The organism is Myxococcus sp. MH1 (genome assembly GCF_059738865.1).
Map to the genome: position 1 here is coordinate 6,354,474 of NZ_AP026947.1, position 457,688 is coordinate 6,812,161.

General features: G+C 69.8%; 380 protein-coding genes, 4 tRNA genes, 6 pseudogenes and 1 riboswitch (1 of these 391 only partly in view). Of the genes and pseudogenes, 162 read left to right on the forward strand and 228 right to left on the reverse strand.

Annotation, left to right across the window (positions count from 1 at the left end; genetic code table 11):
* Window positions 1–1,326: the 3' portion of a serine/threonine protein kinase gene (locus tag AC6JA9_RS24510; RefSeq protein WP_497960748.1), read on the forward strand. 243 nt of this gene lie to the left of the window's left edge; the window shows 1,326 of its 1,569 coding nt (coding positions 244–1,569); its start codon lies off the left edge, out of view; its stop codon occupies window positions 1,324–1,326.
* Window positions 1,327–1,382: 56 nt separating this feature from the next.
* On the opposite strand, the gene AC6JA9_RS24515 is transcribed toward AC6JA9_RS24510, so the two are convergent.
* A complete protein-coding gene (locus tag AC6JA9_RS24515; RefSeq protein WP_267700661.1) occupies window positions 1,383–2,126 on the reverse strand; it encodes an SIR2 family NAD-dependent protein deacylase in 744 nt (247 codons plus the stop codon).
* Between the two features lie 102 nt (window positions 2,127–2,228).
* On the opposite strand from AC6JA9_RS24515, the gene AC6JA9_RS24520 reads away from it, so the two are divergent.
* Window positions 2,229–2,714 carry a GAF domain-containing protein gene (locus tag AC6JA9_RS24520; protein WP_141327440.1) on the forward strand — a complete coding sequence of 162 codons (486 nt, stop codon included), beginning with the start codon at window positions 2,229–2,231 and terminating at the stop codon, window positions 2,712–2,714.
* Window positions 2,715–2,739: 25 nt separating this feature from the next.
* Here the strand turns inward: AC6JA9_RS24520 and AC6JA9_RS24525 are convergent, their stop codons facing one another.
* Window positions 2,740–3,651, reverse strand: coding sequence for a pseudouridine-5'-phosphate glycosidase (locus AC6JA9_RS24525; RefSeq protein WP_408890146.1), 912 nt, complete (start codon window positions 3,649–3,651; stop codon window positions 2,740–2,742).
* A 101-nt stretch (window positions 3,652–3,752) separates the two neighbouring features.
* Here AC6JA9_RS24525 and AC6JA9_RS24530 point away from each other — a divergent pair, with 101 nt between their 5' ends.
* On the forward strand, window positions 3,753–4,661 hold the full coding sequence (locus AC6JA9_RS24530) for a DMT family transporter (protein ID WP_223747262.1): 909 nt from the start codon (window positions 3,753–3,755) through the stop codon (window positions 4,659–4,661).
* A 261-nt stretch (window positions 4,662–4,922) separates the two neighbouring features.
* Here the strand turns inward: AC6JA9_RS24530 and AC6JA9_RS24535 are convergent, their stop codons facing one another.
* From AC6JA9_RS24535 to AC6JA9_RS24545, 3 genes are read right to left on the reverse strand one after another with little or no spacing between them, the layout of a single operon-like run.
* Window positions 4,923–6,638, reverse strand: coding sequence for an FHA domain-containing protein (locus AC6JA9_RS24535; RefSeq protein WP_497957937.1), 1,716 nt, complete (start codon window positions 6,636–6,638; stop codon window positions 4,923–4,925).
* Window positions 6,639–6,692: 54 nt separating this feature from the next.
* Window positions 6,693–7,865 carry a DUF2314 domain-containing protein gene (locus tag AC6JA9_RS24540; protein ID WP_223747260.1) on the reverse strand — a complete coding sequence of 391 codons (1,173 nt, stop codon included), beginning with the start codon at window positions 7,863–7,865 and terminating at the stop codon, window positions 6,693–6,695.
* Window positions 7,865–8,479 carry a deoxynucleoside kinase gene (locus AC6JA9_RS24545; RefSeq protein ID WP_046714277.1) on the reverse strand — a complete coding sequence of 205 codons (615 nt, stop codon included), beginning with the start codon at window positions 8,477–8,479 and terminating at the stop codon, window positions 7,865–7,867. The genes AC6JA9_RS24540 and AC6JA9_RS24545 overlap by 1 nt, the downstream gene beginning before the upstream one ends.
* 237 nt (window positions 8,480–8,716) lie before the next feature.
* Here AC6JA9_RS24545 and AC6JA9_RS24550 point away from each other — a divergent pair, with 237 nt between their 5' ends.
* From AC6JA9_RS24550 to AC6JA9_RS24560, 3 genes are read left to right on the forward strand one after another with little or no spacing between them, the layout of a single operon-like run.
* On the forward strand, window positions 8,717–9,505 hold the full coding sequence (locus AC6JA9_RS24550) for a lysophospholipid acyltransferase family protein (protein WP_248543401.1): 789 nt from the start codon (window positions 8,717–8,719) through the stop codon (window positions 9,503–9,505).
* A 16-nt stretch (window positions 9,506–9,521) separates the two neighbouring features.
* Window positions 9,522–10,904: a tetratricopeptide repeat protein gene (locus AC6JA9_RS24555; RefSeq protein ID WP_497960750.1), complete on the forward strand. Its 1,383-nt coding sequence runs from the start codon at window positions 9,522–9,524 to the stop codon at window positions 10,902–10,904.
* Window positions 10,905–10,941: 37 nt separating this feature from the next.
* Window positions 10,942–11,601 carry a hypothetical protein gene (locus AC6JA9_RS24560; RefSeq protein ID WP_223747258.1) on the forward strand — a complete coding sequence of 220 codons (660 nt, stop codon included), beginning with the start codon at window positions 10,942–10,944 and terminating at the stop codon, window positions 11,599–11,601.
* A gap of 92 nt (window positions 11,602–11,693) precedes the next feature.
* On the opposite strand, the gene rplQ is transcribed toward AC6JA9_RS24560, so the two are convergent.
* The 36 genes from rplQ to AC6JA9_RS24740 form a co-directional block, all read right to left on the reverse strand.
* On the reverse strand, window positions 11,694–12,113 hold the full coding sequence (gene rplQ / locus AC6JA9_RS24565; RefSeq protein ID WP_046714281.1) for a 50S ribosomal protein L17: 420 nt from the start codon (window positions 12,111–12,113) through the stop codon (window positions 11,694–11,696).
* Between the two features lie 191 nt (window positions 12,114–12,304).
* Window positions 12,305–13,327, reverse strand: coding sequence for a DNA-directed RNA polymerase subunit alpha (locus AC6JA9_RS24570; RefSeq protein ID WP_141327447.1), 1,023 nt, complete (start codon window positions 13,325–13,327; stop codon window positions 12,305–12,307).
* 160 nt (window positions 13,328–13,487) lie between these two features.
* Window positions 13,488–14,114, reverse strand: a complete 627-nt coding sequence (gene rpsD / locus AC6JA9_RS24575; protein ID WP_015350163.1) for a 30S ribosomal protein S4 — start codon at window positions 14,112–14,114, stop codon at window positions 13,488–13,490.
* Window positions 14,115–14,186: 72 nt separating this feature from the next.
* Entirely contained in the window at window positions 14,187–14,627 is a 441-nt protein-coding gene (gene rpsK / locus AC6JA9_RS24580) for a 30S ribosomal protein S11 (RefSeq protein ID WP_141327448.1), read from the reverse strand.
* 60 nt (window positions 14,628–14,687) lie between these two features.
* A complete protein-coding gene (gene rpsM, locus AC6JA9_RS24585; protein ID WP_141327449.1) occupies window positions 14,688–15,071 on the reverse strand; it encodes a 30S ribosomal protein S13 in 384 nt (127 codons plus the stop codon).
* A 51-nt stretch (window positions 15,072–15,122) separates the two neighbouring features.
* Entirely contained in the window at window positions 15,123–15,242 is a 120-nt protein-coding gene (rpmJ, locus tag AC6JA9_RS24590) for a 50S ribosomal protein L36 (RefSeq protein ID WP_074951669.1), read from the reverse strand.
* A gap of 76 nt (window positions 15,243–15,318) precedes the next feature.
* Entirely contained in the window at window positions 15,319–15,537 is a 219-nt protein-coding gene (gene infA, locus AC6JA9_RS24595) for a translation initiation factor IF-1 (RefSeq protein ID WP_046714285.1), read from the reverse strand.
* 151 nt (window positions 15,538–15,688) lie between these two features.
* A complete protein-coding gene (gene map / locus AC6JA9_RS24600) occupies window positions 15,689–16,447 on the reverse strand; it encodes a type I methionyl aminopeptidase (protein ID WP_497957938.1) in 759 nt (252 codons plus the stop codon).
* Window positions 16,448–16,544: 97 nt separating this feature from the next.
* On the reverse strand, window positions 16,545–17,198 hold the full coding sequence (locus AC6JA9_RS24605) for an adenylate kinase (RefSeq protein ID WP_074951662.1): 654 nt from the start codon (window positions 17,196–17,198) through the stop codon (window positions 16,545–16,547).
* A 162-nt stretch (window positions 17,199–17,360) separates the two neighbouring features.
* Window positions 17,361–18,707 carry a preprotein translocase subunit SecY gene (gene secY / locus AC6JA9_RS24610; RefSeq protein WP_046718097.1) on the reverse strand — a complete coding sequence of 449 codons (1,347 nt, stop codon included), beginning with the start codon at window positions 18,705–18,707 and terminating at the stop codon, window positions 17,361–17,363.
* A 134-nt stretch (window positions 18,708–18,841) separates the two neighbouring features.
* Window positions 18,842–19,369, reverse strand: a complete 528-nt coding sequence (rplO, locus tag AC6JA9_RS24615; protein ID WP_046714288.1) for a 50S ribosomal protein L15 — start codon at window positions 19,367–19,369, stop codon at window positions 18,842–18,844.
* 20 nt (window positions 19,370–19,389) lie between these two features.
* Window positions 19,390–19,650 (reverse strand): 50S ribosomal protein L30, encoded by a 261-nt coding sequence (gene rpmD / locus AC6JA9_RS24620; RefSeq protein WP_254038754.1) that lies wholly within the window; start codon window positions 19,648–19,650, stop codon window positions 19,390–19,392.
* 2 nt (window positions 19,651–19,652) lie between these two features.
* Window positions 19,653–20,174, reverse strand: coding sequence for a 30S ribosomal protein S5 (rpsE, locus tag AC6JA9_RS24625; protein WP_046714290.1), 522 nt, complete (start codon window positions 20,172–20,174; stop codon window positions 19,653–19,655).
* Between the two features lie 19 nt (window positions 20,175–20,193).
* Window positions 20,194–20,550: a 50S ribosomal protein L18 gene (gene rplR / locus AC6JA9_RS24630; protein ID WP_046714291.1), complete on the reverse strand. Its 357-nt coding sequence runs from the start codon at window positions 20,548–20,550 to the stop codon at window positions 20,194–20,196.
* Window positions 20,551–20,658: 108 nt separating this feature from the next.
* Window positions 20,659–21,225, reverse strand: a complete 567-nt coding sequence (rplF, locus tag AC6JA9_RS24635; protein ID WP_223747255.1) for a 50S ribosomal protein L6 — start codon at window positions 21,223–21,225, stop codon at window positions 20,659–20,661.
* Between the two features lie 64 nt (window positions 21,226–21,289).
* Window positions 21,290–21,694, reverse strand: coding sequence for a 30S ribosomal protein S8 (gene rpsH, locus AC6JA9_RS24640; protein ID WP_223747254.1), 405 nt, complete (start codon window positions 21,692–21,694; stop codon window positions 21,290–21,292).
* A gap of 193 nt (window positions 21,695–21,887) precedes the next feature.
* Window positions 21,888–22,073, reverse strand: a complete 186-nt coding sequence (locus AC6JA9_RS24645) for a type Z 30S ribosomal protein S14 (RefSeq protein WP_015350175.1) — start codon at window positions 22,071–22,073, stop codon at window positions 21,888–21,890.
* A gap of 27 nt (window positions 22,074–22,100) precedes the next feature.
* Window positions 22,101–22,631 (reverse strand): 50S ribosomal protein L5, encoded by a 531-nt coding sequence (gene rplE, locus AC6JA9_RS24650; RefSeq protein WP_174816817.1) that lies wholly within the window; start codon window positions 22,629–22,631, stop codon window positions 22,101–22,103.
* Window positions 22,632–22,933: 302 nt separating this feature from the next.
* Window positions 22,934–23,263 carry a 50S ribosomal protein L24 gene (gene rplX, locus AC6JA9_RS24655; RefSeq protein ID WP_141327454.1) on the reverse strand — a complete coding sequence of 110 codons (330 nt, stop codon included), beginning with the start codon at window positions 23,261–23,263 and terminating at the stop codon, window positions 22,934–22,936.
* Window positions 23,264–23,312: 49 nt separating this feature from the next.
* A complete protein-coding gene (gene rplN / locus AC6JA9_RS24660; protein ID WP_046714296.1) occupies window positions 23,313–23,681 on the reverse strand; it encodes a 50S ribosomal protein L14 in 369 nt (122 codons plus the stop codon).
* Between the two features lie 66 nt (window positions 23,682–23,747).
* Window positions 23,748–24,074: a 30S ribosomal protein S17 gene (rpsQ, locus tag AC6JA9_RS24665; protein ID WP_194869291.1), complete on the reverse strand. Its 327-nt coding sequence runs from the start codon at window positions 24,072–24,074 to the stop codon at window positions 23,748–23,750.
* A 93-nt stretch (window positions 24,075–24,167) separates the two neighbouring features.
* Complete coding sequence (gene rpmC / locus AC6JA9_RS24670) at window positions 24,168–24,383, reverse strand: 50S ribosomal protein L29 (RefSeq protein ID WP_174816815.1); 216 nt, start codon at window positions 24,381–24,383, stop codon at window positions 24,168–24,170.
* A 43-nt stretch (window positions 24,384–24,426) separates the two neighbouring features.
* The gene (gene rplP, locus AC6JA9_RS24675) at window positions 24,427–24,846 is read right to left on the reverse strand and encodes a 50S ribosomal protein L16 (protein ID WP_046714299.1); all 420 of its coding nucleotides are present in this window, start codon (window positions 24,844–24,846) and stop codon (window positions 24,427–24,429) included.
* A gap of 66 nt (window positions 24,847–24,912) precedes the next feature.
* Window positions 24,913–25,575, reverse strand: coding sequence for a 30S ribosomal protein S3 (gene rpsC, locus AC6JA9_RS24680; RefSeq protein ID WP_002633602.1), 663 nt, complete (start codon window positions 25,573–25,575; stop codon window positions 24,913–24,915).
* 40 nt (window positions 25,576–25,615) lie between these two features.
* The gene (gene rplV, locus AC6JA9_RS24685; protein WP_141327456.1) at window positions 25,616–25,960 is read right to left on the reverse strand and encodes a 50S ribosomal protein L22; all 345 of its coding nucleotides are present in this window, start codon (window positions 25,958–25,960) and stop codon (window positions 25,616–25,618) included.
* Between the two features lie 35 nt (window positions 25,961–25,995).
* Window positions 25,996–26,283 carry a 30S ribosomal protein S19 gene (gene rpsS / locus AC6JA9_RS24690; RefSeq protein WP_046714300.1) on the reverse strand — a complete coding sequence of 96 codons (288 nt, stop codon included), beginning with the start codon at window positions 26,281–26,283 and terminating at the stop codon, window positions 25,996–25,998.
* Window positions 26,284–26,298: 15 nt separating this feature from the next.
* On the reverse strand, window positions 26,299–27,144 hold the full coding sequence (rplB, locus tag AC6JA9_RS24695) for a 50S ribosomal protein L2 (protein WP_046714301.1): 846 nt from the start codon (window positions 27,142–27,144) through the stop codon (window positions 26,299–26,301).
* A 35-nt stretch (window positions 27,145–27,179) separates the two neighbouring features.
* A complete protein-coding gene (locus AC6JA9_RS24700) occupies window positions 27,180–27,473 on the reverse strand; it encodes a 50S ribosomal protein L23 (RefSeq protein WP_141327458.1) in 294 nt (97 codons plus the stop codon).
* The gene (rplD, locus tag AC6JA9_RS24705; protein ID WP_046714303.1) at window positions 27,470–28,093 is read right to left on the reverse strand and encodes a 50S ribosomal protein L4; all 624 of its coding nucleotides are present in this window, start codon (window positions 28,091–28,093) and stop codon (window positions 27,470–27,472) included. Before rplD ends, AC6JA9_RS24700 begins: the two co-directional genes overlap by 4 nt.
* A 53-nt stretch (window positions 28,094–28,146) precedes the next feature.
* On the reverse strand, window positions 28,147–28,455 hold the full coding sequence (rpsJ, locus tag AC6JA9_RS24710; protein ID WP_002633608.1) for a 30S ribosomal protein S10: 309 nt from the start codon (window positions 28,453–28,455) through the stop codon (window positions 28,147–28,149).
* A gap of 201 nt (window positions 28,456–28,656) precedes the next feature.
* The gene (gene tuf, locus AC6JA9_RS24715) at window positions 28,657–29,847 is read right to left on the reverse strand and encodes an elongation factor Tu (protein WP_267696508.1); all 1,191 of its coding nucleotides are present in this window, start codon (window positions 29,845–29,847) and stop codon (window positions 28,657–28,659) included.
* A 141-nt stretch (window positions 29,848–29,988) separates the two neighbouring features.
* Window positions 29,989–32,067, reverse strand: coding sequence for an elongation factor G (fusA, locus tag AC6JA9_RS24720; RefSeq protein WP_223747735.1), 2,079 nt, complete (start codon window positions 32,065–32,067; stop codon window positions 29,989–29,991).
* A 148-nt stretch (window positions 32,068–32,215) separates the two neighbouring features.
* Window positions 32,216–32,686, reverse strand: a complete 471-nt coding sequence (gene rpsG, locus AC6JA9_RS24725; RefSeq protein WP_011553340.1) for a 30S ribosomal protein S7 — start codon at window positions 32,684–32,686, stop codon at window positions 32,216–32,218.
* 140 nt (window positions 32,687–32,826) lie between these two features.
* Window positions 32,827–33,198, reverse strand: coding sequence for a 30S ribosomal protein S12 (rpsL, locus tag AC6JA9_RS24730; RefSeq protein WP_043408969.1), 372 nt, complete (start codon window positions 33,196–33,198; stop codon window positions 32,827–32,829).
* 215 nt (window positions 33,199–33,413) lie between these two features.
* Window positions 33,414–33,908 (reverse strand): ribosomal protein S18-alanine N-acetyltransferase, encoded by a 495-nt coding sequence (gene rimI / locus AC6JA9_RS24735; protein WP_223747734.1) that lies wholly within the window; start codon window positions 33,906–33,908, stop codon window positions 33,414–33,416.
* Window positions 33,905–34,606 (reverse strand): hypothetical protein, encoded by a 702-nt coding sequence (locus AC6JA9_RS24740; RefSeq protein ID WP_223747733.1) that lies wholly within the window; start codon window positions 34,604–34,606, stop codon window positions 33,905–33,907. The genes rimI and AC6JA9_RS24740 overlap by 4 nt, the downstream gene beginning before the upstream one ends.
* A 113-nt stretch (window positions 34,607–34,719) precedes the next feature.
* Between AC6JA9_RS24740 and AC6JA9_RS24745 the strand changes: the two genes are divergently transcribed.
* The 6 genes from AC6JA9_RS24745 to AC6JA9_RS24770 all read left to right on the forward strand — a co-directional run bounded on the left by AC6JA9_RS24745 (window position 34,720) and on the right by AC6JA9_RS24770 (window position 43,271).
* A complete protein-coding gene (locus AC6JA9_RS24745; RefSeq protein WP_141324543.1) occupies window positions 34,720–35,715 on the forward strand; it encodes a DnaJ C-terminal domain-containing protein in 996 nt (331 codons plus the stop codon).
* Between the two features lie 92 nt (window positions 35,716–35,807).
* A complete protein-coding gene (locus tag AC6JA9_RS24750) occupies window positions 35,808–36,536 on the forward strand; it encodes a HEAT repeat domain-containing protein (protein ID WP_223747732.1) in 729 nt (242 codons plus the stop codon).
* 108 nt (window positions 36,537–36,644) lie between these two features.
* Entirely contained in the window at window positions 36,645–38,336 is a 1,692-nt protein-coding gene (locus tag AC6JA9_RS24755) for an ATP-binding response regulator (RefSeq protein ID WP_141324541.1), read from the forward strand.
* A 75-nt stretch (window positions 38,337–38,411) separates the two neighbouring features.
* Window positions 38,412–40,133 (forward strand): arginine--tRNA ligase, encoded by a 1,722-nt coding sequence (gene argS / locus AC6JA9_RS24760; protein WP_497957939.1) that lies wholly within the window; start codon window positions 38,412–38,414, stop codon window positions 40,131–40,133.
* Between the two features lie 14 nt (window positions 40,134–40,147).
* Window positions 40,148–42,700, forward strand: coding sequence for a 1-acyl-sn-glycerol-3-phosphate acyltransferase (locus tag AC6JA9_RS24765; RefSeq protein ID WP_223747730.1), 2,553 nt, complete (start codon window positions 40,148–40,150; stop codon window positions 42,698–42,700).
* A 73-nt stretch (window positions 42,701–42,773) separates the two neighbouring features.
* On the forward strand, window positions 42,774–43,271 hold the full coding sequence (locus AC6JA9_RS24770; protein WP_223747729.1) for a DUF6265 family protein: 498 nt from the start codon (window positions 42,774–42,776) through the stop codon (window positions 43,269–43,271).
* A gap of 18 nt (window positions 43,272–43,289) precedes the next feature.
* Here AC6JA9_RS24770 and AC6JA9_RS24775 read toward each other — a convergent pair whose 3' ends face one another.
* The 3 genes from AC6JA9_RS24775 to AC6JA9_RS24785 are packed head-to-tail and all read right to left on the reverse strand — an operon-like array spanning window position 43,290 to window position 46,249.
* The gene (locus AC6JA9_RS24775) at window positions 43,290–43,745 is read right to left on the reverse strand and encodes an Ig-like domain-containing domain (RefSeq protein ID WP_223747728.1); all 456 of its coding nucleotides are present in this window, start codon (window positions 43,743–43,745) and stop codon (window positions 43,290–43,292) included.
* Window positions 43,745–44,929, reverse strand: a complete 1,185-nt coding sequence (locus AC6JA9_RS24780; protein ID WP_223747727.1) for a cytochrome c3 family protein — start codon at window positions 44,927–44,929, stop codon at window positions 43,745–43,747. The genes AC6JA9_RS24775 and AC6JA9_RS24780 overlap by 1 nt, the downstream gene beginning before the upstream one ends.
* Complete coding sequence (locus AC6JA9_RS24785) at window positions 44,930–46,249, reverse strand: hypothetical protein (RefSeq protein WP_497957940.1); 1,320 nt, start codon at window positions 46,247–46,249, stop codon at window positions 44,930–44,932.
* Window positions 46,250–46,441: 192 nt separating this feature from the next.
* Between AC6JA9_RS24785 and AC6JA9_RS24790 the strand changes: the two genes are divergently transcribed.
* Window positions 46,442–47,626 carry a CPBP family intramembrane glutamic endopeptidase gene (locus tag AC6JA9_RS24790; RefSeq protein ID WP_497957941.1) on the forward strand — a complete coding sequence of 395 codons (1,185 nt, stop codon included), beginning with the start codon at window positions 46,442–46,444 and terminating at the stop codon, window positions 47,624–47,626.
* A 294-nt stretch (window positions 47,627–47,920) separates the two neighbouring features.
* On the opposite strand, the gene AC6JA9_RS24795 is transcribed toward AC6JA9_RS24790, so the two are convergent.
* The 3 genes from AC6JA9_RS24795 to sglT form a co-directional block, all read right to left on the reverse strand.
* Complete coding sequence (locus tag AC6JA9_RS24795) at window positions 47,921–48,136, reverse strand: DUF5818 domain-containing protein (protein WP_223747724.1); 216 nt, start codon at window positions 48,134–48,136, stop codon at window positions 47,921–47,923.
* Window positions 48,133–49,932 carry a S8 family serine peptidase gene (locus AC6JA9_RS24800; protein ID WP_497957942.1) on the reverse strand — a complete coding sequence of 600 codons (1,800 nt, stop codon included), beginning with the start codon at window positions 49,930–49,932 and terminating at the stop codon, window positions 48,133–48,135. The genes AC6JA9_RS24795 and AC6JA9_RS24800 overlap by 4 nt, the downstream gene beginning before the upstream one ends.
* Before the next feature lie 161 nt (window positions 49,933–50,093).
* Window positions 50,094–50,726: a type IV pili motility protein SglT gene (gene sglT, locus AC6JA9_RS24805; protein ID WP_223747723.1), complete on the reverse strand. Its 633-nt coding sequence runs from the start codon at window positions 50,724–50,726 to the stop codon at window positions 50,094–50,096.
* A 273-nt stretch (window positions 50,727–50,999) separates the two neighbouring features.
* Here sglT and AC6JA9_RS24810 point away from each other — a divergent pair, with 273 nt between their 5' ends.
* From AC6JA9_RS24810 to AC6JA9_RS24820, 3 genes are all read left to right on the forward strand, one after another.
* The gene (locus tag AC6JA9_RS24810) at window positions 51,000–51,941 is read left to right on the forward strand and encodes a hypothetical protein (protein WP_223747722.1); all 942 of its coding nucleotides are present in this window, start codon (window positions 51,000–51,002) and stop codon (window positions 51,939–51,941) included.
* A gap of 33 nt (window positions 51,942–51,974) precedes the next feature.
* The gene (locus AC6JA9_RS24815) at window positions 51,975–52,400 is read left to right on the forward strand and encodes a hypothetical protein (RefSeq protein ID WP_223785207.1); all 426 of its coding nucleotides are present in this window, start codon (window positions 51,975–51,977) and stop codon (window positions 52,398–52,400) included.
* A 102-nt stretch (window positions 52,401–52,502) separates the two neighbouring features.
* Window positions 52,503–52,925 (forward strand): hypothetical protein, encoded by a 423-nt coding sequence (locus tag AC6JA9_RS24820; RefSeq protein WP_497960752.1) that lies wholly within the window; start codon window positions 52,503–52,505, stop codon window positions 52,923–52,925.
* A 185-nt stretch (window positions 52,926–53,110) separates the two neighbouring features.
* On the opposite strand, the gene AC6JA9_RS24825 is transcribed toward AC6JA9_RS24820, so the two are convergent.
* The 3 genes from AC6JA9_RS24825 to AC6JA9_RS24835 are packed head-to-tail and all read right to left on the reverse strand — an operon-like array spanning window position 53,111 to window position 56,293.
* Window positions 53,111–54,307, reverse strand: a complete 1,197-nt coding sequence (locus AC6JA9_RS24825) for a class I SAM-dependent rRNA methyltransferase (protein WP_141324529.1) — start codon at window positions 54,305–54,307, stop codon at window positions 53,111–53,113.
* Window positions 54,308–54,311: 4 nt separating this feature from the next.
* Window positions 54,312–55,136: an HAD-IIB family hydrolase gene (locus tag AC6JA9_RS24830; protein ID WP_143097187.1), complete on the reverse strand. Its 825-nt coding sequence runs from the start codon at window positions 55,134–55,136 to the stop codon at window positions 54,312–54,314.
* Window positions 55,136–56,293, reverse strand: a complete 1,158-nt coding sequence (locus tag AC6JA9_RS24835; RefSeq protein WP_141324527.1) for a hypothetical protein — start codon at window positions 56,291–56,293, stop codon at window positions 55,136–55,138. The genes AC6JA9_RS24830 and AC6JA9_RS24835 overlap by 1 nt, the downstream gene beginning before the upstream one ends.
* Before the next feature lie 80 nt (window positions 56,294–56,373).
* Between AC6JA9_RS24835 and corA the strand changes: the two genes are divergently transcribed.
* Entirely contained in the window at window positions 56,374–57,315 is a 942-nt protein-coding gene (gene corA / locus AC6JA9_RS24840; protein ID WP_223747721.1) for a magnesium/cobalt transporter CorA, read from the forward strand.
* Between the two features lie 20 nt (window positions 57,316–57,335).
* Window positions 57,336–58,118 (forward strand): alpha/beta fold hydrolase, encoded by a 783-nt coding sequence (locus AC6JA9_RS24845; RefSeq protein WP_497957943.1) that lies wholly within the window; start codon window positions 57,336–57,338, stop codon window positions 58,116–58,118.
* Window positions 58,119–58,123: 5 nt separating this feature from the next.
* On the opposite strand, the gene AC6JA9_RS24850 is transcribed toward AC6JA9_RS24845, so the two are convergent.
* The 9 genes from AC6JA9_RS24850 to AC6JA9_RS24890 form a co-directional block, all read right to left on the reverse strand.
* Window positions 58,124–59,299: an ARPP-2 domain-containing protein gene (locus AC6JA9_RS24850; protein ID WP_497957944.1), complete on the reverse strand. Its 1,176-nt coding sequence runs from the start codon at window positions 59,297–59,299 to the stop codon at window positions 58,124–58,126.
* On the reverse strand, window positions 59,296–60,759 hold the full coding sequence (locus AC6JA9_RS24855) for a hypothetical protein (RefSeq protein ID WP_497957945.1): 1,464 nt from the start codon (window positions 60,757–60,759) through the stop codon (window positions 59,296–59,298). The genes AC6JA9_RS24850 and AC6JA9_RS24855 overlap by 4 nt, the downstream gene beginning before the upstream one ends.
* A 173-nt stretch (window positions 60,760–60,932) precedes the next feature.
* Window positions 60,933–61,316 (reverse strand): hypothetical protein, encoded by a 384-nt coding sequence (locus tag AC6JA9_RS24860; protein WP_141324522.1) that lies wholly within the window; start codon window positions 61,314–61,316, stop codon window positions 60,933–60,935.
* 36 nt (window positions 61,317–61,352) lie between these two features.
* Window positions 61,353–62,357, reverse strand: coding sequence for a dipeptidase (locus AC6JA9_RS24865; protein ID WP_267700648.1), 1,005 nt, complete (start codon window positions 62,355–62,357; stop codon window positions 61,353–61,355).
* Window positions 62,358–62,417: 60 nt separating this feature from the next.
* On the reverse strand, window positions 62,418–63,551 hold the full coding sequence (locus AC6JA9_RS24870; protein WP_497957946.1) for a serine/threonine-protein kinase: 1,134 nt from the start codon (window positions 63,549–63,551) through the stop codon (window positions 62,418–62,420).
* A gap of 207 nt (window positions 63,552–63,758) precedes the next feature.
* Window positions 63,759–64,349: a hypothetical protein gene (locus AC6JA9_RS24875; RefSeq protein WP_223747715.1), complete on the reverse strand. Its 591-nt coding sequence runs from the start codon at window positions 64,347–64,349 to the stop codon at window positions 63,759–63,761.
* Window positions 64,350–64,603: 254 nt separating this feature from the next.
* Window positions 64,604–65,182, reverse strand: coding sequence for a hypothetical protein (locus AC6JA9_RS24880; RefSeq protein ID WP_497957947.1), 579 nt, complete (start codon window positions 65,180–65,182; stop codon window positions 64,604–64,606).
* Between the two features lie 54 nt (window positions 65,183–65,236).
* Window positions 65,237–65,767 (reverse strand): hypothetical protein, encoded by a 531-nt coding sequence (locus AC6JA9_RS24885; RefSeq protein WP_223785203.1) that lies wholly within the window; start codon window positions 65,765–65,767, stop codon window positions 65,237–65,239.
* 11 nt (window positions 65,768–65,778) lie between these two features.
* Window positions 65,779–66,168, reverse strand: a complete 390-nt coding sequence (locus tag AC6JA9_RS24890; RefSeq protein WP_223747712.1) for a hypothetical protein — start codon at window positions 66,166–66,168, stop codon at window positions 65,779–65,781.
* Between the two features lie 119 nt (window positions 66,169–66,287).
* On the opposite strand from AC6JA9_RS24890, the gene thiS reads away from it, so the two are divergent.
* The 6 genes from thiS to AC6JA9_RS24920 all read left to right on the forward strand — a co-directional run bounded on the left by thiS (window position 66,288) and on the right by AC6JA9_RS24920 (window position 71,303).
* Window positions 66,288–66,488: a sulfur carrier protein ThiS gene (thiS, locus tag AC6JA9_RS24895; RefSeq protein ID WP_141324516.1), complete on the forward strand. Its 201-nt coding sequence runs from the start codon at window positions 66,288–66,290 to the stop codon at window positions 66,486–66,488.
* A gap of 13 nt (window positions 66,489–66,501) precedes the next feature.
* Window positions 66,502–67,284 carry a thiazole synthase gene (locus tag AC6JA9_RS24900; protein WP_074955609.1) on the forward strand — a complete coding sequence of 261 codons (783 nt, stop codon included), beginning with the start codon at window positions 66,502–66,504 and terminating at the stop codon, window positions 67,282–67,284.
* 29 nt (window positions 67,285–67,313) lie between these two features.
* Entirely contained in the window at window positions 67,314–67,949 is a 636-nt protein-coding gene (locus tag AC6JA9_RS24905; RefSeq protein ID WP_223747711.1) for a thiamine phosphate synthase, read from the forward strand.
* Window positions 67,946–68,980 (forward strand): hypothetical protein, encoded by a 1,035-nt coding sequence (locus AC6JA9_RS24910; protein ID WP_223747710.1) that lies wholly within the window; start codon window positions 67,946–67,948, stop codon window positions 68,978–68,980. Before AC6JA9_RS24905 ends, AC6JA9_RS24910 begins: the two co-directional genes overlap by 4 nt.
* Window positions 68,981–68,992: 12 nt before the next feature.
* Window positions 68,993–69,898 (forward strand): DUF4129 domain-containing protein, encoded by a 906-nt coding sequence (locus tag AC6JA9_RS24915; protein ID WP_370640348.1) that lies wholly within the window; start codon window positions 68,993–68,995, stop codon window positions 69,896–69,898.
* 220 nt (window positions 69,899–70,118) lie between these two features.
* Window positions 70,119–71,303: a DUF4350 domain-containing protein gene (locus AC6JA9_RS24920; RefSeq protein ID WP_473565914.1), complete on the forward strand. Its 1,185-nt coding sequence runs from the start codon at window positions 70,119–70,121 to the stop codon at window positions 71,301–71,303.
* A gap of 57 nt (window positions 71,304–71,360) precedes the next feature.
* On the opposite strand, the gene exoP is transcribed toward AC6JA9_RS24920, so the two are convergent.
* From exoP to exoL, 5 genes are all read right to left on the reverse strand, one after another.
* Window positions 71,361–72,563, reverse strand: coding sequence for a spore coat polysaccharide biosynthesis glycosyltransferase ExoP (gene exoP, locus AC6JA9_RS24925; protein WP_141324511.1), 1,203 nt, complete (start codon window positions 72,561–72,563; stop codon window positions 71,361–71,363).
* Window positions 72,564–72,626: 63 nt separating this feature from the next.
* Window positions 72,627–73,688: a glycosyltransferase family 4 protein gene (locus AC6JA9_RS24930; RefSeq protein WP_223747708.1), complete on the reverse strand. Its 1,062-nt coding sequence runs from the start codon at window positions 73,686–73,688 to the stop codon at window positions 72,627–72,629.
* 8 nt (window positions 73,689–73,696) lie between these two features.
* On the reverse strand, window positions 73,697–74,215 hold the full coding sequence (locus AC6JA9_RS24935; protein WP_046714337.1) for a serine O-acetyltransferase: 519 nt from the start codon (window positions 74,213–74,215) through the stop codon (window positions 73,697–73,699).
* Window positions 74,216–74,309: 94 nt separating this feature from the next.
* A complete protein-coding gene (gene exoM / locus AC6JA9_RS24940; RefSeq protein ID WP_223747707.1) occupies window positions 74,310–75,830 on the reverse strand; it encodes a spore coat polysaccharide flippase ExoM in 1,521 nt (506 codons plus the stop codon).
* Window positions 75,827–76,927, reverse strand: a complete 1,101-nt coding sequence (gene exoL, locus AC6JA9_RS24945; RefSeq protein WP_370640349.1) for a spore coat polysaccharide deacetylase ExoL — start codon at window positions 76,925–76,927, stop codon at window positions 75,827–75,829. The genes exoM and exoL overlap by 4 nt, the downstream gene beginning before the upstream one ends.
* 400 nt (window positions 76,928–77,327) lie before the next feature.
* On the opposite strand from exoL, the gene ccmA reads away from it, so the two are divergent.
* The 9 genes from ccmA to AC6JA9_RS24990 all read left to right on the forward strand — a co-directional run bounded on the left by ccmA (window position 77,328) and on the right by AC6JA9_RS24990 (window position 85,026).
* Window positions 77,328–77,987: a heme ABC exporter ATP-binding protein CcmA gene (gene ccmA / locus AC6JA9_RS24950; RefSeq protein WP_223747706.1), complete on the forward strand. Its 660-nt coding sequence runs from the start codon at window positions 77,328–77,330 to the stop codon at window positions 77,985–77,987.
* A gap of 41 nt (window positions 77,988–78,028) precedes the next feature.
* Window positions 78,029–78,697, forward strand: coding sequence for a heme exporter protein CcmB (locus AC6JA9_RS24955; protein ID WP_141331437.1), 669 nt, complete (start codon window positions 78,029–78,031; stop codon window positions 78,695–78,697).
* A 3-nt stretch (window positions 78,698–78,700) separates the two neighbouring features.
* On the forward strand, window positions 78,701–79,417 hold the full coding sequence (gene ccsA / locus AC6JA9_RS24960; RefSeq protein WP_223747705.1) for a cytochrome c biogenesis protein CcsA: 717 nt from the start codon (window positions 78,701–78,703) through the stop codon (window positions 79,415–79,417).
* Window positions 79,418–79,419: 2 nt separating this feature from the next.
* Window positions 79,420–79,602, forward strand: coding sequence for a heme exporter protein CcmD (locus AC6JA9_RS24965; protein ID WP_141331425.1), 183 nt, complete (start codon window positions 79,420–79,422; stop codon window positions 79,600–79,602).
* 6 nt (window positions 79,603–79,608) lie between these two features.
* Window positions 79,609–80,106, forward strand: a complete 498-nt coding sequence (locus tag AC6JA9_RS24970) for a cytochrome c maturation protein CcmE (protein ID WP_223747704.1) — start codon at window positions 79,609–79,611, stop codon at window positions 80,104–80,106.
* Entirely contained in the window at window positions 80,103–82,118 is a 2,016-nt protein-coding gene (locus AC6JA9_RS24975; RefSeq protein ID WP_223747703.1) for a heme lyase CcmF/NrfE family subunit, read from the forward strand. Before AC6JA9_RS24970 ends, AC6JA9_RS24975 begins: the two co-directional genes overlap by 4 nt.
* Complete coding sequence (locus AC6JA9_RS24980; RefSeq protein ID WP_223747702.1) at window positions 82,115–82,669, forward strand: TlpA family protein disulfide reductase; 555 nt, start codon at window positions 82,115–82,117, stop codon at window positions 82,667–82,669. The genes AC6JA9_RS24975 and AC6JA9_RS24980 overlap by 4 nt, the downstream gene beginning before the upstream one ends.
* Before the next feature lie 123 nt (window positions 82,670–82,792).
* A complete protein-coding gene (locus AC6JA9_RS24985; RefSeq protein ID WP_497957948.1) occupies window positions 82,793–84,103 on the forward strand; it encodes a zinc ribbon domain-containing protein in 1,311 nt (436 codons plus the stop codon).
* Between the two features lie 14 nt (window positions 84,104–84,117).
* A complete protein-coding gene (locus AC6JA9_RS24990) occupies window positions 84,118–85,026 on the forward strand; it encodes a hypothetical protein (protein WP_223747700.1) in 909 nt (302 codons plus the stop codon).
* Window positions 85,027–85,148: 122 nt separating this feature from the next.
* Here the strand turns inward: AC6JA9_RS24990 and AC6JA9_RS24995 are convergent, their stop codons facing one another.
* Window positions 85,149–86,630, reverse strand: a complete 1,482-nt coding sequence (locus tag AC6JA9_RS24995; protein WP_223747699.1) for a serine hydrolase — start codon at window positions 86,628–86,630, stop codon at window positions 85,149–85,151.
* A 248-nt stretch (window positions 86,631–86,878) separates the two neighbouring features.
* Between AC6JA9_RS24995 and AC6JA9_RS25000 the strand changes: the two genes are divergently transcribed.
* The 3 genes from AC6JA9_RS25000 (at window position 86,879) to AC6JA9_RS25010 (ending at window position 88,754) form a co-directional block, all read left to right on the forward strand.
* Window positions 86,879–87,391, forward strand: coding sequence for a cytochrome c-type biogenesis protein (locus tag AC6JA9_RS25000; RefSeq protein ID WP_223747698.1), 513 nt, complete (start codon window positions 86,879–86,881; stop codon window positions 87,389–87,391).
* Between the two features lie 3 nt (window positions 87,392–87,394).
* Window positions 87,395–88,372: a tetratricopeptide repeat protein gene (locus tag AC6JA9_RS25005; RefSeq protein WP_223747697.1), complete on the forward strand. Its 978-nt coding sequence runs from the start codon at window positions 87,395–87,397 to the stop codon at window positions 88,370–88,372.
* A 103-nt stretch (window positions 88,373–88,475) separates the two neighbouring features.
* Window positions 88,476–88,754: a hypothetical protein gene (locus AC6JA9_RS25010; protein ID WP_223747696.1), complete on the forward strand. Its 279-nt coding sequence runs from the start codon at window positions 88,476–88,478 to the stop codon at window positions 88,752–88,754.
* A 52-nt stretch (window positions 88,755–88,806) separates the two neighbouring features.
* Here AC6JA9_RS25010 and AC6JA9_RS25015 read toward each other — a convergent pair whose 3' ends face one another.
* From AC6JA9_RS25015 to AC6JA9_RS25055, 9 genes are all read right to left on the reverse strand, one after another.
* Window positions 88,807–90,009: a GNAT family N-acetyltransferase gene (locus tag AC6JA9_RS25015; RefSeq protein WP_223747695.1), complete on the reverse strand. Its 1,203-nt coding sequence runs from the start codon at window positions 90,007–90,009 to the stop codon at window positions 88,807–88,809.
* 52 nt (window positions 90,010–90,061) lie between these two features.
* Complete coding sequence (locus AC6JA9_RS25020; RefSeq protein WP_223747742.1) at window positions 90,062–91,231, reverse strand: DegT/DnrJ/EryC1/StrS family aminotransferase; 1,170 nt, start codon at window positions 91,229–91,231, stop codon at window positions 90,062–90,064.
* Window positions 91,228–92,346, reverse strand: coding sequence for a GNAT family N-acetyltransferase (locus AC6JA9_RS25025; RefSeq protein ID WP_223747694.1), 1,119 nt, complete (start codon window positions 92,344–92,346; stop codon window positions 91,228–91,230). The genes AC6JA9_RS25020 and AC6JA9_RS25025 overlap by 4 nt, the downstream gene beginning before the upstream one ends.
* Before the next feature lie 35 nt (window positions 92,347–92,381).
* Window positions 92,382–93,473 (reverse strand): gluconeogenesis factor YvcK family protein, encoded by a 1,092-nt coding sequence (locus tag AC6JA9_RS25030; RefSeq protein WP_141332910.1) that lies wholly within the window; start codon window positions 93,471–93,473, stop codon window positions 92,382–92,384.
* Window positions 93,474–93,570: 97 nt separating this feature from the next.
* On the reverse strand, window positions 93,571–94,938 hold the full coding sequence (gene exoE / locus AC6JA9_RS25035; protein ID WP_141333477.1) for a polyisoprenyl-phosphate hexose-1-phosphate transferase ExoE: 1,368 nt from the start codon (window positions 94,936–94,938) through the stop codon (window positions 93,571–93,573).
* Between the two features lie 106 nt (window positions 94,939–95,044).
* On the reverse strand, window positions 95,045–95,785 hold the full coding sequence (locus tag AC6JA9_RS25040) for a CpsD/CapB family tyrosine-protein kinase (protein ID WP_141326040.1): 741 nt from the start codon (window positions 95,783–95,785) through the stop codon (window positions 95,045–95,047).
* Window positions 95,786–95,812: 27 nt separating this feature from the next.
* Window positions 95,813–97,222: a GumC family protein gene (locus AC6JA9_RS25045; RefSeq protein ID WP_223747693.1), complete on the reverse strand. Its 1,410-nt coding sequence runs from the start codon at window positions 97,220–97,222 to the stop codon at window positions 95,813–95,815.
* Between the two features lie 33 nt (window positions 97,223–97,255).
* Window positions 97,256–98,410, reverse strand: coding sequence for a hypothetical protein (locus AC6JA9_RS25050; RefSeq protein ID WP_223747692.1), 1,155 nt, complete (start codon window positions 98,408–98,410; stop codon window positions 97,256–97,258).
* Between the two features lie 71 nt (window positions 98,411–98,481).
* Entirely contained in the window at window positions 98,482–99,054 is a 573-nt protein-coding gene (locus AC6JA9_RS25055; RefSeq protein WP_141326037.1) for a polysaccharide biosynthesis/export family protein, read from the reverse strand.
* A 377-nt stretch (window positions 99,055–99,431) separates the two neighbouring features.
* Between AC6JA9_RS25055 and AC6JA9_RS25060 the strand changes: the two genes are divergently transcribed.
* Window positions 99,432–99,629 (forward strand): hypothetical protein, encoded by a 198-nt coding sequence (locus AC6JA9_RS25060; RefSeq protein WP_046714359.1) that lies wholly within the window; start codon window positions 99,432–99,434, stop codon window positions 99,627–99,629.
* 112 nt (window positions 99,630–99,741) lie between these two features.
* Here AC6JA9_RS25060 and AC6JA9_RS25065 read toward each other — a convergent pair whose 3' ends face one another.
* Entirely contained in the window at window positions 99,742–100,536 is a 795-nt protein-coding gene (locus AC6JA9_RS25065; protein WP_223747691.1) for an SDR family NAD(P)-dependent oxidoreductase, read from the reverse strand.
* Window positions 100,537–100,757: 221 nt separating this feature from the next.
* Here AC6JA9_RS25065 and AC6JA9_RS25070 point away from each other — a divergent pair, with 221 nt between their 5' ends.
* The 4 genes from AC6JA9_RS25070 (at window position 100,758) to AC6JA9_RS25085 (ending at window position 103,833) form a co-directional block, all read left to right on the forward strand.
* A complete protein-coding gene (locus AC6JA9_RS25070) occupies window positions 100,758–101,246 on the forward strand; it encodes a MarR family winged helix-turn-helix transcriptional regulator (RefSeq protein ID WP_223747690.1) in 489 nt (162 codons plus the stop codon).
* Between the two features lie 185 nt (window positions 101,247–101,431).
* The gene (locus AC6JA9_RS25075) at window positions 101,432–102,772 is read left to right on the forward strand and encodes a POTRA domain-containing protein (RefSeq protein WP_223747689.1); all 1,341 of its coding nucleotides are present in this window, start codon (window positions 101,432–101,434) and stop codon (window positions 102,770–102,772) included.
* Window positions 102,773–102,803: 31 nt separating this feature from the next.
* Entirely contained in the window at window positions 102,804–103,358 is a 555-nt protein-coding gene (locus AC6JA9_RS25080; protein WP_223747688.1) for a TetR/AcrR family transcriptional regulator, read from the forward strand.
* Window positions 103,359–103,404: 46 nt separating this feature from the next.
* Complete coding sequence (locus AC6JA9_RS25085; protein ID WP_141326032.1) at window positions 103,405–103,833, forward strand: EVE domain-containing protein; 429 nt, start codon at window positions 103,405–103,407, stop codon at window positions 103,831–103,833.
* On the opposite strand, the gene AC6JA9_RS25090 is transcribed toward AC6JA9_RS25085, so the two are convergent.
* The 4 genes from AC6JA9_RS25090 to AC6JA9_RS25105 form a co-directional block, all read right to left on the reverse strand.
* Entirely contained in the window at window positions 103,796–105,277 is a 1,482-nt protein-coding gene (locus AC6JA9_RS25090) for an amino acid permease (protein ID WP_408890124.1), read from the reverse strand. The genes AC6JA9_RS25085 and AC6JA9_RS25090 overlap by 38 nt on opposite strands.
* Window positions 105,278–105,352: 75 nt before the next feature.
* The gene (locus AC6JA9_RS25095) at window positions 105,353–105,949 is read right to left on the reverse strand and encodes a periplasmic heavy metal sensor (RefSeq protein WP_497957949.1); all 597 of its coding nucleotides are present in this window, start codon (window positions 105,947–105,949) and stop codon (window positions 105,353–105,355) included.
* On the reverse strand, window positions 105,946–106,545 hold the full coding sequence (locus tag AC6JA9_RS25100) for a hypothetical protein (RefSeq protein WP_497957950.1): 600 nt from the start codon (window positions 106,543–106,545) through the stop codon (window positions 105,946–105,948). The genes AC6JA9_RS25095 and AC6JA9_RS25100 overlap by 4 nt, the downstream gene beginning before the upstream one ends.
* Entirely contained in the window at window positions 106,542–107,096 is a 555-nt protein-coding gene (locus tag AC6JA9_RS25105) for an RNA polymerase sigma factor (RefSeq protein WP_223747683.1), read from the reverse strand. The genes AC6JA9_RS25100 and AC6JA9_RS25105 overlap by 4 nt, the downstream gene beginning before the upstream one ends.
* A 234-nt stretch (window positions 107,097–107,330) precedes the next feature.
* On the opposite strand from AC6JA9_RS25105, the gene AC6JA9_RS25110 reads away from it, so the two are divergent.
* Genes AC6JA9_RS25110 through pheA form a run of 3 tightly spaced genes read left to right on the forward strand, consistent with a single transcriptional unit; the run spans window position 107,331 to window position 109,589 of the window.
* Window positions 107,331–107,630, forward strand: a complete 300-nt coding sequence (locus AC6JA9_RS25110; protein ID WP_497960755.1) for a GNAT family N-acetyltransferase — start codon at window positions 107,331–107,333, stop codon at window positions 107,628–107,630.
* Window positions 107,627–108,766, forward strand: a complete 1,140-nt coding sequence (locus tag AC6JA9_RS25115) for a bifunctional chorismate mutase/prephenate dehydratase (RefSeq protein ID WP_223785190.1) — start codon at window positions 107,627–107,629, stop codon at window positions 108,764–108,766. Before AC6JA9_RS25110 ends, AC6JA9_RS25115 begins: the two co-directional genes overlap by 4 nt.
* Entirely contained in the window at window positions 108,759–109,589 is an 831-nt protein-coding gene (pheA, locus tag AC6JA9_RS25120) for a prephenate dehydratase (RefSeq protein ID WP_497957951.1), read from the forward strand. Before AC6JA9_RS25115 ends, pheA begins: the two co-directional genes overlap by 8 nt.
* Window positions 109,590–109,757: 168 nt before the next feature.
* On the opposite strand, the gene AC6JA9_RS25125 is transcribed toward pheA, so the two are convergent.
* The 8 genes from AC6JA9_RS25125 to AC6JA9_RS25160 form a co-directional block, all read right to left on the reverse strand.
* Window positions 109,758–110,867, reverse strand: a complete 1,110-nt coding sequence (locus AC6JA9_RS25125) for a 3-deoxy-7-phosphoheptulonate synthase (RefSeq protein ID WP_141326024.1) — start codon at window positions 110,865–110,867, stop codon at window positions 109,758–109,760.
* Window positions 110,868–111,035: 168 nt separating this feature from the next.
* Window positions 111,036–111,602: a tetratricopeptide repeat protein gene (locus AC6JA9_RS25130; protein WP_408890121.1), complete on the reverse strand. Its 567-nt coding sequence runs from the start codon at window positions 111,600–111,602 to the stop codon at window positions 111,036–111,038.
* 184 nt (window positions 111,603–111,786) lie between these two features.
* A complete protein-coding gene (locus tag AC6JA9_RS25135) occupies window positions 111,787–114,033 on the reverse strand; it encodes a caspase family protein (protein WP_223785188.1) in 2,247 nt (748 codons plus the stop codon).
* Complete coding sequence (locus AC6JA9_RS25140) at window positions 114,033–114,842, reverse strand: ActD protein (RefSeq protein WP_497960757.1); 810 nt, start codon at window positions 114,840–114,842, stop codon at window positions 114,033–114,035. Before AC6JA9_RS25140 ends, AC6JA9_RS25135 begins: the two co-directional genes overlap by 1 nt.
* Window positions 114,843–115,010: 168 nt before the next feature.
* On the reverse strand, window positions 115,011–116,324 hold the full coding sequence (locus AC6JA9_RS25145) for a GNAT family N-acetyltransferase (RefSeq protein ID WP_497957952.1): 1,314 nt from the start codon (window positions 116,322–116,324) through the stop codon (window positions 115,011–115,013).
* Between the two features lie 51 nt (window positions 116,325–116,375).
* Entirely contained in the window at window positions 116,376–118,028 is a 1,653-nt protein-coding gene (locus AC6JA9_RS25150) for a sigma-54-dependent transcriptional regulator (RefSeq protein ID WP_408890118.1), read from the reverse strand.
* Between the two features lie 44 nt (window positions 118,029–118,072).
* A complete protein-coding gene (locus AC6JA9_RS25155; protein ID WP_223747675.1) occupies window positions 118,073–119,026 on the reverse strand; it encodes a GGDEF domain-containing protein in 954 nt (317 codons plus the stop codon).
* Window positions 119,027–119,146: 120 nt separating this feature from the next.
* Entirely contained in the window at window positions 119,147–119,425 is a 279-nt protein-coding gene (locus AC6JA9_RS25160) for a glutaredoxin family protein (RefSeq protein WP_141326019.1), read from the reverse strand.
* A gap of 21 nt (window positions 119,426–119,446) precedes the next feature.
* Between AC6JA9_RS25160 and AC6JA9_RS25165 the strand changes: the two genes are divergently transcribed.
* Entirely contained in the window at window positions 119,447–120,604 is a 1,158-nt protein-coding gene (locus AC6JA9_RS25165; protein WP_223785186.1) for a DUF4388 domain-containing protein, read from the forward strand.
* Window positions 120,605–120,625: 21 nt separating this feature from the next.
* Here AC6JA9_RS25165 and AC6JA9_RS25170 read toward each other — a convergent pair whose 3' ends face one another.
* Window positions 120,626–122,098, reverse strand: coding sequence for a penicillin-binding transpeptidase domain-containing protein (locus tag AC6JA9_RS25170; protein ID WP_223785185.1), 1,473 nt, complete (start codon window positions 122,096–122,098; stop codon window positions 120,626–120,628).
* Window positions 122,099–122,252: 154 nt separating this feature from the next.
* Here AC6JA9_RS25170 and AC6JA9_RS25175 point away from each other — a divergent pair, with 154 nt between their 5' ends.
* Together AC6JA9_RS25175 and AC6JA9_RS25180 are read left to right on the forward strand one after the other, a co-directional pair.
* Complete coding sequence (locus AC6JA9_RS25175; protein ID WP_473565879.1) at window positions 122,253–123,167, forward strand: ABC transporter permease; 915 nt, start codon at window positions 122,253–122,255, stop codon at window positions 123,165–123,167.
* Window positions 123,164–124,072, forward strand: coding sequence for an ABC transporter ATP-binding protein (locus AC6JA9_RS25180; RefSeq protein ID WP_223747671.1), 909 nt, complete (start codon window positions 123,164–123,166; stop codon window positions 124,070–124,072). Before AC6JA9_RS25175 ends, AC6JA9_RS25180 begins: the two co-directional genes overlap by 4 nt.
* A gap of 10 nt (window positions 124,073–124,082) precedes the next feature.
* Here the strand turns inward: AC6JA9_RS25180 and AC6JA9_RS25185 are convergent, their stop codons facing one another.
* A complete protein-coding gene (locus AC6JA9_RS25185; RefSeq protein WP_223747670.1) occupies window positions 124,083–124,331 on the reverse strand; it encodes a sulfurtransferase TusA family protein in 249 nt (82 codons plus the stop codon).
* A 205-nt stretch (window positions 124,332–124,536) separates the two neighbouring features.
* Between AC6JA9_RS25185 and AC6JA9_RS25190 the strand changes: the two genes are divergently transcribed.
* On the forward strand, window positions 124,537–126,495 hold the full coding sequence (locus AC6JA9_RS25190; RefSeq protein WP_223747669.1) for a DsbA family protein: 1,959 nt from the start codon (window positions 124,537–124,539) through the stop codon (window positions 126,493–126,495).
* 88 nt (window positions 126,496–126,583) lie between these two features.
* On the opposite strand, the gene AC6JA9_RS25195 is transcribed toward AC6JA9_RS25190, so the two are convergent.
* On the reverse strand, window positions 126,584–126,979 hold the full coding sequence (locus AC6JA9_RS25195) for a RidA family protein (protein WP_223747668.1): 396 nt from the start codon (window positions 126,977–126,979) through the stop codon (window positions 126,584–126,586).
* A 69-nt stretch (window positions 126,980–127,048) separates the two neighbouring features.
* A complete protein-coding gene (locus tag AC6JA9_RS25200) occupies window positions 127,049–129,262 on the reverse strand; it encodes a RelA/SpoT family protein (RefSeq protein WP_223747667.1) in 2,214 nt (737 codons plus the stop codon).
* A gap of 148 nt (window positions 129,263–129,410) precedes the next feature.
* Between AC6JA9_RS25200 and AC6JA9_RS25205 the strand changes: the two genes are divergently transcribed.
* Window positions 129,411–130,583, forward strand: a complete 1,173-nt coding sequence (locus AC6JA9_RS25205; protein WP_267700621.1) for an FHA domain-containing protein — start codon at window positions 129,411–129,413, stop codon at window positions 130,581–130,583.
* 391 nt (window positions 130,584–130,974) lie between these two features.
* Here the strand turns inward: AC6JA9_RS25205 and AC6JA9_RS25210 are convergent, their stop codons facing one another.
* A complete protein-coding gene (locus AC6JA9_RS25210; RefSeq protein WP_223747665.1) occupies window positions 130,975–132,669 on the reverse strand; it encodes a serine/threonine-protein kinase in 1,695 nt (564 codons plus the stop codon).
* Between the two features lie 114 nt (window positions 132,670–132,783).
* Here AC6JA9_RS25210 and AC6JA9_RS25215 point away from each other — a divergent pair, with 114 nt between their 5' ends.
* A complete protein-coding gene (locus AC6JA9_RS25215; RefSeq protein ID WP_174816797.1) occupies window positions 132,784–133,551 on the forward strand; it encodes a double zinc ribbon and FHA domain-containing protein in 768 nt (255 codons plus the stop codon).
* Between the two features lie 75 nt (window positions 133,552–133,626).
* On the opposite strand, the gene AC6JA9_RS25220 is transcribed toward AC6JA9_RS25215, so the two are convergent.
* Complete coding sequence (locus AC6JA9_RS25220; protein ID WP_141327975.1) at window positions 133,627–133,989, reverse strand: TraR/DksA family transcriptional regulator; 363 nt, start codon at window positions 133,987–133,989, stop codon at window positions 133,627–133,629.
* Window positions 133,990–134,116: 127 nt separating this feature from the next.
* Here AC6JA9_RS25220 and AC6JA9_RS25225 point away from each other — a divergent pair, with 127 nt between their 5' ends.
* Window positions 134,117–134,998, forward strand: a complete 882-nt coding sequence (locus AC6JA9_RS25225) for a DNA integrity scanning protein DisA nucleotide-binding domain protein (RefSeq protein WP_141327973.1) — start codon at window positions 134,117–134,119, stop codon at window positions 134,996–134,998.
* A 4-nt stretch (window positions 134,999–135,002) separates the two neighbouring features.
* Here the strand turns inward: AC6JA9_RS25225 and AC6JA9_RS25230 are convergent, their stop codons facing one another.
* The 6 genes from AC6JA9_RS25230 to dnaK all read right to left on the reverse strand — a co-directional run bounded on the left by AC6JA9_RS25230 (window position 135,003) and on the right by dnaK (window position 143,904).
* Window positions 135,003–135,560: a hypothetical protein gene (locus AC6JA9_RS25230; RefSeq protein ID WP_141327971.1), complete on the reverse strand. Its 558-nt coding sequence runs from the start codon at window positions 135,558–135,560 to the stop codon at window positions 135,003–135,005.
* Window positions 135,561–135,574: 14 nt separating this feature from the next.
* The gene (locus AC6JA9_RS25235) at window positions 135,575–137,851 is read right to left on the reverse strand and encodes a vWA domain-containing protein (protein WP_497957953.1); all 2,277 of its coding nucleotides are present in this window, start codon (window positions 137,849–137,851) and stop codon (window positions 135,575–135,577) included.
* A 40-nt stretch (window positions 137,852–137,891) separates the two neighbouring features.
* A complete protein-coding gene (locus AC6JA9_RS25240) occupies window positions 137,892–140,423 on the reverse strand; it encodes an AAA family ATPase (protein ID WP_497957954.1) in 2,532 nt (843 codons plus the stop codon).
* Between the two features lie 51 nt (window positions 140,424–140,474).
* The gene (locus tag AC6JA9_RS25245; protein ID WP_497957955.1) at window positions 140,475–140,879 is read right to left on the reverse strand and encodes a thiol-disulfide oxidoreductase DCC family protein; all 405 of its coding nucleotides are present in this window, start codon (window positions 140,877–140,879) and stop codon (window positions 140,475–140,477) included.
* Window positions 140,880–140,906: 27 nt separating this feature from the next.
* Window positions 140,907–141,776: an SRPBCC family protein gene (locus AC6JA9_RS25250; RefSeq protein WP_497957956.1), complete on the reverse strand. Its 870-nt coding sequence runs from the start codon at window positions 141,774–141,776 to the stop codon at window positions 140,907–140,909.
* A gap of 229 nt (window positions 141,777–142,005) precedes the next feature.
* Window positions 142,006–143,904 carry a molecular chaperone DnaK gene (gene dnaK, locus AC6JA9_RS25255; protein WP_223747660.1) on the reverse strand — a complete coding sequence of 633 codons (1,899 nt, stop codon included), beginning with the start codon at window positions 143,902–143,904 and terminating at the stop codon, window positions 142,006–142,008.
* Between the two features lie 398 nt (window positions 143,905–144,302).
* Here dnaK and AC6JA9_RS25260 point away from each other — a divergent pair, with 398 nt between their 5' ends.
* Window positions 144,303–145,397 (forward strand): diacylglycerol/lipid kinase family protein, encoded by a 1,095-nt coding sequence (locus tag AC6JA9_RS25260; protein ID WP_223747659.1) that lies wholly within the window; start codon window positions 144,303–144,305, stop codon window positions 145,395–145,397.
* 166 nt (window positions 145,398–145,563) lie between these two features.
* On the opposite strand, the gene AC6JA9_RS25265 is transcribed toward AC6JA9_RS25260, so the two are convergent.
* The 5 genes from AC6JA9_RS25265 to greB form a co-directional block, all read right to left on the reverse strand.
* Entirely contained in the window at window positions 145,564–146,325 is a 762-nt protein-coding gene (locus tag AC6JA9_RS25265) for an SAM-dependent methyltransferase (RefSeq protein ID WP_223747658.1), read from the reverse strand.
* Between the two features lie 75 nt (window positions 146,326–146,400).
* Window positions 146,401–146,706: an HP0495 family protein gene (locus tag AC6JA9_RS25270; RefSeq protein ID WP_141327958.1), complete on the reverse strand. Its 306-nt coding sequence runs from the start codon at window positions 146,704–146,706 to the stop codon at window positions 146,401–146,403.
* A 33-nt stretch (window positions 146,707–146,739) separates the two neighbouring features.
* Entirely contained in the window at window positions 146,740–148,059 is a 1,320-nt protein-coding gene (locus AC6JA9_RS25275; protein ID WP_046714397.1) for a PhoH family protein, read from the reverse strand.
* Window positions 148,060–148,282: 223 nt separating this feature from the next.
* Window positions 148,283–149,230 (reverse strand): deacetylase, encoded by a 948-nt coding sequence (locus AC6JA9_RS25280; protein ID WP_223747657.1) that lies wholly within the window; start codon window positions 149,228–149,230, stop codon window positions 148,283–148,285.
* A 14-nt stretch (window positions 149,231–149,244) separates the two neighbouring features.
* Window positions 149,245–149,784 (reverse strand): transcription elongation factor GreB, encoded by a 540-nt coding sequence (greB, locus tag AC6JA9_RS25285; protein ID WP_141327954.1) that lies wholly within the window; start codon window positions 149,782–149,784, stop codon window positions 149,245–149,247.
* Between the two features lie 193 nt (window positions 149,785–149,977).
* Between greB and AC6JA9_RS25290 the strand changes: the two genes are divergently transcribed.
* Both AC6JA9_RS25290 and AC6JA9_RS25295 read left to right on the forward strand, forming a co-directional pair.
* Window positions 149,978–150,050: transfer RNA gene (locus AC6JA9_RS25290), tRNA-Lys, on the forward strand.
* Between the two features lie 12 nt (window positions 150,051–150,062).
* A tRNA-Glu gene (locus tag AC6JA9_RS25295) sits at window positions 150,063–150,135 on the forward strand.
* Between the two features lie 143 nt (window positions 150,136–150,278).
* Here the strand turns inward: AC6JA9_RS25295 and AC6JA9_RS25300 are convergent.
* Window positions 150,279–150,656 (reverse strand): DUF2019 domain-containing protein, encoded by a 378-nt coding sequence (locus tag AC6JA9_RS25300; RefSeq protein WP_497957957.1) that lies wholly within the window; start codon window positions 150,654–150,656, stop codon window positions 150,279–150,281.
* Between the two features lie 44 nt (window positions 150,657–150,700).
* Here AC6JA9_RS25300 and AC6JA9_RS25305 point away from each other — a divergent pair, with 44 nt between their 5' ends.
* Window positions 150,701–150,922 (forward strand): ATP-grasp domain-containing protein, encoded by a 222-nt coding sequence (locus tag AC6JA9_RS25305; protein WP_497957958.1) that lies wholly within the window; start codon window positions 150,701–150,703, stop codon window positions 150,920–150,922.
* 9 nt (window positions 150,923–150,931) lie between these two features.
* On the opposite strand, the gene AC6JA9_RS25310 is transcribed toward AC6JA9_RS25305, so the two are convergent.
* The gene (locus AC6JA9_RS25310) at window positions 150,932–151,813 is read right to left on the reverse strand and encodes an NAD(P)-dependent oxidoreductase (protein ID WP_497957959.1); all 882 of its coding nucleotides are present in this window, start codon (window positions 151,811–151,813) and stop codon (window positions 150,932–150,934) included.
* Window positions 151,814–151,912: 99 nt separating this feature from the next.
* Complete coding sequence (locus AC6JA9_RS25315) at window positions 151,913–153,130, reverse strand: glycosyltransferase family 4 protein (protein WP_497957960.1); 1,218 nt, start codon at window positions 153,128–153,130, stop codon at window positions 151,913–151,915.
* A 212-nt stretch (window positions 153,131–153,342) separates the two neighbouring features.
* On the opposite strand from AC6JA9_RS25315, the gene AC6JA9_RS25320 reads away from it, so the two are divergent.
* Window positions 153,343–153,660, forward strand: a complete 318-nt coding sequence (locus tag AC6JA9_RS25320) for a hypothetical protein (RefSeq protein ID WP_497957961.1) — start codon at window positions 153,343–153,345, stop codon at window positions 153,658–153,660.
* Between the two features lie 443 nt (window positions 153,661–154,103).
* Here the strand turns inward: AC6JA9_RS25320 and AC6JA9_RS25325 are convergent, their stop codons facing one another.
* Together AC6JA9_RS25325 and AC6JA9_RS25330 are read right to left on the reverse strand one after the other, a co-directional pair.
* Complete coding sequence (locus AC6JA9_RS25325; protein ID WP_497957962.1) at window positions 154,104–155,252, reverse strand: hypothetical protein; 1,149 nt, start codon at window positions 155,250–155,252, stop codon at window positions 154,104–154,106.
* Between the two features lie 222 nt (window positions 155,253–155,474).
* A complete protein-coding gene (locus tag AC6JA9_RS25330) occupies window positions 155,475–156,278 on the reverse strand; it encodes a hypothetical protein (protein ID WP_497957963.1) in 804 nt (267 codons plus the stop codon).
* 218 nt (window positions 156,279–156,496) lie between these two features.
* Between AC6JA9_RS25330 and AC6JA9_RS25335 the strand changes: the two genes are divergently transcribed.
* Window positions 156,497–158,335, forward strand: coding sequence for an SBBP repeat-containing protein (locus AC6JA9_RS25335; RefSeq protein WP_497957964.1), 1,839 nt, complete (start codon window positions 156,497–156,499; stop codon window positions 158,333–158,335).
* Between the two features lie 154 nt (window positions 158,336–158,489).
* Here AC6JA9_RS25335 and AC6JA9_RS25340 read toward each other — a convergent pair whose 3' ends face one another.
* The 5 genes from AC6JA9_RS25340 to AC6JA9_RS25360 form a co-directional block, all read right to left on the reverse strand.
* Complete coding sequence (locus AC6JA9_RS25340; protein ID WP_497957965.1) at window positions 158,490–160,904, reverse strand: protein kinase domain-containing protein; 2,415 nt, start codon at window positions 160,902–160,904, stop codon at window positions 158,490–158,492.
* Between the two features lie 291 nt (window positions 160,905–161,195).
* Window positions 161,196–161,960, reverse strand: a complete 765-nt coding sequence (locus AC6JA9_RS25345; protein WP_223747640.1) for a hypothetical protein — start codon at window positions 161,958–161,960, stop codon at window positions 161,196–161,198.
* 231 nt (window positions 161,961–162,191) lie between these two features.
* The gene (locus AC6JA9_RS25350) at window positions 162,192–163,634 is read right to left on the reverse strand and encodes a hypothetical protein (RefSeq protein WP_497957966.1); all 1,443 of its coding nucleotides are present in this window, start codon (window positions 163,632–163,634) and stop codon (window positions 162,192–162,194) included.
* A gap of 290 nt (window positions 163,635–163,924) precedes the next feature.
* Window positions 163,925–167,527, reverse strand: coding sequence for a ribonuclease R (rnr, locus tag AC6JA9_RS25355; RefSeq protein WP_497957967.1), 3,603 nt, complete (start codon window positions 167,525–167,527; stop codon window positions 163,925–163,927).
* Window positions 167,528–167,635: 108 nt separating this feature from the next.
* Window positions 167,636–169,060, reverse strand: a complete 1,425-nt coding sequence (locus tag AC6JA9_RS25360; RefSeq protein ID WP_223747637.1) for a protease inhibitor I42 family protein — start codon at window positions 169,058–169,060, stop codon at window positions 167,636–167,638.
* Window positions 169,061–169,235: 175 nt separating this feature from the next.
* On the opposite strand from AC6JA9_RS25360, the gene AC6JA9_RS25365 reads away from it, so the two are divergent.
* The 3 genes from AC6JA9_RS25365 to AC6JA9_RS25375 all read left to right on the forward strand — a co-directional run bounded on the left by AC6JA9_RS25365 (window position 169,236) and on the right by AC6JA9_RS25375 (window position 172,154).
* On the forward strand, window positions 169,236–170,468 hold the full coding sequence (locus tag AC6JA9_RS25365; protein WP_223747636.1) for a molybdopterin molybdotransferase MoeA: 1,233 nt from the start codon (window positions 169,236–169,238) through the stop codon (window positions 170,466–170,468).
* A 125-nt stretch (window positions 170,469–170,593) separates the two neighbouring features.
* Window positions 170,594–171,268 carry a GTP cyclohydrolase II gene (gene ribA / locus AC6JA9_RS25370; RefSeq protein WP_141325957.1) on the forward strand — a complete coding sequence of 225 codons (675 nt, stop codon included), beginning with the start codon at window positions 170,594–170,596 and terminating at the stop codon, window positions 171,266–171,268.
* Between the two features lie 49 nt (window positions 171,269–171,317).
* On the forward strand, window positions 171,318–172,154 hold the full coding sequence (locus AC6JA9_RS25375) for an MBL fold metallo-hydrolase (protein ID WP_223747739.1): 837 nt from the start codon (window positions 171,318–171,320) through the stop codon (window positions 172,152–172,154).
* A 1-nt stretch (window position 172,155) separates the two neighbouring features.
* Here AC6JA9_RS25375 and lipB read toward each other — a convergent pair whose 3' ends face one another.
* The 4 genes from lipB to lipA all read right to left on the reverse strand — a co-directional run bounded on the left by lipB (window position 172,156) and on the right by lipA (window position 177,762).
* The gene (gene lipB / locus AC6JA9_RS25380) at window positions 172,156–173,247 is read right to left on the reverse strand and encodes a lipoyl(octanoyl) transferase LipB (protein WP_473565840.1); all 1,092 of its coding nucleotides are present in this window, start codon (window positions 173,245–173,247) and stop codon (window positions 172,156–172,158) included.
* A complete protein-coding gene (locus tag AC6JA9_RS25385; RefSeq protein ID WP_497957968.1) occupies window positions 173,244–174,404 on the reverse strand; it encodes a ClpX C4-type zinc finger protein in 1,161 nt (386 codons plus the stop codon). The genes lipB and AC6JA9_RS25385 overlap by 4 nt, the downstream gene beginning before the upstream one ends.
* A 1,120-nt stretch (window positions 174,405–175,524) precedes the next feature.
* The gene (locus tag AC6JA9_RS25390) at window positions 175,525–176,778 is read right to left on the reverse strand and encodes a dihydrolipoamide acetyltransferase family protein (protein ID WP_267700600.1); all 1,254 of its coding nucleotides are present in this window, start codon (window positions 176,776–176,778) and stop codon (window positions 175,525–175,527) included.
* A 54-nt stretch (window positions 176,779–176,832) separates the two neighbouring features.
* Entirely contained in the window at window positions 176,833–177,762 is a 930-nt protein-coding gene (gene lipA, locus AC6JA9_RS25395) for a lipoyl synthase (RefSeq protein WP_223747632.1), read from the reverse strand.
* A 158-nt stretch (window positions 177,763–177,920) separates the two neighbouring features.
* Between lipA and AC6JA9_RS25400 the strand changes: the two genes are divergently transcribed.
* A complete protein-coding gene (locus AC6JA9_RS25400; RefSeq protein ID WP_497957969.1) occupies window positions 177,921–178,739 on the forward strand; it encodes a DUF72 domain-containing protein in 819 nt (272 codons plus the stop codon).
* 27 nt (window positions 178,740–178,766) lie between these two features.
* Here AC6JA9_RS25400 and lpdA read toward each other — a convergent pair whose 3' ends face one another.
* A complete protein-coding gene (lpdA, locus tag AC6JA9_RS25405; protein ID WP_223747630.1) occupies window positions 178,767–180,164 on the reverse strand; it encodes a dihydrolipoyl dehydrogenase in 1,398 nt (465 codons plus the stop codon).
* A gap of 81 nt (window positions 180,165–180,245) precedes the next feature.
* Between lpdA and AC6JA9_RS25410 the strand changes: the two genes are divergently transcribed.
* The gene (locus tag AC6JA9_RS25410; RefSeq protein WP_497957970.1) at window positions 180,246–181,379 is read left to right on the forward strand and encodes a hypothetical protein; all 1,134 of its coding nucleotides are present in this window, start codon (window positions 180,246–180,248) and stop codon (window positions 181,377–181,379) included.
* A gap of 18 nt (window positions 181,380–181,397) precedes the next feature.
* Here AC6JA9_RS25410 and AC6JA9_RS25415 read toward each other — a convergent pair whose 3' ends face one another.
* The 10 genes from AC6JA9_RS25415 to hisG all read right to left on the reverse strand — a co-directional run bounded on the left by AC6JA9_RS25415 (window position 181,398) and on the right by hisG (window position 189,520).
* Window positions 181,398–181,952: a DofB protein gene (locus AC6JA9_RS25415; protein WP_223747628.1), complete on the reverse strand. Its 555-nt coding sequence runs from the start codon at window positions 181,950–181,952 to the stop codon at window positions 181,398–181,400.
* 171 nt (window positions 181,953–182,123) lie between these two features.
* Window positions 182,124–182,750 carry a bifunctional phosphoribosyl-AMP cyclohydrolase/phosphoribosyl-ATP diphosphatase HisIE gene (gene hisIE / locus AC6JA9_RS25420; RefSeq protein ID WP_223785155.1) on the reverse strand — a complete coding sequence of 209 codons (627 nt, stop codon included), beginning with the start codon at window positions 182,748–182,750 and terminating at the stop codon, window positions 182,124–182,126.
* On the reverse strand, window positions 182,750–183,526 hold the full coding sequence (hisN, locus tag AC6JA9_RS25425; RefSeq protein ID WP_497957971.1) for a histidinol-phosphatase: 777 nt from the start codon (window positions 183,524–183,526) through the stop codon (window positions 182,750–182,752). The genes hisIE and hisN overlap by 1 nt, the downstream gene beginning before the upstream one ends.
* A gap of 192 nt (window positions 183,527–183,718) precedes the next feature.
* Window positions 183,719–184,480 (reverse strand): imidazole glycerol phosphate synthase subunit HisF, encoded by a 762-nt coding sequence (gene hisF, locus AC6JA9_RS25430; protein ID WP_223747625.1) that lies wholly within the window; start codon window positions 184,478–184,480, stop codon window positions 183,719–183,721.
* Entirely contained in the window at window positions 184,480–185,016 is a 537-nt protein-coding gene (locus AC6JA9_RS25435) for an imidazoleglycerol-phosphate dehydratase (RefSeq protein WP_248545192.1), read from the reverse strand. Before AC6JA9_RS25435 ends, hisF begins: the two co-directional genes overlap by 1 nt.
* Window positions 185,013–185,729 carry a 1-(5-phosphoribosyl)-5-[(5-phosphoribosylamino)methylideneamino]imidazole-4-carboxamide isomerase gene (locus tag AC6JA9_RS25440; RefSeq protein ID WP_248545193.1) on the reverse strand — a complete coding sequence of 239 codons (717 nt, stop codon included), beginning with the start codon at window positions 185,727–185,729 and terminating at the stop codon, window positions 185,013–185,015. The genes AC6JA9_RS25435 and AC6JA9_RS25440 overlap by 4 nt, the downstream gene beginning before the upstream one ends.
* Entirely contained in the window at window positions 185,726–186,319 is a 594-nt protein-coding gene (gene hisH / locus AC6JA9_RS25445) for an imidazole glycerol phosphate synthase subunit HisH (protein WP_497957972.1), read from the reverse strand. Before hisH ends, AC6JA9_RS25440 begins: the two co-directional genes overlap by 4 nt.
* Window positions 186,316–187,356, reverse strand: coding sequence for a pyridoxal phosphate-dependent aminotransferase (locus AC6JA9_RS25450; protein WP_267700593.1), 1,041 nt, complete (start codon window positions 187,354–187,356; stop codon window positions 186,316–186,318). Before AC6JA9_RS25450 ends, hisH begins: the two co-directional genes overlap by 4 nt.
* Window positions 187,353–188,660: a histidinol dehydrogenase gene (gene hisD / locus AC6JA9_RS25455; RefSeq protein ID WP_370642012.1), complete on the reverse strand. Its 1,308-nt coding sequence runs from the start codon at window positions 188,658–188,660 to the stop codon at window positions 187,353–187,355. Before hisD ends, AC6JA9_RS25450 begins: the two co-directional genes overlap by 4 nt.
* Complete coding sequence (gene hisG, locus AC6JA9_RS25460) at window positions 188,660–189,520, reverse strand: ATP phosphoribosyltransferase (RefSeq protein ID WP_141332745.1); 861 nt, start codon at window positions 189,518–189,520, stop codon at window positions 188,660–188,662. Before hisG ends, hisD begins: the two co-directional genes overlap by 1 nt.
* Before the next feature lie 301 nt (window positions 189,521–189,821).
* On the opposite strand from hisG, the gene thiO reads away from it, so the two are divergent.
* The 3 genes from thiO (at window position 189,822) to moaA (ending at window position 193,425) form a co-directional block, all read left to right on the forward strand.
* A complete protein-coding gene (gene thiO, locus AC6JA9_RS25465; protein ID WP_223785152.1) occupies window positions 189,822–190,940 on the forward strand; it encodes a glycine oxidase ThiO in 1,119 nt (372 codons plus the stop codon).
* Window positions 190,941–191,108: 168 nt separating this feature from the next.
* Complete coding sequence (locus tag AC6JA9_RS25470) at window positions 191,109–192,350, forward strand: HD-GYP domain-containing protein (RefSeq protein WP_223747620.1); 1,242 nt, start codon at window positions 191,109–191,111, stop codon at window positions 192,348–192,350.
* A gap of 67 nt (window positions 192,351–192,417) precedes the next feature.
* On the forward strand, window positions 192,418–193,425 hold the full coding sequence (gene moaA / locus AC6JA9_RS25475; protein ID WP_223785215.1) for a GTP 3',8-cyclase MoaA: 1,008 nt from the start codon (window positions 192,418–192,420) through the stop codon (window positions 193,423–193,425).
* A 96-nt stretch (window positions 193,426–193,521) separates the two neighbouring features.
* On the opposite strand, the gene AC6JA9_RS25480 is transcribed toward moaA, so the two are convergent.
* A complete protein-coding gene (locus tag AC6JA9_RS25480; RefSeq protein WP_223747619.1) occupies window positions 193,522–193,911 on the reverse strand; it encodes a DUF4870 domain-containing protein in 390 nt (129 codons plus the stop codon).
* Window positions 193,912–194,050: 139 nt separating this feature from the next.
* Window positions 194,051–195,925 (reverse strand): phosphomethylpyrimidine synthase ThiC, encoded by a 1,875-nt coding sequence (gene thiC / locus AC6JA9_RS25485; protein ID WP_223747618.1) that lies wholly within the window; start codon window positions 195,923–195,925, stop codon window positions 194,051–194,053.
* Window positions 195,926–195,972: 47 nt separating this feature from the next.
* Window positions 195,973–196,083, reverse strand: a riboswitch (TPP riboswitch).
* 222 nt (window positions 196,084–196,305) lie between these two features.
* On the opposite strand from thiC, the gene AC6JA9_RS25490 reads away from it, so the two are divergent.
* The 6 genes from AC6JA9_RS25490 to AC6JA9_RS25515 all read left to right on the forward strand — a co-directional run bounded on the left by AC6JA9_RS25490 (window position 196,306) and on the right by AC6JA9_RS25515 (window position 202,789).
* On the forward strand, window positions 196,306–196,737 hold the full coding sequence (locus AC6JA9_RS25490; RefSeq protein WP_074954787.1) for a CBS domain-containing protein: 432 nt from the start codon (window positions 196,306–196,308) through the stop codon (window positions 196,735–196,737).
* 149 nt (window positions 196,738–196,886) lie between these two features.
* On the forward strand, window positions 196,887–198,293 hold the full coding sequence (locus AC6JA9_RS25495) for an SLC13 family permease (protein WP_408890075.1): 1,407 nt from the start codon (window positions 196,887–196,889) through the stop codon (window positions 198,291–198,293).
* Between the two features lie 119 nt (window positions 198,294–198,412).
* On the forward strand, window positions 198,413–198,913 hold the full coding sequence (locus tag AC6JA9_RS25500) for an OsmC family protein (RefSeq protein WP_223747616.1): 501 nt from the start codon (window positions 198,413–198,415) through the stop codon (window positions 198,911–198,913).
* 16 nt (window positions 198,914–198,929) lie between these two features.
* The gene (locus AC6JA9_RS25505; protein WP_408890074.1) at window positions 198,930–200,354 is read left to right on the forward strand and encodes a sigma-54-dependent transcriptional regulator; all 1,425 of its coding nucleotides are present in this window, start codon (window positions 198,930–198,932) and stop codon (window positions 200,352–200,354) included.
* A gap of 108 nt (window positions 200,355–200,462) precedes the next feature.
* Entirely contained in the window at window positions 200,463–200,855 is a 393-nt protein-coding gene (locus AC6JA9_RS25510; RefSeq protein WP_046714442.1) for a BlaI/MecI/CopY family transcriptional regulator, read from the forward strand.
* A complete protein-coding gene (locus AC6JA9_RS25515; RefSeq protein WP_408891712.1) occupies window positions 200,855–202,789 on the forward strand; it encodes a M56 family metallopeptidase in 1,935 nt (644 codons plus the stop codon). The genes AC6JA9_RS25510 and AC6JA9_RS25515 overlap by 1 nt, the downstream gene beginning before the upstream one ends.
* Before the next feature lie 31 nt (window positions 202,790–202,820).
* On the opposite strand, the gene AC6JA9_RS25520 is transcribed toward AC6JA9_RS25515, so the two are convergent.
* The 4 genes from AC6JA9_RS25520 to AC6JA9_RS25535 all read right to left on the reverse strand — a co-directional run bounded on the left by AC6JA9_RS25520 (window position 202,821) and on the right by AC6JA9_RS25535 (window position 207,211).
* Window positions 202,821–203,927: a sensor histidine kinase gene (locus tag AC6JA9_RS25520; RefSeq protein WP_223785147.1), complete on the reverse strand. Its 1,107-nt coding sequence runs from the start codon at window positions 203,925–203,927 to the stop codon at window positions 202,821–202,823.
* Complete coding sequence (locus tag AC6JA9_RS25525) at window positions 203,924–204,637, reverse strand: response regulator (RefSeq protein WP_223785146.1); 714 nt, start codon at window positions 204,635–204,637, stop codon at window positions 203,924–203,926. Before AC6JA9_RS25525 ends, AC6JA9_RS25520 begins: the two co-directional genes overlap by 4 nt.
* Window positions 204,612–205,805: a sensor histidine kinase gene (locus AC6JA9_RS25530; RefSeq protein WP_223785145.1), complete on the reverse strand. Its 1,194-nt coding sequence runs from the start codon at window positions 205,803–205,805 to the stop codon at window positions 204,612–204,614. Before AC6JA9_RS25530 ends, AC6JA9_RS25525 begins: the two co-directional genes overlap by 26 nt.
* A gap of 164 nt (window positions 205,806–205,969) precedes the next feature.
* A complete protein-coding gene (locus tag AC6JA9_RS25535; protein ID WP_473566242.1) occupies window positions 205,970–207,211 on the reverse strand; it encodes an SRPBCC family protein in 1,242 nt (413 codons plus the stop codon).
* 171 nt (window positions 207,212–207,382) lie between these two features.
* Between AC6JA9_RS25535 and AC6JA9_RS25540 the strand changes: the two genes are divergently transcribed.
* Window positions 207,383–207,643, forward strand: a complete 261-nt coding sequence (locus AC6JA9_RS25540) for a hypothetical protein (protein ID WP_497957973.1) — start codon at window positions 207,383–207,385, stop codon at window positions 207,641–207,643.
* Between the two features lie 6 nt (window positions 207,644–207,649).
* On the opposite strand, the gene AC6JA9_RS25545 is transcribed toward AC6JA9_RS25540, so the two are convergent.
* Window positions 207,650–208,279, reverse strand: coding sequence for an ATP-binding protein (locus tag AC6JA9_RS25545; protein ID WP_497957974.1), 630 nt, complete (start codon window positions 208,277–208,279; stop codon window positions 207,650–207,652).
* A gap of 885 nt (window positions 208,280–209,164) precedes the next feature.
* On the opposite strand from AC6JA9_RS25545, the gene AC6JA9_RS25550 reads away from it, so the two are divergent.
* The 12 genes from AC6JA9_RS25550 to AC6JA9_RS25605 all read left to right on the forward strand — a co-directional run bounded on the left by AC6JA9_RS25550 (window position 209,165) and on the right by AC6JA9_RS25605 (window position 224,048).
* The gene (locus tag AC6JA9_RS25550; protein ID WP_497957975.1) at window positions 209,165–209,836 is read left to right on the forward strand and encodes a phosphoribosyltransferase; all 672 of its coding nucleotides are present in this window, start codon (window positions 209,165–209,167) and stop codon (window positions 209,834–209,836) included.
* Window positions 209,837–209,960: 124 nt separating this feature from the next.
* Window positions 209,961–212,084: a PAS domain-containing sensor histidine kinase gene (locus AC6JA9_RS25555; RefSeq protein WP_497957976.1), complete on the forward strand. Its 2,124-nt coding sequence runs from the start codon at window positions 209,961–209,963 to the stop codon at window positions 212,082–212,084.
* Complete coding sequence (locus AC6JA9_RS25560; protein WP_141333129.1) at window positions 212,081–213,442, forward strand: sigma-54-dependent transcriptional regulator; 1,362 nt, start codon at window positions 212,081–212,083, stop codon at window positions 213,440–213,442. The genes AC6JA9_RS25555 and AC6JA9_RS25560 overlap by 4 nt, the downstream gene beginning before the upstream one ends.
* 110 nt (window positions 213,443–213,552) lie before the next feature.
* Window positions 213,553–213,927 (forward strand): response regulator, encoded by a 375-nt coding sequence (locus AC6JA9_RS25565; protein WP_046718138.1) that lies wholly within the window; start codon window positions 213,553–213,555, stop codon window positions 213,925–213,927.
* Complete coding sequence (locus AC6JA9_RS25570) at window positions 213,927–215,738, forward strand: OmpA family protein (protein ID WP_267700582.1); 1,812 nt, start codon at window positions 213,927–213,929, stop codon at window positions 215,736–215,738. Before AC6JA9_RS25565 ends, AC6JA9_RS25570 begins: the two co-directional genes overlap by 1 nt.
* Window positions 215,735–216,907: a FecR family protein gene (locus tag AC6JA9_RS25575; protein ID WP_497957977.1), complete on the forward strand. Its 1,173-nt coding sequence runs from the start codon at window positions 215,735–215,737 to the stop codon at window positions 216,905–216,907. Before AC6JA9_RS25570 ends, AC6JA9_RS25575 begins: the two co-directional genes overlap by 4 nt.
* A gap of 9 nt (window positions 216,908–216,916) precedes the next feature.
* Window positions 216,917–218,344, forward strand: a complete 1,428-nt coding sequence (locus AC6JA9_RS25580) for a CHASE2 domain-containing protein (protein ID WP_408890068.1) — start codon at window positions 216,917–216,919, stop codon at window positions 218,342–218,344.
* Window positions 218,345–218,431: 87 nt separating this feature from the next.
* A complete protein-coding gene (locus AC6JA9_RS25585) occupies window positions 218,432–220,231 on the forward strand; it encodes a GGDEF domain-containing response regulator (protein WP_497957978.1) in 1,800 nt (599 codons plus the stop codon).
* 11 nt (window positions 220,232–220,242) lie between these two features.
* Window positions 220,243–220,845, forward strand: a complete 603-nt coding sequence (locus AC6JA9_RS25590) for an aspartyl/asparaginyl beta-hydroxylase domain-containing protein (protein WP_408890066.1) — start codon at window positions 220,243–220,245, stop codon at window positions 220,843–220,845.
* The gene (locus AC6JA9_RS25595; RefSeq protein WP_141332616.1) at window positions 220,835–221,041 is read left to right on the forward strand and encodes a Nif11-like leader peptide family natural product precursor; all 207 of its coding nucleotides are present in this window, start codon (window positions 220,835–220,837) and stop codon (window positions 221,039–221,041) included. The genes AC6JA9_RS25590 and AC6JA9_RS25595 overlap by 11 nt, the downstream gene beginning before the upstream one ends.
* Window positions 221,038–222,042, forward strand: coding sequence for a sulfotransferase family protein (locus tag AC6JA9_RS25600; RefSeq protein ID WP_408890065.1), 1,005 nt, complete (start codon window positions 221,038–221,040; stop codon window positions 222,040–222,042). The genes AC6JA9_RS25595 and AC6JA9_RS25600 overlap by 4 nt, the downstream gene beginning before the upstream one ends.
* Window positions 222,043–222,566: 524 nt before the next feature.
* Window positions 222,567–224,048: a DUF8189 domain-containing protein gene (locus tag AC6JA9_RS25605; RefSeq protein WP_408890064.1), complete on the forward strand. Its 1,482-nt coding sequence runs from the start codon at window positions 222,567–222,569 to the stop codon at window positions 224,046–224,048.
* A gap of 292 nt (window positions 224,049–224,340) precedes the next feature.
* Here AC6JA9_RS25605 and AC6JA9_RS25610 read toward each other — a convergent pair whose 3' ends face one another.
* Window positions 224,341–225,306, reverse strand: a complete 966-nt coding sequence (locus AC6JA9_RS25610) for a ribokinase (RefSeq protein ID WP_223747597.1) — start codon at window positions 225,304–225,306, stop codon at window positions 224,341–224,343.
* 446 nt (window positions 225,307–225,752) lie between these two features.
* On the opposite strand from AC6JA9_RS25610, the gene AC6JA9_RS25615 reads away from it, so the two are divergent.
* Genes AC6JA9_RS25615 through AC6JA9_RS25635 form a run of 5 tightly spaced genes read left to right on the forward strand, consistent with a single transcriptional unit; the run spans window position 225,753 to window position 230,354 of the window.
* Entirely contained in the window at window positions 225,753–226,418 is a 666-nt protein-coding gene (locus AC6JA9_RS25615) for a TetR/AcrR family transcriptional regulator (protein WP_223747595.1), read from the forward strand.
* Window positions 226,415–227,212, forward strand: coding sequence for a CoA transferase subunit A (locus AC6JA9_RS25620; RefSeq protein ID WP_141325865.1), 798 nt, complete (start codon window positions 226,415–226,417; stop codon window positions 227,210–227,212). Before AC6JA9_RS25615 ends, AC6JA9_RS25620 begins: the two co-directional genes overlap by 4 nt.
* Window positions 227,209–227,949: a CoA-transferase subunit beta gene (locus tag AC6JA9_RS25625; RefSeq protein WP_223747593.1), complete on the forward strand. Its 741-nt coding sequence runs from the start codon at window positions 227,209–227,211 to the stop codon at window positions 227,947–227,949. The genes AC6JA9_RS25620 and AC6JA9_RS25625 overlap by 4 nt, the downstream gene beginning before the upstream one ends.
* 46 nt (window positions 227,950–227,995) lie before the next feature.
* Entirely contained in the window at window positions 227,996–229,033 is a 1,038-nt protein-coding gene (locus AC6JA9_RS25630) for an alcohol dehydrogenase catalytic domain-containing protein (protein WP_046714462.1), read from the forward strand.
* A gap of 58 nt (window positions 229,034–229,091) precedes the next feature.
* On the forward strand, window positions 229,092–230,354 hold the full coding sequence (locus tag AC6JA9_RS25635; RefSeq protein ID WP_497957979.1) for a hydroxymethylglutaryl-CoA synthase family protein: 1,263 nt from the start codon (window positions 229,092–229,094) through the stop codon (window positions 230,352–230,354).
* A gap of 395 nt (window positions 230,355–230,749) precedes the next feature.
* Here AC6JA9_RS25635 and AC6JA9_RS25640 read toward each other — a convergent pair whose 3' ends face one another.
* A complete protein-coding gene (locus AC6JA9_RS25640) occupies window positions 230,750–232,150 on the reverse strand; it encodes an amidohydrolase family protein (protein ID WP_497957980.1) in 1,401 nt (466 codons plus the stop codon).
* Between the two features lie 250 nt (window positions 232,151–232,400).
* On the opposite strand from AC6JA9_RS25640, the gene AC6JA9_RS25645 reads away from it, so the two are divergent.
* Entirely contained in the window at window positions 232,401–233,384 is a 984-nt protein-coding gene (locus AC6JA9_RS25645; protein ID WP_223747590.1) for an aldo/keto reductase, read from the forward strand.
* A gap of 6 nt (window positions 233,385–233,390) precedes the next feature.
* Here the strand turns inward: AC6JA9_RS25645 and AC6JA9_RS25650 are convergent, their stop codons facing one another.
* Genes AC6JA9_RS25650 through AC6JA9_RS25660 form a run of 3 tightly spaced genes read right to left on the reverse strand, consistent with a single transcriptional unit; the run spans window position 233,391 to window position 238,857 of the window.
* Entirely contained in the window at window positions 233,391–234,539 is a 1,149-nt protein-coding gene (locus AC6JA9_RS25650) for a hybrid sensor histidine kinase/response regulator (RefSeq protein WP_497957981.1), read from the reverse strand.
* Window positions 234,540–234,542: 3 nt separating this feature from the next.
* Window positions 234,543–235,352: a CheR family methyltransferase gene (locus AC6JA9_RS25655; protein ID WP_223747588.1), complete on the reverse strand. Its 810-nt coding sequence runs from the start codon at window positions 235,350–235,352 to the stop codon at window positions 234,543–234,545.
* Window positions 235,353–235,380: 28 nt separating this feature from the next.
* Window positions 235,381–238,857 (reverse strand): response regulator, encoded by a 3,477-nt coding sequence (locus AC6JA9_RS25660; protein WP_497957982.1) that lies wholly within the window; start codon window positions 238,855–238,857, stop codon window positions 235,381–235,383.
* Between the two features lie 303 nt (window positions 238,858–239,160).
* Here AC6JA9_RS25660 and AC6JA9_RS25665 point away from each other — a divergent pair, with 303 nt between their 5' ends.
* Window positions 239,161–239,934 carry an AAA family ATPase gene (locus tag AC6JA9_RS25665; RefSeq protein ID WP_223785129.1) on the forward strand — a complete coding sequence of 258 codons (774 nt, stop codon included), beginning with the start codon at window positions 239,161–239,163 and terminating at the stop codon, window positions 239,932–239,934.
* A gap of 3 nt (window positions 239,935–239,937) precedes the next feature.
* Here AC6JA9_RS25665 and AC6JA9_RS25670 read toward each other — a convergent pair whose 3' ends face one another.
* Entirely contained in the window at window positions 239,938–242,421 is a 2,484-nt protein-coding gene (locus AC6JA9_RS25670) for a WD40 repeat domain-containing protein (protein ID WP_497957983.1), read from the reverse strand.
* Between the two features lie 118 nt (window positions 242,422–242,539).
* Window positions 242,540–243,169, reverse strand: a complete 630-nt coding sequence (locus AC6JA9_RS25675) for a glutathione binding-like protein (RefSeq protein ID WP_223747584.1) — start codon at window positions 243,167–243,169, stop codon at window positions 242,540–242,542.
* 104 nt (window positions 243,170–243,273) lie between these two features.
* Here AC6JA9_RS25675 and AC6JA9_RS25680 point away from each other — a divergent pair, with 104 nt between their 5' ends.
* A complete protein-coding gene (locus tag AC6JA9_RS25680; RefSeq protein ID WP_223747583.1) occupies window positions 243,274–244,227 on the forward strand; it encodes a LysR family transcriptional regulator in 954 nt (317 codons plus the stop codon).
* Here the strand turns inward: AC6JA9_RS25680 and AC6JA9_RS25685 are convergent.
* The gene (locus AC6JA9_RS25685; protein ID WP_408890055.1) at window positions 244,210–245,322 is read right to left on the reverse strand and encodes a Gfo/Idh/MocA family protein; all 1,113 of its coding nucleotides are present in this window, start codon (window positions 245,320–245,322) and stop codon (window positions 244,210–244,212) included. The genes AC6JA9_RS25680 and AC6JA9_RS25685 overlap by 18 nt on opposite strands.
* Window positions 245,323–245,634: 312 nt before the next feature.
* Here AC6JA9_RS25685 and AC6JA9_RS25690 point away from each other — a divergent pair, with 312 nt between their 5' ends.
* The 3 genes from AC6JA9_RS25690 to AC6JA9_RS25700 all read left to right on the forward strand — a co-directional run bounded on the left by AC6JA9_RS25690 (window position 245,635) and on the right by AC6JA9_RS25700 (window position 248,304).
* Window positions 245,635–246,759, forward strand: a complete 1,125-nt coding sequence (locus AC6JA9_RS25690; protein WP_223785125.1) for an NAD(P)-dependent alcohol dehydrogenase — start codon at window positions 245,635–245,637, stop codon at window positions 246,757–246,759.
* A gap of 18 nt (window positions 246,760–246,777) precedes the next feature.
* Window positions 246,778–247,623: an SDR family oxidoreductase gene (locus tag AC6JA9_RS25695; protein ID WP_223785124.1), complete on the forward strand. Its 846-nt coding sequence runs from the start codon at window positions 246,778–246,780 to the stop codon at window positions 247,621–247,623.
* Between the two features lie 204 nt (window positions 247,624–247,827).
* A complete protein-coding gene (locus tag AC6JA9_RS25700) occupies window positions 247,828–248,304 on the forward strand; it encodes a hypothetical protein (RefSeq protein WP_228556886.1) in 477 nt (158 codons plus the stop codon).
* 13 nt (window positions 248,305–248,317) lie between these two features.
* On the opposite strand, the gene AC6JA9_RS25705 is transcribed toward AC6JA9_RS25700, so the two are convergent.
* From AC6JA9_RS25705 to AC6JA9_RS25715, 3 genes are read right to left on the reverse strand one after another with little or no spacing between them, the layout of a single operon-like run.
* On the reverse strand, window positions 248,318–250,993 hold the full coding sequence (locus tag AC6JA9_RS25705; RefSeq protein WP_497957984.1) for a DUF5916 domain-containing protein: 2,676 nt from the start codon (window positions 250,991–250,993) through the stop codon (window positions 248,318–248,320).
* Between the two features lie 8 nt (window positions 250,994–251,001).
* A complete protein-coding gene (locus AC6JA9_RS25710) occupies window positions 251,002–252,345 on the reverse strand; it encodes an MFS transporter (RefSeq protein WP_223747578.1) in 1,344 nt (447 codons plus the stop codon).
* Entirely contained in the window at window positions 252,269–253,255 is a 987-nt protein-coding gene (locus AC6JA9_RS25715; protein WP_426746013.1) for a TauD/TfdA family dioxygenase, read from the reverse strand. Before AC6JA9_RS25715 ends, AC6JA9_RS25710 begins: the two co-directional genes overlap by 77 nt.
* A 194-nt stretch (window positions 253,256–253,449) precedes the next feature.
* On the opposite strand from AC6JA9_RS25715, the gene AC6JA9_RS25720 reads away from it, so the two are divergent.
* Window positions 253,450–264,360: an amino acid adenylation domain-containing protein gene (locus AC6JA9_RS25720; RefSeq protein WP_497957985.1), complete on the forward strand. Its 10,911-nt coding sequence runs from the start codon at window positions 253,450–253,452 to the stop codon at window positions 264,358–264,360.
* 37 nt (window positions 264,361–264,397) lie between these two features.
* Window positions 264,398–275,314 carry a non-ribosomal peptide synthetase gene (locus AC6JA9_RS25725; RefSeq protein ID WP_497957986.1) on the forward strand — a complete coding sequence of 3,639 codons (10,917 nt, stop codon included), beginning with the start codon at window positions 264,398–264,400 and terminating at the stop codon, window positions 275,312–275,314.
* A 39-nt stretch (window positions 275,315–275,353) separates the two neighbouring features.
* On the opposite strand, the gene AC6JA9_RS25730 is transcribed toward AC6JA9_RS25725, so the two are convergent.
* The 15 genes from AC6JA9_RS25730 to tssJ all read right to left on the reverse strand — a co-directional run bounded on the left by AC6JA9_RS25730 (window position 275,354) and on the right by tssJ (window position 295,648).
* On the reverse strand, window positions 275,354–276,304 hold the full coding sequence (locus tag AC6JA9_RS25730; RefSeq protein ID WP_223747574.1) for a hypothetical protein: 951 nt from the start codon (window positions 276,302–276,304) through the stop codon (window positions 275,354–275,356).
* Window positions 276,301–277,920 (reverse strand): FHA domain-containing protein, encoded by a 1,620-nt coding sequence (locus AC6JA9_RS25735; RefSeq protein ID WP_497957987.1) that lies wholly within the window; start codon window positions 277,918–277,920, stop codon window positions 276,301–276,303. Before AC6JA9_RS25735 ends, AC6JA9_RS25730 begins: the two co-directional genes overlap by 4 nt.
* A gap of 123 nt (window positions 277,921–278,043) precedes the next feature.
* Entirely contained in the window at window positions 278,044–280,665 is a 2,622-nt protein-coding gene (tssH, locus tag AC6JA9_RS25740) for a type VI secretion system ATPase TssH (RefSeq protein WP_223747573.1), read from the reverse strand.
* 54 nt (window positions 280,666–280,719) lie between these two features.
* The gene (gene tssG, locus AC6JA9_RS25745; RefSeq protein ID WP_408890050.1) at window positions 280,720–281,754 is read right to left on the reverse strand and encodes a type VI secretion system baseplate subunit TssG; all 1,035 of its coding nucleotides are present in this window, start codon (window positions 281,752–281,754) and stop codon (window positions 280,720–280,722) included.
* Window positions 281,755–281,768: 14 nt separating this feature from the next.
* A complete protein-coding gene (gene tssF, locus AC6JA9_RS25750; RefSeq protein WP_497957988.1) occupies window positions 281,769–283,511 on the reverse strand; it encodes a type VI secretion system baseplate subunit TssF in 1,743 nt (580 codons plus the stop codon).
* A gap of 27 nt (window positions 283,512–283,538) precedes the next feature.
* On the reverse strand, window positions 283,539–283,928 hold the full coding sequence (gene tssE, locus AC6JA9_RS25755) for a type VI secretion system baseplate subunit TssE (protein ID WP_141326401.1): 390 nt from the start codon (window positions 283,926–283,928) through the stop codon (window positions 283,539–283,541).
* A gap of 69 nt (window positions 283,929–283,997) precedes the next feature.
* Window positions 283,998–284,489, reverse strand: coding sequence for a type VI secretion system tube protein TssD (gene tssD / locus AC6JA9_RS25760; protein WP_046714479.1), 492 nt, complete (start codon window positions 284,487–284,489; stop codon window positions 283,998–284,000).
* Window positions 284,490–284,641: 152 nt separating this feature from the next.
* Entirely contained in the window at window positions 284,642–286,123 is a 1,482-nt protein-coding gene (gene tssC / locus AC6JA9_RS25765) for a type VI secretion system contractile sheath large subunit (protein WP_141326399.1), read from the reverse strand.
* A gap of 40 nt (window positions 286,124–286,163) precedes the next feature.
* The gene (gene tssB, locus AC6JA9_RS25770) at window positions 286,164–286,640 is read right to left on the reverse strand and encodes a type VI secretion system contractile sheath small subunit (protein ID WP_223747570.1); all 477 of its coding nucleotides are present in this window, start codon (window positions 286,638–286,640) and stop codon (window positions 286,164–286,166) included.
* A 58-nt stretch (window positions 286,641–286,698) separates the two neighbouring features.
* The gene (gene tssA, locus AC6JA9_RS25775) at window positions 286,699–288,330 is read right to left on the reverse strand and encodes a type VI secretion system protein TssA (protein WP_497957989.1); all 1,632 of its coding nucleotides are present in this window, start codon (window positions 288,328–288,330) and stop codon (window positions 286,699–286,701) included.
* 31 nt (window positions 288,331–288,361) lie between these two features.
* Window positions 288,362–289,300 (reverse strand): type VI secretion system-associated protein TagF, encoded by a 939-nt coding sequence (gene tagF / locus AC6JA9_RS25780; RefSeq protein WP_141326393.1) that lies wholly within the window; start codon window positions 289,298–289,300, stop codon window positions 288,362–288,364.
* A complete protein-coding gene (gene tssM / locus AC6JA9_RS25785) occupies window positions 289,288–292,968 on the reverse strand; it encodes a type VI secretion system membrane subunit TssM (protein ID WP_223785577.1) in 3,681 nt (1,226 codons plus the stop codon). The genes tagF and tssM overlap by 13 nt, the downstream gene beginning before the upstream one ends.
* A 10-nt stretch (window positions 292,969–292,978) precedes the next feature.
* Window positions 292,979–293,659, reverse strand: coding sequence for a DotU family type IV/VI secretion system protein (locus AC6JA9_RS25790; RefSeq protein WP_223747567.1), 681 nt, complete (start codon window positions 293,657–293,659; stop codon window positions 292,979–292,981).
* A 91-nt stretch (window positions 293,660–293,750) separates the two neighbouring features.
* The gene (gene tssK / locus AC6JA9_RS25795) at window positions 293,751–295,154 is read right to left on the reverse strand and encodes a type VI secretion system baseplate subunit TssK (RefSeq protein WP_223747566.1); all 1,404 of its coding nucleotides are present in this window, start codon (window positions 295,152–295,154) and stop codon (window positions 293,751–293,753) included.
* The gene (tssJ, locus tag AC6JA9_RS25800; RefSeq protein WP_223747565.1) at window positions 295,151–295,648 is read right to left on the reverse strand and encodes a type VI secretion system lipoprotein TssJ; all 498 of its coding nucleotides are present in this window, start codon (window positions 295,646–295,648) and stop codon (window positions 295,151–295,153) included. Before tssJ ends, tssK begins: the two co-directional genes overlap by 4 nt.
* Before the next feature lie 479 nt (window positions 295,649–296,127).
* Here tssJ and AC6JA9_RS25805 point away from each other — a divergent pair, with 479 nt between their 5' ends.
* From AC6JA9_RS25805 to AC6JA9_RS25840, 8 genes are read left to right on the forward strand one after another with little or no spacing between them, the layout of a single operon-like run.
* Window positions 296,128–298,356: a type VI secretion system Vgr family protein gene (locus AC6JA9_RS25805; RefSeq protein ID WP_223747564.1), complete on the forward strand. Its 2,229-nt coding sequence runs from the start codon at window positions 296,128–296,130 to the stop codon at window positions 298,354–298,356.
* Between the two features lie 12 nt (window positions 298,357–298,368).
* Window positions 298,369–300,585, forward strand: coding sequence for a type VI secretion system Vgr family protein (locus AC6JA9_RS25810; RefSeq protein WP_223747563.1), 2,217 nt, complete (start codon window positions 298,369–298,371; stop codon window positions 300,583–300,585).
* Between the two features lie 6 nt (window positions 300,586–300,591).
* On the forward strand, window positions 300,592–303,378 hold the full coding sequence (locus AC6JA9_RS25815; protein ID WP_497957990.1) for a type VI secretion system Vgr family protein: 2,787 nt from the start codon (window positions 300,592–300,594) through the stop codon (window positions 303,376–303,378).
* Window positions 303,379–303,388: 10 nt separating this feature from the next.
* On the forward strand, window positions 303,389–303,892 hold the full coding sequence (locus tag AC6JA9_RS25820) for a hypothetical protein (RefSeq protein WP_223747561.1): 504 nt from the start codon (window positions 303,389–303,391) through the stop codon (window positions 303,890–303,892).
* Between the two features lie 11 nt (window positions 303,893–303,903).
* Window positions 303,904–304,281, forward strand: a complete 378-nt coding sequence (locus AC6JA9_RS25825) for a PAAR-like domain-containing protein (RefSeq protein WP_046714488.1) — start codon at window positions 303,904–303,906, stop codon at window positions 304,279–304,281.
* A gap of 10 nt (window positions 304,282–304,291) precedes the next feature.
* Window positions 304,292–306,280, forward strand: a complete 1,989-nt coding sequence (locus AC6JA9_RS25830) for a hypothetical protein (RefSeq protein WP_497957991.1) — start codon at window positions 304,292–304,294, stop codon at window positions 306,278–306,280.
* 6 nt (window positions 306,281–306,286) lie between these two features.
* Window positions 306,287–307,318: a DUF2169 family type VI secretion system accessory protein gene (locus tag AC6JA9_RS25835; RefSeq protein WP_223747559.1), complete on the forward strand. Its 1,032-nt coding sequence runs from the start codon at window positions 306,287–306,289 to the stop codon at window positions 307,316–307,318.
* On the forward strand, window positions 307,315–308,418 hold the full coding sequence (locus AC6JA9_RS25840; RefSeq protein ID WP_223747558.1) for a hypothetical protein: 1,104 nt from the start codon (window positions 307,315–307,317) through the stop codon (window positions 308,416–308,418). Before AC6JA9_RS25835 ends, AC6JA9_RS25840 begins: the two co-directional genes overlap by 4 nt.
* A gap of 7 nt (window positions 308,419–308,425) precedes the next feature.
* Here AC6JA9_RS25840 and AC6JA9_RS25845 read toward each other — a convergent pair whose 3' ends face one another.
* Complete coding sequence (locus AC6JA9_RS25845) at window positions 308,426–309,352, reverse strand: type VI immunity family protein (protein ID WP_223747557.1); 927 nt, start codon at window positions 309,350–309,352, stop codon at window positions 308,426–308,428.
* A 119-nt stretch (window positions 309,353–309,471) separates the two neighbouring features.
* On the opposite strand from AC6JA9_RS25845, the gene AC6JA9_RS25850 reads away from it, so the two are divergent.
* From AC6JA9_RS25850 to AC6JA9_RS25870, 5 genes are all read left to right on the forward strand, one after another.
* Window positions 309,472–310,377 carry a beta propeller repeat protein gene (locus AC6JA9_RS25850; protein ID WP_223785571.1) on the forward strand — a complete coding sequence of 302 codons (906 nt, stop codon included), beginning with the start codon at window positions 309,472–309,474 and terminating at the stop codon, window positions 310,375–310,377.
* A 52-nt stretch (window positions 310,378–310,429) separates the two neighbouring features.
* Window positions 310,430–311,569, forward strand: coding sequence for a hypothetical protein (locus AC6JA9_RS25855; protein WP_141328932.1), 1,140 nt, complete (start codon window positions 310,430–310,432; stop codon window positions 311,567–311,569).
* A 43-nt stretch (window positions 311,570–311,612) separates the two neighbouring features.
* Complete coding sequence (locus tag AC6JA9_RS25860) at window positions 311,613–311,936, forward strand: hypothetical protein (RefSeq protein WP_223785570.1); 324 nt, start codon at window positions 311,613–311,615, stop codon at window positions 311,934–311,936.
* Window positions 311,937–312,054: 118 nt separating this feature from the next.
* The gene (locus AC6JA9_RS25865) at window positions 312,055–312,378 is read left to right on the forward strand and encodes a hypothetical protein (protein WP_497957992.1); all 324 of its coding nucleotides are present in this window, start codon (window positions 312,055–312,057) and stop codon (window positions 312,376–312,378) included.
* Between the two features lie 132 nt (window positions 312,379–312,510).
* Entirely contained in the window at window positions 312,511–312,843 is a 333-nt protein-coding gene (locus tag AC6JA9_RS25870) for a hypothetical protein (RefSeq protein ID WP_497957993.1), read from the forward strand.
* 75 nt (window positions 312,844–312,918) lie between these two features.
* Here the strand turns inward: AC6JA9_RS25870 and AC6JA9_RS25875 are convergent, their stop codons facing one another.
* On the reverse strand, window positions 312,919–313,500 hold the full coding sequence (locus AC6JA9_RS25875; protein WP_267700544.1) for a hypothetical protein: 582 nt from the start codon (window positions 313,498–313,500) through the stop codon (window positions 312,919–312,921).
* Between the two features lie 637 nt (window positions 313,501–314,137).
* Window positions 314,138–314,209 (reverse strand) — tRNA-Thr (locus AC6JA9_RS25880).
* Between the two features lie 313 nt (window positions 314,210–314,522).
* Here AC6JA9_RS25880 and AC6JA9_RS25885 point away from each other — a divergent pair.
* Window positions 314,523–316,073 (forward strand): Glu/Leu/Phe/Val family dehydrogenase, encoded by a 1,551-nt coding sequence (locus AC6JA9_RS25885; protein WP_223747550.1) that lies wholly within the window; start codon window positions 314,523–314,525, stop codon window positions 316,071–316,073.
* A 157-nt stretch (window positions 316,074–316,230) separates the two neighbouring features.
* Here the strand turns inward: AC6JA9_RS25885 and AC6JA9_RS25890 are convergent, their stop codons facing one another.
* Entirely contained in the window at window positions 316,231–316,590 is a 360-nt protein-coding gene (locus tag AC6JA9_RS25890) for a PilZ domain-containing protein (RefSeq protein WP_046714499.1), read from the reverse strand.
* 168 nt (window positions 316,591–316,758) lie between these two features.
* On the opposite strand from AC6JA9_RS25890, the gene AC6JA9_RS25895 reads away from it, so the two are divergent.
* Window positions 316,759–317,397 (forward strand): DUF6066 family protein, encoded by a 639-nt coding sequence (locus AC6JA9_RS25895; protein ID WP_267700543.1) that lies wholly within the window; start codon window positions 316,759–316,761, stop codon window positions 317,395–317,397.
* Window positions 317,398–317,419: 22 nt separating this feature from the next.
* Here AC6JA9_RS25895 and AC6JA9_RS25900 read toward each other — a convergent pair whose 3' ends face one another.
* The 6 genes from AC6JA9_RS25900 to AC6JA9_RS25925 form a co-directional block, all read right to left on the reverse strand.
* Window positions 317,420–318,877 (reverse strand): trypsin-like peptidase domain-containing protein, encoded by a 1,458-nt coding sequence (locus AC6JA9_RS25900; RefSeq protein ID WP_497957994.1) that lies wholly within the window; start codon window positions 318,875–318,877, stop codon window positions 317,420–317,422.
* Between the two features lie 61 nt (window positions 318,878–318,938).
* Window positions 318,939–319,574, reverse strand: coding sequence for a nucleotide exchange factor GrpE (locus AC6JA9_RS25905; protein WP_497957995.1), 636 nt, complete (start codon window positions 319,572–319,574; stop codon window positions 318,939–318,941).
* A gap of 98 nt (window positions 319,575–319,672) precedes the next feature.
* Entirely contained in the window at window positions 319,673–319,915 is a 243-nt protein-coding gene (locus AC6JA9_RS25910) for an RNA polymerase sigma factor region1.1 domain-containing protein (protein WP_046714502.1), read from the reverse strand.
* 108 nt (window positions 319,916–320,023) lie between these two features.
* Window positions 320,024–322,069: an ATP-dependent zinc metalloprotease FtsH gene (gene ftsH / locus AC6JA9_RS25915; protein ID WP_223785584.1), complete on the reverse strand. Its 2,046-nt coding sequence runs from the start codon at window positions 322,067–322,069 to the stop codon at window positions 320,024–320,026.
* Window positions 322,070–322,218: 149 nt separating this feature from the next.
* On the reverse strand, window positions 322,219–323,115 hold the full coding sequence (locus AC6JA9_RS25920) for a hypothetical protein (RefSeq protein ID WP_473569148.1): 897 nt from the start codon (window positions 323,113–323,115) through the stop codon (window positions 322,219–322,221).
* Window positions 323,116–323,152: 37 nt separating this feature from the next.
* Window positions 323,153–323,560 (reverse strand): (deoxy)nucleoside triphosphate pyrophosphohydrolase, encoded by a 408-nt coding sequence (locus AC6JA9_RS25925; protein WP_141328948.1) that lies wholly within the window; start codon window positions 323,558–323,560, stop codon window positions 323,153–323,155.
* Window positions 323,561–323,832: 272 nt separating this feature from the next.
* On the opposite strand from AC6JA9_RS25925, the gene AC6JA9_RS25930 reads away from it, so the two are divergent.
* The 3 genes from AC6JA9_RS25930 to AC6JA9_RS25940 all read left to right on the forward strand — a co-directional run bounded on the left by AC6JA9_RS25930 (window position 323,833) and on the right by AC6JA9_RS25940 (window position 330,065).
* Window positions 323,833–324,084, forward strand: coding sequence for a helix-turn-helix domain-containing protein (locus AC6JA9_RS25930; protein WP_223747546.1), 252 nt, complete (start codon window positions 323,833–323,835; stop codon window positions 324,082–324,084).
* Window positions 324,085–324,252: 168 nt separating this feature from the next.
* Window positions 324,253–328,680 carry a serine/threonine-protein kinase gene (locus AC6JA9_RS25935; RefSeq protein WP_497957996.1) on the forward strand — a complete coding sequence of 1,476 codons (4,428 nt, stop codon included), beginning with the start codon at window positions 324,253–324,255 and terminating at the stop codon, window positions 328,678–328,680.
* Window positions 328,681–328,733: 53 nt separating this feature from the next.
* Window positions 328,734–330,065, forward strand: coding sequence for a serine/threonine-protein kinase (locus tag AC6JA9_RS25940; protein WP_497957997.1), 1,332 nt, complete (start codon window positions 328,734–328,736; stop codon window positions 330,063–330,065).
* On the opposite strand, the gene AC6JA9_RS25945 is transcribed toward AC6JA9_RS25940, so the two are convergent.
* Entirely contained in the window at window positions 330,066–331,445 is a 1,380-nt protein-coding gene (locus tag AC6JA9_RS25945; RefSeq protein WP_497957998.1) for a sigma 54-interacting transcriptional regulator, read from the reverse strand. It lies immediately after the preceding gene.
* A gap of 34 nt (window positions 331,446–331,479) precedes the next feature.
* Here AC6JA9_RS25945 and AC6JA9_RS25950 point away from each other — a divergent pair, with 34 nt between their 5' ends.
* Complete coding sequence (locus AC6JA9_RS25950) at window positions 331,480–332,871, forward strand: MBL fold metallo-hydrolase RNA specificity domain-containing protein (RefSeq protein ID WP_223747542.1); 1,392 nt, start codon at window positions 331,480–331,482, stop codon at window positions 332,869–332,871.
* Between the two features lie 3 nt (window positions 332,872–332,874).
* On the opposite strand, the gene AC6JA9_RS25955 is transcribed toward AC6JA9_RS25950, so the two are convergent.
* Together AC6JA9_RS25955 and AC6JA9_RS25960 are read right to left on the reverse strand one after the other, a co-directional pair.
* Window positions 332,875–335,739 (reverse strand): hypothetical protein, encoded by a 2,865-nt coding sequence (locus AC6JA9_RS25955; RefSeq protein ID WP_497957999.1) that lies wholly within the window; start codon window positions 335,737–335,739, stop codon window positions 332,875–332,877.
* Between the two features lie 15 nt (window positions 335,740–335,754).
* Complete coding sequence (locus tag AC6JA9_RS25960) at window positions 335,755–338,133, reverse strand: FdhF/YdeP family oxidoreductase (protein WP_497958000.1); 2,379 nt, start codon at window positions 338,131–338,133, stop codon at window positions 335,755–335,757.
* Between the two features lie 233 nt (window positions 338,134–338,366).
* Here AC6JA9_RS25960 and AC6JA9_RS25965 point away from each other — a divergent pair, with 233 nt between their 5' ends.
* From AC6JA9_RS25965 to AC6JA9_RS25985, 5 genes are all read left to right on the forward strand, one after another.
* Window positions 338,367–339,626: a BON domain-containing protein gene (locus AC6JA9_RS25965; protein ID WP_497958001.1), complete on the forward strand. Its 1,260-nt coding sequence runs from the start codon at window positions 338,367–338,369 to the stop codon at window positions 339,624–339,626.
* 180 nt (window positions 339,627–339,806) lie between these two features.
* The gene (hutU, locus tag AC6JA9_RS25970) at window positions 339,807–341,462 is read left to right on the forward strand and encodes a urocanate hydratase (RefSeq protein WP_223747538.1); all 1,656 of its coding nucleotides are present in this window, start codon (window positions 339,807–339,809) and stop codon (window positions 341,460–341,462) included.
* A gap of 14 nt (window positions 341,463–341,476) precedes the next feature.
* On the forward strand, window positions 341,477–342,217 hold the full coding sequence (locus tag AC6JA9_RS25975) for a hypothetical protein (RefSeq protein WP_497958002.1): 741 nt from the start codon (window positions 341,477–341,479) through the stop codon (window positions 342,215–342,217).
* Window positions 342,218–342,221: 4 nt separating this feature from the next.
* Complete coding sequence (gene hutI, locus AC6JA9_RS25980) at window positions 342,222–343,487, forward strand: imidazolonepropionase (protein ID WP_223747536.1); 1,266 nt, start codon at window positions 342,222–342,224, stop codon at window positions 343,485–343,487.
* An 88-nt stretch (window positions 343,488–343,575) separates the two neighbouring features.
* Window positions 343,576–344,436: a class II glutamine amidotransferase gene (locus AC6JA9_RS25985; RefSeq protein WP_223785560.1), complete on the forward strand. Its 861-nt coding sequence runs from the start codon at window positions 343,576–343,578 to the stop codon at window positions 344,434–344,436.
* Between the two features lie 2 nt (window positions 344,437–344,438).
* On the opposite strand, the gene tsaE is transcribed toward AC6JA9_RS25985, so the two are convergent.
* The 8 genes from tsaE to tilS all read right to left on the reverse strand — a co-directional run bounded on the left by tsaE (window position 344,439) and on the right by tilS (window position 354,114).
* The gene (tsaE, locus tag AC6JA9_RS25990; RefSeq protein WP_223785559.1) at window positions 344,439–344,918 is read right to left on the reverse strand and encodes a tRNA (adenosine(37)-N6)-threonylcarbamoyltransferase complex ATPase subunit type 1 TsaE; all 480 of its coding nucleotides are present in this window, start codon (window positions 344,916–344,918) and stop codon (window positions 344,439–344,441) included.
* A 31-nt stretch (window positions 344,919–344,949) separates the two neighbouring features.
* Window positions 344,950–346,485 carry an NAD(P)H-hydrate dehydratase gene (locus tag AC6JA9_RS25995; RefSeq protein WP_497958003.1) on the reverse strand — a complete coding sequence of 512 codons (1,536 nt, stop codon included), beginning with the start codon at window positions 346,483–346,485 and terminating at the stop codon, window positions 344,950–344,952.
* Between the two features lie 4 nt (window positions 346,486–346,489).
* On the reverse strand, window positions 346,490–346,870 hold the full coding sequence (gene acpS / locus AC6JA9_RS26000) for a holo-ACP synthase (protein ID WP_046714514.1): 381 nt from the start codon (window positions 346,868–346,870) through the stop codon (window positions 346,490–346,492).
* A gap of 6 nt (window positions 346,871–346,876) precedes the next feature.
* Window positions 346,877–347,602, reverse strand: coding sequence for a pyridoxine 5'-phosphate synthase (locus tag AC6JA9_RS26005; RefSeq protein WP_141324198.1), 726 nt, complete (start codon window positions 347,600–347,602; stop codon window positions 346,877–346,879).
* A 108-nt stretch (window positions 347,603–347,710) separates the two neighbouring features.
* Window positions 347,711–349,105, reverse strand: coding sequence for a phosphoglucosamine mutase (glmM, locus tag AC6JA9_RS26010; RefSeq protein ID WP_223747532.1), 1,395 nt, complete (start codon window positions 349,103–349,105; stop codon window positions 347,711–347,713).
* A 230-nt stretch (window positions 349,106–349,335) separates the two neighbouring features.
* A complete protein-coding gene (gene folP / locus AC6JA9_RS26015; RefSeq protein ID WP_497958004.1) occupies window positions 349,336–350,574 on the reverse strand; it encodes a dihydropteroate synthase in 1,239 nt (412 codons plus the stop codon).
* Between the two features lie 130 nt (window positions 350,575–350,704).
* Window positions 350,705–352,621 carry an ATP-dependent zinc metalloprotease FtsH gene (gene ftsH, locus AC6JA9_RS26020; RefSeq protein WP_223747530.1) on the reverse strand — a complete coding sequence of 639 codons (1,917 nt, stop codon included), beginning with the start codon at window positions 352,619–352,621 and terminating at the stop codon, window positions 350,705–350,707.
* Window positions 352,622–352,797: 176 nt separating this feature from the next.
* Complete coding sequence (tilS, locus tag AC6JA9_RS26025) at window positions 352,798–354,114, reverse strand: tRNA lysidine(34) synthetase TilS (RefSeq protein WP_408890030.1); 1,317 nt, start codon at window positions 354,112–354,114, stop codon at window positions 352,798–352,800.
* Between the two features lie 500 nt (window positions 354,115–354,614).
* On the opposite strand from tilS, the gene AC6JA9_RS26030 reads away from it, so the two are divergent.
* Window positions 354,615–354,818 (forward strand): TIGR04563 family protein, encoded by a 204-nt coding sequence (locus AC6JA9_RS26030; protein WP_015350409.1) that lies wholly within the window; start codon window positions 354,615–354,617, stop codon window positions 354,816–354,818.
* Between the two features lie 7 nt (window positions 354,819–354,825).
* Window positions 354,826–355,104 carry a TIGR04563 family protein gene (locus AC6JA9_RS26035; RefSeq protein ID WP_223785556.1) on the forward strand — a complete coding sequence of 93 codons (279 nt, stop codon included), beginning with the start codon at window positions 354,826–354,828 and terminating at the stop codon, window positions 355,102–355,104.
* Between the two features lie 26 nt (window positions 355,105–355,130).
* Here the strand turns inward: AC6JA9_RS26035 and AC6JA9_RS26040 are convergent, their stop codons facing one another.
* Window positions 355,131–355,970, reverse strand: coding sequence for a 5'-nucleotidase C-terminal domain-containing protein (locus AC6JA9_RS26040; protein WP_046714520.1), 840 nt, complete (start codon window positions 355,968–355,970; stop codon window positions 355,131–355,133).
* On the reverse strand, window positions 355,970–358,951 hold the full coding sequence (locus AC6JA9_RS26045) for a TonB-dependent receptor plug domain-containing protein (protein WP_497958005.1): 2,982 nt from the start codon (window positions 358,949–358,951) through the stop codon (window positions 355,970–355,972). Before AC6JA9_RS26045 ends, AC6JA9_RS26040 begins: the two co-directional genes overlap by 1 nt.
* A 117-nt stretch (window positions 358,952–359,068) precedes the next feature.
* On the opposite strand from AC6JA9_RS26045, the gene AC6JA9_RS26050 reads away from it, so the two are divergent.
* Window positions 359,069–360,625, forward strand: a complete 1,557-nt coding sequence (locus tag AC6JA9_RS26050) for a ChaN family lipoprotein (RefSeq protein ID WP_223785554.1) — start codon at window positions 359,069–359,071, stop codon at window positions 360,623–360,625.
* 34 nt (window positions 360,626–360,659) lie between these two features.
* Here the strand turns inward: AC6JA9_RS26050 and AC6JA9_RS26055 are convergent, their stop codons facing one another.
* From AC6JA9_RS26055 to kamD, 9 genes are all read right to left on the reverse strand, one after another.
* On the reverse strand, window positions 360,660–361,058 hold the full coding sequence (locus tag AC6JA9_RS26055; RefSeq protein ID WP_426745987.1) for a hypothetical protein: 399 nt from the start codon (window positions 361,056–361,058) through the stop codon (window positions 360,660–360,662).
* A gap of 136 nt (window positions 361,059–361,194) precedes the next feature.
* A complete protein-coding gene (locus tag AC6JA9_RS26060; RefSeq protein WP_497958006.1) occupies window positions 361,195–361,728 on the reverse strand; it encodes a hypothetical protein in 534 nt (177 codons plus the stop codon).
* Between the two features lie 102 nt (window positions 361,729–361,830).
* Window positions 361,831–362,625: a class I SAM-dependent methyltransferase gene (locus AC6JA9_RS26065; protein WP_497958007.1), complete on the reverse strand. Its 795-nt coding sequence runs from the start codon at window positions 362,623–362,625 to the stop codon at window positions 361,831–361,833.
* Entirely contained in the window at window positions 362,615–363,391 is a 777-nt protein-coding gene (locus AC6JA9_RS26070) for an SDR family NAD(P)-dependent oxidoreductase (RefSeq protein ID WP_408890028.1), read from the reverse strand. Before AC6JA9_RS26070 ends, AC6JA9_RS26065 begins: the two co-directional genes overlap by 11 nt.
* 153 nt (window positions 363,392–363,544) lie before the next feature.
* Window positions 363,545–364,372 carry a 3-keto-5-aminohexanoate cleavage enzyme gene (kce, locus tag AC6JA9_RS26075; protein WP_223747520.1) on the reverse strand — a complete coding sequence of 276 codons (828 nt, stop codon included), beginning with the start codon at window positions 364,370–364,372 and terminating at the stop codon, window positions 363,545–363,547.
* Window positions 364,369–364,767, reverse strand: coding sequence for a 3-aminobutyryl-CoA ammonia lyase (gene kal / locus AC6JA9_RS26080; RefSeq protein ID WP_141324212.1), 399 nt, complete (start codon window positions 364,765–364,767; stop codon window positions 364,369–364,371). The genes kce and kal overlap by 4 nt, the downstream gene beginning before the upstream one ends.
* Entirely contained in the window at window positions 364,764–365,549 is a 786-nt protein-coding gene (gene kamE / locus AC6JA9_RS26085; RefSeq protein WP_141324213.1) for a lysine 5,6-aminomutase subunit beta, read from the reverse strand. The genes kal and kamE overlap by 4 nt, the downstream gene beginning before the upstream one ends.
* 4 nt (window positions 365,550–365,553) lie before the next feature.
* On the reverse strand, window positions 365,554–366,030 hold the full coding sequence (locus AC6JA9_RS26090; RefSeq protein ID WP_046714529.1) for a hypothetical protein: 477 nt from the start codon (window positions 366,028–366,030) through the stop codon (window positions 365,554–365,556).
* Window positions 366,027–367,577 carry a lysine 5,6-aminomutase subunit alpha gene (gene kamD / locus AC6JA9_RS26095; RefSeq protein ID WP_408890027.1) on the reverse strand — a complete coding sequence of 517 codons (1,551 nt, stop codon included), beginning with the start codon at window positions 367,575–367,577 and terminating at the stop codon, window positions 366,027–366,029. The genes AC6JA9_RS26090 and kamD overlap by 4 nt, the downstream gene beginning before the upstream one ends.
* 260 nt (window positions 367,578–367,837) lie before the next feature.
* Here kamD and AC6JA9_RS26100 point away from each other — a divergent pair, with 260 nt between their 5' ends.
* On the forward strand, window positions 367,838–369,370 hold the full coding sequence (locus tag AC6JA9_RS26100; RefSeq protein WP_408890026.1) for a catalase: 1,533 nt from the start codon (window positions 367,838–367,840) through the stop codon (window positions 369,368–369,370).
* Window positions 369,371–369,451: 81 nt separating this feature from the next.
* Window positions 369,452–370,072 carry an ankyrin repeat domain-containing protein gene (locus AC6JA9_RS26105; RefSeq protein WP_408890025.1) on the forward strand — a complete coding sequence of 207 codons (621 nt, stop codon included), beginning with the start codon at window positions 369,452–369,454 and terminating at the stop codon, window positions 370,070–370,072.
* Window positions 370,073–370,094: 22 nt separating this feature from the next.
* On the opposite strand, the gene kdd is transcribed toward AC6JA9_RS26105, so the two are convergent.
* The 3 genes from kdd to AC6JA9_RS26120 form a co-directional block, all read right to left on the reverse strand.
* Window positions 370,095–371,126, reverse strand: coding sequence for an L-erythro-3,5-diaminohexanoate dehydrogenase (gene kdd / locus AC6JA9_RS26110; RefSeq protein ID WP_223747518.1), 1,032 nt, complete (start codon window positions 371,124–371,126; stop codon window positions 370,095–370,097).
* 184 nt (window positions 371,127–371,310) lie between these two features.
* The gene (locus tag AC6JA9_RS26115) at window positions 371,311–372,318 is read right to left on the reverse strand and encodes an alpha/beta hydrolase (RefSeq protein WP_267700522.1); all 1,008 of its coding nucleotides are present in this window, start codon (window positions 372,316–372,318) and stop codon (window positions 371,311–371,313) included.
* 25 nt (window positions 372,319–372,343) lie between these two features.
* The gene (locus AC6JA9_RS26120; protein WP_267700520.1) at window positions 372,344–373,414 is read right to left on the reverse strand and encodes a uracil-DNA glycosylase; all 1,071 of its coding nucleotides are present in this window, start codon (window positions 373,412–373,414) and stop codon (window positions 372,344–372,346) included.
* 259 nt (window positions 373,415–373,673) lie between these two features.
* Here AC6JA9_RS26120 and AC6JA9_RS26125 point away from each other — a divergent pair, with 259 nt between their 5' ends.
* Entirely contained in the window at window positions 373,674–374,111 is a 438-nt protein-coding gene (locus tag AC6JA9_RS26125) for a PaaI family thioesterase (protein WP_223785546.1), read from the forward strand.
* A gap of 3 nt (window positions 374,112–374,114) precedes the next feature.
* On the opposite strand, the gene coaBC is transcribed toward AC6JA9_RS26125, so the two are convergent.
* The 6 genes from coaBC to AC6JA9_RS26155 all read right to left on the reverse strand — a co-directional run bounded on the left by coaBC (window position 374,115) and on the right by AC6JA9_RS26155 (window position 381,715).
* Complete coding sequence (gene coaBC / locus AC6JA9_RS26130) at window positions 374,115–375,347, reverse strand: bifunctional phosphopantothenoylcysteine decarboxylase/phosphopantothenate--cysteine ligase CoaBC (protein WP_223785545.1); 1,233 nt, start codon at window positions 375,345–375,347, stop codon at window positions 374,115–374,117.
* Window positions 375,348–375,413: 66 nt separating this feature from the next.
* The gene (locus AC6JA9_RS26135; RefSeq protein WP_223785544.1) at window positions 375,414–378,392 is read right to left on the reverse strand and encodes a carboxypeptidase regulatory-like domain-containing protein; all 2,979 of its coding nucleotides are present in this window, start codon (window positions 378,390–378,392) and stop codon (window positions 375,414–375,416) included.
* 143 nt (window positions 378,393–378,535) lie between these two features.
* Window positions 378,536–379,090, reverse strand: coding sequence for a hypothetical protein (locus tag AC6JA9_RS26140; RefSeq protein WP_497958008.1), 555 nt, complete (start codon window positions 379,088–379,090; stop codon window positions 378,536–378,538).
* A 100-nt stretch (window positions 379,091–379,190) separates the two neighbouring features.
* Window positions 379,191–380,477, reverse strand: a complete 1,287-nt coding sequence (locus tag AC6JA9_RS26145) for a Stp1/IreP family PP2C-type Ser/Thr phosphatase (protein ID WP_141326419.1) — start codon at window positions 380,475–380,477, stop codon at window positions 379,191–379,193.
* 61 nt (window positions 380,478–380,538) lie between these two features.
* Entirely contained in the window at window positions 380,539–381,051 is a 513-nt protein-coding gene (locus AC6JA9_RS26150; RefSeq protein WP_141326421.1) for an FHA domain-containing protein, read from the reverse strand.
* A 52-nt stretch (window positions 381,052–381,103) separates the two neighbouring features.
* Window positions 381,104–381,715, reverse strand: coding sequence for a hypothetical protein (locus AC6JA9_RS26155; protein WP_223785542.1), 612 nt, complete (start codon window positions 381,713–381,715; stop codon window positions 381,104–381,106).
* Between the two features lie 143 nt (window positions 381,716–381,858).
* Between AC6JA9_RS26155 and AC6JA9_RS26160 the strand changes: the two genes are divergently transcribed.
* Both AC6JA9_RS26160 and AC6JA9_RS26165 read left to right on the forward strand, forming a co-directional pair.
* Window positions 381,859–382,059, forward strand: a complete 201-nt coding sequence (locus tag AC6JA9_RS26160; RefSeq protein ID WP_223747511.1) for a hypothetical protein — start codon at window positions 381,859–381,861, stop codon at window positions 382,057–382,059.
* Between the two features lie 114 nt (window positions 382,060–382,173).
* Window positions 382,174–382,824: a DUF4349 domain-containing protein gene (locus AC6JA9_RS26165; protein WP_408890022.1), complete on the forward strand. Its 651-nt coding sequence runs from the start codon at window positions 382,174–382,176 to the stop codon at window positions 382,822–382,824.
* Window positions 382,825–382,831: 7 nt separating this feature from the next.
* On the opposite strand, the gene AC6JA9_RS26170 is transcribed toward AC6JA9_RS26165, so the two are convergent.
* Entirely contained in the window at window positions 382,832–384,181 is a 1,350-nt protein-coding gene (locus AC6JA9_RS26170) for a sigma-54-dependent transcriptional regulator (protein WP_267700516.1), read from the reverse strand.
* Entirely contained in the window at window positions 384,178–385,677 is a 1,500-nt protein-coding gene (locus tag AC6JA9_RS26175; protein ID WP_223747509.1) for a sensor histidine kinase, read from the reverse strand. The genes AC6JA9_RS26170 and AC6JA9_RS26175 overlap by 4 nt, the downstream gene beginning before the upstream one ends.
* A 138-nt stretch (window positions 385,678–385,815) precedes the next feature.
* Here AC6JA9_RS26175 and AC6JA9_RS26180 point away from each other — a divergent pair, with 138 nt between their 5' ends.
* From AC6JA9_RS26180 to AC6JA9_RS26215, 8 genes are all read left to right on the forward strand, one after another.
* Window positions 385,816–386,919: an efflux RND transporter periplasmic adaptor subunit gene (locus AC6JA9_RS26180; RefSeq protein ID WP_473569083.1), complete on the forward strand. Its 1,104-nt coding sequence runs from the start codon at window positions 385,816–385,818 to the stop codon at window positions 386,917–386,919.
* A 15-nt stretch (window positions 386,920–386,934) separates the two neighbouring features.
* Window positions 386,935–390,105 carry an efflux RND transporter permease subunit gene (locus AC6JA9_RS26185; RefSeq protein WP_497958009.1) on the forward strand — a complete coding sequence of 1,057 codons (3,171 nt, stop codon included), beginning with the start codon at window positions 386,935–386,937 and terminating at the stop codon, window positions 390,103–390,105.
* Entirely contained in the window at window positions 390,102–391,364 is a 1,263-nt protein-coding gene (locus AC6JA9_RS26190) for a TolC family protein (protein WP_267700512.1), read from the forward strand. The genes AC6JA9_RS26185 and AC6JA9_RS26190 overlap by 4 nt, the downstream gene beginning before the upstream one ends.
* Before the next feature lie 133 nt (window positions 391,365–391,497).
* Complete coding sequence (locus AC6JA9_RS26195; protein ID WP_497958010.1) at window positions 391,498–393,276, forward strand: tetratricopeptide repeat protein; 1,779 nt, start codon at window positions 391,498–391,500, stop codon at window positions 393,274–393,276.
* A 202-nt stretch (window positions 393,277–393,478) separates the two neighbouring features.
* Window positions 393,479–394,726: a tetratricopeptide repeat protein gene (locus AC6JA9_RS26200; protein ID WP_408890019.1), complete on the forward strand. Its 1,248-nt coding sequence runs from the start codon at window positions 393,479–393,481 to the stop codon at window positions 394,724–394,726.
* The gene (locus AC6JA9_RS26205; protein ID WP_408890018.1) at window positions 394,719–395,624 is read left to right on the forward strand and encodes a PAAR domain-containing protein; all 906 of its coding nucleotides are present in this window, start codon (window positions 394,719–394,721) and stop codon (window positions 395,622–395,624) included. Before AC6JA9_RS26200 ends, AC6JA9_RS26205 begins: the two co-directional genes overlap by 8 nt.
* 53 nt (window positions 395,625–395,677) lie before the next feature.
* Window positions 395,678–399,079: an RHS repeat-associated core domain-containing protein gene (locus AC6JA9_RS26210; protein ID WP_497958011.1), complete on the forward strand. Its 3,402-nt coding sequence runs from the start codon at window positions 395,678–395,680 to the stop codon at window positions 399,077–399,079.
* A 35-nt stretch (window positions 399,080–399,114) separates the two neighbouring features.
* A complete protein-coding gene (locus AC6JA9_RS26215; protein ID WP_267700507.1) occupies window positions 399,115–399,927 on the forward strand; it encodes a HEAT repeat domain-containing protein in 813 nt (270 codons plus the stop codon).
* Between the two features lie 9 nt (window positions 399,928–399,936).
* On the opposite strand, the gene AC6JA9_RS26220 is transcribed toward AC6JA9_RS26215, so the two are convergent.
* The 3 genes from AC6JA9_RS26220 to AC6JA9_RS26230 all read right to left on the reverse strand — a co-directional run bounded on the left by AC6JA9_RS26220 (window position 399,937) and on the right by AC6JA9_RS26230 (window position 405,981).
* Window positions 399,937–402,540 (reverse strand): type VI secretion system Vgr family protein, encoded by a 2,604-nt coding sequence (locus tag AC6JA9_RS26220; protein ID WP_483578175.1) that lies wholly within the window; start codon window positions 402,538–402,540, stop codon window positions 399,937–399,939.
* Window positions 402,541–402,694: 154 nt separating this feature from the next.
* Complete coding sequence (locus tag AC6JA9_RS26225) at window positions 402,695–405,178, reverse strand: Kelch repeat-containing protein (RefSeq protein WP_483578176.1); 2,484 nt, start codon at window positions 405,176–405,178, stop codon at window positions 402,695–402,697.
* Window positions 405,175–405,981, reverse strand: coding sequence for a hypothetical protein (locus AC6JA9_RS26230; protein WP_267700503.1), 807 nt, complete (start codon window positions 405,979–405,981; stop codon window positions 405,175–405,177). The genes AC6JA9_RS26225 and AC6JA9_RS26230 overlap by 4 nt, the downstream gene beginning before the upstream one ends.
* Window positions 405,982–406,552: 571 nt before the next feature.
* On the opposite strand from AC6JA9_RS26230, the gene AC6JA9_RS26235 reads away from it, so the two are divergent.
* From AC6JA9_RS26235 to AC6JA9_RS26245, 3 genes are all read left to right on the forward strand, one after another.
* Window positions 406,553–406,933, forward strand: a complete 381-nt coding sequence (locus AC6JA9_RS26235) for a hypothetical protein (RefSeq protein ID WP_267700502.1) — start codon at window positions 406,553–406,555, stop codon at window positions 406,931–406,933.
* Between the two features lie 58 nt (window positions 406,934–406,991).
* A complete protein-coding gene (hflX, locus tag AC6JA9_RS26240; protein ID WP_267700501.1) occupies window positions 406,992–408,461 on the forward strand; it encodes a GTPase HflX in 1,470 nt (489 codons plus the stop codon).
* Window positions 408,462–408,604: 143 nt separating this feature from the next.
* On the forward strand, window positions 408,605–410,599 hold the full coding sequence (locus AC6JA9_RS26245; RefSeq protein ID WP_497958012.1) for a S8 family serine peptidase: 1,995 nt from the start codon (window positions 408,605–408,607) through the stop codon (window positions 410,597–410,599).
* A 63-nt stretch (window positions 410,600–410,662) separates the two neighbouring features.
* Here AC6JA9_RS26245 and AC6JA9_RS26250 read toward each other — a convergent pair whose 3' ends face one another.
* Complete coding sequence (locus tag AC6JA9_RS26250; RefSeq protein ID WP_223747494.1) at window positions 410,663–411,496, reverse strand: hypothetical protein; 834 nt, start codon at window positions 411,494–411,496, stop codon at window positions 410,663–410,665.
* Window positions 411,497–412,023: 527 nt separating this feature from the next.
* Here AC6JA9_RS26250 and AC6JA9_RS26255 point away from each other — a divergent pair.
* Genes AC6JA9_RS26255 through asnB form a run of 3 tightly spaced genes read left to right on the forward strand, consistent with a single transcriptional unit; the run spans window position 412,024 to window position 417,583 of the window.
* A complete protein-coding gene (locus tag AC6JA9_RS26255) occupies window positions 412,024–413,796 on the forward strand; it encodes an MbnB/TglH/ChrH family RiPP precursor modification enzyme (protein WP_497958013.1) in 1,773 nt (590 codons plus the stop codon).
* 30 nt (window positions 413,797–413,826) lie between these two features.
* Complete coding sequence (locus AC6JA9_RS26260; RefSeq protein WP_497958014.1) at window positions 413,827–415,809, forward strand: glycosyltransferase; 1,983 nt, start codon at window positions 413,827–413,829, stop codon at window positions 415,807–415,809.
* Window positions 415,810–415,825: 16 nt separating this feature from the next.
* Window positions 415,826–417,583, forward strand: a complete 1,758-nt coding sequence (asnB, locus tag AC6JA9_RS26265) for an asparagine synthase (glutamine-hydrolyzing) (protein ID WP_497958015.1) — start codon at window positions 415,826–415,828, stop codon at window positions 417,581–417,583.
* A 51-nt stretch (window positions 417,584–417,634) separates the two neighbouring features.
* Here the strand turns inward: asnB and AC6JA9_RS26270 are convergent, their stop codons facing one another.
* From AC6JA9_RS26270 to AC6JA9_RS26295, 6 genes are read right to left on the reverse strand one after another with little or no spacing between them, the layout of a single operon-like run.
* Window positions 417,635–418,648 (reverse strand): phosphotransferase enzyme family protein, encoded by a 1,014-nt coding sequence (locus tag AC6JA9_RS26270; protein WP_141330216.1) that lies wholly within the window; start codon window positions 418,646–418,648, stop codon window positions 417,635–417,637.
* An 8-nt stretch (window positions 418,649–418,656) separates the two neighbouring features.
* Entirely contained in the window at window positions 418,657–420,405 is a 1,749-nt protein-coding gene (locus AC6JA9_RS26275) for a hypothetical protein (protein WP_223785533.1), read from the reverse strand.
* A 6-nt stretch (window positions 420,406–420,411) separates the two neighbouring features.
* Window positions 420,412–421,893 (reverse strand): TolC family protein, encoded by a 1,482-nt coding sequence (locus AC6JA9_RS26280; protein ID WP_223785532.1) that lies wholly within the window; start codon window positions 421,891–421,893, stop codon window positions 420,412–420,414.
* Window positions 421,890–424,001, reverse strand: a complete 2,112-nt coding sequence (locus AC6JA9_RS26285; protein ID WP_223785531.1) for an ATP-binding cassette domain-containing protein — start codon at window positions 423,999–424,001, stop codon at window positions 421,890–421,892. Before AC6JA9_RS26285 ends, AC6JA9_RS26280 begins: the two co-directional genes overlap by 4 nt.
* Window positions 423,998–426,757, reverse strand: a complete 2,760-nt coding sequence (locus tag AC6JA9_RS26290; RefSeq protein ID WP_255666303.1) for an ATP-binding cassette domain-containing protein — start codon at window positions 426,755–426,757, stop codon at window positions 423,998–424,000. The genes AC6JA9_RS26285 and AC6JA9_RS26290 overlap by 4 nt, the downstream gene beginning before the upstream one ends.
* Before the next feature lie 2 nt (window positions 426,758–426,759).
* Entirely contained in the window at window positions 426,760–427,977 is a 1,218-nt protein-coding gene (locus AC6JA9_RS26295) for an HlyD family secretion protein (protein WP_274622675.1), read from the reverse strand.
* 1,059 nt (window positions 427,978–429,036) lie between these two features.
* Here AC6JA9_RS26295 and AC6JA9_RS26300 point away from each other — a divergent pair.
* From AC6JA9_RS26300 to AC6JA9_RS26355, 12 genes and pseudogenes are all read left to right on the forward strand, one after another.
* Window positions 429,037–429,483 carry a DUF6998 domain-containing protein gene (locus AC6JA9_RS26300; protein ID WP_223785528.1) on the forward strand — a complete coding sequence of 149 codons (447 nt, stop codon included), beginning with the start codon at window positions 429,037–429,039 and terminating at the stop codon, window positions 429,481–429,483.
* 82 nt (window positions 429,484–429,565) lie between these two features.
* Window positions 429,566–430,396, forward strand: coding sequence for a hypothetical protein (locus tag AC6JA9_RS26305; protein ID WP_223785527.1), 831 nt, complete (start codon window positions 429,566–429,568; stop codon window positions 430,394–430,396).
* Between the two features lie 251 nt (window positions 430,397–430,647).
* The gene (locus AC6JA9_RS26310) at window positions 430,648–433,410 is read left to right on the forward strand and encodes a type I restriction endonuclease subunit R (RefSeq protein WP_483578184.1); all 2,763 of its coding nucleotides are present in this window, start codon (window positions 430,648–430,650) and stop codon (window positions 433,408–433,410) included.
* Window positions 433,407–434,963: a restriction endonuclease subunit S gene (locus tag AC6JA9_RS26315; protein WP_223785525.1), complete on the forward strand. Its 1,557-nt coding sequence runs from the start codon at window positions 433,407–433,409 to the stop codon at window positions 434,961–434,963. The genes AC6JA9_RS26310 and AC6JA9_RS26315 overlap by 4 nt, the downstream gene beginning before the upstream one ends.
* Complete coding sequence (locus AC6JA9_RS26320) at window positions 434,960–436,489, forward strand: class I SAM-dependent DNA methyltransferase (protein WP_223785524.1); 1,530 nt, start codon at window positions 434,960–434,962, stop codon at window positions 436,487–436,489. The genes AC6JA9_RS26315 and AC6JA9_RS26320 overlap by 4 nt, the downstream gene beginning before the upstream one ends.
* Window positions 436,490–436,701: 212 nt before the next feature.
* Window positions 436,702–436,914, forward strand: coding sequence for a helix-turn-helix domain-containing protein (locus AC6JA9_RS26325; protein ID WP_223785523.1), 213 nt, complete (start codon window positions 436,702–436,704; stop codon window positions 436,912–436,914).
* Window positions 436,898–437,212, forward strand: coding sequence for an IS66 family insertion sequence element accessory protein TnpA (tnpA, locus tag AC6JA9_RS26330; RefSeq protein ID WP_223785522.1), 315 nt, complete (start codon window positions 436,898–436,900; stop codon window positions 437,210–437,212). Before AC6JA9_RS26325 ends, tnpA begins: the two co-directional genes overlap by 17 nt.
* A gap of 4 nt (window positions 437,213–437,216) precedes the next feature.
* Entirely contained in the window at window positions 437,217–437,582 is a 366-nt protein-coding gene (gene tnpB, locus AC6JA9_RS26335; protein WP_223785521.1) for an IS66 family insertion sequence element accessory protein TnpB, read from the forward strand.
* A gap of 109 nt (window positions 437,583–437,691) precedes the next feature.
* Window positions 437,692–439,032, forward strand: coding sequence for an IS66 family transposase (tnpC, locus tag AC6JA9_RS26340; RefSeq protein WP_497958016.1), 1,341 nt, complete (start codon window positions 437,692–437,694; stop codon window positions 439,030–439,032).
* Window positions 438,980–439,090: pseudogene (locus AC6JA9_RS26345) on the forward strand (hypothetical protein); the annotation flags it as partial. The gene tnpC and the pseudogene AC6JA9_RS26345, both read left to right, overlap by 53 nt.
* A gap of 118 nt (window positions 439,091–439,208) precedes the next feature.
* Window positions 439,209–439,397, forward strand: a complete 189-nt coding sequence (locus tag AC6JA9_RS26350; RefSeq protein ID WP_426745045.1) for a hypothetical protein — start codon at window positions 439,209–439,211, stop codon at window positions 439,395–439,397.
* Window positions 439,384–440,781, forward strand: coding sequence for a recombinase family protein (locus AC6JA9_RS26355; protein ID WP_483578186.1), 1,398 nt, complete (start codon window positions 439,384–439,386; stop codon window positions 440,779–440,781). Before AC6JA9_RS26350 ends, AC6JA9_RS26355 begins: the two co-directional genes overlap by 14 nt.
* Before the next feature lie 330 nt (window positions 440,782–441,111).
* On the opposite strand, the gene AC6JA9_RS26360 is transcribed toward AC6JA9_RS26355, so the two are convergent.
* Window positions 441,112–442,290, reverse strand: coding sequence for an IS256 family transposase (locus AC6JA9_RS26360; RefSeq protein WP_483578187.1), 1,179 nt, complete (start codon window positions 442,288–442,290; stop codon window positions 441,112–441,114).
* 567 nt (window positions 442,291–442,857) lie between these two features.
* Here AC6JA9_RS26360 and AC6JA9_RS26365 point away from each other — a divergent pair.
* Window positions 442,858–443,100, forward strand: a pseudogene (locus tag AC6JA9_RS26365) (transposase domain-containing protein); the annotation flags it as partial.
* Window positions 443,101–443,228: 128 nt separating this feature from the next.
* On the opposite strand, the pseudogene AC6JA9_RS26370 reads toward AC6JA9_RS26365, so the two are convergent.
* Together AC6JA9_RS26370 and AC6JA9_RS26375 are read right to left on the reverse strand one after the other, a co-directional pair.
* Window positions 443,229–444,173 (reverse strand): annotated as a pseudogene (locus AC6JA9_RS26370) (transposase); the annotation flags it as partial.
* A gap of 53 nt (window positions 444,174–444,226) precedes the next feature.
* The gene (locus AC6JA9_RS26375) at window positions 444,227–444,760 is read right to left on the reverse strand and encodes a transposase (RefSeq protein ID WP_223786058.1); all 534 of its coding nucleotides are present in this window, start codon (window positions 444,758–444,760) and stop codon (window positions 444,227–444,229) included.
* A gap of 78 nt (window positions 444,761–444,838) precedes the next feature.
* Between AC6JA9_RS26375 and AC6JA9_RS26380 the strand changes: the two are divergent.
* A pseudogene (locus AC6JA9_RS26380) lies at window positions 444,839–445,150 on the forward strand (integrase core domain-containing protein); the annotation flags it as partial.
* 41 nt (window positions 445,151–445,191) lie between these two features.
* Here the strand turns inward: AC6JA9_RS26380 and AC6JA9_RS26385 are convergent.
* The 3 genes from AC6JA9_RS26385 to AC6JA9_RS26395 are packed head-to-tail and all read right to left on the reverse strand — an operon-like array spanning window position 445,192 to window position 449,902.
* Window positions 445,192–446,433 (reverse strand): phosphorylase family protein, encoded by a 1,242-nt coding sequence (locus tag AC6JA9_RS26385; protein ID WP_223786059.1) that lies wholly within the window; start codon window positions 446,431–446,433, stop codon window positions 445,192–445,194.
* Window positions 446,430–446,900: a response regulator gene (locus AC6JA9_RS26390; RefSeq protein WP_223786060.1), complete on the reverse strand. Its 471-nt coding sequence runs from the start codon at window positions 446,898–446,900 to the stop codon at window positions 446,430–446,432. Before AC6JA9_RS26390 ends, AC6JA9_RS26385 begins: the two co-directional genes overlap by 4 nt.
* Complete coding sequence (locus AC6JA9_RS26395) at window positions 446,897–449,902, reverse strand: hypothetical protein (RefSeq protein ID WP_497958017.1); 3,006 nt, start codon at window positions 449,900–449,902, stop codon at window positions 446,897–446,899. The genes AC6JA9_RS26390 and AC6JA9_RS26395 overlap by 4 nt, the downstream gene beginning before the upstream one ends.
* 501 nt (window positions 449,903–450,403) lie before the next feature.
* On the opposite strand from AC6JA9_RS26395, the gene AC6JA9_RS26400 reads away from it, so the two are divergent.
* Together AC6JA9_RS26400 and AC6JA9_RS26405 are read left to right on the forward strand one after the other, a co-directional pair.
* Entirely contained in the window at window positions 450,404–450,544 is a 141-nt protein-coding gene (locus AC6JA9_RS26400; RefSeq protein WP_223786062.1) for a hypothetical protein, read from the forward strand.
* Window positions 450,545–450,559: 15 nt separating this feature from the next.
* Window positions 450,560–450,841, forward strand: a pseudogene (locus AC6JA9_RS26405) (transposase); the annotation flags it as partial.
* Here AC6JA9_RS26405 and AC6JA9_RS26410 read toward each other — a convergent pair.
* The 5 genes and pseudogenes from AC6JA9_RS26410 to AC6JA9_RS26430 all read right to left on the reverse strand — a co-directional run bounded on the left by AC6JA9_RS26410 (window position 450,842) and on the right by AC6JA9_RS26430 (window position 453,985).
* A protein-coding gene (locus AC6JA9_RS26410) for an ISNCY family transposase (RefSeq protein ID WP_483578188.1) occupies window positions 450,842–452,448 on the reverse strand; the annotation gives its coding sequence in 2 pieces (ribosomal slippage) (window positions 450,842–451,476 and window positions 451,476–452,448; 1,608 coding nt in all).
* A gap of 60 nt (window positions 452,449–452,508) precedes the next feature.
* Window positions 452,509–452,787: pseudogene (locus AC6JA9_RS26415) on the reverse strand (transposase); the annotation flags it as partial.
* Window positions 452,784–453,113: a hypothetical protein gene (locus AC6JA9_RS26420; protein WP_223786100.1), complete on the reverse strand. Its 330-nt coding sequence runs from the start codon at window positions 453,111–453,113 to the stop codon at window positions 452,784–452,786. The gene AC6JA9_RS26420 and the pseudogene AC6JA9_RS26415, both read right to left, overlap by 4 nt.
* An 87-nt stretch (window positions 453,114–453,200) precedes the next feature.
* Window positions 453,201–453,599, reverse strand: coding sequence for an IS66 family insertion sequence element accessory protein TnpB (tnpB, locus tag AC6JA9_RS26425; RefSeq protein WP_497958018.1), 399 nt, complete (start codon window positions 453,597–453,599; stop codon window positions 453,201–453,203).
* Entirely contained in the window at window positions 453,593–453,985 is a 393-nt protein-coding gene (locus AC6JA9_RS26430) for a helix-turn-helix domain-containing protein (protein WP_483578190.1), read from the reverse strand. The genes tnpB (AC6JA9_RS26425) and AC6JA9_RS26430 overlap by 7 nt, the downstream gene beginning before the upstream one ends.
* A 528-nt stretch (window positions 453,986–454,513) precedes the next feature.
* Between AC6JA9_RS26430 and AC6JA9_RS26435 the strand changes: the two genes are divergently transcribed.
* Window positions 454,514–454,587: transfer RNA gene (locus AC6JA9_RS26435), tRNA-Ile, on the forward strand.
* A gap of 331 nt (window positions 454,588–454,918) precedes the next feature.
* On the opposite strand, the gene AC6JA9_RS26440 is transcribed toward AC6JA9_RS26435, so the two are convergent.
* Window positions 454,919–456,241: a hypothetical protein gene (locus tag AC6JA9_RS26440; RefSeq protein ID WP_483578191.1), complete on the reverse strand. Its 1,323-nt coding sequence runs from the start codon at window positions 456,239–456,241 to the stop codon at window positions 454,919–454,921.
* Between the two features lie 231 nt (window positions 456,242–456,472).
* Window positions 456,473–457,030, reverse strand: coding sequence for a hypothetical protein (locus AC6JA9_RS26445; RefSeq protein ID WP_223751993.1), 558 nt, complete (start codon window positions 457,028–457,030; stop codon window positions 456,473–456,475).
* A gap of 179 nt (window positions 457,031–457,209) precedes the next feature.
* On the opposite strand from AC6JA9_RS26445, the gene AC6JA9_RS26450 reads away from it, so the two are divergent.
* Both AC6JA9_RS26450 and AC6JA9_RS26455 read left to right on the forward strand, forming a co-directional pair.
* On the forward strand, window positions 457,210–457,467 hold the full coding sequence (locus AC6JA9_RS26450; RefSeq protein WP_046714565.1) for a ribbon-helix-helix domain-containing protein: 258 nt from the start codon (window positions 457,210–457,212) through the stop codon (window positions 457,465–457,467).
* Entirely contained in the window at window positions 457,464–457,634 is a 171-nt protein-coding gene (locus AC6JA9_RS26455; RefSeq protein ID WP_223752028.1) for a hypothetical protein, read from the forward strand. Before AC6JA9_RS26450 ends, AC6JA9_RS26455 begins: the two co-directional genes overlap by 4 nt.
* Window positions 457,635–457,688: the final 54 nt, after the last annotated feature.

Here is a 457,688-nt window from a genome sequence, read left to right on the forward strand (position 1 = left end):
CGAGAGGGGCCCATGTCCCTGCGCCGCGCGACGAGCCTCCTGGAGCAGGCCACCCAGGGTCTCGCGCACGCGCACGCCGAGGGCTGCGTCCACCGCGACCTGAAGCCCCACAACATCATGGTGCAGGACCTGGGCGGGCGGGACTTCGTCAAGGTGCTGGACTTCGGTCTGGTCAAGGCGCTCGAGGCCGAGGAGGAGGAGCAGCTCACCTCCACCGGCCAGGTGCTGGGCACGCCCCAGTACATGCCGCCGGAGCAGGCCGGCGGTGAGTCCGTGGACCAGCGCTCGGACCTGTACTCGATGGCGGGCGTGCTCTACTTCTGCCTCACGGGCAGCTCGCCGTTCGGCGCGAACACCGTGCGCAAGGCGCTCACCGCGTCGCTCACGCAGCAGGTGCCCGCCGTCAACACCAAGCGCCAGGGCGCCCCCGTCCCGCCCGCGCTGGACGCGTTCTTCCGCAAGGCGCTCGCGCCCGAGAAGGACGACCGCTACCAGAACGCGCAGGAGTTCATCGACGCGATGATGGACTCGGTCGCGGACGCGACGCCCGAGCAGTTCGACGCGATGCCCAGCGGCGGCTCCTCCTCCGGCGTCAACGAGCGCGGCAGCGGCAGCCGGGCCAGCAGCCGCGCCGGACGTCCCTCCGCGGGCAGCGGCAGTGGCGTGCGGTCTCGCGCCGGCGGCGCACCGGGCCGGGGCTCCACGCCGTCCAACGTCGTCGTGGCCCGCAGCCAGACGGGAGTGCCTGGAGGCAGCGGCTCATCTCCCAGCCGCGTCCGCCAGGGCCCGCCTCGCCCCGCGCCGGTCCAGGCCCCGCCTCCCGAGCCCCCCGCGCCGGAGGGCATGTCCACGGGCAAGAAGGCGGCCCTCGTGGTGGTGCCGCTGCTGCTGCTCGGCATCGCCGCCGCGGTGGTCATCGGAGGCCAGGGCGGCTCCAAGACGCCCCCCACGCAGGTCGTCGAGGTCCCGAGAGATCGTCCCACGAGCCCTCCGCCGACGACGGCGAACACGCCGCCCACGCAGGCCGCGGCGCAGTCCATCCGGGTGAAGTTCAACTCGTCGCCGGCGGGCGCCGCCATCTTCGAGGGTGAGGAGCAGATCGGCACCACGCCCATCGAGCTGATGCTCCCGCGCGACAAGTCGCACCAGCTCACCTTCCGGCTGGCGAACCACAAGTCGGAGGAGCGCTCGCTCAACTTCAGCCGCGTCGCGGGAGACAGCCAGACGGTGGACGTGTCGCTGGAGCCCATCCGCGCCGCCACGCCGCCCAAGCCGCGCCCCACCCGGCCGACCAACTCCGGGCAGGAGATCAACGTCTTCGAGTGAGTCGTGGCCCGGGCTCCCCGTCACCTCACGGGGAGCCGCGCCGCACGACGAGGGCCTCAGACGAGCCGGCCCAGCTTCGGCAGCACCTCACCGCTCTTGCCCTGGACGAAGTGCTCGAAGCTGGAGGCGTTCTCCGACGCATCCAGGTTCACGAGCCACGTCTCTCCGCCCGCGGCCCGCACGTTGTCCACCATGCCCGCCGCGGGATACACGGCGCCGGACGTGCCGGCCGCGAGGAAGACGAGGCGCCCGCCCGAGCGCATCGCCTTCACCGCGAAGGACTCGATGCGGGTGAGGTCGTCGGGGTCCAGCTGCTCCCCGAACCAGACGATGTGGGGCCGGAGCAGGGCTCCGCACTCCTTGCAGCCGGGCACGGTGCCGGACGCGTACACGGTGGTGTCCGGGAAGGGCGCGCGCGTGCAGTCGGGGTTGCTGCAGCGGGTGGTGAAGAGGTTGCCGTGCATCTCCACCACGCGCTGGCTGCCGGCGCGGCGGTGCAGGCCGTCCACGTTCTGCGTGGCCAGGAGGAAGCGGTCTCCCAGGTGGCGCTCCCAGGCGACCAGGGCGTCGTGGCCCGGGTTCGGCGAGACGTCGGCCGCTCCGGCCCGGCGCTGAGAGTAAAAGCGCCACACCCGCAGCGGGTCCTTCGCGAAGCCCCGGGGTGAAGCCACCTCCGTCACGGGCTGGTCCTCCCACAACCCGTTCATTCCTCGGAAGGTCGGCACTCCGCTCTCGGCGGAGACACCGGCGCCGGTGAGGACGAGCAGCCAGGTATTGGAATCAAGAAGGAGCGTTTCCATGGAGCCTCCTGCACGACATGGGATTCAGGTTATGAAGCGGGACGTTGACCGCCCCCGGGGCTGACTCGTGGGTGCGCAAGCCCTTGGCTCGAGGAGCCCATCATGGCGGAAATCACGCTGAACCTGACCGCGGTTCCCAAGGCGCAGGCGTACGAGGAGCTTCAGCAGCATGTGAAGGCCGCGCTCGCGGGTATCGACGACCCCATCGCCGGCATGGCGACGATGAGCTGCCTCATCCACCACGCCTTCGGCCACCTGTGGACGGGCTTCTACCGGGTGGTGACGCCGGGCAAGCTGCTGCGCGTGGGCCCCTACCAGGGCACGCTGGGGTGCCTGGAGATCAAGTTCGGCAAGGGCGTGTGTGGCACGGCCGCGGAGAAGGGTGAGACGCAGGTGGTGGCGGACGTGCACGCCTTCCCGGGGCACATCGCCTGTGACGCGCGCTCCGCGTCGGAGATCGTCGTGCCCGTGTACGGGAAGAACCGCGAGCTCATCGCCGTGCTGGACATCGACTCCGCGAGCAAGTCCACCTTCGACGAGGTGGACCGCCGCGAGCTCGAGACGATGATGCGCTGGTTCCAGGAGTAGACGACGCGGGCCCGGGCGCGCGGGCTCAGTCCCCGCGCGCGTAGGCCACGGCGAGCTGTCCGGCGAAGCGGGCGTTGTTGGCGAGCAGCGCGAGGTTGGCCTTGAGCGTCTTGCCTCCCGTGCGATTGCCCAGCTCGCGCAGCAGGAACGGCGTCACGTCCTTGCCACGGATGCCCTGACGCTCCGCCTCCGCCAGCGTGGAGGCGATCTGCAGCTCCACCTCGTGCTTGGGCAGCGCCGTCTCCTCCGGCGGCGGCACGGTGTAGAGCACCCCTCCCTGCCCCAGCGTCTCGAAGCGAGCGCGAGCGATGCGCGCGGCCGTCGCCACGTCCCCCACGCTGTGCTCCAGCTGGATGCCGGACTCGCGGCTGTGGAAGGACGGGAGCTCGCGCGTTCCCACGCCGATGACGGGCACACCCGCGGTCTCCAGCAGCTCCATCGTCTTGGGCAGGTCCAGCACGGACTTGGCGCCCGCGCACACCACGGCCACGGGGAAGCGCGCCAGCGCGGCGATGTCCTGCGAGATGTCCCAGTGCTCGGAGGCGCCCCGATGGACGCCGCCGATGCCGCCCGTGGAGAAGACGCGGATGCCGGCCGCGGCGGCCAGCTCGCACGTGGCGCTGACGGTGGTGCCGCCCGTGGCGCGCGTGGCCACGGCGATGGCCAGGTCACGAGAGCCGAGCTTCAGCAGCTTCTCCTTGCCCTCGGCGAGCCGACGCAGCTGCGCGTCCTCCAGGCCGATGCACACCTGACCATCGACCACGGCGGTCGCGGCGGGCACGGCGCCCGCGCGGCGGATGGCCTCTTCACAGGCGCGAGCGGCGGCGAGGTTGTCCGGATAGGGAAGCCCCTGAGCCACCACACTCGTCTCGAGCGCGACCACAGGCTGGCGCGAGTCGAGGGCGCGACGCACCTCGTCCGAAAAGCGTAGGTCCATGACGCGCGGTTAAGCCATGGCTGTCGTTGGGGCACAAGCCAGGCGCGCGCGGAAACGTCGGCTTGCACGCGGGAGTGCCGGGCCTTATTCCCTCGCGCGCCGTGTCCACGACTGTCGCCAGCGCTCCCGCCGCGCCGCCTCGCACCTTCTCCGCGAACGACGTGGCCATCCTGTGTGTCGTCGTTGTCTGGGGCACCAACTACACGGTGGTGAAGGAGGCGCTGGGAACGATTCCGCCGCTCGCCTTCATGGCGGTGCGCTTCGCCATCGCCTCGGTGGCCATGGCCGCGCTGCTGCTCGTGGTGGAGGGCTGGAAGCCGCTGAGCCGGCCGGTGTTCCTCAAGCTCGCGGCGCTGGGGCTGGTGGGAAACACGCTGTACCAGCTGTGCTTCATCCTGGGCCTGGCGAACACCACGGCGGCGAACAGCGGGCTGCTGACGGCGGTGACGCCGGTGCTGGTGGCGGCGTTGGGCGCGGTGCTGGGCGTGGAGCGTCCAGGCCGTCCGCTGGTGATGGGCATGTCGCTGGCGGTGGTGGGGATGGTGCTGGTGGTCGCCGCGCGAGGCCCGTCGCTGGGAACGGGGACGCGACTGGGCGACGGACTCATCCTGGGGGCGTGCGCGTGCTGGGCGCTCTACACGGTGGGCATCCGCTCGGTGGGCAACGAGGTGTCGGCGCTGCGCATCACCGCCATCACCATGCTGACGGGGGCGCCGGGCGTGGTGCTCGCGGGAGTGCCGGAGGTGCTCGCGCTGGACGTCGGGAGCATCGGCTTCGGGGCGTGGGCCGGCGTGGTGTACTCGGCGCTGGTGCCGCTGGTGCTCAGCTACTTCATCTGGGGCCGTACCGTGCAGCAGGTCGGCAGCGCCCGCGCGTCGCTCTACAACACGGGCGTGCCCGTGGTGGCGGCGCTCACGGCGTGGGGCGTGCGCGGCGAGCGGCCCACGTGGCTCCAGGCCCTGGGCGCGGTGCTCATCCTCGGGGGCGTGCTGCTCAGCCGCAGGAAGTGAGCGGACGACCATCACGCCCCTCGACGCATCTCCCGTTCCCTCGGCGCGACCGAGAGAGTCCCGAGGCAGCAAGGGCGCCTGCTAGAGTGAGCCGCGGAGCCTCGGCCCCAGCCACATCGCGATACCCGTGAGTCGTTGAGCGCCCCTCCACCTCGAGGCAGCACCGCGTCCGTCCTCGGCTCGCGGCCCGCTTGAGGCCCCTCGCCTTGGTTCGCGTCGAGGATTGACAGCGCGGGGCCGGAAACCAAGCCGCGCCGGCCGTCAGCGCCCGTCCTCGCCTCGCCGTCCGCGCTCCACCGACAGGCCGTACTCCTCGATCTTCTTGTCCAGCGTGGGCCGGCTGATGCCGAGCAGCGCCGCGGCCTTCACCTTCTTGCCGCCCGCCTCACGCAGCGCCTCCGCGATGGCGTCGCGCTCGAGCCTCCCGACACGGGCCTGGAGCGTCTGCGCATCACTCGCCGCCGCGCCCTGCTGCACCTCGGGCGGCAGGTGCAGCGCGCCCACGCGAGCACCGGCGTACAGCAACCCCAGCCGCTCGCCCACGAGCTCCAGCTCCCGCACGTTGTGGGGCCAGGGGTAGTCCGTCAGCAGCCGGCGGGCATCGGGCCCCAGCGTCGGCGGCTCACGGCGCACCCGACGCGAGGCCCGCGCGAGGACCCCCTCGAGCAGCGCCATCACATCCGCGCGCCGCTCCCGCAGCGCCGGCACCTCCAGCTCGAAGCCCATCAGCGCCCGGGCCAGGGCCGCGTCCACCTCGCCCTTGGAGCCCAGCGCCGCCACCGGCGCCAACGACGTGACGAGCAGCCGCACGTCCACGGGCTCCTCGCCGCCCTGCCGCGCGGGGGCCGTCCTCCGGGCCAGCAGCCGCACCAGTCGCTCCGCCGTGGCGCGAGGCAGCGCCTCGACGTGCTGGAGCAGCAGCGAGCCCCGGTCCGCGCGCAGCAACGCGGACGCCACCGGAGGCTGTCCCGGCGCGCTGGCGCGGCCGAACAGGGCCTCCTCCACGGCGGCCTGTGGCAGACGACAGTCCACCGTCACCAGGGGCTCCAGCGCGCGCGGAGAGCGGGCATGGATGACTTGAGCCAGCAGCGTCTTGCCCGTGCCCGGCTCGCCATGCAGCACCACTGGCGCTGCGCTGTTGGCGGCCCGTCGCGCCGCATCCGCGAGCGCGCGCAGCGGCCTGGACGTGCCAAGCAGCAAGGGCACCGGCGCCTCCGCCTCCACCCGCGAGCGCACCGCCGTATACGCCTCGCCCCCCAACCGCCCCAGCGCGGCGAGCAGCTGTCCCTCTCCACCGGTGAACGACGAGTCCGCCCGCGTCGCATAGAGCACGCCGAACGGCATGCCCCCCGAGGCCACCAGCGGCGCGCACATCTCCGTCTCCGCCTGCACCATCTCCTTGCGGTCCAGCGCCACCTGCGCGAGCGAGCGGGGCACCGCCACCGCGTCCGCGCCCGACACCGCCGCGGTGAGCAGGCCCGTGTTGCTCCCGAGCAGCGCCGCCGCCCGGTCCGCGCTGAGCGCGCGCGCCGTCTCGTCCGCCAGCCTGCGCAGCACCATGGCCTCGCTGGTGGCGCCCAGGAGCGCGGTGCCCGCCGAGTACAGCGCCGCCGCCGCGCCGACGTGAGGCAGCACCTCCTCGATGGGCACATGCCCTGGTGACGTCGGCCCGCCCTCCACCAGCGTCACCGGCGCCGGCTCGAAGACGGCCATCGTGGAGCCCACGCGGACGCGGTCTCCCGGCTGCAGCACCACCTGCCCGCTGATGCGAGCGCCGTTGACGAGTGTCCCGTTGCGCGAGTCCAGGTCCGTCAGCCGGACCTGCCCCTCGTGCACGGTGAGCTGGGCATGCTTGCGCGACACCTGGTCATCCCGCAGGGGGATTTCACAGGACGGGCTGCGGCCGATGGCCATGTCCGAGAGCACCTCGTAATGGCGCCCCGCGGACGGGCCGGTGAGCAGCAGGAGTGCGGGCATGCGGCGCGCGAGCCTAGCGCCCTGGACGACGCGGGCAAGCGGAGCCGCGTCGCACTACATCGGTCGTTCCGCGTTGAGCAGGGCCCGGATCTCGGACTCGTCCAGGGCCCGGCCCTCGCGGCTGAGCGCCAGCGCGTTGACCTGGGTCTCTTCGACCTCCACGTGGGCGCCCTTGCGCCACTCCGTGGTGTGCACCGCGCCATCCACCAGCTTGCCCACGAGGCTGCCGTCGTCCCGGGCCATCAGCTCCAGCCACAGGTTCTCCACCACCTTGTTCCCATCCGGGTGGGTGTCGAACGGCGCCCGCACGAGGAAGGTGAGCGGCTCCATCAGCCCCCGGCGCTGGAAGCGCGCCAGGAACGCCGGCAGCAGCGCCTGGGCCTCGCGGCGCATGGACTCCGTCTGCTCCTCCGGCTCCTGCGAGAAGCGCTCCCGGTAGGGTGCCAACAGCTGGGACGTGTTGTGCCGCCCCAGGGGTGACACCACCGTGAGGAACAGCCCCTCATGCCCCTCGAAGGTCTCCAGCGGCACGCCGAGCAGGTTCGCCCGGGCCTCCTCCGACGGCACCACCATGAAAGCCTGGCCCTCGCTGGTGCCCACCTGCGAGCGCAAGGCCGGCCCCTGCCCGAAGGCCAGGTCCGTGCACAGCTCGTGCAGGAAGCTCTCCGCCGGCAGCAGGTCCTGCTCCGCCAGGTGGAAGATCTCCAAATCCCTCGCCCCGAACTTCTCCATCCCGTGCGAGTGCACCCACAGCGGGGTGTCACCCTCGGTCACCTCCACCGCGTGCAGGTGGACGTGGTCCCGGATGTCGAAGTCCAGCTCGGTGATCTCCACCACGTCCTCGGGCTCGTGCAGCTTGTAGGCCGCCAGGTCCACCAGGACGCCGGGCACGTGCTCCAGCAGCGTGCGCACCGCCCAGAGCGCCTCGAACACCGGCAGCGTGGGCTGCGCCCCACCGGGCTCCAGGGACAGGTGGTAGTACGCGCGCGCCTTGCCCAGCCTGGCGAAGGCCTCCGGACTGCCGCTATAGGCCGCCTTGTTGAACTTCGGCAGCTCCTGGGGGCCCACGGTCAGCCGGACCCGCACCTCCGAGCTGTCCGCCCGGAGCACGAACCCCTGCGCATCCTCGTCCGGGGTGAACTCCACCTCATCGGTCGCGAACGAGGCCCGCAGGGCATCCAACGGCACGGGCCCTTCCTGCTCGGTCGCCAGGAGGTAGACCTCCATCACAGGTGCTTCTCGATTTGCTGAAAGAGGTCCACGCGGTCCACCAGGTTGGTCAGGTAGTCGAGCTTGTCGGTGGCCAGCACCAGCACTGGAGACAACCGGTAGGCACCGAACCATTCCTCATACAGGGCATTGAGGCGCTGGAGGTAGCGGGTGGGGATGTCCTTCTCCATGGACCTGCCGCGCAGGCGGATGCGCGCCTTGAGCGTCGGGACCGGGCAGCGCAGGTAGATCATCAAGTCGGGGGGCCGCAGCGACTCGGAGATGGTCTCGTACAGCTCGCAGTACGTCTTCCAGTCCCGCTTGTCGATGAGCCGCTGGCGGTGGAGGTTCTTCGCGAAGATCTCCGCGTCCTCGTAGAGGGTGCGGTCCTGCAACACGGTGCCCGACGTGCGCTCCAACTCCCGGTGGAGGCGGAACTTGTGCGTGAGGAAGAAGAGCTGTGAGCGGAAAGCCCACGTCTTCATGTCCTTGTAGAAGTCCGCGAGATAGGGGTTCTGGTCATTGGGCTCGAAGGACGGAGTCAGCCCGTACTTCCGGCACAAGAAGGACGTGAGCTCCGTCTTCCCGGCGCCGATGTTGCCCGCGATGGCGATGAACTTTTTCCTGGCCAAGCCACCCCTGCTTGTAACCCCGGCGAGCGGAGCACACCAGCAACAAGGTACGGAAGGCTCGTGGTAGAAGAAGTGCATGCCCCCGCCCTCACCGTCCCGCCACGTCCCGGGAGCCGCCACCACCCAGGGTGCGGCCGCCCGTCTGGACGTTCGGGACAGGACATCTCGCGGCGGGACTGCCCTCGGGTCCAGGCCTCTGCCTGGGCGTCGAGCCGGCCCCGAGGAGGGGGCCGAGGGATGCGCAAGCTTTTCTGCATGTTGACCGCTGGAGTCTGGACGCTCGTCTGCTTTCCCCTGACCCTCGTCGCGATGCTCGTCACGCTGCGCTCCTCGAGCGCGCTGTGGGTCGTCCGCGAGCTGTGGTCCCCGGTGCTCCTGTGGGCCGGTGGCGCGAGGCTGGAGGTCTCCGGCCAGGAGAACGTGGACCCCAAGCGCCCCACCATCTACGTGGGCAACCACCAGTCCACCATCGACATCCCGGCCCACTTCATGGCGGTGCCGGTGCCCTTCCGCTTCGTGGCCAAGGATCAGCTCAAGTGGGTGCCGCTCATCGGCTGGTACCTGGCGCTGGGCGGCCACGTCTTCATCAACCGCTCCAACCGCGCCAAGGCCATCAGCTCCCTGGAGGCGGCCGCGGCGAAGATTCGCGGCGGCACCAGCATCTTCCTGTACCCGGAGGGCACCCGCTCCTCGGATGGCCGCGTGCTGCCCTTCAAGAAGGGCCCCTTCGCGCTCGCGCTCAAGGCCCGCGTCCCCATCTGCCCCGTCACCATCGAGGGCTCCGGGGACCTCATGCCCAAGGACAGCTGGAACATCACCCCCGGCCCCATCCGCGTGAGGGTGGGCAAGCCCATCGACACCACGGGCTTCGCGGAGAATGATCGCGAGGGCCTGGCCCGGGCCGTGCGCGAGGCCATCATCGCGGACAACCTGGCGATGGGCGGCAAGGGCGGCGACCGCGAGGACGCCATCGCCTCCGCCGGACACGAGGGCGTCGGCTCCGCCCACGCCTCCCCCACTCCCTGAGACACGCTCCGTGACGATGACTCCCGCCTTCCGCTTCCGCCCCTGGGCTCGCGCCGCCGTGCTGGGTCTGGGACTGCTCGCCGCTGGCTGCGGCCACACCTCCGCCACGAAGACGGGCGCCGCGGCCCCCACCGACGAGCGCTCCCGCGCGCGGGCCTACCTGGAGGAGAACCAGCCCCAGAAGGCCCTCGGGATTCTCGCGGACCTGCATGCCCGCTCCCCCGAGGACCTGGATGTCGCGCGCACGTTGACGGAAGCCCAGGTGAAGGCGGGCCGCGCGGACGCGTGGATCCAGGAGCTGCAGGGGCGCATCGCCACGGGTGAGCGCGCCGTGGACCAGTACATGCTGGGCCTGGCCCTGTTCTCCCGCGCGAGGGACGCCGGCGCCCCCGCCGTGGCCGCCTTCGAGCGCGCCATCGCCCTCGCCCCGGACACGGCCGAGTACCACTACCGCCTGGGCGTCGCCCGCCTCGAGTCCGAGCAGTACCCCGCCGCCGTGGAGCCGCTGCGCCGCGCGGCCCTGCTCGCGCCGGAGCGCACCGCGTGGCGCCTGCCGCTGGCCAAGGCGCTGCATCGCACCGGGGACTCCCCGGGCGCGGTGGAGGCGCTCGGCGTCGTGGTGCGAGGCCGCCCCTCGGCCGCGGACGTGGCCACGGCGCGCGCGCTGATGGAGCAGATCAGCGACCCCTTCGGAGGCATCCCCAAGGCCGCCGAGGCCAAGCTGGAAGAGGGCCTGCGCTACCTCAACGACCTGGACGCCCCGCAGCACGCCATCCTCGCCTTCGAGGAGGTGCTGCACGACTACCCGGACCTGGCGGTGCTCCACTCGCTGCTGGGCCTGGCCTATCAGCGCCTGGACGACGCGGGCCGCGCGGTGGACGAGTTCAAGCAGGCCATCGAGCGCGCCCCGCGCGACGGGAAGAACCACCTGTACCTGGGCGAGCTCTACGCGACCCGCCAGCGCCCCGACGCGGCGCGCGGCTCGTTCGAGAAGGCCGTCGCGCTGCACCCTCTCCTGGACGCGGCGTGGTTCCGCCTGGGAGACCTGCACCTGGAGCGGCGGGATTTGCCCGCGGCGCGCGAGGCGTTCACCGTCGCGGTGTCGCTCACGCCCGACTCCCTCCCCGCGCGCGGCAAGCTCGCCCTCGTGTACCAGCTCGAGGGGGACTACCCCGCCGCCGAGCGCGAGCTGCGCCACGTGGTCGAAAAGGACCCGGAGAACGTCGAGTTCACGCTGCGATTGGGGCTGCTCTTCACCGAGCAGACGCTGAAGTCCACGCGCCCGCAGGTGCGCAAGGCGGCGGCCGAGGAGGCGGAGCGCTGGCTCTCCAAGGTGCTGGAAGCGCAGCCGGAGAACGCAATGGCTTCGCGCGCGCTGCAAAGCCTCAAGGGCCAGTAGCCACCGACGGGCCCGGCCCTCTACACTTCGAGTTCCGATGAGCGAAGGTCGCAAGTCTCCGAGCACGGCCGCCCCCACGGGCTCCCAGCCGCGCACTCCGACGAATCCGGGCATGCCGCGCACGCCGACGAGCCCCGGCATGCGTGTGATGTCCGCCGCGCGCACCGCGCCGCTGGAGAAGTCGAAGCAGGATGGGCCGTTGGGCAAGCGGCTCGCGGGCGAGGCCTCCAATCAGGCCCTCAACGCGCTCTCCGTCCTCAAGGAGTTCGCGGCGGACTTCAGCAACCGCGACAGGTTCTTCAAGTACAAGGCCTCCATCGTCGCCGGGTGGCTGGTGATGACGGCGGCGAGCTTCGCCATCGCCTGCCCTGGCAGCTCCGTGCAGACGGGTGACATGGACGCGCGCCTGGTGCTCAGCGACAAGCTGGACCGCCCGTCCATCACCATCTGGAACGAGAGCAAGGAGGAGTGGAAGGACGTCACCCTCATCGTCAACGGCCAGTACCGCGCGGCGGTGGCGTCCGTGGGCGCGGGGGAGTTCATGACAATCACCCCCAAGCAGCTCATGGGCACCAGCGGCGCGGCCCCCGCGGACCTGCGCTTCGAGACGCTGGAGATGCGCAGCCACGACGACAGCGCGAACCTCACCGAGGACCTGCGCAACGAGTGGAAGCGCCTGCTGAGCCCCAAGAAGTAGCCCCGCAAAAGCGAAGGGCGCCCTCCCCAGCGGGAAGAGCGCCCTCGCGTTGCCACCGGCCCCTCCTCGCGAAGGGGCGCGGCTGGCGGCCGTTACTCGGCCTTGGTCTCCTCGGTGGACGCAGGAGCCTCGGCGGCGGGCGCGGCCTTCTTCTCGGGCCGATCCACCAGCTCCAGCAGGGCCATCTCCGCGGCGTCACCCCGGCGGAAGCCGAGACGAACGATGCGGGTGTAGCCGCCGGGGCGGTTGGCGTAGCGGTCCTTGTACTCGCTGAAGACCTTCTTCAGCACGTCACGGTCCTTCACGGTCCGGGCCGCCAGGCGCACGTTGGAGAGCCCACCACGCTTACCCAGCGTGATGATGCGCTCCGCCAGCTTCCGGGCCTCCTTGGCCTTGGGAAGCGTGGTGCGGATGGCCTGGTGCTCGAGCAGCGAGGTGACCATGTTGTTCAGCATCGCGAGCCGGTGGCTCGTGGTGCGGTGCAGCTTCCTCTGTCCTACCCTGTGACGCATCGTCGTGCTCCGGGCCCCCGTGGGGACCCACCACTCCGGCCGTATCAGGTACCGGGTGGGAAGGGTGGACCCGACACGAGGCCCACCACTGCTCGTCGAACCCGGAGGACTTCACCGGGCTCCTTCCCGCCGCGCGCCGCCTGCCGCCATGTCGCGGGCGCGCGGGGAAAGTACCACGTACCGCGAAAGACCTAGGCCTTGGGCGCCGCGGGAGCCGGGGCCTGCTTCGGCGGCCAGTTCTCCAGCTTCATGCCCAGCGACAGGCCCATCTCCGCCAGGATCTCCTTGATCTCCTTGAGCGACTTGCGGCCGAAGTTCTTCGTCTTGAGCATCTCGGCCTCGGTGCGCTGCACCAGGTCGCCGATGGTCTTGATGTTCGCCTGCTGCAGGCAGTTGGCCGAGCGAACCGACAGCTCCAGCTCGTCCACCGAGCGGAACAGGTTCTCGTTGAGCTTCGCCTCCTCCTTCGGCGCCTCGGCGATGACCGGCTCCTCGGTCTCATCGAAGTTCACGAAGACGGTCAGCTGCTCCTTGATGATCTTCGCCGCGTACGCCACCGCGTCCTGCGGCGACACCGAGCCGTCCGTCCAGACCTCGAGCGACAGCTTGTCGAAGTCGGTGACCTGACCGACGCGGGCGTTGGTGACCTGGTAGTTCACCTTGCGCGTGGGCGAGAACAGCGAGTCGATGGGGATGGTGCCGATGGGCGAGCCCGCCACCTTGTTCGAGTTGGCCGGCACGTAGCCACGGCCCCGGCGGCACGTCAGCTCCATGCGGAGCTTGCCACCCTCGGAGATGGTGCAGATGTGGTGGCCCGGGTTGAGGATCTCCACGTCGGCGTCGGCGATGATGTCACCCGCCTTGACCTCCTTGGGGCCCTCCGCCTCGATGCGCAGCGTCTTCGTCTCGTTCGTGTGCATCCGAAGGAGGACTTCCTTCAGGTTCAGCACGACGTCCGTGACGTCCTCCGACACCTCGGGGATGGTGGTGAACTCGTGGTCCACGCCCTCGATCTTCACGGACGTGATCGCCGCGCCCTGCAGCGACGACAGGAGCACCCGGCGCAGCGAGTTGCCCAGCGTCGTGCCAAAGCCGCGCTCGAGCGGCTCCGCGACGAACTTGCCGTAGGTGGGCGTCAGGCTGTCCTGGTCCACTTCCATCCGGCGCGGCTTGATGAGGTCACGCCAGTTCTTCGCAACGAACGTATCTGCCATGGTGTACGGCTCCTGAAGACGTGCGCCACCACCGACTTACCCACCAGCACGGCGGGAGGATGGACACGTAGGGGACTGCGATAAAGCACGACGCCCCGGCCTCGTCGGCCAGGGCGCTGGGTTCCACTTCCAGGCGCCAGATTGCGCCTGGCGTGGACGATTACTTCGAGTACAGCTCGACGATGAGCTGCTCCTGGATGGGCATGGTCAGGTCCTCGCGGTTGGGGACCGTGCGAACCGTGCCCTTGAACGCCTTCTTGTCCAGGTCGATCCACTGCGGAACGCCACGGCGGTCCACCGTCTCCAGCGCCTCGGAGATGCGGAGCACCTTGCGGCTCTTCTCCACCACCTCGACGGCCGTGCCCGGCTTGATGGAGAACGAGGGGATGTTGACCTTGCGGCCGTTCACCTGGAAGTGGCCGTGACGCACCAGCTGGCGCGCCTCGTTGCGCGTGTCCGCGAAGCCCATGCGGAACACCACGTTGTCCAGGCGGAGCTCCAGCTGCTGCAGGAGGTTCTCACCCGTCTTGCCCTTGGCGGCGGACGCGCGGTGGTAGTAGCCGCGGAACTGGTTCTCCAGCAGGCCGTACATGCGCTTGACCTTCTGCTTCTCGCGCAGCTGCACGCCGTAACCAGAGAACTTCACGCGGCCCTGGCCGTGCTGGCCGGGGGGATACGGGCGGCGCTCGATGGCACACTTGTCCGTGTAGCAGCGGTCGCCCTTCAGGTACATCTTGAGGTTTTCGCGCCGGCAGATACGGCAAGCGCTCGCGGTATAACGGGCCATGGTCTTGTCCTTGGAGATGATCTGGAGCCGCCCCGGCGCGCGTGAGCACGCGGGGCGACCCGGACGAAGGGTTTAGACGCGACGACGCTTGGGCTGACGGCACCCGTTGTGCGGGATGGGCGTCACGTCGCGGATGAGGTTGATCTTCAGGCCAGCGGCGGCCAGCGCGCGCAGCGCCGACTCACGACCCGCGCCCGGCCCCTTCACGAACACGGACACGTTCTTCAGACCGTGCTCCATCGCCTTCGCGGCGGCGTCGCCGGCGGCCACCTGGGCGGCGAACGGGGTGGACTTGCGGCTTCCCTTGAAGCCACGCGCCCCGGCCGAGGACCAGGAGATCACGTTCCCGGACACGTCCGTGATCGTGATGATGGTGTTGTTGAACGTGGACTGGATGTGGACCACGCCGTTGAGGATGCTCTTCTTGCCCTTGCGCTTGGACTTCTTCGCGGCCGGGGCCTCGCCCTCGGCACCCGTGGGCGCCGCAGCCGAAGTATTGGTCTCGTCAGCCATGTGAGTTGCTGCTCCTGAGAGGTGATCGACGCCAGCGCCTCATGGCGCCGGCGCTGCGGTTTACCGAGCCGGAGCCGCCGGCTTCGCCCGGACGATGCCACGCTTCGGACCCTTGCGGGTGCGCGCGTTGGTGTGGGTGCGCTGGCCGCGGACGGGCAGACCCTTGCGGTGACGCAGGCCCCGGTAGCAGCCCAGGTCCATCAGGCGCTTGATGTTCATCGTCACTTCACGCCGGAGGTCACCCTCGACCTTGTAGCTGGCCTCGATGATCTCGCGGATCTTTCGAGCCTGGTCCTCGGTGAGGTCCTTGGTCCGGGTGGTGGGGTCGATACCCGCCGCCGCGATGATGTCTTGCGCGGACTTGTTGCCGATCCCGTAGATGTACTGGAGCGAGATCACGGCGCGCTTGTTGGGCGGCAGGTCGATGCCGGCGATACGAGCCATCTTCGGTCTTCCTTCTGGAGTGGAGTTGGTCTGAAGCCAACAGCCTTGCGGCTATCGGCCCTGGCGCTGCTTGTGCCGGGGGTTGGAGGCGCAAATCACGCGCACGATACCCTTGCGGCGGACAACCTTGCACTTGTCGCAGATCTTCTTGACGGACGCCCGAACCTTCATGGAGCGAACTTCCTTCCTTCGAACAGAGAAAAGCCAGCGGGCCACCCACCCCTACATCAGCGGGCCGCCCTTTTCGTTACTTCGCCCGGTACGTGATCCGTCCACGCGTCAGGTCGTACGGAGACAGCTCGACCTTCACCTTGTCACCGGGAAGGATTCGGATGAAGTGCATCCTCATCTTGCCCGAGATGTGCGCGAGCACCCTGTGGCCGTTGTCCAGCTCCACACGGAACATCGCGTTGGGGAGGGGCTCCATCACCGTCCCCTCGACTTCGATGGAATCATCCTTCGGCAAGCGTCAAACCTCTTCCCGGACCACGAACCTCTTGGAAGCGCGGCGGAGTAGCACTTTGGTCCGCAAGTGGCAAGCGTCCCGCGCAGCAAAACTCGGATTCCTACCAACCCACCGTAACAAGGACCTATTTCACCCGCAGTCCCGACCGTCCTCAACGCCCTCGGGTGAGCACCTCGGGCCCCCCATCCGTGATGAGGATGGTGTGCTCGAAGTGGGCGGACAACTTCCGGTCCGCCGTCACCGCCGTCCAGTCGTCTTCCAGGATCTCGATGTCCGAGGTCCCGGCGTTCACCATCGGCTCCACCGCGAGCACCATGCCCGCGCGCAGCTTCATCCCCGCCCCTGCCTGCCCGTAGTTGGGCACGTGTGGGTGCTCGTGGAGCTTGCGGCCAATCCCGTGGCCCGTGAAATCCCGGACCACGGAGAACCCCCGCGCCTCCACGTGCCGCTGGACGGCGTGGCCAATATCCCCCAGCCGGTTGCCCGGCTTCATGGCCTGGATGGCCTTCTGGAGCGATTCCCGGGTGGTCTCCACCAGGGACCGCGCCTCCGGGGCCACCTTCCCCACCGGCACCGTCCGCGCCGAGTCCCCGAACCACCCCCGGTACGACACCCCGAAGTCGAGCTTCATCAGGTCGCCTTCGACCAGCTTCCGCTTCCGGCTGGGGATGCCGTGCACCACCTCGTCGTTGATGGAGGCGCAGAGCACACACGGGAAGCCGAGGTAGCCCTTGAAGGCTGGCCTGGCGCCCCGCTCCGCGGTCATCTTCTCCGCGAGCGCGTCCAGCTCCCAGGTGGTGATGCCCGGCGCCACGGCCTGCTCGAGCGCATCCAGGACGTCGGCCACGATGCGGCCGGCCTCGCGCATGAGCGCGATCTCCTCCCGGGATTTGATCTCCACCTGGCTCATCGGAGTCCCGCGCCAACCTCACCTGCACGGGACACGGGTGGCCAGCGACTCGAGGCACCGCAAGCCCCCGAGCTCCGCTCGCCAGCCCGTCCGTCCATCAGGCCTTGCTCCGACCCGCGGCGGCCTTGATCTCCTCGTAGATGCCCTCCGGAGAGCCCACGCCGTCCACGCTCTTGAGCACGCCCTTCTTCTCGTAGAAGTTCTTCAGGGGCTTGGTCTCGGCGTCGTACTTCTGGAGGCGCTTCTCGATGACCTCCGGCATGTCGTCCGGCCGCTGCACCAGGCCCTCGCCACACTTGTCGCAGAAGCCCGTGCGCTTCGGCGGGCTCGTCTCCACGTGGTAGACGCTGCCGTCCTTCGGACACACGCGCCGTCCCGAGCCACGCTTCACCAGCGTCTCGTGCGGCACCTCGAGCGACACGACGGCGTCGAGCTTCTTGCCCAGCCGCTCCAGCATCCTGTCCAGCGCGTCCGCCTGGCCCGGAGTGCGAGGGAAACCGTCCAGGACGAAGCCCTGAGCGACATCCGCCTCCTTCAGGCGCTCCTCGACGATTCCAATCACGACCTCGTCCGGCACGTACTGGCCCGCCGCCATCAGCGGCCCCGCGACCTTCCCCAGCTCCGTCTTCTCCGCCACAGCCTTGCGGAGGATGTCACCGGTGGAGATCTGCGGGATGTGGAAGTCGGCGAAGAGCTTCTTCGCCTGGGTACCCTTCCCCGCGTTCGGCGGTCCCAACAGGATCAGGTTCATGTGCTCCTCTCAGCTCCCAAGGAAGGCACGGAAGTCGTCAGCCACGAAACTTTCACGCGCCCCCCATGTGCACCACCGAATAACTCGAATGACTGCGCCCCGGAACGACGAGGCGCCCCTCCCCACGACGAGGAGAGGCGCCCGTGACGTTGTCGCCGTGACTCAGGCCGCCACGCGCACCCGGCCGCGGATGCGGGGACCGCGCGGACCCGCGAAGCCCTCGTAGTTGCGGCTGATGAGGTGACCCTCGATCTGCTGCACCGTGTCCAGGGCCACGCCCACGACGATCAACAGCGCCGTGCCGCCGAACGTGAAGCGCACGTTGAGCAGACCGCTGATGACCGACGGAATCACGCAGATGACCGCCAGGTAGATGGCGCCGCCGAACGTGAGCCGGTTCAGCACCCGCTCGATGAACTCCGCCGTCTGCCGGCCCGGGCGGATGCCCGGGATGTAGCCGCCCTGCTTCTTGATGTTGTCCGCCACGTCATCCGGACGGAAGGTCAGCGCCGTGTAGAAGTAGGCGAAGAAGATGACCATCAGCACGAACAGCCCGTTGTAGATCCACAGGTTGCCTTCGATGGCCCGCTGCACGTCCTGGAGGAACGGGAACCACGTGCCCAGCGTCGCCGGGAACGACAGCACCGCGCCCGCGAAGATGGGCGGGATGACGCCGGCCGTGTTGACCTTCATCGGGAAGTACGTGGCCTGTCCCGCGAACATCCGCCGCCCCGCCATGCGCTTGGCGTACTGGATGGGGATGCGGCGCATGCCGCGCTCCACGTAGACCACCACCGCGATGATGAGGAGCATGAACACCAGCAGCGCCAGGACCTCGGCGACCGCGATGACCTCCTGCCGCGTCAGGTCCAGCAGCGTGCTGGCGCCGGGGAGCACACCCGCCACGATGCCCGCGAAGATGATGAGCGAGATGCCGTTGCCGATGCCGCGCTCGGTGATGCGCTCACCCAGCCACATGATGAAGGCCGTGCCCGCCGTCAGGCTGACCACCGTCATGAAGGTGAACCAGACGCTGTCGTCCGGCACCACCACCTGGTTGAAGCCGCTCTGCCCCGCGTCCGAGCGCCCCAGCGACGCCAGCCAGCGGGAGATGCCGATGCCCTGGATGACGGAGAGGACGATGGTGCCGTAGCGCGTGTACTGGTTGATCTTCTGCCGGCCCGCCGCCCCCTCCTTCTGCAGGCGCTCCAGGCTGGGGATGACCACCGCCAGGAGTTGCATGATGATGGAGGCGCTGACGTAGGGCATGATGCCCAATCCGAAGATGGACATCTGTTCCAGCGCGCCGCCGGAGAAGAGGTTGAACAGCGAGACCAGCCCGCCCGATTGCTTCTGGGCGTCCATGAAGGCGTTCATCGCGGCCCGGTCCACGCCGGGCGTGTTGATGAAGATGCCGATGCGGTAGACGGCCAGCAGGGCTAGCGTGTACGCGAGCCGGCTGCGCAGCTCCGCGATGCGGAAGACGTTGGCGAAGGCATTGAGAGCCACGGGGTAGCCATCCTCTTCGTGAGGGTTCTGCCAGGACGACAAAACGCCCCTGTTCCACGGATGGGAAAGGGGCGCAGAAGCCTACACAAGCGAAATGACGCGCACCACCGACAAGTGATGCGCGTCGGACATGCTCAGGCCTTCGGCTGCCGAGGGGCCTTGACGCCCTTGCCAGCGTGCGCCTTGGCGGCCGCCTCGGGCTTGTGGGCCATCAGGGGAAGGACGTCCACCGCGCCACCCGCCTTCTCGACCGCCGACTTGGCGGTCTCGGAGGCCTTGTGCACCCGGATGGTCACCTTCTTCGTCAGCGCGCCCCGACCCAGCAGCTTCACGCCGTCGTAGCGGCCCTTCACCAGACCCGCCTTCTTCAGCGAGGCCTCATCCACCGTGGAACCGGCGTCGAAGTGGGTGTCCACATCCGACAGGTTCACCACCGCGTACACCGTGCGGTTGGGGGAGTTGAAGCCGAACTTCGGCAGGCGGCGCTGCAGGGGGCTCTGGCCACCCTCGAAGCCTTCGAACCGCATGTTACCGGTGCGGGCCTTCTGGCCCTTGCCACCGCGGCCGGCCGTCTTGCCCAGGCCGGAACCCTGACCGCGGCCCACGCGCTTCTTGCGGTGCCACGAGCGCGAGGGGCGCTTCAAACCGTGCAGAGTGCTCATTGTCTTAGGTCCTCTCGTGCTCAGGCCTTGGCCTGGTAGGCGCGCGCGCGGTCCCGCAGGGCGATCTTGCGCGGCTTGCGGCGCTTGGGCGCCGGCGCCTCGGCGGACACCGTCTCCGAGGAGACCAGGTGCTTCACCTTGAACACCATCCCGCGGATGGCCGGCGTGTCCTTCAGCAGGCGCTCATCACCGAACTTCTTCAGACCCAGGCCACGGATGGTGGCCAGCATGTCCTCGGAAGCGCCCGCGTAGCTCTTCGTCAGCTTCACCTTGAGCGCCATGACTAGCCCCTCTGCTCCCCGGCGAGCTTCGCCGACTCGACGTCCTTGCCGCGGAGGCGCGACACCTGCGCCGCGCTGCGCAGCAGCTTCAGACCCGCGACCGTGGCCTTCAGCACGTTGTGCGGATTCCGCGAACCCTGGCTCTTCGTCAGGATGTTGCGGATGCCCGCCGCCTCCAGCACCGCGCGCACCGCGCCACCCGCGATGACGCCCGTACCTTCGCTGGCCGGCTTCAGCAGCACCCAGCCGGCGCCGAAGTGCCCGAGCACCTCGTGCGGAATCGTGTGACCCATCAGCGGAACGCGGAACAGGTTCTTCTTCGCGTTCTCGCCACCCTTGCGGATGGCCTCGGGAACCTCGTTGGCCTTGCCCAGGCCGACGCCCACGTGTCCGGCGCCGTCACCCACCACCACGAGGGCGGCGAACGAGAACCGCCGGCCGCCCTTCACCACCTTGGCGACGCGGTTGATGTTCACCACGCGGTCGGTGAGGTCCAGATCGTTCGGATTGATCGGAGTTGCCACTTGGAAATCCTTTCGAAAGCTAGAACTTCAGCCCGGCCTCGCGCGCGGCGTCAGCCACGGCGGCGATGCGCCCGTGATAGGGGAAGCCGTTGCGGTCGAACACCACCGCCTCGACGTTGGCAGCCTTGCACCGCTGCGCGATGAGGGCACCCACCCGCTTCGCGTCCGCCTTCTTGTCGCCTTCGTCCTGGCCCTTCAGCTCCTTGGACAGCGACGAGGCGTACGCGAGGGTCTTGCCCGTGGTGTCGTCCACCACCTGCGCGTAGATGTGCTTGAGGCTCTTGTAGACGGTAAGCCGCGGCCGCTCGGTGGTACCCGAGAGCTTCTTGCGGATGCGGTTCTTCCTCTTGATACGGGGATCGATCTTCGTCGGCATGGCTGCTTCCTTGTCCTTCCGGCGGCGATGCGGTCTTCCGCCGCCGGATGATGCCGCCAGACCCCATGGGCCCGGCGGGATTGGGAACACTCAGGACAGACGGAACGATTACGTCGTTCCGGTCTTGCCCTCCTTACGGCGGATGCGCTCCTCGGAGTATTTGATGCCCTTGCCCTTGTACGGCTCGGGCGGGCGCAGCGAGCGGATGTTCACCGCCGTCGCGCCGAGCACTTCCTTGTCCGCCGAACGCAGCGTCAGCCCCACGGTAGGGAGGCTGTCCTCGGTGCGGGCCGTCTTGTCCACTTCCGCCGTCACGCCCTCGGGGAGGTCGAAGACGACGGGGTGGGAGTAGCCCAGCGCGAAGTGGATGGCCTTGCCCTTCACCTCGGCGCGGAAACCGACGCCGCGGATGTCCAGCTTCTTCTCGAAGCCCGTGGACACGCCCTTCGCGGCGTTGGCGAGGATGGTGCGCGTCAGGCCGTGCAGGCTGCGCGCCTCGCGCGAATCATCCGCGCGCTGCACGGTCACCTGACCGTCCTTGATCTCCACCTTGACCTTGCCGGGCAGCTTCACGGACAGCTTGCCCTTGGGGCCCTCGAAGTTCACCTGCTGGCCGGCGACGACGGCCTTCGTCTTGTCGCCGAGCTTGATCGCCAGTTTTCCAATCCGACTCATGGTTGCCTCGGTCCTGTATGCCCGGGGCGCGCACTCTCACGAGGCGCGGCCACCAGGCCGCTGGCTAGTAGACGGTGCAGAGCAGCTCGCCGCCCGCCTTCTGCTTGCGGGCCTCGGAGTCCACCAGGATGCCGCGGGACGTGGAGAGGATGGAGATACCCATGCCTCCCAGCACCTGCGGGATGTCGTTCACGCCGACGTAGCGGCGCAGACCCGGCTTGGACACGCGGCGGATGCCGGTGATGGCGGGAGCGCGGTCCGGCCCGTACTTGAGCTGAACGCTGATCTCGCTCTGGGGCGAGCCGTCCTGCGTGTGGACGACGTACTCCCCGATGTAGCCCTCGTCCTTGAGGACCTTGATGACCTCGAGCTTGAGCTTCGAGTGGGGAATGACGACCTTGTCGTGACGCGCGCGCGACGCATTGCGCAGGCGGGTCAGCATGTCGCCAACGGGATCATTGACCGGCATGGGCTACCTTCCGAACGAGCACCCTGTCCGGGTGCTTCGTGTTCGCGTTCGTCGCGCCTGCCGGGCCCATCCCGGGGGTTCGCGCCGAGCGCAACTACCTGGGTTGAAACTGCTCGTGGACACGCTCCTTCCGAAGCGCGTCCAGGGCGCCAACGGGACCGTCAAGGCCCCTTTGGCACCCTGCCCTACCGACTCACCAGGACGACTTGGTCACGCCGGTGATCTCACCGCGCAGCGCACGGTTGCGCAGGCAGATGCGGCACATCTTGAACTTGCGCAGGAACGCGCGCGGCCGGCCGCACAGCGGGCAGCGGTTGTACTGGCGCACGGCGAACTTCGGCTTGCGCTTCGCCTGGGCAATCTTGGAGAGCTTGGCCATTGTCTTTGAGGTCCTTGGCTCGAGGGCTTACTGGCGGAAGGGCATGCCGAAGTGACGCATCAGCGCCAACCCCTGCTCGTCGTTCCGGGCAGTGGTGACGAAGCTGATGTTGAGCCCCTTCACCTTCTCGATCTGGTCGTAGTTGATTTCGGGGAAGATGATCTGCTCGCGCACGCCGAGCGTGTAGTTGCCCTTCCCGTCGAAGGCCTTCGGGGACACGCCCTTGAAGTCACGCACGCGCGGCAGCGCCACCGTGATGAGGCGGTCCATGAACTCGTACATGCGGGCGCCACGCAGGGTGACGGCGGCACCGATGGCCTGGCCCTGGCGCAGCTTGAAGTTCGCGATGCTCTTGCGGGCGCGCGTCACGATGGGCTTCTGACCCGTGATCGCCGCGAGCTGGTCCACCGCGGACTCCAGGATCTTGTTGTTGGCGAGCGCCTCGCCCAGACCCATGTTGACGACGATCTTCTGGAGACGCGGAACCTCCATCGGGTTCTTGAGGCCCAGCTCCTTCATCAGGGCGGGCACCCCTTCCTTGCGGAAGCGCTCCTTCATGCGGGCCGGCTTGCTCTCGAGGCCTTCCTCGATGTTCGCCGCGAAGCCAACCTTCTTGGCCTCTTCCTTCTTGCCCCGCTTCGCCTTCTTTTCCTTCTGGTCCGGCTTCTTCTCGTCAGCCATCGTCGTATCCTCTGCTTCGGGCGCCGTCGTGACCCAGCGCGTCCGATCAGTCCTTCACCTGGAAACTGAAAACACCGCGAGGGCCCCGTGGACTACCCAGGCCCTCGTTGCCTGCACGCCCCCCTACCCGCCTACCAGGGCGGACAGAAGGGCGCGCATACATGCCCCAACAGGGACTCCTAGTCAATCAGCGCGTCGCAGTTCTTGCAGAACCGCTGGCGCTTCTCACCGTCCGTCTTGATGCCCACGCGGGTCGGCTTGTCGCACTTCACGCAAACGACCTGGACATTCGCCAGGGCGATGGTGCCGGGCTTCTCGACAATGCCACCCTCGGGGTTCTGCGGCGTCTTCTTCAGGTGCCGCTTGACCAGGCGCAGGCCCTCCACAGTCACCCGGCCGGCCTCCTGGTCGATCTTCAGCACCTTGCCGCGCTTCGTCGCAGGGGTCTTCTCGGAGGCCTCGGCCCCGGCCATGACCTGGACCGTGTCTCCCACCTTCATCTTCTGCATGGCTTCCTCGTCTCTCTGGCTGCTCGCCGTCCGGCCTGGTGGGTCCTCTTCAGAGGACTTCGGGCGCCAGCGAGATGATCTTCATGAACTTGCGGGCGCGGAGCTCACGGGCGACCGGCCCGAAGATACGCGTACCAATGGGCTCCATGTCCTTGTTGATGAGGACCGCGGAGTTGCCGTCGAACTTGATGAAGCTGCCGTCGGGACGACCCACCTCGCGCTTGGTGCGGACGATGACGGCCTTGGCCACGTCACCCTTCTTCACCTTCGAGTTGGGCAGCGCCTCGCGGATCGACACGACGATGACGTCGCCGATGGACGCGTACTTGCGCTTCGAACCGCCGAGCACCTTGATGCAGAACACCTTCTTCGCGCCCGAGTTGTCCGCCACGTCGAGCACGCTCGTCATCTGAATCATCTGGGAATCTCCTATCGCCGGTGTCTCCACCGCGCAGCCTCTCGGCCGCGCATGTGGAGGTGCGTGCTAGACGTTCTTGCTCTTCTCCAGCACCTCGACCACGCGCCAACGCTTGTCCTTCGAAGCGGGCTTGGTCTCGGCGATCCGGACCCGGTCACCCTCGTTGATGGTGACCTTCTTCGGGTAGTCGTGGTCCTCCACGTGGGCCTTGTACTTCTCGCGCAGGCTCATGATCTTCCCGTACTTCGGGTGGGGAGCGCGGCGCTGGACGGTGACCACCACCGTCTTCTGCATCTTGTTGGAGGTGACGATTCCCACGCGCGTCTTGGGACGGCCGCGGGTGGAGGTCTCTGCCTTGGGCGCTTCGGTCGTCTCAGCCATCTTCTCTCTCACTGTCTCTCATGCACCCGGGCGCTCTCACGTCCCGGATGGCCTTGCGCACCCGACCTGTGGCGAGCGCGCTTGGAGGATTCGCGGGTGAAGGCGTTACGCCTTCGCCGCCTTCTTCTTCTCGGTCAGCACGGCCAGGACACGGGCCAGGTCACGCCGGTGCCCGGTCCGCTCCGCCGGGTTGTCCAGCGAACCGGTCCGCCGCTTGAGCTGGTCCTGGAACAGCGTCTCACGCAGTTCCGTCGCCCGCCGCTGCAGGTCGTCCGCCGACAGCTCCCTCAGTTCCTTCGCAGTCGCCATTGCAATCTCCACATGCGTGCGGGAGCCACCCAGAGGACGGCTCCCGCCGCGGTGCCTAGAGGCTCAGGTCCGCGCGCTTCACGATCTTCGTGAGCACGGGCAGCTTCGCCTGCGCCAGCTTCAGCGCCCCGGTGGCCACCTCGGTCGTCATGCCCTCCATCTCGTAGAGGATGCGGCCGGGCTTCACCACCGCGACGTAGTACTCCACGCCACCCTTACCGGTACCCATTCGGGTCTCGGCGGGCTTCTTGGTGATGGGCTTGTCCGGGAAGATTCGGATCCAGATCTTGCCGCCGCGCTTCACGTGGCGGGTCATCGCGATACGGGCCGCCTCGATCTGCCGGGAGGTGATCCAGCCCGGCTGAAGGCTCATCAGACCGAACTCGCCGTAGGTCAGGTCGCTGCCACGGTGAGCGGCGCCCGGCATGCGGCCCTTGTGCATCTTGCGGTACTTCGTACGTGCAGGCTGAAGCATCGTCGCTGTCCTTCCCTACCCTGCCCCGGGCGCCTCCTCGCGGAGACACCCGGCGCGGGAGGGCAATTACCGGTTGGAGGGCATGGGGGCCTGGCCGCCCTTGCCCGGGAGAACCTCGCCCTTGCAGACCCAGACCTTGCAGCCGATCTTGCCGTAGGTCGTCTTGGCCTCGGCGAAGCCGTAGTCGATGTCCGCGCGGAGGGTGTGCAGGGGCACGCGGCCCTCGCGGTACCACTCGTAGCGAGCCATCTCGGCGCCACCCAGGCGACCCGAGCAGGCCACGCGGATGCCCTTCGCCCCGAACTTCATGGCCGTCTGCAGCGCCTTCTTCATGGCGCGGCGGAAGGCGATGCGGCGCTCGAGCTGCGTGGCGATGTTCTCCGCCACCAGCTGCGCGTCGGTCTCCGCCTTGCGGACCTCGACGATGTTGAGGAAGACCTCGTTCTTCGTGAACTGCTGGAGGTCCTTCTTCACCGTCTCGATGCCCGCGCCGCGCTTGCCGATGACGATGCCCGGACGCGCGGTGTGGACGTTGACCTTCACCTTGTTGGCGGCGCGCTCGATCTCCACCTTGGACACGCCCGCGTGGTTCAGCGACTTCTTCACGAACTCGCGGATGCGGATGTCTTCATGGAGCCACTGCGCGTAGTTCTTGTGCTCGAACCACTTGGAGTCCCAGGTCTTGATGACGCCAAGCCGGAACCCGATCGGATGAACTTTCTGTCCCAACGTGAATCTCCTTGAACGTCCGGGCAGGGCCCGACGGGTCCTACTTCTTGGCCTCGGCCAGCACCACGTGGACGTGGGCGGTCTTCTTCTTGATGGGGGTGGCCCGGCCCATGGCGCGCGGCATGAACCGGCGCTGGGTGGGACCCTGGTCCACCGAGATGGTCTTGACGTAGAGCGTGTCCACGTCGACCTGTCCCTTGGACTTGTCGGTCGCGTTGGCCACGGCGCTCTTGATGAGCTTCTCCACCGGCAGGGCCGCGGCGCGCGGGGTGAACTTCAGGATGTTGAGGGCCGCCTCAACGGGCTTGCCCCGGACGAGCGCCGCAACGGTGGACAGCTTGCGGGGGCTCATGCGCAGGAAACGCAGATGTGCAGTCGACTCCATGGTCATCTCCTCAGGCTCTCAGGCAATGCGCCAGGCTACTTGCCCGGGGCCTTGGCGACCTTCTTCTCCGCCGAGTGACCGCCGAACGTACGCGTCGGGGCGAACTCGCCGAGCTTGTGGCCCACCATGTTCTCCGTGACGAACACCGGGATGAACTTCTTCCCGTTGTGCACCGCGAAGGTGTGACCCACGAACTCCGGCAGAATGGTGGAGCGGCGGGACCACGTCTTCACGACAGTCTTCTTGTTCGTCTTGATCATGTCCTCGATCTTCTTGACGAGGAAGTCGTCGACGAACGGACCCTTCTTGATCGAACGAGCCATGGCTTGCGAATCCTCTTACTGGCTGCGCGCGCCCTGGCGGCGGCCGCTCACGATGAACTTGTCAGTACGCTTGTTGGTGCGCGTGGTGAGACCCTTGGTCTTCTTGCCCCACGGCGACACCGGGTGCGGGTTACCCTGACCGGACTTACCCTCACCACCACCGTGCGGGTGGTCCACGGGGTTCATCGCGAGACCACGAACCGTCGGGCGGATGCCCAGCCACCGGCTCTTACCCGCCTTGCCGACGCGGATGATCTCGTGCTCGATGTTGCCCACCTGGCCCACGGTGGCGCGGCACTCGATGAGGACCATGCGGACGGTCCCGGAAGGCATGCGCACCTGCGCGTAGCGGCCCTCCTTCGCCATCAGCTGTCCGGACGTGCCGGCGGAGCGGATGACCTGGGCGCCACGGCCCGGCTTCAGCTCCACGTTGTGGATGACGGTACCCACCGGGATGTTCTGCAGCGGCAGGGAGTTGCCCGGACGGATGTCCGCGTTCTCGCCGGCGAACACCGTGTCGCCCACATTCAGGCCCACGGGGGCCAGGATGTAGCGCTTCTCACCGTCCGCGTACGTCAGCAGGGCGATGTTGGCGGTGCGGTTCGGGTCGTACTCCACCGCGGTGACCTTGGCCGGCACGCCGTCCTTGTCACGACGCTTGAAGTCGATGACGCGGTAGCGGCGCTTGTGACCACCACCCTGGTGACGGCGGGTGATGTGGCCGTGAACGTTGCGGCCACCCGAGCGCTTCAGCGGCTCGGTCAGCTTCTTCTCGGGCGCGTCCTTGGTGATGTCCGCGAAATCGGACACCGTCATCAGACGGCGGGCGGCGCTTGTCGGCTTGTACTTCTTGATGCCCATGGTGTGTTCCTCAGGCTGACCTCAACGCCGTAGCGTCAGGCCGCCCCTCCCTCGAAGAGTTCGATCGAGTCGCCTTCCTTGAGGGTGACGACCGCCTTCTTGAAGTTGGGCCGCTTGCCGATGCTCCGACCCACGCGCTTGATCTTGCCGCGGACGATGTTGGTGTTCACGTCCTCGACGGTGACCTTGAACAGCGTCGACACCGCGTTGGCCACGTCGTGCTTGGTGGCCTTGAGGTCGACGATGAACGAGTACTGACGCAGCTTCTCGCGGGCCTTGTCCAGCTTCTCCGTGATGAGCGGGCCCTTGATGACGTCGTGGATCTTCATGACAGCGCCCCCTCGAGGGTCTTCGCGGCCGCGGAGGTCAGGACCAGGTGCGAGTGCTTCAGCACCATCTCGAGGTTGACACCCTCGGGAGGAAGCACGTCGAACTTGGCCAGGTTCCGCACGCTGCGGTGCAGGTTGGTGTTGCCCTTCTCGTCCACCACCAGGGCGTTCTGCAGCTTCAGGCGCTTGGTCAGCACCTCGAAGGCCTGCTTGCTCTTGGGGGCGTCCAGGGAGAACCCGCTCAGGATGATGAGCGTCTTCTCCTTGGCGCGCAGGGACAGCGCGGACTTGAGCGCACCGCGGCGCACCTTGCGGGGCGGGCGGTAGAAGTAGTCGCGAGCCTTGGGAGCCATCGCCTTGCCGCCGCCCACCCAGTGGGAAGCGCGGATGGAACCCTGGCGGGCGCGACCGGTGCCCTTCTGCTTCCAGGGCTTCTTGCCGCCGCCGCTGACCAGCGAGGTGTTCTTCACCCCCACCGTGCCGCGACGCCGGTTGATCTGCTGCATCTTCGCGACCTCGTAAAAGAGGTGCGTGTTCGGCTCAGCGCCGAAGATGTCGTCGGAGAGCTCGATCTCCGACACCTTCTTCAAATCCAGGTCGACAACGTCAAACTTCGCCATGGCACTTTCCTCGCGGGGGTCGGAGTGAAACCACTCAGACGCCCACCCGCTTCCTAGGACTTGATCTCGACGTCAACGCCGGCCGACAGATCCAGCTTCATGAGCGCATCCAGCGTCTGCTGCGTAGGCTCGAGAATATCGAGCAGGCGCTTGTGGGTGCGGATCTCGAACTGCTCGCGGCTCTTCTTGTCCACGTGCGGAGAACGCAGCACGGTGAACTTGTTGATGCGCGTAGGAAGGGGGATCGGACCGGCCACCTTCGCGCCAGTGCGCTTAGCCGTCTCGACGATCTCACCCGCGCTCTGGTCCAGGAGCTTCGAGTCGTATGCCTTCAGCCGGATGCGGATCTTCTGTGTCGCCATTCGCAAGAACCTCTTAGAACGAACTTTGTGCCAACGCCCCGGAAGGCGCTACGACCGACGTCCCCTGGTTGTCACAGAGCCGTTTCTTCAGAACGAAGGGGCGCGGTGATTACCATCCCGCCCCAGTGTATGCAACTGGATTTCCTCCGGCTCCCTGGAAATTCCCCGGAAGGGAGCTCCGGGGAGCCGGGAGGAGGTCTGCTACTCGATCACTTCCGCCACGACGCCGGCGCCCACCGTGCGGCCACCCTCGCGAACGGCGAAGCGCAGCTCCTTCTCCATCGCGACAGGGGTGATCAGCTCCACCTCGATCGCGATGTTGTCGCCCGGCATCACCATCTCCACGTTCTCCGGCAGCTTCACCGTTCCCGTCACGTCCGTCGTGCGGAAGTAGAACTGGGGACGGTAGCCCTTGAAGAACGGGGTGTGGCGACCACCCTCTTCCTTCGACAGCACGTAGATCTGCGCCTTGAACTTGGTGTGCGGCGTGATGCTGCCAGGCTTGGCAATCACCTGCCCACGCTCCATGTCCTCACGCTTCAGGCCGCGGACCAGCGCGCCGATGTTGTCGCCCGCCATGCCCTCGTCCAGCAGCTTGCGGAACATCTCCACGCCCGTGACCACGGTCTTCTGCGTCGGGCGCAGGCCGACCACCTCGACCTCCTCGCCGACCTTGATCTTGCCACGCTCCACGCGGCCCGTCGCCACCGTTCCACGGCCGGCGATGGAGAACACGTCCTCCACCGGCATCAGGAAGGGCTTGTCCGTCGCGCGCTGCGGCGTCGGGATGTAGCTGTCCACCGCCGCCATCAGCTTCAGGATGGCCGGCTCGCCGATGTCGCTCGTGTCACCCTCGAGCGCCTTCACCGCGGAGCCCGGGATGATGGGGATGGTGTCGCCGGGGAACTCGTACTTCTTCAGGAGATCACGCACCTCCATCTCCACCAGCTCCCGCAGCTCCGGGTCGTCCAGCAGGTCCACCTTGTTCAAGAAGACCACGATGTACGGAACACCGACCTGGCGCGCCAGCAGGATGTGCTCACGCGTCTGGGGCATCGGGCCGTCCGCCGCCGACACCACCAGAATCGCGCCGTCCATCTGCGCCGCGCCCGTGATCATGTTCTTCACGTAGTCGGCGTGGCCCGGACAGTCGACGTGCGCGTAGTGACGGTTCGCCGTCTGGTACTCCACGTGCGCCGTCGAAATCGTGATGCCGCGCTCGCGCTCTTCCGGCGCCTTGTCGATCTGGTCGTACGCCAGGAACGTGGCGCCGCCCGTCTTCGCCAGCACCTTCGTGATGGCCGCCGTCAGCGACGTCTTGCCGTGGTCCACGTGTCCGATCGTGCCGATGTTCACGTGGGGCTTGTTACGCTCGAACTTCTCCTTGGCCATGACACTCCTCACCGCGGCTGAGCCGGTCAATCACCCGGCGCGTATCGAATCCCGCAAAAACTCACTGCGAAGGTGCTGCGTCCTGCTCCAAACCCGCCACAACGTCAACTGAAATCGCCCGCAGGGTCGACTGCCGGGCCGTCAGTAGCGGTTCAGCGCCGTCTTGGGCGCCGGCGCGTAGTGACTGAACTGCATGGTGTAGGTCGCCCTTCCCTGGCTGCGGCTGCGCAGGTCGGTCGAGTAGCCGAACATGGCGGCCAGGGGCACCTGCGCCTGGATGGCCTGCAGGCCGCCTGGGCGGGGCGTCATGCCCAGCACCTTGCCTCGCCGGCCGTTCAGGTCGCCAATCACGTCGCCCATGAAGGGCTCCGGCGTGACGATCTCGCAGTTCATGATGGGCTCGAGCAGCACGGGGCTGGCCGCGCGCACGGCGTCCTTGAAGGCCAGCGAGCCGGCGATCTTGAACGCCATCTCGCTCGAGTCCACGTCGTGCACGGAGCCGTCGTAGGCCTCCACCTTCACGTCCACCATGGGGTAGCCCGCCACGGGGCCGTTCTGGAGGGCCTCCTGGACACCGTCGCGCACCGCGTCCACGAACTCCTTGGGCACCACGCCGCCGACGATCTTGTTCTCGAAGGCGAAGCCCTTGCCGGCCTCGTTCGGCATCACCCGCAGCCAGATGTGGCCGTACTGGCCCCGGCCGCCCGTCTGACGGATGAACTTGCCCTCGGCCTCCATCTGGGTGGTGATGGTCTCGCGGTACGCCACCTGCGGCTTGCCGATGTTCGCGTCGACCTTGAACTCCCTCAGGAGGCGGTCGACGATGATCTCCAGGTGCAGCTCGCCCATGCCGGCGATCAGCGTCTGCCCCGTCTCCTCGTTCGTGCGCACGCGGAAGGACGGGTCCTCCATCGCCAGGCGCTGCAGCGACTGGATGATCTTGTCCTGGTCCGCCGTGGACTTCGGCTCGATGGCGATGTCGATGACCGGCTCGGGGAACTCCATCCGCTCCAGGATGATGGGCTGCTTGTCGTCGCAGAGCGTGTCGCCCGTCGCCGCCAGCTTCAGGCCCACCACCGCGCAGATGTCACCCGCGTAGCACTCGGTCAGCTCGTCCTTCTTGTCCGCGCGCATCTGGACCAGGCGGCTGACGCGCTCGCGCTTGCCCTTCACCGAGTTCCACACCGCCGTGCCCGCCTCCAGCTTGCCGGAGTACACGCGCAGGAACGTCAGCGTCTGGGACTGGAACGCCGGGTCGTTCATGATCTTGAACGCCAGGGCGCTGAAAGGCGCGTCGTCCCGCGTCTCGCGCACCGCGTCCTCGCCCTTGGGCGTCTTGCCGTGCACGGGCGGGATGTCCAGCGGGCTCGGCAGGTAGTCGATGACCGCGTCCAGGAGCGGCTGCACGCCCTTGTGACGGAACGCAGACCCGCAGAACACGGGGAACAGCTTCAGCCCCACGCAGCCCTTGCGGATGGCCGCGCGGACCTCCTGCTCGGTGAGCTCCTGGCCCTCCAGGAACTTCTCCGTCAGCGCGTCATCCTGCTCCGCGGCGGCCTCGAGCAACTCCGCGCGCGCGGCCTCGGCCTGCTCGCGCAGCTCCTCGGGAATCTCCTGGATGTCGTAGCGGCTGCCCTGCTCCGAGTCGACGAAGACCAGGGCCTTCATCGTCAGGAGGTCGATGACACCGCGGTGCTTGTCCTCGGCGCCCAGGGGGAGCTGCATGCGCACCGCGCGCGCGCCGAGCTTCTCGCGGATGGTTCCCACGGACATCTCGAAGTCCGCGCCGATGCGGTCCATCTTGTTGATGAAGCAGATGCGGGGGACCTTGTAGCGGTCCGCCTGGCGCCAGACCGTCTCCGACTGCGGCTCCACGCCGTTGACCGCGTCGAACACGGTGACGGCGCCGTCGAGCACACGCAGGGAGCGCTCCACCTCGATGGTGAAGTCCACGTGTCCGGGGGTGTCGATGATGTTGACGCGGTAGCGCTGCTCGTTGCGCTGCCAGAAGGCGGTGATGGCGGCGGAGGTGATGGTGATGCCGCGCTCACGCTCCTGGACCATCCAGTCCGTGGTGGTGTTTCCCTCGTGCACCTCGCCCATCCGATGGATGGCGCCGGTGTAGAAGAGGATCCGCTCGGTGGTGGTCGTCTTGCCGGCATCGATGTGCGCCATGATGCCGATGTTGCGGTAGCGCTCCAGGGGATGCTCGCGAGCCATTGCGTCGGTACCTCTCCATGAGGGCGGGAGGGCTTGGGAGCCCCGTCTCACGTTCCCACCCGGACGATTTCAGAGAACCTGCTTCACCTAAAGAAACCGCCCGGATGCAACCTCTGCATCCGGGCGGGACACCGCGAGGCCGAAAGACCTACCAGCGGTAGTGCGCGAAGGCCTTGTTGGCCTCCGCCATCTTGTGCGTGTCTTCACGCTTCTTCACCGCGTTGCCGCGGTTGTTGGCGGCGTCCATGATCTCGCCGGCCAGCTTCTCCTGCATGGTCTTCTCGCCACGGGCCTTGGAGTACGTGATGATCCAACGCATGCCGAGGGCGACCCGGCGGTCCTGACGGACCTCGACGGGCACCTGGTAGGTGGCGCCACCGACGCGGCGGCTCTTGACCTCCAGCACCGGCTTGACGTTGTCGAGGGCCTTCTTGAACGTCTTGAGGGGGTCCTCCTTCGCGCGCTCCTCGATGAGGGCGAAGGCTCCGTAGCAGACGCCTTCCGCGATGGACTTCTTGCCCTTCCGCATCAGGTCGTTGACGAACTTGGTGACGAGCCGGTCCTGGAACTTCGGATCCGGAAGAATCTTGCGCTTGGCGACTACGCGACGGCGAGGCATCTCTTCTCTCTTCCCTTACGCCCTGGCTCCCTTGGGAGCACGCTACGACGGGCTTCAAGTACCGCTGAAGGAAACTTCACGAGGACGCTCCCCAGGGTGCGGGGCTCAACGTCCCAACTCTCAAACGAAGGTGATCGCGCTCAGCTCGGACGCTTCGCGCCGTACTTGGAGCGGCTCTGCTTGCGGCCCGCCACGCCCACGGAGTCGAGCGTTCCACGGACGATGTGGTAGCGCACGCCCGGGAGGTCCTTCACACGACCGCCGCGGATCATCACCACCGAGTGCTCCTGGAGGTTGTGGCCCACGCCGGGAATGTAGGACGTCACTTCGATTCCGTTGGTCAGACGCACGCGGGCCACCTTGCGGAGGGCCGAGTTCGGCTTCTTCGGAGTCGTCGTGTACACGCGGGTGCAGACGCCGCGCTTCTGGGGGCACTCCTTGAGCGCGGGGCTCTTGCCCTTGATGTTCAGCTTCTCGCGGCCCTTGCGGACCAGCTGGCTAATGGTCGGCACTGATACCTCGTTCTTCGGGTTCGCAGCCGCCACGAGACACGAGGCGGCGCATATCTACCTACAGGACTACTGAAAAAGGCCGCGAGTATAGGGAGCGACCCCTCCGTGTCAAGCACGGCATGACGCAGACCTGGAACAGGTCAGCGTCCATGAGGTCTTTCCTTGAGACTCGTCAACCCAGCTTACGACGGGTCGGTCCTCTACTCCGCGTGCGCTCAGAAGTCGAGGACCATCACCACGGCGTCCTCGCCCTCGTCCGCGTAGTAGTTCGGCCGGATGCCCACCGGGCGGAAGCCGAAGGCGCGGTAGAGCTGGATCGCCGGCTCGTTGCTCTTCCTGACCTCCAGGGTGGCGAGGCTGCAGCGGCGTGCCCTGCCCCGCTCCAGCACCTCCTCCATGACGGCCCGCGCGACGCCCCGCCGCCGGTGCTGGGGGGCGGTGGCCACGTTGAGCACGTGGACCTCGTCGTGGACGATCCAGAAGATGGCCAGCCCCAGCAGCAGCGGGGGCACGAACTGCCGGGGCTCCTCCACCAGGAGGATGGTGGACCACTCGTGCTGGAGCTCGCGCTTGAGCAGCTCCGGGGACCAGGGGTTCTTGAACGCCGCCTGCTCCAGCGCCATCACCGCCGGCAGGTCCCCTTCCGTCATCTGACGGATGGAGAAGCCATGCGGCTCGCGTGGCTCGGCGTCCTCCCGCATCCGCCTCATCGCTTTGCCTCCCGTGTGAAGGGCGCCACCCGACGCACCTGGGCCGAGGCCCTCACCTGCGCCAGCTCCTCCACGGCCAGCGCCGCATAGCGCTCGCGGAAGAGCTTCTCCCGGATGGACTCCCGCACCGTCTCGTAGTCGGCCGGAAAGTCCCCGGGGTGCTGCTCGTAGAACCGACGGATCTCCGTCTCGCCCACCTGGGCCCGCAGGCGGATGCGGCTGTCCAGGACACGCTCGGCCCTGAGCCCCCGCGTCAGCACCGCCTTGAGCCCCTCCACGTCCACGTCCGCCCGGGCCAGGAAGCGCTCCAGGGCCTGGGAGCCCCCGACGCGCAGCCGGAACGCCTCCAGCCGCGCGTCCACCTCGGCGGGTTCGGCGGGGAACGCCTGGAGCCGGTCGGCGTTGAGCACCTGGACCCGCTGGCTGATGGCCAGCTCCAGCGCCCCCCGGAGGAGCTCCTCGTCCAGGGGGACCTCGAGCGCCTGGAGGCCGCCCCGCTGCACGAGCGCCACCCGGGCCTCGAACTCCAGCTCGCTCTGGGTGAGCACCCGACCCTCGATGATGGCGACCACCCGGTCCACCACCCTGCCCTGCGCCTCTCCCGCGGGAGCCTGGGCATGGACGGCCGGGGCGGCCAGCAGGAGGAGCCAGCCCGCCAGCCAGAAGGTACCTGCTCCCGCTCGGCGCGGCGCTGCCATGGCCTCCCTCATCTTCCGCCGGACTTTATACATCCCAGGCCAGCCGAACAGTCCTTGCTGGCGCACTCCCACCGACTGGTTACTTTCAATCACGTACAGCTCGGCGGGAACAAATGGCGGACGACTACTACCAGATCCTCGGCGTGGAACGGACGGCCTCCGAGGAGGCCATCAAGAAGGCGTTCCGGAAGCTCGCGCGCCAGCACCACCCCGACGTCAACCCCGGCAACAAGTCCGCCGAGGAGAAGTTCAAGCAGATCAACTCGGCCTTCGAGGTGCTGTCGGACCCGAAGAAGCGCAAGCTCTACGACGAGTTCGGCGAGGACGCCGAGAAGATCGGCTTCGACGAGAAGAAGGCGGAGGCGTACCGGCAGTACCGCGCCCAGGCGTCCCGGGGGGGCGTGGGCGGCATCCCCTACGGAGGCGAGGACTTCGACCTGGGGGACCTCTTCAACGACCTCTTCGGAGGACGCAGGGGCGGTGGGGGCGGGTTCAATGACCCCTTCGGGCGGGTCCGGGGGCGCGGCCCCATGGGTCCCGAGCGTGGCGAGGACCTCAACGCCCAGGTCCGCCTGACGCTGGCCGAGGCCGTCAACGGCACCGAGCGGCCCCTGTCCGTCAGCCGCGCCTCCCCCGACCGCTCCACCCCGGACGAGCGCGTCCGCCTGACGGTGAAGATTCCCGCGGGCGTCCAGACCGGCTCCAAGGTCCGGCTGGCGGGCCAGGGCGCCCCCGGCGCGAGGGGTGGGCCTCCGGGCGACCTCTACATCGAGACCGAGGTGATGGAGCATCCCCTGGTGCGTCGGGAAGGTGACGACCTCCACATGGACGTGCCCGTCACGGTGCCGGAGGCCATGCTGGGCGCGGAGGTGCGCGTCCCCACCTTCCAGGGCGAGCTCACCGTCAAGGTCCCCCCTGGCTCCCAGTCCGGCCGGCAGATGCGCCTCAAGGGGCGTGGGGTGCCCTCCCTCAAGGGGGGTTCACCGGGTGACCTCTACCTCCGCCTCCAGGTCAAGGTGCCGGACACCGACACCCCGGAGACCCGCGCCGCGGCGGAGACCCTGGCCAAGGCCTACCGGGACGATGTCCGTCGCGAGCTGACCCTCTGAAGCTCTTGTCTCTTGTCCTGGGCGCCGCCAAGGCATAGACGGCCCCTCCCACAGTCGGATTTCACGTCGCCGCAAACGGAGCACACGCGCACATGGGCCTCTTAGACATCTTCACGGGCGGCTCGGGCCCCGAGAAAGCCCTCAAGCTCAAGCCCAAGGTCACCCAGAAGTACGGCGACCCGGCGACCCGCCAGAAGGCCATCCAGCAGCTCGGGGAGATGAAGTTCCCCGAGGCCGTCTCCGTGCTCCTGGCCCGCTTCACCATCACCGTGGACCCGCTCACCACGGACGCCGACGAGAAGGAGCACACCTTCGAGCTGGTGAAGGCCTTCGGCAAGGACGCCGTCCCCCCCATCGTCGAGTTCCTCAGCAAGACGGAGCCCGCCACGTCGTGGGCGCTCAGGCTGCTGGGTGAGCTGGTCAGCGAGGACGAGGTGACCGAGGCCTGCGTGAAGGCGCTCCAGCACCTGTCCTCGACCTACACGAAGAACCCGGAGAAGAAGGTCGTCCTGCTCCACCACGTCACCGGTCGCCAGGACGCACGCATCCCCCCGGTGGTCGTCCCGTTCCTCTCGGACATGTCGGACGACGTGAAGATCGCCGCGCTCAAGGCGCTCGCCTCCTTCAAGTACGAGCCGGCCAGGGAGCCCATGCTCGCGCTCCTGACGGCCGACGAGACGGCGCGTCGGGTGCAGACCTCGGCGCTCTCCGCCCTGGCGGACGCGGGCTTCAGCGTGGGCGAGCAGCGCGCCCGCGTGGAGTCGCTCCTGGTGGAGCCCTACGTCCTGGACAAGGACGGCCGCATCCAGCGCCGGGCCTGAGCGCCCGGGCCCGGTCGTGTCGGGCAGCCGACACGACCACTGTCCTCCGGAAGGCCCTGCACACCGGGGCCGTTCCCAGGCGCTCGGAACCTGGAGCAGGATTCTCCCGTGCGCTCGAAGAAGAAAGGGGCCCTGGCAGAGGTCGTGCCGCTGCGCCCCACCACCTCGAAGAAGTCCACCCGTCGAGCAGCGAAGCCGGCTCCCCCGGCTGACGCCGACGCCGTCGCGCGCGCCCTCCTGGAGATGGCGCGCCACCTCACCGACAACGCGGGCCCCACCGAGGCCCTGCGCTCCCACCTCCAGACGCTCCACGCGCTGCTCAAGCCCAAGGTCTGTTACGTGGCCCGCTTCTTCGCCTCGCGCGAGCAGCTCCACGTCGAGCACGTCCGCGGCCGCTACGACAGCCGCGTCGTCGCCGCCGTCCCGGGCGAGGGCGTGGTGGGGCGCGCCTTCTCCGAGAAGAAGCTCCTGCGCGAAGCGGACACCCTCGCGGTGCCGCTGGAGAGCCCCCACGGCGTCACCGGCGTGCTCGTCGTCCTGGGCGCGCGCCGCGCCGTCTCCGACACCGTGCTCCAGTCGCTGGCCGCGCAGCTGGCCGCCGCCTACGAGGTGGCCCGGCTCCGCGACGACAGCGCCCGCCGCAACAAAGACCTCCAGACAGCCATCGCGGGCTTGAAGAGCCTGGAGCAGAACCGCGAGGAGCTGCTCGGCAACGTCTCGCACGACCTCAAGAACCCGCTCACCACCATCAAGTCGTACCTGGCGATGCTGGGACGCGAGAAGCTGGGGCCCCTCACGGACTCCCAGCGCCGCGCGGTGCAGATCTGCGATCGGAACTCCGACCGCATGCTGCGCATGGTGAACGACCTGCTGCTCATGTCCCGGCTCCAGTCCGGGAAGATGCAGCTCAACCAGCGCCCCTTCGGCCTCAAGGCCGTGGCCGAGGAGGTGGTCCGCTCCCTGGCCGTCGTCGCCGAGCACGGCAAGGTGCAGGTGCACATCCCCCCGTGTGCGGAGGTGTTCGTCCGGGGAGACCGCGAGCGCATCGCCGAGGCCATCCACAACCTCGTCGAGAACGGCATCCACCACAGCGAGCAGGATGACACCGTCGAGGTCACCGTCTCCGCCGAGGAGGGGCTCGCCGCACTGACGGTGAAGGACAGCGGTCCCGGCATGTCGGCCGAGGCGCTGGAGCACATCTTCGACGCCTTCTACCGGGCGCAGCCGGGCGTGCCGCGTCCTCCCGGGGCGGGGCTGGGCCTGCCGCTGGTGGGGAAGATCGTCGCCCTGCACGGCGGCCGTGTGGAGGCGTCCAGCGTGCTCGGCGAGGGCAGCACGTTCCAGCTGGTGCTGCCGATGTTCGCCGGGGCGGTCAGCTCCCCGGACCCGAACCAGGCGGCGCCCAAGGCGGGCGGCATCCTCCTGGTCGAGGACGACGCGGACTGCCGCGAGGTGCTGCAGCAGGTGCTGGAGCAGGAGGGCTACCGGGTGATGGCCACCTCGGGAGCCTCCGAGGCGCGCTCCATCCTCTCGCACATCCGGCCGGCCATGGTGCTGCTCGACCTGCGGCTGAGCGAGGAGGACGGGCAGTCGGTGCTCCGCTTCATCCGGGGCACCGAGTCGCTCGCGGACATCGTCGTGTACATCATCTCGGGTGCCAGCGAGGTGGCGTCCCTCACCTCCGGCCAGGGCCTGGAGCGCATCGACGGCTTCTTCGAGAAGCCGCTCCAGCTCCCCAAGCTGCTGGACACGGTGTCGGCGGTGGTGCGGCCCAGCCGCCGGGCTCCCGCCGTCCCCTGAGGGGGACGGAATGGACCGCGGAACGAACAAGAGGTGGCCGCACGCCACCTCGGCTTGGCTAGTATCCGCGCGTTCATGAGCACTTCCGTCTATTCCCGCTACCGCGCCGCATTCGCCGAGGGCCTCGCCAGCGCCCTGGGCGTGCAGGCCGCCGACATCGAAGCCCAGGTCAAGCCCGCGGAAGCGGCGCACGGCGACCTGAGCTTCGCCACCTTCCCTCTCGCCAAGGCCCAGAAGAAGGCGCCCCCCGTCATCGCCAAGGAGCTGGCCGAGAAGCTCTCCGTGCCGGGCCTGGAGATCAAGGCCGTGGGCCCGTACGTGAATGCCCGCTTCAACGCGGTGCCCTTCACCAGCGAGGTGCTCGACGCGGCCCGCAAGGCGGGCGCCACCTACGGCGGAGACGCGGACGCGGGGCGCGGCAAGACGGTGGTCATCGACTACTCGTCGCCGAACATCGCCAAGCCCATCGGCTTCCATCACATCCGCACCACGTTCCTGGGTCACTGCATCGCCAACATCTACCGGGCGCTCGGCTGGCGGGTGGAGGGCATCAACTACCTGGGTGACTGGGGCAAGCAGTTCGGCCTCGTCGCGGTGGGCTTCCAGGAGTACGGAGACCCCGCGCGCATCGACGACATGGGCCACCTGGTGGAGGTCTACGTGCGCGCCAACAAGCGCGCCGAGACGGAGCCCGCGTTCGACGAGAAGGCCCGCGACTTCTTCCGCCGCATGGAGGCCGGTGATGCCGAGGCCCTCAAGCTCTGGAACCAGTTCCGCGAGACGAGCATCCGCGGCTTCAAGCAGATCTACGCGCGGATGGGCATCGAGTTCGAGCACATCGAGGGCGAGAGCCGCTACCAGGGCAAGATGGACGCGGTCATCGAGCAGATCGCCAAGAAGCCCGGCGTGAAGGAGTCGCAGGGCGCGCTCATCGTCGACCTGCCCTACGCGGAGAACGAGCCGCCCATCCTGCTCAAGAAGAACGACGGCAGCACGCTCTACGCCACGCGCGACCTGGCCGCCGCCGAGGACCGCCACACGCGCTTCCAGTTCGAGAAGTCGCTCTACGTCGTGGCCCAGGACCAGGCGCTGCACTTCCGTCAGGTGTTCCGCACGCTGAAGGAGATGGGCCAGCCGTGGGCGGACAAGTGCGTGCACGTGGCGTTCGGCCGCATCCACGGCATGAGCACGCGCAAGGGCCAGGTGGTGCAGCTCAACGACGTGCTCGACGAGGCCAAGGAGCGCGCCGCCGCCAAGGTGAAGGAGAACCAGGAGGCCGGCCGGCTCCAGACGGATGACCCGGACAAGCTCGCCGAGCAGATCGGCCTGGGCGCCATCGCCTTCGGCGACCTCAAGCACAAGCGCGCCACCGACTACACCTTCGACTGGGACGAGGTGGTGAGCTTCGAGGGCCACACGGGCCCCTACCTCCAGTACGCCCACGCGCGCGTGGTCAACGTGCTGCGCAAGGGCGGCGGCGCGCCCGCCACCTACGACGCCAGCCTGCTGACGCTCCCCGAGGAGCAGGCCCTGGTGCGCGAAATCATGCGCCTGCCCGAGGTGGTGCGCGACGCGGCCGAGCAGTACGAGCCCAGCCTCGTGGCCCGCCTGCTGCTCGACGTCGCGGCTTCGCTGAGCCGCTACTACACGCTCGGCAACCAGGAGCGCGACAAGCGCATCAACGTCGAAGGGGATGACGCGCTGCGTTCCGCGCGACTCGCCCTGGCGGACGCGGCGCGGGTTACGCTCGCGTCGGGTCTGACCTTGTTGGGCATTCCGACACCCGAGAACATGTAGCCCCGGGGGCTGCCTTGGAAACCGCGCTGTCGCAGTCTGCGAATCAGGGAGAGTCCTTGCTGAAGGCGGAGTTCGGCCCGATGGGTCGGGCACTGGGCACTCGTTATCTGGAGAGCGTCCACTTCCCACCCGAGGCCGAGGACGAGCTGCGAAACCTCCACGCCAAGGGGTTCGTGGTGCACGTCATGCGCTCCACGGCGTGGGTGAACTTCCTCTACCTCACCTGGGCCATGGTGCGCCGGAGCCTGCCGCCCGTGCGGGCGGTGTCCAACCTGCGCCCGTGGTTCACCAAGCCGTGGCGCCAGACGAAGCAGGGCGGCGCGTTCCTGGAGCGCTTCGAGTACGCGCGCCAACAGGGAGGCAGCGGCCTGGTCTTCCTGCGGCGCACGGCGCTCTTGCACGCGTCCGGGAAGGAGACGCACGAGGACCCCTTCCCCGCCCTGGTGGAGCTGGCGCGCACGTCGGACCGGCCCGTGTACCTGGTTCCGGAGCTGTTCGTCTGGGAGAAGCGCAGCGCGCGCCTGAAGCCCAACTGGGTGGACATGGTGTTCGGCAGCCCCGAGGCGCCGGGCTTCCTGCACTCGATGCTGGCCTTCTTCCGCAACTACAAGCGCGCGCAGTTCCGCGTGGGAGAGCCCATCGACCTGCGCGCCTTCGCCGAGCAGAACCCGAAGGACTCGGTGGAGGTGCTCGCGCGCAAGGTGCGCAGCACGCTGCACGTGCACCTGGCCCGGGAGACGCGCGCGGTGTTCGGCCCGCCGGCCAAGCCGGCCGTGCGCATCATCGACGAGACCCTGCGCGACAGGCAGCTGCGCAAGGTGGTGGACGAGCACGCCGCGCAGTCCGGCCGCAAGCAGGAGAGCGTGCTGCGCGAGGCCCGCCGCAACCTGGAGGCCATCGCCGCGAAGCCCAGTCCCACGACGCTGGCCTTCGTCGCCCCGCTGCTCGACTGGGTGTTCAACCGCATCTACGACGGCATGCACGTGGACGAGGCGGGCCTGCACCGCGCGCTCAAGGCCGCCACCCGCGCGCCCATCGTCCTGTGCCCCAGCCACAAGAGCCACATGGACTACCTGGTGATGAGCTGGGTGCTGTGGAACCGCGGCTACGCGGTGCCGCTGGTGGCCGCCGGCGCCAACCTGTCCTTCTGGCCCCTGGGCAGCATCTTCCGCCGCTGCGGCGCGTTCTTCCTGCGCCGCTCGTTCAAGGGCGACAAGGTCTACGCCGCGTCCTTCAAGGCCTACGTGCGCAAGCTGGTGCACGACGGCATCCACCAGGAGTTCTTCCCCGAGGGCGGCCGCTCGCGCACGGGCAAGCTGCTCTCCCCCAAGCTGGGCATGTTCACCTGGCAGGTGGAGTCGGTGCTGGAGGGCGCGCGCAACGACCTGCTCTTCGTCCCGGTGGCCATCGACTACGAGAAGGTCGTCGAGTCGGGCAGCTACTCGAAGGAGCTGGCCGGCGGGGAGAAGAAGCCCGAGGACCTCAAGGCGCTGCTCAGCACGCCCAAGGTGCTCGCCGCGCGCTATGGCCGCATCCATCTGGGCTTCGACGAGCCGATTTCGCTCGTGGAGTTCATGAAGGAGCGCGGGCTCGACCCCGAGCAGCCGGTGACGGACGAGCAGAAGAAGGGCCTGGTCCGCGCGCTCGGCAACCGCGTGATGTACGGCATCAGCAAGGTGTCCACCGTGACGCCGCACGCGCTGGTGAGCACGTCGCTGCTCGCGCACCGTCGCCGGGGCCTGACGCAGCGGGAGCTGGCGGACCGCATCAGCATCCTGCGCCGCATCGCCCAGGAGGATGGCGCGCCGCAGTCGCGCGAGCTGGGCAACGCCCCCAGCAACCCCGAGACGATGGGGCCCATCCAGGACGCGATGCGCACCTTCATCGGCGACGAGATGGTGCGCACCCAGGAGGCCAAGGGTGACGTCATCTACCAGGTGGAGGACGACCGCCGCGCGGAGATGTCCTTCTACAAGAACACGCTGATGAACCTGGTGGCCGCGCGCAGCCTCGTGGCCAACGCCATGCTGGCCGCCGGCACGTCCGCCTCGTACGACGACGTGAAGGCGCGCGCGCTGTTCCTCTCGCGCCTGTTCAAGCTCGAGTTCATCTACCGGGTGAACACCACCTTCGACACCATCTTCGCGGAGACGGTGGAGCGGCTGGTGCGCATGGGCCTGGTGATGCACGAGGGCGACACGCTGAGCGTCGCGCCCGAGCCCCACGCCCAGCCGGAACTGGAGTTCCTGGCGGACCTGCTGCGCGACTACCTGGAGGCGTACCTGCTGGCCGCGATGACGCTCAACGACGTGGCCACGGGCGTCGCCGAGGACCGCAAGGCCTTCCTCCGGATGGCCCTGGAGACGGGTCGCGCCGAGTACCACGCCGGCCGCATCACCGCCGCCGAGTCCCTGGCCAAGGTGACGCTGGAGAACGCGGTGACGTACCTGCAGGACCAGAAGCTCCTCGTCGAGGAGGACAAGAAGCTCAAGGTCGGTCCCCAGGCGACGGACGCGGACGCGCGCAAGCAGCTGGTCGAGAGCATCCGCGAGTACCTGCAGCGCTGACGTGTCGACTCCGGGCCGCGCCGCCTCCTCGAGGACGGTGCGGCCCGTCAGCGGGGCATGGGAGGATGGGCGGATGACTGCTCGCCCTGCCCTCCTGGCCCTCGTCCTCGGTGCCTCCCCGCTTCTCGGCTGTGGCTCCACGCCGAACACCCGTGAGCCCGCCTCGCGTGAATGTGGCGCCTCCATCCACGACGTGGCCTGGCTGGCGGGGAGCTGGCGTCAGGACACGGCCGGCAACCTCATGGAGGAGCACTGGACGCCCGCCGCGGGCGGCACGCTCTTCGGGGTGAGCCGCACCATCGTCCAGGGCAAGACGGTGTTCTTCGAGTACATGCGCATCGAGGCGCGCAAGGACGGGCTCTACTTCGTGGCCCAGCCCATGGGACGGCCGCCCTCGGACTTCAAGATGCTGCGTTGCAACAGCAACGGCGTGTTGTTCGAGAACCCGCAGCACGACTACCCGCAGCGAATCTTCTACCAGCGCCCCACCGCCAACCGCCTCACCGCCCGCATCGAGGGGAAGAAGGACGGCAAGGAGGCGGGACAGAGCTTCGAGTTCTTCCAGATGTAGCCGCAGGCCCGCGAGGGCTCACGGCGCGCTGCGGAAGACGATGCGAATCTCGCTGGAGAGCGGGTTGCCCTCGTAGTCCGTGAGCACCGTGCGCAGCACCAGCGTGTACTGCGTGTTGGGCGTCAGCACGACGCCCTCGGCGAAGGCGGCCTCCACCGTGTACGGGACGTCGCCCCGCTCCACGTCCTCGTCCAACTCCGGCACGGGGGGCGCGGTGAGCACGAGCGGGAGCTCATCCCGGCCGGAGAACACCGCGATGCCCGGGCGCAGACTGCGAAGGTCCATGGCCTCGGAGAAGGTGACGCGCAGGGCGCCTCCCCTCGGCAGCGTCTCCCCTCCTCCCGGCGCCGTGGAGACGACCCGGGGCGGCACCGTGTCGCGCGGCAGGTAGATGGCGTCCCCGGGCTCCAGGCACCCGGAAAGCGCCGACAGCGCGAGCACGCCCGCGAAGAACCGACTCGAGCGCGCGCCCATCAGCGGCACCCCTTCTGCGCCAGGCTCTCCGACGAGTGGCACTTGAGGCAGGCGCGGTCATTCGCCGACGCCAGCTTCTTGCACGACTGCGCGAAGCCCGCCGGGTGCGGGTTGATCTGCCGCCGCGGCGACAGCTCCGAGTGGCAGCTCATGCACGACTCCTCGCGGTGGCAGGAGATGCAGCTGGTCAGATCCCGCGACGCGGCGATGCCGTGGTGCTGCGGTCCGGGCAGCTCCACCCACGTGGTGTAGTCCGGGTGCACCTTCTGGTTGCGCGGCCGCAGCGACTGGGCGGCGTCCATGCCCACGCCCGCGCGCTCGTGGCAGGCGGCGCAGAAGGACTGGGCGCGGTGGCAGCTCTCGCACCGGGGCGAGTTGGTCCGGGCCTGCACCGGGTGCAGGGTGATGAAGTCGTTGGGGTGGATGGACAGCGGCTTCTGCATGCCGTCATGGCACGTCTGGCAGTAGCTCTCGCTGTGGCACTGCATGCAGACCAGCCGGTCCGTGGACGCGCGGGCCCCGTGGTTGAACTCGAAGCGCGGGCCGTGGTCCAGGCCCAGGGGGTTGCCCTGCATGGGCCGCAGCAGGCCCGAGTCGAACGTCAGCTTGAGCCGGCCGGACGGCTCCGTCGGGTGGCAGGTCGCGCACGTGTTCGAGGCCACGGTGCCGTCGTGGCACTTGAAGCACGTGGCCATCTTCGGCAGCTGGTTTCGCGTGCCCAGCTTCACGTCCTTCATCTCGCCGTGGCACACCGAGCACTCCACCTTCTTGTCCACGTGCTGCTGGTGGCTGAAGTGCAGGTTGGCCGGAGGCATGGACAGCTTCGCGGGCTCCTTGCGCACGGTGGCGTCGAAGCCCGGGTGGCAGGTGTTGCACGCGGACGGAGGGTCCGTGGGCTTGCCCTTCCGACCCGCCTCGATGTCGTGACAGGTCTCGCACTCCTCGTGGCCTGGGAGGTTCAGGTCCTTGGAGGACGCGCTGGCGCGGGCCGAATCGTGGCACGTGGTGCACTCGGCGCCCGCCTCCAGGTGCTGGGCGTGGTCGAAGCGCAGCGGGACGTGCTGGGCGGGATAGACGGCCAGGCTGCGCTCGCGGGCCGTGGCGGCCCAGGCGACGCCGGCGCCCACCAGCATGGCGAGCGCGGCCAGGGCGAGCAGTGCATGTCGGTTCTGACGGTGAAGCATCTACAAGCTCGCCTTCAGGTCGAAGAGGAGGAAGGCCTTGGTGTCGGAGTCGGTGAAGGGATTGAAGTTCTGCTCCACCACCAGCGACAGCCGCGTCGCGCGCGTCAGGGCCCGGCTGGCCCACACCTGGGCGCCGTAGAAGTTGCCCCCCAGGCGCGCGTTGAAGCTGTCGAAGATGCGCGCGAAGGACACCCGCGCGTCCAGCGTGAAGCGCTCCCGGTCGAACGTGTAGCCACCGGTGAGGTCGCCCCAGAGCTGGTCTCCGCCGAAGCCCGTGCGGTACGTCACGTCCAGCGCCGAGCGGAACGCGCCCGAGCGCCACGCCGCGCCCGCCGCCCCACCGACGCTGGTGGACTCCGGCGCGCCCTCCGCGTCCACTTGCGAGGCGATGGCCATCTCCGGGTTGACGTTCTCGTTGTACCGGCTGCCCAGCGCCTGCACGTAGAAGCGCAGCGGGCCGGGGGTGAACACGTCCACGCGCACCCGCGCCTCGTCGCGCGGCGCCCACGCGAAGTAGTACCAGATGGAGTCCGCCGACAGCACGGGCGACAGGCGCATCACCTCCAGCGTCGTCGCGACGCGCGTGCCGTCCCAGCGCACCTGCGTGCGCACCTGGGCCACCTTGCCCTGCAGCACGTCGTAGTCCACGCCGGCCAGCGCGTTGAGACCCAGGCCCCGGCCGTAGCGCGCCTCCACCGTGGCGCGCTCCAGGTCCGTCTTCCCCTCCACCATCGCCTTGCGGTAGCCCACCGCGGCGTTGAAGCCCTTCAGGTCCTCGATCAGCAGCTTGGCGCCGAAGACGGGCTCCATCGACGTCAGCGTGGGGTCCGCGCCCGCCACGCCCTGGTCCAGCCGCCGCGAGTCGCTCTCCCGCGTACCGTCCGGCTGATACACGGACGAGCCCAGGAAGCTCGCGCCCTTCACCCACAGGCCGCCGTACAGCTCCGCGCCCAGGCCCATGCGCGTCACGTAGCGCGCGCGCAGCCCATCGAACGCGATGATGTCCGAGACGTCCGTGTAGAGCTGACGGCCCAGCCGTCCCTCGAAGCCGCCCTTCGCGTAGCGCACGTACGCATGCAGCAGCTCCGCGTCCTCGGACTTCAGCCCGTCGACGCGCTCGGCCTCACCCTTGGGCAGACCGAAGTCCGCCCAGATGCGCATGTTGGACTCGAAGCCCAGGTCCTGCCCCGTGGCGAGCTCGAAGGCGTTGAGCCCCAGGTACTGGACGATTCGCCGCCTTGGCAGCAGCACCGGGTCGTCCGACGTGCTGCCACGCCACGCACGAATCTGGTACGCCTGCGCCTCGGTTCGCGCTTCCACCAGGAACGCCGACGCGTGCGACGTCGTTGCTCCCAGCCCCAGGCCCAGGGCACAGACAGCGCCAAGGATTCGAGGGGGCTTCCACCACGTCCGCTGCACCGTTCGAGCCAGGATGTAGGACGTCAAGGTGCTGACAGTATAGAGAACCTGCTGTCGCGACAGTTCAGCTTTTCGCGTCAAGGAGACGACAAATTGGAAGATTCCGCCCCCAGCGACGCCGCGCCCCTCGGGCCGACGGGCCCCTCCGAGCCTCCCCTTCCGGAGCCCAGGAGCCCTCGGATGCTGGCGCTCGGCGGGGCGGCCCTGGCGCTGGTGCTCTTCATCCTGGTGGGCGGCTCCGTCCAGTTGCTCAACGCGGCCTTCGGTATCTGGTTCACCGAGGTCTTCATCTTCATGGCGCTGGGGTGGCTGCTGCCGCGCCTCGGAGGATGGAAGCCCGCGCTCTTCACAGGGCTGACGCCGCTGCATCCGGTGTCGACGCTCTTCGGCTTCCTGTTGGGCATCGCCAACTTCTTCGCGCTGGTGGTGCCCATCCAGTTCACCGCGCAGAAGCTCGCGCCCGAGTGGATGAGGGAGATGTTCGATGGCTCGCGGCTCTTCGAGCAGCAGACGCCGGTGGAGCTGGCCATCATCCTGGCGGGCGTGACGGTCGCCGCGCCCATCTGCGAGGAGCTGTTCTTCCGAGGCGTCTTCCAGCGGGGCCTGACGCCCCCGTCGCCGCGCTCGCCCACGACGGCCCTGGTCATCTCCGCGGTGGTGTTCAGCGCGTTCCACCTGGACCCGGTGGGCTTCGTGGCGCGCGTGGAACTGGGCCTGCTGTTCGGCTGGCTCTACCTGCGCACCGGCTCGCTGTGGCCCGGCATCGCCGCGCATGCGGCCAACAACCTGGTGTCCTCGGCGGCGTTCCTGGTGGCGAAGTCGATGGGCACCGAGGCCGCGGACACGGACACCAACCCCCAGGACGTGCTGATGCTGGCGAGCCTCGGCTGGGCGGGAGTGCTCGCGCTGCTGGGCATGTCGCGGTGGGTCCCCGTCTGGGGCACCGGCATCGCGGTGAGCGACGCGCGCGCGCGGGAGACGAAGCCCGTGCCGTCGCTGGCGAAGCTGGTGCTGCCGTGGGTGGTGGCCGCGACGGTGTCCCTGGTGCTGCTCGCCGTGGTGGACCGGCGCGGCATCGCGCTCAACCTCCATGACGTGGCCCACCCGCTGGCGCCACTCAAGAAGGACGCGCCCGCGGGGCTCCAAGCGGAGCGGGAGTCGTTGCAGGAACTCCGCGAGGCCGTGCGCCGGGGCGAGGCTCCGCTGGAGGCGTACAGCGAGGAGCGCACGCGTCAGGCGCGCGCACACAAGGCCGAAGGCGGTACCAAGTCACCGTGAGCGGGCGCGAAGCCAACGGTTGGGCGCTGATGGGCGCCGCTCACTGAACGACTTGCGTACGTGGTGCCGCCACCCCGACGCTGGCGGCCCTCATGCCATGGAGCAAGCGCGGTTCGTCACGTCGCCCTGACGCTGGTCGTCTCGGCGCGGCGTGCCACCGCACAAGACAGCGCGCCCACGAGCCCATCACGGACAGGAGCGCTGGCGAAAGGTCGCGCCTGTCCCATATTCGCGGGCCAGCACCTGACGTCTTCCGCGACAAGGGAGGACCGGAGCGGACTCCAGCCCCCCACTTCAGACGAAGCGATACGAGCTCACGTGGAAGACGGGCCCCACCATCGCGGCGGTGAGCACGTCCTTGTCCACGCGGCCCTCGGCCTCGATGCGGTGGCCGTCCTTCTTGATGTGCCGGTCGCCACCCGCGAGCTGGTACGTGGTGCCGTCATCGGCCTCCAGCACCCAGACGCCCGTCTCGATGTCTCGGAACACCACGCGCCCTGTGAGCGTCACGGCACGTCCTCACGCTTGAGCATGGCGCGAGCGACGATGAGGCAGACGACCGTGTTGAAGCCCAGCCACGGCTTCGCCAGGAACGCGAAGGGCATCCACGACAGCGCCGGAGCGCCCGCCCACGCCGAGTACGCCAGGAAGCCCGCGAAGCCCAGCGCGAGGCCCCCCACCGCCGAGCGCATCCCCTTCCATCCGATGGCGGGCAGCGACAGCAGCACGGGGATGAGCGCGCTGTAGAACAGCGGGTTCACCGTGCGGCCCCGGCCGAAGATGATGCGCTCCCAATCCGGGATGGGCAGCGAGGCCATCTCCACCACGTCTCCCGCGGCGCCCGCCGTGCCCATGAACCAGGCGCGCACGAAGTACACGCCCACCGTGGAGAGCAGCAGCGGCACGAGGAACGCTGGACGCAGCAGCGCGTTGAGGTACCCCGGGCGCTCACGGCCGCGCAGCGTCAGCAGCACGAAGGCCAGCAGCGCTAGCGCCCAGTACAGCGGCGGCCAGCGCGACATGCCACCGCCGAGCGACGCCAGCGACGCCTCCGCGTTGAGCAGGCCGTGCCCGTACTGCTCGGTCCACGCCTGGTCCGCCACCTTGGTCGCACCCGCATACAGCGCCTTCTCCACCTCGTCGGGCCCCTTGGCGCCGGCCGAGTACAGCATCGCGGCCACCGCGGCCACGTGCGGCGTGGCCATGCTGGTGCCCTGATACGAGGCGTAGACGGAGCGCGACACGTCCCTCGGGTCGATGGTGTTCTGGATGATGCCGCCCGCGTCCCCACTGCGCTTGTCACCACCGGGCGCGGCGATGTCCAGCTCCTTGCCATAGGACGAGTACGGCGCGAGCGAGCCCTCCGGCCCCACCGCCGACACCGCCACGGCGCCGGGATAGGCCGCGGGGAACTCCACGTGCGCGCGGCCGCCGTTGCCCGCAGCCGCCACCACCGTGACACCCTTCTTGCGGGCGTACTCCACCGCCTGAGCCATCACCTGCGAATAGCCGCCGCCGCCCAGCGACATGTTGATGACGTTGGCGCCCTTGTCCGCCGCGAAGCGGATGGCGTCCGCGATGTCCGCCGTGGTGCCACCACCGAAGTGGTTGAGCACCTTCACCGGCATCAGCGTCGCCTCGAAGGCCACGCCCGCCACGCCCTCATCGTTGTTGGTGGCCTGCGCGATGGTGCCCGCCACGTGCGTGCCGTGGCCGTGGTCATCGTTGGCGTGCTCGTCGTCGTTGACGAAGTCGTAGCCGGCCACGAACTTCACGCCCTTGAGGTCGGGCACCTGCTTGAAGTCCTCGTGGTCCTCGTACGCGATGCCCGTGTCCAGCACGGCCACGACGACACCCTTGCCCCGGCTGCGCTCCCAGGCCTTGGGCATGTCGATCATCTGGAGGTTCCACTGCCGCGCGTACTCCGGGTCATTCGGCGTGAAGCTCGCGCGGACCTCCATCAGCGGCTCGGCGGCCTCGACGCTCGGGTGCCGGCGGATCTTCTCCAGCACGCCCGCCACGTCGTCCACGCCCACCGCCAGCGTGAGGGCCTCGTCGGCGCTCTCCACCGAGTTGAGCTCCAGGTCCACGCCCCAGTCGGCCTCCCAGGCGTCGAACTCCGCCTTGGTGGTGCCGTCCTTGAAGTCCACGACGATGGCGTGGGGCACCACATCCACCGCGTCCGCCAACGAGGCGGGAGGCGGCGCAGGGCGCTCGGCTTCGCTCTGGGCGGACTTGCACGCGGGCGCCACCGTCACGGCCAGGGCCAGCGCGGCTCCGCCCAAACTCCATCGCACCATCCGCATCGGGTTGCTCCTTGAGGAACGAGGCACGCTTCCGGAAGACCCTACGAACGAACGGAGAAATGATTGGGTCTGCACGGACAGTCTGTACGCCCACTCTCCCGGCGTGCAAGTGCGGGAGGCTGAAGAAATGTGAAGAAGTCCGCTGGGTTGCGGAGCATCGGTCAACCGCCGGAGAGGCGCTGGAGCCAGGTGGACAGGGCGTGCCCCACCTGCGGGAGGTTGCGTTGGAAGGTGGCGCCCGCGTCGTCGATGACCTCGAAATCCCCCCCCGCCCGGGCCACCGCCGCCGACACCGCCGCCCGAGGCATCCGTGCGTCCCCCTCCCCCTGGACCACCAGCAACGGGCACGTCACGCGCCCCAGCACCGCCGGGTCCACGTCCGCCGGCGCGACCAGGCACAGGCCCCCCACGGCGGGGAAGCGCGCCTGGAGCGCCAGGGCCACCTGCGCGCCGCCGTGCAGCGACGCCACCGCCACCGCGCTCGTGCCGGCCGTCTCCAGGAGCACCCGCATCGCCGCCTCGGCGTCCTCGAGCAACGCCAGGTCCTTGCCCCGCTTGCCCTGGCTCGCGCCCACGCCCCGGTGGTTGAAGCGCAGGGTGGGAAAGCCCGCGCTGGCCGCCGCCCAGGCGAGCTCCGCGGCGATGACGTGATCCATCCCCCCACCCTCGTCCGGCCGCGGCGGGATGATGAGCAACGGAGGCGCGCGCTTGCCGCGATGCGCCGTGCCCTCCATCACCTCCGCGCCCACGGGGATGAGCGTGGAGCGCTCCAGGAACTGACCTTTCTGGACCATGGAATCCACCATAGGAGGGCGGGCGCCGGACCGATACTCCTGCCCGCACCGCCCCTCGGAAGGCCTCCAACCCTGGAGATCGCCTCGGGTTCGGCTCGGCTTCCCCGCTTCACTCGGGATGTGACGCGACAAGTCACCACGACGCACCGCGTCGGAATTGAGTGTTTGGAGCGAATTACCGCGTTCGTGCGCAACTTCGGACGGCTTCCTGGGACAATGGGGCAAGGACGTCATCTTCCATCCCCCCGTCGTAGTCCGCAGGAGCCCTCCAGCATGAGCACCATCGAGCGTGGCCGCCCCGTCGTCGGCACCACCCCCCGGACCCCTGTTGGCCGCACGTCGGAAGTGAACACCGTGGCGACGCCGGCGGTGCAGCCGAGCGCGGCGCGCGCGAACGCGGTGGTGGATGGCTTCGAGAGCGGCAAGGCGAGGGGCACGGCGACGGTGGCCGGTGTCTTCACGGCGCCCCCGGGCTCGAAGGACAAGGTCTACGACGGCAAGCTGGTGGGCGCTGGTGGCCAGACGTTCGAGCCCGGCACGCCGCTGAGCGACATCCCCGCCTTCACGCCGAAGAACAACCCGAACGCGACGGCCACGGTCATCTACACCAACGGCATGCGCACGGACCTGGCCAAGCAGACGGCGGAGCTGCAGGCGCTCGCGGACACGACGGGCATGCGCACCATCGGCATCCACAACTCCACGCAGGGCACCGTCGCCGACCTGTTCCAGGCCGTGAAGGACAAGCTGGACAAGGGCACCAACCCGGCCGTGGATACGCTGGCGGACACCGTCTACAACGAGCTGAAGGCGGGCCGGGACGTGCACCTGGTCGGCTACAGCCAGGGTGGCCTCATCACCTCGCGCGCGCTGTCGGATGTGGCGCGCCGGCTGCGCATCGAAGACGGGATGACCAAGGAGCAGGTCGAGCAGACGATGAGCAAGCTGAACGTGGAGACGTTCGCGGCCGCCGCCTGCACCTACCCGGACGGCCCCAACTACGTGCACTACATCAACAACCGCGACGCGGTCCCCACGCTCTTCGGTCTGGGCGGCAAGGGCTGGAGCCCCGCGGACATGCTGCGCCACGCGGGCAAGGGCGCGCAGGTGCACTACTTCTCCGAGGACACCGTGTTCTCGGGCGCGCACTCGCTGGTGGGCACGTACCTGAACCACCGCGTCCCGTTCGAGCAGGCTCGCGCCGGCCAGTTCTGATGGCCCACACGCCAGTCGTGGTAAACCACCACCATGACGCGTGACGAGGCCACTCAACTGGTGCAGGAGTATCTTCGGGCTCAGGGCGTCCACCTGAGCCCCGGGCTCAATCCCAAGGGGCTCGGTGGAGTGTCGGTGGGCGAGGCGCAGCTGTACTTCGAGCACTCCGAGGACACCGGCGAGCTCAAGTGCAGCGCCCTCATCTATCGCTTCCGTGACGCGCCCCGCCCCGGCGTCCTCGAGGGCTTCCGCTCCGAGCAGGCCGCAGGCACGGACGCCGGCGGTGGCACGGTGGACTTCGAGTCGGAGAGCAAGAGCCTCTTCCTCAGCCGCTCGTACCAGACGCCGCCCATCGACCTGGTCTTCGCCTCGGAGCTGAGCAAGCTCATGGCGGCGAGCCTGCGCTGGGGCAGCGAGGTGTTCGAGCGCGTGGCCTCCAAGGTCATCCCCGCGAAGTGACGTAAGAGGGCTTCGGACATGGCGCTCGCGTTCTCCCGCCACCTGCAGTGGCTCCTGTCGACCATGGGCCTGGCGAAGCCCCCTCCCCCACCGGGCGGCCCGATGACTCGCGAGGCCGCGCGGGAGCTCGTGCGCTGGTATCTGCAGACGCAGGGCGCGGGGATGAGCGAGGGCCTCAACGCGCAGGGCTTCGGCGGCGCGATGGTGGGCGACGCGCAGCTCTACTTCGAGCACCACGAGGCGACGCAGACGCTCGAGTGCAGCGCGCTGGTGTACCGCTTCCGCGAGGACCCGAAGCCGGGCGTCATCGACGGCTTCCGTCGTGAGGCCGAGGAAGGCACCGACGCGGGCGGCGGCACCGTGGACTTCGAGGCGGAGAACAAGAGCCTGTTCCTCAGCCGCGACTACACGCAGCTGCCCTCGGGCTCCGCCTTCACGAAGGACATGGAGCGGCTGATGAAGGCCAGCCTCACGTGGGGCACCACCGTGCTGGACCGCGTGGCGTCGCGCGTCTTCGGGACCTGAGCGCGGCGCAAGTCCGCAAGCCGCATACCTCGGCTTCTCGCGCCTCGCAGCAAGCCAGGGTGGTGAGGCACCGGCCGGAGCACGGCCACTCGCCTGGGGCACGCACCCTCCCCGACCGGGAGGGAGCGACACTCATCCCCCAAGCTCCGCGGCGCCCCCACGCGACGGCGAGCAGCAAGCGCGCGTCAGACGGCCTGCAGCACGTAGAACTTGAGGTACTTCCCCTCCGGGAACTGCAGGCGCACCGGGTGGTCTGGCGGCTGGTAGCGCTCCTCGACGAGCGCCAGGTCCACGCCGGCCTTGAAGCCCGCCTCGCGCACCGCGCCCATGAACTCATCCGGGCTCACGCGCGCCGAGCACGACGCCGTGGCCAGCAGCCCACCGGGCCGCAGGATTCCCAGCGCCTGACGGTTGAGCGACGCGTACCCGTCGATGGCGGCCTGCACCGCGCGCTGACTCTTGGCGAAGGCGGGCGGATCCAGGATGAGCAAATCAAACGTGCGGCCCTCGTCCTTGAAGGACTGGATGACCTTGAACACGTCCGCCGCGAGGAAGTCGTGCTTCTCCGCGGGCAGCCCGTTGCGCGTGAAGTTCTCGCGCGCCAGGGCGATGGCCTCCGGGTCCAGGTCCACCGAGAACACGCTGTTGGCCCCGCCCAGCGCCGCGTTGACGGAGAAGCCGCCGCTGAAGCTGAAGCAGTTGAGCACGTCGCGGCCCTTGGCCAGTCGACGGATGAGGTGACGGTTCTCCCGCTGGTCCAGGAAGAAGCCCGTCTTCTGTCCTCGCCACACGTCCACCATGAAGGTGACGCCGCGCTCGCGGATGGCGATCTGCTCGGGCGCCTCCGGGCCGTACAGCATGCGCCCGGTGCCTCGGCCCTCGTCCTCCTCCACGTCGTCGCGCGCCACCTCGTCGCGGCCGACGATGCCCTTGAGCCCCGGCACCCCGGCCTTCAAGGCCTCGATGATGAGCGGCCGGTACGGCGTCAGGCCGGCCGAGTACAGCTTCATCACCGCCCAGCCCGCGTAGAGGTCCACCACCACGCCCGGCAGGCCGTCGCCCTCGCCGTGGATCAGGCGGTAGCTGTCCGTGTCCGTCAGGTCGATGAGCGACTGGCGCTCGGCCAGCGCCTGGCGCACGCGCCGGGTGATGAAGCCCGCGTCCACCGTGTCCCGCGAGTCGCGCGTCAGCACCCGCACGGCGATGGCCGAGTGCGGATCGTAATACCCGCGCGCGACGAACTTCCCGTTCTCCGTCAGGTCCACCACGCTGCCGGCGGGGATGCGCGGCACGTGCTCCAGCGCCTTGCGGAACACCCACGGGTGCCCCGCGCGCAGGTGCCGTCCCAGTCCGCGCGCCAGCTCCAACTTCACGACATTCACGGTGTCACTCCTCACGAGCCCTTCGGCTCCGCCGGGCCAGCAGCGTCCGGGCCAGCTCCTCGAAGCCCTTGCCCTCCGCCGCCCGGGTGATGAAGGCCGGCGGCGCGTCGATGCGGTCCAGCACCGCGCGCACGTTGGCCACGCCCACTCCCAGCTCGAAAGCCTGGAACATCGGGGCGTCGTTGAAAGAATCCCCCACGTACACGTAGCGGCCGTCCCGGGGCTCCAACTTCTCCCCCCACGCCACCCGCGCGAATCTCCGCGTCGCGCTCAGCTTGTCGAAGCGGCCGAGCCAGCAATTCACATGCACCGACGAGCGCACCGCCGTCACGCCTCGCGCGTGCAGCAGCGACTCGATGCGAGCAGCACCCTCCTCACCGAGGCGGGCCTCCTCGTTGTAGTCCACGGCCAGGTCCACTTCCGTGTACGCGCTGTCCACCGACAGCCGCGCGCCGGGCACCTGCTTCAACACCCGGGCGACCTCGGCCTGGAGCCTGCGCCGGTTCGCCACGCGCTCGGCGGGCGCCTCCAGGTACACCTTGCGCAGCCCTCGCTTGCCGCGCAGGAAGAACAGGCCGCCGTTCTCCACGATGACGCCGTCCACCGGGAGCTGTCGGGCCCACGCCTCACCCCACCCCGCCGGACGACCGCTCACCAGCACCACGCGCAGCCCGGAGTCGGACAGCCGCTCCAGCGCTCGCACGGTGTCCGAGCGCAGCTTGTGGCCCGTCGTCAGCGTGCCATCCACGTCCGTGAAGACGCCCTCGACACGGGACAGGTCCGCCTCGCGCAGCGGGCGCGGCGTCACGACCTTGCTGGAGGCCGGCATCACATCACGTCCAGTTGGGCGAGCAGTCCCTGGAAGATCTCGATGGTCGCCCCCAGCTCAGGGCCCGTGAGCTGGGCCAGCGGCTGCTTGCGCGCCTTGCGCAGGAACGCGTCCATGTCCGACGCGCGCCCGTAGAGCGCCTGGGCCGCCTGGGCCGCCTCGGCGAGCAGCCGCGCGGACACCGGCGCGTCCTCGTCCACCAGCGACAGGGCCCGCTCCAGCTTCACGCCGCAGGAGGCCCACACCTCGCGGTCGTGGATGATGAGGATCTGCCGCTGGTTCACCGCGGACAGGCCGCGCACGAAGGTGTCCAGCTCGCTGACGACCTTCAGCAGCTCCTCGCGCGAGGGGTTGGCGAGGATGGCCAGCCGCCCCACCTCCGCGCGCATCTCCACGATGTGGCGCTTGTCCTGCGCGCGCAGGTTCCGGTACGCGGCCGTGCGGCCGAACGCGTCCATCTCCGTCTGGAGCTGCTGCGCGTTCCACTGCACGTCCTGCGCCTCCGCCTCGCGCACCTTGTTGAGCCGCGCCGTCAGGATGCGGCCCAGGTCCGCGGAGATGGCGCGCACCGTCACCGCGGCCTTCACCTCCGCCTCGTGGCCGGGCACCACCTGCGCCCGCGTCACCTCGCCCAGCGTGCTCGCCGTCTCGAACACGAGGTTGCTGACGCGCTCACGGAAGCTCGAGCGGAAGCGCTGGATCTCCGCCAGCAGCGTCCACCGGTCGCTCACCACGGACGGGTTGCGCATGGCCTCGCCCAGCTGCGTGATGCCCTGGGCCAGCTGCGTCATCGCGTCATGCATCAGCATGCCCGGGTCCTTGGTGCCGCTCAGGACCAGGTCGGCCAGGTTTCCACCGGGCTGCGCGGGGAACTGCACGCGGATGACGTTGAGGAGCGCGTTGACGTCCATCACCGTGTCACGGATGACGGGCGCCATCTCCTCCCAGAGGGAGAGGTCCGGGCTGGAATCCACCACGGGCGTCTCGTACTTCACCAGGTCCATGTCGCTCAGCCGGGCGATGGCCTGGGCGGCGGCGGCGTACACCTTGCGCAGCCGGCCGGCGAAGGCGCCGTCGGGGTGGGCCTGGAGGATTTCTTCGAGCCTCGGAGTCAGGGAGGCCTGCGGGTTCTCGGCGTCTGCGGACACGGGGGGCACACTCTAGCGCTCGACTTCCGCGCGGGGGAGTTCTAGCACTCGGACCGGGGCCGCGCCGCAAGGCCCGGGAGCGCTACGGGATGATTCAGGTCTGTCTGCTGAAGGACGGAGCCCTCTTCACCGGGGGTGAGGAGCTGCTCGCCGAGGAGGGGCGCAAGTGGATCGACGTCCTCCAGCCCGACGAGGCGCAGATGGCCCGGCTCGCCGAGCGCTTCGGCCTGCACAAGCTGGCCGTCGAGGACTGCCTCCACCTGGACCAGCGCCCCAAGCTGGAGGAGTACCCCAACCACGTCTTCGTCGTGCTCCAGGGCTTCAGCGCGGGCAAGGACGTCTGCCAGCTCACCCTCCATGAGCACCACTTCTTCCTCGCCAAGGAGTGGATCATCAGCGTGCACGAGCTGCCCTTCAACGGGCTGGAGTCCGTGAGACAGCGCGTGCGCGCGGACCCTGCCACCACCCTGGGGCGCGGCACGGACTTCATCCTCTACCTGCTGGCGGACGGGCTGGTGGATGCCCAGTTTCCCATCCTCGACACGTTCAGCGACGAGCTGGAGGACCTGGAGGTGGCCATCTTCGAGCAGGTGGAGAAGGCCCAGTTGCAGCGCATCTTCGAGCTGAAGCGGATGCTGGTGCAGCTGCGCCGGGTGCTCTCCCCCCAGCGCGACGTGGTGGGGCTGATGGCGCGACGAGGCATCCCCCACGTCGACGAGCGCTCCACGCTCTACTTCCGCGACGTGTACGACCACCTGGTGCGGCTGTACGAGCAGATCGACGCGGGCCGCGACATCCTGGGCAACGTGATGGACGGCTACCTGTCGATGGTGGCCAACAAGACGAACGACATCACCAAGCAGCTCACCATCTTCGCCACCATCTTCCTGCCGCTCTCGTTCATCGTCGGATTCTTCGGGCAGAACTTCGATGCGCTGTCGGGACGGGGCTCGTACATCGCCATGTGGGTCTCGATTGTCGCCCTGCCCGTGTCCCTCTTCTTCTGGTTCAAACGCAAGCAGTGGCTGTGAGGCCGCTCGCTGGAGGATGCATGCCGACCGTCACCGTGAATGGCCTCTCCCTGCACTACCGCGACGTGGGCCAGGGCCCGGCGGTGGTGCTGCTGCACGCCTTTCCCCTCAACGGGGAGTCCTTCGATGCGCAGGTGAAGGCCCTGTCGGGCCGCTACCGCTTCATCCTCCCGGACACGCGGGGCTTCGGCGGGAGCGGGCTCGGCGAGGGCCCCACCCTCATGTCCCTCATCGCCCAGGACACCCTGGCGCTGCTGGATGCGCTCGGCATCGACCGGGCCGTGGTGGGTGGAGTGTCCATGGGTGGCTACGCGGCCATGGCGCTGCTGCGCGAGGACGCGGGGCGGGTTGCGGGCCTCGTGTTGATGGACACGCAGTGCACCGCGGATGACGACGCGGGCAAGGCGCGCCGCGAGGCCTCCGCGAAGGAGGCGCTCGAAAAAGGCGTGGAGCCCGTCATCCAGGCCCTGCTGTCCAAGCTGGTCGGCTCGGGAGCGGATTCACCCGTGGGTCGCGCGGTGGAGGCGCAGATGCGCGCGGCCTCGCCCCAGGCCATCGCCGCCGCCCAGCGTGGCATGGCGCTGCGTCCCGACAGCAAGGACATCCTGGCGCGCTACGCGGGGCCCGCGTTGATGGTGGTGGGAGAGCACGACGCCATCACCCCGCCCGAGAAGGCGAAGCAGATGGCGGACCTGGTGACGGGAGCCCGGCTGGAGGTCATCCCCGGCGCCGCGCACCTGGCCAACCAGGAGCAGCCCGAGCGCGTCAACGCGGTGCTGGACGCGTTCCTCGCGTCACTCTGAGGAGCTCAGCGCCCACGGGTCGCCAGTCGGCGGGCCTCCTCGAGGACATGCGCCTTGAGGAGATAACCGAAGCCCGCGTTCTGGATGCGGGTGACGAGCTCCTGACGGGTGGAGCCCATGTGCTCGGCGACCTCGTCCAGGTTCCACCGGGATTGGGCGAGCCGTTGCAGCAGGTAGGCGCGACGCGTCTGCGCCGCGGAGAGGCGGTACGTCTTCAGGTATTGAAGCGTGCCGTCCTTGTCCACGATGGCCTCGCCCAGGTGGTTCTCCGCCGACGGGACCAGGCTCGTGTGGAAGCGCTGCAGGAGATACGGGCCGGCCTCGTACACCTTCTGTGACGACACCTCGACGCCGAAGAGGCCTCCGGCCATGAAGCCGTGGAAGGCGCCCCAGTCCTCGCGCATGCGCGTCACCTCCGCGCGCAGGTCACCGAGGCTCGACACCCGCTTCGCGTCCAGCGGCGTCCACAGCTCGACGACCTCCTGGAGATAGCCGTACTGGAGCAGCAGCTCGCCGTAGAAGTCCTCGAGCAGCGTGCGGTGCAGGACGCGGTAGTCGTCGGGATGCGAGACGACGAAGGCGGACAGCAGCTCATCCGCGTTGAAGAGCAGCAGGCCCACCTGCTTCTCGTGGACCTCGAAGGTGCGCAGCGCCCCGTCCAACACCGAGCTGAGCCACCCGGGGACGGAGGACTCCATGCGGGGATTGAGCCCGTAGGTCAGCGCGTCGCGCGAGTACTCCGACCAGGCGATCTCCGGCCCGCCGAAGTGCTGCGCCAGGAAGCCCTCCATCGCCAGATGCAGGGGCAACATGCGCAGCTGGTTCTTGTCCTCGCGGTGCACCATGCGGTGCAACAGGCGCACCGGGACGGGGCCGGCCATCACCTTCTTGCCGTCACGCGCGTTCAGCCGCGTGCCGTAGACGGCGTCCGCCTGGCGCTGGCCCCAGCTCACCACCATGCCGTGCGGGACGTAGGAGATGTACTTGAGGCCGCGGCCCTCGAGCTCACCCGCCAGGGACACCACCGCCGCCCACTCCGAGTACTCGCGGCGCGCGAAGCGCAGGTCGTCCCGCACCTCGTCGCGGAGCACCGGCACCAGCCGCATGCGGTTCCACGCCTGCGCGGGCGCGAAGCGCAGCCCGTGCGCCTCCAGTCGCCGGATGAGTCGCGTGTCGCTCATGCCTCCACCTCGTCCGCGCCTTCATGCACCTGGGGCTTCAGCCACGAATCCACGCGTCCGGACAGGTAGCGCTCCAGCTCCGCCAGCGACGCCGTGCCCTCCGCGAAGCGCGCGAACCCGAGCACCGTCGGGACGTCCTCGGCGTCTCGCACGCCCACCGTGGCCACCGCTCCGCCGAACGAGCGCGGCGCGTACTCCTCCGCGTCGAAGACGGGATTGACGTGCACCAGCGCGGTGCGCCGGTCCCGGTCCAGGCGCTCACGGAACACCCGCGTCAACTCCGCCACCGCGCCCGGCGGGTCATTGTCGTAGCCATCCGAGACGATGACCACCAGCTCCGCGCCCCACTCCAGCGCATCCAACAGCGGCGTGGCCAGGTCCGTCTGCCCGCGCGCCGACACCGTCAACGGGTCCTCCACGGGCTCGCCCGTCCAGAAGGCCCGGTACTCCCGCGCCGCGGAGGACAGCAGGTAGTGCGTCGCCATCGCCACGGCCAGCGGACGCCGCCGCTTCTGCAGCGAGCCCGACGTCGAATAGCTCCGGTCCAACACCGCCGCCACCTTCCCCAACGCGGGCTTCGCGCGCGCCAGCACCCGCGCCGCCGAGCCCTCCAGCGCGGTGTGCAACTCCTCGCGGCGAGAGGCCCGCGCCTCCGCCTTCAATGACAACACATACAGCGCGAGCTTCGTCAGCGGCGCGCGGGACAGGTCCACCGCCGGCTCCACGCCCCCCTCGCGCGCGGCGGACTCCTGGAGTCGCAGGCGCTCCGCCTGGGTGAGGCGCGGCTCGATGCCCTGGAGGAACACGTCGCGCGGGACGCCGTGCTTCTGCGCCAGTCCCTCCGCCACCGTGTAGGGCAGCTCGTAGAGCGCTTCTTGCGCGAAGTGCGCCCGACGAAAGGATTCGAACAGCGGCTGGGTGAAGACCCGCTTCTTCCAGCCCTTGAAGAGGAACGGCCCCAGCTCGCCCTCCAGCTTCACGTGCCCGTGCACCACCGCCGCGCGCAGCTTGGAGCGGTACTTCACCGCGTCGAAGGAGAGGTTCGAGCGCCCGGCCAGGTACTCCCGGACGATGGCGCGGCTGCGGCGGTTGTTGACGTGCCGCGAGCGCAGCGACTCCAACACCCGGAACGCGCGCTGCGTGGGCAGCCGGCGCAGCGCCGCGGCGATGAGGGCCCCCTCCTCCGCTCGCCCGGCCGGGTCCACGGGACTGCCGGCGGCGAGCAGGTTGAGGATGATCTGCGCCTGGTTGAAGTGGTTGATGCCCGCCGCGAGCGTGCGGCGGTAGAGGCGCCGGTAGTTGCCCAGGATGTACTGGTGCAGGAACTCGATGGAGACCGACTGCCCGCGCGCGTCACCGTAGAACTCCCGCTGGCCCGTGCAGGAGAAGCACGCGTTGACGAACATCACCAGGTCCTCTCGGGCGACCTGTTCGATACGGACTTCTGCGGGCAAGGCCATCGCGCGCACTGCCTCCGGGAAGACGAGAGGAGCGCCGCTCGGGGAAGAGTGAAACGACCAGCGTGTCAGGCTCCAAAGGCTTGAATCGGAAGTCGCATCGGAGTCCCGCGAGCGGCGCGCCGAGGCTACCACACGTCGCGCGCCGGGGACTCCTGACGTCCGCCTTCACCGCCTCACGGCTGGCACGACACCTCGGTGTCCTCCACCACGCAGGAGGTGCACGAGGCCGTCTCCACCAGGATGCCCTCGCGGCACTCCAGGATGGCCTTCCCGTCCTGACGGCACAGGCCCCGCCCCTCGGCGCTGGCCGCGCACGCATCCCCCGGGCCGTTGCCGGAGGTGTCACAGCGCACCGCCTCGTCAGACTCGCGGCACCCCAGCGGGCCCCGGCACGGCAGCTGCCGCCACTTGCCGGAACGACACTCCAGGGCCAGGACGGCCTCCTGACAGATGAAGCTCCCCGGTTCGTCGCAGTCGTCCCCCGAGCCGGGGCCACCGCAGGCGGTGAGGAGGAGGGAGCCAACAGCGGACACGAGTGCGAGGAAGGAGCGGTTCATGGGCTGAACCCAATATTTCGAGCGTCCCGCTCCCGGTCAACCACCCAGTGTCGACTGGAAGAAACGCCGGAAGTTTGCGCCCATCACACGTTCCACCCAGGACTCCGGATGGCGGCGCAGCAGTGCCGTGGTGAGCAGGCGCAGGTCCGTGACGTCCTTCATGCCCTTGGGCAAGGGCACCATGCCGTCGTAGTCCGAGCCCAGGCCCACGCCCTCCTCGCCCATGACGTCCACCGCGTGCTCGATGTGGCGAACCACGTCGTCCACCGAGTCTCCGCCCAGGTACACGGGGGCGAAGATGATTCCCACCACCCCACCCCGGTCCGCGATGAAGCGCAGCGAGGCGTCGCTCAGGTTGCGCCACCCGCCCCCCGCCGCGCGCACCCCCGTGTGCGAACAGAAGTAGCGCACCGAGGGATGGGAGAAGAGGTTCTCCAGGGTGCGCTCGGAGGCGTGCGCCACGTCCACGCTCAATCCCAGCCGGGCCATCTCCTCCATCACCTCGTGGCCCAGCGTCGTCAGCCCCCGGTTGCCCATCATCGGGAACGAGGAGCCGCCCAGGTCATTGTTCGACAGGTGCGTGAGCCCCATGAAGCGCACACCCCGGCGGTGCAGTTCCGCCAGCCGCTCCACCTTCCCCTCGATGGCGTGCCCGCCCTCCACGCCCAGCACCGCGGACAGCCGCCCCTGGGCCAAGTTGTCGTCCAACACCTGACGCGAGTCGGCCACGCGCACCGTGTCCCCGGAGCGCTGGCAGAACTCCGCCATGCGCTCGAGCTGCCACAGCGCCCGCGTCCACTCGCTGGCGCGCGCCTCCCGAGGCCAGCCGCGCCACGCGGCGAACACCGGGAAGCCGCCGATGAAGGGGAAGCCCCGGGTGACGATGGTGAAGCACTGCAGCTTCACCCCCGCCTCCCGCAGGCGGGGGAAGTCCACGTGCCCCTCGTCGGAGCGGACACACAAATCCCGGTTCCACATGAGGGAGTCCGCGTGTCCGTCCGCGATGCACCAGCGCTGGTGGAGCTCGTTCACGTCACCCATAGGTGCCTGAGTCTGCCCATCCCACGGCCCCAGACAAGCACCCTCCGACCCACGCCGGGCTCATGTCCCGGTGGCGATGACGCCACGGGGGAAGGCGAGCCCGGCCAGCGCGTCCTCCGGGGACAGCACGTCCGCGGCCTGCCCCCGGGAGCGCGCCTCCTGGCGCACCTGCAGGGCCTCCCGCGCGGCCTCCGGCGGGCCATACGTGTACCCCCGCCCCGCCAGCACCCCGCGCAGCGCGTCCCGCAGCTCCAGCGCCGTCTGGAAGCGCTCCTCCGGCTCCCGGCGCAGCAGCCGCGCCAGGATGGAGCGCAGCGGCGAGCTCAGGGACCGCGTCGCATGCTCCACGTGCTCCGGCGCGAAGCAGGCCACGCGCGCCGCCATCAACGGCAGGGGCAGCCAGCTGGGCGACTCCGCCTGGAGCACCTCCGCGTCCGCGTGCGGGCCGGCCGCGAGCGCCGCGCGCTCCACCGGCTCCAGGTCCAGCAGGTGCAACCCGGTGGCGAGCTCCAGCAGCACCACGCCCAGGGAGAACAGGTCCGAGCGCCCGTCGACCGGGCGGCGCAGCAACACCTCCGGAGACGCATACGCCAGGTCTCCGCGGACCACGTGGCCTTCGGTGGCCACGCGCCCCGGCAGCCGCGCCCACGCCAGCGCGAAGTCCGCCAGCTTCACGTGGCCGCGCGCGTCCAGCCGCAGCGTGCGCGGGCTGACGTCCCGGTGCACGAGCCCCAGGGGCCTGCCCCGGTCATCCTCCAGCGAGTGCGCGTGGTGGAGCGCGTCCGCCAGCTGCTCCCCCACGTAGGCGGTGAAGGCCTCCGAGAGCGGCCGGCGGCGCAGCGCCGCGAAGCTGATGAGCGTCTCCAGGCTCTGGCCCTCCACGTACTCCATGACGAGGTGGGGCGAGCCGTCGTGCACGCGCACCAGGAACACCCGCGCGATGGACGGGTGCGACAGCCGCATCAGCAGCTTGACCTCCTCGCGCAGCCGCGCCCGACCGAGTTCGTCCTCCGCGTCCATCAGGCGCTTGATGAGCACCAGGTCGCCAGGCGAGTCCGCGTAGTGCCTGCGGGCGAGCAGCAGCTCCCCCGAGCCACGCGAGCCCAGGTAGCGGATCAACTCATAGGACGTGGCGCCCGCGGAGAAGAGGATGAAGGGTTTGAGGGAAGGCTGGTCCGGGTGGTGGGTGCCCATGCGAAGGACGGCTCCTGATGCGAAGGACCTCCCCAGGGTTGGGAAGGCGTGAGGAAACCTCACGCATCCTCCCTACCATCCAGGTCCGACACGCACTTCCGACCCTTCAGAATGGATTCAGGGAAAAAAGGAAACGGCCCCCACCGGAGTGGGAGCCGTCCCTGGGCCGCCCGTGAGGAGACGAGCCGCCCGACCGCGCCCCGTGGGTTACTTGGTGGGCGTCACGTTCTGCGTGACGTTCAGCTCGCGGACCACCATGTCCTTGCCATCCATGACGTACGACGCGCGGACCTGGTCACCCTCCTTCAGGTCACCCAGCTTCACCTCCTGGTTGTTCTGGAGGATGCGGCTCTGGTCGTTCGTCTTCAGCTTGAGCTGACGGTTGTTGGAGGTGTCCACCACCGTCAGCGAGCTGCCGCTGGTGGAGAGCACGCGACCGGACACGTTGGTGGTCGCCGCCATGGCGCCCGCCGTGCCGGAGCCACCCTGGGCCAGCTCCTCGTTGCGATCACGCTGCGCCTCGGCGAGGTCCGCCTGCTCATCGCGGACGTCCTCCTGGGCGCTGGCGATCTCCTCGTTCGCCTCACGCTGGGACTCGGCAATGTCCTCCTGCGCGTTGCGCTGGGTGTTCGCGATGTCCTGCTGCTCGTCCTGGCGAATCTCCGCCACCTCCTGGCGGGCTTCGCTCTGCGCCTCGGCGACGTCCTGGCGCTGCTCCGCCACGTTGTCCCGCTTGCTGCAACCGGTCACCATCGCCATCGCCGCGACCGCACCGACCGCCATCATGAGCTTGCGCATGTTCGTCCTGCCCCTTTCGGTAGGCTGTCCGGAGTGAGTGTTCCCCGGTGTTGGACAGAAAGTGAGCGCTCCCCTCGAACTTGCACAGGGCTTGCGCACACGCGCGGGAGGACACAGGGGGCCCTCGGCGTGCGCCCGGGCCTTGCTCGCCCGGCCGCTCTGCGTGGGAACATTCCCCGACACGGCCCATCGGAGAGAAACGGATTGCCTCCTGAGAGGCGCCGGCTTCTCCCCGTGCTCCAGGCGCTGATGGACTACGGCCCCGCGTCGCCGCCAGCGTCCGGAGAACCGCCATCCGGCGCGCCGCCGCCCGCGTCGGCGTCATCGCAGAACGGAGCGCCGCCCTCCACCCAGCGGGCGACGAGGGCACGCTGCTCCGCCGTGGGCAACGGGACGGTGGTCGGCGAGGGCGGCATGTCCTGGAACACCGAAGTGCGCGCGCGGATTCTCTCCGCCTTCGCGAAAGCGCCCGGCAGTCCACCACCGTCCGCGCCGCCATCCGGCGCCACGTAGTAGTCCAGCCGGAACGAGGACTGGCCGCTGCCGCTGGTGTCCGCGCCGTGGCAGGTGCTCACGCAGCTGGCGGCGAGGATGGGCTGCACGTCGTCGCAGTACGTGGGCACCGGCCCCGCGTCGGTGGGGCCCGCGTCGGCCCCGGGCAGGCCGAGCACCTCGCACGTGCGCCCCTGCCCCTGCCTCACCGCGACACAGACGTGCGTGTCGGGACAGTCGCCGGCCGTCTCGCACGTCTTGCCGGTGAAGTCCGCCACGTCGATGGTGCAGGCCACGAGGAGGGCGGCCGCGCCGGTGGCGCCCGCGAGGAGTTTCTTCATGTTGGGCTCGGGAGAAACCGGGGACGAAGGAAGCGAGGGGGAACGGCCGCGACGTCAGGGCCCGGCATCGGGGCTGTCACAGAAGGGAGCACCACCGGCCACCCAGCGCGCCACCAGGGCCCGCTCCTCGGCGGTGGGCTGGGTGACGCCGCTGCCCGAGGGAGGCATGTCCTTCAGGTCCGACGTGCGCACCCGGATGCGCAGCGCCTTGGCGCGCGCGCCCGGCGCGCCGTTGCCCGTGGGCTCGTAGTAGTCCAGCCGGAACGAGGACTGGCCGCTGCCGCTGGTGTCCGCGCCGTGGCAGGTGCTCACGCAGCTGGCGGCGAGGATGGGCGCCACGTCCTTGCAGTACGTGGGCACCGGCCCCGCGTCCGTGCCGCCGTCGGCCTCGGCGTAGCTGGGGGGATAGATGACCTCGCACGTGCGCTGGCCGTCGGCGGCCACGGCGGTGCAGGCATACGCGGAGGGGCACTCGGTGTCGTCCGTGCAGGCGCGCCCGGCGAGGTCGTCCACGTTGATGGAGCAGGCCACGGCCACCAGCACGGCACCGCAGGCCAGGAGGGGGACAGGAGAGCGGAGGGCCACGGGGGGCTCGGTCAGAAGTGGTAGGTGAGGCTGGCGGTGTCGGCGGCCTCGTCCGGGAGCAGCTCCAGCACCAGCCCGTACAGCACGGCGGCGCCCGCGGCGGCGTACATCAGGTTGGCCGCGGTGGACGCCGAGCGGGCGCGGTCCAGCGTGCTCCTCGCCTCCCGGGCGGACGACAGGCTCTGCGCGCGCTTGGCCTCTCCCTGCGCGAAGAAGCCCAGGCCCAGCCCCCCCACGGCCAGCACGCCGCCCGCGACGAAGGCATACCGGTGACCGTGCAGCAGGGGCTGGGGCGCGCGGACAGGGGCATCCAGGGTCGCGACGGGGTCCGCGGCGGCGGCGGTGACGGGCAGCCCGAGCGCGACGACGAGCGCGGTGGAGACAAGCCTGCTGGGAGCCATGAGCATGGCGCCGAGTATAGCGGTGACGCTGGCGGACGTACTGCCGGAGTGTGCGTTGACAGCACGAGAGGGCCCCTGTAGTGCGTGCCCGGGTCCCCATCGCAAGGAGCCGTGACGCCGTGCAGGTCTGGGTCAACGGAGAAACGCGCGAGGTGCCGGAGGCCATCACCCTCTCGGCGCTGCTGGAGTCGCTTCGGGTCGGCGGCCCGGGCGTGGCCGTGGAGGTGAACGCCGAGGTGGTGCGCCGCGCCCGCCACCCCGAGCACCGCCTCCAGCCGGGGGACCGCGTGGAGATCGTCACCTTCGTCGGCGGCGGGTAGCGAGGAGATGGCCATGAGCATCCAGGACAAGCCCTTCACCATCGCGGGGGTGACGTTCTCCTCCCGCCTCATCCTGGGGACCGGCAAGTACCCCAGTCACGCCATCATGAAGCAGTGCCACGAGTCCTCGGGCACGGAGATGGTCACGGTGGCCGTGCGCCGGCTGGACCTGAAGGCCACGGGCGAGGCGTCGCTCATGAGCTTCATCGACCGGCAGAAGCTGCGCCTGCTGCCCAACACGGCCCTCTGCTACACGGCCGACGACGCGGTGCGCACCTGCCGGCTCGCCGAGGAGCTGGGCATGAGCAAGTGGGTGAAGCTGGAGGTCCTCGGCGACGAGAAGACGCTCTACCCGGACGTCGAGGAGACGGTGAAGGCGGCGCGCATCCTGGTGAAGGAGGGCTTCACCGTGCTGCCCTACACCAGCGATGACCCCATCACCGCGCGCAAGCTGGAGGACGCGGGCTGCGCGGCGGTGATGCCGCTGGGCGCGCCCATCGGCAGCGGCCTGGGCATCCGCAACCCGCACAACCTGCGCCTCATCCTGGAGACGGTGAAGGTGCCCGTCATCGTCGACGCAGGCGTGGGCACCGCGTCCGACGCGGCCATCGCCATGGAGCTGGGCGTGGACGGCGTGCTGATGAACACCGCCATCGCCGGCGCGCAGGACCCGGTGCGCATGGCCGTGGCCATGAAGAAGGCCGTGGAGGCGGGCCGCGACGCGTACCTCGCCGGCCGCATCCCCCGGAAGGCCTACGGCTCCGCGTCCAGCCCCATCGACGGCATCGTCCAGTAGCCTTCTCCGCGGACGGACAGGACGCTCCCGTGGCGCCCACCCTCCCCCGGCTCGTCGTCATCACCGACTGGCGCCTTCCTCGGGGGCGCCTGCTGGAGGCGTTGTCCCGCGCGCTGGACGCGGGACCGGACGTCGCCGTGCAGCACCGCCATCCGGAGGCCACCTCGCGCGGGTTCCTCGAGGAGGCCCGGGTGCTCGCCGCGCTCTGCCATGCCCGGGGCAATCCGCTGTTCATCAACGGGCGGCTGGACGTGGCGCTGCTGGTGGACGCCCATCTGCACCTGCCCGCCCACGGGCTGCTGCCCGCGCAGGTCCGCCCTCGCCTGCCCGCGGGCCGACTCCTCAGCGTGGCCGTGCACGACGAGGCCGAGGCCCTGGATGCGAGCGGCGCCGACCTGGCCCTGGTGAGCCCCGTCCACGCGCCCGGCTCCAAGCCCGGGGATGCGCGGCGACCGCTCGGTCCCGAGGGGTTCCGTGCCCTGGCGGGCAGGCTCGGGTGCCCGGCGCTCGCGCTCGGGGGCATCACGAGCGAGCGGGCCCTTGCGCTGGAGGGCGCGGCGGGGGTGGCCGTCATCTCGGCGGTGCTGGAGGCGGAGGACCCGGCGCGCGCGGCGCGCACGCTGCTCGCGGCCTGCCCGCCCCGGGCTATGCTGCCGGTCCCGTGACTTCACCTGCCTCCGCATCCGCGCTGCGTCCCCTGGCCCTGGGGGAGCTCATCGACCGCTCCGTCACCTTCTGGCGCGGCCACCTCAAGCCCCTCTTCGTGCTCAGCCTGGGCTACTCGCTGGTCAACTACATCGCGACCAAGGGCGTGCTCCAGCTCACGCGGGTGCTGACGCCCATGCTGTACTCCCCCGACCAGCAGGTGCTGGCCCAGCAGAAGCCGTTCGAGATGCTGGGGCAGTCCGCCCTCGCCATGGTGCTGTGGGGCGGGATGTTCTCGTTCCTCATCTGGAGCTACTGGCTGGCGATGGTCGCCACCTCCCGCTTCGTGGTGTCCACGCAGCTCGGCACGCCGGTGAGCCCCGCGGACAGCCTGCGCCGCAGCCTCTCCATGGTGGGGCCGGTGACGGGGGCGTTCGTGTTGTCTTTGGGCTGGTCGCTGCTGGTGATGCTGGTGGCGTGTGTCCCCGGCATCATCGTGCTCGTCGTGGGCGGAGTCGTGTCGGCGATGGGCTCGCAGGCGCTGGGCGCGGTGGTGCTCATCCTGGGTGCGCTGGTGCTGGGCCTGGGCATGGTGGGTGCCATGCTCTGGTACTTCCTGCGCTTCCTGCTCTTGCCGCCGGTGCTGGCGATGGAGGACCTGGGCGCGTGGGCCGCCTTCCAGCGCTCGGGGACGCTGCTGTCGGGGCGCGTGGAGCCGGGCTTCATGGGGCGCGTGGTGGTGCGGGGGATGATTCTCTTCACCGTCGTCAGCCTCATCCTGTTCTCGGTGCACCTGCTGTTCGGCATCCCCTCCTGGCTGGTGATGCTGCCCTACGGCAACCCGTTCTCCGCGGACACCATCGCCCGCACGCCCCAGTGGCTGCTGGTGCCCGTCGAGCTGCTCCAGGTCATGGCCCAGTCCTTCTTCTCCCCCGTGAACTTCGTCGTCTGCGCGTTCTTCTACCTGGACCTGCGCGTGCGCCGGGAAGCCCTGGACCTGGAGCAGCGGCTGGGCGGTGATACCTCACCGACGTCGCCGCTCGCCGCCTGACCTCGCGCGCCCGTGTCCGTGTCCTTCCTGCCCTTGATGCTCCTGCTGACCGCGCTTCCCTGCGAGGAGCGGGAGGACACGGCGCGCTCGCTCGAGGAGGCGCTGCGCGCGGGCCCCTCCGAGGTGTCCGCGTCACTGGAGCGACTGGAGCGGAGGCTCGGGGGAATCCCGCTGCCGCCTGCACCCGAGGACGCGACGGATGCTCAGCGCGTCGAGCAGGTGACGGCGTTCCTCGAGCGCGCGTGTGGCTTGCGTGAACAGGAGGCCCGCTCCGGCGAGCCGGTGACGGAGTTGCCCGGGAGCGAGCAGCAGCGACTGAAGTCCGTGTTGGACCGGCCGGAGTTCGCTCGCGCGCGGCAGCGGCACGGAGATCTGGTGAAGCAGTGGCTGCGCAAGCTGGAGGCGTGGCTGGAGGGACTGTTCGAGTCGCGCGAGGCCCAGGGCTTCGCGGTGGCGACTCGCACGGTGATGCTGGGACTGGCGATGGCGCTCGTGCTGTGGGGCGTGCTGAAGGTTCGCGCCATGCGTCGGGGGCGCGCTCCGGGGCGAGCACAGGACGGTGTCGGGCCCGCGGCGCCGCTCGTGCTGGACGCGCCACCGGAGCACCTGCGACGCGCGCGCACGGCCCTGGCGAACGATTCACGCGAGGCGATTCGCGAGGCACTGCTGGCCATGCTGTCCGCGCTGGAGGAGCGCCGGCTGGCGCGCCCCGATCGCGTGAAGACGAACCGGGAGCTGGCCTCGGAGCTGCCGTCGCGAGGGGCCCCCGCCTCGCTCACCCGGGAGGTGGAGCGTCTGGTGGAGTGGTACGACCACGCCTTCTACTCCCTGGCCCCCGTCCCCGTGGACGAGGCCACGCGGTTCCTCGAAGCGGTGGAGCGGCTCCTCGGCACGCTCGGCGCGGAGGCGGCGGCATGAGCTGGCCGACGACACGCAAGCTCGTTCCGGCGGCTGAAGCCGGACCTCAGTCGTCGCTGCGACCGCGTGACCTCGGCGGGTCGACGACACGCGACAGCCTCGCCGCTGAAGTCGGGAGCCTGTTTCATCCCGCGCGAAGTGCGCGTCCTCATTCCCCCTCTGCACGGCCCGGTGCCCGCTCCATCGCGGGCACCGCGCCTGGGGAGCAGGAGGTCACGCCGTGAAGAACGCACGGACGCTCATCGTCTTCGGGGTCCTCATCGCGATCGCGCTGGCGATGGGCCTGTCCACGCGCGCGGATGCGCCCGACTCGCCCGTTCCCTCCGTGGAGAACACGGGCCCCCAAGGCGCCCGCGCGCTCTACCTGTTCCTCCAAGAAGGAGGACGCGCGGTCAGCACGCACCTCGCCTCCCTGGAGTCACTCGCCGCCGACACCCGGACGCTCGTGCTGGCCTCCCCCATCGGCAGCCCCGTGACGGACGAGGAGGTACGCAAGGTCGAGCACTTCGTCGAGCAGGGCGGCACGCTCGTGTACCTGTCGACGCGCGAGCTCGGCATGCACCAGGCCGCGCTGGAGAAGTGGCTCCGTCTGGAGCCCGGTCCCCTGCTGCCCGCGAGCGAGCGCGGGCTCTCCACGGACCTCGCGGACGCGGGTGGAACCACGGTGGACGTGTGGCTGGGCGCGGGTCCCCTTCGCGGACTCAGCACGCTGCGCGTCTCCCAGGACCGCGGCATCCTCATGGAGCACCCGGACGCGATTCCGCTCGCGGGGCTCGGCGGCGCGGTGACGATGTGGCGACGTGCGCTCGGACAGGGCGAGATCTACGTGCTCGCCGGAGCGGACCTCCTGGAGAACCGCCGCATCGAGCTGCTCGACAACGCGCGCTTCTGGAACGCGCTCGCGGCCCGAGGCCCGCTCGTCATCGACGAGTACCACCACCAGCTCGCGCCCCCGCCGCCGCTGTCGCGTGGCATCTGGGTCTTCGTCGCGCAGGTCCTGGTCGTCAGCGGCCTCTACGCGTTCTCACGCGGCACGCGCTTCGGCGCGCCGAGGCCGGAGCGGGAGGAGAAACACCGCTCCGCGCTGGAGTACGTGCGCAGCATGGGCTGGCTCATGCGACGCGCGAAGGTGGAGAAGTCCCTGCTCCCCGAGCTGGACACCTCCCTGCGTCAACAACTGCAGGAGCGCCTGGGCATCTCCCCCGCCCTCGCCGACGCGGAGGCCGCGCGACTCCTCGAACAGGACGGCGGCATCCCCGCGTCGCACTACCTGGACGCGAAGGCGGAGCTGAACCGACTGCTCGGACAGGCCACCGTCAAGCCCGCGGACTACGCGCGAGTGGCCCGCCTCTATGCGCACCTGGAGCGCACCGTGGCGGGCCGACAATCGCTCAACCGTTCCTGAGTCCCACCCTCACATGGACACCGGGCGCGAGACCACCGCGCCCGGCAGCCCCGACGCTCAGAGCGACTTGCCCGCTGCCACCATCGCCGTGCCCACGTGGTGACGAATCTCGTCCACGCGCGCGTCCCAGCTCTCGTTGAAGATCTTCTCCGCGCGCTCGCGGCTGGGGCCCGGGCCCTCCGCGAGGCACTCATCCACCTTGGCCACGAAGTCCTCGGTGGACTTGGCGATCTTGCACAGGCCCACCTTGCGGACCTCCGGCAGGTCCGTGGACACCACCGGCAGACCCGAGGCCAGGTACTCGCGCACCTTGAGCGGGTTGGCGTTCAGCGTCAGCTCGCTGATCTTGAACGGCATCAGCGCCACGTCGAACGCGCGGCTGTAACCCGGCAGGTCCGCGTACGCCTTGCGGCCGAGCATGTGGATGTTCGGCTCCGCCCGCAGCCGGGAGTCATCGCAGTCCGGCGTCGTCTTGCCGATGATGACCACCGAGCCCTCGGGGTGCGCGCGCGCCGTGGCGATGATGGCGTCCTGGTCCACCCAGTCCGCCACCAGCCCGAAGAAGCCGATGACCGGCTTGGGCAGGTTCGCGATGTCCGCGGGGATGACCGTCGTCGGATCACACGCCTTCACGAAGTGGCGGAAGTCCGTGCCGTGACGCACCAGCACCGTGCGCGGGTTGACGCGGGACTTGTTGTCCCTCAGACGCTCGGCGGACGTGATGCACAGGTCCGCGCGACGCAGGAGCCGGTCCTCGAGCTCCGCGATGTGCCGACCGTTGGTGTCGCTGAAGGCGGAGAACTCGTCCACGCAGTGGTAGACGACGAACTCCTCCCCCAGCGTGCCCGACACCGGCGCCGACGCGGGCAGGAAGCTCCAGGAGATGGGCCGCTGGAAGTTCAGCTGCTTCATCGCCCGGCGCACCTGCAGCCGGAGCAGCTCGCGGTTCGCCCCGCGCACCATCTCCGAGCCGTAGAACGGAATGGCCAGCGGCGACAGGACGTGGAGGTTGGGCTCCACCTCCCGCAGGCCCTGCGTGAAGCGCTCCAGCTTGGAGAAGATGCGCTTCACGTCGTGCGCGTTCGCCTTCGGCGCGCGGTTGCCGATGCTGTTCACCCAGAGGATGCGGTTGTCCCTGGAGAGGATCCGCATGATGTGGACCTTCGACAGCGGGTCGCCGTCCCAGTCGTTGGAGAACACCACCAGGTCGCGCCCTCGGAGCGCCCGGCGCGTCAAATCCAGGTCATCACTGCGACGCATCTCTCATCTCCCCTGTGTCTGAAGTCCTCGCGGGAGTCCCGCGAATCTCGTGTGAAGAACCGCTCATGCCGCGGGCGCCGCCTGCACGGGCGCGGACCGACGAGGCGCCAGCGCCTCGTACAGCTCCAGCAACACCGGCCCCACGTCGGGCGAGGCCACCTTCGCCGGCCCCGCCGCCACCGCCTCACCGATGCTCGTCGCGAGCGACGCCGCGTCCCCCGCCCGGAACAGCCGCGTCCCCTCCGGCCGCGCGCAGACGTCGCTCGCCACGCAGGGCACGCCCAGGGCCAGCGACTCGCGCACGGAGATGGAGTCCCCGTCATGCGTCGTGGGCCGCAGGAAGACATCGCCGCGCGCGATGAGCCCCAGCGCCGCGGGGTGGTCCAGCTCGCCCAGCACCTCGAGCTGCCCCGCCACGCCCAGCTCGCGCGCGTCGCGGATGAACTCCTCGGAGTCCGTCCCGGGGCCGAACAGCGCCAGCCCCACGTCCGGATGGGACTCCATCAACTTCCGCAGCGCCCGGAAGGCCACCTTGCGCCCGTACACGGGCGAGGGGTGGTGCGCCATCGTCAGCAACGGACGCCGCCGGGCCCGCGCGGCCTCCACCTTCACGGGCACCTCGCCCGCCTGCACCTGCGAGGCGCAGAAGGCGGGCTGCACCAGGACCTTCTCCGCCGGCACGCCGCACGACAGCAGCGCCTCACGCACCGCCAGCGAGACGGCGATGATGCGCGTGTAGCCCGCGAGCGCCACCCGGGCGAACGCGCGCCGCGCCGCGGACGCCGCCAGGTAGTCCGGCAAGAGCCCCGAGTGCAGCGTGATGAAGCGGGGCGCCCGACCCGCGGGCACCCCGGCCACCATGGCCGCGAGCAGCCAGGCCTTGGGGTTGTTCCCGCTGGTGTGGACATGCACCGTCCACCCCGAGGCGAGAAACCCGGTCAGCCTGAGGCCGAAGTGAGCGGGGCTGCGCACCGGGAGCACGTCCGGAACCGGCCGGCCGCCCTTCCCGATGTCCAGCACCTTCGCTTCGACCCCACGGCTGCGCAGGAACCGATGAAGTTGTTGAACGTGAATCGCCACGCCCCCGAACGGAGGCGGATGGTCTCCCACCAGGAGCACGCGCATGGCAGGCCCTAGCTCGGCACCGACGCCGAAGGAGGCACCGCCGACAGCGGCGAGCGACGCGGCAAGAGCCCCATCTCCCGCTGATACGTGGTCAGCGGATCCGGATCCTGCCGGATGACCCGCGCGGGGATGCCCGCCACCACCGAGCCCGGCGCCACGTCCTTGAGCACCACGGCGTTGGCGCCGATGACCGCGAAGTCACCGATGTGGATGTTGCCGAGAATCTTGGCGCCCGCGCCCACCCGCACGTAGTCGCCGATGATGGGCGCGCCCTCGATGCCCGAGCGTCCACCAATCGTCACCTGCTGAGAGATGAGGCAGTGGCGGCCGATCTTCGCCGCCTTGTGGATGACGACGCCGATTCCGCCGTAGCCCAGCTGCGTCCCCTCGCCGATGTCGGCCTCGTCCGGGACGTAGGAGCTGTGCAGGTAGTAGATGGCCTTGCGCAAGAGCGCGGGCAGCAGCGGAACCTTCTTCAGCCGCAAACCGCGAGCCATCCGGTACAACGTCATCGCATCGACACCCATCCACGCCTCCCCTGACCCAACCTCGCGACGGGGAGCAACCTAGGTACCGTTCCCCCGAGAGGGAAGTAGGCCCCAGGCGCATCCCGACTTTTCCTCAGGCCGTCCTCCGGGGACGCAGGCCCGCGAGCACCGCCAGCGGCCGCACCCCCGCGACGTACAGCATCACCACGTAGCCCACCGAGAAGAGCACCCCGGCCACCGCCAGCGGCAGCACGCGCCAGAAGAAGCCCTGGGGCAGGTGCCCCCACGCCCCCTGCGCCGCCGCCCGGAGCACGAACACGGCCAGCCCCGCCGCCCCCGCCGCCAGCGACGCGCGCCCCAGCTCCCGCCACGGGATGACGTCCACCAGACGCAAGGAGCGTCGGGGCGTGGACAGCGCCGCCGGAATCCGGGTGAGCAGCAGCACCTTGCCCACCACCTCCGCCACCGCCCACGAGCCGATGCCGCCCAGCATCCCCAGGTGCTTCACGCCGAAGTACACCAGCGGCACCGTCACCGCCGCCTTCACCGCGTACGACACGAAGATGGCCCGCGTCAGCCCGCGCGCCCTGAGCGTCCCGTCCATGGGCAGGATGGAGAGCACCACCCCGAGCACGCTGATGCGGAACACGGGCACGGCCGGCAGGAACTTCTCGCCGAACAGCGCGCCGATGAACTCCGGCGCCGCCGCGAAGAGGAACGCCGCGAAGGGCAGGAACACGTACGCCAGCTTCCCCGCCGCCTCGCGGAACGCGTCCACGCCCTCCTCCAGGCGCCCTTCCCGCTCCAGCTCCCCCAGGCGCACCATCAGCACCTCGCTGGTGGGCGTGTAGAGCAGGTCCACCACCGGCAGCTGGAAGCAGCCCACGCGGTACAGCGCGTACATCGCCGGCGCCACCGCGCCCGCCACCATGTACAGGTGCGCGTTCTGCTGCGGAATCGCCAGGAACATCGCCGCGCCGAACGGCGCCGCGTACGCCAGCTGCGCGCGCAGCAGCGGCCCGCTCACCAGGGGCCCCGTGACACCGCGCAGACAGACGACCCACGTCGCCACGAAGCGCAGCGCCGTGAAGCCGCACACCGCCACCATCAGCCCATGCAACGAGAAGCCCAGCAGCGGCGGCAGCACCATCACCGAGGCCCGCACCGCGTCCGACACCAGGTACACCACGGCCGAGGCCTTGGTGCGCCCCTGCGCCGTGAGCGACACCTCCAGCGGGAAGCTGCCCAGCAGGAACGCCGTGTAGGCCGCCAGCTCCCAGCGGTAGTCGAGCAGCCGCGGGTTGGAGAACCACCCCGCCACCGGGCCCATCAACGCGAAGACGAGCAGCGCGCCCACCACGCCCGCGCCCGACATGAACAGCAGCGTCTGTCCCAGGTACGGCCGCTTCTCGCCGGTGCGCGGCAGGAAGTAGTACAGGCTCTGCACCACGCCGAACGGCAGCACGTAGTAGAGCGTCGTGGCGATGAGGAACAGCTGGTAGTACGTGCCGTACTCGTCCAGGTTCAGCACCCGGGCGAGCACGAGCGGAATGGACAGCGTCAGCCCGGCGGTGAACAGCCGGGCCAACACCAGGGGACCGGCGCGGCCGAGGAACGAGCCCCCCGCCGCCGCCGGTGATGCCGCTCCGCTCACGGAGCCTCCTTCAGGGCCGCTCCGTCGGGCGTCGCCAGCACGTTGCCCATCAGGCTGCCGCGGAAGGAGTGCGTCCTGCGCCCCGGCACCGGGCGGCTCACGCCGAGCAACCCGAAGCAGTCATCCAGCTGGCAGCCGGTGAGCGGCGACGAGTAGTCCCCGAGCATCCCCAGGCTGAAGTTCTCCCACAGCACCTTGCGCTTGAGGGTGAACGGGTCCCCGCCGATGCGGTTGGGCAGGTCCTCCGTCGTCACGCCCGAGCGGAAGCCGTTCGCGGCGAGCACGCGGATGACCTCGTCCGAGTACCACCCGTTGCAGTACGCGAAGTCGCGCACCTGGATGCCCACCTCCGCCTCGATGGTCCGCTTGGACTCGAGGATCTCCTGCTCCACCACCGCCTGCGGCTCCAGCGTCAACACCGTGTGCCCCAGCGTGTGCGCGCCGAACTCGAACCCGTCGCGCGCCATGCGGCGCACCTCGTCCCAGTTCATGACGTCGCCCTGCTCGGGCACCAGGTCCTGGCCACCGCCGAGCTGCTGCTCCAGCGCGTCGATGATGGCCGTCAGCACCCGCGTGGGGTGCTCCCCGATGAAGTCATCCAGCGCCGCGGACACCGTCTTCTGTCCGGAGAGGATGGGGCCCAGCAGCTCCATCGACGCCTCCGGCAGCGCCGCGTACACCGGGTGGTAGTGCCGCTCCTGCGCGCGCCTGAGCAGGTGGAAGAGGCGGTCATGGTTGAACCGCCGCTTCGTGCCGATGAACGCTGTTGGCAGATAGGTGATGGCCGGCACGCCCATCTGCTTCAGGATGGGGTACGCGTACCGGTACACGTCCCGGTACCCGTCGTCGAAGGTGATGACGCACAGGTCCTTCTTCGCCACCCTCCGGCCCGACATCACGTCCACCGCGTCGCCAATCGACGCCAGCTCGAAGCCGGCCGCCGAGGCCTCCTCGAGATGACGCCGGAACGTCTCCTGGCTGATGAGCAACCCCGGGATGGAGCGCTGGAGCTCCCCGGTGAAGTCGCTCACCACGCGGTGATAACTCACGATGAGGATGCGCCTGCCACCCGACTGCACCCTCCGATAGGCCGCCATCGCCCGACGCATGCCGCTGTAGTGCAGCACGCCAGCGGTCGCCGCCTTGACCGCCCTCCGCAAGACCCTCGCCGTTGCCATCACGCCCTCCGCGGAAAAGGAACCCCTGGCCCACGTTCCCCTCAGGGAACTTCCAACTCGCGCGGGAGCCATTGCAGGGGTGATGCCATAGCCGATTCAGGCGCCTGACGTCCGCGCTCGGGGGGACGCCCGGCGGGACGAGAGGGATGACGACGGCTGGACACGTTGCACCAGGGAAACACGGCGGACCACGCGGGCACACCGTGCCCCACCCATTGGAAAAACTTTCCTGTCTTCAGGGTCGCCCCACCCCTGGCCGGCCAGCCGCCCGGGTTTCACTGGATGACAGTTGCGATTCCGGATACGAACGAGCATCCCGATGACTCCCCACTCCGCCGCTGCCGCGCTCGCGTTGCATGACGTCAGCAAGCGCTATGGACGTCGCTGGGCGCTGGCGCGGCTGACGTACGCGCTTCCCGCCGGACGCTCATTGCTGCTCACCGGCCACAACGGCTCCGGAAAGACGACGCTGTTGCGCATGCTCGCCACCGCGCTGAGCCCCACCGCGGGCCGCGTGGAGGTGCTGGGCAAGGACGCCGTCGTGCACCGCGACGAGCTGCGCCGCGACGTGGCGCTCCTGTCCCACGCCAGCTTCCTCTACGAGGACCTCACCGCGCACCAGAACCTCACCGTGCTGGCGCGGCTGCTGGGACACCCCTCGCCGAAGGACGCGGCGGAGGGCCTGCTCGCACGGGTGGGCCTGGGCAAGCGCTCGGACAACCCGGTGCGCGGCTTCAGCGCCGGCATGCGAAAGCGCCTGGCCATCGCCCGGCTGCTGATGAAGGCCCCGACGATCGCGCTGCTGGACGAGCCCTTCGGCGAGCTGGACCCGGAGGGCATCCGGGAGATGGAGGGCATCATCGCCCAGCTCAAGTCGGGCGGCGTCACGGTGGTGTTGGCGACGCACCTCATCGACCAGGGGCTGTCCCTGTGCGAGGAGCGCCTGCACCTGCAGGACGGACGGGCGGTGTCGGCGTGAATCTGCCAACAAGCCCCCAGCGCCCCCGGCCCCTCGGACTCATGGGCGCCACGCTGGCCCTCTTGCGCAAGGACCTGCTCATCGAGTGGCGCACCCGCGCGCGCCTCAACGCCATCGTCTTCTTCGCGCTGGCCACCCTGCTGATGTTCTCCTTCGCGCTGGGCCCGGACACGCGCCTGTTGGAGAAGAACGCCGGCGGCTACTTCTGGCTGGCCATCCTCTTCGCCAGCGTGCTCGCCCTGGGCGAGTCCTTCCGCGTCGAGTCCGAGAACGCCTGCATGGACGGCGTGCGGCTGGCCCCCGCGGACCCCCGCGCCATCTACCTGTCCAAGGCCCTGGGCAACGCGCTGCTCCTCGTCGCGCTGGGCATCCTGCTGTTGCCCGTCATGGTCGCCCTGTACGGCGTGCGGGTGGTCATGGGCGCGGTGGACCTGGGCAGTGTCCTGCTGCTCGGCAGCCTGGCCCTCAGCGCACCGGGGACGGTGTACGCCGCGATTTCCAGCAATGCCCGGGCAAGGGATGTGCTCCTGCCTCTGCTATTGTTCCCGCTGGTCATCCCTGCCCTGCTGTCCGCGGCCAAGGCGACCACCCTCGTATTGCAGGGAGACCCCATGAATCAGTTGGGCTCATGGCTGGGGCTTTTGCTCGGTTTCAATCTGATTTACTGGGGCGTGGGCTTCATGCTCTTCCCTCGCATCATCGAGGACTGACGGATGAACAAGCTCATCAAGTGGGGCCTCCCGGTGGTGGGCCTGGGCGTGCTCGCGGCGGGCTGGTGGTTGGGCCTGGCGTGGGCACCTCCGGACCGGGAGATGGGTGACGTGCAGCGCATCATGTATGTGCACGTCCCACTCCAGTGGATGGCCATGCTGGCCATGTTCCTGAACTTCGTGATGGCGGTGTCGCACCTGCTCAAGTCGAAGCCGGGCTGGAAGCTGGACTCGCTGGCGGAGTCGGCGGCCGAGGTGGGGCTGGTGCTGGGCGCGCTGGGCATGGTGACCGGGGCCATCTGGGGCCGCCCGACGTGGGGCGTCTACTGGTCGTGGGATCCGCGCCTGACGTCGGAGGCCATCATGCTGGTGACGTACACCGGCTACCTGGTGCTGCGGCGCTTCGTGGAGGACCCCGACAAGCGCGCGACGTGGAGCGCGGTGGTGGCGATTCTTGGCGCCATCAACCTGCCCATCGTCTGGTTCTCGGTGCGCTGGTGGAGAAGCCTGCACCAGGTGCAGTCGAGCCCGAAGACGGTGGATCCGCAGATGGTGCTGCCCCTGCGGGTGGCGGCCATCGGCATGCTGCTGGTCACCATCGCCCTGCTCATCCAGCGCTACCGCATCGCCCTGGCCGAGCGCCGGGCGGAGGTGGCCCTGCCGGACGCGCTGCCCGGTGCGGGCGCGCCGGATGTCCACAACACCCCGAAGGTGGCCTGACCATGACGACGCTGACGACGCTGGGAGTCCTCGCCCAGGCCGCGGGCCAGGTGGGAAGTGGCCGCATCCAGGGGGGCTGGGGCTATGTCTGGGCCTGCTACGGCATCACCGTGGCAGCGCTCGTGCTTTACTCGCTGTCCCTCTGGCTGCGCCGGCCCCAGGCCTCGCAGGACGCGAAGGAGTAAGTGGTCATGACGCCTGTCGCCCGTAATCGGATCTTCGCCCTGGGAGCGCTGCTGGTGGCCGCCGCTGGCCTGGGCTTCGTCGCCTTCGGCAACATCGGTGAGAACCTCGTCTACTACTGGAGCCCGTCGGAGATGCTGGCCCAGGGGGACAAGGCCTACACGGCCACCATCCGCCTGGGCGGCGTGGTGCAGCCGGGCAGCATCCAGTGGAACGCCGAGCACACCACCCTGCACTTCCGCGTCGCCAACGACGTGACGGAGGGCGCCGCCAGCGTGCTGGTGCGCTCCACGGAGACGCCGCCGCAGATGTTCCGCGACAAGATTGGCGTCGTGGTGGAGGGCACGTACGACGCCTCCGGCGTGTTCAGCTCCAACCGGCTGATGGTGAACCACTCGAACGAGTACCGCGCCCCCAAGGAGGGCGAGGACCCGAACAAGTGGCGTGAGACGCTGTCGGACAGCTCGACGACGGCGAGCGCGACGCCCGGAGCGGAGGCGCGGTGAACGGCTCGCTTGGATACGGACTGGTGCTCGGAGGGCTCGCGTTCGCGACCTTCGGCGCGCTGGTCGGCCTGGTCACGGGGCTGCGCCGCAGCGAGGCGGGCTTCCCGTGGGTGATGCGCGCGGTGTGGGGCTTCGCCGGCTGCATGATCGCCGCGAACCTGGTGATGGTGTACGCGCTCGTCTCGCACGACTTCAGCGTGAAGTACGTGGCGCAGGTGGGCAGCCGGGACACGCCGCTGCTCTACACGGTGGTGTCGCTGTGGAGCGCGCTGGAGGGGTCCATCCTCTTCTGGGGCTTCATCATGGGCGCGTACGTGGCGGCCTTCGCGTGGCTGCACCGCCGCGAGCACGCGCGCTACATGTCGCTGGCGCTGGGCACGATGCTGGCGGTGGGCGTGTTCTTCACGTTCCTCATCGCCGGCCCCGCCAACCCCTGGGGCGCCGTGTCGCCGGTGCCGCCGGACGGCCCGGGGCCCAATCCCCTGCTGCAGAACCACATCCTGATGGTCATCCACCCGCCCTTCCTCTACCTGGGCTACGTGGGCATGACGGTGCCGTTCGGCGTGGCGGTGGCGGGGCTTTTGCGCGGGGAGATTGGCGAGGCGTGGATGGCGCCCCTGCGGCGCTGGACGCTGGTCGCCTGGCTGTTCCTGTCCATCGGCATCATCCTCGGCGCGTGGTGGGCCTACGCGGTGCTCGGCTGGGGCGGCTACTGGGCGTGGGACCCGGTGGAGAACGCCAGCTTCCTGCCGTGGCTGACGGCCACCGCGTTCATGCACTCGACGATGGTGCAGGAGCGCAAGCGGATGCTGAAGCTGTGGACGCTGTCGCTCGCGCTGGCGTCCTTCGTGCTGACGATCCTGGGCACGTTCATGACGCGCTCGGGCATCTTCAACTCGGTGCACTCCTTCACCCAGTCGGACATCGGCCCCACGTTCCTGGTGTTCCTGGGCGTGCTGCTGGTGCTGTGCATCGGCCTGCTGGCGGTGCGCGGGCCGCTGCTGGTGCCGGAGGGGCGGATGAGCTCGCTGGTGTCACGCGAGGCGAGCATCCTGGTCAACAACCTGGTGTTCGTGGCCATTACCTTCACCGTGTTGCTGGGCACGCTCTATCCGCTGGTGTCCGAGGCGGTGCGCGGCGTGCGCGTCAGCGTGGGTGAGCCGTACTTCAACAAGATGGCGGTGCCGGGCGGCATCGCGGTGCTGTTCCTGATGGGCGTGGGCCCGGTGCTGCCGTGGGGCACGCCGGACAAGGCCACGCTGCGTCGGCAGTTCATCATCCCCGCCGTGGTGGGGCTCATCGTCACCGCGGTGTGCTTCGCGGTGGGGCTGCGCGGCGTCTACCCGCTGCTCACCTTCGGGCTCGCGGGCTTCGTCACCGTCATCACGGTGCGCGAGCTGGTGGCGCCGGTGCGCGTGCGCATGTCGGAGCGCAAGGAGGGCCTGCTCACCGCGCTCGTCACCAGCGCCACCAAGGCGCAGCGCCGCTTCGGCGGCTACGTGGTGCACCTGGGCATCGTCCTCATCATCGTCGCGGTGGCCGCGTCGTCCGCGTACGTCAAGCACACGTCCGGCACGCTGAAGAAGGGCCAGACGATGCAGCTCGACGGCTACCAGCTGAAGTACCTGGGGCTGATGAGCGGCGAGGAGCCGCACCGCACCTTCGTCGCCGCGCGCGTGGAGGTGACGACGCCGGGCGGCAAGGTCACGGAGATGAAGCCCCGGCTCAACTACTACGAGCGGAGCACGGACCCCATCGGCACGCCCGCGGTGCGCGAGACGGCCGGCGAGGACTTCTACGTCTCGCTGATGGCGTTCTCCGAGCAGGCCGGCAACGCGAGCTTCAACGTCTGGGTCTTCCCGCTCGTGGGGTGGATCTGGTGGAGCATCCCGCTGCTGGTGCTGGGCACGCTCATCGCCATCTGGCCGCGGCGCAAGGCGGCGGTGGCGCTGTCGAGCGCGGAGGTGGGCGCGAGCCTCGCCGGGGGTGACGCGGAACGGGGGGCGGCATGAAGCGCTGGCGCTACACGCTGGGCTTCGTCGTCCTCTCCGTGGCGCTGCTCACGGTGCTCTACAAGGGCTTCGGGCGAAACCCGCACGAGGTGCCCTTCATGCTGACGGGCAAGCCCGCGCCGGACTTCGTGCTGCGCTCGTTGGACACCGGCGAGAAGGTGAGCCTGGCGGACCTGAAGGGCCGCCCGGTGGTCATCAACTTCTGGGCGTCGTGGTGCGGGCCGTGCCAGTACGAGCACCCGGTGCTCGAGTGGGGCCAGCGCGAGTACGGCTCGCAGGCGGTGTTCCTGGGCGTGGTGTTCGAGGACTCCGAGGACAACGCCCGCGCCTTCCTGCGGCGCCAGGGGTACAGCTTCCCGCAGCTCATCGACCCGCGCTCGCGCATGGCGGTGAGCTACGGCGTGGCGGGGGTGCCGGAGACGTACTTCATCGACCCGGCGGGCACCATCCGTGGCAAGCACGTGGGGCCCATCGACCCGGAGTCGCTCACCCGGCGCATCCGCGAGCTGACCACGGCGAGCCCGTCCGCCGCCGAGGCCCAGCGTCCGTAGGAGCTGCAACCGTCACCCGCGCTTCACCTGGGGCCTCTCGCTTCCGGTGAAAACCTCGTGTTATTCCACGACTTGCGTTGACCGTGAGGGCTCCCCCCGCCCTCCGCACAGCAAGGTGGGTTCATGCGGTGCCCGGAGTGCGGTGAGTCCTCGAACGCGCGGCTGAAGTACTGCGAGAACTGCGGCGGCAAGATGCCGGAGAGCCCCCAGGGGCTGACGGGCTCGCGCCCCGCGCTGCGGACGAACTCCACGCGACGGGCCATGGAGGAGCCGTCCTACGCGGCGGAGATCCTCGACGAGGCGGAGGCCCACAGCCAGGGCGCCGCCTACGTGCCCGCGGGCAGCCGCGACACCGCGGAGGACACGGACCCGGGCCAGTCGCGCCCCGGCTATGACGGCCCCAGGTGGCTGGCGAGCGTGCCGGCGCACTCGCAGAGCATCGTGGGGCTCGCGGTGCTGTCGTTCGCGCTGGCGCTCTCCATCCTCCCCTCCTTCGATGGCGTGGGCGTGGTGGGCGCGCTGCTCGCGGTGGTGGGCGCGATGCTGACGCTGGCGCGGGAGCTGAGGCTCGCGGGCGAGGCCCAGGGCGTCACGAAGCTCCTGCCGGAGGTGCTCTACCGCCCGGAGATTCCCGCGGCCTTCTGCGCGCTGCTGGCGGCGCTGAGCTTCCGCATGCTCGGGATTGGCGTGATGCCCGTGCTGTGGCTGCTGGCCTCCGGGCTCATCATCCATGACCAGTGGCGGAAGGTGATTGCCGGCCCCGACGGCGTGCTCGCGCGCTGGTTCGACCTGCGCCAGCTGCTGGTGATGCCGTCGGTGCTCACGCTCGGCGGCGTGGGACTGGCCTTGCTGACGCTGTTCGCGCCGTGGGCCACGCTCAGCACGCTGCCGGAGGTGCCGGACGCGCCCGTGCCCTCGGGTCCGCCGGAGCTGCGGGTCATCGGCGCGCAGCGGGCCGCGGATGACGTCCTGTACTCCGCGAACGCGGGCACCATCACCCTGACGGGCTGGGATTTGTCCGGCGCGGTGCTGGTGGAGCTCTTGCTCTTGTCGGTGCTGGCGCTGCTCGCGCTGAGGCCCGAGGTGTCCCGCCCCGCGTGGACGCGCTTCGCGCCAGTGGGCGTGCTGGGCGTGGGGCTCTTGTGGGCGCTGTTGCACCTGAAGCTGTCACCCGGGCCGCTCATCTTCGTCGTGGGCCTGGCGGCCATGGGCGTCCAGGTGGTCCGTCAGCTGCGGGAGTCAAGGGATGCGCTGGTCCCCGCGCCCGCGTATGACGACGGCCTCGACGAGACGGAGCGTGTCGAGGACCCGAACCCCGATGACATGTATCCGGACGACGAGGGAAACCCGGATGACATGGGCCCGGACGACGAGGGAAACCCGGATGACATGGGCCCGGACGACGAGGAGGAGCCCAAGCCTCGCGGCCGTTGAGGTAGAGCGGAGGCATGTCGTCCTCTCCTCCCCTCCCCCCTGGCGCGGTCGCCTTCGTGGACCGCTGGCGTGAGCTGTTCGATGCGCGGGACTGGGCCGCCCTGCGGGCCCACGAGCATCCCGACTTCCCGGGGTCAGGCCCGCCCAAGCAGAACGACAGCTTCATCCGCGGGCTCGGCACGAGCGGCTACCGGGTCGCGAGCGCGAAGCTGAAGCCCTTCGTACAGCCGAAGTGGTCCATCTTCCGCACCACGCGCCTGCACCCGCAACCCACGTACTGGTGTGACCTGGTGTTGAAGAGCGACAAGGGCCACCAGACGGAGGCGTTCATCGCGCTGGCGCCGTGGGAGGGCACCGAGGGCGCCTTCCGCGCGTCGTACTACGTCGAGCTTCCGCCGAAGAAGAAGGTCGCCCCGCTGGACCTGGGCAAGGAGCAGGCGCGTGTCTCGAGGTTCCTGGCCAAGGCGGTGAAGGACTTCGCGCGGAGCCACAAGGACCCGCGGCCCGTCCAGCGGCTGGCGCTGCGGTACTCCACCGACAATGGGGCGCTGAACGTGGGCTTCGACCTGAACCCGGAGTCCGAGCCGGGCGAAGGCATGACCCATGACGACTTCGCGGAGCTGCTCGTCCCCCGCTGGCCGGACGTGAAGGAGCACAAGCCGGCGCTGGTGGGCCTCGGCGGCGTGAAGCTCGCGGCCCGCGAGGATGGGACGTGGGGCACCCCCGAGGCGCATGCGCGACTGGAGGAGCACCTCGGGAAGATGCTCGTCGCGATGCTGCTCGAGCTGCGCGACAGCGGCCAGCTCGAGGCCCTGCGCGCATCGGACACCGCGGAGCTCGGAGTCGAGGAGTCCGAGGGCCACTTCGGCTGGCCCGACTACGAGGAGCGCGGACGCGAGAACCGGCTGGTGGCGAAGCGCTGAGCTTGTCAGCCCCCGCGCGCCACGCGAAGTCCGACCATCCTGGCGTGTCCGCCCTGGAGCCAGACACGTCAAAGGCTCGCGTGACGTGTCATCACGCGAGCCCGATGAAGCCGCCGCGCGACTCAGGGGGCCTTCTTCGCCTCGGGCGCGTCCATCTCCTTGAGCACCTTCTCCGCGTTCGTGTTGGACGGATCCAACTCCAGCGAGCGGCGATAGCTCGCCTTCGCCAGGGCCTTGTTCCCCTGGGCCAGGTACGCCTCGCCCAGGCTGTCGTGGACATTCCCGTCCTCGGGGAACTGCTCCACGTTGGCCTTGAAGACTTCAATCGCCTCCGGCACGCGGCCCCCGCGCAACAGGTCATACCCGACGCGGTTGAGCTCGCCCGCGCCGAAGAAGTACTCGGCGCCCGCCTTGCTGCCCTTGAGCTGCTGGTACGTGGCGAGCGCCTGCTGCGCGGTGCCCGTGGCCAGGATGCGAGAGACCTCGTCGGCGATGGACTTGAGCGGCTGCTTCGGCGCGACGCCGTTCAGGATGCTCAGCACGCCGGCGGACAGCGGCCGGGGGCTGGCGCCGCGTCCCACGTTGGAGAGCGCGACGACGACCTGCTTCTTCTCCGGGACCCGCACGAAGAAGGCGCTGAACCCGTTGATGCCCCCCCCATGGTAGACGGCCGTCAGCTTCGTCTTGCCGTCATCCAGCCTGAACGGCTCCAGCGACACCCCGAAGCCGTACTGGTCCAGGCCCGGCGTCGTCATCTTCTTCTTCAGCTCCTCCGACAACAGGGAGGTGCCCTGCAGCGCCTTGTCCCACAGGTACAGGTCCTCCACCGTCGAGTAGATGGAGCCCGCCGCGTACGGCAACCCCATGTCCAGGTAGTCCGCGTTGACGTACTGGCCCGACTTGAAGTCGTACCCCGACGCGCGCTTGGGCAGCACCGTCGCGGACACGTCGTAGCCCGTGTTCTTCATGCCCGCCGGCTTGAAGATGCGCTCCTCCAGCACCTGCGCGTACGTCTTGCCCGTCACCTTCTCGATGATGGCGCCCAGGAGGAAGTAGCCCGAGTTGTTGTACGCGTACTTCGTCCCCGGCTCGAACTGGAGATCTCCGGAGCAGTGCTCCTTCACGAACGCGGCGACGGTGAAGGGGTCTCTGGCCACGTCGCCGAACTTCGGGTTCGACGTGTAGCTGGGGATGCCGGAGGTGTGGTTCAACAGGTGCGTCACCGTGACGCGCGAGCCCGTGTCCTGACGGTAGTCCGTCAGGTGCTTCGTCACCGGGTCCTCCAGGCCCACCTTGCCCTCACCCACGAGCTGAAGGATGAGCGTGGCGGTGAACTGCTTGGTGACGGAGCCGATGCGGAACTTCGTGTCGGGCCCCGCGGGAATCCCCCACTCCATGTTCGCCTGGCCGTAGCCCTTCTTGAGGACGATGCCCGTCTCGTCCGCGACCAGCAGGCTCCCGTTGAACTGGTTGAGCGCGTGGTACCTCGCCGCCAGCCGCTCCATCGCCTCCTTGTCCTTGCGGCTCGCCGCGTCCGCCGGGGAGACCGCCAACAAGAACCCCAGGCCCACCGCGACACCCGCATCCATCCAAGCCAGCTTCATTCCGCTCTCCAAGGAAGTTGAATCGCCCCGCTCCATCCGAGCCGGCCCGGCGGCGTCCCATGCTCCACCGGGAACGAACCGGGCGACCAACCATTGCGTCGCGGCCGTGCCCCGCCCGGGCCCGCCGCCGGCCCGGCCGTGACGGATGCCCACCTACAGTCCGGGAAGCGGGGCAGGCGCCCGGCGCTCAGGTTTCGCTGTCCAACACCGGGCGGTAGCGCTAGTTAAGACGGCTTCCGGGAGTTCCGATGACCGCCGCCCTGCTGTCCCTGACCCTCGCCTTCGGCCTCGTCACCGGCCAGTTCGCGCCCCAGCAGGCCGCGAGCGAGCCTCTCGCCCCGGCCCTGGAGGAGCGCGTCCAGAAGCTCGGCAAGACGCTGCGTTGCGCGGTGTGCCAGGGCCTCTCCATCTCCGACAGCCCGTCCTCCATGGCCCGCGCGCAGCTGGACATGGTCCGGGAGCTCGTCTCCGAGGGGAAGAGCGACCAGGAGGTGGTCGAGTTCTTCGTGTCGCGCTACGGCGAGTGGGTCCTCCTGGAGCCCAAGGCCGAGGGCTTCAACTGGTTCGTCTGGCTGGGCCCCGTCGCGCTGCTCGTCGTGGGCGGCTTCGTCATCTGGAGACAGCTGCAGCAGGGCCCCGCCCTGGAGCCCACCGCCCAGGCCACCTCGCCTTCCGCCCCCGCCGCGCCGGGCGGCCCCCCTTCCGCGGCGGATGACGCCGACCCCTACCTCCAGGCCGTGCGCCGGGAGCTGGAGCGCTAAGCCATGCAGCCTCAGCCTACGAACTGGTTGCCCGGAATCATCGTCCTCTCCGTGGCCTTCGTCGCCGCCGCCGCGTGGCTGCTCTACATGCGCAGCCGGGGCGCCATCGCCGCCACCCCGCCCGAGCCGTCCAAGGACGGCGTGCTCGACGACTTGAGCCAGCGCGCCCAGTCCCTCATCGACCAGCTCCGCGCGCTGGAGGCCGACAAGCACAACCTGGCCCCCGAGCAGTACGCCACGGAGAAGTCCCGCCTGGAGCGCGAGGCCGCCGGCGCCCTGCGCGCCAAGGACGAGCACCTCAAGCGCAAGGCCACCTCCAGCGGCGACGGCCGCCCCCGCGCCCGCGAGCTGCCCGCGCCCACCGGTTGGTCCGCGCGCAACCCCCAGCTGTCCGGCGCGCTGTGGGGCGCCGGCATCGTCCTGTTCTTCGGCGGCCTGGGCTACCTGCTCGTCTCCGAGCAGCAGACCCGCGTCGACGGCCAGGAGGCCACCGGCCGCATGCCCCCGGGCGCCGCGGCCGGTCAGCAGGCGCAGCAGGGCGGCATGGGAGAGTCACAGGACCCGGAGCTCGCCCAGGCCCGCGCGCGGCTGGAGTCCAACCCCGGCGACCTGGACGCCGCGTCCATGCTCAGCCACGAGCTCATCCGCCGCCAGCAGTTCGAGGAGGCCGCGCAGGTGACGGCCAAGGGGCTCGCGGTGGACCCGTTCCACGTCGAGCTGCGCGTGCACCGCGGCGTGCTGCGCGCCACCCAGGGCGACCTCCAGGGCGCCGAGGCCGAGCTGACCGAGCTGGTCAACACCTGGCCCGACGCGCAGGAGGCCCTCATCTTCCTGGGCAGCCTGGCCCTGCGCCGCGACGACAAGCAGAAGGCCCTGGAGCACTTCGAGCGCTTCTCCGTCGAGGTGCCGCGCAACATGCAGCCGCCCCAGCTGGGGCCCGCCATCGCCCAGCTCCGGGCCGACATCGCCAACGTGCCCTGAGACACGGCTCACGCAACACAGTCACTACAGTTTATCCGGGTCTGATGTCATCTCCATGGTAGACATGTCTCGCCGTCCCCCCGTCGTTGGTAGGGAGCTCGACATGTTCAAGTACTCCGCGAAGCTGGCCTGTGTCGTCGCGTTGGTCCTGAGTGGTTGTGGTGGTGCCCCGGAGCAGCAGCCGCCGTCCGAGACGGAGACGCTCGAGTCGAGCGAGCAGGGCCTCATCTGGGCCTGCGACGGGCGTCGCTCCTTCAACCGCTACTGGACGGTGAACGGCGTCGAGGTGGGTCGCGAGTACTGTGACTGCGACGGCACGCTGACCGAGTTCGGCACCCTGTCGGGCCGCTACTCGCAGACGCTCAACTTCTACTGCAACTAGTCGCCCCCCTCGGCGCCCCGCTTCACTCCGGGGCGCCGACCCGACGCTGTCTTCAGTGCACCGCCGCGCGGCGCCGACGCAGCCGGCGGACCTTCTCCACCCACGTGCCCGGCAGCACCTGCTTGGCGGCGTTGCGCGCCTTGCGCGCCAGCTCCTCCGCGCGCGAGTACCACTGCCCCGCCTTCGTGCCCGAGTGCACGCGCACCGACACCGTGCGCCGCTGCTTCGACACCCAGTCGGACTTGTACGTCTCCGTGCCGCGCAGGAAGTCGTACTCGGTGAGCCCCGCCGCCAGCGCGTCCTTGAAGCTCTCCCCCACCAGCACCAGGCCCACGCTGCGGTTGCGCCACTCAGGGTCGTATCCCGACTGGAAGTAGACGAAGCGGTGGCCGTGGACGATGCCGTACACGGACGCCACGGCCTTGCCGCCCACCTTCATCGTGTAGAGCCACAGCCGGCCGCGCTCCGCCAGCCACTGCGTGGCGTCACGGTGGAAGGCCTCCACGCCCGTGCCCTTGATGCCCTGCGAGCCGCCGTCCTCCGCCCACCGGGCCGAGTGCAGCCGGAAGAAGTCCGTCATCGGCCCGGCCAGCTCGCCCGGAGCCTCCGTGCGCTCGATGCGATAGCCCTCCTGCTTCTCCAGCCACTTGCGCCGGCGCAGGTAGTTGTCGCGCCGGCCCGTGCGCTTGAGGAACGCGTCGAACGGCTCGCGCGGGTCCAACACGTCGTAGGGACACACGTACCGCTCCGACAGCCGCACGTCGTGCCCGCGGAACACCTCGCGCAGCACGTCCACCGTGACGGAGTCCTCTCGCAGGTCCGTCAGGTCCAGCACATCCCACTCCTCGCGCAGCGCCACCAGCATCCGCGCGAAGGACTCCGCCACGTCGCGCTCCAGCCCGCGCCGCGCCACCACGTCCAGGTAGTCGCTGCCCACGTGCGTCTCGCCCAGGAAGCCCAGGCGGCGCACCGGCACGCCCGCCACGCGGCGCGTCTCCAGGCCCAGCGGCAACAGTCCCACCAGCGTGCCCGCCGCGTCGCGCGCGGTGAGCACCAGCGGGCGCCGCTGGGGCGCGATGCGCCGACACCACGGATACAGCCACTCCCACGCATTGAAGGGGCCCGCGTCACTGGCATCCAGCAGCGCGTCCCACTCGGCCCTCATCCCCGCCAGCGCGGACAGACTGCCCACGGCGCTCACGTCCAGCCGCCGCGCGGCCTTGGGCCCCTGCCTCAGCTCGTCCTCGCGAATCACCGCCCCGCCTCCTCGGAGGGGGCTTCACGCCCCTCCCAACCCACCGTCCGGCTCAACCCGCGCGCTTCTTCGACCGATTCTCCGACCGCACCGCGTCGCGCACCACCGACGCCACGTCCGCCATCACCTCCGGCGACAGGTCCTGGTGGCACGGAATCTCCACGATGCTGCGCCGCAGCTGCGCCACCTCCGGGAAGGCCCCCGCGTCACACGCAGGATGGAAGCGCTTCCAGAAGTCGATGGCGTCAATGCCCTTCGCCCTCAGCCGCGCCAGCACCTCCGCCTTCTCCTGCACCACCATCGGGTAGAACAGCGGGCAGGTCCCCGCCGGCAGCTGGTTGAACAGCGGCGTCGACACGTCGCGCAGCCGGCCCAGCAGGTAGAAGTAGTTGCGACGGCGCTTCTCGACGATGGACTCCAGGTCCTGCGCCAAGGCAATGCGCTTGGTCAGCGGGCTCATGCCCAGGTCCACGTGCTTGCGGTCGAAGTGCTGCGTGCCCGTGGCCACCCGCTCGATGCTCGCCGCCTTCACCGTGCCGTGCCCCACCGTGCGCACCAGCCCGCGCAGGCCGCGGCCCACCGCGCCGCCGCGCAGCTCCAGGTTCTGCAACAGCGCGGACACCGTGTGGCTGAACGTCGACGCGGACGGCGGCGCCGGAGGCTCCGGCAGGCTGTACGAGCGCGGCCCGTTCACCACCAGCGCGCCCCCGTTGGGCACCGGCAGCGTCTTGTACAGACAGAAGATGCCCACGTCGCCCGTCGTCCCCAGCGGCACCGCGCCGTCGGACGAGAGCAGGGACAGCGCGCAGTCCTCGATGAGCACCAGCCCGTGCTGGTCGGCCAGCTTGCGCATCTCAGCGGCCGGTCCCGGGAAGCCCGCGTAGTGCGTCAGGTACAGCGCCTTCGTCTTCGGGGTGATGCGCCGGGCCACGTCCTCCAGGTCCACGTCCCAGCGGCTGCCCACGCGGTAGAAGCGCGGCGTCGCGCCCGCGTCCACCAGCGCCTCCACCTCCACGCCGTGGTGGTAGGAGGGCATCAGCACCTCGCCGTTGTCCAACCCCAGCATCTTCACCGTCAACCACACCGCGTTGCGGGCGAAGTAGAAGTAGCGGACGTTGGGCGAGGAGAACGGCGGAAGCGAGCCGGGCCTCGGCTTGGACACCAGCATGTGGGGCCACAGCGTGGGCAGCGACGGAACGAACAGCCGGCCCGAGGGAGTCATCGCTTCCATTTCGCCACCACCTCTTTCACCGCGGGGGTCCACCGGAACTTCGCCGCGCACAGCGCCCGGCCGAAGGCGGAGTCATTGAAGATGTAGAGCCACGTGTGGCGCCGGACCTGGTCCGTCCAGTCGCGCTTCCACACCATGTCCGGCCCCAGGAAGTCGAACTCGCCGAGCTTCCGGTCGATGCACGTCCCCACCACCTCCTCCATCAGGAGCTGGCCGGGGCTGCACTCGCGCATTTGCTCGTCGTAGCCGGGCTTGAGCAGGAAGTAGCGCCCGCCGTGCTCCAGGCCGTAGTGGAAGGCCACCGGCCGGCCGTCCAGCCGCAGGAAGTACAGCGCCAGCTTCCCCCGGTACGCCGCGTCGCGCGCCAGCTCCGTGTAGAAGCCCCGCGTCGCGGTGTCCTGCGCCATGGCCGTGCCGCGCTCGCCCTTCCAGCCGCTCTGCTCCAGCAGGAAGCCCTCCTCCAGCGTGCCCTCCAGGCCCGGGCCACCGTCCACCCGCTCGAAGGTGACCTTCCCCTTCTCCTCGAGCTTGCGGCGACGCCGCCTGCAGTTCGCCTTGAACTTGGACTGGAGCGACGCCTGGAACTTCTCGCGCGTGCCCGGCAGCGGGATGTACGGCGACTGGAGCGACTCCCACGCCCCCACCGGCATGCGGGCCGCCTGCGCCGCCGCATGCAGCCGCCACGCCGCGCCGCCATCCGGCACGTCCGTCAACCGCAGCACGTCCCACCCACCCTGCTGACGCAGGTGGGACAGGAACATCGCCGCGGCCGCGTCCGGCTCGCGGGCCAGCAGGTCGAACCGGCAGGAGTGCGTGTTCGCCGCCGCGGAGAGCTGGCGCACCGGCACGCCGTACAGGTTGGTGCGCTCCTCCCACAGGGGCAGCGCGGCGGAGAGCCGGCCTTCGCTGTTTCGCAGCGTCAGCACGCGCAGCCGCGCCCCCGGCGCGAAGTTGTCCAGCCAGATGCGGATGAACTCGTGGCGGTAGAACAGCTCGTCCGTCGTGGCCTCGACGAGCGCGTTCCACTCCGACTCCAGGGCCATGAAGGCCGCGCGGTCATCGACTTCGACGACACGCGGCCCGGGACTGCTCAGGGTTGCTTCCATGTTCGGGCGCCCAAGGTGGTGATGGGGTTGCTCGGCTACAAGCCGCTGCGCGCCATCTTCAGCAGGCAGGCGGCGACCTTGCGGCTGTCGTGTCGGATCCTGGACCCCTCCTTCAGGAGGTCCGCCCGCACCGGCACCACGCCCGCGGCGATGAGCTCGCGCGTGTCCACGTTCACCGTGAACGAGCCGCGCCGCCCGTAGCGCCGCATGGCCTCCGGAGAGGGCTCCGTGCCATTGACGAGCACCGCGTCCAGCACCGGCCCCACGTGCTCGCGCACCGCCTGCACGTGGTCCAGACAGGACATGCCGTCCGTCTCACCCGGCTGCGTCATCAGGTTGGCCACCATGACCTTCAGCGCGCGCGTCTCCTTCAGCGCCTGGGCCACGCCGTCCACCAAGAGGTTGGGCAGCAGGCTCGAGTACAGCGAGCCCGGGCCGATCACCACCAGGTCCGCGGCATAGATGGCCTCCAGGAGGCCGTCCACCGGCGGCGGAGAGCGCGGGCTCAGGGACACCTTGCGCACCCGGCCCTGGGCCCGGCAGATGTTGCGCTCGCCGACCACTTCCGTGTCGTCGTGCATCTGCGCCACCAGCTGCACCGAGGCCAGCGTGCACGGCAGCACGTTGCCCCGCGCGCCGAGCAGCTCCCCGGACATGCGCACCGCCTCCAGGAAGTCGCCCTTCAGCTCCGCGAGCGCGGCGATGAGCAGGTTGCCCACCGCGTGCCCGGCCAGGCCCCGCGCCCCGCCGAAGCGGAACTGGAACACGTCCTTGAGCGCGCTCTTGCCGCCGGCGAGCGCCACCAGGCAGTTGCGGATGTCACCGGGCGGCAGCGCGCCGTGCAGCCGGCGCAGGCGCCCGGAGCTGCCACCGTCGTCGCTCATGGCCACCACCGCGGTGATGTCCACGCCCGGATCTCCCGCCTTCGGCGTCGCGCGCCGCGCCAGGCCCCGGAGCACCATGGGCAGCCCCGTGCCGCCGCCGATGGCGACGATGCGCGTGGGCCGGTCCACCTGGGACTGCAACAGCTCGTTGCGCTCCGTCTCCCGCTCCCGCTCGCGCTCCCGACGGGCACGCGCTTCCTCCCACGACTCCGGGAGCGGCGAATCCATGTCCATCCCCACCATGTCCCAACCCCCATCCACGACGCCCGACCCGCCACCCCTGGCGGGTCCCCTAGGGCCCCCTCCCCTTCACGAGGAGGAGGGCCCGCGGGAGGTGTACCTACCGAGCTCCACGACCGAGAAGAACATGTCTCACGGTGTGGAAGATGATTCCCACATCGAGGAACAAACTGCCGTTCTTCACGTAGTACAGGTCGAACTCCAGCTTGTTGCGCGCGTCCTCCACCGAAGCCCCGTAGGGGTAGCGAATCTGGGCCCAGCCCGTCAGGCCCGGCTTCACCGCCTCGCGCAGCCCATAGAAGGGAATCTGCTGCTTGAGCTGCTCGACGAACACGGGCCGCTCAGGCCGCGGACCCACGAAGCTCATCTCCCCCATCAGCACGTTGAACACCTGCGGAATCTCGTCGATTCGCGTGCGGCGGATGAACTTGCCCACCCGCGTGACACGGTCATCGTTCGCCCGCGCCCACACCGCGCCGTTCTTCTCCGCGTCCGTCCGCATGCTGCGGAACTTCCACAAGTAGTACGTCGCGCCGCCCAGGCCCGTGCGCTCCTGCCGGTAGAACACCGGGCCCTTCGAGTCCAGCTTGATGGCCACCGCCACCAGAAGCAGGAACGGTGCCGACAGCGTGAGCAGCAGCGACGCCACCGCCAGGTCGAAGGCCCGCTTGAAGGCCCGGCGCAGCGGCGACACGGTGAGCTCGTCCGCGAAGGCGAAGTCGCTCGCCCGGAGGAACTGCACGGGAATCCGCCGCAGCACGCGCTCGCAGAACCCCGTCGCGTCGTACACGCGACGTCCCTGCAGTCGGCAGATGAGCAGTGAGTCCACCCAGTTGGCCCCGCGCATGTCGTCAGCAGCCTGCACGACATATGCCGCGCCCAATCGGGCCGCCATCTGGTCCAGCGGCTCCTGGCTGGAGCGCGGGTCCACCATGCCGATGACGCGGTAGCTGCCCTCGCCGCCCGCCTCGATGGCGCTCGCCACCGCGCGGGCCTTGAGGCCGTCACCAACGATGAGGACCGAGTCCGGCGCGCCGACCAGCGCGCGGATGGACACCCGGACCACCAGCGTGCCGGCCAGGGCGCCCATCGCCCCGCCCAGCAGCGCCCCAGGAGGCAGCGCCACGGGGAACAGCAGCGGGGCCACCAGCATCAGCCCGCCCGTCACCATCGCGGTGACCCCCGCGGCCTTCAGGAAGCGGTAGCCGCGCGCCCGGTCCTCCGCGGCGACGCGCAGGTCATACAGGTCCAACAGGTACAGCGTGAACTGGAACGTGACGACGAAGGCCGCGCCCAGCCCCAGCAGCGTGGGCCACAGCGCCGCCATCGGCGGCCGGGTGCCCTCGGGCGCGAAGAGTGCCGCACAAGCCGCCGCGCCCATCACGCAGGCCAATGCGATTGCCGAGCTCTCGGCGAGAAAAAACGTCAGCTTCTTGGCTGAAAAATAGTGGTGAAAGACCCGGAGCACTTGCCCCTCCGACCAACCCGCCCGACTCACGACGACCCGCCCCCCCGACAAAGCCCTCCGCCCCTGCCCCGTCACCGGGAGCCGGGGCGGAGGGTCTTCCGCCTCTCTACTTCTGCTTCTCGTAGTTCTTCAGATACGGCGTCGCGTGCACCTCCGCGCCGTTGAGGACGCAGCCCAGGATGGGCGCGCCGGCCAGCTGCTCCACCGCCTGGTGCACCGTCTTGCCCGGCGTCACGTTGGCGCGGATGACCATCAGCACGCCGTCCACCTGGTGGCCCAGGATCGCCGCGTCGGCGAAGGGCAGCGTGGGCGGCAGGTCGATGTACACCTCGTCGAAGCCCTCACGCACCGCCTTGAGGAACTGCTTCATGCGAGGGCTCGCCAGCACCTGCGACGGCTCCTCCGGCGTGGCGCCGGCGGGGATGAGCGCCAGGCGCGTGGAGTTGAAGCGGCGCACCACGTCGCGCACCTCCACCTCGCCCGTGAGCAGCTCCGCCAGGCCCGTCTTGTTGCGCACCCCCAGCGTGTTCGCCACCCCGCCGCGCCGGAGGTCCGCGTCCACCAGGAGGATGCGCCGGTCCGGGTTCGCCCGGGCGGCCGCCATCGCCAGGTTGACGCTCGTCACCGTCTTGCCCTCGCCCGGCATCGCCGAGGTGAGCGCCACGACCTTCATCGGCCGCAGCTCCCGCATCCGCTCCAACCGGTAGTACAGGCTGCGGTACTGCTCCGCCGCCGCCGAGGCCGGCGCCGTCAGCGTCACCACCCGCCGGTCCACCGCGTTCGGATTCGCCGCGTTGTCATCCACCCGGGGGAGGAAGTTTCCCGCCCGCTCCATCGTCTGATCCATGTCCGTCTTCCGTCCTTTCCGTGGGTGTCAGTTCAACGAGGTGGGGTTCGACACGTTGTTGCGCGACCCCGACGAAGGCATCAGCACCCGCCGCTCCGTCTTGCCTTGCATGTCCGGCACCACCGCCAGCACCGGCAGGGTCAGGCGCTGGCGCACCTCCGTCCCGTCGCGCAGGCTGTCATCCCGCATCTCCAGCACCGCTCCCGCCAGCACGCCCAGGCCCAGCGCCACCAGCAGCACCATCACCATCCCCGCGAACTTGTCCGGCCGGGCGGGCGTCACCGGCACCCCCGCCGGGGAGATGACGTTGAACAGGCTCTTGGCGCTCTTGGCCTCCAGCTCCTGGGCAATCTCCGCCTCCACCTTGCGGCTCACCACGCTCTGGTACTTGGTGCGCGCGATTTCGTAGTCGCGGTTCATCACCGCCAGCTCGTGCGCCCACTTCGGGGTGTTGTTCAGCCGCGCCTGGTAGGCCTCCGCCTTGCCCTGCAGGTCGACGATCTCCTTCTGGATGCTGCCGATAAGGCTGGCCACCCGGGTGCGCTCGGCGCGCTCGGCCCACAGCCGGCCCTCGGCCTCCTTGCGGCGCTCCGTCATGCCGGCGAGCTCCGACGACATGCGCTTGATCTCAGGGTGGTCCTCGGTCCACGTGGTGCGGGCGTTGACCAGGGCCCGCGTCAGCCCGCTCTCCGCCGCCTCCAGCCGCCCCGCCTCGCTGTCCACCGCGTTGCGAGCCCGCGCCAGGTCCGAGCGACGCGCCTCCGCCACGCGCAGCTCCTCCGACTTGGTCTGCAGCTCGTGCGACACCCGCTCGAGCCCGCGCATGTTCATCTCCATCTGCTCGGGCAGCTCGCCCAGGTGGGCGACCTTGAACTGGGCAATCTTGTGCTCCCAGTTGGACACCGCCTTGCCCATCTGCACCATCTCCTCGTTGAAGAGGTCCGTGGCGCGCGCCGCCTGCGCCTGGCGCAGCTTCAGGGTCTCCTCGGAGAAGATGGTCGGCAGCCGGTTGGCCACCTGCGACGCCACCTGCGGGTCGCGGTTCGCATAGGTGAGCTCGAACGCCGTCTCACCCTCCACACGGACCGTCAAATCCTTGCGCATCTGCGCGACGGCCGCCTCCATGCCCTTCTCGGACACGATGTCCGGGTAGAGGTTCATCTCCTCGATGGCCTTCTGGAGCACGGGCCGTGCCAGCAGCTCCTGTCGAACGGTGAGCAACCGCTGCTCGATGAGCTCGCTCACCGTGCGCTGCACCATCTCCTCACCGGGCCGCTGCGGCTCCACGCGGACCACCACCGATGCCTCGTACATGCTCGGCCGGGTCAACACGATGGCCGCGCCCACCGCGAAAACCACTGCCGCGATGGCTCCCACCAACGCCTTGCGGCGCCACAGTGAGGCCAGCAGCTGGTCCGCCGTCATCCCACGCTCCATGACTCGCTCCTCCTCCAACCCACTCACGTGTTGTCACCACGCCGTCACGATGAGACGGACCGCGAATACGTTGCGCGTCAGGTCGCCCGCCACGCCCGCCGAGTCCGCCACGCCCACCTGGGCAATCCGATCCACCGCCCCCTGAGCCGCCACCTGGCGGCTGAAGCGGTACTCCACTCCGCCTCCAACTGCGTACCCCTGCGACACCAGGGGGGTGCTGCTGAACGTCGACCAGTCCCGCCCGGGCGCCCGCCCGTTTCGGAAGAAGCTGGCCGCGCCGAACGCCGACAGCTGGTGGTTGAACCTGCGCGCCAGCGACACCGTCGCGTAGTCCGCCCACAGGGCGTTCGCGAAGCCGCTCGCGCCCACCAGGTCATGTCCCACGGCGACTCCCAGGTCGAACAGCTCGCCCTCGCGCGCCAGCTCCAGGTTGACGCGAGGCACCCAGCCGCCCTCCTGCCCCGTCGGCGCCAGGTAGCGCACCGGGCCCGCCCGGGCGATGAACGTCGTCGGGCGGGTCAGCCGGTAGCGCAGCGTCCCCGCCACGCCGTGCGACTGGGACAATTCATTGTCATACAGGAAGCCCTGGTAGCGGTACTCCATGCCCAGGGTGAGCCGGCGCGTGGTGCGATACATCAGCTCCAGCGACGGCGTATGCGCATAGCCCGCCTTCTGGCCATCCTCGAGGATGCGCACCGCCTCCAGCCCGTAGCCCACGCGCACGTCCATGCGGTCCGTGGCGCGGCCCGTCAGGCCCACGCGGGCCTGGGTGTAGAACGTGGGCGACGTGGAGCGCGCCAGGCCGTCACGCGGCAGGGACATGGGGTCCGTGACGCGGAAGACCCGCACGTTGGAGTCCACCCGCAGCCTGCGAGACAGCAGGTGGCGCAACTCCAGCCCACCCCGGTGGTCCAGCGTCACCTTGCCCGAGCCATGCCGCATCAGCACGTCCGCGGCATAGAAGCTGTTGAGGTCCAGCCGCCCGTCGCGCCCCTGCACGCCCACGCGCGGCGACAGCTTCGTCATCAGCTGGCCGCCCGTCGCATCCGGGCCGCCCAGGCGCAGGTCGTCGTCGTAGCGCTCCTCGGCGGAGATGCGCAGCCGAGGCTCCCACACGGTCGCCGCGGATGCCGCCGGCGCGGTGAGCATCAGGCCTGTCAGCAACCACTTCTTCCAGTCGCCCTTCACCGTCGTCCTCCCTCGCCTACGCCACCCTCGACCCATGGACCCACCGCCACCCGACTGCCCTCGACGCCCCTTCACGGCACGACGATGGTGTCGCCGGGACGCAGGATGACGTCCTGACCGCCGTCCGGAGAGATGAGGTCGCTGTAGCGCACCGGAATCTGCCCGCCGTTGCCGTCGCTGCGGATGACCACGATGCCGTCCGAGTTGGCGAAGTCCGTGAAGCCGCCCGCCAGGGCAATGGCCTGGATGAGCGACACGCGGCCGCGCAGCGGATAGGCACCCGGGTGCGTGACTTCGCCGGTGACGAACACGCGGCTGCTGTTGACCTCGCGGACGATGACCGTCACGCGGGGCTCCTGCACATACGACTGGAAGCTCTGCTTCAGCGACTCGGCCAGCTCCGTGGGCGTCTTGCCCGCCGCCTGCACCTCGCCCACCATCGGCATGGAGATGAAGCCATCCGGACGGACGGGAATGGTGCGGCTCAGCTCCGCGTCCCGCCACACCGCGATGTCCAGCACGTCCTCACGACCGATGCGGTAGGGCTGCTCGGAGTTGTCCACCTTCACCGCCGGCTGGTGCGCGCACCCGCCCAGCAGCATCACCCCCAACACCGTCCAGAACCCCGCGCTCGTCTTGCCCATCGTCTTCTCCCTCGTCTCGCTGCGGATGTCGTCCGAGGTCCCGCACCTCGCGGTGACCGTCGCTCTCGGCGCGGTTGCCATAGCAGCGGGTGTGCCACTGAGCCCTGTGAGGGAAAGCCCATGGATCGCCGTGGGTTACGAAACTGCCCACGTTGTGGCGTCGCGCGGGTCGGGAAGAATTACTGGCATCCGACAGGGTAGGAGTCTGGTCCTTTCGACAGTCCGGGCCCTGTTGATGGAAGACGATTTCCCACCGCGGGGCATGTGGGTTCTCAATCCGCACGGTGGGTGCTCGGCACGCGGTTTGAAGTCTGTTGAGCGGGAGGAGTTTTGTTTCCACAACGGGCCAGTGGGCCCAGCAGACAGGGAGCCAGCGGATGAGGAAGGCAGCGGGGGCGGTGGCGGCGGCGTTCGCGATGGGAACCGGTGTGATGGCGTGGATGGGCGTGGCCTTCATGGCGCAGACGGAGGCCGCGGCGCTGGGTGTCGTGGGCCTGGCCCTGTACGCGAGCAGCGCGCTGTTGAGCGGCAAGCCTGGCGAGGAGACGGCGCGCGGCATGGCCAACCAGGCCTGACGCCCGACGCCGTGACAGTAAAAAGGCCCGGTGTCCCCTGGGACGCCGGGCCTTCTTCTTTTCAGCCTCGCCCAAGACTCGGGGGTGGCTGGATGTCGTCCACGCGACGACCTCAGGGGATGGCGCGCACCACGCCGCCGTCCACGCGCAGCGCGGCGCCGTTGATGGCGGAGGCCTTGGGGCTGCACACGAAGGCCACCAGGGCGGCGACCTCGTCGGTGGTGGCGAAGCGCTGGAGCAGCGACGAGGGCCGCGCGCTCTTGAAGAACCCCTTCTCCACCGTGGCCACGTCCACGCCCTGCTGACGCGACAGCTCGCCCAGGAACACCTCCACGCCTTCGGAGCGCGTGGGGCCCGGGAGGATGGAGTTGGCGGTGATTTGCGTACCGCCCAGGCCCTCGGCGATGCCGCGCGCGAGAGCAATCTGGGCCGTCTTCGTCACCCCGTAGTGAATCATCTCCACCGGAATCTGCACGCCGGACTCGCTGGAGATGAAGACGACGCGGCCCCAGTCCTTCTGGCGCATGCCCTTGAGGTAGTGGCGGCTCAGGCGCACGCCGCTCATCACGTTGACGTCGAAGGTGCGCAGCCACTCCTCGTCGGAGATGTCTTCAAAGGGCTTGGGCTCGAAGATGCCCAGGTTGTTGACCAGGATGTCCACGTGGGGCACCTGCTGGATGAAGCGGCCGGCGCCCTCGGCGGTGCCCAGGTCCACCGCGACGCCGCGCAGGCGCGCCTCCGGCTGCTTGCGGCGCACCTCGGCGATGGCCGCGTCCACGCGCGCCTGGGTGCGGCCGTTGACGATGACCTCCGCCCCCTCGCGCGCGAGCGCCTCCACGATTGCCAGGCCGATGCCCGCCGTGGAGCCGGTCACCAACGCCACCTTGTCCTTCAAGTCCAGGTCCATTCGTTCCCTCGTGAGAATGCGCGGCCACAGGTAACGCGCGCGGTGGGACCCCGCCAGCCCGCTTCACGCCCCGCCACGCCAGGGAAACCCCCATCCCGACGCATCACGGATATTCCACATTGCGGAATATCGGCAACGTGGTGTATCTCTCCGGGGCATGACGCGTGCCGCGCCCGGGGCAGTCCCTCAGGGGAGCGTCCGGCGGGAGTGGGTGCGATTCCATGCGGAAGAAGGCGACGAAGGCGGCCGTCGACAACTCGCGGGGGCTGCGCGAGCAGGGCGCGCGGTTCTTCGGGAAGCTGCTGGACTTCAATCGGGACCGCTCCGTGCTGCGCGACCCCGTCAAGCAGTTCTGCGACGCGCACGAGCTGAGCTCTCCCCAGAGCCACGTCATCATCTGGCTGGGCCACGAAGGGCCCTTGAACACGGGCGCCCTGTCGCGCCTGGCGGACATCCACGACAAGAGCATCACCGGAGTGGTGGACCGGCTCGAGGCCCGCGGGCTCGTCGAGCGCACCCGCCACCCCTCGGACCGCCGCAGCGTGGTCAACGCCCTCACCCCGGAGGGCCGGTCCATCTACGAGGGCATCCGCGAGCGCATCGAGACGGCGCTCGCGGGCTTCTTCGCCACGCTGCCCCCGGATGAGCTGGAGACGCTCTTCCGCCTCCTGGACCGCCTGCACGACACCGTGCGCGTCCCTCACGACTGACTCCGGAGCCGGGCCATGACAGACACCCCCGGCGCCCCTCACCTCTTCTCCGACCCCAGGCGGAGGCTCGGACGACCTCCACCCGCCCGCCTGGCTCCCACCATGAAGCCGCTCCACCGTCCGCCCTCGCCCGCTCGCGCGCGGGCCCGCGCCTCGCGCCTCGACGCGCTCAGGAGACCCCGCGCATGAAGCCCTTCTCTTCCTGCGTGTGCACGTATCCACCGGCGTGGCTGGTGCTCGCGCTGAACACCGCGCTGATGCCCTCGGACGCGCGCGCCCAGGAGCCGCCCCCGGACGCGCCCACCCAGGAGCTGTCCCGCGCCGTCCCCCCGCCCGAGGCACCGCCCGCACCCGAGCCGGAGCTGACGGGGCGCATCGAGCGCATCGACATCGAGGGCAACGAGCGCACCCAGGAGGTCGTCATCCTGCGCGCGCTGCGCACCCAGCCCGGGGAGCTGCTCACCGCCGGCGCGACGGAGGAGCTGAAGCGACGGCTGCTCAACCTGAAGCTCTTCGAGCACGTCGAGGTGCGCACGCGTCAGGAGGGCGACGGCGTGGCGCTGCGAATCAAGGTGGAGGAGCGCTGGACGCTGCTGCCCATCCCCATGTTCACCTCCAGCAATGGCCAGTGGCAGGCGGGGCTGTTCCTGTTGGAGAGCAACGTCTTCGGTCTGCACAAACTCTTCGTGCTCGGGGCGATGGCGGGCAACCGCGGCGGCAACGTCTTCTCCCTGTACAAGGACCCGGGCATCCGCGGCAGCCGGTGGACGGGCACGCTCTTCGGGCAGTACGCCAAGCTGGACCGCGAGCGTCGCGTGCGCGACATCGTCGTCGACGAGTACACGGACCGACGCCTGGACGTGTCCGGCGTGCTCGGCCACCAGCTCACGCCCGAGCTCAACGTGGGCGCGGGACTGTTCGGTATCTTCAACCGGCCGCTCCGCGCGAGCGAGGACGAGCCCGCTCCTGAACGGAGCCACGCGCAGGGCGTCAGCGCCGTGGCGGAGTATCTGGGACAGGACTTCCACTTTTTCTTCAATGAAGGGCTGTTCGCGCGTCTGAACCTGCGTCAGGGGTTCGACCTGGGGAGTGGTTCCCGGGACTACCGACAGGCGACCCTCACGGCCGCCTACACCCATGCGTTGTTCGGGAACCATGCGCTCACCCTGTCGGGCACGCTCGAATACGTGGATGGAGATTCCACCCTGGACGCGGTGCTGCTGGGACAGCGCACGGGCACGCGCGGCTTCACGCTGGCCACGCTCTGGGCGGAGCAGGCCGCCATCGCCACGCTCGAGTACCAGGTCCCCCTCTGGAGTCCCAGCCTGGCGACCTTCACCGCGCATGCCTTCGTCGACGCCGGGCACGTGGAGTGGAGGAATACAGTCACGCGCTACGTCGCCCCCGGCGCCGGGCTCCGCATGTACCTGCGCAGTGTCGCTGTTCCCGCCCTGGGCCTGGATGTGACGCGGGCTCCCCAGACCCGAGAGCTCGTCGTCAGCTTCGCGGCGGGCCTCTCCATGTAGTCGTGTCGTCCCCCAGACCGCGAGGTCCCTCTTGAGCACGCAACAGCGCACCGCCATCCTCACCGCCGCCACGCAGCACTTCGCCCAGCTCGGCTTCACCCGGGTGTCACTGGAGGACATCGCGCGGCGCGCGGGGCTGGAGCACGGCCAGGTCTTCCGCCACTTCTCCACCAAGGAGGCGCTGTTCATCGAGGTGGTGCGGCAGCACGGCGTGCCGGCGATGGAGGCGCTGGAGCGCGCCGTCGCCCGCGCGCCCTCCCCCGAGCAGCAGGTGCGCACCTTCGTGGAGGTCCGCCAGGAGCAGACCGAGCGCATCCTCCGGGAGCTGAACGTCTCCTTCGATGCCCTGCTCGACATCCTCCCGCTCATCGACCTGTACGTCGTGGACCTGCACGCGCGGGAGCTCGCCCTCCTGGAGTCCGTCTTCACCGAGGGCACGCGCCGGGGGGACTTCCACTTCCAGAGTCCGCGGAACGTGGCGGCCGCCATGCTCGCGAGCCTGCGGGAGGTGGAGCGGCTGACGTGGGCGGCCCAGTGCCTGACGTCCTCGGGGCCCGGGAGGCAGGCGTCGGACCTGCTGCACTGAGGAACACCGCGCGCGGCGACGCGGCCTTGCTCTATGGTGCGCCGCCATGTCGAAGACCCAGTACTGGCTCATCAAGAGCGAGCCGTCGGTATACCCGTACGCGCAGCTCGAGAAGGACAAGCAGACGGAGTGGACGGGCATCCGCAGCTTCGAGGCCCGCAACAACCTGCGGGCGATGAAGCCCGGGGACCTGTGCCTCTACTACCACTCCAACGAGGGCAAGGCCGTGGTGGGCGTGGCCCGGGTGCTCACGCTGGCGACGGAGGACTCCACCGCCCCGGGAGAGGACTGGGCCTCCGTGAAGGTGGCCGCCGTCGTCCCCGTCAAGGCGCCCGTGGAGCTGGCCACCGTCAAGGCCACCGCCGCGCTGAAGGACTTCCCGCTCATCACCCGCAGCCGGCTCAGCGTGGCCCCCGTCACCGCCGAGCACTTCAAGCTCATCCTGAAGATGGGGAAGACGGCGCTGCCGAAGTAGCCGCGGCCTCCGGGGGCCGCAGCAGCGTCACCTTCGGCCCCGTGAAGCTGTGCCGCTGCACCAGCGCCCAGTACAGGCCCAACAGCCCCAGCGCGCCGGCGAACGTGTAGCCGGCGAGCTGGTTGGGCGGCAGCACGAACAGCACCATCACCACCCCGCACCACACCAGCGCGACGACGTTGACCCACGACGACGCGCGCCCCAGGTCCCACGGCCCTCGGTGCGACCACGTCCCGGAGCGGCGCGCGCGCAGGCCCACCCAGACGGGCAAGGCATAGGACGCGTAGAGCGCCAGCGTGCTCAGCGCCACCATGGCCGCGTACGCCTCGCTCCACAGCGCGACCAGGCCGCTGCCCGCCACCGACACCCAGACGGCCACGGCGGGACTGCGAAAGCGCGGCGACACGCTCGCGAGCCACTTCGACGCGGGCAGGCCGTTGTCGCGCGCGAAGGCGAACAGCATGCGCGAGTTGGACGTCACCGAGGACAGTCCACAGAACCACATGGCGCCGATGGCCACCCACACCAGCGCGCCGCCCAGCGCGGGGCCCAGGCCCTGCGTGAGCACATGGAGGAACGGGTTGGCGGCGGCGGCCGTGGTGGGCAGGTCCTGGATGGCCAGCGTCACCGCGCCCAGCAGGAGGTATCCCGCGACGGCGCTGACGGCCACGGACAGGAAGATGCCCCAGGGGGCATTGCGCGTGGGGTCCTTCGTCTCCTCGGAGACATGCGCGCTGGCGTCATAGCCGGTGAAGGTCCACTGCGCCTGGAGCAGGCCGATGAGGAAGCCATAGGCATACAGCGGCGTCTCCGAGCTGAAGCGCGTCATCAGGAAGGCCGCGTCCTGCTTGGGCGCGAACAGCGCGAGCGCGCCGATGAGCACCACCACCCCGCCCACGTGGTACCATGCGGAGAAGTCGTTGAGCCACGCGACGACGCGCACGCCCACGTGGTTGAGCACCGCGTGGGACAGCAGGATGCCCGCGTACAGCGGCAGCACGGACATGCGCTCGCGGGGCCAGCCGAGCATGTCCGCGAGGAACTCCGCGAGCCCGTAGTCGATGCCCGCCGTAATCGCGAACTGGCCCAGGGTGTTCAGCCACGCGGTGAAGAAGCCCACGCGGGGACCGCCGAGCATGGCGGCCCAGTGGTACAGCGCGCCCGCGGTGGGGAACGACGACGCGAGCTGCGCCAGGCTCGCCGCCACCGTGAGCGTCATCACCGCCACCAGCGGCCAGCCCACGCCCATCACCATCGGCCCGCCGAAGCGCAGCCCATGGCCATACAGCGTCACGGCGCCGGTGAGGATGGAGATGATGGAGAAGGAGACGGCGAAGTTGGAGAAGCCCCCCATGCCGCGCAACAGCTCCTGCGCGTACCCCAGCCGCTGGAGCTGGGCGGCATCCTCCTCGAGCTGACGCTCCGAATCCGGAAGGTGGGCCATGCCTCCCAGGATACGCGGGCCCCCTCGTCCTTCCCTGGAGGGGTCCACCGAAAGAGCCCGCGTCTGTCCGGAACGCTACGGCTTGCGCGGGAAGGAGCCGCCAGGGAAGGGGCCGCTGGGGCTGGGGCCGTCCTCGCCCGGGAAGCCCTTGCGGAACTCGATGCGCTTCTGGATGCGCATCGTGCCCATCTCCGCCTCCACCTTGCGCCACAGCTCGGGACCCAACAGTCGCTTGATGCGGACCATCAACGACAGGCGGTTCTTGCGCACCGCCGTCTCCGCGCGGCCCACCTCCTCCACCTGCTTGAGCACCGCGTTCTCATCGGTGGAGTCCGCGCGCAGCTGGCGCTCGAGCTGGAGCTGCGCGCGCTTGAGGTCCGCCTCCAGCGGGATGACGGCCTCGTTCGCGTCGAACGTCAGGTCTTGAATCTGCTTCGCCACGTCCCGGGGGATGCCCAGCTTCTCCACCACCTGCGGCGGGATGCCGTGAGCGGCGGGAGGCAGCGGGCCCAGCGGGAGCGTGCTGTCCGCGGGCCCCATGACGTGCAGCGTTCCCGGGCCGGAGCGGTGGATGACGACGTTCTCCGGTTCGGACTGGGCCTGTGCGGGCGAGGATGCGAGCAGCGGGCTCAACGCCGCCGCGGCCAACAACATGGACGTGCGAAGCTTCATGGCATCGACTCCTGGTAACTGATGGGTTGAATCGCCGTTCGGAACGGCGGTGCTTCCAGCGCGCGGGAATCCGGGGGGCGCAGCCACGCGGCCATCGCCCCGAAAGGTCGGTAGAGGTCATCGCGGTACACGGCGTCGCGCCGCGTGTAGCCACGGACCTCGGTGAAGAGGTCGGACAGCGAGGTGCGGCCCCATTGCGCCAGGGCCTCCGGCTCCGGCTCGGCCTCCGTGTCCGCGCGGCGCAGCTCCAGCTCGGACCGGGGCGCGGTGTCGTCGACCTGGACGTAGGTGTCTTCCGACACGCGGGGCGCCGGCGACTCGGACCGCGTCAGCCACGCCAGGGTGAGGACACAGCACGACGCCACCACTCCCGCGACGACACGGCGGCGCACCCTGCGGCGGCGCACCTCGCCCAGCACGGCCTCGCGTGTCACCGGCGTCAGGGGCGGCGTCACGGGCAGGCGCAGCCGCGACGCCGAGGCATGCACGGCCGCGAGCGCCCGGCATTCCTCACAGCCCTCCAGGTGGGCGCGCGCCTCGGGAGGCCACGGGGGCGAGGACTCCAGGAGGATGGGGGCCACGTCGTGGCATCTCATGGCGTTTCTCCTTCGAGGGCCCGCTCGGCCTTGAGCTTCTTGAGCGCGCGATACAGGTGGATGCGAACGGTGCCCCGCTCGATGCCCATGGCCTCCGCGACAGCGTCCAACTCGAGTCCCTCCAGGTAGCGAAGGCTGAAGGCCGTGGCCTGCTGCGACGGGAGCGCCCGCACCGCGCGGCCCAGGGCCCGCCAGCGCTCGGCGCCGACGAAGCGCTCCTCCGGCGACAGCTCCAGGGGCGTGCCCCCATCCAACGCATCACGCAGCACGTTCCACACGCGCCGCCTGCGCAGGTGGCTCATCGCGCGGGACACCAGGATGCGCCGCAGCCATGCGGGCCCCGCTTGCAAATCCTTCAAACCGTGGCGCTTCTCGTAGGCATCAGCCAGGGTTGCCTGCACCACGTCCCTCGCCTCCTCCGCGTCCCACACCAGCCGCCGGGCCAGGCGGAGCAGCCCGGCCTGCTCCGCCTCCAGGAGCGACTCGAACCCGGGCGCGGCGGTGGCGCGCGCTGGAGTTCCAGGCTCCTCCAGGATGGCGGTACCCTTCACGGCGGAAAGACCTCCTCGACGGCTTCCACGGAATGAGGACGCACGAGGTCGGAAAACGGCATACTCGAAAGCGTGAGCCCCTCCGAAATCCGACGGATTCCCGCCGCGGAGACCCGTGGCCTGCGCCGCGCCGTGCTTCGCCCCCACCAGCCTCCCGAGGCCGTCGTCTATCCTGGAGATGACGACCCGGACACCGTGCACCTGGGCCTGTACTCGGAAGGCCGCCTGCTCGGGGTGGCCTCCATCTATCGGGAGCCGCCACCTTACGCCCTGAAGGCCATCACCGCGTGGCGCCTGCGGGGCATGGCCGTGGAGCACGGACGCCAGGGACAGGGGCTGGGCGCGGCCCTGTTGAAGGCGTGCATGGAGCACGCCGTGACGCAGAAGGGCACGCAGGTGTGGTGCAACGCGCGGTCGACCGCCTCGGGCTTCTATCGCTCGCTCGGGTTCATCCAGCACGGAGAGCAGTTCGAGCTGCCCGGCATCGGGCCCCACCACCTGATGTCCCGCGAGCTGAGGGAGCCGGGGCGATGAGCACCTCGCCGGACCTGGACGCGCTGCGCATCGCCATCGAGAACCTGGACGAGGAGATTCTCGACGCGCTCCGCCGCCGCATGGACCTGGCGGACGACGTGGCGCGCTCCAAGCTGGCCACCGCGGCGCCGTTCCGGGACCAGCGTCGCGAGGACCTGCTGCTGCGCCGCATCCGCACGCGCGCGTCCGAGCACGGGTTGGACCCGCACGAGACGGAGCGCATCTGGCGGCTGGTCATCGACATGTCGGTGGCGCGGCAGCAGGCGCTCGTCACGCGGCTGGACACGACGCCGCTGCGCGTGGGCTATCCGGGCGTCGAGGGCTCCTACAGCCACCTGGCCGCGCGCAGGCTCTACACGGGCCGCGCGGGCGGCGTGCTGCTGACCGGGTTCGACGATGCGCGCGAGGTGGTGGAGGCGGTGCGGCGCGGCGAGCAGGACCTGGCGCTGCTGCCCATCGAGAACACCACCGCCGGCAGCATGAACGAGACGTACGACCTGCTCGCCGAGGGTGGCGTGGTCATCACCGCGGAGCTGGTGAGCCAGGTGGACCACCGGCTGCTCGGGCTGCCGGGCGCGAAGCTGGAGGGGCTGCGCGAGGTCATCTCGCATCCGCAGGCGCTGGCGCAGTGTGAGGCGTACCTGCGCGAGAAGCTGCCGTGGGTGCGGGCGGTGCCGGACTCGGACACGGGTGGCGCGGCGCAGAAGGTGCGTGAGCGCAACGACGCCACGGTGGCCGCCATCGCCAGCGAGACGGCCGCGCAGCGCTTCGGCCTGGAGGTCCTGGCGCGCGAGCTCCAGCCGGAGTTCGACTACACGCGCTTCGTGGAGGTGGGCCGCGAGCCCACGCCGCTGGCGCCGGGCGTGCCGTGCAAGACGTCGCTGCTGATGGTGCTGGAGCACAAGCCGGGCACGTTGGGAGAGATGCTCCAGCGGTTGACGCTGCGGGGGGTGAACCTGAGCAAGCTGGAGTCGCGGCCCATCCCGGGGCGGCCGTGGCAGTACCGGTTCTATGTCGACGTGGAGGGACATGCGGCCTCCGCGCCGCTGACGGCCGCGCTGGAGGACATCCGGCCGCTGACGTCCTTCCTGCGCGTGCTGGGCACGTATGCCCGGGCCGAGGGAAGCCATGGATGAGTTGTCGCCCTCGGAGATTCGCGTCGCGTTCCAGGGAGAGCCGGGCGCGTATGGGGAAGAGGCCCTGCGCGTGTTGTATGGGCCGGACGTCGAGGCGGTCCCCTGCCCCACCTTCCGCGCCGTGTTCGAGGCGGTGGCCGAGGGCCACGTGGACAGCGGCGTGATTCCGGTGGAGAGCTCGCTGGGCGGGCCGGTGGCGGAGAACGTGGACCTGCTGCTGGAGCATGACCTGCCCATCTCAGGTGAGCTGTCGCTGCGCATCCACCACTGCCTCGTCGCGCCCCCGGGACTCGCGCTGGAGGACGTGGAGCAGGTGCTGTCGCATCCGCAGGCGCTGGCGCAGTGCGCGGGCTATCTGCGGCGGCGCGGCCTCAGGCCCGTGCCCGAGACGAACACCGCCATCGCGGCGCGAAGGGTTTCTCGCGAGGCGCTCCCGCGCACGGCGGCCATCGCCAGCAGCCTGGCGGCGGAGCTGTACGGGCTGGTGGTGCTTGAGGACGGCGTGGAGGACTCGTCGGACAACCACACGCGCTTCGTCACGCTGGGCCAGGAGCCCGAGCACACGTGGAAGCGGCGCAAGACGGCGCTCGCCCTGACTGTGCCCAATGAGCCTGGGGCGCTGTACCGCGTGCTGGGTGCGTTCTCCGCGCGCGGGCTGGACGTGTCCCGACTGGAGTCGCGTCCCCAGCGTCGCGCGTGGGAGTACGTCTGGTGCCTGGATGTGGAGGGCGCGCTGGAGGAGGCGCGCGTGCGCGAGGCGGTGCAGGCGGCGCAGGCGGCGTGCATCACCTTGCGCGTTCTCGGCAGTTACGGCGTGGCCTGAGGCGAGCGCCACGCGGGCGCTCTCCAGAGACTGTGTGGCTTGCGTCGAGCACCTCGCCGCGCGGGCTTCATCAGCCCGTCGCGATGGCTCCCCGCGCATGGGCACGCCTCGCGGATGCGCCGTCGCGACGGCGTGGCCTGAGGCGAGCGCCACGCCGCGCGGGCGTCATCAGGCCGTCAGGCCGTCGCCGTTCTTCACGGCGGACTGGTACGCCTCGCGGATGATCTGCGTGTAGCGCTGGAGCGCGCCGAGCTGCTCCATGCGCAGCGCCTGCGGGCCGTCGCACAGCGCGGCCTCGGGCTGCGGGTGGAAGTCCACCAGCACCATGGACGCGCCCGCGATGAGCCCCTGGCCAATCGCGTGGAAGATGTCCGGCAAGCCGTCCGGCGGCAGGTCCGCGCGGCCGATGGCGTGCGACGGGTCCACGCACACGGGCATGCGCGTGAGCCGCCGCACCACGGGCACGTGCGCGAAGTCCACCATGTTGCGGTGCGGGTCACCCAGGTGCGTCTTCACGCCACGCAGGCAGAAGACGATCTTCGGGTTGCCCTCGCTCGCGATGTACTCGCAGGCGTTGAGGGACTCCTCCAGGGTGATTCCCATGCCGCGCTTGAAGAGCACCGGGAACACGCGCTGCTGACCGATGGACTTGAGCAGCTCGAAGTTCTGCGCGTTGCGCGTGCCCACCTGGAGCATGACCCCCGTGGCGTTGCCCGAGCGCTCCAGCGCGTCGCGAATCTCGTCGATGTGGCGAGGATGCGTCACCTCCATCGCCACGACCTTGATGCCGTGCTTCCCCGCGGACTCGAACACCCACGGCAGGCACGCCGCGCCCAGGCCCTGGAACTCGTACGGGTTGGTGCGAGGCTTGTACGCCCCCATGCGCGTGGTGCGGATGTCGTGGCGCGCGAGCGCCGCCATCATCGTCTCCACGTTCTCCTTCGTGTCCACCGCGCACAGGCCCGCGAACAACTGCACCGAGCGCTCATCGAACGTCACGCCGTTGTACTCGAAGCCCGTCGTCGTGCGCTGGCCCTTGTGCCGGCCGATGACCCGGTACTTCTGCGACACCCGCACCACCTGCCGCACGCCCGGAATCTGCTCGAAGACCTCCGTCGGCACCTGGGCCGTGGAGCCCAGCAGGTACACCTCCGTCACCGTGAACTCCGCGCCCTCGATGACGTGAGGACGCGGCGTCACCCCCTTGTACTGGGCGGCGGCTTGGAGGACGGCGGACACCACGGACTCGGGTGAGTCCGGCTCGAGCATGACGATCATCTTCGGAATCTCCAGACAGCTCTGTCTTGTAGGTCTTTGAGTGGGCGCGGACCGGGTCGCGCGACTTGTAACATCGGGGACGCGCGGATGCGTCCACGCGCGGGCACGCGGCCCGTCCCGAGCGAGCGGACGCCTCGGGGCACGCGGCCCCCTGCCCCGCTGCCTGCTTCAATGGCCCGCGGGCCGCAGCCGCAGGGCCAGCTGCGCGTAGTGGTCCCGCTGGGTCGTGTCGCCCAGGTTCTCCCAGATGTCGGACAAGGCCTTGGCGGCCTCGACGTACGCGGGAGACAGCTCCAGGGCGAGCTCGAAGGTGTACCGGGCCAGCCGATAGCGCGCCTTGTCGGGACGCCGGGAGCCTCGGGTGAGCAGCGCGTTGCCGCGCTCGTAGACCTCGATGGCGGCGGCCTCGCGGTAGCCGGGCTCCGGGTTGAGCTGGGTGGCGCGGCCCATCAGCTGGGCGGCGGCCTCGGGCTCCCCGAGCTCGAGCTGACACAGGGCGGCCTCGCGATGCGGGTCCGCGGCGGACGGGTCCACCTCGATGGCGCGCTCGAAGCAGCGCAGGGCCTCTTCCGCGCGGCCGAGCCGAGCCAGGGACGACCCCCGCGCCGTCAGGGCCGGGAAGTGCTTCGGGTCCACGGCGAGGACCTTGTCGAAGGCGGAGATCGCGGCCTCGTGTTGGCCTGACATCGAGAGGCTGGAGCCCTCGTTGAACGCCGCGAACAGCAACTTGGACATCGTGCCCCCAGGGCAAGGGTTGCCCGGCCATGCCGTTGGCCGTTCATCCAGCCTCGCACCGTGGAGCACCCAGTGGAAAGCCGTTCCAGGTCGTCCCGGCTTCGTCCGACTGATGGGAGCCATCCGCTCCGCTCGGGGCCACCCCGGGGCTCGAACCCCATGAGTGGCTCCCTTGACGCTCCGTTCAGAGGCGCAGACCCGCCTGGACACCAGCCCACATCAGGACGTCGCGGTCCGACGACTTGGAGAACCGGCTGAGCGCCGTCACCGGCTCGCCGTCCGTGGCGTGCAGGATGTTGAAGGTGGGACCCGCGAAGATGGCGAAGCGCGGCGCGAACGCGTAGCCCACCATCAACCGCCCCTGGTGCAGCATCCGGTTGTCCGCGAGCGCCCCGCCCCACTCGTGGATGGTGTTCGACACCACGTCCACGTCGAAGTAGAGCCGCTCGGTCAGCGGCACGTGGCCGCCCAGGCCCACGCCCGTCGTCCAGTGGCTGGGGCCCCGGTGGTCCGGCACCGCGCCCATGCCCACCACCAGCGTCGTGTAGAGGTAGCGGCTGCCCACCTTGAGCGCGACGTTGGCGTAGTTGAAGTCGTTGCCGTAGGCCTCCACGTGGAACTGGCCGTTGCGCACGATGTTGAGCAGGCCCACCGGCACGCCGGACTCCAGGTTGTTGGCCACGTTGACGATGCCCAGCTGCAGGCCGTTCATCTTCCCGGCGACGTTGATCAGGCCCACCTGCGCGCCCGTCACGTCTCCGCCCACGTTGATGAGCGACAGCTGCGCGCCATGGAGGGTGTTCACGCGGCTGACGCCCACCGCCATCTGCACGCCGCGCATCGTCCCGGCCACCCAGCTCATGCCCACCGCGGCCTGGTAGCCGTCCATGTCGCCGTTCACCCAGCTGCTGCCCACCGCCATCTGCACGCCCCTCATGGACGCGCGCGACACGTTGGCGCCCACCGCGAGCTGACCGAGGAAGCCGCCCTGGCTCGCCATGTTGAGGCCCACCGCGGCCTGCAGGCCCTCCGCCCTGCCGCTGACCCAGTTGCCCCCCACGGCGAGCTGCGCGCCCTCCATGATGTCGCGCGCCACGTTGCCGCCAAGGGCCGTCTGCACGCCGTGCGTCTCACCCGAGCCCCAGTTCGCCCCCAGCGCCATCGCGAAGCCATCCAGCCGCCCCATGGTCGCCAGCCCCAGGGAGATGGAGAGCGCGTTGTCCATCTGCTGCCCGCCGCCCCACAGGTCGTTCGTCTGGAGCTTCGGGGCCAGGCCCAGGTTGACGAAGCGGAAGTTGCCGCGCGCGGGAGCCAGGGGCTCGACCATCGGCCCCTGCGCGCCGGCCACCGGAGCGCCACCGCCACGCATCGCCGTCAGCTCGCCCTGCATCGCCACGAACGCCGTGTGGGCCAGCACGGTGCGGCCCGCGTCGCCCACCGTGAGCACCGCCTGGGAGCTGGCGCCGCGCGACTCCCGCGTCACCGTGTAGCGGCCCGGCTGCAGCCCCAGCTCGGTGGAGCGGCCCGCCAGCTTGTTGAGCTCCACCACGAGGCGCCCGGGCTCGTCGCGGATGAACAGGCGCCCCTCCACGTTCTCGTCCATGACGAGCACCGCGGAGGTGGTGCGCAGGTCCGTCATCACCAGCTCGCCCGTGCCGGCCAGCTCGATGTCATAGGCCGGGTGCTGCGCGCCCGCGCGCGTGCGCTCCGTGCGCGCGAGCGTCTCGTGGAAGGCGAACTGGTAGGCCTCGTGCAGCGTGACGCGGCCATCCCCCGTGGCGTCCGCCGCGCCGCGCAGGCCCGACACCAGGTTGTGCGTGAAGAACGAGCCGCCGATGCGGTCCGACTCCTGCGACACCTCGTCCTCCGACGACGAGGTGAGGATGGCGTGGCCCCGCACGGCGGTGGACGTGTCCACCAGGAACGCGGGACGGCGCACGCCGCCCTTCGAGCGCGCCAGCGTGCCGGAGGCGCACGAGTCCAGGATGGCGATGCGCACGTCCGCGGGGAGCTGCTCCAGCGCCTGCCGCAGCTCGCGGTAGCCGAAGCGGTCCTGATGCAGGAGCAGCCCCTCCTCGTCGGAGTGGCCGGAGTAGTAGATGAGCGCCTCGGTGCGTCCGCCCGGCGTCTTGCCCGCGGCGACCATCGCCTTGAAGCGGGCCAGCGCGCTCTCCAGCGCCTTGCGGTCGCCCTCGAGCAGCATCATCCGGTCCTGCCGCTGCACGCCGCCGAGCTCCTCCAGCACCTGGCCGAAGGCGTTCGCGTCGGTGACGGCGTAGCGCAGCTTCGCGCGACCCGCGCCGCCGTCGTTGACGCCCACGAGCAGCGCGAACCGGCGCACGGCGACGGGGTTGGACGAAGGGGTACCGGCTGGGGCCGCCGTGGCCAGGGTGGGAAGCAACAGGGACAGGAACAGGAGTGACCGCGCCATCACGGCACCTTCTCCAACGTGAAGGATGTCTGGGCCAGGGTACCCGGAAGCGGGAGCGGCCGGGTGCTCGCCTCGGTGGGCTGACGTGCGAGCTTCCGCGCGGACTCCAGCACGAGGCCCACATCGATGGGTGAATCCGAGGTGACGAAGAAGAAGCGCTCGAAGGCGGGGGCGTCGTCGAGCTCGTACGCGTGCGCCAGCGATACCGCGTCCCCCTTCTGCAGCCGGGTGCTGCCCACCAGCGTGGTGGGGTGGTGGAGCGTCACCGCCCCCCGGCCATCCACGGACACCACCGTCCCGTAGCGCCGTCCGCCGGCGAGGTAGCTCAGCTGGAGCAAGTCGCCGCGCCGGGCGCGCGTGCGGTCCGCGAGCAGCTCCGTGGAGCCGTCATGCTGCCGGTACACCAGGAGCCGCGCGTCGCCCTTGATGCCGACCGTCTCCTCCATCAGCTCCACCCGCGCGGGCACCAGCGCCGGGGGCTCCGCCAGCCGCTCCGGCTGGGCCGACAGCATGAGCAGCACCAGGGACGCCGCCACGGGCAGCCCCATGGACAGCCCATGCCAGCCCGGGTCGCGCGCCGCGCTCTCGCGCTGGACGTCCGCGGTGCGCGCGCGGCGGGCGACCTCCCGGGCGAAGTCCTCGGGGGGATGACGGGCCAGCGTCTGGGCCGAGTCCGCCTCCAGCCGCGCCAGCCGGGCCCTCCCGTGAGGCTCGCGCTCCAGCCGGGCGCGAGCGTCGGCGAGCGCGTCCGGGGTCAGCTCGCCCAGGGCAATCCGCTCCAGCAGCCAGTCAGGGGTGCACAGGGCCATGCTCACGAAGCCTCCAGCGCGGTCCACAAGCCCCATCTCCAGGCCTCCGCCGCGCCCTCCGCCCACTGGAACACCACCCTGCCCTGGAACTGTCACCTGCCCGTGAGGACACGCCCCGGCGTCGAGTGGCGCAGGTGCGCGGATGTGGGCCCCGACTCGGGCGGGGGGCTAATAGGTGAGGACCATCAGCTCCTCGTCCACGTAGGCGCCGCCGATCTTCAAGGCCCGGGGCTCCACGCCGTAGGTCTGGAAGCCGACGGAGCGGTACAGCGCGTGCGCGGACGTGTTGCCGGCGACGACGGCGAGCAGGAGCTGCTCGACGCCGGGCAGCTTGCGTCCCTCCGAGATGGCGGCCTGGAGCAGCCGGCGGCCCAGCCCGCGCGACTGCGCCTCCGCCGGGACGTACATGCCCCAGACCACGGCCTTGTGCGCGCTCTTGCGGCGAGGCTCCCGGCGCACGCCCACCATGCCCACCAGCTTCGTCCCGTCATAGGCGCCGAGCACCCGCTGCGAGTCGCTCGACTCCAGCCGCGCGCGCATCTCGTCGAGCGAGCGCAGGGACTCCTCCTCGAACGAGGTGCCGAACGACTCCGGGTGCTCCTTGAGCGCGCGCAGCCGCAGGGCGAAGAAGGCCTCCACCTCCGAGGGGAAGATGGGGCGCAGGGCGATGTCCCCCTCCCCGCTCGAGCGCCCCTCCTCCTTGAGCACCGCGGTGAAGCCCTGGACGAAGTCCGGGTAGCGCGGCGTCCAGCCCAGCTCCTTGAGCCGCGCGTTGGAGATGGCCCGATCTCCCCGGAGCGACTCGTGCAGCGTCTCCAGCGGCACGCGGGGCGGCGGCGACATGCCCAGCCGGTGCGCCAGCCAGGTGACGGTCTCCTCCAGCGGCGCAGCCCGGTCATCCGCCGCGCAGTAGAGCGCGCCCGGCGTGCCGCGCTCGAGCACCGTGAGGATGGCCGCGCCCAGGTCATCGACGTGGATGCGGGAGATGCGCCCGCCTTTGTCCGGGAGCCGGAGGTTGCCGGAGAGCAGCCGCGAGTGCGCGCCGCGCCCCGGGCCGTAGATGCCAGCGATGCGCAGCACCATCGCGCCCAGCGGCAGGTAGCGCGACTCGGCCTCCAGTCGCGGCAGCGACGCGGGCCAGGTGACGTCCACCGGCGTGTCCTCGTCCACCACGCCGCGCGCGCCGCCGTAGACGCCGGTGGAGGACAGGTACATCAGCCGCGCGGGAGGCTGGGCCGAGAGCGCCTGGGCCAGGGCCACGTCGAGCCCGGCCTCGGGCGGAATGGAGACGACCACGTGCGCGCCCTTCGTCTGGAGCAGCGCGTCCTCCAGCGAGGCGACGCGGGCGCCCGCGCGCTGGAGCTCCTCGCGGCGGGCGGTGTCCCTGGTGGTCGCGAGCACCTCTCGCCCCGACTGGGCCTGGCTGACGGCGAGCCTCGTCAGCGTGTATCCGGAGCCCAGCAGGACGAGAGGTGGCGTCATGCCCCCCGCGATAACGGGAGCGGGGGGCGAACGCAAGGCGGGACGTGTCGACTACAGCTCCGCGCTGGCGCGCGGGTCGATGATTCCGCACTCCTTGATTTTGTAGAGCAGCGCCTTGTAGCTGATGCGCAGCTTGCCGGCCGCGCGCCGCTTGTTCCACGCGGTGCGCTGGAGCATCGCGAGGATGGCCTCGCGCTCGGCCAGCATCGCCGCGCGCTTGCCGATGTCCTTCAGCGACAGCTCGCCCGTCGGCGGGGGCGGAGGCGGAGGCTGGGGCACGTCGAACGGGTTGACGTAGCGCGGCGCCGGAATCACCGAGTTGAGCGGCTCGTGCACCACGGGCGTCGGCGCGTGCGGCTGCATGTGGGACAGGGCCGTGGCGCCGGCCACGTTGCGCGAGGGCATCTCCAGCACCTGGACGGACGAGGCCGGCGGCGCGCGCACGGGCTCCTCCATGCCCCGGCCGCCGTAGACGCTGTCGTCGCCGGCGTACGCGGTGGGCAACGACGGGGCGCTCGCGGGAGCGCGGCCCTCGCCGTGGAGCTCGTCGAGCACCAGCGTCGGGTCCTTCAGCACGCACAGCCGGCGCACCATGTTCTCCAGCTCGCGCACGTTGCCCGGCCAGTCGTAGTCCGCGAAGGCCTGGAGCACCTCGGTGGGCAGCTCGTTGACGCCGGAGATGTACTGGCGGCCGTACTTCTTGAGGAAGTGGTCCGTCAGCGGCATCACGTCCTCGCGCCGCTCGCGCAGGGGCGGCAGCCGGATGGCCACCACGTTGAGGCGGTAGTAGAGGTCCTCGCGGAAGTTGCCCAGGGCAATCTCCTTCTCGAGGTCGCGGTTGGTCGCCACCACCACGCGGCTGTCCACGCGCACGCTCTTCTTGCCACCGACGCGGAAGAACTCCTCGTCCTGCAGCACCTGGAGCAGCTTGGCCTGCAGCCGGATGGCCATCTCGCCAATCTCGTCCAGGAAGATGGTGCCCTGGTCGGCCAGCTCGAACTTGCCGGGCTTCTCCGCCGTGGCGCCCGTGAAGGCGCCGCGCTCGTGGCCGAACAGCTCGCTCTCCAGCAGCTCGCCCGGCAGCGCCGCGCAGTTCACCTTGATGAAGGGACGGCCGCGGCGCTGGCTGCGCGCGTGGATCTCACGCGCGATGACCTCCTTGCCCGTGCCGGACTCGCCCAACAGCAGCACCGGGACGTTCTCGTTCGCGATGCGCTCCACCAGCGCGCGCGCCCGGCGCATGGACGGCGACGTGGAGATGAGCACGCGCGCGTCCGCGCCCGTGTCCACCACCGGCCGGGGCGCCACGCCCTGGACCACCGGCTGACGCTCCGGGGCACGCGTCCCCAGGGCGCGCGCCAGCGCGTCCTGCAGCTCGTCATTGCCCAACGGCTTGGACAGGTAGTCGCTGGCGCCCATCTTCATCGCCCGCACCGCGTCGTCCGCGCCCGTCAGGCCGCTGAGGACGACGACGGGGGCGTTGCCGCCCTGCCCCCGGTAGCGGCGCAACACCTCCAGGCCGCTCATCTCGGGCATGACGACGTCCAGCAACACCGCGTCGAACGAGCCTCCCGCGAGCATCTCCAGCGCCTGCGCGCCACTGGACGCACAGCGCACCTGATAGCCCGCGCTCCCAAGCAACTCGGACAGGAAGGTGCGAACCGACTCCTCGTCATCCACCACCAGCACCGCGATCCGATCCATCCCCTCGCCTCCGCTCGCCCTCTGCATCGAACCTCCGCCCATCCTCACACCGAGAGCCGGGTCATGGACCCGGTCAGTCGACGAAATTCACGCGTGCGCCGCATCTCCTGCTGCGCCGCGCTCAAGAGCTGCATCGGCGTCCCCACGGTGTCCGGGAAGCTCACGGCCCCCAGCTCCAACGTGGTGCGCACCACCCGTCCATCCACCTGGAAGCGGGCCGCCTCGAACCTCGCGGCCACCCGCGACAACAACACCGGCACCGCCTCCGCGGGCGTGCCCGGCAACATCAGCGCGAACTGGCTGTCGCCCACCCGGGCCACCGCGTCCGCCTCGCGGACCGTCTGCCCCAGCACCACCGCGCTGTACACCAGCAGACGCTCCGCCATGCCCCGCCCGTACTCCTTGCGAAGCGCGCTCCAGCCCCCCACCTCCGCCGCCACCACGGAGAACGTCCCGCCGTAGCGCTCGCACCGGCGCACCTCCAACCCCATCAGCGCCAGCAGGAACGGCTTGTTGTAGACGCCCGTCACCGGGTCATGCAGCGCCAGCGCCGTGTCCTCTTCCTCACCCGCCGCGGCCCGCAGGACCGCGGCCTTCAGCCGCAGCTGCGCGTGCAGCTTCACCGCCAGCTCCGCCCCGCTGCCCCCGCGCGGCACCACGTCCACGCACTGCCCCTTCTCCAGGCAGTGCTGGTAGGCCCCCGCGTCCTGGGGGTCCACCATGTACAGCAGGGGCACGGTGCCTCGGCTGAGCTGCCGCAGCCGCCGGGCCACCTGCACGGCGCTGAAGTCGGGCGCCTGCACCGCGAGGATCACCGCCTCCGGCCGGATGACCTCGAACAGCGGCACCGCCGCGTCGAAGCGAGTCACGGGAACCACGCGGAAGCCGGCCTCCCCGAGGAGCATCCGGGTCCGCTCCAGGTCGTCCGCCCTCGGCTCGATGAGCAGCACGGTGGGCGGCTGTCCCGCCTTCCCCACCCGCTTGCGTCGAACGCTCACCACATCCGCCTCCCCACCAGAATTTTCTCCACCGCTCCTCCGGCGCGTGCCCGGAATTACAGTCTCCAGCCCTTCCCTGACCTCTTCATCCCCCCGGATTTCCTGGGGAAGGGCATTCGGCTACCCATCCTGGGCAGCGGTTTTAGCAATGGACATGCCACCTTGGACTTCACGCAGCCGGGCCTCCAGCTCGGCCTCCGTGACGCGGTATTTGAAGGCGGGCACCCCGTCGATGACGATCACCGGGATGTCGTAGCGCCACCGCTCGAACAGTTCCGGGGACTCCAGGATGGAGATGAGCCGCAGCTCGAAGGGGATGCGAGCGCGGACGGCCTCCACGACGTCGGCTGCCTTGTCGCAGAGCGAGCATTTGGGTTTCGAGTAGATCTCGACTCTCATGGCGTGCAGGATGGACGGCCGATGCGCGGCCTGACTGGTGACTTCTCGACGATGCCCCTCAAGGACCTCGTCGTCTACCTCGGGAACCGACGGGCCACGGGCTCGCTCAAGGTGGAGCGCGGGGACGTGCGCAAGCAATGGGTCCTGCGTGACGGGCAGGTCGTTTGCGCCAGCTCCAATCAGCCTCGGGAGTTCTTCGGTCAATTCCTCATCAACATGGGGCATCTGACGGAGGCCCAGTTGGAGAAGGCCTTCGCCACGCAAGCCCAGACGCGGGTGTTCCTGGGCAAGGTGCTGGCGACGTCGGGAGTGGTGCCGGAGGCGATGGCGCGCTCGACGTTGAGCCACAAGTTCCGGGAGATGATGTTGGACGCCTTCCACTGGCAGGAGGGGGAGTTCACCTTCGAGGCCTCGGACACGGCGCCGGACATCGCCGGGTTGGATGTGGAAGTGGACCTGGTGGACATCCACCGCGAGGGCGAGTTCCGGGAGACGGCGTGGGAGGCCATCCGCGCGGTGTTCCCCACGGGCGGCACGCGGCTGGCGGTGGACGAGCGCAAGCTGCCCGAGCGCAAGCCCGGCAGCATGGACGAGCGCATCATCCAGCTCATCCATGACGGGCTGAGCATCGACGGGATGGCGCGGGCGCTGCACGCCACGGACTTCTTCCTGTACCAGCGGCTGTACGCGCTCTATCGCCTGGACGCGGTGAAGGTGTCGGACGAGGCGCCCGTCCCCGTCACGGCGGCGGTGGTGGAGGAGGAGAAGCAGGAGGGCGGCGTCATCGGCGCGGAGTCGTCCTCGGACGAGGTGCTGCAGGCAGCGCAGCTCTTCCTGGACGCGGGCAATGTCCGGGATGGCGAGGCGCTCGCGCGGCAGGCACATGAGATGTCCCCGTCGCCCCGCTCCGCGGCGCTGGTGAAGTCGGCGCAGGAGAAGCTGCTGGCCGAGCTGCGGCGGGAGCTGATGGACTCGGCGAAGGTGCCGGCGCTGCTGGTGGCGCCCGCGAACCTCAAGACGCTCCAGCTCACCGCGCCGGAGCGCTACCTGCTGTCGCGCATCGACGGACGGCGGGACATCGCCGCCATCGTCCACGTGTCGCCGCTGCAGGAGCTCGACGCGCTGAAGTTCCTCCACGGCTTCGTGGACATGGGGCTGGTGAAGCTCACCGCGCGGTAGGAGGCCACGCGGGCCTCGCGCTCAGTGCTTGCCAGCCGCCGACGCGGGCGCGGTGACTTCGACGGGCGCGGGCACTCGCTCGAGTCCGAGCCGGATGGCCTCACGTCCGAGCCACGTTCCCCGGATGCGCCACTTCGGGTCATTGACCACGAGCGCGGCCACGGCGACGCGCGGGTTGTCCCGGGGCGCGAAGCCGACGAACCACGAGTAGTCCCGGAAGGGATTGCGGTCCGCGAGCGTGCCCGTCTTGCCCACCGCGTCGTCCACGCGGAAGTGCCGCTCCCGGAAGACGCCGCGCGCGGTGCCGTGCGTGACGGTCGTCTCCAGCATGTCGGTCAGCGCCTTCGCCGCCTCGGACGTCAGCACGCGCTCGGGCTCCTCGGGGGGCAGCAACACGCCGGGCCGAGGCTCGGGCTCCACCAGCACCGGGTCCACCCACAGCCCATCGTTCGCGGCCACGGACGCCACCAGCGCGCCGTGCAGCGGCGAGAGGTAGACATCCCCGAACCCCGCCCCCGTGTTCGCCAGCGCGAAGCCCTCCTCCGGCACCGCCGCGAGCGACACGTCCGTGGGCACCACGAAGTCGATGGCGCGATTGAAGCGGAAGCGCGCGGCCATGTGCCGCAGCACCTCCGCGGAGAGGTGCTTCTGCGTCAGCTTGGCGAAGATGACGTTGGCGCTCTTGCCCATCGCCATCGCCAGGGAATAGCAGGCCCCGTCCCGCTCGCTGTCCTCCAGGTGCCGCTCCGTCAGCCGCCGCTTGCCGCCGTGGAAGCACTCCTCCATCTCCGGCGAGACACCGGCCTCGAGGAGCGCGCTGCCCGTGACGATCTTGAAGATGCTCGCCGCCGGGAACACCGCGCGGAACGGCAGCCCCCGCAGCTCCGGCTGCGCCGCCGAGTGCTCCGCCAGCGCCAGCACCCGCCCCGTCGACGGCTCCAGCACCACGGCCGCGCCGTACGGCACCTCGTAGTCGCGGAGGATCTTCGTCAACTGCGCCTGGAGCACCGGGTCCACGGTGAGCACCTTCTCCTCACCGTTCTTCTCCTTCACCACCAGTCGCTCACCCTGCAGCTTCGCGCGCGCCAGCAGGTCCTGGGACTTCGCCATCGTCCGCAGCGTGGTGATGGGAGGCGCCGTCAGCCGCGAGGGCACCGGCGAGGGCGGCACCAGCCCGGGCACCGTCACCAGCGTGGCCAGCCCACCGTCCGCCCCGCCCTGCACCGCGGCCGCCGCCACCGCCTCCGAGTCCGAGCCGCCGTCCTCTCCCGGAATTCCTTGGGCCTCCAGCGGACCGCCGCCGCCCGCGTGGGCCCCGGGCCCCGCGTCCTCGGGCGCCATCGCCACGCTCCCCGCATCCGGGGAGGACGCCACGACGCCCGCGTCCTCCGGGCCCACGGCCGGAGCGCTCCCGGGCGGGGACGCGTTCGCGCCCAGCAGGAGGGAGAGCGGCAGCAGGGCGGCGGCGAACAGGAGTCGTCGGCGAATCGTCATGTGCGGCGCGAGGGGGGCGAGGAGGGGGTGAGGCAGGCGAATCCTAGCGGCTGGCGGCCCGCTGTCCACGGACGCTTCCCTGCCCGCCCGAACGGCGCCCGCGTCAAAAACCAGGCGACGGCGTGTGCACCTCCCCAGTAGGGTTCCCCACACTTTGGACGGACTGAAAGAAACCCTGGTCATCTGGAGCGCGGAGCTGCGCCGGGCCGTGCGCAGCGGGCGCGCGGTGGTGCTGCTCGGGCTCTACAGCATGTTCTCCGCGCTGGTGCTGCTGGTGGTCGGCTGGCTCGCCCGTGAAGTCCGCACCGCGGTGAACCAGAAGCTCGCCGAGGCCGGCGGCGCGGACGCGGACACGTCCGCTCGCTTCGCCGAGGAGATGCGCAAGGGGGTGCTGGGCTTCCTCACCAGCAACGACACCGCGATGATGGAGGCCCTGGCGCAGGTGCCCATCGAGGTGCTGCTCGTCTTCAAGGTCACCCTCTTCTTCCTGCCCGCCTACGTCGCGCTGATGGGGTTCGATCAGATCAGCGGTGAAGTCGGCCCGCGCTCCATGCGCTACCTCACGGTGCGCGCCCGCCGCTCCTCGGTGCTGTTGGGCAAGTTCCTGTCCCAGGCGGCGCTGCTGGTGGGCCTGGTGCTCGTCATCGACCTGGCCATCTTCATCTACGCGCGCATCGCCAACCCGGACTTCGGCTTCGCCGCGCTGAGCCTCAACCTGCTCAAGTTCTGGATGGCCGCCATCGTCTTCTCGCTGTCCTACGTGGCGCTCACCACGCTGTGCTCCAGCCTCTTCCGCAGCCCCGCGGTGAGCCTGGTCTTCAACTTCATCCTGCTGTTCGTCTTCTGGCTGATGGACACCGTGGGCCGGGCCTCCAGCGCGGTGGACGCGGCGTCGGGCCAGCAGGAGGGAGCGCTGCGGTTCCTGCGCTACCTGTCGCCCTCCTATTACGCCGGGGACCTGCTGCACCCGAGCTTCACCGAGTTCGGTGTGAGCGGCGCGGCCTACGCGGGCTTCGCGACCATCTTCCTGCTGGGGGCCTACGGCGCCCTGCGCGCGAGGGACCTGTGAGCGAGCTGGCCATCGAGTTGTTCGGCATCACGAAGCGCTTCGGCCCCAAGGTCGCGGTCAACAACGTCAGCTTCTCCGTGCCCAGGGGCGCGGTGTACGGCCTCATCGGCCCCAACGGCGCTGGCAAGACGACCACCTTCTCCATGATGTGCGGCTACCTCTATCCGTCCGAGGGCACGCTCAAGGTCATGGACGTGGACCCCACCACCCCCGGCGCCCTCAAGGGCCGGCTGGGCGCCCTGCCCCAGGACGCGGTGCTGCCCCCCGGCTGGGAGGTGGGCGCGCTCCTGATGTACTGGGCGAAGCTGTCCGACCTCGACGCCCCCGAGCGCGAGGCCCGCGAGGCGCTGGAGAAGGTCGGGCTGATGGAGGCCTGGAACGTCCAGACGCAGGCGCTCAGCCACGGCATGGCCAAGCGCACCGCGATGGCACAGGCGCTCATGGGGCAGCCCCCGCTGGTGCTGCTCGACGAGCCCACCGCCGGACTGGACCCCCGCATCGCCGCGCAGGTGCGCCAGGTCATCAAGGACATGAAGGGCCGCCAGACGGTGGTGGTCTCCAGCCACAACCTCCAGGAGCTGGAGGAGCTGTGCGACGCGGCGGCCATCCTCGACAAGGGCACGCTGGCGCAGGACGGCAGCATGTCCGAGCTCACCGGCCAGGGCGCGGAGTTCCGCGTGCAGATCGCCCGCGGCACCGTCATCCCACCGGAGATCGCCACCCTCCCCCACGTCACCGACGCGCGCCTGGAGGGCGAGCACGTCCTCGTGGTGCGCTTCGGCGGTCAGGTACCTCCCGAGGAGGTCATCAGCCGCGTCGTGGCCCACCTGCTCCAGAGCGGCGTGCTCATCCTCGGCGTCAGCCGCGGCCGGCGCCTGGAGGATCGCGTCCTCCAGTTGCTGTAGCCACCGGGTTTCAACCCACCTTGCGGACCCAGCCCACGTAGCTCGTCTCCCTGCGCTCCAGGCGGACGAGCTCGTGGCCCGTGGCCTCGCACCAGGCGGGCAGATCCGCCTCCAGGCCCCTGTCGGTGGAGACCAGCTCCACGAGCGTGCCGACGGGCAGCCGCCGCATCGCCTTGGCGATCTCCAGGATGGGCACCGGACAAGGCCTGCCGGAGGTGTCCACTCGCACGCTGTTGTCCATCCGCGAACTGTCTCCCATGGGTGAGATCCGAGCGTGCGGAATTTTTCCGAGAACCGCCCAGTTTTCGGGCCCCTGAGGGGCCTTGGTGGCGAGCCCGGAGGGCTTCCACTCGGCTTGCGTGTCTGGAAATCCCTCTGTTAAGTACCCCGGCCCTCTCGACTTTTCTCGTACATCCACGCTCGGGGCCGGAGTCGGACCTATGGCGAAGGAGCAGAACCCACCCATGAAGCCCAATATCATCGTGGCCCTGCTGGTCGGCCTGGTGCTTGGTTTCGTCGGCGGCCGCGTCTACAGCGGCTCTCCCACGAAGGCCGAAACCAAGCCCGCCGCTCAGGCTGGTCAGGCCAACCCCGCGCGCCGTCCGGTGGACCCCACCGTATTCAAGGTTCCCGTCGAGGGTTCCCCCACCCGGGGCAACCCCGAGGCCCTCGTCACGTTGGTCGAGTTCTCGGACTACGAGTGCCCCTTCTGCAGCCGTGCGAACGTCACGGTGGAGAAGCTGGAGGAGGAGTACGGCAAGAAGCTGCGCGTGGTGATGAAGCAGAACCCGCTCTCCTTCCACGCCCGCGCGAAGCCCGCGTCCCTCGCGGCGCTGGCCGCTGGCGAGCAGGGCAAGTACTGGGAGATGCACGGCAAGCTCTTCGCCAACCAGAAGAAGCTGGATGACGCCTCCCTGGAGCAGTACGCCAAGGAGCTGGGCCTGAACCTGGACAAGTGGAAGGCCGACATGGCCAGCCCCGCGCTGTCCGAGGTCATCCAGAAGGACCAGACGCTGGCCGGCCAGCTCGGCGCGAGCGGCACGCCCGCCTTCTTCATCAACGGCCGCTTCCTCTCCGGCGCGCAGCCCATCGACAACTTCAAGGCGCTCATCGACGAGGAGCTCGGCAAGGCCGAGGCCCTGGTGAAGGGCGGCGTCCGCCCGGCCCAGGTCTACGCGAAGATCATCGAGAAGGGCGCCGAGCGCGCCGCCCCCAAGGCGGCCCAGCAGCAGCAGCAGGCCCCCGCGGTGAAGAAGATCGACGTGCCGGCCGACTCGGCCTCCTTCGGCCCGGCCACCGCCAAGGTGACCATCGTCGAGTGGTCCGACTTCGAGTGCCCGTTCTGCAGCCGCGCCGTCCCCACGCTGACGCAGATCAAGAAGGACTACCCCAAGGACGTGCGCGTGGTGTTCCGTCACCAGCCGCTGTCCTTCCACGCCAACGCCAAGGCGGCCGCCGAGGCCTCCGAGGCCGCGCGTGAGCAGGGCCGCTTCTGGGAGTACCACGACAAGCTCTTCGCCAATCAGAAGGCCCTGGACCGCGCCTCCCTGGAGAAGTACGCGCAGGAGCTGGGTCTGAACGTCGCCAAGTTCAAGGCCGCGCTCGACTCCGGCAAGTTCAAGGCGAAGGTGGAGGCGGACAGCGCCGCTGGCAGCGCCGTGGGCGCCAACGGCACCCCGACGTTCTTCGTCAACGGCCGCGAGCTCGTGGGCGCGCAGCCCTTCGACGCCTTCAAGCGCCTCATCGACGAGGAGATCGCCAAGGCCGACAAGCTGCTGGCCTCCGGCACCAAGCCCGAGGAGCTGTACGCGAAGCTCAACGCGGACAACGTGGCCAACGCCCCGGCCGCCGCCGCCCCCGGCGCCCCCGCCGAGCCGCCCGTCCAGAAGGTCGACGTCGGCAACGCCCCGGTGAAGGGCCCCGCGAACGCGCCCGTCACCATCGTCGCCTTCTCCGACTTCGAGTGCCCGTTCTGCAGCCGCGTGGTCCCCACGCTCAAGCAGATCGAGGACCAGTACCAGGGCAAGGTGAAGGTGGCCTTCCGCAACCAGCCGCTGCCCATGCACGCCAACGCCAAGGCCGCCGCGGCCGCCGCGCTGGCCGCGCACGAGCAGGGCAAGTTCTGGGAGATGCACGACAAGCTCTTCGCCAACCAGCGCGCGCTGGACCGGGCCTCGCTGGACAAGTACGCGCAGGAGCTGGGCCTGAACGTGGACAAGTTCAAGGCCGCCCTGGACAGCAACAAGTTCGCCCAGCAGATCGAGGCGGACGCGGCGGACGCCGGCCGTCTGGGCGCCACCGGCACCCCGACGTTCTTCATCAACGGCCGCACCCTGGTGGGCGCCCAGCCGTTCGACGCCTTCAAGCGCGTCATCGATGAGGAGCTGAAGAAGGCCGGCGCGGTGGCGGCGGACCGCAAGTAGTCCGCTCCTCGCAGCCCTGAAGCACTCGAGGCCGTCGGACCGCTTGGGTCCGACGGCCTCTTGCTTTCACGTCACGGGGCCTGGGACGTCAGGACACGGCGATGGCGTCGATCTCCACCTTGGAGCCGCGCGGCAGCGCCGCGACCTGGACGGTGGCGCGGGCCGGCGGGGCGCCGGTGAAGTAGCGGCCGTAGACCTCGTTGACGCGGGCGAAGTCACCCAGGTCCGTGAGGTAGATGGTGCTGCGCACCACGTGGCTGAAGTCCAGCCCGGCCGCCTTGAGCACCGCCTGGAGGTTGAGCATCACCCGCTCCGCCTGGGCGACGACGTCCCCCGGCACCATCTCCATGGTGACGGGGTCCAGGGGAATCTGCCCGGAGAGGAAGGTCATCTTCCCCGAGTCCACCTGCACCGCCTGCGAGTACGGACCGATGGCCTTGGGGGCCTGGTCCGAGTGGATGGTCTGTCGAGCCATGGAGCGCACCTCGAGGAGTCGGGCGGCCGGAGGTGGCCGCCGGATTTTCCTGGGCGCTCTACCACGAATGGCGGCCCTTTAGATTCGCTCCACGGAGTACACGCCGCTCAAGCGCTCGATGGTGCGCATCAGGTCCGTGAGCTGCTTCAGGTCGGAGATGATGACCTCGAAGGTGTTCACGGCCCGGTCATCCCCGGTGGCCCGACAGTTGGCCTGGGAGATGTTGACGCCCTTCTTCGAGAAGATGTTGGAGATGTCCGCCAAGAGGCCCGTGCGGTCCGCGGTGAGCACGCGCAGGGTGACGGGGCGCTTGAAGTCACCGCGCACATCCCAGCTCACGTCCACGCGCCGCTCGGGGTCCGTCGCGAGCGCCTTCTCGCACCCCACCGTATGCACCGTGACGCCCCGTCCCCGGGTGATGAAGCCGGCGATGGGGTCGCCGGGGACGGGGTTGCAACACCGCCCGAAGCGCACCAGCACGTCATCCACGCCGCCAATCTGCACGCCGCTGCGGTTGCTGCGGCCCACCAGGCGCTTGGCCAGGTCCGTCACGCGCGACAGGCCGGGCAGCATGGACGAGCCCCCCGAGGGCGCGCCGTTGCCGGAGGACTCCCCTCGCGGCGTGGCCTCCGCCTCGTTGCGCTTCTCCTCGGGCACCAGCCGCTGCACCAGCTGCTGCGGCGTCACCTTGCCGTAGCCCACGGCCACCAGCAGGTCGTCCTCGACGCGGAAGCCCAGCTCCTCGGCGACGCGCTTCACCTCGCCGTTCTTGAGCAGGCGGTTGAAGTTGAGCTGGAAGCGCTTGAGCTCGCGGTCCGTCAGCTCGCGGCCCAACTGGAGGCTCTTCTCGCGCTGCTGCTGCTTGATGAAGCCGCGGATGCGCTGCTGCGCGCGGCTCGTCTTGACGAAGGTGAGCCAGTCCTTGGACGGGTGCTGCTGCGGGCTGGTGAGCACCTCCACCGTGTCGCCGTTCTTCAGCTTGTAGCGCAGGGGAACGATTTTTCCGTTCACCTTGGCGCCCACGCACCGGTTGCCCACGTCCGAGTGGATGGCGTACGCGAAGTCCACCGGCGTCGCGCCGCGAGGCAGCGAGCGCACGTCGCCCTTGGGCGTGAAGACGAAGACCTCGTCGGTGAAGAGGTCCACCTTCACCGTCTCGAGGAACTCCTTGGGGTCCTTCAGGTCCTGCTGCCACTCCATGAGCTGGCGCAGCCAGGCGAACTTCTCGTCATCCTTGGAGATGACCGCCTTGCCCTCCTTGTACTTCCAGTGGGCCGCGATGCCTTCCTCGGCGATCTTGTGCATCTCCGCGGTGCGGATCTGCACCTCCACGCGCTCGCTCAGGGGGCCAATCACCGTGGTGTGCAGTGACTGGTACATGTTCGGCTTGGGGATCGCGATGAAGTCCTTGAAGCGCCCCGGCACCGGCTTCCACATCTCGTGCACCAGGCCCAGCGCCTCGTAGCAGGCGGGCGCGGTGGGCGCGATGATGCGGAACGCGATGATGTCGTGGATCTGATCGAAGTCGATGCCCTGCGCCTTGATCTTCTTGTAGATGCTGTAGACGTGCTTGAAGCGGCCGCTCACGTCGCCCTTCAGGCTCCGCTCGGCCAGCTTGGTGCGCACCAGGTCGCAGGTGTCCTCGATGTACTTCTCGCGCTCCTTCTTGCGCTTGTTGAGCTTCTCCTGCAGCCCGAAGAACTCCTGCGGCTTCACGTAGCGGAAGCTCAGGTCCTCCAGCTCCGTCTTTATCCAGGAGATGCCCAGCCGGTTCGCCAGGGGCGCGTAGATGTCCAGCGTCTCCTGGGCGATGCGCGCCTGCTTCTCCTCGTTCATGTGGTCCAGCGTCCGCATGTTGTGCGTGCGGTCGGCCAGCTTCACGAGGATGACGCGGATGTCCTGCGCCATCGCGATGATCATCTTCCGGAAGTTCTCCGCCTGCTTCTCCTCCTGGGAGAGGCTGGCGGACGCGGAGAACTTGGACAGCTTGGTGACGCCGTCGACCAGCTGGGCCACCTCGGCGCCGAACAGTTCCGTGAGCTCCTCGGCGGTGGCGAGCGTGTCCTCGATGGTGTCGTGGAGCAGCCCGGTGACGATGGACGCCTCGTCCAGCTTGAGGTCGGCGAGGATGCCGGCGACCTCCAGCGGGTGGACGAGATAGGGCTCTCCCGACTTCCTCAGTTGGCCCTGATGCACCTTGGCCGAGTAGACGTAGGCCTTCTTGATGATGTCCAGGTCGGGGTCCGGGTGGTACGAGGAAACCCGTTGGAGGATGTCGTTCAGGCGGATCATCGAAGCAGGGGGAATCGTAACTTCGTGCCGGAGGGGGGGCAACGTTGCCCCACAGTGCCTGTCACATTTCTCTTCCGGGATTGTCCCACCCGTCGCGTTCGCTTTCGTTGACCCGACGTTTTACGCGCTCGTAGATTCGCCTCCGCCCATGTCACAGCTCTTGTTGTCGGCTCTCTCCGTGGTTTGCCCGAACTGTGACGGGTTCAATCCGCCGCGCTCGGCCACCTGTGTGCTGTGCGGCCAGGCCACGGGGGAGGCGCCCACCGCCAAGGCCCCCGCGTCCAAGCCGGCCACCACGGGCCGCCCCCCGCCCGCCGTGACACCCCAGGGAGGCCGCCCGGCGGCCGTCGCCTCCTTCCCCGGGCCTCGGGGCTCCGAACCCGTGGGTCCTCCCACCACCCCGCCCCCGCCCAGCGCCATTCCGCCGGGGATGAGGCCGTCCGCCCGGACGCCGCCCCCCACGGCCGCCGCGGGGTTGATGGTGGAGCGCCCCGCGAACACCCGGCCTCCGGCGGCGCAGCCCGCGGGCAACGCGCCTCCGTCCCTGGCGCCCCGAGCCGCGCCGCAGGGCCCCGCGAACACCCGGCCGCCTCCGCCGGTGCCCGACGCGGCGATGCCCGGACGCACGGGGACCTCCGCCCCGGCCGTGGCGGCGCCCCGCCCTCCACCGGCGGCCTCGCGCTTCGGGCTGGCGGTCATCGCCGGGTCCACGCGGGGGCAGCGCTACAAGCTGCCGGTGACGGGGTGCGTGGTGGGCCGGCAGCGCGGCGCCATCCTCTTCCCGGATGACGGGTTCGTCTCGCCGCTCCATGCGACGTTCCTGGTGAAGGACGGCGCGCTCTTCGTGCGCGACGAGAACAGCGCCTCGGGGGTGTTCGTCACGGTGGCGGGCACCGAGGCCATCACGGCGCGCACGCACTTCAGCGCGGGCCAGCGGCTGTTCCGCTTCACGGGGCGCCTGGAGCCCGTCGCGCCGGTGCCGGGTCGGCCCACAGTGTACGGCGCGCCCGTGCCGCTCGGGCAGGCGGTGTACGGCGTCGAGGAGGTCATCATGGGCGGTCGAGGTGGCCGCGCGGTGGTGACGGCGGCGCCCCTGCTCACCCTGGGACAGGCCCACTGCGACCTGAGCTTCCCCGGTGACGAGGGCCTCGCGGGTCGGCACTGCGAGCTGTCCCCCACACCGACGGGCGCCTTGCTCAGGGACCTGTCCGGAGGACTGGGCACCTACGTGCGAATCCCGCCCGGCGAGGAGCGCCCGCTGCGACCGGGAGACCGCGTCCGCCTGGGCCAGCACGTGCTGCAGGTGGAGACGCTCGCCTGAGCGAGCGGGTGTGCTCCGTTCGGGCGCCCACGGACGTCCCACGAGCAGCACGCATCAGAGCATGCGCGGGAGCGCATGACCGCTTCGGGCGAGACGAGTCATGCCTCGATGAGGCCCGATAGCAAGCCGGGGCCTCGCGAGGCTCGGTGCCGCCACTGAAGATGGCCCCTCCGCGGAGCGGCACCTCTTGAGGACGACCCTTCCGCGGTCTCAGCATGTCCGTGGCAGCACGCCCCCCGCCAGTGAAGACGAGCACCCCGCCCTGCATGGGAACGAGGCAGGGTCGGCGCGGGCAGGCAACCCCCACCTGACGCCACCGCACTGACGCTACGGAGCGGCGGAGTCGCGCGGGCGGGCCCCCCACCCGACACCACCGACCCACGCACCGACGCTACGGAGCCGACGGGCGGGCCACGCTGCCGCCCAGCCGCTGCTCGATGAGCGCGCGGGCCCGCGAGTCCCGCACGTCGCGCAGGTGACGCATCCACCAGTTCCGGGCCTCATCCTGCTGGTCCCGCTGCCAGTAGACCTCGCCGAGCTTCAGCGCCAGCTCCGGGTCCGGGTTCGCCTCGAACGCTTGCCGGTAGCTGGTGGCGGCCATGTCGAGCTTCCCCCGCTCCAGGGACTGATCGCCATCCTGGGCGTGCTTCTTGGACAGCTCCAGGTTGCGATCGGGCGCCGGAATCAGCCGCTCGTACAGCGGCTGGTCCGCATCCGAGGGGATGACGCTCCCCGTCCTGCCGGGAACCGGGGCGTTGGAGGGAATCGCGAAGGGCGAGCCCCCGCCCTTCCCCGCGCCCTGCGTGTAATAGATGTAGGCGTAGAAGAGCCCCGCGCCCAGCACCAGCAACACGGTCAGCGACTTGAAGAAGAACGCCAGTCCACCCCCACCGACGCCGGGCTGCGTGGGGACGACGGAGTCGGTCTTCTCCCGCGTCGCGGGCATCACGTCGGCGCTCGAGGGCAGCGGCGAGAGCACGTCCGGAAGCGCGCGGACCGTGGCCTCCACCGTCATCTCGCTGCCCCACCCGGGGGCCGTGGCATCCCGGGCATCGTCGGGGCGGCCGCCGGACTTGCGCGGCAGCGGCGCCAGCACGGCCGAGGGCTGGGGACGCCGCGAGCCCGCCGCCTCGCGACGGCGCTCCTTCTCCACCGCCAGCAGCTCCGCGCGGAAGGCCTCCGCGTTCGCCGGGCGATCATCCGGGTCCTTGGAGAGCGTGCGAAGGATGAGCCGCTCCATCGCCGGGGAGATGCGCGCGTCGGGCCGGCGCCGCGTCGGGGGCGGCGGCTCCTCGGTGAGGTGCTTGGTGGCGAAGCCCACCGCCGAGTCGGACTCGAACGGCAACAGCCCCGTCATCAGCTGGTAGAGGATGACGCCCACCGCGTACAGGTCCGAGCGGTGGTCCAGCTGCGCCCCGCGCGCCTGCTCCGGCGACATGTACTCGGGCGTGCCGCAGACGAAGCCCGCGCGGGTGAGCGCCGGACCGTCGTCCGTGGAGTCGGTGATCTTCGCGATGCCGAAGTCGAGCACCTTGACGAAGTCCGGCTCGTTGCGCCGCTGCTCCACCATGATGTTCTCGGGCTTCAGGTCCCGGTGGATGACGCCCGCGCCGTGCGCGTCCGACAGCGCGCCGAGCACCTGGCTGACGATGCGCACCACGCGCGCCTCGCCCAGCGGCCACTCGCGGCTCAGAATCTGGTGCAGGTCCTGCCCCGCCACGTACTCCATGGCGATGAAGAGCGCGCCGTCCTCGGCCTGGCCGAAGTCCAGCACGCTGATGGAGTTGCGGTGGTTGAGCCGGCTGGCCGCCTTGGCCTCGCGCTGGAAGCGCGCCACGGTGCGCTCGTCCGACAGCAACGTGTGCCGCAGCACCTTGAGCACCACCACCTTGTCGAGGGAGATCTGCCGGGCCCGGAACACCCTGCCCATGCCCCCCTCGCCGATGAGGGCCTCGACCCGGTACTTCTGGGCAATCGTCATGCCGACGTAATCGTCAGCATCCGCCGTGCGCACGAGGGTCGCGCCGCAGGCCGGGCAGAAACGGGAGGATTCTTGGGCGTCAGCGCCGCAGGAGGGGCAGTGCAAGTCAAACGTCCCCGAAGGGTGGGGCTGGAAGTTCACCACGTCGCTCGGGTGATGAGCAAGCCGCGCGCAATGCGAGCAACCGCGCCCCACCCCTGGTAGAACCCGCCCAGCCCCATGGAAGCGATGGAATACTGCCCCCGCTGCGACACCGAGAACCCCCGGGATGCCACCGTCTGCCGAGCCTGCGGCTCGCCGCTGCGCTCCGGCACCATGGTCATGGCCGTGGCCAGCCTGTCCTCGCGGCCCCAGGTCTCCATCCGCGTGGTGCGGGCCGATGGCGGCCCCGAGTCCGTCGTCCGCATGCAGCGCGACACCCTCACCTGCGGTCAGCAGGGTGACATCCCGCTCCCGGACGACCCCTTCATCATGCCCGTGCAGATGCGCTTCTTCTTCTCCGGCGCGCGCCTGGCCGTGGAGGACGTGGGAGGCGCCAACGGCGTCTTCGTCCGCCTGCGCCAGGAGCGGGAGCTGTCCCCCGGGGGCGAGCTGCGTCTGGGTCGGCAACGGCTGGTGCTGGAGCCCATCCCCACCGCGACACCCGGCCCGGGAGGCACCCAGGTCTGGGGCTCACCGGATCCCGGCTACCGCCTGCGGCTCATCCAGCTGCTGGAGGGGGGCCTGAAGGGCGCGGCCTATCCGCTCCGCGAGGGCGACAACCTGCTGGGCCGCGAGCAAGGCGACCTCACCTTCCCCACTGACGGCTTCGTCTCCGGCCGGCACGCGGTGCTGCAGGTGCGCCAGGACCGGCTGACGGTGCGCGACGTGGGCTCGTCCAACGGCACCTTCATGCGGCTGGCCGGCCCGACCTTCGTCGACAACGGTGACCACTACCTCATCGGTCGGCAGCTCTTGAGGGTGGAGATCCAGGCACCGCTGGCCTGAGGCACCGCCCCGCGCTTTGACTCCCCGGGCCGCACGGGACATCTCTTCCCGCGCGGCCCCAGGACCCCACGGCCATCAGCCGTAGGACTTCTCCTTCTTCTCCTGCTCTTCCTTGCAGCGGATGCAGAGCGTCGTCACCGGACGCGCCTCCAACCGCTTGGGGGAGATGTCCTCCTCGCAACGCTCGCAGACGCCGAACGAGCCGTTCTCGATGCGCTCGAGCGCCTTATCAATCTTCTGCAGCAGGAACTTCTCGCGGTCGCGGAGTCTGAACACCATCGACTGCGCATACTCGGAAGAGGCCAGGTCGATCTCGTCGGGGAGATCGTCGGTGTCGAAGCTCGACTCCTCCACCAGGGTCTTCTTGGCGCTCTCGAGCAGGCTCGCCTTGCTGTCCTCGAGCATCTTCTTGTAACGCTTGAGATCTTTCTGGTTCACAGCCTTCGCTCCAGTACGCGAGGGTTTTTGGGCCCTGTCCCCCAAAAAAAGGGCCCGAAAGCTTTATTCAGGGAGCCTTCGGTGTCAAGCTGACGTGGTCACGAACTGCGGGTGAAGGGAGGGGCGTTTGAGCGAGAACACGAAGTTCGATCGGGAGTTCCTGCGCTCGGCCCTCTCCCTGGCCGCGAAGAGTGACGTCGATCACTTCCTCTACATCTGCGACACGCCCATCCCTCCCGAGGAGCTGCGCGGCAGGCCTGCTCGCAAGAAGCTCGTGTACGCGGTGACGCTGGACAAGCTGGCACAGGAGCACCAGCTCAAGAAGGTCCGCGCGCTCGTCATCCCCGCCTACGACTACTCGCGCACCGAGCGGGTGAAGGTGGCGCTCGTCTCCGCGCTCTCCCAGGGGGCCTTCAAGGAAGGCGACCTGGTGCTCTGCATGACGGGGCGCGTGGGGCGCGCTCCCGACACGCTGATGCAGATGCGAATCGGTGGCTCGTTGGATGATCGGCTCGCCATCGAGGGCGTGAAGCTGGGCGAGGAGTTCAACTCCCAGGTGGTGGACGCGCTCATCCAGCTGGCGCTGCAGATCGGCCAGGAGGGCTTCGAGGGTCACCCCATCGGCACCATCATCACCATCGGCGACCACACGACGGTGCTGGAGAAGAGCCGGCAGATGACCATCAATCCGTTCCAGGGCCTCTCCGAGGCGGAGCGGAACGTGCTGGACCCGAAGATTCGCGAGGCCATCAAGAACTTCAGCGTGCTCGACGGCGCCTTCGTCATCCGCGAGGACGGCGTGGTGCTGGCCGCGGGGCGCTACCTGTCCTCCGCGGACGAGGCGGTGAAGATTCCGCTCGGCCTGGGCGCCCGGCACGCCGCCGCCGCGGGCATCACCTCCACCACGCACTGCATCGCGCTGGTGGTGAGCCAGACGTCCGGCGCGGTGCGCCTCTTCAAGGGCGGCAACATCGTCCTCGAGCTCCACCAGACGGCACGCCGGACCTGAAGCCTCAGTCCGCCTTCTCCCGCAGCTCCTCGCGGTAGACCTCCGCCAGCGCGTGCGCGCGCTCCACCTCGTCGCGCGCCGCGTCCACCACCAGCGCCTGTTCGAAGCGCGCCACGCGCTCCTTCAGCGCGTCGGTGACGATGCCGCCCATCACCAGGCGCGCGGAGGCGCTCTCCCGCTCACGGCGCAGCTCCTCCACGCGCTCGCCCAGCTCCGCGGCGGCCTCCAGGAGCAGCGCACCGTCGGCCTCGGCACGCTCCAGCGACTCGCGGGTGGAGGCGAGGAGTGCCTCGGCCTGGACGCGGTCCTTCTTCAGCACGGCCACCGCCTTGGCGTCGGAGCGGGACTCCGCGGTGGCGCGGCGCGCGTCCAGCTCCGTGAGGCGGCGCGTGTAGCGCTCCACGGCGCGGGTGAGCTCTCCCTTGAGGGCGAGCAGCGTGGCCGCGGACTTGCGCAGCTCGGAGGCCTGCCGCTCCAGGTTCTCGAGCAGCTCGTCGAAGGCGGCCAGCGGGTCCACTGGCCGGGAGCGCTCCTTCTTGCGTTTCCAGAGGCCGAAGAACATGGCGTGCGGCAAGCCTAACCGAAGGGGCGGCACAACAGCCGCACTCGTGACAGCGCGTCCTCCACCGAGGGTCCGCCGACGGACAGCGCCGCGAGGTAGCGCGCGGGGGTCAGCCCATACACCGTGAGCAGGTGCTGGAGGAGCACGACGCTCTCGGTGGCGCGCTTGTCCGCGGGAGCCAGGGACGTGGCCTCCACCAGCGCGCCGAGGATGTCCACCACCCGGCCCACCACGTCCGCGCCAGGAACCTGCCCGCCCTCGGGTCTGGGGGGCGATTCAGGGAAGAGCGCCTCGAACGAGGCCTCCACCGCGACAGGCGTGTTCGAGCCGCGTCCGCTCGCCACGGCCTCGAGCGCCTCCAGGTGCGGCGCGAGCAGCTCCAGCGCGTCCGGCGTGGCGGGCACGTCACGCGGCAGCAGCGTGCGCCAGGGTGTGTCGAACTCGGTGCGGGCCCAGAGGATCTCCTCGTCGGAGAGGTGGTGGTAGAAGGCGCGCAGCCCGGAGGCCCGCTGCTCGCGCACCAGCGAGCGCAGGTCCGGGTTCTCCTCACCGAGGGAGATGAAGCTCAGGGCGATGTCCAGCGAGCCCATGGGCGCGCGCGTGCGCCGGATGAGGTCCAGGTCCACGCGGTCCTCACCGTCGGTGACGAGCACCACGGTGGCGCGCGCCAGGTACGGGTCCCTGCCCTGCGCGGCGCGGATGGAGTCGAAGGCGGACATCAGCGCGAGCGAGATGTCCGTCTGCCCCTCCGCGGGCGAGTCGCGGAAGAGGCGCTCTATCTGCCGGGTGGCCTCGACGGCCGTGTCCACCCGGGCCAGCTCCGTGGGCACGTCGTTGAAGAAGCTGAAGTAGAGCGGGTCGAACGACTCGCCCCTGCGGGCCTTGACGCGCAGGTTGTTGAGCTCGGCGATGATGAGGGCGTCGCGGAAGCGGGCGCGGGCGCCATGCATGGAGCCGGACGCGTCGCAGACATAGACGCGCACGGCGGTGCGCTTCACCTTCTTCGACTGCGGTGGCGGCGCGTCCTCGACGTACGCCCGCACCAGCTGCCGGTTGGCGGCGAGGTCCCTCAGGAGCATGCGCGGGTCCGTCAGCACGAAGTTGTTCACCTCGTGCAGGGCGCCTGTCGTCTCGAAGGTCATCGTCTGCGTGGGATAGGGCACGCGGCGCGCCATACGCCGGGCGGTCTTCGTCTCCGCCAGGACGATCTCCTCGGACAGCGCGTCCTCCACGTCGAAGTACCGGGCACAGCCCGCGGCCAGCTCGAAGGTCGCGAGCTGTTCGGGGCGCAACGAGAAGGCCAGGTCGGCCAGCAGCTCGTCCGGGCGGGGTGCGTCGACCTCGGGCCGCGCCGGCTGGGGCGCTTCGCCGAACCAGTCGGCCAGGGCGTCGCGCTCCGCGTTCTCCACCATGACCGTCAGGTGCGTCCGCGTGGGGAGCAAGGGCTCCAGGCTCGAGCGGGCCGCGGCGGCCAGCTCCAGGTCCCCTGCTTCCAGGGCCCGCTCATAGAGGCCACGCAGCGAGCGATAGGCCACCTGGGGCTCGTGGCGCGCGGTGTGCCGCACGTGACGCAGCAGCTCCTCGAGCGAGCGGACCGCGGGCACCGCGCGCGTGCGCTCCCGCGCCTCGGCCACGTCGCGACGCAGCGGCAGCGCCCGCTCCCGGTCATGGTCCGCCCCCAGTCGCAGCAACATCTCGTGCGCCAGGTCCAGGTCCCTGCGCTTCTGCACGACGTCGGCGACATTCTCCCGGGCCCGTGTCGCGAAGTACTCGGCCACCGCCATCCGCGCGCTGCTCGGAGGCCGCTGGGGTCGGCTCGCGGACGCTGGTCGTTCGTAGACGACGAAGTCCTCGTCCGGGAGGTCCTCCGTGTAGGGCCGCAGGAAGAGGTCGGCCACCTTCACCGCGCGAGCGAGCCGGACGAAGGCCCGCTCGAGGATGGAGAGTGTCCCTGGGGGCAGCACTCCCGCCCGCCATGCCCGCTCCACGCGGACCAGACGCTCCTCGAACTCCCCGAGCGCCTGTCCCGCGCGGGCCTGCAGGCCCTGGGACAGCGAGCCCGCGCGCCCGCGACGAGCCCCCAGGGCATGGAGCAGCAGGGCATCCGCCGACGTGTGGACTCCCACGCGGTCCAGCTCGCGGTCCAACGCCTCGAGCACTGGCAGCGACAGGTCCCCGGTCCCCGCGACCTTCCGGCCGAAGGGCCACCACCGTGGCCCGCCCGCTGCAGGTGGAGGCTGACGAAGCGCGTCCAGCCGCGCTCGCAACTCGGTGAGCCGCCGCGAGAGCATGCTCAGCCCCGCCTCTCAGCACTATGCGGCCCGGGTGCGCTCATGCCGCGGCCCGGCGCTCCAGCACCTGCCGGCTGTAGCGCCCGAAGTCCTCTTCGATGCCATGGAGCAACGTCCCCAGACGACGCGCGTTCTCCCCCACCTCTCCCGGCAGCCCCGAGAGCAGTGACAACACGCCCTTGAGCCGCACCAGCTCGCCTTCTTTCAACGCCAGCAACGGGAAGCGACTGCGGACCAGCCGGTCCACGGTGCGCTCCACCTCGCTGCGCTCCTTCAAGGCCTCCGGCGCCGGCAGCGAGGTGAGCAGCTGGGTCAACCAGCTGCGCAGGAACTTCACCCGCGACTGGAGGAAGGCGAGCTCCGCCTGGGCCACCGCCGCGCGAGCCTCCTCCGAGAAGAACGCCGACGCCCCACCGCCACGGGTGAACGCGAGCTGTCCGTCCAGCCCCAGCAGCGCGGCCAGCTCTCCGTCCGGCGCCCTGGCGGAGAACTCACCGCGATAGAAGACGTACGCATCGCCGTTGATGACCGAGGCCGCCGCGGGAGGGGGGCTCGCCACCTCGCGAGTGAGCGCCTTGGCGTGCTCCCGCAGACGTCCGTCGAGGATGCCCTGACACTCGCGCATCACCACGTCCACCGGGAGGCCCTCACGTCGGAGGTTCTCGACCACCGACTGCACGGCGCGGCCGTACTGCTCGACGCGCTCGAACGGCGTGGAGGCCAGGACCTCGCGCGCATACGAGAGTCCCAGCGGCAGCAGCAGCTCCTCCTTGAAGCTGCGCTGGCTGGGGTCCAGCGCGATGAGGGACTGCTCCAGCTGGGACAGCCGACGCGAGTCCGCGGCCAGCGCCTCCAGCGGCTCCTTGCGGCCTCGCGGCGAGGCCCCCTGGAAGGCCACCGTGGCCCGGCGCCGCAGCGCGCCCACCACCCGCTTGCGCGCGTCGACCTCCACCTTGCGCAGCCGCTCCACCGTCGCCGGGGCGCCCTCGGCCAGCAGGCCCATCAGGTCGGCCATCCGCGACAGCTCCTCCTCCAGGTTGTCCGCCAGCCCGACGAGCCCCTCCAGCTTGAGGCCCTCCTCGAAGTCCGCGCTCTCCGCGGTCAGGGCAATCATCTCCAGGGCGCCCTCGAGGAAGCGGGCGGTGGCCTCGCTCAGCGGCGTCAGCCCGGGCTTCAGCTCGGGGAGGACGCGGCAGAGCTCCAGCACGTCCTGGAACGAGGTCAGCAGGGACAGGCCGCCGCGCCCCTCGCCCTGCCCCGCCATGCCTCGCGCCAGCCGCTGGTCCATCGCCGCCACCAGCGCGCGCGCGGCGGCCAGCAGCGGCACCCGGTTCTGCAGGTGGCGCGGACCGGGCATCAGCTTGGACATGAGGCTGCGCGCGGAGGTGGACGCGATGGCCGGCTGCCAGTTGCGCGACAGCGCCTCCACCGTGGTGGCCTCGTCCGCCGCGGATAGCGCCTGGGCCTCGCGCTCCAGCCCGCCCCCCAGCTCCTGGCGGACCTGGGCGATGACCTCGTCGAACGTGCGCTGCTCCAGCCGGACGATTTCGAGCTGCGCGCGCTCCCTCGGGTCGACCACGGACTTGAGCAGCGCGTCCGTCTCCGTCGAGGGCGGCCCTCCGAGCAGGAAGAACCAGCGCAGCGCGTCCAGGTCCTCCACGGAGGCCTCCAGCGGGCGCTCGGGCCGCCGGTAGATCTGATCCCGGACCACCGCCGCCTTCAGCGCCCACAGCGCCTTCACCGCCGAGCGCTGTGAGAAGTACTTCGTCGGCACGTAGTCAGGCAGCTTGGACACGTGCGACGTCAGCGCGCGCTCCAGCGCGTCCGTCAGGAGCTCCACGCCCTCCATCACCACGCTGGGCACCCGCACGCGCGCGACCGCGTCCTGGAGCAGGTCCACCTGCTGCAGCGAGAGCGGCGCGCGCAGGTCCGCTCGCGCGCCGTGCTCGAAGCGCTGGAGCATGGCCGCCCGGCTCTCCTTCCGGGCGAAGGACTTGGGCACGAAGCTGATGAAGCTCAGCCGGTCCGCGAAGGCCAGGAGCAGCTCCGGCGAGCGCGCCAGCACCTCGGAGAGGTACCGGTTGCTCGTCATCACCACGCACTCGGTGCGGCCCGCCGTCACCCGCCGCCCGTGCTTGAGCTCGCGCTCGAACAGCACGTTGAGGATGGAGCGCAGCAGCATGTCCCGGCCGTCGAAGACCTCGTCCAGGAACGCGTGCTGCGAGCCCAGCATGCCCTCGTCGGTGAGGTACTCCGTGCGCCCCGTCTCCGTCAGGACCTTGAAGTCCACCGGCCCCAGCAGGTCCGTCTGCACGGTGGACTCCGCCAGTTGCTTGGAGAACAGCGACGGCAGTCCCGTCTTCTCGTCGATGATGCGCCCCAGCACCGCGCTGGCGATGGCGCTCTTGGCCGTCCCCGGCGGCCCCACCACCAGCACGTGCTCCCGGCTCAGGAGCGCCAGCTCCAGCTGCGTGAAGAGCGTCTCCCGCTCCAGGTAGACATCCCGCAACTCATTGAAGAAGTGGCGAAAGGCCCGGGCGGCCTGGAGGTACGTCGTCGGCTGTGATTGCACGGACTATCCGGAGGCAGCGGGGTTGGCCCCATGCTACCCGCCGCCCTCCGTCTATTTGAAGTGGACCTCGCAACCGCCATCCGTGCAGGTCCGCCCGGCAATCCGGAACCGATAGCGCGCCACGGCCCGGTACACGACATCCACCAGCTGCCGCAGTCCGGGGACGTAATAGACGTACAACAGCTTCCCCAGGGGATGCCGGCCCAGCGCCCGGACGATGGCCTCGGCGCCCTCCATCACCCGCCCGTCCGCGCGGACCAGCTGCATGGCCAGCTCACACCGCTCCGCGCTGATGCCCGGAAAGGCCTCCAGCACGCCCTCGTCCCGGAACGAGCGCAGCTCCGTGCCCCGTCCGCCCAGCAGTCGCTGGAACTCGCGCGCCGCGCCGCTGCAGATGCTGCAGTGCCCGTCGTAGAGGATCACATCATGTCCCGGGGGTGTCGTCCTCAGCACCATCCGTGTCACCTCCACCCTGGTTCTATGTCAGCGAGAGGCCAGCGTGTCATGCAGATGCGCATGCACGGAGCGCCAGATGTCATGCTGCCGCTCGATGGGGTCCATCAGCTTCATGCCCACCGACGTGGCGGGCGAGCTGCCCTGGAAGGCCGAGTACTGGCGCAGTCGCGCTCCACCCGCCCCGTCGTCCTCGAAGACGAAGCGGTTCGTCCCCCGCAGGGGATGTCCGTCCAGCGTGGTGATGTGCACGGTGTGCTTCTCCGGCTCGAGCCGGAACGTCACGGGCGCCCAGACGGGCGGAGGCCCCTTCTCCTCCAGGAACACCTTCGCCCCGTCCGCCAGCGCGCCCGTGGCAGGTTGGAGCCGGATGCCCGCGGCCTCGAACACCGGACCGGGATTGCGCACGAGGTAGTCCCACGCCACCTCCGGCGCCACGCCGGGCAGGACGCTGGTGTAGTCCGTCAGGGAGGTGGGAGCCCCCTCGAGGGGAGGACTCGGGTCCAGCAGCCGCAGGTGCCCTCGCGCGTAGGCGTCCACCACCGTCCCCTTCCCCAGCAGCAGGCTCGCCGCGGCCGCCTCGGACTGGGCGACCGTCAGGGCTCCCTGCTTCATCTGCTCCCGCACGTTGCCCGTGGGGCGTGGAGGAAAAGCGCCCCCCACCGCGAAGTCGAAGTCGTTCGGTGTCCCCGTCATGGGACCGCATCGGGGCCCCACCCCAGGCGAGACACCGCCACCGCTCGAGGCAGGCCCCCGGAAGACCTCCAGCGTGCTGGCCTCCTGCCTCGCGGACGCGGACTGCGGCTTCCTCGTGGCCGACGCGTCGACGGGGAGCGCTCCGGGCTCGGGCTCGATGTTCAGCGCGAGGACGGACGACTGCTGGGACAGGACTCGGGACATGCGGGCACCTCACGAGACTGCGTGGAGCCGCCCCACGTTGCATCCCCCTCACCCACGCTCGCCCCAGTGTCCTCGGGCGTTTGCGTCAGCGCCGCGTCTCGCTCCACATACGCTCATCCCGACTCCCGGAGGGCCGGCCGCACGCGCCCGCAAAGCGGAAGGGCCGGCCCCCCGCGTGGCGGAGGTACCGGCCCTTCTGACTCAACGCACGGGCCTCACGGCCCCGGCATCACGACTGGCGGAACTCGGCGTCCACCACGTCGTCCTTCTTCGCGCCCGGCTGCGCGCCAGGAGCAGCCCCCGGAGGCGGCTCGCCACCCGGCGCCCCGCCCGTCGCCTTGTACATCTCCTCGGCGGCCTTGTAGCTGGCGGCCTGGAGCTTCTCGAGCGCGGACTTGATGGCGTCCTTGTCCTGGCCCTCGCGGACCTTGTTGAGCTCCGCCACCCCGTCCTCGAGGCCCTTCGCCACATCCGCGGAGAGCTTCTCCTTGTTCTCCTTGATGAGCTTCTCGGCCCCGTAGGCCTGGGCCTCCGCCTGGTTCTTCAGCTCCACCAGCTCCCGCTTGTCCTTGTCGGCCGCCTCGTTCTCGCGGGCCGCGGCGACCATCTTCTCCACCTCGTCCTTCGCCAGGCCCGAGGACTGGGTGATGGTGACCTTCTGCTCCTTGCCCGTGGCCTTGTCCTTCGCGCTCACGTTCAGGATGCCGTTGGCGTCCAGGTCGAACGTCACCTCGATCTGCGGCACGCCACGCGGCGCCGGGGGCAGGCCCGTCAGGTGGAAGCGGCCCAGGCTCCGGTTGTCGTTCGCCATCTCGCGCTCACCCTGGAGCACGTGGATCTCCACCTGCGACTGGCCGTCCGCGGCCGTGGAGAACGTCTCCGACTTGCGCGTGGGGATGGTGGTGTTGCGCTCGATGAGCTTGGTCATCACCCCGCCCAGCGTCTCCACGCCCAGGGACAGCGGCGTCACGTCCAGCAGGAGGATGTCCTTCACCTCGCCGGAGAGCACGCCCGCCTGCACCGCGGCGCCCACCGCCACGACCTCGTCCGGGTTCACCGAGCGGTTCGGCTCCTTGCCGAACAGCCGCTTCACCGCCTCCTGCACCTTCGGGATGCGCGTGGTGCCACCCACGAGCACGACCTCGCTGAGGTCCTTCAGGTCCAGGCCCGAGTCCTTGAGGCACTTGCGGCACGGCTCCAGCGAGCGCTCGATGAGGTCGTCGATCATCGCCTCGAACTTGGCGCGCGTGAGCTTGACGTTCAGGTGCTTGGGACCCGACGCGTCCGCCGTGAGGAACGGCAGGTTGATGTCCGTCTCCGTCGCGCTCGACAGCTCGATCTTCGCCTTCTCCGCCGCCTCCTTCAGGCGCTGGATCACCATCTTGTCCTTGGTGACGTCCAGCCCCGTGTCCTTCTTGAACTCGACGACCAGCCAATCCATGATCCGCTGGTCGATGTTGTCACCGCCCAGGTGCGTGTCACCGTTGGTCGCGAGCACGTCGACGACGCTCTCGCCCACCTCCAGGATGGACACGTCGAACGTGCCGCCGCCGAAGTCGTAGACGGCGATCTTCTCGTCCTTCTTCTTGTCCAGGCCGTACGCCAGCGCCGCCGCGGTCGGCTCGTTCACGATGCGCCGCACCGTCAGGCCGGCGATCTCACCCGCATCCTTGGTCGCCTGGCGCTGGGCGTCGTTGAAGTACGCCGGGACGGTGATGACCGCCTCCGTCACCTTCTCACCCAGATAGTTCTCGGCGGCCCGCTTCAGCTTCAGCAGCACCTGCGCGCTGATCTCCGGCGCGCTGGACTGCTTGCCATCCAGGTCCACGCGCGCGTCGCCATTGGGGCCGCGGGAGACCTTGTAGGGCACCAGCTTGGTCTCCTCGGAGACCTCGTCGAACCGGCGACCCATGAAGCGCTTGATGGAATAGATGGTGCGCTCGGGGTTCGTGATGGCCTGACGCTTCGCCACCTGGCCGACCAGGCGCTCGCCATCCTTCGTGAACGCGACCACCGAGGGCGTGATGCGGCTGCCTTCCTCGTTGACGATGACCTTGGGCTCGCGACCCTCCATGATCGCCACCACGCTGTTCGTGGTGCCCAGGTCGATCCCAATAATCTTGCCCACGGTTCGTATCCTCCGGAAATGACTGCGTTTTCTTCAAAAGCTCCTGATGTACGCCCAACGTAACCACCCACCCCCGGGTGTCAAACCAGGCAGTGGTGTCGGCTCCTCACGCCTCAAGGTGATGCTCCTGGGTGCGTAGCGCAGTGCGCATGAGGCCGCCTGCCGCGTCACGCCATCGCCACCTTCACGCCACGGGTGCGTAACCCGCTCTACACCCCCGTCACCCCGAGGTAGCAACCGGCCGGCCTTTGGCACAGCAACCAACGTTGCAACCCCCTGGAATGACGTGCCTGCCTGCCTGCTGACGCCCCGCGTCACCCGTTGGCAATGAAAGTGCACAGTACGGCCAGCGTCGATGTCGGGTCCCCCCACCCGCACCTACCCTGGAGCATGTCCCCATGCTGGTTCAGCCCCTGCGCTCTCCGGACCTCCGCCGCGCCCCCTCGGCGGATGTCTCCGTCGAACCCAAGGTCGCGGTGCTGCTCAACGCCAACGCCCGGAAGGTGGACGCCCGGGTGGTGAAGTCCCTGTCGCACGTGGTGCCGGAGCAGGACCTGTTCCTGTCGCGCTCGGAGCTGGACGGGCGCCGCATCGCGCAGACGGTGCTCGAGCGGGGCTACCCGATGGTCTTCACGGGCGGCGGTGACGGGACGTTCATGGGCTTCGTGAACGAGGTGCTCCAGCAGGTGGGTCCGCGAGGCCGCTTCGCCGGCCAGCCGGTGCCCCGCTTCGGCATCCTCAAGCTCGGCACGGGCAACGGCATCGCCAACCACGTCAACGCCTCCGGCACCCGGGGCGACGGCATCCTGAACGACGTGCTGCGCGCCCGCACGGGTGAGGTGCCCGGATTCCGACCCATGGACCTGCTGATGGTGGACGGGCAGCGCGCGCCGTTCGCCGGCCTGGGCGTGGATGGCAAGGTGCTCAACGACTACATCTGGGTGAAGGAGAACCTGGGCAAGGGGCTCTTCAAGAGCGTGCTCACGGGCAGCGGGGGCTACTTCTCCGCGGTGGCGTGCAAGACGGTGCCGCACTACCTGACGAACTCGACCTGGGTGGAGTGCGAGGTCGTCAACGGCCCGTCGAGCGAGGCCTACCGCCTGGGCCCGGATGGCCAGCCCCAGGGTGCGCCACTGGCGCCCGGCGACGTGCTCTTCCGCGGGAAGCTGATGATGGCGGCGGCGGGCACCATGCCCTTCTACGGCTATGGCCTGCGCATGTTCCCCTTCTCGTGCGGCCGTCGCGGATTCATGCAGCTGCGCCTGGGCCAGGTGACGCCCACGCAGGTGCTGGCGAACCTGCCGCGCATGTGGGCCGGCCGCTGGTTCCCGGAGGGTCTGCACGACTTCCATGTCCGCGAGGCCACCATCCGCTTCGCGCGCCCCATGCCCTTCCAGGTCGGCGGCGACGCGGCCGGCTACCGCGACCAGGTCAACCTGTCCGTCGCGCCCGAGTCCATCGAGCTGGTCGACTTCAACGGCGCGCTGAACTAGGCGCCACATCGACAGCTGAAGCGCACGCGCCCTCCCAAGGGGCACGACTCCAACGCACCGCCGCCTTCACGTCGCCCGGGCACCGGGCGATGCAGCCATGTGACGAGGATGCAGCGAGGCGCCCAGGACGGACCGAGGCGCTCCCGGACACGCGGGGTGACGTGAATCAGCCGCGGTCGCGCGAAGCCGGGGGCTTCTCGCCCGGCTCCTTGCGGCGTCCCACCAGGAACGCGTAGCTGACGCTGGCCTTGCCGTTGCTCTCGCGGTGCAGCGCCAGCTCCTCGCGCAGCGACGAGGCCTGGGGGCCCGACGTCGGACGCAGGCTGGCCTCCACCTCGCGGTAATAGTCGTCGAGCTCCGTGTCGTGCAGCGTCTCGGCCGACTCCGGCTCGAACCCGCCCATCTCCAGCGACATGAGCAGCTCACGCGGCAGGAGCAGCGGCGCGCCCAGGCGGCGCTCCCACAGCTCGGCGGCGGCCTTGGGGACCACGCGCCCCACCCTGGCGGGGAAGGTCATCCCCAGCCGCCCGCGCTTGGCGAGCAGCGGCCGCAGGACGGACATCGTCCCCTTCAGCGTGTAGAGCACCCGACCCGGGATGAGGATGGCGTCGAAGGCACCGTCTGGCAGCCCGAGGGAGTCCAGGGCAACGCCCCGGACCTCGATCCGGTCGCCGAGGCCCTGGTTGCGGACCCGCTCCCGGGCGGCGGCGACATGAGACTCGTCCGTGTCGCCGGCCATGACGGTGCAGCCCATCTCCCGGGCCAGGACCAGGGCGGCGCTGGCATCCGGGCCACACCCGAGCACGAGCACCTGCGAGCCCGGCTCCAGCTGGGCCACCTTGGCGAAACGCCGGGTCACGTCGTCCGAGCTGAACGCGCGCCGGGCGTCCGCGGGGTGGTACAGCGGAAAGGGCTCTGCCGGGCTCATGGACTCCTCATATACCCAACCCCGACCGGACTTCCAGAGACGGACGAGAGGGAGCCCCCTCCCGAGCCCCTGGCGTCACAGGTGATAGATGACGCGCGGGTCCTTGTGGAGCAGGTCGTAGATGGCCCGGCGCTGCTCCTCCGACAGCAGGTACACCGACACGCTCAGCGAGACATAGGTGCCCTTGCTGCTGGGCTGCTCGCTGATGGAGTCCGGGGAGATCTCCGTGCCCATGGCCCGGCGGAACAGCTCCCTGACGTGCTCCGCGAAGCCAGGGCCCTGCTTGCCCATCACCTTGAAGGTGTAGACCGAGGGGTACTCGATGAGGGGCTTCTTCTCCCCTTCTTCCGGGGGCGCGTCTCCAGGTCCGTCCTTCTTCATGACACGTCTCTATCGCTTGGGCACCCCAGGTGCCTAGAGCAGGTTGGCGGCGAGCTCGGCCAGGGCGCTGCGCTCACCCTTGGCCATCGAGATGTGCGCGGCGATCTTCTCGCTCTTGAAGCGATTGACCACGTGCACCAGGCCGTTGTTGGTCGAATCCACGTAGGGGTTGTCGATCTGGAACGGGTCCCCCGTGAGGATGATCTTCGTGTTGTCGCCCACGCGGGTGATGATGGTCTTCACCTCGTGGGGCGTGAGGTTCTGCGCCTCGTCCACGATGATGAACTGGTTGGGGATGCTCCGGCCGCGGATGTACGTGAGCGGCTCGATCTCCATCAGCCCCAGGTCCAACAGCTCGTGGTAGCCACGGCCGGCCTTCTTGTCCGCGCGGCTCAAGTTCATCAGGAACTCGACGTTGTCGAAGATGGGCTGCATCCAGGGGTTGAGCTTCTCCTCGACGCTGCCGGGCAGATAGCCGATGTCGCGCCCCAGCGGGAAGATGGGACGGCTCACCAGGAGCTTCTGGTAGAGGTTCTCCTCGGTCACCTTCTGCAGGCCCGCGGCGATGGCGAGCAGCGTCTTGCCCGTGCCCGCCTTGCCGACGATGGTCACCAGCTTGATGTCGTCGTTGAGCAGCAGGTCCAGGCAGAAGGCCTGCTCCATGTTGCGCGGGCGGATGCCCCAGGTGCCTTCCTTGCTCTGGCGCAGGAGCGGCACCAGCCGGTTCTTGAGCCCGTGCAGCCGGCCCATGGCGGTGTGGGACGGGTTCGTCTCGTCCTTGAGCAGCACGAGCTGGTTGGGGAAGAGCGTGTCCACGTCGGGCAGCTCCACCTCGGCGCCGGGCTTGTACATCTGGTCCACCAGCTCCTTGGGGACCAGCCGCTCGGTGAAGCCGGTGTACAGCTCCGTGATTTCGACCCGCTCGGTGTCGTAGTCCTGGGCGATGAGGCCCAGGGCGTCCGCGCGGATGCGCAGGTTGGTGTCCTTGGTGATGAAGACGGCCTGGGTGTCCGGCTCCTGCTCCATCAGGTCGATGGCCACCGCGAGGATGCGGTTGTCCATCAGGTTGCTGTCCGCCATGGACAGCGGCAGCTCACGGTCCGTGAAGGACACCCGCAGCATGCCACCGCGAGGCAGGGGTACGCCCTCCTTCAGCGAGCCCTCCGCGCGGAAACCATCCAGGTAGCGGGCCACGAGGCGGGCGTTGCGGCCCAGTTCGGAGAGGTCGCGCTTGAACTGGTCGATCTCCTCGATGACGTAGATGGGGATGATGACGTTGTTGTCCTCGAAGCCGTAGATGCTGCGCGGATCATGCAGGAGGACGTTCGTGTCGAGGATGAAGTTCTTTCGCATCGTGGGTTCGCGCGACCTTGATGGGTACGGGTGCGACCGCTGGTGACCGTGCGACGTGGCTGTGCCTGACGCTCACTCCAATATACGCAGCGGCTCCCACGGAAGCAGCCGTGTTCGTGCGTGGACGCGGGCTGTTCGAAACCCCACGCCCCGCACCGGTCCTCCCGGCGAAGCGTTCGCCGCGAGGGGACGTGGCCTGGCCGACACTCCGGGGGCGCGCGGCTCAGTGGGCCAGCACGGGGGCGAGCGGATCATACCCGAGCAGCTCCGCCAATCGCTCGGGCGGAGGCCCCGGGGGCATGCGTTGCCAGGGGAAGCGCTGCTGGAGCGCCTCCTCGTCGAGCGTGAGGGGCTGTCGTCCGGTCTGCTCGCGTGCCTCGGCCCAGCGCTTCGCGTCGAACGTGCGGATCAACCGGCGGCTCAGGGGCGCGAGCATGGGCATGGGGGTGAAGGGAACGGGCTGCCCTTCCGCGTCGCGCAGGCAGCCCAGCTCCACGGCCCACGCGAGCAGCCAGCGCGGACGGCCTCTTCCGGCGTCGCGCATGGCGAGGAAGCGGCCCTGGGCGGCGCCGTCCACGAAGAGGAAGCGCCGGTCATAGACGCTGGCGGCGGCGAAGGTGGAGGGCGTGAGGGCCAGCGCCTCCGCGCCGATGCGGCGGGCCATGAGCATGAGCACCTCGAGCAGCTGCGCGGAGAGCGCGAGCCCGGGGTGGCTCTGGCCGGGGAGCGGCGGGCGGTGCCAGTCGAAGGGGCGACCCGGATTCTGGAGCAGGAGCGCGTCCACGTAGAGCAGGGGCGCGGTGGCGAGCGCGTCGCCCAGGCCGACCTCGGCGCCGGTGGCCATGCGCAGGGAGAGGTCGGCGACGGGGGCGTAGAAGCGGCGGCTCCAGAGGATGACGCGGGGGCGGAAGGGGTCCTCGCCCTGGACGCGCAGCTCCACGGGACCCACGCGCTCCTCGGCGCGCTGGATGAGGCCGTAGGCGCGCAGGACGCGCTCGAGGCCCGGGTGGCTGTAGGTGCCGAAGAGCAGGCCGACGCGGGACTTCTGCGAGTCGCCCAGGCCAAGGTCCTCGAGGGAGAGTTCCTCGAGTTCGGGCGCGGCCAGGTCCGCCCCGCTCAGGTGCTGATAGATGCGGCGGAAGCGGGGGTTGATGGGCAGCGTCCGAGGCATGGGGGCGTCCTCACTCAGTCGTAGCGGATGTCGACGATGGACAGCTCGATTTCACCGCGGGGGCGGCGCACCTCCACGGTGTCGCCCACGCCCTTGCGCAGGAGGGCGCGTCCAATGGGGGACTCCACGCTGATGCGACCTCCGGCGGCGTCGATCTCGTCGGACCCAACAATCTGGTACGTGGTGCGCTGGCCGTCCTCGTCCTCCAGGGTGACGGTGGCGCCGAAGTAGACGTGTGCACGGTCGGTCTGTTCAGCAGGCGTGACGATGGTGGCGGTGTCCAGGCGGCGCTGGAGGAAGCGGATGCGGCGGTCGATTTCGCGCAGGCGCTTCTTGCCGTAGATGTATTCGGCGTTCTCGGAGCGGTCGCCCTGGGCGGCAGCGGCGGAGACCTCGGCGGTGACCTTGGGGCGCTCCTCGTTGAGCAGGCGGATGAGCTCCCGGTGCATCCGCTCGGCGCCCGAGCGGGTGAGGTAGCGACGGAACGGAGCCTTCTCCTCGCCGTCCTCGGCCTCCAGGTCATCGTGCTCATCTGGGGAGAGGTCCTGGGACATGGGACTTGTATACCGCCGATGGCTGACGGAGGTGGGGGCCGAGGGGACGGGTGTGCCCGAAGTGACGAGCGCGCCACTGTCAGGATGCCGGACGTGCGCTCGCCAGTGGAAAGCGCGAAGGAGTGCTGGTAGGAAGCGCCTGCCTCCGGGGCCCAGGAGGGTTGCCCGAGGATTTTGGACAAAAGAATAGTGCGAGTCGCTAGCTCAGATGGTAGAGCACCGGCCTTTTAAGCCGAGGGTCGGGGGTTCGATCCCCCCGCGACTCATGCAGTGACGACGTCCCCGTCGTCTAGAGGCCCAGGACGCTGGCCTTTCAAGCCGGTAACACGGGTTCGAATCCCGTCGGGGACATGTAAAAACGCGGGGTTGGACGGTGCGAACTGTCCAACCCCGTTCGTTTTTGGCCGCTGAATGGCGTTACTGCGGCGTTACGCCAGCCCGCGTAACGACACGAGCGTCCCTAGGGAAGCTCGACGAGCGGGAGCTGACTCAGGTCACTGCTCGTCGAACTTCAGGTTGCCGGCCCTCCACTCAGAGAGCGTCATCTCTGCATCGAGCCTCGTGACACCCGGAGGCCCGCTTGCGAGGCGCTCCAGTTCGGCGGCGGCCAGTTCGGGAGCAAACTCCAAGACGTGTGACGCAGCCCAGCCGCGAACTGCCGGGTTGCCGCTCTGGAGCAACTCCGTAAGCGTCGACCGTCCTTCATCCCCCCTGCGCCTGAGTTCTCGCCACGCCGTGGTGATCCGCTTGTACTGAGCGTTTGCGGTTCGGTGGTTACCAGAGACCGACGCCTGCCCGTGCAGACTCGCAGCGTCCTCGTACAACGCCTTCAGCTCCTGAATTGAAGCCCTGCTCAGCGATTCCTGCTTCACCGAATGCCCCCGTAGTCACGAAGAACCTTCAGTCCGAACTCTCGTTGGCTTGCGAAGGGCTGAGTACCGAAGGACGAACACTGCTCCAATCCATTGCATCTACCGCGGCAGCACTTGACCTGCCGTTCGTCACGGTCGACCTCGCGCTGCGCGCGGACGGAGTCTGGCGTATCGTCGAGTTGGGAGACGGCCAGGTCAGCGATCGCCCGAAGAGCACATCGCCAGCTACGTTCATCGCGGCAATCGCAGACGCACTCGGGGACTGAACCGGAGGTTCAGTCCTTTTCCAACGTCCGGAACACCGCGGGCAACTCCTGCTCACCCAGTCCCGCACCGAGGGCTCGCCGGTAGTTCTCTAGCAACTCCCGCGGGAAGCGGGTGCTGATGCGCGCATCGCTGCTCAGCCGGACGATGTGTTCGAGGGCTGAGACATGGGTATTCAGACTGCACTGGTCGCCCGTGAAGTCATTGCGCTCGACCATTCCCTGCGCGGCGTCGGCGGTGACAGAAATCAATCCGAGGAAGGAGCTCTTCTGGGCGAAGAACTCCTTCGGGTCCAACCCCTCCGCCTTGCACATGGCCGCGGCGTGGAGGACCGCCAGCGTGCCGCCGTAATACGCCTCGAGGATCGCGCAGTCGAGCGTCGCGGCGGAACCGATCTTCTCGTCGACGTACACGGCGTTCTTCGCAATCGCGTGGAGCGTCCCAATGTGTCGCTCGAAGACGGCTTTCGAGCCGGCATAGAAGACCGTGGCGTACTCCGTGGCCACGAACGCGGGATACGCGAGGATCGCCGCATCCAGATAGTCCACACCATGAGCGCTCGCCCACTCCAAGCCACTGCGCGCATCCGCCGGCGACCCACTGGTGAGCTGCACGAGCGTCTTCCCCGCGAGCGCCGCTGAGACGCCCGGTGAGGAGAACAGCTCGGCGCAGGCCGCGTAGTTCGACAGTGAGACGACGACGAGCTCACGGCCCGCGACCGCCTCCCCCAGCTTCTCGAACGCCACCGTTCCACGGCCCACCGCTTGCGCCTTGGCGTGGGTCCTGTTCCAAACCGCCACCTCGTGCCCCGCGGCGGCGAACGCTCGCGCCAGCGCGGTTCCCATGAGGCCACTGCCAATCACCGTCAGCTTCGTCGGACGCGTCGATGTCATCTGTCATCCCCAGGTGTGTCGTTCAAGCGCCGCACATGGAAGCGGTGCGGCGCGAGTAGACCACAAACCCGGGGTATTCAGACGCGGGCCGGCCGCCCATCACGCGGCCCGGCGCTGCGGCGCACGTGACTGCTGGATGGCATCCAGCAGGCTCCGACTCGTCTCACGATAATCGAAGGAGCGCACGGCACGCTCACGCGCCGCACGGGACATCCGCTCACGCAGCGCCGTGTCCTTCCCGAGCCGGAGGAAGGCCTTCGCCAACCCCTCCTCGTCCCCCTGCCCCACCAGCAGCCCATCCGTCCCATCGGAAATCATGTCTGGCGTACCCCCGATGATGGAACAGACCGCGGGGACACCACACGCCATCGCCTCCATCACGGCGACGGGCGAAGCCTCTCCAAGCCCCGTGCTGGACAGCACGAAGGCATCCGCGCCGTGCAGCAGCTCGATGACGGCCGCCTCACTCAGCGGCCCCACCATGTCCACGTGCGCCTGCAATCCGAAACGGGCGATGGCCTGACGGATCTCCTCCTCGTGAGGCCCTCGCCCGCCCAAGGTCAGGTGCGCACGCAGGCCCCGGTCCAACGCCTTGCGCAGGCCCGCGAAGGTATGCACGTGCCCCTTGCAGAGATTGAGTCGTCCAATCGAAGCCAGGTGCAGTCCCCGAGGAGACTCCGCGCGCTTCGCCGGAGGGCGGAAGCGGTCCGTGTCCACCCCCATCCACAGGGTATACGTCCGCTCGGGAGGAAGCCCCACGGACTCGATGAGCTCGCGCTGCATGGGGCGCGCGGCGGCTGCCACGAACGTGGCATCCCAGGCCTTCGCGGCATGGTCCGTCCCATACACCGGCAGATCCCCATGCAGATGGAAGCTGTAGCGCGGCCCTCCCAGGATCCGGCAGAGCGCGAGCACATGCGCGGCATCCGCTGCCGAGTGGCCATGCACGTGGTCCAGCTTCCGCTCCCGCGCGTGGTGCAGGAAGTCCACCGCGCATGCGAGCATCCCCAACGCACGCGCCTTCTGCTTCACCCCCACCGAGAGCTTGGAGACGTACGCGAGCGCCTGGGCCATGCCCGGGAAGTCTCTTGGAGAGACCAGCGCCGAAGAGAGCCTGGGCGGAAAGAGATACGTGGTCTCGGCGGCCGCGCGCGAGGCCCACTCGTGGGGGCAGTCCTCCACCGGGCGCCGCGTCGAGAAGACATGCACCTCCACGCCCATGGCGCGCAGGGCGGTGATCTCCCGCCAGAAGAAGGCATGGGTCTGCGTGGGGAACTCCGGGATGAGCATTCCCAGACGGAAAGGGGCGGCGGTCATGGCCTGTGTTCTATCCAAACGACTGCGGGCGATGGGCCACCCTAGCCCGGCAGACTGAGAGAGGTAAGAAAGTGAGCACTGCAATCCAACATCAGGCGGACATCCCTTTCACTCGCAACTTTCAGGGCGAGTCCCATGCGACCCACTGGCCACGCAATCACTCGACACGCAAAGCTACACTGTACCTCGAACGTCATTCCCGGGGAGGAACCATGCGAATCGCAGGAGTGCTTCTTTCAGGTGTACTTGCTGGCTGTGGGGCAGCCGTCCTCGACGAGGAGAACGAAGCCCTCGCATCTCGTGAAGACGCCCTTCCTTGGTGCGACAACAACAGTTACAGCTACCACTATTACAGCGACGACACGTACCGCGTACTCGTCGGCTATGAGATCTGCACCTGCTTCGCTCCCATGCGGTGGGGCGGAAGAGCGACGGCATTCATCAAAGTCATATCTGAGGGATTCTGCGAGGATCCGCCGGAGAACCCTTGGCCCATGTACAGCGAGCCTGCTCCCTCGCAGCAGCCATGACCTGAAGGACACCCAGGAGTATCTCCCCGCCTTTTTGTTGGGCTCTCGAAACCAATGATGGCGTCACCGCCAACAGAGGAGGACTGAATGAAGAGCATCAGCGCATGCTCGCGACGGCAGTGGCCTCCCTCTTCCCCGTGACTTGTGGCCCCGCCCCCCCAAGAGGACACCCGGCCGGAGGTGCCGGAGTCCCCCACCGGGGGAACAGCCACAGCGCCATGGCGGACGTCATCGAGTGCGGCATCAGCGACTGCCCGAGCGGTCGCTGCTTCGTGAGCGAGTACGCCTACTCCCGTCAGTGTGGCACGGGGAACCCCAGCCAGACCCGCTGCGAGCGAATCGAGTGGCCCCCATCCCAGCCGAGGACGCGTAAAAGCCCAGCTCCCCACCAGGGAACTGGGCTTCATCCTTCACCGTGGCGACCCGGTCGCCCGACGCACGCCTCAGGACTGGTGGAAGACCTTCGAGAAGAAGTTCTCCATGCGGGACTTCTCGGGCTCCAGGGTGTTGGCGGGCGAGGCCACGCTCGTGCCCAACCCGGCGGCCGGACGCAGACCCGACGCGATGCCCGGCTTGATGTGGTGACGCAGGTCCACCGCCACGTCCGTCTTCAGGTGCGTACCCACGCCCGCCGCGGCATTCACATCCGCCGACTGCTTGAAGAAGCCATTCTCCAACCCAATCTTGCCGCCCGCCTGCGCCGCCGCGCCCGCCACCACGCCGCCCGTGACAGAGCCGTGCAGCCGGCCCAGGTGCCCGCCCGCCGTGCCGTACGCACCCGCCGTGGCCGCCGCGCCCACCTGACCGGAGAGCATCGCCGTAGCCGTCCTCGGGTCCAGGCTCGCCACACCCTCGGCGTACGCCGTCGCCGACGCCTTCGCCTCGCCCTTCACGTAGCCACCCACGTGCCGGTTGAAGTCGTGGCTCGCGCTCGCCGTCACGCCCACGCCTGTCTCCGCCTTGCCCGTCAGCGCCGCCGTGTACGCGTGGTTGTGCCGGTCGTACGACAGCCCCGCCTGCCCCTGCGCCTTGAAGCTGTTTGCCTCACCGGTGATCTGACCACTCGTCACGCCGAACCGGCCCGCGTGCGTCTTCTGCAGCTCGAACGCCGCGTTGGGCCCGTTCACCTCGGCCTGCGCCGAGTAGTGGTGCACGCCCGGAGCGTCGTACCGCGTGGTCGAGGCCTGCACCGAGCCCGTGCCACCACTCAGCGAACCCCCACCGAAGGTGTCCTTCTGGAACGTCTTGCCAGGCCGGTCCACGAGCATGTTCGGCTGGGCGCCCGCCGGAGCCGTGAGCTTGTTGTCGCCGCCGCTCACCATGATGTCCGAGGCCTGGCCCGTGGTCTTCTCGAAGGGGCTGTACGACGGCTGGCCCTCCACCATGCCCGGGTGCTTCAGCGGCCTGGGCTCCACCGCGGGCTGCGCACCCGGCGTCGGCTTCGTCGCCACGGGCTTCGTCACCTGCGAGGACGGCGCCGAGGACGGCAGCGTGTTCGCCCGCCCCAAGGGCTTCGGCTGGGACACCTTCGGGGTGGACGAGGACGGCAGCGTGTTGGAGCGGGTCAGCTTCTTACCGATGCGGGGGGACATGGGAGGCTCCTTCGAAGTGCGGCGGATGGGTCGTTCCTGCGATGCCCCTCCCCACTGCACCCCACATGCCATGCCCGTGTCGCCCCAAGCGGACGCACTGCCCTCCTGATTTCAATCAGTTGGCGAGCACCCTCTCCCGGGTCTCCCCGCGTCGCCTGATGACGGCAGTCATCAGCCCCCTGACAGCCGTCATCGTCCTGCCCGTCGACGTGAGCCCTCGGGCTACTCGGCGCAGTCCCTGTCGTAGTTCAGCTCCCGCTTCTCGATGACCTTGTCCTCCTCGACCAGCTTCTGCCCGTCCCACTTCACGACGGTGCGCGTGGTGTCGCTCGGCAGGAAGTTGCACGCGGCCCCCGCCGCGTAGGTGCAACGCCGGGTCACCACGAAGGCCGTCTTGCGGGAGGGCTCCAGCGTCGTGTCGCAGCCCTCCATCCCCATGCCCGTCGGGGAGTGCTCGTCCTCCATGCTCACCTTGCCCAGGTACTTGCCCGCCGCGTCGCGCGCCACCACGTCCAGCCACAGCACCACCTGCCCATCCCCCAACGACACCGGAGGCTTCGGCCGGGAGACGACGCGCGTCAGCGTCACGCCACTCAGCCCCACCTTCAACATCGCCGGCTCATGGACCACGCGCTCGCCCCCCGCCTCCTTCCACTTCGGACACGCGGACACCGCCTGCGTCACCGGCCGCTCGTAGATGAACGGGTAATACGCCTTCAACAAGCGGAGCTGCACCGCGGACTCGTCACTCCGACAGAACCCCAGCAACACGACCTCGAAACCCGGGTTGAGCCCCGGCACCGAGCCGCTCGACACCGTCTTCGGAAAACCCTCCGCCAACACGAGCGCCTTCGCGACCAGCTCCCGCTCCGACTCCCACTTCGCCACGGACGCCTTCGCGGCCTCCGCGTCCTTGCCGCCTCCCCAGATGACCGCCACGTACTCCCCACCCTGCCCCTCCGGCGCTGGCGTGGATGCGACAACGGAGGTCGCGGAGAGCAGCACGAACGGGACAACGTATCGCATGGAGTTCCCCCTTCACACGAGGGCCATCCCCTCGCTCACGCCCGAGCCTACTCCACGGCACTGGAAACACGCTGACACAAAGAGTCCGTCAGACTTCACAAGTACCAGAGTCACTGTGGCCCGAATCAATCGCCATCAAAGCCTGACCGGGACGACGAACGAACGCGCCCGGGAGACGTGTGCCATCCGGCACGCGGAAGTCGAGAGGAGACACCGTGATGAGTCATCGAACGATTCGGAGCATTTTTGTCGCCAGCGCTCTGGCACTGGCCGGCTGCGACGGAGTGGATGCGAAGGAGGAGAAGGCGGACGCAAGTCTGTCGGCGCAGGAGCAGGGGCTGACGTGCACCAGCCTCATCCCCGTGATGTCGGGGAACAACATCCCGTCGGGCATCGCATCTGCCTCCAGCATGTATGACCCCAGCTATCAGCCATGGCTCGGGTTCGACAACGCGGCGAGCTTCTGGCTATCGACCCAGGGACAGACACCCGCGTGGCTGGCCTATGAGTTTCCGAGCACCTCCCAGCTGGTGCAGCGATATGCCGTCACCTACGGCAACGGCACCATCACCACCCGCGCCCCGAAGAACTGGACGCTGGAGGGGTGGACCGGCAGCGCCTGGACGGTGATGGACACCCGAACCAACCAGACGGGCTGGGCCGGCCACGAGCGCCGCGAGTTCGCCGTCAGCTCCCCCGGCGCGTACAAGAAGTATCGAATCAGCGTGACGGATGACAATGACAGCCGCGCGGGCAACGTCGTGGTCTCCATCTCACGTCTGGAGCTCTACAATTGTCAGCCCTACCCCATGACGTCCTCGCTGTGGACCCGGACCACCGGAGGCACGGGGGGATTCAGTCGCATCCATGACCTCGCGGGAGACCCGGCGGGGCGCACCTACGCCACGGGGATGACCTCGGTGGGCCTGTCGGGCCAGCCCGCGGTGGGCCAGATGGATGCCTTCCTCTCGGCGCGAGACTGGAATGGCAACCTGCTGTTCCACAAGCAGATCGGCGCAGCGGGCAACATCGCCCTGGGCTACGGCGTGGCGCGCAACCGCAGCTTCGAGGAGATCTACGTCGCGGGCTGGACCTCGGGATCACTGGACGGCAACCCGTCCATTCCAGGGTCGAGCGCGTTCCTGATGCGCTATCGCTACACGGGCGTCCATGGTTGGACGCGCCAGATTGGCGTCGCGAATGCCCAGACGGAGGGCTACGGCGTGGCGGTGGATGCCAATGACAATGCCTTCCTGGTGGGCCTGACGAACGGTGGCCTGGATGGGAACACGCGCATCGGCAGCTATGACGCCTTCGTGGTGAAGTACGGCCCCGACGGCACCAGGCTGTGGACGCGACAGCTGGGCGTTGCCGGCAAGACGACCCATGGTCGCCGTGCCGCCGCGGATGACCTCGGCAATGTCTACGTGTCCGGCTGGACGGACGGCAACCTGGATGGAAACACCCTCACGGGCCCCCAGGACGCCTTCATCACCAAGTACGACGCCGACGGCGTGAAGCAGTGGACCCGGCTTGCGGGTGCGCCCGGAACGGCGGCCTACCTGTACGCGTCGCAGGTCGATGCGACGGGCAACGTGTATCTCGCGGGCTACTCGGGTGGCGGCATGGATGGCGTGCCCAACGTCACCCCGCAGATCGACGTGTTCGTGGCCCGCTTCAGCCCCTCGGGCGTGAAGCAGTGGGTGTGGGAGCTCGACTCGGGCTCCGGCTCCTTCGCGATGGGGCTCTACGTCGACGCGAGCGGCATCTACGCGACGGGCGGCGGCGTGGCGGACATCACGCAGGTGACGGACACCAGCGGAGGCAAGGTCCACAACTACGTGGCGAAGCTGGACCACACCGGCAACCTGCAGTGGGTCATCCAGCAGGAGACCGCGGCCATCAACGGCGTGGCCAAGGACGTGCGCAGCATGGGTGTCGTCGTGGACGGGACAGGCAACCTCTACGTCGGCGGCTACGTGGACGGTCACTACCAGGGCAACACCATCCTGGGGACCCCAGACACGTTCCTGTCCAAGATCGCCAGGCCGCTCTGAGCCACCCATCCGGGCGTGACACGAAGCGCGTGTGTCAGGCCCACCCAGGCTCTGCCTGAAGAGCCGACGCCCGCGGCGGACACCTCCGCGGGCGTCGGAGTGCCGATTGAATCGGGATGCTTCCTGGCGGTCGTACCGAGACAGCCATGAGGCATCAGCGTGTCTTGGAATAGTCCTCGAGGAGCTGGCGCACCCTGGCGGCCTCGGGGTGGGCGGGATAGCGCTTCACGAACGTCCGGTAACGCTCGCGGGCGCCCTCCATCCGGTTGAGACGTGCCTGCATGGCGCCGGAGAGGAGCAGACAGCTCGCCTGCTCCGGCACGTTGGAGAGGCAGTCCTCGGCGAGCAGGAAGGCATCGTGGGTCTTCCCCGCGCGCGACAGCCGCTGGGCCTCGGCGTACAGCCGGGCCGCCTCGTCGTCGGGAGTCGAGGACGCGGCGGGGCTCGGGCTCCTGGGCCGTCGCGCATCCGCCGAGCTCACCCGCACCTCGACCTCACCTTCGTTGTCCGAGACATCGTCGTCGAGCAGACCGCAGCGCAGCCCCTGGATGCCTCGGACCTTCACCTCGCGCGTCCCCGACAGGAAGAAGCGCACGGGCTGCATCCGGATGGGGTCGCCGTACCGGTCCAGCTTCGGCAGGGCGTTGCTCGGGGACCACTCGACGCAGGCGGCGTGGTTCGCGGGCCCCAGCGGGCGGCCCCTCGGGAAGACGCCCTCGCCCACGGGAGCCAGGGACACGGTGTACGTCTGCCGGGCGTCCAGCCCCCGGAGCAGGAAGCCCTGGGCGGTGGACACCCGCATGGGCTCCGGATGGAAGATGAAGCGCCGCTCGGAGCGCTCGTGGGGATCGCGCAGGGACACGTTCTGCGGGCTGAGGTCGTCCTTGATGGGCTCCCCGAGCGTGAACAGGGCGACGGACCGGATGCCCTTGAGCGCCAGCGGACGCCGCGGAACGACGCCCTGACGCTGGGCGACGGGGACGGCATCTCCGGCGAGCAGATAGAAGATGGGCTGCTCGGCATACACAGCCGGCTCCAGGACCGCGCGCGGCGGGCTCCGGGCCGAGAAGCCCGGCTCCCAGAGGGAGTACGTGGCGGACGGGGACAGGTGGAAGAAGGCCACCATCTCCCCCGGCACGCGGAAGACATGTCGACGGGAGTCCAGGCGGATGGAGGTCGCGTCGGGATGGTCGGCGACGGACTCGGCCTCCGCCACGGGGACACCCTGGACCTCGGAGGTCGAGTCCGATGTCCCCAGCGCGCTGCCGCTCCCGGCCAGGACCTCCGGGCCTCCTTCCCCCAAGGGCTCCAGGGGCCCCGGCGGCGGGGGCGGCGCGGGAGGAGGCCCGTCATCGAGCACCCAGGGCAGCAGGGCCAGCGTGAGCATCGCCACCAGTCCTCCGGCGGCGAGGAGCCCCCAGCGCCAGGACCGGCTCGGCGGCTCCTGGGGAGCGGACGGAGGCGGCTCGGGGTTGGCCTGGCCTCTCCCGGGCAGCGGCGTCGTGGGCACGACGTCCTGGAGAACGCGGGTCGACTTCGTGGGCGCGCGCGTCGGAGCGTGCTCGGTGCCTCGCCACGCGCTCAGCTCCTCGACGAACGAGGCCGGCACCGCGAGGTCCCTTCCCTGCTGCAGCAGGTCCTCGCGGAACAGCTCGCGGACCAGGTACGCCAGGTTGGACATCCCGAAGCGGGGCGCGAAGGAATGGAGGAATCCGGCCAGCGCGTCGCCGAAGGCGTTCGCCGACTCGTAGCGGAACCGGGTGTCCACGGCCAGCGCCCGCATGACAATCTCATTCAGCGCGTTCGGCAGCTCCTTGCGCACCTCTCGCGGCGAGGGGAACTCGCCGTGCGCCAGCTTCGACATGACCAGGGCCTCCGAGCCGGAGACCGGAGCCTGACCGCAGAGCATCTCGTACAGCACCAGGCCCGTGGCCCAGACATCCGTGCGCGCATCCACCTCCTGGCCCCGGGCCTGCTCGGGAGAGAAGTAGAGGTACTTCCCCCGGACGATGCCCGGCTCGGTGTGGAAGCTGCGCAGCATGCGCGCCTTGGCGATGCCGAAGTCGACGATCTTGACCTGTCCCTCGTAGCTGATGAGGACATTGTCGGGGGAGATGTCGCGGTGGACGATGTGCAGGGGCACGCCCTGGTCGTCCGTGCGCGAGTGCGCGTAGTGCAGCCCGCGGCACATCTCCATCGCGATGTACGTGGCCAGCGGGATGGGCATCGACGCGAGGCCCGTCTTCGCCGCGCGTCTCAACACGCGGTGCAGCGGCTGGCCATCCACCAGCTCCATGGCCAGGAAGTACTGGCCATCCATCCGACCGAAGTCGAAGACCTGCGCGATGTTCCCGTGGGACAGCGTGGCGGAGATGCGCGCCTCGCTGATGAACATCGCGATGAAGGCCTCGTCGTTCGCGTGCTCCGGGAGCACCTTCTTGATGAGGACGGGCTTGGTGACTCCGGCGGCGCCCACCAGCCGCGCGCGCCACGTCTCCGCCATGCCTCCCCTGCCGAGTTGGGCGAGGAGCTCATAACGTCCGAGGCTCTGCTGCGGCTCCTGGGTCATCGGGCAACCCGTCCTGGACGCTCGAGGCGCATCGAAGTGGCACTTCGCGGGCCACACGATGTCTGTTTGCGGGGCGTCTGGGTAGGGGGATGGCGGCAATCCCAGGTGTGGCACCCACGCCCACCCGCACGACAGACACCCCCAACGGCACACATCGCGCCCGGCGCGGCGCAATGGCAGTCAATGGAGGGCGTCCGACCGCATCACACCGGCGCCCGCCCAGGATGGCGGGCACCGGCGGAACCACGCGTCGCTCGAGCCCTCACGGGAGCGCCCGAGCGGCGCGGCGAATCACTCCGAGTAGGAGTAGTTGTAGACGAGCTGCCAGTTGCGGTTGTAGCGGCGGGTCACGGTGAACCAGCCGCTGTGGCAGCTGCCCGTGTTGCTGGCGGAGTAGCCGTAGACGAAGCCGTTGTTCACGCGCGCCACGAGCTCAGGGGAGCCGGGGTTCTCGCAGGGCTGGGTGACGCGGACGGACTGGTACGCGGCCTCGGCATTGACCTGCTCCTGGCCCTCGAAGTCATAGATGGAGTGGACCCGGACGGCGGTGAAGCCACCCAGCTGGGCGCCCTGCGTCGCGGTGGGCTGCGCGAGGAACGCGTTGAGGCTGGCCAGGGCCGCGGCCTCGTTGGTGATGGAGCCGACGACGCGGTGCACGGCGCCGTTCGAGTCGGACAGCGCGGCGCGGATGGAGGCGATGCCGGCGGAGCCCTGGTAGACGGACGTGTCGCCCCACGTGAAGCTCAGGGCGGAGCCGGCCGTGTACCCGCTCAGCGCGCAGCTGCCGTTGGCGGCCGCGGGCGCCACCAGGATGACCTTGCGCAGGCGGTGCTCGGGGTTCAGGAGGGCAACACACTCGTTGCCCGCGACGCCGTCATAGTTGCCGGCGGGCAGCACGGCCTCGACGATGTTGTAGACGCGGAAGTTGGGGTCCGTGGCCTCCTGCTCCTGGGTGGCCTGGACGGGCTCGGGCGTCGGCTCCGCCTCGGGACCGAGGCAACCAACGATGAAGGACGACGCAAGGACGAGGGAAGACAGCCGAAGGGAAGTGCGCATGGGCGCGCTTCCTATCATGCGGGGGTCGATTGATCCCGCATATTCATGATTTGTTGCAAGGACGATACATGCGGAAAGGGCTGCTCTCACTGGACCTCCGCTCTCTACGGGCTACGCAGATCCAGGACTTTTTTTCATGTGCCTGTGAAAACAAAACGACCCCGCCAGCAAAGGCAGGGCCATCTTGCTCCCAATCACATCACTCTCGCGCTGAGCGTGAAGGCAATCCGCTCAGGGCAACCTGAAGACTCGCAGGTTCTCCTCGCCCTTGCGCACATAGACGAGGGCGTCGTGCGTGGCCTGGTAGAAGAAGCGGTTCTTGACCAGGTCATGCCAGCCGCCGAAGGCGCCCGCCTCCCACTGGGGGGCCTCGCGCAGGGTGCGGGCCTCGGCGTCGACCTCGTAGGTGCGGTATTCGAAGGAGCCGTCCCCGTCGCGGTCATACCGGAACGCGGCGATGTAGCGATTGAGCGGCGGCACGTGGGTGAAGATCATGCCCTCGAAGTATTCGGGATAGCAGCGCGCCCGCACAAGGTCGCTCCGCAGTGGAATGTCGTTCCACTTCGTCGTGTCCAGGTCGTAGGTGATCAACCGCGGCATCTGCACGTGCGGCTCCTCGTGTCCCGGCGCGGGGAAGCTCACGAGGACGCGGCCCACGCGGGCCATCTGCGCGAAGTGCCAGGCGGGAGGCGTGACGACCTCCCACTTCCAGGACGTGTCCTCGGGGCCGAAGGACCACCACTGCGAATAGTTGTAGTTCTCCGTGGGGCCGAACATGTAGCGCCCGCGCACCTCGTCCCAGAACGTCCAGCCGGCGGCGCCGCCGTAGCCCTTCGAGCCGTCATACGAGGCCCCCGGCGTGTTGAACGGATTGTGGCGCGTCCAGGTGCGAGTCTTCAGGCTGTAGCGCCACATGCGCCGGACGCCGGTGGCCACCTCGTCGAGGTCCGGGTTGTAGACGAGCCCGTTGTACGTGTGGCGCGCGGTGGGGTTGCGCGTCGACGCGGCGGGGCGGTCCGGGTCGAAGAACTCGTCCGAATGGACGTCGCTGTCCGGATGCGCCTTGGCGTACGCCTCCGCGGGGGGATAGCCGCTGTAGGTGTTGCCCCAGGGGACGTTCGTCCAGTTCGCGGAGTTGTCCGGCAGCTGCTCGATGCTCCAGCGCATCCGCGCCATGTCGAAGCGATAGAGGCCGTTGTTGGAGCTGTCGGCGTGGCCACCGCCGAAGGCCCACCACCGCGCCCTCGGCGCATCCAGCGCGATGCCGGAGTACGCGTTGATGACACCGGCGATGCCCTGCGAGCCCAGGTCGCTGAAGCCCGGGAGCGCGGCCTTGACCTCCGCGTCGAGCGTGGTGAGCGGCGTCCCCGCGACTTCAATCCAGCGTCCCTTGGGCACCAGCGCCCAGGAGGCCTCGTTCACCAGACCCGTCGAGTCACGCCCCGGCGTCCACACGTCCCCCGAGATGGAGCCCGTCTCCGGCCCGCTTCCCCAGGTGAACGGAGGCAGCGGGCCGGGTCCACCATCCGGCGTGGACGCGCCACCGTCGGAGCCGGACGAACCCGCGTCGGGGTTGCCTCCCGCGTCGGAGCCCGTGCCGCCGTCAGCGCTCGTGCCCGCGTCGGGCTTGGGGTTCCCGTCGACCGGGTCATCGGAGGAGCAGGCCGTGAGCACACTCGCGACACCGAGCGCGAGGCAGAGAACCCAAGGTGACGAACGTCGGCCCGGCCGGACGGCTCGCATGCTCCACTCCTCGACAAGATGACTGTGCGCACACGCGTCGTGTGTTCGCGTCCCCAAGGCAAGTGACATGCCATGGGCGCTCGCACGGAGTCACCTGGGAGCAGCTGCCGCCGTCACTGTTGCATCCGCGTGGATTCAGGGGGGACCACCCCACATCATGTGGCCCACCTGCCCCACACCGCGCGGCGAGCGACTGTCGCTCGCGCGGCCTGGCTCGGCGCTCAGCGCTTCGTTCGAGCCTTGCCCGTGCCGCGAGGCTTGCTCGCGGACGCGGCCTTCTTGCCCTTCTTCGCGGCGGCCTTCGTCGGAGCCCGCGCCGTCCTGGACTTCGCGGGCACGACCTTGGACTTCGCCGGCTTCGACCTGGGCGCGGTGACCTTGACCTTCGCGGGCTTCGACCTGGGCGTCGTGGACTTGGCCGCTTTCGCCTTGGGCGCCTTCTTCGCGGCCACGGGCTTCTTCGCGGACTTCTTCGTGGCCGCGGGCCTGGTGGCCGTCTTCCGTGTGCTCGGGGCGGAGGACTCGCGCTTCGGCTTCGCACGCGGGGAGCGCTTCTTCGCGGGGGCCTCTCCCACGACCTCCGCGTCCATCACGTCCGCCGGACGGACCCGCGAAGCAGGCGGCGTCACCGGACGGGAGACCGCTTCCGGAGCGGTCGTCACCACGGGCTCCGCGGTCAACACCACCCCTGGCGTCGCACGAGCCGACGGCTCCACGTGCGTCGTCACGTCGCGCGACTCACGGGCCGCCGGCGGCTTCGCGGGAGGCTCGGCGGGAACGGAGGGCTGCCAGTTCTCTGGCGAGAACGCGGCATCCGTCTCCTCGCGAGGCTTCGGCGGCTCGAACTTCGGCGGCGGCCGGTGGTGGAAGCGCGTGTCCTTCGAGGCGGGCTTCCCGCCGTGACCGTGCTTCTGCGGCGCGTGCGGACGCCCGCCCTTGGCACCATGGGTACCGCCGCCACGCTGCCCCTGCGCGGCCAGGGCGCGGAGCCGGTCGAATCCGGGATGCGGCGAGCCACCCGTCGCCTCGGGAGCGGAGGGGGCCTCCAACGTCTTCACGGCGGAGGACTCCTGCTCCACGGACTGCGCACCTCGCACCTCGGCACCCTGCTGCTCGGGGCGCACGAAGACCCGACGCTTCTCACCGTGGCCCTCCCGCTCGGGACGACCTTCGCGGGGCTTGTTCGCCGACTCGTCGCGCCAGGGCTGCTTGAACTTCTCCTCGCCCCGCGCGGGCTCCTCGCGGCGCCCTTCCCGCACGAACCGGCCGCGGGGACTCGAGGGCTCCTCGCGCGCGGCCCAGCCTCGGGCGGAGCCCTGTTTCTTCTCCTCGCGCTCCCAGCGTCCCGGCCGCTCGGCCCGGTGCTTGCCATGCGCGACCTGCTCGCGGCGCTCGGGACGACGGTGCGAGAACGCTCCGCCCTCACGGCGCGCCAGCGGCGCCTCGCCGTCGAACTGGAGCGCCTCGAAGTCGATCTTCCGCGCCGTCGGGTTCGCCGACAGCAACCGCACGCGCAGCTTCTGGCCCACGCGGACGCGGCGCCCGTTCGGATACACCAGCGCGTGCGTCTGCTTGTCCAGCTTCGAGCCCGGCCCCAGCGTCTCCGCCTTCACCAGGCCTTCGACGTGCACCTCGTCCAGCTCGACGAAGAAGCCGAAGTCGGTGATGGCCGCGATGGTGGCCGCGAACTCCTCGCCGACGCGGTCCTTCATCATCAGGGCCGCGTAGAACGAGACCACCTCGCGCTCCACCTGCATGGCCGCGCGCTCGCGATCCGAGCACTGCATCGCCATGTCCTCGAGCTTCTCCTCCTCGCGCTCGAGCATGGCCTGCGACGGCTTGCGGCCTGCCCTCGCCCAGTGGGCCTTGAGCAGCCGGTGCACCAGCAGGTCCGGGTAGCGACGGATGGGCGAGGTGAAGTGCAGGTAGTGCTCGGCCGCGAGCCCGTAGTGCCCCACCTTCGAGGCCGTGTACACGGCCTGCATCATCGAGCGCAGCAGCAGCTGGTTCAGCGCCCGCTGCTCCGGGTGGCCCGCCAGCTGGCTGATGAACGCGTCCAGCTCCTTCGACGACACCCCGTCCTCGAAGCGCAGCTTGAAGCCATACGCCTGTGCCAGCGCCGCGAAGGCCGCCAGCTTCTCCTCGTCCGGCTCGCCGTGGAACCGGTACACCGTGGGCAGGCCCTCGTCCTGGAAGAAGCGCGCCACCGCCTCGTTCGCGGCGAGCATGCACTCCTCGATGAGCCGGTGGCTGTCCTTGCGCTCGCGCTTGTCCATGCGCTCGGGCAGGCCGTCCTTGCCCACGACGACCTTGTGCTCGGGCAGGTCGAAGTCGATGGCGCCGCGCTCCTTGCGCATCTTCATCAGCGCCCGCGCCAGCGACATCATCCGCTCGAAGTGCGGCTTGAAGGCGTTGCGGTGCGGCACGTCCTTGCCATCGAGGACGTCCTGCACCTCGTTGTACGTGCACCGAGCCTGGCTGCGCATCACCGCCGGGTACAGCGTGGACGAGCGCCGCTGGCCCTGGGTGTCGAACGTCATGTCCGCCACCATGCACAGCCGGTCCTCGTCCGGACGCAGCGAGCAGATGCCGTTGCTCAGCCGCTCCGGGAGCATCGGCAGCACCCGGTCCGGCAGGTACACGGACGTCGCGCGCCGGAGCGCCTCCGCGTCCAGCGCGCTGCGCTCGCGCACGTAGTGCGTCACGTCCGCGATGGCCACCACCAGCCGCCAACCTCCCGGCTGCTCCTCCACGTACACCGCGTCGTCGAAGTCGCGCGCGTCCTCGCCGTCGATGGTGACCAGCGCCATCGCGCGCAGGTCGCGGCGCTGCTCGCCGCGCGCCTCGTCCTCGGACACCGTGACGGCGTAGCGGTCCGCCTCGTCCATGACCTCCGGCGGGAACTCGTCCGAGAAGCCCTGCGAGTAGGCGATGCCGATCACCTCGGAGCTCGGCGTGCCGGGCTTGCCGAGCGAGCCGGCCACCTCGCCGATCAACCCACGCCCCGGGTCCAACAGGTTCGCGCCCACGCCCAGGCGCACCTTCACCAGGTCGCCCTCCTGGGCCATCTGGGTGAACGGCACGCGGATGGGCCCCGGCAGGCTCGTGTCCGTCGGCAGCACCAGCGCGTGGCGCCCGTGCGCGGTGTAGACGCCCACCGCCAGCTCGCGGCGTCGGTCCACCACCTGCACCAGCCGCCCCTCGTAACGTCCGGGCCGCCCCGCCACCTCCACCACCACCCGGTCATTGTCGAGCGCGCGCTGCGCCTCGCCCGGCGGCAGGAAGATGTTCTCGCCCTCGCCCGACACCGGGTGCACGAAGCCGAAGCCGTTCTGATGCACGTGGAGGATGCCCTCCACCGTGTCGAGCACCTCGCCGAAGCGGCGCTCCCTCCGGCCTCGCTGACCGGAGCGCTCACGCCAGTCGTCGCGCCGGCCACCGCCATGGCGTCCGGCGTCGCGGGCGCCACGTGACGGGGCACCACGGTCCTGGAAACGGCCGCCCTCCTGTCCGCGCGCTCCATGCCCCTGGAAGCGGGCGCGGGAGTCGTTCGAGTGGGCCTTGCCGAAGCGGGGCGCCTCCGGACGCGCCTGCTCAGGGTGCGCGGGGGCAGGACGTACGGCCTCGTCACGACGGGGGCTGGGGCGCAGGAAGCGCTTGCCCTCCTTGACGATGGCGCCTTGACGGACCAGCTCGCGCAGGGCGCGCTTGAGCTCGGTCTGCTGGCCAGGATGCAGGCCCGCGAGTCGCAGGAGCTCCTTGATGCCCAGCGGGTGGTCTGCGTCGGAGAGAATCTGCTGGAGAAGGTCGGGAGGAATGCTCACGGTGGGGTCGCGGCTCGGCCGCTACGGGAACGGGTAAGCCCGAAGCGGCCGGGCGGGAACCCCCCGGCGACCGACTGCTTCCCGGAGTCCTCCTCCGGGAAGCGACGTTCAGGGCTTGACCGTGACGTTGATCTTGAAGGAGCGGTCCACCAGGCCCGGCGCGAGCGCCTTGGCCAGGAAGAACTCCACCTCGGATGTCCCCGGGTTGCGGGGGGTGAAGAAGAACTCTCGGGTGGCCGGTCCCCCATTGAGGCCCGGCTCGAAGTTGGCCTCGCGCAGACCCACGCGCTTGGCGGCGGTGGGCTCGATGGCCCAGGTGAAGCCCGGCTGCTCGGGCAGGCGCACGGTGAGGCCGTGGTTGAGCTTCACGTCCACGCTCGTGGGCACCTCGCCCTCGATGTGGACCAGCTCCATCTCATCGCGAGAGACCGCGCGCGCCTCGGACGGACGGGGCTCCACGTTCTCCGCGCCGATGCGGCCGCCCCAACCGGACGTCTTGTCCACCACGCCCATGACCTGCAGCGTGTGGCCCACGAACTTGCGCAGCCCCTTCACCGCGGCCTTGCCCTCGATGAGGAACGAGACCTGCTGACGGGTGCCGCCGTTGGACACGACGAGCACGAACTCCTCGCCCGTCATCTCGAGGTTGCCGCGCACCGCCGCGAAGCCCTTGATGCCCGCGCCCATGCCGGCCGCCGTCACCATGGAGACCTCGCCGGGCGACAGGTAGCGCAGCCGGGGCTCGGTGTCCGCCGGGGGCGCCTCCACCACCTCGGCCTCCGGCTTCTTGGCGGAGTACTTGCGCACGTCCACCACGCCGCCGTGGTTGGTCGTCTTGCGGATCAACCCGCTGACGGAGACCTTGTGGTTCACGTAGGCCGGCAGGACCTCCTGGTCCGGCCCCTGGAGCAGGAAGGTGAGCTCTCGCTTGTCGCGTCCCACCACCACCAGGTTGGGCATCTCGTTGAGGACGACCAGGCGGCCCTTGAGGCTGCCCTCGCCCGTCACGCCGCGGCCCTCACCGGCGGTGAGCAGCTGCTCCATCTCGCGCTTGGTGAGCGGCTCGCCCGGAGGCGGCAGCTTGGTGGCGCGGGGACGGGGCTTCTCCACGGCGGGGATGACGGGCGCGGAGGCCTTGGAGCCCGCCTTGCCGCCAGCGGCCTTGCCAGCGGGCGCCTTCGCCGCGGGGGCGGCCGGAGCCTTGGCCGTGGCGGACTTGGCGGCGGGAGCGGGCTTGGCGGCGGACTTCTTGGTCGCGGCGGCCTTCTCGGTCTTGTCGACCTTCTCCGCCTTCTCGGCGGCCTTGCCCTTCTCGGGGGCGACCTCCGCGGCCACCTTCTTCGCCGCGGACTTCGCGCCCTTGGCCACCGTCTCCGCGACGGCCTTGACCGCCTTCGTCGTCGAGGTGGCGACGCGCTTGGACGCGTTCTTGATCAGATCCAGCCGGGCGGATTTATCCTTCTTCGCGGCGGGCTTCGCGCCAGTCTTTCCAGCGGGAGTCGCCTTCTTGGCCCCGGACTTGGGCTTGGCCATCGACGCTGTCTCCTTGAGAGTTCCCGTGTACTTTCAACGGGTTGCCAAGCCACCCCCAGGAGGACTGGCAGGCTTCGCGATGATTGGAGCTTGTAACGATGATCAGCAGGGCTGTCAAACTAACACTTGATTTTCTCTCGGACTTTGGGTGCGAACAGCCCTGGAGAACACGCGCATGAACGACGCCGCGACACTGCTGCCGGAGGACGAGGCCCGGGCCCGGGTGCTGGCCCTGGTCCCCCCCCTGGCCACGGAGTGGGTGTCCCTGGACGAGGGCCTGGGCCGGACGCTGGCGGAGGACGTGATGGCCCAGCGCACCCTGCCCCCCTGGGACAACTCGGCCATGGACGGCTACGCGGTGCGCGCCTCCGACCTCACGGGGCCCTTGCCGGTGAGACTGCCCGTGTTGGAGACGGTCTACGCGGGCGCCACGCCCCGGCACGAGGTCCGCCCGGGCACCTGCGTGCGGATCATGACCGGCGCCCCCCTGCCCGACGGCGCGGACGCGGTGGTGATGCGCGAGCGCGCCCGCCCCGTCCCCAACGGCGGCGCGGATCAGGTGGACATCCTGGAGGCGGTGGAGTCCGGCCAGTTCGTGCGGCCGCGGGGCGAGGACGCCCACGAGGGGGCGCTGCTGCTGGCCCGGGGCACGCCCCTGGGCATCCCCGAGCTGGGGCTGTTGTGGGGCCAGGGCCAGCTGTCCATCCCCGTCCCCCGCGCGCCCCGGGTGGCCATCCTCTCCACCGGGGACGAGCTGTGCCGGGCCGACGAGCCCCCCAAGGGCCGCATCGTCGACACCAACGCCCCGTCCCTGGCGCTGGCGGTGCGCCGCGCGGGCGGACTGCCGTCCCTGCTGGGCATCGCGCAGGACACGCGGGACTCGGTGAGCGAGTTCCTGTCGCGCGCCCACGGCTTCGACGTGGTGCTCACCAGCGCGGGCGTGTCCGTGGGCGAGCGGGACTACGTGAAGGAGGTCCTGGCGGCCCTGGGCGTGGAACAGCACCTGTGGCGCGTGGCCATCAAGCCCGGCAAGCCGCTGGTGGTGGGCAAGCGCGGCAGCACGCTGTTCTTCGGCCTGCCCGGCAACCCCACCTCGTCCCTGGTGACGTTCGAACTGTTCGTCCGGCCGGCGCTGCGCCGCCTGCTGGGGCACTCGGACGTGGCCCCCATCCGGGTGTCCGGGCGGTTGGACGGCCGCCTGGCCAAGAGCCCGGGGCTGGCGCATTTCGTCCGGGTGACGGCCACCTGGCGGGAAGGAAGCTTGTGGGCACGGCCGTTGTCCACCCAGACGTCCGGAGCGCTGCGCTCCGCGGCCTCCGCGACGCACCTGCTGCACTTCCCCCGGGAGGCCAGCAGCTTGTCTCATGGGGACGGTGTGGAGTTGCTACCGGTCTCCTGGGGGGCTTGAGAAACCGAAGGCGTCCGTCACGCATCCTTTCCGCGATTCCAGGTGGGCTCCGTTGGTGAGTCCGCCTTGACTTGCGTTCCGTGGGGCACCAAACAGGGGGCCTCGCAGCCGGAGAACAGAACACCATGTCGGATACTCGCTCACCCCAGGTCCTTCCGACCCGAAAGCCCACCCAGCATCTGGAGCGCTTCTCGGAGGCGGACGTCCCCACGGGGCGTGGACCGCTGAGGACCATTGTCTTCCGGGACAAGCGCAACGGCCGCGAGCACGTGGCGCTCGTGGCGGGGAGTGTGTCGGGCGTGGAGGGGGTGCCGGTGCGCATCCACTCCGAGTGCCTGACGAGCGAGGTCTTCGGCAGCCTCAAGTGCGACTGCCGCGAGCAGCTGGACCGGGCGCTGGACTTCATCACCCAGCAGGGCCTGGGCGTGGTGCTCTACCTGCGGCAGGAGGGCCGGGGCATCGGCCTGGGGAACAAGATCAAGGCGTACGCGCTGCAGGCCAAGGGGCTGGACACGTACGAGGCGAACCGGCAGCTGGGCTTCGCGGACGACCTGCGCAGCTACGACATCGCCGCGGAGATGCTGCGCTCGCTGGACGTACGCTCGGTGGACCTCATCACCAACAACCCGCTGAAGATCGCCGGGATGGTGGAGGAAGGGATTCCGGTCCTGCGTCGAATCCCTTCCCGGACCGAGCACAATCCGCATAACGTCGACTACCTGAGGACGAAGCGCGAGCGTACGGGGCACCTGATTGAGCTCTTCGCCGAGGACGACGACACGGAAGCCAAGGCCGGCTGAGAAGACGCCCGCGCGGCGGCGCAACACCGCCGTGCGCAATCAGGCGCGCGTGCCGTTCGAGGTGCGCTTCTGGGGTGTGCGCGGTTCCATCCCCGCCCCGGGTCCGCAGACGAAGCGCTACGGGGGCAACACGCCGTGCGTGGAGGTGCGGTGCGGGGACGAGCTGCTGATCTTCGATCTGGGCTCCGGGGCGCGAGCGCTGGGTGACGCGCTGCTGGCGTCGGGCACGTCGCCGGTGCGCGGCAACATCTTCATCTCGCACTACCACTACGACCACCTGCAGGGGCTCCCCTTCTTCGCGCCCATCTTCATCCCGACGAGCGAGCTGACGGTGAACGGGCCCGCGCGCAACGGGCGCAGCACGCGCGAGCTGCTCAGCGGGCAGATGGTGCAGCCCTACTTCCCGGTGACGGCCGAGGGCACGTTCCGCGCGAAGCTGACGTATCGGGACCTGGCGCCCGGGGACACGCTGCGGGTGGGCCCCGCGAAGGTGCGGTGGCTGGAGCTGAACCACCCGGGCGGCAACCTGGGCTACCGCGTGGAGTGCGGCGACAGGTCCGTGGTGTACGCGACGGACGTGGAGCACGGCAGCGAGCTGGACGCGGCGATGTTCGAGTTCGCGCGCGGCGCGGACCTGTTCATCTACGACTCCATGTACACGGAGGACGAGTACCACGGCCGCAGTGGGCCGGCGCGCACGGGCTGGGGCCACTCGACGTGGCAGGCCGCCGTGGCCGCCGCGGACGCGGCCGAGGTCAAGACGCTGGTGCTCTTCCACCACGACCCGTCCCGCGACGACGTGGCCATGGACAAGCTGCTGCGTCAGGTGCGCAAGCACCGCCCGGAGGCCATCGCCGCCAAGGAGGCGATGGTCCTCTCGCTGTAGCTCAGGCGCCGCCGCGCTGGCGGGCCACCGCGCGCTTCACCGTCTCGCGCAATCCCACGAAGGGCAGGCGCTCCAGGGCGGTGGGCACGTCCACCCACTCGAAGGTGTCGTGCTCCGGGCCCAGGCGGACCTCCGCGTCCGGAGGGGCCTGGACGGCGAAGCCGTTCTCCCGCGCGAGCACGGGGGGCAGCGTCTCGCCGATGGCGAAGGCGTGCTGGTAGTGGAGGTCCTCGGGAGCAAGGCGCAGTCCGGTCTCCTCCTCGAGCTCGCGGGCGGCGGCCTGGGCGGGTGATTCACCGGGCTCCACGCGGCCCGTGAGGATCTGCCAGAAGCCTCCGCGCTCGGGGCGGCGGCGCACGAGCAGGACGCGGGCCTCGGGGCCATGTCCGCGCACCACGGCGACGCTGACGGTGGACATGGGCGGCGGCGCATCGACGCGCTCGCTGTCGAACACGGCGCAGAAGCTGCGAGCCAGGGCCTCTTCCACGTCGGGCACGGGGATGGCGTTGCCACGCTCGCGCTGCATGGACGTGACGCCGGCCTCGCGGATGCCGCACGGGACGATGAAGCGGAAGTGCTCCATCTTCGTGTTCACGTTGAGCGCGAAGCCGTGCGTGGTGAGCCAGCGGGAGATGTGGACGCCGATGGCGGCGATCTTCCGCGCGTCCGGGGCGCCCTCCTCGCCAATCCACACACCGGGCCACTTGGGGATGGGGCCGGCGGTGATGCCCCACTCGGACAGCACCTGCATGATGGAGCGCTCCACGTCGCGCACGTAGCGACGCACGTCACGGCGCGACTCGGGGAGCAGGAAGATGGGGTAGCCGACGATCTGCCCGGGGCCGTGGTAGGTGACGTCGCCGCCGCGGTTGGTCTCGAAGACCTGGACGCCCTCGGCGGAGAGGCTCGCGTCGGAGGCGGTGATGTTCTCGCGCTTCGCGCCTCGGCCGAGGGTCAGCACGGGCGGGTGCTCCAGGAGGAGCAGTGCGTCCGAGCAGAGCCCCTCGCGACGCGCGTCGCCGAACAGGCGCATGAGCTCGAGGCCGTCCTCGTACTCCACCCGGCCGAGCCGGTAGACGGTGATGGTGTTCACGACGTTCCCTTCTTGCGCCGCCCCTTGCGAGCAGGGGCTGGCTTCGTGACTTTGTCGAGGTCCCAGGTGCCTGGGGGGATGCGCTGGAGGAGCGCCCGGAGCTCATGGCCCGCGCGCGGGGAACGCGCGGCCTCCGCCACGAGCACGAAGAGGGCCTTCTCGGACACCGTCGTCGTGTGCTCGCGCGCGGCGAGGTGGGCCCGGGCCATGTCCCTGTATTCGGCGGAGGTGGGCGGACGCAGGGACACGAGGCGCTGAACGTGCTCCAGGATGCTCACTGTGACGGTGCCGCTCACGGCACGCGACAGGGCGTCCGTGGTGGGGACGTTGAGGCGGAGGCCATTTCCACGCAGCGCGAGCTTGCTCGACGTGGGTGACATGCCCCGCGCGCTGAGCACCACCGTGGGTCTCGAGGCCCGCCCCAGGAAGGCGCTGAGTGTGCGCTGCTGTTCCGTGGTCAGCTGGTCCACGTCCTCGATGAACAGCGGCGTGGAGGATGGAGCCGCCGTGAGCGCGTCGACCTTGGTGAGAGCGCCCTGCCCTTCTCGCTGGAGCATCTGGAGCAAGGTGCTCTTCCCACAGCCCTCCGCACCGATGAGCAGCACGCAGCGGACGCCCGTGCGGAGTGCATCGATGAGCGCACTCCGCGCCTCCGGCTGCCCGATGAAGTCCGGCGCGCTCGGAGTCGGCGTCTCGACGCGAGGACGGGCCGGGAGCGACACCGGGCTCACCGAGTCACCGAACAGGGATGATGAGGCCGTGAGGCAGGCCTTGCAGATGAACGCGCCCGCCGGCCCCGCGACGAGCTCACCAATCTCCACGCGAGGTCGGCAACAGAACGAGCACCACGCGTCCAGCGTCACGTCCGCGCGGGTGGGGCCACGTTCGATGATGCGCGGCTTGCGTCGACGCTGGGGTGGCGTGTCCTCCACGTCGTGAGGCTCGCGCGCGACGTCATCCTCACCGCCTTCGAATTCGTCAGACGGCTCGCGCAGCGGCGCTCCGAACGGACGGGTTCCCGTCACACCCAAGAGGTGGGGCTGGCTCGCCTCGGCGCTCACGAACTCGCCCAGGTCCCCCAGAAGCCAGGTCTCATCCTCGACCTCGGATGCGCCGCTCGACCCCACCGCGCCCGACGTGTCATCGGCTCCGGACACGCCAGCCACCGGGCCATCCCACGCATCGAGCAGCCCTGGACTCCAGGACGCATCGTCAGAGCCAGCGCCACCCATGAGTCGATCGCCACCGAAGCTTCGTGCTCGACTTCGCGCACCTGCGCTCCGGGCCATGAATCGGAAGTCTGGCGACGCTCGGGCTGTCACGCTCGAGGCCTCGCCGGAACTCGCACTGTCGTCAGCGTCCAGTTCCCAGTCCCGCGCCGGCACTCCGGCTGTCACGCCCGACGACTGGCCACGCGTCGAGCCAGAGCGCTCGCTGTCGGCCCCGACCCTGCTCCGGCCTCGCGGCGCGAGTCCTCCCTGCTCGGGAGATTCCCCTCCCCCATCGTCGGCTGATCGCGAGCAGGGCGAAGCTCCGGCTGTCACGCGCGACGTCACACCAGCGCCAATGCTGTCGTGCGGATCAGCGACCCACCCCTGTCGAGGCGGCCCGGCCCTTCCCGGAGACGCTCCTGTGCTTTCGTCCGTCGGAGCGAGCGCGTCATCTCGCGACGCCTCGGCCTCGTACGAGTCGCTGCCACGCGACAGCTGGGCCTCCAGGCGCTGCAGGTCTTCACTCACCTCTGCGTCCAACACCCACGCGGTGACTTCGGCAGGTGCTTGCGCGAGCCCAGGCGCCTCCTCCTCGCGCAGCGCGGCTTCGATGAGGCGCTGCCTCAACGCCAGCTCCAATGACGAGACACCCTCCTCGCCTCCCATCATCAAGGGCGCTGGAGGGGCAGGCTCGTCAGCGTCCATCGCCGACATCCGCTCGAGTCGCGCCACCTCGTCGGCGATGTCCGCGCGGTGCGCATCCAGTCGGCGCGCATGGCGCAGCAACTGGAGCGCCCGAGGTGCGTTCCCCGCGCGCTGGAAGAGCGTCGCGGCCTGGAACAACAGCTCCACCGCACGAGGCGCGTCACCGCTCAGCTCGGCGGACTGCGCGGCGCGAATCAGCTCGCGAGGGTTCTCGGCCATACCGACAGAGCCTAACCGTCTTGGAGGACCACCGCCCGACCTCCGTCGAGCGGGCGGTCCGTCCCCTGGCAACCCCACGGGACGCCCTACCGTGGACACGAGGCCCGGGAGCCTCCGCTCACCGGGCCCGCATCCAGGGACCTCAGGTCATCGCCAGGAACAGCATGTCCGGCTTCTCGAGGTACTTGATGACTTCGTACACGAAGTCCGCGGCCACCGAGCCGTCGATGACGCGGTGGTCGCACGACAGCGACAGGTTCATCATGTCGCGGACCACGACCTGGTCCTTCACCACGGCCGGGCGCTTCTTGAGCTTGTGCACGCCCATGATGCCCACCTCGGGGTGGTTGATGATGGGCGTGGCAAACAGGCCGCCCGTCTGCCCGAGCGAGGTGATGGTGAAGGTGCCGCCCGTCAGCTCCTCCATCTTCAGCTTGCGCTCGCGCGCCGCCACACCCAGCCGCGACGTCTCGCGCGCCAGCTCGGCCAGCGTCAGCCGGTCCGCGTCCTTCACCACCGCCACCGTCAGGCCGTCCGGCGTCGCCACCGCCATGCCGATGTTGTACTCGCCGCGCACCACCAGCTCCTGCGCCGCCTCGTCGAAGTTGGCGTTCAGGTGCGGGAAGCGCTTCAGCGCGGCGATGGTCGCCTTGATGATGAACGGCAGGTAGTTGATCTTCGTGTTGTCGCCCACCGCCGCCAGCTGCGCGTTGAGCCGCGCACGCAGCGCCACCAGCTCCGTCGCGTCCACTTCCTCCACGAAGGCGAAGTGCGGCATCGTGAACTTCGAGCGCACCATCTTCTCGGCGATCTTCTTGCGCAGCCCCCGCAGTGGCACGCGCTCGTCCGAGCGACCCGTCGACACGGAGGGCGCCGCGGGACGCGCCTGGGCCGGCGCCGCCACCACCACGTTCTTCTGCTCGCCACCACCCTCCAGCGCCGCCACCACGTCCGCCTTCGTCACCCGCCCCTGCGGACCACTGCCGGAGATGGTCGTCAGGTCCAGCCCGTGCTCACGCGCCATCCGACGCGTCACCGGCGTGGCCAGCACCTTCGTCGCCTGCGTCGACGCCGCGGCAGCCGCCGGAGCGGGCGCCGCCGCCGAAGCCGCCGGAGCGGGAGCCCCGTGGCCCGCGGCCTGGACCGGCGCGGCGCCTTCGATCTCCATCGTCACCAGCGGGTGGTGCACCTTCGCGATGTCCCCTTCCTTGCCGTGCGTCTGGATGACGCGGCCGGCCTTCGGGCTGGGGACGGTGACGGTGGCCTTGTCCGTCATCACCTCGGCGAGCACCTGGTCTTCCTTGACGACGTCGCCGGCCTTGACGTGCCACTTGACCAGCTCGCCCTCCATCACGCCTTCACCGAGGTCGGGGAGCTTGAATTCGAAGGTTGCCATGGGGTGTCTTTCCGAGAGGAACGGGGGTTGCGTCAAGGCTCGAATCGGGCCCGCTCAGCCGAGTCGCTCCAGGCGCTCGCGCTCCATCAGGCCCTTCATGAAGAACTCGGCGGCGCGATAGCTGGAACGAACCAGCGGACCCGAGGCCACGTAGAGGAAACCGTAGGACTCGGCCAGCTTCTTGTACGACTCGAACTGCGCCGGAGTGACGAAGCGCTCCACGCGCAGGTGGTACTGCGAGGGCTGCAGGTACTGTCCCAGCGTGAGCACGTCCACGCCCACGCCGCGCAAATCCTTGAAGGTCTGCTCCAGCTCGGCGTCCGTCTCGCCCAGGCCCACCATGACCGACGTCTTGGTGTAGAGGCCCTCGGGACGGTTCTTCAGGTACTCGAGCACGCGCAGCGACTGGGCGTACTTCGCGCGCCGGTCTCTCACCGTCGGCGTCAGCCGCTCCACCGTCTCCACGTTGTGCGCGACGACGTGCGGCCGGGCCTCGGCCACCGTGGCCAGGTCCTTCTCCACGCCCTTGAAGTCGGGGATGAGCACCTCGACGATGGTGCGCGGGCTCTCGCGGCGCAGCTCGCGGATCGCGGAGGCGAAGTGGCTGGCGCCACCGTCGGGCCGGTCATCCCGGTTCACCGACGTGACGACGATGTACTCCAGGTCCATCTCCTTGACGGCCTGGGCCAGGTGGATGGGCTCCATCGGATCCAACGGCGGCGGAGCGCCCACCTTCACGTGGCAGAAGCGGCACGCGCGCGTGCAGACCTCACCCATCAGCATCACCGTGGCCGTGCCACCACCCCAGCACTCGGCGATGTTCGGGCAGCGGGCCTCTTCGCACACGGTGGCCAGCTTCGTGCGCTTCACGATGGCCTTGACCCGCTCGTACCCCTCGCCGTGAGGCAGGCGGACCTTCAGCCAGTCCGGCTTGCGGGTCGTCTCTGTCACCTGGGGGAGAGGGAACCGGTCAGGAGTCGCCATGGGTCGCGGGCCTTCTATGGTTTGGGCGGAAGACGTTCAAGCGGGAAGCCTCTAACGCGAGGCGTTAGCACCCGCAGGGCCTTCGCGCACGTCGTCTCCCTACTAATGCCCGCGCCCCGGCCGGGCAGCCCCCTGTCGGCGAGCACCGGGGCCCCCGGATGCCCAGCCTGAAGCCCATGGCCGCCATCCACCTGGGCACCAGCGGGTACGTCTACAAGGACTGGAAGCAGCGCTTCTACCCCACCGGCCTGTCGGCCCGCCGCTGGCTCTCCTGGTACGCGCGCGTCTTCCCCACGGTGGAGCTCAACGCGACCTTCTACCGGCTGCCCACGCCCCAGGCCGTGGACCGCTGGCGCGACGAGGTCCCCGGCCGCTTCCGCTTCGCCTGCAAGGGCAGCCGCTTCCTCACCCACCTCAAGCGCCTCACCGACGTGGACGAGGGCCTGGAGCGCTTCTACGCCCCCGTCCTGCGCCTGGGCCGCAAGCTGGGCCCCATCCTCTGGCAGCTCCCGCCCCACATGACGCGGGCGGACCCGGAGAAGCTGGACCGCTTCCTCGCCCACCAGCCTCGGGGCATCCGCCAGGTCGTCGAGTTCCGTCACGCGGCCTGGTACCACCCGGAGGTGCTGGACGTCCTGGAGCGGCACCGCGCCGGGCTCTGCGAGCACGACCTGCTGCCCGAGCCGATTCCCCACCCCACCGGGGGCTTGCGCTACCTGCGCTTCCACGGCACCGAGGCCCGGTACGTGGGCCGCTACGGCAAGGCGGCCCTGCGCCCCGTGGCGCGCGACTTGAAGCGGTGGAGGGACGCGGGCCACACCGCCTGGGTCTACTTCAACAACGACTCGCGAGGGCACGCGCTGCTGGACGCGCTGGACCTGGCGGAGCTGCTGGACCTGGGCATCGGGAGGACGCCGGAAATGGAGAGGCCGCCCTCGAAGCTCGCGCTCCGGGACGGCCCCAGCGGGCACCCGTGAGGGGCGCCCGTCCTCCACCCTCGCCGACTAGAAGTGGCGCGGGTGACCCAGCGTGGCCTCGGCGCCCTCGTGGACGATCTCCGAGAGCGTCGGGTGGGCGTGGATGGTGCCCGCCAGCTCCTCGGTGGTGATCTCCAGCTTCAGCGCGACGCAGGCCTCGGCCAGCAGCTCCGTGGCGTGCGGACCGATGATGTGGATGCCCAGCACCTCGTCGTACTTCTTGTCGGAGACGATCTTGATGAGGCCCGTGGACTCGTTGGTGATGGCGGACTTCGTCACCGCGCCGAACGGGGCGTTGCCGATCTTGACGTCGTAGCCGCGCTCCTTGGCCTTCTTCTCCGTCAGGCCCACCGAGGCGACCTCGGGGTAGCAGTACGTGGCGGACGGGGTGAGGTCGTAGTTGATGGGCTGCGGGTTCTTGCCCGCGATGTGCTCCACCGCGACCACGCACTCGGCGCTGGCCATGTGGGCCAGCATCGGGGTGGGGATGACGTCGCCCACCGCGTAGACGTTGGGCTCGCTGGTGCGCAGCATCGAGTCGACCTTGATGTAGCCGCGCTCGGTCTTGATGGACGTCTTGTCCAGGCCCACGTCGTCCGTCACCGGCGAGCGGCCCACGGCCGACAGGAGGATCTCCGCCTCCAGCGTCTTGGTCTCGTTGCCGACCTTCATCGTGACGCGCACGCCGTCCGCCGTGTGCTCCACCTTCTCCACCGCGGAGCCCGTGTGCACGTCGATGCCGCGGCGGCGGAAGATCTTCTCCAGCTCCTTGGAGATGTCCGCGTCCTCGATGGGCAAGAGCGCCGGCAGGTACTCCACGATGGCCGTCTTGCTGCCCACGTGGTTGAAGATGGACGCGAACTCACAGCCGACCGCGCCCGCGCCCAGGACGATGATGCTCTTGGGGATGCGCTCGAGCTGCAGGATGGAGTCGCTGTTGAGCACGCGCTTGTGGTCCACCGGCACGTTCGGCAGGGACTTGGGGACCGAGCCCGTCGCGATGATGACGTTCTTGGCGTCCAGCACCTGCTTGGTGCCGTCGGCGGCGGTGACCTCCACCTTGCCCTTGCCCGCGATGCGGCCGTGGCCCTTGATGACCGTCACCTTGTTCTTCTTCATCAAGAAGTCGATGCCGTTGGCACCCTTGGTGACGACCTTGTCCTTGTGCTTCATCGCGTTCGGCCAGTTGACCGTCGGGCTCGACAGGTCGATGCCGAAGTCCCCGGCCTCCTTGACGTGGTGGAACAGCTCCGCCGTCCACAGCAGGGACTTGGTGGGGATGCACCCGCGGTGGAGGCACGTGCCACCCAGACGCTTGTCCTTCTCGATGATGGCCGTCTTCAGCCCGAGTTGCCCCGCGCGGATGGCGCCCACGTAGCCGCCAGGGCCCGAACCGATGATCACCACGTCGAACGTCTCAGCCACGCACGCCTCCGTCATTATTTGCGGATGGAACCCGGTGGGGCTGATAACCCCCGCTCCCGGTTGGAATCAAGGAGATTGCTCGTGCGCCGTTTCCCGCTCAGAACCCTCCTCCTGATGCTCGTGGCGCTCATCGCCTTCGGCCGTCTGTGGTGCGTGACGCACCAGGATGTGACGAGCGCTGCCCCGCCCGAGCGCCCCCCCGCCCGGGCCGCCGCCTCCCCGGCCGCCCCCGTCACGCTCGGCTCGCCCGACTGTCTCGCCCTGGAGCGGGCCCTGGACGCCGCCCTGCGCGCCCCCGAGGTCCCCAGCATCCTGGACGATGCCCGGGCGCGCCTGAAGGCCTGCGCCCAGCCCACCGCGCGCGCCTGCGAGCTGGGGCCGGCCCTGAATGCCCGGGCCCCGTTCAGCCAGGGAGTGGACACTCCGCTGCGGGGCCTCCTGGCCACGCTGTGCGAGCAGTGCCCGGGCCGGGTGAACCCCTGCGCGCAGCGCGTGGGTCAGGCCCTGCTGGACGCCACCGTGGGCCGCGCGCCGGAGGTCCCCGAGCTGCTGTGGAACCTGGAGCACGCGGGGCCGGGCACGGCGGGAGCCTGCGACACCCTCGTCCGGTTGGGGCTGGCCCCGGCCGCCCAGGCGGAGGTCGCCCTGCCCGCGACGGTGCTCCCACTGCTGGAGGGTCTCGCCCCCCGCTGCCAGGGGGCCGGGCTCCTTCCCGTGTCCGTGCTGCGCGCGGCGGCGCTCCAGCAGGGGGACAAGGTGCCCACGCTCCGGACGCTCGTCAGCGCGCCGCGCGTGGAGACCGAGCCGGTGAAGCCGGATCAGCTCACCGGGGCCCAGCCCGGCTTCCAGGCCTTCGACGGGGACGAGAACACGCGCGTCGCGGTGAGCAACGCGGCGAAGACCTCACGCTGGGCGGCGGATGGGGCGCTGCGCGCGGGCTACGCGCCCACGCTCAAGCACCTGGTGGGCGTGCGCGTCCGGGCGAAGGGCGCGGGCACGCTGCGCGCCGTCGTGCGCACCCCGAAGGGCGTGGGGCTCGGTGACCCGGAGGGAGGTTTCTCGTTCGTGAACCCCACGGTGTGCCGCTACCAGGGCACGGGCGCGTGGGAGAGCTGCGTGCTGACCGTGCCGCAGGTGGACGTGGACGCGGTCAGCGTGTTCCCCGAGAGCGCGGACGGCCAGCTCGCGGAGCTGGAGATACTCGGCGCCCGGTGAGTTCGCGCCGGGGCGGCCTCAGGCGACGAGGCCGCGCTCCTTGGCGAGCTGGAAGATGGGCGCCGCGTCCTTCTTCAGGACGGTGCTCACGTCCTTGACGATGGACTCGCCCGACTTCGCCACCGACAGGAAGTTGTCGAAGGTGCGGGTGAGGATGAGCACGCCGGAGATGATGACGCGCTGGAGGTTGTGCTGCAGGTCCGTGCCCTCGTAGATGAGCCACGCCTGCTCGACACACTTCTTGCGCGCGTCCACCAGGAAGTTGTTGAGGATGGTGCGCTCGTTCGCGTCGGGCACCTTGGACTTCGGGCTCACGGAGCCGATGTAGATGAGGCGCGTGTTGAGGCTCGTCGCCGCCTCTTCCATCTGAGCCAGGATCGCCGCGACGTCCTCCTTGGTCGGAGGATTCTGCCAGCGGGAGAAGATGACTCGGTCGATGAGCTCTGCCTTGTACGTGGTGGGGCCGTTCACGATGCCTCCGGTGAGGCGGACGGTTTCGATGCCACGAAGCGCCCGGCCGGCGTTCTCCACTGCGCCGCGCGTCTGGATGTGTAGCAGGAACACTCCTTTCATTGAAGAGAGTCACTGCTGGGGGCGCGCACCTCTTCGTCGCAGTGCGACTGTGAGGATGCAGCCGTGACGGACAAATCCCGCTGGGTCGACGCTGACACGTCCGGAATTCGGGGGCTGATACGTGGAATGTCCGGACAGCCCCGCGTGGATTTCACGTGAAGTGTGACGGCCTCATCTCGTGTCGTTTGAGACCTGGGGTGCCGCGCGACGAGCGAGCACCGCCTTCACGTCCTCGAGCGAGAGCCCCAGGGGCTTGATGGCGACGAGCAGGTGGTAGAGCAGGTCGGCGGCCTCCTCCACGGCGCGGCTCGCGTCCGCGTCCGCGCAGGCGGTGACCAGCTCCGCGGCTTCTTCTCCCAGCTTCTTGAGGCGCAGGTTCCTGTCGCCGAGCAGGCGTCGCGTGTAGCCAGGCTTCTCGTCTCGCGCCGGGGCGTGTGAAGCGCGCTCGGTGAGCGTGGCGTCGAGCGCGGCGAGCGCATCCCAGCGACCGGAGCCGAAGCAGGTCTCCTCGCCGGTGTGACAGGCGGGGCCGGCCTTGTGGACGCGGGCGAGCACCGCGTCCCTGTCGCAGTCCGCGCGCAGCGAGACGACGCGTTGGGTGTTCCCGCTGGTGGCGCCCTTGTGCCAGAGGCCTCGCGAGCGGGAGCGGTAGTGCATCTCGCCGGTGGCGAGCGTGCGCTCCAGGGCCTCGCGGTCCGCGTGCGCGACCATCAGCACGTCGCCCGTGGCCGCGTCCTGGGTCACCACCGTGACGAGCCCGTTGCCCTTGGTGAAGTCGAGTGTGTCCAGGTCCAGCATCAGTCGTTCCTCAGCGCGCCCAGGCGCTCACGGGTGATGCGGGCCAATGCCGTATTCGTGGCGATGCCGTTGCCGCCGAAGGCGGTGCGCTCTCCGGTCCAGTCGGTGAAGACACCGCCGGCTTCCTCGATGATGGGCTGGAGCGCGGCCGCATCCCAGGGCGAGAGCAGCTCGTCCACCATCACCTCCGCGCGTCCCGTGGCGACGAGCAGATAGCCGTAGCAGTCGCCCCAGGTGCGTGACACGGCCGCGTCACGTGTGAAGCGGCGCCAGGCCTCGCCTCGTTCGGGGAACTGGGAGAAGCGCTCGTCGGTGGAGAGGACCACCGCGCGGGCGAGGTCGGATTGCTCGGAGACGCGGGCGCGCTGGCCGTTCCAGAAGCAACCTTCGCCAGGAGCGGCGACGAGCAGCTCGCCCACCGCGGGGAAGTACGCGGCCCCCACGAGGATGCGCTCACCTTCCGCCAGTGCGACGAGCGTGCCCCACAGCGGCACTCCGCGGATGAAGGTCTTGGTGCCGTCGATGGGGTCGAGAATCCAGCGACGCTTCGCGCCGGGGCGTGTCTCACCGAACTCCTCACCGAGGATGCCGTCCTCGGGGAAGCGCGTCTCGAGCCACTCGCGTGCCGTCTGCTCCGCGGTGCGGTCCGCCACGGTGACGGGTGTGCCGTCGCTCTTGGTGTCCACCGCGATGCCTCCTCGGAAGAATTTGAGCGCGACGTCACCCGCCGAGCGCGCGACCTCCGCCGCCGCCTGCATCAGTCCCTGGCTCGTCATCTCATGCTCCTGTTTCCCACGGTGTTCGTCCGAAGCGACCGGAGGGGCTTGAGCGAAGCACCGCCGCTGGCAGCCAACCCTCGGGGCGCGGGCTCGCGCGGCGCAACCGGGTGATGGTGTTCCTCGATGCGGCATCGATGTCGGGAAGACATCGCGCCTCGGACACGCGCATCGCGCAGCGAAAGGTCCGGGTCATGGCGTGCTCCGAATCGGCAGGCCGCTCGAGCGCAGGAGCGACTTGATGGCGCCCACCGTCGTGAGCCCATCGTGGAGGATGCCCGCCACCAGCGCCGCGTCCGCGCCACCTCGCGTGAGCCCGTCCCTCACGTGCTCCGCGCTGCCCGCGCCACCCGAGGCGATGACGGGCACGGCGACCGCGTCCACCACCCTCCGGGTCAGCTCCAGGTCGTAGCCCGAACGCGCGCCGTCCTGGTCGATGCTCGTGAGCAGCACCTCCCCTGCCCCACGCGCCACGCACACCTGGGCCCAGGTCACCGCGTCCAGCTCGGTCGGCCTTCGCCCTCCATGCGTGTAGACGCGGTAGCGCTCTCCTTCCTTGCGAGCATCGATGCTCGCCACCACGCACTGGGCTCCGAAGCGCTCTGCGCACTCGGTGAGCAGCTCGGGCCGAGCCACCGCCGCCGAGTTGATGCTCACCTTGTCCGCCCCCGAGCGCAGCGCCCGGCCCACGTCCTCCACCGTGCGCACGCCGCCGCCCACCGTCAGCGGAATGAACAGCTGCTCCGCCGTGCGCCGCACCAAATCCCAGAGCGTCTCGCGCTCCTCCGCGCTCGCGGAGATGTCGAGGAACGTCACCTCGTCCGCGCCCTCCCGTTCGTAGCGCAGCGCCAGCTCCACCGGGTCGCCGACGTCGCGAAGCCCCTCGAAGCGGACCCCCTTCACCACCCGGCCGCCCTTCACGTCCAGACAGACGATGAGTCGTCGCGTGAGCATCACGTCACCTCCAGGGCCACGGAGCCCTTCATGCTGAACACCGTGCCGCCATCCACCATCGCGTCCCGCAGCGCGAGCCCCAGCGCCTTGAACGCGGCCTCCGTCACGTGGTGACGGTCCTTCCCACGCAGCACCCGCAGGTGCAGCGTCACCTTCGCGTGCTCACAGAACGAGCGCATCCAGTGCTCGTACAGCCGGTTCTTCAGCGGGCCCTCGTAGAAGAAGCGTCCCCCGGCATCCAGGCACGCCTGCACCAGCGCGTCGTCCATGGGAATGGTCCGCTCCGCGAAGCGCGCCGCCGTCGCGGGAATCACCCGCTGCACCGCCGTCCCCAGCGTGATCGCCACGTCCTCCATCAGGTGGTGCTTGAGGTCACCCCGCGCATGCAGCTTCAAGTCGAGCCCCGCGTAGCGCCCGAAGGTGGAGAGCATGTGGTCGAAGAACACGAGCCCCGTGTCCACCTGCGTCTGCCCGCGACCGAGCGACACCTCCACGCGCACCTGCGTCTCCTTCGTCTCCCGAGTGACCAGGGTCATTCCGCGAACTCCCGCGCGACTTCACGCGCATCCAGTCGTCCCGTGTACAGCGCCATGCCGATGACCGCTCCGTACGCCCCCGCCGAGGCCAGCGCGCGCAGGTCGTCCATCGTCGTCACGCCCCCAGACGCGTAGAGCCGATGACGACTGCGCTCCACCACCTCGCGCATCAAGGACAGGTCCACGCCCTCCAGCTGTCCTTCCTTGTGCACCGCCGTCACCAACAGCCCACCGAGCGCCAGGGGCTCCAGCACCGCGAGGACCTGGTCCAGCGTCCTGCCACTCCCCGCCGTCCAGCCTCGCGTCACCACCTCCCGCCCGCGCACGTCCGCCGCCACCACCACGCGCCCCGGGAAGCGCTCCGTCACCTCCGCCAGCCACCCCGCGTCCTCGATGGCGCGCGTGCCCACCACCACCCCCGAGGCACCTCCCTCCAGCAGCGCCGTCACCCGCGCGGTGTCCCGGACACCCCCGCCCACCGTGAAGGCGAGCCCCGGCTCGTGCGACGTGAGTCGCGTCACCACCCGAGCGTTGGAGCCACGCCCCAGCGCCGCGTCCAGGTCGACGACGTGAAAGGAACGGAAGCCGAAGCCACGCCAGTGCCGAAGCGCGTCGAGCGGGTCATCCACTCGCACCCGCTCCGCGTCATACGAGCCTCCGACGAGCTGCACACAGGCCCCCTCGCGCAGGTCGATGGCTGGGATGGCCCTCATGAGCGCACCTCACGGAGGAACGCCCGCACGAAGGCCACACCCGAGGCCGACGACTTCTCCGGGTGGAACTGCACACCCACCACCTTCCCTCGGCGCACCGCCGCGGGAAAGCGGTCCTCCTCGTGCGTCGTCCACGCGGTGACGAGCGACGGGTCCGCCACCCGGCACACGTAGCTGTGCGCGTAGTACACGGTGTCCAGCTTCGCTCCGGACAACGTGCTGTCCTCGTCCACCTGGTTCCAGCCGATATGCGGCACCCGCCGGGCCGCCAGTCGCTGCACGTGGCCCGCGAAGTAGCCCAGCCCCTTCCCCGCCCCCTCGTCGCTCGAGTCGAACAGCAGCTGCATCCCCAGGCAGATGCCCAGGCACGGCAACCCTCGCTCCAGCGCCAGACGCATCGTGTCCCGCCCCTGCGCCAGCCTCGCCGCCGCGAGACCGAACGCCCCCACACCGGGCAACACGAGCACATCCGTGTCCACTGCCCGGCGTGGGTCCTCCTCGACGTGGACCTCCACGCCCGGCTCCATGGCCAGGGCCTTCGAGAGCGAGTGCAGGTTTCCAGCGCCGTAATCGAACAGGGTGACTCTCATCGCAAGGACTCCCGCAGCGCCACGAGCGCCGCCTCGAGCATGGGCCACGGTCCACTGCCGATCCGGAGCGCATCCCCCACGCCGGTCAGCCCCTGGAAGGCCCTCACGTTCACATCCCGCTCACGCATCCGCTGGGCCACCCCCAGCGCGTCCGGCATCGGCACCATCAGGAAGTTGCCCTCCGAGGGCAGCGGCGACAGCCCCATCGACATCAATTCCGCGCGGAGATGTTCACGATTCTTCCGTGCCTCGACCACCTGGGCCTCGACCCACATCCGGTCCTCGCGCAGGACGGCGACGGCCATCGACTCCGCCAATGTCGTGAGCTTGTACGGTCCGCGCGCCTTCTCCACCTCCGCGATGAGCGCCGGGCTGCCCACGCCCCAGCCCACCCGCATGCCCGCGAGCCCATAGGCCTTGGAGAACGTCCGCGTCACCAGCACGTTCTGCCGCGTGCGCGCCAGGCCCAGGAAGTCCGGCGCCGAGGAGAACTCCACGTAGGCCTCGTCGATGATGACGATGCCCGGCGCCTTCTCCACCACGTGCTCCACCGCCGCGCGGGACAGCGACGTGCCCGTGGGGTTGTTCGGCGAGCACAGGTAGATGACCTTCGCCCCCGTGGCCAGCAGCGCCTCCGGGTCCACGTCGAAGTCCGCGCGCAGGGGCACCGGCGCCGCCTTCAAGCCGTTCACCTTCGCGAACAGCGGCATCATCACGAACGTCGGGTCCTGGAACGCGAGCACCTCACCCGGCTCCAGGAACGCGCGCAGCGCGCTGTCCAACACGTCGTCCGAGCCACAGCCCGTCGTCACGCACCCGACACCGACACCGAGCCGAGAAGCGAGGACGTTGCGCAGGTCGGGCGCGTAGCCTCGCGGGTAACGGGACAGTGACTCCGGACGGGACTCGCGCAGCACCCGCTCCGCCGCGGGAGGCACGCCGAAGAGGTTCGTGTTGTCGCTCAGGTCCACGCGACACGGCCGCTTCGGCGGTGAATACAGGGGGATGTCCCGGAAGGACTCGCGCAGGGGAATCATGCGCCCCTCCAGGCACGCGCGGCGTCGGCGTGCGCGAACAGCCCCTCGCTGTCGGCGAGCAGTCCCACGTCCTCCGCCAGCGCCTCGGAGGCCGCGCGCTCCACGCGCTGGTAGGTGGTCCACCGGTAGAAGTCGAGCAGGTTCAGGCCCGAGTACGCCCGCGCCAGCCCCGCCGTGGGCAGCACGTGGTTGGAGCCCGTCATGTAGTCGCCGTACGCCACCGACGAGCGCTCACCGAGGAAGACGGTGCCCGCGTTGCGCACCCTCGCCAGGTCCGCGGAGGGCGCGGCCGTGGCGAGCAACAGGTGCTCCGGCGCGAAGTCCGCCACGAACGGCCACGCCTCCTCCAGCGAGGCGACGCTCAGCACCGCGCCCCGGGAGCGCAGCGCCGCCGCGACGATCTCCTGCCGCTTCGCGTCCTCCGCCAGCCGACGCACCTGCTCCGCGACGGCCTCCGCCACCCCCTCACCGCGCGCCACCGTCACGCACGCGGCATCCGGGTCGTGCTCGGCCTGCGCCAACATCTCCCGCGCCACCGCCTCGGGGCTCGCCGTCTCGTCGGCGACGACGAGGATTTCACTCGGTCCCGCCGGCGCCTCGATGGCCACCGCGCCCACCACCTGGAGCTTGGCCTCCGCCACGTACGCGTTGCCCGGCCCGACGATGCGGTCCACCCGGGGCACGCTCTCCGTGCCGTACGCCATGGCCGCCACCGCGCCCGCGCCCCCCAACGCGAAGACCCGGTCCGCCCCCGCGAGCACCGCCGCCGCCAGCACGCTCGGGTGCGGCAGGCCATCCGGCCCCGGCGGCGAGCAGACGATGACCTCCCCCACGCCCGCCACCTTCGCGGGCACCACGCCCATCAACACGCTGCTCGGATACACCGCTCGCCCGCCGGGCGCGTACACGCCCACGCGGCCCAGCGGGTCGGGCCTGCGTCCCACCAACACCCCCGGCTCCGTCTCCACCTCCACCGCGCGCGGCTTCTGCGCCTCGTGGGCCCGAGCGATGTTGCGCGCCGCGCGCTCCAACGCCCGCGCCACCGAGGGCTCCAGCGACGCGAGCGCCTGCTCACAGCGCGCCCGGGGCACCTCCAGCGAGGACAGCTCCGCCCGGTCGAACTGCCGCGCCATCTCGAACAGCGCCCAGTCCCCGTCCAGCCTGACCTTCGCGATGAGCTCCCGCACCCGCGCAGCGATGCGCGTGTCCACGTCCCCACCGCGCTCCAACAACCGCTGACGGTCCTGACGCGAGAGGCTGGCCAGCGGCCCCCGGTACCGCAGGAACGAAGGAAGCGACATCATCACGCCACCAGCCTTTCGATGCGCGTGACCAGGATGCCCTCGCACCCCAGCGTCTTCAGCGCGTTGACGGTGCGGTAGATGGTCTTCGCCGGCACCACCGCGTGCACCGCGACGAACCGGCCTCCGTCCAGCACGTCCACCACCGTGGGACCGTTGAGTCCCGGCAACACCTCACGCACCCGGGGCAGCTCGTCCTTCGGCACGTTCGCCATCAGGTAGCGCTTGCCCCGCGCCGCGAGCACCGAGCCGAGCGCGAGCTTCAGCTCCTCCAGCTTCCTCCGCGCCTCCGGCACGTTCGCCTGGCACGCCACCAGCCGCGCGCTGGACTCCAGCACGGTGGCCACCTCGCGCAGGCCGTTCATCTTCAACGTGGACCCGGTGGACGTCAGGTCCACGACGATGTCCGCGATGCCCAGGTGCGGCGCGATCTCCGCCGCGCCCGACACGGGCACCACCGTGACGCTCTGCCCCCGGCGCGCGAAGTAGTCCTGCGTCAGACGCGGAAAGCATGACGCGACGCGCATGCCGTCACGCACGTCGTTGGCGTGGCTGATTCCACTCTCCTCGCGCGCGGCCACCACCAGGCGGCAGCGTCCGAACTCCAGGTCCATCAGGTGCTCGAGCTCACGACCCGCCTCGTTCACCAAATCCCAGCCGGTGACGCCCGCGTGCGCCGCACCGTCCGCGACGAACTCCGGGATGTCCTGCGCGCGGACGAAGATGGCCTCGAACTCGCCGCCGAGCGACGCGGTGAGCGCGCGCTCGCCTCGGGCGCGGACCTCCAGGCCCGCATCGTTGAAAAGCTCACGGACCTCTTCGGAGAGGCGGCCTTTGTTGGGAAGAGCGATCTTCAGCAACATGGGTGGACCTGCGGGGGACTGCGGGGGAACGGTGGCCGCGCGGAAACGAAAAAAGGCCCGTCCAGGGGGGACGGGCCTTCGGTCGCTGCGGCAGGTGCCGGGAGGGTGGTGCGTCTAGTGGCTCACCCAGGCATGCGCATGGCGAACGGTCCCGTCGGGGCCGAGCCGATGATGCGCATGATGGGGATGCACGGAAGAGAGACGCACGGCTCCATCAGTAATGGCAAAGGTGCCCCGCCGTCAACTCGACCTGCGTCATGCCGCTTGCAAACCCTCGACGGGGCGAGCAGGAAGCAAGGCCATGCGAGTCTCGGACGTCATCATCGTGGGCGGGGGCATCATGGGCTGCGGCATCGCCCTGCGCCTGCGGCAGGCGGGCGCGCGCGTCACCGTCCTGGAGCGCTCCATCCCCGGCGCCGAGGCCAGCAGCGCCGCCGCGGGCATGCTCGCCCCCCAGATGGAGTCGGACGGTCCGGGCCCCTTCCTCGACCTGTGCCTGCGCAGCCGCGGCCTCTACCCCGCCTTCGCCGAGGAGCTGCGCGAGCTGTCCGGCGTGGACATCGCCTACAAGCCCTGCGGCATCCTCAAGGTCGCCTTCGCCGACACCGGCGTCCATCACCTGGAGGCCACCGTCCTGTGGCAGCGCGGCATGGGCCTGCGCGCGGAGCTTCTCGACGGAGAGCAGGCGCGAGCACTCGAGCCGAAGCTGTCCGCCCGGGCCGTGGCCGCCGCGCACTTCCCGGATGACCACCAGGTGGACAACCGGCTGCTGGTGCGCGCGCTGACGATGGCCGCCGCGCGCGTGGGCGCCGAGTTCCGGAGCGGCTACGTGCGCGGCATCGTCCACGAGGACGGCCGCGCGGTGGGCGTGGACCTGGATGGCGAGGTGCTGCGCGCGGACGCCATCGTCCTCGCCGCGGGCTCGTGGTCCTCCCTGGTCCAGGGCGCGGGCGTGGAGGCGAAGTCGGTGCGCCCCGCGCGCGGACAGATGATCCAGCTCCAGACGCGCCTGCCTTTGCTGCAGCGCGTCCTCACCTCGGAGAAGGGCTACGTCGTGCCGCGCGCGGACGGGCGCGTCATCGCCGGCAGCACCATGGAGCTGGTGGGCTTCGACAAGCAGGTGACCGCGGCGGGGCTGGCGCGCATCCTCGACATGGCCCTGGAGCTGTGCCCGGAGCTGGGCTCGGCGCCCATCACGGAGACGTGGGCTGGCTTCCGTCCCTGGACGGAGGACAAGCGGCCCTACCTGGGCGAGGGGCCCACGCCCGGCCTCTTCCTCGCCACCGGCCACTTCCGCAACGGCATCCTCCTGGCCCCCATCACCGCCAGGCTCGTCGCCCAGGCCGTCCTCGGGGAGCGCACCACCCTGGACCTCGCCCCCTTCCGCTATGACCGGGGAGGCACCCGGGCCCGCGCCTGAACGCCTTGCATCCCACCTGCCCGATGGGCTCCGCCCGCTTGCCCGCTCTGCCTGCCAGGGTCGCCTTCTGGACCGCCGCACTGGACTGTCAACCTGCAAGTGGAGGAAGGTGGTAATTTCCCTGACTCATTCGCCATTGAAACCCGGAAACCTCTAGAATCTCCCGCCGTGGAAGCCATCCCCCCTGCACCACCCCGAATCCTCATCGTCGACGATGACGACTCCGTGCGAGACGTCATCTCGGTCCTCTTGCGTGAAGAGGGCTACAACTGCGTCGTCGCGAGCGGCGCCGAGATGGCGCTGGACGTGGCGGGCGAAGAGGACACCCCGCTCGTCATCAGCGACATGAAGATGCCGGGCAAGGACGGCCTCTGGCTCCTGGAGAACCTGCGGGAGCGGCTGCCGGACACGTCCGTCATCATGCTCACCGGCTATGGGGACACGGAGTCCGCGGTGGACTGTCTGCGCCGTGGCGCGGTGGACTACCTGCTCAAGCCACCGAAGCTGACGGACCTCATCCGGGCCATCGAGCGGGCGCTCGCCAAGCGCCGCATCGAGATGGCGAGGAAGCGCTACCAGAAGAAGCTGGAGCGCAAGGTGCGAGATCGCACCGCGGAGCTTCGCAGCGCGCTGCACAACATCGCCAACACCTACCAGAACACGCTGCTGGCCCTGGTCGCCGCGCTGGACGCGCGCGAGCACGAGACGAGCGACCACTCGCAGCGCGTGGTCAGCTACACGTCCGCCATCGCCGGGCGCATGGGCATCCAAGGCAAGGAGCTGGAGGAGATCGGCCGCGGCGCGCTGCTGCACGACATCGGCAAGATTGGCGTGCCGGACGCGGTGCTGCTCAAGCCGGGCAAGCTGACGCCGGACGAGTGGCTGGAGATGCGCAAGCATCCGGAGATCGGCTTCCAGATGATCCAGGCCATCCCGTTCCTGTCCACGCCGTCCGCCATCGTGCTGTCGCACCAGGAGCGCTGGGATGGCGCGGGCTATCCGCGCAACCTGTCGCGGCAGGAGATCCACATCGGCGCGCGCATCTTCGCCGTGGCGGACACGCTGGACGCGATGACGAGCGACCGGCCGTACCGCAAGGGCACGACGTTCGCGAACGCCATCCAGGAGATCCGCCGCTGCGCGAACACGCAGTTCGACCCGGAGGTGGTGCGCGCGTTCCTCGACATCGGCGAGGAAGGGCTCATCCACATCAAGGAGGAGATGAAGAAGAAGAAGCTCCAGCTCCCCGTGGCGGAGCAGGAGGCGAACGAGGCCGAGGCGGAGCTCGCCCGCCTGACGGACCTGGACGACGAGCTGGAGAACGTCCCCGCCGCCCCGCGCTCGGGGACGAGCGAGCCCACCGAGCCGAAGGTCAGCGTCATCCGCTCGGCGACAGGCAGTGAAGGCTGAGCCCGTCGTCGGGGAATGAGATGAACAGCCGCCAGCCGGCTGTTAAGAGGTCAGGCCGCCCGTGACGATGCCCGCCCTCCAGACGGATCCACTCGCTGCGCCCCTGCTGGATGCGCAGGGGCGCCGCATGACGTACCTGCGGCTGAGCATCACGGACCGCTGCAACTTCCGCTGCACGTACTGCTCTCCCGCGTCGTGGGGCGGGAAGAAGGACCTGCTCGACGCGCAGGAGCTGGGGCGCATCGCCGCCCTCTTCGCGGCCCTGGGCATCCGTCGCGTGCGGCTCACCGGCGGCGAGCCGCTCATCCGCCCGGACATCCTGGAGGTCGCCCGGCGCATCTCCGGCATCCCCGGCATCCAGCACCTGGCCATCACCACCAACGCCAGCCATTTGGAGTCACTGGCCGCGCCGCTGCGCGAGGCGGGCGTGGACCAGCTCAACCTCAGCCTGGACACGCTGTCTCCGGAGACGTTCCGGCGCATCTCCAAGCAGGGTGACTTCGACGCGGTGCTGCGCGGCATCGACCGCGCGGCCCAGGTCGGCTACGGCTCGCTCAAGCTCAACGTCGTGGTGATGCGCGGGGTGAACGACGACGAGGCGCGCGCGCTGGTGGAGTACGCGCACGCGCGGGGAATCACGCCGCGCTTCATCGAGCTGATGCCCTTCGGACAGGGCAAGCCCGTGCCCACCGCGGAGCTCATCGAGCGGCTGCGCGGCGAGGGCCTCGAGCTGTCACCGGAGCCCGAGGAGACGGGCGCGGCCGCGGACTCCATCACCTCCGGTCCCGCGCGGTACTGGCGCGCGCCAGGGGGCCGCGTGGGGTTCATCTCACCGCTCACGCAGAACTTCTGCGGCGGCTGCAACCGCGTGCGCGTGGCGTCCAACGGGGACTTGAGGAGCTGCCTGGGAGGACGCGCGCAGGCGCCGCTGCACCAGCTCATCCGCGGAGGCGCCACCGACGTGGAGCTGGCGCGCGCCATCCGCGCGGCGCTGGGCGACAAGCCGGAGGGCCACCGCTTCACCGAGCCCGGCAACGGCGCCACCCTGCTGTCGATGATGGGCATCGGCGGCTGAGGCCGTGCCCCCCAGGAACACGACGGGCGGGCCCGCGCGACTCGCGCATGACCCGCCCGGTGCAACCGGAGCTCCCATGGGGAGCCCCGCGCTGGACTACTTCACCAACCGGATGGCGAACGGGTACCTGTACAGCTGACCCTCGTTCGCCTTGAGGCCGGCGATGATGGAGAACACCAGCGCCACCACGCCGACGATGGGCAGCAGCACGAAGCCGATGCCCACGCACAGGGTGATGGAGGCCACCACCGCCGCGATGAAGATGGTGATCTGGAAGTTCAGCGACTCCACCGCGTGCTCGCGGATGAAGGACGACTCCTTGCCCTTCGTCAGCATCAGCACCAGCGGAACGGCGAAGCCCAGTCCCACGAAGTTGCCCAGGATGGTGCCCATATGGGCAATCAGCGCCATCGTCTTCTCGTCCTGGGTCGGCATCGGCGTGCCGGTGATGTACGAACCCACTTGTTCCCGCGGCGGAGTCTCCATGAAGTCTCCCCTCCCGATCATCGAGGGCGCGAACGCCGCGCCCATGCCCACCTACCATGGCATGCACACACTCTGATTGTCACGTCTCGGACAGGTGAGGCACCGCGTCGTTTGACGCCCTCGATTCCGGGGTTCTTGCTCAGCGATACAACTCGCTTCCCGCCTTCTTGAATTCCTCCCCCTTCGCCTCCATCCCCGCCCCCAGCGCCGCCTCCTCGGAAACTCCGGTCTTCGCGGCGTAGTCGCGAACGTCCTGGGTGATTTTCATGGAGCAGAACTGGGGTCCGCACATGGAGCAGAAGTGGGCGACCTTGGCGCCCTCCGCGGGCAGCGTCTCGTCGTGGAAGGCGCGGGCGCGCTCGGGGTCCAGCGCGAGGTTGAACTGGTCCTCCCAGCGGAACTCGAAGCGGGCCTTGGACATGGCGTTGTCGCGCGCCTGGGCGCCCGGGTGCCCCTTGGCCAGGTCGGCGGCGTGGGCGGCGATCTTGTACGTGATGACGCCCTCCTTCACGTCGTCACGGTCCGGCAGCCCCAGGTGCTCCTTGGGCGTCACGTAGCAGAGCATCGCGGTGCCGAACCAACCAATCATCGCCGCGCCGATGCCGCTGGTGAAGTGGTCGTACCCGGGCGCGATGTCCGTCGTCAGCGGCCCCAGCGTGTAGAACGGCGCCTCGCCGCACACGGCGAGCTGCTTCGTCATGTTCTCCTGGATGAGGTGCATGGGCACGTGGCCCGGGCCTTCGATCATCGTCTGCACGTCGTGCTTCCAGGCGATCTTCGTCAGCTCGCCCAGGGTCTCCAGCTCGCCGAACTGCGCCGCGTCGTTCGCGTCGGCGATGGAGCCCGGCCGCAGCCCGTCCCCCAGGCTGAAGCTGACGTCGTACGCCTTCATGATCTCGCAGATCTCCTCGAAGTGCGTGTAGAGGAAGTTCTCCTGGTGGTGCGCGAGGCACCACTTGGCGAGGATGGAGCCGCCTCGGCTGACGATGCCCGTCAGGCGCCTGGCGGTGAGGGGCACGTAGCGCAGCAGCACGCCGGCGTGGATGGTGAAGTAGTCCACGCCCTGCTCGGCCTGCTCGATGAGCGTGTCGCGGTAGATGTCCCAGGTGAGGTCCTCCGCCTTGCCGCCCACCTTCTCCAGCGCCTGGTAGATGGGAACCGTGCCGATGGGCACCGGCGCGTTGCGGAGGATCCACTCGCGCGTCTCGTGGATGTTGCGCCCGGTGGACAGGTCCATCACGGTGTCCGCGCCCCAGCGGATGGACCAGACCATCTTCTCCACCTCCTCCTCGATGGAGGAGGTGACGGCGGAGTTGCCGATGTTCGCGTTGATCTTCACCAGGAAGTTGCGGCCGATGATCATCGGCTCCAGCTCCGGGTGGTTGATGTTCGCGGGGATGATGGCGCGGCCCCGGGCCACCTCGTCGCGGACGAACTCCGGGGTGATGACGCGCGGGATGGCCGCGCCCCACGAGTGTCCGGGGTGCTGCGCGGCGAGCGACGCCTCCACGCGCAGGTTCTCCCGCAGCGCCACGTACTCCATCTCCGGGGTGATGACGCCGCGCCGGGCGTAGTGCAGCTGGGTGACGTTGCTGCCCGCGCGCGCCACGCGCGGCTTGCGGCGGTGGCCGAAGCGCAGCCCCGCGAGCCGAGGGTCCGCTTCGCGCTGGAGGCCGTATTGGGAGGTGATTCCCTCCAGCTCGCGCGTGTCGCCTCGCGCGTGGATCCACGCCTCGCGCGTCGCCGCCAGGCCCCGGCGCAGGTCGATGTCCGCCTCCGGGTCCGTGTACGGGCCGCTGGAGTCATAGACGTGCACCGGGGGGTTGGGCGTCTGCCGCGCGTCCGGCCCGTGGCCATGCCGCGTGGGGGTCTGCGAGATCTCGCGCAGGGGGACGCGCACGTCCGGGTGCAGCGCCCCGCTCACGTACACCTTGCGGGAGGCAGGGAGGGGGCCTCGACTGATGCCCTCCAACAGCTTCCCATCGACCTTCAGGCTCTTGGATGCTCCGCTCATCTCTCTCTCCTCGAGGACGGGCGGGAAGGCAGACGAAGCCTCCGGAAGGAAGCTTCGGGCCGCTTCCCTCCGCCGGTATGACCCGGTTCAGGTTCCAAGGGTTGGCCGCGCCGCGCGGCCGTCTCAGCCCCTTCCAAGGGGCACCCCTAGCGACTGGGTGAGCATCTAGCGCACATGGGGACGGGGTTCAACCCGGACTGGGGGCGGAGCCAGGCGCCGACCGGCGAACAGTCAGGCGCAAGGAATGCGGGACGACCCCTCGACGCGCAAACCTTGCGCGCGCCACAGGCCGCAATCACCGTTGCCCGAGGGAACCGGGGCTGGCCCCCGTCCTGCAATGCCTCCTGGAGGCATCCACACTCACCCGGAGAGCGCCACACATGCAGATCGTCGGAGAGCTGATGACACGCGAGGTGGTCACGCTCAAGGAAACACAGAACCTGGGCAAGGCGGAAGAGCTGCTGCGGCTGCACCGCATCCGGCATCTGCCCGTGGTGCGCCAGGGGAAGCTCGTGGGGCTCATCACCCACCGCGACCTGCTGCGGGCGGCGGCCACGAGCGCGAATGATCCGGCCGCGCAGCCGCTGTGGGCCGCGGACATCATGACGCGCGAGGTGACGACGGTCGCGCCCGAGGCCTCCCTGCGCGACGCGGTGGTGATGATGCTGCGCAACAAGTTCGGCTGCCTGCCGGTGGTGAGCAGCGACGGCACGCTGCTGGGCCTCATCACCGAGGCGGACCTGGTGCGCTACGCGCAACACCTCATCGAGGACAAGGACCGCCGCGAGCTGGCGCGCGAGTTCAACGCCTGAGTTCTTCGACGTGGGGCCGCAGTGCCACGTCGGCTGCTCCCTCGCGGGGCGCCTTCCGGGTCCGACGATGCGCCCTCGCGTCGATGGGCCTCGGCCACGAACGCGCCCCCGACGCGGGCCCTCGCTCCACCGCGCAACCGACTCCCACCATGAACGCTCCCCTCGCCTCGATACGTGAAGCCGAGGCCCACACCTCTCCGGCGCCCGACACGGCGCCCCTGCCTCCCGGGCGGCGCTGGGTGCGGCCCGCGCTGGCACTGGTGGGGCTGGGTGCGGTGGCGTGGCTGTCCGCGTTCGGGGTGCAGGGCGAGGTCGCGTCGCGCACGGTGCTGGTGGCCGGCGTCTGCCTCGTGCTGTGGCTCACCGAGCTGGTCCCGCCGTTCGTCCCCACCCTCCTGCTCCTCGGGGCGACGCCGGTGGTGCTCGGTCCGCTGGGGAAGGACTACGCGCTCTCGTCCGTGCTCACCTGGTGCGCGGACCCCGTGCTCATCCTCTTCCTGGGCGGCTTCACGCTCGAGGTCGCGGCGATGCGTCACGGCCTCGACTCCGCCGTGGCGGGCCACGTGGTGCGCCTGTCGCGCGGACGCCCCCGGCTACTCCTCCTGTTCGTCATGGGCGGCGTGGCCTTCCTCTCCATGTGGATGTCCAACGTCGCCGCGGCGGCGATGATGCTCGCCGCGCTCCGTCCCGTCCTCCACACCTCGCCTCCCGGCACGTCCCTGCGGCCCGCCCTGCTCGCGGGCGTGGCGCTGGGCGCGAACCTGGGCGGCATGGCCACGCCCGTGGGCAGCGGCCCCAACGCCCTCGCGGTGTCCGCCGCGAGCGCCTACGCGCACGTCACCTTCGCGGGCTGGATGGCGTTCGCCCTGCCCCTCACGGCGCTGATGCTCGTGCTGGGCTTCGGACTGGTGCTGCTGCGCTTCCGCCTGGGCGGCACCCTGTCCTTGCCCGCACAGGTGACACGTCCGCTGGATGGCCGAGGCCGGAAGGTCCTCTGGGTCAGCGCCGCGTGCGTGGTGGCCTGGCTGTCGGAGCCCGTGCACGGCGTGCCCGCTCCCGTGGTCGCCCTGGGAGCCACCGCGCTGCTCTTCGGCACGGGCCTGCTCGAACGCGAGGACCTCAAGAAGCTCGACTGGTCCACCCTCCTGCTCATCGCCGGAGGGCTGGGGCTGGGAAAGCTGCTGGAGCACTCGGGGCTGGTGGCCCACGCGCTCGACGGCGCGAGCCTTGCAGCCTGGCCCCCGTCGGCCCGACTCGGCGCGCTCGTCGTCGTCGCCGCGGCGCTGTCCGCGCTCATGAGCAACACCGGCACCGCCGCGCTCCTCATGCCGCTGGCGCTCAGCGTGGAGCCCTCCGCGTCCACGCCCATCCTCGTCGCCATGGGGTGCGCCTTCGGCATCCCCTTCGCCATCAGCACCCCTCCCAACGCCATGGCCGCGGGAGAAGGACTGGAGACCTCGGAGCTGTTGCGGTTGGGACTTCCCCTCATGGTGGCCGGCTGTCTGCTGGTCAGCGCGACAGGCCCCTGGGTCCTGCGAATCTTCGGGCTGCCATGAGCTACCCTCGCCCGCCCCTCCAGGACTCCAGGACGAAGCCTGGGTCCACCATGAAGCACTGTCCCGGCACACGGGTTGAAGGGGCAATGCCGGCACAAGGCTCTGCGGGAGGAGCGCCCATGACGTCCGTTACCGTCACAGAGTACGAAACGCGTCTCTACTGGCAAGGCGACCACGGTGCCGTCCTGACGAGCGACCGTGCGCCCCCCGTTCCCATCGGCCTGCCCCTGGTGGAGCCAGGCGCGACGGAGGCCGGCCGCTGGGCCCCGGAGACGCTGCTGGTGGGCGCTGTCGAGGGCCGCACGCTGCTGGCCTTCCTGGAGCGCGCGCGCGAAGCGGAGGTGTCCATCCTCTTCTACCAGAGCTGCGCGGTGGCCCGGCTGGTGGCGAGCCCCGGCCAGGCGCCGCACCTCACCGACATCATCGTCCGCCCCCACGTGGCCGTGGCCACCGATGCGGAGGCGGAGGTGGTACGCCGCATCTTCGCGGAGCTGCCCGCGCACTGCTTCCCCAGCTCCGTCATCCAGATATCCCCGCGCATCGAGCCCGTGGTGGAGACGTGGCACGCCCGCGCCGCCCGCCCCGTCGTTCGCGAACCCACGAGTCTCGCACTCCCCTGACCCCGAGCCCCCGCCCATGTCCGCACAGCGCATCCTGGTCGTCGACGATGAGGACAACGCCCGCAAAGCCATCGCCACCATCCTGAACGAGGAGGGCTACGACGTGGCCGAGGCCGCCGACGGCGCCGAGGCGCTCGCGCGCGTGGCGGACTTCTCCCCCGCCGTGGTGCTCACCGACGTGCGCATGCCGAAGATGGACGGCCTGAGCCTGCTGCGCGCCGCGCGCGAGCAGGGCAGCGACGCCACGTTCGTCATGATGACGGCCTTCGCCAGCGTGGAGATGGCGGTGGAGGCGATGAAGTCCGGCGCCGACAACTTCCTGCTCAAGCCGCTGGACGCGGACCAGGTGCTCGTCACCCTGTCCAAGGCCCTGGAGAAGCGCAGCCTGCGCCAGGAGGCGGAGGCGCTCAGGGACCAGGTCCGCACCCGCGTGCGGCGCTTCCACGACATCATCGGCGAGTCGCCGCAGTTGCAGGGCATCTACGACGTCATCCGCCGCGCGGCCAGCACGCGCGCCACGGTGCTCATCCTGGGTGAGTCCGGCACGGGCAAGGAGCTCATCGCCCAGGCGCTGCACCAGGAGTCGCCCCGCCGCGACAAGCCCTTCATCCGCGTGCACTGCGCCGCGCTGTCCGAGAACCTGCTGGAGAGCGAGCTGTTCGGCCACGAGAAGGGCGCCTTCACCGGCGCCATCGCGCGCAAGGAGGGCCGCTTCGAGCTGGCCGACGGCGGCACGCTGTTCCTGGATGAAATCGGGGAGATCTCCCCCACCGTGCAGGTGAAGCTGCTGCGCGTGCTCCAGCAGCGCGAGCTGGAGCGCGTGGGCGGCACCCAGACGCTCAAGGTGGACGTGCGAATCGTGGCCGCCACGCACCGCGACCTGGCCGCGGAGGTGAAGGCGGGCCGCTTCCGCGAGGACCTCTACTACCGGCTCAATGTCGTCAGCGTGACGCTCCCGGCCCTGCGCGAGCGCAAGAGCGACATCCCCGCCCTGGTGAACCACTTCCTGGAGAAGTACGGCGACTCCTACGGCAAGCAGGTCCGGGGGCTGGCCCCGGGCACGCTCCAGGCCCTGCTCGCGCACGACTGGCCGGGCAACATCCGCGAGCTGGAGAACGCCATCGAGCGCGCGGTGGTGCTCACCCAGGGCCAGGAGCTGACCACCGACGACCTGCCCCCGGTCCTGCGCGGCCCCCGGCCCTCGGGCACCAGCCAGGGTTCGCTCATCCCCGGCGCCACGCTGGCCGCCATCGAGCGGGAGGCCATCCTGCGCACGCTGGAGATGGTGCAGGGCTCCACCTCGCGCGCGGCGGAGGTGCTGGGCATCAGCGTGCGCAAGATCCAGTACCGCCTCAAGGAGTACGGCGCCCAGTCGGACGGCGCCCCCGCCCGGCTCGACGGCGACGAGCCCAACGGCCCGGACCTGGCCGCGGAGTCCTGAGCCGCGCCCCGGGCCCCCCGTCCTCCCGCGCTGACGCGGTGTCCCGTCCCTGGACATCTACGACGAGTGTCGTTGACAGATACGACATACGTCGTAATACTTTCGCGAATGACGCCCGTTCCACCGCAGCCGACGCGCGCCGAGCTGGCCATCCTCCGAGTCCTCTGGCAGTTGGGGCCCAGCACCGTGCGGCAGGTGCATGAGTCCCTCCGAGGCACGCAGGAGAAGGACACCGGCTACACCACCGTCCTCAAGCTCCTCCAGAACATGACGGAGAAGGGGCTCGTGCAGCGCGACGAGAGTGAGCGCACGCACGTCTACGAGGCGGCCCTCAGCCAGAAGCGCACGCAGCGTGACCTGCTGCGAGACCTGATGGACCGCGCCTTCGGGGGCTCGGCGTCGAGCGTCGTCGCCCAGGCCCTGTCGATGAAGCGGGCCTCGGCGCAGGAGCTGGCGGAGATCCGGAAGCTGCTGGACGAGCACGAGAGGCGGGGGAAGTGATGCACGTGCTGGACGCGCTGGAACGGGCCCTCATCGACTTCGTCTGGCAGGGCGGCGCGGTGGCCCTCGTCGTGGCGGGGCTGCTGGCGATGATGTCGCGCCGCTCGGCGAAGGGGCGCTATGTCGTCGCGTGCCTGGGGCTCGCGACCATGGCGGTGTTGCCGCTCGTGACCTTCCTGAGGGCCCTCATGGAGGGTCCGGCCGCAGCGGCCTCGTTGGGCCTCGCCCCCCAGGCGCTCGCTCCGGCGGCGGTGGCCCGCGAGGTCGTGGTGGCGGACCTGGCGCCCACGGCCGAGGTCACCATGACCTGGCTGGAGCTGTTGCGGCCCTGGCTGCTGCCGGCGTGGTGCGCCGGCGTGCTGCTGCTGTCGGCCCGGACACTCGTCTCCTGGTACGCGGCGCAGCGGCTGTCGAGGCTGCACACCCGCGAGCCCGACAGCGTCTGGCGCGAGGCGATGGAGCGCGCGCTCGCGAAGCTGCGGATGTCGCGCCCCGTGCGGCTGATGGCGTCCACGCGCATCGACGTGCCCCAGGTCATCGGCCTGTGGCGTCCGCTCATCCTCGTGCCCGCGGGGGCCATCACCGGGCTGTCGCCGCAGCAACTGGAGGCGGTGCTCTCCCACGAGCTCGCGCACATCCAGCGGCACGACTACCTGGTCAACCTGCTCCAGGCGCTGGTGGAGACGTTCTTGTTCTACCACCCGGCCGTCTGGTGGCTGTCCCACCGCATCCGCGAGGAGCGCGAGCACTGCGCCGATGACCAGGCCGTGCAGTCGTGTGGCGACGCAGTCCTCTACGCCCGCGCGCTGGCGCACATCGAGCAACTGCGCGCGCCGCCGTCCGCGCTGCTCGCGCTGGGCGCGGATGGGGGCTCGCTGCTGGGCCGCATCCGGCGGCTGCTGTCGGTCCCCGACACGCGGGCGCCTCGTCGCTCGTGGCGGCTGGTGAGTGGACTGGGTGGCGCGGCGCTCGCCGTGGCGCTGGGCTCCTCACAGGTGCCGATGACGGCGATGGCCGTGGCGCCCCAGGCCCTGGACGTGGCGCCGGTGGCGAAGCACGAGCGCGCCTTCACGGAGGTCACCCCGCCCGTGCATCGGCCCCTGGTGGCTCCGGCGCCCCGCATCCTCCCGCTCGACCTGACCTCCAAGACGCCCAGCCGTCCGACGCGCGTGCTCCACAAGGTCTCGACCGCGCCTCGCAAGGCGCGCGAGTCCAGCCCCCGGCCGCTGCTCATCCCCGACACGCAGGGGATTGCGCGCACGCAGCTCCCCAGGACGCCCTACCCGCTCGACGTGGAGCCCGCCGTCCCCTCCGAGGCCGTGGCCGTGGAGAGCCACGAGACGCCGGTGGACGAAGCCCCGGTGGACGAAGCGCAGGTGGAGCACGACAGCATCTCGATGCAGGTGATGGCCGCGGCGCTGCCCGCGCTCACTCCGGCCACGACGCCGCCCGCCGCGCCGACGCCGCCCCGTCCCCAACCAGAGGACGACGGCGCCTTCACGCTGGGGCCCGGCATCACCCCGCCCCGCTTCGTGTCCGGGCAGCGGCTCGCCTTCCAGGACATCACCCAGAACCTGCGCTCGCGCATCTCCGCCGTCCCCAAGGGCTCCATCGTCACCCGGTGCACCATCACCGCCGAGGGCAGCGTCACCAACTGCAAGTCGCTGCAGAGCCTCTCCGGTCTGGAGGAAGGCGTCATCCGCACCCTGACGACGTGGCGCTACGAGCCCGCGACGCTCGACGGCAAGCCGGTGCCCGTGCACTACGAGTTCGACATCTGGTTCACCAACGAGCCCGGTGGCGGCAGGGACCAGCAGCTCGCCAGCGCGGACAAGCCCGGCAAGCGCGCGGACGGCTCCAGCCAGAGCGCCTGCATCCTCTGCGCGAGCGTCTCCGCGTCCAGCGTGGTGACGCCTCCCGTCGCCGGCTTCTGAAGTGACGTGAAGCCTCCAGTGGCGCGTCGTCCTAGCGCGCCATCGGGAGCCGCAGGAGGAAGCGGGCGCCGCCGCTCGGCGCGGTGCCCACCTCCAGCGTCCCCCCGTGCTGCGTGACGATGGCGTGGACGATGGGCAGTCCCAGCCCGGAGCCCTGCGCCTTGGTGGTGAAGAAGGGCTCGAAGATGCGATCCCTCATCGCCTCCGGGACGCCCGAGCCGGTGTCGTCCACCGTGAGCCACACGCGCGTGTCCTCGGTGCCCACGGTGAGCGTCACGTGGCCTCCGGCGGGCGTGGACTCCAGCGCGTTGAGGCACAGGTTGATGAGCACCTGCCGCAGTCGCTCCTCCTCACCGGAGAGCGCGGGCAGGTTCGACTCCGGCACCACCTGCGTCAGCGACACCTTGCGCGTCTCCGCCTGACTGCTCAAGAGGTCCACCACGCGGCGCACCAGCGCCTTCACGTCCACGGAGCCGGGGCGGAACTCACGGGGCCGGGCGAACTGGAGGAAGTCCTCCAGGATGTGGTCCAGCCGGCGAATCTCGTCGCGCACGAGCAGGAGCGGCTCCAGCAACGTGCCCTGCTGGTGGTCCGGCAGCCTGCGCACCCGACGCTCCAGCACGGACAGCTGGAGGGCCGCGGCGTTGAGCGGGTTGCGAATCTCGTGGGACAGCCCCGCCGTCATGGTCCCCACCGCGGCCAGCTTCTCCGTCACCTGCGCGCGTCGGGCCAGCTCCCGCTTCTCCGCGTGCAGCCGCACCTGCCGCATCGCCTGCTCCAGCGTCAGGAGCAGCTCTCGCGGCGCGCAGGGCTTCATGAGATATGCGCACGCGCCCGCGCGCACCGCCGCCACCGCCGTCTCCAGCGTGGCGAAGCCGGTGAGCAGCACCACCTCCGAGTCCGGCGAGCCCTCCTTCAGCTCCGCCGCCAGCGCCGTGCCGTCTCCGTCCGGCAGCCGCAGGTCCACCAGCGCCACGTCGAACCCGTCGCGAGCCTTCTCCCGCGCGCCCCGACAGGTCGACGCCGCGTGCACCACGTAGCCCGCGTCGCCGAGCAGCTCATCGAGGTTGTCCAGGAACGCCGCGTTGTCGTCCACGACGAGGACTCGCGCGGGGGACTGGGAGTTGGGCTCGGTCATGGAGAGGACACGGGGCGCGCGGCGTGCGCGGTCTCCAGCGCGCCCATGAGCGCGCCGGTGTCGAAGGGCTTCGAGTAGACGTCCACGCCCTCGCCGAGGGGCGCCAGGTCCGGCCAGGCCGTCATGACGAAGGTGGACAGACTGGGGAAGCGCGCGCGCAGGCGGCGCAGCGCCTCGCCGTCCGGGCCTCCCGGCATGCGCAGGTCCACCAGCGCGGCGAACGGCATCGCGCAGGAGAGCAGGTCCGCGTCCAGCGCGGAGCTCACCGTCACGCACGAGAAGCCCCTGGCGCGCAACAGCTCGGAGAGGTTGTCGCTGAGCGCCGGGTCGTCCTCGGCCACCACCACCAGGCCGTCGCGTCGTGCGTTGGCGAGCAGCTCCATCAACGTGGAGATGGGGACGGGCTTGGGCAGCACCGCGAGCAGCCCTTCACGCCGCGCGGTCTCCAGGTCGTCCTCGCGGGGATAGGCCGTCATGACGACGGTGGCGATGCCCGGGTCCACGCGCCGGATGCAGCGCACCGCGTCCGCGCCGCTCATCCCCGGCATGCGCATGTCCGTCACCAGCGCGTCGAAGCGCGTGGCGCCCACCGCGCGCAGGGCCTCGTCGCCCGTGGAGACGACGGTGGCCTGGTGGCCCTCGTCGCGGAGGATTTCGGCGAGGTTCTCCGCCAACGCCCGGTTGTCATCGAGCAGGAGGTAGCGTCGCACGAGTGCCCTCCTCGGGGGACTTGGGGAGCTGAAGCACGAACCGGGCACCCGCGCCGGCCCGGGGCGCGTAGGTGATGGAGCCGCCGTGCCGCTCCAGGATGCGGCGCACGAGCGGCAGGCCCAGACCGATGCCCCGCGCCTTCGTGGTCATCAGCGGCTCGAAGAGGCGCTCGCGGATGGCCTCGCTGAGGCCGGGCCCCGAGTCCTCCAGCACCAGCTCCACCTGACCGGCGTCGCTCGTCGAGCCGTGGAGCGAGATGTCCCCGCCGGACTCCTCGAGCGCCTGCACCGCGTTCTCCAGCAGGTTGACGAACACCTGGCGCAGCTGCCCCGCGTCACCGTGCACCGCGGGCAGGGACACCAGGCCCTCCGCGCTGACACGGACGTTCTCGGGGCGGACCACGGCCTTGAGGGCCTCCTGCCAGACCTCGTCCAACCAGACCTCCTGCCGCTGGAGGGGGCGGTCGCGAATCATGTCGAGCAGGTCGGACACGATGTGGTTGGCGATGCCCACCTGCTCGCCGATGCGGTCCAGGTGCTTGGCGGTGCGCTCGTCCACCGTGGCGCCCTGACGACTGCGCAGGATGTAGAGCGAGGTCTCGATGACGCCCAGCGGGTTGCGCAGCTCGTGGCCGATGGAGCCGACGAGCTGGCCGAAGGTGGCCAGGCGCTCGGTGCGCGCCTGCTGCGCGAGCAGGTCCTCGCGGTAGGTGTGGAGCATGATGGCCAGCTCCAGGTCCAGGATGCGGCCGAGCGCCGCGCGCGTGTCGTGGAGCACCTGGGGCTGGGTGGTGAACGCCGTGTCGATGATGGCGTTGAGCTCCTGGCGCAGCACGTTCATCGCGCCGAACATGTAGTGCTGCTCCAGGGAGATTCGCACGTGCATGCGGCCGATGCGGCAGCGCAGCGCGAAGTACGCCTCATCCCACGGGCCGCGCAGCAGCTGGTCCATCCACACCTGGAGCGTGCCTCGCAGGTGGCCCACCTGGCTCTCGCCGCCCTCGAGCGCCTGGCGGGCGCCCTCGTGCTCCAGGATGCGGTCGTAGAAGACGCGCGCGATGCGGGGGAAGTGCGGCTTCGCGAGGGAGTGGAGGCCGACGAGTGACAGCTCGTCCCGCGCTCCGAACCCCACGTACCGCTTCAGCTCCTCGAACAAGGTTTCCGCCATGGTTTCGGGGCGGACATTAACCGCTCGCCCCACATCGGACGAGCAACTCCGCAGCAAGCACCGCGCCAGCCCGCAGCGGGTCCGGGCGACCCGGTGGCGCGCAAGAAATGCGCGCCTCGGAGCTCATGGCCCAGGGCGCGCAAATCCTGCGTGACGACGGCGCGTCAGTGCATCAGGGAGGTCCGCCCGCTCCGGTTCGGGGCCAGGGACTCGCGCGTCACGGTCTCGTGGCCGGTGGCCTTGCCGCGCTCGAGCAGGGACTTGAAGCGCAGGAGGTCGTCGTCCATCTGCCGCTTGGGGTCGACGCCCAGCAGCCGGGCGAAGGCGTGGCCGATGGCGCCGGCAGGCGGGTTGTATGACAGGCGGATGTCCACGCGGGTGCCGCCCTTCGCGGTCGGCTCGAAGTGGATGACGCCGGCGTTCTCCACGGAGGTGCCCTTCACGCTCTTCCAGGCGAGGAGCTGGTTGGGCACTCGCTTCGTGACGACGGCTTCCCATTCGAAGTGGAGGCCGGCGGGGCCACGGACCTTCCAGTGGGAGCGACCGCGCTCGTCGACGCGCACCTCGTCCACGTGGGTCATGAAGCGCGGGAAGTTCTGCATCGCGTCCCAGAAGGCGAAGACCTCCTCCACGGGCGCGTTCACGGTGATGTCCTTGTGCAGGGTGATGGCGCGAGGCCCCGCGCCGATACCCGTGAGCCGGCGCAGCTCCAGGTTGCTGAGCGCGCGGATGCCGAGGACCGCGCCGCCGAGTCCCAGGAGCGAGCCCAGGACACCGCGTTGCTGGAGCGCCCAGGATGCGAGGGAGATACCTCCGAGCGCGCCGAAGAAGCGTGACGAGGGGGACCAGTGCCTGGAGCCGAAGGGGCGTCGCCGCGCGATGCCGCCCTGGAGCTCGGACTGGCGGCCGGGCTGGGCGAAGGGGAGCAGTCGATTGTCCACGCCGCGCACGCCTCGGACGCGGCCGAGGTAGGGGACGGCGGACTTGAGCTCCTCGAGCAGGATGGAGCCCTCGAGCGTGACGATGCCGTCCCTTGCGGACACCTTCACGGAGCCCGGATGCGAGCAGACCCGTCCAAGGGCCGCGCGGACGCGCTCGGTGAGGGTGACGTCGTCGACGGGCTCCGAGCGGAAGCGACTGACGGACTCGAAGAACAGGCCTCGCGAGCGCTGGGCCAGGTCGCGGCGGACGACGTCGACCGCGGAGCTGGCCTCGTGGGCGGCGTGCACGGCCCTGCCCTGCAGATGAGACCTGCGCCAGCGGCCGCTGCGTGGATCGCTCCAGTACATCAGCCCCACGCCCAGCCCCAGTCCCCCGAGCCCCCAAATGGCTGCCTTCATGAAGTGCCTCCTGTTGGGTTGTCGATAAGTCCCATCGGGAGAACCTGACGGCGGACATGGCGCGATGCAGCAACCACGGGACGTCCGAGCCGGGCCCCGTGAGCACGGCCCCCGCGCGTGAGGGCCACGAGAGCCTGGGTGGCCCACGCGAGCGTGTGCGGGAAGGTGCCCGCATGACCGGGCGTGCACACCTTGAGCGGGCAGACGGACCGAATCCCTTCAAGGAGCGCCGCAAGAATGCCCACGCAGCAGCCGCCGATCCCCGGGACTCCGCACCCGACGCCCCTGCCTCCCGAGCCCGAGCCCAACGCGCCGGTCAAGGAGCCGGACCCTCGGCAGCCCCAGCATGAGCCGCCCTTCCGGCAGCCTCCCGCCGAGGAGCCGCCGCGCAAGCAACCGCCGGAGATCGAGCCTCCCCTGCCGCCTGACATCTCGCCGCCGGGGATTCACGACCCGCCGCCTCCAGGGCAGCCGGGCAAGCCGAGCATCATTGCGTAGAGAGGCTCACGGCGACCACGGGTCGCCCGCGCGAACGTCCGATGCGCGCTGGGCGATGGTCAACCAGGAGAATCGGGCCGCGAGGGCGTCGAGCACTTCATCCGAGTGCACGTGCGCTCTCGCTGCGTCATCGAAGAAGAGTGGATCCAGCTCGAACACGACGCGCGAGCCGTTCGACGGGCCTGTCCTTGAGTCCTGCAAGGGAGAGATGAGGCCGCCTCGAGAATAGGCACTCTCGCAGCATCGCTCTCCGTTCGAGACCTGCAGGAGTACGCGGGATGACAACGCACTGAGTAGAATGCCGTGGCCATCGAGGAACTCCCAAGTCCTTGGGCCCCCCGCGAAAAGGTTCAACATTCTCCACTCGATGGAACTGAGGGTGGAGCGCCCACGGCCAAGAAACTCGGACGAAGAACACTGCCAGGGGCAGGTCATCTCGAATGCGGGGCCTGGCCAGAGCCGGAGCACGACCGGAAGCCGCTCGGCACCATTTCCTGTGATGGCCATGCTCTCGACAGTCAACTTGAGCAACACCTCGGCCTGCGAGCACGGATCAGAGGCACCCTCCAAGTACATCCCCGGACGAGCCCGGATGGCTTCATGCGGCCAGAGAATCTTGATGTTCACGGTCGTCATGGATGCAAACTCTCACCCTGAGTGGTCGCCCACGTCTACGTCGACCTCGCAGGACGACGAACTGCTTCACGGGCCAGAGATCATGCCCACAGGGCCCAGACGGGCCGTGCCCGAGCAGGGACCCCATCCCCTCTGCGTCGACCACGAATAGGGAATGTCCGGCAGCAGATAGCGACCCGGTCATCCCAGACAGTGGCCAACCGGCCAACCCGGGCTCCATTCTCAGAGCAACCAGACACTGGATGCAGTATCTGGCCGCCCTGGCTCTCCCCTATGACCAGGGTCTCTTCTTCAACCCCTGGCCTGAACCATGTCGATCCCCAATCGGACATTCTTGTGGATGTTGAGCTGTGCACTGATGCTGGGAGCATGTGGCCCCGAGCACAATGACAGCCTTGGCGAGAATCCAAGTCTCCCACCCATGGACAACACAGCGGAGGCGTCGCCCGAGATGTACTCCGAGACTTCATCACCAGTCTCCGGAGGCGAACCTGAATCCCTATCCGTCCAAACATGCAGACTCGAATGGTACGACGTCTGTCGGTCGGACCTCACGACCTGCAACGTAAGGTGCTGTGATGGCTACTACGACAACACGCATGTGGCCTGCTCCGACTGTGCGCCTTGGGCCCGGGGCAAGTGCATCAACCGTGGTGGAGTGAAACGCATCCGCTGGACACCGTGACGCGTACCCAAGCAGAAACATTCGCAGACCCTGAGTCATGGCGTGTGAAAAAGAGAAGCGCCATGCCACGCTCCATGGGCCCGAGCCAAACAGGGCTCGGGCAGCAGGATGTGACTAGGCCGTCCGTGCACCTCCGCTGAGTGCATGACCACGTTGAACTCCGAGGCACGTCCACCCACCCACGCACCGAGGAGCCACACATGACAGGACCCGCGTTCCAGGATCGCTCCACGGCGGGCCGGGCCCTCGCGCGGCTGCTCCGCCACCACGCCCACCGTCCCGACACCCGCGTGCTCGCGCTCCCACGCGGCGGTGTCCCTGTCGCCTATGAAGTCGCCCGCGCGCTCGGCGCCCCGCTGGACGTCTTCATCGTCCGCAAGCTGGGCACGCCCGGCCACGAGGAACTCGCCATGGGCGCCATCGCCACTGGCGGCACACGCGTCCTCAACCCCGAGGTCATCGACGAGCTCGGCATCACCTCCGCGCAGCTCGACGCCGTCACCGCGCATGAAACCCGCGAGCTCCAGCGTCGCGAAGTCAGCTACCGCCAGGGCCGCCCCGCCCTCGATGTCCACGGATGCGACGTCATCCTCGTCGACGACGGCCTCGCCACCGGCTCCACCATGCGCGCCGCCGTCGCCGCCCTGCGCCTGCAGCACCCCTCCCGCATCACCGTCGCCGTCCCCGTCGCCCCTCCCGACACCTGCGACGCCCTGGCACCGCTCGTCGACGAGATGGTGTGTGCCCGGACCCCGGAGCCCTTCGGCGCCGTGGGCCTGTGGTACCGGCACTTCGACCAGACCTCCGACGAAGAGGTCCAGGACCTCCTCGCTCGCTCGGCCCATGAAGCCGCGCCGCGGCCAGGAGTCTGAGCCACCCCCGCGGCGCACCCCGGACCCGCCCCCTTGCCCACCAGACGACGAGGGCACCCGTCCCTGGGCCTCGATGCACGGCGCGCCCCTGGATTCCAGGTAGGCTCGCGCGGCCCACGCCCCCATGCACGAGTTCCCCTCACGCAGTCAGATGCTCCTGGCCGCCTTCACCGCCGCCGCGCTCGCCGCCCTCATCGAATGGGCCTGGACCAGCGCGGACGCGGCCAATCCCCTGCCGCGCATCCTCGCCACCTCCGCGCTCGTCCTCACCTGCGCGGGCGTCCCCGCCCTCCTGCTCGCCCACGCCCGCGAGCGCACCCGCCGCGAGCGCGACGCAGCCCTCCGCAGCGCCGGTGACTCCAGCGCCCTGCGCGACGCCCTCATGGACGTCACCCCCGTCGGCTTCGCCTTCTTCGACCGCAACCTGCGCTACATCCACGTCAACACCGCGCTCGCCGCCATGAACGGCCTGCCCGCCGGTGGACACCTGGGCCGCCACGTCACCGAGGTCATGCCCGAGCTGGGCCGACTCCTCGCCCCACGCCTCGAGCGCGCCCTCGGCACCGACGCCCCCGTCCAGGACACCTGCCTCGAAGTCGAAACCCCCGCCGCCCCCGGCGAGCCCCGCTTCTGGTTCGGCAGCTACTCGCGCGTGCGCGGCGCCGGCGGCGAAGTCCTCGGCGTCATCGCCTCCCTCTCCGAGCTCACCGAGCGCATGCGCGCCGAGCAATCCCTCCAGGAGCACGAGGGCCGCCTCGACGTCCTCACCCGCTCCCTGCCCGACTACCTCTGGGGCGGCAAGCTGCGCGACGGCAGGCTGCGCGACTTCTACTGCACCCCCGTCATCGAGCGCACCACCGGCTACCCCGCCTCCGCCTTCGTCGAGCCCTCCCCCGGCGGCGGCCCGCCCCGCCTCTGGGCGGAGATGATCCACCCCGAGGACCGCGCGCGCTACCGCTCCCGCATCGAGTCGCTCGCCCCCGGCTCCGAGGTGGAACTGGAACACCGCCTCATCTGCGCCGACGGCCGCGTGCGCTGGGTCCGCAGCCGCGCCGCCGCCTCCGCGCGAGACACCCAGGGCGAGCTCCACGTCGGCTGCGTCGTCACCGACATCACCGACCGCTACCTCGCGGACGAGCTGCGCCAGCGCCTCCACGACAGCTTCCGCCGCTCCGCCCAGGAGTGGACCCGCACCTTCGACGCCGTCGCCGCCCCCCTGCTCGTGCTCGGCGCGGACGGCGTCATCCACCGCCTCAACGCCCCGGCCTGCGCGCTGTTCGGGGGCCTGGACCCCTCCGGCCAGCCCCTGTCCACCGCGGCCAGCATGCCGCCCTGGTCCAGCACCCCGCCCCTCATCGACGAGCTGCGCCGCACCCACGGCACCATCACCCGCGAAGTCACCGACCCGCGCTCGCGCCGCACCTGGGAGCTGTCCGCCGCCTGGGTCGACGAGGCCGGAGGCGACGACTCACGCATCATCCTGGTCGCCACCGAAGTCACCCGGCTGCTCGAGCTGCAGGCCAGCCTGCGCCGCAGTGAGACCATGGCCGTCATGGGCGCCATCGTCGCGGGCGTGGCCCACGAGGTGAGAAACCCCCTCTTCTCCATCTCCGCCGTGGTGGACGCGGTGGAGGCCACCGTGGGCCAGCGCGCCGACCTGGCCCCGTACATGGACGTCCTGCGCGGCGAGGTGCGCCGCTTGAACCACCTCACCCAGGAGCTGTTCGAGTACGGCCGGCCCACGCGCGGCGAATGGGTGGAGGGCCCCGTGCACCCCGTCGTCGAGGAGGCCCTGGCCGCGTGCGCCCTCACCGGCGAGCAGGCCCGCGTGGCCGTCACGCCGCTGCTCACCGAGTCCCTGCCGCCCGTGCGCATGGACTCGCGGCGGCTGTTCCATGTCTTCCGCAACGTGCTGGAGAACGCCGTGCAGCACTCCCCCGCGGGAGCCACCGTGCGCGTGTCCACCGCGGTGCTCGAGGAGGAGGGCCGCGCCTGGGTGCGCTGCACCGTGCGCGACGGCGGCCCGGGCTTCCGCGAGGAGGACCTGCCCCACGTCTTCGAGCCCTTCTTCAGCAAGCGCCGGGGCGGCACCGGCCTGGGCCTGTCCATCGTCCAGCGCATCCTCGAGGAGCACCAGGGCGCCATCCGCCTGGGAAATCATCCCGAGGGTGGCGCCGAAGTCACCCTGCTGCTACCAGCGGTTTCCTCGCCTCCGGCCACCGTGCCCCTAGACTCGCTCGCCTCATGACCCGTACCCGCATCCTCCTCGTGGACGACGAGCCCGGCGTCCGGCTCGGCATGAGGGGCTATCTCACCGCCCACGGCTTCGACGTGGACGAAGCCCAGAGCCTCGCCGAGGCCCAGGAGGTCTTCCGCACGCACCGCCCCGACGTGGCCGTGGTGGACTACCGCCTCACGGACGGCACCGCCCTGGAGCTGCTCCCGCGCCTCAAGGAGATCGACGCGGCCGTGCCCCTGGTCGTCCTCACCGGCCATGGCTCCATCGAGCTGGCCGTGCAGGCCGTGAAGGAGGGCGCCGAGCAGTTCCTCACCAAGCCCGTGGAGCTCGCCGTCCTCAAGGTCGTGCTGGAGCGCCTGGTCGCCCAGCGCCGCGAGCGGCAGCGCCTGCGCGCGGACCTGTCGCGCACCGCGCGCGCCTCGGTGGACCCGTTCCTGGGCACCAGCGTCGCCATCCAGAACCTGCGCGCCGAGGCCGAGCGCATGCAGCACAGCGACAGCCCCGTGCTCGTCACCGGCGAGACGGGCAGCGGCAAGAGCGTGCTCGCGCGCTGGCTGCATGAAGGCGGCCCCCGCGCCGACGCGCCCTTCGTCGACCTCAACTGCGCGGCGCTGTCCAGGGACTTGCTCGACTCGGAGCTGTTCGGCCACGAGAAGGGCGCCTTCACGGGCGCGGTGGCCAACAAGCAGGGCCTGCTGGAGGTCGCCGACCGGGGCACGCTCTTCCTCGACGAGATTGGCGACATGGACCTCACCGTCCAGCCCAAGCTCCTCAAGGTGCTGGAGGAGAAGCGCTTCCGGCGGCTGGGCGACGTGCGCGACAGGCGCGTCGACGTGCGCCTCATCGCCGCCACGCACCAGGACCTGGGCACCGCCACCCGCGAGAAGCGCTTCCGCAGCGATTTGTACTTCCGCGTCAGCACCCTCATCCTCCACGTGCCCGCCCTGCGCGAGCGCCCCGAGGACATCCCCGTGCTGGCCCGGAGCTTCCTCGCGGAGATGGGCACCGCGCGCGGACGCGGCGGCGTGGGCCTCCTGCCGGACGCAGAGACGGCCCTGATGCGCTACGCCTGGCCCGGCAACATCCGCGAGCTGCGCAACGTCCTGGAGCGCGCCGTGCTGCTCTCCGGCGGCGGCGCCCTGTCCCGCGGCGACCTGCGCTTCGAGTCCTCCCCCGACGAGCCCGCCGCCGAGGATGACCTGACCCTCGAGGAGCTCGAGCGCCGCCACATCGAGCGCGTGCTTCGCCGGGAGAACGGCCACGTCGAGCGCGCCGCCGTCCGCCTGGGCATCCCCCGCTCCTCCCTCTACGAGCGCCTCAAGCGTTTGGGAATCAACAGATCTGGATTCCAGAAATCGGATCCGTGATCTGGACGCAAGGCGGACGAGGCACCGGGCGACAGCCCGCAAGTATCGGGAAAGTCGTATCGCGGGGGGCCTGAGTACGGTTGGCCCCAGGCTTGCTCTCCGGCGGCCGCGTGTCTCAGAACCTCCTCATCGTCGACGACGAATCCACCCTGTGCTGGGTGTTGGGGCAGTTCTTCTCGGGGGCCGGCTACCGCGTGGACTCGGCGCAAGCGCTCGATGAGGCGCTGGGGTTGATGACGACGGGCCGCTACGACCTGGTCATCAGCGACCTGCGGCTGAGCGGCACGCAGTCCGAGGAGGGGCTGGTGCTGGCGGACTTCGTGCGCCGCTTCACCCCGGACACCCGCGTGGTGCTGCTCACGGCCTTCGCTTCTCCGGAGCTGACGGCCCGGGCCCGTGAGCTCGGCGTCGACCTGGTCTTGCCCAAGCCGCAACCCCTGCCTTCCCTGGCCCAACACGTGTCGCAATTGTTGGCGGCACGTTGATGTGGGTGGTGCCCTTCTGGCACCGTCGGAGCATGCGAGTGCTTTTTCCTCCCACCCGCCCGTGGGCGTGGTTCGCGCTGGCGCTGTTGCTGGCGAGCGGCGCCCAGGCACAGATTCCCGCCTCCCAGGCCATCGACGTGCAGCAGTACAAGCCCGGACCGGGCGCCTATGACGTGCTGGGGCTGCACGGCGCGCGCGTGGGCCGGCACCTCGACTGGAACCTGGGGCTGTCGGTCAACTACGCGGATGATCCGCTCAACCTGCTGGACCCGAGGCGGGACGCGTTCGTCTACCGCATCGTCGACAGCCAGCTCACCGTGGACGTGCTGGGCGCGCTGGCGCTGTTCGACTGGCTGGAGGTCGGCGTGGCGCTGCCCATCTCCACCACCACGTCGCAGCCCGCGGGCGAGGTGGCCCCGTCGCTGGCGCAGGGCGTGGATGCCACGGGCATCGGGGATTTGCGGCTGGTCCCCAAGGCGCGCCTCCTGTCCACGGACGGAGGCCTGCACCTGGCCGTGGCCGCGTCGGTGACGATTCCCACCTCGGGAGGCGACGAGTTCCTGGGCTCCGACGGGCTCACCTTCCAGCCGAGGCTCATCGCCGAGTGGGCCACCGAGCGCGTGCGCCTGCTCGCCAACGTGGGCGTGAACCTGCGCGGCGAGGAGCGGCTGCGCAACCTGCGCGTGGGCAGCGAGTTCGCGTACGGAATCGGCGCCGAGGTGCCGCTCACCGAGAAGCTCTCGGTCGCCGCGACGCTCGCGGGCGCGCTGGGGTTGAAGGAGACGAACACGGAGGAGCGGCCCCTGGAGGCGCTCGGCGCGGTGAAGTACCGCTTCACCCGTGAGCTCGCGGCCCATGTGGGCGCGGGCCCCGGCCTCACCCGAGGCTACGGCACCCCGAGCTTCCGCGTGCTGGGTGGACTGAGCTGGACGGCGTCCTCGGCGCCCTCGTCAGCCCCCGCGTGCACGCTCGGCCCCGAGGACTACGACGGCTTCCAGGACGACGACCACTGCCTGGACCCGGACGACGACAACGACGGCATCCTCGATGGACCGGACGTGTGCCCCGGCGAGCCGGAGACCTTCAACGGCTATCAGGACGAGGACGGCTGCCCCGACTCGCCTGGCGAGCACGCTCCCGCGTCCGAGGACGCACCCACCCAGGCCCCCGAGGCGAGCGCGCCGATGACGCTCCCCCCCGCCCCCGTGGACACGGACCAGGACGGCATCGTCGACAGCGAGGACCGCTGCCCCAGCGAGCCCGAGGACCTGGATGGCTTCGAGGACGCGGACGGCTGCCCCGACCCGGACAACGACAGGGACGGCATCCCCGACACGGCCGACGCGTGCCCGCTGGAGGCGGAGACCATCAACGGCGTGAAGGACGAGGACGGCTGCCCCGACCAGGGCACGTCGAGCGTGCGCCTGGAGGGCTCGCGCATCGTCATCCTGGAGAAGGTCTACTTCGCCACGAGCAAGGACGTCATCCTGCCCAAGTCGTTCAGCCTGCTCGCGCAGGTGGCCTCGGTGCTCAAGGCGAACCCGCAGCTCCAGTTGGTGCGCGTGGAGGGCCACACCGACAGCCAGGGCTCGGACGCGAAGAACCTGGACCTGTCGCAGCGCCGCGCCAACAACGTGAAGGCCTTCCTGGTGAAGTCCGGCATCGCGCCGGAGCGCCTGGAGGCGGTGGGCTTCGGCGAGACGAAGCCGGTGGACACCAACAAGACGCCCAAGGGACGCGAGAACAACCGCCGCGTCGAGTTCAACATCGTGAAGGCCGCCGACTCCTCGGCGGGGGAGGCCACGCCATGAGTCGGTCCACTTCCTGGCTGATGGTGCTGACGCTCTCGGGCTCGCCCGTGCTCGCGCAGTCGCAGGGCGCGGAGCCGTGCGGCGGCGTGCGCTTCAACAATGGCCGCGTGGAGCTGGGCCGCACGCTCGCGCCCCAGGGCCCGGAGACGGAGCAGTGCCTGAAGCACGTGGGACAGGCGCTCGTGGCCCGTCCCGCCATCCGCTCGGTGACGGTGGCCGCCCGGCTGCCGGACGCGGAGCGGCTGGGAGGCCAGGGCCTCGCGGTGGCGAAGGCGGCGGCGCAGGTGCTGGTGGCGGCGGGCGTGCCCCAGACGCGCGTGTCCGTGGTGGCGCCTCCCGCGGTGCCGGGACAGCCGGGGCAGCTCCAGCTCGCCTACGTCGAGCGCCCCGCGCAGCCCCGCGTGGCCCGCGTGCGCGCGGCGGGTGGAAGCATCCTGGCGGGCGCCACGGAGGACGCCCTGCAGCCGCGCGCCATCGGTGACTCGCTCCACACGGGCGAGCTGTTCCAGACGGCCAGCGACGCGAGCGCGGAGCTGGAGCTGGCGGACGCAAGCCGGGTGCGTGTGCAGCCCGACAGCCTCTTGCGGCTGGGCACCCTGGAGCTGAGCGCCCAGGGCACGCGCGTGGTCCGCCTGGAGCTCTTGAAGGGCTCGGTGGAGACGGTGGCCGCGCCCGGTGGCGAGGGCTCCGTGTTCGAGGTGCGCACGCGCGGCGCGGTGGCCGGGGTGCGCGGCACGCAGTTCCGCGTGACGGCGAAGGAGGACGGCGCCAGCCGCCTGGAGACGCTCGAGGGCAAGGTGGCGCTCGGCGCGCAGGGGGCGGAGGTCGACGTGGGCGCGGGCCAGGGCTCGCGCGTGCTGCCCGGCGTCGCTCCCGAGGCGCCCCGGGCGCTGCTCACGGCGCCGCGACTCGAAGGGCCCCGCGGCGGGACGTTCACCACGCCGCCCACGCTGAAGTGGCTCGAGGTGAAGGAGGCGAAGCACTACCGCGTGGAGCTGGCGCGGACGGCGGACTTCGCCGCGGGCGTGCGGACCCTCGAGGCCACGGGCCTCACGCTGACAGTGCCCGGTGAGCACACGGGCAAGTGGTTCTGGCGCGTGTTGCCGGTGGACAAGGACGACTTCATCGGCTTCCCTTCCAAGATCCATGCGTTCGAGCTGAGGCCCTGAGACGCGCCGATGAACCCGAGCCCCGACACGCCTGCGCGAGGCCCCTGGCTTCCCCGCCCCTCTCCGGGGCTGCTTCGCGTGGTGGCGGCGGGCGTGGGCGTGGCGCTGGCGTGCGTGACGGCGGCGACGGGCGGAGCGCCGGGGCCCCTGGAGCGCTCGCTCTATGACCAGGTCGTCAGCCGGCTCTTGCCGGGTGTCCCGCGCAGCGCGGACCTGGTGCTGGTGGAGGTGGATGACCGGGCGCTGATGGCGCTGGGTGAGCGCTGGCCCCTGTCGCGGGCCACGTGGGCGCGGGCCTTCAAGGCCCTGGCGGCGCAGCGTCCGGCGGCGGTGGCGGTGGACGTGGTGTTCGACCAGCCCGGGCCGCGCGACGCGCTGGAGCTGGGCGAGGACGTGCTGGCGGCGCTGCGGGAGTCGGGGCTCGCCGGGCAGCCCGCGGGCGCGGCGCTGGTGGCGGACCTGGAGGACCGGCTGCGCGAGCAGGACGGCGACGCGCGACTGGCGGAGGCGCTCGGGGAGAACGGCGCCGTCATCCTGGGCGCCGCGGCGTTGATGGACGAGGTCTCGATGATGGCGCCGCTCGAGGACACCGCGGCCGCCGATTCGGTGTCGATGCCCGTGGACCGGCTGCGGCTCCAGGCCCGGAGCGTCGCGGGCAGCATCGCCCCGCTGCGGATGGCGGCGCACGGCAGCGGCACCTTGAACATGCTGGTGGACGCGGATGGCGTCATCCGGCGCTACCCGTTCGCCGTCGACGTGGACGGCCGGAGGTGGCCCTCGCTGGCGCTGGCGACGGCGCTCAAGCTGATGCCGGAGCAGTCGGAGTCCCTGCTGCGCCGGGCGAGCGTGGACCAGGGCGCCCCGCTGATGCGGCTGCCTTCACCCGACTGGCTGCCGAGGGTGAGCCTGGCGGACGTGCTCCAGGCGGACCCGCGCTCGGTGGGGCTGGACCTGGCGCTGCGGGGCAAGACGCTCTTCGTCGGCGTCACCGCGACGGGGCTGCACGGGCAGAGCACGCTGCCGGGCCAGGTGGCGGTGCCGGGGGTGGAGATCCACGCCTTCGCGCTGGACAACCTCCGCGCGGACCGGCTGATGCGCTCGTCGGGCGGGGTGGCGCTCATGGGCCTGCTGGAGACCGTGGCCCTGCTGTGGCTCTTCGGCTGGCGCTGTCGCCGCGTGCGGACGCTGGGGGCCGTGGGGAGCACGGCGCTGGTGCTCGGCATGCTGCACGTGGCGCTGGTGGGGTGGCTGGCGGCGGACCTGGGCTGGGTGTTGCCGCTGGTGCCCGGGGGCCTGGGGTTGGGGCTGATGCTGCTGGTGGACTCGGCGCTCCGGGCGGAGGAGCTGGGCCGTCAGCGTGGCGCCCTGCGTCGACTCTTCGTGCGCTATCCCCAGTCCGCGCCGGGGACCTCGGCCCCGCCGGGCGAGGGCCGGTAGCGGCCGGGCGGGCAGCGTTGCCCGAACAACCTCGCGCGGTGGCGACCATCACCGGCGCGGTCCCATCCGTGGCAGCATCGGTGAGACATGGCCCGCTACGCCCTCATCGCCGAGCCCGACCCCCACCGCGCCGCCAGCCTGCTCACCCTCGTCGCGGGGGAAGGGCTCGAGGGCATCCTGGCCCGGGATGGCGCGGAGGCCCAGGAGGTGGTCCGCCAGCGCAGCGCCCCTGCCCTGTTGCTCACGGACCTGGCCTTGCCGCGCGTGGATGGCTTCACGCTGCTGTCGTGGCTGCGTGAGCGGCAGGACGCGGGCGGCACGCAGGTGGTGGTGGTGACGGCGTTCGACGAACTGCGGGTGCGCGCGTGGCAGCTCAAGGAGGCGCTCGGCATCCACTCGCTGCTCAGCCGACGCGCGCCGACGGAGACGGTGCGCGACACCGTGCGCCGGGTCCTCGCCGGACAGCGTCCCCTGCCCGCCACGCCCGCGGAGAGCGTCCCCGACGACGAGCACCAGCGGCTGGCGCACATCGACGCGCTGCACCTGGTGGACGACGGCCCTCCGGAGGCGGAGCTGCAGGAGCTCGTCACGGAGGTGGCGCAGGCCTTCGGCGTGCCCGTGGCGTTGCTGACGTTGGTGCTGGGAGACAGGCAGTGGTTCAAGGCGCACGTGGGGCTGCCGCACGCGCTGGCGCGCGACAGGGGCACGCCCCGGGACTGGGCCTTCTGTCACCACGTGGTGATGGGGCGCGAGTCGCTGGTCGTCCCGGACGCCACGCGGCACCCGGTGTTCAAGGACAACCCGCTGGTGCGCGACGGCATCGTCGGCAGCTACGCGGGCGCGCCGCTGGTGACGCCGAGCGGTGAGGTGCTGGGCACGCTGTGTGTCATCGACACGCGGCCCCTGGTGCTCGGCACCGAGGACATGGCGGCGCTGCGGGAGCTGGCCCGGCGCGTGGCCGGGGACCTGGAGCTGAAGTCCCGGGCGAGGACGGAGGCGAGGGACTGGAGCCGCTCGCGGCAGGAGCCCTCGCGCTCGGAGCTGGCCGCGCTGACGCAGGTGCGGGACGCGATTCAAGCGCTCGACGTGGCGACGCTGCTGGTGGCTCCGGGCCGGCAGCCCTTCGCGGGCAACGCCGCGCTGGCGGAGCTGCTGGGGCTGCCGTTGGAGGGGATTGCGAAGCTGACCTTCGACACCTTCCGTCAGCACGTCGCCAGCCTGACGGCGGACCCGACGGGGCACTCGCCGTTGCTCGACCTGGCGTCGGACACGTCGCGGGGACTGCACCTGTCCCTGACGCTGGAGCACCCACGTCCCCGTCGCATCCGGTGGGTGGCGCGGCCGTTCGCCATCCCGGGCGGCATGGCGCAGTTGCTGACGCTCTCGGAGCCGGGGGGCGTGTCTCCGCGCGACGAGCGTGAGCGGATGCTGCGCGTGGATGCGCTGACGGGACTGGCCACCCGACGCGCGGGTGAGGAGCGCCTGCTGCGTGAGATTGGCCGATGCCGGAGGGACGGCGTGCCCTGCGGCGTGTTGCTGGTGGACCTGGTGGGGCTCGGTCGGCTCAACCTGCGGCACGGGTTCGACGCGGGCGACACGGCGCTGCGGGATGTGGCACGGCATCTGGAGCCGGTGGGGGCGCCCACGGGCTTCGCGGTGCGGTGGGAGGGCGGCACGCTGCTGGTGGCCCTGCCGGGGCTGGACGCGGGTGCCACCGAGGCGCTGCGGGAGCACCTGCTCTCCGAGCTGGAGACGTTCGAGGTCCACACCGTCGCCGTGGCCGTGGAGGGTGAGGAGGACCCGGGGCAGACGCTCGCCCGGGCCCATGCGGCGCTCGCGCGGGTGAAGGCGGAGCACCCCGGGCTGAGGGACAGGGGAACGGTGTAGAACAGGGGCTCATGGCCCCGCCCTCCGTGCCCGACCGGCTGCGATTGCCTCTTCGCTTCGACGTGAGCCGTCTCCAGGAGGAGCTGGCGCGGGTGCCCCCGGAGGCGTGGGTGCCGCACTTCAACACCCGCTTCTACGAGGGCGAGTGGAGCGGCGTCCCGTTGCGCTCGGTGGGAGGGATGGAGGGGCGCATCTACCCCGACCCCACCGCACGACAGGAGTACGCGGACACGCCGCTGCTCGGGCGTCACCCCGCGTTCCGGGAGGCGCTCGCGATGTTCCGGTGTCCCATCGGCTCGGCGCGGCTGTTGAAGCTCGCGGCCCGCGCGAACATCCGCGAGCACACGGACTACAACCTGGCGTTCGAGGATGGCGAGGTGCGCATCCACGTCCCCATCGTCACGCATCCGGAGGTGAGCTTCGTGCTCTCGGGCCAGCGCGTGGACATGAGGCCCGGGGAGTGCTGGTACCTGAACTTCAACCTGCCCCACCGCGTGGACAACTCCGGGGACACGGACCGCGTGCACCTGGTGCTCGACTGCGTGGTGGATGACTGGCTGCGGGACGTCTTCGCGAGGGCCGCGACGGAGGAAGGCGGCGCTCGTGTCGCTTGAGGACTTCGAGCGCTTCCGTGTGCGAGTGCTGGAGGACGAGGGGCTTCAGGAGGAGTTGCGAGGGCCGAAGGATGTGCCTGGGTTCATCGCGCTCGCCATCCGGTTGGGGGCGGAGCGGGGCTGTCACTTCACGGAGGCGGAGCTTCGCGAGCTGATGCGCGAGGAGCGCAAGCGGTGGCTGGGGACGTGGGTATGAGCTCGCGGCTGGACGGGTGGATACCAGCACGGCTGCAGGTCGAGGGTGAGCAGCCCTGGGTCGACTGGTGTCACCTGGGGAGCCAGCGCTTCACGGACCCGTTCTTCGACGAGACACTGGAGCGCCGGCTGCGGCATCCGTTCCCCCTGCTCTTCCGACATCGGACGTCGATGGAGACGCTGGTGGAGAGACAGTCGTCGCACCCGGGGTTGCCGGTGCGAGGGCTCGTGTTCCACATGTCCCGCTGCGGCTCCACGCTGCTCGCGCAACTGCTGGCATCGCTGCCCCGCCACATCGTCCTGTCCGAGGCGGCCCCCGTAGACACGGTGCTGCGCATCCATTCGCGGCTCCCGTGGGTGGATGAGGCGCGGCGAATCGAGTGGCTGCGGGCGGTGGTGGCCGGACTGGGCCAGCAGAGGAACCCCGAGGAGCAGGCGGTGTTCCTCAAGCTGGATGCGTGGCACGTGTTGGAGCTGCCGCTGCTCGAGCGGGCGTTTCCCGGGGTACCGTGGCTGTTCTTGTATCGGGACCCGGTGGAGGTCATGGCCTCACATCAGAAGCACCGGGGCGCGCACATGCTGCCGGGGGTGTTGGAGCCCGCACGTGTGGGGCTCGGAATGGAGCAGTTGTCCGAGCTGTCATTGGAGGAGTACGGCGCACGGGTCCTCGCGCGACTGTGCGAGGCGGGGCTGGAAGGCTATCGCGCGCGGAAGTCACCGGCGTTGCTGCTGAACCACCGGGGGCTCCAGGACACCGCCGTGTCCCGGCTCGTGGAGCTGTTCGGGATGGAGCCGGATGCCCTCGAGCTGGAGTTGCTGACCCAGGCCGCGGCCCGTGACGCGAAGAACCCCGTGCTCCCGTTCGAGGACGACACGCGGCAGAAGGCCGAAGCGGTCAGCGAAGCCTCGCGCAAGGCAGCCGAGAACGGGGTACGCCCCGTGTACGATGCGCTGGAAGCGGAGCGACTGCGGGCCGAGCCCGCGGACCGCTTGTCTTCATAGACACCGTCGGCGGGGATGAACACGTAGAGGGACTCGGCTGCCGTCAGCTGGGGTGGACCGGCCCGTAGACGGGTGATCTCCGTCTTGGTGACACAGCCGACAGGAACAGGAAGGAGAGGACGGTCCACCGCGTCGACTTCATGGGACTCCCGGTGCGCTGCCCTGGAGAGAGCCATTGCCGGCAGCATGCATGGCAAGACATATCACACCCGGCTGGAATCAGGCAGCGGGGCGCCATGAGGAGGGCAGCGACGCTTCATCCCGGTTGTACTTTGCAGCTCCAATAGAGACTCGGCTTTTCCGGTGTTCAACGGAGCACCGACTGAACTTGCGGGCAATGATTGGCTGGTGCGGGCACGCAACGACAACACAAGAATCCTCCAGCCGAGCCCGAACAATGCCGGCACCCACAATTCACTGGCAGCATGCCTACCCATATGGCAGACATACTCCCGACTTCCTTGCCAGGGCGAGAGGACCCATCCGGTCCCGTCTGACAATGGAGGGGGGAGAACACCATGCTGATGGCAATGGCAGTCCGCCGCGGTGGAGCGCTGCTCGCGACCTTGGGATTGGGAGCACTGGCCGGCTGTGGGAGCAGCACGCAGACGACGGGCCCCGGGGAGGAGATGGTCAACAGCGAAGCCGAGCTCTACGTGGCCTCCACGCGGTTGTGGCGGCCGATGAGCATCCCCGTGTGTTGGGAGAACCCGGGAGCGAATGACGGCACGCAGCGCCAGTGGGTGCGCGACGCGGTGGAGCGGACGTGGGCGACCCGCTCGGGAGTCCGCTTTACCGGCTGGGGCACCTGCGCCGCGGGGGCCATGGGCATCCGGCTCAACATCAGCGATGTCGGCCCGCATGCGAAGGGGCTGGGGAACGCCATCAACGGCGTCGCCGCGGGCGTGGTGCTGAACTTCACGTTCAACAACTGGAGCCAGGGCTGCCAGAACACGCGCCAGTACTGCATCGAGACGATCGCCGTGCACGAGTTCGGCCACGCCCTGGGCTACGCCCACGAGCACAATCGCCCCGACACGCCGGGCTCCTGCACGGAGCCTCCGCAGGGCTCCAATGGTGACCAGACCATCGGCGCGTGGGACCTGGCCTCGGTGATGAACTACTGCAATCCCCAGTGGGCGGGGGATGGCAACCTCAGCGTCACGGACCAGGTGGGCGCACAGCAGACGTATGGCGTTCCCTGGGAGTCGCTGGGAGGCAACCACACCTCCGCGCCCGCGGTCGCCGCGCGCGGCACGAACCGGCTGGATGTGTTCGCTCGCGGCACGGACAACCAGCTGTGGCAGGCCTACTGGAATGGCACCGGTTGGTTCTCGTGGTTCCCGCTCGGCGGCACGCTGACCTCGGACCCGGCGGCCGTGAGCCGTGACTCCAGCCGCATCGACGTGTTCGCCAAGGGTTCGGACAACGCCATCCATCAGAAGTCCTGGACCGGGACGACGTGGACGGCCTGGTCGTCGCTGGGCGGCAACTTCGCCTCGGGGCCCACCGTCGCATCGTGGGGCTCGAACCGGATGGACGTGTTCGTGCGTGGCACGGACAACGCGGTCTGGCAGTCCTTCTGGACCGGCTCCACATGGAGCTCCTGGTTCTCGCTCGGCGGCACGATTGCCTCGGACCCGGCGGCGGTGAGCTGGGGGTCCGGCCGCATCGACGTGTTCGCCCGGGCCACGGACAACACCATCGTGCAGAAGTATTGGAATGGCACCACGTGGGTGGGCTGGTCTTCCCTGGGCGGCAACTTCATCTCGTCACCCACGGTCGTCTCCCGAGGGGTGAACCTGCTGGATGTGTTCGCCCGGACCGCGGACAACGCGCTGTGGAGCAACACCTGGAATGGCGCGAGCTGGAGCGGCTGGACGTGGCTCGGCGGCGAGCTGGCCTCCGCGCCGGAGGGCGTGAGCAAGGCGTCAGGCCACATGGACGTCTTCTACATCGGTTCGGATGGCGCCCTGCGGCACTCCTGGTACCGGAACGGGTGGTAGGCGGTTGAGCTGACGCCGTCACCTCGAGCGCGGGTGAGCGCGCGGCCGGAGAACCCTTTCGACGACCGCGTACTCATGACATAGCGTGGTCTCCCTCGACCGGGAGGCCGCGCATGGCAGACACGAACGAGGCGGACGAGTCGCTCGGCCTCGCCGCTCCAAGCCGCACGACGACATGAAGGTCGCCGACCCACGCCTGCTCGAGGAGCTGTCCCAGGCCCCGGGCTTCATCTGCATCCGAGCCCGTCGAGCGGCCTGAGCCAGAGACCCGCGACGGGCGCTGGCGCCTCCGTCACCACCGGGCCGACTCGCCCGACAGCGCCGACATGGCCAGACGCGCCATGAAGGACTCCACCTGCTCGCGGTTCGGCAGCCCCGACAGCGCCCCCAGCCGCATCGTGGCCAGGGCCGACGTGGCGTGCGCGAAGCGGGCCGCGTCGGATAAAGAGCGCCGCTCACCCAATGCCACACATAGGGCCGCGGAGAAGGCATCTCCCGCCCCCGTGGTATCCACCCAGTCCACGGGGAGGTTGGGCAGCCACAGCTCAGCCTCGGACCCGAGGAGCAGGTTGCCCTGCGGCGCGGCGACCACCGCGGAGCCGACGCCCCGCCGCAACAGGTTCTCCGCCGCCTGACGGGCGGACTCGCGGTCCACCACCTCGACGCCCGTCAGCACCTCCGCCTCCAGGTCATTGAGCCGGATGACATGGACCGCCTCGAGCAGCTCCTCGGGCAGCGCCGTGGGCGGCGCCGGGTCCAACACCACATGCGTCCCCGCGGCCCGCGCGACATGGACCGCCGCGACGACGACCTCGAGCGGGACCTCCAGCTGCACCAGCAGGACATCCGCGCGGGAGATGCGCTCCTCGGCGGCGAGCACGTCGGGAACTCGCATCCGTCGGTTGGCCCCTTCCGCGGACAGGCTCTGCCGGTGCCCTGACTCATCCACCATCTCGAGCACGACGCCCGTGCTCGCGCCCGGGTCCCTCGTCACGGCGAGCGTGTCCACGCCCTCGCCCTCCAGTTGCTCCAAGAGCCCGAGTCCCCGGGCATCCGCGCCCACCCGCCCCACCAGCGTCGCCCGGGCCCCCAGACGCGCGGCGGCCACGGAGGCGTTGGCGCCCTTTCCTCCCAGGCTCTCCAGGAACAGGTGCCCCTCCACGTTCTGCCCCTGCCTCGGGAGCCGAGGCCCCTGGACCAGGAAGTCCGTGCTGATTCCACCGACCACCAGGATGTCCGCCTGTCGACGCGCAGCCATGACCGTCGTCCCCCTCCCCACCCCACCGTCCGATGCCGCGACTCGCGCGCGAAGACGCCGAGCACGAAGCCTCATCAAGCTAGGCATCACCGGGACACGGCACGGCGGACGGCCACACGTGCCACCGTCGCGCCGGCCTCCCACATCGCGTGGACCCGACGGAAGGACCCAGGGGGCCGGAGCGCGACCCTCGAAGAGACAATCTTCGAGGTGGCGGCATCGCATTCCACGCCTCCGCTACGAACAGGGACTTCAAATGGACCCGCCGAACAGGGCCATCCACCTGCCCAGAAGCCCCAGCACTTCCCCAACCCCCTGAAACTCCTATGCGGGGCCCACGACCCCTGGCGCACGAGCGCGTTGACACCTCGCGTCGACCGGTGCTACCTACCGGTCGGTAGGTCGTGGCTTTTGAAAACTTTACAGTCCACCGTGACGAGGCACACGTGACGCATAGCGGACGGAAGCCGGATGAAGGCGAGCGCTACAAGGCCATCCTGGAGACGGCGGCGCGGCTCATCTGCGAGCGCGGCTACGAAGGCACCTCGATGCAGGAGATCGCCGCCGCGTGCCGGATGACGAAGGCGGGGCTCTACCACCACATCCAGAACAAGGAGCAGCTGCTCTTCGCCATCATGAACTACGGGATGGACCTGTTCGAGGAGCAGGTCCTCTCGCGCGTGCAGGACATCGCGGACCCGGTGGAGCGGCTGCGCGCGTGCATGCGCCACAACATCCTGCTGGTGACGCGCGGGTGGAGCAAGGAGGTCATCATCATCCTCCACGAGCACGCCACGCTCACCGGTGAGGCGCGCGCGTTCATCGACAGCCGCAAGAAGCGCTACGTCGACTTCCTGGAGGAGGCCTTCTCGCAGGCCGCGCAGCAGGGGCGCATCCGTCCGGTGGACCCGACCATCGGCGCGTTCTCGTTCCTGGGCATGGTGCTGTGGGTCTACAAGTGGTTCAAGCCCGACGGCCGCCTCTCGGATGAGCAGATCGCCGACGGCATGGTGGAGCTGCTCTTCCCGCCCATCGTCGCCGCCGCCGTGGATGGCCAGCCCGGGGTGTCCTCGCTGCGCATGGTGTCTCGCTCCGGAACGGAGGGGACGTGAAGACCGCGCGCTGGTGCTCGCTGGAAGACGCCGTCGCGTCCATCCCCGACGGCGCGTCGCTGGCCACGGGCGGCTTCATGCTCGGCCGCGCGCCCATGGCGCTGGTGATGGAGCTCATCGCCCAGGAGCGCCGCGGCCTTCGCCTCATCTCGCTGCCCAACCCGCTGCCCGCCGAGCTGCTCGTCGCGGGCGGGTGTCTGGCCCACCTGGACATCGCCTTCGGCGCGCTGAGCCTGGAGGGCCGCGTGCGCCCCATGCCCTGTATCAAGCGGGGAATCGAACAGGGCACCCTGTCGTGGCGCGAGCATGACGGCTACCGCGTCGTCCAGCGCCTGCGCGCCGCCTCCATGGGCCTGCCCTTCATCCCCGCGCCGGACGCCGATGTGTCGGGGCTGGCGCAAGCCGAGCCGCCACGCACCGTGGTGGACCCGTTCACCGGTGAGAGCGTCCCGGTGGAGCCCGCGTACTTCCCGGACGTGGCGCTCATCCACGCGCGCGCCGCGGACGAGCGCGGCAACCTGTACATGGAGGACCCCACCACGGACCTGCTCGTGGCGGGCGCCGCGCGCCGCGTGATTGCCACGGTGGAGGAGCGCGTGACGAAGCTGCCTCGCGCCACCATCCCCGGCTTCCAGGTGGACCGCATCGTCCTCGCGCCCGGCGGCGCGCTGCCCACCGGCTGCGCGGGGCTGTATCCCCACGACGACGCGATGCTCGCGCGCTACCTGTCGCTCGCCGAGACGGGCCAGGAGGCGGAGTTCCTCGCCTCGCTGAAGACGCGGAGGGCGGCATGAGCGCGGCCCTGGACATCACCCCCGCGGAGACCGTGGTCTCCCTGCTCGCGCGACAGATTGATGACGGCGCCGTGGTGGCCACGGGCGTCGCCTCGCCGCTGGCCATCCTCGCCATCGCCGTGGCCCGCGCCACGCACGCGCCGGGCCTGACGTACCTGGCCTGCGTGGGCTCGCTGGACCCGGACATCTCCTCGCTGCTCCCCTCCTCCGAGGACCTGGGCTACCTGGAGGGGCGCTCGGCGGAGATCACCATCCCCGACCTGTTCGACCACGCGCGCCGGGGCCGGGTGGACACCGTCTTCTTCGGCGCCGCCGAGGTCGATGCCACCGGCAGCACCAACATGACGGCGAGCGGCAGCCTGGCGCACCCGCGCACCAAGTTCCCCGGCGTGGCCGGCGCCGCGACGCTGCGCCAGTGGGTCCACCGCCCCGTGTTGCTGGTGCCGCGCCAGTCCCGCCGCAACCTGGTGCCCGAGGTGCAGGTGGCCACCACCCGGGACCCGCGCCGCGACGTGCGGCTCATCTCCGACCTGGGCGTCTTCGAGCTGGGCGCCTCCGGTGCAAGGCTGAAGGCGCGCCACCCGTGGGCCTCGACCGAGGACATCGCCGAGCGCACGGGCTTCGACTTCACGGTGGACGACTCGCTCACCATCACCCCGCTGCCGGACGCGCGCACCGTCGCCGCCATCCGCGCGCTGGACCCTCGCGGCCTGCGAGACCAGCTCGTCGGTCGCTGAATCCAGGCATCCCTGTTTCGACTTTTGTGTCTCGCGGAGGTACGAGATGAAGGCCATTGTTCTGCGCAGTTTTGGTGAAGCCGGCAATTTGAAGCTGGAGGACGTCCCCGTGCCCGCACCGGGCAAGGGTGAGGTCTTGCTGCGGGTTCACGCGTGCGGGGTTTGTTATCACGATGTCATCAACCGTCGCGGCAACCTGCCTCGCACCCACGTGCCAGCGATTCTCGGCCACGAGGCCGCGGGTGAAGTCGTCGCGGTGGGGCCTGAGACACCGGGGTGGAAGACAGGCGACCGGGCGGCGACGCTCCAGCGGATGTCCTGTGGCACCTGCGCGCTGTGCCGCAGCGGGCGTAACAGTCTGTGCAAGACGGACAACCGCTTCTTCGGCGAGGAGCTGCCGGGCGGGTATTCACAGTTCATGGTGGCGCCCGTCGCGGGACTGGGCCGCGTGCCGTCGTCGCTCCCCTGGACGGAGGCCGCCACGGTGTGCTGCACCACGGGCACGGCGGTGCACACCCTGCGCACGCGCGGTCGCATCCGTGCGGGTGAAACAGTGCTCATCACCGGGGCCAGCGGCGGCGTGGGGATGTCCGCGGTGCAATTGGCCAAGCTGGACGGAGCGCGAGTCATCGCCGTGACGTCTGGCGAAGCCAAGGTGCAGCCCTTGCGGGCCGCCGGCGCGGATGAGGTCATCCTGTCTCGGGGGCTGGATTTCGCGGCGGAGGTGCGCAAGCGGACGCAGGGCCAAGGTGTCGACCTCGCGGTGGAAATCGTCGGCAGCGCCACCTTCGACCAGACGCTCAAGGCCATGGCTCCCGGCGGCCGGCTCGTCGTGGTGGGCAATCTGGAGTCGGGGCTCGTGCAGGTGAATCCCGGGCTCATTATCGTCAAGGAGCTGGAGATCATCGGTGCGTATGCCACGAATCAGGCCGAGCTCGATGAAGCACTCCGGCTGACGGCGACGGGCGGGGTGCGCCAATTCGTCACGGACACGGTTCCGCTGGCTGAAGCAGCGCGGGCGCATTTCCGACTGGAGAACCGCGAGGTGGCGGGCCGGTTGGTCTTGGTGCCGCCAGAGGCGTGAGCAGAAAAAAGTCCTGCAACCCCAGACATCGACGCTCGAGTTGGAAATGAGGAAGCCCATGCAGAGAAAAGTTGGAATCGAGGCCCTGGCGGTCGCGGTGCCCTCCCGGTACGTGGACATCGAGGACCTGGCGCGCGCCCGGAACGTGGACCCGGCGAAGTTCACCTCGGGGCTCGGCGCTCGGGAGATGGCCGTCACGGACCCGGGTGAGGACACGGTGGCGCTGGCCGCCACGGCGGCGGCGAGGCTCATCCGGCAGCAGGGCGTGGACCCGTCGCGCGTGGGCATGCTCGTGGTGGGCACGGAGACGGGCATCGACCACTCCAAGCCTGTCGCGTCCCACGTCCAGGGTCTGCTGAAGCTGCCGCGGACGATGCGCACGTATGACACGCAGCACGCCTGTTACGGCGGCACCGCGGGGCTGATGGCCGCGACGGAGTGGATCGCCTCCGGCGCGGGTGCGGGCAAGGTCGCCATCGTGGTGTGCGCGGACATCGCCCGGTATGGCTTGAACACGGCGGGCGAGCCGACGCAGGGAGGCGGCGCGGTGGCGCTGCTGGTGTCCGAGCAGCCGGACCTGCTGGCTCTGGACGTGGGGCTCAACGGCACGTGCACCATGGATGTGTATGACTTCTGGCGGCCCATCGGCCGGCGGGAGGCCGTGGTGGACGGGCACTACTCCATCAACTGCTACCTGGAGGCGCTGTCCGGCGCGTACCGGGGCTGGCGCGAGAAGGCGCTGGCGGCGGGGCTGGTGCGCTGGTCCGGCTCGCTGCCGGGGGAGCAGCTGGCGCGCATCGCCTACCACGTGCCCTTCTGCAAGATGGCGCGCAAGGCGCATACGCAGCTGCGGCTGTGTGATCTGGAGGACGCGAAGGACTCGAAGGCCGGGACGCCGGAGGCTCGCGAGGAGCTGGCGAAGTCGGCCGCCAGCTATGACGCGCAGGTGGCCTCGTCGCTGGGGCTCAACGCGCGCATCGGCAATGTGTACACGGCGTCGCTGTACCTGGCGCTCGCGGGGCTGCTGCATGGCGAGGGCGCGAAGCTCGCGAACCAGCGGATTGGGCTCTTGTCCTACGGCAGCGGCTGCATGGCGGAGTTCTTCTCCGGCGTCGTCGGGGAGAAGGCCGCCGAGCGGATGGCGCGCGCGGACCTGGACACCGTCCTGGCCCGGCGCGAGCGCGTGCCCATCGAGGAGTACGAGCGGCTGATGAAGCTGGGCTCGGATGCGCCCGAGACGAAGGCTCCGCCCCCGGGCGCGTTCCGCCTCACGGAGATTCGCGACCACAAGCGCCTGTACGCCGAAGGCAGCGCGGCCTGAGGCTCACGGCTCCGTCCCACACGCAATGGGACGGAGTGAGCCTGCGGACCCGTCTCGGCTCCGCGCGGAGGACGAACGCGCGGGGCCCCCTCACCCGGGGACGGCGGGCCGCATCTCGCGCTCCGTAGCAACGAGAGTGCGAGGAGACGCGCCCACGCATTGGCCGAGTTCCTCCACGCCGCCGCTCACTCGCTGGCCCGGGCCACGTGCCGACGATGCGGGGGCGCCTGGATGTCCGCACCCGGGGACGAAGGGGGCTGGGAGCCCCTCCCCACTCCAGGACGTGAGTTCCGCCACGCCGCCGCTCACTCGCTGGCCCGGGGCCACGTGCCGACGATGCGGCGACTCCTGGATGTCCTCACCCGGGGACGAAGGGGGCTGGAGCCTCTCCCCACTCAGGGCGTGAGGTCCTCCACACCGCCACTCACGCGCTGGCCCCGGTGCCACACGCCGACGATGCGGCGGGTGTCCAGGACGTCCGCCGCGGGGTTGCCCTCCACCAGCACGAAGTCCGCGCGCTTGCCGGCCACCAGCGTCCCACGGTCGTCGAGCTTCAAGAGCGCGGCCGCATCCCGGGTCGCGTGACGCAGGGCCTCCAGCGGAGTCAGGCCCGCATGCACCATCAACTCCAGCTCCCGGTGCTCCGCGAAGCCGGGAATGCGCAGGGGGTTCGCCCCCGAGTCCGTCCCGAAGCCGATGGACACGCCCGCGTCGTGGAGCGCCTTCACGTTGCGCAGGTTCATCGCCACCGACGCCCGGTTCTGCGCCAGCGCCTTCGCATCCCCCAGCGCCTTCGCGCGCCACGCCGGGTCCGCGAACTGCGCGGCCAGCTCCGGCTGCACCGCGTGCTGGAAGAACGGCGTGCGCATCCACTCCGGCGCCTCCGCGTAGATGTAGAACGTCTCGTCCAGCCCCAGCGTCGGCACGTACCACGTCCCTCGCGCCTTCATCTCCCGCACCAGCTCGTCGTCCACCGGCCTGTCGCGGATGCCGTGCGCGAGCACGTCCACGCCCTCGCGCACCAGTCGCTTCGCGTCGTCCAGATAGTAGACATGCGCGGCCACGCGAAGCCCCTGCCGGTGCGCCTCGTCGATGATGGCCGCCTGCACCTCCGGCGACATCTTCACGGGGACCGAGTGATGGAAGTCATCCACCCAGATCTTCAACAACGCCGGCCGGCGTGACGCCGACTCCCGCACCGCCGCCCTCGCCTCCTCCACCGTCCTCGGCCGATAGAGCTGGTCCGCCCCCACGCCCACCGGTGGCGCGCCGTCCGGTACACCGAGCCCCCGGTCCGCGCCCAGGATGTCCGCGCCCTTCGGCGCCCCCGCGTTGAGCTCCTCCTGCAACTTCGGGAACAGCTCCGTGTTGAACCCGAGCGACATCACCGTGGTGACGCCGTACACCTCGTACTGCCGAGCCTGTCGCAGGACATTCTCCCGGGTGAAGTGCCCCGAGCCGGACTTCGACCCCTCCACCACGCCCAGATGCGAGTGGTCCGCGACGAGCCCCGGGAACACGCTCCTGCCCTTCACGTCCAGCACCTGGGCGCCGGACGGCACCGTCACCTCGGCCGACGGCCCCACCGCGCGGAGCGTCTCGCCCTCGATGACCAGCGTCGCATCCTCGATGGGCGGGCCACCGTTGCCGTCAATGAGCCGCGCACCCTGGAGCACCACCACGGCTCCCTCGCCACCGCGCACCGCCTCCGGCACGTTTCGCGCGCACGCGAGCACGCCGAGGAATGAAACGAGCCACCAGGACTTCCAGCCGGCGTGCGGCGTCGACCAGGACACGAGGACCTCCCTGCTGCGAGGAGAGAAGGAGCACCACCCGAGCCAGGGGTAGCGCGCCCCACGCCCCGGAGGACACGGAATGAATCCCATGTCCCCCGGAGCGTTCAGCCAACGACATCGCCTCGCCGTGCCCGGAACGCCCCCGTGTGAAAACCAGCGCCGGCCCCCGCGCGCCACGCGTTCGCGCCTTGACGGGTGGGGCCACGCCACGTCATCCACCTCCCCCTCCACCGAAGTCACAGGAGCCCCCATGACCCAGATGACCTACCGCCGCCTCGGACGCTCCGGCCTCACCGTCTCCACGGTGGGCCTGGGCTGCAACAACTTCGGCCTGCGCATCGACGCGCAGGGCACGCGCGCCGTCGTGGACGCGGCGCTGGACGCCGGCATCACGCTGTTCGACACGTCGGACTCCTACGGCACGTCGGAGGAGCTGCTGGGCGAGGCGCTGGGCAAGCGCCGGGGCGACGTCATCCTCGCCACCAAGTTCGGCAGCGACCTGAAGGGAGACAACGGCGCGGACTGGGGCGCGCGCGGCTCGCGCCGCTACATCCGCCGCGCCATCGAGCGCTCCCTGCGGCGGCTGCGCACGGACTGGATCGACCTGTACCAGCTGCACTGGCCCGACCCGGCGACGCCGCTCGAGGAGACGCTGAGCGCGCTCACCGAGCTCGTGCGCGAGGGCAAGGTCCGCTACATCGGCTCGTCGAACCTCAAGGGCTGGCAGGTAACGGAAGCCGAGTGGCTCTCCCGCACGCGCGGGATGGAGCGCTTCATCAGCGCCCAGAACGAGTACAGCCTCATCGGCCGCGGCGTGGAGGAGGACCTGGTCCCCGCGCTGCAGGAGCACGGCATCGGCCTGCTCCCCTACTTCCCGCTCGCCAGCGGCCTGCTCACCGGCAAGTACCAGCGCGGCGCGAAGGCGGGCGAGAACACCCGCGTGAAGCAGTGGAACATGGGCGGCCTGCTCGCCGACAAGGTCTTCGACGCCATCGAGAAGCTGGAGACCTTCGCGAAGGAGCGCTCCCTCTCCCTGCTCGACGTGGCCATGGGGGGACTGGCGGCCCGGCCCACCGTGGCCTCCGTCATCGCCGGCGCCACCTCCGCCGAGCAGGTGCGCGCCAACGCCAAGGCCGGCCTGTGGACGCCCAAGCCCGAGGACGCCGCCGCGCTCGAGGCGCTCCTGCCCAAGGGCCGCGGCATCAGCGTCAACGACGTGCTGCGCGGCGAATAGCCGCCGCTACAGCTTGATGACCTCGGTGCCCCGGCGCGGCAGGCTCACCCGGAACTCGGTGTAGGGGCTGGAGCCCGACTCCACCTCCACCGCGCCGTGGTGGGCCTGGATGATCTGCTGGACGATGTAGAGCCCCAGCCCCAGGCCGCCGGTGCGCCCTCGTCGCTGGGCGCCGCCCCGGAACGGGTCGAACAGGTGCGGCTGGAGGTCCAGCGGAATGACGCCCAGGTTCCTCACCGAGAAGCGCACCGCATCCACGTCCGTCCCGTCCAGCCGCAGCTGCACCGGCTCGCTCGCGTCGCCGTGCTGGAGCGCGTTGCCGATGAGGTTCGACGCCACCTGCGCGAGCCGGTCCGAGTCCCAGTCCCCCACCAGGTCTCCCTGCTGGGACACCTCGATGGCGGGCCGCGTCGACGCCGACTGGTGCTCCTGCACCATGCGCAGCACCAGCGCGCCGAAGTCCGTCTCCCCACGTCGGAGCGGGATGCCCCCGGCGAGCCGCGCCCGCGCCAGGTCCAGCACGTCCTCGATCATGCGCCCCATGCGCTTGCCGCTCGACAGCATCCGGCCCGCGGTCTTCCGGACGCGCTCGTCCTCCGAGCGCCGCTGGAGCAGGTCCGCCGCCGTGAGCATGGCGCTCAAGGGGTTGCGCAAATCGTGGCCCAGCACCGCGGTGAACATCTCGTTGAGCCGCAGCGTCTCGGTCAGCTCGTCGAGCTGGCGGGCCAGCTGCTGCTTCTGCCGGTGGAGCTGGAAGAACACCTCCGCCTTGTTGCGCAGCACCAGCGGCTCCAGCGGCTTGTAGAGGAAGTCCACCGCGCCCGTGTCGTAGCCCTTGAAGAGGCGCCGCTTGTCGGTGGAGCCCGCCGTCACGAAGATGATGGGGATGTGCCGCGTGCGCGCCATGCCGCGCATCAGCTCCGCCAGCTCGAAGCCGTCCATCTCCGGCATCTGCACGTCGAGGAACGCCAGCGCCACGTCGTCGTGCTCCAGCAGCAGCTCCAGCGCCTCGGCGCCCGAGCGCGCCTGGAGGACCTCCACGTCGTCGCGCTTGAGCAGCGCGTCCAGCGCGATGAGGTTCTCCTCCAGGTCATCCACGAGCAGGCACTTCACCGCGGGCGACGACTCCTTGTTCTCCTTCCTGGGAGCAATCACCGGTCACCCCTTCTGGAAGATGCGGTCGTCCCGGGACACCACCGAGAACGCCGACTCGTGTTGGGAGAAGCGAATGGACTCGCGGGCGCCCAGGCCCAGGAAGCCCTTGCGGCACAGGGAGTCCTTGAACAGCCCCAGCGCGCGCTCCTGCAGCTCGCGGTCGAAGTAGATGAGCACATTGCGACACGACAGGAACTGGACCTCGGCGAACACGCTGTCGGTCGCGAGGCTGTGGTCCGAGAAGACGACATGCTTCTTGAGCGAGCGGTCGAACACGGCGTTGCCGTACGCCGCCGTGTAGTAGTCCGACAGGGAGCTTCGCGCGCCGGACGCCACGTGGTTCTGGGTGAAGGTGGCGATGCGGTCCACCGGATACACCCCCGCCTCCGCCTTCTGGAGCGCGCCGGGGTTGATGTCCGTCGCGTAGATGAGCGTGCGCTCCAACAGGCCCTCCTCCTTCAGCAGGATGGCCAGCGAGTAGACCTCCTCGCCGGTGGAGCAGCCCGCGACCCACAGCTTCAGCGACGGATAGGTCCGCAGCATCGGCACCACGGACTCGCGCACCGCGCGGAAGTACGAGGGGTCGCGGAACATCTCGCTCACCTGCACGGTGAGGTAGTCCAGCAGCGCCGGGAAGACGAGCGGCTCGTGCAGCAGCCGGTCCTGGAGCTGGGAGAGCGTCTTGCAACCGAAGTTCTCCGCCGCGAGCACCAGCCGCCGCTGCAGCGACACGGTGGCGTAGCGACGGAAGTCGTAGTGGTACTTCAGATAGATGGCATCGAGCAGGAGCCTCAGCTCGATGTCCTGGGCCATGGAGTCCATGCGCGGAAGCAGGCCCGGCCTAGGCCTTGGGCATCCAGACGCGGATGAGCGACAGCAGCTTCTCCACGTCCAGCGGCTTGGCGATGTAGTCGTTCGCGCCCGCCGCCAGGCACTTCTCCTGGTCGTCGCGCATGGCCTTCGCCGTGAGCGCGATGATGGGCAGCTTCTGCCACTCGGCGCGCTTGCGGATCTCGCGCATCGCGGTGATGCCATCCATCTCCGGCATCATGATGTCCATCAGCACCAGGTCCACGCCCTGCGTCGTCTGCGCCAGGCTGTCCGCCAGCCGCTCCAGGGCCTCGCGGCCGTTGCGGGCGATCTCCACCTTCGCGCCCCGGGGCTCCAGCACGCTGGAGAGCGCGAAGATGTTCCGCACGTCGTCCTCCACCACCAGGATGCGCCGTCCGTCCAGCGCCGCCTCCCTGTCGCGGGCGACCTGGAGCATCCGCTGCCGGTCCGGCGGCAGCTTCGACTCCACCTGGTGCAGGAACAGCGTCACCTCGTCCACCAGCCGCTCGGGCGAGCGCGCGCCCTTGATGATGATGGACTTGGAGTAGCGGCGCAGGCGCTGCTCCTCCTCGCGGGTGAGCGAGCGGCCCGTGTAGACGATGACGGGCGGGAACGACACGGTCTCCAGCTCCGCCATCTGCTCGAGCAGCTCGTAGCCGCTCAGGTCCGGCAGGTTCAGGTCCATCACCATGCAGCCGAAGGTGTTCTGCTGGAGCCGCTCCAGCGCCTCCGCCGCGGTGGCGACGCTGTCGATGCGCACGTCCTCGCTCTCCAGCAGCTTCTCGATGCTCTCGCGCTGGCGGGCGTCGTCCTCCACCACCAGCACGCGCTGCACGCCCGGCGACAGGCGCGTCTCCAGCTTGCGCACCGCCTCCATGAGCTGCTCGCGCTTGACGGGCTTGAGCGCGTAGCCCACCGCGCCGCGCTCCAGCGCCTCGCGCGAGGCGTCCGTGACGGAGATGACGTGCACGGGGATGTGCCGCGTCCTCGGGTCGCGCTTGAGGTGGTCCAGCACCATCAACCCGGACTGGTCCGGCAGGTTCATGTCCAGGAGGATGGCGCTCGGCTGGTATGCGACGGCCGCGTCGAAGGCCGCCCCGCCCCGGTCCGTGGCGACGCACAGGAAGCCCAGCTCCCGGGACAGGTCCCTCAGAATCTCCGCGAAGCGCACGTCGTCCTCGACCACCAGGATGAGGCGCGCGCCGGGCGTGTGCCGCTCGCGGTCATCCTCGATGGGCGCGCTCAGCCCCGAGACGCCGTCCGTCTCCGACGGGGCCGGCAGCTGGGCCACCGCGTTGGCCACCCACTGCGTGGACGAGGGCTCGGCGGATGCCGCGGGCCTGGCGCCCGTGCCCGACGTGGCGAGCACCACCGGCACCGTGACGGTGAAGGTGCTCCCCCGCCCCGCCTCGCTCACCACCGTGACGTCGCCGCCCAACAGCCGCGCCAGGTCCCTGGAGATGGACAGCCCCAGCCCCGAGCCGCCGTACTTGCGGTGTGTGCTGCCGTCAGCCTGTCGGAAGGCCTCGAAGATGAGGCCCTGCAGGTGCGCGGGGATGCCGATGCCGGTGTCGCGCACCGCGAACGACACCCGCCCCGGCCCCGCCGGCGACACGCGCAGCGACACCTCGCCCCGCTCGGTGAACTTCAGCGCGTTGGCGAGCAGGTTGCGCACCACCTGCCCCAGCCGCTGCGGGTCCGTCTCCAGCGACTCGGCGCACCCGGGGTCCACGCGCGTGGAGAAGCCAATCTTCTTCTCCTGGGCCAGCACCTGGAACGAGCGCCCCAGCCCCTCCACGAAGCGCGGCAGGCTGAAGACCTCGGGCACCACCTCCACCTTGCCCGCCTCGATTCTCGACAGGTCCAGGATGTCGTTGATGAGCGCGAGCAAATCATTGCCCGCGGAGCTGATGGTCTGCGCGAACTTCACCTGCTCCTCGGTGAGGTTGCCCGTCTTGTTGTCCGCCAGCAGCTTGGCCAGGATGAGCGAGCTGTTGAGCGGCGTGCGCAGCTCGTGGCTCATGTTCGCCAGGAACTCGGACTTGTAGCGGCTGGTGCGCTCCAGCTCCGTGGCCTTCTGCGTCAGCTCCGCCTGCGCCTTCGTGAGCGAGTCGCGCTGGCGCTCCAACAGGCGCGTCTGCGTCTCCAGCTGCACGTTGGTCTGCTCCAGCTCCGCCTGCTGCTGCTCCAGCCGGCCCTGCGAGTCGCGCAGCACGCGGCTCTGCTCCTCGATCTCCTCGTTGGACGCGCGCAGCTCCTCCTGCTGGGCCTGCAGCTCCTCGGACTGACGCCGCGTCTCCTCCAGCAGCTGCTCCAGGCGCGTGCGGTCATTGGCCGAGCGCACCGCCATGGCGATGGGCTCCGCCACCCGCTGGAGCAGCTCCAGGTCCGAGGGGTGCACCGCGTGCAGGAAGCCCAGCTCCACCACCGCGTTCACCTTGCCGTCCACCTGCGTGGGGAACACCACCAGGTGCCTCGGCCGCCCCTGCCCCAGGCTCGAGTTGATGGGCAGGTAGCCCTCCGGGACGTCCTTCACGTGGAAGGTGCGGTTCTCCTTCAGCGCCTGCCCCACCAGGCCCTCGCCGGGGCGCAGCCGCGAGTCCCCTTCTGGGAAGGAGGCGGGCAGCGCGTAGCCCGCGAAGCGGTGGAAGTGGTCCAGCCCGTCCGCCAGGTAGATGGCGCCCACGTGCGCGTCCAGGTACGTGGCCAGGAACTGGAGCACCTGGTCGCCCAGCTGCTCCAGCCCCGGCCCCCCTTGCATCCGCGCGGCCAGCAGCGTCTGCCCCTGCTGCATCCAGCCCTGGATGGAGCGGGCGCGGTAGTCGCGGGACGTCATGTACGCGGAGATGCCCATCAGGGACAGCAGCACCGCGGCGCCCAGCCAGCTGATGACCAGCGACAGCGTCGCCGAGGCCTGGAACGCCGTCGTGCGGTCCGCGAGCAGCCGCCGCTCCTCGTTCTCCATCTGGTCCACGAGGACGCGGATGCGGTTCATCAGCTCGATGCCCTCGTTCGAGCGCACGCGCACGAGGGCTATCTCCCCCTGCCCACCCGTCTTCAAATCAATGGTGGCCTGCAGCTCGGCCAGCTTCGCCTCGACGAGCGGCCTCAAGGCGTCCACCCGCTGCACCTGCGCGGCGTTGTCGGACACGCTCTCGCGGATGCCCACGAGCTGCTCGGAGACGGCGCGGCTGGCGCTGGTGTAGGGCTCCAGGTACGTGCGGTCCCCCGTGAGCAGGAAGCCGCGCTGGCCCGTCTCCGCGTCCTTCAGCGTGGACAGGAGCGTCTTCATCCGCTCGACCACTTCCATCGTGTGGCGCACCAGCGCCGCCGCGTCCGCGTGGGACTCGAGCGAGCGGTACGACAGGATGGCGATGACGAAGATGGCGAGCGCCGCGACGATGAAGCCCGCCAGGGTGGCGGTGGGCAGCAGCGGGCCGAAGCGCGTGGCCCTCGAGCGCGAGCCGTCCGGGGCAGGCGGAGTCATGACTCACGCCCTCCACGAGAGGAGGACTGTCCCTCCTGGGAAACCATCCGACGGACCCGAGGTCCGCGCACACAGCACGGGAGAACACCTGTCATGGGAGAGCGCGTCCGGCAGCGGGGGACCACACGCGGAAGCCTCCCGTAACATGGCTCCGACGACGGCCCGCACCTCCGCCTCGCGCACGATGTCGGCTTTCGTACGTTGAGCGCGGACCTCGACCCGGAGTGCCGCCCTTTCGATGCTCGCGGTCCCGGTCCGCATCAGGGATCTCCCGCATCCGGACGGCTGGAATAGGCTGCGGGCATGCCGACGGACCTCACCCGCCTCCGAGTCTCGGGCTTCCGCTCCCTGCGGGAGGTCGAGCTGCGCCCAGGCGCCATCTGTGTCCTGGTGGACACCGAGGGGACGGCGACGCGCGACTTCGTCCACCTGTTCGAGCTGCTGCGGGCCCTGGCCGAGGGACAGCTCCAGCGGCACTTGAGGGAGGCAGGCGGCTCACCGGCCGCGCCCGGGGGGGAGTCCATCCGGTTGCAGCTGGGCCTGCGGACGGACGACTACGGCGTCGAGCTGCGGCGGACGGGCACGGACACGTGGCGGGTGTGCTGGGAGCTGGCGGACCTGCTCGTCGGGTTGTCCGCGCTGCTGGTGGACCCGGACCTGGACGCGCCTCGCGAGGAGTCCTCGCTGGCGGAGCTGGCCCCCCAGGAGCCGTCGAGAGATCCCCCCGCGGGCACGAGCACCGACGACCTGGAGCGCTGGTACGTGGGCAACGTCCTGGAGAGCGTGCTGTGGGAGATGCGGTGCTTCCTGCGGGGGGTGCGAGTGGAGGGCCGGACGCCCCAGGACGTGGGGACGCTGGTGCTCTTCCAGGCCCCCGACGCGGACCCGCCGCCCGCCGCCATCTGGGACACCGTCCAGCGCGTGCGAGAGACCTCGCGCCATGCCCAGGTGCTGCTGTGCACGGCGTCGGAGTCGCTGGCCGAGGCGTTCGACCCCCGGGAGGTCCTCCGTGTGACGACGCATGACGGGAGCTCGCGGCTCGAGCTCCCCCCGGACGCCTCGCTCAGGCCCCGGTGAGGCTCACGGCACGAAGCGCCACACCCGCACGGCCACGTCACCACCGCCCGTGGCGATGAGGTCCTCCGCGGAGCGCCACGACACGGCGGCGACGCCCCTCTCGTGGAAGCCGATGACTTCGGCGGGGCTCTCGAACCGGGCCGTGTCCCAGACCAGGACCTGTCCAGCCAGGGACCCTCCCACGAAGCGGCGCCCGTCCGGACTCCACGTGAGCGACAGCGGCCAGACGGAGGTGGTCGCCGACATGACGAGGCTGCCCGTGGCGACCTCGCGCACGAACAGGCCGACGTTGTTGCCCAACACGAGCCGCGTCCCATCCGGGCTCAGCGCCGCGGCGAGGAACAGGTCCGCGCCATGCGCCGGGACGGTCGACACCTCGCGGGTGGTGGGGTTCCAGATGGACCAGCCCACGTCCACGAAGGTGGCGACCAGCTGGCCCTGGGGCGTCCACTGCAGCGACAGGACTCGCCGCTCGCCCTCCGGGAAGCGGAACACCTCCGCGCCCGTGCCGACACGGAAGACGCGGATGACACCCCGCTCGGTGGGCAGACCCGGCGAGCTCGCCGCCGTGGCCAGCAGGGTTCCATCCGGGCTCAGGCCGACGTGGTCGATGGCCAGCGTCGCCGGTGACTGGGTGATGGGGAGCTGCGCGTGCGTCCCGTCCGCCGCGTTCCAGAGATGCACGAGGCCGTCATCGCCTCCCGACGCCAGTCGCGTTCCATCCGCGCTCCAGGCGAGCGCCCGCACCCGCTTCCCGCCGGGGCGGGTGAGCGTCCGCAACCACTCACCGCCGGGCCCCCACAGCTGGACCTTTCCCTCGCCCCCGCTGGACGCGAGCATCGCGCCCGTCGGACTCCACGCCACATTCTCCACCGACAGGTCGTGCGCGAGCAGCTCGCTTCGGACCACCGTCGCCTTGTCCAGCTCCAGGGTGAAGACATCGAGGACCGACGTGGGCAGGTCATCCACTACCGCGAAGCGAGGCTCGGTGGGATGGAAGCTCAGCGCGTCGTAGCCCGTGGCGGTGCCCGTCGGCGGCGTCTGGCTGGCATCCACGAGCACGGCGCCCGTGGCCGCGTCCAGCACGAACAGCTTGCGCATCGGGTCGCCCACCGCGAGCCAGCGCCCGTTCGCGCTCCACTCCACCAGCGTCGCCCGGCTCCAGTCGCCCTTGTACGTGGACTCCAGGAGGTAGCCCGCGGTGAGGTAGACCCGGACCTCGCCCTCGAAGCCCACCGCGAAGCGCGTCCCGTCCGGACTCCACGCGAAGCCGCCGGGGATCTCCAAGAGCTCCTCGAGCGTCCGCGTCCCCACGCCGTGGAACTCCACCCACTGCGAGAAGGCGCCGCCCCACCGGCCCGCCTCCATCGCGAGCCGTGAGCCATCCGGGCTCCACGTCAGCGCACGCACGCGGTCCACCGCCGTCAGGGGCGCGCCCTCGCGCTCACCGGTGGCGGCGTCCCAGACATGGACCTCCTTGCTCGCGTTCGTCGCCGTGGCCAGGCGCGCGCCATCCGGGCTCCACGCGAGCGCCTCCACGGCCCCGCCCTGGACGGCCCACGTGCGCAGCGTGGCGCCCGTCACCGCGTCCAGCAGGACCACGCGGCCCGTCGACAGCCCCGCGGCCAGCGTGTTGCCCTCCGGCTTCCACGCGAGCCCGACGAAGCGCGCGTCGGCCGGCGCGAAGATCATCCGCGTCACCGCGCCGCTCCGCGCGTCCCAGATGCGCAGCGGCCCGCCGCTCGAGGTCCCCTCCAACGCGGTGAGCCGCGTCCCGTCGGGGCTCCACTGCGGCGACCCGGGCAGGCGCGCGCCCGAGCGCTGCCAGGACAGCGTCGCGTCGGTCTCCGGCGCGAAGAGCGCGGTCACGAAGCGGTCGCCGTCGATGACCACCTCGCAGCTTCGCGCCGCGCCCTGGCAGGGCTTCATCTCCAGCAGGCGCCACCCCTCGGCGGGCTCGGCCTCCACCGTCATGCGCGTCCCGGTGGCGAAGCGCGCGTCGCACGCCTCCGAGCAGTCGATTCCCACCGGAGTGCTCGTCACGCGCCCCTTCCCCACGACGCGGACCCGCAGCTCCCAGGTGCCCGCCGGCGAGGCGTCCCGGACGGTCAGCGCCACCGCGGCAGACCACTCGCCCGCGGTGCCATGGGCGTCCACCGCGCGGCAGCGGACCTGGAACGTCCCTTCCCGCTCGAAGGTCGCGACCACGCCGGACGTCGTGCCGCTCGGGACCTCCGGAGAGGTGACCAGGCTCGTCGTACCGCCCCAGTCGAAGACATACGTCACGGCGTCGCCATCCGGGTCGGACGCGGTGCAGTGCATGGGCGTCGGCGCGCCGGGCTCCACCACCACCGTGTCGAGCTGGAGCCGGGCCACCCCGGGGGCACGGGAGGGATTGGGGGTGGGCGGCTGTCCACCGGAGGAACAGGCGCCGAGCCACGAGACCAGCAGCAGCACGACGCACAGGGACACGGGACGAGAAGTCATGGGCTCTCACTCGCGCGTCCCGGCCCCCCAGATGCGCGTTGCGCCCATCCCTAATCCCAGACCCCGCCCTTGTCAAAGCCTGTCGTCCCGGCGGCGGGGACTGGATTGCCCCCCGCGGCTACGTTTGCGCGGCCTTGCGCTCCGAATAGAGGGCCCACTCCTCCTTCACCGCCCTGGCGAAGTTCGGGCGCTCGCGCAGCCTCGCCACGTAGGCGCTCAGCGCGGGCCACTTCTTCAGGTCCAGCGGCGTGGCGCCACACCAGTTGAGGACGACGAAGAGATAGGCATCCGCCACGCTGAAGGCGTCGAGGAGGAACTCGCGACCCGACAGGTGCTGCTCCACGACGTCGAGCCTCGCGGGCGCCTTCGCCAGCGCATACTCCTTCACGGCGTTCGGTGAGTGCAGGTCGAACACGGGCGCGAACACCACCTTGTGCAGCTCCGTGGCGATGAAGGACAGCCAGCGGTGGAGCTGCTCCCGGCCCTGCGGGTCCACCGGGGCCAGCTTCGCCTCCGGCCAGCGGTGGGCGATGTACTGGAGGATGGCGGTGCTCTCGAAGAGCAGCGCCCCATCCTCCTTGCGCAGCGCCGGGACGAGCGCCAGCGGATGGACCTCGCGATAGTCCTGTCCCTCCGCGGTCTGCTTCGTCTTGCGGTCCACCGGGATGAAGCGGACGTCCGCGCCGGCCTCGTAGAGGGAGATCCGGGTCGCGAGCGAGCAGGACATCGGCAGGAAATACAGCTGCATGGGCATACCTCCACGAGGCGGGGCTGGATGCCCCTCGGGAACGCCCGTGACTCTGCCCCTCCCCACCCTATGCGTCCAACGCATCCTTGGCATAGGCTCGATGCATGGATGACATCGCTCCGCCTCCGAGCACCCGCCTGGACATCAAGGACCTGCGGGTGGTGATGGCGCTGGCCTCGGCCGGCACGACGGCGCAGGCCGCGTCCCTGCTCCACCTCACCCAGCCCGCCGTCAGCCGCGCCCTGCTCTCCGCGGAGGACAAGCTGGGGGCCTCCCTGTTCGACCGCACGCCGCGCGGGCTCGTGCTCACGGACGCGGGGCGCCGGCTCGTCGCCGGGGCCGGCAAGCTGCTGGTCGAGCTGGGAGAGCTGGAGCGCGAGGTGCGCACCCCCGCCACGCCGCCCGTCCGCCTGCGGCTGGTGTGCGAGTGCTACACGGCCTATCACTGGCTGCCGTCCCTGCTGATGGAGCTGCGCCGCTCCATCCCCCGGCTCACGGTGGACCTGGCGGTGGAGCACACGCTGTCCCCGCTCCCCGCGCTCGAGGCGGGCGACATCGACGTGGCGCTGCTCACCAACTCCCCGCTGCGCCGCTCCTCCACCTTCGAGGTGCGCCCGCTCTTCCACGACGAGCTGGTCTTCGTGGTCGCGCCGTCCCATCCCCTGGCGGCGCGAAAGACGTTCACCGCCGAGGACCTCAAGGCCCACACCCTGCTGACGTCGCACACCCCCAGGGCGCAGGACGTCTGGTTCGTGAACCAGATCTTCGGCCGGGAGCGCCCGCGCCTGCGCGTCGAGCGCATCCCGCTCACGGAGGCCCTGCTGGACCTGGCGCGGGCGGGGCTCGGCGTCGCGGTGCTGTCGGAGTGGATCGTCGCGCCCCACCTCGCGCGCGGCGACCTGGTCCTGCGGCGGCTGGACACCGGGCCCCTGGAGCGGCCGTGGCGCATCGCCTGGCGGAGGGAGGCAGGGGACGCCGCCGCGCGCCTCGGCAAGGCGCTGCTCGGGCTGGCCCCCCAGCGGGTCGCGGAGCTGGACGTGTCACTCCAGCGTGGGTGACGGCGCGTTCACCGGCTCGGGCGGCGTGAGGGCCGGACGGGTGATGAGCTGGTCGATGGACGGCCGCTCGCGACGCTCGAAGGGCGGCAGCTTCACCGCGCGCCCCGTGCGCGCCGACTCCTGGAGCGCGACGACCACCCGCACGTCCGCCAGCCCCTCCCAGCCCGACGGCTCCGGCTCACGCCCCTCCAGGATGCACCGCGAGAAGTAGAGCAGCTCCGGAGCGAACTGGTCCTGGTCCGCGAAGCTCCGCTCCTTTGTCTTCCCGTCCACGGTGAGGAAGTGCTTGCGCTCGGTGCCGTAGCCGAAGCCCGGCTCCACGCGCAGATCCCCCTTGGAGCCGACCACGCGGTAGCTGGAGACCTCCGACGCGGCGTGGCTGATGGCGAACTGCGCCAGCCGCCCGCCGGAGAAGCGCAGCAGCGCGAGCGCCGTGCCGTCCACGCCCTCGAAGCGCGCGTCCGGGTCCTCCTGCGTGAAGCAGACGACTTCCGTGGGCTCGGCGCCGAAGAGGTAGCGCGCGGCGTTGATGGGATAGGGCCCCTCGTCGAGCAGCGCCCCGCCGCCCACCTCCTGGCGCGTGCGGATGTCCCCCGGCCGCGCCTGCTGCGTCATCACCGCGGAGAAGAGCGACGGCTCGCCCAGCGTGCCCGCGCGCACCAGCTCGATGGCGCGCAGGTTCGCCTCCTCGAAGTGGAGCCGGTAGGCAATCATCAGCCGGACGTCGTTCTCGTCCGCGACGCGAATCATCGCCTCGCAGTCCTCCACCGTCGTCGCCATCGGCTTCTCGCACAGCACGTGCACGCCCACCCGCGCGGCGCGCTCGGTGAACTCGCGGTGCATCGTGTTGGGCAGGACGATGTAGGCGGCGTCCACGCGCGCATCGCGGCACACCTGCTCGAAGTCCTCGTAGCCGGCGCACTCCACGCCGTACTGCTTCTTCAAGGCCGCGCGCTTCTCCCGGTCCGAGGAGAAGATGGCCACCAGCTCCGAGTTGTCCTTCGCGTTCTGGAACGCCGGGAGGATGGCCACCTGGGCCAGGTTGCCCGCTCCCACCACCGCATACCGGATTCGCCGCTCACCTTGTCGGGCCATGGACACACGTCCTCCTCTGCGCGTCACGCTGGGCGCCCGGGCCGTGCGTCACAACCCCCGCAGGCACGGCGGCGGGCCCGCACGCGTGCAGGGCGAGCGACAGGGTTCGAGGAAACGAACCGCGCTGCCCAGGTGCGCGCCTCCGCGTCTGGGAGAAGGAGGCACCCGGCGCATGCCTGGAGGCTCGTCCGTCCCGGCGGGCGGGCACGGGCGGGCCTGCCCGCGCTCCCTTCGAGGCACAGGGCAGGTTCCCCCGCCCTCCGGGCCATCCGTACCGTTGGCGGGTACCGAAAGCGACGGAGGACGAAGTCCATGAGCGAGCAAACCCAGGCCAGGGCCGCGGTCGTCTGGAAGAAGGGCGGTCCCTTCCAACTCGAGGACGTCACCATCGACGCGCCCCAGGCCGACGAGGTGCTCGTCCGCATGGTCGCCACCGGCATGTGTCACACGGACATGATCGTCCGGGACCAGTACTACCCGGTGCCCCTGCCCGCGGTGCTCGGACACGAGGGCGCGGGCATCGTCGAGCGCGTGGGCAGCCGGGTGACCAAGGTGGTGCCGGGCGACCACGTCGTCATGGCCTTCACCTTCTGCGGCAAGTGCGACCTGTGCCAGTCCGGGCACCCGGCCTACTGCCGCGAGTTCTTCGCGCGCAACATGGGCGGCGGGCGCATCGACGGCTCCACCGCCACGCAGAAGGAGGGCAAGCCGCTGCACGACCACTTCTTCGGTCAGTCCTCCTTCGGCACGCTGGCCATCGCCACCGAGCGCAACATCGTCAAGGTGCGCAAGGACGTGCCGCTGGAGCTGCTCGGACCGCTCGGCTGCGGCATCTCCACCGGCGCGGGCGCGGTGCTCAACTCGATGAAGGTCACCGCGGGACGTTCGTTCGCGGCGTTCGGCTCCGGCGCGGTGGGCCTCTCCGCCATCATGGCCGCGAGGCTCGCGGGCGCCACCACCCTCATCGCCGTGGACACCAGGCCCCACCGGCTCAAGCTCGCGCTGGAGCTGGGCGCCACGCACGCGGTGAACGGCCAGGACGAGGACGCGGTGGAGTTCATCCGCCGCGTCACCGGCGGCAAGGGCGTGGACTTCACGCTCGAGTCCACCGGCCACCCCAAGGTGCTGCGGCAGGCCGTGGACGCGCTCGACATCCTGGGCACGTGCGGCGTCGTGGGCGCGCCCCCCATGGGCACCACCGCGAGCTTCGACGTGAATGACCTGATGGTGCCCGGCAAGAGCATCCGGGGCATCGTCGAGGGCGACAGCGTGCCGGACGTCTTCATCCCCCAGCTCATCGACCTCTACTCGCAGGGCAGGTTCCCGTTCGACAAGCTGGTGAAGTTCTACCCGCTGACGCAGATCAACGAGGCGGCCAAGGACTCCGAGAAGGGCGACACGCTCAAGCCCGTCATCCGGATGACGCAGTCGAACTGAGACCCCGAAGGAGAGTCCATGGCGGAGCCATCGATTGCCGTCACCGGTTGCACGGGCAAGCTGGGCGGGCGCGTCGCGCGACAGCTCGCCGAGAAGGGCGTCCCCCAGCGGCTCATCGTCCGCGACGAGAAGCGCGCCCCCCACCTGCCCGGCGCCGAGGTGCGCGTCGCGACGTATCAGGACCGGGCCGCGCTCTCCCGGGCGCTGGAGGGCATCAAGACGGTGCTCTTCGTGTCCGCGAAGGAGGCCCCCACGCGGCTCGATGAGCACTTCGCCTTCATCGAGACCGCGGCCTCGGTGGGCGTCCAGACGCTCGTCTACACGTCGTTCCAGGGCGCGGCCCCCCACGCGACGTTCACCTTCGCCAGGGACCACTGGGCCACCGAGAAGAAGCTTCGCGAGCAGCGCTTCGCGTCGGTGGTCCTGCGCGACAGCCTCTACCTGGACTTCCTGCCGATGCTGGCCGGTGAGGACGGCATCATCCGGGGACCCGCGGGCAACGGGCGCGTCGCCGCCGTCGCCCAGTCGGACATCGCCGACGTCGCCACCGCCGTGCTGCTCCATCCGGAGCCGCATCGGGGACAGACGCTCACGCTGACGGGCCCCGCGGCGCTGGGCTTCGACGACATCGCCCAGGTGCTCACGCGGAGGCTCGGCAGGCCCATCCGCTACTACGCCGAGAGCATCGACGAGGCCTACCGCTCGCGCGCCCACTACGGCGCGCCCCAGTGGCAGGTGGACGCGTGGGTCAGCACCTATACGGCCATCGCCTCCGGGGAGATGTCCACCGTCACCTCCGACGTCGAGCGTGTCACGGGCCACCCTCCCCTGGGGCTTGAGGACCTGCCGCTGTCGCCCCCGTGAGCGTGCGTCGGGACGCACCGCGGCACGGAGGGAGGCGGTCGCGACCCACGCGGGAAAAGTGACGAAGGCCCGTAGGATGGCCGCATGAACGCATGGCTTCGTCGCGCGGCGGTTCCGGGTGTCGTCACGCTCCTGCTTACCACGGCCTGTGGAGATCCTCGGGAGGCCCGGGGGGAATGTCGAGGAACCCTCCAGGGAGAACAGGTGGACTGGCCCATCGACGGCGAGTACTCGCGCCTGACGCGAGACCGCTTCGGGGTCATCGACCCGTTGTTGTTCATCAGCTACCTGCCCGACGGGCAGGCGACGCTCTCCGACTTCGGCGTGGACATCGAGCTCGTGGATGGCGCGGCGTTCGACAGGGGCGACGCCCCTCGCACCGCGCAGCTCGTCAACACCGGCGCTGCCCTGGCCCCCGAGGAGGGCTCCGGGGTGAAGCGCTGGCGCCCCACGCGCTCGGACTCGGGGGGCAGCGGCACGGGCTACCCGGAGCGCTCGGGGGTCCCCGCGAGCGGCACGTTGACGGTGGAGGTGCTGGCGGATGATCACGCCGAGGGCCACTTCGTCTATCGCTATGCGAGTGGAGACGAGCTGAAGTGCACCTTCGACATCCCCACGCCCGCGGCCGCCGGGAGCGTCTGGGATGGCGCGGGCGACGGCGATGACGATGACGACGACTGAGCCACCGTGAAGCTCAGCCCGCGGGGAACCACCACGACAGCTTGAGCGCGAAGGTGTGTCCCCCCGGGCTCAGCAGCGCGTCGCCCAGCGCCTTGGGCGCCAGCGCGTTGCCCCCGAGCGAATCCGCGGAGCGGTCCTGCTGCCACACCGCGTAGAGCGTGCTGCCCGGGCGCCACTCCCAGCGCAGCACCACGTTGCTGCGGAAGGAGCGGACGTTGAAGTCCTGGTTGGCCAGCTGGAAGCCGCTCGCGCCGTCCGTCACGTCCCAGTCCCCGTTCTCGCCTCGAGACAGCGACGTGCCGTCCTGGCCGTACCTGCGCAGCTGACGTCCCCGCGCCCGGGCCAGCTCACCGGGCGCGCTGAAGACACCGCTGGACGCGAACGGCTCCGCGTAGGCCTCCAGGCTCAGGTCCGGGGTGATGAAGAGGTTGGCGCGAAAGCGCAGCGCCAGCTCGCGGCGTCGCACCGCGCCGAAGACGTAGCGCCGCGCATACGTCTCCTCCCGGCCGCCCTCCAGCGTGGCCATGTACTGACGGGCCTCCGTGTACAGCGAGCCCACGGGCTCCACCGACAGGCGCAGGTTGCGCAGGGGCTGCACGGTGACGGTGCCCGTCAAGGTTCCACCGCCGCTGCCGTCCTCGTATGTCCACGCCAGCGCGTCCACCTCCCACAGGTTCGTCCCGGAGGCGTTGTTGTTCAGGAGCAGGTTCGCCTCCAGTCCCTGGGGCGTCTGCATCAGCGGACCGCCGCGCGTCAGCTGGTCCGAGAACGCGCGGGGGTAGTAGGTGACGAGCAGGCTGGCCTCCCAGAAGTTGGGGAAGGTCACCTCGCCGTTGAGCATGAACTGGTTCACGGTGCGCGTGCCGCCGTGGTTCCAGTTGCCGTACGTCAGGAGGCCCACCTTGTAGCCGCGCAGGAACGTGCCGGGGTTCGTCTCGCGGTAGTACAGCCCCAGGTTCAGGTCCACGTCGTCCGTGGTGCTCAGCCGGCCCAGCTCGTTGAGCTCGAAGCCCGGGGACTCCACGCCCACGCTGCCGTTCCACAGCCAGTGCTCGCCGCTCTGGCGCACCACCTTCGCGCCCACGGTGTAGCCCGACATCGAGCGCGCCTCCGGATCCAACCGGACGTAGGTCTGGTCCGGCCGCTGGAAGTAGCGCGCGCTGGAGCGCTGCAGCCGGCTGATGGCCGCCGGGTCGCCTCGCACCAGGCTGCCGCCCGCGAATCCGGAGACGATGTACTCGCCGTCGCGCAGCCGCAGCCGGAAGTCCGCGCCGCCCGTGTACGCCTCGCGCGCCAGCTCCCCCGTGCGCCCCTCGCCCTCGCCGATGTCTCGGTGGACGGTGGTGAGCGTGGCGCCCACCGTCGAGCCCCTGCCCAGCTCCTGCTGCGCGCGCAGCACGCCGAAGCCCGTGCGCGAGTCCACCTTCACGCGCCCCTGCTCCTGGGTCGCGAAGTCGTACGTGTCCGCGTAGCCCTCGCCCGTGAGGGCTCCCAGCACGCCCAGCGACAGCCCCGACGACAGGCGCCCGGTGAGCTTCGCCGCGCCCCAGATGGGCGTCGCCCGCGAGGGCTCCACGTAGTCCGCGCTGGCGCGCAGCCGCGGCGCCGCGCCGATGCGCCGCGAGTAGAAGTACGCGGGCCCGTTGTTGTTCGTGTTGTTGTTGTTGAACAGCTGGCTGCCCTCGGTGAAGAAGGGCCGCCGCTCGTCGACCACCACCTCGAAGTCCGTGAGGTTGACCTGGGCCGGGTCCGCGTCGATCTGCCCGAAGTCCGGGTTCACCGTCACGTCCAGGTTCAGGTTGGGCCCCAGCCCCACCTTGCCGTCCACGCCCACGCGCGCCGAGTACGCGCGCCGGTCCTCGAAGGGCGTGCCCTCGCGCGGGTTGGCGCCCGAGTCCAGGCGCCAGTCCCCCGTCACGTACGGCAGCAGCTCGACGCGACGCGATGGCGCCACGCCGCGCAGGCCCGACAGCTCGCCGAAGCGCGAGGACCAGCCGGTGATGTCGCGCGGCACCACCACCCAGAAGTCGTCCTCGTTGCGACGCGGGATGACGCGCTGGATGTTGAGGCCCCACACCTGCTCGTCGGCCGCGTCGAAGCGCAGCTGCGAGAAGGGGATGCGCAGCTCCGCCACCCACCCGTCCGCCGTCCGCGTGGTGCGCGCCTCCCACACCGGGTTGAAGGACAGGTCGACGACGTACTCGTGGTCATCCGGGTGGTACCAGTCCACCCGCACCCCGGCCGCGGTGACGGCGAAGCTGTAGGCCGTGCGCCTGTCGCGGTACGTGTCCAGGGAGATGATGAGCCGCTCGGCCGAGCCGCTCTCGTCCCGCCGGGTCATCACCGTCTCGATGTCCTCCGGGCCCAGGCTGGACATGCGCGCGCCCACGTAGAGCGCGTCCGCGTCGTACACGAAGGCGACCTCGGTCTTCACCGAGGCGGGCATGCCCTGCACGGGCTCCTTCTGGAGGAAGTCGCTGGTGAAGGCGGCGCTGCTCCACGCGTCGTCATCCAGCACGCCGTCCAGCGAGGGCCCCTTGTCCACCCGGCTCGCCTGGAGGCGGCGCCCCTCCACCTCCACCGTGGGCACCTGCGCGAGGACGGACGGCCCCCACGCCAGCAGCAGGAGGACGAGCCAGCCTGGTGCCCGGCCCACGCGTGCACCGCGCCTGTCGACGAGGGCCTCCACGCGTCCGCTCACTCCACGCTGACGGCCGCGCGAGGGGGCTCCACCCGGGGAGCGGCGCGCAGCGCGGTGACGGCCCGGGCCAGTCGGGTGCCCGCCACCAGCGCCGCCACCATCAGGATGACGCCCGCAAGCCCCGTGATCCGCCGCGTGTCCACCAGGTCGATGAGGTAGCCCGCGCTGCTGGCGCCCAGCAGCAGGCACGCGGTGCTCACGGAGCGGAAGACGCCCATCACCCGGCCCAGCAGCCCCAGCTCCACGTGCGTCTGCATCAGCGGCCCCAGGCCCACGTTGAGCAGCACGTTGCCCAGGCCGATGAACACCATGCCGCCCATCGCCACCGCGAGCGTCGGCGCCACCGCCATCAGCAGCACGCCCAGGCCACACACGCCCAGCCCCAGCCCCGGCAGCCACTCCAGCCGGAGCCGCCGGTGAAGGCTCCCCGCCACGGCGAAGCCCGCGAACATGGACACGCCCAAGGTCGTGCCCAGCCACGCCAGCCGCTCCTCGGGCAGCCCCAGCTCCCGCGTCACCAGGTAGAGCTGCACCACCTCGATGAGCCCCGAGGCCGCCATCGCCAGCGCGCCCAGCCCCAGCAGGCTGCGCACGAACACGCTGCCCCGGACGTACGCGAGCCCCTCCTTCGCCTCGCGCAGCACGGACGTGCCTTGCGCGGACGGCACGCTCACGCAGCGCGCGCGGATGGCCAGGTTGATGCACATGGCCACCAGGAAGGACGCCGAGTCGAGCGCGAAGCTCACCCACGGCCCCAGCACGAAGTAGATGCCCGTGCCCAGCGCCATGCCGAGAATCATGATGGCGCTCGTCGTGGCCTGCCTGAGCGAGCTGGCCGCCACCAGGTCCTCGCGTGGCACCGTGGAGCGGATCAACGCCACCCGCGCCGGGTCATACAGCTGCTCCACCGCGCTGGAGCAGAAGGCCACCGCGTACGCCAGCGGCAGGCTCTGCTTCGCCACCGCCACCAGCTGCAACAGGCTCAGCACGCACCGTGCGGCGTCACAGAACACCATGACGCTGCGCCGCTCCCACCGGTCCGCCAGCGTCCCCGCCGTCAGCCCCAAGAGGAGCGCGGGCGCCGTCGTCGCCACGGTGATGGCCGCCGTGGCCACGGGGGACTCGCCCCCCGTGACGGAGAAGACCCAGAACAAAAGCGCCATGTTGCGCAGCCAGTCCCCGAGCCCGGAGACCAGCTGGCCACACCAGATGAGCGCGAAGTCACGATGTCTCAGGACCGCGAAGATGGGAGCCCCCTGCCGCTCAGCTGTCGCGCTCGGAGCGCATCTCGCCCATCGCCACCACCACCCGACGCGCCCCCGCGAAGGGCGTCCGGCCATGGGTCACGAGCATGTTGTCCAGCAGCATCACGTCCCCCGCCTGCCAGGGGAACGCGAACGTCGTCTTCAGGAACGCCTCGCGCACCTCCTCCAGGTCCGCGTCCCGGATGGGCGTGCCATCCCCGTACAGGCTGTTGCGCGGCAGGTCCTCCTCCTTGAAGACCATCCGCATCGCCGCGCTCACCTTCGGCCCCAGATTGGATACGTGGAAAAGATGCGCCTGGTTGAACCAGACATCCTCTCCGGTGAGGGGGTGCTTCATGACCGCAGGGCGCACCGAGCGGGTCCGCAAGCGGTTTCCGCCCAACCACTCCGCCTGAATTCCCACACGCTCACAGTACGCGTCCACCTGGGCCCGGTCCTCGGTCTGGAAGACTTTCTGCCAGGGGAGGTCAACGCCCGTGCCGTAATTTCTCACATACATCACCCGATTCCGGGTGAAGCGCTCACGCACTTCGGGTGAGAGGCATTCCAGGACGGCCCGGCTGTCTGCGATGGGTGTGGCGCCACCCTCCAGAGAAGGTTGTACGCAGTGAAAGAACAACTTCATCGGCCAGGCCGACGCGTACGACATTTCATTGTGTTGCGGAATGGTTTCGTTCGCGGGGTACTCGGTGGATGTGTACACCTTGCCACTGACTTCCGTACGTGGCGTGGAACGCTCCTGATACTCGGCCAGGGACGGCTGGATACACTCCGCGAAGCGCTCGAACGCCTCCACGCCCGGCACACGAAAGCCGCGAAAGAGCATGGCCGGCCGCTGTGAGAGCAGGTGCCTCAGCGCCTCTGCGTGAGCCCGTCCCCACTCGACCAGGTCCACGCCCTCCCGCTCGGGGCCGAGCGCCAGCAGACACGGCGGTGCCCCTGGCAGCGCACGCTGCGACACGTCCGACAGTACTCGCAGATCCAACGGCTTCTCCTACTCCACCAGAGCCCTCGGCTCCGCGCGGACATGGACCCTGTGTGACACACCCTCATGCCGGGCGTGCTTCACGGACCCCTCTTGACTTCCACGCATTACCACTTAAAAGATTTGAATTCGATAAGCAACAGTCACCGGGATTGAGATGGACAGACAACGAGTCGAGCCGCGCGTGCGCCGTTGTGGGTCCCCACTCCGCGAATAAATCAGACAGGGGCATTCGCTTGCCTTCCGCCAGCAATCAGCACCGGTCCCCCTCGGGCCGGCCTCATTCCCGTTGTGTCACATCCGGCCAGCGGCGCTTCTGGTTCCTGGACCAGTTGGAGCGCCACAATCCCTTCCACAATCAGCTGGTCTCGCTGGAACTTCACGGGGTGGTTGAACCGTCCGAGCTGGCGCGACGTCTCGCGGCCTTGACCCTGCGACACGACATCCTGCGCGCGCGATTCACGGCGCACGAAGGACAGCCGTTGCAACAGATACAGCTGGAGCAGCCTCCGGCGTTCCGCCAGGTGGACCACCAGGGTCTCCCGCCCACCGAGCGCGAGGCCCGGGAGGCGGCGCTCGCGAGCGAGGAGGCGTTGCATCCGTTCGACCTGGAGACCGGGCCGCTGCTCCGCGCGACGCTGGTGAAGCGGGACGCGGCGGCGCACCTGTTGCTTTTGTCATTCCATCAGATGGTCTGCGACGCGGGCTCGGTGCCGGTGCTGGTGGAGTCGCTGGCGGCGGTGCTCAGCGGGCGCGACGACGTGGCGGGGCCGTACGTGGAGGTCGCCGAGCGGCAGCAGCAGTGGCTGCGCTCGGCGGAGGCGAAGCAGCAGGTGGAGGCGTGGCGCGTGGCGCTGGACGGCGCGCCCCAGGTGCTCGCGCTCCCCACGGACCAGGCGCGGCCGACGGTGCAGACGTACAACAGCGCGACCGGGCGCCAGGGCGTGCCGCTGGAGCTGACGCGCCGGCTGGAGGCGCTCGCCCGGGCGGAGGGCGCGGACCTCTTCGACGTACTGCTCGCGGCGCTCCAGGCGGTGCTGTATCGCTACACCGGCCAGGAGGACCTGTGCATCGGCACGCCGTCGAGCCTGCGTGAGCCGTCCGAGCGCGGCGTGCTGGGCTGGTTCGGGAACATGCTCGTGCTGCGCGGTCACCCGCGGGCCGACACGTCGTTCCGCGAGCAGGTGTCCCAGGCGCGCCGGACGCACCAGTGGGCGCTCGCGCACGCGGCCGTGCCGTTCGAGCACCTGGTGGAGACGCTCCAGGTGGAGCGGAGCCTGGTCTACACGCCCTACTTCCAGGTGACCCTGGAGCTGGAGTCCGCCCCGCCCCCGTCGTTCGCGACGCCGGGCGTGAGCGTGCGGCAGCTCCCGCTGGAGAACCGCTTCGCGCGGTATGACCTGTCGCTGACGGTGACGCCTGGACCGGCGGGGCTGGAGCTGGCCTTCACCTACAACGCGGACCTGTTCCACGCGGACACCGTGCGCGGACTGCAGGGCCACCTGCTCAACGTGCTGCGACACGCGGTGGAGGCGCCGGAGACCCGGCTGGGTGAGCTGTCGCTGTTGTCCGCGGAGGAGCTGGAGCGGACGCTCCGGACGTGGAACGAGACGACGGCGACCTACCCGCGCGAGCGGCTCATCCACGAGCTCATCGCCGAGCAGGCCCGCCTGCGGCCCGACGCGGTGGCCGTCACGAATGGCGAGGGGCGCCTCTCGTATGGCGAGCTGGAGCGCCGCTCGAACCAGATGGCCCACGCGCTGAGGGCGCGGGGCCTGGGGCCGGGGCGGCTCGCGGGCATCTGCGTGGAGCGCTCGCTGGAGATGCTCGTCGGGCTGCTCGGCATCCTGAAGGCCGGCGGCGCGTACCTGCCGCTGGACCCGACGTATCCCCGGGAGCGGCTGCGCTACATGCTGCGCGACTCGGGCGCCGCGCTGCTGGTGACGCAGGAGCGGCTCGTGGAGCGGCTGCCGTCCCAGGACGTGCCCGTGCTGGTGCTGGAGCAGCAGGCCCTGGACGCGCTCAGCGCCGAGCCGCCCCTGGTGCGCATGACGTCCGAGCAGCCGGCGTACGTCATCTACACCTCCGGCTCGACGGGCAAGCCCAAGGGCGTGCTGCTGTCGCACCGGGGGCTGGTCAACCACGTCACCTCGCTCCAGGGGACGTACCAGCTCACCGCGGAGGACCGCATCCTCCAGTGCACGTCCATCAGCTTCGACATCTCGCTGGAGGAGATCTTCCCCACGCTGGCCACGGGCGCCACGCTGGTGCTGCTGCCCTTCGAGCGCCTGCCGTCCGTCGCCGAGTTCCTGCGCATGGTGGAGCACGAGCGTCTGACCGTGCTGAACGTGCCCACGGCGTACTGGCACGAGTGGGTCACCGACGCGACGCTCCGACAGGCCCAGCCTCCGCCGGACGTGCGGCTGGTCATCGTGGGCGGAGAGCGCGCGGCGCCGGAGCAGCTCGCCGCGTGGCGCGCGCTCACGGGGGAGCGGCTCGGGTGGTTCAACGCCTATGGCCCCACCGAGGCCACCATCACCTCCACGCTCTTCGCGCTGCCGCCCGGCGCCCCCACGCCCGGCGCGCACCTGGGCATCCCCATCGGCCGGCCCATCGCCAACACGCGGGTGTACCTGCTGGACGCGAACGGACGCCCCGTGCCCGTGGGCGTGCCGGGTGAGCTCTACATCGGCGGCGATGGCCTGGCGCACGGCTACCTGGGCCGACCGGAGCTGACCGCCGAGCGCTTCGTGCCGGACGCGTTCAGCGGCGAGCCGGGCGCGCGCCTGTACCGCACCGGGGACCTGGCCAGCCAGTCGCCGGACGGGCAGCTGCGCTTCCTCGGGCGCGTGGACCACCAGGTGAAGGTGCGCGGCTTCCGCATCGAGCTGGGGGAGCTGGAGGCGCACCTGATGGAGCACCCCGCGGTGCGCGACGCGGTGGCGGTGGCGCGCGAGGACTCGCCGGGGCAGCCCCGGCTGGTGGCCTACGTGGTGCCCTCGCCCCCGGGCGAGGCGTGGGGTGACGCCATCGACGAGCAGGAGCTCAACAACGAGCAGATCTCCCAGTGGCAGACGCTCTACGACGACGCCTACCACCGCGCCGCCGACGAGGAGGACGGCGAGTTCAACACCGCGAGCTGGAACAGCAGCTACACGGGCCAGCCGATCACGGCCGAGGAGATGCGCGAGTTCGTGGACCACTCGGTCCAGCGCATCCTGGACCTGAAGCCCCGGCGGGTGCTGGAGATTGGCTGCGGCACGGGCCTGTTGCTGGTGCGAATCGCGCCGCACTGCGAGCACTTCACCGGCGCGGACTTCGCGCAGGGCGCGCTCAAGGGCCTGCAGCGCTTCGTGGACAAGATGTCGCCGAAGCTCGGCTCGGTGGCGCTCCTGCACCGGGGCGCCGAGGACTTCACGGGCATCGAGCCCGGCTCGCACGACACGGTGGTCATCAACTCCGTGCTCCAGCACTTCCCCACGGTGGACTACCTGGTGAAGGTGCTCGAGGGCGCGGTGGCCACGGTGGGCGAGCGGGGCCGCGTCTTCGTGGGCGACGTGCGCAGCCTGTCGCTGCTGGAGTCCTTCGCGCTCTCCGTGGAGCTGTTCCGGGCGCGGGACACGCTGCCGCTGGAGCAGCTGTCCCAGGCCGTCCGGCGGCGCGTGTCGCTGGACAACGAGCTGGTGGTGGACCCGGCGTTCTTCCTCGCGCTGCGCGCCCACCTGCCCCGCATCCAGCGGGTGGACCTGTGGCCCAAGCGCGGCCAGCACCACAACGAGCTGACGTGCTTCCGCTATGACGTCGTGCTGCACGTCGGCGACGCGGCCGAGGCCGTGGACCCGTACGCGGGCACGGTGCTCGACTGGAAGCGCGACGGGCTCAGCATGGCGAAGCTGCGTCGGAGGCTCGAGACGGAGCGGCCCGAGCAGCTCGCGGTGACGCGCATCCCCAACGCGCGCCTCACGGAGGTGCGGCGGGCCCGCGAAATCCTGGAGCGCGACGAGCGGCCCTCGACGGTGGGAGAGCTGCGCGCCGAACTGCGCAGCCAGCCCGAGCCCGACTGCGTCAACCCGGAGGAGCTCTGGGCCCTGGAGGCGGAGCTCCCCTACGCCGTCAGCCTGCACTGGTCCGGCGGCGAGGAGGACGGCGCCTTCGAGCTGCGGCTCCTGCGGCGGGGCGCGGTGGCGCCGCCGCTCACGCCGTCCACCGAGCGGGCCTTCGTGGCGAAGCCGTGGCGCGCGTACACGAACCAGCCGCTGCAGGCGGCGCTGACGCGGCAGCTGGTGCCGCTGCTCCAGGAGCACCTCAAGCAGCGGGTGCCCGAGTACATGGTCCCCTCGGCCATCCTCAGCCTGGATGTCCTGCCGCGCACGCCCAACGGCAAGGTGGACCGCAAGGCGCTCCCCGCCCCCAGCCAGGCGACCCTCGCGCGGCAGGTCGAAGCGGAGGCGGCGCGGACGCCGGTGGAGGAGCTGCTGGCCGGCATCTGGGCGGAGGTGCTCGGAGGCAACGCCTTCGGACTCCACGACAACTTCTTCGAGCTGGGTGGCCACTCGCTGCTCGCCACGCAGGTCATCTCGCGCGTGGGCCGGGCCTTCGGGGTGGAGCTGCCCCTGCACGCGCTGTTCGAGACGCCCACGCTTCGCGGGCTCGCGGAGAAGGTCACCCAGGAGCTGAGGACCCGGCGGGGCGTGAGCATCCCCCCCGTTCGCGCGGCGGCCCGGGGCGACACCGTCCCCGCGTCCTCCGCGCAAGCACGGCTGTGGTTCACGCAGCGGATGGACCCGACGGGGGTCTCCTACAACACGCCGTTCGCCCTGGAGCTGAAGGGGCGGCTGGACGTCCCCGCGCTGGAGAAGAGCCTCCAGGCGCTGGCGCGACGCCACGAGGCGCTGCGCACCACCTTCCGCGAGGTCGACGAGGCGCTGGTCCAGGTCATCCACGCGTTCGAGCCTCGGCCCCTGCCCGTGGTGGACCTGGGCGGGCTGCCCGAGTCCGAGCAGGAGCAGCGGCGCCAGGAGACGCTGGACGCGAACATCCGGACGCCGTTCGACCTGGAGCACGGCCCGCTGCTGCGTCAGGTGCTCATCCGCATGGGCGAGGAGGACCACCTGCTGCTGCTGACCCTGCACCACATCGTCTCCGACGGTTGGTCCATGGGCGTGGTCGTCCAGGAGCTGGGCCGGCTGTACGCGGCCTTCCGGGATGGGCTGGAGTCACCACTGGAGGAGCTGACGCTCCAGTACGCGGACTATGCCCTGTGGCAGCGGCAGTGGCTCCAGGGAGAGACGCTGGAGCGGGGGCTGACGTACTGGAAGCAGCAGCTCGGCTCGTCGTCGGGCGAGCTGGTGATGCCCACGGACCGCCCGCGTGCCTCGGCGACGCACCACCGCTCCGCCATCCAGCGGGCCCGGGTGAGCGCGGCGCTGGTCGCACAGCTCGACGCCCTGTGCCGTCGTGAGGGCGTCACCCTGTTCATGACGCTGCTGGCCACCTGGAACATCCTGCTGAGGCGCTACAGCGGACAGGTGGACATCAACGTCGGCACGCCCATCGCGAACCGGCACCGCGCGGAGATCGAGGGGCTGGTCGGCTTCTTCGTCAACTCGCTCGTCCTGCGCACGGACATGTCGGACGCGCCCTCGTTCCGCGCGCTGATGCACCGGGTGCGAGACGCCGCGCTGGAGGCCTACGCGCACCAGGACATCCCCTTCGAGCGCATCGTCGAGGCGGTGAGCCCCGAGCGCCGGTTGGACCAGCATCCGCTGTTCCAGGTGATGTTCGCGCTGCACAACGCGCCGCTCCAGCCGCCGACGTTCGACGAGCTGAGCATGTCGTTCGAGGAGCTGGGCACGGGCACGGCCAAGTTCGAGCTCATCCTCACGACCGAGCAGGACGGGTCGGAGCTGGACCTGGCGCTGGAGTACGACACAGACCTGTACGACGCGGCCACCATCGAGCGCATGCTGGGCCACTACCAGACCCTGCTCGCCTCCGCCGTCCAACACCCGGGCGTCTCCATCACCGCGCTCCCGCTCCTCACCGACGCCGAGCGCCAGCAGCTCCTCGTCGACTGGAACGCCACCTCCACCGACTTCCCCCGGCACCAGTCCATCCACCAGCTCTTCTCCGAGCAGGCCCGGGCCACGCCGGAGGCCATCGCGCTCCACTTCGGTGAAGAGGTCCTCACCTACGCCCAGCTGGAGGCGCGCGCCAACCAGCTCGCCTGGCACCTCCAGTCCTTCGGCGTCCGTCCGGACACGCTCGTCGGCCTCTACCTGGAGCGCTCCCCCACGCTCATCACCGCGATGCTCGCGTGCCTCAAGGCGGGAAGTGCCTATCTGCCGCTGGACACGTCCTATCCCCCTGAGCGCCTGGCCTTCATGCTCCAGGACGCACGGGCGCCGCTCCTCGTCACCACCGAGGCCCTCTCCGCCAACCTCCCCGTCCCGAGCGGCGTGCACGTCATCGAGCTCGACTCGGATGAGCGCGCCATCTCGCGGCAGCCCACGCGGGCCCCCGCGACGGAGACGGCCCCGTCGAACCTCGCGTACGCCATCTACACGTCGGGTTCGACGGGTCAGCCCAAGGGCATCGTCGTCCCCCACCTCGGCGTCGTGCGCCTCGTGCGCGACTCCAACTTCGTCCAGCTCTCCGCGGCCGACCGCATCGCGCAGATCTCCAACGCCTCCTTCGACGCCGCCACCTTCGAAATCTGGGGCGCCCTCCTCAACGGCGGCGCGCTCATCGGCGTCCCCCGCGACGTCTCGCTCTCGCCTTCGCTCTTCGCCGAGTACCTGCGTCGCGAGCGCATCTCCGCCCTCTTCATCACCAGCGCCCTCTTCACGCAGATCGTCCACCAGGTCCCCGACGCCTTCGCCACGGTGTCCACCGTCCTCTTCGGCGGGGAGATCGCGGACACGGGGGCCGTGCGCTCCGCCCTCCTCGGCGGACCTCCCCAGCGGCTCATCAACGCCTACGGCCCCACGGAGAACACCACCTTCAGCACGTGGCACCTCATCTCGCGGGCACCTCCGCCGGGCCACGCGGTGCCCATCGGCATCCCGCTCTCCAACTCCACCGTCTACGTGCTCGACGAGGCGCTCCAGCCCGTGCCCATCGGTGTCCCGGGTGAGCTGTACCTGGGCGGCGAGGGCCTGGCGCGCGGCTACCTCCACCAGCCCGCGCTCACCGCGGAGCGCTTCGTCGCCCATCCCTTCGAGCCCCAGGCCCGGCTCTACAAGTCGGGCGACATCGTGCGCTGGCTGCCGGACGGCCACCTGGAGTTCGTCGGCCGACGCGACCACCAGGTGAAGATTCGCGGCTTCCGCATCGAGCTGGGCGAAATCGAGGCCGCGCTCACGCGGTCCCCGGACATCGACGAGTGCGTTGTCCTGGCGCGCGAGGACAGCCCCGGAGACCGGCGGCTCGTCGCCTACTTCACGTCGTCGCGGGCCCCGGCCGTCCCGGAGCTTCGCGAGCGGCTCAAGGGCTCGCTGCCGGAGTACATGGTCCCGTCCGCCTTCGTCCGCCTGCCGAGCCTGCCCCTCACGCTCAACGGCAAGGTCGACCGGAAGGCGCTCCCCTCACCCGACGGAGTCTCCGCGCCCACCGACAGCTACGTCGCGCCGCGCACGCCCATCGAGGAGCTGCTCGCCAACCTCTGGGTCCACCTGCTCTCGGTCCCCCGTGTCGGCGTCGAGGACAACTTCTTCGACCTGGGCGGGCACTCCCTGCTCGCCACGCAGCTGCTCTCCCGCATCCGCGCGAACTTCGGGAAGGAGCTGCCGCTTCGAGCCCTCTTCCAGAACGCCACGGTGGCGGGACTCGCGCAGCTCTTGTCCTCGCCCATGGAGGACACGGAGACGGGCCCACTGGTGCCCATCTCGCGCGACCAGGAGCTGGAGGCCTCGTTCGCGCAGCAGCGCCTGTGGCTCGTCGACCAGCTCGAGCCGGGCAGCTCGTTCTACAACGTCCCCATGGTGCTCCGCGTGAAGGGGCCGCTGCAGCCGCGAGTGCTGGAGCAGGGCCTGGATGCGCTCGTGCGCCGCCATGAGGCGCTGCGCTCCACGTTCGAGCACCGGGGTGGACGGCTCCTGGTCCAGGTGGCCGAGGACGCCCCCGGGCACACCCTCCCCCTCGTCGACCTGACCCACGTCCCGGCCGAGGAGCGGGAAGCGCGGGCACGACAGCTCATCGAGACCGAGGGCCAGCGCCCGTTCGACCTCGCCCGCGGCCCGCTGCTGCGCACCCTGCTCGTCCGCCTGGGCGAGACCGAGCACCTGCTGCTGCTGACGGTGCACCACATCATCTCGGATGGATGGTCGCTGACGGTCCTCTTCCAGGAGCTCGGGACCTGCTACGAGGCCTTCGCCGCCCACGAGACGCCGAACCTCCCGCCGCTGACCATCCAGTACGCGGACTTCGCGCACTGGCAGCGCAAGTGGCTGCAGGGCTCGGTCCAGCAGACGCAACTCGACTACTGGAAGAAGCAGCTGGCCGGAGCGCCCTCGCTGCTGGAGCTGCCCACGGACCGTCCTCGCCCCGCCACCCAGCGGCACCGGGGCGCCACGCGGTGGTTCAACCTGGAGGCCCCGCTGGTCGAGGCGCTGCGCAAGCTGAGCCGCCAGGAGGGAACCACGCTGTTCATGACGCTGCTCGCGGCGTGGCAGACCCTGCTGTCCCGCTACAGCGGGCAGGTGGACATCAGCGTCGGTACCCCCTTCGCCAGCCGCAATCGCGCGGAGCTGGAGGGGCTCATCGGCTACTGCATCAACTCGCTGGTCATGCGCACGGACCTGTCTGGTGCGCCGTCGTTCAAGGAGCTGCTGCGCCGCGTGCGCGAGGTGGCGCTGGATGCGTACGCACACCCGGATGTCCCCTTCGAGCAGGTCGTCGAGGCGCTCCAGCCCCAGCGGGACCCGCGCCACACGCCGCTCTTCCAGGTGATGTTCAACCTCCAGAGCATCTCCACGACCCCGTTGTCGATTCGCGGCTGCGAGGTCCACCCCGAGGAGGTCCAGACGGGCGCCGCCAAGTTCGACATGCTGATGGCGCTGGAGGAGACCTCCACCGGCATCGTCGGCGAGTTCGAGTACGACACGGACCTGTTCGACGCGACCACCATCGAGCGCATGCTGGGCCACTTCCAGACCCTGCTCGCCTCCGCCGTCCAACACCCGGGCGTCTCCATCACCGCGCTCCCGCTCCTCACCGACGCCGAGCGCCAGCAGCTCCTCGTCGACTGGAACGCCACCTCCACCGACTTCCCCCGGCACCAGTCCATCCACCAGCTCTTCTCCGAGCAGGCCCGGGCCACGCCGGAGGCCATCGCGCTCCACTTCGGTGAAGAGGTCCTCACCTACGCCCAGCTGGAGGCGCGCGCCAACCAGCTCGCCTGGCACCTCCAGTCCTTCGGCGTCCGTCCGGACACGCTCGTCGGCCTCTACCTGGAGCGCTCCCCCACGCTCATCACCGCGATGCTCGCGTGCCTCAAGGCGGGAAGTGCCTATCTGCCGCTGGACACGTCCTATCCCCCTGAGCGCCTGGCCTTCATGCTCCAGGACGCACGGGCGCCGCTCCTCGTCACCACCGAGGCCCTCTCCGGGAAGTTCCCGGTCCCCGATGGCCTGCACGTCATCGATCTCGACTCCGACGAGCGCGCCATCTCCCGGCAGCCCACGACGGCGCCCACGACGAACACCGCGCCGTCGAACCTCGCGTACGCCATCTACACGTCGGGCTCGACGGGCCAGCCCAAGGGCATCGTCGTCCCCCACCTCGGCGTCGTGCGCCTCGTCCGCGGCTCCGAGTACATCCAGCTGTCCTCCCAGGACCGCGTCGCCCAGGTCTCCAACGCCTCCTTCGACGCCGCCACCTTTGAAATCTGGGGTGCGTTGCTCAACGGCGGCGCGCTCATCGGTGTCCCTCGCGACGTCTCGCTGTCCCCCTCGCTCTTCGTCGAGTACCTGCGCAACGAGAAGGTCTCCGTCCTCTTCATCACGACCGCGCTGTTCAACCAGCTCGCGAACCAGGTCCCGGGCGCCTTCTCCACGCTGTCCACCGTGCTCTTCGGTGGCGAGAACGTCGACGCCGGCGCGGTCCGATCCGTCCTCCTCGGCGGTCCCCCCTCGCGCCTGCTCCACGTCTACGGGCCCACGGAGAACACCACCTTCAGCACGTGGCATCTCGTCCCCCGGGCCCCCCTGCCCGTGCACTCGGTGCCCATCGGCGTCCCGCTCTCCAACTCCACCGCCTTCGTGCTCGACGACGCGCTCCAGCCCGTGCCCGTCGGTGTCCCGGGTGAGCTGTACCTGGGTGGCGAAGGCCTGGCGCGCGGCTACCTCCGCCAGCCCGAGCTGACCGCGCAGCGCTTCATCCCGAACCCCTTCGCGACCGGGGGCCGGCTCTACAGGTCGGGCGACATCGTGCGCCGGTTGCCGGATGGCCATCTGGAGTTCGTCGGCCGACGCGACCACCAGGTGAAGCTCCGTGGCTTCCGCATCGAGCTGGGTGAAATCGAAGCCGCCCTGCTCTCGCAGCCCTCGGTCGACGCGTGCGTCGTCATCGTCCGCGAGGACGTGCCGGGAGACCGGAGGCTCGTCGCCTACTTCACCTCCACGCAGCCGCCCTCCAGCACGGACCTGCGCGAGAGCCTCAAGCGCTCGCTGCCGGAGTACATGGTCCCGTCGGCCTTCGTCTGTCTCGCGGCCCTGCCGCTGTCCCCCAACGGCAAGGTCGACAAGAAGGCGCTCCCGTCGCCCGACGCGGAGGGCTCGCGGACCGATGACTTCGTCGAGCCCGGCTCTCCGGTGGAGAAGGTCGTGGCGGAGCTGATGGCGGAGATCCTCAACGTCTCACGCCTCGGCGCGCACGATGACTTCTTCACGCTGGGCGGCCACTCCCTGCTCGCCACGCGCTTCATCTCCCTGGTCCAGGAGATCCTCCAGGTCACCGTCCCGCTGCGAGTCCTCTTCGGGAATCCGACGGTCGCGACCTTCTCGGAGGCCCTCCTGAATCCCCCGGCGGACCGGGAGGAGCTGCTTCGCACCGCGGAGCTGGTCCTCTCGCTGTCGTCCCAGCCCGACGAAGCGGCCCTCGACTGAGCGCCGCGCCTCTCTTCGAAGAACGAGACCTTCATCCATGAGCAAGTTTTCGGACCGCATCCTGAACGCCAAGGCCCGGGCGTCGCTCGCCGCGCTCAAGAAGGACGCGCCCGCGCAGCAGGCCATCACGCCGAACACCTCGCGCGGCAATCAGGTCGCGCTGTCCTCCGCGCAGCGTCGGCTCTGGTTCCTCGACCGCCTGGAGCCGGGTCAGGCGCAGTACAACGTTCCGGTCTTCGTGCGCCTCCAGGGGCCGCTGGATGAACGCGCCCTGCGCGCGGCCCTGAACCAGCTGCTGCGCCGCCACGAGTCGCTGCGCACCTGCTTCACCGTCCAGAGGGACGAGCCCCTCCAGCTCATCGCGGAGGAGCTGTCCCTGGACCTCCAGGTCGTCGACCTCGGCGGCCTGTCCGAAGTGGAGCGCGAGCAGCGCCTCCGGGACCTCGCGACGGAGGAGTCTCGCAAGCCGTTCGACCTGAGCCAGGCCCCGCTCGTCCGAGCCACCCTGCTGCGCGTGGCCCCCGAGGACCACGTCCTGCTCCTGGCGATGCATCACATCGTCTCGGACGGCTGGTCGATGTCCGTCTTCTTCTTCGAGCTGGGGGCGCTCTACAGCGCCCTCCGGCTGGGCACCGAGCCCTCCCTTGCTCCCCTCAAGCTCCAGTACGCGGACTTCGCGCTCTGGCACAACGAGTGGCTCCGGAGTGACGCCGTCCGTGAGCAGCTCGAGTACTGGAAGAAGCAGCTCGCCGGAGCGCCGCCGCTGCTGACGCTGCCCACGGACCGCCCGCGCCTGCCAGTGAAGCGCCACCAGGGCCGGGCGGCGCGGTTCTCCATTCCGCTGGATGAGGTGAACGCGCTCAAGAAGCTGGGCCGCGAGGAGCGGACCACGCTCTTCATGACGGTGCTGAGCCTGTTCAACGTCCTGATGAGCCGCTACGCGGGCCAGACGGACGTCTGCGTGGGGACGCCCATCGCCAACCGCAACCGTCCGGAGCTCGAGGGGCTCATCGGCTTCTTCGTCAACACGCTCGTGCTCCGCACGGACCTGTCCGGCGCGCCAACCTTCCGACAGCTCGTCCAGCGCGTGCGCGAGGTCTCGCTCGGCGCCTACGGGCACCAGGACCTGCCCTTCGAGCACGTGGTCGAAGCGCTCCACCCCGAGCGCAACCTGGGCCAGAACCCGCTGTTCCAGGTGATGTTCTCGCTGCAGGAGTCCGCCACCGCGTCCGCGTCGCTCGATGGGCTCACGCTCACCACGCTGCCAGTGGAGACGGGCACATCGAAGTTCGACCTGTTGATGGCGTTGGAGGAGACGCCGTCGGGTCTCACGGGAGAGCTGGAGTACGACACCGACCTGTTCGACGCGGCCACCATCGAGCGGATGCTGGGGCACTTCCGGACCCTGCTCAGCGCCGCCGCGACGCAGCCCGACACCTGCATCACCCAGCTGCCGATGCTCACGGAGGCGGAGCGGCAGCAGCTCTTGGTCGACTGGAACCACACATCCACCGACTTCCCGCGCCAGCATTGCATCCATGAGCTGTTCTCCGCCCAGGCCTATGCCTCGCCGGATGCCATCGCGGTCCGCTTCGGAGACGAGTCGCTCACCTACGCTCAGTTGGAGGCCCAGGCCAATCAGCTCGCGTGGCACCTCCAGGGCCTCGGTGTCGTCCCCGATACGCTGGTCGGGCTCTACCTGGAGCGCTCGCCGTCGCTCATCGTCGCGATGCTCGCGTGCCTCAAGGCCGGCGGGGCGTACCTGCCGCTGGACACGTCGTATCCGGCGGAGCGCCTCTCGCTCATGTTGCGGGACGCTCGCGCGCCCATCCTGCTGACCTCACGCGCGCTCGCGGGAGCGATTCAAGCGCCCGAGGGAGTCCGCGTGCTCGGCTTGGAGGAGCTCGCGCCGACGCTCGTGAAGCTGCCCACGCGCGCGCCCTCGACGCTCACGACGCCCTCGAATCTGGCGTACGCCATCTACACGTCGGGCTCGACGGGCCAGCCCAAGGGCATCGTCGTCCCCCACCTCGGCGTCGTCCGTCTCGTCCGCGACTCCGACTACATCCAGCTGTCCTCCCAGGACCGCGTCGCCCAGGTCTCCAACGCCTCCTTCGACGCCGCCACCTTTGAAATCTGGGGCGCCCTCCTCAACGGAGCGCTCCTCGTCGGCGTCCCCCGCGACGTCTCCCTCTCTCCGCCTCTCTTCGTCCAGCACCTGCGCAACGAGAAGGTCTCCACCCTCTTCCTCACCACCGCCCTCTTCAACCAGCTCGCCCACCACGCGCCCGACGCCTTCTCCTCCCTCTCCACCGTCCTCTTCGGCGGGGAGCTGGTCGACCCTGACGTCGTCCGCGCCGTCCTCCTCCACGGCCCTCCCTCCCGTCTGCTTCACGTCTACGGGCCCACCGAGAACACCACCTTCAGCACCTGGCACCTCATCTCTCAGGCGCCCGCGCCGGGCCACACCGTCCCCATCGGCAGGCCTCTCGCCAACTCCACCGCCTTCGTCCTCGACGGTGCCCTGCAGCCTGTCCCCGTCGGTGTCCCCGGCGAGCTCTACGTCGGCGGTGACGGCCTCGCCCGCGGCTACCTCCACCAGCCCGGACTCACCGCTGAGCGCTTCGTCGCTCACCCCTTCAAGCCCCAGGCTCGCCTCTACAAAACCGGAGACCTCGTCCGCCTCCTCCACGACGGCTCCATCGAGTTCCTCGGCCGCTCCGACTTCCAGGTGAAGATTCGCGGCTTCCGCATCGAGCTGGGCGAAATCGAAGCCGCCCTGCTTCGCCACCCCTCCCTCAACGACTGCGTCGTCCTCGCCCGTGAGGACTCTCCCGGCAACCGTCGCCTCGTCGCCTACTTCTCCTCCTCCTCTCCCCCCTCCTCCGCTGAGCTGCGCGACTTCCTCAAGCGCTCCCTCCCGGAGTACATGCTCCCCTCCGTCTTCGTCTCCCTCCCCTCCTTGCCCCTCTCTCCCAACGGCAAGGTCGACAGGAAGGCGCTTCCTTCTCCCGACGGAGTGGCCGACGCCTCCGACTCCTACGTCGCGCCTCGCTCCCCTCTCGAAGAGCTCCTCGCCAACCTCTGGGCCCAGCTCCTCTCGCTCCCCCGCGTCGGCGTCGACGACAACTTCTTCGACCTGGGCGGCCACTCCCTCCTCGCCACCCAGCTCGTCTCTCGCGTCCGCGAAACCCTCCGCCTCGAGCTTCCTCTCCGCGACCTCTTCGCCAACCCCACCGTCGCCTCCCTCGCCCGCGTCCTCGCCGCCTCTCTCTCCGGCGCCCAGTCTCCCATCCTCCCTTCCCCCAGGGACGCTCGCCTCCCCCTCTCCTTCGCCCAGCAGCGCCTCTGGCTCATCGACCAGCTCCAGCCTGGCAGCGCCGCCTACAACGTCCCTCTCGCCATCCACCTCTCCGGCGAGCTCTCCCTCCCAGCCCTCCAGCGCGCTCTCGACGCCCTCATGGCGCGTCACGAGTCCCTCCGCACCTCCTTCGCTCTCCACGACGGCCAGCCCTTCCAGCTCATCGCGCCGTCTCTCCCGCTGCCATTGACGTGTGTGGACCTGCGGCAGGTTCCCGTCGACGAGCGTGAGGAGCGACTCACGCAGCTCTCCGAGGAAGCGGCGCGACTGCCGTTCGACCTGAGCCAGGGACCGCTGATTCGAGCCGCCCTGCTTCGCGCGGACGACAGGAAGCACATCTTGCTGCTGACGATGCACCACATCGTCTCGGATGGCTGGTCCATGGATGTGCTCTTCCGCGAGCTGAACGCGCTCTACACCGCGTTCACCCGTGACGAGCCCTCGCCCCTGTCCGCGCTCCCCATCCAGTACGCGGACTTCGCGGTGTGGCAGCGTCAGTGGCTCCAGGGCGAGCGGCTCGATGCCCAGCTCTCATACTGGAAGGAGCAGCTCGCGGGTGCGCCGCCGTTCCTGCCGCTGCCGACGGACTTCCCGCGCCCCGCCATCCAGACGTTCCGGGGCGCGGTCGCGAGACGCACCCTGCCGCTGTCGTTGCTCGACTCGCTCAAGCGGCTGAGCCGGAAGGAGGGCACCACCCTCTTCATGACGCTGCTCGCGGGCTTCCAGGTGCTCCTGCGCCGCTACAGCGGACAGACGGACATCAGCGTCGGAACACCCATCGCGAACCGCAACCGCGCGGAGCTCGAGGGGCTCATCGGCTTCTTCGTCAACTCGCTGGTGATGCGCACCGACGTGTCCGGTGCGCCATCCTTCCGCGAGCTGCTGCGTCGCGTCCGCGAGGTCGCGCTCGGAGCCTATGCGCACCAGGACGTCCCCTTCGAGCAGGTCGTCGAAGCCCTGCAGCCCGAGCGGGACCCGAGCTACTCACCGCTCTTCCAGGTGATGTTCGCGCTCCAGAGTGGCGTCGAGCAGTCGCCGCCCACATCGGCCTTGTCGATGGAGTCGAGGGAGCTTCGGACGCACACGTCGAAGTTCGACCTCATCGTCGCCACGGTGGAGGGCTCCGAGGGGCTGGACTGCGCGGTCGAGTACAACACCGACCTCTTCACCCCGGACACCATCCACCGGATGCTGGGGCACTTCCAGACGCTGCTCACCGCTGCGGCGGAGCAGCCGGACACCCGCATCACAGGGCTCCCGCTCCTCACGGAGCCCGAGCGGAACAAGGTCCTCCTCGACTGGAACAAGACCTCCACCGAGTTCCCCCGGCACGGCTGCATCCATGAGCTGTTCTCCGTGCAGGCGCGAGCCACACCCCACGCGCTCGCGGTCCGCTTCGGAGACGAGTCGCTCACCTACGCGCAGTTGGAGACCCAGGCCAACCAGCTCGCGTGGCACCTCCAGGGCCTCGGAGTCGTCCCCGATACGCTGGTCGGCATCTACCTGGAGCGCTCGCCGTCACTCATCGTCGCGATGCTCGCGTGCCTCAAGGCCGGCGGGGCATACCTGCCGCTGGACACGTCGTATCCGGTGGATCGCCTCTCGTTCATGCTCCGGGACGCGCGAGCCCCCATCCTCGTCACCACACAGGCGCTCTCCGGCAAGCTCTCCTCCGAGAGTGGGGTCCACGTCGTGGCGATGGACACGCAAGCGGAGGTGCTCGCCCGGCAGCCCCCCCGCGCGCCGCCCACTTCGACACAGCCTTCGCATCTGGCGTACGCCATCTACACGTCGGGCTCGACGGGCCAGCCCAAGGGCATCCTCGTCCCCCACCTCGGCGTCGTCCGTCTCGTCCGCGACTCCGACTACATCCAGCTGTCCTCCCAGGACCGCGTCGCCCAGGTCTCCAACGCCTCCTTCGACGCCGCCACCTTCGAAATCTGGGGCGCCCTCCTCAACGGCGCGCTCCTCGTCGGCGTCCCTCGCGACGTCTCCCTCTCTCCGCCTCTCTTCGTCCAGCACCTGCGCAACGAGAAGGTCTCCACCCTCTTCCTCACCACCGCCCTCTTCAACCAGCTCGCCCACCACGCGCCCGACGCCTTCTCCTCCCTCTCCACCGTCCTCTTCGGCGGGGAGCTGGTCGACCCTGACGTCGTCCGCGCCGTCCTCCTCCACGGCCCTCCCTCCCGTCTGCTTCACGTCTACGGGCCCACCGAGAACACCACCTTCAGCACCTGGCACCTCATCTCTCAGGCGCCCGCGCCGGGCCACACCGTCCCCATCGGCAGGCCTCTCGCCAACTCCACCGCCTTCGTCCTCGACGGTGCCCTGCAGCCTGTCCCCGTCGGTGTCCCCGGCGAGCTCTACGTCGGCGGTGACGGCCTCGCCCGCGGCTACCTCCACCAGCCCGGACTCACCGCGGAGCGCTTCGTCGCTCACCCCTTCAAGCCCCAGGCTCGCCTCTACAAAACCGGAGACCTCGTCCGCCTCCTCCACGACGGCTCCATCGAGTTCCTCGGCCGCTCCGACTTCCAGGTGAAGATTCGTGGCTTCCGCATCGAGCTGGGCGAAATCGAAGCCGCCCTGCTTCGCCACCCCTCCCTCAACGACTGCGTCGTCCTCGCCCGTGAGGACTCTCCCGGCAACCGTCGCCTCGTCGCCTACTTCTCCTCCTCCTCTCCTCCCTCCTCCGCCGAGCTGCGCGACTTCCTCAAGCGCTCCCTCCCGGAGTACATGCTCCCCTCCGTCTTCGTCTCCCTCCCCTCCCTGCCCCTCTCTCCCAACGGCAAGGTCGACAGGAAGGCGCTTCCTTCTCCCGACGGAGTGGCCGACGCCTCCGACTCCTACGTCGCGCCTCGCTCCCCTCTCGAAGAGCTCCTCGCCAACCTCTGGGCTCAGCTCCTCTCGCTTCCTCGCGTCGGCGTCGACGACAACTTCTTCGACCTGGGCGGCCACTCCCTCCTCGCCACCCAGCTCGTCTCTCGCGTCCGCGAAACCCTCCGCCTCGAGCTTCCTCTCCGCGACCTCTTCGCCAACCCCACCGTCGCCTCCCTCGCCCGCGTCCTCTCCGCCTCTCTCTCCGGCGCCCAGTCCCCCATCCTCCCTTCCCCCAGGGACGCTCGCCTCCCCCTCTCCTTCGCCCAGCAGCGCCTCTGGCTCATCGACCAGCTCCAGCCTGGCAGCGCCGCCTACAACGTCCCTCTCGCCATCCACCTCTCCGGCGAGCTCTCCCTCCCCGCCCTCCAGCGCGCTCTCGACGCCCTCATGGCGCGTCACGAGTCCCTCCGCACCTCCTTCGCCCTCCACGACGGCCAACCCTTCCAGCTCATCGCGCCGTCGCAGTCCCTGCACCTGGCCCTGTTCGACCTCTCCACCCAGCCGAACGCGGATGAGACGGCGCGTGCGCTGGCGGTGGAAGAAGCTCAGCGCCCCTTCAACCTCGCCCAAGGCCCTGTCATCCGCGCGACGCTGCTGCGGACCGCGCCTCAGCGCTACGTGTTGCTGCTGACGATGCACCACATCGTCTCGGATGGCTGGTCCCTGGAGGTGCTCTTCCGCGAGCTGAGCGCGCTCTACACCGCGTTCACCCGTGACGAGCCCTCGCCCCTCGCGCCGATGGCCATCCAGTACGCCGACTTCGCCGTGTGGCAGCACCAGTGGCTGAACGGTGAACGGCTCGATGCTCAGCTCGGGTACTGGAAGGAGCAGCTCACGGGCGCGCCGTCCTTCCTCCCGCTGCCGACGGACTTCCCGCGTCCTCCCTCCCAGTCCTTCCGTGGCGCCGTCGAGAGCATCACGCTGCCGCCCGCGCTCCTCGAATCGCTCGTGCGTCTCAGTCGGAAGGAGGGCACCACCCTCTTCATGACGCTGCTCGCGGGCTTCCAGCTCCTGCTCTCACGCTACTCGGGGCAGGACGACATCAGCGTCGGCACGGCCATCGCGAATCGCCACCGCGCGGAGCTGGAGGGCCTCATCGGCTTCTTCGTCAACTCGCTGGTGATGCGCACGCGCCTGTCCGGCGAGCCCACGTTCCGTGAGCTGCTGCGTCGCGTGCGTGAGGTGTCCCTGGGTGCCTATGCGCACCAGGATGTCCCGTTCGAGCAGGTCGTCGAGGCGCTCCAGGTTCCGAGAGACCCTCGCTACTCGCCGCTCTTCCAGGTCCGCTTCAACCTGCAGGACAGCCCCTATGGCCACCTGAAGATGGCGGGGCTCGACGTGTCGATGCTCGAGACGGAGTGGAACTACACCAAGTTCGACCTCCACCTCTTCATGAGCGAGGCCGCCGAGGGTCTGCAGACCTCCTTCGCGTACAGCACGGACCTCTTCAAGCCGGAGACCATCCGCCGGATGCTCGGCCACCTGGGCCAGCTGTTGGAGAACATCGCGGCCAACCCGGATGTGCCCATCAACTCCGTGTCCATGCTGACGCCGGAGGAGCAGCGGCAGCTCGTCCGGTGGAACACGGCCCCAGCGCTGGAGTCGCCCGCGACGTGCTTCCACGCACGGTTCGAGCAACAGGCCGCCGCCACACCGGACGCCACGGCGCTGGTCTCCGAGGACCGGTCCCTCACCTATCGACAGCTCAACGAGCGCGCGAACCAGCTCGCCGCGCAGCTGCAATCGCTCGGCGTGGGACCGGACCGCGTGGTGGGCCTGTACCTGGAGCGCTCGCTCGACCTGCTCGTGGGCCTGCTCGCCATCCTCAAGGCCGGCGGCGCGTACCTGCCGATGGACCCGGGGCTCCCGCGGGAACGACTCGCGTTCATGATGTCGGACCAGCGCCTGCCCGTGGTGCTCACGCAGGAGTCCCTCCGCGCGTCGATTCCTCCCGGTGAGGCGCACGTCTTCTGCGTCGACTCACAATGGAAGGAGCTTGAAGGACGGCCTCGCGAGAATCCGCCGCTCACCGTCGAGCCGCGGCACCTCGTCTATGTCATCTACACGTCCGGCTCCACGGGTCGGCCCAAGGGCGTGGGCATCACGCACGGCAACCTGAGCCACTACCTGTCGGGCATCGCCCGCGTCCTCGACGTGCCTCCAGGGCTTCGCTACGCCACGGTGTCCACGTTCGCCGCCGACCTGGGGAACACCATGGTCTTCCCGGCGCTCGCCACGGGCGGAGCGCTCCACATCATCTCCGACGAGCGAGCCTCGAACCCCGAGGCCATGGCCGAGTACATGCACTCGCGGAGCATCGACTGCCTGAAGATCGTCCCCTCGCACCTGACGGCGCTGCTCACCGCGTCCCGTCCCGAGCACGTCCTGCCGGGACAGCGGCTCGTCCTGGGCGGCGAGGCGTCGCGATGGGAGCTGATGGAGCGGGTGCAGACCCTGGCTCCGGAGTGCCGGGTCATCAACCACTACGGTCCCACCGAGACGACCATCGGTGTGTTGACCTGGGCGGTGCCACCGCGACTGGCCTCGAAGCCCGCGCCCACCGTGCCGCTCGGCTTCCCCATCGGGGACACCACCACGCACGTCCTCGATGCCCACCGGCAGCACGTTCCCGTCGGTGTGCCGGGGGAGCTGTTCATCGGCGGACCGGGTGTGACGCGCGGCTATCTGGGACGGCCCGAGCTCACCGCCGAGCGCTTCGTGAGGTTCGGTGAGGAGCGCGTCTACCGGACGGGAGACGTGGTGCGGCGGCTCCCGGATGGAGCGCTCGAGTTCCTCGGCCGCATCGACCATCAGGTGAAGATTCGCGGCTTCCGCATCGAGCTGGGGGAGATCGAAGCCATCCTCTGCCAGCAGCCCGAGGTGCGTGACGCGGTGGTGCTCGCGCGCGAGGACGACGTGGGCACGAAGCGGCTCGTCGCGTATCTCGTCTCGCACCCGGGCCAGACGCTCGCGACCGAGCCGCTGCGCGAGCGGCTCGCCCAGCAGATGCCGGAGTACATGGTGCCGGCGGTCTTCATGGTGCTGGAGGCGCTGCCCCTCACGCCCAACGGCAAGGTGGACCGCAAGGCGCTGCCCGAGCCCGTGAGCCCCAGCGCTCCGAAGCCGGAGGAGGCGCAGGCGCCCCAGTCGCCGACGGAGCTGCTCCTGGCGGACATCTGGAAGCAGGTGCTGCGCGTGGAGCACGTGAGCCCGGCGGACAACTTCTTCAAGCTGGGGGGCGACTCCATCCTGAGCATCATGGTCGTCGCCAAGGCCATCCAGGCCGGGTTGCAGCTCACGCCGCTGGACATCCTGGAGTGCCAGAGCCTCGCGGAGCTCGCCGCGCGCGTGCGCAGGCCCGAGGAGGCCGCCGACGAGCAGACGGTGTCCGGGACCTTGCCGCTCACGCCCATCCAGAATCGCTTCTTCGAGCTGTACCCGACGGAGCGGCACCACTGGAACCAGGCGTTCCTGTTCGAGGTGCACCAGCGGCTGTCGCCCGCGCAGATGGAGGAGGCGGTGCGCAAGCTGATGCGGCACCACGACTCGCTGCGCCTGCGCTTCGTGCAGGGCTCCGCGGGATGGGAGCAGTCCTACGCCGGACCCGACGTGCCGGTGCCGTTCAGCCACCACGACTTGAGCGCGCTGTCCGCGAGCCAGCGGGTCCAGGAGCAGGAACGGCTGTCGACCTCGCTCCAGAAGAGCCTGGACCTGTCCGCGGGGCCGCTCATGCGGGTGGCCTTCTTCGACTGGGGGCGCGAGGAGCCTGGGCGGTTGCTGCTCATCGTCCACCACCTGGCCACGGATGGGATTTCGTGGCGGGTGTTGATGGAGGACCTGCAGACGCTGTGGGAGCAGCTCGGCGCCGGGAAGGCGCTCCAGCTTCCGCCCAAGAGCACGTCGTATCAGGCGTGGGCGCGGAAGCTGTCGGAGTACGCGCAGTCGGACAAGGTGCGGCGGGAGCTGCCCACGTGGACCTCGGAGGTCTACGGCCGGGTGGCGCCGATTCCCCGGGACTTCCCGGAGGGGCGGAACCTCGAGGGCTCGACACGACTGGTGGAGGGTGCGCTGACCCAGGAGGAGACGCGCGTGTTGCTGCACCGGATGCGTGACGTGCACAGCGTCAACGTGGACCACGTGTTGCTCGCGGCGCTGGTGCGTGCGCTGACGGAGTGGACGGGCCGCGCGGCGCATCTGCTCGAGCTGGACAACCACGGCCGCGAGTCGATTCTGGAGGGCGTGGAGCTGTCACGCTCCGTGGGTTGGTTCACGGCGCTGAGCCCCGTGGTGGTGGAGGAGCCCGCGGGGGCCTCCGCGGGCGCGCTGCTCCAGTCGGTGAAGGAGCAGCTCCAGGCGGTGCCCAACCGCGGCGTGGGCTTCGGGGTGTTGCGCTACCTGAGCCGGGACACGGCGGTGCGAGAGCAGCTCGCGCGGCTGCCGAGGACCGAGGTGTGCTTCAACTACCTGGGCCACTTCGACCTGGTGCGCTCGGGCAACGCACCGCTGCGGCCCGCGTCGGAGTCCGTCGGGCCCGAGCGGGCATCGGGTGGCCCGCGCTCGCGCGTCCTGGACATCACGGCCTACGTCTCCGAGGGCACCTTCCACCTCGCGTGGGCCTACAGCGAGAACCTCCATGCGAGGGGCACGCTCGAGAAGCTGTCCTCGGCGTACCTCACGCACCTGAGGGCCCTGCTCGCCACGGCCCAGGCCGCGTAGCCCTGAGGAGGGCCTCGTCACCGGGGCCCTCCAAGACGTCTACTTCGTCGACTCGGTCGCGCCGTCCTCCAGCAGCCGGCCCCACAGCGAGGAGTCGTCGACGACCAGGCGGCCCGAGGACAGCTTCACGCTCCGGTCGATCTGCGCCTTGCGGAACTGCCTTGGCGGGATGCTGGGCTGCTTGGGGTCCATGTCGTTGACCACCATCTGCTCCTGCAACCGGATGGCGTCCGCCGCGAAGCTCAGCGCCGCCGTGTAGTCGTAGCGACGCAGCCACCGGCTCGGCAGCGAGCGCGACGCCGTCCGGTTCAGCTGGAAGAGCGCCGGACTCGCGCACGCCCCCTCCGCCGTCAACACCGGCTCGTTGATGAAGCGGTTGCCCCGCTGCAACAACACCCGCACCGCGCGCTGGCACGCCGTCCCCATCGGCCCCGCGCACCGCTCCCCCTCCGCCACCAGCAGGTCCACGCCCCCCATCCGCTCCAGCCGCAACCTCGCGTTCTTCGTCCTCGAGCGCAGCACCCCCAGCGCCCGCACCGCCAACCCTCGCGGCGTCGACTCCACCAACGCCACCGGGCCCAGCCCCTCTCCATCCGCGAAGTGACGCGCCACCGCCCACACCAGCCGCAGCTCCGGCCGGATTTCGCTCACCACCACGTCCCCCGCCGTCAGGGTCGTCGGAGGCAACATCGCCGCCGTGGAGCCCGCCTCCACGCACTCCCCCGGCGCCGGGTCCTGCCAGAGCACCGGCGTCCCCATGCAGTCCGTCACCGGCGTCGCCACCTGCCACGTCCGCGTGTCGTAACCACTCAGCAGCAACGGATAGAGCACCTCCGCCCGCCACTGGTCTGGCGACAGCGCATGCACCCCCGTGGGCCGCTCCGAGAAACACAACGCCGCCACCGCCGGCGCCGCGCGCACCGGCGCGGTGCTCTTGCACCCCGCCAACGCCAACGCGCACCCCAACACCAACGACTGTGTCTTCCTCATGTCCCTGATGACTCCCGAGCCCGGCGCTTGGACACCACTGAGACCTCCCCATCACCACTCTTGTTCGCCGCGTCACCCACGATGGCGTGGTACGCCTTCGCGAACTCCGGACCGAACAACACCGCGCTCAGCTCGCGCTCCTCCTCCATCAGCGTCCTGAGCCGCTCCTCCAGCCGCTTGAGCTTGCGCGACGCATGGAACGGCCACAGCCGCGAGAAGAACGAGCCGCCCTTGCCCTCCTCCAGCTCGCCCGGCAACAAGCGCTGGAGCAGGTCCTTCACGCCCTCGCGCATGCCGTTGAGCAAGGCAATCTGGTGGATCATCACATCCACGAACCCGCCCATCAGCTCCTGCACCCGCTCCGCGCTGTCCGGCGCCTTCCAGTCCAACAGGTAGCGCAACACCTCGCGCGTGTTGCGACTCTTGGAGAGCGGCGTCACGTCCCGCGCCAGCATCACCGCCATCTCCTGGCCGAACTGGTCATGCCCTTGCCGCAGCTCCACGAACGCGCGGCCGAACGTCTCCAGCACATCCGCCAACCGGTCCAGGAAGCGGTCGATATCCGCCCCCGACTCCAATCCCTTGCTCCCCGGCAGGTACGAGCGCACGAACTGACCCAACAGCTCCCGCGCCATCACATCCAGCCGGTTGCCGCCCCCCGGCGCCGCGGGCACCGGCGTCACCTGGGAGTTGCCCCCGGACGACTGCGGCAGCGCCACCCCCAGCGAGCGCGCGAACTGGCCGAACTGCGGCTCATGCGCCACCCCGGGCAGCCGCCGCTGCAGCTGCGCGACGAGCGACGCCCGGTCCGCCTCCGGCAGCGTCCCCGCCTGACGGACCATGGACTCGTGCAGCGTCTGCCACGCGTTGCGGTACGCGTTGTAGAGCGGCACCAGCTGCTGGATGGAGCTCTGCAAGCCGTTCGAGGACGCGGCGGGCGGCGGCGGCGCCACCACGCGCACGCTGTTGCTCGTCGGCGCGCGGCGGCCCGCGGGCGCCGTCGGAGGCTCGGGGTCCGGAATGGGGATGCCGGAGATGATGGTGCGCTGCCCCGGGTCCTGTCCCTCCAGCTCCTCGTCGAGCGCCGGCACCAGCAGCGTGCGAGGGCTCACCTCCTCCTGACGGCGGGACTGCGAGATCGCCGCGTCGCTCAGGGCCGGCAGCATGGCGGTGGCCACCACCTGCTCGCGCCCCTGCACCGGCGTCGGCTTGAAGCTCATGGGCGTCCCGTCATCGGGGCCCTGCAGCGTGGCCAGCGCGCGGAACTGCGTCATGCGCGACTGCCCATCCCCCGCCGACGCCGCGGCCTCCCGCGACAGGCGCATCTCGATGGTGCCGATGGTGACGCGCGTCTCCTCGCCCACCCGCACCGGGACGTTCTTGTCGATGCGCCGCCCGTCGATGCTCAGCCCGTTCGTCGAGCCCAGGTCCACCACGTGGATGGACTTCTGGTTGAACCGGACCAGCGCATGGAACAACGACACGAACGACTTGGGGATGGAGATGTCGTTGAGCTGGTTGCGACCGATGCGCACGGGCGAGTGCGTGAAGACATACTGCCGCTCCTTCGGCGGCTGCGTCTCCAGGTCCTTGATTCGGATGACGAGGGGCAGCACGGCTCACTCCTATCCCGAAGCGGTGGGGGGAAGCCCCCCCGGGGGGTGTACCTCGCGACAGTTCGTCACGGCCCGGCGGGAGGCATCATCCCTCCCCCAGGTCCGAGATGCACCACCCGACTATCAGCTGTCTGAGAATGCGAGGTCCCAGTCGCCCCCGGCCCCCAGGCCGACCCTCAGGCGGCTCGGGACGCCTCCCGCGGCGAGCCTCTCCAGGACCTCCAACGACAGCCGGGGCATCAACGAGGCACGCAGCACGTGGTCCACGTTGCGAGCCCCCGAGTCGTTGTCCTGGCAGCGCCGGGCGAACTCCTCGTACACCTCCGGGGCGAACTCCGTCTTGACCCGGTGCGACGTGTGCAGCCGGTCCGCCAGGGCCGAAAGTTTCATCTCGGCGATCTGCTTGAGCACGTCCTTGGCGATCGGAAGGAACGGCACCACCGACATGCGCGCCAGGAGCGCCGGCTTGAAGTGCCGGCTGAGGATGGGGCGGATGGTCTCGCTGACCGTGTCCGTGCTCGGCGCCTCCGGGCCCGAGTACAGCTGCATCAGCGCGTCCGTGGCCAGGTTGCTGGTGAGGATGACCACCGTGTTGCGGAAGTCGATGAGCCGCCCCTCGCCGTCGGACAACATGCCCTTGTCGAACACCTGGTAGAAGAGGTTCATCACCTCCAGGTCCGCCTTCTCGCACTCGTCCAGCAGGACGACGGAGTAGGGCCGCTGGCGCACCGCCTCCGTCAGCACGCCGCCCTCGCCGTAGCCCACGTAGCCGGGCGGCGAGCCGATGAGCCGCGACACGGTGTGCTTCTCCTGGAACTCCGACATGTTGATGGTGGTGAGGAAGCGGTCTCCGCCGTAGAGCGAGTCCGCCAGCGCCAGCGCCGTCTCCGTCTTGCCCACGCCGCTGGGCCCCACGAAGAGCAGCACGCCGATGGGCGTGTTGGGGTTGCGGATGCCCGCGTGCGACATGCGCAGCGTCTCCGCCACCGCGCGCAGCGCCGCGTCCTGCCCGCGCACCCGCGAGCGCAGCGTCTCCTCCAGCGAGAGCACCGCCCCCACGGAGCTGCTGCGCAGCTTGCCCACCGGCACCCCCGTCCACCCCGCCACCACGCGCGCCACCACGTCCGGGTCCACCTCCACGTGGATCAGCGGAGACTCGCCCTGCAGCGTCTCCAGCTTCGCGCGCGCCTGTGCCACGTCCGCCTTCAGCTTGGCGGTGTCCGCGTCGGGCTCCGCCGCCTCCAGCGCCGCGCGGGCCTTCTTCACCTCGTCCACCGCCGCCCGCTCCTGCTCCCAGCGGGCCTTCACCGTGGCCACCTGGTCGCGCGTGGCGGAGAGCTTCTCCTCCAGCGTCGGGCCCTCGTCCTCGTCCTTCGACACGTGCCCCGCGGCGCGCTCCCGCTCGCGCACGCCCAGCTCGCGCTCCAGCGCCGCCAGGCGCGACTCCGCCTCCACCAGCTCGTCCGGCCGGGCGCTCTGCTCAATCTTCACGCGCGCCGCCGCCGTGTCGAGCAGGTCCACCGCCTTGTCCGGCAGCTGCCGCCCGGAGATGTAGCGGTGGGACAGCTCCACCGCGGCCACCACCGCCTCGTCGCGGATGGTGATGCCGTGGGACTGCGCATACGTGGGCGTCAGGCCACGCAGCATCAGCACCGCGTCCGCCTCCGACGGCTCGTCCACCTTGATGGGCTGGAAGCGCCGCTCCAGCGCGGCGTCCTTCTCGAAGTACTTCTTGTACTCGGCCCACGTGGTGGCCGCGATGGTGCGCAGCTCGCCGCGCGCCAGCTCCGGCTTGAGCAGGTTCGCCGCGTCACCGCCGCCCTGCTGGCCGCCCGCGCCGATGAGCGTGTGCGCCTCGTCGATGAACAGGATGATGGGCTTGGGCGAGCCCTTCACCTCGGAGATGACCGCCTTGAGCCGGTTCTCGAACTCACCGCGCACCCCCGCGCCCGCCTGCAGCGCGCCCAGGTCCAACCCGAGCACCTCCAGGTTGCGCATGGACTCCGGCACGTCGCCCGCGACGATGGCGCGCGCCAGCCCCTCCACCAGCGCTGTCTTCCCCACGCCCGGCTCGCCCACGATGATGGGGTTGTTCTTGCGCCGCCGCGCCAGCACGTCGATGACCTGACGAATCTCCCGGTCCCTGCCGAAGATGGGGTCGATCTTCCCGTCGCGCGCCTTCTGCGTGAAGGAGTTGGTGAAGCGCGTGAGCGCCTCCTCGCCCCGGCCCCCTCCCGCCGCGGGCGCCGCCGAGGCCGCGCTGCCCACCTCCGCCGCCTCCTTCGAGCCGCCCACCACCTCGTCGAAGACCTTCTTGAGCGCCTCCACGGAGATGGCGTCCAGCGCCGGGTAGGACTCCGCGGAGTAGCGCGAGGAGCGGGCGATCCACTGCCACATCAGCGCGCCCGAGCGCAGCCGCGCCGCGCCGTGCTCCAGCGAGGCCACCAGCCACGCGTCCTCGAACCACTGGAACAGGCTCTCGGAGAACACGGGCCGGCCCGCGTTGCCCGTGCGCAGCTCGCGCAGCGCGTCCTCGATGGAGCCGATGACCTTCGCGCGGTCCACCTGGAAGTGGCGCAACAGCCGCGAGGCCTCGCCGTCCTCGTCCTCCAGGAGCTGGCGCAAGAGGTGCTCGGGGATGATTTCGTAGCAGCGCGCGGTGCTCGCGCGCGACACGGCGGCCTCCAGCATCCGCGTGGCCGAGGGCGTCAGGCGCCGCACGAGGGTCTTGGGTTCAACGCGCATGATTACGCTCCAGGGGTTTGGCTGGCGGCGGGTGGGAACACCGGAAGGACGGCGTCATGACGGCGAAGGCGGCGCGGCGCGCCGGGGGGCGGCCGGCAGTGGCACGGTGCGCAGGCGCAGGCGCGTGTCGCTCCGGCGCTGCCCCAGGTAGCAGTCGTGGCCCAGCCGCGAGGGGGACTGCGTCGCCAGGCGGAAGCGCGGCAGCTCCGCCTCGCGCACGCCCAGCACCAGCGAGCAGTCGAGCGGGTCCCTCACGACCAGGTCCACCACCTCGCGCACCACCGGGGACAAGTCCCCCTCCGGCATCAGCCGCCGGTAGACGTCCCCCTCCAGCGGCGCGATGTGGATGTCGAAGCTGCCCGAGCGGTCGAACATCCTGGAGCCGAGCAGCGCGGTGCGGCTCAGGTTCGTGTTCGTCCGCCCCAGCCGCATCCGGTTGTCCGCCTCGATGTCCACCCAGTGGCCGGAGAACTGACGCAGCGACACCTTCGCCTCGCCCAGCACGGGCGCCAGCACGTCCGTCAGCGCCAGCTCCAGCGTGCCCGCCGTGCGCGCGCGGGCGGCGAGCAGCGGCGCCAGGCGCAACAGCTGCGCGGATGACAGCGCGCCCGGGTACGGCCGCTCGTAGGTGTCCAGCCCCGCCAGCGACAACAGCCGCTGGGACCAGACGTCGCTGCCCTCCCGCGTCGTCTCCGCCTGCAGCGAGTAGCGCGACAGCGCCCGGTACAAGAGCGACAGCAGCCGGTGATGGAACAGGTCCAGGAAGTCGCGCCGGCGCGCGGAGTCCGGGTCCTCCTGGGCAATCTCCTCCGGGATGTAGTCCGGCAGCGGCGACACGGCGCCGGTGAGCCCCAGGAACGTGGTCATCACCTCCACCACGTGCGAGGAGCCGCCCGGCTCGCCCGACGGGGGCACGACGCGGATGCGGCTGACGTCCCCCGCGCTGAAGGTGAGCGACGGGTCATGCCGGAAGCGGATGGCCTCCTCCACGACGGGCCCCGTGCCGCCCACGGGCACCGCCTCCGACGTCAGCCGCTCCAGCAGCGCCACCAGCGGCCTGAAGGCCCACTGCCCGGGGCGTTCGCTCAAGCGCTGGACGGCCTTCAGCAGATCGTCTGTCGGCCGTTCCGGGGAAGCCACCGGTACTCCAGTCGAGAGGGTTGGAGGCGCAGCACGAGCTCGCTGAAGGAGTTGAGGCTCACGTGCGAGGCGAACAGCTCGTCGAGCACGCAGCCGAAGAGGAACGCGTCCCCCGGGCCCGTGAAGCCCGCCTCGTCCAGCTCCACCGTCACCTGCACGCCTCGCACGGGGGCGCCCTGGAGGAAGCGCGTCAGCGGCTGTCCCCTCACCTCCCGCAGCGCGCCCACGCGCAGCTCGTTGGCGCGCGCGGTGGACTGGTCCGCCGTCGCCTGGAAGTTGTAGAGCGCCAGCATCGACTGCAGCGCGCCGGGCTCCAGCAGCGAGCGCTGGTTGAGGCTCAGGTGGGAGAGCAGCCGCCAGTGCAGCTCCGAGCCCATGGGCGGCCTGGACGGCCGCGTCACCGCGACGATGTTGCGGAAGCGCGCCGTGGTGGGCGACGCCGCGGTGGGCACGCTCAAGTCCCCCACCTGCAGCCGCGAGGGCAGCGAGCGGTTGGTGCACGTCAGCTCGATGGACAGCGTCTCATCCGCCAGCGACGGCGCCGCGTCGCGCGGGCTGCCCAGCGACAGCGAGACGTCCATCGCGTCATCCAGCGGCGACAGGGCATGGTGCAGCCGATAGAAGCGCGACGCGTCGCCCGTGGCGTGCGCGAAGTCGAAGTACGGCCGGTACTGCTGGCGCTCAGTGCGGCCCTGCGGCAGCCCCGTGACGGAGTCCACCGAGTACACCTCCATGTGCCCCGGCTCCACGCCCGAGGCGCGCACCAGGTGCTCGTGGCCCAGGGAGCCGGTGCGCACCGGGTCCGCGGACGCGGCGAAGAGGTTGACCACCGGCGCGCAGTGCAGCCGGAAGACGTCCTTGGGCAGGCGCCCGGGCAGCGTGGGCGGCCGCTCGAACTCGAAGAGCAGCTCCAGCTTCTGGCCGGTCAGCTCGCTGGCCGCCTGCAGCCCCTTCACGTCGATGAAGAGGAACTTCTGCGGCAGCGTGAAGTACTCCTGCAGGAGCCGGTAGCCCTCCGGCACCGTGGCCGGCCAGGGCCACAGCGTGTTGCCCGCCTCCAGGCCCGTGGCGCGGATGCACTCCGGTCCCAGCCTCACGGACGGACCGCCCGCGGGGTTGCGCAGCACCACGCCCTTGCAATGGCGCAAGAGCCACACCAGCAGCATGGACGCCACCGGCAGCTCCGCGTGGAGGAACAGCGACAGGCCCTCCTCCGTGAAGATCTCCGCCCGGCCCTGCTCCACCAGCTGCAGCTGCGCGCGCAGCACGGGCGCCGCGGGCGAGGACTGGTCCAGCGTCGTCTCCGTCAGCGTCAGCGGCAGCAGGTCCACCGCGCGCGTCGTGCGGAAGGTGCAGACGGTGCCGTCCACGGGCTTGGCGCCCACCTCCGTCCCCGCCGCAATCCGGGAGCGGCCGCGCAGCAGGCGCGCGTGGGGGGTGAACTCCACCACCGAGCACGCCGGCACCACCCGCAGGTAGTGCGGCAGGAGCAGCTCCGTCAGCCCGTGAATCACCTCCGGCACCGCGCCGTCGATGCGCTCGCGCACGCGCGCCGTCAGGAACGCGAACCCCTCCAGGAGCCGCTCCACGTCCGGGTCGCCACCGCGCTCCACCAGGAGCCCGGCCAGCGCCGGGTTGACGGTGCCGAACGCGCGGCCCATCTCCCGCAGATATGTGAGCTCGCTCTGGTAGTACTTGCTGAACACCGCGACTCCCCCGCCGTACCGGTTCGCTTACCAGACCTCGACCTTGCCTCCCGGCGACATCTGCGTCCGGAAGCGGAGCATCCCCCGCGCGCCCTTGCCCGCGGGCTGCGCGGTGATTTCGAAGCGCAAGAGCAGCGGGTCCACGTCCGGGACGTGGCGCACGCTCACGTGCTGGATGCGCGGCTCGAACTCCAACACCGTCGCGCGGATGGCCGACTGGAGCGTCTGGATGGCCGTGGGGAAGGTGTGCACCAGGTCGGTGAAGTCCATGACTCCAAAGCCCGGTACCGTGGCCGAGCCGCCCTTGCGCGCGTTGAGCAGCACGCGCAGGTGTTGGGCAATGGAGTCAGTCATGTCCTGCTCTCGCTCGGCCGAGCCCGTCCCCACCTCGATTCGCGACAACAACCCGCGTCCCATCCCGTCGCTCCCTCCTGCCTCGCCGCCCCGGCCCGCGCTCCCTTCAGGGAGCACGCGCCATGGCTCCCCTTACTGCTGCTTGTCCCACGTATCCTCGTGCGTCACGCCACCCTCGCTGACCGTCCAGCTGATGGTGTGGAACACGAAGGAGACCTCCTCCAGCGGAGGGTTGGTCGCCGTCGCGGGGACGATGGTGTTCTCCACCACCTGCTTGACGCTGGCGACGCGGCCCTTGGAGAACGTCACCGTGTAGAACTGCTCCGTGGTGCCGTCACCGGTGGGGCTGGGGCGGAAGAACTTGAACGTGGCGTCGATGGCCTCGTTGTTCGTCAGCGCCTTCATCAGGAGCGGCGTCGCCTTGTCGATGCGCTTCCGGATGAGCAGCGGCTGGTACTGGCGGCGACCCGTGGCGATGCCGGAGCCGGCCTCGCGCGCGGTGACGACACCCTGCTCGTAGTAGACGCACTCGATGGAGTCCTCGCGACCGAGGCTCGTCTGGGTGCTCGCGCCCTTGATGTCCTTCCCGTTCGCCTTCAGGTACAGATGTACTGTCTCGGCCATGTGGCTCTCCCCCTGCTTGTTGGTGGTGTGACGCCTGCGACGTGGAACAGGAGCCCTCGTGCCGTAGGGCTCCGACTGCATGGTGGCCGCCGCCCCTGACTGGAACGGCGACCTGAAGGACCCTTCGGCTCCGGGTCTCACGCCCGCTCAGCTCACTCCTTGTCCAGCTTGCCGACGAGCGAGAGCGTGAAGGATGCGCCCATGTACTTGAAGTGCGGGCGGACCTGCAGGTTGCAGCGGTACCAGCCCGGCTGCCCCTCCACGTCCTCCACCTTGATGCGGGCGGTGCGCAGCGGACGGCGCGAGCGCACGGACGGCGCCGGGTCGTCCATGTCCGCGACGTACTGGTTGATCCACTGGTTGAGTTCGCGCTCCAGGTCCGAGCGCTCCTTCCAGCTGCCGATCTGCTCGCGCTGGAGCACCTTCACGTAGTGCGCCAGGCGGGACATGATGAACATGTAGGGCAGCTGGGTGCCCAGCCGGTAGTTCGTCTCCGCGACCTTGCCCTCGGGGCTGTTGCCGAAGAACTTGGGCTTCTGCACGGAGTTGGCGGAGAAGAACGCCGCGTTGTCCGTGTCCTTGCGGAACACCAGGCCGATGAAGCCCTCCTCCGACAGCTCGTACTCGCGCCGCTCGGTGAGGAGCACCTCGGTGGGGATCTTCGTCTGGATCTCCCCCATGGCCTCGTACTGGTGCAGGGGCAGCTGCTCCACCGCGCCGCCCGCCTGGGGACCGATGATGTTCGGGCACCAGCGGAACTTGGCGAACGAGTCCGTCACGCGCGTGGCGAACGCCGTGGAGGCGTAGCCCCACAGGTAGCGGTCATGCGAGCCGACCACGTCCTCGGTGAAGTTGAACGACTTCACCGGCACCGTCTTCTCGCTGTAGGGCAGCCGCAAGAGGAAGCGCGGCATGCACAGGCCCACGTAGCGCGCGTCCTCGCTCTCGCGGAACGAGTGCCAGCGCGCGTACTGCGGCCCCTCGAACAGGGACTTCAGGTCCTTGAGCGCCGGCAGCTCCAGGAACGACGGCTGGCCGAAGAACTCCGGCGAGGCGTTGGCCACGAAGGGCGTATGGGACATGGCCGCCACGGAGGCGATGCTGCGCAGCAGCGTCAGGTCCTCCGCGCCCGGGCCGATGTCGAAGTTGCCCACCACCAGGCCGTAGGGCTTGCCGCCGAAGACGCCGTACTCGTTGGAGTAGACGGTGCGGTACAGGCCGGACTTCACCACCTCGGGCGCGTCCTCGAAGTCGGTGAGCAGGTCCTGCTTGGAGGCGTTGAGCACCTCCACCCGGACGTTCTCCCGGAAGTCGGTGCGCTCCACCAGGAACTTGAGCGAGCGCCACGCGGACTCCAGCGACTGGAGGTCCTTGTGGTGGAGGATCTCGTTGACCTGCGCGCTCAGCCGCTGGTCCACCTCCGCGATCATCGCGTCCACCAGCGCCTTGTCCACGCGCTCGGCCGACCGGCCCGGGGCCAGCATCTCCGCGATGAAGGCCTGCACGCCCCGACGGGCCACGTCGTAGCCGTCGTCGTTGGGCTTCATCTTCGTCTCGGACAGGATTTCGTCCAGGAGCGAGGGGGCGGCATCGGCGGTCTCGACCGGGGCCAACGCCTTGGCTTCAGTGCTCATCTGTGTCACGCCTTTTCTGAGTGCGTTTGCGAATGCCGCCCTACTCCGACTTCTTGTCCAGCCCCAGCTCCGCCATCAATCGCTGACGTCCCTCGGTGTCCCCGAGCAGCGCCTGGATCTTCTTGCGGAAGGCGGGCACGTTGCCCAACGGGCCCTTCAGCGCGTTGAGCGCCGCGCGCAGCTGCAACAGCTGGTGCAGCTCCGGCACCTGGTTGACGATGCCCTCCGGGGTGAAGTCCGCCAGCGTCTGGAACTTCAGCGAGACAGACATGGACGCGTCCGGCTCGTTGGAGAGCTTGTTGGGCACACTCACGTCCAGTGAAAGCCCCTGCTTGGCCATCACCTCGTTGAAGTTGCCCTTGTCGATGTTGATGGGCGCGCGCTCCTCCACGGGGCGCTCATCCTGACGACCGGTGTAGTCGCCCACCACGAGGACCTTGAGCGGCAGCTCGACCTCCGACTGCGCATTCCCGGTCTCCGACTTGTAGACGATGTTGACGCGCTCCTTCGGAGCCACAGACCCTTCCTTGCTCACCGCACGACCTCCTGGTTGGGGATGGCTTCGCTGCCCCCCGTCACAGAGACACCTTCAGCGCAGCACCGGGATCAAGCAGACACAGCCGATGATAACGGGCAGTGAAGTCAGACACCAGCGCCTCCGGCGACTTTGGAGGAGGCCGCGTGAGCGCAAGCCATCCTTCCAGACACTCCGCCGCGAGCGCCGGCTCCCAGACATCCAGCCCGTGCGTCACCGACTCCCGGTCCAAAGACTCATAGAGGGCCCGCGCCACGGGGGCCTGCCCCGCCGCCGCGCACAGCCGCGCGAGGGAGAGCCGGGCCACGAATCGCTTGCGGCCCGTGCCCGCAGCGCCCACCTGGGTCTGCAACAGCCCCACGGCGCCCGCGGGGTTCCCGCCAGCCAATAGCTTGCGCGCCTCGGCGAGCACGTCCGCGCCGCCGTCGTCCTTCTCGTCGCGTGAGGCGGGTGTAACGGCTGGCGCCACAGGCGTGGCGAGCACCGTGTCCAGCCAGGTCCGCGTCTCATTGGAGGCCACGGGGGTGCCGTCGCCGAAGAGCAGCCCCGGGACGGTGGGCATGCGCTTGAGCCACGAGGCCAGTTCGCCCATCAGCGCCTGGCGCGCGGCGGCGTGTCCCAGCTCGCCCAGCGCCCGGGCGCTGAGGAAGTGCGGGTCCAGGAAGAAGCGGTGCTGGACGAGCGCCGACTCGGACTCCTCGAGCAGCTCCACCCAGCGCGCGTTCGCCGCCATGCGCTCCAGGTTGGCCCGCAGCGCGGCGGGCGGCGCGGGGATGCTCGTCTTGCCGCTGGCGTCCCCCGGAGGCGGCTGGGCCAGGTGCAGGTAGAGCCCCACCCGCAGGAGCCGGTAGGGCATGGGCTCCGCGGGCGACGCGCGCCGCACGAGCCCCGCCGCGCTCGCCAGCGCGGTGCCCGTCTGACGCAGGAAGTCCACCGCGCCCTCCGCGCTCGCCAGCGCGCCCACCTCGGGCATCGCCGCCGCGGGCGCGGCCACCGGAGCGATCTTCGGTGGCGGCGGAGGCGCCACGGCCGGAGGAGTCGGCGCGCTCGGAGCCGGTGCGGGCTTGTACGTGACGGGTGCGACGGGCGGCGGGGGCGGCGCGGCCTCGGGCAGCGACGCGAGCAGGCGCTGGACGCTCTCCAGCAGCGGGCGCATCGCGGGCCCGTTGGTCTCGAACTTCTGGCGCGCCACCTCCGCCAGGCGCCTGGCCGCGACGTCGAGCGCCTCCACGCGCTCGCGGTCCGACGCGCCCACCTCCAGCGAGGGCAGCTGATTGGACGCGCGCTCCACCAGCCACGTCACCGCGTTGGAGCGGCCGCGCATGCGCGTCAGCTCCGGGAAGAGCTCCGGCCAGTAGCGGTCCATCAACTCGGAGACGACGACGAGGCCCGTGGCGAGCCCGTCCAGGCCCTGCGTCTGGTACAGGCCCTGGGCCAGGTACGTGGCGATGCGCAGGTCCTTCGAGCTGGTCTGGAGCACCTTGCCGCTGGAGTCCAGGACGAGCGCCCAGTCGACGGCGCCGCCGGTGACGGCCTCCAGCTTGGCCACCTCCGCGAGCACGGCCAGGTAGCCCGGCTCCGACTTGGCCGCCTTGCCCGCGGGCGACGCCGCCGACACCGGCTCCAACCACTCCTTCGCGCGCTGCTTGAGCTGCTCCAACGTCATCGCCATCCGCCCTCCTTTCGCCGTGCGGCCTTCGTGCTCAGGTCCCGAACGCGGCGAGCAGCGACTCCACCGGGGTGGTGGGGTCCTCGAGCGCCTGCCGTCTCGCGGGGGTGAGCGCCTTCTGCGCGCTGTCGATGGCGGACTGCTGTCGGGTGAGCAGCGGCCACACCTTCATGCTGGAGTGCTCGGGCTTCGCCAGGTGCATCAGCAGCGCGACGCCCGGCGTGCCGATGGAGAGCAGCAGCCGCGGCGACGGCCCCAGGTGCCAGAACATCGCCGGAGGCATCGAGCGCCAGCCCAGCTGCCGCTTCGCCAGCTCCGCCCAGCAGAAGGGCCCGAGCGCCTCCGGGAACGGACACTCCAGCGTCACGCCCGGCTTCGCGGGCTCCTTGCCGCGCTCGGCCTGGCAGGCCTTCAGGAAGGTGTTGAACGCGTAGTAGGCCACGCCGGGCGCGGCGCCGTCGCCCTGCAGTCGCTGGACGAGCGGCCCCGCGGGGCTCGACTCCAGCCGTCGGCGCTGCGCGCTCGCGCCCATTGTGTCCGCGGAGGACACGGCCGAGAGCGCCTCCACCCGAGACTCCAGCTCGCTGGCGGACAGCGTCGCGGCGTCGGCGAGCAGGCGCGCGCCGGCGGCGAAGAAGGCCCGGAAGCTGTCGGGAATCGAGGGGAACTGCTCCGCCGCGCCCGCCGCGTCGACGGCGACGTACACGGCGAGCGGGAAGACGCGCCCCACCTTGTCCGTGCTCGTCGCCAGCGTGCCCACCAGGGCCTGGCGTCCGCCGGGCATGGTGAAGACGAAGCACGTGGGCTCCGAGGGCAGCTGGGTGTTGGCGCGCCGCACCGCCTCGTGCGACTCCTCCAGCCACCGGTGGAAGGCCTGTGACACCGCATCCGCCGCGTTCCAGCGGATGAAGTCTCCCTGACACGGCGCCTTGCCCAACAGCGCCACCTGGTTGCGGCCGACTACCCCGAGCATCCCACGCCTCCCTTCGCGATGACGCGTGGAGGACTCATCCCCGGCGCGCGGAATGGCTGCATCAGCTTGGGGGTGCGGCCCGGGGACACGCCGAAGAACGGCGAGGCGCTGCGCGTCGGACGGAAGTCGATGATGACCTCGGCGTCCAGCGAGGGCATCGACCACGTCACCGAGAACGTCCGGCCGCCGCCCGAGACGTTCGGCGTCCCCTCCTCCATCAGGCGGAACAGGCCCCACTCGCCCTCCTGCTCGAGCGTCTCCGTCTTGCCCTGGTTGTTGCGCACGCGGATGGTGGCGCCCAGCGACTTGCCGCCCTTCCCGGGCCACTCGTAGTTGTGCCACTCCTCGGGGCCGTTGTTGTACTCGACCGTCTGTCCGTCCACCGTGAAGCGGATGGAGGAGAGCTTCGGCGAGGGGCGGATGTGGAAGGCGAACTTCACGCCCGGCTCGGCGTCCCTCGCGCCGAAGAGCGACTCGGAGATCTCCCGCGAGCGCGCGAGGAACGAGAGCACGGAGCCGTAGTACATGTTGCCGCCCGCGCGGCCCGCGCGCGTGACGAACTTGAAGCGCGTCCCCGACTGCTCGACGTGGCTCTTGAGGACGCCGCCGTAGAAGCCCCACAGCGTGCCGGACTCGAAGCGGTAGAAGTCCCCCACGTCCGCCACCGCCGCGTCCTGCCCGTTGCGGTTGAAGGGGTAGTGCCCCGCCAGCTTCTGCTTGAAGGCGTTGGCCACCTCGCTGCACCACTGGTCGCTCGCCTTGCCACCCTGCTCGCGGATGGTCAGGTCGGAGATCTTCTCGATGGGCGGCCACAAGAGCGCCTCGATGCGCGGGCGCCACCCCACCTCCTGCGCCTGGATGAGCGACTGGATGATGACGCGCGCCGTCTGCACCCGCGTCATCATCGCGGCCGTCTCCGACTGGCTCTCCATGGAGGCGCGCTGCGCGTCGCGGAGGAACTGCAGCTGCTCCTGGTAGATGTCCAGGGGGATGGCCTCGGGCGGAGGCGCGTCGGGCCCCTTCGCCTGCGGCGGCGCGGCGCCGAACTTCAGGAGGCCCGCGAAGGCCGGCTCCACGTCGACCGCGGTGTAGTCACGCTCCTCCTCCTCGCTCGGCGCCTCGTCCTCGGAGAGCTTCCCGTTGGCGAACCGCACGCCCGACTCGATGACCTTCCCCTTGGGGCCCAGCTTCTGCTTGAGCTTGTCGAGCATGCCGTCCGCGTCGGACTTGCCCTCCACCTGCTCTCCGCCCAGCCGCACGTTGTAGGCCACGGCACGGAAGAGCTTTCCCAGCGGGGGCGGCTCGCCGCGGGTGAGGTCCTCCAGCATGGCCAGCGCCACGGTCGCGTCCGTGGGCTCCTTCATGCTCAGGGTGCTGAGGAACTCCTTCCACTCCTCGATGTACTGCTTGTAGTAGGCGGAGCGCAGCGCCCGCTCCTGGCGCGCCAGCTCGATTTCGTTGGTGGAGTTGGCGTCCTTGTCGAGCACCCAGATGTCCGCGCCCTGCAGCGGGTGCTCCAGCTTGGGCTCCACCACCTTCTCCCAGCCCTTGCGCGTGAAGGCGGCGCGCACGCGGCCCGTGCCCTTGATGTGCTGAGCGGTGCTGCCCAGGATGGAGGAGAGGGTCACGTCGTACTGGTCCTTCTTGCGCGACACCTCCGAGATGAGCTGCGCCAGCGCGAGCTCGGAGAACGGCAGCCGGTCCAGCACCACGCGCACGTCGCGCACCACCTGGTCGTTGCGCGTGAAGGCGAGCGCCGGGTCCTGCGCCAGCAGCTTCGCGTACAGGTCGATGTGGTTCGCCATCTGCGTGGTGCGGTGGGCGCTGTCGGTGAAGCCCGCCTTGCGCCCCCACCGCTCCCGGAGGCTGTTGACGATCCACTCGCGCTCCGCCTCACCCAGCTCCGGCTCGCGGGGCGTGCGAGGACCGGAGAGCAGCAGGTGCAGCTTCAGCCGGTCGAAGTAGAGCGCGTACGAACTCGCCGTGGGGCGCTCCTCCCGGTCGCGCGCCTTCTCCACCCAGGCCTTCGCGTCCTTGAGGTCCCCCGTGAGCACCGGGTCCACCAGCACGCGGCGCACGGTGGCGCCGTAGAACGCGCCGAGCGGCCCCAGCAGGTCGTCGCCCCGGTACATGCCGAAGCGCATCCCGGTGGGCGGGCCGTCCTCCTTCCACTGGAGCAGCTGGTCGAGCTGCTGCCGCATGGGCATCATCGCGTCGACCATCTTCCCGGCGCCGCCCTCCTTGTTGGCCTCCTCCAGCTTGAGCGCCTGCGCCATCACCCGCGTCGTCTGGATGAACTTGCGGTTCTCGAAGAAGGAGATGGCCGGGAAGAGCAGGATGAGCAGGGCGACGGCGAGGCAGCCTCCGGCGTAGGCCAGCTGCATGCGCTTCTGGCGCTGCACCTCCGCGGAGCTGCGCATCGCCAGGTTCTGGTCCGGGAACACCACGTCCGCGAACATGTCCCGCAGGAAGTAGGAGCGGGACTCCACCGCGGGGCGGCTGCCCGAGGGCGTGGTGGTGCGGCGGATGCCGAAGGCCTCCGCCATCTTGTTCATCACCCGGTCGATGGGGCTGCCTTCCTGCGTGCCGCTGGTGAAGTACACCCCGCGCATCACCGGCGTGTCCGCGTAGACGTTCTCCGCGAACAGCGCCTGCACGAACTCGATGAGGTTGCCGCGCAGCCCCTCGAACTGCTGCGGGAAGCGGAAGATGCGCTCGCGCGTCTCCGGGTGCCGCTCCGAGCCCAGGCGCACGATGGAGCGCTGCTCCACCACCTCCGCCAGCTCGTCGAAGCGCGCGGCGAACGTCTCGCCGATCGCCTCGCGCGCGTCCTCGGGCCGCAGCGTGAAGCCCCAGATCTGCCCGCGCTCCGCCTTCGCCAGGTCCCCGAAGAGGTCCACGAAGCCCGCGAGCAGGTCGCACTTGGTGAACATTACGTAGACGGGGACGATCATCTTCAACCGCTCCATCACCTCGTCCACGCGCTCGCGGATGGTCTGCGCGAGCTGCACCGTCTGCTCCTCGTCGATGCCGATGAGCTCCCCCACGCTCACCGCCACCACCAGCCCGTTGACGGGCTTGCGCGGGCGGTTGCGCTTGAGCATGTCGAGGAAGCTCAGCCACTCCTCGCGGTCATCGTCCTCCGTGGTGTAGCGGCCGGCCGTGTCGAGGATGACGCCCTCGTTGGTGAGCCACCACTCGCAGTTGCGCGTGCCGCCCACGCCCTTCACGCCGCCGCCGCGCGCCGACAGGTAGGGGAACTGGATGCCCGAGTTGCGCAGCGCCGTGCTCTTCCCGGAGCCCGGCGGGCCGATGATCATGTACCAGGGCAGCACCGACAGCGCGTCCTTGCCCTGCCGCGCTCGCGCGAGCTTCGAGGACTTGAGCGACTGGAGCGCCTTGGAGAACTCGGCCTGCATGGCCTGGATCTCCTCCTGCTGATCCGGCCGCACGTTCTGCAGCTGGGCGTCCGCCTGCACGCCCAGCTCCCGCTCGATGTCGCGCGCGGCCTTGGACGCCAGGTGGCGCTGGTACAGGTACGCGCCGATGACGATGGCCACCAGCAGCACGGTGGGGACGATGGCGCCCCACAGCGGCAGGCTGAAGAGGATGACGACGGTCCACACCATGACGATGAAGACCGCGATGAACAAGGTGAGCAGCAGCATCGCGAGCGTCCTAGGGCTGCTGGGGAGAGGAGGCCGCGACCTCCTCGACGAGGGAGGACACGCTGCTGGACAGGCCGATGCGCAGGCCCGTGTAGACCAGCAGCGCGAAGACCACCGCGGCGGCGGAAATGGCCAACAAGGGCAGCGTGCGCTTGGCGCTCACCGCGCTGTCGGGCGGCCGGTCTCCATGGGGGGAGAGCGTCTCGGTGTCGAACTTGTGCGTGCGGGCCAGCTCCCGCTGGAGCGTCTCGGTGAGCTGCATCAGCTCCAGCTCGCCGCCCCGCACCCGGAAGCGGCCCTTGAAGCCGAAGATGAGGCACAGGTAGTAGACGCGGAGGATTTCGGTGCGCTGCGAGTCCTTGCGCACCTCCTCCAGCCGCGTGAAGAACCCGTCACCGGCGCGGTTCTCCCGGAAGTAGTGGAACTGGAGCAGGTTCGCCAGCCAGTACTCCCGGAAGGTGTCGGCGCGCGCCAGGGCCAGCTCGTCGGCGAGCGCGACGATGGGATAGGCAATCTCCTGCGCGTCCTGCTGGTTGAAGCCCAGCTCTCCGGCGCGCTTGAGCAGCCGGTCGAAGAACGTGCGCAGCTGCCGGTGCACGAGCTCCGCCGAGGGGAGCGCATGGTCCCCGAACTGCCTCAGCTGCAGCAGTGCCCCGAAGCACTCCTGCGTGATGGAATTGATCCGGTCCATCCTGTCGATGCCTCCACCCCATGTCGACAGGGAGCCTCACCGCGAACCGCCGCTCGCCGGTGATTTGGACGGCCCCCCGCACGACCTTGTTTCAACGACTGACGGCGTTCTTCTTCGCCGGAGGCCCCCCGCTTCCCCCCTTGGGGACCGCGAGCAGCTCCAGCTTCGTCTTCGACGGCTCGAACGGACGCGGCAGGTACACGGCCACGTTCTGCTCGCTCATCACGTTCTTCCAGTAGGGGTCGCCGCTCTCGAGCGAGAAGTACACGACGCCCGGCTTCACCGGCACCTCGGCGGGCGGGCGGAAGGTGACCTCCACCGGCACCCCCGGAGCGGCGGCCTTGATGATGTCGCGTATCTCCGCGAAGTTGGCGATCTTCGACAGCACCGGCAGGCTCTTGGCGACGTCCGCCTCGGGCAGGTCGCTGCGCACCGCGAGGATGAACTGCGAGCACTTCAGGAAGCGCTCGTCCTCGATGCGCCCCAGGTGCATGCCGTCCTTGCGCGGCTCCAGCGACACGGTGATGCACTGCTCGATGGCGACCACGTCCAGGAGCTTCTGGAGCACCTGGAACAGGCCCTCGAAGGTGGCGCGCAGGTTCGTGTACTGGAACTTGGGCAGGTCCCCCGGGTCCGCCTCCGCGGAGAACGTGGAGAGCTGGCCCGCCGCCTGGCACAGCAGCAGGTACACCATCTGCGGGTTGAGGTCCGCGACCTCCACCACGTGCGCCACCTGGGGGATGAGCCCGTTGAGCGCGCTCAGCTGCAGGTACTTCGTCACGTCCCCGGCGGTGAACTCGAGCGCGGTGGCGTCGCGGTGCCGGCGCCCGTCGGCGAGCTCGCGCTGCTTGCCCTGCATCGCCTTGAGGATGCTGCGCATGCGCTCCAGGATGAAGGGCGAGGCGGACACGCGCAGGCACGGGGGGATGTAGTTGCTCGCCAGCGCCACGCCGCCCGTCTTGTCGCGCACCAGCTCCGCGATCTTGATGACGTCGTAGTCCTCGCGCGGCTCGGTGCCGAAGAGCAGCCGGAGGTTTCGCTGCGCGAAGGCCACCGGCACCACGGACTCCGCCGCCGCCAGGTCCGGCACCGTGCGGTTGACTAGGGAGAAGCGCGGCGACGTGGTGGACTCGTCCGGCGCGCCGTAGCTGGCGATGCCCTCGCGCTCGCGCGCCACGCCCAGGTACACGTCCAGCGAGCGCTTGTTGGCGCTGAAGTGCTCCTCGATGGGCCGCGTCTGCGGGGCCTCGGGCTGGCCGCGCTCGAAGGACAGCGGCAGGCCATCCGGGAGGATGCCGGAGAAGCGCAGCAGCTGGAGCTGGCCGGCGGAGAGCGCCTTCTCGTCCACCTCCTGCTCCACCACGCCCCAGTCGTAGGGCGTCAGCGCGCCGAGCCGGGCCGCCAGCAGGCCCTCGTGGTAGAGGTCCGACTGCTGCAGGTGCTGGGGATTCATGAACATCCCCTCGGACCAGACGACCCGCTGCGGCGTCTTCATCTGCGGACCTCGCCGGCCCGGGCCTCGACGCGGTAGTCCTCGACGAGGAAGCGCAGCGACGTCTCGCGCGGCGCGCCCGGGCGGCAGTCCTCCGGCTTCACCGCGGGCAGCCGCTCCACGTCGCGCCACACCACGCCCGCGGGACGGCGGAACACGCCCACCACGGCGAGGTACTCCGCCTTGGGCGTGCGGTTCACCTCGCGCGACAGGCGCTGGCCCGGCTCCAGGGTGAGCTCGTCCACGGCGAGCAGGTCCTCCTCCAGCACCTCCTTGGGGCGCTGCCAGAGGTCCTGGAACTCCGCGGCCTCGAAGCGGCGCGAGTCCTTGAGCTGGTACACCTGGATGTTCGTCGGCAGCGAGCGGCCCTGGTCATCCGGGTTCAGTCGCGTGCCGGCCTCCAGCTGGATGAGGAATGGAGGCGGCTGCTCACACGCCGCCGGGGGCGGCGGGTTGTGGGCACAAGCACCCGCGAGCAGCCCCCAGAGCAATGTCACTCCCGGGACCCCCCCGACGCAAACCCGCGCCCGTGGGCCGAAGCCCCCCCCACTAACCGGCATGGCATCCTCTCTGAAAGTCGCTGCGCGCCAGCAGAATCGCTCACAACGTGCCACAGCCACCCCTTTCAGTTCAAGACAGGGCACAGCCAGCGTCCGGGATGTCATTGACGCATGACGACGCGACATTTTCGCGGGAATTATCTCCCGCCACTGTTCACGGAAAGTGCGAGGGCTCACGCTTCACCAGGGGTCCGTCAGCGCATCGAGCGCTCGTCTAGAGGGGGTCGCCGCCAGCCTCCACGGGTCCTCCAGGAGTACGGGTCGCGGACTTGTGACCGAAGACTTCACACCGTCCGCGTTCACCCCACCCAGGGAGGTGTTGGCCGCCAGGGATGAGGGCGACCGCGCCACATGGAGTTGCATATGGGCAAGGATGTCCTTGAGACTGACATCCTGAACGACGAGGGGGAGACAGCATGGAGGTGCGTGCCCATATCGACCATGCGAGCCTTCCCGCGGAAGCCATCGTGTTGCGGGCCACGGCTCGCGAGGGATTGTCCGAGCTCTTCGACGTGGAGCTCGAGTTCGCCTGTGATGATCCGGATCTGGACCTGACGGCCCTCATCGGGACGGCGGGGACGCTGAGGCTCTCCCCCACCTTCTCGGAGGGCAGCTTCGAGGAGCGCTGCTTCCACGGCGTCGTGGAGGAGGCGGAGTACCGCTCCAGGCTGGCGACCCATGGCTTCGTCTACCGGCTGCGCCTGCGGCCCCGGCTGCACGGCCTGCGCTACCGCAGCCGCAGCCAGATATTCCAGGACATGACGGCGGTGGAGATCATCCAGGCCGTCCTGGAGAAGGCGGGCCTTCCGGCCGAGTCCACCGAGTGGCACCTGTCCCGCGATTACATGAAGCGGGAGTACTGCACCCAGTGGAAGGAGAGCGACCTGGACTTCGTGCTCCGGCTGCTGGAGGACGAGGGCATCTTCTTCTGGTTCGAGCACCTGCCCACCGAGCACGTGCTGAAGCTCGCGGACGCCCCTTCCGCCCACGAGCCCATCCTGGGGACGCCCGCGCTCGGCTTCACGCGCGACTCGCTCATCCACGCGGAGGACGAGCGCGTGGCGGAGCTCACCTTCACCTCGCGACTGGTGCACGGCCTGTACACCACGCGGGACTGGAACTGGCGCAGCCCCAGCGAGCCGCTGGAGGCCGAGGAGCGCTCCAGTGAGGCGGACTTCCCGCGCTACGAATACCCGGGCTCCTTCTCCAGCCCCTCGGATGGCGTCCGCCGCGCGCGCAACCGCCTGAGCGGGCTGGTGCAGGAGCGGATGGTCCTGGAGGCGCGCAGCAACAGCTTCCGGCTCCAGCCCGGGCGCCTGTTCTCCCTGCTCGACGCCCTGCCCTCCTTCCTCTGCCAGGAGTACCTGCTCCTGCAGGTCACCCACGACTACGCGCTGGTCCAGGCGGACGACGGGGAGTCCACCCGCTTCGGCACCCGCGTGCGGGCCATCCCCTCGGCGGGCGCCGACTTCCGCCCCCCGCGGCGCACCCCGCGCCCGCGCGTGTGGGGCAAGGAGAGCGCGGTCGTCACCGGCCCGCCGGGCGAGGAGATCCACGTCGACGAGTTCGGGCGCATCAAGGTCCACTTCTATTGGGATCGCGAGGGCAAGGTGGACGACACCGCCTCGTGCTGGATGCGCGTGCAGCAGCAGAACACCAGCGGCAGCATGCTCCTGCCGCGCGTGGGCTGGGAGATGGAGGTGGGCTTCCTGGACGGAGACCCGGACCGCCCCGTCGTCCTGCAGAAGCTCTACAACCAGGAGACGATGCCGCCGTACGCCCTCCCGGACGAGCGGACCCAGTCCACGCTCCAGTCGGCCACCTCGCCCGGCGGCGGGAGCACGAACGAGGTGCGCATCCAGGACGGCAACGGGGGCATGGAGTTCTTCATCCACTCCTCCAAGGACTTCAAGCTCGTCACCGGGCACGACCTCTCCGAGGACATCGTCAACAACGCGCAGGAGGAGGTGGGCGACCAGTCCACTTCGCTGGTGGGAGGCGACGAGTCGGTGGACATCGGCGCCAACCAGGGGCTCAGCGTGACGAGCAACGCGGTGCTGGAGACGACGGGCTCCAAGGTGGTCCAGGTCGGCGCGGTGGACGACTGGGGCGTCACCGGCAACTTCTCCCAGACGGTGGACGGCCAGCGCAGCGACACCATCGGCGGACCGATGAACGTCCTGGCCAACCACGTGCTGGAGACCTTCAACGCGGACTGCTCGCGCACCGTGGGCGCGGCGTTCTCCATCAACGCGGCGACGGCCATCGTCGAGACGGTGGGCGGCGGGAAGACGGAGACGGTGGGCGGCGCCAAGGTGGAGCTGCTCAAGGGCGCCAAGTCCGAGGACGTGGGCGCGGCGAAGGTGCTCACCACGGGCCTGGCGGACTTCAAGACGGGCGAGGACCTCATCCTGGAGGCCGTGGGCGCGGTGGCCGTCACCTCCGCGGGGCCCATCTCCGAGAAGGTGGGCAAGGACTTCGCGATGTCCGCCAAGACGGTGACCCTCACCGCGCCAGGCGGCGCGAAGCTCAAGGGCGGGGGCAAGGTGTTCGAGCTGTCGGGCTCGACGCTGACGGTGGACGCGGAGGGCCTCAAGGGCGGCGCCAAGGTGCAGCTCAAGGGGAAGATTCACTTCAAGAAGTAGGGGGCTCTCATCATGGGGATGCGTCGACTGAGCCTGGAGCTGTCCCTGGAGGGGTTCGACCCCACCAGCTTCCGCGTCCTGCGGATGGAGGCCACGGAAGGGCTGAGCGAGGGCTGCCGGGTCCAGGTGGAGGCCGAAACGCCGGAGCAGGTGGACCTGGACGCGCTGCCGGGCACGCCGGCGGCCCTGTGGCTGCGCTTCCATGACGACTCGGAGGACCGCCCCTTCCACGGCGTGGTGACCGAGGCGCACCTGGAGGCCACGCAGAGCCATGCCTTCCGGCTGGTGGTCGTCATCTGCGCCCCGGTGGAGCTGCTCAAGCTGGGCCGCACCTCGCGCATCTTCCAGGAGCAGAGCGTCCAGGAGGTCGTCTCCAGCGTCCTCGACGACGCGGGCCTGGGGGACGCGTCCAGCTGGGATTTGATGGAGCCGCCCCCCACGCGCGTCAACGTGGTCCAGTACAACGAGAGCGACTTCGCCTTCATGTCGCGGCTGCTCCACTCGGAGGGCATCGCCTTCGCGGTGCACCACGAGGCGGACGGCGCGCGGATGCTCTTCTTCGACGACAGCACCCGGCTGGAGCCCATCCGGGGGCAGAGCCTGCTGGTGGACCGCGACAGCAGCCAGCTCGACGACGACGTGGTCATCGACCTGCGTGATGGCCGGAGCATGGCCTCCGACCAGGTGTTCCTGCGCGACTACGACTTCAAGCGCCCCGCGGTCGACCTGTCCGCGACCCACAGCGCCGAGTCCACCACGGGGCGCGAGGTCTACGAGCATCCGGGTGACTTCGTGGAGGCGGCGGCGGGCCGCACGCGCGCCAGGCGCCTGATGGAGCGGCTGCGACTGGGGACGCGCACGCTCCAGGGCCAGAGCACCTGCCCGAGGCTGGAGCCCGGCAGGACGTTCTGCGTGACGGGGCATGGCCGGACGGAGGCCAACGTGGACCTGCTCATCACCCGCGTGGTGCACCACGCCTCCAGCGAGCACGACACGCAGCGGCCCGGCTTCTACTCGAACGAGGTCTGGGCCATCCCGCACACCGTGCCCTACCGGCCGGTGACGGCGCCGCCCAAGCCGCTCATCGGAGGCACGCAGCTGGCGTTCGTCACCGGGCCCTCGGGCGAGGAGATCCACACGGAGTCCTTCGGCCGGGTGAAGGTGCGCTTTCCGTGGGACCGCTCCGGCCTGAAGGATGACCGCAGCTCCACGTGGCTGCGCGTGGGCCAGCTTCCGCTCAGCGGCTCGCTCATCATCCCCCGCGTGGAGTTCGAGCTCCTGGTGGACTTCGAGCTGGGGGACTTCGACCGGCCCTTCGTCGCGGGCCACCTCTACAACGCCGAGCACACGCCTCCGTACGCGCTGCCGGACGGCGCCACGCGCAGCTCCATCCAGAGCGCGACCACGGGCGGCGGACCGGGCGCCAACGAGCTGCGCTTCGAGGACGCGGCGGGCGCCGAGGAGATCTTCATCAACGCGTCCAAGGACTACACGCTGCTGGTGGACAACGACGCGGAGATGACGGTCGCCAACGCTGAGCGCTGCTCGGTGGGCGTGGACAACACGGTGAGCGTGGGAGGCAACCACTACGCCAACGTCACCGGCAACCGGACGCTCAGCGTGGGCGCCAACCAGGACATCAACGTGGGGGGCGACTACACGGATGGCGTCGGCGGGGACTTGAGCGTGAGCGTCGGCGGCGCGCGCATGGTGAAGGTGGGTGGGGACATGGCCGAGAGCATCCAGGGCACCCTGGACCGGAAGGTGGCCGCGATGCAGGTGGTGACGGCGCTCGTCGCCTACACGCGCAAGGTGGTGGGGGCCTCCTCGACGAAGGTCGGCGCGGCCTGGATGGAGCTGGCGGGGAAGAGCCGGCTCGTTTCGGTGTCGACGAACTTCACGGAGACCATCGGCGCCCTGAAGTTCACCAAGGCCAAGCAGATGTCCGTCTCCTGCGGCGCGGGCTACGTGATGAACGCGGGCGTGGAGAAGGTGAAGTGCGGCGGCAGCAGGACCGACACGGCCAAGGGCCTGGTGGCCATCACCGCGGGCGGAGGCATGAAGGTGAAGGCCACCAACGTCACCTTCTCCGCCCAGAACAAGCTGGTCCTCCGGGGCGGCGCCTGCACGGTGGAGCTGCTGGCCAGCGGGCAGATCAACATCAAGGCCCCCACCGTCGTCATCAAGAACAACAAGGTGCTCAACCAGCTGCTGCACAAGAGCGCCTGAGGCTTTATGAGCGACTCGCCCTCGGCAGTGTCCGTCACCGCCAGCATCCCCGGTCAGCGGGGGGACCTGGTCGTCCACGCCCTGCGTGGCGAAGAAGAGGTGTCACGGCGGTTCGTGTTCGAGCTCGACCTGTCGGCAACGGAGCTGGCGCCGGAGGAGGCGCGCGGCGGGTTCGCCCACGTGGTGCTGGAGGACGCCTTCGGGCAGGTGCGCGAGGTGTCGGGGGTGGTGGACCGGGTCGACGTCGTCGCCACGGACGACCCGGCGCAGCTCGTGCGCTACCGGCTCACGCTCGTCCCGCATCCGTGGCTCGTCGCGTACCGGTACGGCTTCCGCATCTTCCAGGAGCTGTCCGTCCCGGACATCGTGAAGGCCGTCTTCAAGGACGCGGGGCTCGAGGACAAGCTGTTCCGCTGGTCGCTGGAGGGCGCGTATCCCCAGCGTGAGTACTGCGTGCAGTACGACGAGTCGGAGTGGGACTTCGTGTGCCGGCTGCTCGAGGAGGAGGGCATCTGGTTCGCGTTCGAGCACAGCGCGGACGGGCATGTGATGGTGCTCTCGGACGCGAGCGAGTCCGCCGAGGTGATGGAGCCGGACGCCCTGCCCTTCCGCTACGACGCCTCGCTCGGAGGCGACGCGGTGGCGGTGTGGGACTGGCGCAGCGGCGTGCGCGCCAGCGTCTCCAAGGTCAGCCTGGACGACTACGACATGCTGCACCCCTCCAAGAAGCTGGCCGCGGACCAGCTCGCCGAGGACTCCGTGCAGGCGGAGTGGTACGAGTACCCGGGCCGCTACACGCAGCCCGCGGATGGCAAACGACTGGCGAAGCGTCGCCTGGAGGAGCTCCGGGGACGGCGGAAGTCCGCGCGGGCGCGCACCAACGCGATGACGCTGGCGCCGGGCCGGCGCGTGTCGCTGGTGGGCCACCCCTTCGCGGATGGCGAGTACTTCATCACCGCCTCGCGGCTGCACCTGCGCTTCCACGGCCAGCAGGAGCCCGGTCCGCTCGTGGACACCGGCGCGGCGCACTGCGAGGTGGACTTCGACGTGGTGCCCTCCGCGCAGGTGTTCCGTCCCCGACGTGAGACGCCTCGGCCGCGCATCCTGGGACTCCAGACGGCGCGAGTCACGGGGCCCTCGGGGCAGGAGCTGCACTGCGACGAGCATGGCCGCGTGAAGGTGCAGTTCCATTGGGACCGAGACGGCATGCTCGACGACAAGTCGTCCTGCTGGGTCCGCGTCACGCAGGCGCACACCACGGGCTCCGTGATGATTCCCCGCATCGGCTGGGAGGTGCTCATCGAGTTCGTGGAGGGAGACCCGGACAGGCCCGTGTGCCTGGGGCGCCTCTACAACCCGCTGAACCCGCCGGACTACAGCCTGCCCGCGCAGAAGACGGTGTCCGGGCACCGCTCCAATTCGTCGCCCGGCGCAGGGGGCTCGAACGAGGTCAGCTTCGACGACTCGGCGGACAGCCAGCGCGTCTACGTCAATGGCGCCTACGACATCAACATCAAGGCCGCCAACGACAAGAGCGCCAAGGTCGCGGTGAACCAGAAGCGCACCATCGGCACGAATCGGGAGATGTCCGTCGGCGCCAACGAGAAGATGGCGGTGAAGGGAATTCACAACGCCTCGGTGGGCAAGGACCACAAGGTCACCGTGGGCGCCAACCGCGCGGTCAAGGTCAGCGGCATCATCGGCGAGGAGATCACCGGCGCCGTCACGCTGAAGGTCGGCGGGCTGGAGAACATGCAGGTCGGCGACCCGGCGGAAGGGCTGCTCGAGAGCATCGAGACACTGGCCCTCGAAGGGGCGATCGCCCTCGCGGGCAAGGCGGCGAGCCGCGCCGAAGCCGCCCTGCTCGGGCCCTTGATGCCGGGGCTGAACGCTGCCCGGGAAGCGCTGGGCACCGCCGCGGAGCTGGCCGGCCCGGCAGCGGCCCTCCTCGGAGGCGACAACACCGCAGTGGCCGTCTTCGGCTCGGAGGTGGGCCAGCTCGCCGAGGACGGGAACCTGTCCCTCTCGAGCGTCATGGCATCCGGCATGGCGCAAGCCGTGTCGAGCGGCGCGCTGACGCGAGGGGGGACCGAGGGAGGAGGCTTCGGGGGCTTCGGAGGAGGAAGTGGTGGCGGAGGCGGCGCGGGGGGATCGTGGGATGCGCCGGCCACCGCGAACTCGGGTAGCGGAGGCGGCGGCGGTGGCGGAGACGGCGGTGGCGGAGGTGGTGGCGGAGGAGGAGGCGGCGGAGGTGGAGGCGGCGGAGGTGGAGGCGGCGGAGGTGGAGGTGGTGGCGGCGGCCCCGGTACGTGGGGCACGACGGTCGAGGGCTCCGTCACCGAGAAGATCGGCGCGCTGGCGGTCATCAACGCGGTGACGGGAGTCTCGTTCGCGGTCGGCGGAGACTCGACGGAGACGATCGGCGCTGCCCGTATCGAGTTGATCAACGGTGGCAAGAACGAGCAGGTGGGTATCGCGAAGCTCGAGACCGTGGGCGCGTACATGGTGAAGGTGGCCAAGGCGCTCGCCATCGATGCGAAGGGGGCCGTGGCCATCAACGTGGCCAGCCAGACCCAGGACATCACCGGAGGCCACTCCATCACCGCGGGCGCCGCGGGCGTGGTGACCGCCGCCAATCTCAAGCTCGAGGCGTCCGGGAAGATCACCCTGACGTGTGGAGCCTCCGAGGTCGTCATCGATTCCAGCGGCGTGGCCATCAAGGGCGCGCTGGGCGTCACCATCGAAGGCACCTCCGAAATCAAGATGCACCCTCCCGCCATCATGCCGGGATGAGGAGAAGGACATGAGCATGCAGGCACTCAAGAGCGTGGCACGTGAAGAGGCCGAGACCTCCGAGGAGTCTCCGCGTCAGGTGAGGCTGGCACCGGCGCCCGCGGCCGCCCTGCCTCCGATGAGCCTGGGGCGACTGGTGGCGCGGGAGGGCGAGGGGTGGCGCGTGCGCATCGGCGCCACGGAGCACCTGCTCCAGGTGGACCCCGCGGTGGACCCCGCGCTCCTCGACGAAGCGCTCGCCTCGGGCGCGAGGGTCATCGTGGATGCCTCCGACGAGACGCCGCTCATCGCGGGCCTGCTCACCACGCAGCGCGCGCTGCACCTGGACCGGCAGGGAGCGGTCAACGCGCGCGTGCGCAGCTTCTCCGTGACGGCGGACGAGAAGGCGCTGCTGCGCGTCCCCGGCGCGTTCCTCCAAGTCACCGCGACCGAGGTCGAGCTGTACGCCGACCGGGTCATCACCCGTGCACGCGAGGTGGCCAAGGTCCTGGCCACCCTCATCAAGCTGAACTAGGAGCCCGCGCCATGAGCGTCACCGCGCTTGGAATGACGGTCGTCGGAGAGAAGAGCAAGCACACCGTGGTGCCCATGGCGCCCAACATGTGCCACACGCCCGCGGCGCCCAGCCCGCTGCCCATGCCCTACCCCATCACCGGGGACTCGGGCTCGCTGAGCGTCAAGTGCAGCAACATCGAGATCGAGAGCAAGCACGTCCACAGCTCGTTCTGCAAGACGGGGAACATGAAGGGCAACGAGCCCGGCGTCGCGCTCACCAAGGACATCACCGTCGCGGGCGTCAACCGCGGCGTGGCGTGGGGGCTGCCCGTCCCCGCCGTCACCGTGCACTTCGAGGGCAAGCCCGTCTGCGTGACGGGGAACGTGGGCTTCGGGGACTCCCGGTAGGGGCGTGGGCGTGACGGAGCGGATGGGCATCCAGACAGTCCAGGCGTTGCTCGATGAGGCGTTGCTCGGCTTGAGGGCGGTGACAGACCCGGCGCTGCCCGTCCGGCAGGCCGAGGAGCAGCTCGCGCTGGCCCTGCGTGAGGCGTACGAGGCCCACGCGGCGCGCGCGCAGTTCAACGTCCGGCGCGAGCGCATCCGCGCCATGGCGACGAACCTCCACGCGGCGGCGCGGCTGCTCGCGCAGGTCCCCACGGAGGACCCGGGCGGACTCGCGGAGCTGGCGCTGCTCCAGCAGGCCATGAAGGCGGCCATCGGCGCCCTGGGCGAGCCCTTCTCCACGGGCGCCGACGCGCGCCCACTGCCGCCCAAGGTCCGCGCCGAGCCCCTGCGCGCGAGCCTCCGCGAGCCCCGGCTGCTCGAACCAGTGCGCGAGGTCCTCCTGCCGGCCATCCCCCTGCCGGAGCTGCCCGAGCCGGAAGCGCCGCCCCCTGCCCCACCCGCGGCGCCTCCGCCCGTGACGACGCTCGCGCAGCTCGACGCGCTGCTCGCCAAGGCGCACGCACGGCTGGCGGCGTTCGAGGCCGAAGAAGAAGACGACGAGGACGCCGCGCCGGAGGAGGACGAAGCGAGGGTCGCGGCGACGGACGCGCAGGCCCTGCCCCTCCACTTCGGCCACCCGAAGGCCGAGGAGGACGTGCTCTTCGGCCATGCGCGCACCTGCCTGGAGGAGCTGGGGATGTTCGGGCTGATGCGGCGGGCCCGGCCCCTCACGCCCTGGTCGAACAGCGAGCGCACCGAGCAACGGCTGGTGCGCCGCGTGGACGCCATCGTCGCCTGTGGCCCTCCCATCCTGCCGCGCCTGGTGAAGCTGCTGGAGGAGCGTCCCGAGCCGGACCCCGAGCTCACCTGGGCCAACGTGTTCCTCTTCGGCTCGCTGGCCGGGGACGACGCGCTCGACCAGGCCCTGCGCATCATCCGGACCGTGGAGCTGAGCGAGCCGAGGATGGCCGAGGCGGTGACGGACGCGCTCTCGCTCGCGCCGCATCCCGGCATCGAGCGGGCGGTGCGCCCGTGGCTGGACGCGGAGCTGCCGGCGCGGAGGGCCGCGGGCCTGCGCGTCCTCGCGCGGCGCGGCGCGCTCTCCGTGTCCGACGTGGAGCGAGGACTGGAGGACCCGGAGCTGGAGGTGATTCGAGCCGCGAGCCAGGCGCTCGGAGCCACCCAGGGTCCCGTGCCTCACCGCGCGCTCGAGCAGGCGCTGCGCCACGAGGACGAGGAGGTCGTCCGCGCCGCGCTGGAGAGCACCCTGCTGCGAAGAAGCGAGCAAGGCCTGGAGCGAGCGCGCGCGTTGGTGCTGAAGGGACAGGGCGCCTTCGCGGACGCGGCCCTCTTCCTGGCGGTGTCCGCGGACGCGTCCGGAGCCGACGACCTGCGAGCCGCGCTGGACTCGGGTGACGTGCCCGCGGTGCTGCGGGCCCTGGGGTGGTTCGGGGACCTGTCGTTCATGGAGGTGCTGCTCGAGCACCTGGCGATGGACGCTCCCGACACGAAGGTCGCGGCGCTGGACGCGCTGCAACGGATGACAGGCGCGTCCCTGACGGAGGACGTCCCGAGCCCCGAGTACACGCGGGACGCCCTGCCCTTCCAGCGACCCTTCACGCCGCCCACGCCCGTGCTCGACCTCACGGACCGGGCCGTCGTGTGGGCGGACTGGTGGGCGAAGCATGGTCGCCATGCCAGGAAGGGCACGCGCTACCGCTTCGGACATGCGTGGAGCCCGAAGGTCTCCCTGTGGGAGCTGGAGGCTCCGGAGTCACTGCCCGCGATGCGCCGCTGGGTGCACGTGGAGCTGGCGGTGCGCACGGGCGGAGCCGTTCCGTTGGACCGCGCGGACTTCGTCGTCCGGCAGCTCGCGCAGCTCGAGGCCTGGAGGGTTCATGTGGAGTCGGGCAGCCGGCGGAGCCCGTCGGATGGATGGACGACGCGGTATGCGAGGTGACGTGACGTGAACACGCCCGAGCTGCTCAACGGCACCTCATCCACGGTGGCCCTCGTTCCCCAGTTGGGGATGGACGGAGGCATCCTGATGGTGGTCCTCATCAAGGAGCTCTTCTCCATCGCCCCGGGCAGCGCGCGGGTGACACGCGTCGGTGGCGCCCAGGTCCGCCACGCCGACGAGCCCTGGGACAAGAAGGCGCCCGAGGCCAGCAGCATCCAGCTCCCTGCGGACGTGTGCATCCGCAAGCCCTCCACGGATGTGGTGGTGGTGGGCAACGCCATGAGCAAGGGCGGCCAGGCCGTCAAGCAGCTGGACGTCCACATCGAGGTGGGCCCCGTCGCCAAGAGCCTGCGCGTGTTCGGCACGCGGGTCTGGTACCGGGGCGCGCTCGGGATGGCGCTGGGACCGCCGCAGCCCTTCACCAGCGTGCCCCTGAAGTGGGAGCTCGCGTATGGGGGCTTCGACGCGAGTGACGCCAACAAGCCGCCCGTGGAGGAGGCACGCAACCCCCTGGGGCGCGGCGTCGCGCGGGACTCGGACGCGCTGGTGAACCAGCTTGCTCCGCAGATCGAGGATCCACGCGACCTCATCTCCTCCGCCAGGACGCGGCCCGCGCCCGCCGGCGTGGGCGCCATCGGCAGACACTGGGAGCCCCGTCGTCGCTACGCGGGGACCGCGGACGAGAAGTGGATGAAGGAGCGCATGCCGCTGCAGCCGCTGGACTTCGACGAGCGCCACAACCAGTGCGCGACGCCCGAGCTCATCTGCCCCGAGTACTTGAAGGGGGGCGAGATGGTGAAGCTGCTCAACCTCTCCGCGGGCGGCTCGTATCACTTCGCGCTCCCCCGCCTGCACTTCGCGGTGACGGCGCGGACGGCGCAGGGGGACACGGACCACCGCCCGGTCCTGGACACGGTGCTGCTGCGGCCCTCGGACGAGGAGACGCTGGAGCTGACCTGGCGCACCGTGGTGCCCATGCCGCGCCCCGCGCGCCGCCTGCACTACATCCAGGTGCACGAGAAGGAGGTCGTCCGATGAGCACCGCTCGACACCTGGACTCGGCGCACTACGGCGGACGGTGGGGTTCGGCGCCCGTCATCGTGGGGACGGCCGCGTGGAACGGGCTGGCCTTCGCTCCGTACCAGACGTGGGCCTTCCGCCGCGCGGAGCTGTCCGCCTACGCGGAGACGCCCTTCCGCGCGCCCAACGGGAAGCGCGTGACGATGGCGCCCATCCGGACACTGCCCACCCGGGACTCGGGCGCCGAGCGGCTGGTGCCCATCGCCACCCGGACGTTGACGCAGCTGCTGACGAACCTGGAGGAGCTGCCGCCGAACGCGACCGTGGCCCTGGTGCTCTGTCTTCCCGAGCGGATGGGGGAGCGGACGCAGGAGGGCTTCGCCACGCAGCGACGCCAGGTGGAGAAGGCGCTGGTGCGGCTCCTGGAGGAGCGAGACGTCCGGCCCGTGGTCCACGTGGTGCCGCGGGGTCATGCCTCGCTGGCCTTCGCGCTCATCGAGGCGGGCGAGGCGCTGCGAGGCCGCAAGGTGGACGTCGCGCTCGTCGGAGGCGTGGACACGTACTACGACCCGGAGGTGGTCCAGACGCTCATCGACCAGCAGCGCATCTTCGATGGGGAGAACCTGGACACCTTCGTCGGAGGAGAAGGCGCGGCCTTCTGCGCGCTGACCCGGACGGACGTGGCGAAGCGGACGAAGTGGCCGGTGCTCGCGCGGCTCGACACCGTGGCCACCGACGTCGAGCTGGCCACCCAGGACAACGACATGCCCTGCATGGCGGCGGCGCTGACACGCGCGGGCCGCGTGGTGTCCGAGCGGCTCCGTGAAGAGCGACGCACGCTGGACTGGTGGCTCTCCGACATGACGGCGGAGGAGCTGCGCGTGCACGAGTTCAAGCTGGCCTGGCCTCGGGTGGCCCACGACGTGATGCCGCCGGAGGCCACGCTCGAGTACCTGTCCGAATGCCTGGGGGACCTCGGCGCCGCGGCGATGCCGACGGGGCTGGCCGTCGCGGTGGAGGGCATGCTGCGAGGTGACCCGGGCGCGGCCACCTGCCTGCTGACGGGCTCGAGCGCGGGCGGCGCGCGCGGCGTGGTGCTGCTCTCACGGGAGCCGTGAGATGGGCTCAGCGCAGGTCCTCCGGGAAGACGAAGCGGCGCAGCCAGGCCCCTGTCTTCTGCTCCTCCTGGAAGCCACCCCAGAACTCGGTGGGCTTCTTGACGAAGTGGGGTTCCAGGACACGCGCCACCTCGGCGTAGGCGGAGGGGTACTCGAGCGCGTTGACGTCACCGAGCGTCGGGGCTTCACCCGCCTGGATGAGCGTGGTCCCCTTCAGCGTGTGCACGTGGACCTCGGACGTCCAGGCACGGGCCTTGAGCGCGGCGACGTCCAGCGCGAGCTTCCCGGCGAGGCCGTCACCCACGAGCGTGAGCCAGTTGCTCCCGGGCAGCCCTTCGCCCACGCACCAGGACATGGCATCCGGGTCCTGGATGTCGAGCCCGAGGTAGCGCTGGCTGGAGCGGTACAGACTCCAGAACGCTGTGGACTTGACCCACTCGTTCCAGGTGCCCACGTAGCCGCCCACGCCGCAGAGCAGGGGCCAGCGCTCGCCAACCTCCTTGGCCAGTTGAAGCAGCTGCTTCGGGTCGAGGGTCTCCGGCAGCAGCACCTGGAGGAAGCCTCGACGGCCCCGTGCCGCGTCCAGCTCCCGGTAGATGAAGCCGAGCCCTGGCGCTCCGAGGTCATCCACCAGGCGGAACGTGAACAGGTGCCTGACGCGGACATCGGCCCAGGAGACGGAGAGGGAGGCGAGCACGTCGTCGGCGACCCGAGGCGTGAAGCGGTGCCACTCCGGAAGCGTGGAGGTGGTGTACCAGGTGAGTCGCTCGGCGGGAGCCAGTTGGAGGAAGCGCCGGAGCAGGGCCGCGGCGCCCTCGGTGGCCCAGACGTAGGGCTCATCCAGGTACAGCGTCAGCCCGAGGGCATATCGGGTCAGCGTCACCTCCGGGTTCTCCGCGAGCACGTCGCCCCCCGGTCCACGCAGCTTCGACATCGTCACCGCCTCCTGGCAACACCCCGAGCGATGTACGACTATCACGAGACCGTGGCTTCAAGAGACCCAGGCGAGCTTCCCGCCGCCGCGAGGCGCCCCGTACCCGAGGACCCCACATCATGAAGCTCGCACACGCATTCCGCCGGGCCAGCGGAGACTCGGCCTGGGATTGCCATTTCCTGGCGGACCGGTGGGATGGCAAGGACTGGATGGAGGACCACGCGGAGTCGTGGGTGGGCCAGGTGGTGGACGGGCGCGTCTACACGCAGCTGGGCCAGGTGGGGTGGCTCACTTCGCTCTGGCGCTCGCCGTCGGGCACGGTCTACGTGGCCGAGGGCAGCTTCCGTCGCGGAGGGGTGCACATCAACCGCTCGGAGAATCCCTCGCGTCCGGCGTGGGAGTTCCACGAGCTGCCATGCGTCGTGTCGGGCATCTGGGGATTGGATGACCGGTTCGTGTTGGCCTGGGGACCGCATTCACAGCAGCGCAAGGAGTCGTTCTACCGCTGGGATGGCAGGCAATGGCATGAGCTTCCCTGCCCTGGCGAGGTCTTCGCGGTGCATGGGCTGGCGCCGGACCTGGTCTACGCGGTGGGTGGGGAGGGGCTCATCGCACGCTGGGATGGGGCGCGGTGGCATCCGGCACCGTCCTTCACGGAGGCGGTGATGACGGCTGTGCATGTCGTCAGCAAGGATGAGATGTATGCGTGCAGCGACGCGGGGGTGCACGAAGGCAGCGTCTATGGTTGGTCGGAGGTGGCGGAGTCCCCCGGGATGTTGATGAGCGTGGCGAAGTACCGGGAGCAGGTCTGGGTGGCGGGTGGGACGTATGGGCTCTTCACGCTGCGCGGCAATCAGCTCGAGGAGGTGGAGGCGCCTGTGAAGCCCCTGAGCCTGGACACCCGGAAGCGGCTGGTGATGGCCACGTCGGAGGGGTTGGTCGACACCGAGGACGCGAAGGAGTTCCGGACCATTCCGCTCGCGGACTTCGTCGCCTGCGTCCAGGACATTCCACGCAAGTGGTGAGAGACTCGATTCACGAAGGTCAGCGAAGCCGTCCGTTCGAGGGGGACCCGACATGACAGCCAGCGCGCCCACGCCACCACCGCACACACCCGTCAACTATCTCGAGGGCGGCGGCAGCAGCTTCTTCTCCCGGCAGTGCCAGCAACTGCTCATCCAGGCCAAGCTGAACCCGGACTGGTTCGGCTCGTATGACCACGTCGCCAAGCTCAACAAGGAGGCACGGGCCAAATGCAACCGTTGGGACACGGCGACTGCCGCGGAGCATGCCGCGGGGATGAAGGACGGGACTCCGCTGGAGCGGCCCACGGCTGGTGACCGCTATCTCGCCAGTTGCCAGTCAGGCCATCTTGTCCGTGACTCCAACTTCCGGGAGAGCGGTTCGGATGACATGGGCAATGATGCGCGCGGAGACCCCTGCCGGAACGTCATCGACGGCTATGAGTCGAATCGCGCACCCGCTGTTCCCCAGCAAGGCATGGCCTCCGAGAACATGGAGCACGGACGTCATACCCGCCGGGAGAACGCGGACACCCAACGGCGGCGCTACGAGAACTCCGAGACAGGTCGGCCGGAGACAGACTACAGCCAGCGCCAACGACACGCGGATGAAGACGAACGCGTCAACCAGTACGTGAGGGAACACCGGCAGCGGTGGCGTACCTCCGAACGCGAGGCGAACCAACAACCTCCAGGACTTGCGGGGGCGAGTGGGACGGGGGCAGGAGGCTCGGCCAGCGCCTCGGGAGGGCCAGGAGGCGCCGCGGGCGCGGGCCTGGGCTCAGTGAAGTCCCCAACCTGTCCTCCGGCCGACGTCGTTGATGGGAAGTCCGCCGCCAAGTGCATCAACAACTGGCGTAAGAAGGCCGAAGCACAGATGAAGCAGAAGATGGCGGATGACATGGCCAAACATGAGCGGGACAGCACCGTTCCCGCCTCATTCACGGGTTCGCCGCCACCGCCTTCTCGCCAGGACCAGTACCAGGCTCATCTGGACCAGAACGTCCACAATGCCACCGCCAACCGAGAAGCCGCACGGGGAACGCCCGGAGAGGATGCGGCCAAGGCGGAAGTCACCAGGGCGCGGCGAGCAGCCAATACCTTCCGGAGGGGGCGCTGCCGGGCTGAACAGGCCTCGCGCCTGCGCGGCGACCCTGGAGCAGGGCCTCCGCGAACCAAGGGCAGTGCGCGCTGAGCGTCATCCCTCTATTTCAACCTGTTTTCAAAGGTCCCCTCGAATGAGCCCCACGAAAATCGATACCGTCGCCGAGACAGCCACATCCTTCATCAGCAACTACCTCGTCCAGCGCCAGTACTTCACCCCATCTGATGAACTGGACGAGAACGACGACGGCTCCCTGCGGCTCTCGCTCTACAGAGCCATGCCGGACCAGACCTCGCCCGGAACCATCGTGTACACCTTTGTCTATGGGTCGAAGGTCGAGAAGGACGGTCCCGAGCTCCAGCAGTGGGTCGAGCAGATCATGGCCGCGCTGAAGGAGGCTCATCCCGAGGTCTCTCAGTTCAAGAGCACCATCGAACTCGACGCCTGGGACTACTGAAGGCCCATTCAATGCGGGCCGCGAGCCCCATCACGCGGCCTACATCGCCTGCAGACCCCAGATCGCCATAGCCGCCGACGGAGGGCCTACAGGAAGCCACATTCGGAACTTGCCTCGAATGAGCCCCACGAGAATCGATACCGTCGCAGATACCGCCACGTCCTTCATCGACGACTACCTCACCCAACATGGGAACTTCACGCCTGATGAGGAGGTTGACTCATCGGATCCCGGCGCTCTGCGACTCTCGCTCTACAGAGCCATGCCGGACCAGACGTCACCGGGAACCATCGTGTACACCTTCATATACGGGTCGAAGGTCGAGAAGGATGCTCCCGAACTCCAGCAGTGGCTGGAGCAGATCATGGTCGCGCTCAAGGAGACCCATCCGGAGGTTTCCCAGTACCAGAGCGTCATCGAGCTGAATTCATCGGACTATTGAGCAAGCGCGCTGCTGGGCCGGTCAGTCCATGCAATCGAGAAGAAAGCCTGAAGCGGGCCTACCACGCACTCGGGGCACGGCGGACAGCGCAGTCCCAAGCGCCGTGAAAGCAGGCTCATGAGGTCTCTTCAAATGAACTCCGCGAACAGCAATACCGTCGCCACCACCGCGATGTCCTTCATCAATGACTACCTCGCCAAGCATCATTACTTCACGCCCTCGGACGAGGCGGACGAGGCGGACGAGAACGACGACGGAGTCCTGAGGTTATCACTCTACAGGGCCATGCCAGACATGAACTCGTCGGGGACCATCGAGTACGTCTTCATCTATGGGGCGAAGGTCCGGAAGAACAGCCCCGAACTCCAGCAGTGGGTCCAACAGATCATGGATGCATTGAAGGAGACTCATCCGGAGGTCTCCCAGTTCGAGAGCGCCATCCGGCTCAACGCCTGGGACTACTGAGCCTCTGCTCCACCCTGAGCAACGAACCCCACCGCGGGTGGCGACGAGCGCGCCACCCGCGGAAGGAAGCCCGGCTCACTCCATGGCGGAGACGACCTGCGCGTCACACGTGGTCGGGTTGATCCACGACTGCGCATTGTCCAGGTAGCAGAGGACGCCCTGCGTACCGTAGGCCGCCTGACCGATGGTGGCCGAACAGGTCGCGGTGCCGGCGTTGTACGTCACCGCCAGCTGCCAGAGGCACGTCTTCGCCGCGCCCGTCGGGTCCGCCGGATTGGTCGTGTAGTAGTACGTCTGCGTCACCGAGGTGGCCGGGGCAACCTCAATCTGGAAGACGCCGTTGACCGACGGCTTCGCGACGGGGCCGAGCGGGTTCGGAGGGGGAATGGGCAGGCGGACGCCGGAAAGCGTGCCACCGAAGCTGACATTGACGCCCGTCCAGTTGCCCACGGCGAAGGTCTGCAGAGGGTTCGCCAGGAGCGACGCGCCACCCTCGGCGTGACGCGCCTTCAGCTCGAAGGTCTCCGTCTTCACCGCGGTGACGTACTCACCCCGGAAGAACTCCAGCCCACCAAAGTCGAACTGCTCGGCGGCGGCGACGGACGGCGCGAGGGACAGCAGGGAGACGGCCAGGAAACGCTTCACGTTCCTCGTCATGGGTATTTCTCCTGTGTTGTCTGGTGTTGGCCTGAGCCGCAACCTTCCTAACATCGGGCTCCCTTTCATTGCAAATCACAACAAGGAAAACACGCATTTCCAGTTAAAATGGAGGATTTCAATCAGCACTTGTCTGCCATTGCCCGGACATGGAAGAACGCCACGGATGGGTCAGCGGCGCACCCAGGTGTCATTCGAGAACCGTGGATTCGTCCGCTCGCGGACACTCATCAAGTCAGACATCGAGAGCCGTGGAAAAATCCAGACGACTCCTCAAAGACACACACCCGAGCCTCCCAGTGGGGTTACGCGGAACCATGCTTCGAGCCTGTAACCCCACGTCGGATGCAGCGCCCTGGCGCGGCCCTCACCTGCTCCGGCCGCCACGTCCGCGAGCGCTTCGTGCTCGCCCCCGCTTCGAAGAGACCTGGAGGAGTGGAGCCCCGCGCGGCGGCTTCCGGACACAACGGCCGCGGGCACGCACGGAGGCGCGGAGCCCCCCATCCCGGAGCCTCGAGCGCAAGCCCGCCCGCCTCCAGGGCGATGAGGCAAGCACGGGAACCCGGCCGCCCGGCGAGCTGCACGCCGAAAAGAAAAAGGGCCGGCTGCTTTCGCAACCGGCCCTTCTCTACTCTCTAGCCGACACCCAGGCTTGAACTGGGGACCTACTGATTACGAATCAGTTGCTCTACCGCTGAGCTATGTCGGCGCAAGGCGGCGCGGGAAGTACCATGGCGTTCCGGGTAGGGCAAGCCGAAATGAAGGCCCTCCCGTTTTCAATCCGGCCCAGGTGCTTCGTTCCCCAACGAACAAACCCACCCCACCGTGACATCCATGACACGGTGCATCCGCCGTCGGTGACACAGCGCGTTGCCATAAGTCCCCGTCATCGCTCCGGTTTTTCGGGAGGAAGCGTGGCGCCACGGCGGTTGAACTCGGTTGGCGCATATGCACATAAGGGCGCCGCTATCCCCGCGTCCCCGGCCCGAGCGTGGCTGGGACCACAAGGAGCCGTTTTCGACATGGCCAGCGAAGAGAACTTCATGCGCGCTCCGGCGCCGACGCCGAAGCGCACCGTCTACACCGAGGCGATGGAGATCTTCCATCGGGCCGCCGACCTCATCAAGCTGGACAAGCGCGTCCGGCTGGAGCTCGAGGAGCCCGACTACGAGCACATCTTCTATGTGACGGCGAAGCTGAAGGATCGCCTCGTGCCGCTCATCCCGGAGCGCGCCAAGCAGTTCGCGGACCTGCCGGAGACGCAGGTGCGCAACAAGGAGGGCCTGGAGGCCCTGGCCAACGGCAGCATCATCCTCAACGGCCGCGCCCTCTTGGGCTCCGACGTGGCCATCCGCCAGGGCCACCTGCGCCTGCCGGACGGCAAGGTCTACCAGCTGGTCCCCGGCGAGTCCCAGCGCTTCAAGGCCTACCGCGTCCAGCACAACCAGGCCCGTGGTCCCTACAAGGGCGGCCTGCGCTACCACCGCGAGGTGTCCCTGGACCTCTTCAAGGCCCTGGCCGCGGAGATGACCTGGAAGACGGCCATCGCCGAGGTCCCCTTCGGCGGCGGCAAGGGCGGCATCCAGATCGACCCGCGCGAGTACGGCCGCGAGGAGCTGGAGGCGATCACCCTGCGCTTCATGTACCGGCTCAAGAGCCTCATCGGGCCGAACATCGACATCCCGGCCCCGGACGTGGGCACCAACCCGGAGATCATGGCGCTCCTGTACCGCCAGTTCTCCGACGGTGAGCGCGAGCGCCACAACCTGCGCGGCATCGTCACGGGCAAGGACGTGCGCATCGGCGGCTCCGAGGGCCGCGGCAAGGCCACCGGCCAGGGCGTCGCGTTCTGCATCGAGGACTACTACGCGGACCGCGGCGAGAGCGTGAAGGGCAAGACCTTCGTCATCCAGGGCTTCGGCAACGTGGGCAGCCACGCCGCCAACATCCTGGGCGGCATGGGCGCGCGCCTGCTGGCGGTCAACGACGCGGACGGCACCATCTACAACGGTGACGGCATCGACGTGCAGGCGCTCACCGCCTACGTGCAGGACCCCAAGAACCTCAAGCGCAGCGTGCTCGGCTTCCCGGGCGCCCAGCGCATCGAGAAGAAGGACCTGTGGGATGTCCAGGCGGACATCCTCGTCCCCGCCGCCCTGGGTGGAGAGATCACGGCGGACATCGCCGAGCGCCTCAAGGTCAAGCTCATCGCCGAGGGCGCCAACGGCCCCACCACCCCGGAGGCCGACCGCGTCCTGCAGAAGCGCGGCATCGAGCTCATCCCGGACATCATCGCCAACGCCGGCGGCGTGACGGTGAGCTACTACGAGTGGATCCAGAACAAGCGCATGGAGCGCTGGAGCGAGGCCGAGGTCGACCAGCGCCTGGAGCGCGCGATGAAGCGCAACTACCGCATCATCCGCGACATCTCCCGCAACCAGCCGCGCAAGACGGACATGCACGACAGCCGCCAGTACTGCGTCGGCGAGGCCGTGGACAGCCGCTGCGCCGCGATGATCCTCGCGCTAAAGCGCATCGAGGCCCACTACCTGCTCGAGGGCTTCTCGCAGTAGGCCCTTCCGCCTCCTGAAAGCACCAAGGGCACGGCTCTCCTCGTGAGGACCGTGCCCTTGTCATGTCGTGGCGCCCGCTGTGGCGGCCCCAGGCGGCCCCCTGTCCCGGGAGCGTCGTCGGGCCACCGGGCCGCTCAGCCAGGCGGCCACGAGCACTTCAGTGCATCACCCGCTCGCGGTCCACCAGGAGCAGCGGCGCGTCGTCGTGCGTCTCGTACGCCACGATTCGCAGCCCCACCCCGCGGCTGGAGCCCTCGCGCCCGTCCTTGCGGCCGAACGCCAGCGCCACCTGGTAGCGCACCTCGCACAGGCACGTCATCTCCGTGCCGTCCTCGCCCGCGAACGTCACCTTCAGCTTCTCCCCCAGCCCCACCGCGTCGCGGACCTCCACGAACATGCCTCGCGCGCTGATGTTGCGCCCCACCCCCCTCATCATCCCGTCCTGGGTGGTGAGGTAGACGGTGAAGACCTTGTCGAAGCGCAGGTGACTGCGGCGCTCTTGCGGACGCTCGAACACTGGGGGTGCCTCCCGGCAACAGGTGGTGACAGGCACACCCTACATGGTGGCTACATGTAGGCAACTTATCTACCTACATCTACTCCCACGCACCTGCGAGAAGGCTGCTCCCTGTTGCGCGGGACATGGCACCATCCGGATTCCCCCCGTACCCCGGAGCCCCTCGTCTTGAGCCGCTTTCTGGTCGCCGCCGTCGCCCTCCTCCTGCCCACCCTGGCCCTGGCCGACGTGGACCCGCGCTTCGCCAAGCTGCGCGACGAAGCCGAGCCGCTGGGAGGCCTGGGGGCCTTCCTCGAGAAGTACATCGGCGCGTGTGAAGGGGCGCTGGTGGACCCGAAGTGCAAGTCGGACGCGGAGGCCTTCCGCAAGAAGTACCAGGGCAAGCGGCTGTACATGATCATCGGCGAGGACGACGCGACCATGCTGTCGCCGGGGCCGTACAACCCGGGCGCCGGGGAGTACACCATCAACATCACCCCGTTCTTCCCGGGCGGCCGCTACGCGCTCACCCACGGGGCTCCGAAGAAGCAGGACGGCAACGGCAACCCGGTGCTGCCCTTCCTCACCGTCACGGGCACGCTGCCGGAGGGGTGGAACGGCTCGCTCTTCTCGCGCATGTTCTCCATGCGGCAGGTGCGCGCCCAGGTCGTCTTCACGCCGCAGGCCGTGTGGTCCCTGCCGAAGAAGGGCGGCGGGAAGAACCACGGCGTGACGGCCCGCATCGACGGGCTCATCCTCACCGAGGGCCGCACGGGCCACCCGCTGGGCCTGTGGCTCAACGGCAAGGACGCCAACGCCAGCCGCTAGGCGGACGTCCTCGGGGGCTCCCTCACCGGGCGATGGCCAGGTACTGCTGGGAGTCCCCGCGCTTGACGCGCAGGAGGATGCTGGCCCCGGAGCTCCCCTTGGAGAGGGCCGCGCGCACCCCGGCCGCGTCCTTCACCCGCTTGCGGTTGACCTCCGTCACCACGTCGCCCATGCGCAGCCCCGCCGCCTCCGCGGGGCTTCGGGGCGACACCGCGGACACCAGCGCCCCGTCCCAGGCCACCTGGTTGAGCGGCGCGGCCACCTCGGGCGTCAAATCCCGCAGCGTCAGCCCCAGGTCCTCGTCGCTCGTCACCCGCTGGACCAGCCCCTCGGCGGCCTCCTGCGCGGGGCGCTCCACCAGCCGCACCGCCACCTCCTGCGTCGTCCCCTGGCGCAGCAGCGTCAGCTTCGCCTCCGTCCCGGGCGCCAGCAGCGCCACCTTCCGGAGCAGCTGCAGGTAGGAGCCGATGGTGCGCCCGTTCACCGCCACCAGCCGGTCCCCGGAGCGGATGCCGGCCGCGGCCGCGGGGCTGCCCTGGTAGACGTCCTTCACCAGCGGGGCCCGGCGCTCGGCGCTCTCCCGGTCGTCGTTGACGATGACGCCCAGCCAGCCGCGCGTCAGCTTCCCGTTCTCCCGCAGGTTCGGCAGCAGGTCCTTCACCAGGTTGATGGGCACCGCGAAGCCGATGCCCTGCCCCTGGCTGATGATGGCCGTGTTCACCCCCACCACCTCGCCCTTCATGTTGAAGAGCGGCCCGCCGGAGTTGCCCGGGTTGATGAGCGCGTCGGTCTGGATGAAGTCGTCGAACTGGCCCACGCCCAGCACGCGCTCCTTGGCCGAAATCATCCCGTGCGACACCGAGTGGTCCAGGCCGAAGGGGTTGCCGATGGCCACCACCCAGTCCCCCACCTCCAGCCGGTCCGAGTCCCCCAGGTAGAGCGCGGGCAGGTCCCCCATCTCCGAGCCGCTGAGCCTCAGCAGCGCCACGTCCGTGGACGCGTCGCGGCCCACCACCTCGGCGGAGAACTCGCGGCCGTCCGACAGGCGCACGGCGATCTTGCTCGCCCCCGACACCACGTGGCTGTTGGTGACGACCAGCCCGTCGGGCGTCAGCACGAAGCCCGAGCCCGTCGAGCGCTTCATCCCGGCAAGGCCACTGTCCCGGGGGCTCACCGTGGTGATGTTGACGACGCCCGCCTCCACCGCGCGGATCAACGGCGCCAGCGACGTGGGCGGCACGAAGGCGGGCAGGCCCGTCTCCCCGGCGGGGCGCTCGCGCCACAGGCCCAGCGCGCCGCCGGGGCGGGCCTCACCCGAGCCCTGGTACGAGAACCAGGCGGCATGCTCTCGCATGCGCGCCTGCAGCCAGGGCCCCACCGGCCCCTCCTCGGCGGACGCCGTCAGGGGGAGCACGGCCACGGACAACAGGACGAAGAGCAGTCGGGAAGCCACGAGGTGGAAGCTTATACGGCGGCGCATGACGAGCGACGGGAACAACCCACCCCGCCGCCGTCTTCCTCGTTTTCCGGTGGGGACGTCCTCAGGCCTGGGCGGGCGCCACGTACTTGGCCACCTTCACCCGGGCCGGGCGGATGACGCGCTCCTTGAGCCGGTAGCCCGCGCGAATCTCCGCCACCACCTTCTGGTCCTCGTCGGGCGAGGTGGTGATCTCCATGTCCGTGGCCTCGGCCACGTTGGGGTCGAACGGCTGCCCCGTCACGCTGATGCGCTCGATGCCCATGCCCTGGGCCTTGCTCAAGAGCGAGTCGCGGATCATCCGCACGCCCTGCGCCAGGGGCGAGTTGTCCTGGCCGCTCATGGAGAGCGCCCGGTCCAGCTCGTCGATGGCCTCCAGGAGCGCCACGGCCACGTTGCCGCGCTCCACGTCCATCATCCGCTCGCGCTCGCGGGTGAGCCGCTGCTTGAACTCCTCGCGGTCCTTGTTCACTGCCTGGTAGGCGCGCGCCAGCTCGTCCACCCGGCGCCGGGAGGACTCCAGGTCGGCGCGCAGCCGCTCCTTCTCCGCGTCGGCCGCCTCGGAGACCACGTCATCGGCGGGCGTGCTGGCCTCGGCCTCGCCCGCCGCACCGGCCTCCGGGCCCGGCGGACCTCCGCCGTTGGCGGACTGGGCGTGCTGGGATTCCTGGGAGGGGTCGGAGTGCGAAGGACCGGACATGTCGAACCTGAAGTCGAGGTGGAAGAGCGCGCTTCACGCGCGGGTAGGCGTCAACAGGCGCAACCTAACCGCGCGCGAGTGCGTGTCAACGAGCGGAGCTAGTGCTCCTGGGCGGCGGGGGACTCGGCCATGAACCCATGGTCGACCTGTCCCGTCACCTCGTCGATGATCTCCACCTGGGCGGCCCGCAGCGAGTAGTAGAGGAGCCAGCGCTCCGCCGCCGTCAACGTCCCCGCCGGCAGCGCCTCCTCTATCTCCTGAACCGTGAGCCGCCCCTCCTTGAGCCCCTTCGCGAAGAGGGCCTTCCGGGCCATGTAGCTCTTGCCGATCCTGTTCTCCACGGCGACGCCTCCTTTAGGTCTCAAGATAATTTCGCCCCCCGGACACCGCAGGAATGCGCGGTGGCGGGGGGCGTGGGCCAGGCCGGAGAGCAGGCGCCCGGACGTCGGCTACGAGTCCAGGGGCTTGTCGGCGTGCTGCGTCGGCGGAGGCGGCTCCTCGTTGCTGCCCACCGGGTGGGCGGAGATGACCTGGCGGGCCTCGGGGTGCAACAGCCCCCGCTGCGCCAGCACCTTGGGGCCGAGGATTGTCACCATCGTGTCCTCCTCCACCACCTCCACCGCCAGCAACCGGGCCGCCAGCGCCTGCACCTTGTCCCGGTGCTTGCTGAGCACCTCCCGGGCCCGGTCCAGCGCCTCGCTGACGAGCTTGCGCACCTCCTCGTCGATCATCCGCGCCGTCTGCTCCGAGTACGTCCGCGACTCGGGCAGGCCCGCGGAGCGCAGGAAGTTGGGGCCGTGGTCCGCGCTGAGCGCGACGGGCCCCAGCGTGCTCATGCCGTAGTCGCGCACCATCATCTTCGCGACCTCGGTGGCCTGCCGGATGTCGTTGGACGCGCCGGTGGACACCTCGCCGATGAAGATCTCCTCCGCGGCGCGGCCGCCCATCATCCCCGCCATCTTGTCGCGCAGCTCGTCCAGCGACATGAGGTAGCGGTCCTCCAGGGGCAGCGACATGGTGTAGCCCAGCGCCGCGAGCCCGCGCGGGATGATGGAGACCTTCGTCACCCGCTCGGCGTGCGGCAGCATCCACCCCACCACCGCGTGTCCCGCCTCGTGGTGCGCGACGATCTCCTTCTCGCGCTCGTTCATCCGGCGGTTCTTCTTCTCCAGGCCCGCGACGACGCGCTCGATGGCCTCCTCGAAGTCCGCCCGCATCACCGCGTCGCGGTTGCGACGGGCCGCCAGCAGCGCCGCCTCGTTCACCACGTTGGCCAGGTCCGCGCCCGCGAAGCCCGGCGTGCGAGAGGCGATGGTCTTCAGGTCCACGTCCGGGCCCAGCTTCACGCCGCGGGCGTGGATCTCCAGCACCCGCTCGCGCCCGCGCTTGTCCGGACGGTCGACCAGCACCTGCCGGTCGAAGCGGCCCGGCCGCATCAGCGCGCTGTCCAGGATCTCCGGACGGTTGGTCGCCGCCAGGATGATGAGGCCCGCGCGGCTGTCGAAGCCGTCCATCTCCGCGAGCAGCTGGTTGAGCGTCTGCTCGCGCTCGTCATGGCCGCCGGCCACGCCCGAGTTGCGGCTCTTGCCGATGGCGTCCAGTTCGTCGATGAAGATGATGCAGGGCGCCTTGGCCGTGGCCTGGGCGAACAGGTCGCGCACGCGGGCCGCGCCCACGCCGACGAACATCTCCACGAACTCCGAGCCGGACAGGCTGAAGAACGGCACGCCCGCCTCGCCCGCCACCGCGCGCGCCAGCAGCGTCTTGCCCGTGCCCGGCGGGCCCACCAGCAGCACCCCCTTGGGGATGCGGCCGCCCAGGCGGCGGAACTTCTCCGGCGTCTTGAGGAACTCGACGATTTCGCGCAGCTCGTCCACCGCCTCGTCCACGCCCGCCACGTCCTTGAAGCCCACGCCGGTGTCGGCCTCCGCCTGCACCTTGGCGCGCGTCTTCCCGAAGCTCATGACGCTCTGCGGACCCTGGCCGATGCCGCCGGCCACCCGGCGCATCATGAAGCTCCAGAAGAGGAAGAACAGCCCCAGCGGCAACAGCCAGATCCACAGGGCCTCGCCCAACCCGGACTGCGGCACCGCCTCGAACTGGACGCCCTTCTGCTCGAGCAGCGGCACCAGCGACTCGTCCCCCTGGACGCGGTAGGCCATCCACGGCAACGCGCTGGGCTCGCCTCGCAGCGGACGCTCCCCCTGCGCCGGCGGAGGCGGCTGGGCGGTGTCCTTGAGGAAGCCCTTCACCCACTCGTTGGAGATCTGGACCCGGCTGAAGTTGCCGGACTCCACCGCGTCCCGGAACTGGCTGTAGCTCACCCGGCGGACGCCCGCGTCCTGGAACACGTTCCGGAAGAGAAGGAAGCCCAGGACGAGCAGCAGGATGTAGCCCAGCGGTGAGCCGAACTTGAACCCCTTGCCCGGCGTCCCTGGCTTGTCGGACTTCTTTCCCCGCGGGCCCACACCCGGCGGGAGCTCCTGTGGCTTCATCGTCGGCACGCTCGCCCTCCCCCTCCCCGCTCATTCGGGCCCCGTGCCCGGATGGCGTCACACTCAGCCGGGCAAAGATGTTCACCGGCGCCAGAGCGTCAACCCGCTGGACGGTTTCCCTGCACCCCGGACGCACCCGAGTCGCGAGATCAGCGACACCCGACGCGCCACAACGGTTGACCGGTGAACTCCGTCCCCAGCAGATACCCCTCGCCATCCGACAGGTACGACACCGCCTCGGCCTGGGCCTGGGGTCCGCCCGGCACCTCGACGAGCGAGCCCTTCAAGAGCGACTCGAAATCCTCCGCCCCCGGCTGGCGCAGCTCCCACACGCGCGAGTAGGTGCGAATCAGCATCCGCTGTCCGGAGGCCTGCAGCGACGCGCCCGTCGTCGCGCGGTCCACGCCCCCGGGCGCCTCCAGCGCTCCCAGCTTCGTCGCCTGGATGGCGGCGCCGGGCTTCAGGCCGTCCAGCGCGAAGACCTCCCCCAGCGAGCGCCGCGTCTTGGTGAGGACCATGAGCCGCCCCGAGCGCGCGTCCGCCACCAGCGCCTCCACGTCATGGGCGCCGTCCGGATAGGTGAAGGCCAGCACCTCCACGGCCACCGTCGCGTCGCCGAGCGCGTCCGGCTCCGGCAGCCGGTACAGGCGCACCTGGTCGCGAATCTCGAAGTTGTCGCCCGTGTCCGCCAGGAAGACACACGTGCGCGTCTCCCCGGGTGAGCACGGCCCCACAGCCACGTCCTCCAGATCCCGGGGCTGGGCGCCGGTGAGCTTCAGCCGGGCCCGCACGCGGCCGGTCTCGTCGATGGCGAACAGCTCGAAGTCGTTGCCGGAGTCGTTGTGGGCCCAGAAGACGCCGGGGAAGCGGCGGCTGGCGGCCAGGCCGGACAGCTCCGGCAGCTCGGAGGGCACCTCACCGCTGCGCAGCGGCACGCCGTACCAGGTGCACCCGGGCAGGCCCGTCGCCGGGGGCTGGGCGCCGGCGTCCTCGACGCCCGAGTCGGGCGGCAGGGGCTTGGGGCTGGAGCAACCGGCGAGCCCCATCCCCACGAGGAGGGCCCAGGTCCAGCGGGGCCACACGTCAGGAGTCCAGGTCCAACAGCTTCGCCAGCGTCTTGGCGTCCGCGTCGGGGAAGCGGTACTGCGACATCTCCTCCAGCGTCACCCAGCGGTGGTCATGCACGCGCAGGTGGCGGATGTGGTGCTCGGCCTCGGCCAGACGGCAGCGGAACACCCGGAAGTCGATGTCGTAGGTGGGATACTCGTGGCGGGTGTGCATGGCCTGGTCGAGCACCTCCACTGCCACTCCCATCTCCTCGTGGATCTCCCGGATGAGCGCCTCGGGGTCGCTCTCCCCCTCTTCCACCCGTCCGCCGGGGAACTCCCACAGCAGGGGGAGCGACGCGGTGGGGGGGCGCTGGGTGATGAGGTAGCGTCCCTGCTCGTTCTCGAGCATCGCACCGACGACGCGGACGTGGCGACGGGCCATTCGCTTCTCCTGACTCCTGGGCAGGCCAACGAGGGAGGGGCGGCCTAACACAGCCCTCGCCCGGCGCCAATGCCACAGCCCCCATTCAGGCAGCCTAGGCACGCCCCAGGCAGGCGCCCAGCCCTCCTCCAGGGTGGCACTCCACCCTGCGCCGGGCACCCCGCCGGCCGAGGCCTCCCCGGCTCCGACTCCAGCCCCACGTCAGTGTTGGAGGCCGGGCGTCGGCGACAAAGCATGTGGTGAATTGGATGACGAGCGGGCCGGATGGCGTCATGCTCGCATCCATGAAGACGAGTCGCGCGGAAAGGGCCGAGGTGCTCGGGGCGGCACTGAAGGCCGCCCGCCAGGCAAAGGGGTTCGGCATGGAGGAAGTCGCCGAGCGCCTGGAGATGCCCGTGGAGGTTCTTTCCCGAGTGGAACGCGGGGTGATGGTGCCCACCATCTCCACCCTGGTACGGCTGTGCATCATCCTCCGGTTGGATCCGGACAATCTGCCGGAGGAGCTGCCGGAGATGAGTGACTGAGGATGCGTCCGGAAGCGCGCCGGGACGAGGGCTGATGGCCCCGACCGGCGCCTGACGGATGGACGGGGGCGTATCGGGGGAGGTCTTCCGTCCATGCCACCGAGAGGCGATGCTTCGACGGGCCCGCTCGCACGTCGGACTCTCTCTCCCCCCTCGCCGCCGCCATCGATGCGCTGTCCCGCCTGTCATCGCCGTGTGGTGGAGCACTGTCCCCTCCACCCCTCGGCCGAGCTCCCGCCGAGAGTCCCCGCGGCCCCCCTTCCGGACGTCCCGGGGTACCAGCGGGGCGTCTCCGTGGGACGAGGCGGCTTCGGGCGTGTGCTCGCCGCGCGGCGGGAGTCCGACGGCCGGCCCGTGGCCCTCAAGGTGCTGGAGCCGCTCGCCGCGGAACGATTGGCGCGGGAGCTGGAGGCACTGCGACGCATCGGCCCGCCCGTGACGCCGGAGCTGCTGGGCGAGGTCCGCACGCTGACGGGTGAGCCCGTGGTGGTGATGGAGTTGATCGCCGGGCAGACGCTCGCGCAGCGGTTGGCGGAGCTGCCCCGGTCGGGCGCGATGCCGTGGGAGGAGGCGAGGCCGGTGATGCTCGCCCTGGCGCGCGCGCTGGCGCGGGTGCACGCCGCGGCAGTGGTGCACCGCGACCTCAAGCCGGAGAACATCATGCTCTCCGGAGAGCGGCTGGTCCTGGTGGACTTCGGGCTGGCGCGCCTGGGCGCGGAGCGGGACGCGGCGCCCGCGCCGACGGTGACAAGGACCGGGCAGCGCCTGGGCACGCCCGAGTACATGGCGCCCGAGCAGTGCCTCGATGCGCGAGCCATTGATGCGCGCGCGGACCTCTACGGGTTGGGCGTCGTCTTCTTCGAGCTGCTGTGTGGGCGTCCGCCGTTCGTGGGAGACACCGCGTCGGTGCTCCAGGCGCATGTCGCCCGGAGGCCACCGGTGCTCTCGAAGCTGGCGCCGTGGGCGGTGCCGCTCGAGTTGGATGCCCTGGTGTCCCGCTTGCTAGCGAAGGCCCCGGAGGAGCGCGGGCCCGGCGCGGCGGGCGTGGCGGATGCGCTCGAAGCCGTGCCGCGGAAGGGGACCTCTGGGAGGCCACGGGGCAGCGCGACGCAGGGAGCGGGCGTGGCGGATGCGCTCGATGCCGAGACCGGGGCGAGGACCTCCGCACCGCCGCAACTCAGCTCGACGCAAAGGGCGAACGTGGCGGATGCGCTCGATGCCGAGACCGGGGCGAGGACCACCGCACCGCCGCAACTCAGCCCGACGCAAAGGGCGAACGTGGCGGATGCGCTCGATGCCGAGACCGGGGCGAGGACCTCCGCACCGCCGCAACCCAGCCCGACGCAAAGGGTGGTCGTGGCGGATGCGCTCGATGCCGAGACCGGGGCGAGGACCTCCGCACCGCCGCAACCCAGCCCGACGCAAGGGGTGGTCGTGGCGGATGCGCTCGATGCCGAGACCGGGGCGAGGACCTCCGCACCGCCGCAACTCAGCTCGACGCAAGGGGCGGTCGTGGCGGATGCGCTCGAAACGGAGACCATTTCGAGGGCCTCAACCCCGCCACTGCTCAGCGCGACGCAAGACGCGGACGGGGTCCTGATGGGGACCTCCGCGCCAGTGCTGGAGTCGCCTGAACCGCGCACGGTCGCCATGACGGGTGAGAGCCCTCCGGGCCTTTCGGAGACCTCCGCACAACGAGCCAGGGACGTCGCCCTGCTGGGCGTCAAGACGCCGCTCGATGTCCCCACGCTGCGGGGACTCCTCACCAGCACCGGCGCGGAGCTGGCGCGCATGGAGCCGGGGCTCGCCATCTTCGCGTTTCCCCATGCGCCCCAGGTCGAGTCGGGGCTGCGCGCCGCGCTCAAGGCCGCGGAAGCCCTGACGAGCCAGCTCCCTCCCGGCTCGATGCGCGTCGTGCACCAGGCACGGCTCCGCGTGCGCGAGCGAGGTGGCCGATGGGTTCTCGGTGGCGTCGCGCTCGAACAGGTGGGCAGGTGGTGGCCCGAGCCCGCGACCCCATCCGACACACTCCTGCTGACTGCCGAAGCGCGTGAAGGACTCGGCGCGCTCGACCCTGTCAGCACACCCACGCCATCGGACCTCGCCCCCCTCCCCATCGCCACCGTGCAGGGCCGCGACGCGGAGCTGGACTGGCTGCGCGCGGGCATCACGAAGGTGCGCGAGCAGCGCTCGCCCATGCTGCTGACCCTGCTGGGCGACGAAGGGCTCGGCAAGACGCGGCTGTTGACCGAGCTCCACGGTGAGCTGCTGACAGCAGGCGCTCTGTCCACCCTGCTGGTGGGAGCGCAGCGGGACGAAGGCAGCGCCACCGAGAGTGGCTTGGGCCACCTCATCGCCACCCTCCTCGGCCTGCCGCCAACCACCTCTTCTGACGAAGGGGTGCGCAGGCTCATCGAGAGCACGAACACGACGCTGGACCTGGCGACCGCGCATCCCGCGGCGCGCAGACAGCACCTCGCACGAGCGCTCGCGTCGCACCTGCGCCGCCGTGCCGAGGAGCGCCCCCTGGTGCTGCTCGTGGACGATGCGGAGACGCTGGACCCCACCGCGCTCGACGCGCTGGAGCTGGCCACGCTCTCCGGCCTCACCTCGCCGCTTTGCATCGTCCTCACTGGACGCCCTCGACTGCTGGAGCTGCGCCCATACCTCGGGGAGCGCGCGGCGGACAGCGCCCGGCGCACGCTCGCGCCCCTCGATGACGAAGCCGCGAGCCATGTGCTGCGGCAGCTCCTGAGTCCCGTGGATGTCCCCGCGGAGAGCATGCTCCGTGAGCTGGTGGAGCGCTGTGGCGGTTCGCCGCTGCGCCTGGTGGAGACGGTCCGCGCGCTGAGGGCCGCCGGCGCCATCCGGACTCGCGCCGGAGGAGGAGGCTATCTCGCGGCGGAGGCCCTGGATGCGCTGGCCGTGGAGAGCCCGGACGAGCGCGTGGCGGAGCGAGGCCTCTTCGCCCTGCCCTCCGGGCTGCGCGCGCTGCTCCAGGTGGCGGCCGTGCTCGGCGAAGACGTGCGCTGGGAGGAGCTGTCCGCCACGCTCACCCGGCTCGACGGGAGCGAAGCGCTGGACCTCTCCCTGGACCCGGGCGTCGGACTGGAGCGACTGGCGCGGCTCGGGATGCTCGAGCCCCGAGGCCCCCGCCGCTGGCGCTTCGAGCACACCCTGTTGCGCGAGGCCTTCGCCGCGAGGCTGCCTGGAGCGCTCCGTCGCCGCATCTGCTCCGCCGCCCTGGAGTCCCTGCCCGACGCCCCCTTGCCCCGGCGCGCCCGATGGGCCGAGGGCGCGGGCGAGACAATCCTGGCGCTCGAGCTCCACCACGCCCTGGCGGAGTCGAGCCGCCGTGGACACCGGTTGCTCGAGGCCGAGCGCCACTTCTCCGCCGCGTTGGAGTGCGCGCCTCGCGAGCATGACGTGCGTCGACTGGAGCTGCTGTCGGGCCGGGGCCGCGTCCGCTACCGGCTCCAGCGCATCGACGACGCCCTCGAGGACCTGCGTGAGGCGCGGCGAATCGCCGTCTCGCGAGGCGCCGTGCTGCGCGAAGCGGACCTGCTCCTGGAGGAAGCCACCGCGCTCGACTGGCGGGACGACACGGACGAGTCCACCGCCCTGCAGGAACAGGCGCTCCAACTGCTCGGAGAACCCGTCCCCTCCGAGCTGGCCGCGCGCCACGCCTTGGCCAAGGCGCGCGCCTTCGTGCGTCGGGAGGACATCACGGGGGCCATCGCGCCCCTCGAAGAAGCCGTGACGCTGGCACGCGCGACGGGCGACGAGGAGACGGAGGCCATCGCCCTGGCCATGCTCGGCGCGATGCTGGGCTGGACGGGGCAGCTCGACGACGCCGAGCGCCGCTTCGCCGAGGCCATCGCACTGTGCGAGTCCACCGGAGACACGCTGCACCTGGGGGTCGCGCTCAACAACCGCCTGGTGCTCCACGTCCAGCGTCGCGACGTGGCGGGGGCGCGCACGGACCTGGAACGCGCGGTGAGCCTGGGACGCGAGCTCGGCAACGTGCAGATAGAGCGCACCTCGGCGTTCAACCTCGCCGTGCTCCTGGGCTACCAGGGCCTCGCGGAAGAAGCCCTGCCGCTGGCCAGACGCGCGGGAGTGCTCAGCCAGCGCTGCTTCCCCCACTCCATGGCGCAGGACGCGTTGCTCGTGGCCCGCCTGTGCTGCGAGTTGGGCGACCTGTCCGAGGCCACGAAGCAGCTCGCGTGGCTCGATGAACAGGCCTCACGCGTGCGCCTCACCTCGGCGGACCAGCTCATGGGCGAGGTGGTGCGCCGCGTGGTCGCCGAGTCCTCGGCCTCGGTGCCCTACTCCCGCGAGCATTGGGAGGCCCAGGTGGAGGCCTCGCGAACACGGATGCCGCCCGATGAACGGATGGAGGTCCTCGTCTGGGCGGCGCGAGCGGCCCGTGCGGCGGGCGACGACGAAGCGCTGAGTGCCCGGGTGGCCGAGGTCGAGCAGACCGCGCATGAGGCTCCACTCTGGACCTCGCGTGTGCGACGGCTCGAGTCGGCCGTGAAGGGCCAGTGGCCGGATGGCGCTCCCGCGAGCACGCGTGCCAAAACAGGTCCATAGGCACCCGATGGGACGTCCTGGAAGGACGCGAGCGCAGCGGATGGAGGGCCGGAATGAGTGAGTGGGACAAGCGCGAGGGCAACGCCCAGGTCGCCCTGTACGGCGACGAGCTGGAGCCCGGAGCCCTCGTCGGCGCGTGGATGGTGGAGCGGCGGGTCCACTCCGGCATCACCGCGTCGCTCTATCGCGCCATCCACCTGGACACCCGGACGCCCGCCGCCGTGAAGGTCGTGCGGGCCCACCTCAACCACGTCAGCGAGGTCCTCCTGCGCTTCAGGCAGGAGGCGGACACCCTCCTGGCGCTCGACCATCGCCACATCGTCCGCGTGCTGGAGTACGGGGAGCTGCGAGACGGAAGGCCCTGGCTCGCCATGGAGTGGCTGGAGGGAGAGAGCCTGGACCGGTGGCTCTCCCAGCAAGGCCCCTTCTCGCTCGCCGAGGCCCACACGGTGATGGAGGAGCTGGGGAGCGCGCTCGCGGCGGCACACGGGCAGGGAATCCTGCACCGCGACCTGAAGGCCCAGAACGTGATGTTCCTGCCGCGCCCCGAGGGCTTCACGGTGAAGCTGGTGGACTTCGGCATCGCCAAGGTGGCGCCCCTGTCCGGAGGCACGGCGCTGACCACCGCGGGCGCGGTGCTCGGAACTCCGGTGGCGATGGCGCCGGAGCAGATCCTCGGCCACCCCGTGGACGCGCGCACGGACCTGTACGCGCTGGGCGTGCTGCTCTACCAGTTGCTCGTGGGACGCCCCCCGTTCGACGGCGAGAGCGCGGTGGAGGTCGAGGAGCAACACCTGCACGCGCCTCCGCCCCGCTTGAGCGAACACGTCCGGGTGCCCGCGGCGTTGGAGGCGGTGGTCTCACGCTGTCTGGCCAAGAGGCCCGAGGAGCGTTGGCCGGACGTGACGAGCTTCCTCGCGGCGCTGCGCGCGGCGCTCATCGCATCCTCCGACTCCAACACCTGGGCCTCGGCGCTGTACCTGGACCTGCGCTTCGCGACCTCGGACGTGGACCCGACGGACGAAGCGCTCGACGCGAGGGACGCCGCGCTCGACGCGGGCCGTGAGCTGCTGGAGTCCGAGGGGTGGACCCTGGCGCTGGAGGGAGGCAATGCCCTGCTCGCGTGGCGCGCGCTGTCCGACGAGGCGCCGGCGCGGGCGCTGGAGCAACGGGGTTGTCGGCAGCTCGCCGAGCGGCTCCTCGCGCGTGTCCTGGAGCTCGCGGGGACGGAGCTCGAGACGCGCGTCTATCTGCACGCCGAGCCCGGAGCGCTCTCGATGGATGCGCGAGGCGCGCGGCAGCTCGCGGGGAGTCCCCTGGCCCGGCTCGAGGGTTGGACCACGGGTGGCGTGCCCGGCCAGGTGACCGAGCACGCGGCGCGCTAGCTACGTCCGCAGTCCGCGCTTGCGCAGCAGCCGGTAGAGGTACACGCGGTCCATCTCCGCCGCGGTGGCGGCCTGGGACACCTTGCCGTGGTGAAGCTGCATCAGCGCGTCCAGGTACTCGCGCTCGAAGATCTCGAGCGCCCTGCGACGTGCATCCGCGTAGGGCTGCTTCGGGTCCACCAGGCTCCCCATGACACCCTGGGCGCCCACGGTCTCGGTCTCGGGTGGCAGCGCGTCCTGGAACACGAGGCAGCGCTCCAGGTGGTTGCGCAGCTCGCGTACGTTGCCGGGCCACGCGGCGTGCTGGAGCTGGTTGATGAACTCGGGCGTGTTGAGCGCGGAGACCTGCTCGGGCGCGGCGCCGAAGCCCGCGAGGATGCGCTCGGCGATGGCGGGGATGTCCTCGGGGCGCTCGCGCAGCGAGGGGATGAGGATGCGCACCACCGCGAGGCGGAAGAAGAGGTCCGGCCGGAAGCGGCTCGCGTTCACCTCCGCGCGCAGGTCCCGGTGGGTCGCCGCGATGACCCGCACGTTGACGGGCTGATACGTGTTCGCGCCCAACCGGCGAATCTCGCGCTGCTCCAGCACGCGCAGGAGCTTGGGTTGCAGCTCCGCGGGCAGCTCGCCCACCTCGTCGAGGAAGATGGTGCCGCCGTCGGCCTCCTCGAAGGCGCCGATGCGCCGCTGGAGCGCGCCGGTGAAGGAGCCCTTCTCGTGCCCGAACAGCTCGCTCTCCAGCAGGTTGCCGGGGATGGCGCCGCAGTCGACCGTGAGGAAGGGACCGGCGGCACGCGAGCCCGCGCGGTGGATGGCCAGCGCGGCGCGGCTCTTGCCGGTGCCCGTCTCTCCCTCCAGGAGCACGGTGGCATCACTGGCCGCGGCGCGCTCCATGAGCGCGAAGCTGGCGCGCGCGACGACGGAGGTGCCCACCAGCTCGCCGAAGGCGGTGCGCTCGGAGATCAGCAGCCGGTTGCTCTCCGCGCTGAAGTCGAAGCGAAGGCTGACGCGGCCCAGGCGCAGCACGCTGCCTCCGCGCAGGTAGGCCTCGCGCACGTGGACGCCGTCGAGCACCGTCCCGTTCAGGCTGTCGAGGTCCCGCACCCGGGCGCCATCGCGCTCGATGCGCACCTCGCAGTGGAAGCGCGAGACGGTGGGCTCGTCGATGACGAAGTCGTTGAGCCCGTGCGAGCCGATGGAGAAGGTGTCCGCGTTGGAGTCCTTGTAGACGCCGGGCTGGGGGCCTTCCAGGAGCGTGACCCGGAAGCGGCGGACCGCGCCCGTGAAGCCGGGGCGTCCGGTACCCGTGGGTCGGGTCTGCTGGGCGTCCTCGCCCTTGGAGGGTAAGCGGTCTGCCCCGGGGGGACGCTCGGAGGTACTCATGAGCATCCCACGCTAGCACGGTAGACTGGGGGCCATGGCCTCCCTCCATTTCCTCGGCGCCGCCGGAACCGTGACGGGTTCCAAGTTCCTCCTCGAGCATGACGGGCAGCAGGTGCTCGTGGACTGTGGGCTCTTCCAGGGACAGAAGGAGCTGCGACAGCGCAACTGGCAACCGCTCCCGCTCCCCGCGCGTGAGCTGGACGCCATCGTGCTCACGCACGCGCATATCGACCACACGGGTGGGCTGCCGCGCGTGATTCGCGAGGGCTATGACGGCCCCATCTACGCCACGCCCGGCACCCGGGATTTGACGGCCCTGCTGCTGCCGGACTCGGCGTACCTCCACGAGGAGGAGGCGCGCTACGCGAACAAGGAGGGCTACTCCAAGCACCACCCCGCCCTGCCCCTCTACACGGTCCCGGACGCCGAGCGCGCGGTGAGGATGATCGAGACCTTCGGCTACGAGCGGCCGAAGGAGATCCTCCCGGGCATCACCCTGACCTTCTATCGGGCGGGACACATCCTCGGCTCGGCTGTCTGTGTCTTCGACTTGAAGAGCACGCGCCAGCGCGTGGTCTTCAGTGGGGATCTGGGTCGCTATCAGGCGCCCATCTTGAGGGATCCGCAGAGCGTGGACTCGGCGACGACGCTGGTGGTCGAGAGCACGTATGGGGACCGGCAACACCGCGAGCAGAAGCCGATGGAGGCGCTGCGAGACGCGGTGAAGGGCGCGTTCGACCGTGGGGGCGTGGTGGTGATTCCCGCGTTCGCGGTGGGGCGCACGCAGGAGCTGCTCTTCCACCTGCGCAACCTGGAGGAGGCGAAGCAGATCCCCGTGGTGGATGTGTTCGTGGACTCGCCGATGGCCTGTGACGCGACGCCCGTGTACCTGGCGCACCCCGAGGAGCACGACCTGGTGATGAAGTCGCTGGTGGAGCGTGGGGCGTCACCGTTGGCGACACAGAAGACGCGGTTCGTCACGTCGGCGCAGGAGAGCAAGCGGCTGAACCTGCACGAGGGGCCGGCCATCATCATCTCCGCGTCCGGCATGGCGACGGGAGGCCGCGTGCTGCACCACCTGAAGCACCGCTTGCCGGACCCGCGCAACACGGTGTTGTTCGTGGGCTACCAGTCCGTGGGCTCGCGTGGGCGCAAGCTGCTGGATGGGGAGAAGGAGTGCCGCATCCACGGGCAGGTGGTGCCGGTGGGCGCGGAGATCCGGACGGTGAGCGGGTTCTCCGCGCACGCGGACTGGACGGAGACGATGCGCTGGATGGAGGGGTTCGACTCGCCGCCGCGCCAGACGCTGCTGGTGCACGGCGAGCCGGACGCGCTGGAGGCCCTCCGGCGGCGGGTGCAGTCGAAGGGCTGGAAGGCGTATGTGCCGGGCTACCTGGAGAAGGTGGAGCTGGAGCTGGCGGTCTGACGCTCAAGGCCGCGGCGTGCGGGTCCCCGAGTGGAAGGAGCACCGAACGACGAAGTCCGGTGCGTTCGGGGACTCGGGGGAGACGTGTTCGAGGAACGCGGTCCGCTCGTCTCCGGTCCAGAGGTTCACGAAGTCGCCCATCCACCACTGGGAGAGGGAGCGCGCGGCGCGGGCCACGGAGTCCCGGGACACGGTGGTGAGGGAGCGCTGGGCGTCCATCAGGTCACGCACCAGTCGGGCTGGGAGCATCCAGCACTCGGCGCGAGGGATGGGCGGGACGAGGAAGAGGCAGTAGGCCGAGTCGGTGCGTGACAGCAGGCCATCGACCATTTCACGGCCGAGCCGGAAGTGGGGCAGCCACTGGCCTTCTCCACGCTGCTCCAGCTTCACGACCTGGACGAGCACCGCGCGCTCCGTGTCCACGAAGCCGTCGACCTCGGCGTTCATCATGAACGCCACCTCGGTGCCCGAGGTGCGTGAGTCCGGGACCCGGTCCGACGAGCCTCGTCTGCCTCGGCCGCGCCGCGAGCGCGCAGAGGGGTCTTCGTCGGGGAGACGTGCTTCGGAAGCGGAGGTCTCCGTGGGCGCGACCAGCGGAGGCAGCGGCTCCGCCTGGGCCGTTTCGGCGGCGGCCGAGGGCTCAGCTGCAGAGGCGTCGACCTGTGAGCCGCCGTCAACCACGCCATCAGCGGCCGGCGTGGCGATGACCATGGAGGAGGCGCTCTCGACGACGGCCTCCACCTCCCGCGGGCCCCGTGCATCGGCGGCAGGCACAGACTCCCCGACGGCCAGTCCGACAGAAGGCCCCTCGTTCACCTCCGCGAGCGACGTTTCGTCGGAAGCCTCGACCCGCGACAGCGCCTCCGCCTCCAACAGGCGCGAGACCTCGTCCTCCATCGACAGCGATTCGTCCCCACTCCGCGCGCTCTCATCCTCGGCCATCACGGACTCGACCACGGGAGCCCAGGAGGTCGACATGTCCAACACGCCCACCGGCCCCACCTCGGTGGCCACGGGCGCGGCTGGCGCCCTCCCCCGTCCTCGCCTCGAGGGCTTCGGCGCCTCGACCACCCGCTCCGCGACACGTCGCACCGTCAGCTCGAAATCGAGCGGCGGCGGCTGGCCCTGGGCCAGCAACGAGAACAGGTCCGCCTTCACGCGGCCCAGCTCGCCACTCAGCGCCTCGAGCAGCGAGTCCACCAGCTCCACCGTGTCCTCACGGAACCGCTCCGGATAGCGCGCCGAGAAGTCCGCTTCCACGCGAGACACCGCGCCGAACAGCAGCTCCTCCAGGTCACGGTCCCTGAGCCACGTCCGGCCACTCAGCGGCACCGCACGCGTCACGTGCAGATGCCTCAACGCATCCGTGAGCGACGCCGGAGCCACCGCGCCCGTGGGCGGCGGAGCCTTCGCGCCATCCTTCGCCGTGGCCCCCTGGAACCAGCGCTGCAACGTCCGGACGCGCAGCCGAACCCGGGACGACGGATGGGCCTTGAGCCGCCGGACCTGTCGCCGGTCCGTCTCCGTCCGCGCCAGCGACAGCACCACGAGCTCCGCCTCGGACGACGCCGCGTCCGGCGCACACCACAGGAAGAACTCGATGGCCGCCTTCCGAGGCATGGGCTTGCGAGCAATCCGTTCCGCCACCTCGTCCCGCCACGCCGCCAGCTCGTCCAACCCGGGCCGAGTCTCCGACCCCAGCTTGGGCCACAAGTCCGCGCACTCCTCTGCCAGCCAGCACAGGTGCGCGAAGCCCGTCGCCATCGGCTCCAGCTTCGCCCGCATCCGCTTGCGCCGCTCGAACGCGTCCGACAAGCCCTTGCGCACCGACGCGCGGAACAGCCGCTCCTCGAGCCACACCTGCGTCAGCACCAGCCCCGGCTCACCCTTGCGCAGGTTCGCCTGACAGTGGTCCAGCACGAAGCGCACCGGTCCCAGGTCCGTCAGCGTGTCGAAGTCACTGCCCACCAACGCGCCCAACGCCCCGCGCAGCCCATCCACCGGCGGCGCATCGAAGCGCCCCAGCAGCTCGCACAGGTTCTCCACCACCGCGGGCGCCCCACCCACCTCCAACGTGCGCGCCAGCAACACCCCCGCGCGGGCACACCACTCCGGCTCCTTGCGCCCGTTCGGGTAGCACGCCAGGAACCCGCGCATCGCCCCGCGTCCATCCGGAGACGTCGCAAGCGCGAACAGCCGCTCGGCCAGCACCTCCGAGGCCTCCTGCCACGGAATCCGTGAGGCCCGCGTTCGGATGTAGTCCGCCAGCTTGTCGCGCCCTGCCTCCGCCGTCGCCGGCAGCAGCATGCGCAGCTGCTCCAGCATCCCGATGGCCTTGTTCCCCGAAGCCATCACCCGCTTGAGGTCCACCTCCACCGAGTCGAGGAAGCGAAGTGCATGCCCGTCATACGTACACGGCACGTTCCCCACCAGCGACAGCAGCGAGTCCGGGTGACGCTTCAGGTACCGCGTGAGCACCGTCGACAGCGCGGCCTCGCTCTCACGAAGCACCCGCGCCGCGACCTCCGGCTCACCCGTGCCCCGCAGGATCTCCAGCATCGCGCCCTGCCGCGACAACAACCGCTCCAGCAAGCCCGCCGGCGGCGCCGCATAGGGCCACAGAAGCTCACTGCACGAGCCCACCAGGAACAACAGCTCGCCGAGCCCGCGCTCTCCCCGGGCCAGCCGCTCCCAGGCGGCGAGCTGCGCCAGCGTCCGCTCCTCCAGCGACGCCCCGCGCACCCAATCGGCGAAGGACGTGCTCCAGCGCGCGGACGCCTCCACCGCCTCCGTGGCGGGAGTGCTCGCGACTTCCTCGTAGAGCGGCCGGAGCGACTCCGGCCACGCGGCTTCACCGGGCGGGTGCATGCGCGCTCACGGACCTCATGAAGTCGAACCCTCGACGAGGGAAGGCGCCTCGACCGACGGCGCCACGGTGATGACCACGGACTTCGAGGCCGGCGTGCGGCTCTTCTCCGCGAAGCTGTCCACCGGCACCAGCACGTTCGTCTCCGGGAAGTACGTCGCCGCGCACCGCCGGGGGATGTTGTACGGCACCACCACGAATCGCCTCGCCACCCGCGTCTCGCCCCGGAAGTGGCTCGTCAGGTCCACCACCTGGCCCTCGGTGAGCCCGCGCTCCTGGATGTCCTTGGGATGCATCAACACCACGCGCCGCCCACCCTTGATGCCACGGTAGCGGTCATCCAATCCATACACCGTGGTGTTGAACTGGTCATGCGTGCGCAGCGTCATCATCATCAACTGCCCGGGCTCCAACTCCTCGCCCGGCATGGTGTGCACCGTGAAGTGCGCCTTCCCACTCGCCGTGGTGAAGCGCCCTTCCCGAGGCCCGTTCGGCAGGTAGAACCCGCCCGGCTCCTGGACGCGCCGATTGAAGTCGGCGAACCCCGGGATGACCCGGGCAATCACGTCTCGCACCCGAGCGTAGTCCTCCACCCATGACATCCACGGCACCTTCGAGCGCGAGCCCAACACCGCCGTGGCCAGCCGCGCGACGATCACCGGCTCGCTGAGCAGGTGCTCGGACGCCGGGGCCACCGCGCCGCGCGTGGCGTGCACCACGCCCATCGAGTTCTCCACCGTCACGAACTGAGGCCCACCCGCCTGCACATCGCGCTCCGTCCTTCCCAGGCACGGGAGGATGAGGGCGCGCCGCCCGTGGACCAGGTGCGCGCGGTTGAGCTTGGTGGACACATGCACCGTGAGCCGCGTGCGCCGCAGGGCCCGCGCGGTGAACTCCGTGTCCGGCGTGGCCGACAGGAAGTTGCCCCCGAGCGCGAAGAACACCCGCACCTGTCCCTCGTGCATGCCGTGGAGCGTGTCCACCACGTCCTTGCCATGGTGCCGAGGAGGCTCGAAGTCGAGCTCCCGCGCGAGCGCGTCCAGGAACTCGGGCTTCGGCCGCTCCCAGATGCCCATGGTGCGGTCGCCCTGCACGTTGCTGTGCCCGCGCACCGGACACAGGCCCGCGCCCGGCTTGCCAATGCTGCCGCGCAGGAGCGCCAGGTTGACGATCTCCTGGATGTTGGCCACCGCGTTGCGGTGCTGCGTCAGGCCCATGGCCCAGCAGAAGATGATGCGCTCGGAGCGGGCCAGCAGCTCCGCGGCCGCTTGAATCTGCGGTCGCGGCACCCCGCTGCGCGCCACCACGTCGTCCCAGCTCACCGCGCTCACGTTGCGCGCGTACGCGTCGAACCCGAGCGTCTTGTCCTCGATGAACCCGCGCGCCACCACCGTGCCGGGCCGCTCGGCCTCCATCTCCAGCAGCGCCTTGCCCAACCCCTGCAGCAGCGCCACGTCCCCGTTGATGCGCACCTGGAGGAACTGGCTGTTGAGCGCCGTTCCCGGGCCCAACAACTGGAACACCTCCTGCGGATGCCGGAAGCGATTGAGCCCCGCCTCGGGCAGCGGGTTGATGCTGACGATTTCGCAGCCCCGGCGCGCCGCGGCCTGGAGCGTGGAGAGCATGCGCGGATGGTTGGTGCCTGGGTTCTGGCCGATGACGAAGACGGCCTGCGCCTGCTCGAAGTCCTCCAGCGTGACGGTGCCCTTGCCGATGCCAATCGTCTCGCCGAGCCCCGTGCCGCTGGACTCGTGACACATGTTCGAGCAGTCCGGCAGGTTGTTCGTTCCGAACTGCCGCACGAACAGCTGGTACAGGAACGCCGCTTCGTTGCTCGTGCGCCCGGAGGTGTAGAAGCACGCCGCGTCGGGCGACTCCAGCGCGTTGAGCTCCTCCGCCACGAGCGCGAAGGCCTCGTCCCAGGAGATGGGCGTGTAGTGCGTGGCGTCCTCGCGCAGCACCATGGGGTGCGTCAGCCGCCCCTGCTTGCCCAGCCAGTGGTCCGACTGCGCGCACAGCTCCGCGACGCTCCACTGCCGGAAGAAGTCGGGCGTCACGCGCTCCTTCGTGCCCTCCTCCGCCACCGCCTTCGCGCCGTTCTCGCAGAACTCCGCCACCGAGCGATGCCCCGGGTCCGGCCACGCGCAGCCCGGACAGTCGAAGCCGTCCTTCTGATTCACCTTGTGCAGGAGGAACGTGCCGCGCACCGGGCCCATCTCGCCCCACGCGTGCTTCATCGAGGAGACGATGGCGGGCACGCCACCCGCCACGGTGGGAGGGAGACTGACCAGGGGAGGCCTCGGCTCGTCGGGCGGTTGGACCGGTGGCAGGGGCCGGGCCAGCGCCGCGCCCTGCCCACTCCGGGTGTCCTCGTCGTCCCGCTGTGTCTCGGCCATGCCCGCCCTCTCCTGGTGCCCTCCGGACGACCGTCCGCTCGTGGCGCGCGCGACTCTACCGCTCCCGGGCCTCGCGGTAACGCCTGCTCGAAGCCCGTCGGGCCCCCGCTCCCCGCCCGGCCCACGCCCGGACGACCGACGAGGCGAGGCGGCGTTGCCGGGAACGCTCGCGGTCAAAACCCTCTGGAGGACAGGACCCCACGCGCGAGCCGGAATCCAAGGAGGCGGATGACATGAGTGGAAGGCGCCATGATGACCCCGACCGACGGGGCAAAGAGCGACACGGCCGCGGAGAGCACGAAGGCAGACGCCACCCGCGCAGCGAACACGAGGGCCCGCCTGCCTGGCGCGCCGGGGACCCGGGCCACCACCGGGGCCCGCCCCGTCACGAGCACCCTGAGCACCATGCTCGTCCGGGCCGCGACTCCCACCGCTCTGACTGGGACGCCCGGCGCGACTTCGAGCACCCCTCCCGGGACCTCGACCGCGACCGGGACTACCGCACGCTCCGAGGCGACCGGGACTCGCTCGACTATGAAATCGACCGGGACTTCGGCGACGCGGCCAGGGCGCTGGACCGGGCCCACGAGTATGGCCGGGACTTCGACCGCGACCGAGAGATGGACCGCCGCGCCCGGCACTTCGACCCGGAGCGGATTGCCCGACGACCGGGCTACAGCCCGAGCGGCACCTTCCGCGCGCTCGACGAGGATGCGCCACGACGCCACGGCCCGCCCGACGACCGGGGCGGCGCGCACCGGGCCTCCTGGAGAGACGCGCCCTCGGACTCGCTCCGTCGCGGGGACGTGAGCCCGAGCCACTCGCGCCACGGCCCGCCCGACGACAGGGGCGGCGCGCACCGGGGCCGCTGGAGGGATGCGCCTTCGGACTCGCTCCGTCGCGGGGACGTGGGGCCGGGCCACTCGCGCCAGGGGCGACGCGGCGCGGATACCTGGGATGAACCCGAGGCGTGGATGGACGAACTCCGGGAGCTGCGCCCTCGCGAGCGGCCCGCCGAGGCGGATGTGCGGCTGGGCGGCACCCAGCCCTCGGGACACGGACCGGGCGTGGAGAACATGGCGCCGCCCCGGGTGGGGTTCTCCACCAGCGCGACGCGCGCGGATGACCACGACCTGGGCCATGGTGGCTACGCCGGAGGCCCCATCCGCCCCCGCGCGCCCCAGGGACGCGGGCCCCGCGGCTACCAGCGAGGCGATGACCGCATCCGCGCCGACATCTGCGACCGGCTGATGCAGGAGTGGATGGACGCCTCGGACGTGGGGGTGCAGGTGCAGGACGGCGTGGTGACGCTCGCCGGGAGCGTGCGCAGCCGCGACGAGAAGCGCGCCATCGAGGACGTCACCGAGTCGGTGCTCGGCGTGAAGGAGGTCCTCAACCACCTGCGCCTCCACCGGAGCGAGGGCGTGGCGCGGCCTCCCACCTCCCAGGCGCCGCTCCCGGTGCCGGACGACGACGGCTCGCTGCACTCCTGAAGCGGGCTTCGGCCCCGCGCGTCATGGACGGAGCGTGCCCGTCCCCACCTCGGGGACGGGGCGCGCCCCAAGCCTCCAGCGGACACTGCGCGCGAAGGCCCCCACGGTGCTACCCCCGCGCTCCACGGGTTCGGGTAGTGTGCCGGGCCTTTCCGTCAGCCATTCCTCAGGAGTCCGTTCATGTCCCGCGTCATCCGCGCCCCCCGTGGTTCCACCCTCTCGTGCAAGGGTTGGGTCCAGGAGGCCGCGCTCCGGATGTTGATGAACAACCTCGACCCGGAGGTCGCCGAGAATCCCGCGGACCTCGTCGTCTACGGCGGCACCGGCAAGGCCGCTCGCGACTGGCCCTCCTTCGACCGCATCGTCTCCAGCCTCCAGGGCCTCGCCGACGACGAGACGCTGCTCGTCCAGTCCGGCAAGCCCGTGGGCGTCTTCCGCACGCACCCCGACGCGCCGCGCGTGCTCATCGCCAACTCCAACCTCGTGGGCCGCTGGGCCAACTGGGAGCACTTCCACGAGCTGGAGAAGAAGGGCCTGATGATGTACGGCCAGATGACGGCCGGCTCGTGGATCTACATCGGCACCCAGGGCATCCTCCAGGGCACCTACGAGACGTTCGCCGCCGCCGGCCGCTTCCACTTCGGCACCGACGACCTCTCCGGCCGCCTCATCCTCTCCGGCGGCCTGGGCGGCATGGGCGGCGCGCAGCCGCTCGCGGCCACCATGAACAACGCCGTGTTCCTGGGCGTGGAGATCGACCCGTGGCGCGCCCAGCGCCGCGTGGAGACGCGCTACCTGGACGTCGTCGCCAAGGACCTCGACGAGGCGCTGGCGATGGTGAAGGAGGCTCAAGCCAAGCGCGTGGGCCGCTCCATCGGCGTCATCGGCAACGCGGCCTCGGTGTTCCGCGAGCTGTACCGCCGCGGCATCAAACCGGACCTCGTCACGGACCAGACCAGCGCGCATGACCCGCTCAACGGCTACATCCCCACGGACCTGTCGCTGGAGGCCGCGGCCGAGCTGCGCAAGAGAGACCCGGAGGGCTACGTGCGCCGCGCGCGCGAGTCCATGATTGAACACGTGGAGGCGATGAACGACTTCCAGGCCGCCGGCTGCCACGTGTTCGACTACGGCAACAACCTGCGCGGCCAGGCGCAGCTGGGCGGCATGGAGAACGCGTTCGAGTTCCCCGGCTTCGTGCCCGCGTACATCCGCCCGCTGTTCTGCGAGGGCATGGGCCCGTTCCGCTGGGTGGCGCTGTCCGGAGACCCCGAGGACATCCGCGTCACGGACCGCGTGGTGCGCGAGCTGTTCCCGCAGAAGGCCTCGCTGCAGCGCTGGCTGAACATGGCGGAGGAGCGCGTGGCGTTCCAGGGCCTGCCCGCGCGCATCTGCTGGCTGGGCTACGGCGAGCGCGCCAAGGCGGGCCTCGCGTTCAACGAGCTGGTGCGCACGGGCAAGGTGAAGGCGCCCATCGTCATCGGACGCGACCATCTGGACTGCGGCTCGGTGGCGTCGCCCAACCGCGAGACGGAGGCGATGAAGGACGGCACGGACGCGGTGGCGGACTGGCCCATCCTCAACGCGCTGGTGAACGCGGTGAATGGCGCGTCGTGGGTGTCCTTCCACCACGGCGGCGGCGTGGGCATGGGCTACTCGCTGCACGCCGGTCAGGTCATCGTCGCGGACGGGACCGCCGAGGCCGCGCGCCGCATCGAGCGCGTGCTCACCAGCGACCCCGGCATGGGCGTGCTGCGCCACGCGGACGCGGGCTACCCCGAGGCCATCGAGGTGGCCAAGGAGCGGGGCGTGAAGATTCCGGGCATCACCGTGTAGCCTTGTGCCTCGCCATGGCCCACCCCGCGCGCCCGAGCCTGACGCTGTTGCTCGCCCTTGCTCTCGGAGCGCTCGCGGGGTGTGCGCCCTCCGCCGTCGGCCCCATGGTGATGCGCCTGGGGCCCGGCTCGGCCCAGCAGCGGATGCTCCAGGCCGGTATCCGCACCGGCCCCCGGCTCAGCGCGCCCATCGCGGGGACGGTGCCCTCCGTCGGCACCGATGACCGCTTCCGCGGCGACGACGCGAGCTTCTCCACCCAGCAGTGGGGGCTCGCCTTCGACGCCGCGATGACGTGGCCGCTCACCGAGCGGCTGCACCTGCACACGGGCCTGCAGGGCGAGATGTTCCTGCCGCTGCCCGTGCCCGGCTACGGCGTCTACGCGGGCATGTCCTATTACCTCGGCTCCGAGCAGCTGGGACTCGCGCCCTCGCTCGCGGTGCGCGGGGCGTCCGACTTCGGCATCTCCTCGAGCAAGGGCGGACCGGGCAGCATGGCGGGCGCGGAGGCGACATGTGCCCTGAGCTTCTCGCCGGAGCCCGGGGTGTCGGTGGGCCTGGTCCCCTTCGTCGCCGTGCACACGCTGTCGTCGCATGGCGTGAGCAACGGCTCGCTGTACTACGGCGGTGTCGTCGCCGCGCGCTTCACGTGGGGATGGCTGGACACCCTGGAGCTGTCGGGGGGCTTCGGTCGCGCGCGGGTCGGAGACAGCACCAGTTGGAACGTTCCCATCGTGGGTGTGCGTGGAGGTCGTTGACGTCATGGATGCGCTGGACTTGCTGGTCCGAAACACGTCCGAGGTCCTCACCCTGGAGGGCACGCACCGCGAGCCCGCCGAGGCCGCCCTCACCTCGCGTCCCCACGCCTGCGTGGGCATCCGCGCCGGTCGCATCGCGTACGTGGGCGCGGAGGCCACGCTGCCGCCGGGCAGCGTGGGAACGGGCACGGAGGTGCTCGACGCGAAGGGCGGCTTCGTGGGCCCCGCCTTCGTGGACCCGCACACACACCTGGTCTTCGCCGGCGAGCGCTCCGCGGAGTTCGACCTGCGCAACCAGGGCGCCACGTACCTTGAAATCGCCAAGGCCGGCGGCGGCATCGTCAGCACCGTGCGCGCCACGCGCGCGGCCAGCGAGGAGGAGCTGGTGCGGCTGGCGCTGCCCCGCGTGCAGCGGCTGCTCGCGCAGGGCGTGACGGTGGCGGAGGTGAAGAGCGGCTACGGGCTCGACGTGGAGACCGAGCTGAAGATGCTGCGCGTGGTGCGCAGGCTCAACACGATGACGCCCGTGGAGCTGGTGCCCACGCTGCTGTGCGCGCACGCCATCCCCGCGGAGTACCGCGAGCGCCGCGAGGACTACGTCCGCCTCTGCATCGACGAAATCCTGCCCGCCGTCGCCCAAGAGAGCCTGGCGCGCTTCTGCGACGTCTTCGTCGAGGACAGCGCCTTCACCGTCGACGAGGCCCGCCGCATCCTCACCGCCGGCCGCGAGCTGGGGATGCAGCCGCGCCTCCACGCCGACCAGCTCACCGCCTTCGGCGCCTCCGAGCTCGCCGCCGAGCTGGGCGCCGCCACCGCCGACCACCTGGAGCAGGTCACCGACGCCGGCCTGCGCGCGCTCGCCGCCGCCAACGTCACCGCGGTGCTCGTGCCCACCTCCACCCTCTTCCTGCGCATGCGCCCCTACGCGCCGGGACGTCGCATCCGCGACGCGGGCCTCAATGTCGCTTTGGGCACCAACGTCAACCCGGGCTCCGCCATGAGCGAAAACACGGCGTTGGCGCTGGGGCTCGCGTGTCTGGAGAACGGCCTCAGTGCCGCGGAGGCGTACTGGGCCGCGACCCGTGGCGCCGCGTTGTCATTGGGACTGCAACGACAAGGGCGGTTGGCCGTGGGTGATGCAGGCGACCTGGTGTTGTTCAGTTGTGCGTCTTTCCGCCATCTGCCCTACCATTTAGGAATAGGGCACGCGCGCACGGTGGTGAAAGCCGGGCGTGTGGTCGTCCAGCAGGAGCTGAATTCCTGCGGGTGAAGCGACGTCGACTGGTGACACGTGCGTCGCACGGGAGTGCAGGAGAACTTCCCGTCGGGGCCGGCCGTTATAAGTACCAACTGCAGCCATGTGCCGACTTTTTGGATTCAGATCGTCAGTCCCTTCCGCGGTCCACCCCTCGCTGGTGACGCAGAAGAACTCGCTCCTCATCCAGTCACGCGAGCACAAGGATGGATGGGGAATCGCCGCCTACGGCGCCGAAGCGGCGCCTGTCGTGGCCCACGGTGTGGGGCCCGCGCACAGTGACCCCGACTTCGAGCGCGTCAGCAGCCGTGTGTCCTCACACACGGTGGTGGCGCACATCCGTCTGGCGTCGGTGGGCGCGGTGGAGCTGCGCAACTCCCACCCCTTCCACCACGGCCGCTGGACGTTCGTCCACAATGGGACGTTGAGGGACTTCGCCCGGCACCGCGCCGCGGTGGAGGAGCTCATCTGTCCGACACTGCGCGTGGGCATCCGGGGCACCACGGACAGCGAGCGGTGCTTCTACCTCTTCCTCACCCGCCTGGCGGCCAGGCATCCCATCGTCGGCTCGGTCCCCGTCGAGGACGTCGCGCGGGCGCTCGCGGAGACGATGGGGCTGGTGGCGGCCATCACGGATGACTCGCAGGCGCAGCAGCGCTCCGCGATGAACTTCCTCGTCACCAACGGCGAGGTGATGGTGGCCTCGCGGCGCAACCGGACGCTCTTCGTCTCCGTGGGCGGCGCGCGGTGCGAGCTGGGCGGCCTGCCCGTCGCGGGCACGCGGCTTGAGCAGCTCATCGTCTCCAGCGAGGCGCTGTGCGGCGGGCCGCACTGGGCGCCGGTCCAGGAGGAGGACGTCATCGGCGTGGACGCCGGGCTCGTCTTCCACCGCTGGCGGGTGCCGGAGCTCGCGGGCGACGTCGTCCCGCCGCCCACGCCGGGCCCCAGCCAGCACGCCGCCTGACGTCAGGGCAGCCAGGACGTCAGCAGCGCCGAGGCCCGGGCCCCGAAGGCCTGGGCCTCCAGGGTGCGCGAGTCCTCGCCCGCGTGGGCCAGCGTGACGCGCAGGTGCTCGCGAGGCGCGGCCTCCGGCACCCGGTCCAACCACTCCACCAGCACCGCGCCCTCGCCGCCCACCAGGTCCATGAAGCCGGTGGCGTAGAGGTCGTCGTAGCCCGTCAGGCGGTACAGGTCCGCGTGGTACAGCGGGATGCGGCCGGAGTACGGGTACACAATCGCGAAGGTGGGGCTGGCCACCTCGGAGCGAGGCACGCGCGCGCCCTCGGCCACGCCGCGCACCAGGTGCGTCTTGCCCGCGCCCAAATCGCCAATCAGGCCCACGAAGTCCCCCGGCTCGAGCAGCTCGCCCAGCCGGACTCCGAGCCGATGGGTCTCCTCGGGCGAGGCCAGCGTCACGCGCCGCTCCACCGTGTTGGACTCGCTCATCGCCGCACCTCGCTCGACAGCACCGTGTCGCTCATCGCTCCCACCGCAGCCACACCTCGCAGAGCCCCTGCTCGATGAGGTCCCCCGCCACCAGTCCCAGCTGCCCGCGTCGCGCCGCCGCCAGGTCTCCGGCGAGGCCATGCGTGTAGACCGCCGTCCAGATGGCGTCGGGCAGCGGGAAGGCCTGCGCCAGGAGCGCGCCGCACACGCCGGACAACACATCCCCGGAGCCACCCGTGGCCATGCCCGGGTTGCCCGTGGTGTTGATGAACACCCGGCCATCCGCGTGCGCGGTGAGCGTGCGGTCCCCCTTGAGCACCACCGTCGCGTTGAGCCCGGCCGCCAGTCGACCCACGAGGTCCAACCGGTGTGACTGGACCTCCTTGGTGGACCTGCCCGTCAGGCGCGCCATCTCGCCCGGGTGGGGCGTGAGCACGACGGGCCCCTTGGCGCGGCGGAGCACGGAGAGGTCCTCCGCCACCGCGTTGAGCGCGTCCGCGTCCAGCACCGCGGGCAGCTCCACGCGCGAGAGCAGCTCGCCGATGAGCCGGCCCGTCTCGGGGCCCCGGGGGATGCCCGGACCCATCACGAGCGCGTCCTTGCCCTCGGCCGCCGCGAGCAGCGCGTCCAGATCCCCCAGCCCCAGCGGGCCCGAGCCGTCCAGGGGGATGCCCATGATTTCGGCGGAGTGCGACTGCACGGACTCCAGCGCGTCGCTTCGCGTGGCCACCGTGACCAGCCCCGCGCCGGAGCGCAGCGCCGCCTTCGCGACCAGCGCCGCGGCGCCCGTCTTCCCCCGGCTGCCGGCGACCACCAGCACGTGCCCGTAGGTGCCCTTGTGCGTGTCCGCCTTGCGCGCGGGCAGCGTGCGGCGCGCGTCGGCCTCCTCCACCACGAACAGCTCGGCGCCGGTGATGTCGCGCGACGCCGCGCCCCCCATGCCGATGTCCACGCGGTGCACGCGGCCACACAGCGAGGCCCCGGGCTCCAGGACCTGGCCCGGCTTGAGGAAGCCGAAGGCCACCGTCGCGTCCGCCTCCACGCAGGGAGAGAAGGGCTCGCCCGTGTCGCTCCGCAGACCGGACGGCACGTCCGCGGCCACCACCTTCGCGCCCGCGCGTCGCCACCGGTGGATGGCGGAGATGGCCTCCGCGAACGCGCCCGCCGGCGCCCGGCTCAGCCCCGTGCCGAACAGCGCGTCCACCACCACGTCGCCCGTGGAGGGAGGCTCCACCGACTCCAGCGCGAGCGCCGAACCACCGAAGCCCCGCAGCGCCTCCAGGTTGCGCTTCGCCTCGGGCGTCAGCTTCGCGGTGTCGCCCACGAGCGTCACCGAGACGCGCGCGCCGCCCTCGAGGAGGAAGCGCGCCGCGACCAGCCCGTCGCCGCCGTTGTTGCCCGGTCCACACACCACCACGAAGCGGCCATCAGGCCCCGCGAGCTTGCGCGCCACCTCCGCCAGCCCCCGCCCCGCGTTCTCCATCAGCAGCGCGGAGGGCATGCCGTGGCGCTGCTCGGCGGCCTCTTCGGCCTGACGCATCTGGGCGGCGGTGAGGACGCGCAGCATGGCTTCACTCCCCTTTCGACTGCAGCACCACCGTGGCGGCGGCCACGTCGGCGTCGTGGGTCAACGCGAGGAAGGCCTCCAGCCCCCGGGCCTCCATCACCTCGAGCGCCACGCCGGACAGGCCGAAGTACGGCGCGCCGCCGTCGCGACGCACCTCCATGTCCTTCCAGCGGATGCCCGGCGGCGCGCCCAGGGCCTTCACCAGCGCCTCCTTGGCCGCGAAGCGCGCGGCGTAGGCGCTGGCCGCGTCGTGACGCTGGCCACACAGGGCGCGCTCGTGTTCGGTGTAGACGCGGTTCAGGAACGGCTCCGCGCGAGGCCCGTCCAGGATGCGCTGGATGCGGGAGATGGAGCAGATGTCCAGACCCAGGCCCCGGATTCCCATGGCGCGCTATCCCGGGTTGCGCATCAGGTCGAGCATCTCCCGGACCGCCCGGTCGAAGCCCACCAGCACCGCGCGCGCGACGATGGCGTGGCCGATGTTCAGCTCGTCGATCTCCGCGATGCGGGCGATGGGCTGCACGTTGTCGTAGTTGAGCCCGTGGCCCGCGGCCACGCCCAGGCCCAGCTTGGTGCCCGCCTTCGCCGCGTCGACGATGCGCGCCAGCTCCCGCGCGCGCTCCTTCTCGTTGCGCGCCTCGCAGTAGCGGCCCGTGTGCAATTCAATCCGGTCCGCGTTCACCTTGTGCGACGCGCGCACCTGGTCCAGGTCCGGGTCGATGAACAGCGAGACGGTGATTTCGCCGTCCTTGAGGTTCTTGATGATCTTCGCGACGTGCTCGCGCTGGCCGGCGACCTCGAGCCCACCCTCGGTGGTGAGCTCCTCGCGGCGCTCGGGCACCAGCGTCACCACGTCCGGCTTGTGCTCGTAGGCGATCTTCACCATCTCCGGGGTGGCCGCCATCTCCAGATTGAGCAGCGTCTGCGTCGTCTCACGCAGGATGCGCAGGTCGCGGTCCTGGATGTGGCGGCGGTCCTCGCGCAGGTGGATGGTGATCTGCTGCGCGCCGGCCAGCTCCGCCAGCGCGGCCGCCGTCACCGGATCCGGATACGTGGTGCGCCGCGCCTGCCGCAGCGTCGCCACATGGTCCACGTTGACACCCAGTCGCTGTCCCATCGACCGCACCTCGCTTGACGCGCGGTGCCGGGATTGTCGGGGGCCCCGGCACGCGCTGGCCCCTCTAATCGCGGCCAGCGTCCGGAAGTCAACCGTCGTGAACGACGACTAGCGGTTGAGCGCCTTCGCCAGGGCGTCGGCGATGTCCTTCGCGTAGGCCTCGTTGCGAGCGGCGTCCTCGCCCTCCACCAGCACGCGCGCCTTGGGCTCGGTGCCGGAGAAGCGCACCAGCACGCGGCCGGAGTTGCCGAGCTTCTGCTCCACGGACTTGATGATCTTCATCACGTCCGGCAGCTCGCCCAGTTCCTTCTTCTGCTTCACCACCACGTTGACCAGCGTCTGGGGCACCGGCTCGAAGATGGAGGCCAGCTCGCTCAGGGGCTTGCCCGCGCGGCACATCACCGCGAGCAGCTGGAGCGCCGCCAGCGTGCCGTCCCCCGTCGTGGTGTGGTCCAGGAAGATGAGGTGGCCGCTCTGCTCGCCGCCCAGGTTGTAGCCGTTCTTGCGCATCTCCTCGACGACGTACCGGTCCCCCACGCGCGTGCGAGCCACCTTCACGCCCCAGCGCGCCACCGCGCGCTCCAGGCCGACGTTGCTCATCACCGTGGAGACCAGCACCTTCTTCTTGAGCTGCTTTCGGGCCACCAGCTCGCCGGTGCAGATGGCCATGATGGCGTCGCCATCCACGACCTTGCCCTTCTCGTCCACGACGATGAGGCGGTCGGCGTCACCGTCCAGCGCGATGCCCAGGTGGGCGCCGTGCTTGAGCACCGTGCGCGCCAGGTTCTCCGGGTACAGCGCGCCGCACTTGTGGTTGATGTTCTTGCCGTCCGGCGAGACGCCCAGCGTGATGACCTTCGCGCCCAGCTCCTCCAGCACCGCGGGCGCCGTCTTGTAGGCCGCGCCGTTGGCGCAGTCGACGACGATGGTCATCCCCTCGAGCGTCAGCTCGCGCGGGAAGGTCGCCTTGAGGAACACGATGTAGCGGCCCCGCGCGTCCTCCATGCGGAACGCGCGGCCAATCTTCGTCGCCGTGGGACGGATGGAGTCGATGGCGCCCGTGGACAGCAGCTCTTCAATCTTGCCTTCCGTCTCGTCCGGCAGCTTGAAGCCGTCGCGCCAGAAGAACTTGATGCCGTTGTCCTCGTACGGGTTGTGGGACGCGGAGATGACCGCGCCCGCGTCCGCGCGCATGGACGTGGTGATGTTGGAGATGCCCGGCGTCGGCAGCGGACCGACCAGCTCCACGTCGACGCCCATGGACGTCAGGCCCGCGGCCAGCGCCTGCTCGAGCATGTAGCCCGACAGTCGCGTGTCCTTGCCCACGATGACGCGGTGGCGGTGCGGTCCATTGCGGATGAGGTACGCGAGCGCCCGCCCGAGCTGCATCGCGACTTCCGCTGTCATCGGGTAGACGTTCGCCTTTCCGCGAACCCCGTCCGTGCCGAACAGCTTCTGCGACGCGCGCTCCTCCTTGGGAGGCATGTTCATCCTGTACGCCATGGCTTTCCGCTCCACCTTTCCCACGCCGGGCCTTCGCCGGTCGCTCGACGTCGGGGCTTATACCCCGCCCACCGCCGGGGCTCGAAGGTAGGGCCCCGATGCTCCCCCGGCAACGGCCCGGGCTTGCAGGCTGTATCACCGTTGAAGGTCAGTGCGAAAACGATACCAGCCCCCGCCCCACGCCTACACGCGGCTCCACCGCCGCCGTGTGGCGCGCGGCCCACGCCGGCTCAGCGTCCGAGCAGGGTCCCTCCGTCGCGCGCCACGCGAATCGCATCCGCCACCAGGAGCGCGTCGCGAGCCTCCGCCACGTCGTGCACCCGGACGACGTCCGCGCCGCCCAGCACCGCCATCGCCGCCACGGAGCCCAGCGTCGCCGCCAGACGCTCGCCCGCCGGCTTGCCACCCGTCAGGGCGCCGAGGAAGCCCTTGCGGCTGGTGCCCACCAGCAGGGGCAGCCCGAGCACGCGCAGCTCCCCCAGCCGTCGCAGCAGGTAGAGGTTGTGGTCGAACGTCTTGCCGAAGCCGATGCCCGGGTCCAGCAGGATGCGCTCGCGCGGCACCCCCGCGGCCGCCGCCACGGCGGAGGAGTCCTCCAGGTACGTCAGCACCTCGTCCACCAGGTCCTCGTACGACGGCGCCTGCTGCATCGTGCTGGGGGTCCCCTGGATGTGCATCAGACAACAGGCGGCGCCGAACTCCGCCACCACGCGGGGCAGCTCCAGGTCCGTGCGGAAGCCGGTGATGTCGTTGATGAGGTGCGCGCCCGCCTGGAGCACCTCGCGCGCCACGGCCGACTTGGTGGTGTCCACCGACAGGGGCACGGCGGTGCGGGCCCGCAGGCCCTCGATGACCGGCAGCACCCGGGCCACCTCCTCCTCGGCCAGGACGGCCCGTGAGCCGGGGCGCGTGGACTCACCGCCGATGTCCAGGAGGTCCGCGCCCGCCTCCGCCAGCGCGAGCCCGTGGGCGATGGCCGCGTCGACGTCCTGGTAGCGCCCCCCATCGGAGAAGCTGTCCGGCGTCACGTTGACCACGCCCATGACGTAGGTGCGCGAGCCCCACTCGAAGGTGCGCTCGCCGAGCACCAGCGGTGTCGGCGCCACGTGTGCCCCCAGCACCCGCTCCAGCGCGCCCGCCAGCGCGATGAACTCGCCCCCTTCGGCGCGGGCGAGCGCGATGAGCCGCTCGACCTGCTCACGGCGTCCGGACAACAGGCCCGAGCCAGCGCGGGTGCGAACATCACCCGAGACCCACGAAGGGAACTCCTCGCGCCCCGGCGCGTTCGAACGCTCCGCCAGGCCCTGCAGGAACTGGCCGACGTCCTTCGAGACGCCGGTGAGCAGCCACTGGCCATGCGGCACCTTCTCCAACAGGTACTCGCGCGCGGGCGTGGGCAGCCCCATGCGACGCAAGGCCAGCGTCAGGTCCTCCGGACGGTCGACGCTGATGGGGCGGGCGCGAAGCATGGGCGAGGACTCCTGCGAGGGACGTGGCGTCCACCCTACCCCCTTGGCGCCGCCCGCCTCCCCACAAACGAAAAGGCCCTCCCCGGGGTGGGAAGGGCCTTCGTTCAGCGCCGCGTGGCGGCCGCTGGAGCTACGCCTTGTTCGGCTCCATCTTCGGCAGGCCCTCGAGCGCGTCGAGGATCTTCCGCTTGTCCTTCTTCTCCGTCGCCTTCGGCGGAGCGTTCACCCGCGGGGGCGGACGCTCACGGGTGAGCTGGCCACCCTGCAGGAGGATGTTCACGTCCTCGGCGTCGAGCGTCTCGTACTCCACCAGGGCGTCGGAGACGCGCTTGAGCGCCTCCAGGTTCTCCGTCAGGAGGCTGCGACCCTTCTCGTAGCAGCCGACGACGATGCCGCGCACCTCGGCGTCGATCTGCCGCGCCGTGTCCTCGGAGTAGTCCTTGGACGAGTTGAAGTCGCGGCCCAGGAACACCTCACCGTCGCTCTTGCCGAACGCCAGGGGCCCCAGCTTCTCGCTCATGCCCCAGCGGCACACCATGGCGCGCGCCGTCTCCGTCGCCCGCTCGATGTCGTTCGCCGCGCCGCTGCTCATCTCGTTGAAGAGCAGCTCCTCGGCGATACGGCCACCCATGGCCATGGAGATCTGGTCCAGCATCTGCTTCTTGTAGCCGTTGACCTTGTCCTCGGTCGGCAGGCTCCACGTGACGCCGAGCGCCTGTCCACGCGGGATGATGGTGACCTTATGGAGCGGGTCGCACCCCGGCAGCAGCTTGGCGAGCAGCGCGTGCCCCGCCTCGTGCACCGCGGTGTTCTTCTTCTCCTTCTCGGTCATGATCATCGAGCGCCGCTCGGGGCCCATGAAGACCTTGTCCTTGGCGGCCTCGAAGTCGCTCAGGTCCACGCGCTCCTTGTTCTGCCGCGCGGCCATCAGCGCCGACTCGTTCACCAGGTTCTCCAGGTCCGCGCCCGTCATGCCCGGCGTACCGCGAGCGATGACCTCCAGGTCGACCTCCGGCGCCAGCGGCACGCGGCGGGTGTGCACCTTCAGCACGCCCAGGCGGCCCTTCAGGTCCGGCCGCGGAACCACGATGCGGCGGTCGAAGCGACCCGGGCGCTGCAGCGCGGGGTCCAGCACGTCCGGACGGTTCGTCGCGGCGATGAGGATGACGCCGTCGTTGGACTCGAAGCCGTCCATCTCCACGAGCAGCTGGTTGAGCGTCTGCTCACGCTCGTCGTGACCGCCGCCCAGACCGGCGCCACGGTGACGACCCACGGCGTCGATTTCGTCGATGAAGATGATGCAGGGGGCGTTCTTCTTGCCCTGCTCGAACAGGTCACGGACGCGGCTGGCGCCGACGCCCACGAACATCTCCACGAAGTCCGAGCCGGAGATGGAGAAGAACGGCACGCCCGCCTCGCCGGCGACCGCGCGGGCCAGCAGCGTCTTGCCCGTGCCCGGAGGACCCATCATCAGCACGCCCTTGGGGATGCGGCCGCCGAGCTTGGTGAACTTCTTGGGGTCCTTCAGGAAGGCGACGATCTCCTCGAGCTCTTCCTTGCACTCGTCCACGCCGGCCACGTCCGCGAACGTGACCTTGTTGTGGCTCTCGCTGAGCAGCTTGGCCTTCGACTTCCCGAAGGTCATCGCCTTGCCACTGCCGCCCTGCAGCTGACGCATGAAGAAGATGAAGAAGAGGAACAGGAAGACGACGGGCATCCACTGCCCGAGGATGGTCAGCCAGAGGCTGTTCTGCTCCTCCCGCTCATACTTGACGTCCACTCCGTTGTTGCGGAGCTGGTTGAGCATCGCCGCATCCGGCGCGGGCCCCGTCGTGCGGAACCGCTCGCTCGTGTCCACGAACTTGCCGGAGTAGGTGTTGCCCTTGACCGCCACTTCCTTGACCTTCTTCTCCTCCACCTTCGACAGAAGCTGGGTGAAGGAGGGCTCCTGGACCTGGTCGTTGCCCTGGGAGAAGAAGTTGTAGAAGGCGACGAAGAGGACGATCAGGATGACCCAGAGCCCGATGGTCTTGTAGGTCGAACGCACGTGTCAGCTGCCCTTTCGGTACTCGGCGGGTGAGGGCCGTGCCGGGAGAAACCCAGCCTTTTCAATCATTTGCCCGACACCAGGCGAGCTCCCAGTCGTCGGACCGTATCAGCAACAGCAAAAAGCCCTCAACTATTTAGGGGGCACGGCCAACCCCCGACAACACTCATTCCACTCTATAACGAAGGGTCCTGGTGATTGCTCGGACCCACGGGTGCGGCCCACAGGTAGTGTCCGGAAACCTCCGCCCGTGACGGAGGTGTCCACAGCCCTGGGAGCCACACCACGGTGCCCTCGGCGTCCAGCACCACCGGCCGCGAATCCCTCGACTCCGCGGGCACCCGAAGATCCACCAACACATCCTGCAGCCGGCGTTGTTTCTCGCCCGCGCGCACCCGGTCTCCCGGCCTGCGCGTCCGCACGGTCAGCGGCCAGAGGACATCGCGCGCCAGCGCCAGCCCGTGCATGCCCGGAGGTGGCTCGCGCGACTCCACGCTGAAGCACCACCCCGTGCCCTCCAGGACGCCGGAGGCCCCCTGCCCCGTCAGCACCATGGCCCGCACCGAAGGCGTCTTCACCTCCGACGACGCCACGCAGCGCACCCGCCCGCCCGTGGCCCGGAGCCGCAGCGCGCGCCCCACCGTCGCCGAGCCTCCCTGCTCCACCGCCCGCAGCGCGCGCTCCACCATCGCCGCGTCCGCCACCACGTCGTGCGCGGCCAGCAGCCTGGCGAGCACCCTGCGCCGCAAGGGCACCTCCAGCGCGCGCACCGCCACGGCGTCCAGCGCGCCGTCGGCGAGCCGCACGCGCTCCCAGGCCGCGTCCGCCAGGTCGCTCAGCAGCGCGTCGTCCTCGGCCGCCAGCCGCGCGTACGACGCGAGCCGCGCGTCCACCGGGAAGCCCGCCGCGCGCGACAGGGCCGGCAGCGCGTCGTGTCGCACCCGGACGCGCAGGAAGGCGGGGTCGTCGTTCATCTCATCTGTCGCATAGCCGACGCCCTGCTCCTTCAAGGAGGCCACCAGCTGGGCCCGCGTCAGCGACAGCACCGGCCGCACCAGCGTGCCCCGCGCCTCGCGGATGCCCACCGCGCCCCGCGTCGACGCGCCCCGCGCCAGCCGCATCAGCAGCGTCTCCGCCTGGTCGCTCGCCGAGTGGGCCGTCGCCACCAGGGACAGGCCCCGCTCGCGCCGCACCGCCTCCAGGGCCTCGTAGCGCGCCTGCCGCGCGCGGGCCTCGAGTCCGGGGCCCCGCGCCAGGGCCAGCGTCCGCACGTGACAGGGCACGCCCAGCTGCTCGCAGAGCGAGCCCACGGCCCGGGCCTCCGCTCGGGATTCGGGACGCACGCCATGGTCCACCGTGCAGACCTCCACTCGCAGCCGCAGCCGCTCGCGCACGCTCGCCGTGCCGACGAGCAGGGCCACCGAATCCGCGCCTCCAGACACGGCGCACAACACGGACCGGCCCTCCAGTCCGAGGCGCGCATACGTGTCCATCAGCGTCCTCTTCAGCAACTGCGTCGCGGGTCCAGTGGGTGACATCTGCGGGGGCGGAATGGAATGTCGGGTAACAGGGTTACAGAGGCGCGCGCGGTTGAAGGCAGGGGGGGTCGGTTCTTATGATCGTCACACCGGATGGGCGCGGTCGCGGAAGCGGAAATATGCGCGACACCGGGCGTTGTTGAGGGGACGGTCGACTTTTCAAGGTGTTGGACCTAGGGGTCCCCCCCCTCCCCCTCTGGGTCCACGGGTCCGCTGGGAGATCCACTCCCGGCGGTCCCTCTTTCCGAAACGCCCCGGTCCTCCCATCGCGAGGCCCGGGGCGTTTCCTTTTTCGCGCCCGGCTGGATACGTCAGGCGGCACTGAACATGTCCGAGCAGGGAGCCGACGGGCGCGGAATGAGTCGTCCTAAACCGTTGACCCTCTTGGGCGTCTGTCGGATAACGGCACCGGTGTGTTCAGGTCGTCACCTCGAATCCGCCCCGGAGACTCAAGTATGGCAGGCACCGACAAGCGCAAGCAGTCGCTGTACTTCCCCGAGGAGATGCTGAAGGAGATTCAGGAAGAAGCGAACCGACAGGACCGCTCTCTTTCCTGGGTTGTCCAGCAGGCGTGGAAGATCGCCCGCGAGCGCATCAAGTCGTTCCCCGCCGTCAACGACGTGACTGGCGACGAGCGCCAGGACCCGCGCGAGGAGTAGCGCAGGCATGGCCACCACCGACCATCGCAAGCAAAGCCTCTACTTCCCCGAGGACATGCTGGAGGAGATCCAGCGTGAGGCCACGCGGCAGGACCGTTCCCTGTCGTGGATCGTCCAGCAGGCGTGGAAGGTGGCGCGTGCCGAGATTCGGAGGATGCCGTCGGTCAACGACGTGCTGAGCGCGCCTGCCCGTCCCGCCGCCGTCGCGGCGAGCCCGGCGGCGACGCCCGCGGCCACCGCCACGCTGGTGGCGGCCGCTCCGACCCCGGACGAGCCGAAGTCCTGAAGGTCCCCGCGAACGGCCCCCGGCACTCAACCTCCGGCGGGCCGCGCGGGTCGTGCGCAGTTCGAGAACGTGATTCGCGGCTTCTCGGTGAGCGACTGCTCGGGTGAGGGGTGCATCTCCCGCAGGTACGCCGAGGTGATGTTCGCGTCCGTTCCTCCCAGCTTCCGCGCCTGCACCGGGAAGCGGTCCGGATTCTGTCCCGCGTTGCCGAACGCCTCCCCGTAGCCGTCGCCGCCTCCGAGCAGGAAGCTGGGCATGGCCACGCGGTAGCGGATGCTCGCGTCGTCACGCGGCGGCAGGGGCACGCTCTGCCCGTTCACCGTCAGCGCCTCCACGCGCTGGCCCCGGGGGTTCGCGCAGTTGACGTGCATCGTGGTGCCTTCCGACAGGTGCAGGAAGGCGCCGGACGGCGACGCGATGAGCTCCCCTTCCCGGTAGAGGCTGCCCACGCTGTTCTCCATCATCTTCACCAGCTCCGTCTCGGTGAGGTCCACGGACACCACCAGGTTCTCGAAGAGGATGACCTCGTGGAGAACACCGTCGGTGAGCGGGCCCTTGCGCAGCGCCTGGCGCGTGAAGCACAGGCCCTCTGCTCGCAGCGAGCCGCCGTTGATGACGCCCAGCACCGCGGGCCGGGCCGAGCCGTCCTCCGCGTGGCGGAACGCATCCGCCGCGGCCTGCGCCAGCGCGTTGTTGTCGTGCCAGACGAAGGGCTTGTCGAGCAGCACGTCCTGCCCCAGGTAGCCGACGACGGCGTCGGGGTCCGCGACAAGCGGCTGGCAGGAGTCGTTGTAGGAGATGCACCCGGCCAGGGGCGAGGCCAGGGCGCACGCGAGCGCGGCGACGAGGGACTTGGGCAGTGGCATCAGAAGTGAGCCCTCACGGTGAGGTAGCCGGACATGCCCTCGCGCGGGAGGTTCCCGGTGACGCGGTCGGGCCGCGGCACGTCATCGCGAAGGTCGTGGTCGAAGACGTTGTGCGCCACCAGCGAGACCTCCCAGATGTCCAGGATGGGCTCGGTGCGAATCTGCGCGGTGACCAGGCTGTAGGCGGGGATCTTGTAGCGGCGCACCAGCTCCAGCACGGAGCGGCTGTTGTTGCGACGCTCGGCGCCCGTGCGCACCACCACGTCGAAGTTCACCCACGCGCCGATGGGCATGGACACGCCCGCGTTGAAGCGCGCCTGCGGCGTGTCGGTGAGCAGCCGCGACTGCGAGGGCAGCTCCATGTCCTGCGCGCGGGAGATGCTCGCGTTGAACCAGGCGTTGGCGCGCTTGGAGGCCTCCAGGCGGGCCTCGCCCTCGATGCCGTACACGCGCACGCCCAGCTCGCGGTTGCGCAGCGGGACGATGTTGCCGGACGTGTCCACCGGGACGATGGGCGACGAGAACAGCTCCAGGTACGCGTTGGCGCGCAGCCGCACGCGCGCCTCGCCCGCGGACTGGATGAGGTCCGCGCCCAGCTCGAAGGTGTCCACGATGGCCGGCTGCAGGCTCGGGTTGCCCTCGAAGCGGCCCTGGTTGTAGTCGGTGTCGGGGATGCGCTCGACCAGTTCCTGCAGCGTGGGCGCGCGGAAGGCGCGGCCGTACAGGGCCTTGAGCACCAGCGCGTCCGTGGCGGAGAACACCAGGCCCACGCGTGGGTTGACGCGCGCCACGAAGCTGGTGCCCGTGATGTCGCCGCTCGTCCCCACGGTGGGCAGTTGCGTGGCGTCCACGCGCACGCCGAAGGTGAGCGTCAGCGGGGCGACGACGGTCCACTGGTCCTGCGCGAAGGCGCCCACCGTCAGCCGGCGGGACGCCGCGCCGCCCGCCAGCTCCAGCAGGTCCGCCAGGCCCTCGGGCGTGGTGAAGCCGCCCGGGCGCACGCGCGCGTCCAGCGTGTAGTTCGTCTCGTAGGTGTAGTCGCCCAGCGACTGCTGCTCCACCACCGCGCCCACGGACAGGCGGTTGTTGGACGACAGGACGATGTCCGCGTCCACGCCGCCGGTGAGCGAGCGCACGGAAATCTGCGTCTGCTCCCGCAGGCCGTTGTCGAACAGCTGGTTCGAGTCCGGACCGGTGCGGAAGTTGCGAGGCGTGATTTGAAAGAGGCGGTCGGTGGTCTGCTGGTCGAAGCCGGCGCGCGCGCGCAGGAGGATCGACGAGCCGATGTTCTTCTCCCAGTGGACGTCCGCCATGAGCACGTTCCACTTCAGCTCGGAGTCCTCGGCCACGACGTCGAACAGCCCCAGCAGCGCGGTGCGGTTCTCGGAGAGGTAGCGCACGGAGGCGGCCAGCCGGCCGGCGTCGCCCATGGAGTACGTCGCGCCACCGCCCACGTTGAGCAGGAAGCGGTCATCGCGCGTCCTGCCGGCCGGGTCCTCCACCGAGCGCAGGCCCTGGGAGGTGGACTCGTCGTCCAGGCCGTCGTGCTCGATGATGTTCGCGTCGCCGGACTGGTTCCACACGTCCACGTCCGCGAACAGGCGCAGGTCTCCAAAGGTGTGCCCCGCGGAGGCGTGCCCGTTGACGGTGACGGCGAGCCGGTCGTCCTTCTCCGGGAAGCCGCCCGCGGACACGGCCGTGCGGACTCCGTCCGAGGTGTCCGTGACGATGTTGACCACGCCCAGGAACGCGCCCGCGCCGTACAGCGCGGAGCCCGGGCCACGGATGACCTCGATGCGCTCCAGGTTCTCCACCGGCAGATTCATCAGCGCCTTGCCGTCGAAGAAGTTGTTGAGCCGGTGGCCGTTGAGCAGGAACAGCACCTCCGCGTCGTTGCGCAGGCCGCGCACCGCCGTGCGGTGGAAGCCCTGCACGTCGCGGCTCACGGTGAGGCCGGGCACCACGTCCAGCACGTCCGCCACCGTGCGCGCGCCGAGCACGCTGATCTGCTCGCGGTTGAAGGACGCGCCGATGGCCGGCACCTTGCGGACCTTCTCCTCGTGACGCGTGGCCAGCGCCAGCGTGTCCTCGGCGCTGTAGAGGGCCAGGTCGTCCTCCAGCTCTGTGCGCTGTGGGGCCGCAGGCTCGCCACGCGAGGAGCCCGTGTCACGGGACGTGTCGCGCGTGGGCGACTCCCGGGTGACGCTCGGCTCGCGCGCGCTCACGGCTTCGCGTGAGGGCGACTCGCGCGAGGTCACCGCATCGCGTGAGGGCGACTCGCGCGACGGCTGCGATTCGCGCGTGGGCGCGTCTCTCGAGGTCGATGAGGTATCGCGAGACGCACGCGAGGAATCGCGCGACGTCGCGGACGTCCCCTTCGGCGGAGGCGTGGACGACCCGCGCGAGTCCCGGGAGTTCTTGGGCGTCGGCGGTGGAACCCCCTCGTTCAGGTCCGCGGTGAGCGCGGCCATCGAGTCATCGTCATCGGAGGACGACGGACGCGGGCGCTCCTGGGTGGCCGGCGTCCGCGTGCTGGGACGCTCGTCGACGGTGGCCAACGGAGGAGGCTCGGACGCGCCGGGCTTGCGCGCGGACGCCGGCGCCTCTCCGGCCACGAGCACGCGGGCGGGCCGCGACGCGGACTGGAAGATGGCGATGCGCTCGCCGTCGGCGGTGAGGCCCTCGACGTAGTACTCGATGCCAGGAGGCACCATGTGCTCGGGAGGGATGACGGCGCGATACAGGTCGCCGTACTGGCGCTCCATCGGCACGCGGGCGAACGGCTCTCCCGGGCCCCGGTAGCGCACCTGCATCTCCAGGATGCGTGCGCCCTCCACGAGGGTGCCGTCGAGCCGCAGCGGCACGTTGGCCTCCGCGCGTGCCGGAGCGGAGTGGAGAAGAGAAGGCTCCTCGGCACGGACAGGCACCGCCAGGAAGAGCACGAGGCTGAGGAGGGTCGCGCGAGCGAGTGTGTTCTTCAAGCTGACGCAGATGGTCCATTGAGGCCCTCCCCGAGTCAAGGAAGGGGGGCCCGAGGGCCAGAGCGCCGCCGATTTTTTGCCGGGTCTCCGAGGCCGTGCGAGGGATCGCCGCACTCCATGCGCGACTCGCTCGCCCTGCACCTTGCCCTCTTCCGTCGACAGCGGGCACAAATCGCCCGCGTGGTGGACGGGCAGACAGATGCCTTCCGCTCCTACGAGGCCCGCTACCGGCGGCGCACCGCCAGCTATCGGCGCGTCCTGCCGCTGAGCGACGTCCACCAGCGCGTGCGCGCCTCGGACGTGGTGTACGTGGGCGACTACCACACGCTGCCCCTGGCCCAGCAGACGTACCTGGAGCTCGCGGAGCGCGCCCTGTCCTCGGGCCGCCGCGTCGTGCTCGCCCTCGAGTGCATCGAGGGGCGTCACCAGGCCTCCATCGATGCGTGGGGCTCGGGGCGCCTGTCGGAGCGCTCCCTCTTCGCACGCCTGGGTGCTGGCACGGAGGGTGCGGGCTTCGGCCCAGGAAGCGCGCCGCGTGGCCTGCTCGCCTTCGCCCGCAAGCACCGCCTGGAGGTCCTCGGAATCGACCGGCGGGCCCAGGGTGAGCGCTCGCTCGCGCTGCGCGATGCCTACGCCGCCGAGCGCATCGCCCGCGCCGCCCGCGCCGAGGACCGTCCGCTGATCCTCGTCCTGGTGGGCCAGTACCACATCGCGCCGTGCCACCTGCCCGCGCAGGTGGAGCGGGCCCTGGGTGAGACCCAGCGTCGGGGCCTGGTCGTCTACCAGAACGCGGAAGGCGTCTGGTGGAAGCTGGCCCGCGACGGGCAGATGGGCTCGGCCGAGGCGGTGGAGCTGGCCGACGACACCCTGTGCCTGCTCAACGCCTCCCCTGTCGTCTGTCAGCAGAGCTTCCTGGATTACCTGGAAGCCGAGGCGGGAGATGCGCCGTTGATGGACCGGGGCGCGTCGGAGCGGTTCCGGGAGATGGCGGCGCTCATCGGGCGACTGGCCGGTGTGCCGGTGGGTCGCGCGCTGGAGTCGGTGGAAGTCACCACGGTGGCGGACGGCGACGTGCTGGCGCGCATCCAGCGTCGGGGGCGCTTCACGCAGACGGAGCTGTCGCAGCTTCGTCGGCACATCCTGTCGCGGGAGAGCAGCTACATCCCGCGTGCGCGCACGGCGTATTTGGCCTCGTTGTCGCTGAACCACGCGGCGGAGGAGGCCGCGCACTTCGTGCGGCACTGCGCGGTGGGCAGCGCGATGGAGGAGCCTCGCACGGCGTCGGAGGCGTTCTACGCGCGGTGCATGGAGGAGGCGCTGGGCTTCTTCGGCTCGCGGCTCGTCAATCCCCGGCGCACGTGCCTGAACCTGGCGGACTGGGTGCGGCGCTTCGGCGAGACGCGAGGCGTGGACCGACAGGTCTCCGCGTTCGTGCTCGCCCACGCGGCCGCCGAGCTGGAGGCGCCCGAGGAGGCGGTGAAGCTGCTGCCCCTGCGCAAGGACCGGCTGTTCCATGGCGTCAGCCACGGACTGGGGTACCTGCTCGGCGACAAGCTCTACCGCGCCTTCGACGCGGGACAGGTGGACAAGGCCGAGGTCCGCGCCCTCTTCCGCGACCCGTTCGTGGACGCGCGCGCCGCGTACTTCACCTGGGCGGAGCGCCTGCGCGACTGAGGCGCACGGCGCCGCGCCACTCCAGACGCACCGCTCAAGTCTTCGCGGGCGCGGTGGCCTTCAGCGCGGCCTTCACCTTCTCGTGGAAGGCGCGGAAGCGCTCGCGGCCCTGCTGCCGCTGCTCCTCGGTGAGCTGGCCTCCGGAGGCCTCGCGCAGCGCCTTGCGCTCCTCCTGGAGCTGCTTCGCCTCGGCCTTGAACTGGTCCGCCTGCGCCTGGGTGAGTCGCCCATCCACCACCGCGCGGTCCAACCGGTGCTCCATCCGGGCCAGCTTCCGCTCGCCCTTCATGCCCCGCTTGCCATGACGGCCGTGCCGCTCACCGCACTCCGCCGCCTTGTCCTCCGTCGAGGGCGCCGCGCTCTGCGCGAACACCGGGGTGGCCAGCAACAGCGACGCCGTGACGAAGGACCGCATGAGGAAATTCTGACGCATGGTGAGACGCTCCATTGGTTCGAGGAGCACGAGTCCAGCCCTGCTCGCGCCCTGTTGCCTTGGAGAACCCCACGCGAAAACGAAGGTTAAATCCCGCCCCGGCGCCACACCGGAGCGGGCCTGCCCGCCTGCTCTGCTACTGCTCCGCCACGCAGTCGTTGAGCGGGAACGACAGGTCGTGCCGCGGCGTCTGTCCCGGGTCCTGGTTCACGACGGTGACCTCCAGCAGTTGGTCCGACGTTTCGATGGGATTGGCGAACACCAGCGACTGCCGGGTGATCTTCGCCGACGACATGAACGCCTTCGTCGTCGAGCCGTTGGCGTCACGACGCCAGCAGTTGGCGATGCGCGGGTCCGACGCCGCGAAGTTGCAGGACGTGTACTGCCCCACCACCTCGCGCTTCAACCGGATGCAGCGGCAGTCCCAGGGGTCGTACTCGAGCGACGCCACCACGCCCTCGAACCCCGTCGCCGTCTCCTTCAACTCGAAGTAGCTCCCGTCCTGCGTCGTCTCGCAGTACAGCCGCACGTCACCCACCGCGCGGTCCTTCTTCTCTTCCAGCACCGCGCCCTCCCGCGACGTCACCGGCGAGGCCGACGGCTCACACCCCACGCCCAGCAGCGCGAGGCTCACGACACAGAACGAGGAGAGATTCCTGAGGGTACGCATATGCGCTCCTTGCGGGACGTCCTGGGGCATCCAGGACAGCCCGCATGGGAGTCCCCTCGGACTCCACGGCGCAATGAACTTCCACGTTCCTGGGACGAACGGTTACGGGAGCGGAGGCTTCACGGCGCGGGTGGCGATGAAGCCATCGATGTACTCCGAGAGCTTGTCGCCCGGGCCGAAGCCGTCCTCGAAGAAGCCGGTGAGGACGAAGCCCGCGCGGAGCTGTCCGCCAATCTGGTCCTCCAGCGAGTGGCCCACGCTGAGCGGCTCGTGCTTGTCGGTGTACCTGCGCCGCTCGGCCTCCGTGAGGCTGGTGAAGTCCGAGTACGGCATCTTGTACTTGAGCTGCATCACGCCCTGGTCCTGCAGGTCCGGGTCGAGCAGGAAGATGAGCGGGTTGCAGAAGCCCGTCAGCAGCGCGCCGCCGGGGCGCAGCACTCGGAACGCCTCGCGCCAGACCGGCTGGATGTCGTCCACGAAGCCGTTGGAACACGGGTGGAAGATGAGGTCGAAGCTGCCGTCCTCGAAGACGGACAGGTCGCGCATGTCCCCCTCCTCCAGTCGCAGCGTCAGTCCCTCACGCTCGGCCACCAGCCGGTCCTGCCCCAGCTGCGCCGGCGAGTTGTCGAGCACCGACACCTTCGCGCCCGCCGCCGCGAGGATGGGCGCCTGCTGTCCACCGGAGCCCGCCAGACACAGCACGCGCTTGCCAGCGACCTCACCAAACCACTCGCGAGGAACAATCTTCGTCGGCGTGAGCAGGATGCCCCACTCGCCCTTGCGCGCCGCCGCGATGACCTCCGGCCCCACCGGCACCGTCCACCGGTTGCCCAGGGACACCTGGCGGTTCCAGGCGTCGCGGTTGTGCTTCCGTACATCGATGGCATCAGTCGTCATGTAGCACCCGTCCTTCCATGCCTCCGGCGACGGTGACGACCTCACCCGTCACGTGGCCGGAGACGAAATCCGACGCGAGCATCACCACCGCGCGCGCCACGTCCTCGGGCTGGCCCACCTTGCGCAACGGCATGGTGCGCGTCACCCGCTTCACGAACCCCTCCGCCTTCAGCTTGTCGCGGTTGCGGTCCACTTCCGTCCAACCGGGGCACACCACGTTGACGCGGGCCCCCGGCGCGATGCGGCCCAGCTCGTTCTTGAGGCTGCGCAGGAATCCGCTCGCCAGCGCGCCCTTGGCCGCCCCGTAGTCGGCGTGTCCCGCCTCGCCGAACAGGCCCGCCGTCGAGCTGACGATGACGATGTTGCCTACGCCCGTCGTCTTCACGTGGCGCAGGAAGGCGCGGCAGCACAGGAAGACACTGTCCAGGTTCTCCGCCAGCGTGCGGCGCCAGCGCTCCAGCGACATCTCCCACACCGGCACGTCCGGGGCCGGGTACACGCCCGCGTTGCACACCAGCACGTCCAGTCGGCCCAGCGCCGCCACCGACGCGGGCACCAGCGCGTCCACCTGGGCCTCCAACGTCAGGTCCGCGCCCACCGCCGCGCCGCCCACCTTCCCCGCAAGCTCGCGCGCCTTGGCCTCGCGGGAGTGGTAGTGCACCGCCACCTTCGCGCCCTCGGCGGCGAAGGCCTGGACGATGGCCGTGCCGATGCCGCCCGCGCCGCCCGTCACCAGGACGCCCTGCCCCTTCAGCTCCGTGTCCATGCGTACGACTCCTCGGAAGTGAGTGGGACCCTCACGCGCCGGAGTCCGGGCGAACGAGCGGCGTCCGGCGAACGCCGACGCGAAGGGGCCCAGGTTGCTGACATGTTCTGGAAAGAAAACCGCCGACACACTTGAGTGTGTCGGCGGCGGGGTTCAGCTCAGTCTCAGCAGCTTGCGAGCCTGCTCGGGAGTCGCGGGCTCCCGGCCGTGGGCCCGGGCCCTTCTGGAGGCCTCGGCCACCAGCTCCCAGTTGCCCTTCGCGAGCACGCCCTTGGACACGTAGATGTTGTCCTCCAGGCCCACGCGCGCGTTGCCGCCGCGCTTCGCGGCCTCGTCCACGAACGCGAGCTGGAAGCGCCCCACGCCCGCCACCGTCCAGGTGCTGCCCTCCGGCAGCGAGGCGATCATGAAGTCCAGCACCTCCGGCCGCGCCTGCAGCGTCCCCGGCACCCCGAGCACGAAGTCGAAGTGCGCGGGCAGGTCCACCAGGCCCTCCTTCGCCAGGTAGCGCGCCTCGTCGATCATGCCCACGTCGAAGCACTCCAGCTCCGGCCGCAGCCCGAGCGCGCGGATGCGCCTGGCGATGTCGCGCACCAGCGGGCGGGGATTCCAGAAGACCTCCTCGCCGAAGTTGACGGTGCCCGTGGTGAGCGTGGCCATGTCCGGCCGGTCCTCGCCCGTCAGCGTGAGCGGCCCGCAGCGCTGGTCCACCGTCATGCCCACCGCGCCGCCCGTGGAGGTCTGGATGAGCACGTCGGTGCGCTTGCGGATGGCGCGGATGGCCGCCCGGAACAGCTCCGCGTCCTGGGACGGCTTGCCGTCGGGCGTGCGCACGTGCAGGTGCACCATGGCCGCGCCGGCCTCGCGGCAGCGCGCCGCGTCCTCGGCGATCTCCTCCGCGGTGATGGGCAGGTGCGGCGTCTGCTCGCGCGTCGTCTCCGCGCCCACCATCGCCGCGGTGATGACCATGGGAGTGCTCATCGCTGACCTCGCTGCTTGTCCTTGGGAACCACGCAGGTGCCCGAAGCACGGCACACGACGATGGGCTCCGGCAACAGGTCCGCCGCCGAGTCATTCACATCCGGACGCGGGCGGATGACCTTGCGCGCCTCGAAGCGCATCTTGCGCGACGTGTTGCCCGCGCTGACGATCTCTCCCTCCGCCTCGATGAAGTCCCCCGCGTACACCGGCGCCAGGAACTCCACCGAGTCGTACGCGCGGAACAGGCCCTCGTCGCCGTCGGCCCGGATGCACAGCTCCGTGGCCACGTCGCCGAACAGCCCGAGCATCCGCGCGCCGTCCACCAGGTTGCCGCCGTAGTGCGCGTCGTGGCTGCTCATGCGCAGGCGGATGATGGCCTTGGTTCCCGTGCTCATGAGGGCTCTCCCTGGTAGTGCATGTCCTGGGGCTCCTTGCCCAGCTTCTTCAGGAGCGCATGGACGATGTAGTTGGCCACGTCGGAGGGCTTGGTGCCCGGACCGAAGCCCGCGTCGAAGCCCAGCTCCAGCGCCAGCTTGTGGTCCACGCGCGGGCCGCCCAAGAGCAGCTGCACCTTGCCGTGGATGCCCGCCGCCTTGGCCGCCTCGATGAACTGGCGCGAGTTGTCCTTGTGCACGTCGCGCTGGGTGACGACCTGGCTCACCAGGATGGCGTCGGCGTTCTTCGCCATGGCCCGCTTGATGAGGTCCTCGTTGGGCACCTGGCTGCCCAGGTTGAACGCCTCGAACCCGGGGTAGCGCTCCAGGCCGTAGTCGCCCGCGTAGCCCTTCATGTTCAGGATGGCGTCAATGCCCACCGTGTGCGTGTCGGTGCCGGTGCACGCGCCGAACACGACGATGCGCCGGGCGACCTTCTCCTTGATGAAGGCGTTGAGGTCGTCGAAGGACATCTTCTTCACGACGACTTCGGGCACGTCGATTTCGGCGTAGTCCAGCGTGACGCCCGAGCGGGCGTACACGATGAAGAACGTGTAGCTGTCCGCGGCGCGCTCGGCGGCGGCCACCTTCACGTCGGTGAACCCCATCTTGCGCGTGAAGACGGCGGCGGCCTCCTTGGCCTTCTCCGACAGGGGCACCGGCAGCGTGAACGACAGCTGCACCACGCCGTCGTCCCGCCGGTCTCCGTAGGGACGGATGATCTGCTTGCTCGGCTTCACCATCGCGTCATTTCCCCCGCGCCCGCTGGAACTTCACGCTCCCGGCCACCTTCTCCGCCAGGGGCGCGAAGCGCTCCTTCTTGCCCTGCTCCAGGTGGAAGACCACGGACCACGTCGTGCGGCCGTCACAGCCCACGTACGTCCAGGTGTCCACCAGCGCCCCGTTCGTCGACGCGTCCGTGTCCAGCCGCCGCGCCGCCGGCTGCCCGCCGACCTTGAGCTTCTCCCAGCCCGTGCCGCCGCTGCCGGTGACGATCTTGTCCACGCAGACCTGCGCCTTCATGCCCGCCGTCTGCACCGCGCCCACGTCGACCAGGAAGTACGCGTCCCCGCTGGGCGCCGTGAACTTCGCCGTCCCGTCCTCGTTGGAGCGCGTCCACGCGGCCGGCACCTGCACGGCCACGTTCTTGACCTGGAACTGCGTCAGCGCGTCCGCCGAGCCACCCGCCGCCATCACCACCGTCAGGATGGTACCGACAATCATTGTGCCTCCAGGATTTCCAGGAACGGGTTGAAGTAATCGGGGGCCTTCTCCAGCACGCCGTCCAGACCCTTGCCGCCGGTCTCCTCGCGCTTGACGTCGCCGAAGTGCCCCTTGCCGATGGCGGCCACCATGCCCTCATCCCGGCACTCCTGGAGCAGCTTCATCGCCTGGGCGAACACCTCACGCGCCCGGTTGGCGATCTTCCCGTCCTCGCGGACGGTGAACTCCTCGTCGATGCCGCGCGCCGCGCGGTGGATGTAGTTGGCGGACTTGAGCGCCACGTAGCGGTCCGCGAGCAGCGGCGTGTGCATGGCCTCGGTCATCATGCCGAGCAGCTGGATGCCCTGCCGCGTCCAGATGGCCACCAGGTCCGCCATCACGTCGTACGCGTGGCTGAAGAAGATGTCCGTCTCCTTGTGCTTGGTGGGCGGCATGTACTTGAGCGGCGCGTCCGGGAAGCAGCGGCGCACCAGCATCGCCTGGGACAGCTCCAAGAGGAGCGTGTCGTCGCGGTACGGGTCGATCTCGTACGAGTGGCCGATGCCCAGCTGCCAGTCCTTGAGGCCCGCGCGCTTGGCGAAGCACTCGTTGATGAACTGGCTGGCGATGACGGTGTGGGCCGCGTCGTACGCGTCCGCGGTGGTGATGTAGTTGTCCTCGCCGGTGTTGATGATGATGCCGGCCAGGGCGCAGATGCGGCGGCTGAAGTACTGGTCGATGAACGTGCGCCGCATGTTGATGTCACGGAAGAGGATTCCGTACATCGCGTCGTTGAGCAGCATGTCCAGCTTCTCGTAGGCCGCGCAGAAGGCGATCTCCGACATGCACAGGCCGGACGAGTAGTTGGTGAGCTGGATGTAGCGCTTGAGCTTGCGGCTCTCGTCGTCCAGGGCCTCGCGCATGATGCGGAAGTTCTCCTGGGTGGCGTAGGTGCCGCCGTAGCCCTCCGTCGTCGCGCCGTGGGGCACGTAGTCGAGCAGCGACTGCGCGGTGGAGCGGATGACGGCGATGACGTCCGCGCCCGCCTGGGCCGCGGCCCGGGCCTGGTCCACGTCGTCGTAGATGTTGCCCGTGGCGACGATGACGTACTTGTGCGGCGCCGGCGACATGGGGAACTGCTTGCGCAAATCCTCGCGCGCGGTGATGCGCGCCTTCATGTCCTCGAAGGCGGAGCGGGCCTCGGAGCGGACCTCGTCGCGCAGGTTCTGCTCGACGTCGGGGGACAGGGGGCCCAGCTTGTCGGTGGGCAGCGCCGTCAGCCGCTCCACGGCCTCCAGCGGGCTCTTGGCGCCCAGGTGCAGCGCGCGGCCATACCAATAGGCGGCGCCCCGGTTGAGGACGCCCGCGGCCTTGAGCTTGTCGACCATCAGGTTGGCGAGCGGCACCCCTCGCGCGCCTGCTCCGGAGATTCCGAAGAAGCGCAACACGGTGCGCTCAATCGATACAGTGGTGTTACGGCGGATGAGGTCGAAGATCGGATTGACGATCTCCTCCGCCAGAGTGCGCGCATGCGCAATCTGCGCGTCGTCGATGAACGGGCCTGGCATGGGCGCACCTTACCCGCCTGAACGCCTACAGGAAGCGCTGAAGCATACCGGAATGGCGCTGCCGCACCGCATTATCGGTTGGCCAACCCCGACACCGAAATAACAGCGCCCATCCCACCGAGGGAGCGGTGCCGCCACCGAAATACCGGTGAGCCTGGCCTTCCAACCACCTTCAAGCGCTCGGAATTATTGGATTCCAAGAGACGGCACGGTGCGTGCTTTGGAGCGGCTCCGCCTCATCCCCCGAGAGGAGTTTCCGCATGAAGACGCGTTCGCTGCTGCTGTCCGCCGTACTGCTGAGTGGTCCCGCGCTCGCGGCCAATCCGCCGCCGCTCACCACGGATACGGGTGCCGCCGTAGGCACCAACCAGAGCTCCAAGACGGCGGGTCCGCGCGGCGGAATCCTGCTGGAGGACTTCCACCTCATCGAGAAGCTGGCGCGGTTCGACCGCGAGCGGATCCCCGAGCGCGTGGTGCATGCGCGCGGCGCGGGTGCGTACGGCGTCTTCGAGAGCTACGGCAACTTCTCCCACCTGACGCGCGCGTCCCTGTTCGCCAACAAGGGGAAGAAGACGCCGATGTTCGTGCGCTTCTCCACCGTCATCCACCCGTCCGGCTCGCCGGAGACGCTGAGAGACCCTCGCGGCTTCGCGCTCAAGTTCTACACGGACGACGGCAACTGGGACCTGGTGGGCAACAACCTGCCGGTCTTCTTCATCCGCGACGCCATCAAGTTCCCGGACATGGTGCACTCGCTCAAGCCGTCGCCCGTCACCAACAAGCAGGACCCGAACCGCTTCTTCGACTTCTTCTCCCACATCCCCGAGTCGACGCACATGCTGACGCAGCTCTACTCGGACATCGGCATCCCGGCGAACTACCGGCAGATGAACGGGCACGGCGTGCACGCGTTCAAGTTCGTCAACGCCAAGGGCGAGTACAAGTACGTGAAGTTCAACTGGGCCTCGCAGCAGGGCGTCAAGAGCCTCACCAACGAGGAGGCCTCGCGCATCGCCGGCGAGGACCACCAGAACGCCACCACGGACCTGTACGCGTCCATCGGCGCGGGGAAGTTCCCCTCGTGGGAGCTGTCGGCGCAGGTGCTGGACCCGAAGGACCTGGACAGCTTCGCGTTCAACCCGTTGGACCCGACGAAGGTCTGGCCCGAGGACAAGGCCCCCTCCGTCAAGCTGGGCAGGTTCACGCTCAACAAGCTGCCGGACAACTTCTTCGAGGAGACCGAGCAGTCGGCGTTCTCCCCCGGCGTGCAGCCCTCCGGCATCGAGCCGTCCGAGGACCGCCTGCTGCAGGGCCGGCTCTTCTCCTACGCGGACACGCAGCGCTACCGCGTGGGCGCCAACTACCAGTCGCTGCCCGTCAACCGCGCGCGCGCCTCGGTGAACAACAACAACCAGGCCGGCGCCATGAACGTGGCGAACACGAAGTCGGACGTGAACTACGAGCCGAGCATCGCCCGCGAGTCGCAGGAGGCCCCCCAGCACCTGTTGTCGCGGCTGCCCCTGTCCGGCACCTCCCAGCAGCAGCCCATCGAGAAGACGGACAACTTCTCGCAGGCGGGCTCGTTCTACGTGGCGTTGGACCCGGCGGCCCGTGAGCGCCTGGTGAAGAACCTGGCCGGGGACCTGGGCCAGGTGCGTGACGCCCGCGTGAAGGCGCGCATGGTGGGCCACTTCTTCGTCGCCAACGAGGAGTTCGGCACCAGGCTGGCCAAGGCGGTGAACGTGAAGGTGGATGACGCCCGCGCCGCCGTGGCGCCGCTCGCCACCCGCTGAAGCGCGCCTGAGTGAAGCACCGGGGCCCGTGCCTGAGCACCGGCGCGGGCCCCTTCCCTCTCGTCCGCCTGGAGGATGGACATGTTCCGCAAGCTGCTCCTCGGAGCCCTCGGTCTGCTGGTGCTGGTGTGCGGGGTGGTGACGGCCGCGTGGTACTCACTGAAGGCCGAGCCCGTGCCCCAGGGACGTCTGCTCGCCGCGAACGAGGCGGAGCGATACCTGCTCGCCGCCGCACGTGTCGGTGACACGGAGATCGTCTCCGGTCTGGTGAAGGCGGGCGCTTCCGCGGAGGCCCGGGACGAGCGCGGCTTCACGCCGCTCATCCTCGCCGCCTACCACGGGCACCTGGACACCGTGCGCGTGCTGCTCTCGGCCGGGGTGGACGCGTGCGCCGGGGACAAGCGCGGCAACACGGCGTTGATGGGCGCGGCCTTCAAGGGCCATGCGGACATCGTCGCGCTGCTCAACGCGCAGCCGTGCGCCGTGGACCAGGCCAACAGCCTGGGCCAGACGGCGCTGATGTTCGCCTCGCTGTTCGGTCGGCAGGAGGTGGTGGACGCGCTCCGACAGAAGGGCGCGTCCGAGGAGCTCAAGGACGCCAGCGGTCGCAGCGCGGCCGACTGGGCCCGGACGCAGAGCGCGCCTCAGGCCCCCGTGGCGCCTGCCCCCGTGTCACCGGAGGACACCGCCGCCGCGAGATAGCCTCGCGACGGGAGGCCGCCGCTCAGACGTAGCGCGTGGCGAAGAGCTGGAGCAGCGCGGGCTCGGTGCGCAGCAGGGCCAGGGTGAGCGAGGCGTGGCCGGGCACGTAGCCGTTGCCCACCAGCATGGTGACGTCCTTGCCCACGCCCTCCGCGCCGAGCGCGGCCGTGGTGAAGCTGGTGGCCATGGAGAAGAAGATGGCCGTGCCGCCGTCCTTCACCGAGAGGATGGTGGCCATCTCCGTGTTGCCCACGCTGGCGCAGTTCACCACCAGGTCACAGAGCTGACCGCCCGTGGCCTGGCTCACCGCCTCCATCACGTCCACGCCCTGCGTCGCGTCCACCTTCAGCGCGACGTCACACAGGCCGATGGCCGTCAGCGCGTCCAGCGCCGGCTGCGACACGTCCATCGCGATGAGCTGTCCCCGGCTCTCCAGGTTGCGCCGGGCCTGGGCCAGACACAGCGCGCCGCTCTTGCCCGCGCCCAGCACGGCCACCGTCATGCCCGGCCGCACGTAGCGCGCCACCAACGCGGGCGCGCCACACACGTCGAGCGCCGCCAGCGCCAGCGTGTCCGGGAGGTCCGCCGGCAGCTTCGCGTAGATGCCCGTGGCGAAGAGCAGCGCGTGGCCGCGGATGTCCAGGCGGTCGATGTCCACGTGGACCGCCTTCACCTCCTCGATGACCAGCGGCGTCAGCGTCAGGCTCACCAGCGTGGCGATGCGGTCGCCCACCTGGAGCTGCCCCCGCGCAGGGTGCTTCGCGCCGATCTCCTTCACGCGGCCAATCAACATGCCGCCCGAGCCCGTCACGGGGTTCTGCATCTTGCCGCGCTCCAGGACGATCTCCTGGATGCGCGCGCCGATGCGCGCCGGGTCTCCGCCCACCTCGCCCTTGATCTGCTTGAAGGACGCCGCGTCGATGTTGAGGCTCTCCACGTCGATGAGCACCTCCGAATCACGGCACGGCAGCGAGGGGTCCAGCTTGCGCGCGCGCTGCGGCAACACGCCCTTCTCGCCGACGACGCGGGACAGCCCGTAGAGGTCGTTGCTCATGTTCCATCTCCCTGAAGGTCCATCCGCGCCCACAGCCGAGCGGCCTGTCGCGCGGGAGTCCTGCGTCTATCCGCTCCGCCGGGGGGATGGCCAGCATCACGTCGCGCGGCCCCCACTCCCGAGGGCCCTCCTGTCAGCAAGAGGGCCCTTCCGGACACAGCACCGCGCGAGCCTGGGTGAAGGGCTACTCCTGGGAGAGCTTGGGCAGCAGCACCGAGAGCGAGCGCTCGAAGCGATAGGACACGCCGGAGTGACCGTCCTCGAACTCCTCGTGCACCAGGTCCACGCCCGCGTTCTTGAGGTCGTCCGCCAGCATGCGCGTGCCCCAGCGCAGGTTGAACTCGTCGCGCGTGCCGCAGTCCAGGAAGACGCCCTTCAGCTTGCGGAAGGCATCCAGGAACTTGGGGACGAAGCGCACCGGATCATGCACCAGCCACCGGTTCCACACGTCCAGCTTCAGCCGGCCCGTCTGCGCGTCGAAGGGCAGCTCCAGGTTGAGCGGCTCGCCCTTCTTCGGCGAGTACGCCGCCGCCATCGCCAGCGTGTTCACCACCGGGAAGTCGTCCCCGCGCATCTTCGTCTCGCGCACGCGCTGACGGAACTCTCCCTGCCAGGACTCGATGCCGCCCGACTTCAGCAGCGAGCTGGCCGCCTTCGGGAGGTCCGGCAGGTAGCAGTACTCGAAGTAGGCGTCCGCCGAGTGCGCGCCCAGGAGCGAAAAGAGCTCCGGATGGTAGCGCCCCATCACCAGCGCGCCATAGCCACCCGAGCTGTGCCCCAGCACCGCGCGCGACGCCGCCTTGGGCAGCGTGCGGAAGGTGCGGTCCACGAAGCCCACGATGTCCTTGGCCAGGTAGTCACGGTACCGGCCGATGGCGTCGCTGTTGATCCACTGGCTGCCGCCCAGCGACGTCCACGCGTCGGGGAACACGCCCACCACGGGGGGCACCGCGCCGGACGCGATGAGCGCGTCCAGCCGCTCGGGCACGGACGGCGCGAAGCCCGAGGCGTTGGTCCACGTGCCGCCGCTGTTGCCGAACGCGTGCAGGAAGTACACGGCCGGGTAGCGACGGTCCGACTCGGCGTACCCCGGCGGCAGGTACACGGTGAGCTTGCGCCGGGCCGGGTCGCCCAGCGGGTTGGACTCCAGCGCGGGCGACTGCACCTCGCGCGTCTCCAGCAATCCCTTCATCCGAGTCTCCCCCTTCGCGGCCGCGCTACGCGCGCGAGCCCGGGTTCTTGCCGAATATCTTCATCACGGCTTGCAGGTCCTCCCACGCCTTGCGCTTCTCCGCGGGATTGCGGAGCAGGTACGCGGGGTGGAAGGTGGGCATGAGCTGAATGCCCTCGTAGACACGCCAGGCCCCGCGCATGCGGGTGATGGGCGTCGAATCTCGAAGCAGCGTCTGCGCCGCGAACTTGCCCAGCGCCACCACCACCTTCGGCTGGAGGGCCGCGAGCTGCGCGCGCAGGAAGGGCTCGCACGCGGCGATCTCGTCCGGCTCCGGGTTCCGGTTGCCCGGGGGCCGGCACTTCACCACGTTGCAGATGTAGACGTCATCGCGACGGAAGCCCATCGCCTCGATCATCTTCGTGAGCAGATCTCCCGCCGCGCCCACGAACGGGAAGCCCTGCAGGTCCTCGTTCTCGCCCGGCCCCTCGCCCACGAAGACCAGCTCCGCGCGGGGGTTGCCCGAGCCGAAGACGATGTTCTTGCGCCCCGTGCAAAGCTTGCAGCGCTGGCAGTCGCCCAGCTCCCGGCGCACCTGGTCCAGCGTCGGCCGCTCGCCGTCCACCACGCCCGGCAGCGGTCCGCTGCCCGTGGAGGACGACCTCGGCACGTCGAGGAGCATCCCGTTCGAGGCGGAAGGCGCGGTGGTCCCCCGCGCCGCGAGGGGCGCGGGGCCCGGCGCGCGGGGAGCGGGCTCCGAGGGGGCCAGTGGACGGCTCGATGGCAAGGGAGTCGCCTGGCTCGGAGCACTGGCGGCGCCCACGGGCCGCTCGAAGCGCGAGGTGCCCGGGCCCGGCGGCGCGTCGCCCGGACGCGACATCGGCGTGGTCGCCGTGGACGGAGCGGGCTTGCGCTCGGCCGGTGCGGGCTCGGTCGCTGGTCCGGGACGGGCGAACCGGGAGCGCAAGGAGGGCGTCAGGCGCTGGAGCTCGGCCGCCGCCTTGGCGTCGATCATCAGCTGACGCCCGCCACCGTCCTCCTGCCAGAGCAGGTGACGGCGCACATCCTCCAGCACGGCGCTCAGTTCCTGCGTGGCTTCGGGCGAATCGTCGTTCACGATGACCGATCGGTATCGGAGGGCAGGCCCGGGCGCAAGGAAGCGGACATCCATCCTGGGCGGACGCTCCTCCACGGGGCGGCCCGGACCTCCCTCACAGCGTCAAGTTCCCCACCACACCGCGTCACGGCCGGCCTTTCACACCTCCGTCGTGGGCCTCCGGAGCCACGGGCCGCGGGTTCGATTCACCGCACACCGGGTCGACCCGCGCGCCGGCCCCCCGGGTGGGTCCCCCTGATGGCGGGCTACCCTGCTCCCCATGAATCCACAGAACCCGGACTACCGTCAGGACACGGAGGCCCTCTTCCGCGCGGCCCCCTTCGTCACCGACCTCGGCATCGAGCCCGTCTCCATCCTCCCGGGCGAGGTGGAGGCACGACTGGTGGTTCAGCCCCGCCACCTGCAACAGGACGACGTCATCCACGCGGGCGTCCAGGCGACGCTGGCCGACCACACCGCGGGCGGCGCCGCCTTCACCCTCGTGCCCCGCCCTCAGCGAGTCCTCACCGTGGACTTCACGCTCCACCTGCTCCAGGCGGCACGAGGCGAGGCGCTGCGCTGCAAGGCCAGGGTGCTGCGCGCGGGCCGCCGGCTCATCGTCGTCGAGTCCGAGGTCCACACCGTCGCCGGAGGCCAGGAGCAGCGCGTCTCCAAGGCCACCGTCACGCTCGCCGTCGTCGAGCCCCGGACGCCCTGAGGCTCACACGCCGGACGCCGCGCGCTGCACCAGCAGGAGCTCGAGGAGGCTCCGGGCCACGGCGTCCTTGGTGCCCTGGAGATCCCGTGGCGAGCCGGTCCGGGTCAACACCGTCACCCGGTTCGTGTCCGTGCCGAAGCCCGCGCCGGGCGCCGTCACGTCGTTGGCGACGATGGCGTCCAGCCCCTTGCGCTCGAGCTTCTCGCGCGCGTGCTCCACCACCCGCTCCGTCTCCGCCGCGAACCCCACCAGCACCGGCCGCCGCGCCTGCCCCGCCACCTTCCGCGAGGCCTCGGCCAGCACGTCCGGCGTGCGCACCAGCTTCAGCGTCTCCGGCCCTGCAATCGAGCCCTTCTTCACCTTCTGCGGCGCGCGCGTCTCCGGCCGCCAGTCACTCACGGCCGCCGTGGCGATGAACGCGTCGGAGTCGGCCACCCGGCTCAGCACCTCGCGCGCCATCTCCTCCGCGGAGACGACGTCCACCACCTCCAGCCCCGTGCGGTCCACCGCGCCCACCGGCCCCAACACCACCGTCACCGAGGCCCCCAGCGCACGCGCCGCATGCGCCAGCGCGAGCCCCATCTTCCCCGTGGAGGGATTGGAGATGAATCGCACCGGGTCCAGGAACTCACGCGTGGGCCCCGCCGTCAGCAGCACCCGCTTGCCCGCGAGCGGCCCCGGCGCGAAGCGCGCGGCGACTCCCGCCACGATTGCGGGCACGTCCGCCAGTCGCCCCTCGCCCACGTCGCCACAGGCCAGCAGCCCCGCCCCCGGCCCCACGAAGCTGAAGCGCGCGTGCGCCGCCAACGCCGCCACGTTCTCCTGCGTCTGCGCGTTGTCCCACATGGCCACGTTCATCGCCGGGGCGAGCACCACCGGCCCGCGGAAGGCCAGGAGCGAGGTCGTCACGGCGTCGTTCGCCATGCCCGCGCGCACCCGCGCCAGCAGGTCCGCCGTGGCCGGCGCCACGACGAACGCCTCCGCCCAGCGCGCCAGGTCCAAATGGCCGAAGTTCCCCTCCTGCGAGGGGTCGAAGTAGTCGGTGAGCACCGGATGCCCGCTGAGCGCCTGGAAGGTCAGCGGGGTGACGAACTGCCGAGCGGCCTCCGTCATGGCCACCCGCACCTCGGCGCCCGCGCGCCCCAACTCGCGCACCAGCTCACAGGCCTTGTACGCGGCGATACCACCGGCCACACCCACCACGATGCGACGGCCCTTCAACGCGGTCACGTCCATGCGGCTTCCTAATGCGCCCGCATGCCGGCTCGCAACCCGAGCCGCACGAGCAGCAGGCCCGGCGCCTCAACGTCCCAGCGTCACCTCACCGCTGGAGGGCACGTCCACCACCCGCACCTCGGGGCCTCCCGGCGTCTCCACATGGAACGCCCCCCACACCAGCGTGTAGCGCCCGGGTGGCAGGCCAGTGACGACGACCTGCTCGGAGCGTGGCTGGTAGATGAGGTGCGCCCAGCGTGAGCGCATCAGCTCCTGCGCCGGCGGATTGCTCGTCACCGGGACGTCCCCGGCCACCACCCACAGCGCCTTGCCGCGCTCGGGCTTGAGCTGCACGGTGAGCGACGCGCTGCCCGGCGCGGGCCCCAGGTCCAGGTGCATCTGCGCGCCACCCACCTGGACCACCAGGGCGGGCTCGCCCGCGAAGTCGCGTCCCGTGCCCAGCATGAAGCGATAGCTGCCGGGCGCCACGTCGACCGAGTAGGCCCCATCCGGCCCGGTGACGATGTTGAGTGGCTCGCCCCGGTCTCCGTTCACCGCCTCGATGCCGATGCCCGCGGCGGGCTGGCCTCCCGGCAGGAACACGCGACCGCTCAACCGCGTCGCCTGCTTCAGTGTCAGCTCCAGCGCTGCGCCACTCCCACGCTCCACCGCCTGCGTCCCACTCAGCCGCCCCTTGCGCGCGGACACGGTGTAGCGGGCCACATACGGCGGACTCGCCAGCGTGAAGGTGCCGTCCGGGCCCGACATCACGGACTCGTCGCACACCTCACAGGACACCACGGCGTCCGCCACGGGCCCGCCGCTCGCGTCCCGCACCCTCCCGCTGATGCTCGGCAGCTTCTCCAGCACCAGGTCTCCCAGTTCGGCAGACACCGGACGGTCCACCATCAGCGGCTCGTAGCCGGAGGCATCGACCGCGACGATGACGCGGTCTCCCGCCGTGGGCAGGGGCAGCTCGAAGCGACCGTCGGGGCTGTCCACCTGATGCTCGTCCATGCGGAAGCGGCGCACGGGCGCGCCGTCATTGCCCACCACGCGGCCGCGGAACATGTCGCGCTTCTTGAGCACCACCTTCACCGGAGGCCCGCCCGCCTTGCCCTCGGCGCGCTCCGTCTGGTCGTAACCGGAGTGCTTCACCTCCAGCCGGTAGCCCCGGTCGGGCCGCAGCGAGCGGAACTCGAAGTGGCCGCGCGCGTCGCTCACCACGGGATCCGCGCCGCGAGGCACCACCGACAACGCGGCCCCCGCCACCGGCGCCCCTTGCGTGTCCACCACGTCGCCCGTGAGCGGCGCGCCGGGCTTCAGCTCGGCCTCCAGCTTCAGCGTCTGCCCCTCCGTCACCGTCACCTGCTTGCGCTCGGAGGGCTGGAAGTCCGGATGCGAGGCCACCATCGAGTACGTCCCCTCCGGCATCCCGCGCATCGGCACGACGCCGTCGGGCCCCGAGGAGCGGTCGCTGCGGAAGATGCCCTCCTGGTCCACCCAGAGCACCACGTCCGCGCCCTCCACACGTCGGCCCCCGGAGGACACCGTCACCTCCACGGAGGCATGCGGCTCCAGCGGCAGCTCGACGTCCTTCGCGGGTGCCGTCACCTTCACCTGTCCACCGCCCCACTCGGAGTGGTGCGCGTGCAGCTCGTACAGGCCCGGCGTGGGCACCGACGCGGAGAAGTGCCCGTCCCCATCGGCGAGCACCGTCTCCCCCGTCGGCTGGACCAGCACCGACACGCGCGGCGCGGGACGGCCGTACACGTCCATCACCCGTCCGGTGATGAGCGTCGCGCGCTCCAGCTCCAGCTCCAGCGAGGTCTCGCCCTTGCCCACCCGCGCGGGGAGCTGCGCCTCGCGGAAGCCCTCCGCCTTGCCCTCCAGCACGTATTCGCCGACGGCGAGCGGCCCCAGTTCCACCAGCGCGCCCGTGCTCGCGCGCTCCCGGCGGACGACTTCTCCGCGCGCGGTGCGCAAGAGCAGCTCCGGCGACGGCACGGGCTCGCCCGCCTCGTCCACCACCGTGACGAGCAGCTTGCCGGCCTCCTCCAGCTCCAGCGTCACCTGCGTGACGCGCGCCTCCAGCGTCAGCGTGCGCGGAATCGAGCCCAGTCCCGGTGCCTCGGCCGTCACCACCAGCTCATCCGGATACAGGCCGGTGAAGCGGACGACCTCACCCTCCGTGCGCAGGTCGCGCGACAGGTGGTCGCCGCGCACTCGCACCGTCGCGGCCGCGGGCTGGCCCTCGCGGGTCACTCGGACCTCCAGCGTCCTCGACGGTGTCAGCTGCAGGCGCACGGGCTGGGAGCCCGCCTCCACCAGGGACTCGACGGCGGGCAGGTAGCCCTCCGCCATGGCCAGCACGTAGAACGGGCCCTCGCCCAGCCCCTCCAGCGAGAAGGCACCATCCGCTCCGGACCGCGCCTCGAAGGGCAGCGGTACCCGTCGAGACACCGCGTACACGCGCGCCTCGCGCAAGGGCTGTCCGGACTCGTCCACGACCTGGCCGAGGATGGAGCGCAGCGGCGGCAGGAACAGCTCCACCGGGTCACCCGGCGCGGCCCGGTCCCTCAGCGCGACACCCAGGCCGGGCGCGCGGGCCCACACGGAGAAGGACACGCCGACCAGGTGCTCGAAACGGAAGCGTCCCTCGGCGTCCGTCCGCGCCGTTGCCCGGGGACTGAGGAAGCCGCGCTGCTGCTCGAAGAAGGCCAGCGTGTGCAGCGTCGACTCACGCGCCGGACAGGACAGGAGCGCCTGGTCGCACTCGTCACAGCGCACGTCCACCAGGGTGCGCTCCGCGCTGGCCGAGAGGAACACCTCCGCGTCCGGCACGGGCCGCCCCGAGGCATCCAGGACACGGCCGGTGAGCGCCAGGCCCTCCTGGCTCCCGGAGGTGACCTCCACGGCGGAGAACTCGGGAAGTGACCTGGACGTCGCGCCCAGGGACGCGGACGCGCGGAAGTCTCCAGGCGCTCGCTCCGAGCGAGACCAGAGCCAGGCGGCCCCAGCCACCACGAGGGCGGACAGAACCCCTATGAGAATCCAGTTGCGCATGCGCTCGTCACGAGGACCTTAGCCCGCGGCGGGCCCGGCAACGGCCGATTCCCACCGGAAATTCCGGACCCAGTCCTCTCCCCGACGCTCTCCCCCACTCCACGTCGTCCCCAGCGCAGTGGGGCGACAACGTCACGCAGCCATCACTGCTTCGTGTCGTCCTCGAGTGCGTCCAGGCGCTTCTCCACCTGCTCGAAGCGCTCGTTCGTCGTCTCGCTCAACGAGCCCAACAGCCGGGCCATGCGCCCGACATTCGTCTCCATCCGATGGAAACCGTCCGACACCGTCCGGACGACGCCGACCACGGACTCCATGGTCGTCATCATCAAGCCCATGCTCTCTTGCGTCGCGCCCAGGGACAGCTGCGTCGCGCCCAGGGACACCTGCGTCGCGCGCAGAGCCGCCTGCGTCTCGCTCAAGGCCGCCTGCGTCGCGGTGATGGCCTCCTGCATCGCGCCCATGTTCGCCTGCATCGCGCCCATGTTCGCCTGCATCGCGCCCATGTTCGCCTGCATCGCGCCCATGTTCGCCTGCGTCACGGACATGCTCTCGCGCATCTCGCCCATGTTCTTCAGCATGGAGCCCATGCCCGAGGCCAGGATGCGCGTGTGCATCCGCGAGGACTTCATCTCCTCGCGCAGCTCCACCACCTCACCCATCAACTTCACCATCACGTCCCTGCCCGCCGCCCTCGCCACACGACCTCCCGTGACATCCTGACGGGACCCTACGCGGCGGGTCTGACGTGAGCTGGCGGTGCTCGGACGACGGGTGCGCGTGCTCATGGCGTGGCCTCCCTCACTCCTCGGCGAAGGGCTGGATGGCCTGCGCCACCGCGAGCTCCTGGCGGGCCTCGCTCAGCTCGGAGTTCGTCGCGCGCAGCCGATCGCTCAGCACCTGCACGAAGCTCCAGAGCATCTTCACCGCGAGGATGGACTCGCGCTTCATCAGCCCCATCAAATCAGGCCGGGAGATGACCATGGTGCGCGTGGGCTCCGTCGCCCTCACCGTCGCCGAGCGCGGCGCGTTGTCGATGAGCCCCATCTCCCCGAAGTGGCCGCCCGAGCGCAGCTCGGCGATCTCCACCCCGTTCTTCTCGATGGCCACCCGGCCCCGGATGACCACGAACAGCTCCTCGCCCGGCTGCCCCTCCACCACGATTTCACGCCCCGCCGGATACGTGCGCGTGGTCGCGATGGACAGCACCGCCGTCTGCTCCTTGTACGTGAGGTGACGGAACAGCGGAATCTTGCGCAGCGCCTCCATCCGCGACTGCGCCTCGCTCGACTCCTCGCTCGCCAGCGCGGCGCTGTCCCCGGCGATCTTCACCACCACCGCGGTGATGTTGTCCTTGCCGCCCCGCTCGTTCGCGATGTCGATGAGCCGCTTGGGCAAATCCCCCGGCGCCAGCCCCGACACCAGCGGCAACAGCTCCTCGTCCTCGACGTACCCATGCAGGCCGTCCGAGCACAGGACGAACATGTCCCCGGGCACCAGGTCCACGATGAGCGTGTCGACCTGGACGGACTCCTGGATGCCCACCGCGCGCGTAATCACGTTGCGGTACTGCGAGGTGGCCGCCTGCTCCTTGGTGATGGTGCCAGCCTTCAGCTGCGCGGCGACCAGCGTGTGGTCCTCCGTCAGCCGGTGACACTGGCCGTGCCTCACCAGATAGACGCGACTGTCACCCACATGACCGATGACGGCCTTGTTGCCCCCCACCGCGAGGCACACGAACGTCGTCCCCATGCCCCGCTTCGTCGAGTCCGACATCGCCGTGCGGTAGATGTCCGCGCACGCGCGCTGCACGGCCACCTCCACCAGCGCCGCCGCCGCCGAGCGGCTGTCCGCCGTGGGGTTGTTGCCCAGGTCCTTGAGCAGGTGCCGGTTCGCGGTGATGTGCTGCTTGACGACCTCGGTGGCGCGATTGCTGGCGACCTCGCCGGCCGCGTGCCCGCCCATGCCATCGGCGACGACGTACAACCCGAGCGACACGTCCACCAGCATCGCGTCTTCGTTGTGCTGCCGCTTGCGGCCGACGTCGGTCAGTCCGAAGGCTTCTGTGGTCAAGGCCACCGCGAACACTCCCGTGTGTGACTGTAGGCGACTTCGTACGTTACGCAGGCCACTTGAGACGTGGCAAGGCTCAGGGAGCCATCCGTACGGAGAGCATCCGGACAAAACCGCTTGCCGTGTAGAACGCGAGTTCCACCTGTCCAAAGCGCAACCGCGCGCCATCCTCCAGCAGAACGGGCTTGCGCGGGGTGAGCCGGACGCCCCCCATCCACGAGCCGTTCTTGGAGCCGGCGTCCGTCAGCAGGAAGCCCGCCTGGGCCTCGTCCCGGGCGAACCAGGCGTGGAAGCGCGACACGCTGCCGTCATCCAGCACCACGTCGTTGTTGCCCGTGCGCCCCACCGTGATGCCCCGGCCGAAGGCGTTGCTGCGGGCCTTCACCACCGGGAAGACCACCGACTCGCTCGCCCCCAGCGTCGGGGGCCCCGCGTTCGTCACCGTCTTGAGACGGTACTCCTCCTGCTCCACCGGGCTGTCGTCGGCGGGCGAGGGGGAGAAGAGGAGCAGCCCGGGCGGCAGCTGCCGCTCCAGGTCGCCCCGGTTGCGCAGGTACCGCGAGACATGGGCGCTCAGAAGCTCGGGCATAAGGGCGGCGCGGGAAGGGGGAGGTTCCCGCGCACCCCAGTCTACGCGGACTTCACCGCCAATCCATGAACAACCCGACCATCGGGCCACCCACGAAACCCCGGCCCAGGTAGCGGCGCTTGAGGCCGAAGGGCTCGCCGTAGCCCACGGCGACGCCGGCGGCGACCTTGTCGAACTGGTAGCCAATCTGGATGCGGCCCTCGACGATGCCGGCCACGTTCTTGTCCGGCAGCGGGCCGCCGTCGAACTTGGCGCCATAGAAGACCGGGCCGCCCGTCACCTGGAACCCCCAGTGCGCGGCGTTGGGCAGCTGGTTGCGGTAGCCGAAGCCCACCTGCGCGGTGTGCTCGTAGTAGGCGCCCAGGTTGGTCTCGGGCTTGCCCGCCTTGGGCGTGGGCATGCGCGCCCCCCACCCCAGTCCGCCCTCCACCAGGAAGACGAAGGCGTCCTTGCGGTCCTGGAAGAAGGTCAGCTCCCACTGCACCTTCAGCCGGGGCGTCAGCAGCGCATCGTTGTACGAGGTCCCCAGGAAGGCGCCACGCGGGAGCCAGAAGGGCGTGGGCGAGGTGTGCACGCGACGAGGAGCGCTCGTCATCGTCTGCGCCTGCGCCGTGGAGACCAGACCCAGCGTGAAAACCAGCAAAAAGAGGAGCTTGCGGTGCATAGAATCCATCTTTGCGCCACGGAGCGGAGCGCTTGTCAACGAAGTGTTCGTTTGGCTATGACGCGTTCGTTACCTGCGGATGGGCCCGGAGCCAGGTCGTACCTGGAGCCACCTGCCGTGGGGCACAAGGAGCGGGACACCGCATGCCAGTCGTGACAGTCCGGGCCAGCAGCAAGCAGAGCTCGGGTAGGTTCGACACCCTCGTCCGCAAGGCCACGGAGAAAGCCTCCGACCTGCTCGAGCAGAGTGATCGCGTCCTCGTCGTCTACGAGAAGGGTTGCGCCAGCATCTATTACGAGGGCGACGGCGTGCGTCCCCTCCCCGCGGCGCCCCGCGCGTCCTGAAGGGGCGTCCAGGCTCCGGCCCGACTCCGGGCCGTCGAGCTGGAACGTCGAGCCCGGCGGGTGTGTCCTGAGAGGACCGGTTCAACGGACCTCTCCCCTTCACAAGGAACCCGCGTGCGCTCGCTCCTGGTCGTCCTCGCCCTGACCCTCACCGCCTGCTCCACCCACCGAGCCCACGAGCGCGTCGCGTTCGCCGAGGGCCTGGCGGCCGGAGGTGCGCCGGGGACCGCCGTGCCGCTGGAGAGTCGCTCCATCATCCACCGGGCGTCCCTGACGCTGGAGCGGGACGAGCCCGAGTCGGGGCCGGCGCAGGCCGTCCAGCTCGCGAAGACGCATGGGGGTTACGCCGAGCACGTGACGACCCGTTCCGCGGTGGTGCGCATCCCCGCCGAGCGGTTGGACGGCTTCCTGGCCGCGGTGCCCGCGCTGGGCGAGGTGGAGCGCAAGAGCGTCTCCGCCAGCGACGTGACCGACGTGCACCGGGACTTGAAGGTGCGCCTGGCCAACGTGACGCGCATCCGGGAGCGCTACCTGGAGCTGCTCCAGCGCGCCGTCAGCGTCGAGGACACGCTCAAGGTGGAGAAGGAGCTGGAGCGAATCACGGTGGAGTACGAGACGCTCAAGGCGCGCCTGGAGGGGCTCGTGGGCGAGGTCGCCCTGTCCACCGTGAACCTCGACTTCGAGCGCCCCGTGCGCCCCGGCCCCGTGGGCTGGGTGTTCTACGGCCTGGGGAAGGCCGTGAAGTGGCTGTTCGTCTGGGACTGACGAGGCGTCACTCCTCGCCCAGCTTCCGGTAGAGCGTGCGGCGGTTGATGCCGAGGATGCGCGCGGCGGCGGCCTTGTTGCCGTTCTGCGCGTCCACGATTCGCCGCACGTAGGCCCGCTCGACGTCCTCCAGGGGCAGCTCCTCGCCGCTGGCCCGGGTGAACAGCGCCTGCATCCCGCCGTTGTCACCCGGCAGGTCGAAGTCCTCGGGCACGAGCGTGTCGTGGTCCGCCAGCGCCACCGCGCGCTCGAGCAGGTTCGCCAGCTCCCGGACGTTGCCCGGCCACGCGTGCGCCACCAGCCTGCGCATCGCCGCCGCGGACACCCCGAGCACCTCGCGCGATTGCGCGCCTCCCAGCCGCCCCAGGAAGAAGTCCACCAGCGGGACGATGTCCTCGCGCCGCTCGCGCAGCGGGGGCACCTCCAGGCGGATGACGTTGAGCCGGTAGTACAGGTCGGGCCGGAACCGCCCGTCGCGCAGCAGCTCCTCGAGCGGCCGGTTCGTCGCGGCCACCACCCGCGCGCGCACCGTCACCTCCGCGCTGGCGCCCAGCGGTCTCACCTTCCCCGTCTCCAGCGCCTGGAGGAGCTTGGCCTGCACCTCCAGCGACAGCTCCCCCACCTCGTCCAGGAACAGCGTCCCCGCGCCCACGGCCACGAAGACACCCGCGCGGTCCTCACGCGCGTCCGTGAACGCACCACGCCTGGCGCCGAACAGCTCGCTCTCCGCGAGCCCCGGTGGCAGCGCAGCGCAGTTGAGCTGGAGGAAGGGCTCCGCGCGCCGGGCACTCGACTCGTGCACCAGCCGCGCGAGCGCGCTCTTGCCCGTCCCCGTCTCCCCCGTGAGCAACACCGTCGAGTCCGTGCGCGCGGCCCGTCGCGCCATCTCCAGCACCTTGCGCATCGCGGGGCTGCGCGCCACCAGTCCCCCCGGCGCGTCCGTGGGCACCGCCGCGCGCAGCCGCACAATCTCCCTGCGCAGCTGACGCTCGCGGAACGCGCGGTCGATGGAGAGCACCAGCGCGTCGATGTTGAAGGGCTTCGTCACGAAGTCGCAGGCCCCCGCCTTCACCGCCGCCACCGCGAGCTCGATGCTCCCGAACGCCGTGATGAGCAGCACGAGTTGCCCCGGCCTCCGCGCGAGCACCGCCTCCAGGAACTCCGTCCCCCGCATCCGAGGCATCTCCACGTCGGAGATGACCAGGTCGAACGCCTCCTCCGCGCAGCGAGACAGGGCCTCCTCGGGGGACGTCATCCCCACCGTCACGTAGCCGCGCTCCGTGAGGCTCTCGCAGAGGAAGTCCACCACCGCCGCGTCGTCATCCAGGACGAGGATCCGCTGTCCACGCGCGCTCATTCTGCCTCCTCCTTCATGTCCTCGTCCTCGGCCGCTGGGAGCTGGACGAGGAACCGGCTGCCCTCGCCCGCTCGGGACGTCACCGAGACGGCGCCTGCGTGGTCCGCGACGATGGACTTCACCACCACGAGCCCCAACCCCGTGCCGCCCAGCTCCGTCCAGGTGCTGAAGAAGGGCTCGAAGATTCGCGCCTGTTGCTCCTCCTCGATGCCCACGCCCGTGTCCTCGACGCACAGGCAGACCCCTCGGCGCTCGGACAGCCCGGGAGCGCTCCGGAAGACGGACGGCGCCAGCGTCACCCGCACGCGACCTCCGCGAGGCGTGGCGCGCAGCGCGTTGGTGAGCAGGTTGAGCGCCACCTGCTGCACGCCGTCCCCATCCGCGAGGACGCGGGGCAGCGGGGCCTCCACCTGGAACTCCAGCGTCACGTCCCGCTTGCGAGCGTCGTGCTCGAGCAGTTCCACCACGGCGCGCACGGGCTGGTGGACATCGAGCACCTCCCGACGCGGAGGCTTGCGGCGCGTGAGGTCCAGGAGCTGTCGCACCGTCCGGGTGATGCGCTCGCACTGCTCCACCAGGATGCCCGCGTTGCGGCGCACGTCGTCGGGCAGCTCCGTCCTCGACGCGAGCGCCTGCGCCCGCCCACCGAGGATGAGCAGCGGCGAGCCAATCTCATGCGCCAGTCCCGCCGACAGCTGTCCGAGCGTGACGAGCTTGTCCACGCGGCGAAGCCCCGCCTCCATCGAGATGCGCGCCTCCGTCTCGACGTTGAGCCGGCCCCGCGCCTCGCCCAGCTCCTTCACCATCGCGTTGAAGGCATGCGCCATCTCCCCCACCTCGTCCTCGCGCTCCACCACCACCGTGGCGGAGAAGTCACCGCCGCGCACCGCGCGCATCGCCCGCACCACGCGCTCCAGCGGACGCTGGAGGTGGAGCCACAAGAGCAGCCACCCCACCACCGAGATGCCCGCGATGAGCGTGAGCACGGACAGCAGCGTCGACCGACGCGTCCGCTCCAAATCCATGCGCAGCCCATCCAGCGGATTGACCACCGCGAGCGCGCCCACCGTCCCGCCCTCGTCGCTGCGCAGCGGCACCACCACGGACAGGTGGGACAGGCCCTCCGGCCCCTCGAAGCGCGACGTCACGCCGTGCGCCTCCATCACCCGGAGCGCCTCCGCCTCGACGAGCGGCAACGTGCGCGAGCTCCCCAACGAGCGGGCGACCAGCCCCTTCTTCGCATCGAACACGAAGACGTCGACCGTGGGGTCCTTCACCTCCAACGACTCCAGCATCTCCCGCACGTCCGCGCCCTGCCCGTCCCTCAGCGCGTTCTCCATGGCCACCTGGAGCGCCGTGGCCAACAGCCGGGAGGACTCCTCCGTGGCCGTGCGCAGCTCGTGCTCCTCCCGCCGGAGCTGTCGGTACCCGTAGGAACCCAGGATGAGGGCGCTGGTCAGCGTCAGCCAGAGCCCCAGTTTGGTGGCGATGCGCACGCCGCCCACTGTGGCGAAAGTGCACAGATGATTCAATTCGCCTCGCTCCTACCTGCTCGCTGGGCGAGTTCACTCCCTGTGATTTCAATGAGTTGAGTACGCGACACGCTGGACCAGGACTTGCCCTGGTGCCCAGCCATGAAAAGGACCGTGCTCCTGGGCCTGCTGGCCCTCTCCTCCGCCTGCTCCAGCGCCGCCGCGACCACCGCCACCCCGGAGCGGCCTCCTCCCAAGACGCTGAAGGAGGGGGTGGTGCAGCTCGCCGAGGCCTCCCAGGCCTTCGTCACCGTCACCCCCGTCCAGCCCGATGCCGGCGGGGCGAGGCTCCAGGCGCCCGCGCGCGTGGCCTTCCGGGACGGGGCCGTGTCCCGGCTCGGCGCGCCGCTGGCCGGCCGCGTGGTGGGCGTGCACGTGCGCACCGGCGAGGTGGTGAAGCCCGGAGACCCGTTGGTGACGCTCGACTGCCCGGAGGCCGCGGCGGCGCGCACGGCGGTGGCCACCGCGGCGGCGGCGCTGCGCGAGGCGGAGTCCGGCTTCGAGCGTGAGCGGCGCATGTTCGACCAGGGCGTGAGCACGGAGCGCGAGCGGCTGTCGGCGGAGACGCGCCTGGCCGAGGCCCGCGCGGAGCTGGCCCGCGCCCAGGCCTCCGTGGGCTTCGTGGGCGCGGGGAGCGGCACCACTGTCGTCCTGCGCGCACCGCTGGCCGGCACGGTGCTCGCGCGCACCGCGACGGAAGGTGTCTCCGTGCAGCCCGGAGGCGAGCCGCTGGTGGAGGTGGGCGACGCCTCCGCGCTCTGGGTGGTGGCGGAGGTGTTCGAGCGGGATTTGCCGCAGGTGCGCGAGGGCACGCGGGCGAGCGTCACCCTGCCCTCGCTGCACGAGCCGCTCACGGGCCAGGTCGTCTCGGTGGGCGCGGTGGTCACCAGCGGCTCGCGCACGGCGCCGGTGCGCATCGCGCTGGACAGCCCGTCCAAGGGGCTGCGTCCAGGAATGTTCGGCCGCGCGCGCATCGACGCGGCCGAGGCCAGCCTGACGCTCCCGGTGGAGGCGGTGCTGCTGCGCAACGGGAAGGACTCCGTGGTGTACGTGCGGCAGGACGCTCGCACCTTCGTGCGCCGGCCCGTCGTCGTCGCCACGCCCGTGGATGGGCGCGTGCAGGTCATCGCGGGGCTGTCCGCGGGTGAGCCTGTCGTCACCCGGGGCGCGCTGCTGCTCGACGGCGCCGCGGACCAGCTGCTCTAGCGGAGACCGCACCCCATGTTGCGACGACTCATCGAATTCTGCGTCCGCAGCCGCCTGCCGGTGTTGCTGCTGACCCTGGGCATCGGCCTGTTCGGCGTGAAGGCCTATCTGGACACGCCCGTCGAGGCGTTCCCCGACGTCACCAACCTCCAGGTCAACGTCATCGCACAGATGCCGGGGCTCGCCCCCGAGGAGATCGAGCGCCAGGTGACGGTGCCGCTGGAGCGCGTGCTCAACGGCACCCCGGGCATGCTCCAGATGCGCAGCGAGAGCCTCTTCGGACTGTCGCTCATCTTCCTCACCTTCGACGACGGCGTGGACCCGTTCAAGGCGCGCACCATCGTCGGTGAGCGCCTGTCCAACGCGGACCTCGCCGACGCAGCCGACGTGCGGCTCGCGCCGGAGGCCACGCCCCTGGGCAAGGTGTACCAGTTCCGCGTCCTGAGCGACCGGCACACCCTCACCGAGACACGCTCGGAGATGGAGTGGAGCATCGCGCGGCACCTGCGCCAGGTGCCCGGCGTCGCCGACGTGCTCAGCCTGGGCGGCTTCCTCAAGGAGTTCCACGTCCAGGTGGACCCGTCGCGGCTGCTCGCGCACGAGCTGACGCTGGCGGACGTCACCGAGGCCCTGGAGCGCTCCAACCGCAACGTGGGCGGAGGCTTCCTGCGCCAGGGCGACCAGGAGCTGCTCATCCGCGGCGTGGGCTACCTCAAGGGCGCCAAGGACGTGCAGGACATCGTGCTCAAGAGCGAGGACGGCACGCCGGTGACGGTGGGCGACGTCGCGCGCGTGGTGGCCTCCCACACGCCGCGCCGGGGCACGGTGAGCCACGACCTGGACATGGACGTCACCGAGGGCGTCGTCCTGCTGCGCCGGGGCGAGAACCCGAGCACGGTGCTGGAGGGCGTGCACGCCAAGGTGAAGGAGCTCAACGGGCAGGTGCTGCCCAAGGGCATGCACATCGAGCCGTTCTATGACCGCAACGTGCTCGTGGGCCAGACGCTGTCCACGGTGCACCACAACCTGCTGCACGGCGCGCTCCTGGTGGTCGCGGTGGCGTGGCTGTTTCTGCGCAGCATGCGCTGCTCGCTCATCGTCGCGTCCGTCATCCCGCTGGCGCTGCTCACGGCCTTCATCGGCCTGCGCATGGTGGGGCTGCCCGCGAACCTCATCTCCATGGGCGCCATCGACTTCGGCATCCTCGTGGACGGCGCGGTGGTGCTGGTGGAGAACGTGCTGCACGAAGCGGGCGTGAAGCGGCCCCGGAAGCGGCGCGAGATGCTGGGCCTCATCATCCACTCGGCGCTCGACGTGGCCCGGCCCACCTTCTTCGCCATGGCCATCATCATCGCGGCCCTCATCCCCGTCTTCACCCTGGAGCGCGTGGAGGGCCGCATCTTCCGTCCTCTCTCCCTGACGTACAGCTTCGCGCTCGTGGGGGCGCTCGTCTTCGCGCTCACGGTGGTGCCCGCGCTGTGCGCCCTGCTCTTGAGGCCCAAGGACGCCGAGGTGAAGGAGCCCCGGCTGCTCGTCACCCTGCGCGAGTCCTATGCGCGCGCGGTGACCTGGCTGATGCCGCGTCGCACACTGGTGTTCGGTTCCATGGCGGCGCTGGTGGTGCTCACGGGAGTCGTGGGCTCGCGCGTGGGCAGCGAGTTCCTGCCCGAGCTGGACGAGGGCGACATCAACGTCTTCGTGGAGATGCCCGCGAGCATCTCCCTGGCCAAGGGCGCGGACATCCTCCTGGAGGTGCGCAAGCGCCTGTTGGACTTCCCCGAGGTGAAGGAGGTGCTCGTCGAGCAGGGCCGCCCGGAGGACGGCACCGACAACGAGGCCGTCAACATGGGGAAGACGTTCGTGCGCTTCACGCCGTCGGAGACGTGGCGGGACGGCTGGAACAAGGAGCGGCTGGTGCGCGAGATGCGCGCGTCGCTGCTGGAGATTCCGGGCGTGAGCTTCAACTTCTCGCAGCCCATCAAGGACAGCGTGGAGGAGGCCATCAGCGGCGTGCGCGGGAAGGTGGTGCTCAAGGTCTTCGGCACGGACCTGGAGGCCATGCGCGGCACGCTGGAGCGCGCCGTCACCGCGCTGCAGGGCGTGGAGGGCGTGGTCGACCTGGGGCTCTATCGCGACTCGAGCGTGCCGCAGCTCCAGGTGGTGCTGGACCGGCAGGCGCTCGCCCGCGCGGGCGTGGACGTGTCCACGGCGCAGGACCTGGTCGAGACGGCGCTGGGCGGCAAGGTGGTGACGGAGCTGTGGGAGCAGGAGCGGCCGGTGCCCGTGCGCGTGCTGTTGCCCGGCACCGAGAAGGAGGACGAGTCGCGCATCGGCGACATCCTCGTGCCCACCGCGGGCGGAGGACACGTCCCGCTGCGCGAGGTGGCGCGGCTGGAGAAGGCGCTGGGCCGCGCGAGCATCAACCGCGAGGCGAACAGCCGCACGCTGGCGCTGAAGTTCAACGTGGAGGGACGTGACATGGGCTCCACGATTCAGGAGGCCATGGCCACGGTGGAGCGCGAGGTGACGATTCCCGAGGGCATGTTCCTCAAGTGGGGCGGCGAGTTCGAGAACCAGGAGCGCGCGCTCGGGCGACTGGCGGTCATCGTGCCGCTGTCGTTCCTGGTGGTGTTCGCGCTCTTGTACGCGGCGCTGGGCTCCATGCGCAGCGCGGGCGCGGTGCTCGCGGGCGCGCCGTTCGCCATGTGCGGCGGCGTGCTGGCGCTGGCGCTCACGGGGATTCCGCTGTCCGTCAGCGCGGCGGTGGGGTTCATCACCCTGCTGGGCCAGGTGTGCCTCGCGTCGCTGCTGGTGGTGAGCGCGGTGGATGACCGGCGGAAGCTGGGCGAGGCGTTGGAGACAGCCCTCCCGCGCGGCGCGGCGAGCCGGTTCCGCGCGGTGTTGATGACGGCGCTGCTCGCGATGCTGGGGTTGATGCCGGCGGCGCTCTCCAGCGGCGCGGGGAGTGAGACGCAGCGCCCGTTCGCCATCGTCATCATCGGCGGACTGGTGACGGCGGTGCTGGTGTCGCTGTTCGCGCTGCCCGCGTTCTACTCGGTCATCGTGGGGAACCGGAGCCCCACGGCCTCCTCGGAGGAGGACGAGGACGCCGGGGACTCGGGCGTGACGCACGTGGTGCCGGGCGCGGGCCATGAAGCGGGCAAGGCCGAGGGGGTGGCGGCATGAAGCGCCTCGTGTCGATGTGGGGATTGTGCTGGGCGCTGACTTCGGTGGGGGCTCGCGCGGAGGAGTCGGCCGCCGTGCCCCCCGAGGTCATCACCCTGCCCCAGGCCCTGGAGTTGTTGTCCAAGGACAGTCCGTGGATGGCGGCGGAGCAGGCCCGGGTGGGCGTGGCGGAGACGGAGCGCATCGCCGCGGGCATCCTGCCCAATCCGTCGTTCAACTATGGCGGACAGCGGCTGTTGCACGGGGCCAACACGGGCTCGTCGATGTCGCATCAGTTCACGGTGGAGCAGCCGTTGCTGCTCTTCGGGCAGCGCGGCGTCCGACGAGAGCTCGCCGAGCGGAGCGTGGCCGCGGAGAAGGCGCGGGTGACGGCGTCGCTCGCGGAGCGGGAGCTGTCGGTGCGCGAGGCCTTCGCGTCCCTGCTGTCGAGCCAGGAGGCGCTGCGGTTGCTGGAGGAGACCTCCGTGGACCTGGGGCGTGTGGAGAAGGTGGTGAAGGGGCGAGCGGCCGCGGGTGACTCCAGCCGGTACGACGTGGAGCGCATCGAGGTGGAGGGACGCACGCTGGAGGTCGAGGTCCTCAACGCGAAGGCCAGCGTCGACGATGCCGCGGGGCGGCTGGCGGCGCTGCTCGGTCGACCGGGCTGGAGCCCTCGTGCCTCGGGGACGCTGGGGGCGACGGGCCCCCTTCCGGAGCTGGGCCGACTGTGGGAGGCGAGCGTGCGGCAGCGGCCGTCGTTGGTGGCGGCGCGGCAGCGGCAGTCGGTGGCGCAGGGCGGGCTCGCGGTGGCGAAGCGGGAACGGATGCCGGTGCCCTCGCTCGAGGCGGGCGCGGTGGTGACGCGGCGGGAGGACAGCACCATCGGGTATCTGGGGCTGTCGCTGCCGATGCCACTGTTCGACCGGAACCAGGGGGCGATTGCTCGCGCTTCGGCGGAGGTGGACGCGGAGACCCGGGCGCTGGACGCGGAGGTCGCCGAGGCCCGGGCGGAGCTCACCCGCGCGCACGCAGTGCTGGCGGGCAGGCACCGCGCATTGGCCACGCTGGAGCGGGACGTGGTGGAGCGCCTGCCCACGCTGCGGCGCATGGCGGAGGACGCGTACCGGGAAGGACGCGGGAGCATCCTGGAGCTGCTCGACGCGTTCCGCTCGCTGAAGGACCTGCGGCTGCAACACCTGGAGCAGCGTGAGGCGGTGCAGCAGGCGGAGGCGGCCGTGCTCTTCGCCTCAGGACTGGAGACGCTCACCCAGGTGCCTTGAGAGGAGCCGTGCCCGCGAGCGCTCCTCCTCGCGGGCACGGCATGTCTCAATTCCTGTCGAAGAGCGGAAGCTCGCGCTGGGACGCTCCAGCCGTGGCGGAAGCAGGGTCGGCGAAGTACGGTGGGTCCTCGACATGGACTGCCAACACGCCTCACTTCGACCCACGCCGGAGCAGGACGCCTCTTTCGCCGCGGAGGCGCTCTTCGCGGGCGACCTCCCCCACGCGGCGTACCATGTGGGCTGCGCGCTGAGCACGGACGTCACCCGCCCTGAATGGTTGGACCTGCTGCGGCGCATCAAGCAGGACGCGGGCCCCGACCCGCTGCGAATCGTCCCCCTCCAGGGGCGCGTGTCCTTCGCCACCGTTGCCGTGCGCGCGTGGATGCTCCACGAACAAGGTCAGCCCGCACAGGCCCTCGAGCTGCTCTCCCAGGTGGTCCACGCGAAGCGGGACACGGACTTCGTGCGCTGGGGACTCCCCTGGCTGGAGGCCGAGGGGGTCGCCGAACAGGCCCCCATCGAGCCCACGTTGAGCCTGCTGAGCGTCATCCTCACGCGGCTGGCGCCCTCCGAGCCGGGCCTGCCGCCCCGGGTACTCCAGGTGCTGGAGCGCCTCTCGATCCGGCATCGAACCCACTCGGCCGTGGCGTGGCTGCGCGGCACCCTGCTCCACCGCCTCGGCCGGCTGGACGAGGCGCTCGCCGTGGCCACCGAGGCCCATGCCACCATCCCGAACTGGCTCACGGCCATGCTCCTGGCCAACGTCCACCGCGCACGAGGCAGTGTTCCCCAGGCACTCGAGGCCTATCAGGCCGCGCTGCGCCACGACGCCACCCAGAACGCCACGCGGCTGGACATCGCGGACATGCTGCGTGAACAGGAGCGCTTCGACGAGGCGCTCAACTGGTATCAATCGGCGTTGAGCCATGAGCCGGGCAGCGCCTGGGCGCAGGCCTCCGTGGCCGCCCTCCAGTTCCGTGAGAGCAAGGAGCGCGCGACCCTGGAGCGCCTGCTGTCGGTGGCGGACACGACGTCCGGTCCCTCGCGCGAGAGCCAGCTCGCGGCCTCCGTCACGCGCGAGTTCGTGCCCTGGGTGGACTACCTGCCACAGAGAGTCGATGCGGGCATCCACGCCCTGCGGCAGATGAGCCTCCAGCCCCCCGCGGCGTCAGGGAACACACCGCCGAAGGTGAAGTTCACCACCCAGTGGCTCGAGGCGCCCAGCGTCCAGCTGGCGTGGGAGCTCCATCGCGAATGGCGTGGCTTCCCCTGCGTCGTCGACGTCGTCGTCCAGCAAGTACAGCGGCCCGACCCGCGCCAGCCCATCGAGCCGGTGGAGCTCACGCTGTGGAGCTACACCGACACACGTCCGACGCGCGCGGTCCCGCCCCCTCCCGAGGAGGTGGGCACGGCGCTCGCGGAGCTGGCCAGCGCGCCCTTCCAGCTCGAGGACTGGTGGCGTGAGGCGGCACGGACGTCCCGCGCGTTGAGCGCCCACGAGCTGGAGAGCATCGCCCGCGCCATGGTGCATCCACCGCCGCCGCGAGGAAGCCACTCCACCTGGGCGTGGCTGCAGCGCGTCCAGCTGGCCGCGGCCTTCGTCATCGCGACCCGCGAGGAAGGCTGGCTCGACTCGCGGCGACGGACGCTCCTGCTCGCCCTGGCGAAGGGCCCCATGGACTGGACGGTGGAGGCAGCGCTCGTGGCGCTGGCCCACGTGGCACGGACGACCCCCGAGGCTCGCGCCGAGGTCCGCGCCCTCTTCCAGTCCCTGGACCAGCACACCCAGGACTACGCGAGCTACGAGTACGCCCTGGTCTGCGCCTGGCTCCAGTTGCCCGAGCTGCCCGACACCGAGCGCACGGCCCTCGAGCAGCGCCGCGAGCACATCGAGCGCAACGCAGGACCTTGAGGCCGCGAGGAGCCTCGGCACGGGCGGCCATTGAAAGACATGGCCCCCGTGCATGGCCCCGGGTGCGGGCCTCGGACCCAATCCCATCCAGGTAGGGCCACCGGGCGGGAGCTGGTCGGCCAACCGGTTGAGAAAAGATTGCCGGCGGCGTTAGTGTGCGGACTCCGGTCATGAAGCTCGGTGCCGGGGGGGCAACAAGGCGATGCGCAGGCTTCTTCAGGAGCTACAGGAGCGCCTCGAGGAGTTCATCGAGCAACGCGAGGACCTGCTGCTCCTGGTCCAGTGCTCCGAGAACGACACGGCCATCCTCCTCAAGCTCCTGCGCGACCAGGAACAGGCCTCGGACGTCGACGTCTTTCTTCTCTTCAGCAACGCCTTTCATCAACCGCGACAGTTCGTTCGCGAGGCCATCGAGCAACTCCAGGAGCAGCATGGCCTGGCATCCCGAGCGCTCCTCGACGCCGGCAAGCCTCCCCTCCCGGACTTTCCCCAGACGCTCCTGAGTCCCTCCCGGCCTCCTCAAGAGCTCCTCCAGGAGGCCATCGGCTTCGCGCGCTCCCTCTTCCCCCGAGAGGGCGGCCACCGGCTGGTGTGGGTCATGCTCCCCGAGCAGATCTCCGACGCCGCCGGTTACGCGGCGCTCGTCGCGTCGCTGGTGCCCCGACATGGAATCCACCCCTGGATGCAGGGGCTGCGATTGATTCTCAGGGACCCCAGACTCCCGACCGGGACGGACAAGAACGCCCCCCTCCTCCCGCGTGTCAGCACCCTCCCCGTCGACCTCGGCCCCGACGCGGTGCAGGCCAGCCTCCAGAAGGACATGGAGGACGACGAGCGCCCCCGCGCGGAGCGGATGCAGGCGCTGATGACCCTGGCCTGTCTGGACTACGCGCACGGTCGACACAAGGAGGCCACCGCGAAGTACACCACCCTGCTCGGCTATTATCAGGAGACCGAGAACCACTCGATGCAAGCCATGGTCATGCATGGCATCGGTGACGTGTTCCGCCGCACGCAGACACATGACCAGGCCCAGCACTGGTACGAATGCGCGCTGGTCCCCGCCATCGCGTCGAAGGCGCCCGTCATCCTGTCCGTCGTGGTGAAGTCCCTGGGCGAGTTCGCCTTCGAACGCAAGCGCTACAGCGAGGCGGAGCGCTACTTCGAGGGACTGGAGCAGGTTTCCGCGCGCATGCTCGACCCCGAGGGCAAGGCCCGGGCGCTCGAGTGGCTCGGGCTCTGCCGCGAGAAACAGGGCGACGCGAAGCAGGCCGTGTTGCGTTGGGAGGCCGCGGCCCACCTCAGCCGCAAGGTCGGCCTGCACTTCAACCTGTGCGCGAACCTGGAGCACCTGAGCCGCACGTATCGACACCTGCGCATGAAGGAGCGCCTGTCAGGGGTCGAGACCGAGCTCACGCACCTCAAACGCGAGGGACCCCACCATGCCTAACGTTCCCCCCGCGCCTCGCTACCGTTCACCGGAGCGGCCTCGCAATGCCCTCCACACCCTGTCGGAAGGACTCGGCATGGTGGCGGGCCTGCCCTCCATGGGCATCAACCTGCTCAACGAAGGCTTCGCCCTGGCCACCAACTCCGTCTCCCAGGCGCTCCCCTCGTTCCCCGCCGCCACGCTCGGGTCCATGGCCGTGGGAATCCCGCACGCGCACGTGCTGCATCCGCCCAGCGGCCCCCCGCCCGTGCCGCCCACGCCCATGCCCGTGCTCGGCGCCATCGCCCTGGGCACCTCGGTCCAGGTGCTCATCAACGGGATGCCCGCGGCGCGGTGCGGAGACCTCGGCTTCACGCCGACCTGCTGCGGGTTGCCGCCCATCTTCGAGGTCTTCACCGGCTCGTCCAAGGTCTTCATCGGCGGAGCGCGCGCGGCGCGGCTGCTGGATTTGACCTACCACTGCAAACCCGTCCCACCCGCTGGAGCCGCCGCGCGGGGCGCCGCGGCGGCACTGCAAGCGGCCAGCAAGGCCATGATGGTCGCCGGCATGGCCGCGCAGGTGGCCTCCATCGCGGGCGACGCCGTCGAGGCGGCTGGCGCCAGCGCGGAGGGCGATGCCGCCATGGCGGGGGCCTTGGGGATGAGCGCGGGGATGATGGCGGCGCAGATGGCCGCCGACGCGCTCGCCATGGCGATGGGCGCCGCCATGGGCAAGGACGCCTGTGTCCCCCCGGGGACGCTGGGCGCCGTCACCCTGGGCGCGCCCAATGTGCTCATCGGCGGGTTCCCCATGCCCAGCTGGATGAACGTCGCGCGAGGACTGATGAAGCTCGTCAAGGGCCTGCGGGCCCGCGCCGGCGCACGCCGGGGTCGTCGCAACTCCGGGAGGAACCATTGAGCCCGCCGTCCCCGCAGCCCACCTCCGAGGGAGTCGACCGCCGCGGCGGCGCCATGCAGACCGGACGGCGCGCCGTGGGACACCCGGTGGACGTCGCCTCTGGCGTGCAGTTCACCGCGGCGCACGACGTGGAGATCTGGGGCACCGTGCCCCTCATCTTCCGCCGCACGTACAGCACGGACCTCCTGGACCAGCCCGCGTCCATCCTGGGCCGGGGCTGGCTCCACAACCTGGACGCTCGCCTGAGCCGGGACCTGGAGGGATTCCGCTTCGTCGGCCATGGCGGACTCGAGGTGTTCTTCGACGACCCGTCGGGGCGCCTCGACACCGGGGCGTCCCTGTTCAACCTCGGCGACTCGATGGAGCTGCGCCGCGAGGGCGACCGGCTCGTCGTCTATCATTGGCACGACCTGGAGACGGACGTGCAGCGCTACGTCTTCTCCGCGGACGACGGCGACCCGATGCTGCTGCGCGCGCTGGAGATTCCCTCCGGCCACGGGTTGTTGCTGAAGTATGACCGCGCCAAGCGGTTGACCTCCGTGACGCAGTCCGCGGAGCGCCGCGCGGTGCACCTGAAATACGACGCGAGCGGCCGGCTGGCCATGCTCCAGCTCGCCATGCCGGGAGCGGACGCGCCGCCGCCCGTCACCGTCGCCCGCTACGTCTACGACGCCAGGGACAGGCTGGTGGCCGTCCACGACGCCGCGGACGTGCCGATGACCTACGGCTATGACGCCGAGGACCGGCTGACGGAGGAGCGCAACCGCGCCGGCGGCGCCTACTTCATGAAGTACGACGCCCAGGGGCGCTGCATCGAGGCTGCGGGCGAAGGTGGCTACAACCTGCGCCGCTTCCAGTACGACGCCGTGGCGCGGCTGACACAGGTCACCGACAGCCTCGGCCACGTCACCGCGTACCAATACAACGCCCGGGGACAGGTCGAGCGGGAGATCCTCCCCAACGGAGGCATCCGCGCGACGGAGTACGACGAACACGGCCGCCCCGTCGTCGAGGTGGGCCCGGCCAAGGACGTCACGACCTACGTCTACGACGACCGCGGAGACGTCGCGACGAAGCTCTGGCCCGACGGCACCACCACCCGCTTCGAGTACGACGAGCACCACCAGGCGGTGTCCATCACCGAGTCCGGCGGCGCCGTCTGGCGCATGCGCTACGAGCGAGGGGCGCTCGTCCACGTGCTGGAGCCGCTCGGAGGCGAGCGCCTCTATGTGCGCGACGCGAACAACGACGTCGTCGCGATTCATACGCCCGGCGGCAATCGCATCCTCGTCTCGCGGGACCCGTCATGGACCGAGACGCGGCTGTCCGACGGCTACGGGCTCATCGAGCGACGCCGACTGGATGCCCGGCTCAACCCCACCGAAATCGAGGACGCCAGCGGCGCGCTCCTGCGCCTGCGCTACGACGTCCTGGGACGGCTGGTCCAGGTCGAACAACCCGACGGCGCCACGGAGCGGATGACCTACGACGCCGAGGGCCTGCTGACCCGGCGGGTCGATGGCGCGGAGTACGTGCATCGGCTCGAGCACTCCGCCTTCGGGCAGTGCGTCCGCGCCATCGACCCCAATGGCCTCGTCTCCGAATACACCTGGGACACCGAGGGGCGACTGACGCGGGTGCGCAACCCCGCCGGAGAGCTGGCCACCTTCGAATACGACAGCGTGGGGAACCTGGTCGCGCAGCAGCGCTTCGATGGGGCCACCGAGCGCTTCGAATACGACCTCGGCGGCAACGTGCTGCGGCACCACAAGCCCGGCGGCACGGTGGTCGAGTCGACCTATGACATCTCCGGCAACCTGCTCCAGCTCACCTCGGGCACCCAGGACCTGCTGCGACAGAAGTTCGCGGCCCACGGGCAGCTCGTCGAGAGCTGGACGCCGGATGCCACCGTCCGGTTCGAGCGCGACCTGCTCGGACGGGTGACTGCGGAGGTCCAGAACGGGCTGCGCGTCCAGTACACGTACCACCCGAGCGGCGGCGTCGCGCGGCGGGAGTTCGAGGGGGCTCGCGCGGAGCCGCTCGTGTTGGACTACGACCTCCGCGGGCGACTGCGCTCGATGGGAACGGCGCACGGGACGTTCCAGTCCTTCCGTTACGACGCGCGGGACTACCTCACGAGCCGCGAGCTGGGGCCGGCCCGGGAGGACGTGCGGTGTGATGCGCGAGGCAACCTCGTAGGGCAAAGCGTCCACGCCCCGAACCAGGAGCCGCTCGTCGAGCGCAGCTACGTCTACGCGCGCAACGGGGAGCTGCTCGGGGTCCAGGACCCGAAGTGGGGGTCCCGAGGCTTCGAGTACGACCCGGGCCGAAGACTGCTGGCGGCTCACGGGCCCTCCAGCATCGCCGGACGCTACGCCTACGATGAGCTGGGGAACCTGACGCGCAAGGGCCACCAGTCACTGAGCTACGCCCCCGGCGGGGTGCTCGTCGGTCATGGAGCGACCCGCTTCACCCACGGCCCCAACGGGCAACGGCTGCGCGCCAGCGAGGGCGACCAGCAGACCCGGTTCCATTGGGATGCCCTGGACCAGCTCCGGGAGGTCCAACATCCTGACGGAAGCAAGACGACGTATGGCTATGACGGAACGGGGCGGCGCGTCTTCAAGGAGCACGAGGGACGCAGGACGTCCTATTACTGGGCGGGCAACGACCTGCTCAGCGAACAGGGGCCTCGGGGCGTCACGGACTACGCCATCGACAACTTCTGGCTTCACGCGCTCTGGGAAGACGGGGAGCTGCGCCATGCCATCGTGTCGCAGTTGGGAGTCCCCCGTGAGCTGCTCGACGAAGCCGGGCAGTGCGTCTGGCGCGGGGAGTACGATGCGTGGGGGAACCTGGTCCACCAGGAGGGCAGCGCGCGGGCGCCGTCCCTGAGGCTTCCCGGTCAGTTCTGGGATGAAGAGACCGGTCTCCATTACAACCGTTCCCGGTACTACGACCCGGCCGCCGGGCAGTTCATCTCCGCCGACCCCACCGGCTTCGCGGGGGGACCGAACCTCTTCCTCTATGCGCCGAACCCCATCGGCTGGGATGACCCCTTCGGGTTGAGGTGCGGCAGCAGGACCTCTGGGTGGAGTGTGTACGTGCTCACCCGGGGTGAGCCCCCGCAGGTCGTCTACGTGGGGATCACCAACCAACATCCCCACGAGCGCCTCAGCCAACACCGCAGCGGGCACTCTCCTGGCAGCTTCGACCACATGCGTGTCGTCGCGACGGGGCTCTCGGACCGGCGCGCGGCTCGCAACATCGAAGGCTCGGCACTCTTCCACCTCGCCGTGCCCCCACCGGCCCCTCCGCTGCTCCTGAACCGGACCCGGTTGGACGGCGGTTACTGGCACAGCTACCGGAACAACGGAGACACGACCCGCCCCCTCATGTCAGCCAGCGCCACCCTTCAACAGCTCGGGAACAACATCATCACCCTTCCCAGGTAGGGTGCGCCTGGGCACCCGACGCACTCCCCTCCGCCATGACCGACTCCCAGACCATCACTCGAGCCAGGAAGCTGTTGGAGAACGACGAGACCGAGGCCGCGCGCGACCTGCTGTTGAAGGCCGCCTATGGGCCCACCCTGGACGCGCGGGCGCAGGCCGCGTTCGAGGAGCTCTTCCCGGTCGAGGGCCTCTTGAAGAAGCAGCTGTCCGGCACCGTGAAGGACTTGAGGGCCAAGGACGTCGCGACCCGCCGCGAGGCCGCCGACACCATCGCGAAGGCGGCGCTCGCGGAGGAGTCCCGCGAGCGGGCCGCGTGGCTGAAGGACCCCAGGACCACCGAGGCGCTCACCGTGGCCCTGCGTGACGAGGACCCCCTGGTCGTGGAGAAGGCCATCGTCGCGCTCTCCGGCATCGCGGGGCGATACCTGGCCGACTTTCGTGCCTACCCGGACGTCCTTCCCTTGCTGGAGAGCAAGCGGCAGCTCACGCGCCTTCGCGCGGTCATCGCGGCATGGGCCCTGGCTGGCTACGAGGCAAGCCAGAGCGTCGTTCCCCGGTTCAAGGACAAGGTGGAGGCCGTCCGCGCAGTGGCCGTGGTGGGCCCCGCCATGCTCGGCGGCGAGGGCCGGGTCCCCGCGGCCGCGAAGAAGATACTTCGAGACCCGCTCGTCGCCGCCTTGAAGGACACGTCGCCAGACGTCCGGATGCGCGCCTCCCACTCGCTGCGCGTGCTCGGGGACCCCTCGGTCATCGAGCCACTGCGCGCGGCGCTGGCAGTGGAGACCAACGCCATCACCCGAGAGGCGCTCGAGAACAACCTCCAGGCGCTCAGCGCGAAGGGCGCGTGAGTCCCTGGTTCAGTTGATCTTGATGAGCGCGCCCGTGATTTCGTGCACGCCGATGGCCGAGGAGGTCACCTTGGGCCCGGAGATGGTGGCCCCCGCGGCCTCCAGCTTCACCGTGCTCGACTGAGCGCCCAGCCCCACCTCCTTGGAGCCGTTGATGGACACGGTTCCATCGCTCTTGAGCAGGATGCTCGCGTTGCCACACACGAGCTTCAGCTCCTGGCCCGTGCACGTCACCTCGACCTTGCCGCCGTCGAAGACCATCTGTCCGGAGCTGTTGTGGAGGGCCACCTTCTTGCTGGTCCCCTCCACGCTGATGCTCTCCTTCAGGGTGATGCTGCACTCGCCCTGGACGGCCTGGAGCTGCACGTCGCCGGTCATCACGTAGTTCTTGGTGACGTGCACGGACTTGTCACCCGTCACCTCCAGCGTGTCCTTCCCGCCAATCGCCTCCTGCCGGTTCCCCGTGACGGTGAGCTTCTCCAGGGTGTTGACGGTGGCCTCCCGGCCCGCGCTGAGCGTGAGGGTCTCCTTCCCGGTGACCCTCTCCGTGCGGGTGGCCTTGATGGTGATGTCCTCGTCCTTGTCGACCGTCTCCGTGCGCTTGCCCTTGACGGTGGTCGTCTCGTCCTTGTCCACGGACTTGGTGCGCTTGCCCGTCACCGACATCGACTGGTCGCCCCCCACCGTCTCCGTCTGGGAGCCGTCCACCGCGTTCGTCTGGTTCGCCTTCACCGACGTGGTGTGGTTGTGCAACACCACCTCGTTGAAGTCCTTCTGCGCGTGCAGGAAGATCTCCTCGGCGTCCTTGGCGTCCTCGAAGCGCAGCTCGTTGAACCCGTCGCTGTCCTTGGAGCTCGACGTGCGGATGGTGCTGCGCGTCTTGTGCTCGGGCAGCGCGTACGGGGGCGTGTTCTTCCCGTTGTAGACGCAGCCCACCACCAGCGGCCGGTCCGGGTCCCCCTCCAGGAAGTCCACCAGCACCTCCATGCCGATGCGCGGCAGGAACACGAAGCCCCACCCCAGGCCCGCCCACGCCTGCGCCACGCGCAGGAAGCAGGAGCTCTTCTCGTCCCGCTTGCCCTGCCGATCCCAATGAAACTGCACCTTGATGCGGCCGTGCTCGTCGGTGTGGATCTCCTCACTGGCCGGCCCCACCACCGTCGCCGTCTGCAAGCCCGCCATCCTCGCGCGAGGACGCCGACGCGCGGGCTTGAAGGGCACATCCAGCGGGATGCACTCGAACGTGTTGCGATAGCGCTCACGCTGCTCGCCCGGCGGGCGCAACGACAGCGAGTCCTGGGTCAGCTCCTCGGACGCGTCGCCGTGGTGCTCCACCCGGGTGAGCAGGTACCACTGGTCCAGCGCGGCGTGCCCATGTCCCGTCAGCTCGAACATGTAGCCCGGCGTGAAGCCTGTCACGTAGCCCTCGCCCAGGCCCCGCTTGCCGTCGGCCAGGAAGGCCTGACGGCGCAGCAGCTCCTGCTTCTGGGCCGGCTCGTACTTGTACTTCTTCTCGTTCGCGTCATACGGGCCCAGCAGCGGGGCGGGGTACTCGTAGGACTCGCGCTCCCGGCCCAGCTCGTCCTTGCTCCGGGACTCACGCGTCAAGTCGTAGTCGGGGTGCGTCCAGTTGAAGTCCCGCACCACCGTGCTGGTGGTGCGCAGCTGCTGCGAATAGTCGAAGTGGCGAAGACACTCATCCGAGGCGGTCGCCGCCTCCGGTCCCTTCACCGTGATGGGCGTCCCCATCACCGCCTGACACGCGGGCGACTGCTCGTTCTCCTCGATGAGGACCAGCTCCTCCTTCTCCCCCGAATGGTCGAAGTAGAAGACGATGCCCTCCTCCTCCATGAGGCGCTGGACGAAGTCCAGGTCCGACTCCCGGTACTGCACGCAGTACTCGCGCGGCAGGTACTCGCGGTTGAGCTCCAGCCGGAAGGGTCGCTCGAAGGGCTGCAGCGCCTGGGTGAGCACCTCCTCGAGCACCTCCGGGACGGTCTTCTCCTGGAAGATGCGCTGGTCCTTGCGCAGCGACAGCGACCAGAGCGCCGGCACCACGTGCGCGCGCGAGAGCAGGTGCCCCGCCTGGGTGCCCAGGTGCTCCACCCGGTGGACGATGCCGCACAGGCGGCGCGCGCCCGCCTCGTGGGCGATGAGCACCTCCGCCGACGAGCCGAGCAGCCCATCCACATCCGCGTCCAGGTGCTCGTTGGCCAGGTCCACCACGCAGGTGTAGAGCTCGCTGAGCCCTTCCCGCGCATGCAAGGACACCACGCGCCAGCCAGCGCCGGGCGCGGCGCTGGATTGGAAGGAGAAGCGCACCTTGTCCAGGGGCGCCTGGCCACCGAGTGCCTGGACCAGCCCAGACAGGGCCTCCACCCCGCCCACGGCGCCCAGGGCCCCCTGCGCCACGGCCGCGACCTGCTGGATGCGCTGGGCCTGCTGTGTCGCCTGCTGAACCCCTGGCACCTGCCGCAAGGCACTCTCCAGTGGCTGCACCGCCTGGGCGGGCAGCACACCGGCTCGAGCCTGACGGGCGGCCGTCTCCGCGTCCTGGACTCCCTGCGCCGCTTTTCCAACATGGCGCAGCACGTCGTCTGATGAATCCGACACGCGGCATCCCCCCGTGGATTTCGAGAGCCTTCTGCGACGCTTGTCATATCGCAGCGGGCGCTGGCGAAAAAGGTGGCGCAAGCATTTGCGCGCCCCAGCTGACCCGCAAGGGATTGCACCGCGGCTGGCGAAGACAACCCCGCGAAGGGCATCGTCACGGCATGAACAGCTCCGCCTCTCCGTGGACCTCGTCGTTGTAGCCATAGCCGCCCACCACCAGCACCTTGCCCAGGGGCAGCAGCGTGGCCGTGGCATTCGAGCGAGGCGTCAACACGCCGCTGGTGGACGACCACTGTCCGGTGGCGGGGTCATACAGCTCGCACGGCGAGAGGAAGTAGAGGTCCTGGTACCCCCCGTAGCCTCCCGCGATGAGCACCTTTCCGGAGGGCAGCAGGGTGGCGGTGTGGGCCCCGCGCTTCTCCGCGAAGGGTGGCGTCTGTGTCCACGTCCCCTTGGCCGGGTCATAGCGCTCCGCCGTCGCCAGCGAGCCCTTCCCCATCTGCTCCGCATAGCCTCCCGCCACCAGCACGTCTCCGTTCTGCAGCAGCGTCGCCGTGTGCGCGCCGCGCCCAGACACCAGGGCTCCCGCGGAGGTCCACTGCTCCGTCGCCGGGTCGTAGAGTTCCGCGCTCTGGAGCGGGGCCGAGATGCCCGACGCATGCGCGAAGCCGCCCGCCACCAACACCTTCCCCGAGGGGAGCAGGGTCGCCGTGTGCGCGGCACGCGCCGTCGCCATCGGCCCCGTGCGTGACCACGTCCCCAGGACGGGGTCATACAGCTCCGCCGTGGCGAGTGTTCCATTGTCATCATGCCCACCGGCGACCAGGACCTTGCCGGAGGCCAGACGCGTCGCTGAGTGCAGGTCCCGTCCCTTCTCGAGGCGGCCTCCGGTCAGCCACTCCTCCCGGACAGGGTCGAAGCGCTCCACTTCCGCCACGTGCTCTCCTCCGTTGTAGCCGCCCACGACCAGGACGCCGCCCGAGGCCAGCAGGGTCGCGGTGTGGCCATCACGCGCCACGCGAAGCGGGGCCAACGCGCGCCAGGTCCCCGCCACGGAGTCATACCGCTCGACCGCGGAGAGATAGGCGCCCGAGGAGACCAACCGGTTGCTGCCCCCCACGACCAGGACCTGGCCGCTCGGCAGGAGCGTGGCCGTATGGTTCCCGCGCTGCACGAGCAGACGGTCCGCGTTCGTCCACGTCTTCGTCCCCGGGTCATACACCTCGGCCGATGCGAGCTCGCCTCCCGCCCCCTGCCCCCCCACCAGCAGCACCTTCCCCGCATCCAGCAGGATGGCCTCGTGGCCATGTCGGGCCGCCGCCAGCGGCACCGTTTGGGACCACGTCCCGGTCTCCGGGTCGAAGAGCTCCGTCGACGCGAGCGCCTCACCGCGCGCACCGAGCCCACCCGCCACCAGCACCTGGCCGGAGCGCAGCAACGTCGCCGTGTGGCCGTAGCGGGGTGTCGAGAGTGCCGGCCCCGGCGTCGCCGCCCGCTGCGCCACATCGACCAGCACCGTCGAGCCCAGGGCCCCTCCCGCATGCCTCCCGCCCGTCACCAACACCCGCCCGGGGGAGAGCGACGTCGCCGTGTGGTCGATCCGCCCCTCCCCCACCGCGTCGACCTGCGTCCACGTCTCCGTCGCCGAATCGTAGACATCCGCGCTGGTCGGATACCCGCCGCCCTCCGTCGTGCCGCCGGTCACCAGCACCTTCTTCCCCGCATCCACCACGGTGGCCACGGGGTGGTTTCGGGCCACGGGCGCGCTGGCGGTGGTGCTCCACTTGGGCACCGGGTCGCCTTCATGCCCCGGGAAGTACAGCTCCGAGGTGGTGACCACCGAGTTGCCATCGAAGCCACCCGTCACCAGCACCTTGCCGCTCTCCAGCAGGGCCGCGGCGTGGCCATGGCGCGCCGTCGAGGGACTCGCCGCGGCGGTCCAGGTGAAGTCCTCGCTCACCAGCTCCGCGCTCTTCAGCACGCCACTCGCGTTGCGCCCGCCCGTCACCAGCACCGTGCCCGTCACCAGCCGCACCGCCACGTGGTCGACTCGCGGCGTGGACATCCTCCCCGCCGCGGCCCAGGTCTGCGCCCTGGCGGAATAGCCCTCCGCGACATCCAGTGGGCCCCCCGAGGACTCGCCTCCCGTCACCAGCACCACGCCGGTGTACAAGAGCGTCGCCGTGTGGCCCGAGCGCGCCACCGTGAGCCTGCCCGTGCCGCTCATGGTCGGGCACTCCGGGATGCCGATGGCGGAGAACGTCACCTGCGTGGATGCCCCCAGCTTGCTGCTCGCGGTGAGCGTGAAGGTCGCCGCCGGTGGAGGGATGCACTCCGGCGCGGTCCATTCCACCTCCGTCGTCGTGGCCGTGTCGCGCGCCTGGCCCAGGCTCCCCACGTTCGAGGACCAGGTGAACCGCAGCGGCTCACCCGCCGGGTCCTTCGCGCCCGCCTGGAGCCGCAACACCCCCTTCTTCTCCACGTAGAGCACCGAGGGGGGCACCTGCTCGAAGGAGGGCGTGCAGACCTCCGGGTGACGCTGGCACCAGGTCTTCTCGCCCGCGTCGAAGTCGACGCAGCCCGCGAGGAGCATCAGGGCGCCCGACAACAGCGCGACGAACCAGGCGTGCGTCTTCACGGCCACCTCCCGGAGACGAAGGCCGACGTGCCATCCGTCCCCAACACCAGCCCTGGCTCCCGGGGCCGCGACGCGCCTCCCCAGAGATACAGGCCCGCGGCCACACCCAGCCCCACCACGCCCGCGCCCGCGAGCACCGCGCTCACCGTCTGGTAGGTCCTTCCCCGCGAGGCCGTGTCCTTCATCTCGGACATCGTCGCGGGCGCACCGGACGCCTGCGTCAGCTTGGAATGCTGCCCTCGGGCCAACATCCACGTCACGCCCGAGCCGACCAGCAGCCCTCCGCCCACCGCGCCCGACAACCACACCCGCCGCGGGATGGCGGCGCCCTGCCCGGACCCCACCGCATCCGACACCTCCGCTGTCGCCAGTCGCGTGCCCTCCGGCTCGCGTGGCGGCGCCGCCGCTTCCAGCTCACGCTTCACCCGTCCTCGCAGCGACTCGAAGCGCTCGGAGACCTTGGGCGAGACGGAGAGGGGGAGCTTCGCGTCCGGCTGGAGGAACAGGGCCGCCTTGAATGCCGCGTCGGACGAGTCCGGCTGCCCGAGGTCCGCCAGGATGACGCCTTCGTAGAGTGACAACAGCGCGTCGTCCGACTGGCTCTTCGACAGCCGCTTGGCCCGGGAGATCTGCTCCAGCGCCTGCTCGTACTCGAGGTCGTTGTAGAGGCGGGTCGCGGCCAGCACATAGGGCCGCACCGCGCTCTGCTCCTGCGCCCGCCCCGGGACGGGCGCGAGCGCGCCCCCCAACGTCAGGCACATCACCACCACGTGAAGGGGACGCGTCCGCACAGAGGTCTTCATGGGCTCCACGGGCATTCAATCCGTCGTGAAGCCCCAGCTGAAGACAGACACCGGCACGCTGGCGACAGGGGCCCGCGGGACTGTCGTGATTCCGACAGAAACTCCGACTCCGGTCTTCCGTGTCTGGAGAAAGCTCGGCCCCAGACAGAATGCCTCCTTCGAACCTTGGTCCCGGTCCTCCGCTGCGTCGTGCGCCTCCGCGCGGACGTCCACGCCATGGCGGCTGTCGACGAGTCGAAGGTGGCCCGCGAGTGGGTGCTGGAGGAAGGGCGGGCGAAGCTGCCAAGAGGACTCGAAGCGCCGAGAATGCGTGACGGGCACCTCGGAGGAGCGGGTGTCCCCTCTCGGCGGAGGCGCGTTCACCCGACGCATGCGTATCGCGATGGCAAACATGCGTGACGAGCCAATACAAGGATTGATTGACCCGCATGCAAAGGAGGCGATATGCAACCTACTGGACAAAGCCTCACGAAGTCTTGCCTTGGAGACGCTGTGACGAACCGGGTTGCCCTGTTGATGGGAGTCATGGCGGTACTGGCCGGGGCATGCAAGGAGTCCTGTCGAGGCCACCGTGGCTAAGCGTGCGCGCGAGAAGTGGTTTTCGGCCCACATCGTCTTGGTGATCGTGCCGAAGGCGCGTGCCCGTCGTGCCGCCTTGGATGTCTGGGAGAACATCGTTCTCATCAAGGCGGTGAACGCGGCCGCGGCCAAACGCAAGGCAGCCAGTATTGGTCGGCTTCACGTCCGACGAAGCAAGACAGACGCCGATATCGAGTTTCGCGGCGTTCGAGCCGTTGTTGACGTGCTGCCCTCGCCAACCGGCAAAGCCGACTGGAATGAGATTCTTGAAAGCGGCGCGGAGGTCTCTTGCAACAAGCTGCAGTTCGCTTCACCGACAGAACTCTCACGATTCATGAAACTGCGGAAAGCCAAGGTCGAGTTGCTTTGGTAGGAGAACCAGCAGCATCAGCACCACCCCACCCCGGGCCCACCGTGCTACGAGGGGCCCCATGTCGAAGACGCCGCCCCCTCCCCGCCCTCCTGTCGTTCTCGTGGGCGTCCAGTTCCCCAGCGTGTCGGACACGGAGCATGCCGCCGACCTCGCGGAGCTGACGCGACTGGTGCACACCCTGGGCTACGACGCCGTGGCGACGGTGAGCCAGCGCCGGGGCGCGCTCGCCACCGGGACGGTGCTCGGCAAGGGGAAGCTCAAGGACCTGGCCGCGCTCACCGGGGGCCCGGGCGTCGTGTCGTCGGGCGCGCGTGACAGGACCAGCAAGGCCCGCGCGAAGTGGGAGGCCGCCGAGGAGGAAGGCGCCGAGGACGCCGCCCCCGTGCCGACGGGCGAGGCCACCGAGGAAGCGGGCGCCCCCGTGGAGGACGACGAGGACTTCGACGCGGAGGATGAGGAGACGACCGAGGCCGGGCTGGACACGAGCGGGCCGAGGCCCACGATGGTGGTGGTGGACCACGAGCTGTCGCCCAGCCAGCTTCGCAACCTGGAGAAGGCCACGGGCGTCCCGGTGATGGACCGCACCGGCGTCATCGTCGACATCTTCCACCGGCACGCGCGCAGCCACGAGGCCCGCATGCAGGTGGAGATCGCCCGGCTCAGCTACCTGGCGCCCCGGCTCCGGGAGTCCTCGGGCGGGAGCGAGCGACAGCAGGGACGCGGCTCGGGAGACTCCGCGGTGGAGCTGGACCGGCGGAAGATTCGAGACCGGCTCGCGGAGCTGCGCGCGGGCCTCGCCGCCATCGAGAAGGAGCAGGACCAGCGCCGGTACGCCCGCCGCGAGCAGCTCCGCGTGGCCCTGGTCGGCTACACCAACGCGGGCAAGTCCTCCCTGATGCGCGCGCTCACCGGGAGCGAGGTCCTGGTCGCCGACCAGCTCTTCGCCACGCTGGACACCACCGTGCGCGCGCTGCATCCGGAGACACGCCCCCGCGTGCTCGTCTCCGACACCGTGGGCTTCATCCAGAAGCTGCCGCATGACCTGGTCGCCTCGTTCCGCTCCACCCTGGACGAGGCGCTGGAGGCGTCGCTGCTTCTGTACGTGGTGGACGCCTCCGACCCGACGTGGCCCTCACAGCTGGAGGTCACCCGGACCGTGCTGCGTGAGATTGGCGCCGACGTGGTGCCGAGCAAGCTGTTGCTCAACAAGTGCGACCGGCTGGAGGAGGCCGCTCGCGACGCCCTGCGCGCCGAGCACCCGGACGCGGTGCTGCTGTCCGCCCACCGCCCCGAGGACGTCGCCAGCCTGCGCCTGGACATCCTCCGCTTCTTCGAGGCGTCCATGGTGGAGGCCCAGTTGAACATCCCGTACTCGAGCCAGGGACGCCTCGGCGAGGTGTATGAGCACACCACCGTGCTGGCCGAGGAGTACGACGAGCACGGCCGGAAGCTGCGCGTGCGCGGCCTGCCCGCCGCGATTGCAAGGCTCACGCGCGCCTTTCCCGCGGAACAGACGGAGCCAGGCTGATTCCCATCCAGGAAGTCGTGACACTCGGCCATTGAGAAAACAGGGCAACGATTCAACAGACGGACCGTGCGTTCATCTGGCGGATGGTTGTCCGTGCATTCCTCTTGTTAGGAATCCGGGTCCACCTTGAAAAGGGGTTCCCGATGTCTCACTGGAGAAGTGTCGTCGCATTGGTCGCGGGGTTGTGGAGCACCACCTCGCTCGCGCAGGCGCCCGTCTTCCGCGCGGAGCAGGGCCGCGCGGGGCAGCTTCGCGACGAGCGTGGCCGAACCCTCTACCTCGTCGACCTGGAGGAGTCCGCGACGCACGCGTTCCTGGCGAAGGCAGCGCCCCCGGCCGACGGCTTCGACAGCCACCACGACCTGCCGACCCGGCACCTGGTCAATGACTTGCGTCTGGCGCACGCCGTCACGCCCACGCACCTCGTCAGTCACGTCGGGAAGAGCTTCTCGGCCTATCTCACCGAGGAGCAGGTGGAGCGGCTGAGCAAGGACCCTCGCGTCAAGCGGCTCACCGAGGACGCGCCCGTGGACTTCAGCGCCGTGTGGAGCAACTCCGGGACGACGACCGTCACGCCCTGGGGCATCCAGGCCGTCGGCGGTTCACAGACGAGCAATGGCTCGCGCACCGTCTATGTGCTCGACACCGGCGTGGCGCCTCACACGAACCTCCCGTTCCTCGAGCGGCTCGTGGCCATGCCCGGCAACTCCCCCACGGGCTGCTATCCGCACGCGACGCATGTGGCGGGAATCATCGGCGCCAGGCCCACGCCCCAGGGCGGAGTGGTGGGCGTCAACAAGGGAGCGCGCATCGTCTCGGTGGCCGTCGGACAGAATGAGCCGGGCGTCACGACCTGCTCGTCCGGGGGGACCTATGTGGGAATCGGGCTGGGGCTGGACCTCATCTATTCGCGCATCCTCGCCTCCGGCACCGTCGGCATCATCAACATCTCGATGAACGGCCCCGACTTCAAGGAGGGCAGGACGCTCGGCGACAAGATGCGGGTCCTCGCGACCCCGAACCCGTCCGTGGGATATCCCGGCGCGTTCATCGCCCAGTCCGCCGGGAACGACCACCGGGACGCGTGCAACTCCTCGTTCAACACGCCCAGCCCCAGCGACGGAATCATGGTCGTCGGCGCCATCGACAGCAACGCCCAGCCTGTCCAGCAGCTGGCGGGCGTGAACGCCATCCGCAACCAGCCGCTCGCGGGCGATGGCGCGGGCTCGAACTACGGCCGGTGCGTGGAGACGTGGGCTCCCGGCAACGTCATCCGCTCGACGTGGCCCGGGGGCTACGCCGACCTGTCCGGCACGTCGATGGCGGCGCCGCACGTCGCGGGCCTCGCCTCGTTCCTCGCGGAATCGCAAGCACTGACGACCCCCGCGCAGATCGAACAGGCGGTCCGGGCGCGCCACGTGACGAACTCCGGCTCCACCGCGACGGTGCCCAACCTGCAGCTTCAGTCCGTCATCGCCCAGCCCACGGTGGCGCTCGGCAACAACGGCCTCGCCGGCCACTTCCAGCAGTACAACAGCGACCCGTTCATCCTGCGCTACGGCTCGAGCGGCGCGGCGCGGTGCTCCATCAAGTCCTATCGGAACAACGTCCTCCAATCCCAGGCCGTGAACCTCACGCCCAACGGCACGGTGCCCACGGCGCCGCAGACACCGGGCCAGTACCGGTGGGTGCTGGAGTGCGCGAACGCCGCCAACACGCGCCTGGCCACCAGCCAGATCACGGCGACCATCGTTCGGGGCATCACCAAGGTGGTCTGGGTCATCAAGAGCACGAGCACGGGCAATGTCCCGCAGGAGTTCTCCGGGGCGAGCGTCCGCATCGACACGAACCGGTTCTCCTGGGCCCCCGACACGATGGTGTCCCAACGCTACGAGAGCGTGGGCGCCGACGCGTGCGTGGTGACGACCACGGGGCTCAGGAACTTCGGTTGGGACACTCATGAGTTGTGGAACAGCGGCACCTATCCCCCGTCGCTCGACTTCGGGACGCTCCTGCTGGGCAACCCGGCCACGCTGCCGGCGCCCGGGCCCTTCGACCTGATTCGCTGGCACGTCGAGTGTACCAACGCCGAGGGCAGCTCCCTGGGCGCCACGATCCACGGCTTCCAGAGCCTCTGAGGCGAGCACGCACACAGGACGCCGGGCTTCCCAGGGCGGAGGCCCGGCATCCCTGGCCGCGCGTTACTTCACGCAGTTGCCCCAGCCGCGCTTGCCGTTCATGACGGACATCTCCCAGTAGCGCGTGCCCGCGTTGTAGTCGACGCTCACGCCATCGGTGAAGCTGTTGTCATCGAACTTCCCGCCCACGCCGGAGAGCGCGCACGCGACGCCGCCCGGGTTGTACGCCAGCGTCTCCGTGAAGCCGCCCGGGTCCCCGGCGATCCACAGCCAGCCGCCATGGTCCTCGGGCACGTTCACGCAGACGGCCCGGCCGCCGCCGGCGCCCGACAGGTTGCCACCCAGGTACCAGTTGAGGCCGTCGTTCCACACGCGCACGTAGTCGGAGTTCGACGCGAAGCCGCCGGACGCCGTCACCTGCGTGAGGAAGCAGCGCCGCTGCGCCGTCACGGCGCCGAGCAGCCGGGCCGCCTGGCCCTGGGCCCAGGACATCTCCGTCGTCCGTCCGGCCGACGTGTAGATGCACTGCACGCCCACTCCCAACGCCTTGCTGTTGTTGTGGCTCACGAAGAGGATGTAGTCGCCCGCGGACTGGAGCACGCCACCGGTGGCCCAGCGGCCCGCCACCGCGGGCTTCAGGTTGCCTTGCACCCCCGAGAGGAAGCACGTGCGGCCCGTCGTCGTCCCGATGTTGGTGGACGTGTAGCCGTTGGCCGTGGTCCCCCACCAGTAGGCGTTCTCGACGCCGACGGCCTGCGTGGTCTCGCCCGTCTCCTCCGCCACGGGCGCGGGAGCGCCCTCGGTGCCTGGAGCCTCCTGCTCCACGCCACAACCCACCGCGAAGGCCGCCAGAGGCATGGCCAGACACCAGCGCTTCATCACAGTCATCCGGTTCATCGTCCCAACCCTTTCCAGAGAGACATCGGAACGCTCCTCGCGTGACGCCACGGGATGCGGCGCAGCGGGACAGAGCGGGTTGGCCCCTGAGCAACGGGGGTGCCAGCGGGCGCGCCCTCGGAGCACCTGCATTCTCCAGCAAGCGTTGCCGTGAATGCGTGCGATGGGGGCGGCAAGGCCGGCCGGGGGACGGCAGGGATTGCCGCCCACGAGCGAGCCTGGTTCAGGAACGACCCCTCCCCCAGTGAATCCTTCTTGACAGAGAGTCGCACTGCGGGCGAGATTCCTCTTCACCATGAACAATCTCAGCTCACTCCCCAAGTCTCAGTCGGCTCGGTCTCCGCAGAACGTCGAGACCGAAGAGTTCAAGCTGGAAATGCTCGACTGCGGCCCTGGCTATACCTACTCCAACAGCGAGGCGGTCTGTTTCAGCTGCTTCTGTGGCAGCGGCTGTCTGTGTGGCTGCACGGGCACGTCCGACCCCTCCGCCTGATTCAACGCCCGGACGCCGACGCCCCGTGGTCTCTTTGCGTGAACTGCCATTCCTCGGCGTCGGCATCGGCTTCCGGCCGGAGCTGCAGAAGGAGCAGTCGAGGCATCTGGATCGGATCGACTGGTTCGAGCTGATCGCCGACCGCTACCTGCGCTCCGTGCCCGAGAGCATCGAGCGCGCCCGGGCCATGAAGGGCCGTCAGGCGCTCGTGCCCCATGGTCTCGAGCTGTCCGTCGGGACCGAGGGGCCTCTGGACCCCGCCTACTGTGACGAGGTCGCGGAGCTGGTGCGCACGCTGCGCGCGCCCTTCTACAGCGACCATCTGTGCATGACGAAGGCCGGGGGGTTCGAGATCGGCCAGCTCACCCCGCTGCCGTTCACGGAGGCCGCCGCGCGTCGAGCAGCCCGGAAGGCCCGCGACATCCAGCGGATGCTGGGCGTGCCGTTCCTGCTCGAGAACGTCTCCTACAGCTTCGCCTTCCCCAGCCCGATGACCGAGCAGGCCTTCGTGTCGCGGGTCGTCACCGAGGCGGACTGCGGCCTGCTGCTGGACCTCACCAACGTCTTCATCAACTCCCAGAACCACCGGTACGACCCGTACGCCTTCCTGGAGGCGCTCCCCCTGGAGCGCGTCATCCAGATCCACCTGGCGGGGGGCGAGAAGCACGGCGGACGCTGGGTGGACAGCCACAGCCAGTCCGTCGACGCGCATCCGGAGGTGTGGCGCCTGCTGGAGTACGTCGTGGCTCGCAGCCCGGTGCGCGCCGTGCTGATTGAACGGGACCAGAACTTCCCCGAGGAGTTCCAGGAGATGCTCCAGGACATCGAGCACGCCCGGGACATCCTCGGACGCCGGGGCACCGTGGAGCCCCCGCTCCCCGCCGCCCGCCCGCTGGACCTGGACGCCTCCCCCACGCCCCTGCCCGTGGATGAGCCGCGCTTCCAGGCCGCGCTGGCCCGCATCATCGTGGACCCGGGCCTGCGCCAGCGCTTCCTGGAGGCGCCGGCCGCGACGTGCGCCGCGCTGGAGCTGAGCGCGCCCGCCACCGAGGCCCTGCTCCAGGCGGGCCCGGCGCACATCGACCTGTTCGGGCGCGAGGTCGCCGCCAAGCGCTTCGCCCTGCTGGCCAAGATCGCGCCAGCGACGCTCAAGCTGCTCCAGAAGGAGCGGCTGCTGCACGGCCTCACCACCCGCTTCGTCGCCACGTACCTGCCGCGCGAGTCACGGGAGTATCCCAATCGCTCCGTGCGCGACGGCTTCTGGCTGTTGGACCTGGTGGAGCAGCTGTTCACCGACGGCGAGCTCCAGCTTCCGCACCTGCGAGACATCGCCCGCTTCGAGCGCGCCCAGCTGAGCCTCTACTCCACGCGGCCCCCGGTGGAGAGCGCGCTGGCCGCCCACGCCGCTCGCGACGCGCGCCCGGAGCCCACCGACGGCGAGCTGCTCACGGCGCGCCCCCACCTGGGTGCCCACACGCGGGTGGAGCGCTTCGGGTGTGACGTCATCGAAGCCATCCGCCGGGTGACGAGCGGGGCCTCGCTGGAGGACGTCGCCACCACGCCCACCCTCATCCTCTTCCTCAAGGCGCCAGGCTGGCGCAACGTGCAGCCCCTGGGCATCAACGAGCGCACGGCCACCGTGCTGTCGCTGTGCGATGGCCAGTGCACCACCGAGGAGCTGCTCGCGCGGCTCGCGTCGCGGGGCTCGCCAGGGGACAAGGACCGGACCGAGGCGGGGGGGCTCAAGCTCATCCGGGACCTCCATCGCCTGGGCGCCGTCATGCTGGACTTGGGCTTGAAGCAGTGAAGGGCGGGCGCCCGCCACCAGGAGCATCACTTGCGCATCTGTGCCGTCATGAAGTACCCGCCGATCCAAGGCGGGGTGAGCGCCCAGTCCTATTGGATGGCACGAGGACTGGCCGAGGCGGGCCACGAGGTCCACGTCGTCACCAACGCGGACGAGGTGGAGCCGGAGCACCGCATCATCTTCGACGAGGATGACCGGGAGTGGCTGGCGCCCGCCTTCGGGCAGGGCCGCGTGCATCTCCACGGCACCGAGCCGCTCTCCCCGACGCTCACGCACATCCCCCAGTCGAATCCCTTCACGGGCAAGCTGGCCGGCAGCGCGGCGGAGGTGGTCCGTCGATATGGCTGCGACCTCATCTACAGCTACTACCTGGAGCCCTACGGCGTGGCGGCGCACCTGGCGGCGTCCTGGACGGGCGTGCCCTATCTGGTGCGCAACGCGGGCAGCGACGTCGGCCGGCTCATGAACCACCTGGGCCTGGCCACCACCTACCGCGAGGTCCTTCGCCGCGCCGACGGCATCTGCTCGGGCAGCCCCTATCCCTATCTGGGCATGGGTGTTCGCCCCGAGGCGCTCTACCGCGGCCCTCCCTCCCATCTGCCACGCTCGTGCTTCAGCCCCCAGGTGGTCCCGCTGGACATCCCCCTGCATGCGGCGCGCATGCAGCGCGAGCATCCGCACCTGGTCTCCAACGCGCGCCCCATCGACCCCGCCGTCCCCATCATCGGCGTGTACGGCAAGCTCGGCATCGCCAAGGGCTCGTATGATCTGCTGCGCGCGCTCGCGCGGCTCAAGGCCGAGGGGCGCCGCTTCCAGCTCGTCGCGCTGGCGCGCAGCCGCAACATGGACACCTACTTCCGGGTCCTCGAGGAGCTGGGGCTGGCCGCCAGCACCTGGGTGCTGCCCTTCGTGCCGCACTGGAAGGTCGGCCGCTTCATCCGCGCCTGCCGCGCGGTCTGCTTCCTGGAGCGCGACTTCCCCATCACCTTCCACGCGCCCACCGTCCCGCGCGAGGTGCTCGCCTCCGGGACCTGCCTCATCCTGTCGGGGGAGATCGCCAGCAAGCAGCGCTTCCGCGAGCGCATCATCGCGGGGGAGAACGCGCTGGTCGTCCCCGACCCCAAGGTGCACGCGGACCTGGCCAATGCCCTGCGCCTGGTCATCGACGACGCGGCGCTGGCGGCAAGCATCGGCCAGAAGGGCGCGGAGCTGCTCGTCGACGGTCGTGAGGAGCAGCCGGCGGGCCGGGGCTACGAGCCCATCTTCCAGGACGTCCTCGAGCGGCGTGGCGGTCGTCCCTCCACCCTGCCCCTCACGGACCGGGGACTGCCCGAGACGCGGGAGGAGGCGCTGCGCACCCTCGTCCCCGCCCTCTTCGAGGCGCTCGGGGCGCGCGCCGGCGCCGCGGTGGAGTCCTTCGTGTCGGCGCACCCGAGCCCCGGGGCCGGCTGCTTCGCGGACGCCGCGGCCTTCTGCGAGTGGGTCCTGAACCACCAGACACAAGGGGACGCGCGGCTGCGGGACGTCGCCCGCTACTGCGAGCGCCTCGTCTGGCTGGGGACGACCCGCGCCGAGGAGGAGCGCCTGCCCCTCTACGACCGCGTGGACCGGTGGGGCGCCGACAATCGGAACGCGCCCATCCAGGCGATGCTCCGCCTGGTGCCCACGCGCTCCAACCTGCTGCGCATCGAGCGGTTCGAGGTGCTGCCGCCCGGGCTCCCTCCCGGCAGGGAGGGCTCCGGCCCCGGCGCGTGCATCGTCGTCTTCCACAAGCAGCCCAACATGAACGGCCACCACTTCCGGGTGAACACCTGGACCGCGGGCCTGCTCGAGCGGTGCGACGGGACGAAGACGGCGCAGGCGCTCCTCGACGCGGAAGCCGCGCGGACAGGGCGCCCCGCGGAGGAGCTGGAGCGCCCCCTGCTCGAGGCCTTGCAGCTCTTCCATCAGAAGGGCCTCATCGTCCTCTCGGCGCCGGACAACTCCATCAACGTGGCGTTCAGTCACGCCTGAGCCCGAGCGACCTGGCATGTGCGGCATCGCGGGGATGTTCGGAGGGGTGGACGAGCGCGTGCTCTCGCGGATGAGGCAACGCCTCGTCCACCGGGGGCCGGATGGCTCGGGCACGGCCGTGCTGGGCCACGCGGGCCTGACCAGCACGCGGCTGAGCCTGCTCGACTTCGAGACGGGCTCCCAGCCCATGCGAGGGCGGACGGGCCAGCCCGTGCTCGTCTACAACGGCGAGCTCTACAACCATCAGGCGCTGCGCTCCCGGCTGGAGGCGCGAGGCGTCCGGTTCGAGGGACGCAGCGACACGGAGGTGGTGCTGCGCGCCTTCGAGCACGAGGGGCTGCGCTGCGTCGAGGAGCTGGAGGGCATGTATGCCTTCGCGGCGACGGATGGCGAGCAGCTCTGGCTGGCCCGGGACGCGTTCGGCATCAAGCCGCTCCTCTACGCCCTGGTGGATGGAGGACGGCGGCTCGTCTTCGCCTCGGAGTTGAAGGCCCTGCTGGAGGAGCCCGCGGTGCCTCGCCAGCTGGACCGCGCCTCGCTCTTCGAGTGGTCCACGCTCCACAACGTGCTCGGGGACAAGACCTTCTTCCACGCGGTCCGCGAGCTGCCCGCCGGGGGCACCCTCACGGTGCGCCGCGGTCCGGAGGGGGTGTTGCAGCTCGAGCAGGGCCGGCACGGAGGGACGCGGCCCGTGGAGCTGCCCACGGAGCCCGAGGCGCTCGTGGAGGCGCTGCTCTCCCGACTGCGTGCCTCCGTGGAGGGGCAGCGGGTCGCGGACCACGCGGTGGGGGTCTTCCTCTCCGGCGGGCTCGACAGCTCCCTGCTCACCGCGCTGCTCACCGCGCAGGGGGCTTCCCCGGTCCACACCTTCACCGCCGCGGAGTCCGTGGACCACCCCGACGTGCGGGCGAGCCGGGAGCTCGCGGCGCTGCTCGGCACCGAGCACCACGAGTACCTCTTCTCTTCCGAGCGGCTGGTGCGGGCGCTGCCCGAGACCATCGTCACCTTGGAGGCGCCCATGGAGGCCTCCCTCGTGGAGAGCGCGGCGCCGCACATCCGAGGCCACGTCAAGACGGTGCTCTGTGGCGACGGCGCGGACGAGCTGTTCGCCGGCTACGCCGTCCATGCCTCCCCCGAGCCGTGGGTCCGCTCCTCGATGGAGAACTACAACCGGCTCATCCGCACCCGCCGGGTGGCGCCGGAGGAGTGCCGCGAGACCAAGGCGGTGCTCTCCACCCTGTCGACGCGGGAGCCGCAGGTGTTGCGCGAGGCCGTCCACCGCTTCTTCCTCGACAGCCCGCTGCGCTACTCCCACCTGCGGGTCTGGGACCACGGCTCCATGGCGCATGGCCTGGAGGTGCGGGTGCCGTTCCTGGACACCCGGGTTCGCGACCTGGCCCTCGCGCTGCCGTGGTCCTGGCGCCTGCGAGGAGAGACCCGGAAGGTGCTGCTGCGCGAGGTCGCCCGACGCGTGCTGCCCGCGTCCATCGCCGAGCACATCATCCAGCGTCCGAAGCTCGCGGCGCCCTCCGCGGTGGCGGGTGCCTCCGAGCAGCTCAGGCGGCTCGCGGAGACGCTCGTTCCGGCGGAGCACCACGAGGGACATCCCTTCAGCCATTACTGCGCCCGTCCCATCGACCTGCTGCGGCTCGACCTGTTCATCCTCCTCTTCGTCGGACGAGGAGGCAGGCTGCCCGAGGGCTTCCGCACGGAGGACCTCTATGGCGCGTACCGCGAAGAGCTCCTCGCGGCGCTCGCGCGGGCCGCCGGCTGAAGCGCGCGCGCCTCGCGCGGCACGCTCTCGACAGGGGCCCCCTCCCTCACGCTAGAAGCGCGTGAAGTCAATCTGCAGGACGGGGGTGTCCGCTTCGATGTCGCGCTTGAACCGCCCCCACCGGTCGAGCGTGCTCTCGTCGAGCACGGCCGGGTCGCGATACTGGTGGAACAGCGCGTAGTTCATCGAGCGCTGGAGCGCGAGCAGGTCCGGCACGGCCGCGAGCCACTCGGCGTCCATCCGGCGGTGCTCCCGATACCCTTCGAGGAAAGGCCCCAGGAACGCGGTGACCGCCGCGTCCCGCGCATCCCGCTCCTCGCCTCGCGCGATGTAGAAGAGCAGGACCGCGATGTCCTTGACGAACCACGCATACTCGCAGTTGTCGAAGTCGAACGCGGTGATCTTCCCTTCGGCGAAGCAGAAGTTGTGCATGTGGAGATCGGCGTGGATCAGCCCGTAGCTCTCCGGAGTTCGCGGCAGCTGGTTCAGTCGCGCGATGATCGCCGCGGTGCGCTCGCGGACGAGCTTCTCCTCGGGGGGCGCGAACCGGTCGATGTCGACCACGTCGTACTCATGCCACTCCTGGCGCTTGAGCCGGGGGTTCGAGGGCGCGTAGGTCTGGGCGCGGTTGTGGAGCCGCGCGAACAGCCGGCCCAGGTCGCGGAACAGGGGGGGCTTCCAGTAGCGCTCCTTCAGCGGAGGCGCGTCGTCGAAGACGATGCCCGGCGCGCGCTCGAACGCGGTGGCGACGAAGTAGCTGCCGGGCTCGCGGTCCTCGATGCGCTCCACGAACTGCCCCGACTCGGAGAGGACCGGCGAGGCGATGGGGATGCGCGCGGCGGCCAGGTAGCGAACGAACTCGACCTCCCCCAGCGTGTAGTCGAGGGTTCGCCGCGTGCTGTGCGAGATGCGCAGGATCAAGCCCTCGCCGTCTTCGTTCTCCGCCTCGTAGACGAAGTTCTCGAAGGCCGTGAGCTCGGTGAGCTGCTCGGGCGAAAGGCCGTACCGGCGCGCGGCCTCATCGCGAATCGGTTCATGGAAGCGGCGGACGAGCTCTGGATGCATCGAACCCTCTAGTCCTTCAACGTGAGGCTGCTCTCTCCGTGACTCAGCACGGTCGAGGCAGCGTGGCTGGTGACCGAGATGCCCAGGCCGCGCGCGAGGGTCTCCGCCAACGGGGGGCCATTGCGCGGCCGCGTGAACGCGGCCAGGTCCGCGCCCGTCAGCGGGTGGTCCGAGCGCCGGAGCCGCTGGTTCAACATCGACTGCTCGCGCTCGACGACGCCCAGGCACCGACGCTCCAGGGCGAACGCGCTGGCGACGACCCCCGCGAGTTCACCGCGGAGCGGCTCCGCCACGACCTTGTCCGCCGGCAGCCCATGCGCGAAGAACTCGGCCAGTCGCCGCTGGCTCGTGGCCTGCTCCGCGGGGTCCAGCTTCGCCAGCGCGTCCAGCGAGGCACCCTGGGGCGTGCCCGGCAGGGCCTCGCCGATGCGCGCGAACAACCAGCGGCTGAGATTGATCTCCCGCTGGTAGGTCTCGGCGAGCGGGAAGTCGTCCCGGAGCAGCGGGTAGCGCGCGACGTCGATGGGCGCCTCCACGAACTCCTGCAGCGCGGTGCGCGGGAGGTGCCCGGCGAACGCCGCCCGGAGCCGCTCGTGAAGCAGCCCCTGGCTCGCCCCGAGGAAGCGGACCACCGCCTCGACGCGCTGCCCGAGCAGACCGTAATCGAGCGCGGCGTCGAGATCTCCCAGGCGCGCCGCGATGTCGGGCTGGACATCGATGGGCGCCGGGGCCAGGCCGGTCAACACCTGCATGTACTCGTTGATCAGCGCCGGCGGTCCGGCGCACACGCCGTGCGGACCATGGAAGACCGCGTGACGCTCGGCGTAGTCCACGATGGTCTGCGCGGTGACGGGCTGCTCGGGGGCGTCGCGCACCAAATCATTGGTGACCAGGCGGACGCCGTCGATCAACCGGAACATGGCCGCCAGTCCGCTGTCGAGCTCGCCGTTCCGCGCCGGATCGACGCCCCGCACCATCACGTACCCCACCGACGCGAGCGTGCAGACGACCTGCATGTGGAGCTCGCCCGCGGTGAGCACGCCTGGGGTCCGAGGCGGCATGCGCGTGAGGAAGGCCCGGCGGAACTGCTCGGTCAGCGAGAGCAGCTCCGGCCACTGACGCGCCATGGCCTTCATCGCCGTTACGTTCATCGGGAGCTCGCTCTGATAGCGGCTCCCCGCGTAGTGGCACTGCTTGCGCACGGTCGGGAGGTCGAGGAACAACGTGCGCGGTGTGACGTTGTTCTCGCCCACCTGCCGGCCATCACCGTCGACCGCCGGATGCGCCACGCGGTAGACCGGCACGACGACCTCGAGGTTCGACAGCTCGAAGGCCCGTCCGAACGCCTGTTCCGTCAGCACGGGGCAACGATTGTCGTGGGCGCTGAACGTGAGCGGCTCACGCCCGGCGGGCACCTCTCCCAACCGCTCGGGATACGACACCGCGGCGCGGCTCGCGGGCCCATCCGAGACCCGCCGCAACACCCGCTGCTCCATCAACATCTCGAGCAGGTCCCGGATCTTCTCCCAGGAATGGGGCGCGCCGTCCGACCACGCCATGGCATCGGAGGCCTGGAACTGCTCGACCTGGAGCAGCTTCTCGCCCAAAGGCGCGATGTCCGGCTCGTCGAAGATGAGCTCCACCTCGCCATAGAAGAGGTGCAGGACCTTCTGGCCATCGCCTGCGTCGAGCCGGTCGTGCGTGAGCCGCCTTCGATTGGGAATGTAGAGCATCTCATCCGCTTGCAGCTGTGCCATGGCTTCTCACTCCCGCTTCAGTGTGACGTCGCGCGACCAGGTGCCGCCGAGCGAACGATAGACCGCGACGCGATGGTTGAGCAGCAGCCGTTGTGCTTGCAGACTCGCGCGCTCGAGCCCGACCAGGTTCGTCAGGGCGGAGAGCACCGTCAGGTAGTCCGAGCGCCCCTGCTCGAAGAGCCGCCTCGCCTCGTCCAGGAGCTGCTGCCCCAGCAGGACCTGCGCACGCAGGGCGCGCAGGCTCGTCGCCCCGGTCTCCTCCTGGACCACGGCATCCTGCACCCGGCCGATCGCCGTGTTCAGCGCGAGCTCGTATTGGACGTGGCGACGGTGGAGCTGGATGGGCAGTCGCTTGTGCTCGGTGAAGCGCCTGCCATCGAACATCGCCCAGGTCAGGTTCACGCCGACGACGGACTGGTGGAGGACCGGCTCCGAGAGGCCGACCTTCGCGGCGCCCACGCTGCCCACCAGCTGGATCACCGGAAGCCAGCTCGCCCGGTTCGCGTTGATGCGGTGCTCGACCTCGGCGACGCGCAGCTCCTGGAGCCGCATCTCCGGCGTGTTCGCGTTCAGGTCTCCTGGCGTTCCGAGGTTGGGCGAAGGCGGGAGATCTGGAAGCTGTCGCTCGAGGGGAACGATGTCGTCCGCGGGGCTGGGGACCCGGCCCAGCAGCGCCTTCAGCTCCGAGTTCAAGAGCGCGTTCCGGGCGGAGATGAGCGGCACCTGCGCCTCGAGGTTCAAGAGCAGCTGCTCCTGCTGCAGCACCGCGAGCCGGGGCGTGAGGTGCTGCTCGAACCGCGCTTGAATCAGGCGGAGCAGCTCTTTGTTGTAGTCGATCTGCCGCTGAGTGAGGTCCCTGAGCGCGCGGGCCTCGAGGATGTCGAACCAGACCTGGGCGATGCGCTGCGCGAGGTCCTGGACGCGGGCCTCGGTGAGCTGACGCTGCTGCTCGGCGAAGTTCAAGCCCGCGCTCCGCTGCGCGGCGAGGTTGCCGAACAGGTCGACCTGGTAGGTCAGACCGACATCGGCGGTGGCGATGCTGTACCGGGCCTGGGTCGCCGGCGCGGGCGGGACGATGGCGACGACCTGACTCAGCCCCGCCGGGTTGAGGACGCCGACCTGGAGCGGGTACCACCAACCTTGCGGCACGTTGGGGTCGAGCTGGTTCTCGTAGATGAGGTCCCGCACGTCGTGCAGGACCAGGCTGTTGCTGAAGCACTCCTGGATGGCCGCGTCGAGCGCCGGGTCGGCGAACGCCGACCACCAGACCTCGTCCTGGGTGACGTGCTCGGCGGGCCGCGCGGGCCCGCCCTCCTTCGACGGCCGCGGGTCTGGAGCCCCGCCCTCGGGTGCGGTGGACGGCGCGGGCGGCTCGATGGCGGTCGAGTAGCTGCTCGGTGCCGGTGGCGGGGTGACGACGACGGGACGGACCAGCCCACAACCGGAGAAGGTCGTCGCGAGGAGGGCGAGCGGGAGTCGAAGTCTCATGGGTGGCTGACGACCACGAGGGCTTTCGCGTGGTTGAGGACGCAGCGCTGCGCGACCCTCATGGTCTCCGGATCAAGTGAGGCGAAGCTCTCGTCGAGGATGACCAGCTCGACCCCCTGCAAGAGCGTGCGCGCGATGTAGAGCCGGCTCTTCTCGCCATGCGAGAGCTGCCAGCCGGTCTCGCCGATCATCTCCTCCAGGCCGGCGGGCATCTTGGCGATCAGCTCGTCCAGCCCGAGCTCCTTGCACAGCGCGGCGGCCTTGGCCCGCAGCTCGGGCGACGTCGGCCACTCGCGCCCGAGCAGGAGGTTGTACGCGAAGCTGCCGGACAGGACGTGGTTCTCGTGGAACTGCGGCGCGGCGGTGACACGCTTGCGCCAGCCCGAGGCGCCGAACGTCGCGCGGTCCAGCGCGTGCAACAGCATCACACCGCCCTGCGGCGAGCGCAGGCCCGTGAGCAGCGACACCAGCGTCGACTTGCCACCGCCGGAGGGGCCCTCCAGCAGGATGCGGTCGTCCTTCGCGATCTGGAACGAGCAGTTCTCGATGACCGGCCGGGTGCGCGCGTCGTGCCGGAAGGTCACGCCCCGCGCCTCGATGAGCGTCCCACTGTCGGCGTCCGTGGGCTTGCCTCCCTCCATCTCGAGGGGGACCTTCGATTCGAGCTCGGGGCGGCCCACCGCGGCCAGCAGGTCGCGGATCTGCTCGAACGACACCGCCGCCTGGGAGACCTGCTGGAAGTAGACGGCGACCTCGTCGAAGGCCCGCAGCGCGAGCAGGATGCCGCCCACGGACACCGCCAGCGCGCTGGCATTGGCCGTCCCGGTGCTGAACGCCGGCAGCAAGGTCAGCAGGGCGAGCACCAACCAGCCGTCGCGCAGCAGCGCGGTCAGCTGCATGGTCCGGCGGTCCATGACCTTCGAGACCTCGGAGTAGGCACTCAAGCGGATGTCTTCGCCATCGTGCCAGCGCTCGAGGGGGAGCTGCGCCAGCCGCGTGCGATGGCCGAGCATGCGCTCGAGCAGGTCGTGGGTGATCTCGACGCGCGCGCTCGACCACGCCCGCTGGACGCCGTAGTGACGGCGCGCGAGGACGAACGCGACCACGACCCACAGCACGAGCACCAGCGTCTGGGGCCACCCTCCCGCCCCGAGCACGAGGATGCCCCCCGCCAGGACCAGGTCGACGAGCGACAACACCGCGAGCAGGGCGCCGCCGACCGCGAGCTGCTCGACGACCTCGGACTCGGCGACGCGGCCGAAATGACGGCCGATGCCGTCCAGCCGCACCTCGTCGGGGGTCAGCTTGAGGGTTCCCGTGAGGAGCTGCTGCTTGAGCAGCGTCCCGAGCCGGATGGAAAACACGCCCTGCCACCACACCTCGAGCATGCGCAGCGGAATCGCGCACGCGATGACGGCGATCCACCCCAGGAACCAGCCGGTCTCCAGGTGGGCCTGGAGCGCGGCCCGGCCGAGCAGCCAGAACGAGAAGGCCAGCACCAGCGAGAGCAGCGTGTGGCTCACGAGGATGCCGGCGATGAGCGACGGGATGTCGCCGAGCAGCGTCCGCCGGCTCGCGGTGCGCCGGGGGCGCATGATCCAGCCGGTGCGCAGCTGCGCCTGGCCGAGCCGCTGCAGCAGCATCTGTGAGCGGGCGTGCTCGCGCGCGCGGGGCGACATCTCCACGCCGCCAAGCAGCTGGTCGACCTCCGCGGCGGTGGCCTCCTGCTCCTCGCGCAGGAGCGTGAGCGCGCTCTTCTTCGGGACCAGGACGGCGGTGCCGTCGCACGCGAGCAGGCGCAGCTTCCCGCGCCGTGTCCCCAGCAGCACCAGATAGGACGGGACGCCGTCTCGCCGGACCTGGAGGATGCAGGGCGCGGCGCGCGCGAGGACGTCGGGCAGCTCATGGTAGAGCGGCGTGATCGGCTCGAGTTCCACGCCGAGCCGGTCTCCGAGCGCGAACATCCAGACCCGGCTCGGCTCGACGGCCGCCGCGGGCGGAGCTATCTCGCCCCCGGCCCTGCCATAGCCTTGCCGCTGCGCCAGTTGCTCCAGCGCGTCCGGCAGTCGCTCGACCGGCCACAACAGGTCGGAGTTCGCGCGCGTCATCCCACCAGCTCCAACCCGCCCGGGCCGGGCTTCGCGGCAGGCGTCTCCACCGGCTCTGGCGCTGGCGTCTCCGCCGGGTTCGGCGCCGGCCTCTCCACCAGCTGGCCGCCCGACAGCCACCAATGGCGCCAGCGCCCACCGCCCCACAGCAGGGTGCGATTCTCCTGGTCGGCGCGAAGGAGCACCGCGTACCGCGACTCCTGGTTCGCGAGCAGCTCCTTCGGCGACCCGTTCTCGAGGATCCGGCCGTTCTCGACCACGAGCACGCGATCGAACTCCTGGGTGTGCTCGACGTCGTGGGTGACACAGAGCAGCGTGATGTCCTTCCAGAGCCGCCGGGACTCGGCGAGCAGCCGCGCGCGCCGGTCGCGATCGAGACCACGAAAGGGCTCGTCGAGGATGGCCAGACGCACGCCGGAGCGAAGCATCGCGCGCGCCAGGCGCACGCGCTGACCCTGGCCACCGGAGACCAGCCCTCCGCCCTCGCCCAACGACGTCTGCAGCCCGTCTGGAAGCGCCTCGAGGATGTCGAGCATCTCCGCGCCCTTGAGCGCTCCCGACAGGGCCCAGCCGTGCGCGCCGTCGTTGCCGTACCGGAGGTTGTCGAGGAGGCTCTGGTTCCAGAGGCTGATCGCCGGGTCCACCCAGGCCGTGGTGCGCCGCAGCCGCTCGATGGCGACCTGGTCGAGCACCTGCCCGTCGACCCGGATCTCACCACGCGCCGGCCGGAGCCAGCCGAGCAGGAGGCCGACCAGCGTCGACTTGCCTGCTCCGGAGACACCGACCACGGCCACGTGCTCGCCGGGGGCGATGTTCAAGGAGACCTTGTCGAGGATGGTGTGACCGCCGCCCTTCACGCGGACCTTCTCCATCACGATGGAAACGCCGCTCGCGTCGGCCGAGGCCGCGGGCGCGACGGGCGCCTGCACCGGCGCCTCGGGCCGGGCCTGCGGCTCCTTGATATCGCCGATGACGTCGAGGAGCCGGCGGACCCGGTTCATCGCGTTCGGGAACGCGCGGCTCAGCACCATCAGCCGCTGGCCGAGGATGGGGAAGCGCAGCGCCCAGTAGACGACCAGCAACACCAGCGAAGCCCGGCTCGTGCCCGCGAGGTACGAATAGACGAGCAGCATGACCAGGCCGTAGCTCACCAGCATCAGCACGCCCTCGAGCCCGACCGACAGCGTCTGCAGCCAGTAGCGCGCCTTGGTCCAGCTGACGAGCAAGGTCTCCTGCGCGCGGCGCAGCGACCGCTCGGCGCCGTGGATGCGGATCGGCGTGAGCCCGACGAGCGCGTTCAGGGTGAAGCCGCTGAGCGCGCCCGAGTGCATCTGCACGCGCAGGTCGGGCTCGAAGAGCAGCTTCTGGGCCATCAGGGGCACCAGCAGCGTGACCGCCGCGAGCGCGAGCACGATGTGCCATGCGTACGGCGCGGCCCAGATGAGCGCGACGGTGATGCTCACGACCTCGAGCGACAGGATCAAGGCCTGCGAGAGCAGGAGCGGCAGCGAGCGCATCGCCTGGATGTTGTGCGTTCGCGACGCCATGTCGGAGGCGAGCCGGCTCTGGAAATAGCGGTCCTCCATCTCCGGGAGCTTCTCGAAGTACGCCTTGCGCAGCCGCACCTCCAGCCGGCGGCCGATGCCGAGCAGCCCCAAGGAGATGGGGATCTGGATGAGCATGAAGCAGAGCGCGACGCCCGCGAGCACGGCCATGCCCGTCGCACGCTGCGCGAACGTGCCCAGGTCGCGCCCCAGGTCGAGCACGCCACGGAGCATCAGCGCTTGCAGGAGCCGCCCGAAGGTGGCGAACACCAGGCCCATCACAATCAGGCCCGGAACGAGCCACGAATCCTGGCCTCGAAGGCGCAGCAGCGTCCGCGCGGGGCTCACCTGCTTGGCGACGAGCTCCGTCGCCAGGTCGCTCGCGAGCACCGCCCTGGGCGCGTCCTCGCCCTCGCGCGGAGCCTCGCGCCAGCCGCGAATGCGCATCAGCACCGCGCCGGTCATCGACAGCTCGCCGTCCACCTCGGGGTTGGGGCGAACGGACCAATAGGTCGCGGGAATGGGCACCTCGCCGGAGGCGTCCTTCGCGACCATGGATTGCAGCAGACTGGCCGCCGTCCGGCCTCTCCGGACGGCGCCCGCGCGAATCATCGCCTCGGACGCCCGGCACGCGGCGTCGAGCCTGGCGATCGACAGGTACCCGGGGTCCTCGAGCGCCTGGGCCACCAGCGCCCGCGCCTGCGTCGCCCCCAGGTCCAGCAGGCGGCGCTCGAACGTGGCGACCGCCTCCTCGGACCCGGCCCACTCGCGCCAGCCGTCCGCCGGGACGGAGGTGGTGTGCTGGTACAGGTGGCTCAGCAGCGTCGAGATCCGGGTCCAGTGGCGGCCCGCCGCCGGGTCCATGACCTGGATGAACGGGCCGATGCGATTCCACAGCACCACGAAGTGCGGCCGCCCTCCCGCGCTGAGCGTGACGATGATGGCGGGAAGCGCCTTGGCTTCGGGGACCACCACGTGGTCCAGCGGGAGCATCACCTGCTCGGAGTCGAGCCCGAGCTGGTTGGCGACCTCATCCAAGGTGACGATCGAGGTGCCGTCGACGTCCGTCTGACACACCTCGCGGAGGACGCGATAGTTGAGCTCGGCGCCCATCCCCGCGAACAGGCTCTTGAGTGAAGCAGGGCCGCAATCCGTCGCCGAGATCTGGATCACCTCGGGAATGATTGAGGACCGACGCCTGGGAGGAGTCATGGTCAGCGGGCCTCGGCTTCGGGCCGAAACACGGTCACGGGCGGCTCATCGGGCTGCGGATTCCATTCGCCGACCGCCCGCATCAGCAGCGCGACGGGCGACGCCCGCGCGACCTCGACCTCCACCGACAGGGTCATGCCGTGGCGAAGCTGGATGCGGGGGTCCTCCGGCGGCGCGAACTTGAGCTCGACGCGCACCGTGCCCGGGATGGCCTCGGGCGTGGCGGTCTGGCCGGGCTCGGTCCCGACGGCGGTCACCCTGGCGGGGACCGTCCCGTAGATGGTCATCGGGTAGCCGTCGAGCTTGAGGCGCGCGGTCTGACCGGGCTCGATCAACCCGACGACCTCCTTCGGGAAGCGGGCGCGCACGCGCACCTCGGCGTCGCTCGCGACGATGGTGCCGACCCGCTGCCCGTCGGCGATGAATGCTCCCGAGCCGAGCTCCGCCACGTCGACCAGGTGGCCCGTGGCCGGCGCCCGGTACAGCTTCCGGTCAATCTGGTACTCGAGGCGGTCGATGGCGCCCTGGAGCTCCCGGATGCGCCCCTCGGCGCCCAGCGCCTCTCGCTCGAGCTCCAGCAGCTGCGCGGCGAGGGCTTGACGGCGCACGTTCTGCTCGCGCCGCAGTCGGGTGAGCGCCAGGCTCTGCGCCGCCTTCGCGGAGCGGAGCGCGTCGACATCGGTCGTGCGCTCGAGCTTCTCCATCTCGGAGACCGCGCCCGTCGGGCTCTTGAGGGCCAGCTCCGCGCGCTCCACCGCGAGCCGGTGCCTGGGCGCGAGCTCCTGCTCCCGCTCCAGCGCCTCCTTGATGGCCACCTCGTCCACCGCCGCCGTCAGGGCCGCCTCGTCGCGCTTGTTGGTGATCTGCTGGCGGATGATGGCGAGTTCCTTCTCGGTCGCGGCGAGCGTCGCCTGGCTCCGCTCGAGTTCGAGGCGTTCGGCCCGTGCGTCGAACTCGATGAGCAGGTCGCCTTCCTTGACCGTCTGGTCGAGCTTGAGCAACGAGCGCACGACCCTGCCCGCACTGGGCGGCTCGATGCGATGGACGGCGTTATGGGGCTCGATCCGCGCCTGTGAGCTGGCCTTGACGAGCGGGACCTTGGCGAACAACGACCAGGCGACGAGCCCGCCAGCACACAAGACCATCAGAGCGACGAACACGAGGCGCGTGTCCGACTCGTAGTTCAGGGAACGAAGGGTCCGCTCGAAGGGATATGCCATGGTCCGTGAACCCAAAGTCGCCTTAATGGTCGCGCCCTGTCAACACCTCGGCCGCTGCTTTGGGATTCACGCTCCCATTGCATGAATACAGGCATCTCGATGCGACAGGGACGTCGTCCACATCGCCGCAATGCGTCGCACATTGATCGTTTGTTCGATTTGACATCGAGCTTCGATTACACTTAGCGTTCGTCTTGAAAGGAGGCACGACATGAAGATCAAGATCCACGTCCGCGGCGGCCCCAAGGCGCGCTAGTAGTAGTGAGTCGTTGATGTCAGCTGTAAAGCTGGTCGTTCCTCGTTTCAGATGCACAGAGAGGGGTTGATGGGGATGATTCCATCAGCTCCTCTCTTTTTTATGTCGGGTGACGTCTTGAGTCCGCAGGTGCTCGGGCCTCAATCCCAACCTTGCAAGTCGGGCAGGCTCGCGCTCCATTTTTCATGCTCAGCCATACCGAGCCCGCATGGATGAGCGCATCGGCCTGATTGAAATGACTTCGCACCGTGACGGGTTTCGGTCGTGGTGAGCACCGCCTGCTCCACCCACCGCGCCTGGCGACGAGGGGAAGGGCCGAACCCGCGGCTCGACCCACCAGGTCGCGGGGATTCGACGAGGCCGGCCACCCTCCACATCGGCGCGGTCCGGAGGGCCGGCCTCACGCCCTCTCCGAGCCCAGGAGTCCGGACCTGAAGGCCCGGGCGCGGGAGGCCCCGCCGCCGGCGCCGTCCGCCATGGCCCGCCCCCCTCGTCCGCCCCGGGCACTCCTCCCGAGCCTCCCTGCGTCGAAGTCCTTGCGGCGGCGTCCTTGTCCCGCTATACGGGCGTCACTTTGTGGCTAGGTAGCTCACCTGGTTAGAGCGGCGGTCTCATAATCGCGGCCCTGCCCCTCACCTTCTGAACCCTTAGCCGTAACCCCCTATTCTGACTGACCGTAGGCCGTCGCTGGCGTTCGCACGTCACCGGCCCGGTCTGTACAGAATCCGTACAGGGGGCTAAGGGACCGGACCATCTGGGCGGGTCGTGAAGACCTCGATTCAACTTCGACAACGGAGCACTCTGTGACGAGCGACATCAGAGAGCTAGTTCGCAACTTCGCTGAGGCGGAACGAGCGCTGCGACAGGCAGTGGGCGGCAGAACGGTTGTTGAAGGCGTCGGCGAATGGATCGCGTGCAGGTACTACGGCGGGCAGTTGGCTCGTGGCAACACGAATGGCTTCGACCTCATTGCCGCCGACGGTCGCCGGATTCAGGCCAAAGCGAGAACGGCGGTTACTGCACCACAGTTCGAACATGAGCCTGGGCTGAACTTCGACCTCAGTCTCTGCATCTGGCTCTCGAAGGATCTCTCGAAAGTTCTCATGGCATGGGAAGTTACGCCTCAGGCCTTGAGGGCATCCGGTCGGTTCTCCAGCAAGGGAGACCCCATGATCACCCAGCCACAGCTCAGGCGCGGCGGGGACGGTATCACCGATGTCACTACGTCGGTGGCCAGAGTGTGGAACTGAAGCCGTCACTCGGACTCTTGCTCCGTGGTCCCCTCTGGAGTGTGGCGGCCATGGTACGGGACGGGCTGACGGGGGTGAGCGCGTGAACGAACTCGCGAAGAAGTTGGATGCGTATTGGACCAAGCTTGGTGCGGCCTGGGAAAAGAAACGGACCGGCATCGCGGCTGCGACGGGGTGGAAGTGCTTCAATCCGATCAAGGATGACAATGATTGGCACAGGTTGCGGCTTGAACTCTACCCCCCTGAGGAAGGCGGGCTCCTCGTGGTGGGGCTGAACCCCGGGCTCTATGGGATGCTGCAGACCGGGATGCCTCTCACGGATCAGTGCGTGATCGCCACGCGCCTGCCCAAGCTGCTCAATGCGCTACTGGCAGCGCGTAAGTGGAAGGGGGAGCGGGGGCAGGCGCCGGAAGAGCTGCTTCCGTTTCTGAACCCGAGCAACAACTCCGAGAACAGCTCCTGGCCGGTCTATGAGTTGCTGACAAATCTGTACGGCACTGCTGAGAAGGGGCTTGAGCGGGCGTTCTTTCTCAACCCGTGTCCCCTGGCCTTTGTGGATCCCAGGGTCGCAAAGCAGCACGGCCGCGCACCGGTGGAGAAGGACCTGAAAGCAGCCTTGCGCCAGACCAATTCGAAGATCGCCGACGATGAAGTCGCCGACTTCATCAAGAAGATGAACGAACGACGCTACCAGTGGACGTTCAAGGCCGCGAAGATCCTGAAGCCGGTCGGCATCCTTCTGCTTGGAGCCGATAATCGTGCACTCATGGAGAACAGGCTGAGAAAGAAACTTGCCGCCGCTGGTCTGAAGGTTGTTGTTACTTGGTACAACCACCCGAGAATGCCGATTCCGAGTTGGGCCAACGGCGCACGTGCGCGGCTCCGAGCAGAAGGCTTCCCGGAGCCGCAATAATAAGCGGACCACCGTGGGTTACGGTGGCAGTTCCCACAAGCAGATGAGGAGGGAGCGAGCGTGGCACCTGGGGCGGGTAGACGGCGCCTGCGCCAGCCCGCCGCCCGCTTGCACGCTCCCGTGTACCTTCGCCTATACTTAGGCCCCCAGTGTCTCCGACAGGAAGCAAGAACGCACCCGAGGCAAAGGCGCGGGAGAAGATCGACGCCCTGCTCGAAGAGGCAGGGTGGACGGTCCAGGACCGCGACGAGATGAACCTCACCGTTCCGGCCGTCGCGGTGCGGGAGTTCAAGCTCGAAAAGGGCCATGGCTTCGCCGACTACCTCCTCTTCGTGGATGGCAGGGCCGTCGGGGTATGCGAGGCGAAGCCTGCCGGAGTTCCCGTCCGTAACGTCGAGGTCCAGGCGAAGCGGTACGTGGATGGGCTGCCCCTGGCGCTGGAGGCTCCCCACAAACCGTTGCCCTTCGCCTACATCTCGACGGGCGAAGAGACCGCGTTCATCAACCACCTGGACCCACTACCGCGCACGCGGGAGGTCTTCACGTTCCACCGGCCCGAGACCCTCCGGGAGTGGCTGTCGGCCGATACGCTGGATGAATGGCTGAAGCGTTCGGGGGGCTTCTACACAAAGGCGGACGACACCAAGCCCTCGACCCTGCGCGCCCGTCTGCGGGCGATGCCCCCGGTCGACCTTCCCGGCATGTGGCCGAACAAGGTGAAGGCTGTCACCAACATCGAGAAGAGCCTCTTCGACGACCGGCCCCGCTCGCTCATCCAGATGGCGACGGGCACCGGCAAGACGCTCCTCGCGGTCACCGCGCTCTATCGCTTGATCAAGTTCGGCGGTGCCCGGCGCGTGCTCTTCCTCGTCGACCGGGCGAACCTCGGCGAGCAGGCGGAGAAGGAGTTCCAGGGCTTTCGGACGCCCGATGACAACCGGAAGTTCACGGAGCTGTACAGCGTCCAGCGGCTCACGTCGAATACCATCGGCTCGTCGAGCAAGGTCGTCATCTCGACCATCCAGCGGCTCTACTCAACCTTGAAGGGCGAGCCTGACTTCGATCCCGAGCAGGAGGCGCACACCCGCTTCGACAGCGACGACGTGTCGGCGAAGGAGCCGCTGCCGGTCGTCTACAACAAGGCCATTCCGCCCGAGTTCTTCGACATCATCTTCATCGACGAGTGCCACCGGAGCATCTACTCGCTGTGGCGGCAGGTGCTCGAATACTTCGACGCCCACCTCCTCGGGCTCACCGCCACACCGGCCAAGCACACCTACGGGTTCTTCCATGGGAACGTCGTCATGGAGTACCCGCACGAGCAAGCGGTGGCCGACGGCGCGAACGTCAACTTCGACGTCTACAAGATCCGCACGAAGATCACGGCACGGGGCTCGACGGTGGACGCGAGCCCAGGCGTCATGCTCGGCTACCGAGACCGGCTCACGCGCAAGGTCCGCTGGGCGGCTCCCGACGAGGACGTGAGCTACACCGGCAGCGACCTCGACAAGAACGTCGTCGCCATCGACCAGATCCGGCTCATCATCCGCACCTTCCGGGACAAGGTGCTGAAGGAGACGTTCCCCGAGCGGAAAGAAGTGCCGAAGACGCTGATCTTCGCGAAGGACGACAGCCACGCCGAAGACATCGTCCGCATCGTGCGCGAGGAGTTCGGCAAGGGAAACGAGTTCGCATCGAAGATCACGTACAAGGTGACGGGCACGAAGCCCGCCGACCTCATCCAGGGCTTCCGCAACAGCTACTACCCGCGCGTCGCCGTCACCGTCGATCTCATCGCCACCGGCACGGACATCAAGCCGGTGGAGATCGTGATGTTCATGCGCACGGTGAAATCGCGCGTGCTGTTCGAGCAGATGAAGGGGCGCGGCGTCCGCGTGATCAACCCCGACGAGCTTCGGGCCGTCACGCCGGATGCCAAGGCGAAGACGCGCTTCCTCATCATCGACTGCGTGGGCGTCTGCGAGGCGAAGCTCGCCGATACGAAGCCGCTGGAGAAGAACCCGAGCGTCCCGCTGAAGGACCTGCTGGAGCACGTCGCTTCGGGCGGTACCAACGACGACCACCTCTCGTCACTTGCGGGCCGCATCGCGCGGATCGACAAGCAGTGCGGCCCGGAGGACACGAAGCGCATCGCCGAGGTCACCGGAGGCATGACGCTGTCGGAGATCGCCTCCAGACTTCTGCATGCGGTGGACCCCGATGTGCAGGACGAAGAGGCCCGCAAGGTCTTCCACCTTCCACAGGACGCAGAACCGACCGACGAGCAGGTGAAGCAGGCGACCAAGCCGCTCAAGCTCGCGGCCACGAAGCCGCTCATGGGGATGCCCGAGCTGCGGAAGTTGCTCATCGAACTCCGCCAGAAGTTCGAGCAGATCGTCGATGAGGTCAGCATCGACACGCTCATCGAGGAGCAGACCGGCTATAGCGCCGAGGCGAAGGAGCGGGCGCAGTCGTTGGTGCAGTCCTTCGAGCAGTTCCTGAAAGAGCACATGGACGAGATCGAGGCGCTGCGATTCTTCTACTCGGTGCCCCACAAGAGGCGGCTCAAGTACAAGGACATCAAGGCGCTCGCAGACGCCATCTCGTCGCCGCCGAGGTCATGGACGCCCGACGCGCTGTGGCGGGCCTACGAGACCCTGGAGAAATCGAAGGTTCGGGGCGCATCGGCCGGGCGGCTCCTCACCGACGTGGTCAGCCTCGTGCGCTTCGCGCTGCACCAGGACGGCGAGCTGGTGCCGCACGCTGAGCGCGTGCTGGCGCGATTCGAGAACTGGTTTGCACAGCAGGCGAACAAGGGTAGGAAGTTCACCGATGAACAGCGCCGGTGGTTGGAAATGATGAGGGACCACATCGCCACGAGCCTGGAGGTCGAAATCGACGACTTCGATCTGAGTCCCTTCACGAACGAGGGTGGCCTCGCGCGGGCGAGCAAGGTGTTCGGCAGGGATCTGCACGCCGTTGTGCGCGAGCTGAACGAGGTGTTGGCTGCATGACGAAGCATCTGCCTAGCAACTGGGCCGAGGCGCTGCTTTCTGAAGTTACCGAGATCAATCCGCCGAATCCAAGCAAAGTGCCTTCCGACTCGGCTCTCGTCTCGTTCGTTCCTATGGCTGCCGTCGAGGAGATGACGGGGCGCATGGATGCGACAGTCGCCAAGAAGTGGTCCGAAGTCCGTAAGGGGTATACGCGCTTCCAAGAGGGCGACGTGGTGATGGCGAAGATCACCCCGAGCATGGAGAATGGTAAGGCCGCATTCGCGCGTGGCTTGATTGGCGGAATCGGTGCAGGGACGACAGAATTCCACGTCTTTCGACCACGCGAAGGAGTCGAGGGGCGATTCATCCTTCACTACCTCCTGCAAGAGAGCTTTCGTCGCCAGGCCCGGGCGCGGATGACTGGTACGGCGGGACAGCTCCGCGTGCCGATTCAGTTCCTGGAAGAGCAGCAACTTCCGCTGCCACCAACGAACGAGCAGCAGCGCATCGTCGATGCCGTCGAGAGTTACCTTTCTCGCTTCGATGCCGCCGTCGCAAGTCTCGAACGGGTCCATACCAAGCTGAAGGCGTACCGCGCCTCGGTCCTGAATGCCGCGGTGGAGGGCCGTCTGGTTCCAACTGAGGCGGAGATCGCCCGGCAAGAGGGTCGCGACTACGAGCCCGCTCAGGTGCTCCTGGACCGCATCCTCAAAGAGCGCCGCCGCCGCTGGGAGGAGGCCGAACTGGCCCGGCTGCAGAAGGCCGGGAAGCCGCCGAAGGACGACAAGTGGAAGGCGAAGTACGAAGAGCCGGCGCCGCCGGATGCGAGCAAGGCGCCGGAGTTGCCAGAGGGGTGGTGTTGGGTTCGACTTGAGCAGGTCACCGAGGTTCAACTTGGCCAGCAGCGCGCGCCTGTTCACGCTGGTGCTGAGGAGCAGATTCCGTACGTTAGAGCTGCCAACATCACTTGGGAGGGGCTGGACCTCTCCGATGTAAAGAAGATGGGGTTCCCCAATCCAGAACGATATCGTTTGAGGTGGGGCGACGTGCTTCTGTCTGAGGCCTCAGGCAGCCCGATGGAAGCTGGAAAACCTGCGATTTGGCGCGACGAGATCCCCGGCGCCTGCTACCAGAAGACCCTCCTGAGAGTTCGTGCGATTGATGAGCGCGCGCTCCTGCCGGAGTTCCTCCGGCTCGTTTTTCTCCGCGACTGTGTGACTGGAAAGTTCGCGCGGCTCGCTCCTGGCGTCGGCATCGTCCACCTGACTGCGGAGCGAATGCTTGTGTGGCTGATACCGCTTCCTCCCGTCGAGGAGCAAAGGCGTATCGTCGAGGAAGTCGAGCGCCTGGAATCGGTTCAAAGGGTATCAATGAAAATGGTGGCGGATACTCAACGGCGAACTGTACGCCTCCGACAGTCGATCCTTAGATGGGCATTCGAGGGCAAGCTCGTCGACCAAAACCCCAGCGACGAACCCGCAGAGAAGCTCCTCGCGCGCATCAAGGCTGAGCGCGCAACCGCAGCTCCCGTCAAGGAGTCCCGAGCCCGCAAGGCGAAGGCTGCATCATGAGCGAACAGAGCGAGCGCATCGTCAAGAAGCTGTGGAGCTATTGTCAGGTCCTTCGTGACGACGGCCTGTCGTACCAGGACTACCTGGAGCAGTTGACGTTCTTGCTCTTCCTGAAGATGGCCAACGAGCGGGCCAAGCTCACGGGCGAGGAGCAGCCCATCCCGAAGGGCTACCGCTGGGAGGAACTCTCCAACCCGAAGATGGAAGGCGTGAAGCTGGAGCAGCACTATCGCGACACGCTGAAGAAGCTCGGCGAGCAGGGCGGGATGCTCGGCCTCATCTTCAGGAAGTCGCAGAACAAGATCCAAGACCCGGCGAAGCTCCGCAAGCTAGTCGTCGATCTCATCGGCAACGAGTCGTGGTTGGAGATGACCGCCGACGTGAAGGGCGACGCCTACGAGGGCCTCCTCGAACGTAACGCGCAGGACGTGAAGGGTGGCGCGGGCCAGTACTTCACCCCTCGGCCGCTCATCGACGCCATTGTGGACTGCATCCAGCCGAAGCCGGACGACGTCATCGCCGACCCGGCTTGCGGCACCGGCGGCTTCCTGCTCTCGGCGCACCACTACCTCGCCACGAAGTACAAGCTCGACAAGGAGCAGAAGAAGCACCTGCGATACGAGGCGCTCCGCGGCACCGAACTCGTGGACGGCGTGGCCCGCCTGTGCGCCATGAACCTCTTCCTCCACGGCATCGGTCCTGATGACGACTCGCGGAAGCCGCCGATCCAGGGCGGTGAGGACTCGCTGCGCAACGAGCCGTCGAGCCACGTCAACGTGGTGCTAACGAACCCGCCGTTCGGAAAGAAGTCGAGCATCACCGTCGTCAACGACGAGGGTGAGACGGACAAGGAGACCATCACCTACAACCGGCCCGACTTCTGGACGACGACGAGCAACAAGCAGTTGAACTTCGTCCAGCACGTCAAGTCTATGCTCAAGATCCACGGGCGCGCCGCCGTTGTCGTGCCCGACAACGTGCTCTTCGAAGGCGGGGCGGGCGAGAAGATCCGGCGCAAGCTCTTGCAGGAGTGCGAGGTCCACACGCTGCTCAGGCTGCCGACGGGCATCTTCTACGCACAGGGCGTGAAGGCGAACGTGCTCTTCTTCAACCGCAAGCCGGGTGCGAACGAGCCTTGGACGAAGAAGCTCTGGATTTACGACCTGCGCACGAACAAGGACTTCACGCTAAAGACGCGGCGCATGACGCGCGCCGACCTCAACGAGTTCGTCGCCTGTTACAACCCGGAGAACCGCAGCCAGCGCAAGCCGCTCTGGGACGAGAAGCAGAACCCAGAGGGCCGGTGGCGCGTGTTCACCTACGAGGAACTAGTCGCGCGGGACAAGTGCAGCCTTGACATCTTCTGGCTGAAAGATGAGAGCTTGGAGGACTCGACCAAGCTGCCGGACCCACCTGTTGTCGCAGCGGAGATTGCCGACGATTTGCGGTCGGCGCTGGAGCAGATCGAGAGCGTGCTGGGGGACCTGAGCAAGCGTGTGCGGAAGGTTTCGTCTGCGGCTGAATGAGCCTCCACACCAGTGAAGTACAACTAGCGGCATCACACGTACCTGGACAGCATATGTGTTCGCCTGCGTGTGTGGAGACAGGCGGCGGGGGTTGGCGTCCGTGAAGGAATTGAGAGGGGTGCGCGCGATTCTGGAGCACCTGGGACTGCCCACGGCTGGTGTGACAGCGGAGCTCGGTTGAGCCGATCCTTCGGGCGTGATCTGCTCGGGGGATGACCCGACCGATTTCCGAGGACTTACGTCGCCGCATCCTCAAGGTGCGGGAGACGACCGGCAAGACGTACGAGGAATTGGCCGAGCAGTTCCAGGTCGGCCGCGCCACGGTGAATCGGTTGCTGCGTAACCGTCCGGCGAGCGACGTGGCGAGAGGCATTGCCGGGGTAGCAGTCGTGGTGGACCCTGGCCGGAATGTCGAAGCCGGTTGAGAAGCAGGAGTGGTTCCGAGTCGCCGAAGCCTTCGAGGCGAGCGGCCTGACGCAGAAGGAGTTCTCCGCGCAGCGAGGGCTGAGGCTGAGCACGCTGCAGTCGTGGGTGTACCGGCGGCGCCGCCAGCGCCCCCAGAAGACTCCTGCGGTGCGCCTGCTGCCGGTGGAGGTCTCCGCCGCTGCGAAGGAGACTCCCGTGCTGCTCGAGGTGGAGCTGGCGAGCGGAGCGCGGCTGCGGTTCCCGTCGGGCGCCGACGTCGACTACGTGGTCCGGCTCGTCACCGCGCTGAGCAGGTGAGCGAGTGTTCACGCTTCCGGCGTCCGTGCGCGTGGTGCTGGCCACCGAGGCGGTGGACATGCGCAAGTCGATTGATGGCCTCATGGCACTGGTGAAGTCCGCCTGGGGTGAGGACGTCTACTCCGGCCATCTCTTCGCCTTCGTCTCGAGGCGGGGCGACCGCCTCAAGGTGCTGACGTGGAGTCGGGGCGGCTTCGTGCTGCTGTACAAGCGGCTGGAGACGGGCCGCTTCCGGATGCCCAAGGTGGACGCGGACGCAAGCGCGGTGCAGTTGGACGCGACGCAGTTGGCAATGCTGCTGGACGGCATGGACGTCACCGAAGTCAAACGCTCGCCCGCCTGGACGCCGCCCGGGCGCACGTCCTCGTAGCGCGCGGGCACGCCGCTGGGTGGCGAGGTGTTGGCACCAGGTGCCACGAGAGCTGCCCCAAGACCACTTCTGCCCCTGGCGCGAGGAAGCCGAAGAGCTTCGCGAGCGGATGACCTCGCTGGAGGCGAAGATGGCGGCGCTGGAGCGGCGCGTCTTCGGCAGGAAGACGGAGAAGCTGCCGCCGGTGGCCATGGAGCTCAGGCCGTCATCCACCAGCCCGGAGGACGAGGCGGCCCGGGCCGCGAGCGCACTGCAGACGCGCCGCGAGCGCGCGGCACGCAAGGCCGCCGGGGCTGTGGAGCGCGAAGTCCCGCACGAGGTGCCCGCGGAGGAGCGGCGCTGCCCGGCGTGCGGCAGCGAGGCTTTGAAGCCCTTGGGAGAGGGGCGCCGGACGGTGGTGTACGAGTACGTGCCGGCCTTCTTCGAGAAGCAGGTACACGCGCAAGAAGTCCTGGCGTGCGCGTGTGGCCGAGGCGTCGTCACCGCGCCCGCGCCGCCCAAGGTGGTGGACAAGGGCGAGTACGGCCCGGGCCTCCTGGCGCACGTCGTCGTCTCCAAGTGCGCGGACGCCATGCCCCTGCACCGGCTGGCCCAGCGGATGGAGCGCGGCGGCGTCCCCATGAGCCGCAGCACGCTGACGGACCTCTTCCACCAGTCCGCCCAGACGCTGCTGCCGCTGTCCTCTCACCTCCTGCAGTGCATCGCCTCGGCGGAGGTGGTGTGGGCCGACGAGACGCCGCTGCGGGTGCTGGATGTGAAGAAGACGCGCCGGGGCTACCTCTGGACGTTTCTCACCCAGACGCCCCAGGGTGAGTGGCTCATCGGCTACCGCTTCAGCCTGGGCCGCGCGGGCAAGACAGCCAAGGACGTGCTGGGTGACACCACGGGCGCGCTCGTGGTGGATGGGTACACCGGCTACAACGCGGTGACGCTGCCGGAGGGCCGCACGCGCGTCGGCTGCTGGGCCCACCTGCGTCGTCGCTTCTTCGAGGCACTCTCTACCGCGCCCGAAGCCCGCGAGGCGATGGACTTCATCCTCGAGCTCTACCGCGTGGAAGCCCAGGCGCGGGACGCGGACCTCGTGGGCACCGCGGCGCACCGAGCGCTGCGCCAGGAGTCCAGCACTCGCATTCTCGCGCGTCTGTCGACGTGGCTCGCAGTCCAGACGCCGCGCCACCCGCCGAAGAGCCCCATGGGACAGGCCCTCTCCTACGCGACGAAGCAGTGGGAGGCCCTCACGCGCTTCGTCGACAACGAGCGGCTGCCTTTGAACAACAACCGCTCGGAGGCGGCGCTGCGAAAGGCAGCAACGCCCCGTTCATTCTGCCGTAAGCATCGCGGAAGTTGCCCAGGTCCAATACCAATGGCACCCCTTGGTGGGCCAGCAGGTTCCAGTCCTGTACCGAGAACATCGCAAAGGAGAGCAAGTCGCTATTTGCGAACTGCTTGATGGCTCGCGAGCGGTTGTCCCCGCCTGGATGCTGGAGCGGGCGGCTTGCGCGACGCTGACTTTCGGCATTCCGCGGGTTTCGTTGGAGGCACTTCGCGATTTGCGCCGGTTGCTCGACGCGCAGGCATCCGAGCACGCGTCGGCAACCACCTCAGGCTTGAGGGTGGAGGTCGCGCATGGCCAACCACCAGGAAAGGAAGCCGAAACAGCTCTCGCTCCCGCTCGGAAGGGCGCCGAGTCCCCGGGTCACCGAAGAGCAGCACCACCAAGTGGTACTGCTGCTCGCGCAGCTCCTGCTGAGCACGGTGCCTCCGCCAAGCCGCGGCGACGGCGCCGCGACGGAGGCCGGCGATGAACCGTACTGAGTTGCCGGAGACGGTCCTGCAGCGGCGCGCCATCGTCTACGTCCGTCAATCCACCGTCGCGCAGGTTCAGGACAACGTGGAGAGTCAGCGCCGCCAGTATGCGCTCGCTGACCTGGCGCGCGCCTACGGATTCCGTGACGTCGTCACCATCGATGAAGACCTTGGCCGCTCGGCCAGCGGGACGATCGCCCGTCCGGGCTTCGAGGCGCTGGTAGCACAACTTTGCCAGGGCCGCGTTGGAGCCGTCTTCTGCCTGGAGGCTTCCCGGCTGGCGCGCAACGGTCGTGAGTGGCACCACCTCCTGGAGTTGTGTGGCCTTGTGGATGCTCGCGTTGTCGACGGCGACGGTGCCTATGACCCGAGCGTGCCGAATGACCGGCTACTCCTCGGGCTGAAGGGGACCATCAGTGAATTCGAGCTGACCCTGATGCGCCGCCGGCTCATCGACGGAGCGCAGGCCAAGGCACGGCGCGGGGAACTCCATATTCCCGTGCCGGTCGGTTACCTGTGGGCCCAGGGGCCTGCCTTGGAAATAGACCCGGACCGGCGCGTGCAGGAAGCCATCCGTACGGTATTCCGACTCTTCGCGCGCCTGGAGAGCGCACGGCAGGTGCATCTGTCCATGTGCCGTGAGCGCCACCTGTTCCCACGGCCGAGCGATGGCAAGCGGTGGGGGGCACCCAGGTGCTGGACGCCACCGACCTACCGCAACATCATCAGCGTGTTACAGAATCCTGTCTACGCAGGCGTGTATGCGTATGGGAAGTCGACCCAGCGCACCCAGCTTGTCGAGGGGCGCCTTACGAAGAGCTACGGGCACCCCCGTCCCATGCACCTATGGACGGTGCTGCTGAGAGACCATCATGCAGGCTACATTTGCTGGGAAGAGTTCGAGCGCAACCAGGAACGCCTGCGGCGCAACGCGCACCGCCGCCCTGCTGGCAGCGCGAAGTCGGCAAGAGGCGGAGGAGCCCTGCTCTCGGGCCTGCTGCGTTGCCGCCGCTGTGGGCGCATGCTCCTCGTGGCGTACACCGGGCGTCCGCCGCGCCGCGCGCGCTACCTCTGTCACCGGGGCCGGGAGGCCCACGGCACCGCGCCCTGCATCTCCTTCGGCTCCTCTCGGCCGGACGACCTCGTTGCGGCCGAGGTGCTGCGAGCCGTCGCTCCCGTCGCCGTGGAAGCAGCAATAGCCGCCATGGACCTTGCCCAGCAGCAACACGCCGAGCGGCGGCGCGCCCTCGAACTCGAGAAGGAGCAGGCGAACTACGAGGTGCGTCTCGCACAGCGTCGCTACGAAGCCGTTGACCCGGACAATCGACTCGTCGCCGCCGAGTTGGAAGCGCGATGGAATGCGGCTGCGTGCATGCGAGCAGCGCGTCAGTGAGCGGGAGCCTTCGTCTGCCTCCGTCCCGGACCGCGAAGCGCTGTTACGTTTGGCAGGCGACCTGCGCACAGCATGGGACGCCTCAGGGGCGGATGCCGCCTTGAAGCAGCGACTGGTGCGTACCCTGATTGAGGAGGTAGTCGTCGACATCGACGATGCTCGCCGAGAGCTGGTGCTCATCATTCACTGGCGGGGTGGGCAGCACTCAGAGGTGCGAGCACGCAAGCCCGCCACGGGAGAGCACCGCAAGCGTGCCTCCGCCGAGGTCAAGTCCCGAATCGTGTGTAGTTGGTTCGGAGGGAGGCAGGGGAGGAATGCTCCTTGGCGGTGTCAATCAGCGGCAGTGTCTGGGGTTGAGTTGAGCAGGGCCATGTCGAGGTAGCGGCGGTCGTCCCAGATACCAGTCACTTCGAGGGCGACGGCGGTGATGAGACGCAGCGCGCTGGCACGGTCCGGGAAGGCGCCCACGGAGCGGATGCGGCGCTTCACTTCGCCGTGCAGACGCTCCAGGCCGTTGGTGCTGCGCAGGCGCTTCCAGTGGGCCTTGGGGAAGGAGAAGAAGCAGGTGGCGGCGGCGAAGCCCTCGCGCAGGCACTCCATGGCCTCGGGGACCTGGCGGCCCAGTCCGGCCTGGAGCGCCTCCAGACGCTTCCTGGCGTCCAGGAGAGAGGGGGCCTCGAAGACGGCCGAGGTCTCCTTGCCGAGGCGTCCTCGCAGGCGCCAGGGAGCCTTGGCGAGGACGTTCCGGGTGAGGTGCACCGTGCAGCGCTGGAGCTGGGCCTCGGGCAGTGCCTGCCGGGCCGCGGCGGCCAGCCCCGCGTGCCCGTCGGCGATAACCAGGCGCACGCCCCTCAACCCTCGCTCGAGCAGTTGGCGCAGCAGCTCCAGCCAGGAGTCCTGCGACTCGCTGCCACCCAGAGTCACGGCCAACAGGTGCCGGTGCCCATCCTCTCCCACGCCGTAGGCCACCAGGGCCGACACGTTCTGCACCGTGCGCGCCCACCGGGCGTCCAGGAAGGTGGCATCCAGGTACAGGTAGGGGAAGGCCTGGGTGAGAGGCTGGGTGCGAAGGGCCTCCACCTTCTCTTCGAGGGACTTCGTCACTCGGCTCACCGTCGAACGCGAAACCTCCTCGCCCATGAGCGCTCGCGTCACCCGACCCATCTTCCGCGTGGAGACGCCCTGCACGTACGCGCTGGTAATCGCCTCGTCGAGCTCTTCGCTGCGCCGCTTGTAGCGACCCAGGACGGCCTCCGCCGAGCCGCTGGCCCGCGTCCGGGGCACGGCCACCTCCAGGTGCCCCATGGACGTCAGCAGGCCGCGCAGGTAGCTGCCGTTGCGCTGGTCTTTCCGCCCCGCCACCTGCTGCCAGCGCCCGGCCCCCACCAGCCCCCGAATCTCCTCCTCCAGCAGCATCTCCAGCGTCATGCGGATGGCTCCCAGGAACAGGCCTCGCACGTCGGTGCGCACCTCCTCGTGCGAGGGCGCGGCAAACTCGGTATCGTCCACTTCAGGGAACTCCTCGGCTCCCCTGCCAGGGGGAGACCGTCTCGGTTGGTTTCACCGAGGAGCTTCCCTCTTTCCCGCTCGTCCCTGCTCGCCGACTACACACATATAGGGACACGACCTCCGCCGACGCCGATGCGATGATTCGTGCGATGGCTGGCGAGCAGTCTGACGCGGCCATGGCGGTACGTCTCAACCAGGCGGGCCACCGAACTGGCCACGGCCTTGCGTGGACCCATAGGCGCGTCGCTGCGTACCGACGGACGGCCCGAATTCCAGCCTACGCCTCTGGCCGGCAGGACAGCGGCTGGCTCACCATGCGGGATGCTGCCGCAGCCCTCGGCGTGCCGAACCAAGCCATTCGAAAACTCATCCAGTGTGGGCTTCTCCCCGCCAAGCAGGTGATGCCGGATGCTCCGTGGCAGATTCGAGCGGAGGACCTGCGAGCGACACACGTGCTTGAGGCCGTCCACAAGCGACGTAGGAGCCCTCGCGGCGCGAGCAAGCCCCGCCGTCGCGTGAAGCGGTCGACAACGCCCCGCAGAGGTGACGCACAATGAAACTCCCATTGCTCTGGGCCGGAAGAACTTCCTCTTCGTCGGGCACGAAGCCGCCGGAGAGAACCTTGCGGGCCTCTACGCCCTGGTGGCCACCTGCGAGGCCAACGGCGTCAATCCCGAGGCGTACCTGGCCGACGTCCTGCTACGCGTCCAGACGCATCCCAACTCGCGCATCGCAGAGCTGCTGCCGCACGAGTGGAAGCGTCGGCAGACCACAGGTCCTCCCGAGTCGCACCTCCAACCCATTCCCTGAACACCCCTCCGGTCGTGGCGTCTACCGGGCACGGACCTCGTCCGTCTTCAACCGCTTACGCCACGTCGCTGACCGGACGGATACGTTGCGCAGCACCGCGTGCAGGCGGCTCAATTCTGGTGGGCAGGCCCCCCTTTTGACACCCGCTCCAGGCTCTTCTCAATGGCGCCCAGACGTCGGAGCAGTAGCAGTCCGGAAGGTTTGAGGGGTGGGCGGTGGTCGTCGGTGAGGGCGCTGCGGACGGCCGCCGCATAGGCTTGCGTGGCGCGAGCGCCCGCATCCTGACGGCCTTCCACGGTCCGTTCGACCTTCCTCACCTCGCGCACCCGCTTCTTCAATTCCTTCTTCGCATGCCGGTCCGCCTCGTAGAGGGGACGCGCCGCTTCACGCAGGTAGTGGAAGTGGCAGAGTTGGTGCGGCACCTGTGGCAATGCGTGGGCCAAGGCGTTTCGGATGCTCCGCTGCCCATCGGACACCACGCCGACGATGGGCACCCGCCCCAGCGTGCGCTTCACTTCTTCGAGGAGCGGTACCAGTTCCTGCTCGCCTCCGGACAGCAGGGGCCGCGCCAGCAGCACCTGCCCCGACAGGCACTCGCGCACCACCCAGAGCACCTCGTGCCCCACGTCCGGAGCAAGCCCATCAATGGCAAGCACTGCCCGCCCCTGCCGTTTGAGCGCCTCTTGCACCCGACCGGAGTCGAGCAACTTGAGGCTGATGAGCTCGTCGTAGCGGTCGAGCAGGTTGGTGCAGGTGCGCGCGGAGACGGCGACGCCCTTGTGCCGTAACAGGGCGTGGATTTCCGGCACGCTGCGGTGCTCCCGGTAGCGCTGCGCCCCGATGAAGGCCAGCACGTCCAGGCCGAACTCGTGCTCGGGCAGCACCCAGCGCCCCTCCCCCTCGGCCCGCAACGACACGCCCTCCAGCAGGCACCCCTCTCGGTGGCACACCCGCACCTGCACCGACAATCCCACGCAGCCGGTGAGCGTCGTCACGCAGCGGCGGGAGCGCCAGTCCGCACGCGTCCGCGCGCCGCACGCCTCGCAGCGCCGCCGCTCGCTGTCGACCCTCACCTCACGGGTGGCAACAGGGCGAGCAGTCGTTCGAGCCATGGTGGTATCCCCCTTCAGAAGGACAACACCTGGGGCTCAGGCCATATTTGCCGGTGTAGTTTTTTTTCGAGCACCAGCAGCGCCGCCGCCTCCGTCAGCGCCTTCTCCTTGCGGTGCAGCTCCCGCTCGAGTTCCTTCACCCGCTTCTCGGCGGCGGCCAGGCGTTTGCGCTCCTTGGCCGGCAGCGGCTCCGTGGCGCTACCCGAGAGCGCCCCCGCTGCGGCTTGCTGCCACTCCTTCAGCTGCGCCTCGTGCAGCCCCTCGCTGCGCAAGAGGGCCCCCAACTCTTCGACTGTGAGCCCCTGGGTTGCCGCCAGCACGCGCAGCTTCTCCTCCGGCGTCCACTTCTTCGGCCCTGCGGGCGCGGTGGGCTTCTTCTCTTCAGGTGGGGGCGTCATCGCCGCCACCCTATTCGCCTCGCGCAACCACTGCGACAGCGTCGGTTGGGACACTCCCACCTGCCGGGCCAGCGCCGCGGCACTCACCGCTCCCGGGCCCACCATCCGCTTCACCATCTGCGTCTTGAATGCATCCGTGTACGGCACCACGTCCTGCCTGCTCTCGCCCCCAAGGCGTCGTCAGCTCGGCTTATCCGCCGAGGCGACAACTTCCCTGACACAGGGGGGTACCGCCCCAGCTTTCCCCTGAGGCCCTTCGCCTCCGTCGAGAACGCGCACGACTGGGTGACGCGCTTCGTGGACTGGTACAACACCGAGCACCGACATTCGGCCATCCGATTCGTCACACCCGACGACAGGCACTTCGGCCGCGAGACGGCACTGCTGGCTCGACGCCACGGGGTATACCAACGTGCGCAAGCCCGTCACCCCGAGCGCTGGAGTCGCGGCACGCGCGACTGGTCACCGGTGGGCCCCGTGCGCCTCAACCCCGCGCCCAACCTCATCCCGCCTCTGCTGGAAGTGAGGGACGCCGGCTGAACCCTCTCACGCGACAACTACCTTGACGCTCACCGAGAAGGCTATACGCCGAAATTGTAGTGATGTGTAACTACCTCATGCGCAAAGCGGGCAGAAATCGTACTGCAGACGGCATGATAGATGCTATTTTTTTCGCCGTTACAGTGGTCGGCTACCGACTTCAGGCAGATGAAGTCTGGAGTGAGGACTGGCGTGTTTAGGCAGGCGTAATAGAAAGCATAGCTCTCCATGTCGATGGCCCAGATCTCCTCGTCCCGGTCGGTGATTTGACTGAGAGTCTTCAAGCTGGTGACGACCGCCGAACCAGAGCCTGCGCCCCTCTCATGCACCTTCCAGTTCGCAATACGTCCCTCGCTTTGCTTCGTGACCGCAGCGAGTGTGTGCGGGGTAGGGTTGTAGCCGCCCTCGGTCATCCGGCGGATCGTCTTGCTAATGCCGTTGCCTGGGCAATTCAGCGGCATCGGGCGCGGCCTGAACACCGTCTCCGTGCCGTTTGGTCCGTCGACCTCCTCCCACTTCCCGTAGTCCCATGCCGAAGCACTTCTAAACGCCACGAGGTCGCCGATCGCTGTGCGCTTGGCAACACCCCCGCAGAACCCCGTTAGGACGATCAGCTTCGGGCGGAACTGGGTTAGCAAAACTTGGGTCACCGATGCGCACGGGGGCTGCCCGGCTTGCCCGATCGAGTAGAGGAGGCCTCGACGCATCCGGCCGAAGGCATCGGTGAAGGAGAAGTCCTTCGCCCCATCGAGGTCGTCGGACGGGCTCAGTTCGAAGATGTCGGCGTACGGCTTGGCTTCCTTATCCAGTGCCGTTAGGAGGATCAGGTCGACGTCATGGCTTGAGTTCGTCACTAGGCGACGGGCCGTCCTCGCCCGCATCACGTAGCTAACCTTCGCCTTGAACGCTTCTCGCCACGTCCCCTCAGCATCCTCGTGCAGGCAACCCATCAGATGCTGACCGATGCTTGTCCGTAAGACGTCCAGGACTTCGGGGTCCTTGCTGATGCCAATCACGTCCGAAGGGGCCTTGACCTCTTCGCCTTCGAATATCTCCTCAAGCAGGAGCTGCGTGTTCGCGAGGCTGACATTCGCGTTTCCAGCCTTGATCGGAAGGGTAAGGTCGATGGCCACCAGATCGTGGAAACCGGCCTTCAGCCTGTCACGGGCGGACCAGACATCCTGGACTAGGTCGACCTTCGACCCGGCGCCGGCAGCCTCATTCGCGATGCGCTGTAGCTCGGCGCCCACGTCTGGACGGTCATGAATGATCAGGATTCTCATGCGCGGCCCACTCCCTTGAGCAGTTCGAGAAGATCAGCGTCCCAACCGGCAGAGCCGAAGCGCACGGCGCCCAGCAAATGGTGTCCAAGGAATCTGCGCGCCTGACGGCCCACATCCTCCAAGCCGAGGATCACCTCATGCCCTGCGGCCGGCGCTGCTGTTGGGAATGCGTCGAAGCCGGTAACTACTATCGTAGGCACCTCGCACTCAAGGTAGAACATCCGGCCAGCGATCTTGAGGCCGCCAGTATAGTCGTGCGCGCCACGTCCGCCGCGGTCGCCGCCGGCGCGGATGTCGAGGGAGATGTCCAGGATCAGGAGGTCCCATCCCCCCTCCTCGACGAGACGCTCAGCATCTCGAAGGTCGCGCGCGCGAACGACATCAATGGAGCCCAATCCTTGGCGGAGCACCGCCTCGATGCGGGACCATTTCGGATCGTTGTCCTCCACCGCAAGGACGCGCATCAAGCCGGAACCCCGTTACGAACCGATACCAGGACCTCGAACGCGCGCTCAGTGCGCCGGCAGAGCACACACGCATCGTGACCGACAAGGGTGGCTGAACTCGCGGCAATCTTCGCTAGACCGGAGTTACCCTCACGCGTCACGGCCTCGTTCCGACTATGATACACGTGACCCTCAACGCTCCGTTCCCCGAGGTCATCGACCGAGCATGCGTCGGCCGCATTCCGAAACGCAAAGTACTCGGGCGCGCCCTCGCGGCGGTCGATCTTCAATTCCACTTCCGGCCCCAAGCCGTGGCGCAGCGCGTTGAAGTAGAGTTCACGCAACATGTCGAACGCGATCTTCACGTGCCGAGGGCCGAACGATACGGAGTGGGCTTCGGAATCCATGACCACTTTCAACGTTTTGCCGGGGATCAAGTTCTCGAATAGCGCCTCGGCCGCTAGGCTGAGTTGGCTTAAGGAGATGGGACCGGACGTCACGGCGTCAACGCCGTCGAACCAGTTGCGCAGGTCTGCGATCCGTCGTTGAACGGCGTCGTTAACGGCGTTGTGTACTAAATGGACATCTGCCTCGCGGTAGCTCGTGCTGCCGGCTTGCCTATCCCGGATCGCAATGAACGGCGCGACCAAGCCGGTCGCCACTTCCTGCTCAAACGCCGACCGTGCCGCAGCCACCTGTCCGCGAAGCTTGCCCTTGATCCATTCGATGACGATATCCGTCACCGCAAGCATACCGTCCGCCTCCCTCGCTCTGGCCAAGAGTGCGTCCAATTCTTTGGGTTCCGGGATCAAGTCAAACAGCCCATCGGGCTTCTCGACCCGTTTGGTCTGGAGGCGGCTTCCGCACCAAGCATCGACCCATTGCTCGGTAGCCAGTTTGTAGTCCTCGACAAGCGCAGCCCTTCTCTGCCGCGACACCGACGGTATGGTCGCGGCGACGACTTCAGCCATCGCAGACCACAACTCCTGAAGTAGGTTGTTGTGCCGGAACCGTCCTGAAAGGACGACCTCCAATCCAAACGCGGGGTGCTGCATGAAACCTTCGAGGACCGCCATGACGCACGCGAAAAGGGATTGGTCGCGTTGCCGAACCCTGAACACCTGTGTGCGCCCGTTCGGGAACGTAATAGGTGTCTCAACGATGGCCGTCAAAGGCCCAGCGTCGTCAAGGCGGGGACGCAAACTCTCGACGGCTTGGTAGAGGTTTTGGTTTGCGTCGTTCGCATCCTTTCGGAACGTTTCCCAAGGCACCTCAAACTTGCCTGCGTTTACATCGGTGAGAAGGAGTTCCGCTGTGAGTGCCTTCACCTCGCTTTCGTAGACATACTCCGTGAGGAGCACGCCGAAGCCAAACCGTCGGATGCAAGATTCCATTGCCCGAACGCGTTGGTCCATCGCTGCGATATAATTGGGCGCCATTCCAGTAGCCAATAGGTTTTGCGTAGTCAAGTAACGGCGGACCAGAGCGGGTGCGGCGGAACCGAACTCTTTGATGATGGTGTCGACGGCTGACTGGAAGTCCATGCCCCTGAGCAACGGCTCCAGAGTGAGGCGAAGGCGAAGCGGGTCGGCGTTGGTCTCGAGTTCCATGAGGATGAACAGGTAGGCCCCGTCCAAGTTACGGAACGGCTTCAACCGCCGAGTCGCTATGATTTCCTCTACCCAGTGCCAGTTGATCCCAGTCAGGTACGATGGCCGAAGGCGCGTCTGGGACCTGACGACACTCAGCCATTCCGCTATCCGTCCCTCCTCCTCAAGATGCCGTAACCTCCATTGGAGTTCATTGATCCAGAGACGGTCGCGGAACGGAACCCGACGACTGATCTCGGCATCGGTGGACCGCTGGATCTCATGCGGCGGCAGAATGTCGACACCGTGATCGTGCAGGCGCCTCATCATCACCATTGCGGATGGCGTTGAGGCGACGAACGGATTCACAAATCCTAGGAAGCACATCAGGCGGAAAGCATCCCGCACTTCCAAGTCGCGCGCTGCCCGCTCGATCATGTAGATTGAGCGGAGCATTGACCCGATGAAGCGGCCGGCGTCGACGAAGTGCCAGACCGCGTGGTCGCCCACGATGATGGTGAATTGCGACGGGTCCGGATACTCCCTGACGCGCATGTTCGTCAGCACGCCGAACGGCATTGATGCGCCTTCGTCAAAGAGCCCTGCCACGGGGTCGAGATTGCAGAGGGTGGCGTAGCCGTCGAGTTCGTCCCGCGACAAGCTGAACCGTTCTGCGAGGCGGTCCGAGCGCGTTCCGAGAATGAAGTCAACGCGCTCGCGCACCATCGACGATATCATTCCGGCACGGGAACGAGGCTGCTGATCGGCGATGTCGGAGAGGAAGCTCGCCAGATGCCTCGCTAAGCGCGTTCCCGACGCGATCTCGTGCTCAACGTGGTCAAGGACGAATTCGATAGCGTCATACGGGTGTCCCATCAACCCGATGAAGCACTTAAATGCGAGCGAGGTCTCGCGCGCGGCCTCGTCGCTTAGCATCAGCTTCAACGCTAGCTTTTCGGCGTCGTGCTCTCTCCCGGTAACGACGTAGGACAGAAAGTTATCCAGTGCTGCAGCGGGCGGGGTGCTGGAGAAATGGTACACCATTGGGTGGACCAGCCGCGCGCGGGCCCACCCCTTTGATGAGAGTCCATGCTCGAGGCGCTCGATCATCGTCTCGGTCGCTGAGTGGTTTGAGGCGCACTTGAGCCGCAGGCCAAAGAGCGACTGCGAGTCTACGGACCCCAATTCGTCGCTAGCCGGATCCAACGCAACGGGAGTTCGCTGGAGAAGGCGGTCGCTTATACTTGAGCCGAGTGCGTACAGCCGCGCGACGGACTCACTGTTGGCGTCAGCATATGCAAGGACAATCTCAAGGAGCCGCGCCTCCACTGAGGGATGCCGCGATGCGAGCAAACGCTCGCACAACTGCCAGTCCTTGGGGTCGAACTCGAATACGGTCCAGCCTTCCGGCAGGCGGAAGAATTTGCTTGCCAAGAAGGGCGAGAGCCGTTGTTGCTCGGCTCCCGAGGTGTCGAGTATGCCCCTCAGGATTTCGCGTCGGTGAACATGAAAAGTGCCACTTCCCCGAGCCAGGTTTCGGAGGTCTCGGCTTGATGAACTCATGCGCATTCCGGATCAGGCATCGGTCCACTATACGGGAAGATTGCGGTGGCCAGGCAAGCGGAAGGTTGATCTGATGAAGGATTATGCGGTTTTCGCGTGCCGCCGACGAAGTTCCCCATCAGGCATCAATTCCCTCGCCCATCCGAACGTGCTCCCACCGGACCGGAGCCTGGTCCGCTCGTCCGCAAGAGCATCTGCGCCAGACCGGCGATCGAGGAGTACCAGTAGAGGGGCGCGTCCGCCTCACCGGCGCAGGGTAAGCGTGCGGCGACGGCTCGCGCCGCGACTCGGGGATGGGCGGCTCACCGCGATCGGAACAAGCGCGTTCGGCTCACGCCGCTGTGCATCGACTTGCTGCACCGAGGCCGTCCCGTGCGCGACGGCGAGGGCATCCTGCGCAGCCCGTGCGACGCGGACATCGGCGTCGTCGTCGAGCTGGCGTTTCTGCCCTTCTTCGTCGAGTGGCAGTGGCAGGGTGAGTCTGCCCCAGTTCCGTGGACACCCGAGATGTGATGAAGGGGACCAAGGATGTCCACGGATACGAAGCAGAGAAGGAAGCGCCGCAGTTTCACCGCCGAGTTCAAGGTGGAGGCTGTCCGGCTGGTGCTGGAGGAGGGCAAGACGGTGGGCCAGGTGGCGCGAGACCTGGACCTCACCGAGACGGCCCTTCGCACCTGGGTGGAGCGACGAGCCCGGGCGGACCGGGGCCAGGGCAAGGCGGGAGCGCTGACGACAGCCGAGCGTGAGGAACTGGCGCGGCTGCGTAAGGAGAACCGCCAGTTGCAGATGGAGCGTGACTTCCTAAAAAAACTACACCGGCAAATATGGCCTGAGCTCCTCTTCGATGCCTCGGAGGTAGCTGTCCGGGTCTGCGCGGAAGCGCCGGCCCATGACGCGAGGGACGCGCCGCTGTTCCAACTGAGCGCGCAGCGTCCGCCAGGCGTCGAGGTCTCCCGGTGCCAGGTGGGTGCCGTCGAGCGCTGGGAGCAGTTGGGCTGCAGCGATGGCGGGCAGCCGGACCCCACCGCGCACGACGAGGCCGGCGCTCCCGCGCACCCGGCCCGAGGCTCGCCGCTCGTGGTAGCGACAAGTGCCGAAGAGGTGTTCCAGGTCATTGTCGGTGCGCGGCAGCTCCGGCACGTCGTAGCAGTGGAAGAGGCCCTTCCAGTAGCGACGCGTTTCGAGCAGGAAGTGAGCGAGTGCCTGACGCAGGACGCCCTGATGACGTCGGCGTGTCCAGCGCACCATGGCGGCCAGCAGCGCGGCGAGCCGGCGTCGCACTCCTGCGGCGTCCAGGCCAGGCTCGTTCTTGAGGATGGCTGCAGTGCGTTCCACCCACCGGTAGGCCCGCGCAAGGGCGGGCCAACTCGCGGCAGTGGCCCTGAGTGCGTTGCGCAGCACCGCGTGCAGGCGGCTCAATTCTGGTGGGCAGGCCCCCCTTTTGACACCCGCTCCAGGCTCTTCTCAATGGCGCCCAGACGTCGGCGCAGTAGCAGTCCGGAAGGTTTGAGGGGTGGGCGGTGGTCGTCGGTGAGGGCGCTGCGGACGGCCGCCGCATAGGCTTGCGTGGCGCGAGCGCCCGCATCCTGACGGCCTTCCACGGTCCGTTCGACCTTCCTCACCTCGCGCACCCGCTTCTTCAATTCCTTCTTCGCGTGCCGGTCCGCCTCGTAGAGGGGACGCGCCGCTTCACGCAGGTAGTGGAAGTGGCAGAGTTGGTGCGGCACCTGTGGCAATGCGTGGGCCAAGGCGTTTCGGATGCTCCGCTGCCCATCGGACACCACGCCGACGATGGGCACCCGCCCCAGCGTGCGCTTCACTTCTTCGAGGAGCGGTACCAGTTCCTGCTCGCCTCCGGACAGCAGGGGCCGCGCCAGCAGCACCTGCCCCGACAGGCACTCGCGCACCACCCAGAGCACCTCGTGCCCCACGTCCGGAGCAAGCCCATCAATGGCAAGCACTGCCCGCCCCTGCCGTTTGAGCGCCTCTTGCACCCGACCGGAGTCGAGCAACTTGAGGCTGATGAGCTCGTCGTAGCGGTCGAGCAGGTTGGTGCAGGTGCGCGCGGAGACGGCGACGCCCTTGTGCCGTAACAGGGCGTGGATTTCCGGCACGCTGCGGTGCTCCCGGTAGCGCTGCGCCCCGATGAAGGCCAGCACGTCCAGGCCGAACTCGTGCTCGGGCAGCACCCAGCGCCCCTCCCCCTCGGCCCGCAACGACACGCCCTCCAGCAGGCACCCCTCTCGGTGGCACACCCGCACCTGCACCGACAATCCCACGCAGCCGGTGAGCGTCGTCACGCAGCGGCGGGAGCGCCAGTCCGCACGCGTCCGCGCGCCGCACGCCTCGCAGCGCCGCCGCTCGCTGTCGACCCTCACCTCACGGGTGGCAACAGGGTGAGCAGTCGTTCGAGCCATGGTGGTATCCCCCCTTCAGAAGGACAACACCTGGGGCTCAGGCCATATTTGCCGGTGTAGTTTTTTTAGGAGCGCCCGCTCCATTTCCAGCTCGCGCACCTGCTTGCGCAGCTTCGTGAGCTCCTGCCGCTCCGCACTCGTCAGTGCTCCAGGCTTACCCTGGCCTTTGTCGGCCCGCGCCTGGTCCACCCACATCCTCAAGGCCGACAGCGTCAAGTCCAGGTCCCTTGCCACCTGGGACGTCGTCTTGCCCTCCTCCAGTACCAGCCTCACCGCCCCAGCCTTGACTTCCTCCGTGTAGCTACGCCGGGGACGTCGCGGCTTCTTCACTTCCGTCATGTCGGACACCGTACCTGCCTCTTCCTTGGTGTCCACTGATGCGGATCAAGCCCATACCTCGCCGCATACCGGCCGACGCGCGCGTAGGGCTCGCCTTCGATGAGGATTCGGGCGGCATCGACGTCGAGCCCTCGAAGCAACCTCCGCTTCAATTGCCGCTCAGTCTCCTCCACGCCCGCATTGACCGCCTGCCACGCGGTGTCGAACGCAGCCAGGTCTCCAGTGCTTGCACCCACCACGCCCTTTTGCGCGCGTTCCAACGTCTCCTCCAGCGCCTTGACGCTGTCCTCGAATCCTTCCGGCACTTCGATGGTCACCTTCGGCATCGTCGGATGTCCTCCTGTGGCTCAACCCGCCAGCAACCTCCCCTCCCATCGACCATCAGTCACCCGGCGGTCCCCCTGCTTGTCTGCTCACTCGCTGCTCAGGATCAGATCCACACCCCCTATCGCAAGGACTTTGTCGTCCACGGCCGGAGGCGACAGCTTCCACCGCCCCGCCAGCTCGCAGCCTTCCAGGAAGAGGGACAGCTCACTCACCGTCAGTTCCACCGCCTGCGCGCCCTCCTCGCTCCAGGGCCTGGCGAAGCGTCCCCGGAAGAGCCTCTTGGTGAGCAGCACCAGGCCCGTGCCGTCGAAGTGCAGCACCTTGGCTCGACGCCGACACCGACCGACGAAGTGGAAGACGTCGCCCTTGAGCAACTGTTGTCCCAACTGCTGCTCGACGAGCGCGCTCAATCCATCGAAGCCCCGGCGCATGTCCACCGGAGCCGCGTACGCGAAGACGCGCACCGCGCGCGTGAGCGTCAGCACCCCAGCGTCCCCAGCAGCTGCGCGGCGCTCTCCACGCTCAGTCCTTCGACTCGCCAGCCGCCCGGCGACACCAGCACTACCTGCTGCACTCCCGGCCCCGCGGCTGCGGCGGGACGTGCGCTGACGCGCACCGGCACCAGGGCCGCGCTTGTCTCAACGGGCTTCGGACGGGAGCGGCCCTTGCGCCATTCGTAGAGCGTCGGTCCGGACACGCCCAGCGTCTTTCCCGCGTCCGTCACTGTCCCACCCGCCGCCACGGTGTGCTCGGCGTAGCGCACCGCGAAGGCGCGCAGCGCCTCGGGGAACGGCAATGAGCCGCTGCGCCTCCCGGCCTTCAACCGCTGCGCTTCCTGGCGGAACTGCTCCAACTCCTTCTCCAACTCCACGGACCACCTCCTGGCGTGTGGCCAACGGAGGTCTCATGAGCGGCTCGGTCCGTCACGACGGGGCACGGCGAGGTCTTACGACATCCCGGGCTCCGTCCATCACATCTCGGGTGTCTACGGAACTGGGCTACCCCCAACGCTGCCGTCGCGCGGAAGCGCTTGAGAAGGTTGTGGGTGGCGCAGATGAGGCCCCACTCCTCCCGGGCGTCTACGTCTCGGCCCTCCCCTTTGGCCGCTTCTCAGGGGAACTTCATTGGCCGGTTCTGGGTGACCACTGAGAGTTGCCTCCCCCCAGGATGCGGCGCTCCACCTTGGAGAGTCGATTGGCGGGCGGTCCAGAGAACCGGTCTCACGCTCTCGCAGAGCCCAGGAGTCACGACCTGAAGCCCGGAGCGCGGGAGGCCCTGCTGCCAGCGCCATCCGCCATGAGCCAGGACCGACAGTCCGCCTCGGGCGCTCCTCCCGAGCCTCCCTGCGTCGAAGTCCTTGCGGCGGCGTCCTTGTCCCGCTATACGGGCGTCACTTTGTGGCCAGGTAGCTCACCTGGTTAGAGCGGCGGTCTCATAATCCGCAGGTAGTCGGTTCAAGTCCGACCCTGGCCACTGCCCCGGAATCACTTTCCCAAGTGATTCCGGGGCTTTTCTTTTCGTGGCACCGGGACTTCAGCGGACCTGGCATCCCCGCGCGGGCCAGCCTGCAAGGGCAGGACCCGGGTGGAGATTGGCCCCCCCTGCTCCCCCGGGAAGGCCACCACGAGCCTCCAACACTTCGGGGCCCTCCATCCCCCAGGACACGTCGCCGCGCAGGAGGGCCAGCGAGCCGCCGGGCCACTCGCCACGGCGGACCGAGCACTCGTGGAGGAACTCAACCAGGCGCCCCACCGCGCCAGCATGCGCGGCCAGGGGCACCGGCCCGAGTCACGACCTCAGCAACTCACGAGTCGTAACCGGTGTACCCGCGCAGCACCACGACCTTGCGGCTGGCCGGGTAGTACAGCACCGCGAACTGGTTGAACTCGTGGCAGTTCTGGCACGACACCTCCTGGGTGCCCAGCCACGCCTGCACCTCACCGCCTCCGGTGAACGCGTCGATGGCGGCCAGCAGCGCCGCGCCGTCCCCGTAGTAGTTCGTGCTCAAGAGGATGCTGTTCGCCAGGCCCGCGCGGTTGGTCACCGTGCCGGCCTCGAACGTCGGGATGTCCCGGTACCCCGGCCACTGGAGCGCGTCGTACGCGGCGCGCAGGCTCGCGGCCGGCTGCGAGCAGCGGGGCGTGGTGTACGCGGAGATGGAGTCCAGCCCGTGCCACGCGCCGTTGTTCGAGCCGTCGTTCCATGCATCCCGCGCCGCCTCCAGCGCCGAGGCGTCGATCTCCGTCAGCGCGAACGGCACGTTCGGCGTCTGGTCGCAGATGTTCGTCACGTACTGGCACCGCGACACCTGGCGGTACGAGCCGCACAGCCCGAAGTCCAGCGTCCCCGCCGGCTGCGCGTGGATGCAGTCATACACCGACAGCTCACAGGCGGGCGTCGGCCAGACCTCGTACGGGTCGCCCGTCGTCACCGCCAGGCTCGTCACCCTCGGCACCAGCCGCGCCGTCTTCTGCGACACCGCCTGCCCGCCCTGAATCACGTTGAAGGCGAGCGGAATCGTCGTCGGGTCCATCGCCTGCTCCACCGCGGAGTAGGACCAGTCCAGCTTGAAGGTGTCCGCGTCCACGCGTGACACCTGCGGAATCCCATCCGGCCCCGTCACCAGGAGCCCGTCCGCCAGCACGTCCGCGCGGCCCCGGTACACCAGGCTGCTGATGGGGTCCTTCACATAGACGGGGTCCACCTTCTCGTCGATCCACACCGGCGACGTGCCCCGGAAGTCGAAGAAGCGCGGGTACACCTCGATGCGCGCCGTGTACTGCGTGGGCGTGCCCGTGAAGGTGTTCACCGTGATGAACAGCGGCAGCCCGGAGAGGATGGAGTTCAGCTCGTGCCCCACCGGCAGCACCACCTCGAAGCGGCGCTCGCTGATGATGTTCGCCGTGCCGAAGGCGTCATCCGGCACGAAGCTGAACACATACTGCAGATACCGGTTCGCCGTCGCCTTCAACACCAGCGAGCGCACCCCGTTGCGCGTCTCGAACGTGCCCATCGTCTCGAAGCTCAGCTCCAGCGACGCCTCGGACGCGTAGATGCGCGTCGCCGTCGCCTCCGCCTCGGAGACCGCCAGCGCCGGCTCTGGCGCCGGCTCCCCACCCGAATCCATACAGCCCGTCGCTCCAGACAACGCCAGACATGCAATCAATACCTTGCGAAGACGCATCATTCCGCTCCAGGTGAGCTACTCGGGGAAAATCATAATAACGTGAGCACCCGGCCACACAACGTGTCAATCCCGTCACAGCGCCGCGGGCCCCGAGGAGACCTGGATTGATACATGAAATGAAAAAGGCGCCGGCCCCAGGACAGGGGACCGGCGCCCGGGGACGACGAGACGTCAGGAGTCGTAGCCGGTGTAGCCCTGCAGCACGACGACCTTGCGGCTGGCCGGGTAGTACAGCACCGCGAACTGGTTGAACTCATGGCAGTTGTGGCACGGCACCTCCTGCGTCGACAGCCACGCCTGCACCTCGCCACCGCCCGCGAAGGCGTCGATGGCGGCCAGCAGCGCCAGCCCGTTGCCGTAGTAGTTCGACGTCAACAGGATGCTCTGCGACAGACCGGCCCGGTTGGTGAACGTCCCATCCTCGGCGGAGGGGAAGCCCTGGTTCTCCCACGCCAGCTCCTGCATCACCGCCTGGATGGTGGTGGGCGTGGTGGGACACTGGGGCGTGATGTACGCGGCAATCGGATGCAGGTAGTGCCACGCACCACCGTTGGAGCCCAGGTTCCACGTCGCGCGAGCGGGCTCCAGTGATGAGGCATTGATGGACGTCAGCGAGAACGGCACCGGCGTACACGCCTTGGCCACCGTCGCGACTTCCCGACCCCCCTCCGCGAAGGCGGAGAAAGAAAACACAGCGACCACCGCAACCATCAGACGACGGAAGTTCATCAGTGTGCTCCAGGTGAGGAAGGCGCGGATTAGCACACCAATTTGAGAAACCGGCTAACAAAGGTGTCACTTCCACCCCTCGGGGGCCGGGCCGTTTTGTTGACGAGTCCCCGGACCACCCTCCTAATGCCCGGACACGTCAGTAGCGGCCTGTAGCAGTCCCCCCGGGAGGAACCCCCATGCAGGATGGAAGCGCCAGCCCCCTGAGCCCCGAGCTCGCCCCGTCACCGGGCGCCACGGAGACGCCCGTCGACGCGCGGGGCCCCGAGGCCGACATCGTCTCCACCCACGTCCTGGTCCCCGAGGAGCAGGTGCAGAAGCTGCGCGAGCTGGCGCGGCGCACCCGCATCCACCAGAGCGAGTACCTGCGCGAGGCGGTGGAGGACCTGCTCGGCAAGTACGGCCGCGGCGCCGCCAAGCCCGAGGGCCAGTCGTGAGCATGCTCGCCCAGCGAGGCGCCTCCCCGCGTCTGGGCGAGCCCCAGCCCGTCCTGCGACGCCGCGAGTGGGACGGCGCCTTCCGCCTGCCCCGCCCGCGCCCCTCCTCCGAGCGCCCCTCCTCCATCCGGGATGCCATCATCCGCTGGCTGGACCAGGAGCTGTAGGAGCACCGCCCACGCGGCACCTGGAGGCGACCGACTCGCGCGGGCTAGGCTTGC

What these genes read in the sequence shown, in the direction of transcription:
- AC6JA9_RS24515 (WP_267700661.1), bottom strand. Translation starts at nt 2,126, where the DNA reads ATGGAAACGCTCCTTCTTGATTCCAATACCTGGCTGCTCGTCCTCACC.
- AC6JA9_RS24520 (WP_141327440.1), top strand. Translation starts at nt 2,229, where the DNA reads ATGGCGGAAATCACGCTGAACCTGACCGCGGTTCCCAAGGCGCAGGCG.
- AC6JA9_RS24525 (WP_408890146.1), bottom strand. Translation starts at nt 3,651, where the DNA reads ATGGACCTACGCTTTTCGGACGAGGTGCGTCGCGCCCTCGACTCGCGC.
- AC6JA9_RS24535 (WP_497957937.1), bottom strand. Translation starts at nt 6,638, where the DNA reads ATGCCCGCACTCCTGCTGCTCACCGGCCCGTCCGCGGGGCGCCATTAC.
- AC6JA9_RS24540 (WP_223747260.1), bottom strand. Translation starts at nt 7,865, where the DNA reads ATGGAGGTCTACCTCCTGGCGACCGAGCAGGAAGGGCCCGTGCCGTTG.
- AC6JA9_RS24550 (WP_248543401.1), top strand. Translation starts at nt 8,717, where the DNA reads ATGCGCAAGCTTTTCTGCATGTTGACCGCTGGAGTCTGGACGCTCGTC.
- AC6JA9_RS24555 (WP_497960750.1), top strand. Translation starts at nt 9,522, where the DNA reads ATGACTCCCGCCTTCCGCTTCCGCCCCTGGGCTCGCGCCGCCGTGCTG.
- AC6JA9_RS24560 (WP_223747258.1), top strand. Translation starts at nt 10,942, where the DNA reads ATGAGCGAAGGTCGCAAGTCTCCGAGCACGGCCGCCCCCACGGGCTCC.
- rplQ (WP_046714281.1), bottom strand. Translation starts at nt 12,113, where the DNA reads ATGCGTCACAGGGTAGGACAGAGGAAGCTGCACCGCACCACGAGCCAC.
- AC6JA9_RS24570 (WP_141327447.1), bottom strand. Translation starts at nt 13,327, where the DNA reads ATGGCAGATACGTTCGTTGCGAAGAACTGGCGTGACCTCATCAAGCCG.
- rpsD (WP_015350163.1), bottom strand. Translation starts at nt 14,114, where the DNA reads ATGGCCCGTTATACCGCGAGCGCTTGCCGTATCTGCCGGCGCGAAAAC.
- rpsK (WP_141327448.1), bottom strand. Translation starts at nt 14,627, where the DNA reads ATGGCTGACGAGACCAATACTTCGGCTGCGGCGCCCACGGGTGCCGAG.
- rpsM (WP_141327449.1), bottom strand. Translation starts at nt 15,071, where the DNA reads ATGGCTCGTATCGCCGGCATCGACCTGCCGCCCAACAAGCGCGCCGTG.
- rpmJ (WP_074951669.1), bottom strand. Translation starts at nt 15,242, where the DNA reads ATGAAGGTTCGGGCGTCCGTCAAGAAGATCTGCGACAAGTGCAAGGTT.
- map (WP_497957938.1), bottom strand. Translation starts at nt 16,447, where the DNA reads ATGAGCCAGGTGGAGATCAAATCCCGGGAGGAGATCGCGCTCATGCGC.
- AC6JA9_RS24605 (WP_074951662.1), bottom strand. Translation starts at nt 17,198, where the DNA reads ATGAACCTGATCCTGTTGGGACCGCCGAACGCGGGGAAGGGTACCCAG.
- rplO (WP_046714288.1), bottom strand. Translation starts at nt 19,369, where the DNA reads ATGAGCACTCTGCACGGTTTGAAGCGCCCCTCGCGCTCGTGGCACCGC.
- rpmD (WP_254038754.1), bottom strand. Translation starts at nt 19,650, where the DNA reads ATGGCGCTCAAGGTGAAGCTGACGAAGAGCTACGCGGGCGCTTCCGAG.
- rplR (WP_046714291.1), bottom strand. Translation starts at nt 20,550, where the DNA reads ATGCCGACGAAGATCGATCCCCGTATCAAGAGGAAGAACCGCATCCGC.
- rplF (WP_223747255.1), bottom strand. Translation starts at nt 21,225, where the DNA reads ATGAGTCGGATTGGAAAACTGGCGATCAAGCTCGGCGACAAGACGAAG.
- rpsH (WP_223747254.1), bottom strand. Translation starts at nt 21,694, where the DNA reads ATGCCGGTCAATGATCCCGTTGGCGACATGCTGACCCGCCTGCGCAAT.
- AC6JA9_RS24645 (WP_015350175.1), bottom strand. Translation starts at nt 22,073, where the DNA reads ATGGCCAAGCTCTCCAAGATTGCCCAGGCGAAGCGCAAGCCGAAGTTC.
- rplE (WP_174816817.1), bottom strand. Translation starts at nt 22,631, where the DNA reads ATGAAGGAGCGCTTCCGCAAGGAAGGGGTGCCCGCCCTGATGAAGGAG.
- rplX (WP_141327454.1), bottom strand. Translation starts at nt 23,263, where the DNA reads ATGCAGAAGATGAAGGTGGGAGACACGGTCCAGGTCATGGCCGGGGCC.
- rplN (WP_046714296.1), bottom strand. Translation starts at nt 23,681, where the DNA reads ATGATTCAGATGACGAGCGTGCTCGACGTGGCGGACAACTCGGGCGCG.
- rplP (WP_046714299.1), bottom strand. Translation starts at nt 24,846, where the DNA reads ATGCTTCAGCCTGCACGTACGAAGTACCGCAAGATGCACAAGGGCCGC.
- rplV (WP_141327456.1), bottom strand. Translation starts at nt 25,960, where the DNA reads ATGGAGTCGACTGCACATCTGCGTTTCCTGCGCATGAGCCCCCGCAAG.
- rpsS (WP_046714300.1), bottom strand. Translation starts at nt 26,283, where the DNA reads ATGGCTCGTTCGATCAAGAAGGGTCCGTTCGTCGACGACTTCCTCGTC.
- rplB (WP_046714301.1), bottom strand. Translation starts at nt 27,144, where the DNA reads ATGGGCATCAAGAAGTACAAGCCGACAAGCGCCGCCCGCCGTCTGATG.
- AC6JA9_RS24700 (WP_141327458.1), bottom strand. Translation starts at nt 27,473, where the DNA reads ATGAAGATCCACGACGTCATCAAGGGCCCGCTCATCACGGAGAAGCTG.
- rplD (WP_046714303.1), bottom strand. Translation starts at nt 28,093, where the DNA reads ATGGCGAAGTTTGACGTTGTCGACCTGGATTTGAAGAAGGTGTCGGAG.
- rpsJ (WP_002633608.1), bottom strand. Translation starts at nt 28,455, where the DNA reads ATGGCGACACAGAAGATCCGCATCCGGCTGAAGGCATACGACTCGAAG.
- tuf (WP_267696508.1), bottom strand. Translation starts at nt 29,847, where the DNA reads ATGGCCAAGGAGAAGTTCGAGCGTAACAAGCCCCACGTGAACATCGGC.
- fusA (WP_223747735.1), bottom strand. Translation starts at nt 32,067, where the DNA reads ATGGCTCGCGAGCATCCCCTGGAGCGCTACCGCAACATCGGCATCATG.
- rpsG (WP_011553340.1), bottom strand. Translation starts at nt 32,686, where the DNA reads ATGCCTCGCCGTCGCGTAGTCGCCAAGCGCAAGATTCTTCCGGATCCG.
- rimI (WP_223747734.1), bottom strand. Translation starts at nt 33,908, where the DNA reads ATGAGGCGGATGCGGGAGGACGCCGAGCCACGCGAGCCGCATGGCTTC.
- AC6JA9_RS24740 (WP_223747733.1), bottom strand. Translation starts at nt 34,606, where the DNA reads ATGGCAGCGCCGCGCCGAGCGGGAGCAGGTACCTTCTGGCTGGCGGGC.
- AC6JA9_RS24745 (WP_141324543.1), top strand. Translation starts at nt 34,720, where the DNA reads ATGGCGGACGACTACTACCAGATCCTCGGCGTGGAACGGACGGCCTCC.
- AC6JA9_RS24750 (WP_223747732.1), top strand. Translation starts at nt 35,808, where the DNA reads ATGGGCCTCTTAGACATCTTCACGGGCGGCTCGGGCCCCGAGAAAGCC.
- argS (WP_497957939.1), top strand. Translation starts at nt 38,412, where the DNA reads ATGAGCACTTCCGTCTATTCCCGCTACCGCGCCGCATTCGCCGAGGGC.
- AC6JA9_RS24770 (WP_223747729.1), top strand. Translation starts at nt 42,774, where the DNA reads ATGACTGCTCGCCCTGCCCTCCTGGCCCTCGTCCTCGGTGCCTCCCCG.
- AC6JA9_RS24775 (WP_223747728.1), bottom strand. Translation starts at nt 43,745, where the DNA reads ATGGGCGCGCGCTCGAGTCGGTTCTTCGCGGGCGTGCTCGCGCTGTCG.
- AC6JA9_RS24780 (WP_223747727.1), bottom strand. Translation starts at nt 44,929, where the DNA reads ATGCTTCACCGTCAGAACCGACATGCACTGCTCGCCCTGGCCGCGCTC.
- AC6JA9_RS24800 (WP_497957942.1), bottom strand. Translation starts at nt 49,932, where the DNA reads ATGCGGATGGTGCGATGGAGTTTGGGCGGAGCCGCGCTGGCCCTGGCC.
- sglT (WP_223747723.1), bottom strand. Translation starts at nt 50,726, where the DNA reads ATGGTCCAGAAAGGTCAGTTCCTGGAGCGCTCCACGCTCATCCCCGTG.
- AC6JA9_RS24810 (WP_223747722.1), top strand. Translation starts at nt 51,000, where the DNA reads ATGAGCACCATCGAGCGTGGCCGCCCCGTCGTCGGCACCACCCCCCGG.
- AC6JA9_RS24815 (WP_223785207.1), top strand. Translation starts at nt 51,975, where the DNA reads ATGACGCGTGACGAGGCCACTCAACTGGTGCAGGAGTATCTTCGGGCT.
- AC6JA9_RS24820 (WP_497960752.1), top strand. Translation starts at nt 52,503, where the DNA reads ATGACTCGCGAGGCCGCGCGGGAGCTCGTGCGCTGGTATCTGCAGACG.
- AC6JA9_RS24830 (WP_143097187.1), bottom strand. Translation starts at nt 55,136, where the DNA reads ATGCCGGCCTCCAGCAAGGTCGTGACGCCGCGCCCGCTGCGCGAGGCG.
- corA (WP_223747721.1), top strand. Translation starts at nt 56,374, where the DNA reads ATGATTCAGGTCTGTCTGCTGAAGGACGGAGCCCTCTTCACCGGGGGT.
- AC6JA9_RS24845 (WP_497957943.1), top strand. Translation starts at nt 57,336, where the DNA reads ATGCCGACCGTCACCGTGAATGGCCTCTCCCTGCACTACCGCGACGTG.
- AC6JA9_RS24850 (WP_497957944.1), bottom strand. Translation starts at nt 59,299, where the DNA reads ATGAGCGACACGCGACTCATCCGGCGACTGGAGGCGCACGGGCTGCGC.
- AC6JA9_RS24855 (WP_497957945.1), bottom strand. Translation starts at nt 60,759, where the DNA reads ATGGCCTTGCCCGCAGAAGTCCGTATCGAACAGGTCGCCCGAGAGGAC.
- AC6JA9_RS24860 (WP_141324522.1), bottom strand. Translation starts at nt 61,316, where the DNA reads ATGAACCGCTCCTTCCTCGCACTCGTGTCCGCTGTTGGCTCCCTCCTC.
- AC6JA9_RS24865 (WP_267700648.1), bottom strand. Translation starts at nt 62,357, where the DNA reads ATGGGTGACGTGAACGAGCTCCACCAGCGCTGGTGCATCGCGGACGGA.
- AC6JA9_RS24870 (WP_497957946.1), bottom strand. Translation starts at nt 63,551, where the DNA reads ATGGGCACCCACCACCCGGACCAGCCTTCCCTCAAACCCTTCATCCTC.
- AC6JA9_RS24875 (WP_223747715.1), bottom strand. Translation starts at nt 64,349, where the DNA reads ATGCGCAAGCTCATGATGGCGGTCGGTGCGGTCGCGGCGATGGCGATG.
- AC6JA9_RS24880 (WP_497957947.1), bottom strand. Translation starts at nt 65,182, where the DNA reads ATGAAGAAACTCCTCGCGGGCGCCACCGGCGCGGCCGCCCTCCTCGTG.
- AC6JA9_RS24890 (WP_223747712.1), bottom strand. Translation starts at nt 66,168, where the DNA reads ATGGCTCCCAGCAGGCTTGTCTCCACCGCGCTCGTCGTCGCGCTCGGG.
- AC6JA9_RS24900 (WP_074955609.1), top strand. Translation starts at nt 66,502, where the DNA reads ATGAGCATCCAGGACAAGCCCTTCACCATCGCGGGGGTGACGTTCTCC.
- exoP (WP_141324511.1), bottom strand. Translation starts at nt 72,563, where the DNA reads ATGCGTCGCAGTGATGACCTGGATTTGACGCGCCGGGCGCTCCGAGGG.
- AC6JA9_RS24930 (WP_223747708.1), bottom strand. Translation starts at nt 73,688, where the DNA reads ATGCGCGTGCTCCTGGTGGGAGACCATCCGCCTCCGTTCGGGGGCGTG.
- AC6JA9_RS24935 (WP_046714337.1), bottom strand. Translation starts at nt 74,215, where the DNA reads ATGGGTGTCGATGCGATGACGTTGTACCGGATGGCTCGCGGTTTGCGG.
- exoL (WP_370640349.1), bottom strand. Translation starts at nt 76,927, where the DNA reads ATGGCGGCCTATCGGAGGGTGCAGTCGGGTGGCAGGCGCATCCTCATC.
- ccmA (WP_223747706.1), top strand. Translation starts at nt 77,328, where the DNA reads ATGACTCCCCACTCCGCCGCTGCCGCGCTCGCGTTGCATGACGTCAGC.
- AC6JA9_RS24955 (WP_141331437.1), top strand. Translation starts at nt 78,029, where the DNA reads ATGGGCGCCACGCTGGCCCTCTTGCGCAAGGACCTGCTCATCGAGTGG.
- ccsA (WP_223747705.1), top strand. Translation starts at nt 78,701, where the DNA reads ATGAACAAGCTCATCAAGTGGGGCCTCCCGGTGGTGGGCCTGGGCGTG.
- AC6JA9_RS24965 (WP_141331425.1), top strand. Translation starts at nt 79,420, where the DNA reads ATGACGACGCTGACGACGCTGGGAGTCCTCGCCCAGGCCGCGGGCCAG.
- AC6JA9_RS24970 (WP_223747704.1), top strand. Translation starts at nt 79,609, where the DNA reads ATGACGCCTGTCGCCCGTAATCGGATCTTCGCCCTGGGAGCGCTGCTG.
- AC6JA9_RS24980 (WP_223747702.1), top strand. Translation starts at nt 82,115, where the DNA reads ATGAAGCGCTGGCGCTACACGCTGGGCTTCGTCGTCCTCTCCGTGGCG.
- AC6JA9_RS24985 (WP_497957948.1), top strand. Translation starts at nt 82,793, where the DNA reads ATGCGGTGCCCGGAGTGCGGTGAGTCCTCGAACGCGCGGCTGAAGTAC.
- AC6JA9_RS24990 (WP_223747700.1), top strand. Translation starts at nt 84,118, where the DNA reads ATGTCGTCCTCTCCTCCCCTCCCCCCTGGCGCGGTCGCCTTCGTGGAC.
- AC6JA9_RS24995 (WP_223747699.1), bottom strand. Translation starts at nt 86,630, where the DNA reads ATGAAGCTGGCTTGGATGGATGCGGGTGTCGCGGTGGGCCTGGGGTTC.
- AC6JA9_RS25000 (WP_223747698.1), top strand. Translation starts at nt 86,879, where the DNA reads ATGACCGCCGCCCTGCTGTCCCTGACCCTCGCCTTCGGCCTCGTCACC.
- AC6JA9_RS25005 (WP_223747697.1), top strand. Translation starts at nt 87,395, where the DNA reads ATGCAGCCTCAGCCTACGAACTGGTTGCCCGGAATCATCGTCCTCTCC.
- AC6JA9_RS25010 (WP_223747696.1), top strand. Translation starts at nt 88,476, where the DNA reads ATGTTCAAGTACTCCGCGAAGCTGGCCTGTGTCGTCGCGTTGGTCCTG.
- AC6JA9_RS25020 (WP_223747742.1), bottom strand. Translation starts at nt 91,231, where the DNA reads ATGACTCCCTCGGGCCGGCTGTTCGTTCCGTCGCTGCCCACGCTGTGG.
- AC6JA9_RS25025 (WP_223747694.1), bottom strand. Translation starts at nt 92,346, where the DNA reads ATGGAAGCAACCCTGAGCAGTCCCGGGCCGCGTGTCGTCGAAGTCGAT.
- AC6JA9_RS25030 (WP_141332910.1), bottom strand. Translation starts at nt 93,473, where the DNA reads ATGGTGGGGATGGACATGGATTCGCCGCTCCCGGAGTCGTGGGAGGAA.
- AC6JA9_RS25040 (WP_141326040.1), bottom strand. Translation starts at nt 95,785, where the DNA reads ATGGATCAGACGATGGAGCGGGCGGGAAACTTCCTCCCCCGGGTGGAT.
- AC6JA9_RS25045 (WP_223747693.1), bottom strand. Translation starts at nt 97,222, where the DNA reads ATGGAGCGTGGGATGACGGCGGACCAGCTGCTGGCCTCACTGTGGCGC.
- AC6JA9_RS25055 (WP_141326037.1), bottom strand. Translation starts at nt 99,054, where the DNA reads ATGGGCAAGACGAGCGCGGGGTTCTGGACGGTGTTGGGGGTGATGCTG.
- AC6JA9_RS25060 (WP_046714359.1), top strand. Translation starts at nt 99,432, where the DNA reads ATGAGGAAGGCAGCGGGGGCGGTGGCGGCGGCGTTCGCGATGGGAACC.
- AC6JA9_RS25065 (WP_223747691.1), bottom strand. Translation starts at nt 100,536, where the DNA reads ATGGACCTGGACTTGAAGGACAAGGTGGCGTTGGTGACCGGCTCCACG.
- AC6JA9_RS25070 (WP_223747690.1), top strand. Translation starts at nt 100,758, where the DNA reads ATGCGGAAGAAGGCGACGAAGGCGGCCGTCGACAACTCGCGGGGGCTG.
- AC6JA9_RS25075 (WP_223747689.1), top strand. Translation starts at nt 101,432, where the DNA reads ATGAAGCCCTTCTCTTCCTGCGTGTGCACGTATCCACCGGCGTGGCTG.
- AC6JA9_RS25085 (WP_141326032.1), top strand. Translation starts at nt 103,405, where the DNA reads ATGTCGAAGACCCAGTACTGGCTCATCAAGAGCGAGCCGTCGGTATAC.
- AC6JA9_RS25090 (WP_408890124.1), bottom strand. Translation starts at nt 105,277, where the DNA reads ATGGCCCACCTTCCGGATTCGGAGCGTCAGCTCGAGGAGGATGCCGCC.
- AC6JA9_RS25095 (WP_497957949.1), bottom strand. Translation starts at nt 105,949, where the DNA reads ATGAAGCTTCGCACGTCCATGTTGTTGGCCGCGGCGGCGTTGAGCCCG.
- AC6JA9_RS25100 (WP_497957950.1), bottom strand. Translation starts at nt 106,545, where the DNA reads ATGAGATGCCACGACGTGGCCCCCATCCTCCTGGAGTCCTCGCCCCCG.
- AC6JA9_RS25115 (WP_223785190.1), top strand. Translation starts at nt 107,627, where the DNA reads ATGAGCACCTCGCCGGACCTGGACGCGCTGCGCATCGCCATCGAGAAC.
- pheA (WP_497957951.1), top strand. Translation starts at nt 108,759, where the DNA reads ATGGATGAGTTGTCGCCCTCGGAGATTCGCGTCGCGTTCCAGGGAGAG.
- AC6JA9_RS25125 (WP_141326024.1), bottom strand. Translation starts at nt 110,867, where the DNA reads ATGATCGTCATGCTCGAGCCGGACTCACCCGAGTCCGTGGTGTCCGCC.
- AC6JA9_RS25130 (WP_408890121.1), bottom strand. Translation starts at nt 111,602, where the DNA reads ATGTCCAAGTTGCTGTTCGCGGCGTTCAACGAGGGCTCCAGCCTCTCG.
- AC6JA9_RS25135 (WP_223785188.1), bottom strand. Translation starts at nt 114,033, where the DNA reads ATGGCGCGGTCACTCCTGTTCCTGTCCCTGTTGCTTCCCACCCTGGCC.
- AC6JA9_RS25140 (WP_497960757.1), bottom strand. Translation starts at nt 114,842, where the DNA reads ATGGCCCTGTGCACCCCTGACTGGCTGCTGGAGCGGATTGCCCTGGGC.
- AC6JA9_RS25145 (WP_497957952.1), bottom strand. Translation starts at nt 116,324, where the DNA reads ATGACGCCACCTCTCGTCCTGCTGGGCTCCGGATACACGCTGACGAGG.
- AC6JA9_RS25150 (WP_408890118.1), bottom strand. Translation starts at nt 118,028, where the DNA reads ATGGATCGGATCGCGGTGCTGGTGGTGGATGACGAGGAGTCGGTTCGC.
- AC6JA9_RS25160 (WP_141326019.1), bottom strand. Translation starts at nt 119,425, where the DNA reads ATGAGAGTCGAGATCTACTCGAAACCCAAATGCTCGCTCTGCGACAAG.
- AC6JA9_RS25165 (WP_223785186.1), top strand. Translation starts at nt 119,447, where the DNA reads ATGCGCGGCCTGACTGGTGACTTCTCGACGATGCCCCTCAAGGACCTC.
- AC6JA9_RS25170 (WP_223785185.1), bottom strand. Translation starts at nt 122,098, where the DNA reads ATGACGATTCGCCGACGACTCCTGTTCGCCGCCGCCCTGCTGCCGCTC.
- AC6JA9_RS25185 (WP_223747670.1), bottom strand. Translation starts at nt 124,331, where the DNA reads ATGGGAGACAGTTCGCGGATGGACAACAGCGTGCGAGTGGACACCTCC.
- AC6JA9_RS25190 (WP_223747669.1), top strand. Translation starts at nt 124,537, where the DNA reads ATGAAGCCCAATATCATCGTGGCCCTGCTGGTCGGCCTGGTGCTTGGT.
- AC6JA9_RS25200 (WP_223747667.1), bottom strand. Translation starts at nt 129,262, where the DNA reads ATGATCCGCCTGAACGACATCCTCCAACGGGTTTCCTCGTACCACCCG.
- AC6JA9_RS25205 (WP_267700621.1), top strand. Translation starts at nt 129,411, where the DNA reads ATGTCACAGCTCTTGTTGTCGGCTCTCTCCGTGGTTTGCCCGAACTGT.
- AC6JA9_RS25215 (WP_174816797.1), top strand. Translation starts at nt 132,784, where the DNA reads ATGGAAGCGATGGAATACTGCCCCCGCTGCGACACCGAGAACCCCCGG.
- AC6JA9_RS25230 (WP_141327971.1), bottom strand. Translation starts at nt 135,560, where the DNA reads ATGTTCTTCGGCCTCTGGAAACGCAAGAAGGAGCGCTCCCGGCCAGTG.
- AC6JA9_RS25235 (WP_497957953.1), bottom strand. Translation starts at nt 137,851, where the DNA reads ATGCTCTCGCGGCGGCTCACCGAGTTGCGAGCGCGGCTGGACGCGCTT.
- AC6JA9_RS25245 (WP_497957955.1), bottom strand. Translation starts at nt 140,879, where the DNA reads ATGGTGCTGAGGACGACACCCCCGGGACATGATGTGATCCTCTACGAC.
- AC6JA9_RS25250 (WP_497957956.1), bottom strand. Translation starts at nt 141,776, where the DNA reads ATGTCCCGAGTCCTGTCCCAGCAGTCGTCCGTCCTCGCGCTGAACATC.
- AC6JA9_RS25260 (WP_223747659.1), top strand. Translation starts at nt 144,303, where the DNA reads ATGCTGGTTCAGCCCCTGCGCTCTCCGGACCTCCGCCGCGCCCCCTCG.
- AC6JA9_RS25265 (WP_223747658.1), bottom strand. Translation starts at nt 146,325, where the DNA reads ATGAGCCCGGCAGAGCCCTTTCCGCTGTACCACCCCGCGGACGCCCGG.
- AC6JA9_RS25270 (WP_141327958.1), bottom strand. Translation starts at nt 146,706, where the DNA reads ATGAAGAAGGACGGACCTGGAGACGCGCCCCCGGAAGAAGGGGAGAAG.
- AC6JA9_RS25275 (WP_046714397.1), bottom strand. Translation starts at nt 148,059, where the DNA reads ATGCGAAAGAACTTCATCCTCGACACGAACGTCCTCCTGCATGATCCG.
- AC6JA9_RS25280 (WP_223747657.1), bottom strand. Translation starts at nt 149,230, where the DNA reads ATGCCTCGGACGCTGCCCATCAACCCCCGCTTCCGCCGCATCTATCAG.
- greB (WP_141327954.1), bottom strand. Translation starts at nt 149,784, where the DNA reads ATGTCCCAGGACCTCTCCCCAGATGAGCACGATGACCTGGAGGCCGAG.
- AC6JA9_RS25310 (WP_497957959.1), bottom strand. Translation starts at nt 151,813, where the DNA reads ATGACATCGACGCGTCCGACGAAGCTGACGGTGATTGGCAGTGGCCTC.
- AC6JA9_RS25315 (WP_497957960.1), bottom strand. Translation starts at nt 153,130, where the DNA reads ATGACCGCCGCCCCTTTCCGTCTGGGAATGCTCATCCCGGAGTTCCCC.
- AC6JA9_RS25320 (WP_497957961.1), top strand. Translation starts at nt 153,343, where the DNA reads ATGCGAATCGCAGGAGTGCTTCTTTCAGGTGTACTTGCTGGCTGTGGG.
- AC6JA9_RS25325 (WP_497957962.1), bottom strand. Translation starts at nt 155,252, where the DNA reads ATGTCCCCCCGCATCGGTAAGAAGCTGACCCGCTCCAACACGCTGCCG.
- AC6JA9_RS25330 (WP_497957963.1), bottom strand. Translation starts at nt 156,278, where the DNA reads ATGCGATACGTTGTCCCGTTCGTGCTGCTCTCCGCGACCTCCGTTGTC.
- AC6JA9_RS25335 (WP_497957964.1), top strand. Translation starts at nt 156,497, where the DNA reads ATGAGTCATCGAACGATTCGGAGCATTTTTGTCGCCAGCGCTCTGGCA.
- AC6JA9_RS25340 (WP_497957965.1), bottom strand. Translation starts at nt 160,904, where the DNA reads ATGACCCAGGAGCCGCAGCAGAGCCTCGGACGTTATGAGCTCCTCGCC.
- AC6JA9_RS25345 (WP_223747640.1), bottom strand. Translation starts at nt 161,960, where the DNA reads ATGCGCACTTCCCTTCGGCTGTCTTCCCTCGTCCTTGCGTCGTCCTTC.
- AC6JA9_RS25360 (WP_223747637.1), bottom strand. Translation starts at nt 169,060, where the DNA reads ATGGCCAAGCCCAAGTCCGGGGCCAAGAAGGCGACTCCCGCTGGAAAG.
- AC6JA9_RS25365 (WP_223747636.1), top strand. Translation starts at nt 169,236, where the DNA reads ATGAACGACGCCGCGACACTGCTGCCGGAGGACGAGGCCCGGGCCCGG.
- ribA (WP_141325957.1), top strand. Translation starts at nt 170,594, where the DNA reads ATGTCGGATACTCGCTCACCCCAGGTCCTTCCGACCCGAAAGCCCACC.
- AC6JA9_RS25390 (WP_267700600.1), bottom strand. Translation starts at nt 176,778, where the DNA reads ATGGCAACCTTCGAATTCAAGCTCCCCGACCTCGGTGAAGGCGTGATG.
- lipA (WP_223747632.1), bottom strand. Translation starts at nt 177,762, where the DNA reads ATGGCGACTCCTGACCGGTTCCCTCTCCCCCAGGTGACAGAGACGACC.
- AC6JA9_RS25400 (WP_497957969.1), top strand. Translation starts at nt 177,921, where the DNA reads ATGCCCAGCCTGAAGCCCATGGCCGCCATCCACCTGGGCACCAGCGGG.
- AC6JA9_RS25415 (WP_223747628.1), bottom strand. Translation starts at nt 181,952, where the DNA reads ATGAAAGGAGTGTTCCTGCTACACATCCAGACGCGCGGCGCAGTGGAG.
- hisIE (WP_223785155.1), bottom strand. Translation starts at nt 182,750, where the DNA reads ATGCTGGACCTGGACACACTCGACTTCACCAAGGGCAACGGGCTCGTC.
- hisN (WP_497957971.1), bottom strand. Translation starts at nt 183,526, where the DNA reads ATGACGAGCCAGGGACTGATGCAGGCGGCGGCGGAGGTCGCGCGCTCG.
- hisF (WP_223747625.1), bottom strand. Translation starts at nt 184,480, where the DNA reads ATGCTCACGCGACGACTCATCGTCTGTCTGGACGTGAAGGGCGGCCGG.
- AC6JA9_RS25435 (WP_248545192.1), bottom strand. Translation starts at nt 185,016, where the DNA reads ATGACCCTGGTCACTCGGGAGACGAAGGAGACGCAGGTGCGCGTGGAG.
- AC6JA9_RS25440 (WP_248545193.1), bottom strand. Translation starts at nt 185,729, where the DNA reads ATGAGGGCCATCCCAGCCATCGACCTGCGCGAGGGGGCCTGTGTGCAG.
- hisH (WP_497957972.1), bottom strand. Translation starts at nt 186,319, where the DNA reads ATGAGAGTCACCCTGTTCGATTACGGCGCTGGAAACCTGCACTCGCTC.
- AC6JA9_RS25450 (WP_267700593.1), bottom strand. Translation starts at nt 187,356, where the DNA reads ATGATTCCCCTGCGCGAGTCCTTCCGGGACATCCCCCTGTATTCACCG.
- hisD (WP_370642012.1), bottom strand. Translation starts at nt 188,660, where the DNA reads ATGATGTCGCTTCCTTCGTTCCTGCGGTACCGGGGGCCGCTGGCCAGC.
- hisG (WP_141332745.1), bottom strand. Translation starts at nt 189,520, where the DNA reads ATGTTGCTGAAGATCGCTCTTCCCAACAAAGGCCGCCTCTCCGAAGAG.
- thiO (WP_223785152.1), top strand. Translation starts at nt 189,822, where the DNA reads ATGCGAGTCTCGGACGTCATCATCGTGGGCGGGGGCATCATGGGCTGC.
- moaA (WP_223785215.1), top strand. Translation starts at nt 192,418, where the DNA reads ATGCCCGCCCTCCAGACGGATCCACTCGCTGCGCCCCTGCTGGATGCG.
- AC6JA9_RS25480 (WP_223747619.1), bottom strand. Translation starts at nt 193,911, where the DNA reads ATGGAGACTCCGCCGCGGGAACAAGTGGGTTCGTACATCACCGGCACG.
- thiC (WP_223747618.1), bottom strand. Translation starts at nt 195,925, where the DNA reads ATGAGCGGAGCATCCAAGAGCCTGAAGGTCGATGGGAAGCTGTTGGAG.
- AC6JA9_RS25490 (WP_074954787.1), top strand. Translation starts at nt 196,306, where the DNA reads ATGCAGATCGTCGGAGAGCTGATGACACGCGAGGTGGTCACGCTCAAG.
- AC6JA9_RS25495 (WP_408890075.1), top strand. Translation starts at nt 196,887, where the DNA reads ATGAACGCTCCCCTCGCCTCGATACGTGAAGCCGAGGCCCACACCTCT.
- AC6JA9_RS25500 (WP_223747616.1), top strand. Translation starts at nt 198,413, where the DNA reads ATGACGTCCGTTACCGTCACAGAGTACGAAACGCGTCTCTACTGGCAA.
- AC6JA9_RS25505 (WP_408890074.1), top strand. Translation starts at nt 198,930, where the DNA reads ATGTCCGCACAGCGCATCCTGGTCGTCGACGATGAGGACAACGCCCGC.
- AC6JA9_RS25510 (WP_046714442.1), top strand. Translation starts at nt 200,463, where the DNA reads ATGACGCCCGTTCCACCGCAGCCGACGCGCGCCGAGCTGGCCATCCTC.
- AC6JA9_RS25515 (WP_408891712.1), top strand. Translation starts at nt 200,855, where the DNA reads ATGCACGTGCTGGACGCGCTGGAACGGGCCCTCATCGACTTCGTCTGG.
- AC6JA9_RS25520 (WP_223785147.1), bottom strand. Translation starts at nt 203,927, where the DNA reads ATGACCGAGCCCAACTCCCAGTCCCCCGCGCGAGTCCTCGTCGTGGAC.
- AC6JA9_RS25530 (WP_223785145.1), bottom strand. Translation starts at nt 205,805, where the DNA reads ATGGCGGAAACCTTGTTCGAGGAGCTGAAGCGGTACGTGGGGTTCGGA.
- AC6JA9_RS25540 (WP_497957973.1), top strand. Translation starts at nt 207,383, where the DNA reads ATGCCCACGCAGCAGCCGCCGATCCCCGGGACTCCGCACCCGACGCCC.
- AC6JA9_RS25545 (WP_497957974.1), bottom strand. Translation starts at nt 208,279, where the DNA reads ATGACGACCGTGAACATCAAGATTCTCTGGCCGCATGAAGCCATCCGG.
- AC6JA9_RS25550 (WP_497957975.1), top strand. Translation starts at nt 209,165, where the DNA reads ATGACAGGACCCGCGTTCCAGGATCGCTCCACGGCGGGCCGGGCCCTC.
- AC6JA9_RS25555 (WP_497957976.1), top strand. Translation starts at nt 209,961, where the DNA reads ATGCACGAGTTCCCCTCACGCAGTCAGATGCTCCTGGCCGCCTTCACC.
- AC6JA9_RS25560 (WP_141333129.1), top strand. Translation starts at nt 212,081, where the DNA reads ATGACCCGTACCCGCATCCTCCTCGTGGACGACGAGCCCGGCGTCCGG.
- AC6JA9_RS25570 (WP_267700582.1), top strand. Translation starts at nt 213,927, where the DNA reads ATGTGGGTGGTGCCCTTCTGGCACCGTCGGAGCATGCGAGTGCTTTTT.
- AC6JA9_RS25575 (WP_497957977.1), top strand. Translation starts at nt 215,735, where the DNA reads ATGAGTCGGTCCACTTCCTGGCTGATGGTGCTGACGCTCTCGGGCTCG.
- AC6JA9_RS25580 (WP_408890068.1), top strand. Translation starts at nt 216,917, where the DNA reads ATGAACCCGAGCCCCGACACGCCTGCGCGAGGCCCCTGGCTTCCCCGC.
- AC6JA9_RS25585 (WP_497957978.1), top strand. Translation starts at nt 218,432, where the DNA reads ATGGCCCGCTACGCCCTCATCGCCGAGCCCGACCCCCACCGCGCCGCC.
- AC6JA9_RS25590 (WP_408890066.1), top strand. Translation starts at nt 220,243, where the DNA reads ATGGCCCCGCCCTCCGTGCCCGACCGGCTGCGATTGCCTCTTCGCTTC.
- AC6JA9_RS25600 (WP_408890065.1), top strand. Translation starts at nt 221,038, where the DNA reads ATGAGCTCGCGGCTGGACGGGTGGATACCAGCACGGCTGCAGGTCGAG.
- AC6JA9_RS25605 (WP_408890064.1), top strand. Translation starts at nt 222,567, where the DNA reads ATGGCAATGGCAGTCCGCCGCGGTGGAGCGCTGCTCGCGACCTTGGGA.
- AC6JA9_RS25610 (WP_223747597.1), bottom strand. Translation starts at nt 225,306, where the DNA reads ATGGCTGCGCGTCGACAGGCGGACATCCTGGTGGTCGGTGGAATCAGC.
- AC6JA9_RS25625 (WP_223747593.1), top strand. Translation starts at nt 227,209, where the DNA reads ATGAGCGCGGCCCTGGACATCACCCCCGCGGAGACCGTGGTCTCCCTG.
- AC6JA9_RS25630 (WP_046714462.1), top strand. Translation starts at nt 227,996, where the DNA reads ATGAAGGCCATTGTTCTGCGCAGTTTTGGTGAAGCCGGCAATTTGAAG.
- AC6JA9_RS25635 (WP_497957979.1), top strand. Translation starts at nt 229,092, where the DNA reads ATGCAGAGAAAAGTTGGAATCGAGGCCCTGGCGGTCGCGGTGCCCTCC.
- AC6JA9_RS25645 (WP_223747590.1), top strand. Translation starts at nt 232,401, where the DNA reads ATGACCCAGATGACCTACCGCCGCCTCGGACGCTCCGGCCTCACCGTC.
- AC6JA9_RS25655 (WP_223747588.1), bottom strand. Translation starts at nt 235,352, where the DNA reads ATGGCCCAGGACATCGAGCTGAGGCTCCTGCTCGATGCCATCTATCTG.
- AC6JA9_RS25660 (WP_497957982.1), bottom strand. Translation starts at nt 238,857, where the DNA reads ATGACTCCGCCTGCCCCGGACGGCTCGCGCTCGAGGGCCACGCGCTTC.
- AC6JA9_RS25665 (WP_223785129.1), top strand. Translation starts at nt 239,161, where the DNA reads ATGCCGACGGACCTCACCCGCCTCCGAGTCTCGGGCTTCCGCTCCCTG.
- AC6JA9_RS25670 (WP_497957983.1), bottom strand. Translation starts at nt 242,421, where the DNA reads ATGACTTCTCGTCCCGTGTCCCTGTGCGTCGTGCTGCTGCTGGTCTCG.
- AC6JA9_RS25675 (WP_223747584.1), bottom strand. Translation starts at nt 243,169, where the DNA reads ATGCAGCTGTATTTCCTGCCGATGTCCTGCTCGCTCGCGACCCGGATC.
- AC6JA9_RS25680 (WP_223747583.1), top strand. Translation starts at nt 243,274, where the DNA reads ATGGATGACATCGCTCCGCCTCCGAGCACCCGCCTGGACATCAAGGAC.
- AC6JA9_RS25685 (WP_408890055.1), bottom strand. Translation starts at nt 245,322, where the DNA reads ATGGCCCGACAAGGTGAGCGGCGAATCCGGTATGCGGTGGTGGGAGCG.
- AC6JA9_RS25690 (WP_223785125.1), top strand. Translation starts at nt 245,635, where the DNA reads ATGAGCGAGCAAACCCAGGCCAGGGCCGCGGTCGTCTGGAAGAAGGGC.
- AC6JA9_RS25695 (WP_223785124.1), top strand. Translation starts at nt 246,778, where the DNA reads ATGGCGGAGCCATCGATTGCCGTCACCGGTTGCACGGGCAAGCTGGGC.
- AC6JA9_RS25710 (WP_223747578.1), bottom strand. Translation starts at nt 252,345, where the DNA reads ATGGCCGGACGCCCTTCGCGGGGGCGCGTCGGGTGGTGGTGGCGATGG.
- AC6JA9_RS25725 (WP_497957986.1), top strand. Translation starts at nt 264,398, where the DNA reads ATGAGCAAGTTTTCGGACCGCATCCTGAACGCCAAGGCCCGGGCGTCG.
- AC6JA9_RS25730 (WP_223747574.1), bottom strand. Translation starts at nt 276,304, where the DNA reads ATGAGGAAGACACAGTCGTTGGTGTTGGGGTGCGCGTTGGCGTTGGCG.
- tssH (WP_223747573.1), bottom strand. Translation starts at nt 280,665, where the DNA reads ATGCGCGTTGAACCCAAGACCCTCGTGCGGCGCCTGACGCCCTCGGCC.
- tssE (WP_141326401.1), bottom strand. Translation starts at nt 283,928, where the DNA reads ATGGGACGCGGGTTGTTGTCGCGAATCGAGGTGGGGACGGGCTCGGCC.
- tssD (WP_046714479.1), bottom strand. Translation starts at nt 284,489, where the DNA reads ATGGCCGAGACAGTACATCTGTACCTGAAGGCGAACGGGAAGGACATC.
- tssC (WP_141326399.1), bottom strand. Translation starts at nt 286,123, where the DNA reads ATGAGCACTGAAGCCAAGGCGTTGGCCCCGGTCGAGACCGCCGATGCC.
- tssA (WP_497957989.1), bottom strand. Translation starts at nt 288,330, where the DNA reads ATGGCGATGACGTTGGAGCAGCTCAAGCAGCGCGCGAAGGAGTGGTTG.
- tagF (WP_141326393.1), bottom strand. Translation starts at nt 289,300, where the DNA reads ATGCTCGGGGTAGTCGGCCGCAACCAGGTGGCGCTGTTGGGCAAGGCG.
- tssM (WP_223785577.1), bottom strand. Translation starts at nt 292,968, where the DNA reads ATGCTGCTGCTCACCTTGTTCATCGCGGTCTTCATCGTCATGGTGTGG.
- AC6JA9_RS25790 (WP_223747567.1), bottom strand. Translation starts at nt 293,659, where the DNA reads ATGGACCGGATCAATTCCATCACGCAGGAGTGCTTCGGGGCACTGCTG.
- tssK (WP_223747566.1), bottom strand. Translation starts at nt 295,154, where the DNA reads ATGAAGACGCCGCAGCGGGTCGTCTGGTCCGAGGGGATGTTCATGAAT.
- AC6JA9_RS25805 (WP_223747564.1), top strand. Translation starts at nt 296,128, where the DNA reads ATGGAGGTGCGTGCCCATATCGACCATGCGAGCCTTCCCGCGGAAGCC.
- AC6JA9_RS25810 (WP_223747563.1), top strand. Translation starts at nt 298,369, where the DNA reads ATGGGGATGCGTCGACTGAGCCTGGAGCTGTCCCTGGAGGGGTTCGAC.
- AC6JA9_RS25815 (WP_497957990.1), top strand. Translation starts at nt 300,592, where the DNA reads ATGAGCGACTCGCCCTCGGCAGTGTCCGTCACCGCCAGCATCCCCGGT.
- AC6JA9_RS25820 (WP_223747561.1), top strand. Translation starts at nt 303,389, where the DNA reads ATGAGCATGCAGGCACTCAAGAGCGTGGCACGTGAAGAGGCCGAGACC.
- AC6JA9_RS25825 (WP_046714488.1), top strand. Translation starts at nt 303,904, where the DNA reads ATGAGCGTCACCGCGCTTGGAATGACGGTCGTCGGAGAGAAGAGCAAG.
- AC6JA9_RS25840 (WP_223747558.1), top strand. Translation starts at nt 307,315, where the DNA reads ATGAGCACCGCTCGACACCTGGACTCGGCGCACTACGGCGGACGGTGG.
- AC6JA9_RS25845 (WP_223747557.1), bottom strand. Translation starts at nt 309,352, where the DNA reads ATGTCGAAGCTGCGTGGACCGGGGGGCGACGTGCTCGCGGAGAACCCG.
- AC6JA9_RS25850 (WP_223785571.1), top strand. Translation starts at nt 309,472, where the DNA reads ATGAAGCTCGCACACGCATTCCGCCGGGCCAGCGGAGACTCGGCCTGG.
- AC6JA9_RS25855 (WP_141328932.1), top strand. Translation starts at nt 310,430, where the DNA reads ATGACAGCCAGCGCGCCCACGCCACCACCGCACACACCCGTCAACTAT.
- AC6JA9_RS25860 (WP_223785570.1), top strand. Translation starts at nt 311,613, where the DNA reads ATGAGCCCCACGAAAATCGATACCGTCGCCGAGACAGCCACATCCTTC.
- AC6JA9_RS25865 (WP_497957992.1), top strand. Translation starts at nt 312,055, where the DNA reads ATGAGCCCCACGAGAATCGATACCGTCGCAGATACCGCCACGTCCTTC.
- AC6JA9_RS25870 (WP_497957993.1), top strand. Translation starts at nt 312,511, where the DNA reads ATGAACTCCGCGAACAGCAATACCGTCGCCACCACCGCGATGTCCTTC.
- AC6JA9_RS25875 (WP_267700544.1), bottom strand. Translation starts at nt 313,500, where the DNA reads ATGACGAGGAACGTGAAGCGTTTCCTGGCCGTCTCCCTGCTGTCCCTC.
- AC6JA9_RS25885 (WP_223747550.1), top strand. Translation starts at nt 314,523, where the DNA reads ATGGCCAGCGAAGAGAACTTCATGCGCGCTCCGGCGCCGACGCCGAAG.
- AC6JA9_RS25900 (WP_497957994.1), bottom strand. Translation starts at nt 318,877, where the DNA reads ATGCGCCGCCGTATAAGCTTCCACCTCGTGGCTTCCCGACTGCTCTTC.
- AC6JA9_RS25905 (WP_497957995.1), bottom strand. Translation starts at nt 319,574, where the DNA reads ATGTCCGGTCCTTCGCACTCCGACCCCTCCCAGGAATCCCAGCACGCC.
- ftsH (WP_223785584.1), bottom strand. Translation starts at nt 322,069, where the DNA reads ATGAAGCCACAGGAGCTCCCGCCGGGTGTGGGCCCGCGGGGAAAGAAG.
- AC6JA9_RS25920 (WP_473569148.1), bottom strand. Translation starts at nt 323,115, where the DNA reads ATGGGGCTCGCCGGTTGCTCCAGCCCCAAGCCCCTGCCGCCCGACTCG.
- AC6JA9_RS25925 (WP_141328948.1), bottom strand. Translation starts at nt 323,560, where the DNA reads ATGGCCCGTCGCCACGTCCGCGTCGTCGGTGCGATGCTCGAGAACGAG.
- AC6JA9_RS25930 (WP_223747546.1), top strand. Translation starts at nt 323,833, where the DNA reads ATGCTCGCATCCATGAAGACGAGTCGCGCGGAAAGGGCCGAGGTGCTC.
- AC6JA9_RS25935 (WP_497957996.1), top strand. Translation starts at nt 324,253, where the DNA reads ATGCGCTGTCCCGCCTGTCATCGCCGTGTGGTGGAGCACTGTCCCCTC.
- AC6JA9_RS25940 (WP_497957997.1), top strand. Translation starts at nt 328,734, where the DNA reads ATGAGTGAGTGGGACAAGCGCGAGGGCAACGCCCAGGTCGCCCTGTAC.
- AC6JA9_RS25945 (WP_497957998.1), bottom strand. Translation starts at nt 331,445, where the DNA reads ATGAGTACCTCCGAGCGTCCCCCCGGGGCAGACCGCTTACCCTCCAAG.
- AC6JA9_RS25950 (WP_223747542.1), top strand. Translation starts at nt 331,480, where the DNA reads ATGGCCTCCCTCCATTTCCTCGGCGCCGCCGGAACCGTGACGGGTTCC.
- AC6JA9_RS25955 (WP_497957999.1), bottom strand. Translation starts at nt 335,739, where the DNA reads ATGCACCCGCCCGGTGAAGCCGCGTGGCCGGAGTCGCTCCGGCCGCTC.
- AC6JA9_RS25960 (WP_497958000.1), bottom strand. Translation starts at nt 338,133, where the DNA reads ATGGCCGAGACACAGCGGGACGACGAGGACACCCGGAGTGGGCAGGGC.
- AC6JA9_RS25965 (WP_497958001.1), top strand. Translation starts at nt 338,367, where the DNA reads ATGAGTGGAAGGCGCCATGATGACCCCGACCGACGGGGCAAAGAGCGA.
- hutU (WP_223747538.1), top strand. Translation starts at nt 339,807, where the DNA reads ATGTCCCGCGTCATCCGCGCCCCCCGTGGTTCCACCCTCTCGTGCAAG.
- AC6JA9_RS25975 (WP_497958002.1), top strand. Translation starts at nt 341,477, where the DNA reads ATGGCCCACCCCGCGCGCCCGAGCCTGACGCTGTTGCTCGCCCTTGCT.
- hutI (WP_223747536.1), top strand. Translation starts at nt 342,222, where the DNA reads ATGGATGCGCTGGACTTGCTGGTCCGAAACACGTCCGAGGTCCTCACC.
- AC6JA9_RS25985 (WP_223785560.1), top strand. Translation starts at nt 343,576, where the DNA reads ATGTGCCGACTTTTTGGATTCAGATCGTCAGTCCCTTCCGCGGTCCAC.
- tsaE (WP_223785559.1), bottom strand. Translation starts at nt 344,918, where the DNA reads ATGAGCGAGTCCAACACGGTGGAGCGGCGCGTGACGCTGGCCTCGCCC.
- AC6JA9_RS25995 (WP_497958003.1), bottom strand. Translation starts at nt 346,485, where the DNA reads ATGCTGCGCGTCCTCACCGCCGCCCAGATGCGTCAGGCCGAAGAGGCC.
- acpS (WP_046714514.1), bottom strand. Translation starts at nt 346,870, where the DNA reads ATGGGAATCCGGGGCCTGGGTCTGGACATCTGCTCCATCTCCCGCATC.
- AC6JA9_RS26005 (WP_141324198.1), bottom strand. Translation starts at nt 347,602, where the DNA reads ATGGGACAGCGACTGGGTGTCAACGTGGACCATGTGGCGACGCTGCGG.
- glmM (WP_223747532.1), bottom strand. Translation starts at nt 349,105, where the DNA reads ATGGCGTACAGGATGAACATGCCTCCCAAGGAGGAGCGCGCGTCGCAG.
- folP (WP_497958004.1), bottom strand. Translation starts at nt 350,574, where the DNA reads ATGCTTCGCGCCCGCCCCATCAGCGTCGACCGTCCGGAGGACCTGACG.
- tilS (WP_408890030.1), bottom strand. Translation starts at nt 354,114, where the DNA reads ATGGACACGTATGCGCGCCTCGGACTGGAGGGCCGGTCCGTGTTGTGC.
- AC6JA9_RS26030 (WP_015350409.1), top strand. Translation starts at nt 354,615, where the DNA reads ATGGCAGGCACCGACAAGCGCAAGCAGTCGCTGTACTTCCCCGAGGAG.
- AC6JA9_RS26035 (WP_223785556.1), top strand. Translation starts at nt 354,826, where the DNA reads ATGGCCACCACCGACCATCGCAAGCAAAGCCTCTACTTCCCCGAGGAC.
- AC6JA9_RS26040 (WP_046714520.1), bottom strand. Translation starts at nt 355,970, where the DNA reads ATGCCACTGCCCAAGTCCCTCGTCGCCGCGCTCGCGTGCGCCCTGGCC.
- AC6JA9_RS26050 (WP_223785554.1), top strand. Translation starts at nt 359,069, where the DNA reads ATGCGCGACTCGCTCGCCCTGCACCTTGCCCTCTTCCGTCGACAGCGG.
- AC6JA9_RS26055 (WP_426745987.1), bottom strand. Translation starts at nt 361,058, where the DNA reads ATGCGTCAGAATTTCCTCATGCGGTCCTTCGTCACGGCGTCGCTGTTG.
- AC6JA9_RS26060 (WP_497958006.1), bottom strand. Translation starts at nt 361,728, where the DNA reads ATGCGTACCCTCAGGAATCTCTCCTCGTTCTGTGTCGTGAGCCTCGCG.
- AC6JA9_RS26065 (WP_497958007.1), bottom strand. Translation starts at nt 362,625, where the DNA reads ATGACGACTGATGCCATCGATGTACGGAAGCACAACCGCGACGCCTGG.
- AC6JA9_RS26070 (WP_408890028.1), bottom strand. Translation starts at nt 363,391, where the DNA reads ATGGACACGGAGCTGAAGGGGCAGGGCGTCCTGGTGACGGGCGGCGCG.
- kce (WP_223747520.1), bottom strand. Translation starts at nt 364,372, where the DNA reads ATGAGCACTCCCATGGTCATCACCGCGGCGATGGTGGGCGCGGAGACG.
- kal (WP_141324212.1), bottom strand. Translation starts at nt 364,767, where the DNA reads ATGAGCACGGGAACCAAGGCCATCATCCGCCTGCGCATGAGCAGCCAC.
- kamE (WP_141324213.1), bottom strand. Translation starts at nt 365,549, where the DNA reads ATGGTGAAGCCGAGCAAGCAGATCATCCGTCCCTACGGAGACCGGCGG.
- AC6JA9_RS26090 (WP_046714529.1), bottom strand. Translation starts at nt 366,030, where the DNA reads ATGATTGTCGGTACCATCCTGACGGTGGTGATGGCGGCGGGTGGCTCG.
- kamD (WP_408890027.1), bottom strand. Translation starts at nt 367,577, where the DNA reads ATGCCAGGCCCGTTCATCGACGACGCGCAGATTGCGCATGCGCGCACT.
- AC6JA9_RS26100 (WP_408890026.1), top strand. Translation starts at nt 367,838, where the DNA reads ATGAAGACGCGTTCGCTGCTGCTGTCCGCCGTACTGCTGAGTGGTCCC.
- AC6JA9_RS26105 (WP_408890025.1), top strand. Translation starts at nt 369,452, where the DNA reads ATGTTCCGCAAGCTGCTCCTCGGAGCCCTCGGTCTGCTGGTGCTGGTG.
- kdd (WP_223747518.1), bottom strand. Translation starts at nt 371,126, where the DNA reads ATGAGCAACGACCTCTACGGGCTGTCCCGCGTCGTCGGCGAGAAGGGC.
- AC6JA9_RS26115 (WP_267700522.1), bottom strand. Translation starts at nt 372,318, where the DNA reads ATGAAGGGATTGCTGGAGACGCGCGAGGTGCAGTCGCCCGCGCTGGAG.
- AC6JA9_RS26125 (WP_223785546.1), top strand. Translation starts at nt 373,674, where the DNA reads ATGAATCCACAGAACCCGGACTACCGTCAGGACACGGAGGCCCTCTTC.
- coaBC (WP_223785545.1), bottom strand. Translation starts at nt 375,347, where the DNA reads ATGGACGTGACCGCGTTGAAGGGCCGTCGCATCGTGGTGGGTGTGGCC.
- AC6JA9_RS26135 (WP_223785544.1), bottom strand. Translation starts at nt 378,392, where the DNA reads ATGCGCAACTGGATTCTCATAGGGGTTCTGTCCGCCCTCGTGGTGGCT.
- AC6JA9_RS26150 (WP_141326421.1), bottom strand. Translation starts at nt 381,051, where the DNA reads ATGCCCGAGCTTCTGAGCGCCCATGTCTCGCGGTACCTGCGCAACCGG.
- AC6JA9_RS26155 (WP_223785542.1), bottom strand. Translation starts at nt 381,715, where the DNA reads ATGCACCGCAAGCTCCTCTTTTTGCTGGTTTTCACGCTGGGTCTGGTC.
- AC6JA9_RS26160 (WP_223747511.1), top strand. Translation starts at nt 381,859, where the DNA reads ATGCCAGTCGTGACAGTCCGGGCCAGCAGCAAGCAGAGCTCGGGTAGG.
- AC6JA9_RS26170 (WP_267700516.1), bottom strand. Translation starts at nt 384,181, where the DNA reads ATGAGCGCGCGTGGACAGCGGATCCTCGTCCTGGATGACGACGCGGCG.
- AC6JA9_RS26180 (WP_473569083.1), top strand. Translation starts at nt 385,816, where the DNA reads ATGAAAAGGACCGTGCTCCTGGGCCTGCTGGCCCTCTCCTCCGCCTGC.
- AC6JA9_RS26185 (WP_497958009.1), top strand. Translation starts at nt 386,935, where the DNA reads ATGTTGCGACGACTCATCGAATTCTGCGTCCGCAGCCGCCTGCCGGTG.
- AC6JA9_RS26190 (WP_267700512.1), top strand. Translation starts at nt 390,102, where the DNA reads ATGAAGCGCCTCGTGTCGATGTGGGGATTGTGCTGGGCGCTGACTTCG.
- AC6JA9_RS26195 (WP_497958010.1), top strand. Translation starts at nt 391,498, where the DNA reads ATGGACTGCCAACACGCCTCACTTCGACCCACGCCGGAGCAGGACGCC.
- AC6JA9_RS26200 (WP_408890019.1), top strand. Translation starts at nt 393,479, where the DNA reads ATGCGCAGGCTTCTTCAGGAGCTACAGGAGCGCCTCGAGGAGTTCATC.
- AC6JA9_RS26205 (WP_408890018.1), top strand. Translation starts at nt 394,719, where the DNA reads ATGCCTAACGTTCCCCCCGCGCCTCGCTACCGTTCACCGGAGCGGCCT.
- AC6JA9_RS26210 (WP_497958011.1), top strand. Translation starts at nt 395,678, where the DNA reads ATGCAGACCGGACGGCGCGCCGTGGGACACCCGGTGGACGTCGCCTCT.
- AC6JA9_RS26215 (WP_267700507.1), top strand. Translation starts at nt 399,115, where the DNA reads ATGACCGACTCCCAGACCATCACTCGAGCCAGGAAGCTGTTGGAGAAC.
- AC6JA9_RS26230 (WP_267700503.1), bottom strand. Translation starts at nt 405,981, where the DNA reads ATGAAGACCTCTGTGCGGACGCGTCCCCTTCACGTGGTGGTGATGTGC.
- hflX (WP_267700501.1), top strand. Translation starts at nt 406,992, where the DNA reads ATGTCGAAGACGCCGCCCCCTCCCCGCCCTCCTGTCGTTCTCGTGGGC.
- AC6JA9_RS26245 (WP_497958012.1), top strand. Translation starts at nt 408,605, where the DNA reads ATGTCTCACTGGAGAAGTGTCGTCGCATTGGTCGCGGGGTTGTGGAGC.
- AC6JA9_RS26250 (WP_223747494.1), bottom strand. Translation starts at nt 411,496, where the DNA reads ATGAACCGGATGACTGTGATGAAGCGCTGGTGTCTGGCCATGCCTCTG.
- asnB (WP_497958015.1), top strand. Translation starts at nt 415,826, where the DNA reads ATGTGCGGCATCGCGGGGATGTTCGGAGGGGTGGACGAGCGCGTGCTC.
- AC6JA9_RS26270 (WP_141330216.1), bottom strand. Translation starts at nt 418,648, where the DNA reads ATGCATCCAGAGCTCGTCCGCCGCTTCCATGAACCGATTCGCGATGAG.
- AC6JA9_RS26275 (WP_223785533.1), bottom strand. Translation starts at nt 420,405, where the DNA reads ATGGCACAGCTGCAAGCGGATGAGATGCTCTACATTCCCAATCGAAGG.
- AC6JA9_RS26280 (WP_223785532.1), bottom strand. Translation starts at nt 421,893, where the DNA reads ATGAGACTTCGACTCCCGCTCGCCCTCCTCGCGACGACCTTCTCCGGT.
- AC6JA9_RS26285 (WP_223785531.1), bottom strand. Translation starts at nt 424,001, where the DNA reads ATGACGCGCGCGAACTCCGACCTGTTGTGGCCGGTCGAGCGACTGCCG.
- AC6JA9_RS26290 (WP_255666303.1), bottom strand. Translation starts at nt 426,757, where the DNA reads ATGACTCCTCCCAGGCGTCGGTCCTCAATCATTCCCGAGGTGATCCAG.
- AC6JA9_RS26295 (WP_274622675.1), bottom strand. Translation starts at nt 427,977, where the DNA reads ATGGCATATCCCTTCGAGCGGACCCTTCGTTCCCTGAACTACGAGTCG.
- AC6JA9_RS26310 (WP_483578184.1), top strand. Translation starts at nt 430,648, where the DNA reads ATGAACCTCACCGTTCCGGCCGTCGCGGTGCGGGAGTTCAAGCTCGAA.
- AC6JA9_RS26315 (WP_223785525.1), top strand. Translation starts at nt 433,407, where the DNA reads ATGACGAAGCATCTGCCTAGCAACTGGGCCGAGGCGCTGCTTTCTGAA.
- AC6JA9_RS26320 (WP_223785524.1), top strand. Translation starts at nt 434,960, where the DNA reads ATGAGCGAACAGAGCGAGCGCATCGTCAAGAAGCTGTGGAGCTATTGT.
- AC6JA9_RS26325 (WP_223785523.1), top strand. Translation starts at nt 436,702, where the DNA reads ATGACCCGACCGATTTCCGAGGACTTACGTCGCCGCATCCTCAAGGTG.
- tnpA (WP_223785522.1), top strand. Translation starts at nt 436,898, where the DNA reads ATGTCGAAGCCGGTTGAGAAGCAGGAGTGGTTCCGAGTCGCCGAAGCC.
- tnpC (WP_497958016.1), top strand. Translation starts at nt 437,692, where the DNA reads ATGACCTCGCTGGAGGCGAAGATGGCGGCGCTGGAGCGGCGCGTCTTC.
- AC6JA9_RS26350 (WP_426745045.1), top strand. Translation starts at nt 439,209, where the DNA reads ATGGCCAACCACCAGGAAAGGAAGCCGAAACAGCTCTCGCTCCCGCTC.
- AC6JA9_RS26355 (WP_483578186.1), top strand. Translation starts at nt 439,384, where the DNA reads ATGAACCGTACTGAGTTGCCGGAGACGGTCCTGCAGCGGCGCGCCATC.
- AC6JA9_RS26385 (WP_223786059.1), bottom strand. Translation starts at nt 446,433, where the DNA reads ATGAGAATCCTGATCATTCATGACCGTCCAGACGTGGGCGCCGAGCTA.
- AC6JA9_RS26420 (WP_223786100.1), bottom strand. Translation starts at nt 453,113, where the DNA reads ATGCCGAAGGTGACCATCGAAGTGCCGGAAGGATTCGAGGACAGCGTC.
- AC6JA9_RS26440 (WP_483578191.1), bottom strand. Translation starts at nt 456,241, where the DNA reads ATGGATTCGGGTGGGGAGCCGGCGCCAGAGCCGGCGCTGGCGGTCTCC.
- AC6JA9_RS26445 (WP_223751993.1), bottom strand. Translation starts at nt 457,030, where the DNA reads ATGAACTTCCGTCGTCTGATGGTTGCGGTGGTCGCTGTGTTTTCTTTC.
- AC6JA9_RS26450 (WP_046714565.1), top strand. Translation starts at nt 457,210, where the DNA reads ATGCAGGATGGAAGCGCCAGCCCCCTGAGCCCCGAGCTCGCCCCGTCA.